This is a genomic window from Streptomyces sp. KL109B (genome assembly GCF_030766935.1).
Lineage (GTDB): Bacteria > Actinomycetota > Actinomycetes > Streptomycetales > Streptomycetaceae > Streptomyces.
The window spans coordinates 223557-676344 of the sequence record NZ_JASERL010000001.1 but is presented as its reverse complement, the minus strand read 5'-3'; the positions used below and the strand labels follow the sequence as shown (position 1 = coordinate 676344).

The window sequence follows — 452788 nt, the reverse complement described above, 5'->3', positions numbered from 1 at the left end:
TCGGCGTCGGCAGCGGCACTGCTGTCGGCGTCGGTGGGTTCGCCGGCGCCGAGCAGTTCGGCGAGGCGCTTCAGCCCGCGGTGCGCGGCGGTGCGTACCGCGCCGGGCCGTTTGCCGAGGGTCTGCGCGGCGCTCTTCGCGTCAAGGCCGACGACGACACGCAGCACGACGGCCTCGGCCTGGTCCTGCGGGAGCTGGGAGATGAGCGCCATGGTGTCGCCGGTCGCGAGGGACTCGATGGCCTCGTCGGCGGTGTCGGACGAGGCGGGTTTGCCGGTGAGTTCGCTCTCGTCGCCGCCGATCGCCGGGCGCCGGCCCCGCATCCGTATGTGATCGAGAGCCCGATTGCGGGCGATCCGGGCGGCCCACCCCCGGAACCGGTCGGCGTCCCCCTCGAACCGGTCGAGGTCACGGGCTATCTGCAGCCACGCCTCCGACGCGACGTCCTCCGCGTCCGGGTCGCCGACGAGCGTACGTACGTATCCGAGCAGCCGTGGGTGCACGGTGCGGTACACAGTCCGGAACGCGGTCTCGTCCCCGTCCTGTGCCGCGAGCACCGCGGCGGTCAGCTCCGCGTCGTCCCCCAGCACTCCCTGCCCCTGCCTGCCCTGCTCTGGCCATGAAGCCGTGTGCGCCGTAGATACCGGTAGATACGAGTAGTTACGTACGGGTGCGCACGCCCGGCGCGGACCGAAACGCTACGGCCTGTACGTCCCTACGTCCATGTTCGTACAACAGACAACCAACGGTGCCCCAGAACGGTGTGACACAAAACGCAGCCGCGGCGCTGAAGAGAGTACGGGCCGCTCGCGACCCGTGACGCGCGGCGGCCGGGGTCTCTCCTGTGGGGGGTGGCGACCTCGGCCGTCCCGCATATGGGGCGCGTTTTTGAGGCGCGCTCACTTGTTGCCGTGCGGATGCGGTGACTTGGCGGAGTGGTTGTCGCTGCCGCCGCCGCCCGCGACCTTCCCCGTACGGGAGGTACGGGACGTACGAGACGCCTGGGGCGAGGGTGTGTCACACCCCTCGGCGGCGCGCTCGGCCCGGCTCAGCCCGCGCCCGTCCTCGTACGACACGCACCGCGCGCCCTCGCCGCCCCTTCCTTCCTTTCCGTCCTCGGCCCGCGGCTCCGGATCCGGATCCGGCAGGGTCGTCGCCCCCGGCGTCCCGGCGCCCGGGAGGTCGGGCGCGGTGACAGCGGGGGACGGGCTCGCAGAGCCGCGCCCCGGCCCCGCCCCAGGCCGGTCACCGTCGTCCACGGTCAGCACGCCCGACCCGATCCCGGCGACCGCGACGCCCCCGACGGCGACGCTCGCGAAGAGCGCCCCCGCCCCCGCCCGCACCGACCACCGCGGCCGCTGCCGACGTGGCCGCCAGTCGTCGCGGCGACGGGGAGTCGCGGCGGCGAGCGCGCCGGAGTCGCGGGCGGCACGGTAGGCGTCGAGCGCCCGCCGCTCGCGGTCGACGTTCAGAGGGGCGGCGCCGCCGCGCAGGGTGTCGGCGAACAGCACGGAGGCCCGGTCGGCGCCGCGGGACTCGACTCCATTGGGCTCCGCCGGGGGCGAGGGCGAGAAATTCTCAGTCATCTCGCATCCCCCAGCGTCCGCGCCCAACGTTCCGTCACACCCGCGCCCCTCACCCCTGCCCGCCTCCCGCACCCTCTCCCCCGAACCCCCCGGGCGCTCCGGGATCCCCGGGATCCCCGGGCTCCCCGATCTCCCGGGCCAGCCGCTTGAGCCCCCGATACGCCGCCGTACGCACGGCACCCGGCCGCTTGCCGAGCACCCGCGCGGCGGCGGGCGCATCGAGCCCGACGACAACCCGTAGCAACACGGCCTCCCGCTGATCACGCGGCAACGACTCGAGCAACGCGAGCGCCCTCTCGGTGGAAAGCGCCTCCAGAGCCTGCTCGGCGGCATCCCGCCCACCGGGCAGCTCGAACACATCCGTCTCCAACACGGCCTGCTGCGGCCGCACTTTCTGCCGCCGCAGCAGATCGAGGGCGCGATGCCTCGCAATGGTCGCGGTCCACCCCCGAAACCCGGCCCCGTCCCCACGGAACCGACCGAGATCCCGCGCGATCTCCAGCCACGCGTCGGAGGCGACATCCTCCGCCTCGTCCCCGACCAGCCCCCGCAAGTACCCGAGCAGCCCCGGCTGTACGAGCCGATACGCGACGGCGAAGGCGGCCTCGTCCCCCTCCTGGGCCCGCGCGACGGCAGCGCCCAGCTCCCCGTCGCGCGCCTGCGCACGACGCGGCTCCCCTCCCTGGCCCAACCGCTTCTCTCTCCGCACGTCTCCCTATTGCGGCAAACGCATCCGCGCCCACCGCCCCCATCGGGATCAGCGCCGCCCTCCACAAAAACGTCACAGAGCGGTCCCGGTCCGGCCCGCCGCGACCACGCGACGAACCAACACTCCCAATGGTTGTTCCACTCCGCCGAGTTACCCCTGTGAGAAGCACCATGCGCACCACCTGTGACAGCCGCACAGGCAGGTCCGCTGAAGGAATACGTGAAGACGGTGTGCACCACCAACGAAACACCAAAACAACAAAACAACACGGACCAACGGAACAAGGGGGAGACGGCATTGCGTCGCACTGTGACCGTACGGGGTGTGGTGACGGGTGTCGTGGTCGTGGGGGTACTGGGGGCGGGGGCCGTGTGGCAGCCCGTGCCGGCCGGAAAGTCAATGACCACGCCGCCTTCGGAGACGGCGGACTGGGCCACCGGAATCCTCGACCGGCCCGAGCCACCGGCCATCACCCAACTGCCGTACGGCGAACGCCTGTTGACGCAATCGGCGGCACTGCTGCGCGAGGCCCGCTCGGTCCACGTGGTCGCGGACGTCAAGCAGGGCACCCAGCGAATGCGGCTCGACGTGCGGATCGACCGGGAGCAGAACTGCGCCGGGAACTTCGACGCAGAACCGGGACAACGCGGCCACCTCATCGCCATCGCAGGCAAGAAATCCGGTGAACCCGAGGCCTACGTCAAGTTCAGTGACGCGTCACTGAACGAAATGCAGGCCATGGCCGACACCCGGGGACCACAGATCGCCGAGCAGATGCGGGAGCGTCTGGCCCTGATACGGGGCAAATACGCGAAGGCCCCCTCGGGCCCGAAGGGAGCCAAGAGCCTCGCCGCCCTGTGCACGCTCGCGCAGAAGATCGGCGGAAGCGAGGACGTGGCGGGAACGAAGGCCCTGAAGCCGGTCCAACGCGACGGACGCCGCATGATCCCCCTCGTCCCGACCCCGAACTCCGGTACCACCTCCGGAACTTCCGGGACATCCGGGACCTCCGGGACTTCCGGTGAAAAGGGCCTCGCCTACGTCGACGCCGGCCCGAAGCCGTACCTGCGCTCCCTGAAGGCGACGGAGAAGAACATGTCGGCCGACCTGAAGTTCTCCGACTACGACGAACCCCTGACCGTCCGCCGCCCCGCGACGACCGAGATCGTCGAACTCGACAACGGCTCGATGTTCGCGGTCTGAGTGTGAGTGCTCGCGGTCCGGCTGACGCCCTGACACCCCGACGCCACCGACGGCCCCCTCAGACCGTCCCTGCGGGCACCACCCATTCCACCGGCTGACCCGTGATCTTCGCGATGGCCTGGAAGTCGTTGGCGTAGTGCAGCACGGTGAGCCGGTGCGCTCGCGCGGTGACCGCGACGATGAGATCGGCGATGGAGGCCGACCGGGGTCGTCGGAATTCCGGGCCGAGTACAGCATCTCGGCGCGAGTGGCACCGCAGATCCTCCGAACCTGCTCAAGCCGCTCGGGATCGATCTCCACACTGGTCTTCGCCATCAGGCACCCGCGATGCCGTCGAGCACTTCCCGCTCCCGGGGTCCTCAGCGAGGAACCCGCCCACCCCGCCGCCCCGGAAGCGTCAGATAGAACGTCGCCAGCGACTCCTCGGGCCCGACCTCGTACCGGTTCCGGACCCGGCCCAGCGGATTCCACACCCGCCCATCGGGCATCCGCACACCCACGTCCTGCCGGAAATACGCACGTTGGGTCTCGTCGAAGTCCACCCACACCGCACCGGCCCGCCGGACCAGGACCTCCCCCACGTACGCCCCGAGCCCGAACAACACGCGCTCCGGGCCCACCCCGGCACTCCCTTTACGCAACCCCTCCACCAGGAAGTCCACGACACGCAGACTGGCGACCGAATAGTCGAGCCGCACCCGCGCCGAGGCGACCCGCGCGACGAGCCCCGCCGCGTGCCGCCGCATCTCAACAGCCCGTCTTTCACCCTCACCCATGGTGCGCCCCCCCTTACCCGGCCCATTGGCCCCGGTCACCGGGAGACCCACTTCGGCCGCCTCCCGCACCTCCCCCAGCGGACCCGCCACCTCAACCGTCACAGGTCGCGCACAGCGTCTCGTCCCCCACCGGCAGGAACAGCCTCGCCTGCACATGCGCCCCCCTCGTACTCCCGCATCCGCGCGACCCGCGGCTCGGGCCGAGGCCGCGAGGCACCGCCCGAGGCAGACGCGAGCGCGAGTACCGGTACCGGTGCGGGCGCAGGCGGAATCTCCGCCAGCACGTACCTCACCAACCCACCCGGCTTCTCGATCCACCCGAGCCGCCCCGGCAGATGCCGCCGGATGCACTGCCACACGCTCTGCGCGGTGTGCCCGCGCGTGATCCACCCTCGTACGAGGGTTTCGAGCTCGGCGACCATGGCGCGCGGAATCCGCAACCGCGAGTCCAACTCCGGCAGCCGCGCGACGAGTAATTCGACGGGACGTACCGCACCCTGGACCCAACCCAGGAGACGTAGCACCCGAGTCAATACCGGTGCCCCGGCCAGTGCGGATCGGCCCAACGCTCCTCGCCGTGCAGCCCCATCAGCCGCACCCGGTGCCGCAGCTCCGCCGGGGCGTCGGCCCTGCGCAGCCGCTCGGCACCACGACCGAGAAGCCAAGCGGTCAACTCGGCGCACATCACAGCCTCGTCGTGGTCGTACCAGTCGACGTACCACGGGAGGCTGTCGCCCAGAAGCTCGTACTCCCACACCCGTACGGCATCGACGAGCCGCTGATCGCAGAGCGGCCCCTCCAGCCCCTCCCACACGGCAAGCCAGGGGCCAACCGTTCCCGACGCCTCCGCACACATCGCCATGACCTGATGGGCCGGGACGGCGGCGGCCGGGTCGGTAAGACTCTGCACCCACCAGGCATGAAGGAACTCACGCACCGCACCGGCCTGCCGATCGGGCCACTCCTGCCAGCGGCCACGAGCGAATGACGTCCCCGCCTCCTCCAGCCCGAACAGGGGCTCAACACGCCCCGCGACCAATGCGGCAGCGAACTGCGGCAGGATCCGCCGCAACACCGCCCCGTGATCGAGCCAGTCGGCAGCCGCCCAGGTGCGCCGCAACAGATCCGGCTCCAACTCCACGTCGGGCACCCTCAACAGAGCCAACTCCTCGGAACTCCCCCAGTGACACTCACAGTTGCGCTCATCGGGCACCGCAGTCATCCCACGAAAGACGACACCGACACGGGCAAGGGCGGCATCGAGCCGACGACGGCCAAGCTGGTCGACGCCAGCCACGCCCTCAGACCCCGACACCGGCCACCCGCCCCCACCCGTGCAACATCAGCCAAAAGGTCACCACCGACTCCACAGCCCCTCCCTCCAACCGATTCACGACACGGACATGACTGTGACCCGGAACCGCGAAGCGATTGCGGATATCCGTCACAGTTCCGGTCCATAGTTCGGGGCGCCGTTCCCGACGCCGCCCTGGTATCCGAACGCGAGGCACGGGACGGGGCGTGACCTACGCCACACCCGCACAACCAGTGACGTTTCTCGGCGGTCGTTCGCTGGATAGAGCATCCACCCGCGTGACGCGCGGGGGCTATGTGAACTTCATCAAGGGGTGGGGCAATTGAGCCCGCGACATTCGCGTGGGAAGGCGCAGGCGGACGACGCGCGCAGATCGCACGCGTACAAGCCGCTGAGCCTGAAGCGGAGAGCGTGGATCACGATGGGGGCGGTCGTCGTCGGCGGCGCCGGGGTCGTGACGTACGCGATGGCCGACCCGGGAGCCGAGGGCGCGCAGGCCGCCGCGTACCGGGCGCCGTCCGTGCACACGTTGAGCCTGGAGACGAAGGCCGACCGGAAGGTCGTTCCGCAGAAGTCGACGGACCGGTTCAACGCCGTGTCCGTGACGTGGAAGGACCCGGAGGACCGGCTCGACGGCACGGCGCAGTTCCGGGCGCGGAACGCCGCATCCGGCACGTGGGGTGCCTGGACCACGCTGCCGAAGGAGACGAACGACGCGGACGGCGCCGAGCGCGAGGGCACCGACATCCGCGGCGGCACCTCCTCCGTGTCCACCCCCGCCGCCTCCGACGGCGTCGAGGTGCGCGTCGTGGACGCCGACGGGAAGGCCGCCGACCTGCCCACCGGGATGGACGTCAAGCTCATCGACCCGGGCACCGGCACCCGCAAGGGCGGCAGCAGCGACCCGCAGAACGCCGCGTTCTCCACCGACGAGACACCTGGCGAGACGCCGGCCGATACGCCGCCCGCGCCCCGCCCGTCCACCGTCGTGAAGCCGACGATCATCCCGCAGTCCGTGTGGGGTCCCGGGCTCCCGCACGACGGGACGCCCGAGTACGACACGGAGATCAAGGCCGCCGTCGTGCACCACACCGGCGTCGACTCCGACAACGCGGTGCCCTGCGCGAAGACCGCCGAGCGGCTGCGCGCGATCCAGCAGGACCACGTCGCCAAGGGCTACTACGACATCGGCTACAACTTCGTCGTCGACAGGTGTGGGCAGATCTTCGAGGGTCGGACCGGCGGCATGGACCTGCCCGTGCACGGCGCCCACGACTACGGCTTCAACACCGACACCGTCGGCATCTCGTACATCGGCAACTTCGACAAGGTGAAGCCCACCAAGGCCGCGCTGGACTCCATCGCCCGCGTCGTCGCCTGGAAGTTCGGCCAGTACGGCATCAAGGCGACCGACAAGGTGACCCTGACGTCCAATGGGGACCTGGGGACGGATGGGAACAAGGTCGCCAAGGGCGCCACCATCAGCCTGCCGCGCGTCTTCGGCCACCGGGACACCAACTCCACCGCCTGCCCCGGCGCGAACCTGTACCCGAAGCTGGGCCGCGTCGCGACGCTCGCCGCCGCCCCCGGCGTCTCGCACGCCCTGGCCTCCCAGAACGTCGTCGGTGACGCCACCGACGACATCGTCTCCGGCCTCCCGAAGGGGTCCAGCGGCGGTCAGATCGCCATCGTCCCCGGCTCCACCGCCGGACCCACGACCACCGGGAAGAAGCTGATCTCGCAGTCGAGTCCGGACATCCCCGGCGCGGGCGAGAGCGGTGACGAGTTCGGCGCCTCCACCGCCACCGGCGACATCAACGGCGACGGCGCCACCGACATCGCCATCGGCCAGCCCGGCGAGGACGACGGCAGCGGCCACTCCAACCGGGGCGCGTACACGATCCTCTACGGTCCCGGCTTCACCACCGGCACCGGTGTCAACCTCGACGGCAGCTACGAGCTGACCAACGCCCGCTACGGCTCCGCCGTGGCCGTCGGCGACTTCAACGCGGACGGCAAGGCCGACGTGTTCGCCGCCTCCACCGGCACCGGCGGCACCTGGAGCGCCCGCTACGGCGACGGCTGGGACACCGACTCCACGATCACCACCACCGAGGACAACCTGTCCTACGCCGACGCCGCGTCCGGGGACTTCAACCAGGACGGCTACGCGGACGTCGCCCTCAACTACCGCGACGGCGCGAGCATCGGCAAGGTCGTCTGGTACAAGGGCGGCTCCGGCGGCCTGCGCAAGGCGGCCACGCTCTCCGTCAAGGGCGGCCGCTCCATCGGCGCCGGCGACATCAACGGCGACGGCGTCGACGACATCGCCATCGGCCAGCCGTACACCGCCGAGTCCGGCGCCGCCGCCGGCGGCCAGGTCACCTTCGTGAAGGGTTCCGCGGCGACGGCCACGACGGCGGGCGGCCTGACCACGACGGGCGCCAAGTCCGTCAATCAGGACACCTCGGGCGTCCCCGGCGCCGCCGAGTCCGGCGACGCGATGGGCGCCTCGATCGCGGTCGGCGACTACAACCTCGACGGGTACGCGGACGTGCTCGCGGGCGCGCCGAACGAGGACATCACCCGTACCAGCAACCGGTCGAACGCCGGTAACTCGATCCTGCTCAAGGGGACTTCGAGCGGGATCACCGGCACGGGCGCGCTGAGCGTCACGCAGGACACCAGCGGCATCCCCGGCTCCACCGAGTCGAACGACAACCTCGGTTCGGCGGTCGCCCTGACCGACCTCTCCGGCTACGGGCGCACCGACCTGGTGCTCGGCACGGCCGGCGAGAACGCGGGCGAGGGCAACCTGACGTACGTACCGAGCAACTCCAGCGGTCTGGGGCTGTCCTCGACCAAGACGTTCACGAAGACGACGCTGGGTACATCGGCGACGGCACGGATCGGGACCAACCTGGCGCCGTAGAGGGCACCTGCTCGGAATAGTGTCGCAGTGGTACGTATAACTGCGACACTATTCCGAGCTGTACGTCCTCTCGCCTACGTTGCCTCCCTGACGTCCTCCGGAACCGGCGCCGCGCCCGCGGGCGCCACCGGGCGCGGCGCGTTCACCACGATCGCCGCGAGGACCGCCGCGAGCAGCACCGAGGCCACCGCCCACCACGTCGCGACGTTGAAGCCGTGCACGGTGGCGCGGGCGGCGAGTTCACGGCGGTCGGCTCCGGGGCGGGCGTGCGCCGCCAGGTAGTCCGCCGTGACGCTCGCCGCGATCGTGTTGAGCAGCGCCGTACCGATCGAACCGCCCACCTGCTGAGCGGTGTTGAAGGTGGCGGAGGCGGCGCCCGCGTCCTGCGGGGCGACGCTCCCGGTGGCCAGGGACACCGAGGTCATCATCGCCGTACCCATGCCGAGGCCGAGCAGCAGCATGCCGGGCAGGACGTGCGAGGCGTACGCGGGCTCGGTGCCCACCTGCGCGATGATCGCGAGGCCGCCCGCCCCGACGACGAGGCCCGGCACCATCAGGGCGCGCGGCGGCACCCTGTGCAGGAGCCGCGCCGCGACCTGCGTCGAACCGATCAACATCCCCACCGTGATGGGCAGATAGGCCACACCCGTCTTCACCGGCGAGTATCCGAGGACGCGCTGCATGTAGTACGTCAGGAAGAGGAAGACGCCGAAGAGGCCGACGGTCACGAACAGGATCGTGAGGAACGCGCCGACCCGCTGCCGGTCCCTGATCACGGATATCGGCAGCAGCGGCACCCGCGCCCTGCGCTGCCAGAGGCCGAACAGCAGGAGCAGGGCCAGGCCCCCGAACAGCAGCGTCAGCACCAACGGGTCGTCCCAGGAACGGGATTCGGCCTCCGAGAAGCCGTAGACGAGCGACAGCATTCCGGCGCAGCCGAGCAGCGCGCCCGGCACGTCGAGATGCGGATCCGCCATCACCCGGCCACCGTGCAGCAGTACCAGCGCGCCGAGGAAGGCGCCGAGCGCGATGGGTACGTTGACGTACAGGCACCAGCGCCAGTCCAGGTACTCGGTCAGGAAGCCGCCCGCGAGCAGGCCGATGGCGGCGCCCGCGCCGACGATCGCCCCGAACACGCCGAACGCACGGCTGCGTTCGCGGGGTTCGGTGAACGTCGTGGCGAGGAGGGAGAGCGCGGCGGGCGCGAGCAGCGCCGCGAACGCGCCCTGCAGTGCCCGCGCGCCGAACAGCATGCCCTGGCCCGCCGCGGCGCCGCCGAGCGCGGACGCGGCGGCGAAGCCCAACAGGCCGATGCAGAAGGCGAGTTTGCGGCCGATGAGGTCGGTGACCCGGCCGCCGAGGAGGAGCAGGCCGCCGAAGGCGAGCGTGTAGGCGGTGATGACCCACTGGCGGTTGCCGTCCGACATGTCCAGGTCGGCCTGGGCCGAGGGCAGCGCGATGTTCACGATGGTCATGTCGAGGACGACCATGAGTTGGGCGACCCCGATGATGACGAGGGCCCACCAGCGGCGCGGATCGGGCTCCGCCCGGGGTGGGTTGGTGTCCGTGGGACGGGCTTCGGCCATGGGCGGCCTCCCGAGTCGGTGGCTGCGCGACCGGGTGCCGCGCATTGCCTCCTATAGTCCGCCCGTACGCCCGTTTTGCACCGCTGCTTGGAAAACCAAGCCTCTCCGGTGATTGAGGAGCGGGGTCCGGGGCAGAGCCCCGGGGCGTAGGAAGAAGCTCCGTGACGGCCCGGTCACCCGAACCCCCGCTCCCGTCGGGAGACCACCGCCCGCAACACCCTCCGCCCCTCCGTCGACACCACCAGCGCCTGCCGCAGGCCCCCCGCTCCGCCGCCCGCGAGGAGCTCCAGGATCTGGGTCTGGCGGCGCAGTTCGGCGGCGACCAGCGGGGACATGCCGTCGGTGCTGCCCTCGCGGCGCGCGCTGACGCCGGACGCCGAGTCCTGGCCGGGGTCGAGCATCCGGTGGACCTGGAGCGCGGCGACCGAGCAGGCGTCCGCCCACTCCCGCCACGCGTCGGCCATCGCCCGCTCGGGCGCGGCGCCGAGCATCCGCCGCACCAGGTCGGCGGCCTCGCCCTCGCCGTCGGCTGCGCTCAACTCGCCGCGCGCCGCCGCGAGTCGCGGGCCCCACTGCGCGCCGTCCTCCGCGAGGCTCGCCCACAGGGGGCGCAGCACGTCCTCGTCGGGGGCCTCGGGCTCGCCGACGCCGAGCAGCGGCACGCACCGGTCGAGGCAGGCGAGCCCGCTCGTGGCGAGACCCCGCTCGTCGGCCTGCGCGATCAGTTCCACCAGGCTCATGGCCGTAACGCTCCTCCGCACGCGGACTCAGCAATTCCCTTTGAGTCTTACGGGACTTACTGCGTCCGGGCGGCAAGTAACGTCACTGCGAGGAAGGTCACACGCCCTGCACGCCGAGCCGGTCGAGGAACCGGAAGAATGCCTCTTCGGCCGACGGCTCGGCGGTCGCGCGCAGCACCTGGTCGAGCGGCTCCGCCGCCACCTTGCGGCCGCATTCGGCGGCCCAGCCGACGGCCCGCTCCGCGGCGTCGGCCGGCGGCAGGAAGTAGTCCTCCAGGGCCCGCTCGTCCCCGCCGATGTACCCGGCCATCGCGGTCCGCCCCAGGCACGCCGTCCACGCCCCGCTGTGCGGCCCGGCCGCCTCGACGACCGCGCAGACGGAGTCCATGACGTACGCGAACAGGGCGGGCGCCCCGGTCTCCGCGGCGAGGGTGTTCATGCTGCCCACGTCCCGGGTCTGTTCGCCGCCGCCGGGGCACTCCCACACCTGCCAGCCGTCGGCCCGCTCCTCCAGGAGGGTCAGCTCGCCGCGCACCGCGCTGAGCGCCTCGCACTTGTCCAGCGGCCGCTCGCTTCTCGCGACCACGTAGTAGCCCCAGTAGCCCATGCCCGTTCCCCGTCCCCCGCCGTCCCGGTGTACGCCACATATGCCGTGCCTGTGGCCGAATAGACCACAGGCACAAGGGGGTTCGCCACCAAAACGACAGATCGCCGGGGCGCGCGGCCGCCGGGCTCAGCCGTCTGAGCCGTCCAGCTTGTCGGCGAGGTCGGTGAACCGCGTCCAGCTCAACTCCGGCTCCCCCGCGTCCCACAGCTTCTGCGAGGTCGCCCGCAGCGGCATCCGGATGCCCTTCGCCACCTGCTCCGGCGTCTGCGCCCCCGCGATGTCGCACCACACGGCGAAGGAGCCGCCCAGGATCTGGTCGTCGTACTTCGCGGGCACCGGGCTCGTGCCGCGCACGACGCGCGGCGTCCAGCTCTTGTAGATCCGCTCGCCGGTCGGATAGACGAACTCGTTGGGCTGGCCGAGGACGTAGTACAGGTACTCGTCGTTGTAGTTCGTCAACTTCCGGCCCCCCTCCAGGTATTCGAGGGGCTCGCGCGCGCCGATCTCCTTGCCGGTCCAGTACGCGACCTCGATGCCCTTGTCCGCGTCGACGACCCCGCCGTCGTAGAACCCGTCGTTCCACGCCTTCAGCTTCCGGTCGTACGGGGCCATGGTCTTCGCCCGGTCGTTGAGCCAGCCCTGGGCGAGGTCCTGCACCTTGGCGTTGGCCCCGTACCTCTTCCGGGCGGCCGTGACGAGCTGCGGGTAGGAGGCCTCCGGGTCCTCCTTCATCAGCGCCTGGTACTCATCGGCGCCCAGATGCCAGTACGCGCCCTTGAACAGCTTCGCGTACTCCTTCAGCAGGTCGTCAACGATCTTCGCGGAGCCGGGCTTGGAGATGTCCACCGCGCCGCGCGTCGGCTGCCCGTTCACATCGCGCAGCTGGAGGTCGGGGTGCGCGGCGATCACGGCGCCCAGGTGCCCCGGCGAGTCGATCTCCGGGACGACCGTGATGTGCCGCTCGGCGGCGAGCTTCAGGATGTCCCGCACCTGCGCCTTGCTGAGGTGGTCCTTCGACACGACCTCGGGGTGCGAGTCGGAGGCGATGCGGAAGGACTGGTCGTCGGAGAAGTGCAGGCCGAGCTGGTTGTACTTGAGGTCGCCGATGTCCCGGATCCGGTCCTTGATCCAGTCGGCGGTGAAGTGCTTGCGGGCGATGTCGAGGTTGAACCCGCGCTGCGGCTTCGCGGGTTCGTCGGCGGTGACGCCCTCGGGCGCCCGCGCACCGTCGTGCACCTGCTGCTTGAGGGTGCGCGTCCCGTAGAACACGCCGGCGTCGCCCGGCCCGACGATCCGCACGGTGCCCGCCTTCACGGTCATCCGGTACGACTCCGGGTTCGCCCCCTTCTTCCCGCCGATCGCCAGCTCTACGTCACCGGCCCCCGCGTCGTCACCGGTCCCCGCGTAGTCGAGGCCCAGCTCCTTGGCGAGGAGCCGCCCCTCGTCGGCCAGCTCCCCGTCCTCGACGACGACCTTCCCGTCGCCGGGCTTCCACCCGGGCCCGTGCGCGGGCGTGAAGTCATGCACGGCGGGGATCGTGGGCGAGGCCTTCGACAGCGGGTACGAGCGGGTGGGCGAGGGCGCGGCGGACGAGGCCGACTTCCCGTCGGAGGGCGACCCGTCACCCCCCGAACACCCCACGACCGCGACCAGGGCGGCCCCGGCGCCAACGACCAGCAGAGCTCTTCGCTCCTTCGACACACGCACCTCACTAGCCCCCGCTGCACCGACACGTACGCCGCCGACGGTAACGGGGCCCCTCCAAGACCACGGGGAACGCCGCGCTTCTCGGGACCACGGCGAACGGCGCCTTTTTTGGGGGCGCGGGGAACTGCGCGAACGCAACCACGACGAGTCGGAAGCCGCCCCACGAACGACACAAACCCGGCGACCCGGGCGCCCCGTCCACCCACCCACCCGAAACCTCACGTCCGGGTGAAATTCGCGCATCCGTCGGACACCCGCACCACACCCTCGCTACCGTTACGCAACACCCACAACCACACCCCCACCCGCCCCGCCGGAGGCCTCCGCTGCGCCTCGCACACTTCAACGGCCTGCCGCAGGAGCACGCCGAACAGATCCTGCGCTCGTGCTGCCGCAGCCACTCCTGGGCCCGCCGGGTCGCCGCGCACCGCCCGTACCCGGACATCGACGCGCTGCTCGCCGCATCCGACGAGGCGGCCTACGACCTCACCCCTGCCGACATCACCGAGGCCCTCGCGGGCGAGGAACTGCCGCTCCCCCAGGCCGACGCCTACGCCGCCGCGAGCACCGCCGTGACCGCGGCCCACTCCGCGTACCAGGCCCGCTTCGGCCACCCCTTCGTGATCTGCCTGGACGACATCGCGCCCGGCGAGGCCCTCGACCACCTCCTCGCGGGCCTGCGCACCCGGCTCGGCAACGACCCGGTGCACGAACGCGAGCTGGCCGCCGAGGAGCTGAGGAGACTCGCCCGTGGCCGCCTCACGCGCCTGAACCGCATCCCGCTCCAGGAACCCGGCGCCGGCGAGGCCGACAGCAGGGAAACCGGCACCAATAGCCCGTACGTGCCTGTTTGATTGCCTGTTTGATCACACATAAGCCCCCCGTGCGGGTGTCCCGACAACTCGTCGATACGATGACGAGCGGCCGGTGGACCGTACCCGGCCGGGCCCGCCCGACACTGAAGCCGGCGCGGCTCTAGTCCCCGCTCCCGGAGGGTTCTTCCGTGCCGGCTGGAACGCTGTACCGCGGCCGGGAAGGCATGTGGTCGTGGGTGGCTCATCGAGTCACCGGTGTCCTCATTTTCTTCTTCCTGTTCGTGCACGTCCTGGACACCGCTCTCGTCCGTGTCTCGCCCGAGGCGTACGACGATGTCGTTGGTACCTATAAGACGCCGATCGTCGCGCTTCTCGAATACGGCCTCGTCGCCGCGATTCTCTTCCACGCGCTCAACGGCCTGCGTGTGATCGCCGTCGACTTCTGGTCGAAGGGCCCGCGCTACCAGAAGCAGATGCTCTGGACCGTCATGGGCATCTGGATCGTCCTCATGGTCGGGGCCCTGTACCCCGTCCTCGGCCACGCCGTCCGCGCACTCTTCGGGAGCTGAGGCCAGACATGTCCGCTGACACCACCCCCGCGACGTCCGGCGTCGGCCCTGTCGAGGGCGCCCCGCGCTACGACGTCGACAACCCGGCTCCGTACATCGAGCCCCCGCGCAAGCGCACCGCGAAGACCCCGCGCTCGACCCGCGGCAACTTCGAGATGGCCGCATGGCTGTTCATGCGCCTGTCCGGTGTCGTCCTCGTCGTCCTGGTCCTCGGCCACCTGCTGATCCAGCTCGTCCTCGACGGCGGCGTCTCCAAGATCGGCTTCGCGTTCGTCGCGGGCCGCTGGGCGTCCCCGTTCTGGCAGGGCTGGGACCTGCTGATGCTGTGGCTCGCGATGCTGCACGGCGCCAACGGCCTGCGTACCGTCATCAACGACTACGCCGAGCGCCCCAACACCCGCATGTGGCTGAAGGGCCTGCTGTACGCCGCGACGGTCTTCACCGTCCTCCTGGGCACGCTGGTGATCTTCACCTTCGACCCCAACATCCGCTAAAGCCGAGGCGAGCGAAACCGTGAAGATTCACAAGTACGACACCGTCATCGTCGGCGCGGGCGGCGCCGGCATGCGCGCGGCCATCGAGTCGACGAAGCGCAGCCGCACCGCCGTGCTGACCAAGCTCTACCCCACCCGCTCCCACACGGGCGCCGCGCAGGGCGGCATGGCCGCCGCGCTGGCCAACGTGGAGGAGGACAACTGGGAGTGGCACACCTTCGACACGATCAAGGGCGGCGACTACCTGGTCGACCAGGACGCCGCCGAGATCCTCGCGAAGGAGGCCATCGACTCGGTCCTCGACCTGGAGAAGATGGGCCTGCCGTTCAACCGCACCCCGAACGGCACGATCGACCAGCGCCGCTTCGGCGGTCACTCCCGTAACCACGGCGAGGCGCCGGTCCGCCGGTCCTGCTACGCCGCGGACCGCACGGGCCACATGATCCTTCAGACGCTGTACCAGAACTGCGTGAAGGAGGGCGTGGAGTTCTTCAACGAGTTCTACGTCCTGGACCAGCTCATCGTCGAAGAAGACGGCGTGAAGAAGTCCGCCGGCGTCGTGGCCTACGAGCTCGCGACCGGTGAGATCCACGTCTTCCAGGCGAAGTCGGTCATCTACGCGTCCGGCGGCACCGGCAAGTTCTTCAAGGTGACGTCCAACGCGCACACCCTGACCGGCGACGGCCAGGCCGCCTGCTACCGGCGCGGGATCCCGCTGGAGGACATGGAGTTCTTCCAGTTCCACCCGACCGGCATCTGGCGCATGGGCATCCTCCTTACGGAAGGCGCCCGCGGTGAGGGCGGCATCCTCCGCAACAAGGACGGCGAGCGCTTCATGGAGAAGTACGCGCCGGTCATGAAGGACCTCGCGTCCCGTGACGTCGTGTCCCGCTCCATCTACACGGAGATCCGTGAGGGCCGCGGCTGCGGTCCCGAGGGCGACCACGTCTACCTCGACCTCACGCACCTGCCGCCGGAGCAGCTCGACGCCAAGCTCCCGGACATCACCGAGTTCGCGCGCACGTACCTCGGCATCGAGCCCTACACGGACCCGATCCCGATCCAGCCGACCGCGCACTACGCCATGGGCGGCATCCCGACGAACGTCGAGGGTGAGGTCCTCGCGGACAACACCACCGTCGTCCCGGGCCTGTACGCGGCCGGTGAGGTCGCCTGTGTCTCCGTGCACGGCGCCAACCGCCTCGGCACCAACTCGCTGCTCGACATCAACGTCTTCGGGCGTCGTGCGGGCATCGCGGCCGCCGAGTTCGCGCACAAGACGGAGTTCGTTGAGCTGCCGGAGAACCCGGCCAAGCTGGTCGAGGACCTCATCGAGCAGCTGCGCGACTCGCACGGCACCGAGCGCGTCGCGGTGATCCGCAACGAGCTGCAGGAGTGCATGGACGCCAACGTGATGGTGTTCCGCACCGAGCAGACGATCAAGACGGCCGTCGAGAAGATCGCCGAGCTGCGCGAGCGGTACAAGAACATCTCGGTCCAGGACAAGGGCAAGCGGTTCAACACGGACCTCCTGGAGGCCATCGAGCTGGGCAACCTGCTCGACCTCGCCGAGGTCATGGCGACCTCCGCCCTCGCCCGCAAGGAGTCGCGCGGCGGTCACTACCGCGAGGACTTCCCGAACCGCGACGACGTCAACTTCATGCGCCACACCATGGCGTACCGCGAGGTCGGCGACGACGGCTCCGAGTCCATCCGTCTCGACTACAAGCCGGTCGTCCAGACCCGCTACCAGCCGATGGAGCGTAAGTACTGATGGCTACCCCCACCATGGACAAGGCGGAAGCGGCAGGCGCGCCCGAGCCCGGCTTCGCCGACACCCCGAACATCACGATCACGCTGCGCGTGCGCCGGTTCAACTCCGAGGTCTCCGACGAGGCCCACTGGCAGGACTTCCAGCTGGAGATGGACCCCAAGGAGCGTGTCCTCGACGCCCTGCACAAGATCAAGTGGGAGCAGGACGGCACGCTGACGTTCCGTCGCTCCTGCGCGCACGGCATCTGCGGGTCCGACGCGATGCGGATCAACGGCAAGAACCGTCTTGCCTGCAAGACGCTGCTGAAGGACATCAACCCGGAGAAGCCGATCACGGTCGAGGCCATCAAGGGCCTCACGGTCCTCAAGGACCTCGTGGTCGACATGGACCCGTTCTTCCAGGCGTACCGCGACGTCATGCCGTTCCTCGTCACGACGGGCAACGAGCCGACGCGTGAGCGCCACCAGTCCGACGAGGACCGGGCCCGCTTCGACGACACCACCAAGTGCATCCTGTGCGCGGCGTGCACGTCGTCCTGCCCGGTGTTCTGGAACGACGGCCAGTACTTCGGTCCCGCCGCCATCGTGAACGCCCACCGCTTCATCTTCGACTCGCGCGACGAGGCCGGGGAGCAGCGCCTGGAGATCCTCAACGACCGTGACGGTGTGTGGCGTTGCCGCACGACCTTCAACTGCACGGACGCCTGCCCGCGTGGCATCGAGGTCACCAAGGCGATCCAGGAAGTGAAGCGCGCGCTGATCACGCGCCGCTACTGAGCCGGCTCCTCACCACGGCTCATTGGGCCCCGCTCCCCGTTGGGAGCGGGGCCCTTTCCGTTGCCGGGCGAACCGGCGGAGGTCCTTCCGGAGTGGCGAGCGGTAGGGACCCGCTGGTCTTTACCCGGTCTTTGGCCTGTACCTTCACGGGATGCCCGGCACGACCTCTTCCGCTTCTTCCGCTTCTTCCGCTTCTTCCGCGCACCTCACCCGCCGCACCGCTCTCGGCATCGGGGCGGGTGCCGCCGCGGCTCTCGCGCTGCCCGCGCCCTCCGCCTCGGCCGCCTCGGGCCTCCAGGTGCGGTACCGGGCGGGCGCGCCCAAGCTGCCGAAGCTCGCCGCGAAGGCGTGGCTGATCGCCGACAACGACAGCGGCGAGGTCCTCGCCTCGTACAACGGGCACCGCCGGCTGCCGCCCGCCTCCACGCTGAAGATGCTGTTCGCGGACACGGTGCTGCCGAAGTTCGACCACACGCTGAAGCACAAGGTGACGCCGGACGAGCTGGCGGACATCCCGTTCGGCTCCAGCCTCGTCGGGGTGCAGGCCGGGACGACGTACAGCGTGCACCAGCTGTGGCAGGGCGTGTTCCTGCGCTCCGGCAACGACGCGGTGCACGTCCTCGCGAACATGAACGGCGGCGTCGACAGGACCGTCGCGCAGATGCAGGCGCGCGCGAAGGACCTCCAGGCGAACGACACCCACGTCGTCAGCCCCGACGGCTTCGACCACAAGGGGCAGGTCTCCTCCGCGTACGACCTGACGCTGTTCGCCCGCGCCGGGCTGAAGAACGACGACTTCCGCGGCTACTGCGCCACGAAGGTCGCCGACTTCCCGGCGGGCGGCAAGAAGACCTTCCAGATCCAGAACACCGACCGCCTCCTCACCGGTCAGGGCGTCCCCGCGTACGAGGGTCTGATCGGCGTCAAGAACGGCTTCACCTCGCACGCGGGCAACACCTTCACCGGCGCCGCCACCCGCTCCGGCCGCACCCTCCTGGTCACCGTGATGCACCCGAAGTCCGGGTACGAGGCGGTGTACGAGGAGACGGCCGCGCTGCTCGACTGGGGCTTCGCGGCGGCGAACAAGGTGCGCTCCGTCGGCGAGTTGGCGACGCCGCTGAGCGAGCGCCCGAAGTCGACGCCCACCCCGCAGGCGGCGATCGGCTCCGGCCCGAGCGCGGGCGCCCCCTCGAACGCGCACGGCGACGACTGGGCGCTCGGCGGGTCCGCCGCCCTCGTGGCGCTCGCCGGCGGCGGCCTCATCGCCCTGCGCCGCCGCGCGAGGCCGACGGGGCGGCGCAGGAAAGCCTGACCCTCAGGGCCCTACGCCTGCTTCGAGGCGAGCTGCACCACGGTGATGTCCGACGGCGCGCCCACCCGCACCGGCGGCCCCCACGCGCCCGCGCCCCGGCTGACGTACAGCTGGGTGTCGCCGTAGCGGTCGAGGCCCGCGAGGGTCGGATTGGACGCGGCCGCGACGAAGTTGCCCGGCCACAGCTGGCCGCCGTGGGTGTGCCCGGACAGTTGCAGGTCGACGCCGTGCTTCACGGCCTCGTGGATCATCACGGGCTGGTGGGCCATGAGCACGGAGGCGCGGGAGGTGTCGCGGTCGCCGAGCGCCTTGGCGTAGTCGGGACCGTCTCCGTAGTTCTCGCCCGCGACGTCGTTGACCCCGGCCAGGTCGAACGCCCCGACGTCGACGCGGGCGTTCTCCAGCGGGCGCAGGCCGAGCTCGCGCACGTGCTCCACCCACGGCTCCGCGCCGGAGAAGTACTCGTGGTTGCCGGTGACGAAGTACGTGCCGTGCCGCGCGCTCAGGCGGGCGAGCGGCGCGACGGCGGGGGCCAGGTCCTCGACGCTGCCGTCGACGAGATCGCCCACGACGGCGATGAGATCGGGCTGCGTGGAGTTGATGGTGTCGACGACCCGCTCGGCGAAGCCACGGCCGAGCACGGGCCCGAGGTGGACGTCGCTGACGACGGCGATCCTGAACCCGTGGGCGGCGCGCGGCAGTTTGGCCAGCGGCACGGTGACCCGTTTGACCGTGGGCCCGTTCAGGACGCCGTACGCGCCCGCGCCCACGACGCCCGCGGCGGCCACGGTCGCGGCGGCGCCGACGGTGCGGGCGAGGACGAGGCGGCGGGTCGGCGCGGGGGCCGCGGGCGCGAGTCCCCGGACCGGTTCCAGCTCGGCGAGCTCCGGCACCGGGACGCGGACCGGGGCCTCCTCGGCGGCCACGGCGGCGGGCGCCTTGCGCGCCTTACGGTCGAAGAGGCGCCGCAGCAGGGGCCGTACGACCTCCCCCACCAGCAGCGCGAGCAGCAGATACAGCGCGAACGCCAGCCACAGGAACCCCGGCCAGGCCAGCACCTGTTGCAGCGGGAACGGCGCCCCGCCGCGCTCCGCGCCGAGCGCCGCGAAGACCAGCACGGGCCCGGCCACGAACACCGCGGTGCCGAGGCGTCTGGGCCAGCGGCCCTTGACGGTCGTGTCGCGCACGAGGCGGCGCCACGCGTAGTAGTGCAAGCCTGCGAACGCCGCGAGGACGACGGCGGCGATCAGTACGAAGACGACGACCATCTGCCCGGTCGCCTATGAGGTCCGACGCAGTGCGCGCACCGAACGCAACCCAATGCCCCCAACGATCGTCCCCAATACGAAGGAGACGACGGCGAGCGTCAGATGCACCCAGAAGTACGCGGTCGGGTCCCCGGCGTCGTCGAAGGCGAGGCCGCTGCCGTCCTTGACGAGGTTTTTGACGAAAGTGATCCAAATGATCCAGCTCCACACCCCGAAGGCGAGCAGGAACCAGGACACGGGGCGGCTGAGCTTCATGTCCTCAGTATCTCCGCGCGGCTTCGCGCACCGCCGCCGGGGTGGGTCGGGGCGGACACAGGACGCAGCGGTGGAGACTTATGGGGCGGGTACAGGTACGTTCACCAGCGTGTCCGACTCCCACGCTGCGCGACCGATGTCGCACGTCAAGAAGGCCGCGGTGCTCTGCGCGGTGTCCGCTCTCGCGCTCGGCGCCGCGTTTCCGGCGGCCGCGGCGGACAGGTCCGATACGAAGGAGAAGTGGGACAAACCACCCGCTTCGATGTCCCAAGTCGGTGGCGCGCAGCTCGGCAAGCCGGGGACGCAGGTCAACCTCCAGGGGGACGCGCCCGTCCTGCCGAAGGATCTGACGGCGAAGTCGTGGCTGGTCGCGGACGCCGAGTCGGGCGAGGTGCTCGCCGCGCACAACCCGCACTGGGAGCTGCCGCCGGCCTCCACGCTGAAGATGCTGTTCGCGGACACCGTGCTACCGAAGTTCCCGAAGACGACGACGCACAAGGTGGCGCCTTCGGATCTCGCGGGGATGGGCGCGGGCTCCAGCCTCGCCGGGATCAAGGAGGGCTACACGTACTCCGTGCACGACCTGTGGCTCGGCGTCTTCCTGAGGTCCGGCAACGACGCGGTGCATGTGCTGTCCGCCATGAACCAGGGCGTTCCGCGGACCGTCGAGGACATGCAGGCACACGCCGAAGAACTCCAGGCGGGCGACACGCATGTGGTCAGCCCCGACGGCTACGACATGCCGGGGCAGCACTCGTCGGCGTACGACCTGACGCTGTTCGCCCGCTCCGGGCTGCAGAAGGCGGACTTCCGGGAGTACGCCGCCACGACCACCGCCAAGCTCCCCGACAAGCAGAAGAAGGGGAAGACCAGCAAGCGCTTCGAGATCCAGAACACCAACCGGCTGCTCACCGGCGTCCCGGGCGCGCTCCCCGCGTACAAGGGCATCGCGGGCGTGAAGAACGGCAACACGACGAACGCGGGGGCCACGTTCACGGGGGTCGCCGAGCGCGGCAACCGGGTGCTGCTCGTGACCGTCATGAACCCCAAGTCGACGGAGAGCAACGCGGTCTACAAGGAGACCGCGCGGCTCTTCGACTGGGGGTTCCAGGCCGACGGCAAGGTGGCCCCGGTCGGCCATCTCGTCAAGCCGAAGAGCAGGACGCCCGCGGGCCGGGTGTCCCCGTCCGCGGGCTCGGCGGGCCCCGCCAAGGGCGCCGGGCACGCCTCGGTCAGCGGCGGCGGCTCCGGCGGTTCCAGCGGCGTCGGGATCGCGCTCGCGATCATGGGCGGGGTGCTGGTGGTCCTGGCGGGGGCGGTGTTCGTGGTGCGCAAGAAGTGGCCGCTGCGGATCGACAAGCGGTGACCGCTCCCGGGGCTCCGCCCCGGACCCCGCGCCTCAAACGCCGGCGAGGCTGGATTACCCGCCGCCCGCCTCCTGCTTCTGCGCCTCCTCCTCCGCGCGGCGCAGCCCCACGCGGCCCGTCGCGGTCCACGCCGCGCAGAACAGCAGCAGTTTCGCGGTGAAGTTGATCCAGATCAGCAGCGCCACGGGCGTGCCGAACGCCCCGTACATGCTCTTCGCCGCGACGTCCTTCATATAGCCGCTGAGCAGCACCTTCAGCAGCTCGAAGCCCGCCGCCCCGATCAGCGCGGCGACGATCAGGTCGCGGCGCCCCGGCTGCACTCCGGGCAGCAGGGCCAGGACGTAGAGCAGGATCAGGAAGCTCGCGAGGACCGCGATCGCGAAGGCGGCGAGCTGGAGCAGTATCCCGCCGGGGCCCGCCTTGTCGATGCCGACCTGGTCGGCCGTCCAGTCGACCGCGGTGGACGCGAGGGTGGACGCGGCGATCGACACGATGCCCGCGAGGCCGAGCCCGACGAGAATCCCGGCGTCCTTGCCCTTGCGCAGGATCGCGTTCTCGTCGGGGTCGGGCAGCTCCCACACGTCGCGCAGGCACTGCCTTATCGAGCCGACCCACCCGATGCCCGTGAACAGCAGCAGCGCTCCGGCGACGAGCCCGATCGTGCCCGCGTTGTCGACCAGCGCCCCGATGTCCAACTGGCCGGAGATCCCGGGCACTTGATCACTGAGCGTGTCCTCCAGCTTCTTCTGCTGCTCCGGCCCCATCGTGCCGGCGGCGACCGCCGCGGCCACGGTGAGCAGCGGAAACAGTGCGAGGAAGCTGATGAACGTCATCGCCGCCGCGAGCTGCGACCAGCGGACCTCGTCAAGGCGTTCGTACGCATGCCAGGCGTGGGTCCGCATCAGGCGGGCGAACAGCGGCCCGACGACGGGGAGTTTCTTCAGCCAGTCCATGATCCCAGCCTGCCTTCGTCGACCGGTTCAGGGCGGAGACGACGCGCGCGTAGGACAAGGGTTCGGGTTCCCCGGACGCGGCGCCGCACGCCAATTCCGCACGTTGGGTATCGGATCACCCATCTCAGTGAGGATTCACTAGGTTTACGACAAACTTCGCACCTTCGGGCGATACGGTCGCGGCCATGGTTGCCGACCACTTCGCGGACACCGCCACTGGATCCGTGACGCCCGGATCCGTGACGCCTGGATCCGTGACCCTCAACTTCCTCTCCTGGAGCCCTCGTTGAAAGACGCCTTCGGCATCCCCCAGTCCCTGCTCGTCCTCGGCGGCACCTCCGAGATCGCGCTCGCGACGGCCCGCAGGCTCGTCGCGCGCCGCACCCGCACGGTGTGGCTCGCGGGCCGCCCCTCCCCCGCCCTCGAAGCGGCGGCGGCGCAGTTGCGCGCGCTCGGCGCCGACACCCGCACCGTCGCCTTCGACGCCCTGGACTCCGCCTCCCACGAGGAGACGCTCGGCAAGCTGTTCACCGACGGCGACATCGACATGGTGCTGCTCGCGTTCGGCATCCTCGGCGACCAGGCCCGCGACGAGGACGACCCGATGGCCGCGGTGCGCGTCGCCCAGACCAACTACACGGGCGCCGTCTCCGCGAGCCTCGTGTGCGCGCGGGCCCTGCAGGAGCAGGGCCACGGTTCGCTCGTCGTGCTGTCGTCGGTGGCGGGCGAGCGGGCCCGCCGCATCAACTTCATCTACGGCTCCAGCAAGGCGGGCCTCGACACGTTCACGCAGGGCCTCGGGGACGCGCTGCACGGCACGGGCGTGCACGTGATGGTCGTACGCCCCGGCTTCGTACGCTCGAAGATGACGGCCGGGCTCGCCGAGGCCCCGCTGACGACGACGCCCGAGGCGGTGGCGCGGGCCATCGAGACGGGGCTGCGGCGCAGGTCGGAGACGGTGTGGGTGCCGGGGGCGCTGCGCCTGGTGATGTCCGGGCTCCGGCATGTGCCGCGCCCGGTGTTCCGCCGCCTCCCGGTCTGATCCCTACGAAGGTACGAGGGGTCAGCCGGCGGGCAGCTTGGGCCCGCGCGTCGTACGGCCGGAGGTCTGCGCGGGCAGCGCCGACGTGCCGAAGGCGAAGTCCCGCAGCTTGCGCCAGACCCCGTCGGACCCCTGCTCGTAGAGCGCGAATCCGGTGCAGGCCCAGGCCGCCTCGTACTCGGCGAGCTCCGCGTACGCGCGGTCCATCGACTCCTCGTCGATGCCGTGCGCGACGGTGACGTGCGGGTGGTACGGGAACTGCAGCTCGCGGGCGACGGGCCCGGACGCGTCCCGCACCTGCTTCTGCAGCCAGGTGCAGGCCTCGGCGCCCTCGACGACCTGCACGAACACGACGGGTGACAGCGGCCGGAAGGTGCCGGTGCCGGACAGCCGCATCGCGAACGGCCGCCCGCCGGACGCGACTTCCTCCAGGTGCGCCTCGATCGCGGCGAGGTCGCCGCCGTCCACCTCGGTCGGCGGGAGCAGGGTGATGTGCGTGGGAATGCCGTGCGCCGCGGCGTCGCCGAAGCCCGCGCGCCGCTCCTGGAGCAGGCTGCCGTGAGGCTCCGGGACCGCGATCGAGACACCGATCGTTACGGTCCCCACGTCATACTCCTGTCGTCGTGTGGCGGGCAGTTGGCATCGCGCACGTATCGCGTACCTACGGGACGCTTCAGTGCTTGGCGGGCAGGAAGCCGACCTTGTCGTAGGCCTGGGAGAGGGTCTCGGCGGCGACGGCCCGCGCCTTCTCCGCGCCCTTGGCCAGGATCGAGTCCAGCGTCTCCGGGTCGTCCAGATATTCCTGGGTGCGGGTCCGGAACGGGGTCACGAAGTCCACCATGACCTCGGCCAGGTCCGTCTTCAGCGCACCGTACATCTTGCCCTCGTACTTCTTCTCCAGTTCCGGGATACCGGCACCGGTGAGGGTGGAGTAGATGGTGAGCAGGTTGCTGACGCCCGGCTTGTTCTCGGCGTCGTAGCGGATGACCGTGTCGGTGTCGGTGACGGCGCTCTTGACCTTCTTCGCGGTGGCCTTCGGCTCGTCGAGCAGGTTGATGAGGCCCTTCGGCGTGGACGCCGACTTGCTCATCTTGATCGACGGGTCCTGAAGGTCGTAGATCTTCGCCGTCTCCTTGAGGATGTACGGCGCCGGGAGCGTGAACGTGTCGCCGAAGCGGCCGTTGAAGCGCGTCGCGAGATCGCGGGTCAGCTCGATGTGCTGCCGCTGGTCCTCACCGACCGGAACCTGGTCGGCCTGGTAGAGCAGGATGTCGGCGACCTGCAGCACCGGATACGTGAAAAGGCCGACACTCGCCCTGTCGGCGCCCTGCTTCGCCGACTTGTCCTTGAACTGCGTCATGCGGCCCGCCTCGCCGAAGCCGGTGAGGCAGTTCATCACCCAGGCCAGCTGCGCGTGCTCCGGGACGTGGCTCTGCACGAACAGCGTGCAGCGCTCCGGGTCGAGACCGGCGGCGAGCAGCTGCGCGGCGGCGAGCCGGGTGTTCGCCCGCAGCTCCTTCGGGTCCTGCGGCACGGTGATCGCGTGCAGGTCCACGACCATGTAGAAGGCGTCGTGGGACTCCTGGAGCGCCACCCACTGGCGGACCGCCCCGAGGTAGTTCCCGAGGTGGAACGAGCCGGCGGTGGGCTGGATTCCGGAGAGCACACGAGGGCGAACGTCAGAGGCCATGTGGCTCATTGTCTCAGGTGCCACGCACAGCTCCGCAGCGGCCAAAGGTCCTGTGACCTTCCGTGGCCGATCGGTGGTCGACCTGGTCGTTGTCAGTGGCCGCCGGTAGCTTTGACGGTGTGGCGGGAGTCACGTGGGGGCGCGTCGACGGGGGTGGCGATGGCGATGTGGTGCGTACGAAGGGGTGGGCTGCTGCTGGCCGTGGTGACGCTCCTGTGGCTGTGTGCGCCATGGGCACACGCCCGCCCTACGGACCCCGGCGGCATGGACCTGCCCGACCTGGCGGTGGTGATCAGCGGCGCCGGCGCCGGCCGCTCGGTCACGATCGAACCCGACGACCCCGACTTCACCCGCCTTGAACGCTTCACGACCCACTTCGACACGGTGACGGAGCGGGTGCCTCAGGCGTGGCAGGAGGGGCGGTACCCGCCGGTGGTCGGGACGGTCGTCTGGGGGCTGACCGGGGTGGGCGGCTGGCCGCAGACCCACCGCGCGCCCGGCACGGACACCGCGATCGAACGCCAGGACCAGATATTCCTCGCCGACGACGGCACGCCGTGGATCCGCACGGACCCCGCCGTGGACACGGTCGACGACGACTTCCGCTGGCACCACGCCTCCCGCGCCGACTTCGACCGCCTGGCGGGCTCGGGCCTCTTCGCCCCAGGGCCCCGGCCGCGCTCGGACCACAAGGTGCGGTGGGCGCTGATCGGCGCGGGCGCGGGCTTCGCTCTGGCGCTCGCGCCGACATGGCTCCGCCGGTTCCGCCACCCCCTCCGGGAACCCCACCAGCAACTGGTCGACGTCTGACGCCCCCGGAGGGGGCGGGCTTTCAAGCCCCGGCGGTGGACGACCACAACCCAGCCCCGCCGGCGTTTGAGGCGCGGGGTCCGGGGCGGAGCCCCGATCTTTCCAGCCCCGCCGGCGTTTGAGGCGCGGGGTCCGGGGCGGAGCCCCGGGGCGTGGGAGGAAGGGGGCCGCAACCCTCCTCCTCCCACCCCGGCAGGGGATCAGCCCAGGTCGATCTGCCCGTACAGCGGGAACCCGGCGAGGAGGTCGGCCGCACGGCGGGCGACCTCGTCCGCGATCTTCGGGTCCAGGACGTGGCTCGCCTTCGACACGGCGCCGGACTTCGTCACCCCCGGCTCCGCCGCCCCCAACACCCGGTCCATCAGCCCCGCGATCTCATCCATCTCACCCACACCCAACCCCCGCGTGGTCAACGCCGGCGTACCGATCCGAATCCCGGACGTGTACCACGCCCCGTTCGGATCCGCCGGAATCGCGTTCCGGTTCGTGACGACCCCGGAATCGAGCAGCGCGGCCTCCGCCTGCCGCCCGGTGAGCCCGTACGAGGAGGCCACGTCGATGAGGTTGAGGTGGTTGTCCGTGCCACCGGTGACGAGCGTCGCGCCCCGCCGCACCAACCCCTCCGCCAACGCCCGCGCATTGTCCACGATGCGCCCCGCGTAGTCCTGGAACGCCGGCTGCCGCGCCTCCGCGAGCGCGACCGCCTTCGCCGCCATGACGTGCGGCAACGGCCCCCCGAGCACCATCGGGCAGCCCCGGTCGACCTGATCCTTGAGCGAGTCGTCGCACAGCACCATGCCGCCGCGCGGCCCCCGCAACGACTTATGGGTCGTCGTCGTCACGATCTGCGCGTGCGGCACCGGATCGAAGTCACCGGTCAGCACCTTGCCCGCCACAAGACCCGCGAAGTGCGCCATGTCGACCATGAGCGTCGCGCCCACCTCGTCGGCGATCTCCCGCATGATCCGGAAGTTCACGAGCCGCGGGTACGCCGAGTACCCGGCGACGATGATCAGCGGCTTGAACTCACGGGCCTGCGCCCGCAGCGCCTCGTAGTCGATGAGCCCGGTTGCGGGGTCGGTCCCATAAGACCGCTGGTCGAACATCTTGCCGCTGATGTTCGGCCGGAACCCGTGCGTGAGGTGACCGCCGGCGTCCAGCGACATGCCGAGCATCCGCTGGTTGCCGAAGGCGTTCCGCAGCTCGGCCCAGTCCGCCTCGCTGAGGTCGTTGATCTGCCGGGCGCCCGCCTTCTCCAGGAACGGCGCCTCGACCCGGTCGGCGAGCACGGCCCAGAAGGCGACGAGGTTCGCGTCGATCCCGGAGTGCGGCTGCACATACGCGTGCCGCGCCCCGAACAGCTCGCGGGCGTGCTCCGCGGCAACCGACTCAACAGTGTCGACATTGCGGCACCCCGCGTAGAAACGGCGCCCGACCGTCCCCTCCGCGTACTTGTCGCTGAACCAGTTGCCCATGGTCAGCAGCGTCGCCGGGGACGCGTAGTTCTCGGACGCGATCAGCTTGAGCATCTCGCGCTGGTCGGTGAGTTCCTGGCCGATGGCGTCGGCGACGCGCGGCTCGACGGCGCGCACGACGTCGAGCGCGGCGCGGTACGCGATGGATTCAGGGGTGAGGTCGTTCATGGGGCAGCCTCCGGACACGGTCGGTTCACGGTTGGTCGGCCCAGGCGCACGGCACACACTGCTCGGGCCGCTCCCCGATGGTCGATCCCATCCCAGCGCGCCAGTCACGGCCCTGCCCTCACAGTACCGGGCGCGGCGCACGGCGAGGTTTCCACGTCCACATCCCGAGCGACGATAGGAAGAGGCCACAAGCCCGCCGCCCTACGCAGAGCGTCATGAGCCGCGACGAACGGAGACCCCGTGAGTGCCACCGAAACCGCAATCGCCCTCGCCGACGAGCACAGCGCGCACAACTACCACCCGCTCCCCGTCGTCGTCGCCACCGCAGAGGGCGCGTGGATGACGGACGTCGAGGGGCGGCGCTACCTCGACATGCTCGCCGGCTACTCGGCGCTCAACTTCGGGCACGGCAACCGCCGGCTCATCGAGGCCGCGAAGGCCCAGCTGGAGCGGGTGACGCTGACCTCGCGGGCGTTCCACCACGACCGGTTCGCCGCGTTCTGCACCCAGCTCGCCGAGCTGTGCGGGATGGAGGCGGTACTGCCGATGAACACGGGCGCCGAGGCCGTCGAGACGGCCGTGAAGACCGCCCGCAAGTGGGGCTACCGCGTCAAGGGCGTGCCGGACGGCCGCGCCAGGATCGTGGTCGCGAGCGACAACTTCCACGGCCGTACGACGACGATCGTCAGCTTCTCCACCGACGAGGAGGCCCGCGCCGACTTCGGCCCGTACACGCCGGGCTTCGACATCGTCCCGTACGGGGATCTGGCCGCGCTGCGCGCCGCGGTCACGGACGACACGGTGGCGGTGCTGCTCGAACCGATCCAGGGCGAGGCGGGGGTACTGGTCCCGCCGCCCGGATACCTCGCGGGCGCACGGGAGTTGACCCGCGAGCGGAACGTCCTGCTCATCGCCGACGAGATCCAGTCGGGCCTCGGCCGCACCGGCCGTACCTTCGCGTGCGAGCACGAGGGCGTCGTGCCGGACATGTACGTACTGGGCAAGGCGCTCGGCGGCGGCGTCGTGCCGGTGTCGGCCGTGGTGTCGAGCAAGGCGGTGCTCGGGGTGTTCCGGCCGGGCGAGCACGGCTCGACGTTCGGCGGAAACCCGCTGGCCTGCGCGGTCGCCCTGGAGGTGATCGCGATGCTGCGCACCGGCGAGTTCCAGGAGCGGGCCACGGAGCTGGGCGAGCATCTGCACGCCGAGCTGGGCCTGTTGACGGGGACCGGGAAGGTCACCGAGGTGCGCGGGCGCGGGCTGTGGGCGGGCGTCGACATCGACCCGTCGTTCGGTACGGGCCGGGAGATCTCGGAGAAGCTGATGGACCGCGGGGTCCTGGTGAAGGACACCCACGGTTCCACGATCCGGATCGCCCCGCCGCTGGTGATCAGCAAGGACGACCTGGACTGGGGCCTCGCTCAGCTCCGCTCGGTCCTCGGCGCCTAGGACCGGGCCCAGGGTCCTTCCATCAGGGCCCTCACAGGATGACGTGGGGCAGGAAACGGGCGTATTCGTCCGTCACCAGTCCCGCCGACTCCCGGATGCCGAGACCGGCCGCCTCGTCCTCGACGACCCACGCGCCGAGGACGACGCGGTTCCCGTCGAAGTCGGGAAGCGGCTCCAACTGCTGGTAGCAGCACGGCTCTTCGGCGGCAGCCGCCCCCGGGGAGGTGTCGCCGGGCCCATGGATCGTGACGCCCGCCCCCTCCCGCCCGAGCAGCGGCTTCGATACGTAGCCGGGGCCGCCCGGGTCCGCGAGTTCACGCGGCCCGTCGAGATAGGCGGGCAGCAGGTTCGGATGGTCCGGATACAGCTCCCACAACACAGCCAGCAACGCCTTGTTGCTGAGCAGCATCTTCCAGGCGGGCTCGATCCACATCGTCGTACCCGTGCCGCCGCCGTTGTCGAGGCCGGCCAGGACGTGCGGGGCGAACGCGTCGGAGGTCAGCCACTCCCACGGGTAGAGCTTGAAACAGCTGCGGATGAACCGGAGTTGGTTGTCGACGAAGCGTTCGGAGAGGCTGTCCCAGCCGATCTCCTCCATGGAGATCCAGTCGGTGTCCAGGCCCGCCTGCTCGGCGGTCTCCTTCAGATAGCCGACGGTCATCAGGTCCTCGCCGAGCTCGTCGGCCGAGGAGTGCGCGAAGTAGAGCGGGCTGCCGGGCGGCAGCAGCGCGGCCTGCTTCTTCCAGGCGTCGACGAGCCGCTCGTGCAGCGAGTTCCACTGGTCGGCGCCGGGGAACCGCTCCTCCATCCAGAACCACTGCGGCGACGCGGCCTCCACCAGCGAGGTCGGGGTGTCGGCGTTGTACTCCAGCAGCTTCGCGGGGCCGCCCCCGCCGTCGTACCGCAGGTCGAACCGGCCATAGACGGACGGGAGTTCGGCCCGCCGCTGCCACGCCTCCGCGACCGCCGCGGCGACCCGTGGATCGGTGATCCCGAGGTCGGCGAAGCGGTCGTGGCGGACGATGTGCTCGGCCGCGGCGAGGCACATGCGGTGCAGTTCCTCGACGACCTCCTCCAGCGCCTCGACCTCGGGCAGGGAGAACTCGTAGTAGGCGCTCTCGTCCCAGTACGGGCGCAGCGAGTCGTCGGGGTAGCGGGTGAGCGGGTAGATGAGCCCCTGCTCCTCGACGGTCTGCTGCCAGCCGGGGCGCGGGGTGATGGTGTGTCGCTTCATCAGTGTCTCCGGGGGCTCAGCCGCCGGAGCTTCCGCCCTTGCCGCCGCCGCTGCCGAAGCCGCCGCGCTTGACGCCGCCTCCGCCCGAGGGCTTGCTGAAGGAGCCGCCGCCGACGCGGGCGCCCTTCTTGGAACCGCCGTAGTACCAGCCGCCGTTGACCGAGGACTTGCCGGTCGAGGACGAGGTCGACTTGCAGTACTTGTCGGAGACGACCTTGTAGCCCTTGCCCGCGTTGTAGCTGTTGCGGTCGATGCAGCGCTTGTCGACGTCCGAGCCCGAGCCCGACGAGCAGGCGGTGAGCGCGGCGGCCAGCAGGCCGACGCCGCCGAGGGCGACGGTGCCGGAGCGCATCCGTCGCTGTGTGGCGGCGTTGTTGCTGCCGTCGTTCTTGCCGTCGTTCTTGCCGTCCGTCATGAAGAAATCCCCCGTTGTTCTACGTTGTTCTACGTAGCTCTACGTATACGTACATGGTCCCGGGCCCCTCAGGGCAGGACGCGGCACAGCGTATCCAACGCGCCCGGCCACGCATGGTCGGGCGGGGTGCCATAGCCGACGACCAGGGCATCCACCGGATCCCCGGCCTCCGGGGCGCGCTCGTGCCGGAAGGCGGACAGGCCCGCGACGCCGAGGCGCTGCCAGGCGGCGGCCTGCACCACGGACCGCTCGGTGCCCGGCGGGAGTTGGAGCACGGCGTGCAGCCCGGCCGCGATGCCGGTGGCGCGCACGGCCGGGGCGCGCACGGCGAGGGCGGCGACGAGCTGGTCGCGGCGGCGCCGGTAGCGCAGCCGGGCGGCGCGCACATGACGGTCGTACGCCCCGGATCCGAGGAACTCGGCGAGGGTGAGCTGATCGAGGACGCCGCAGGACCAGTCGGTGTGCCCCTTGGCGGCGACGACCTCGTCGACGAGCGCGGCGGGCAGCACCATCCAGCCGAGCCGCAGCCCGGGGGCGAGCGACTTGCTCGCGGTACCGAGATAGACGACACGATCCGGGTCAAGGCCCTGGAGCGCGCCGACGGGCTGCCGGTCGTAGCGGAACTCACCGTCGTAGTCGTCCTCCAGGATCAGCGAACCGGTGCGCCGCGCCCAGTCGACGACGGCGGCACGACGGCTGGGGTGGAGGGCGACACCCAGGGGGAACTGATGGGCGGGCGTGAGCAACACAGCCCCTTCCCCACTCCCCAACTCACCCACATCCGCGCCCAGTTCATCAATCGGCAACGGCCGGGTACGCAGCCCCGCCCTAGCCAGACAGTCCCAGTGCAGATCGAGCCCGTACGACTCCACGGCCACGTCCCGCACACCGCGCCCGTGCAGCACCTCGCCGAGCAGGATCATCCCCTGGACGAATCCGGCGCAGACGACGATCCGCTCCGGTGACGCCTGGACGCCGCGGGCGCGGGCGAGGTAGTCGGCGAGGGCGGCGCGCAGTTCGGGGCGGCCGCGGGGGTCGCCGTAGCCGAGGGCCTCGTTCGGGGCGGCGGTGAGGGCGCGGCGGGCGGCCTTCAGCCACTCGGCGCGCGGGAAGGAGGCGAGGTCGGGGCGGCCGGGGTGGAGGTCGTAGCGGTGGCCGCCGAAGGGGACGCGGTTCGTGGCGGGCGCCGGGGTCGGCGCCCGCCCCGGGCGTTCGGCGACCCGGGTGCCGGAGCCCTGCCGGGCGGTGAGCCAGCCCTCGGCGACGAGGTCGGCGTAGGCGTCGGCGACGGTGTTGCGGGCGAGGCCGAGGTCGGCGGCGAGGGTACGGGAGGCGGGCAGCCGGGTCCCGGGGGCGAGCCGCCCGCCACGTACGGCCTCACGGAGCGCGTCGGTGAGCCCACGACGTACGCCCCCGGAGGTACCGGGATCGAGATGCAGATCGATGCCGAGCGCCCGCCCGGACACCGAATTGGCCCAAGATTCTTCCACGTAAATGGACCATACCGGAGCGCCAATTCCCGCGTACGGTCAAAGCATGACGAACAAGAACAACGAGACCCCCACGTACGCCCACGAGCACACCCCCCGCCTGGACTGGCACCGGCACGCACCGGAGGTCTTCAAGGCGATGATCCGGCTGGACGCCGCCGCCCGCGCCGGCCTGGACCCCAAGATCGCCGAACTGATCAAGGTCCGCGCCTCGCAGCTGAACCGCTGCGCGCTCTGCCTCGACATGCACAGCAAGGACGCGCTCGCGGCGGGCGAGAGCGTCGAGCGGATCATCCAGCTCAGCGCGTGGGAGGAGTCGAAGCACTACTACACGGAGAAGGAGATCGCCGCTCTCGAACTGACCGAGGCGATCACCGTCCTCACCGACGGCTTCGTACCGGACGAGGTCTACGAGAAGGCGTCCAAGCTCTTCGACGAGCAGGAACTCACCCAACTGATCGCGGCGATCACGGTCATCAACGCCTGGAACCGCTTCGGCGTCTCCACCCGCCAGTCGCCGGGCCACTACACCCCGGGCGACTTCAAGTGACAGTGCGCACAAGGAAGTTGGACGCAGAGGTCCGGTCGGCGATGCAGTCGCTCAGCGCGGCGGCGAAAAAGGGCCTCGCCGACCCGGCCCTCACGGAACTGGTCTCGATCCGCGCGTCGCAGCTCAACCAGTGCGCGTTCTGCCTGGACATGCACGTGGACATCGCGGTGGAGAAGCACGGCGAGAGCGCGAAACGCATCGCACTCCTCTCGGCCTGGCGCGAGTCCGGCGACGCTTTCAACGACCGGGAAAAGGCTGCACTCGCCCTGACGGAGGCCATTACGCTCCTGACCGACGGTTACGTCCCCGACGAGGCGTACGACGCGGCGGCCAAGCACTTCACGGAACCGGAGTTGGCCCACCTGATCGCGACGATCGCGGTGATCAACAACTGGAACCGGCTGATGGTGAGCCGCCGCATCGAGCCAGGAGGCCCCGCATGGTGAATCAGGCAACCACATTCCGCGCCCTGCACCACGACCGCTCCCCCGGCGACCCCCTCGTCCTCCCCGGCCCCTGGGACGCGGCCAGCGCCCGCGTCTTCGAGGAGGCCGGCTTCCCCGCCCTCGCGACGCCGAGCGCGGGCATCGCGGCGTCCCTCGGCTACGAGGACGGCTCGACGCCCGCCGACGAAATGTTCGCGGCGATCCGCCGCATCGTGCGCGCGGTATCGGTCCCGGTGTCGGCGGACATCGAGAGCGGCTACGGCCTCCCGCCGAAGGAACTGGTGGAACGCCTCCTGGAAACGGGCGCGGTCGGCTGCAACCTGGAGGACTCGAACCACGCGACGGCTGCCCTCAAGCCGGCGCAGGCGCAGGCGGATTGGCTGTCGGAGTTCCGCTCACTGGCAGGCGACCGGATCGTCCTGAACGCCCGCATCGACACGTTCATCCGCGGCGCCGCGAACCCGATCGACGAGGCCGTGTCCCGCGCCCACCTCTACATCGCCGCGGGCGCGGACTGCGTCTACCCGATCGGCGCCCCACCGGAAGCCCTCCCCACCCTGCGCTCCCGCATCGAGGGCCCCATCAACGTGGGCGCCCCACCCGGCGGCCCTTCCCTGCGCGAGTGGGGCGAACTGGGCGCGACGCGGATCACGTTCGGGCCGGGGTTGCAGCGGCGGGCGATGGGGGCGGTGCGGGAGATCGCGGAGGGGTTGGGGTAGGAGTCGTCGGGCGGACGGGAGGCAGGCAGCCGACGTTCCGGCTTACGCCGAGCAGACTTCCCAACAGTCGGCGCCCCTTACCGAGAAGTGGGCCGCGATGTCCGACGACGAGCGCGAAGCGCTCGCGGCGGAGGGTGAGCAGAGCATCGCGGAGCAGGGACGACAGGCGAACGACGAGCGTCACGCAGAGCACGCGGAGCGTCCGGTAACCGGCAAGTCACGCCACGACGGCAGCGGTTGGTCGCTCTACTGACGGCTCCTCGCCTCAGGGATACCGCCATCCGACGCACGCTCCACTCACATCATGCACATCGAACGGGGGGCACATGAGCTTTCGTGTGGACGCAGACGCCGTCGACGGCTTCGGCAAGCTGGTGGGCCGAGCCGCCAAAGGCGGCGCGGAAGCAATGTCGTATGTGGGCAAGTATGCACAAATCGACACTATGGGGGGTGGGTCCCTGTGGGACCTCGTCGCCGGCGAGCACGACCAACATGTCGCCGACGCCCGGAAGGCGTTGAGCAAGGTCAAGAGCATCCTCGAGTCCTCAGGAGGTGAACTGACACGCTCCGCCGATTACTACCGACAGACCGACCAAGCCTGACGGGGCCAGCGGCAATCCACTCGCCGAGTACGGGTCGGGGCACGTGGACGAATTCAAGATGAGCCCGGTGCAGAAGACGTTCGGCACCGCCCTCGACCTCGGCAGCCCTTCGGCCATGGCAGTGGAGGCGTCCAAACTCCTCTTCGGCTTCGACCCTTTCGGCGAGGTGACCAACTGGGTCATCGGGGACTGGAACGGATACAACGACTGCTCCGACGTCTGGGGCAATCTCGCCGCATTCTGCGAATCCAGCGCCACCAACCTACGCAAGGGCAACCGGACCGTGGGGCTGACCTGGGACGGCAACGCCGCAGACACGGCGACGGTGTACTTCGAGGAGTTCGCCAAAAAGCTCGACCAACTCCACGAGACCTTCGACTCCCTCAAGGATGCCTACGCACGTGGCGCTCAACTGGCCTTCCAACTTGCCGAGTTCCTGAAGGGCTGGCTGGTGCTCTTCTGTGATGCCCTGGTCATCTGGATGATCAACATGGCCTCTGCGGCAGCCGTCAACGCGCTCCCCGTCGGAGGGCAGGTGGCTTCCGCTGCCATGTTCGCGCTGGCCGCCGCGCAAGCGTTGCGCATCATGAAGATGTGGGCCGAGGCCTCCATCATGTTCGACACGATCTCGCAGGCGATGAACCTTGTCGCCCTAGGGATCTCCGGAGCGGTTGCAGGGTTCTCATCAGTGGACGGCTTCCCTGAAGTGGGCCGCGGGTCCTATGACAATCGCGCGGTATAACCGTCGCTGAAGGGTTGAGGAGATACACGGCATGAGTTTCTTCGGCGACGACCCCGCTCTCGACAGGTGGCTCGTGAGCGGGCGCATCCTGAACGTCGGCGCGGTGCCCGTGTACTGGGTGCTCCTCTTCTTCTTCATCAAGGAGGAAGGGTGGCACTTCAGCTTTCTGGTCGCCGCCCTCCTCCCACCGATCGCCGCCCTTCTGGCCCTTCGGGGCCACCGCGAGGTTCGCCCCGGCCTGACGGCCGCGGGGATGGCCCTGGCCGTCGGCACCCTTCCCTTGATGGTGTGGCTGGCCATGCTCGAGGGGCGATGACCTTCGGGGGCATCAGGATCTGTGACGGCTAGAGCCCTTCTGACGGATCAGGCTGGATGCGGGAGGCCGCATATTTCGGCCGCGACTCCGGCAAGATCCGTCAGAAGGGCCCTAACCCCAATCCCTTCGGCGTTAGGCGTCACAGTCACCTTCCCTGCGACCTCCGCGAGCCGGTTCAGCCGGTTCAGCCGGTTCAGCCGGTTCCATCCACACCGTGTGGGTGGGCGAGTTCGAACCAGACCACCTTGCCCACGCCCGTTTCGCGCTCCCGCGCACCCCACTCGTCCGCGAGCAGCGCCACCAGGGCCAGGCCCCGGCCCGACTCGTCCTCCGGCGAAGGCGTACGGGGCACGGGGAGGGTGTCGCCCGCGTCCGTGACCTGGATCCGGAGGCGGTCGTCCGTCAGGACGGCGCGGGTCCAGATCTCGCGGCCCGCCGGGGTCCTCGCGTGCCGGTAGGCGTTGGTCAGGAGTTCGCTGAGGAGGAGTTCGGCCGTGTCCGTCAGCTCCTCCGGCAACGCCCACGACGCCGCCTGTTCCCGGAACAGGCGGCGTGCCCTCCCTACGCTGCGCGCGTGGCGCGGCAGGCGCCATTCGATGTCCTGGGGGAGTTTCGTCTGCATGCGCGGTCGTTCCTTGCGTGGGGGTGGGCGGCTCGGATTGCCGAGTTCACCGTCCCGGGTCGCGCATGGCTTCAGAGAGTAACGGCGGGGGTACTAAGGGAAGTTGTACCCGTCGGGCTGTCGGCGGGTGGGCGGCGGAGGTGTGCATGTCGGCAGAGATCAATCTCGCGTGGCGGTACTGCGGCAGCCAGATCAAGCTGTGGCGTTCCGAGGCCGGCGTGGACCGCGAAATACTGGCCAAGGAGGCCGGTTACGGCTGCGAGTACGTGAAGTCCATGGAGAACGGGCGCCGAAAGCCGACGCTGCGGCTGCTCCAGATCGCCGACCAACTGTGCGGTGCGGGCGGGAAGATCGTCGCCGCCCAGGAGTACCTGAAACCGGAGGCGCACCCGCAACGGTCGCAGGAGTTCATGGCGTTGGAGAAGGACGCCATCGCCATCAGTTCGTACGAGCCGCTGCTGATTCCCGGGCTGCTTCAAGCGCCCGAGTACGCACGGGCGTTGATCGGCGCGAGTTCGCCGCCGCTCGACGACGAGGCCGTCGAGGAACGGGTCACCGGGCGGCTCAAGCGGCAGGAGGCGCTGACCGTGCGGACGGGCGTCATGTTCAGCTTTGTGCTGTTCGAGGCGGCGCTGCGGGCGCAGGTGGGCGGGCGTGAGGTCATGGAGCGGCAGCTCCAACGCCTGTTGGAGCTGGGCGAGTTGAGGAACGTATCGATTCAGGTACTGCCGTTCGGGCGGGCGTACGGCGTCGCGCTCCGCGGTGCCGTCGCCGTCTTGGAGACCGTCGACCACGAGCACTATGCGTACGTGGAGGGGCCCGAGACCAGCACCCTGTACGCCGATGCGAACAAGGTGAGTGCACTCACTCGTGCCCATGACATGATCCGCATGCACGCGCTCAGCCCCGAGGATTCGGCCGACTTCATCAGAAAGGTGGCGCGGGAACTGTGAACGCCGACCTGACGTGGTTCAAGTCCAGTTACAGCGACAGCGAGGGCAGCAACTGCCTCGAAGTCGCCCTGGAATGGCGGAAGTCCAGTTACAGCGACGACCAAGGCGGCAACTGTCTCGAAGTCGCCGCCTGCGCCTCCCGCATCCACGTCCGCGACTCCAAGCTCGGCGGCGAAGGGCCCACCTTCGCCGCCACCGCTTCCGCCTGGAACGCGTTCCTGGCGGCGCACACCCGCGCCGCCAGGTAACGCACACCCCGCCCAGCGCCTAGCGACTCGGCATCCAGCGCTGCCAGACCTTGCGGTTCTCCGCGACCCAGCGCTTCGCCGCCTCGTCCGGGGTCAGGCCCTTGCCTGCGATGAGGAGGGAGACCTGGCTCTGCTGGGTGCCGGTCCAGCGGAAGTTCCGGAGGAACCTCGCCGCGTCGCTGCCGGTGCCGGCGAAGTCGGCGTTGAGGTACTTCTGGAGTTCCAGCGTCGGGTACGCGCAGCGCACCGCGTCCGCGTCGTCCTCGCAGCCCTCCGTGTACTTGGGGAGCTTGACCTCCGTCATGGGGACCTGCGAGAAGAACCAGTGGGGGCGGTTCAGGTACATCATGAAGGGCTTGCGCACCTTCGCGAACTGCTTGACCTGGGTGAGCTGGGCGGCCTCCGAGCCGGCGAAGACGACCTGGAAGTCCAGGTCGAGGTTCTTCACCAGCGCCTTGTCGTACGTGAAGTAGGACGGCGAGCCGTCGAGGAGTTGGCCCTTGCCGCCGGACTCGGCGGTGGCGAACTCCTTCGCGTACTTGTTGAGGTTGCGCCAGTCCGTGATGTCCGGGTTCTTCTCGGCGTAGTACGTCGGGACGAACCAGCCGATGTGACCGATGACGCCGAGGCCGCCGCCGGAGACGATCGTCTTCTTCTCCTTGACGTACAGCTGCTCCTGGTCGGGGTGGCCCCAGTCCTCCATGATCGCGTCGACGCGGCCCTGGCTGAGGGCGTCCCAGGCGGGGACCTCGTCGACCTGGACGATGTCGACGCGGTAGCCGAGCTTCTCCTCCAGGAGGTACTTCGCGACGTAGGAGTTGGCGGAGGCGCCGACCCAGGACTGGACGGAGATCGTGACCGTCTTGGCGCCCGCGGCATTCGCGTACGGGGACGTCTGCTTGGTCATGTCGACGCCGCCGCAGCCGGAGAGGGCGACCCCTGCCCCCGCTCCGAACAGCGCGCCCATGAACGTACGACGGGATGCGCTCATCGGGACGTCCTCCTTTCCGTGGGCTGCGTGACCCGGTCGAGCATCAGGCCCAGGCAGACGATCGCGACGCCCGCGACGAGGCCGGTCGCCAGGTCGCCCTGGCCGAGGCCCGCGACGACTTCGTAGCCGAGCGCGCCGCCGCCGACGAGGCCGCCGATGATGACGACGGCGAGGACCAGGACGACGCCCTGGTTCACGGCGAGCAGCAACGAGGGGCGGGCGAGCGGGAGTTGGACCTTGAGGAGCTGCTGGCGGGTCGTGGCGCCGAGGGAGCGCGAGGACTCCATCGCCGCCGGGTCGACCTGGCGCAGGCCCTGCGTGGTGATGCGGATGACCGCGGGCAGCGAGTACACGACCGCCGCGCAGGCGGCCGGGGCGCGGCCGACGCCGAAGAGGGCGACCACGGGGATCAGGTACACGAACTGCGGCATCGTCTGGCACACGTCGAGGACGGGGCGCAGGACGCGTTCGACGCGCTTGCTGCGGGCCGCGCCGATACCGATGGCGACGCCGAGCACGAGGGTGACCGCCACGGCCGCGATGACCTGCGAGAGCGTGTCGAGGGACTGCTCCCAGACGCCCAGGCCGCCGATGACCGCCATCGCGACGACGGCGGTCAGCGCGGTGCGCCAGGTGCCGATCAGCCACGCGAGCACGGCGACGATGAACAGCACGCCCCACCAGGGGAGGGAGGTGAGGCCGTCGCGGATCGGGTTGAGGATCCAGGTCGTGAAGTTGCCCGCCCACACGTTGGTGCCGCCGAAGAACGGGACGCCGGAGTAGAGGTGGTTCGTCATCCAGTCGACGGCGGAGTTGACCGGGTCGGCGATGTCCGCGACCCAGCTCGTCGGCCAGTCGAGGCGGCCCGCGACACGGCCCACGACCGACACGACCACGGCGCCGACGGCGACGGCGAGTACGTCCCACCACTTCGAGTACGCCGAGACCGAACCGCCGCCCCCGAGGCGTGCGCCCGCCGCGCCCGTGACGCGGTCGAGGACGACCGCGAGCAGCACGATCGGGATACCGGCGGCGAGCGCCGCGCCGACGTCGACGGAGGCGAGCGCCTGGTAGACGCGGTCACCGAGGCCGCCCGCGCCGATGACGGAGGCGATGACGGCCATCGACAACGCCATCATGATCGTCTGGTTGACCCCGAGGAGCAGCTCCTTGCGGGCCAGCGGGAGGCGCGCGCTCAGCAGCCGCTGCCGGGCGTTGGCGCCGAGCGAGGTGACGGCCTCCATGACGCCGCCGTCGGCGCCGCGCAGGCCGAGCGCCGTGAGGCGGGCCATCGGCGGAGCGGCGTAGACGACCGTCGCGAGGACGGCGGCCGGGACGCCGATGCCGAAGATCAGCGTCATGGGGAGGAGGTACGAGAAGGCGGGGAGCACCTGCATGGTGTCGAGTACCGGGCGCAGCACCCTGAAGACGCGCTCGCTGAGTCCGCCCGCGAGCCCCAGCAGGGCACCGATCACGACGGACGCGGCGACCGCCACGATCATCAGGGCGAGCGTCTGCATCGTCGGCACCCACATGCCGAGCCCGCCGCACAGCAGGAACGCGACAGCGGTTCCGACGGCGAGCCGCCAGCCCGCGATCCGCCACGCGATGAGGCCCGCGGCGGCGGTCACCCCGGCCCAGCCTGCGGCGAGGAGCAGCAGGTAGACGGCGCGCACGGAGACGACGACGGCTTCGCTGATGTAGCCGAAGAAGTACGTGAAGAGGGGGCTGGTGTCCCGGTGGTCGACGATCCACGTGCTGACCTCGCCGAGCGGCTTCGTCAGGTCGACGGTGAGCGCGTGCGGCCAAGTGCCGCTGCCCCACTTGGCGTTGGCGAGCGGCACGAGGATCGCTGCCGCGACGACGAGCATGGCGATCTTGCCCAGCGCGCGATTGCGCACCAGGGCACTGACCCGGCCCCCCGCACCTTCGCCCGGACCGGCCGTTACAGCGGCAGCCATCACTCGGCCCCCTCGTCCGAGGCCGACGCCCGGGGCCTCTCGCCCCCCGCTTCGGCGGGCAATTCAAGCCCCGCTTCGGCGGGCAATTCAAGCCCCGCTTCGGCGGGCAATTCAAGCCCCGCTTCGGCGGGCACATCAAGCCCCGGTTCAGCGGGCACATCAAGCCCCGGTTCGGCGGACATATCAAGCCCCTGCGGCGATTGAGCAGCGGGGTCCGGGGCAGAGCCCCGCGGCGTAGGCACGGTGCCGGGCTTATCAAGCCCCGCCGGCGATTGAGGCGCGGGGTCCGGGGCGGAGCCCCGCGGCGTAGGGGACGTGCCCGCAATGACACTCAAGAGCCGCTCGTGGTCGACCACACCGACACACTCACCGGCACCATCCACCACCCGCACCGCAAACCCGCTGGAAGCAACCGCCTCGATCGCCGCCGAAACAGTCGCCTCCGGCGCGATCGACGGCCCCCGGTCGACCTCGTCCTCGTCGGCGGGCCGCATCGCATGCCGCACCGACAGGACCTGCTCACGCGGCACGTCCTGTACGAACTCCCGGACGTAGTCGTCCGCCGGCGACCCGACGATCTCCTCGGGCGTGCCGAGCTGCACGACACGGCCGTCGCGCATGAGCGCGATCCGGTCACCGAGCCGCAGCGCCTCGCTCAGGTCGTGCGTAATGAAGACCATCGTGCGGCCCTCCTCACGGTGCAGCCGCACGACCTCCTCCTGCATGTCACGCCGGATGAGCGGGTCGAGCGCGCTGAACGGCTCGTCGAACAGCAGCACTTCGGGGTCCACGGCCAGCGCCCGCGCAAGCCCCACGCGCTGCTGCTGACCACCGGACAACTGCCCGGGGCGACGCGACTCAAGACCGTCCAGGCCCACCTTCGCCACGACCTCCGCCGCCTTCGCCCGCCGCTCGGCGCGGCCGACGCCCTGAATCTCCAGGCCGTACGCGACGTTGTCGAGGACCGTGCGGTGCGGAAGCAGCCCGAAGTGCTGGAAGACCATCGCCGCGCGGTGGCGGCGCAGCTCCCGCAACCGCGACTTGTCCATGCCGAGGACGTCCTCGCCGTCGATCTCCAGCGTCCCGGACGTCGGCTCGATGAGCCGGGTCAGACACCGTACGAGCGTCGACTTGCCGGAACCCGACAGGCCCATGACAACGAAGACCTCGCCCCGCTTCACGTCGAACGAGACATCGCGCACGGCGGCCGTGCAGCCGGTCTTCGCCCGCAGTTCGGCGGCGCTCAGATCGGCCAACTCGGCCTGCCCCGGGACCCGTTCGGCCTTCGGCCCGAAGACCTTCCACAGATTCCGCACGGCGAACACGGCCTCGGAACCGGACCCGTCCCCGGCCCCGGCCCGCTTGTCCGCACCTGCACCCGTACCCGTACCCGTACCTGTACCCGCCTCAGACACAGTCGCGCTCATCACGCATCACCACCCAGCAGCTCGGCGCACTTCTCCCCGACCATGAGCACCCCGATCATCGGGTTCACCGCGGGCATCGTCGGGAAGACGGACGCATCGGCAATACGGAGGGAGCCCAGCCCGCGCACCTTCAACTCGGGGTCCACCACGGCGAGTTCATCGGTCGCCGCACCCATTCGGCAAGTACCGGCCGGGTGGTAGACGGTGTGCGCGACCTTACGTGCGTACTCGCTGATCGCCTCGTCGTCGGTGACGTCCGGGCCGGGGCACACCTCGCGCTTGAGCCAGCCGGCCAGCGGCTCGGTCTTGGCGATCTCGCGGGCGATCTTGATGCCGTCGACGAGGGTGTTGCCGTCGTAGTCGTCCTCGTCCGTGAAGTAACGGAAGTCGAGGGCCGGCTTGACCTCGGGATCGGCACTCGTCAGGTACACCCGTCCGCGGCTCTTCGGCTTCGGGATGTTCGGCGTCATCGACACCCCGTGCTCCGGCTGTACGTAGCCGAGGCGCTCCGGGTTGTCCGTGAACGGGATTTGGTAGAAGTGGAACATCAGGTCCGGACCGGCCGCTTCCGGGTCCCGCTGGATGAACAGACCCGCATCGCTGTCCATCGCGCTGTTCTCGGGGATCGGCCCGTTCGTCTCCCAGACGATGACCGACTCCGGGTGGTCGAGCAGGTTCTCGCCGACGCCCGGCAGGTCGTGCAGGACCGGGATGCCGAGGGCTTCGAGGTCGACCTTCGGGCCGATGCCGGAGTGCATGAGCAGGCGCGGGGTGTCGACGGCGCCGGCGCACACGAGGACCTCGTTGCGCGCGGATATGAGCGTCTCCACGCCGTCCTTGCCGCGCACCCGCACGCCGCGCGCGGTCAGCCCGTCGTCGGTGGCGTCGAACTCCAGCTTGTACGCCCAAGTCTCAAGCAGCAGCGTCAGGTTGGGGCGGTCGCCCGCCTCCATGTGCGGGTGCAGGTACGCCACCGACGCCGACGAACGCTTGTTGTTCTCGGGGTGGTACGACAGGTCGAAGAAGCCGACGCCGTCCTTGAACGGGCCCTTGTTGAAGCCCTCGACGCGCGGCACGCCGGTCGCCGCCTGCGCGGCCTCGACGAAGTCGCTGGCGATCGCGTTCCGGTCCTTCGCGTCGACCGGCACGATGTTGTTGCGCAGCTTGGCGAAGTACGGGTCCATCGCCTTGTGGTCCCAGCCCTCGGCGCCCGCGGCCGCCCACTCGTCCCAGTCGCCCGGCAGCGGCTTGAACGAGATGAGCGTGTTGTGCGAGGAGCAGCCGCCGAGCACCTTGGCGCGGCTGTGCAGGATGTGCGAGTTGCCGCGCGGCTGCTCGGTGGTCGTGTAGCCGTAGTCGAGGTCACCGCCGAGCAGGCCGAGCCAGCGGCGCAGCGTCAGCACGTCGTCGCGGTCGATGTCGCTGGGGCCGCCCTCGATGACGGCGACGGTGACGTCCGGGTTCTCGGTGAGGCGTGACGCGATCACCGATCCGGCCGTGCCACCACCAACGATGACGTAGTCGTAGGTGTTTTCGGACATGACTCAACTCCAAGCAATCCAGCCCCGCCGGCGATTGAGGCGCGGGGTCCGGGGCAGAGCCCCGGGACGTTCACACGGGTTACGTATACGGGCGCACGGCCCAGGAGGACGCGGACGTCAGCCCGCGAACCACCGCACCGGCTTCGGCGCCAGGTTCTGGTACACGTGCTTGCTCTCGCGGTACTCGGCGAGCCCCGCAGGACCCAACTCGCGGCCCACACCGCTCTTTCCGAACCCGCCCCACTCGGCCTGCGGCAGGTAGGGGTGGAAGTCGTTGATCCAGACCGTGCCGTGCCGCAGCCGGCGCGCCATGCGGCGGGCGCGGCCCGCGTCCTCGGTCCACACGCCGCCCGCGAGTCCGTACTCGGTGTCGTTGGCGAGGGCCACGGCCTCGTCCTCGGTGCGGAACGTCTCGACGGTGAGGATCGGCCCGAAGGTCTCCTCGCGCACGACGCGCATCTCGCGGTGGCACTGGTCGAGCACGGTCGGCTCGTAGAAGTACCCGGTGGCCGGGCGGACCTCGGACGGCTCGGGGCGCTTGCCGCCGCAGCGCAGCACGGCACCCTCGGCGAGCGCGGACGCGACGTACGCCTCGGTCTTGTCGCGCTGCGGCTCGCTGACGAGCGGGCCGCACTCGACGCCGTCCTCGGTGCCGCGGCCGAGGCGGATCTTCTCGGCGCGGCGGGTGAGTTCGGCGACGAAGCGCTCGCGCACCGACTCCTCGATGATGAGGCGGGAACCGGCGGAGCAGACCTGGCCGGAGTGGATGAACGCGGCGTTCAGCGCCTGGTCGACGGCGGTGTCGAAGCCTTCCTCCGTCTCGCACGCGTCGGCGAAGACGACGTTCGGGTTCTTGCCGCCGAGTTCGAGGGCGACCTTCTTCACGGAGACGGCCGCGGCCTGCGCCACCTTGGTGCCGCTGACCAGGCCGCCGGTGAAGGAGACGAGGTCGACGTCGGGGTGGTCGGCGAAGCGCGCGCCCACCGAGGCGCCGGGGCCCGTGACGATGTTGGCGACGCCCTCCGGGAGGCCCGCCTCGATCAGCAGCTCGACGAGCGCGACGGTCGTCAGCGGCGTGATCTCGCTCGGCTTGATGACGAAGGTGTTGCCCGCGGCGAGCGCCGGGGCGATCTTCCAACTCGCCTGCAGGAGCGGGTAGTTCCACGGCGTGATCATCGAGCAGACGCCGACCGGCTCGTGCACGACGACGCTGTGGATGTCGTCGGAACCGGCGTCGACGACGCGGCCCGCGCCCTCGCCGATGACGAGGTCCGCGAAGTAACGGAAGGCGTCCGCGACGCAGTCGACGTCGACGCGGCCCTCCTCGACGGTCTTGCCCGCGTCCCGGCTCTCCAGGAGGCCGATCTTCTCCCGGTCGCGTACGAGGAGGTCGGCGACGCGGCGCAGCAACGCGGCGCGCTCGGCGACCGGGGTGCTCGGCCACGGGCCCTCGTCGAAGGCGCGGCGGGCGGCGGCGATCGCCGCGTCCGCGTCCTCGGCGGCGCCCTCTGCGATCACGGCGAACGGCTTGGCATCCGCAGGGTCGAGGATCTCGCGTGAGGCCCCTGATGCGGCCTGGCGCCACTCTCCGCCGACATGGATGGTGTTTTGCACTGACACGTCCTGCTTCGCCTTCCGTTCCGGGTATGTCCCCCGGTCACCGCAGACGCCCCTTCGGCGATCTCTACGGTGACATCGCATGCCCCTGCCCTGGTGCTCGGGAAGCATGCCCGTACGGCGCCAAAAGTGCGCTGTGTCACTACACGCCGGTCCGCTCAGTCCTGTGCGAACCGCGAAAGCGCGGTGGCCAGGCGGTCCTCCTGCTCCGGCCAGTCGGCGTCGGGGCCCGCGACCAGCACCGCGTACTGCTGTCCGTCCTGCGCGGTGAACGCGAAGTCGACCACCTTGCGGCGGGCGCCGAGCTTCTCGCTGTCGTAGCCGTAGACGAGCTCGGCCGCGTCGTCGGTGACCGCGTCCGAGGCGCCCTCGGGGGCGGATGTCTCCTCCAGTGAGACCTCCTCGTACCCGGGGTTGCCCGACAGGTTCTTCGACGCGGCGGTGAGCGATTCGAGCGGTGTGGTGTCGGGTTCCTCGATGGTGAAGATCTGGATGAGCGAGCCCTCGTCCGGGGACGTGTAGAACACGCCGTTCTTGCCCTCGGTGCGGTCCCAGCCCTTGGGCACCGCGAGCGTGAAGCCCGCCGCGTCGCGCACCTCCCGGTAGTCGGCGGGAAGCCCTCCGGTCGGCGTGGGGGTGACCGTGGGGGATGCCGAGGTGTGGGTGGGCGACGCGGTCGTCGGCCCCGGCTTCGGGGCCGGCCCCGGGTCGTCCCCCCGGCTGATCAGCACCGCCCCGGTCGCGACGGCGGCCCCGAACACGGCCGCGGCGAGCACCACGACCACGAAGCGCCGCCCGGGGCCGCGGCCGGGCGACGGCGGGGGCGGGTCCTGCGGCGGTCCCGGCCAGGACTGGGGCGGGGTCCCGTCCTGTGCGCCGGGGCCGGGGCCGGGGCTGGTGCCGGGGCCGGAGCCGGGGCTGGGGCTGGGGCCGGAGCCGGGGCCGGAGCCGGGGCCGGGGCCGGGGCCAGGGCCAGGGCCGGGGCCGGGGCCAGGGCCGGGGCCGGAGCCGGGGCCGGAGCCGGGGCCGGGGCCGGGGCCGGAGCCGGGGCCGGGGCCGGGGCCGGGGCCGGGGCCAGTGCCCGGCGGTGGGGCGAAGTCCGGGCGGGGTGGGGGCGGGGACGACACCGCGCCCGTCTGCGTGCCCGCCTCCTCCCAGCGCTGCGTCTCCTCGTTCCACTGGCGTCCGCTCACGTCATGTTCCCCAGCATCCCGGCGACCGTGCCGGCCGACGCGAGCAGCGAGACGACCGCCTGGGAGTCGGCGAGGAGCGCGCGCAGCCGCTCGATCCGGCTCGCCGGGGCGCGCCCGGTGCGGGTGATGTCCCCCTCGGTCTCGGCGAGTTCGGCGTCGAGGGTGGTCAACTGGCCGTCGTCGTCGCGCAGTCGGGTCAGGTCGGCGCGCAGTTCGCGTACCGCCGCGAGGAGTTCGCGCGTCGCCTCGTCGGTCTGCGGCGCGCCGCCGCCCGTGTGGCTCTCCGCGTGGGCGTGACTGCCGATGGCGAACGTGCTGCCGTGGACGTCGCCGATGCTGACCGAGGGCTCTTCGCTAGGCGTCGTCATGGTCGCCGGTTCCCTTCTGGTCCGGGGTGCCGTTGCCTTCGGCCGTTCCCGAGGTCGCGCGGGCGTGCGTGCCGACGGCGAAGGTGGAGTCCTCGACCCGGTCGATGTTCACGCCGCCACTGCTGATGTTGACGATCTTCTGGACGAACTCGCCGGTCTGGTAACCGGATTCGGCGAGCGCCTGGCGCACGCCGTTGGCGATGCGGTCCTGTATCGACTTGAGGTAGCGCTCGACGTCCATCTGCTGGAACCGCGAGCCGGGCCCCTCCGCGCCGAGCTCGCGCACCGAAAGGGCGGGGCCGTCCGGCAGCGCGCCGCCGTGCCCGCCGGTCAGCACCTGCCAGCCGTAGCCGACCCAGCGGCCGATGGTGATCAGGGAACGTACGGGAGAACCCGCCACCCGCGCGAAGGCCCAAGCGGCCTTGCCGACCGGGTTGTTGTGCCGGAACTGGTGCGCGGCCCGGTCGGCGTTCCGGAACGGTTCGCGTACCGGGGCGAGGACGTGCGGCACGATCTCCAGCATCAGCATCCGCCCCTGGGTGTGGACGCGGACGAAGACGGTGACGACCAGCTCCTCCTCCCAGCCGCCGACCCGGATCCGCAGGAAGTGCCGGCGCTTCTCCGCGCCCTCCTCGACGGCCCGGCCCCGGTGCTCCTCGAAGGCCTCGGGGCGGTACGGGGCGTCGTCCCGGTCCGCGAGGCCCTCGGCGGGCAGGAAGACGCACTCGTCGATCTCCAGCCAGCGCAGCCGGTCGCGGACGGTGGTGCCGGCGAACTCGGCGGGCAGCCGCAGCCGTTCGAGCAGCGGGCGGACCTGCTCCAGGATCTTCCGGTTGTTGATCGGCTGCTGCTTCTTCATCCGGTCGGGCCGCAGTTCCACGGCGAGCGTCCAGGTGTCCACCGGTTCGCCCGCGCCGCAGAACGGTCGGACCGCGTGGTACATGATCAGCGGCGCGTGCTGCTCGGTCCTGATCCGCCGCTTCACCCGCTGGAAGCGGGGGCCCTCGGCGCTCTCGGCCGGGTCGGCGGACGCGTCCCCGAACCGCGCCTCTGACAGCTCGGCCCCGAGCGCGCGGGCGAACTGGCTGCGCTGGGCGCCCACGCATCCGGCGATCAGGGCGAGCACGAGCAGCGTGAGCCAGCCGTACAGGGCGCCGCTCGACCCGGTGCCCGAACCCTCGGGGACCAGCCAGCTCAGCACCTCGGGCAGGCTGTCGCGCAGGTCGGAGCGGACTTCGTAGGACAGGCTCCCGTACTCGTCGCCCTTGATGACCGTGGCCACGGTGGAGACCAGCAGCACGGCCAGCAGGATCCGCCCCCACCAGCGCACCCACCAGGCGGGCACCCGGCGCCAGACCGGCGGCCGCCGACCGGGACCGCGGATCCAGACGCCGAGCGCGAGCAGCGCGGACGGCAGCAGGTACGCGAGGATCCCGTAGTCGGTCAGCGGCAGACCCACCGCCCACAGCCCGAGCACGGCCCAGGACCAGGCCACTTCGATACGTCGTGCGCGCAGCGCGTGCGCGAGGACACGGGCCGCGTCGAAGCCGAGCGAAGGCGCCACGATGCGCTGCTCGTACAGGTGCAGCTGCTCGATGACCCGGTCCCGGTAGCCCTGGTCGAGATAGGCGCCCGCGCACAGCAGCCGGGTGGCCTCGCTGGCGTGCGGCGGCTTCGCCGGTGGTGGTGGCGCCGCCACCCCGGCGCCGTTCTCCGAAGACGGCTGCTCCGGCACATACGCGGTGCTCACACCACTCCCCCGAGGTCGTCATCGACGATGACCGTTCGAACTGCCCGTACTGCTGCGGCAGTTGATGAAGGAGAAGCATAGGACGTCACACCGACATCCAGAACCGAATACTCCGGGTACGAAATACTCCGGGCACGAAAAAGCGGCTGCCCCTCGGACGTCCGAGGGGCAGCCGCCGTTACCGGCTACCGGTGAGTGGGCTCAGATGAGGCCCAGGCCGCGCACGGCCTCGCGCTCGTCGACCAGCTCCTGCACGGACGCGTCGATGCGCGTACGCGAGAACTCGTTGATCTCCAGGCCCTGGACGATCTCGTACTTGCCGTCCTTCGTGGTGACGGGGAAGGACGAGATGATGCCCTCCGGGACGCCGTACGAGCCGTCCGACGGGATGCCCATGGAGGTCCAGTCGCCCTCGGCCGTGCCGTTGACCCACGTGTGGACGTGGTCGATCGCGGCGTTGGCGGCGGAGGCGGCGGAGGACGCGCCACGGGCCTCGATGATCGCGGCGCCGCGCTTGGCGACGGTCGGGATGAAGTCGTCGGCCAGCCACTGCTGGTCGTTGCCGATGGCCTCGATGGCGGGCTTGCCGGCGACGGTGGCCTGGAAGATGTCCGGGTACTGCGTCGCGGAGTGGTTGCCCCAGATCGTCAGGCGCTGGATGTCGGCGACGGTGGCGCCCGACTTCTTCGCGAGCTGGGTCAGCGCGCGGTTGTGGTCGAGGCGGGTCATCGCGGTGAAGCGCTCGGCCGGTACGTCCGGGGCGGCGGCCTGGGCGATGAGGGCGTTGGTGTTGGCCGGGTTGCCGACGACGAGGATCTTGACGTCGTCCGCGGCGTGGTCGTTGATGGCCTTGCCCTGCGGCTTGAAGATGCCGCCGTTGGCCTCAAGCAGGTCGCCGCGCTCCATGCCCTTCGTACGCGGACGGGCGCCGACGAGGAGGCCGACGTTCGTGCCGTCGAAGGCCACGTTCGGGTCGTCGGTGATCTCGATGCCCTGAAGCAGCGGGAAGGCGCAGTCGTCGAGCTCCATGGCGGTGCCCTCGGCGGCCTTCAGCGCCGGAGTGATCTCCAGGAGACGCAGTTTGACCGGCACGTCCGCGCCGAGCAGCTGGCCGGAGGCGATGCGGAAGAGCAGTGCGTAGCCGATCTGGCCGGCGGCGCCGGTGACGGTGACGTTCACGGGAGTGCGGGTCATGGCGTTCTCCGTAGGACAGCAGGTCAATTTGATCGATCTCTTGGTATCAAGAGATCCGTTCGTCAGGCTATCGCGCCCCGCCCGCACGGGAACCACAGGTTCATGTGGCCCGCCCCACAGACCGCTCACGCGTGGCAAGGCCCGAACGCGGGCACGAACGCGGGCGCACACACGGAGACGGCCGCCGAGCCCGGGAGAGTAAGGCTCAGGCGGCCGCCGTGGGGGTGCTACTGCGGACCTCCCGTGGGGGTAGAGGTGCGTCTTCCCCGAAGGAGCGCACCCATGCGTGCTCCGTGTGCACCGTGTGCCCGGCGCGTGTGCTCGGCCCGTGTGCCCGGCGCGTGTGCTCGGCCCGTGTGCGTACTACGTCGTGCAGCCCTTCTGCCCGTTCGCGAGCGTCGCGCACGCCTTGACGTCGGAGGCCGAGTCCACCGCCATCATCGGCGTGTACGCGTCCGTGTCGGCGGTGCCGACCGTGACCTTCTTCGAGGTCTTGGCGCCCTTGGTCAGCTGTACGACGTCGCCGGGCGCCGCGCCCTGGATGCGGCCCCACGCCGCCTTGCACGTCTTGTTGTAGCGGACCTGGACGGTGGCGGTGCCGATGACGACCGTGGTGGAGTTCTCGGCGCGGCGGCCACCGCAGTTCATGGCCTCCGGGTCCTTGCCGCCGCAGCCCGCGCCAACGCACTTGACGCCCGCGGGCAGTTGGGTCGCGCTCGCGCTCGGCGAGGGCGACTTCTTGGCCTCCGAGCCGTCGCCGCCCTTCCCGTCGAGCACGAAGAAGCCGACCGCGACGATCAGCGCGGCGCCCAGGGCCCCGGCCCCGAACATCAGCAGCCGCCGCTTTCCACTGCCCGGCGTGGCACCCCGCGGGGCCTCCGGAGGCGGGATCACGGGCGGCGGCCCGAACTGGTCCATGCGCGGCGCCGCGGCCTGCGGCGGCACGGTCGGCGACACCCCCGCGGGCCCCGCGACACCGGCGGTACCGGCCTGCTTCGGGGGCCGGGTCTGCTTGGCCTGCTTGGTCTGCTTGGTCTGCGTGGACTGTCCGGATTGCACGGGGCCCCCGAACTCGCCGAGCGCGGCCCGCGCCTGGGAGATCCGGATGGCCTCCATGGTCATGTCGTGCCGCATCTCGGAGCGGCTCCACGCGCGCTCCGCGAGCTCCCACATCGTTGTCAGATGGACGGGATTGGTGCCGGTCACCTCGGCGAGCGCGACGACGGCGCCCTTGGGTGCGAGCAGCCGGCCGTTCAGATACCGCTCCCACGAGGTCTTGCTGTACCCGGTGCGGTCGGCGAGTGCGGCGATCCCCAGGCCGCCGCGGTCCACGAGTCGGCGCAGCTGACCGGTGAACTCCCTGATCTGTGGGTCGAGTTCGTCCGGTAGCGCCTTCCAACGAGGCATTGCCCTTCCCCCTATTCCCCCCGCGTGCCCTGTTCCCCTCACGCCGTGCGTCGTGCTCGGCCCCCACTGGCTACCCAATGGGATGCGCCGAGTCGGGTCACCAGTTCCCGGACCGGGGGCGCATGGGGTCATTCGACCGCGTACGCCAAGGTCCATGTGCCAAAAACCCCGGGAACGTGCCGGAGATCACGACAAAAGGAAGCGGGGCCTCCAACTTGGAGGCCCCGCCCGTCACTTGAAGTCGCCGAAGAGTCGGCGCACGGTGATCAGCGCACCGTGATCAGCGCACCGTGAAGTGCAAGGTGTCCTGGAGGAACGGGAGCTTCAGCCACGGATCGGGCTGCGCCATCATCGCGAGCAGCACGATGACGAGCCCGAGGCCCGCGCACGTGATCATGTCGGTGAAGCGCGAGCGCACGGCCAGCATGCCGACGTCCGGCAGCAGCCAACGCAGCACGGCCCCGCCGAGCAGCGCGACGCCGACCAGGATCGTGCCGACGCGGAACAGGCCGAAGGCGGTCAGCAGCAGCCCGAGCGCGGTCACCGAGAGCACGGCGATCAGCGGCCACTGGCGGGCGGGCGCGGGCGCGTCCCCACCGGCGGCCCGGCCGCCGCCCTCCGGCCGCGCGGTGTCGCGCGTGAGCATCGGGAAGCGCCGGCTGACGGCCTTCTTCACGGCTCCGGGCGTGCCCTTGGGGGAGTCCGCCGAGGAATCCCCGGAGCGGTCCCCCGGAGCGTCTCCCGCCGTGCTCTGCGCGCCGCCCATGGCCGCGCCCGCCGCGTCAGCCGACACCGTTCGCGTCCCGTTCGGCGGCCTCGACCACGTTCACGAGGAGCTGGGCGCGGGTCATCGGGCCCACGCCGCCCGGGTTCGGCGAGATCCAGCCCGCGACCTCGGCGACGCCGGGGTGCACATCGCCGACGATCTTGCCGTTCTCGTCGCGCGATACGCCCACGTCGAGCACGGCGGCGCCCGGCTTGACGTCCTCGGGCTTGATCAGGTGCGGGACACCGGCCGCGGCCACGACGATGTCGGCCCGCTTGAGGTGCGCGGAGAGGTCACGGGTGCCGGTGTGGCACTGCGTCACCGTGGCGTTCTCGGACTTACGGGTCAGCAGCAGCGGCATCGGCCGCCCGATGGTGACGCCGCGGCCGACGACCACGACCTCCGCGCCCTTGATCTCGACGCCGTGCTTGCGGAGCAGCGTGATGATCCCGTACGGGGTGCAGGGCAGCGGCGCCGGCTCGTTGAGGACGAGGCGGCCGAGGTTCATGGGGTGCAGGCCGTCGGCGTCCTTGTCCGGGTCCATCAGCTCCAGGACGCGGTTCTCGTCGATGCCCTTGGGCAGCGGCAGCTGCACGATGTAGCCGGTGCAGGCCGGGTCCTCGTTGAGCTCGCGGACGACGGCCTCGATCTCCTCCTGCGTGGCCGTCGCGGGCAGCTCGCGCTGGATCGAGGCGATGCCGACCTGCGCGCAGTCGCGGTGCTTTCCTGCGACGTACTTCTGGCTTCCGGGGTCCTCCCCCACGAGGATCGTGCCGAGCCCCGGCGTGACCCCCTTCTCCTTCAGCGCCGCCACGCGGGCGGTCAGATCGGACTTGATCGCGGCTGCGGTGGCCTTGCCATCGAGAATCTGGGCGGTCATGGCGTCATTCTCGCAGGGCGGTGTGTCATCGCCCAAGTTCGCCCCCGCCCGGATCTCATGCCTTCGTCTTGACGCCGCGCGCCGCCCGCGCCCCACATTGCACTTGCACAACAAGTGAGCAATGCGGCTGGACACGCCTCACGCGCGCGCGGGAGCATGATCGCCGCATCGCCGCGGGGAGCGCACGGGAGGCGGCGGCACGGGGGCGGCTCGGGGGATTGCATTCACTCGCGCGGCCAGGTTCCGGCCGCTCCGCTGTGCTGTCCGCGCCGTCCCCGCGTAGTCAACGGAGGAACACCCGCCATGAGTTTCGGCGACCCCAACAATCCGTACGGGCAGCAGCCACCGCCCGCTCCCCAGCAGCAGCCCGGCAACCCGTACGGGCAGCCGCAGGCCGCCCCGCCCCAGCAGCCCGGTTACCCACAGGCTCCCCAGCAGCAGCCCGGTTACCCGCAGGCCCCGCAGCAGCAGCCCGGCTACCCGCAGGCGCCGCAGGGTCCGGGCGCCTACGGCTACCCGCAGCAGCAGCCGGGCGTGCCGCAGCAGGCCGCGTACGGCTATCAGCAGGCCCCGCAGTTCGGCGCTCCCGGCATGCCGCAGCTGGCCGGCTGGGGGTCGCGGTTCGGCGCCACCCTGATCGACGGGCTCGTCGTCGGCCTCCCGGTCGGCGTGCTGTACGGGGTCGGCTTCCTGTGCATCGCGAAGGAGCTCTTCGCCCTCGGCCTGATCCTCATCGTGGTCGCGGCGCTCGGCGCCATCGGCATGGGCATCTGGATGCTCGTCCAGATGGGCTCGACCGGCCAGACCATCGGCAAGCGGACAGTCGGCATCCGGGTGCTGCGCGAACTGGACGGACAGCCCACCGGGTTCGGCGGAGCGTTCCTGCGGAACATCTGCCACGCGCTCGACGCCATGGCCTGCTACATCGGCTTCCTGTGGCCGCTGTGGGACGAGAAGAACCAGACCTTCGCCGACAAGATCTGCTCAACCGTCGTAGTGAAGGACTGAACGCATGAGCTTCCCGCCGCCGCCGAACAATCCCCAGAACCCGTACGGGCAACAGCCCCAGCAGCCCCAGCAGCCGCCGCAGCCCCCGCAGGGCAACCCCTACGGGCAGCCGCAGGGCGCCCCGCCCCAGCAGCCCGGCTGGGGCCAGCCGCCGCAGCAGCAACCCCAGCAACCCCAACAGCCCGGCTACGGCTACCCGCAGGCCCCGCCGGTGCCCGGCCAGCAGGCGTACGGGCAGCAGCCCTACGGTCAACAGCCGTACGGCGCCCCGCACATGGGCGTGCCGGGGCAGGAGCCGCCGAAGGCGAAGACGGCCCGCACGCTCCTGTGGTGGATCGTGGGCCTGCAGACGCTGCTCACTCTCGGCTACATCGGCTGGTCCGCGTACATCTCCTCGCAGGCCAGCGACGCCATGGCGGACGCCGAGGGCGTGGAGGGCATGGAGGGCGCCAACGCCATCATGGGCGCGAGCCTCGGAGTGACGTGGTTCTTCGCGGTGCTCATGACCGGATGGCTCGTCTGGGCGATCCTGCTCGCCGTCAAGCTGCCCACCGGCGGCAAGGGCGTGCGCACCGCGACCATGGTGTTCGCGATCCTCACCGCGGTCGGCGGCATCTACCCGTTCCTCGGCGTGGGTCTCGTGCACACCGTGCTCGCGATCATCCTCGCGGTCACGATCAACAAGCCCGAGGTCCAAGCCTGGTACAACAGGCCGCGCCAGTAGGCACGTTCACGTACACGCCGCTCACGTACAGGGCCCGCGCCGTCAGGCGCGGGCCCTGTGTGCCGTCCGGCCACGGCGCGCACCCCGCTCGCGGTAGGTTCTCGGGCTACCAGCGGGGCTGCGACGCACCCGTGAGAGCGGTGAGTCCACCGGGGGAACGAGAGCCATGAACGAGCACCACCAGCGGCCGCCCGTGCCGCCCTACTCCCAGGCCTCCGGCACCGCCGCGCTCGCACAGGCGGGAGCCACGCCGCTGCTCGGTGGCGATCCGGCGCGCATCGGCCCGTACGTGCCGCTCGGCCGCCTGGGCAGCGGCGGGATGGGCCGGGTCTATCTCGCCCGCCCGCTGGACGACTCCCCGGGGCTCGCCGCGGTCAAGGTGATCAGACCCGAGTACGCCGAGGACCCGCGGTTCCGGCGGCGGTTCGAGCGGGAGGCCGCCGTCCACGCGCGCGTGCGCTCGGCGCACACCGCCGAATTCCTCGGCACCGGCTTCCACCACACCCTGCTGTGGATGGCCACCCGCTTCCTGCCGGGGCTCAGCCTCGCCGACGCGGTGCGCGAGTACGGGGTCCTCGAACCCGCGGGCTCCTGGCGGCTGTTGGCCGAACTCGGCTCGGCGCTCGCCGGGCTCGCCGACGCGGGCATCGTGCACCGCGACCTCAAGCCGTCGAACGTGATCCTGACCCCGTCGGGCGCGCACGTCATCGACTTCGGCATCTCGTACGCCGCGGACGCCGACGCCATGACCACCACGGGCGCGCGCGTGGGCACGCCCGCGTTCATGGCCCCCGAGTATCTGCGCGACGGCCGCTGCACCGCCGCGTCCGACGTGTTCTCGCTCGCGGGCACGGTGATCCACTCGCTCACCGGGCGGGCCCCCTTCGGCGACGGCACCGGCGTCGACGTGATGCACCGTGTCGCGTTCGAGGAGCCCAGGGCGGAGGTGATGGCCGAGGTCGCGGCGGCGGACGCGGCCCTCGCCGCGCTCCTCGCCGACTGCCTCGCCAAGGATCCGGCACGGCGCCCGACGCCGGAGCGACTGCTCGCGGCCGCCGCCACGCACGGTCAAGTGCCGTCCTGGAGCGAACGGTTGGGCGGCAGCCTGCTGGCCCGGCAGACGTCGTGCGAGGTGCTGCGGTACGCGACGGCGGAGCAGACCCTGCATCTGCGCGGGTCGGTGTTGCCGGGACAGGGGGCGTTCGCCGTGCAGGCGCGGACGGCCCCACCGGCGGCGGCGCCGATGCCCGCCCCCGTGCCCGTGCCCGTGCCCGTGCCGGACGCGACGCCCACGACAACGAGCGCGCGCCTGCGCCGCCGCCCCTATCTCGCGGCCGTGGCGGGCGCCTCCGTCGTGGCGGTCGCGATGGCCGCCTACCTGCTCGTACAGCCCGCGCAGGACGGCCGTGCGGCGGGCCCGCAGGCCACCCGGGCGGGCGCGCCGCGCGCGGAGATGTCCGCACCACGGGGAGCGTCCGCGACGCCCGCGAAGTCCGCGGGGGCCGAGCGGTCACCGGCACGGAAGACGCCGTCCGGCGCGGCGAGCACGGACGCCGCGGGCCACGCCTCCGCGACTGCCACCCGTACCCCCGACACCAGGAGGAGCGGCGGGAGTTCACCGCGCGGCGGCACCACCGTCACCGCGACCGCGCCCGTCCCTTCCACGCACGAACCCGCGCCGCGGCCGCCCGCGTGGATCTCCGGCTGCACGTACTACGACGGCACCGAACAGACCGCCCGGGGCGACACCGGCAAGCGGGTCGTACAGGCGCAGTGCATGCTCACCAAGCGCGGGTACGACGTCGGCGCGGCGGGCGTGGACGGGGACTTCGGCTCCGCGACGGAGGCGGCGGTGCGGAAGTTCCAGGGCGCCAAGGGCCTGGCCGCGGACGGCATCGTGGGCCCCGACACATGGGCGGCGCTGCGCGCTTCGACGTAGCGCCGCCCACAAGGACGTACCGGCTCGGGATCAGTACGCGGGATCAGTACGCGGGATCAGCGCGCGGGATCAGTGCGCGGGATCAGTGCGCGGGATCAGTGGAAGAAGTGCCGCGTGCCCGTGAAGTACATCGTCACGCCCGCCTTCTTCGCGGCCTCGACGACCAACTCGTCACGGACCGAACCGCCCGGCTGCACCACGGCCTTGACGCCCGCGGCGGTCAGGATCTCCAGGCCGTCCGGGAACGGGAAGAACGCGTCGGAAGCGGCGTACGAACCGCGCGCCCGCTCCTCACCGGCCCGCTCGACGGCGAGCTTCGCGGAGTCGACGCGGTTGACCTGGCCCATGCCGACGCCGACCGAGGCGCCGTCCTTGGCGAGCAGGATCGCGTTGGACTTGACCGCGCGGCAGGCCTTCCAGGCGAAGGCCAGCTCGTCCAACTCGCCCTGGGAGAGCGCGTCTCCGGTCGCGAGCGTCCAAGAGGCCGGATTGTCGCCGTCGGCCTGGAGGCGGTCGGTCACCTGGAGCAGCGCGCCGCCGTCGATCTGCTTCGTCTCGACCTTCGTGGACGGCCCGTTCGGGGCGCGCAGCACGCGGATGTTCTTCTTCTTGGTGAGGGCTTCGAGGGCGCCGTCCTCGTAGTCGGGCGCGACGATGACCTCGGTGAAGATCTCGGCGACCTGCTCGGCCATCTCCTTGGTGACCGGCCGGTTCACGGCGATGACGCCGCCGAACGCCGACAGCGGGTCGCAGGCGTGCGCCTTGCGGTGCGCCTCCGCGACGTTCGAGGAGACGGCGATGCCGCACGGGTTGGCGTGCTTGATGATCGCGACGCAGGGGTCCTCGTGGTCGTACGCGGCACGGCGCGCGGCGTCCGTGTCCGTGAAGTTGTTGTACGACATCTCCTTGCCGTGCAGCTGCTCGGCCTCGGCGAGACCGCCCGTGCCGTCGACGTAGAGGGCGGCGCCCTGGTGCGGGTTCTCGCCGTAGCGCAGGACGTTCTTGCGCTCGTACGTCGCGCCGATGAAGTCCGGGAAGCCGCTGTCGTCGGCGGCGGCGTAGTCATCGGCGAACCAGGAGGCGACAGCCACGTCGTACGAAGCCGTGTGCTGGAACGCTTCGGCGGCCAGGCGCTTACGGGTGGCGAGGTCGAAGCCACCGTCCTTCACGGCCGCGAGGACACCCGCGTACCGCTCGGGGCTCGTGACGATCGCGACCGACGGGTGGTTCTTGGCGGCGGCGCGGACCATCGAGGGGCCACCGATGTCGATCTGCTCGACGCACTCGTCGGGGCTCGCGCCGGAGGCGACGGTCTCCTTGAACGGGTACAGGTTCACGACCACCAGGTCGAAGGGGGCGACACCCAGGTCCTTCAGCTGCTGCTGGTGGTCCTCCAGGCGCAGGTCGGCCAGGATGCCGGCGTGCACCTTCGGGTGCAGGGTCTTCACGCGGCCGTCGAGGCACTCGGGGAACCCGGTGAGCTCCTCGACCTTGGTCACCGGCACGCCCGCGCCCGCGATCTTCCCGGCGGTCGAGCCGGTCGACACGAGTTCGACGCCCGCCTCGTGGAGCCCGCGCGCGAGCTCCTCCAGACCGGTCTTGTCGTAGACGCTCACCAGTGCACGGCGGATGGGCCGCTTGTTCTCGGCGCTCACGGGATAACTACCTTTCGTCCCTCAATGCTGAAGCCGTTACGGGCGAGCCGCCCCACGACATCGACGAGCAGCGTGCGCTCGACTTCCTTGATGCGCTCGTGCAGAGCGCTCTCGCCGTCCGCTGTGTCCGGTTCCACGATCTCGACCACGCCCTGGGCGATGATCGGGCCGGTGTCGACACCGTCGTCGACGAAGTGGACGGTGCAGCCGGTGACCTTGGCGCCGTACGCGAGCGCGTCCCGCACACCGTGCGCACCGGGAAAACTGGGCAGCAGGGCCGGGTGCGTGTTCACGAACCGGCCGCCGAAGCGGGCCAGGAACTCCTTGCCCACGATCTTCATGAACCCCGCCGACACCACGAGGTCCGGCTCGTACGCGGCCGTGGCCTCGGCGAGAGCCTTGTCCCACTCGTCGCGGGTGGCGTGGTCCTTCACTCGGCACACGAACGTGGGCAGGCCCGCGCGCTCGGCGCGCTCCAGGCCCGCGATGCCCTCGCGGTCGGCGCCGACGGCCACGATCTCGGCGCCGTACGCGTCGGTGCCCTGCGCCGCGATCGCGTCGAGGAGTGCCTGCAGATTCGTTCCTGATCCGGAGACCAGCACGACGAGGCGCTTGGCCTTGGCCACGACGGGGCCCTTTCTCGGGGAGCTAGTTGTGCGGTCGTACAAAGGCTTCGACGTCCCCGATACGGGGAACCCTACGAAGCGGCCGACCGGCAGCAACGATACCGGCACTGCCGACGGCCCCCACGGGACGGGGGCCGGGCCGCCAGGTAGCGTCGGCGGAACGGAACGCTGAGCGGCCATCGGACGTTGACGTGGAGAACGCCACGCCATGCCGCGCCAGCGGTCCCGTGACCGACGACCTAGGGGAAGACGCACATCTGATGCCGGACCGAAGCCTTCGCCTCACGCTGCCCGCCGGCGCCGTCCTGCCGCGCGAAGGCCGACCCACGTCGCCGTCCAAGGAGTCGGACGGTGAACGGGGCAAGGACAATCCGTTCGCGCCGCCGCCCGAGGACGCGCCCGACAGCCCGTGGCAGCCGCGCCACCCCGAGGGGGCGGGGTCGGGGTCGGGATCCGGATCGGGGTCGGGAAGCGATTCCGGTTCCGGTTCTGGTTCTGGTTCTGGTTCCGGTAAGGGAAGTTCGCCCTGGGGGAGCCAGTGGAGCGACCGGCAGCCGGGCCGCGCCCAGGGCGGGCGCTTCGGCGACCGGCCGGGCAATGGCAACGGCGGGGGCGGCGGCCCCGAGGGCCAGGGCAACGGGCAGGGGCAGGGGCCGGGCCCCGGCGGCATGCGCTGGGACCCGACGGACCCGGCGCAGCGCCGCGCGCGCTTCGCGCTGCTCTCCGGCATGTGGGGCTTCTTCTTCGCGCTGTTCAGCTGGCCGTACGTGGCGTTGCTGCTCGGTGTGCTCGCGCTGTACTGGGGCATCAGCGCGCTGCGCATGAAGTCCCGCCCGGCGAATCCGGACGCGCCGGCGGCCGCCGCTGCCGCCGCGGGTGCGGGTGCGGGCGGTAGGCCGCAGACGACGGCGGCGGTCAGTGGGCTGGTCACGGGGGCGATCGCGCTCGCGGTGGTGGCGTCGATGTTCACGATGAAGCTGGTGTACAGCGACTACTACGAGTGCCGGTCCGATGCGTTGACCAATGCGGCGAAGAAGTCCTGCGAGGACCTCCTCCCGAAGGAACTCAGGCCCCTACTCGGCGAACGCTGACCGGCGGTTACACCCCCCGGGGCGCTGCCCCGGACCCCGCGCCTCAAACGCCGGCGGGGCTTGTTTTGCCCGCCCGTCCGCCGTGGATCGCCGCGGGGTGGTGGCCGAGTGCCGCCTCGCCCACCTCCCACCACCCGCCCCCTCCGGGGGCGTCGGCCCGGCGGGGGGGCGCCGCCGGAGGGGGCAGCTCTCCGCCAACCACGACTCCCCACCCATTGCGGTAGGCCGCAACCGCCTTGGGCAATCTGCCGCCTTGGGCGGCAGGGTGGGCAAGGCGGCCCACGGTGCCGCGTGGCGAGGCTTCAGGCGTCGGGGCCGGGTGGGCCCGGGGCGAGGAAGTCGTAGGGCGGCACGGGCTCGGGCGTAGGAGGCGGGTCGGCGACCGGGCGTCGACCGCGGCGCCGCCACCACCACACCGCCGACCCCACCGGCACCCCCACCCCACACACCCACCCCACCGCCACCACCCCGGTCAACCACCCCACCGGTCCGAACTCCGCCAGGGCCGAACGGCCGAGCGCCCCACCGGCGGCCCCGGCCAGGCACCCCATCGCCACGCCGCACAACACCCCGGCCAGCACCACCGCACCCGCGACCCGCCGCCACCCCCATCCCAACTCCCCCGCACCCACCACCACGAACACGGCGACGACCACCGCCGCCACCACCGGAACCACGCCCACGGCCCACGTGAGCGGCGTCCCGCCCCCCGCCTCCGGCACCGCGACGAGCAGCGGAAACGCGGGCAGCACCGCGGTCCCCGCGCTGCCCAGCGGACCCACGGTGTGCCCCACCCCGAGCACCACCCCGGGCCCGAGCGCGTACGCGGCGCCCCAGACCGCGGCGTTCGGCACCAGGCCCGCGCAGAGCAGCAGCACCGCGAACCGCCCCGACCACGCCCCCGTGGTCTGCGCGAACGACTCCCGCGCCGCCGCCCCGTGCCACACCAGACCGACCGCCACAAGCAGCGCCCCACCCGCGACCAGCGCCAGCACCCCGGCCGCCGCCGCCCGCACGGCGACCGGCGCCACCTCTCGTAGGACCCGCAGGACCCCCTCCGGGAGCAGCGCGGAGAACCGCCCCGGCAGCGGACCGTACGGCCGCCCGTACGCGGTCCACACCCCGAACCCGGCCGCCGCCACCGTCAGCACCACCAGATGCGCCACGCAGCTCACCCACGAGGGCCGCAGCTCACCGCCCGCGCAGTAGTACGCGGCCGCCGCCCCCACCGCCAGATAGCCGACCACGGCCCCGCCCCAGGCCCCGGCCGCCGACTCGGCCTCCTCCACCGCGTCCCGCGCCGCCCGGTGCACGAGCCACAGCGGCAGCGCGAGCAGCAGGAGCGGGCCGACCCCCATCGGCGCGGGCAGCCCGGACAGGGTGTCGGTCCTGATCACCTCGGCGCCGTGCGCCAGGAGCCAGAGCGCGGCGGCGGTGTGCAGCGCCCCGCCGGGTCCGCTGTCCGGGTACGGCGAGCTGATCCACAGCACCATCACGAGCACGGCGCAGGCCCCGAGCCCGAGCCCCGCCGCGAGGGCCCCGCGCAGCGCGCCCCCGACGGGCCCCGGGGCCCGTTCCCGCAGCCGGGTCACGAGGGAGGGCAACGACAGTCCACGGCCGGTCATTTGGGTCACCGGACCATGCTCCCAACGACACGCCTTTACCTCGCGCAACAGGCGAAGCCCGGATGTGTCGCACAAGATACGTTTATGTTCTTTTTCGCGCGAAAGGGTGTGTGGAGTTCACGATGACGCAGGGCGCTGCCACCCCACTGCCGCCGCCCAAGGAGCGCCGCAGGCTCCGCGAGGCCGGTTCACTGACCCGCGACCAGGTCGCCGAGAAGGTTGGCGTGACACGCGAAACGGTCCGTCGCTGGGAAGCGGGTCGTACCAATCCGAAGGGTCTGAAGCGGGAGACGTACGCGAAGTTCCTCGCGGAGTTGGCGAGTGTCGCGGAACCGGTGCTGACGTCTCGGGGCTCTGCCCCGGACCCCGCTGCTCAAACGCCGCAGGGGCTTGATGAGCCCGAACCGGCGCAGGGGCCTGATGCGACCGGTCCGGCACAAGGAACCGATGTCGCCGAGGCCGCGCGAGGGGCCGATGTGGCCGAGGCCGCGCGAGGGGCCGATGTGGCCGAGGCCGCGCGAGGGGCCGTTGTGGTCGAGCTGGTGTCGGCGGCGCCCGCGACGGCATCGTCGTCAGCGCCACCCGCCCGTACCGCCGCCGAGGCCTTCGACGCGCTCTACACGCACGCGGCGCCGTTCCTCGTACGGCAGACCTATCTGCTCACCGGCCGCCGGATCCTCGCCCGCGAGGCCGTCGAGCGTGCCTTCCAGCAGGCCTGGCAGAACTGGCCCGAGGTGGCGGTCGACCCGGACCCGGCGGGCTGGGTGCGGGCGGCGGCGTACGAGTACGCGATGTCGCCCTGGCACGGGCTGCGCCCCGGCAAGCGTCAGCCGGAGGCCCCGCCGGCCACCGCGGAGGACCGCGAACTGATGGGCGTACTGCTGGAGCTGCCGCCAGTGTACCGGCGCACGTTGCTGCTGTACGACGGGGTGGGCCTGGATCTGCCGGAGACCGCGGCGGAGACGGAGGCCAGCACGCCTGCCGCGGCCAACCGCATCCTGCACGCCCGTGAGGCGGTCGCCGAGCGGCTGCCGGACCTCGCCGTTCCCGAGCAGCTGCACCGGCGGCTGACCGAACTGGCGGGCGCGGAGCCGTTGGAGGCGCCGGGGTCCACGGTGGTGCGCAGTGGCGGCGAGCGGCGCACCCGGTTCTGGACGCGGGCCGCGGTCGCGTTCACGGTCTTCATCATCGGCGCGACCGCGCTGACCGTGCGGGTGGCGCCCACGCACTACGAGCCGGTGCCCGCGCCCGGCTCACCGATCGCGGGCGTACCGCCGCTGACCGGTCCCGAGCCGCTGACGCAGGCGGATCTGGAGCTGCGCGATGAGCTGCGGGAGCGGCTGAGCGGAGGGCCCGAGCGGCTGACGCCCGAAGCCGAATAGCGCGTACAGCTCAGTGGGCCCGCACCGTGCCGGTGCGGGCCCACTGAGCTGCGTAAGAGAGATACGAGAGCTGACTAGCTCAGGATCTCGCGCGCGAGCTTCGCCGTCTCGGTCGGCGTCTTGCCGACCTTGACGCCGGCGGCCTCAAGGGCCTCCTTCTTGGCGGCGGCCGTGCCGGAGGAGCCGGAGACGATGGCGCCGGCGTGGCCCATGGTCTTGCCCTCGGGCGCCGTGAAGCCGGCGACGTAGCCGACGACCGGCTTCGTCACGTTGGCCTTGATGTAGTCGGCCGCGCGCTCCTCGGCGTCGCCACCGATCTCACCGATCATCACGATGAGGTCGGTCTCCGGGTCGGCCTCGAAGGCCGCCAGGGCGTCGATGTGCGTGGTGCCGATGACCGGGTCGCCACCGATGCCGACGGCGGACGAGAAGCCGATGTCACGGAGCTCGTACATCATCTGGTACGTCAGCGTGCCGGACTTCGAGACCAGGCCGATGCGGCCCGGCTTCGTGATGTCGCCCGGGATGATGCCGGCGTTCGACTGGCCCGGCGTGATGAGGCCGGGGCAGTTCGGGCCGATGATGCGGGTCTTGTCGCCCTTCGACTTCGCGTACGCGTAGAACGCGGCGGAGTCGTGGACGGCGATGCCCTCGGTGATGACGACCGCGAGCGGGATCTCGGCGTCGATGGCCTCGACGACGGCGGCCTTGGAGAAGGCCGGCGGCACGAAGAGGACCGAGACGTTGGCGCCGGTCTTCTCCATCGCCTCGGCGACCGTGCCGAAGACCGGGACGGACGTGCCGTCGAAGTCGACCTCGGTGCCCGCCTTGCGCGGGTTGACGCCGCCGACGATGTTCGTGCCGTCGCCGAGCATGAGCTTGGTGTGCTTCATGCCCGTGGCACCGGTCATGCCCTGGACGATGACCTTGCTGTCCTTGTTGAGGAAGATAGCCATGGCTGTGGTTCCCTCGTCCTTACTTCGCGGCCGCGAGCTCGGCGGCCTTGTCGGCCGCGCCGTCCATGGTGTCCACGCGCTGCACCAGCGGGTGGTTGGCGTCGGAGAGGATCTTGCGACCCAGCTCGGCGTTGTTGCCGTCGAGGCGGACGACGAGCGGCTTCTCGACCTTCTCGCCCTTCTCCTCGAGCAGGGCGAGCGCCTGGACGATGCCGTTGGCGACCTCGTCGCAGGCGGTGATGCCGCCGAAGACGTTGACGAAGACCGACTTGACGTCGGAGTCGCCGAGGATGATCTCCAGGCCGTTCGCCATCACCTGGGCGGAGGCGCCGCCGCCGATGTCGAGGAAGTTGGCCGGCTTCACGTTGCCGTGCTTCTCACCGGCGTACGCGACGACGTCTAGCGTCGACATGACCAGACCGGCACCGTTTCCGATGATGCCGACCTCGCCGTCGAGCTTGACGTAGTTGAGGTCCTTCTCCTTGGCAGCGGCCTCGAGCGGGTCGGCCGCGTCCTTGTCCTGGAGCGCCTCGTGGTCGGGGTGCCGGAAGCCGGCGTTCTCGTCCAGGGACACCTTGCCGTCGAGGGCGATGACCTTGCCGGAGGCGACCTTCGCGAGCGGGTTGACCTCGACCAGGAGGGCGTCCTCCTCGACGAAGGTCTTCCACAGCGTCTGGAGGATCTCGGCGACCTGGTCGGCGACCTCGGCCGGGAACTTCGCGTCCGTGACGATCTTGCGGGCGACCTCGGGGGTCACGCCCTCGTTGGCGTCGATCGGCGTCTTGGCGACGGCCTCGGGGCGCTCTTCCGCCACCTGCTCGATCTCCACGCCGCCCTCGACGGAGGCGATGGAGAGGAAGGTGCGGTTGGTGCGGTCCAGGAGGAAGGAGACGTAGTACTCCTCCACGATCTCCGGAGCCGTCTCGGCCATCATCACCCTGTGGACCGTGTGGCCCTTGATGTCCATGCCGAGGATGTTGGTGGCGTGCTCAACGGCCTCGTCGGGGGTGCCGGCGAGCTTCACGCCGCCGGCCTTGCCGCGGCCGCCGACCTTCACCTGGGCCTTGACGACGGACTTGCCGCCAAGACGCTCGGTCGCCTCGCGGGCCGCCTCAGGCGTGTCGATGACTTCACCGGCCAGCACCGGTACACCGTGCTTGGCGAAGAGGTCCCTCGCCTGGTACTCGAACAGGTCCACGCGCGTCCGTCCCTATCAGTGATCTCGCGGTTCGTTATCTGCGTGGGCGTGCCGCGAGGGGCAACGTGACTCCGCTGTCACACGTGACGAGTGCTGTCGCGAGTGGTGTCGCTAGCTGTCACTAGGGAGGCGTACACGGTGACCGAGTACGCGGCATGTCCGTCTCGCAGGTTATCGCCGCTCGGGGACCGCTTCTAAATCGCAGATCACACATGCGCGGTGATACCCATCACAGAGTGTCCTGTTTGTGGCGTTATTCGCCCGTCGGTCGGGGGCCCTTCCTGGCCCCGGCGAAACGGGAGCGGCCTCACCGAGCGGGGGTGCGCTCGGTGAGGCCGCAGGTCAGCGGGTGGTCACGTCCCCATGCGGACCACCCGCCTTCGACTACTGGGAGCGTCCCGCCGCGACCGATGGTTTTCGGCCGCACGGGCACGGCTGCGTCGTCGGTCAGACGCCCGGCAGGTAGCTGGGCGCGACGGAACCGGCGACACCCTGCGCGCCGGTGACGGCGTTGCCCGCGAGCGGCTGGGCGTCGGCGCGCACGGTGCCGGTCAGGTCCTGCGCGAACGGGGCGACCTCGTGGGTCACGCCACCGGCCAGCGGCGCCACGTTGTCGCCGACCACGGTCTGCGCGAACGGGGCCACGTTGTCGCCCACCAGGCCCTGCGCGAGCGGCTGTACGTCGCCGGTGACGCCCTGCGCCAGGCCGTGCGCGCTGGTGCCGACGCCGCCGACGACCGGGCGCACCTGGTCGGCGACCGTCTGGACGAGCGGCTGCACCGAGTCCACGACGCCGCCCGCGAACGGGGCGACGTCCTGGCCGACCACGCTCTGCGCGAACGGCGCCACGTTGTCGCCCGCCACGCCCTGCGCGAGCGGCTGCACCTGGCCGGTGACGCCGGTGGCGAAGGGCGCGACGTTGTCGCCGACGACGGTCTGCGCGAACGGCGTCACATCGCCGACCGCGCCGCCCGCGAGGGTGTTCACGTCGCCGAGCGCCTGCCCGACGACCGGGAGCACGCCCTGCACGGCGGTGGCCGCGACGGGCGGGAGCACGGCGTCGGCGGTCTCGCCGACGGCCGGGGCGGTGTTGGTGCGGACGTTCTGGACGGTGCCGTCGACGGTGTGCCGGGCCGTGCTCTGGGCGGTGTCCTGCACGGAGGACGGGGCCTGGGCGGCGGCCTGCGTCAGCTCCTGCTGGAGCTGCGGGGCGAAGGCGTCGAGCGGACCGAAGAGGTAGTCGACGCCTTCCTGGGCGCGGGCCTCGGCGTCGGCGACGTGGCCGGTGGCCTGGCCCTTGACGTCGGCGACGTCGGGCACATCGGCGGTGGTCGGGGCCTTGACCTGGGCCTTGGCGTGCTGGGCGGCCGCCTTGGCCTTGTCGGCGACCTGGGTGTGGTCGACCTTGTCGGTCACCTTCGACGTCGTGTCCCGCACGTCCGACGTCGCGTGCTGCACGTGCGACTGCACGTCGGAGGCGGTGTCCCCGGCGACGTCCGGCACGGACACCGAGTGGACGGGCAGCTCGTCGGCGCTCGCCACGGCGGAGCCGAGCGCCCAGGCGCCGGAGACGCCTGCGGCTATCACGATGGAGCGGCGGATGTTCTTGTTCATGAGTACGTCAGTTCCTTCGAATTCACTGAATTCACCGAACTCACCGAACTCGCCGAGTTCGGTTCACGGCTGGGCAGACCTGTTCCGCCCCCGCGCGGCAGGTCGAGCGGGGAACTGGCCGCCCTAGCCGGGGAATTCGGGAACTTCGCGAAGCCGGTCGACCACCGGCGAGGTGCCCGCGGACGCCGTGCCGCCGGACGCGAGCAGCACGGGCGCACGCTCGCCGAACGCCGCGGCGTGCAGATCACCGTGGCGCGCCGAACCGCCGTCACCCGCCGTCGCACCGACCGACGGCACACCGTCGGGACGCTGCGGGGCGAAGGGCGACGCGGGGCTCGCCGTGTCGTGCCCTTCGGCCGCCTTCTGTACGTCGCCGAAACTCGCGACGTCGTACGCCTGCGGGCCGCTCGCCCCGGCGTGCGGCCGGTGGTCGGCCTCGGCGGACGGCCGGTCGCCGTGCGCCGCCGGGGCGTTCGACCGCTGCGTCGCGGTGGTGGCGGCGGGCGGCGTGGGGTGGGTGCCGGCGGGGCGCACGACGTCGATGAGCCCGCCGAGCCTGCCGAGGCCGCCGTGCGTCAACTGCTCCGGCACCGCTTCGACGAGCTGCACGACGACCCGCGTCGCCAACTCCTCGACGGGCCCCGTCACCTGCCGCACGGTGTGACCGACCGGCGCCGTCAGATACCGCAGGGCGTCGTCCGAGAGCTGTGTCCGTACAGCGGCGGTGAGTTCGGTGGCATCGGTGGGTGCGGTGGGCACGGTGGGTGCGGTGGGTGCCGTGGCGGTGTGCTCGTCGGGGGCCGACGGTGCCGCGTGCCGCACGTCGGCCAGGCGCTTCGCGCCGGCCATGTGCTGTACGCCGACGACGTCCTGGTGCGGGGCGGGTGCGGGCTCCGCGGCAGGCGCGGGCTCCCGCTCCGGCGTCGCGATCCGGTCCCGCGTGGGCGCGGGCGCCTTCGCGGGTACGTGTTCGGGCTCGGCCTGCTCGGGCTCGGCGTGCTCGACCTCGGGCTTGGCGTGCTCGGCCCGCTCGGCCGACTCGACGTGGGCAGGAGCCGACGCCTCCGGGGACGCCGCCTCACGCAACGTCCGCGCGGAATCGGCCACATGCTCCCGCACCGCCACCTGCCCCGAGCGGAGCGAACCCGTACCGGGGGCACCGTCGGACAGGTCGTCCGCCTGCGCCCGGCCGCCGCACACGATCCCGAGGACGATCAACCCGCCGACCAGCAGCGCCAGTTGCAGCGCACGCCGTCCGGCCGCCGCGCCCAACAGGCGCGCGACGGGGTCGGGAAGAGCCATCGGGGAAGTCACGGTGGCCGAATCCTCGCACGGGACGAGGGAGGCGACGCAAGCCCCCTGTGCCCCGTGCTACCGATGGGTACTCATATCCGGTTCGCGGGAGCTGCACCCTTATCCGATGTCGCGTCCGGTATCGGAAGGGGGCGTTTCTCGATGGCCGCGGCCATGACGTCGGGGAACAAATCGGGGGTGCAGGCGAAGGCCGGCGCGCCGAGGCCCGCGAGCGCCGCCGCGTGCTCCCGGTCGTAGGCGGGCGCGCCCTCGTCGGACAGCGCGAGCAGCGTCACGAACTGCACGCCGGACGCCTTCATCGCGGCGACCCGCTTCAGCATCTCGTTGCGGATGCCTCCTTCGTAGAGGTCGGAGATGAGCACGACGACGGTCTCGGAGGGGCGGGTTATCTGCGACTGGCAGTACGCGAGCGCCCGGTTGATGTCGGTGCCGCCGCCGAGCTGGGTGCCGAACAGGACGTCGACCGGGTCGTCGAGCTGGTCCGTCAGGTCCACGACGGCCGTGTCGAAGACGACGAGCCGGGTCGCTATCGAGCGCATGGAGGCGAGCACCGCGCCGAAGACGGAGGCGTAGACGACGGACGCCGCCATCGAGCCGGACTGGTCGATGCAGAGGACGACCTCCTTCTTCACGGACTGCGCGGCGCGGCCGTATCCGATGAGCCGCTCGGGCACGACCGTGCGGTACTCGGGCAGGTAGTGCTTGAGGTTGGCCGCGATCGTGCGGTGCCAGTCGATGTCGCGGTGGCGGGGCCGCTGGACGCGAGCGCTGCGGTCGAGGGCGCCGGTGAGGGTGGCGCGGGTGCGCGTCGCGAGCTTCTTCTCCAGGTCCTCGACGACCTTGCGCACGACGGCGCGCGCCGTCTCCTTCGTCGTCTCGGGCATCGCCTTGTTGAGCGAGAGCAGCGTGCCGACCAGGTGCACGTCCGCGTCGACCGCCTCCAGCATCTCCGGTTCGAGCAGCAGCGTGGACAGGCCGAGCCGGTCGATGGCGTCCCGCTGCATGACCTGGACGACGGAGGACGGGAAGTAGGTCCGGATGTCGCCGAGCCAGCGGGCCACGGCCGGCGCGGACGCCCCGAGCCCTGCGCTGCGGCTGCCGCCGCCCTGCTGCTTGCCGCCGCCGCCCGAGCCGTAGAGCGCGGCGAGGGCGCCGTCCATCGCCGCGTCCTGCCCGGCGAGCCCGCACCCGGTGCCGTCCGCGTCCTCCCCGCCGAGTACGAGCCGCCAGCGCCGCAGCCGCTCGTCCGTGCCGGTCGTCGTGTCGCTCGTCGTGTCGCTCGTCGTGTCGCTCGTCGTGCCGGTCGTCGTGTCGGTCATGCCACCGCCCCCTCAAGGTTGTTGCCGCTCTCGCCATGGCCGCCGGCGGGGTCCCCCAGCAGGAGGCGCAGCACCGGCAGCACCGCGTCCGCCCGCTCCGCGTCCAGTTCCTCGCCGAAGCCGCTCGGCCCGCCTGCGAGCGCGGACGCCCCGCTCCCGGAGGGCCCGCGCCGCACCAACTCGCCCAAGGTCCGCCGCACGCCGGGCTCGTACGCCGAGAACGTGCGCCGCAGCAGCGGCAGTACGTCCGTGAACGCGTCCCCCGGCACCCCCTTCAGCCACGCGTCGACCAGCGCCAAAAGCCGCTCGTCGTGCACCAGGAGCAGCCCGCCGCCCGAGCCCCCACCGACGAATCCCTCGATCCACGCCGCCGCCTCGACCGGTGCGGTGCCGGGCGACAGGGCGAGGCTCATCAGGCGGGCCGCGTCATCCTCGTCGAGCACGCCCTCGTCGAGCAGTACACGCGCGCACCGTCCCCGGACCACTCCGGCCACCCCGTCCCGCTCCGCGAGCACGCGCAGCACGCTCCGCCAGCGCTCGCGCACCCCGGCGTCCTCCAGGAGCGCGACGGCCGAGTGCACGGCGTCGACATGGCCGCGCATCTCGTCGGCCGCGTCCGCGTCGAGCGCCGCGCACGCCGGGGGCAGGCCGACGAAGACCCGCTCGGCGAGGCCCGCCGCCACGTCGGCGAGGGCTCCGGTGTCGGTGCCGCGCACGTCGCCGTAGCGCAGCGCGCGGACCAGGGCGGGCAGGGCGCCCGCGAGGTGGCCGACGTCCGCGTCGAGCGCGGCGCGGTCGGCGAGGACCCGCATCACCACGGGCAGCGCGTCCGGGAGCCCGGCGCGCAGGCACCGTTCGGCGAGCGCGGTCACGTCGGCGAGCGCCGAGGCGGAGATCGCGTCCGACTCGGCCTTGGCGGTCGCGGCCGCGAGCACCGTCGTCCCCCACACCCCGGCCTCGGCGACCCGCACGGACAGCTCCGGCTCCCAGCGCAGCCGCCACGACTCGCGGAACGTGCCCGTGGAACCGCGCGCCGATCTCGCCGGCTCGCCCCAGGCGACGCCGAGGAGCCGCAGCCGGTGCAGCAGTCGGCTTCGGGCGGCGTCGGTGTCGCCCCGTAGGTCGAGGTCCAACTCCTTCTCCGCGGCGGCGGGTTTGAGCCGCAGGGAACGCTGCTGCCGCGTGAGGTCCCGCTGCAACGGCACGGCGGGCGAGGCCTCGGGCACCTCCCCCAGTACGTCGCCCACCACCAGCTTGTCGTGGATGAGCGCGAGCGGTACGTCCGAGCCCTCGCACAGCACGGCCCGCACCGCGTCCGTGGTCTCGGTCAGCCCCGCGAGTGGCCGCCCGCGCATGACGGCGAGGGTCTCCGCGAGGCGGACGGCCTCGATGACATGGGCGGAGGACACGATGCGGTCCTCCGCGCGCAGCAGCCCGGCGACCTTGGTCAGCCAGCGCTCCACGGGCCGGTCGGGCGCGCTGAACAGATGCCCGTACCAGCCGGGCGACTCGATCCCCGCCCCGTATCCACTGGCGCGCGCGAGCCGACGGTGCGTCCACGGCACCCACGTCATGTCGACCTTGGCCTTCGGCAGGCCCTTGAGCAGGGCGCGGTCGGCGGCGACGGTGGTCTTCTGCCGCAGCGCGGGCACGTGCCACGCCCCGCACACGACCGCCACGTCACCACCGAACTCCCGCTGTGCCGCCCGCACTTGGAGCCGCATGTACGCCTCGCGCGGCACATCGCGCGCGTACCCGCCGTCGCCGCACGTCTCCCGCAGCGCGCCCATCGCCTCGCCGAGGACCTCGAACACGTCACCGCCCCGGTGCTCGACGACGTCCTCCCACCAGCGCTCCGCGTCGTCGTACCCGGCGGTCTCGGCGAGGACGCGCAGGGGATCGACGCGCACGGATACCTCGGCCTCGGAGTCCGCGGCTGCGGGGTCCTCCGACGCGGCGTCGCCGTCGCCGTCCACCTCGTCCTCGTCCTCGTCCTCGGCGCGCAGCGCGAGGCTGTGCGCGGCCGGCAGGTCGATGAACCGCACCGGCACCCCGCGCGCCAACGCCCATTGGATCGCGACCCATTCGGGCGAGAACTCGGCGAACGGCCAGAACGCCGACCTTCCCGGCTCGTCCACGACGTGCGCGAGCAGCGCGACCGGCGGCCGCATGTCGGCCTCTTCGGCGAGCGGCACGAGAGCGTCGGCCTCCGGCGGGCCCTCGATCAGTACGATCCGCGGCTCGGCGGCATCGAGCGCGGAGCGCACGGCGCGCGCGGAGCCGGGGCCATGATGCCGCACTCCGAGCAGCACGGGCCCCGCGCCCGATGCCTTCGACGGGGCCGCCGCGGTCGATGTCGTCATGCGCTCACCTCTCGGCAGGCCCGGTAGAAGTCCTTCCAGCCGTCGCGCTCGCGCACCACGGCCTCCAGGTACTCCTGCCAGACGACCCGGTCCGCCGCCGGATCGCGCACCACGGCCCCGAGGATTCCGGCGGCCACGTCGGAGGGGCGCAGCACGCCGTCCCCGAAGTGGGCGGACAGCGCGAGGCCGTTGGTGACGACGGAGATCGCCTCGGCGGTCGACAGTGTGCCGCTCGGCGACTTCACCTTCGTCCGCCCGTCTTCCGTGACGCCGTCCCGCAGCTCACGGAAGACGGTGACGACCCGGCGGATCTCGTCCATGCCGTCGGGCGCGCTGGGCAGCTCCAGCGCGCGTCCGACCTGGTCGACGCGGCGCGAGACGATGTCGACCTCGGCCTCCACGCTCGCGGGCAGCGGCAGCACGACCGTGTTGAACCGGCGCCGCAGCGCGCTCGACAGGTCATTGACGCCCCGGTCCCGGTCGTTGGCCGTGGCAATGAGGTTGAAGCCGCGCACGGCCTGCACCTCCTGCCCCAACTCCGGTATCGGCAGGGTCTTCTCGGACAGAATCGTGATCAACGTGTCCTGCACATCGGCTGGAATCCGCGTCAGCTCCTCCACCCGAGCGGTCATCCCCTCCGCCATCGCCCGCATCACGGGGCTGGGCACGAGGGCGTCCCTGCTCGGCCCGTTGGCCAGCAACTGCGCGTAGTTCCAGCCGTAGCGGATGGCCTCCTCCGGCGTCCCCGCCGTGCCCTGCACCAGCAGCGTCGAGTCCCCGCTCACGGCGGCCGCGAGGTGCTCGGACACCCAGGTCTTGGCGGTGCCGGGCACGCCGAGCAGCAGCAGCGCCCGGTCGGTCGCCAGCGTCGTCACGGCGACCTCGACGATGCGTCGCGGGCCCACGTACTTCGGTGAGATCACGGTGCCGTCGGGCAGCGTGCCGCCCAGCAGATACGTCGCGACGGCCCACGGCGACAGCCGCCAGCGGGCCGGCCGCGGCCGGTCGTCCTGCGCGGCGAGCGCCGACAGTTCCTCCGCGAACGCGTCCTCGGCGTGCGGCCGCAACACGGCGTCCGCGCCCTGCCCCACCCCGTGCCCCGCGCCCTGACTGGCGCCCTGACTCACGACCCGGCTCTCGTCCCGGCTCTCGTCCTGGCTCTCGTCCCGGCCCTCGTCCTGGCTCTCGACGGAAATGGTCATGGCCGTCCCCCTCCAACTCCCGCGCGATTCGCGCGACTCGCGCAACTCGAACCATCACGACGAGCTCTCGTCCGCTCTCGTCGCGTGCTGGAATCCACGGTGCACCACGCCACTGACAATCGACTCCGGCGCCAACATCTGCGCAGGTCAGGGCAGTTGTCGGAACTTTCGCCGGGGCGATTGTCAGTGGCGGGGCCTACCGTCGAGGACATGAATCAGCAGGGGGTGCGCTGGACGACGGATCAGGTGCTCGCACTGGCACCTGACGCCGCGTCACGCAAGGCGGGAATCAAGCTCGGGGCGCCGGGGCCGTGGTCACAGACCGGGAGCTCCGCGGGCGCGAAGGATTCGGACGAGTCCGGCGAGGGGGCGGTATGGGGACTGTGCAAGGGGAGCGGCAGCAAGCCGTATCAGACGGTCGTGGACATCGGCGGGGGCGGCGCCGCGGGTTCGACGGGCCCGGCGTACAAATGCAGCTGCCCGAGCCGCAAGTTCCCGTGCAAACACGCGCTCGGCCTGCTGCTGCTCTGGGCGGGCGGCGACGCGCAGGTGGCGGCGGGCCAGTCGCCGCCGGAGTGGGCCGAGCCATGGCTGACCGAGCGGCGCGAGCGGGCCGAGTCCCAGCGGACCGCGCCGTCGGCACCGGGCCCGGCCGAGACCCCGGCGGACCCGGAAGCGGCGCGGCGCAGAGCCGAGCGCCGCGCCCAGCGGATCACGGCGGGGGCCACGGAGCTCGAACAGCGCCTCGCCGACCTGCTGCGCGGCGGCATCGCACAAGCGGAGAAGTCGGGATACGGGCTGTGGGAGGAGACGGCCGCCCGCATGGTCGACGCGCAGGCACCCGGACTCGCCGCGCGCGTAAGGGAATTGGGAGCGATCCCGGCATCCGGCTCCGGCTGGCCGGCCCGGCTCCTGGAGGCCTGCGCCCTGCTCCACCTCCTCGACCAGGGCTGGCTGCGCCGCGAGACGCTGCCCGCGGACCTGGCGGCGACGGTCCGCTCCCGCGTGGGTCTGCCGACCGCGGACCGGGAGCCGCCCCTGCGCGACCACTGGCTGGTCCTGTCCCAGCACGACACGGCGGACGGCCACCTCACCACGCGCCGGATCTGGTTGTACGGCGCCCAGAGCGCACGCACCGTACTGCTCCTCTCCTACGGAGCCGCAGGCCGCGCCCCCGCACTCGCCCTGCCACCAGGGCGCACGCTCGACGCCGCGGTCTCGGCGTACCCGGGGGCGGGGGCCCTCCGGGCGGAACTCGTCGAGCAGTTCACGTCACCGCCCCTCGACGACGTACGCCCCAAGGGAGTTGACGTCACCGCCGGCCTCGCCGCCTACGGGACGGCCCTCGCGGCCGACCCCTGGCTGGAGTCCTGGCCGGTGACGCTCGCGGAGGTGATACCGACGCGCACCCCGGACGGGCACTGGCAACTGGCCGACGCCACCGCCGAATCCGCCATCCCCCTCACTCCCCACGCGTCGGCCTCCCCCGGCCTGTGGCGCCTGGTCGCCGTCTCGGCCGGCGCCCCCGTCACGGTCTTCGGCGAATGCGGCCCCACGGGCTTCCGCCCACTGGCCACATGGACCGACGACACGTCTGACGTCCTCCCCGTCCACTGACACCCCCACCCACCCGCTCCAGGCATTTCAAGCCCCGCCGGCGATTGAGGCGCGGGGTCCGGGGCGGAGCCCCGAGGCCGTAACGACACACGACCAGCGCACCACGGAGAGGACCCCATGACGACCACCACCGCCACCTGGGACGACCTGGTCAGCGCCGCCCTGCTGGGCACCGAGCGCCGCTCGGCCCGCCCCCCACTCGCCCTCCTCGACGAGGCCGCCGTGCACACCGTGCGCCGCAGGGCCGGCCTCACCCCGGCCGCAGCCACCGCACCCCCGGAGCGCGCGGGGGACGACCCACGCCCACCGCTGCCACCCGCGGCGCGGCACCGCCTCGCCATGCTGCTCACCGACCGCTCAACCGCCGCAGGCCCCCGCCGCAGCACCGCCCCCGACCTCCTCGAACTGCTCCCGCAATGGCTGGCCACGGCCAACGCGCACGGCTACGCACCCCCGCCCGAACTGCTGCCCGCGCTGCTCGACGCGGCGCGCGGCCGCACCGATCTGCGCCCGCGGGCCCTGAGGTTCGCGGGGCCGCGCGCCCTGTGGCTGGCCCGGCTCAACCCGGACTGGAAGTTCGCGCTGCGCGCCGCACCCGGCTCGGGAGGCCCCGCACAGCCCGCACCGCAGGACACGGAACAGGTCCTGAAGCGCTGGGAGGAGGGCCTGTTCGCGGAGCGGGTGGCACTGCTGGCCACCGTCAGGGCGCACGACCCGGCCGCGGCCCGGACGCTGCTCGCCGGGACCTGGGGGACGGAGCGCGCCGAGGACCGCCTGATGTTCCTCGACTCGCTGCGTACGGGGCTCGGCGACGCCGACGAGCCGTTCCTGGAAGAGGCGTTGGCCGACCGCAGCAAGAACGTACGGGCCACGGCGGCCGAGCTGCTCTCCGCGCTCCCCCGCTCGGCGCTCGCCGCGCGGATGGCGGACCGGGCGCTGACCTGCGTGGCACTCGACCGTGCGACGGGAACGATCGTGGTGGAGGCACCGCACGAGTGCGACGCGGCGATGGAGCGCGACGGCGTCGTGGCGAAGCCGCCCGCGGGCCGGGGTGAAAGGGCGTGGTGGCTGGGCCAGTTGGTGGAGGCGGCACCGCTCGATCGCTGGCCGGCCAGGTTCGGCGGGCGCGCTCCGGAGGAGGTGGTGGCGCTTCCGGTCGCCGACGACTGGCGCGGGGAGCTGCACGCCGCATGGTGCCGTGCGGCGGTGCGGCAGCGGGACATCGGCTGGTCACGGGCGCTGCTCGGGGCGCCGACGGCGGCGGACGCGGCGGGGCCGGGGGCGGTGTCGCTCGCCGAGCGGTCGAAGCTGCTTGCGGCGCTGCCGGCGGTGGAACGGGCGGACTGGGTGGCGGAGTTCATCGCGGCGCACGGGCTGTCCGAGGCGTTCCAACTGCTGGGCGTGTGCGGTACGCCGTGGGCGCGCCCGCTCGGGCGGGCCGTGGTCGACGCGCTGAACATCGCGCGGGACGCGGGGAGTTACCCGTGGAGCTTCAGCGGGGTGATGGGGCTCGCCGAGCGGTGCCTGGACCCCGACGAGGTCGCGCGCCTCGACGGCCTCACGGCCGCCGTCGACGAACCCGAGGGCTCGGCCCCCGGCGCCGGCGCCTACTGGACGGAAGCCTTCCAGCGCCTCGCCGGCACCCTCCGGCTCCGCCGGGCGATGCGCGACGAACTGAGGCCCCCGTGCTGAACACGCCGCACCGGGCGGCCACATCGAGCCCGGTCAGGCCACATCGAGCCCCTGCGGCGATTGAGCAGCGGGGTCCGGGGCAGAGCCCCGCGACCGGAACCCCGGTGCCGCCGCAGGGAACACGCCCCCTGTCACCCGCCGGAGGCCGCCGGCTGCCGCACATTGGCGCGCACCCACTCCACGATGGACGCCGTCGTCGCCCCGGGCGTGAAGATCTCCGCGACCCCCTTCTCCTTCAGCAACGGGATGTCCCCCTCGGGAATGATCCCGCCACCGAAGACCTTGATGTCCGCGGCGTCCCGCTCGGCGAGGAGCTCGATGACACGGGCGAAAAGGGTGTTGTGCGCACCGGAGAGAATGGACAGGCCGATCGCGTCGGCATCCTCCTGAATGGCGGTGTCCACGACCTGCTCCGGCGTCTGGTGCAGGCCCGTGTAGATGACCTCCATACCGGCGTCGCGCAGCGCACGCGCGATCACCTTGGCCCCGCGATCGTGGCCGTCGAGCCCCGGCTTCGCGACGACCACGCGGATCGGACCGGCTGCCACACCCATCACTGCCTCCCTGAAGCGACTGTTCCACCGACTGTTCCATCGTTCGCCCCGGCGACTGTTCACAAACCGTCACCCGAAGTGAACGAACGTTATCGACAGCATCTCGCAAGCCGCCGTTTCACGGTGCGGACCGAGGGGGAAATCACACGGTGGGACACATTCGCTGCGCGCCGCGACTGCCACAGGCGGGACTCACCGCCACATCCGGGACAGGCGCGAGGGAGCCGCTTCGAGGTCGCCGCGCCACCGCGCCGACAGCCGCACGGCACGGTGGCACGGTGCTTCCGGCCGCCGTTCGAACCGATGGGTCGGCACATCGGACACGTATCGGCGCCTCGAAACCACTTCGGTCGGCTCTCATGAACGCACACGGGGGTCGGAGTCGTACTCCCGTGTGCCGACGGGAGGTTGACCGATGAAGGTCACGAGGACCCTGCCCTTTCGCCCCCACTGCCACCTGCTGCCCACGAGACTGACCGGCTTCTCGATCGCCCTCCTGAAGGCGACCGCGCTCGAGTTGGCGATCCTCGCGGGCCATCTGCTCCTCTATCCCTCGGGCGTCCTCCCGGAACGCAGGCAGCCACTGGCCCTGCCCCGCCACCCCACCCCCTCGGCACCACCCCCGGAAACCCTGCCCGCCCGGGCCAAGCCCCCGGTGCTGCTCCTGCACGGCTTCATCGACAACCGCTCCGTCTTCGTACTGCTGCGCCGTTCCCTCGCGCAGCACGGCAGGCAGCACGTCGAATCGCTCAACTACTCGCCCCTCACCTGCGACATACGGGCGGCGGCGGCGCTGCTCGCCCGGCACGTGGAGGAGGTGTGCGAGCGGACGGGACAGGACCGGGTCGACATCGTGGGGCACAGCCTGGGCGGCCTGATAGCCCGTTATTACGTGCAGTGTCTCGACGGGGACCGGCGGGTGGGCACGCTCGTCACGCTCGGCACCCCGCACAGCGGCACGCGCGTGGCGCCGCTCGCGGACGCGCACCCGATCGTGCGGCAGATGCGGCCCGAGTCCTCCGTCGTCGAGGAGTTGAAGCGGCCCGCGCCCGGCTGCCGTACGCGCTTCGTGAGTTTCTGGAGCGATCTCGACCAGTTGATGGTGCCCCTGGAGACGGCCTGTGTGGACCACGCCGACCTGCGCGTGCAGAACGTGCGGGTCACCGGCATCGGTCATCTCGCGCTGCCGGTGCACCCGGCCGTCGCGACCGGCATCCGGCAGGCCCTCGACGCCGACCCCGCGGCAGGAGGACACGCCGTCGCCAAGACCGGAGACGGCCTGACCGTGGCCTAGAGCCCGACCGCGACCCGAGATCCGGCGTTCTCGTCGAACGATGATCGAACTCAGGGCCAAGGAACTGTCCATAGTCCACCCAAAGGCGGCCGATTGCCCGGTTCTCCGGGGCACGAAACCTGCCGAAGATTGTCGCGCCCTCGTACCGACGGGTACAGTCACCGCACTGCTCTGGCAGCCCCTGTTGTCGAGGCGAAAGAGAAGTTGGTGAACGACCGCAATCCGTCGGGGACCGCGCCCTACGCGTCGTACGACGGTTACTCCGCGACCAGCTTCGCAAGCGACCCGCTCTTCGGCGACATGAGCGAGGACCCCTACGATCCGGCTTCCCACGGGACCGGTCAGTGGCACACGGATCCCTACGCCTCGGGGTACTACGACGGCGGCTCCTACGCCCCCGGTTCCTACGACACCGGAACTTTCGGAACGAGCACGGGCTCGTACGACTTTGGAACGGGCGCCTACGACACGACCGGCGCCTGGGCGACCGGCGGTTACGAGCAGGTCGCCGACATCCCCGCGCAGCAGCCGAGCCCGGCGGCCGAGCAGCACGCGACGGGGCAGTGGGACACCACGGCGTACGAGACGCAGACGTTCGCGGCCCAGCACCCCGAAACCCAGTCCTTCGAGGCGCCGTCCTTCGACACCCAGACCTTCGCGACGCAGACCTTCGACGCCCAGAGCTTCACGACGCAGACCTTCGAGGCCCCCTCCTTCGACACCCAGACCTTCGCGACGCAGACCTTCGAGGCCCCGTCCTTCGAGACGCAGTCCTTCGAGACGCAGAGCTTTGAATTCCAGGGGTTCGAGGCGCAGCACTTCGAGGCCCAGGGCTTCGACACGCAGACCTTCGGCGCGCCCGGAGCCCACGAGACGCAGAGCTTCGAGGCCCCGGTCTTCGGTACGACCGCGTACGACACCGGCGCCTATGACGCCACGCAGTGGAACGCGGGCGGCGCCGTCGAGGCCCCCGCCGAGCACGGCATCGAGCACGGCATCGAGCACGAGCCGGTCGCGGAGCCGACCCCCGAAGCCGGTCAGGATCCGCTCCAGGACCACGGCCCCGTCCTCGACCTCGCGGGCACCCCCGAAGCCGAACACGCGCCCGCCTCCTCCCGGTTCGCCTCCCGCGCCGCCGGGAAGAACGTCTCGCGCGGTCGCGCCGGGCGCCGTCGGCCGCCGGCCAAGCGGTCGGCGCTGATCACCGTCGTCGTGCCGTCGGCCTGTGTGGTCGGCGTCGCCGGGATCGCGGCGGCGAGCGTCGGGGTCGGCGGGGACGACGGCAAGGAGACGCAGGCCGCGGCCGCGCCCGACGCGCACGCCGTGCAGCCGTCCGTCGCCAACAACAAACTGGACACGCAGCTCAAGGACCTGTCCGCGGACGCGGGCGACTTCGCCGACCGGGCGAGCCGCACGCAGGAGCGGATCGACCTGAAGGCCAAGCAGGAGGCGGAGCGCAAGAAGGCCGCCGAGGAGGCCGCGCGCAAGGAGGCGATGCGGCCCAAGTTCGCGCTGCCGGTGAAGCAGCACGGGCTGAGCGCCTATTACGGGCAGGCCGGCGTCAACTGGATGTCCATCCACTCCGGCATCGACTTCCCCGTCTCGTTCGGGACTCCGGTGATGGCCGCGACGGACGGCACCGTGAAGACGCAGTGGAACAGCGCGTACGGGAACATGGCCATCGTCACCGCCAAGGACGGCACCGAGACCTGGTACTGCCACCTGTCCTCGCACGTCGTGTCGAGCGGCCCGGTGAAGGCCGGTGACGTGATCGCGCGCTCGGGCAACTCCGGCAACTCGACCGGCCCGCACCTGCACTTCGAGGTGCGGCCCGGCGGCGGCTCGGCGGTCGACCCGCTGCCGTGGCTGCGCGGCAAGGGCATCGACCCGACGTAACCGAGCAACCGGCCGCCGCCGAACGGCGGTTACAGCTTCTCGACCGGCGCGTACCGCAGCAGCAGCCGCTTCGGCTTCGGGTCGCCGAAGTCGATCGTGGCCTCCGCCTTGTCGCCCGTGCCGGACACGCCCACGACCGTGCCGAGCCCGAACTGGTCGTGCGTGACGCGGTCGCCGACGCCGAGGGCCACCACCGGCTTGGAGTTCGCCCGGCTCGTCGCGAAGGCAGGCGTGGAGCCCGTGCGGGAGCGCGAGGACGACAGCGACGCCGCGATGCCGCCGCCGATGTTCTTGGTGGAGGCGGCCGGTGTCGAGGGACCGGTGCGCTTCCAGTCCAGGTGGGTGGCCGGGATCTCCTCCAGGAAGCGGGAGGGCGGGTTGTACGAGGGCTGGCCCCAGGCGCTGCGCATGGAGGCGCGGGTCAGGTAGAGGCGCTGGCGGGCGCGCGTGATGCCCACGTACGCGAGGCGGCGCTCCTCCTCCAGCTCCTTGGTCTGCCCGAGCGACCTCATGTGCGGGAAGACGCCGTCCTCAAGGCCGGTGAGGAAGACGACCGGGAACTCCAGGCCCTTGGCGGTGTGCAGGGTCATCAGCGTGATGACGCCGCTGCCGTCGTCCTCCTCGTCGGGGATCTGGTCGGAGTCGGCGACGAGGGCGACGCGCTCCAGGAAGTCGGAGAGCGTCCCCGCGCTCTCCTGCGCGCCCTCCTGCCCGTCCTCCTGCCCGTCCTCCGCCGCGTCACCGGAAGCGGACTCCTGCTCGAACTCCAGGGCCACGGCGGCGAGTTCCTGGAGGTTCTCGATGCGGGTCTCGTCCTGCGGGTCGGTGGAGGCCTGGAGTTCGGCGAGGTATCCGGTCCGCTCCAGGATGGCTTCCAGGATCGTCGCGGGGCCCGCGCCCGATTCGACGACGGTGCGCAGGTCCTCCATGAGCGTGTTGAACCGCTTCACGGCGTTCGCCGAGCGGGCCGCCATGCCGTACGCCTCGTCGACGCGGCGCAGCGCCTGCGGGAAGGAGATCTTCTCGCGCTGCGAGAGCGCGTCGATCATCGCTTCGGCGCGGTCGCCGATGCCGCGCTTGGGCACGTTCAGGATGCGGCGCAGCGGGACGGAGTCCTCGGGGTTGGACAGGACCCTCAAGTAGGCCAGGACGTCCCGGACTTCCTTGCGCTCGTAGAAGCGGACGCCGCCGACGACCTTGTAGGGCAGGCCGGTGCGGATGAAGATCTCTTCGAAGACACGGGACTGCGCGTTCGTCCGGTAGAACACCGCGACGTCGCCCGCCTGCGCGTCGCCCGCGTCGGTGAGCCGGTCGATCTCGTCGGCGATGAACTGCGCCTCGTCGTGCTCGGTGTCCGCGACGTAGCCGGTGATCTGGGCGCCGGGCCCCTCGTTCGTCCAGAGGTTCTTGGGGCGGCGCGACTCGTTGCGCTCGATGACCGCGTTGGCCGCGCTGAGGATCGTCTGCGTGGAGCGGTAGTTCTGCTCCAGGAGGATCGTCTTCGCGTTGGGGTAGTCGTCCTCGAAGTCGAGGATGTTACGGATCGTGGCGCCGCGGAACGCGTAGATCGACTGGTCCGCGTCACCCACGACGCACAGTTCGGCCGGGTCGGCGCCCTCGCCTTCTGTGGGGCCGACGAGCTCCCTGACCAGCGCGTACTGCGCGTGGTTGGTGTCCTGGTACTCGTCGACGAGGACGTGCCGGAAGCGGCGGCGGTAGTGCTCGGCGACGTCCGGGAACGCGCGCAGCAGGTTCACCGTCGTCATGATCAGGTCGTCGAAGTCCAGCGCGTTCGCCTCGCGCAGGCGGGCCTGGTACATCGCGTAGGCCTGGGCGAGGGTCTTCTCGAAGCCGTCGGCGGCCGTGGCCGCGAAGTCCTCGTCGTCGATCAGCTCGTTCTTGAGGTTGCTGATCTTGGCGCTGAAGGACTTCGGCGGGAACTTCTTCGGGTCGAGGTCCAGGTCGCGGCAGACGAGCGCCATGAGCCGCTTGCTGTCTGCGGCGTCGTAGATCGAGAAGGAGGACGTGAAGCCGAGCTTCTTGCTCTCCCGGCGCAGGATGCGGACGCAGGCGCTGTGGAAGGTGGACACCCACATCGCGTTCGCGCGCGGGCCGACCAGGTCCTCGACGCGCTCCTTCATCTCGCCCGCGGCCTTGTTCGTGAACGTGATCGCGAGGATCTGGCCGGGGTGCGCTCCGCGCTCGGCGAGCAGGTACGCGATGCGGTGCGTGAGGACGCGGGTCTTGCCGGATCCGGCGCCCGCGACGATGAGCAGCGGGGTGCCTCCGTGGACGACGGCCGCCTGCTGGTTCTCGTTCAGCCCCTCCAGGAGGGCCGCCGAGTCGAGGACCGGGCGCGGGGCGCCGTCCCGGTAGTACGCCTCCCGCTCTGGGGGCACACCGAACAGCCCGTCCGGCATCGGCTCCGGGGCCCCGTCGTCGTACTCGGGGTCCGGGGGCGGCGGAGGGGGCTCCTCCTCGCCGCTCTGGGGCCCGGGCGCACCGTGCTGGTGGCCCGGCGCACCGTTCTGGAGGCCGGTCAGGAAGCTGTCGTCAAAGAGGCTGCTCATCGCTCTACGAGTCTAGGCCGCCCCACTGACAACCCGTGGCTCCCTTCGAAACCTCACGGCCTCCTGAGGGGCAGATCACGAAAATGTATCGGGCATATCGAACATCAACCTTCACAGCAGCCACACGAGTTGGCTACGGTGCAGCCGGGCAGTCCGTCCCCCCGCCCGCGAACGTCGCGGCGAGCGGGCAGCCCCCGCCGAGTTCCGTACGCCGAGAGGCAGGGAACCGGGGACCCAACCGACCTTGGGGTGAATCGGCCGGCGGCTCAGCAGGACAGGGCAGCCGACCGTAGGGCAGCCTTCCACGCACCACGCACCACGCCCGAACCCGACAGCTAACCCGGTAGGCGGACGACGGAAGGAGTCGCCTGCCTTGGCGTCGCACCGCAAGCCCCGCGGCCGGTCCCGGATGACCGGCGGCCTTCGAACGACCCCGGCGGTCGGCATCACCACCGCCGCTCTCACCTCCGTGGCGCTGCTCTCGCAGACGGCTCAGGCCGCGCCCGCGCAGCCCTCGTCGAAGCCGAGCCTCGAAGAGGTCCAGAAGAAGGTCGACACCCTGTACCGGCAGGCCGAGGTCGCCACGCAGAAGTACAACGGCGCCAAGGAACGGACCGACTCCAAGAAGCAGCAGGTCGACAAGCTCCTCGACGAGGTCGCGCAGCGCACCGAGGAGATGAACACGGCCCGCCAGAAGATGGGCAGGTACGCCGCCGAGCAGTACCGCTCGGGCGGGGTCAGCGACACCGCGACGATGTTCCTCGCGAACAACCCCGAGGACTACTTCGCGCAGGACCAGCTGATGAGCCGGCTCACCGCCGAGCAGAAGAAGGCGGTCGACGACTACCAGACGCAGGCGCGCTCGACCGCGAAGAAGCGCACCGAGGCGCAGTCGAACCTCCAGGACCTCACCGAGTCGCAGGCCGAGCTGAAGTCGACGAAGGAGACCGTCCAGACCAAGCTCTCCGACGCGCGCGAGCTGCTCGCCAAGCTGACCGCCGAGGAGAAGGCGCGGCTCGCCCAGATCCAGAAGGCCAAGGAGGAGGCGGCCCGCAAGAAGGCCGCCGAGCTGGCCGCCAAGCAGAAGGCCGCGGAGGAGAAGAAGCGGAAGGCGGCGGAGGAGGCCGCGCGCCAGGAACAGGAGTCCGGCTCGTCCTCCGGTTCGTCTTCCGGTTCCTCCTCCGGCTCCTCGGACGGCTCGTACGCCACGAAGGCCGCGCAGGCGCTGGCGTTCGCCAAGTCGCAGGAGGGCAAGCCGTACGTGTGGGGGGCCACGGGCCCGGACTCGTACGACTGCTCGGGCCTGACGCAGGCGGCGTGGAAGTCGGCGGGGATCTCGCTGCCGCGGACGACCTGGGACCAGGTCGAGGTTGGCAAGACGGTGCCGCTCTCCGATATCCAACCCGGTGACCTGGTGTTCTTCTACGACGACATCAGCCACGTCGGCATGTACATGGGCGACGGCATGATGGTGCACGCACCGAAGCCGGGGGCGGTCGTGCGCGAGGAGTCGATCTACTACGACGGCACGTCGGCGATCCACAGCGTGGTGCGCCCGGCCTGACGCCGTAGGGACATACGCGGAAGGGCCCGGCAGGTTGTTCGACCTGCCGGGCCCTTCCGCGTGATTCAGGAGTACGTCACGTCCACAGCACCGCGATGAAGATGTTGGCCATGGTCAGCGCGCCGACCGTGATGAAGAGGCCCTTCTCCGCCTTTTCCTCGTCCCGCTTCACGTAGACGATGCCGAGGATCACGATCAGGATCGCCAGCTTCACGCCGATCTTGATGTTGTTCACGGTGGAGCCGTCCGCCTGGTTGAGGCCGACCAGGGCGACGCCGGTCACCAGCATCGTCAGGGCGCCGTGCAGCATCGCCTTGTTGAAGCGGGCCGCGCCCTCCTTCATCGCCGACATCTGCGTGAGGAAGCCGCCGAGCAGCGAGGCGATGCCGATGATGTGCAGGCCGACGAAGAGGTTGATGAGTACGTCCATGGGGCCGGAGCCTACTTGGGCCCGTTTCGGGCCACTTCGGAGACCCCACTGTCACTCTCTGTCGCTGTCCATAACAAATGGGCCAGTTACGAACAATCAGTCACCAACCCGTTACGTCGAGGTTTAGCGTCCTTGCTCAGGTGACCGGCTCCCCACCGCCGCCCGGGCCAGGGGCGGCAGTCGGACACCTCCGCCGAGAAAGGTCCGGCGGCGACCCGCTCCCCCTGTGCGGGTCGCCGCCGGACGCGCGAACGGCGGACGTACGACCCGGAAGGATGTGGCACCACGTGCCGGCAGCGCACCGCAAGCCCCGCCAGCGATCCCTCGGCGGCGGCACGGCCCGCACCGCAGCCACCCTCGCCCTCGCCTCCGCGGCTTCCGCCACCGCCGTCGTCAACGGCGGGGCCGCGCACGCGGAGCCGGACCTCGGCCCCGAGCAGGTGCGGGCGAAGGTCGACAAGCTCTACCAGGAGGCGGAGGTCGCCACCGAGAAGTACAACGGGGCGAAGGAGAAGGCGGACCGGGCGGAGAAGAAGGTGGACGCCCTCCAGGACGAGGCGTCCCGGCGCACCGAATCGCTCAACTCCCAGCGCCAGAAGCTGGGTTCGGTAGCCGCGTCCCAGTACCGCTCGGGAGGCGTGGACCCCTCGGTCCAGCTGCTGCTTTCCTCCTCCCCCGACAGCTATCTCGACAAGGCCGCCCTCACCGAGCGCGCCGGCACCCGGCAGGCCGCCGCGGTCACCCGCGTACGGGGCGAGCTCCGCGAGATCGACCAGCTGCACACGCACGCCGAGGACACGCTCGCCGAACTCCGCGCCAAGAAGGCGGAGCTGGAGGACTCCAAGAAGAAGGTGAAGCGAAAACTCGCGGAGGCCCAAAGCCTCCTCGACCGCCTCACCCCCGAAGAGCGCACCGCCGACCCGGCGGACGGCTCCCAGGCATCCCAGGCATCCCAGGCATCCGATGCCTCCCACGCCTCCCGCTCCGCGCCCCGCGGCGACCTCGCCGCGGCCCCCAACTCCCGCGCCAAGGCCGCGATCTCCTTCGCGTACGGCGCGCTGGGCAGCCCCTACGTATGGGGCGCCACCGGGCCCTCCGCCTTCGACTGCTCAGGGCTCACGCAGGCCGCGTACAAGGCGGCCGGGGTCGCGCTCCCCCGCACGACGTACACGCAGATCGACGCGGGCCAGCGCGTCCCGAAGTCCCAGCTCCAACCCGGTGACCTGGTCTTCTTCTACTCCTCGATCAGCCACGTCGGCCTCTACATCGGCGGCGGCAAGATGATCCACGCGCCGAACCCGAGCGCGCCTGTGCGGGTGGCGCCGATCGACGAGATGCCGTTCGCGGGGGCTACGCGGGTGGCCTGACCGGCCCGTTGAAGGCGGCGGCTACGCGGGCTTCTCCCACACCGACACGTGCCCCTGGCTCTCGCCCGTGAAGGGCTCCTTGGTCCAGCCCTCCCACCGCTCGCTCAGCCGCAGCCCGGCGATCCGCGCCATCAGGTCGAGCTCGGAGGGCCAGACGTAGCGGAAGGGGAAGGTCTTGTACGTGGCCGTGCCGGTGGCCGGGTCCACGTCCACGTAGTTGGAGCTCATGGCCTGCGTCGCGGTGTCGTAGCGGTCGAACGCCCAGCGTGTGTCGCTGACTTCGAACGGTACGGCGTCCTGACCGGGCGGCAGCAGCCGCAGCGCCGGGACGCCGACCTCGACGACGAAGCGGCCGCCGGGGGCGAGATGGGCGGCGGCGTTGCGGAAGCAGTCGACCTGGGCGTCCTGCGTGGTCAGGTTGTTGATGGTGTTGAAGACGAGGTAGGCGAGGGCGAAGTCGGTGCGGCCCGCGGTGGCCGTGGCGAAGTCGCCCAGGGTGACGGGGACGTCGGCGCCGCCGGGCTTGGCGCGCAGCTGTTCCACCATCGCCCGCGACAGGTCGATGCCGTGCACCTCAAGACCCCGCCCCAGCAGGGGCATGGCGACGCGCCCCGTACCGATGGCGAACTCCAGGACGGGGCCGCCGCCCGCGCGTTCGGCGAGGAAGTCGACGGCCGGGTCGAGGACTTCCGGGGCGAACATGTTCGCCGCCGACTCGTCGTACGTCGCCGCGACGCGCTCCCCGAAGTAGTCGTCGGCATCGGCGTCGGCGTCGGGGCGGGAGTCGGAGTGGAGGTCGGGAGTGGTCCGGGCGTCGTCCGTCATCGCGTACCTCGGTCTCCTCGGTCGGTGTGGGCCGTCAGGGCGTCGATGAGCCGGGGCCACAGCTCGCGCGGGCGGTCGTGGCCCATGTCGGGGAGCAGGAGGAGTTCGGCGCCGGGGATCAGTTCCGCGGTGCGGCGGCCGCCGCTGGGGTCGATCAGGGTGTCGTCCAGGCCGTGGACGACCAGCGTCGGCACCCGGAGCTCGCGGAGGGCGTCCGCGCGGGGGCCGCTGAGGGTGATCGCGCCGAGCTGTCGGCCGACGCCTGCCGGGTAGTGGGCGCGGTCGTAACCGCGGGCGGCCAGGTCACGGAGCTCGGCGGCGTCCCCGTACCGCTTGGACGCCCAGGTCAGCGACCGGTCCGCGGCGGCGACGTACCCCTCCCGGTCGGACGGCTTCGGCGCGAACAGCGCCGCCTGCGCCTGCGGCGACGACTGCCCGTACTCGGGCTCCCCCGTCGTCGACATCATCGAGGTCAGGGTCAGGACCCGGTCGGGCCGGGAGATCGCCATCGTCTGGGCGATCATGCCGCCCATGGAGGCGCCGAGCACATGGGCCCGCTCGATGCCGAGCGCGGTGAGCAGCCCGAAGGCGTCGTCCGCCATGTCCTGGAGGCGGTACGGGATCATCGCGAGCGCGGCCGGGATGTCGCCCGCGCGCACCGTGGCGATGAACTCCCCCATGTCCACGGGGTGTTCGTCGAACTTCGTCGACAGCCCGCAGTCCCGGTTGTCGAACCGGACGACATACCGTCCGCGCTCCGCGAGGGCCGCGCAGAACTCCTCGTCCCACGCGATGAGTTGCGCGCCGAACCCCGACACGAGCAGCACCGCCGGGTCGGCGGGATCGCCGAAGGCGTCGTACGCGATCGAGACCTCGGGCGATACGTCGACGATCGGCATTACTGCGCCCTCCCCGTGACCGCCACGGTCACACCGAGCCCCACCATCGCGAGCCCGCCCGTGCCACCGACCGCCGCGAGGCGGCGCGGGGAGCGGGCGAACCAGCTGCGGGCCGAGGACGCGGCCAGGCCCCAGACGCTGTCGGACACGATCGCGATCACGTTGAACACCAGCCCGAGCAGCAGCATTTGCGGCACCGTGTGCCCGGCCTCCCGGTCGACGAACTGGGGCAGCACCGCCGCGAAGAAGACGATCGTCTTGGGGTTCGCGACGCCGACGGCGAAGCCTTCCCAGAGCGTACGCAGGGTGCTGTCGCCCGATGCGCCCGCACCGTCGCCGTCACCGTCCTGCGTGAACACCGCGCGCAGCGAGCGCCGTTGACGTATCGCCTTGATCCCGAGATAGACGAGATAGGCCGCGCCGAGCAGCTTCAACGCCGTGAACACGACGATCGAGCGCTCCACGAGCGAGCCGACCCCGAGGGCCACGGCGATCACGAGGACGTACGCCCCGAGCGTGTTCCCCGCGACCGTCGTCAGCGCGGCCCGCCGCCCCTGCGCCAGCGCCCGGCCGACGACGAACAGGACGCTCGGGCCCGGGATGACGATGAGCAGGAAGGACATCGCCGCGAAGGCGAGGAGGCGGTCTGCGGACATCATGGGGTCCATTGAGGCACGCCACGTCCCTTCGGCCCAAAGGGTTTTCAGACCAGCCTGCGCGCCGTCGCCCACCGCGTCAGCTCGTGCCGGTTGGAGAGCTGGAGCTTGCGGAGCACCGCCGAGACGTGCGACTCGACCGTCTTGACGGAGATGAAGAGCTGCTTGGCGATCTCCTTGTACGCGTACCCACGGGCGATCAGCCGGAGGACCTCCCGCTCGCGCTGGGTGAGGCGGTCCAGGTCCTCGTCCACCGGCGGCGCGTCCGTGGACGCGAAGGCGTCGAGGACGAAGCCGGCGAGGCGCGGCGAGAACACCGCGTCGCCCTCCTGGACGCGGAAGATGGAGTTCACCAGGTCCGTGCCGGTGATCGTCTTCGTGACGTAGCCGCGCGCGCCGCCGCGGATCACGCCGATGACGTCCTCCGCCGCGTCGGACACCGACAGGGCGAGGAAGCGGACCGGGCTCTCCGCGTCCGCCATCAACTGGGCGCTGCGGCGCAGCACTTCGACGCCTCCGCCGCCGGGGAGGTGGACGTCCAGGAGGACCACTTCGGGGCGGGTCGCCGAGATCACCGTGACGGCCTGGTCGACGTCGGCGGCCTCGCCGACCACCTCGACGCCGGTCTCCTCGGTGCGGCCGATCTCCGCCTGGACGCCGGTGCGGAACATGCGGTGGTCGTCGACCAGGACCACGCGCACGCGCCGCCCCGGACCGGTCTCCTCGGTGGGTCCCGTGGCTCCCGTGGCTCCCGTGGCTTCCGTCATGACGTCGTCCTCTCCGCCCGCTTCATGGTCAGTTCGACCTCCGTGCCGCCGTCCGGCACCGCCCGCACCCGGGCCGTCCCGCCGTTGCGCTCCATCCGGCCGATGATCGATTCTCTTACGCCCATCCGGTCGGGCGGTATGGAGTCGAGGTCGAACCCGGGGCCCCGGTCCCGGACGGAGACGAAGACCGTGTCCCCGTCGACATCGCCCTCCACCTCCGCGTACACCTGGACGGCGCCGCCTGTGCCACCGTACTTGGCGGCGTTCACCATCGCTTCCCTCGCGGCCTGCATCTGTGCCGACAGCTGCTCGTCGAGCAGTGAGTCGCCGACCACCACGACCTCCAGCGGCACCCCGTGCTTGTCCTCGACCTCCGCCGCGTTCCGCTTCACGGCCTCCGCGACCGTCTCCGGCTCCTGCGGGTTCTCCGCCGCGGCCGGTTTGTAGAGCCAGGCCCGCAGGTCGCGTTCCTGGGCGCGGGCGAGGCGGCGCACCTCGGCCGGACTCTCCGCGTTGCGCTGGATCAGGGTGAGGGTGTGCAGGACGGAGTCGTGCACATGGGCCGCGACCTCCGCGCGCTCCTGTGCGCGGATACGCATCAGCCGTTCCTCGGAGAGGTCCTGCGTCATGCGGATCAGGTACGGGCCCGCGAGCAGCGCTATGCCGACGAGGACCGCGAGCGCCGCCTGCAGGATCGGGCCGATGTGCTCGGCGGAGCCCTGCGTGACGAAGATTCCGGTGACGCCGACGCCGACGAGCAGCACCCCGGAGGCCGCGCGCGCCAGGCTCAGCGTGCGCTTGCGGCGGCCGACCTCCATCCAGCGGGCCCTGCGCGCGTTGTCGGCCTGGCGCCAGACGAGGGCGACACCGGCGGCGACGAGGACGGCGGGGATGAGATAGGCCTTGGTGTTGCCCGTCAGGTTGACGTTCTCCACGAAGATCATCGCTACGACGACCATCAGGAGCAGCGCGAGGATCTGGCCCTTGTCCGGCCTGCGCGTCACCAGCCGGCGGCGGCCGTCGGGGGACGTCTCCGTCGTGAGGACCGGCGGCCGGTCCGCGCCCACGCCGCCGACGCCCAGCGGCACGAAGAACCAGAACGCCGCGTACAGCAGCGCCCCGAGCCCGTCCGCCATGAACAGGCCGACGAAGACCAGGCGCACCCAGATCACGGGCAGCCCGAGATGCCCCGCGAGGCCCCGCGCCACTCCGCCCAGCCAGCGGCCGTCGCTGCTGCGGTAGAGCTTGCGCGGCGGCCGCGGCTCGTCTCTGTTCTCCGCGAGGGGAGCGGGCGCTGGTTCCGGCATGCCACCGATCGTCACACGCGGCAGATGGCCGGGCATCAGGGTTGGGCCCGGATACTTCCCTGATCTTCCGGCCGGGGGTGTGGCGGCGGGTGCCTCAGGGGCGATCTCAGGGTTCGGCCAGGGTTGTCCCGACTGCCGTCGGCGGGCTCGGGCCGTCACGATGTACGTATGACGGAGCAGCCCCCTCTCGACACGGCGACCACGGACACCGTGCCGCCGCCCGAACCGCCCGCGGCGCGGCCGCCGCGCGGATTCCGCAGGGACCGGCGGTACAAGACGCTGGGCGGGGTGTGCGCGGGGCTCGGCCGGCACTGCGACATGGACCCGGTGATCTTCCGCATCGGCCTGTCGGTGCTCTCGGTGACCGGCGGAGTGGGGCTGATCTTCTACGGCTTCGCGTGGCTGTTCGTGCCGTACGACGACGAGGACGAGAGCGAGTTCCGCAAGCTCCTCACGGGGCGGGTGGACGGTCCCGGCCTCGCCGCCATAGTCACCGCGCTCGTCGGCTGCGGCGTCTTCCTCTCCATGCTGAACAACGGCGGGGCGCTCACCTTCGCCGTCGTCCTCGCCCTGCTGCTCGCGGGTGCCGGGTACTGGTCGCGGGCGCGGCGCACCGCCGATCCCGACCCGGTGGCCGCGCAGGCCGTCGCGGACGCGCCGCCGGAGGCGCAGGCGCCGCCGGTCGCGCGCGGGCCCTCGTGGTGGCGCGACCCGATCGTCAAGGACGGTACGCACGTGGGCGGCACCGGTTACCTGTGGGGCCCGCCCGGCGCCGAGGAGCGCCCACCGCAGCAGGGCCGGTGGGGCGGCCCCGTCGCCGCGCGGCCCGCCGCGCCGCCGCAGCCCCGTGGCCCGCGTGGCATCGGTGGCCTCACCTTCCTCGGCGCGCTCATAGCGGGTGGCATAGGCACCGGCGTGACGTGGGACGAGCGCACGCTGAGCGCCAGCCTGCAGACCGGCCTTGCCTGCGCGCTCGCCGTGTTCGGCCTCGGCATCGCGGTGAGCGCCTTCCGCGGCCGCACCGGGGTCGGCTCGATACTCCTCGCGGTGATCACGGCGGGCCTGCTCACGGCGTCCGCCGCGCTGCCCGGGAACATCAGCACGGACTGGGCGCGCACCAACTGGTCGCCTGCGCGCGCCGCGGACGTGAAGGAGCGTTACGGGATGGGCTCGGGTGTCGGCACGCTCGACCTCTCCGAGGTGTCGGTGGCCGACGGCAAGAGCGTCGCCACGCGGGTGGACGTGGGCGCGGGCAAGGCGCGGATCGTGCTGCCCGCGGACGAGACGGTGCGGTTGCGGGCGACGGTCGGCGTCGGGGACATCCGGCTGCCCGGCGACTCCTCGCGCGATGTGGACGTCCGCCCGGACCAGAAGCAGACCGTCACGCTTGTCCCTCCGGGGAAGCCGAAGGGTGCGGACGACGCCGCGATCGAGTTGCGGGTGGAAGTGGGGCTCGGGCAGGTGGAGGTGGACCGTGCGGCATGAATTCCACCCGGGCCGGCTGCTCGCCGGACTGGTGCTGATGACGGCGGCCGTCGTGTACTTCGGCGATGCGGGGGGTGCGTGGGACGCGCCGTGGTTCGTAGGGGTTCCGTTGGTGTGCGGAGGGTTGTGCCTGGCGGCGGTCGTCGGAATGGTTCGGCGCGTACTGGGATTGCGCTCCCGGGGCGGAGCCCCGAGGCCGTAACGACATCCGCCTCAATATTCGGACGACCTGAGCCTCCGCCCCCGCCACCACGCATCGACCGACCACACCGCCGCCCCCGCCAACACCAACGGCAACCACGCCATCAGATACGCCAAGTCGTTCCCGAGGTAATACGGCTCCGTCGCCCAGCTCACCGTCAACCACAGGCTCAGCGAAATCAGCACGCCGCCGACCGCCGCGAGCCGCGCCAACACTCCGAGCAGCGTGCCGACGCCCACCGCCAGTTCGCCGAAGGCAATCGCGTAGCCGAATCCGGCCGGCGACTTCAGCGCGAGGTCGACGAGTTCCGGGATCGCGGAGGTGTCCCGCACGCCCCGCATCTGGTCGCCGATCGAGCCACTGCCGCCGGACTTGAAGAACGCGCTGTCGGTGAGTTTGTCGAGGGAGGCGTAGATGAAGGTGACGCCGAGGAAGACGCGCAGCGGCAGCAGCGCGTACCGCTGGGCGGTGTCGCGCCAGTTGCCGGGTGGCGGGCCGTAGTTCGTGGTCAGGTCGGATCGCATGCCGTGCGCCATAGCCGCTCCGCCGCCTCTCGCGCCTGGTGTCTTTACCTGACCATACGTACGAGAGCCCGCCGGGGCTCACCGCCGGAGCCGATCGACGACCGATCGACGACCGTTCGACGGCCGATCGGCGGCCGTTCGGCGGCCTCAGTCGGCGACGTCGATGCCGCACCGGTTCGTCTCGACGCCCGCCGCCGTGATCACCTGCACCTCGACCCGCCCCGGCTCCACCTCCACCGGAACCGGCACCGTGAGCAGCGCGTCGGCAGGGTTGGTGAAGCCGCCGGGGACCGGGACGAGTGGCACGTGGACGTGGACCGGCCCGATCCGCACCGCGACCCGCGCGAGCTGGTCCGCCCCGCCCGCGCCCGGCGGCACGAAGTAGGCGCCGCGGATCTCGATGTCGTCGCCTGTGCGGATCGGCGCGTCCAGGTCACCGGCCTCCCGGGCCCGCACCACGGAGAGGATCACCGGTCGGCCGCCCTCCGCGTACTTTCCGGCGAGGTACGTCGCCGCGGACACGACCACCAGGACGGCGAGGCCCCACGGCAGGTCGGGCAGCTGCTCGGGGCGGCGGGCGAGGCGGACGGCGGCCCAGCAGACGGCGACCGCGGTCACGGCGACGTACTGGATGTCGGTGAAGCTGCCGCGCCCCGAATCGTCGGTGAGCAGGTCGGCGGCGCGCGGCCGGGGCGCCCGCAGCTTCTGCAGCCGCTGCGCCCCGACGCGCACCCCGACCACCCGCCGTACGAGCACGGCCACCGCGCACACCACGGCGAGAACCGTCAACAGCCCGGCGCCGCGCGCGAGTTCGAGGCCAGAGATCAGCGCGTCGCGCCGCGCCGCCCCCGCCGCGAGCGCCAGCTCACCGGCGAGGACGAGGACCGCGTAAAGGACCAGCAGAACCACCCCGCCCGCCACCGCGCGCGAGGTCGACAAGCGGTTGTCCTCGCCGATCACCGGCGCGAGGGCGCCGCCGCGCGCCCGGTGCAGATACCCGGCCGCCGTCAGCGCGCCGCCCACCAGCACGGCGGCCACAAGTCCCGCCGTGCGCGCGGGAGTCCAGCCGCCGCCGATCGCGGTGAGCGCCTGCACCAGCAGCAGCACGGCGGCGCCGCCCCACACCACGTACAGCGTGCGCGGCCACAGGCCCTCGAACCAGGCCGTGCCCTCCTCGCGGCCGCGGTCGGCCATCGCCCGTGCGGACTGGGTGAGTTCGTCGGAGATCCACTGCCGGGACGCCCCCGCCGAGTGCGCGACGGCGGCGGGCAGCCCCTGACCGGCCGCGAACCCGTCCCGCTTCGCCGCGAATCGCGCGACGGCCCTGCGGTGTCCTTCGCGCGCCCCGCGCGGACAGTCTCCGCAGGTGCACCCGCCCTCGTGCGCCGTACGGTCGTTCCGCGCTTCCTGCACCGCCACTGCCGCCGCCCCCACCTTCACCAACGTCGCCAACTTCCCTGTATTGACAGCGAATTGTGCCGCACGCCGGGGGCGCGATGTCGCACAGGCCCACCCCTGACGGGTGAATGAGTTTCGCCCGCATTGACCGGAGTGTTGACGACACTGCGAGAATTTCCGTATGGCCGAGATCATCCAGCGTGACGGAACCTGGGCCTTCGACGGGACCACGGTCCGCATCACCCCAGGTCTGCACCGTTCGGTCGCCCTGCTGCGGCAGACCTACGGAGAGATCGACGTGCCGCTGACGGCCGTCGCCGGCGTCGCCTACGAACCCGAGCGCAAACGCGGCCGCCTCCGCCTCACCCTGCGCGACGCCGCGGACCCACTGCTCCAGGCCACCGGCGGCCGCCTCCCCGACACCGCCGACCCGTTCCGGCTCACCGTCGACGCGGACCGCTCGGGCGTCGCCGAATACGTCGCCGAGGAGATCCGCCAGGCCCTGCTGCTCGAACAACTCCCGCCGGGCCCCGCCGAGTCGTACCTCGTCTCAGGACCCGCCGTCCCGATCTCGGTGCGCTCCAGCGACGGCCTCGTCTCCTTCGACGGCAGCCGCGTCCGCATCGACTGGAGCGAGACCTCGGACCGGGTCAAGCGCGCCACGGGCCCGCGCGTCATCTCCCTCGACGACCTCGACGAGGTGGAGTGGGTGCCCAACTCCGGCTACGAGGACGGGGTGCTGCGCTTCGTCCCCAAGGGCTCCCCGTACTCCAAGCTGCCGCCGGAGAAGGACCCGTACGCCCTCGACCTGTGGGGCAACGCCCGCAAGGACCTGCTGACCGCCCTCGTCGCGGCCGCGGTCACGGCCCGCCTCCCGCACCCCTCAGCGCCCCGCGGCACGCCCGCGCTCCTGCCGCGCCAGCCGGACCACGACGTACTGCTGCGCCGGTTACGGGAGTTGGGCGAGCTGCACCGCCAGGACGTGCTCACGGACGAGGAGTTCGCGATGACGAAACGGGTGGTGCTGCGCGACTTCCGATGAACTCCCCTACGCAGAGGAGGAGTTACGCCAGCAGATCCGGCTCGCTGCGCGTGATGTCCTGCCACAGGCTCTGGTAGTTGATCCACGCCACGAGATCGGCGCCGGTCTGCTCGCGGGTCGCCACCGCCTGCCGCCGGTCGATCAGGATCGGCCGCCCCGCCGAACGCGTCGCGATCTGCACCTCACAGGCCCGCTCAAGGGCGATGAACCACCAGGCCGCCGCGTCCACCGAGTCGCCCACCGTGAGCAGCCCGTGGTTGCGCAGCACGAGCGCCTTGTACGAGCCGAGGGCCACGGCGATCCGCTTGCCCTCCTCCGGGTCCACGCCGACGCCCGTGTACTCGTCGAGCAGCGCGTGGTCCTCGTAGAACGCGCAGGCCTCCTGCGTGATCGGCTCGACCAGCTCGCCGAGCGCGGCCACCGCGCGCCCGTACTTGGAGTGGCAGTGCGCGACCGACACCACTTCGGGGCGGGCCCGGTGCACCGCGACGTGCGTCGTGAAGGCGGCCTGGTTCACGTGGTAGCGGCCGTCGACGACCTGCCCGTCCCCCTGGGCGAGGACGAGGTCGCCGACCGTGATGTGCTTGAACGGCACGCCGAACGGATTGACCCAGTAGCAGTCGTCGTACTCCGGGTCGCGGGCGGTGATGTGCCCCGAGACACCCTCCTCGTACCCGAGTCGCCCGAAGATGCGGAGCGCGCCGGCGAGCCGCTCCTTGCGGTGCCTGCGCTCGTCGGCGTACGTCTCGTGCACGGGCGGCAGCGCGAACTGGAGCTGGTCGGTGGGTATCGGGGCGGGGTTCTGCGTCGACATGGTGCGGAAGGTACCTCCGGGAACCGCAAGGTGACAGGGCCGAGCTGTGAAAAGAATGCGGCGAAATGCGCGCGGGATACCGGACAGGAGGCGTCGGGATTGCGCGCGAGACTCGCGGCATGACGTCGAACGCTGCCACCTGGGCCACCTTCACCGAAGCCGAACCGGACCTCGCCAAGACCGTCGAGGACCGCTTCGGGCAGTTCGTCCACCACACGCTCGCGACCCTGCGCAAGGACGGTTCACCGCGCACCAGCGGCCTCGAAGTCCATTTCACGGACGGGGAGTTGAGGCTCGGCATGATGCCGGACTCACTCAAGGCCCGCGACCTGCTGCGCGACCCGCGCTTCGCGATCCAGGCGAACCCGGGCGAGGGGATGACGATGGGCGGCGGCGACGTCCGGATCAGCGGCCGGGCGTACCTGGTCGAGGAGCCGGCGACGTTCCGCACCGAGCTGACCGAGGTCACCAGGACGTACATCGAGGACGACAAATACCTCGTGGTGCGGGTGTGGACGCCGGGCGAGGGGGTGCGGACGCTGAAGCGGACGTGAGCACGGCCAAGTGAAAGTGCCGCCCACGGGAACGCGGGCGGCACTTTCACTGGCGTACGAGAGCGGGGACTACTCCCACTCGATCGTCCCCGGCGGCTTGCTCGTCACGTCGAGCACGACGCGGTTGACGTCCTTGACCTCGTTCGTGATCCGCGTCGAGATCTTCGCGAGCACGTCGTACGGCATCCGCGTCCAGTCCGCCGTCATGGCGTCCTCGGAGGAGACGGGGCGCAGCACGATCGGGTGGCCGTACGTGCGGCCGTCGCCCTGGACGCCGACGCTGCGGACGTCCGCGAGCAGGACGACCGGGCACTGCCAGATCTCACGGTCGAGGCCGGCCGTGGTCAGCTCCTCGCGGGCGATGGCGTCGGCCTCGCGGAGCAGGTCGAGGCGGTCCTTGGTGACCTCGCCGACGATCCGGATGCCGAGCCCTGGACCGGGGAACGGCTGGCGCTGCACGATCTCGTCGGGCAGGCCGAGCTGCGCGCCGACCATCCGGACCTCGTCCTTGAACAGCTTGCGCAGCGGCTCGACGAGCTGGAACTCGATGTCGTCGGGGAGCCCGCCCACGTTGTGGTGGGACTTGATGTTCGCGGTGCCGGTGCCGCCGCCGGACTCGACGACGTCCGGGTAGAGCGTGCCCTGGACCAGGAACGCGACCTCGGGGCCGTCCTCCTGGAGGATCTCCAGCTGCGCCTGCTCGAAGACGCGGATGAACTCGCGGCCGATGATCTTCCGCTTCTCCTCGGGGTCACAGACCCCGGCGAGCGCGTTCAGGAAACGCTCGGAGGCGTCGACGACCTTGAGGTTCGCGCCGGTCGCGGCGACGAAGTCCTTCTCGACCTGCTCCGTCTCGCCCTTGCGCATCAGGCCGTGGTCGACGTACACGCAGGTCAGCTGCGAACCGATGGCCTTCTGTACGAGGGCGGCGGCCACGGCGCTGTCCACGCCGCCGGACAGGCCGCAGATCGCGCGCTTGTCGCCGACCTGGGCGCGGATCGCGGCGACCTGCTCGTCGATGACGCTGCCGGTCGTCCAGTTCGGCTCGATGCCGGCGCCGCGGTACAGGAAGTGCTCCAGGACCTGCTGGCCGTGCGTCGAGTGCATGACCTCGGGGTGGTACTGGACCCCGTACAGCTTCTTCTCGTCGTTCTCGAAGGCGGCGACCGGTACGACGTCCGTGGACGCGGTGACGGCGAAGCCCTCGGGGGCGGCCGAGCAGGCGTCGCCGTGCGACATCCACACGGGCTGCTCGGCGGGGGTGCCCTCGAAGAGCGTCGAGTCGGCCTTCGACACGGTCAGCGGGGTGCGGCCGTACTCGCGGGCGCCGTTGTCGTCGACGGTGCCGCCGAGGACCTCGGCCATCAGCTGGAAGCCGTAGCACATGCCGAAGACCGGGACACCGGCCTCGAAGAGCGCGCGGTCCAGGCGCGGGGCGCCCTCCGCGTACACCGACGAGGGGCCGCCGGAGAGGATGATCGCCGCCGGGTTCTTGGCGAGCATCTCCTCGACCGGCATGGTCGACGGGACGATCTCGCTGTAGACCCGGGCCTCACGGACGCGGCGGGCGATGAGCTGGGCGTACTGCGCACCGAAGTCGACGACCAGGACGGTGTCGGGGGCGGCGGGGTTCGCTGATGACACGGGTTGCCTTCCGGCGGCGTAGCGGGGGGTCGTGTGCTCGATTCTACCGGGTGTGCCACCCGTGGTCGGCGTCGCGGGGCTCCGCCCCGGGCCCCGCGGGCTATCGTCCGACGGCGGGGCTTGAGCGTGGTTATAGTGGGCGCATGCTTACGCACACGACCTTCGTCTTTATCTATGGCAGCCGGCCCGCCGGATGCCATGGTCGTGTTGCTTGAGTCACTGACAAGCGACTTCCCCAGGCGCCCCGGGCCGACAAGGTCCGGGGCGTCTGGCGTTTCCGGGGGTTGTCGGTTCGGGCCCTCCCACCCGCAAGGAGCCCCACCATGACTGCCACCACCGAGAACGCCACCGCCGACGTCATCTCCGGCGCCCGCGAGCGCATCGACGCGCTCGACGACCGGATCATCGGGCTCATCCAGGAACGGACGGCCGTCTCCGCCGTCGTCCAGGAGGCGCGGATCGCCTCGGGCGGGCGGCGCGTGAACCTGGCGCGCGAGAACGAAGTGCTCGGCCGCTACAGGGACGCGCTCGGCAAGCCCGGCACCGAGCTCGCGATGACGCTGCTCGAACTGTGCCGGGGCCGGATCTGACCACCGGCCGACCAGCAGGGCACCTCAGTTCGGTTGCGTCCTCACCCATACGGCGCGTGACCCGTTGGCACACGCTTCGTTGGTCCCGGTGTCCGTGCCAGCCAGGGGCGGGCCAACCGAACCACGCGTGGCTCCGCTGGAGCGTTGAGACGTCACGGTCACGCCGTACGTCGTGGGACCTCGCTCCAGACACGTGACCGGACGGCAGGGGACAGCAGCCCGGTCACACCAGAGAACGGTCGGCCTCGGGGACGCCCGAGGCCGACCGGACTCCATCTCTTCCGCCGTCCCGGCTACTTCTTCGGCGGCACCGCCGGCATCTCCAGGAACGGCAGCTTCAGCGCGCCGAACGCCTCGTCCGGGACCGCCGGGTTCTTCGGCTCCACGGGCGCCAGCCGCCGGTACGCCGAGCCGACCTCCGGGCGCTCGTCCGGCTCCCCCTTGTTCGGCCAGTACGACATCGCCCGCTCGGCCTGCGCCGTGATCGTCAGGGACGGGTTCACGCCCAGGTTCGCGGTGACGGAGGCGCCGTCGACGACCGAGATGCCGGGGTGGCCGTAGACCCGGTGGTACGGGTCGATCACGCCGGTCTCCGCGCTGTCGCCGATGGGGCAGCCGCCGAGGAAGTGGGCGGTGAGCGGGGTGCCCATGAGCTCGCCGACGTTCGAGCCCGCGAAGCCGTTGATCTCGGCCGCGATCGCCGAGGCGCCCTCGGTCGCCGCCTTGATCTGCTTCGGGTTGGGGGCGCCGTGGCCCTGGCGCGCGGTGAGCAGGCCCTTGCCGACGCCGTCCGTCTTCAGATACGTGGTCAGCGAGTTGTCGAGGGACTGCATGACGAGGCCGATGATGGTCTTCTCCGACCAGCGGCGGTTGGAGAGCGAACGGACCATCAGGCCGGGGTGCTTGACCACGTTCGCCAGCCAGCCCGCGACCCGCGAGGAGCTCTCCGCGTACGGGACCTGGAGGATCGACAGGCCGCCCATCGCGTTCGAGCCCTTGCCGTAGCGGACCGGCTCGATGTGCGTGTTGTCGTCCGGGTGGATCGAGGACGTGATCGCGACGCCCTTGGTGAAGTCGACCTTGGCGGCGCCGTGCCGCTTCTTGTAGCGCCGGTTCGTGGTCTGCGAGCCGACCAGGGCCTCGGAGTTGGTGCGGGTCAGCTCGCCCAGGCGCTTGGACAGGTGCGGGAGTTGGCCGTTCGCCTTCATGCGGTGCAGGAGGGTCTGCGTGCCGTACGTGCCCGCCGCGACGATCACCTTGGGGGCGGTGAAGGTGCGGCCCTTCGCCTTCTTGTCGTCCGTCGGCAGCGTCGCGACCGCGTAGCCGCCGCGCGAGTCGTCGGTCACCGAGACGACCGAGGTCATCGGGTGGACGACCGCGCCCGCCTGCTCGGCGAGGTACAGGTAGTTCTCGTTGAGGGTGTTCTTCGCGCCGTGCCGGCAGCCCGTCATGCACTCGCCGCACTCGGTGCACGCCTTGCGGGCGGGGCCCGCGCCACCGAAGTACGGGTCCTCGACCTGCCCGCCCGGCTTGGCCCTCGACTCGCCCTCGGCGTCCTTGCCGTCGCCGAAGAAGACGCCGACCGGCGCCATGTGGAAGGTGTCGCCGATGCCCATCGACTGGGCCGCCGCCTTCAGGTGCACGTCGGCGGGGGTCGTCGTCGGGTTGAGGCGGACGCCGAGCATCCGCTGGGCCTGGTCGTAATACGGCCCCAGCTCGTCCTTCCAGTCCGTGATGTGCGCCCACTGCGGGTCGTCGAAGAACTGCTTCGGCGGTACGTAGAGGGTGTTGGCGTAGTTCAGCGAACCGCCGCCGACGCCCGCGCCTGCCAGGACCATGACATTCCCGAGCAGATGGATGCGCTGGATGCCGTACATGCCGAGCTTCGGCGCCCAGAGGTAGTTCTTCAGGTCCCAGGAGTTCTTGGGCAGGGTCTCCCGGGTGAAGCGGCGGCCCGCCTCCAACACCCCTACCTTGTAGCCCTTTTCGGCGAGCCGGAGGGCGGAGACGCTGCCGCCGAAGCCGGAGCCGATGATGACGACGTCGTAGTCGTAGCCGTCCTGTGTCACGTGTGCGTTCTCCTTTGAACGGCTGTTGCTACTTCAGGCGGAACTTCTTCATCACCGACAGACTCACGCTCATGAACTTCGCGTACGCCTCGTCGTCCATGCCGAACGACGGGGCCATCGGCATCACCCGCTGGTGGGCGACGGTCTGCGCCTCGGTGTACTTGAGGATGCCCTCGGAGCCGTGGCGGCGGCCGAGTCCTGACTGCTTCATGCCGCCCATCGGCGACTGGACGCTGCCGTACGCGGGGGCGTAGCCCTCGTTGATGTTCACGGTGCCGGTGCGCAGGCGGGCCGCGACCTCGTGGCCGCGCTTGGCGCTCTTCGTCCAGACCGAGGAATTCAGGCCGTACGCCGTGGAGTTGGCGAGCGAGACCGCCTCGTCCTCGTCGCCGAAGCGGTAGATCGAGACGACCGGACCGAAGGTCTCCTCCTCGCAGACCGCCATCGGGGCCTCGACGCCGTCCAGGATCGTCGGCTCGAAGAAGTACGGGCCGATGTCCGGGCGCGCGTGGCCGCCCGCGACGAGCGTGGCGCCCTTCGCGACGGCCTCGTCGACGTGCCGCGTCACCGTGTCCAACTGCCGCTGCCCGACGAGCGATCCCATCTCGGCGCCGTACGCGAGGGAGCGGCCGAGCCGCATCGCCTTCGTACGGGCGGCGAAGCGGGCCACGAACTCGTCGGCGATCGACTCGTGGACGTACAACCGCTCGATGGAGATGCACAGTTGACCGGCGGAGGAGAAGCAGGCGCGGACGGCGCCCGCGGCGGCCTTCTCCACGTCGGCGTCCTCCAGGACCAGCATGGCGTTCTTGCCGCCGAGTTCGAGGGACACGCCGACCAGGCGGGACGCCGCGCCCTGCGCGACCTCGCGGCCCGTGCGGGTGGAGCCGGTGAACGAGACGTAGTCGGCGTGCTTGACCAACTCGGGCCCCACGACCGGGCCTTCGCCGAGGACGACCTGGAAGACCTCGGACGGCAGGCCCGCCTCGATCAGCAGGTCGCGCGCCCACAGGGCCGTCAGGCAGGTCTCCGTGTCGGGCTTCATGACGACCGCGTTGCCCGCGACGAAGGCCGGGAGGGCGTCGCCGACCGACAGTTCCAGCGGGTAGTTCCAGGGGGCGATCTGGCCCACGACGCCGCGCGGCTGGCGCAGTTCGGTGACCTTGGTGAGCGTCGGGACCGCGCCCGTGTGCCCCTTGGGCTTCAGGTACGCGGGGGCCTTGCGGCCGTAGTGCCGGGAGGCGACGGCGACGGCCTGCACCTCTTCGTGCGCGTGCAGCCGGGCCTTGCCGGTCTCCAGCTGGATGAGGTCGAGCACCTCGGCCTGGCGGGCGAGCACCAGGTCGTGGAAGCGCAGGAGGACGGCGGCGCGCTTACGGACCGGCGTCTTCGCCCAGACCTCCTGGGCGGCGCGGGCCCGCTCGAAGGCGACTGTCACGTCCTCGGGCGTCGACTCCGGCAGGTCGGCGAGCTTCTCGCCGGTGAACGGCGTGTGGTTCGCCGTCCGCCCCGAACCGACCACGTCCCGCGTGAGGCGGGCGATCAGGTCGGGCGTCACCACGTCGACGGCCGTACGCGCGCCCTCGGGCGCGGCCGCGACGGGGTTGGTGCGGGGCTGCTCGGCTACGTGCTCGGGAGTGGCCTGCGACTGCGTCATACCGGCGAGCGTAAGCCTGGGGATTCGCTTTTGGTACCGCCCAGTAACAGATTTCACCGAGTGCACACACCGCGCCAGTGATCGCTGGCAGCAAAGCCGCTGATCAGGGCTTTGCCGCCAGCGATCTTCGACTCAAAGGTTTTTGAGGTCGAGGTTGGCGAAGGCGGTCTCGGCGACCTCGCGGCCGCGTTCGGTGAGGTCTCCCTTGCCCGGATAGTCGACCCACAGCCGGTACATGTCCCCGGCCTTGTTCTTGTAGTAGAGCGCCTTCGCCTCGCGCGGCATGTCCCCGTCGAAGTCGGTGCCGGTGCCGCTCGTGCCGTACGTGAGGGTGTTGATCGCGGCGTCGCGGTCCTTGAACGTGGCGTTGTAGTCCGTCGTCGCGGTGGCCTTCGTGTCGGACGACTGCGAGGGCATCCCGGTGCCGCTGAAGGAGCCGTCCTTGACGTCGTCCGCGTCCTTGGACGCCTCGGCGTCGGCCGTCCCCGAGATCTCGGTCTTGTCCTCCACGCGGTCCCAGCGGCTGAACACCACGCCGATCGCCCCACTGGGATCCGCGTACGTGACCACGTTCTTCTCGTCGTCCTCGGGGATCCGCACGTAGGAGGCGGGCACCGCGACACTGCCGCTCAGCGGCGCCGCCTCCTCGTGCGTCTTCCAGCCGTCCGGCAGCGGCCCCGCGAACGGGTTGGCGATCACCAGATAGGCCACGACGGCCGCCGCCACGACGCCCGCGCCGATACCGAGGAGCGTCTTGCGGCTCAGCCGCAACCCGCCCTGGGCGGAGCCGATCTGGACGACCTGGGTGGGCGCCTGCGCGGGCGGCTCGGCGGCCTTCTCCAGCAGGACGCGGACCTGGCCCGCGTTCGGCCGGTGCGCCGGGTCCTTCTGCAGCAGGCCGTTGATGACGTCGGCCAGCGGGCCCTGGGCGGCGGCGGGCGCGGCCGGCGCCGCGTTCAGCACGGCCTGGAGCGTGGACGGCGTGTTGGTGCGGCGGAACGGGGAGACGCCCTCGGTCGCCGCGTACAGGACGACGCCGAGCGACCACAGGTCGGACGCGGGCCCCGGCCGCTGCCCCAACACCCGCTCGGGCGCGATGAATTCGGGAGAGCCCACGAAGCCCCCCGTATCGGTCAGATTCGTCTCGCCCTCGATCTGGGCGATGCCGAAGTCCGTGAGGATCACGCGGTCGTGGCGGCCCAGCATCACGTTGTCCGGCTTCACGTCGCGGTGCAGGATCCCGGCGGCGTGCGCGGCCTCAAGCGCGCCCAGCACCTCCAGGCCTATGCGGGCGGCCTCGCGGACGCCGAGCGTGCCCTCCTGGAGGACGGCGCCGAGCGAGCGGCCCTGCACGAACTCCATGACGATCCACGGCTGTCCGTCCTCGACCGCGACGTCGTGCACGTTCACGACCGCCGGGTGGTCGAGCCGGGCCGCGGCGCGCGCCTCGCGGCGCATCCGCTCGAAGGCGTTGGCCCGCTCCCGCTCCGGCAGATGGTCCGGGAGGCGCGGCTCCTTGACCGCGACCTCGCGGTCCACCGTCTCGTCCTTCGCCCGCCACACCGTGCCCATGCCGCCGTGGCCCAGCTTGCTCAGCAGCCGGTAGCGCCCGGCCACGAGCCGCCCCGCGCCCGGGTCCTGCTGCTCCGGCACCACCTGCGTGGGCTGCGGCGGCACGGGCCCGGCCTGGGCGTACGGGTTGCCCGGGTGCGGCACGTGCGGCTGCGGCCGCGGCGGCTGGAGGCTGAAGCTGGTGGGTTCGTTCGAGCCGTGCGCGGCTCCCCCGTTGTCACTCATGGGTCCATAACTACCGCGCGGGGTACGGCTGGTTCCACTGGGATCACGGAGTTGTGACCACGCTGATGCGCGCCCGCCACGCCGCCCGGAGAGCCACCGCAGGCTGCCGCCGGGCTGCCGCAGGAAAGCTACCGCCCGGACACCGCGAAGGTGTCGACGGCCGCGTCGAAGTGGGCGCGCGCACGGGCCGCCTTGCCGACGGGGGCCGAGACCCACACGTCGTACAGCCGGCCGCCCTCCTCCCAGCACAGGTCGACGGTGTGCCGGGCGCCCTCGGCGGCGCTGAACCCGTCCCAGGTGAACTCCCACAGCGCGGCGTCGTGCCCGTTGTGCGAGGTGTCGGTGACCTTGGCGTCGCGGTAGCCGGGGTTGTTGGCGGGGCCCCTGGCGTCGGAGCGCCGCTGCACGGCGCCGGGGCCGCCGCTCTGGGCGCGCCCCACCTTGATGCCGATGCGGTACGTGTCGCCCGGCGACATGTAGAAGATCCGCGAACCGTCCACGGAGCGCGTGAACCCCTCGGGCACGGCGAGTTGGAACCCCTCGGCGTCCGCGACCGTGCGATACCCCTGCGGCACCTTGGCACCCGGCGTACGGGTCTCCTGCCGGGTCACGGTGACGGTCGGCGTCGGCTTCGGCGAGCCGGAGGCGGAGGAGGAAGGGGCGTCCGACGGCGTACGGGGCGACGTCGAGGCGGAGACGGTGGTCGTCGGCGGCGGGGTCGGCGTCCTGCCGTCGTCACCGGCCAGCAGCACCGCGGTGGCGATCCCGGCCCCCGCGACCGCGGCGAACAGCGCGGCCGCCACCAGGAGCATCCGCGGCGATGGCCCGCGCCGCCGACGGGCCGCCGACTTCGGGGCGTTGCGCTGCGTCGGCGTATAGAGCAGCGGTACGAGCGGAATGGGGATCGCGGGCTGCGGCGTCGCCCCGGTGGCGATGTACGCGCGCATCAGCCGCTCGGCCTCGTCCAGGCTCAGCCGCCGCGCGGGGTCCCGCTCGAGGAGACCGCGGACCACCGGGAGCAGCGGCTCGGCCTCCTCCGGGGGTCTTATCTCGTCGTAGACGACGGCGTGCAGGATGCCGCCCAACGAGTCGCGGCGGAACGGCGATTCACCGCTCATCGCCGCACACAGCAGCGCCCCGAGCGACCACAGGTCCGCCCCGACGCCCGCCCGCTCGCCCTGCATCCGCTCCGGCGCCGTGTACTCCGGCGAGCCGACGAACCCGCCGGTCTCGGTGAGCGTGGTGGCCCCCTCGACCTGAGCGATCCCGAAATCGGTCAGCACAACCCGGCCCGTCGAGGACTCCAGGAGTACGTTCGCGGGCTTCAGGTCCCGGTGCAGCACACCGGCGGCGTGGGCGACGCGCAGCGCGCCGAGCAGCGCGAGCCCGATCCGCGCGGCCTCCAGGGGTTCGACGGGCCCTTCCCTGGCGATCCGATCAGCGAGCGAGTCACCGTTCACCAGGTCCATGACGATGTACGGGTGTCCCTCGTACAGCACCACGTCGTGCACGACGATCACGTTCGGGTGCTGTAACTGGGCCACGGCCCGCGCCTCGCGCAGCATCCGCTCGCGCTGCTGTTCCGCCTCGTCCTCCGAGAGGGTTTCGTCGACGGCGAGTTCCTTGACGGCGACCTGGCGGCCCAGCAAGGTGTCGGCGGCCCGCCAGACGACGCCCATGCCGCCGCGCCCGATTCTGGCCTCCAGCCGGTAACGCCCGGCGATCACACGGGCGTTGTCCCCCTCGGTCCCCATGCGCCCCATCATGCCGCACGCCTGTTCGCGGGGAGCGCGGCCTGCACGGTTCCGGCCAGGGACGTCACCCGCCTCAACTCTGCGGCGGCTGCCAGCCCTTCAGGATGGTGTCGAACTGCTGGCGGGCCTGCGGCCAGGCGGCGGCCGGTGCGGACAGGTAGATCGCGTACTCCGTGCCGTCGTGGGCGACGTACGTCTCCTCTATGGCGCGGCGCGGGCCGGGCGTGGAGTCGTTCGCGCCCGCGGTCCAGGTGAAGTCCCAGAGGGCGCCGGGCCGGTCCCGGTAGGTGTTCGCGTGCAGGGTCACGCGGTGGTAGTCGGGCAGCTTGGGGCGGAGCGTCTTCTCCAGGTCGAGCTGGTGCTGGTACGAGTCCTCCCAGTCCGAGGACTTGTCGATGCCGATGCGCAGGAACCGCTTGCCGCCGTCCGGCGAGTAGTCGATCTGCGAGCCGTCCTGCCGCTCCCAGCCGGGCGGCAGCCGGAGGCTGAACCCATTGACGTCATCCGTCACCCGCACCCAATTGCCGGGCACGGCCCCGGACCTGCCCTTCCCCCCGGCCCCCTCGCCACCCTGGCCCTGATCCTGATCCTGATCCTGGTCCTGGCCGTACGTGGCCCGCGTCCCGGTACCGGAGTCCCGCTGATCGAGGTAATACATGGCCCCAAGCGCACCACCACCGCCGAGGAGCGCGGCAACAACCACAGCAGCAACCATCTTCGGCCACCGCCTCGCGCCCCGGGGCCCACTCTGAGCCCGAGTAACAGCGGACTCCGCTCCCATCGGCGGCGATTGAGCCCAATCAAGCCCCGCCGTCGGACGAGAGCCAGCGGGGTCCGGGGCAGAGCCCCGCGACGTAAGAGGAGGCGCAGGCGTCCCGGTCACACTCCCGGTCGACTGCGAAGGCACATGCACCTGCGTCGGCACATACGCCTGCGCCGCATTCGACCGCCACCCCTCCGCCGCCTCCGCCAGCATCGCCTCCACCGCGTCGGCGTCCGGCCGCACCCCCGGCTCCTTGCTGAGCAACGCCCCGATGACCGGCCCCATCGCCCCCGCGTTCTCCAACGCCTCCGGCTCGTCCTCGACGACGGCCTGCATCGTGGCGATCGGCGACGTGCGCCGGAACGGCGAGAGCCCCTCCACAGCGGTGTACAACGTGGCCCCGAGCGCCCACAGATCGGACGCGGGCCCCGGCTCATTGCCCCGCACCCGCTCCGGCGCGAGGTAGTCCACGGACCCGACGATCTCCCCGGTCCGCGTAATGGTGGAGTCGCCCTCGACCTGCGCGATGCCGAAGTCCGTCAGCTTGACCTGCCCGTTGCTGGCGATCAGCACGTTGCCCGGCTTCACGTCCCGATGCAGCACCCCGGCCGCATGCGCGGCCCGCAACGCCCGCACGGTCCACAGCCCGATCCTCGCGGCCTCCGCCGGGGCGACCCTCCCGTCCTCCTTCACGGCATCGGCCAGGGACCGCCCCTCGACCAACTCCATGACGATCCACGGCCGGTCGTCGTGCTCCAGCACGTCGTGCACGGTGACGACGGCGGGGTGGTTGATGCGCGCGGCGGCCCGCGCCTCCGTCTGCGTACGGGCGAGCAGGACGGCCCGGTCGGCCTCGGCCACCCACTGGGCGGCGGTCAGCTCCTTCACCGCGACGGCCCGGTGCAGCACTTCGTCGTGCGCGCGCCACACGCGGCCCATGCCGCCGCGCCCTATGGATTCACCGAGCCGATACCGTCCGGCGAGGAGCTCGCCCTGCATCTGATTCACGTTCCCCCGCAAAGGTTTTGACGGGTTCACACTAGGGATCGAACGTCGCACAAGAAACACCAGGGCCCCGACGGAGACCGCACTGTGACGCGCCCCGCCGCCCGCGCCCGCCGCTATCCGCCGACCCGATACGTGGAATACGCCTGCTGATAGAGCCGCGACACCTCGTCCCGCTCGGCCTCGGGCCCCCGCACCTGCACCACGTGATACTTCCCGCCGACGACCATCGCGAGATTACGCACGTACACCTCGCTGCCATCGGCCCCCTGCCAGGTGAACTGCCCCTCGGCCATGACCCGCCCCCCGACGTCCACGCTCTTCATGCCGCTGGACGTGGCCCACGTGGAGTCCCGGAACGGCTGCAACTCACGCTCGTGCTCCCGCTGGTACTTCATCGGGTCCTTGCCGTACGTGGCCGTGGAGTCGCGCCCGGGCACCACGATCAGCTCAAAGGCACCATGCGCGTACACGACCTGCCCGCGCCCGTTCTTCCCTTCCCGCTGCCACCCCTTGGCGACGGCCACCTCGAACCCGGCGTCGTCCTCCCGCAGTACGAAACCGGGGGCGACGTCGGACTGCGGCTTGGTGGACGAAGGCTTCGAACTCCGCCCGCCCTCCGCCGAGGTCACACCCCCGGACGGCTCCTTCGACTCCCTCGACTCCCTCGGCTCCTTCGCGGACTCGCCTCGCCGCCCCTCCGACGAGGCGGACGGCGCGGCCCCCGCGGCCCCGGCCCCCGCCGCGCCCTGGTCGGCCTTCGGCATGAACACCATCGCGTACGCCACCGCGCCCACGAGCCCGAGCAGCACGAGCACGAGCAGCCACCGCCCGAGCGATCTGGGCCGCCGCTCCCGGGGCGCGCGCGGAGCCCTCGGCGCCCGCTGCACCGCCCGCTCCCGCTTGTGCCGCCCGTGCGCCGCGCCGCCCGGCGCCCGCCCCCTCCGCTTGCGGACGAGCTCCCCCTTCCGCCGTACGACGGGCAACCGCCCCGCATCGAAGGCAGGCGCGGCGACGACATTGACCCCCGCCTCCGGCTCGGGCGCCGACCGCACCAACGACCGCAGCCACCCCCGCAGTTCCTCGATGTCCAACCGCTCGGTCGGATCCTGCCGCAACAACGACTCCACGACGGGCCGCACGGGCCCGCACTCCTCGGCGAAGGCCGGCGGCTCGGCACACACCATCTGCACCAGCTCCGGCGTCGACTCCTCCGGATACGGCGCATGCCCCTGCACGGCCCGGAACAACAACGCCCCGAGCGCCCACAGATCAGTGGCGGGCCCGACCGGCGCCGCCAACTGCCAATTCTCCTGCACCGGATACGCCTGCTCAGGCGCCCACCGCTCAGTAACAGGCCCCACAACCGTCATCCGCACCTGCCGCGCCCGCTCCGCACTCCGCGCCCCACCCACCCCAATTCCAGCCTCGCCCACCCCAATTCCAGCCCCACCCGAGCCAATTCCAGCCCCACCCGAGCCAATTCCAGCCCCGGTCGGCCCAATTCCAGCCCCGCCCGAGCCAATTCCCACCCCGGTCGGCCCAGTTCCAGCCCCACCCGCCCCAATTCCAACCCTGCCCGAGCCAATTCCAGCCTCGCCCGGCCCAATTCCAGCCCTGGCCGGCCCAATTCCAGCCTCGCCCGACCCAATTCCAACCCCGGCCGGCCCAATTCCAGCCCCGCCGGCGTTTGAGGCGCGGGGCCCGGGGCGGAGCCCCGCGACGTCACCCCCTCCAACGCCACCATCACCCCCACCGCCACCACCAATGACAGCCCCTCCGGCGCTTGAGGAGCGGGGCCCGGGGCGGAGCCCCGCGACGTCACTCCCACCCACCACCTCACTCCACCGCGCAGCCGGCACCCCACCAGTCGCGTTCTCCCGATACGCCGCAATCGCCCCGGCCCGCGCCGCCCGATAATCCCCCGCCTCCACCACGGGCTCCTCAACTTCCGCAACAACCTCCCGGTCCTCCTCCGGAGGAACCGGCACCACGTCATACCCGCACAACGCCTCTTCCACGGCCCCCACGGCAAGCCCCGTGAGCATCACCCGCCCGTCGTCACACACCAGCACCGTGCGCGCGGTGACATTCCGATGCACCCACCCGTGCGCATGCAGCACCCGCAGCGCGGTCAGCACATCCGCCGCGACCTCGGCCGCCCGATAGGGACTCAACGGCCCCCGCTCCAGCAACGCCGCCAACGGCCGCGCCGCGACCCACTCGCTCACCACCCACAGCGAACCGCCCTCGGCGAACACGTCGAAGACCTGGTCGAGCCGGGGATGGTCGGGTATTCGCGCGGCGGCCTGCGCCGCCTCGACGGCCCGCGCCACAATGGGGCCTCCCCCGCTCGCACGGAGTTGAGAGCTTGGGGAGGGCTCGACGCCCCCGCGCCCACCGTCACCCCCGGGCCGGAACCCCTCCGGCAGCCCGTCCGCGTCCAGCACCTCCGCCTCGACGACCTCGGGCAACGGCACCTGCCGTACGAGGACTTCCTGCCCGCTGTAGGTGTCAAAGGCGCGCGTCTCGGCCGCGAACTCGTACGCGTCGGCGGCGAGGACCGGCAGCCGATACCGGTTGGCGAGCACCCGCCCCGCGTACTCGTCCACGACGCCTCCCCCTGATCCACCGGCTCTGCCGAGCGACTGCGCACGGTCCGCAAGCATTCACGATACGTGCCACACGGCCCACTGGTTCAGGACTTGGCTTTGAACGTCTGTGTGAATGTCTTCCAGGTCGACTTACGCTGCTCGCCGCCCCAGGCGGAGTCCTTCGCGGTGTACATCAGCCCGTATCCCGACGAGCCGTTCACCACGGTCCCCCGGTCTATCGAGTGCCACTTCGTGCCCCCGTCGGCGTAGGTGAACTCCCAGTCGGCCGTCTTCCAACCGCGGTAGTCCACCGACGCTATGCGGATCCGGTCGTACTGGGCGCGGCGCATGTACCGCTCCTGGTTCCGCCAGTCCGCGACGGGGTCGGACTTGGGACTGCTGGTCCAACCCACCAGCAGCCGCTGCCCGTTGGGCCCGGTGAACCGGGCCCCCGCGGCCTCCGTCTTGACGTACTTCCACCCCTTCGGCAACCCGATCGAGAACCCTTGGGAGTGCTTGTACGTCTCCTCGGCCGCGGCCCCCGGCTTCTTCTCGTCACCGCTGGGCGACGCGCTCTCACTGGGCGACGCGGAAGGACTCGCCGACGCGCTCTCGGAAGGCTTCGTGCCGCCGCCTCCCTTGTCGGCGTCCTTACCCTGTTCGCCCTTGTCGTCGTCCGCCCCGGCGGTCGCCCCGGCGGAGGCCCCCTTGTCGCCGCCCTTGTCGCCGCCCTTCGCGTCGGCGCCGTCGCCGCCGTTCAGAACGAGCGCGAGGATCCCCGCGAGCACGACGAGCGCGACGACGAGCGAACCAATGACGAGGGCGCGCCCCCGCAGAGCGTCCGCGAGCACCGCCGCGCCACCGGGACGCGCGACCCCGGCCGCGGGCCCCGCGGGCGCGGTCGCGCCGGGCTCCTCCGACTTCTCCTTCGGCGCCGTCGCGGCGGCGGCGGCCTTGCGTACGTTCTTCAGGGCGCCGCGCATCTTGTCCGCGGCCTCCTCGCGCCTGGCCGCGACACCGGCGGCTGCCGCTGCGGCAGCCGCCTTCGCCTTCGCGCTCGAAGCGCCCTTCTCCTTGCGCTTCTTCGGCTCGGGCGGCAGCGGAACGACCTTCGTGGCCTCGATCGGCTCGGGCTCCGGCGCGGGCGCGGCCTTCGGCTCGGGCGCGTGGATCACGTCGTTGAGCATCGACCGCGCGGCGGCGTCGTCGAGCCGCTGGTCGGGGTCCTTGGCGAGCAGCCCGTAGATCACCGGTTCGAGCGGCCCGGCGTTCTTCGGCGGGTCGACCGACTCGGTCATCACGGCGGTCAGGGTGGCGATCGCCGACCCCTTGTCGTACGGCGGAACGCCCTCCACGGCCGCGTACAGCAGCCCACCGAGCGACCAGAGGTCGGCGGCCGGGCCCGGCTTGTGCCCACGGGCCCGCTCGGGCGAGATGTACGAAGGAGCGCCAACCAGCATCCCGGTCGACGTGATCGAGGGGTCCCCCTCGACCTGCGCGATCCCGAAGTCCGTCAGAACAACGCGCCCGTCCTCCGAGATCAGCACATTGGACGGCTTCACGTCACGGTGCAGAATCCCCTCGCGGTGCGCGGAACGCAGCACATCGAGCACGGCGAGCCCCACCTCGGCAGCCCGCTTCGGCTCCAGCAGACCATCCTCACGAATGGCCTCCGCCAGGGACTTCCCCTCGACCAACTCCATGACGATCCACGGCCGGTCGTCCTCGTCGACGACATCGAAGACCGTCACCGCGCCGTTGTTGCGGATCCGGGCGATCGCCTTCGCCTCGCGCAACGTACGCGTGATCAGGCGACGCTTCTCGTCGTCGTCGATCGCGTTCGGGAACCGCAGCTCCTTCACCGCCACCGTGCGCCCGAGCGTCTCGTCCTTGGCCCGCCACACGGTGCCCATGCCGCCCCGGCCGAGCACATCGCCGAGCCGGTACCGGCCGGCGAGCAGCCGGCCCTCCGGGTCCTTCACGGAAGCCTCCTGAGCATCCCGTCCGGAAGATTCCTGACGAGTGCCCTTGTCTTCACGGGCCTCGCCCGCCCGCTCCGCCTCCGACATGCGTCCCCTCTAGCAACCCGCCCTGACAGAGCCTTCATTGTCCCATCACTGGACCACCACTCCGCGCGCCGGGTCACCCCCACCCGACACGCACAGGAACGTCCCACAATGGTGGCCCGCACCGCCGAAAGGGACCGTCGTTGCCCGCGTTCCGGACACTCCTGGCCATACCGCTTGTGGCGGTCGTCCTGTGCCTCGTCCCGAGCAGCGCGCCGAGCCCAACGGCACTCGCGGACGACACTCTTCCGCTGCTCGTGACGCGAGGCAAGGCCCCGTCGGCGGCGCTCCTGACCACCGAAGGCACCTCGAGCCACTTCGCCACCACCAGCCCCGCGCTCACCCCCTCCGACCACGTACGCGCGGGCAGCATCACGAAGACCTTCATCGCCACGGTGATCCTCCAACTCGCCTCGGAACACCGCCTGAAGCTCTCCTCCCCCATCACCACCCACCTCCCCGGGCTCCCCGCCCCCCGCAACCTCACCATCCGCTCCCTCCTCGTCCAAACCAGCGGCCTCTACGACTTCACGACGGCCACCCACGGCCACATCGCCCTGTCCCCGACGGCAGTGGCGACCCTCGCCCTCTCGGAACCCCGCACAACCCGCCCCGGCACCTGGTCGTACTCCAACACCAACTACGTACTCCTGGGCATGATCATCCATCAGGTCACGGGCCACTCCTACGCCACGGAGGTCCGCCGCCGCATCATCGCCCCACTCCGCCTCACCGGCACCACCTTCCCCGGCACCCGCACCACGGTCCCCCGCCCCCACGGCCCCGACGCGGTCACCCTCGACCCCCGCACCGCAGGCGCGGCCGGCGAATTGATCTCCACCCTCCCCGACCTGAACCGCTTCTACACCGCCCTCCTCAAGGGCCACCTCCTCCCACCCACCTCCCTCCGTACGATGCTCAACACCCGCCCCACGAACGGCCATTACGGCATGGGCCTCTACCCCCAAAAACTCCCCTGCGGCACCACGGTCTGGGGCCACAACGGCCGCATCGCCCACACCTACATCCGCACAGCCGCAACCCGCACCGCCTCACGGGTCATCACCTACCGCACAACGCGCGCGACTTTGTCACACGCCGAGCCCGTGGAACGCCGCGTCCTAACGGCCCAGTTCTGCCCCACCCAAACCACAACGACGAACCACTCAAACCCGCCAACGAACCACTCAAGCCCGACGACGGACCACTCAAACCCGCCGACGGACCACTCAAGCCCCTCCGGCGATTGAGGAGCGGGGTCCGGGGCAGCGCCCCGGCCTTTAAACCCCAGCGGCGCGTGACCAAATCAAGCCCCGCCGGCGATTGAGGCGCGGGGCCCGGGGCAGCGCCCCGCAACCGCAACCCCACCACCCGCAACCCCACGACCCGCACCCCACCCACCCGCCCCCACCGGAGGTCACAGCGGCGCAATATCCGGCGCCCCCAACCTCGCCGCATCCGCCGTAAGGTCATCCGGCTGCAACTGCGACTCCCGCTCCGCCTCCACCCGCTTCTCGTAGTGCTCGACCTCCCGCTCCACCTGATCCTTGTCCCACCCAAGAACCGGCGCCATCAACTCCGCCGCCTCCCTCGCACACCGCGTCCCCCGGTCGAACGTCTCGATGGAGATCCGCGTCCGCCGCGTCAACACGTCATCGAGGTGCCGCGCCCCTTCATGCGAAGCGGCATAGACAGCCTCGGCCCGCAAATAGTCCTCGGCCCCACCCAACGGCGCCCCCAACGCCGGATCCCCGGTGATCAGTTCGAGGACCTCCTCGGCCAGCGCCCCGTACCGGTTCAGCAGATGCTCGACCCGCACCACATGCAGCCCGGTCCGCGCCGCGATCCGCGCCCGCGCGTTCCACAGCGCCCGGTACCCCTCGGCCCCCACCAGCGGCACCTCCTCGGTCACACACTCGGCGACCCGCTGGTCGAGCCCGTGGACGGCCTCGTCCACGGCGTCCTTGGCCATGACCCGGTACGTCGTGTACTTGCCACCGGCGACGACCACGAGCCCCGGCACGGGATGCGCCACGGTGTGCTCCCGCGACAGCTTGCTCGTCGCGTCGCTCTCCCCCGCGAGCAACGGCCGCAGCCCCGCATACACGCCCTGCACGTCATCCCGCGAAAGCGGCACACCCAGCACGGAGTTGACGTGCTCCAACAAGTAGTCGATATCAGCACTCGACGCGGCGGGATGCGCCTTGTCCAAATCCCAATCAGTGTCGGTCGTCCCCACGATCCAGTGCCGCCCCCACGGAATCACGAACAGCACACTCTTCTCGGTGCGCAGGATCAGCCCGGTCGTCGAATTGATCCGGTCCTTCGGAACGACAAGGTGAATCCCCTTGGACGCCCGCACATGGAACTGCCCGCGCTCGCCGACCATGGCCTGCGTGTCGTCGGTCCACACACCCGTCGCGTTGACGACCTGCTTGGCCCGGATCTCGTACTCGCCGCCGCCCTCGACGTCCTGCACCCGCGCCCCGACGACCCGCTCGCCCTCCCGCAGAAACCCCGTCACGCGCGCGCGGTTGGCCGCCTTGGCGCCGTACATGGCGGCGGTCCGAACCAGGGTCGCGACGTACCGGGCATCGTCCATCTGCGCGTCGTAGTACTGAAGCGCACCGACCAACGCGTCCCTCTTCAAACAAGGCGCGACCCGCAACGCGTGCTTGCGCGACAGATGCCGGTGCATCGGCAGGCCCCGCCCGTGCCCGCGCGCCATCGACATCGCGTCGTACAGCGCGACGCCCGACCCGGCGTACACCCGCTCCCACGCCTTGTGCTGCAACGGATACAAAAAGGGAACCGGCTTCACGAGATGGGGAGCGAGCCGCTCAAGCAGCAGCCCACGCTCCTTCAACGCCTCCCGCACCAACGCGAAGTCCAGCATCTCCAGGTACCTGAGCCCGCCGTGGATCAGCTTGCTGGAGCGGCTCGACGTGCCGCAGGCCCAGTCCCGCGCCTCGACGATCCCGGTGGAGAGCCCTCGGGTCACCGCGTCGAGCGCCGTGCCCGCGCCGACCACGCCGGCTCCCACGACGAGAATGTCCAGCTCGCGCTCGGCCATGGCCGCCAGGGCCTGCGCACGCTGCTCGGGTCCCAGTGTCGTTGCCTTCACCGCTGCCTCCCGCTGTCGTCGGCGTGGGCTCACCCGTGTGGTGTGCCCGGCCTCACGCGCCGCAAAAGCACCACACCCGCCCTTCCTACATGCCCCGATTCTTCACCCACTGCCCGGTTCGGGCCACCAGCGCGCGTACACCTGTGGACGACCTGCGCGGACTCGCGCCACAACACTCGGCAACTCATTACGTAGCAATGAGTCATATCGGTCATATTTACCCCTAGTCTTACATTGCGCCCACTCATCCTGGCCACAGGGCTTGCGCCCTCGCCCCGATCCGGCTAATGACCGGTCCGCTCCTCGGAAAGGACGGCAACCGCCATGCCCGCAGACCTCGCCGTCATCGGCCTCGGCCACCTCGGCCTGCCCCTCGCGCAGGCCGCGGTGGCCGCAGGGATCGCGACCGTCGGCCACGATCCGGCCCGCGCCCAGGACCTCGCGGCGGGCCGGCTGCCCAGCGGCGGCGACGCGGGGGCGCTGACCGCCGCCGACGTCCGCCGCATGCTCGCCGCCGGCTTCCGCCCCACCGCGAACCCCGCCGAGCTCGCCCGCGTCCGCACCGCCGTGATCTGTGCCCCGACCCCGCAGGGCCCCGACGGCGCGCCGATGCTCACCCCGGTCGTCGAGGCGACGCGCGCCCTCGCCGCCCGGCTCCGCCCGCACACCACGGTGATCATCGAGTCGCCGGTGCCGCCCGGCACCACGCAGACACTCCTCCTCCCCGTCCTCGAAGAGGGCTCCGGCCTGCGCGCGGGCCGCGACTTCCACCTCGCGCACGCCCCCGGCCGCGTCGACCCCGGAAACCGCCTGCACCCCTACATGTCGACCCCCAAGGTGATCGGCGGCCACACCCCGGCCTGCACCGAGTCGGCCGCCACCTTCTACGGCCGCCTCACCGACAAGGTGGTACGCGCGCGTGGCCCACGGGAAGCGGAGACGGTCCACCTCCTGGAGACCAACTACCGGCACGTCAACATCGCCCTGGTCAACGAAATGGCCGTGCTCTGCCACGAGTTGGGCGTCGACCTCTGGGACGTCATCCGCTGCGCCGAGACCAAGCCCTTCGGCTTCCAGGCCTTCCGCCCGGGCCCCGGCGTCGGCGGCCACGCCCTCGCCCAGGACCTCACGGGCCCGCACCTGCCCACCCGCCCCCTGCGCCTCGTCGAACTGGCCCGCCAGGTCAACCACCACATGCCGTCGTACGTCGTCCAGCGCGCCGCCGCCCTCCTCAACGAACACGGCAAGTCCGCCCGCGGCGCCCGGATCCTCCTCCTCGGCATCACGTACAAGCCGGACCTCGCCGACCAACAGGCCGCCCCCGCCGAGGAGATCGCCACCCGCCTCATGCAACTCGGCGCCGCCGTCAGCTACCACGACCCCTACGTCCCGTCCTGGAACGTCCTGGACCGCCCGGTGCCACGCGCCGACTCCCTCTACGAGGCGGCGGCCGACGCCGACCTGACGATCCTGCTGCAACAGCACCGCACGTACGACCTCCAGGGCCTGGCCGTGAAGGCCCAACTCCTCCTGGACACAAGGGGAGCGACTCCGGCGGGGGCCGCGCACCGCCTCTGACTGCTACTGTGCGGCCACTCTGTGCACACCCGTGCCAGGGTTCACACCTCAGGGGGACCGCATGACCCAGCCGCCGCAGCCTCACATACCCGAGGGCAACCCGTACGGCCAACAGCCGCCGCAGCAGCAGCCCCAGTACGGCTACCCGCCGCAGCAGCCGGCCCCGCAGCAGCCGTACGCCCCGTTCCCCCAGCAGCAGGGCGGCCCCGGCGGCTACCCGCTCGTCCCCCCGCCGCCCGCCCCGCCCCGCGGCAACCTCGGGCTCGGCATCCTCGCCGGCTTCGTGGCGATGCTCGTCATCGCGGGCGTCTACGGCGGCATCATCGGCGCGACCGAGCACGAGATCGGCTACGCGGCCGTGGCCGTCGGCGTCGTCGTCGGCTTCGCCACCGGCAAGGTCGCGGGCAACAACCCGGTGGCCCTCTTCGTCAGCCCGGTCCTGTCGCTGATCGGCGTCTACTTCGGGCAACTGCTCGGCGAGGCGATCATCGGCTCCAAGGTCAGCCCGTGGTCCGTGACCGAGCTGTTCTTCGAACACTTCGGCCTGCTCAACGAGGCATGGAAGGCCGACTCCGACGCCATGTCCTTCCTCTTCTTCGCCCTGGCGGCGGTGGCCTCCTTCGGCGCGGCAAAGCGAGCATCCGCCTAGGGGCGCGGGGCCGCATCGACATGCGGCCCCGCCGCGTGGGCGCAAAAAACGGGTTGGGCCCCACCAGAACGGTGGGGCCCAACCCGTATCGGCTACGACACAGCGTCAGCGCTACCGCTTGTGCTGCGCGTCCGCCACCGTGACCTCGACCCGCTGGAACTCCTTGAGCTCGCTGTACCCGGTCGTCGCCATGGCCCGCTTCAGCGCGCCGAAGAAGTTCATCGACCCGTCGGGCGTGTGCGAGGGCCCGGTGAGAACCTCCTCGGTCGTCCCCACAGTTCCCAGGTCGACCTTCTTGCCGCGCGGCACGTCCTCGTGGACGGCCTCCATGCCCCAGTGGTGACCGCGCCCCGGCGCGTCCGTGGCGCGCGCCAGCGGCGAGCCCATCATCACGGAGTCGGCGCCACAGGCGATGGCCTTGGGCAGGTCGCCGGACCAGCCCACCCCACCGTCGGCGATGACGTGCACGTAGCGCCCACCGGACTCGTCCATGTAGTCGCGACGGGCAGCGGCCACATCAGCCACAGCAGTGGCCATGGGCACCTGAATACCCAACACGTTCCGGGTCGTGTGGGCAGCCCCACCACCGAAGCCGACCAGCACACCCGCCGCACCGGTCCGCATCAGGTGCAGCGCGGCGGTGTACGTGGCGCACCCGCCCACGATGACCGGGACGTCGAGCTCGTAGATGAACTGCTTGAGGTTCAGCGGCTCGGCGGCGCCGGAGACGTGCTCGGCGGAGACGGTCGTCCCGCGGATCACGAAGATGTCCACGCCCGCGTCCACCACGGTCTTGGAGAACTCGGCGGTGCGCTGCGGGGAGAGCGCGGCGGCGGTGACGACGCCGGAGTCGCGCACCTCCTTGATGCGCTGCCCGATCAGGTCGGCCTGGATGGGCGCGGAGTAGATCTCCTGGAGGCGGCGGGTCGCGGCCTCGGGCGCCAGCTCGGCGATCTCGTCGAGGAGCGGCTGCGGGTCCTCGTAGCGGGTCCACAGACCCTCAAGGTTGAGGACGCCGAGGCCGCCGAGCTCGCCGATGCGGATGGCGGTCTGCGGCGAGACGACGGAGTCCATGGGGGCGGCCAGGAACGGCAGCTCGAAGCGGTAGGCATCGATCTGCCAGGCGATCGAGACCTCCTTCGGGTCGCGGGTGCGCCGGCTCGGAACGACGGCGATGTCGTCGAAGGCGTACGCGCGGCGGCCGCGCTTGCCGCGCCCGATCTCGATCTCAGTCACGTTGGGGGGCGCCTTTCACATCTGGGTCCCACTTGGGCCTTGCCTGTCCAGTATCCCTGACACGCGCGGGAGGGGCGGCCCCGGTAATCCCCGGGCCCGCCCCTCCGCGCCTGACCTGCTACGACGTGCTACGTGTCGGCTACTGCCGACTACTTTCCGCCTCGGCTGTAGTTCGGCGCCTCGACCGTCATCTGGATGTCGTGCGGGTGGCTCTCCTTGAGGCCCGCCGAGGTGATCCGGACGAACTTGCCGTTGCTCTGCAGCTCCGGAACCGTGCGCCCGCCGACGTAGAACATCGACTGGCGGAGGCCACCCGTGAGCTGGTGCACGACGGCCGACAGCGGGCCGCGGTAGGGCACCTGGCCCTCGATGCCCTCGGGCACGAGCTTCTCGTCGGAGGCGACGCCCTCCTGGAAGTACCGGTCCTTGGAGAAGGAGCGCTGGTCGCCGCGCGTCTGCATGGCGCCGAGCGAGCCCATGCCGCGGTACGACTTGAACTGCTTGCCGTTGATGAACAGCAGCTCGCCCGGGGACTCCTCGCAGCCCGCGAGCAGCGAGCCGAGCATCACGGTGTCGGCGCCGGCGACGAGCGCCTTGGCGATGTCACCGGAGTACTGCAGGCCACCGTCGCCGATGACCGGGACCCCGGCCTCCTTCGCGGCGAGCGCGGCCTCGTAGATGGCGGTGACCTGCGGGACACCGATGCCGGCGACGACACGCGTCGTACAGATCGAGCCAGGACCGACACCGACCTTGATGCCGTCCACGCCCGAGTCGATGAGCGCCTTGGCGCCCTCGCGGGTGGCGATGTTGCCGCCGATGACGTCGACGCCGCCGGCGTTGGACTTGATCTTGGCGACCATGTCGCCGACGAGCCGCGAGTGCCCGTGCGCGGTGTCGACGACGATGAAGTCGGCGCCCGCCTCGATGAGGGCCTGGGCACGCTCGAAGGCGTCCCCGGCCACGCCCACGGCTGCACCGACGAGCAGCCGGCCCTCGGAGTCCTTCGCGGCGCTCGGGTACTTCTCCGCCTTCACGAAGTCCTTGACGGTGATGAGCCCCTTGAGCACACCGGCGTCGTCGACCAGCGGAAGCTTCTCGATCTTGTGGCGGCGCAGCAGCTCCATGGCGTCCACACCGCTGATCCCGACCTTGCCGGTCACGAGCGGCATCGGCGTCATGACCTCGCGCACCTGACGGCTGCGGTCCGTCTCGAAGGCCATGTCGCGGTTGGTGACGATGCCGAGCAGCTTGCCGCCGCCGTCGGTCACCGGCACGCCGGAGATGCGGAACTTGGCGCAGATCGCGTCGGCCTCGGCGAGCGTCGCGTCCGGGTGCACCGTGATCGGGTCGGTGACCATGCCGGACTCGGAGCGCTTCACGAGGTCGACCTGGTTCGCCTGGTCGGCGATGGAGAGGTTGCGGTGGAGAACACCCACACCGCCCTGTCGCGCCATGGCGATGGCCATCCGGGACTCGGTGACCTTGTCCATCGCGGCCGAAAGCAGCGGGATGTTCACCCGCACGTTCTTCGAGACGTGCGAGGCGGTGTCGATCTGGTCGGGCGCCATGTCCGACGCGCCCGGCAGCAGCAGCACGTCGTCGTAGGTCAGCCCGAGTGTCGCGAATTTCTCGGGCACTCCGTCGACGTTTGCAGTCATGACACCTTCCCCAAATGGCCTTGATCGGTGCGGATGTCCATGCTAACGGCCCGCAGGGGCGTCTCATTCCATGAGCAAGATCATCGACTTTCTTTGTACGTTCACACGTACGTAGCCGGGGTGCGGTACCGCCGCCCCCTACTGCTCGGCGAGCGCCCGCAGCCGACTCAGCGCCCGGTGCTGGGCGACGCGCACGGCCCCGGGTGACATGCCCAACATCTGCCCGGTCTCCTCCGCGGTGAGCCCGACGGCGATGCGGAGCAGCAGCAGTTCCCGCTGGTTCTGCGGAAGGTTGGCGAGCAGCTTCTTGGCCCACGCGGCGTCGCTGTTCAACAGCGCCCGCTCCTCCGGGCCGAGCGAGTCGTCGGGCCGCTCGGGCATCTCGTCGGAGGGCACCGCCGTCGAACCCGGTCCGCGCATGGCGGCCCGCTGCAGATCGGCGACCTTGTGCGCGGCGATGGCGAAGACGAACGCCTCGAAGGGCCGCCCGGTGTCCTTGTAGCGCGGCAGCGCGAGCAGCACCGCGACACAGACCTCCTGGGCGAGGTCCTCGACGAAGTGCCGCGCGTCCCCCGGAAGTCGCGAAAGACGCGTGCGGCAGTAGCGGATGGCGAGGGGGTGGACGTGCGCGAGCAGATCGTGCGTGGCCTGCTCGTCACCGTCCACGGCGCGCCCGACGAGCGTACTGATGACCCCCTGGGGAGCCGCTGCCTCGTCGTCGCGCATCGGTCCATGGTGCCCCGACCCCGATCGGTCCGTGACACCGTGCCCGTAGTTGTGCACCGAAGCGTTATGAGCAGGTGCGCCGGAACTCATCTCCTGCGCCCTCCCCTCTCGCTGACCCTGCTCGCCCGACTCGTCCCCGAGGAACTCCACACCCCCAAGGATGCGGCATCGCGCGCGAAGCGTCGAAAAGCCGCCCCGCGAGGGGGCGGAACGGGGTCCCTCACGGCCGGTCCACCGCGCCCCGAAGGGCGCGGGTGGCTGCGCCGATCAGCGACTCGTCAGCGAACCAGGCCCCACCGGAAGCCGAGCGCCACGGCGTGCGCGCGGTCCGAGGCGCCGAGCTTCTTGAACAGGCGACGCGCGTGCGTCTTGACCGTGTCCTCGGAGAGGAACAGCTCGCGCCCGATCTCGGCGTTGGACCGCCCGTGACTCATGCCTTCGAGCACCTGGATCTCGCGCGCGGTGAGCGTGGGGGCGGCCCCCATCTCGGCCGAGCGCAGTCTGCGCGGGGCGAGCCGCCAGGTCGGGTCGGCGAGCGCCTGCGTCACCGTGGCCCGCAGCTCGGCGCGCGAGGCGTCCTTGTGCAGATAGCCGCGGGCGCCCGCGGCGACCGCGAGGGCCACGCCGTCCAGGTCCTCGGCCACGGTGAGCATGATGATGCGCGCACCGGGATCGGCGGAGAGCAGCCGCCGTACTGTCTCGACGCCGCCCAGTCCGGGCATGCGTACATCCATCAGAATCAGGTCCGAGCGGTCGGCGCCCCAGCGGCGGAGGACTTCCTCGCCGTTGGCCGCGGTCGTCACGCGCTCGACGCCGGGCACGGTCGCGACCGCGCGGCGCAGCGCCTCTCGGGCAAGCGGGGAGTCGTCGCAGACGAGGACGGAAGTCATGACCGTCCTCCGCAGCTGATGCGCGTCACCTTGAGCCTCCAGGCTGTGTACGAATCGTCACCTGTGCGGTCGACACTCAACAAGGCATTCGGACACCTGCCCGAGCGCTTGTTCATTCAACCGCCTCCGCACTCTCAACGACGGTCACTCGAAAGAGTTACGGGTCCGACGGCCTCCTTCGGCACTCTACGTGAGGGCCCGGACACGGTGCGGACAGCGCGGCGGACCCTCAAGGTTTCATCACAAGCTATGCCCCATTTGGAAGCTTTTCTTCCCTTTTGCTGGTGTCTATAGCTAGATTCGCAATGAGTCATATTTTCATCTCCTTAGACAGTAGATGTACGGTCATGGGCACCGTATCCGCGTCTGAATGGCTACAAGGGGACACAGCAATGGCAGATTTCTCCCGCCTTCCCGGACCGAACGCCGATCTGTGGGACTGGCAGCTCCTCGCGGCCTGCCGCGGGGTGGACAGCTCGCTCTTCTTCCACCCGGAGGGCGAGCGCGGGGCGGCACGCAGCGCCCGTGAGAACTCGGCCAAGGAGGTCTGCATGAGGTGCCCGGTGCGCGCGGAGTGCGCTGCTCACGCCCTACAGGTGCGCGAGCCGTACGGCGTGTGGGGCGGCCTCACCGAGGACGAGCGCGAAGAACTCATGGGGCGGGCCCGCAACCGGCTCGTCACGGCGTCGGCCGGGAGCGGAGGGCAGGCCGCGACGAGCGGCGCGCGTGGCTGAACACCGCTGAACACCGCTGAACACATCTGAAGGAACGTTTCTGCACGGTCCGCGGAGGTCGGCGCGTCGAGGCGCGCCCGTCTCCGCGTTCAGCGTGTCGCGGCCTTCGCCAGGTGGTCGAGGGTGGCGCCGACGGCCGGCACCTGGGCCAGATCCGGCAGGGTGAGCGCGACGATCTCGCGGCGCACGGCGGGCTCGACGGTTACCGTGCGTGCACCCTTGGGCCGAACGGACTCGATGGCCAGTTCGGGGAGGACCGCCACGCCCAGGCCCGCGCCGACGAGCCCGACCACCGCCGGATAGTCGTCCGTCGCGAAGTCGATGCGCGGGGCGAAACCTGCGCCCCTGCACACCTCGACCAGCTGTCGGCGGCAGCGCGGGCAGCCCGCGATCCACGGGTCGTCCGCGAACGCGTCGATGGTGACGGACCCCGCCCCCGCCAGCCGGTGCCCCTCGGGGACGAGGCCGACGAGCCGGTCCGCGAACAGCGTCCGTACGACGAGGTCGTCCCAGTCCTCCGTGGCGTGCGCGCCCTCGTACCGGAAGGCCAGGGCCACGTCGCAGTCGCCCTCGCGGAGCATCTCGACGGAGCGCGGCGGCTCGGCCTCGACCAACGACACGCGCGTGCCGGGGTGTTCGGCGCGCAGGGCGGCGAGGGCGGTGGGCACGAGGGTCGAGCTGCCGCTGGGGAAGGAGACCAGGCGGACGCGGCCTGCGCGCAGACCCGCGATCGCGGCGATCTCCTCCTCGGCGGCGGTGAGCCCGGCGAGGATGCCGGAGGCGTGCCGCACGAGGGCCTCGCCGGCCTGCGTCAGGCGCATCTCGCGGCCGGTGCGGATCAGCAGCGGGGTGCCCGCCGATGTCTCCAGGGCCTTCATCTGCTGGCTGACGGCGGGCTGGGTGCAGCCCAGCTCGCGGGCCGCCGCGGAGAAGGAGCCGGTGGCGGCCACGGCGCGCAGGACACGGAGATGACGGGCCTCGATCACCCCTCAAGCATAAGCGACGCTTGGGGATCGCGCCGAATAATGCGTGGCGGCTTTGGGTGTCGGTCCCGTAGCGTTCCGCACATGAAGCTTCTGTCGCTGAATCTGGGGCGCGCCGAGCCGGTCGAGTACACGGACCAGGCCGAGGGGGTGACGGGCATCGACAAACGGCCGGTCAGCGGCCCCGTGCGGGTGTCGGCGCCCGGCGAGAAGGGGACCGGCGCGAGTGGGCTCGCCGGGGACGCGGTGTGCGACCTGCGGCACCACGGCGGGGACCACCAGGCGGTGTACGCGTACGCGCGCGAGGACCTGGACGCGTGGGGCGAGGAGTTGGACCGGCCGCTGCCCAGCGGTGCGTTCGGCGAGAACCTCACGACGGAGGGGGTGGACGTGACCGGGGCGCGGATCGGCGAGCGCTGGCGGATCGGGGCGGACCTGCTCCTGGAGGTGACCTCGGGCCGGATCCCGTGCCGGACCTTCCAGGGGCATCTGGGCGAGCGGGGGTGGGTCAAGCGGTTCACTCAGGAGGGGGCGCCGGGGGCGTATCTGCGGGTGATCGAGCCGGGCGAGATCCGTGCGGGTGACCCGGTCGAGGTCGTGTTCCGGCCTGATCACGAGGTGACTGTGGCGTTGCAGTTTCGGGCCGTGACCACGGAGCGGGGGTTGCTGCCGGGGTTGCTCGTCGCCGGGGACGCCCTGCATCCGGAGGCGAGGCGCTCCGCGCGGGAGTACGTCGAGAAGTACGGCTCGTAGCCCCCGTTGCGGCCCCTTCCCCCTACGCCACGGGGCTCCGCCCCGGACCCCGCGCCTCAAACGCCGGCGGGGCTGGAAAAGACCGTGACTCCGCCCCGGACCCCGCGCCTCAAACGCCGGCGGGGCTGGAACAGCCCGTGACTCCGCCCCGGACTCCGCGCCTCAAAGGCCGGCGGGGCGGGAAAAGACCGTGGCTCCGCCCCGGACCCCGCGGGCTAGCGTCCGACGGCGGGGCTTGAATGGCCCACCCGTGGTGATCGAGCTCCGTCCCGGCCATCTCCCACCACCCCTGGCGGACGACACCACCCACCTTGGGCAATCCGCCGCCGCCCCGGCCCCCACCCGTTGCGCCAGGCCTCACCCCGCCTCGAGCAATCCGCCGCCCACCCCAGCTCCCCACCCACCCCTAACAGTCGGCCGCAACCGCCTTGGGCAGTCTGTCGCCTGGGGCGGCAGGGTGGGCAAGGTGGCGCGCGGTGCGGCGCACCGTCGCAACGGCGTCGGCCCCGGTGCAGGTCCGGGCGGGTCCGCGGGCTCATTAACCTTGGGCCATGACTACCGCTCTGATCACCGGATCCACCGCGGGCATCGGCGCCGCGTTCGCCCGGCGCCTCGCCTCCGACGGCCACAACCTGGTGCTCGTCGCGCGCGACACCAAGCGGCTGCACGAGCAGGCGACGGAACTGCACGACCGGCACGGCATCGAGGCCGAGGTGCTCACCGCGGACCTGGCGACGGAGGACGGGATCGCGGCGGTGGAGGCCCGGCTGACGGATCGTAAGGCCGCGGTCGATCTGCTCGTGAACAACGCCGGGTTCGGCAACAAGGGGCATTACCTGGAAGTGCCCATGGCCGATGAGCTGACGATGCTGAAGGTGCACTGCGAGGCGGTGCTGCGGCTGACGTCGGCGGCGGCCGGGGCGATGCGGGAGCGCGGCCGCGGCGGCGTCGTGAACGTGGCGTCGGTGGCGGCGTTCGTGCCGCGCGGCACGTACGGGGCGTCGAAGGCGTGGGTCGTGCAGTTCACGCAGGGCGCGGCGAAGGATCTCGCGGGCAGCGGGGTGCGGCTGATGGCTCTGTGCCCGGGTTTTGTGCGTACGGAGTTCCACGAGCGGGCCGGGATGGGCACCGGCAACATTCCGAAGTGGATGTGGCTCGACGCGGACAAGCTGGTCAGCGCGGCCCTCTCCGACCTCTCCCGGGGCAAGTCCCTGTCGATCCCGGACCCTCGGTACAAGGCGCTGATGGGTGTGGTGAAGGTGACGCCGCGGGTGCTGCTCGGGGGGATCACGTCGCGGACGGGGCGCAAGTACGGTCCCCAGTAAGGGAGTTGACTCGAAGAAGCCGGAAAACGCCGAGGCCCGGCTCCCCGCGACGGGGAGCCGGGCCTCGGTGACGCTCGGAGGTCAGTGCGAGTGACCGTGCCCGTGGCCGGCGGCCTCGGGCTCCTCCTCGGCCGGCTTCTCGACGACCAGGGTCTCGGTCGTGAGGAGCAGGGAGGCGATGGAGGCGGCGTTCTCCAGGGCGGAGCGGGTGACCTTGACCGGGTCGAGGACACCGGCCTTGACCAGGTCGACGTACTCGCCGGTCGCGGCGTTGTAGCCGTTGCCCTTGTCGAGCTCCTTGACCTTGGAGACGATCACGTAGCCCTCCTGGCCGGCGTTCTCGCCGATCCAGCGGAGCGGCTCGACGACCGCACGGCGGACGACGGCGACACCGGTGGCCTCGTCGCCCTCCTTGCCGAGGGAGCCGTCCAGGACCTTGGAGGCGTGGACGAGCGCGGAGCCACCACCGGAGACGATGCCCTCCTCGACCGCGGCGCGGGTCGCGGAGATGGCGTCCTCCAGACGGTGCTTCTTCTCCTTGAGCTCGACCTCGGTGGCCGCGCCGACGCGGATCACGCACACGCCGCCGGCCAGCTTCGCGAGGCGCTCCTGGAGCTTCTCGCGGTCCCAGTCGGAGTCCGTGTTCTCGATCTCGGCCTTGATCTGCGCGACGCGACCGGCGACGTCCTCGGACTTGCCGCCACCGTCGACGATGGTGGTGTCGTCCTTGGTGATGGTCACGCGGCGGGCGGAGCCCAGCACGTCCAGACCGGCCTGGTCGAGCTTGAGGCCGACCTCCTCGGCGATGACGGTGGCACCGGTGAGGGTGGCCATGTCCTGCAGCATCGCCTTGCGGCGGTCACCGAAGCCGGGGGCCTTCACGGCGACGGCGTTGAACGTGCCGCGGATCTTGTTCACGACCAGGGTCGACAGGGCCTCGCCCTCGACGTCCTCGGCGATGATCAGGAGCGGCTTGGAGCCACCGGCCTGGATGACCTTCTCCAGGAGCGGGAGCATGTCCTGGATCGAGCCGATCTTGCCCTGGTGGATCAGGATGTACGGGTCGTCGAGGACGGCCTCCATACGCTCCTGGTCGGTGACGAAGTACGGGGACAGGTAGCCCTTGTCGAAGGCCATGCCCTCGGTGAAGTCGAGCTCCAGACCGAAGGTGTTGGACTCCTCGACGGTGATGACACCGTCCTTGCCGACCTTGTCCATCGCCTCGGCGATGAGCTCGCCGACCTGGTTGTCCTGGGCGGACAGACCGGCGACGGCGGCGATGTCGGACTTCTCGTCGATCGGGCGGGCGGTCGCGAGGAGGTCCTCGGACACGGCCTTGACCGCGGCGTCGATGCCCTTCTTCAGGGCGGCCGGGGAGGCACCGGCGGCGACGTTGCGCAGGCCCTCCTTGACCAGGGCCTGGGCGAGCACGGTGGCGGTGGTCGTACCGTCACCCGCGATGTCGTTGGTCTTGGTCGCCACCTCCTTCACCAGCTGCGCGCCGAGGTTCTCGTACGGGTCCTCGACCTCGACCTCACGGGCGATGGTGACGCCGTCGTTGGTGATGGTGGGGGCGCCGAACTTCTTGTCGATGACGACGTTGCGACCCTTGGGGCCGATCGTCACCTTGACCGTGTCGGCAAGCTTGTTGACGCCGCGCTCGAGGGCGCGACGGGCGTCCTCGTCGAACTTCAGGATCTTCGCCATGGAGCTGAGTCAGTCCTCTCGAAAGCGAGCCGCGCCCCTCGCACCCGGCATTCTCAGCGGGGGCCAGGGGCGCGGTTCAAAGCATTCTGCTTCGGTGCTGCTTGGAAGCTTGGAAAGCTTGGGTGAATTACTTCTCGACGATCGCGAGCACGTCGCGAGCCGAGAGGACGAGGTACTCGTCGCCGTTGTACTTCACCTCGGTGCCGCCGTACTTGCTGTAGAGCACGACATCGCCGACCTTGACGTCGAGCGGCAGACGCTCGCCGTTCTCGAAGCGGCCGGGACCCACGGCGAGGACGGCGCCCTCCTGGGGCTTCTCCTTCGCGGTGTCCGGAATGACCAGGCCAGAGGCCGTGGTCTGCTCGGCGTCGAGCGGCTGGACCACAATGCGGTCCTCGAGCGGCTTGATGGCAACCTTGGAGCTGGAGGTCGTCACGATCCGGTCTCCCCCTTCGGAGATCTCACGGGGTTAACAGTCTGGGGTGGCGACCAGGTGGATCCGTCGTCGCGGGTGCCGGACCTGCCCGTCGCTGTTGGCACTCTCCACTGGTGAGTGCCAGAGCCGAGACTATGACCGCGATTAGCACTCGGTCAAGCGGACTGCTAACCGAGCTCACACATGGTCCTCCAGCGCCGCCACCTGGTACCCCTCCGCCGCGATGCGGCGCAGCAGGTCCGGCACCGTCCCCGCACGCACGCTGAGGACGTCGCCGGGCCGCAGGACCCCCTCCGGTTCGCGCCCGACGACGATCGCGTCGACGCCGCACGCGGCCGCCGCCTGCAACGTGTTCGCGTCGTACGCGCCGCGGGGCGGGTGGAGCAGCCGCGGGGCCGCGCCGAAGCGGGCCGCGACACGGTCGCGCTGACCGCAGATCTCGGCGTGCTGCTCTACGTAGCCGAGGCCGGGCAGGGACGGTCCGGTGAGCGTGCCGTTCTCGAAACGCGCGCCCAGGGCGGCCAGTTCACCAAGGCGGCCCTCACCGGCTCCTGCCAGGAACACCGAGACGGGCAGCCTCCGCTCGCGGACCAGGTCGACGAAGCGGCCGTCCCGCCCGACCCCGGCCTCGTACGCGAGGAAGACCACCTTGTCGTGGGTGGGGATGCGGGAGACAACCCGCGGAAGGGGGTGCGCCCGCAGTGCCGTATGCGCGACGGGGGCCGTCTGCTGGGCGCAGCCGGTGAGCGGTGCGGCGAGCAGCGCGGTGGCCAGGGCGCAGCCCGCGAGCCGGGTGGACGCCCCGCGCGCGCTCGTCACAGGCGGCCCTCCAGGCACGCCACTGCGCATCCGGGCGCCAACTTTCGGGCACCTTGCTCCTTTTGTCGTACTGGTTGCATGGCGCCGGATCCTGGCAGCTCACGGCCCCGTCCCTGGGCCGACACCGCCGCCCCGCGCGCACCGTCGCCCGCCTGGCCCACAATGGGGCGGGTGAGCACCTCCCCTTCGCCCGACGCCTTCTCCGCCCTCCTGACCCCGGAGGGTCAGGCCCTGCTCGACGAACTCCGGGACCACGACCCGTCCCAGGAACTCGCGCTCGCCACGAGGCTGCGTCGCGAGCACCCGGCCGAGCTGGTCTCGGCGGCGCTGGCCCAGGCGCGGCTGCGGCAGCGGGCCGTGGCGAAGTTCGGGGCCGAGGACGCGGCGCGGATGTACTTCACGCCCAACGGCGTGGAGCAGTCGACGCGGGCGAGCGTGGCGACGTACCGCGCCGCGTCCTTCAAGGACCTCGGCGTACGGTCCGTCGCCGACCTGTGCTGCGGCATCGGCGGCGACGCGATCGCGCTGGCCCGCGCGGGGATCCGGGTGCTCGCCGTCGACCGGGACCCGTTGACGTGCGCGGCGGCGCGGGCGAACGCCGAGGCGCTCGGGCTCGCCGGACTCGTCGAGGTGCGCGAGGCGGATGTGACCGAGGTGGACACGGACGCGTACGACGCGGTGTTCGTGGATCCGGCGCGGCGCGGTGGGCGGGGCCGCGTCTTCGATCCCGAGGCCTACTCCCCTCCCCTGTCCTGGGCCGTGTCCGCCGCGTTCAAGGCGCCGCGCGCCGCGCTGAAGATCGCGCCCGGCATCCCGCACGAGGCGATTCCGGCCGAGGCCGACGCCGAGTGGATCTCGGACGGGGGCGATGTGAAGGAGGCGGTGCTGTGGTTCGGGACGGAGCCGGGGAGGATGCGGGCGACGTTGCTGCCGGGGGCGCGGGGGCTTGTGGGGCGGGGGCTGCCGGATCCCGAAGTGCGGCCCGTCGGGCGGTATTTGTACGAGCCCGACGGCGCGGTCATCCGGGCGCATCTGGTCGCCGAGGTGGCGGAGGAGGTCGGGGGCGGGCTCGTCGACGAGACGATCGCGTATGTGACGGGGGACGAGTTGCGGCCGACGCCGTACGCGGACGCGTACGAGATCACCGATCAACTCCCGTTCAACGTGAAGAAGTTGAAGGCCCTGCTGCGGCAGCGGGAGGTCGGGGTGCTGACCGTCAAGAAGCGGGGGTCGGCCGTCGAGCCGGAGGAGTTGCGGCGGAAGGTGATGCCGAAGCCGTACGGGAAGGTGGCGACGACGGTGTTCCTCACGCGGGTCGCGGGGGCGCCGACGATGCTGGTCGGCGCGCCCGTGGGGGCGGCCGGCGGGGCACGTTGAGGTCCTGGAGGTCCCAGAGGCGTACGGTGCCGTCCTCCGAAGCCGTGGCCACGTAGCGGCCGTCCGAGCTGAAGTCGATGCAGTTGACGGGCTCCTCGTGGCCGCGGAGTTTCTTGACGCAGCGCACTTCGCCGGGGTCGGTGGACCACAGTTCCAGGGTGGGGTATCCGTCGGAGGCCCAGGGGTCCTGGTTCTCGCTCCACGCGGCAAGAGCCATGAGACGCCCCGCCCGGCCGAAGGCGAGCACGTAGGCAGTGGGGATCTCGGCCTCGTCCTCTCTGAGCCAGGTCCCGCCTCCGTCCCGGCGCCAGAGAGCGCCCTCCTCCCGCCCGGAGACCACGTACAGGAGGTCACCGCCGCGGCTGAACACCGCCCCCGCGCCGCCCTTGATCCCGCCCCCGACGCGCTCGCTCCGGCCGCCGCGCCCCGTGAATTCGGGCGACCGGTACCGCACGATCCGGCCGCGGTCGCCTCTCAGCGCGAGCAGATCGCCGTCGGGGAGAAAGGCCAGCGCGGCCCCGGGGACCGAGGCCTCCGAGTCGCCCTCCCGTCCGGGCTCCCCACGCCGGACGAGTCCGGCCCTCTCGCCGGTCACTTGCCACACGGAGAAGTCGCCGCTCTGCATGGAGGCGTCGTCGCTGTCCCTGGGGAAACCCGCCACGTAGCGTCCCGACGGGCTGAAGTCCAGTTGGAAGCGGGGCGCGCTCGCGCTCTTGATGAAGGATCGGGTGGCACCCGGCCACAGCAGCAGGCCCTCCTCGCACCCCACGGCAAGCCTCGTTCCGTTCCGGCTGAACGCCATCGACAAGACCCCGGCCCCCGTGTCGTATCCCTCCCACCCCGGGAGTGCGGGCAGCCGCTCTCCTCGTCCGTTCCTCGCCCACAGCCGCCCGTTCGAGTCTCCCCAGACCAGCCCCGTCGACCTCGGCCGCATGGCGACCGCACTGGCGGTCGTCCCGTCCGGAGTGGAGAAGACCGCCACGCTCTCGTCCCAGCGCCGCGTCCACAGGAATCCGCCGCCGGCGATCGCCGCGGCGGCCCCCGCCGTGAGCACCGCCCGACGCCGCACGGCGCGCGCCGCCGTCCGGTCGCCGCCGCCCGTCGCCGGATACGTGGGCGCGCCCGCGAGCGCTTCCTGAAGGCGGATGTGCCGGAACTGGTACGCGCTGCCGGACTGCCGGAGGATGCCCCTGCCGCGCGCGTCGGCGAGGAACGCGAACAGCCGCCAGGGCACATCGCCACGGAGCGCGAGCCACAGTCGGCTGCCGAGGAAACGGGGCCACGCGCGCGACAGCAGAACGATGTAGGCGAACAGCAGCCCCGGCAGCAGGAACGTCGCCCCCATCCCCAGCTTGCCGGGGCCGTATTGGCGGTCCGTCATCGACCATGCGTACCGGAGGTAGTCGCCCTCCTCGCCGTGCGCGGGCCAGCCGGGCCAGCCGGACACCCACCGGAAGACGAGCCCTCCCGCCGTCAGCCCGGCCACGAGGCCGAACGCCCCGAGCCCGCCCACCACCACGCCGGAGAGCAGCGCCCCGAAGAGGGACGACATCCGGTCCTGCGCAAGGGAGTTGCGCGGGCTGACCCGGGTCGCCCTGGACGGGGGCGCGTTGAACCAGGCGTGCACGGCGAGGGCGAGCCCGACGACGAGACACAGGGCGAGGCACAGCGTCAGCAGCGTCACCCATGCCTCCGCGCTCGACCGCCAGGAGGAGACCGTGTGCCGCGACAGCAGGTCGAACAGCGTCGTCCCGAAGGCCACCGGCCCCACCACCCAGGCGCACAGCACGACTCCGCGCAGGAACTCGCGCCGAAGTCGTTGCCCCGCCCCGCGCAGCGACCAGACGAGCCGTCCCGGCCGCGCCTCCTGCATCACGTACCAGATGACGGCGGGGACGAGCCCGAAGGCGAGGCTGTACATCATCCAGCCCAGGACAGCACTCCCCTCGAGGCCCTCGGTCAGCACCAGCCATACGGCGATGATCCCGCCCAGTACGAGCCCGAACCCCACCCCCTGCAACAGCCCCGCCCACACCGGCAGCACCCGCCCGCTCAGCCGCCACCACTCCAGGTCGCGTTCCCGGTGCTCGTGCAGATACCGCGCCAGGAACGTCAGCCACCGCCGCGCCCGCCCGGCGTCCCACCGCGCGGGTCCCCGCTCCGACGAATCCGCGTACGCCGCGTCGAGGAGCCGGTGCGTGAGGTGGTCCTCGACTGCGTACCGGCAGTCGAAGCGCGTGGTGTCGAGGAGTTCCCCGGGGTCTCCGTCGGCGTGGTACACGAGCTGCGCGGTCGTCACCATCAGCGGCGTGGACAGTGCCTGGCCGAGCGGGCCGTGCGGGAAGCGTTCCAGGTGGTCGAAGACCGCCTCCCAAGGCGTCGGGCCCGGACCCCGGTCCTCTCGCAGGTGCGCGATGACGTCCCGGGGGCGCAGGGGCAGCACCTCGACGACCGGTGCCCGTCGCAACCGGGGCGCGCCGCCCTCGATCAGCTCCTCGTACTCGACGGCCCGGCAGGTCACGACGACGGGCCGGTCCGTGCCGATCCCCTGGTTGATGCCCTGGACGGCGCCGCGCCGCGCCGTCTCGGGGATCTCGTCGAGCCCGTCGAGCACGGGCAGCAGCAGACCGTGCGTGAGCAGCGCGCGGGGGATCTCGGGACGGCCGCCGTAGTACGGGACGGCGAGGGTGCGGACGATCCAGTCGTCGAGGCGTTCGCACACCGGGTCCCAGGAGGAGACGGGCAGCAGCACCGGCACCGGGGCGCCCGGTGTGCGCGCGTCGAGCAGACCCAGGGTGAGCAGCATCGCGAGCACGGTCTTGCCCGCCCCCGGCTCACCGATGACGACCAGCCGCCCGTCCGTCAACCTGCCGTATCCGGAGGCCAGTTGGGCCATGGCGTCGGAGAAGCGTCGCCGTATGCGCCCGTCGAGGCGGCGCCGCGACGTCTGCCCGCCGGGGCCCGCGGCGGGCCGGTCGGCGACGGGGCGGTCCGTCTCCGCCCAGGCGAGCGGCAGCACTCCGGGGTCGCGCAGCCGCCGGGCCTCGGCCTCGTCCAGCCACTGGATCCGTACATTGCGGGCCAGGTCGTCGGCGTACGCGGCCGGGTCGGGCGGCAGCGGTTCCGCACGGAAGAAGTCCGCCACGGCGAGGGCCAGAGCGGCGAGGCCCACGAACAGCGAGGTGATCGAGGAGAGTTGGCCCGCGTCACCGCCCGCCAACATCCATCCGCCGAGACCGAGCGTGACGACGGCGACGGTCGCCAGCAGCGCGTCGCGGGCGAGGCGTCGATGCGCGCGTGCGCGTGCGGACGGCCCCCGTAGCACGGCACCATTGTGGCCACCCGCGCAGGACCCGGCACCCGCGCGGACACATGTGGAAAGGCCGCCTACGCATCCGCCCCGAGGGCGGCCCGGACCGCCCCTACGCCGCCTCGAACCGCCACCGGTGCACCGCCCGCGTCACCAACTCGCCGTCCGGCTCCGGGAGTTCCGGGAGGTCGGCGTCGTACGGGGCGTCCCACCACGTAATGACGAGGACCCGGTCCTGCGGGGCGCGGAACGTCTCGCGGCGCTCGGGGGCCGGGTCGAGGGCCTGTCCCTTCGCCCAGGTCAGCAGCTCCTCGCCGCGGCCGTCGACGGCGCGGGCCTCCCACATCAGGGCGACCGTCATGAGTACAGGTTCTCCTTGCTGACCTCGTGCACGTGGTCGTGGTCGTGGCTGTGGCCGGGGACGTGCGGCTCGGTGACCGGGAGGGAGGAGTCCGCCGGGAGGTCCCAGGAGGACGGGGTCCGGTTGCGGGCCACCATCTCGGCGCCGAGCGCGGCGACCATCGCGCCGTTGTCCGTGCACAGCTTGGGGCGCGGCACGCGCAGCCGGATCCCGGCCCGCTCGCAGCGCTCCTCGGCGAGGGCGCGGAGCCGGGAGTTGGCCGCGACACCGCCACCGATCATCAAGTGGTCGACGCCCTGGTCCTTGCAGGCCCGCACGGCCTTGCGGGTCAGGACGTCGACGACGGCCTCCTGGAACGACGCCGACACGTCGCGCACCGGCACGTCCTCCCCGGCCGCCCGCTTGGCCTCGATCCAGCGCGCCACGGCGGTCTTCAGGCCGGAGAAGGAGAAGTCGTACGCGGGGTCACGGGGGCCGGTGAGGCCGCGCGGGAAGGAGATCGCGTTCGGGTCGCCCTCCTTCGCGTACCGGTCGATGACGGGACCGCCCGGGAAGCCGAGGTTGAGCACGCGCGCGATCTTGTCGAAGGCCTCGCCCGCCGCGTCGTCGATCGTCGCGCCCAGGGGACGTACGTCGGAGGTGATGTCGGTGGACAGGAGGAGCGAGGAGTGGCCGCCGGAGACCAGCAGCGCCATCGTCGGCTCGGGCAGCGTGCCGTGCTCCAGCTGGTCGACGCAGATGTGCGAGGCGAGGTGGTTGACGCCGTACAGCGGCTTGTCGAGCGCGTACGCGTACGCCTTGGCGGCGCTCACGCCGACGAGCAGCGCGCCCGCGAGGCCGGGCCCGGCCGTCACGGAGATGCCGTCGAGGTCCTTCGCCGTGATGCCCGCGTCCTTCAGGGCGCGCTGGATGGTGGGGACCATCGCCTCCAGGTGTGCACGGGACGCGACCTCGGGGACGACGCCGCCGAAGCGGGCGTGTTCGTCGACGCTGGAGGCGACGGCGTCGGCGAGCAGGGTGGTGCCGCGGACGATGCCGACGCCGGTCTCGTCGCAGGAGGTCTCGATGCCGAGGACGAGCGGTTCGTCAGCCATGGTTGTTCTTCTCTTCTGTCTCTTGCGCCGGTGTCTCTTGCACCGTGGGTGTCTCTTGCGTGGTGGTGAAGCGCATGACGAGCGCGTCCACGTTGCCGGGCTGGTAGTAGCCGCGCCGGAAGCCGATCGGCTCGAAGCCGAAGCGCTCGTACAGCTTCTGCGCCCGCGTGTTGTCGACGCGCACTTCGAGCATCACCTGGTCGACCTCGAAGGCGGTGGCGTGCCGCAGGAGTTCGGTGAGCAGCGCGGCGCCGAGCCCGGTGCCCCAGTGGTCGCGGGCGACGGCGATGGTCTGGATGTCGGCGAGGTCCCCGGAGGCGGCGACCCCGCCGTATCCGACGAGCCGCTCGTCGGCGTCGTACGCGACGACGTACCGCCGCGTCGAACCGACGCCGCGCGCGTGCGCGAGCTCGGACCAGAACATGCCGCGCGACCAGGCGTCGTCCGGGAAGAGCTCCTTCTCCAGTACGAGGACGGGGTCGATGTCCCACCAGCGCATTTCGCGCAACGATGCGTCCACGGCGGTCACTTGGGGGTGACCACCTTGTAGTTCTTGGGGACCTGCGCGTCGGGGCGGCGCAGGTAGAGCGGCCGCGGTTCGAGCAGCTCCTCCCCCGCGGCCAGCTTCTCGGCGGCCAGGGCGGCGAGCGCGGCGGCCGATACGTTCTCGGGGCCGCGCGCGTCCGGGAAGGTGTCCGGGTACAGCCGCGCGCCCTGGCCCACGGCGGGCAGCCCGGCGACGGCCTCGGCGATGTCGGCGGGCCGGTCGACGGCGGCCTCGGTGACGCGCGTGCGCGCGTTCTCGTACCGCGCCCAGTACACCTCCTTGCGCCGGGCGTCGGTGGCGACGACGAAGGGGCCTGCCCCGTCCAGGGCGTCGCGGGCCTCGTACGCGAGGCCGTCCAGCGTGCACAGTCCGTGCACGGGCACCCCGAGCGCGAGTCCGAACGTGTCGGCGGTCATCAGGCCGACCCGCAGTCCCGTGTAGGGGCCGGGGCCGACGCCCACGACGATCCCGGTGACGGCGTCGAGCCGGGCGCCGGCCTCGGCGAGCACTCGGTCGACGGCGGGCAGCAGCAGCTCCCCGTGTCTGCGAGCGTCCACCTGGCTCGACTCGGCTACGACGGATGTCCCGTCGTGCAGGGCGACGGTGACGGCGGGGGTGGCGGTATCCAGAGCGAGCAACAGCACGCGAACAGCCTACGACCACCGGAAGGCGGACACGTCCGTACTTCCCGGCAAGGCCGGTCGGCCGGGCCTCGACTGCTACCGTCACTCTGAAGTTCGTACTTGAGAGGCAGGCACCTGGTGGCACGGAGCAGCACCGGATTCGTGACCGCGCTCACGGCGGGGGCGCTCGTCGTGGTCGGCTTCCTCGCCTACCAGGCGTCGGCGAGCGCGCCCGACGACCTCGCCGAGAAGAAGTCGGGGTCCTCGCCCTCCGCCTCGGCGTCCAAGACGCCCCAGAAGACGACCGACCCGAAGGCGCTGCCCGCCGGCTCCGGCAAGGGCGAGCGCGTCGTGTACTCGCTGGGCGAGAACCGTGTCTGGCTGGTCGGCTCGGGCAACAGGACGAAGACGACGTTCGAGGTCACGCCCGGCACGGTGGACCCGGCCCCGGGCGCCTACTCGGTGACCTCCCGCTCCGGCTCGGTCACCGGCACCGACGGCGTCCCGATCGAGCACGTGGTCCGCTTCGCCACCACCAACGGCGTGGCGATCGGCTTCAGCGCCGCCGTCGACGGCTCGACGGCCGCGCCCGACCCCGGAAAGCAGACCGGCGGCATCCGCGAGTCCCGCAAGGCCGCGAACGAGATGTGGCAGTTCGCGACGATCGGCGCGAAGGTCGTCGTCGTCAAGTAACACCGCCCCCCACCACCGGTCCCGGTAAATCCAGCCCCTCCGGCGGTCCCGGTAAATCAAGCCCCTCCGGCGGTCCCGGTAAATCCAGCCCCTCCGGCGTTTGAGGAGCGGGGTCCGGGGCAGCGCCCCGGGTCCGCGACACCGTCGCGGCGCAACGACGATTCGCCACCCCGCCGCGGCGCGGCCGGCGGAACGGAAACGGCTCGCGCCGCCGCACACGACGCCAAAAGATCCCGCATCGACACTGCGCGCACACCTTCACGTTCCGAAGTCGACATGGATGCCTCCCGGCGGCGTTCGAGGGGACCTGGTTAGGTAGACCTAACCAGTACCGGCCTCCATGTGAACACGCCGAAGCCACGCCGCGCAAGAATTTGCCGACGCCCTGTCGGGATACGTACGAGTGGGTGCGGGACGGGTACGGGACGGGTGCGGGACAGGTACGGGACACGGGCTCAGCCCGCGAGCGACCCCAGGTCCGCCCCGGCCCACCGCTCCCCGATGCCGTTCAGCGTCACGACCCTGACCTCGTCCGTCGTGTCGCCCGTGGCCCGGTCGATGATCACGTGCAGCCGGTCGTCGGCGAGCTCCTCGACCTTGCCGTCGCCCCACTCCACGACGACCACGGAATCGGGCAGCGAGACGTCGAGGTCGAGGTCCTCCATCTCGTCGAGCCCGCCCCCGAGCCGGTACGCGTCGACGTGCACCAGCGCGGGCCCCTCGCCGAGCGGCGGATGCACCCGGGCGATCACGAACGTCGGCGAGGTCACCGCGCCGCGTACGCCCATGCCCTCGCCGAGCCCGCGGGTCAGCGTCGTCTTGCCCGCGCCCAGCTCGCCGGTGAGCATCACGAGGTCGCCGGGGCGCAGCCGTTTGGCCAGGGCGAGCCCCAACTCCCGCATCTCGTCAGGTGAGTTGACGGTGACGGTAACGGTCGTGACGGGGGTGGCGGACTCAGCCGCCGGGCTGTGCGGTGCTGCCGGTGTCTCCATAAATCCCCACGGTAGCGGCTGTGGGCACGGCCCCCGCACGCACCAGCAGATCCGCGAGACGGTCCGTCACGACCTCCGGGTGCTCCAGCATCACGAGGTGCCCGGCGTCCGGCACCAGCACGAACTCGGCCTCCGGGAGCAGCCCCGCGATCGCCTCGCTGTGATCGCTCGGCGTGACCAGGTCGTGCTCGCCCGCGAGGACGAGCACGGGCAGGTCGGCGAAGTACGCCAGGGCGTCCGCCTTGTCGTGGTCGTCGAACGCCGGGTAGAACTCGGCGACCACGTCGATCGGCGTCCCCTCGATCATCCGCTCGGCGAACCGCGCGACCGCCGGGTCGACGTCCCGCGAGGCGAACGAGTACCGCTTGATGATCCCGGCGAACAGGTCGGCCGTGGCCCGCCGCCCCTTCTCCACAAGCTCCGCCCGCTGCCCGAGCGCCCTCAGTACGCCGGGCAGCACGCGCCGCACCGCGTTCACCCCGGCCACCGGCAGCCCGTAGTTGACCTCGCCGAGCCGCCCCGACGACGTACCGACGAGGGCGACACCCATGACCCGCTCGCGGACGAGGTCCGGGCACTGGTCGGCGAGCGCCATCACGGTCATGCCGCCCATGGAGTGGCCGACGAGGACGAGCGGGCCCTCGGGCGCGGCCGCGTCGATGACGGCCTTCAGATCGCGGCCGAGCCGGTCGATCGAGACCGGGGTCCCGTCCTCGACCTGCTCGGCGCCCCGCCCGGACCGCCCGTGACTGCGCTGGTCCCAGTACACGCACCGCACCGCGCCCCGCAGGGCCGCGCGCTGGAAGTGCCAGGAGTCCTGGCTGAGGCAGTAGCCGTGGCTGAAGACGACGGTGACGGGCGCCGGGGCCTTGCGGCCGAAGAGGCGCCGCCGCCGCGCCCCCGCGCCGCCGCCGGCGGCCTCCGGGTCCGCGTCCTCGACCTCGTAGTACAGCTCGGTGCCGTCCTCGGCGTACGCCTTTCCCGGCACGCCGCGCAGCGCTCCGTAGGGGCCCGAGGCGTCGAGGGCGAGCCGTGCCTTCTTGCGCATGCCGCGGCCCACGGTGAGCCGCTCGATGGCGACGCCCGCGGCGGCCCCGGCCGCGACCACGCCTATGGCGGCGCCCGCGAGGCCGGCCCGCCGCCAGTTACCGGAGGCCGCGGCCTCGGTGACGGCCGCCGTGGCCTGTGCGCTGCTCTCGCTCACGTGCCGCTCCCTTGTCGCGCCGTGCCGTACCGGTACCGAGTTCCCGTTTCCACCGGCCCGTTCACGGTTCACATGGTGGCGGCTCGGGCGGTCCTGACGGTGGACGCTCAACCCGTGACGCTGGTCACGCCCGCGAGTCGCCGCCGGTCTCCCCGCCGCCGTTCTCTCCTACGTAGACGCGCGGTACGCGGGAACCGATCCGCGTCACGATCTCGTACGCGATGGTGCCCGCCGCGACCGCCCAGTCCTCGGCGGTCGGCTCGCCGCCGTCGCCGGGTCCGAACAGCACCGCCTCGTCGCCCGCGGCCGGCTCGTCGCCGCCGAGGTCGACGACGAACTGGTCCATGGCCACCCGGCCCGCGATCGTGCGCCGCTTGCCGCCGATCAGGACGGGGCCGGTTCCGGAGGCGTGCCGCGGAATGCCGTCCGCGTAGCCGAGCGGGACGAGGCCGAGGGTCGTCTCGCCCGGTGTGACGTAGTGATGCCCGTAACTGACCCCGAGTCCACCCGGAGCGTGCTTCACGAGCGCGAGATTCGCCTTGAGCGTCATCACGGGGCGAAGCCCGAAGTCGCCGGGCGCGCCGACCTCGGGGCTCGGGGAGATCCCGTACATGGCGATGCCGGGGCGGACGAGGTCGAAGTGGGTCTCGGGGAGTGTGAGCGTGCCCGGCGAGTTGGCGATGTGCCGCACTTCGGGGGTGACGCCCTCGCCTTCCGCGTACGCGACCATGTCCCGGAAGGTGGCGAGTTGCGCGGCGATGGACGGGTGCCCGGGCTCGTCGGCGCAGGCGAAGTGCGACCACAGCCCGGTGACGTTCACGAGCCCCCCGGCCTGCGCCGCGAGCGCCTCCCGTACGAGTTCGGGCCAGTCGCCGGGGAGGCATCCGTTCCGCCCGAGCCCGGTGTCGGCCTTGAGTTGGATGCGGGCGACCCGCCCGGCCGCACGCGCCGCGTCGACCACCTCGCGCAGCGCCCACATCCCACTGACGGACACGTCGAGTTCGGCCTCGATCGCCTCCCGCCAGGGGCCGCCCGGCACCCACAGCCAGCACATGACGCGCCCGGTGAGCCCGGCCGCCCGCAGTTCGAGCGCCTCCTCCGGGGTGGCCGCCCCCAGCCACTCGGCGCCCGCCTCCTTCGCGGCCCGCGCGACGGGGATCATTCCGTGCCCGTACGCGTCCGCTTTCACCACGGCCATGAACGCGGCGCCGGGCGCGTGTGCGCGCAGGGCCCTCACGTTGTCCTTGAGCGCGGCCAGGTCGATCTCGGCGCGGGCGCGAAGCGGGGCAGTCACGTTCTCGTTCATGGTGAGCCAAGTGTCTCAGAGGGGGCGATACCCATAGACCCCCTGCGGCGATCCCCATAGAGCCCCTGCGGCGATTGAGCAGCGGGGTCCGGGGCAGAGCCCCGATCTTTCAAGCCGCGCCGACGATCGAGACGCAACCTTCCAGCCCCGCCGGCGCTTGAGGCGCGGGGTCCGGGGCAGAGCCCCGCGACGTAGGCCCGGTCGACCTGCCCCGCCCCCACCCCCTGCGGGACACTCATGGCATGCGATGCGCTCACGACGTAGAGACGGTCAGGTCCGCCGAGCGCGCCCTCATGGCGCGGCTGCCCGAAGGCGCGCTGATGCAACGCGCCGCCGCCGGCCTCGCCGCCGCCTGCGCCGACCTCCTCGGCAAGGTCTACGGCTCCCGCGTCACCCTCCTCATCGGCTCCGGCGACAACGGCGGCGACGCCCTGTACGCGGGCGCCCGCCTCGCCCGCCGCGGCGCCGGCGTCACGGCGCTGCTGCTCTCCCCGGAACGCGCCCACCCGGAGGGCCTCGCCGCCCTCCGCTCCGCCGGCGGCACACTCCTCGACGCGAACACCGAGCACGCCACGGAACTCGTGGGCCGCGCCGACCTCGTCGTCGACGGCATCGTGGGCATCGGCGGCAAGGGCGGCCTGCGCCCCCGCGCCGCCGAACTCGCCGACGCCGCCCGCGGCCCCGTCGTAGCCGTCGACCTCCCGAGCGGCGTCGACGCCGACACCGGCGAGGTCCACGGCGAAGCCGTACGCGCGGACGCGACCGTCACCTTCGGCACGTACAAGCCGGGCCTCCTCGTCGACCCGGCCCGCGCGTACGCGGGCGCCCTCCGCCTCGTCGACATCGGCCTCGAACTCACCGAGGCGGAGGCGGAGTTGGAGGCCCTCCAGTACGCGGACGTGGCGACCCTGCTGCCCGAACCCACCGGCGAGAGCGACAAGTACCGCCGCGGCGTCGTCGGCATCGTCGCCGGCTCGGCCCGCTACCCCGGCGCCGCGACCCTCGCGGTGGCGGGCGCGCTGCACGGCGGCGCCGGGGCGGTGCGCTACGTGGGCCCGGCCGCGGACGCGGTCCTCGCCCGCTTCCCGGAGACGCTCGTCTCGGCCGGGCCACCGGCGCGGGCGGGCCGCGTGCAGTCGTGGGTGATCGGCCCGGGGCTCGGCGACGACGCCTCCGGCCTGCACGACGTCCTGGCATCCGACGTCCCGGTCCTCGTCGACGCGGACGGCCTGCGCCTCGCGGACCCCGCGACGGTCCGGGCCCGCACGGCGCCCACGGTCCTGACCCCGCACGCCGGGGAGGCGGCGGCACTCCTCGGCGCGACCCGCGAACAGGTCGAGGCCGAACGACTCGCATCCGTACGGGAGTTGGCGGCCCGCTACGCCGCGACGGTGCTCCTGAAGGGCTCGACGACCCTGATCTCGCCGCCGGACGAGACCCGCCCTGCCCGCGTGAACCCCACCGGCACCCCCTGGCTCGCCACGGCCGGCAGCGGCGACGTCCTCTCCGGCCTGACCGGCTCCCTGCTCGCGGCGGGCCTCGCCCCACTGGACGCGGCCTCCGTCGGCGCCCATCTGCACGGACTCGCGGGCCGGCACGCGGCGAACGGCGCGCCGATCTCCGCGCAGGACGTGGCGGGCGCGCTGAGGGCCGCCTGGCAGGACGTCACGGAAACCCCCTAGCCGACACGCACCCCGCCGGACCGCACCGCACGGAAAACCGCTACGCCCGGCCCCCTCCCCCTTGCTACCGTCATCGACGACCGTGCAGTCACAGCTGGGAGGTGAGACCCGTGTACACAGTCACCCATGGGTGCTCCCTCGGCTCGTCACGGTCCGGCGGCTGACAGCAGGTGTCGCCGGGAGCGCCCCGTAGATCTCAGATCTCAGATCTCACGATCGATCGAGGGCCTCCCGAGAGGAGACACCGATGACCATCACCATCACGACCATCCGCGTCGCGGAGAACCAGTGGCACGCCCTGGAGGACGACGAGGTGGTCGGCCGCGGCCACGCCGCCCACCGCCCCGACGGCCGCCTCTTCGTCAGCGTCGACGCCTGGCACGACACCGCGTTCACGGCCCTGGCCAAGACCCTGCTCGGCGACCTGCCGGGCCCGCTGCACACCGTGGTCGACGAAACCGACATCGAACTCGCCGCGAAATGGCGGCAGTTCGGCTTCACGGTCGGCCGCAGCGAATGGGAGTACGAGATTCCCACCGACCCCGCCGTCACCGGCCTCGGCGCCGCGCGCCCGCCCGCGGGCGTCACCGTCGTCCCGGCCGGCCAAGCCGCCGAAGACCCGCTGCGCGCCCTCGACCGCACCGTCCGCGCCGAGGTCGGGGCCGCGGCCGGCTGGCACACCATGCCCGCCGAAGTACGGCCGCTGCCACCGGGCGGCACGGTCCTCGACCCGGCGAAGTACACCGTGGCCGCGGCCCCCGACGGCGGCTACCTCGGCCTCCTGCGCCTGGCGACGGCCACCCGCCGCCGCCGCGTCGGCCTGCTCGCGGTCCGTACCGACGCGCGGCGCCGCGGTATCGCGCGGGCCCTCCTGGCCGACGTACTGAACACCCTGCACCGCTCCGGCACGCGCACGGCGTCGGCCGAGGTCGACGAGTCCAACACGGCCGCGACCGCCCTGTTCGACGGCATCGGCGCGCGCCGCGTGAACCGCGCCCTGGAGCTGGTCCGATGACAAGGACGACGCAGCAGAACAGCGGAGGCGTGCACACCGAGGGCACCGTCGTCGAGTGCCTGCGCAGCGCCATGTTCACGGTCGAGCTCGACAACGGACACCGGGTGCTCGCGCACGTCAGCGGCAAGATCCGCAAGAACTACATCAAGATCCTGCTGTCGGACCGGGTCCTGGTGGAGCTCACGCCGTACGACCTGACGCGGGGCCGGATCGTGTTCCGCTACCGGTCGTAGGGCCGGCCACCTCATCCGTGCGCGGCGCCTGCCCGCCGTTCGTCGAGGAGCGTCGCGCGCGGACCATCCCCCACCCCACGAGCGCCGCCGCCACGCCGGTGAGGACCAGCCCTCCGACCGTGGCCGCCCGCTGGAACTGCGCGGCCTGCGCCGCGCTCCAGTCGGACGCCGCGACGCTCCCGGTGAACAGCGCCGCGAGGACCGTGCCGGAGACGGCGAGCCCGACGCCGTTCGAGACCTCGGTGACGGTGTCGGTGAGCGCCGAGCCGATCGAGGCCCGGTCCTTGGGCAGCCCGCGCAGCACGTTGAGCCCGGCGACGACGCCGACCACCCGCAGCCCGGCGGCCACCAGGGCGAGGGCCACGGCCACGTACACATAGCCGAACCGCCCCAGGAATCCGTACACGGCGAGTCCGGAGACGACGGCGACGGAGCTGAGCAGCGCGGCGCGCGCGTGCCCGACGCGCTCCACGAACGGGTTCACGAAAGGACCGGCCCCGAGCAGCACCACGACCTGCGGCAGCATGCCGAGCGCCGCGAACCCCGGCGACCAGCCCCAGGCGAGCTGGAGCTGCAGCGTGACCAGGTAGCCGAGCCCGGCGGTCGCGAGCCCGGCCGCCGCCTTGTAGGCGAGCCCGCTGGAGACCAGCGGCCGGGCCACGAGCCCCAGGTCGAGCAGCGGATACGCGGCCGTCCGCTCGCGCCGCACGAACAGCGCGCCCGCGCCGACGGCGCCCGCGACCGCCGCCCACGGCCGCCACGCGCCGACCCCCTGGTTCACGAACAGCGTCGGCGCGAGGAGCGCGAGCACGATCGCGGCCGTCCCGAGCACCGCGCCCGGCACGTCCACCGGATCCCGGTGCAGCTCGTCCTCGCGGTCGGCCGCGATGCCCGCCCGTACGCCGACGTACGCGAGCGCGGCGACCGGCACGTTCACCAGGAGCAGCACCTGCCAGGGCGCGAAGGAGAGCACGAACCCGCTCACGGTCGGCCCGATCGCCATCCCGACGAGCCCGACGGTCGAGATCAGCGTGACCGCCCGCAGCCGCAGGCCGTCCGTGTCGAAGAGCCGGAAGGCGAGCGCCATGGTGCCGGGTGTCGTCATGGCGGCGGCGACGCCCATCACGGCGCGTACGGCGATGAGCTGCCACGCACTCGTGACGAACGCGGTCGCCAGGCTCGCGAGCCCGAGCAGCACCAGGCCGACGAGCATCACCCGGCGCCGCCCGACCCGGTCGGCGAGCGCGCCGAACACCAGCATCAGCCCGCCGAACACGACGGTGTAGGCGCCGGTCACCCACTGCAGGGCGACGGTGGAGGCGCCGAGCTCGCGGCCGATGGTGGGCAGCGCGACGTTGAGGATCGAGTTGTCGAGCATCTCGAAGAGGAAGACGGCGGACAGGCCGGCGAGCGCCATCCACGCGGCGCGCAGCGACTGGGGTGCTCCTTCGGAGCGATTGACGAACACCGTTCCACAGTAGACCGTCGTTCGTCATTACGCGAACGCTGTTCGCCACGTCTCCCGAACAGTGTTCGCGCGATCGACTAGGCTGCGAGACATGTCACCGACCCCGCAGGAACGGCGCGCAGCGCGGCACGGCACCGCTCCGAGCTCCCCCGCGGCCCGGCGCGGCCCCTCCGGCGGCCGCAAGAAGCCGATCACCGTGGACGCGATCATCGACGCGGCGTTCGCCCTCGTGGCGAGCGAGGGCTACGAGGCCCTGACGATGCGCCGCGTGGCGACGGCCCTGGAGACAGGACCGTCCTCGCTCTACGCCCACGTGGTCAACAAGGAGGACCTGGACGAGCTGCTCATCGGCCGGCTCTGCGCCGCCGTCACGCTCCCCGAGCCCGACCCGGACACCTGGCGCGCCCAGCTCGTCGACGTCCTCACCCAGCTGCGCGACCAGTACCTGCGCTACCCGGGCATCTCCCGGGCCGCCTTCGCCGCCGCCCCCTCCAACCAGGACACCCTCCGGGTCGGCGAGGGCCTGCTCGCGATCCTGCTCGCCGGCGGCATCCCCGCGCAGGCCGCCGCCTGGGCGATCGACTCGCTCTCCCTGTACGTCAACGCGTACAGCCTTGAGGTCTCGCTGGCGCGGCGCCGCCGCACGCGCGGCGACGACGACTCCTGGGTCGTCAGCCGCGAGGAACTCCTGCGCCGCTTCGCCGCGCTCCCCGACACCTTCCCGCACTCCAAACGACACGCGGAGGAGCTCACGGCGGGCACGCTCCACGACCGCTTCGACTTCACGCTCAGCCTGATGCTCGACGGCCTGACGGCGACGGCGGAACGGGCCCGCTGACCCGGCCGAGCCGCGCCCCTCGGCGGCCTCCTACCCCTCGGCCACCACCACGGCGGACGCCACCCCCGCGTCATGGCTGAGCGACACGTGGAACCCCGTCACGCCCAGCTCCGCCGCCCGCGCGGCCACCGTCCCCGTCACCCGCAGCCGCGGCTGCCCGCTCTCCTCGACCCACACCTCGGCGTCCGTCCAGCGCAGCCCGGCGGGCGCGCCGAGCGCCTTGGCGACGGCCTCCTTCGCGGCGAACCGGGCGGCGAGCGAGGCGGCGCCGCGCCGCTCCCCGCTGGGCAGCAGCAGTTCGCCGTCCAGGAAGAGCCGCCCGGCCAGGCTCGGCGTACGCTCCAGCGACGCCGCGAACCGCTCGATCTCGGCCACGTCGATACCGACCCCGATGATGCTCATGCAGCAGACCTTACGGTCGGCCGCCCGCCACCCGGTCCCGCGCCTCCCGTACGAGCTCCAGGTACTCGATCTCCTCGCAGCGCGGCTTGCTGCCGAAGCGGTAGAGGTCGAGGCAGTCGTCCAGATCCTCGACGATGTCCTCGTCGGGCAGATCGAGCGCGAGCTCACTGCCGACGTGGCTCGCCCAGTCGTCCACGGCATACGCCTCGACCGGCCTGCGGCGACCGAATCTCGGCACACGAAGCACGGACTTCACAGACATCAGGGACCCCCTCCCGTCCCGCGGGCAGTGTCGCGCCCCACGGGTGTCCGCAAGCTATCGCCGCCACCACGTAAGGTCCATGCCTGTGTCAGACCTGTGACGGAACGGGGAGGCCGCCCCCACCCGGCGTGACACACCCCACCTGCCGCTCCGGGCCACACAGCCGTAACAATGAACTGTGATCTCTCCGGTCTCCGAGTCCAAGACACAAGCGACCTCCAGGAGCACCCACCGGCAGAAGCCGGAGGTGACTCCCTACGTCGACCTCACCCGCACCGAATGGAGCGCACTGCGCGACAAGACGCCACTGCCGCTGACCGCCGAGGAACTGGAACGGCTGCGCGGCCTCGGTGACGTGATCGACCTGGACGAGGTCCGCGACATCTACCTGCCGCTGTCCCGCCTCCTGAACCTGTACGTGGGCGCGACCGACGGCCTGCGCGGCGCGCTCAACACGTTCCTCGGCGAGACCAACAAGAAGGCCGCCCAGTCCGGGACGCCCTTCGTCATAGGAGTCGCCGGCTCCGTCGCCGTCGGCAAGTCGACCGTCGCCCGCCTCCTCCAGGCCCTGCTCTCCCGCTGGCCGGAACACCCGCGCGTCGAGCGCGTCACCACCGACGGCTTCCTGCTCCCCACCAAGGAGTTGGAGGCCCGCGGCCTGATGTCGCGCAAGGGCTTCCCCGAGTCGTACGACCGCCGCGCCCTGACCCGCTTCGTCGCCGACATCAAGGCCGGCAAGGACGAGGTCACCGCGCCCGTCTACTCGCACCTGATCTACGACATCGTGCCCGGCGAACAGCTCGTCGTGCGCCGCCCCGACATCCTCATCGTCGAGGGCCTGAACGTGCTGCAGCCCGCGCTGCCCGGCAAGGACGGCCGCACCCGCGTCGGCCTCGCCGACTTCTTCGACTTCAGCGTGTACGTCGACGCGCGCGCCGAGGACATCGAGTCCTGGTACCTCAACCGCTTCCGCAAGCTGCGCGCGACGGCCTTCCAGGACCCGTCCTCGTACTTCAGGAAGTACACCCAGGTCTCCGAGGAGGAGGCGCTCGACTACGCGCGCACGACCTGGCGCACCATCAACAAGGTCAACCTCCTGGAGAACGTGGCCCCGACGCGCGGCCGCGCCGGTCTCGTCATCCGCAAGGGCCCGGACCACAAGGTGCAGCGGCTGCGGCTGCGCAAGCTGTGACCGTTGCTGTGGAAACGACGGTGTGCTGTTAAAAAGACGGCATGCTGCATCTGCGCCTCATCACCCCGTCCGACACCACGGACGACGTGGTGCGTCTGATCGAGGGGACAACCGGGACGACCCACCTCGTGGTCCTGCCGGACGCCGCCCGCAATCCGTCGGGCGACGTCGTCATGTGCGATGTCGCCCGCGAGGCCGGTGACGAACTCATCGGCGGGCTGCGGAAGTTGGGCCTCGACAGGTCGGGCTCGATCTCCGTCGAGAACATCGACCTGTCGCTGTCGCTGCGCGCCGACAAGGCCGAGGAGGAGGCGCCGGGCGAGGGCGCGGACGCGGTGCTGTGGGAGCAGCTCTCGGACGCCACGCACGAGGAGTCCACGCTCACCATCACGTACGTGGCGTTCTTGGGTCTCGCCACGATGATCGCGGCGTGCGGTGTCGTGCTCGACAACGCGATCCTGATCGTGGGCGCCATGGCGGTCGGCCCGGAGTTCGGCCCGCTCGCCGGCTTCTGCACGGCCCTGGTGCGCAAGGCGCCGCGCCTGGCGTGGCGTTCCCTGGTCGCCCTGCTCGTCGGCTTCGCGGTGGCGATGGTGGTGACGGTGGGCTTCAGCTACTTCATGGACGCCGTGCACCTGTTCAGCGAGGGCAAGTTGGAGGGCGACCGCCCCAACACCGGGTTCATCTGGGCACCCGACTGGCTCTCGTTCGTCGTGGCCGTCCTCGCGGGCGCGGCCGGAACGCTGTCGCTGACCTCGTCGAAGTCCGGGGCGCTGGTGGGCGTCGCCATCTCGGTGACCACGGTCCCGGCGGCGGCGAACGCGGCGGTGGCGCTGAGCTACGGCGACATGAAGCAGACGTCGGGCTCGACCCAGCAGCTCCTGCTGAACCTCCTGGGCATCGTCCTCGCCGGTACGTTCACGCTCCTCGCCCAGAAGTACCTCTGGGCGAGGAAGCGGGAACGTACGGCGAAGAAGCCGGCCCAGGCCTAGCCCAGCGCCGACTTCACGACGTCGGCCAGGCGCTCCGCGACGGACCGGGCCTGCGCGATGTCCGCGGCCTCGACCATCACGCGCACCAGCGGCTCCGTACCGGAGGAGCGCAGCAGCACCCGCCCGGTCGCGCCGAGTTCGCGCTCCGCGTCCGCGACGGCCGACCGCAGCTCCTCGGACGTGGTGACGCGGGACTTGTCCACGTCCGGCACGTTGATGAGCACCTGCGGCAGCCGCTCCATGACGCCCGCGAGGTCCTTGAGCGTCCGCCCGGTCTGCGCGACGCGCGCCGCGAGCAGCAGGCCGGTCAGGGTCCCGTCTCCGGTCGTGGCGTGGTCGAGCACGATCACGTGCCCGGACTGCTCGCCGCCGAGTGCGTACCCGTTCTCCTTCATGTTCTCCAGGACGTACCGGTCGCCGACGGCGGTCTGTACGAGGGTGATGCCCTCGCGCTCCATCGCCAGCTTCAGGCCCAGGTTCGACATGACGGTCGCGACCAGCGTGTTGTCCCGCAGGACGCCGCGCTCCTTCATGTCGAGCGCGAGCACCGCCATGATCTGGTCGCCGTCGACCTCGGACCCGGTGTGGTCCACGGCCAGGCAGCGGTCGGCGTCGCCGTCGTGCGCGATGCCGAAGTCGGCCTTGTGCTCGACGACGGCGGCCTTGAGGAGGTCGAGGTGGGTCGACCCGCAGCCGTCGTTGATGTTCAGCCCGTCCGGGTCGGCGCCGATCGTGACGACCTCGGCGCCCACGCGCGTGAAGGCCTCAGGGGAGACCCGCGAGGCCGCGCCGTGCGCCTCGTCGAGGACGATCTTCAGGCCCTCGAGCCGGTTCGGCAGTACGCCCACGAGGTGCGCGATGTACTGGTCGAGCCCCTCGTCGTACGACTTCACGCGGCCGACACCGGCACCGGTCGGGCGGCTCCACGGGGCGCCGGTGCGGTGCTCCTCGTAGATCGCCTCGACCCGGGCCTCCAGGGCGTCGTCCAGCTTGTGGCCGCCGCGGGCGAGGAACTTGATGCCGTTGTCCGGCATGGCGTTGTGGCTCGCGGAGAGCATCACGCCGAGGTCGGCGCCGAGCGCACCCGTCAGGTACGCCACCGCGGGCGTCGGCAGCACGCCGACACGCAGCACGTCGACTCCGGCGCTGGCCAGGCCCGCGACGACCGCGGCCTCCAGGAACTCGCCGGAGGCACGCGGATCTCGGCCGACCACGGCCACCGGGCGATGGCCCTCAAAACTGCCGTCCCGCCCGTCACCCGACCGCCGCCCCGGCACGACGGGGCTTCGCCCCGACCCCTCTTCTCCCAGAACGTGCGCCGCCGCGACCGACAGGCCGAGCGCCAGCTCCGCCGTCAGGTCCGCGTTGGCGACACCGCGCACACCGTCCGTGCCGAAGAGTCCCACTTGATGTCCTCCGTACCTTCACGTCGTCATAAGCCGAACGCCCCGGCGGCACGATACGTGCCGCCGGGGCGAACGGGGAAAGAAGCAGGCCGCGGAATTTAGCGCTTGCTGTACTGCGGGGCCTTGCGGGCCTTCTTGAGACCGGCCTTCTTGCGCTCGACCGCACGGTCGTCGCGGCGGAGGTAGCCGGCCTTCTTGAGGGCGCCGCGGTTGTTGTCCACGTCGGCCTCGTTCAGCGCGCGGGCGACGCCCAGGCGCAGGGCACCGGCCTGGCCGGAGACACCGCCACCCGCGATGCGGGCGACGACGTCGTAGCGGCCGTCGAGCTCGAGCACCTTGAAGGGCTCGTTGACTTCCTGCTGGTGGACCTTGTTCGGGAAGTAGTCCTCGAGCGTGCGCCCGTTGACCTTCCACTTGCCCGTGCCCGGGATGATGCGAACGCGCGCGATGGCGTTCTTGCGGCGGCCCAGGCCGGCGGCCGGCTGCGGGTCACCGAAGCGGGCCGCGTTGGACTCCGAGGTGTACTCGCCCTCGACGGGGGCGTCGGACTCGGTGGTGTAGCTCTCGACGTCGACGATCTCTTCGACCGGCGTCTCGGCAGTGGTCTCGGCCACGATTCTCCTCAGCTTTTCTTCAGTCTTAGGGGGTGGCCGGAATTACTGCGCGACCTGGGTGATCTCGAACGGCACCGGCTGCTGGGCAGCGTGCGGGTGCTGGTCGCCCGAGTAGACCTTCAGCTTCGAGAGCATCTGACGGCCGAGCGTGTTGTGGGGAAGCATGCCCTTGATGGCCTTCTCGACGGCCTTCTCCGGGTTCTTGTCCAGCAGCTCGTCGTAACGGACCGAACGGAGGCCGCCCGGGTAGCCGGAGTGGCGGTAGGCCATCTTCTGGCTCCGCTTGTTGCCGGACAGGTGCACCTTGTCGGCGTTGATGATGACGACGAAGTCGCCCATGTCCATGTGCGGCGCATAGGTCGGCTTGTGCTTGCCGCGCAGGAGGCTGGCGGCGGTGGTCGCCAGACGGCCCAGGACGACGTCCTGGGCGTCAATGACGTGCCACTGGCGAGAGATGTCGCCGGGCTTGGGGCTGTACGTACGCACGGTCGTATGCCTTCACTTCTTCAGAGGTGGAGTCTCCCCCAGCTCTCGAGGAGCTCGGGGACGGGTCCTGACACACGGCACCGCTGAAGCGATCATGCAGCTGGGGCTCACAAAGGCCGGGGACGCTAACCCGTATGCGAGCCACTGGTAACTGCTCCAGGGAACCTACGTAAGGGCCCTTCGCGTGAGAACGACCAAGCCAATACGTATAACAACGATCGAGAATACCCGCGCTGGCCCGTACGGGTCAAAACGCGGGGCCTCCGGAAGCCCCGGCGGCCTGGTATCACGCTGCGTCGTGTCCCTCCACGGTAACGCGCCCAAACCCGTCACAGCTCCGCCACGGACGAGGCCCCTGCCACACCGGAGCGAACCTCTAAGATGCGCCCCATGAGTTTTGGGCAAGGGGGATCCCCGTGGGGGCCCAGCAACGACGATTCGACCCCTGACTGGGCTTCGCTCGCGGAGGCGTCGGAGGCACGCGCGCGCAAGAAGCGCTGGATGATCATCGGGGGCGCCGTGGTCGCGACGCTCGCGGTCGGTTCGGCGGTCGCCTGGGGCATCGTCTCGGCGAACAGCAAGAACGACGCCGCGAACAAGCCGGCCGACCAGCTGCCGAGCACGGCCAGCATCCCCAGCGAGGGCAAATCGGGCGGCCCGTCCTTCGACGCGACGACGCCGCCGCCCCCGCTCGACCCGAACGACTTCATCAACAGCGCCGCCAAGGACAAGGCCCCGCTCACCGCGGACACCCTCTTCCCCGGCAAGAAGCTGACCTTCGGTGACCGCGTCTACACGAAGGGCGCCACGGCCCGCACCACGGACTGCTCCTCGGCCGCGCAGAAGGGCCTGACCTCCGTCCTCACCGGCAACGACTGCAAGCAGCTGATCCGCGCCACGTACTACAAGGGCGACTCCGCGGTCACCATCGGCGTCGCCGTCTTCAACTCCAAGGCCCAGGCCGCGAAGGCCAAGGACCAGTACGACTTCGACGGCACGGTCGTCTCCCTCCCCGGCTCCGGCGTCCCCTCCTTCTGCCGCACCACGGTGTGCCGCCAGACCGCCAACTCGGTGGGCCGCTACGCCTACTTCACCAACGGCGGCCTCACCAACGGCAAGGACGCCACGAAGCAGGACACCACGGTCTTCTCCCTCGGCGACGACCTCCAGGAATTCACCTTCCAGCAGATCAAACGCCGCGGCGAAGCACAGGCGTCGGCGGCGGCGCAGGCGGGCTGAGCGCGCCCGGGGGGGCGTTTGTCGCGGCGCAGCCGCGCGGTGACACAACACAACACAACAGAGATTGATGAGGGGGGGCCTCATGCACAGCACACGCAGGCTGTTTCTGGGCGCGTTCACGGCGGGGGCCGTGTCGGTCGTCGCGGGCGCGGGGGACGCGGCGGCGGCGTGGCCCTGAACGTGGACTCCACGAACCCGGACAACTCCGCGATGTACCTGTCCGGCACGGAGAAGGACCGCGGCACGCTCAAGGTCACGCACAGCGGCTACCCGGACGGTTCGGACGCGGGCGCGGCCGCGGTCTCCATCGACCTGCAGACCCCGGGCGCCCAGAACGGATCGGGCGGCACGGCCGCCCAGGGCATCCTCGTCCGGGCCTCCCACGGCCCGACCACGGGCAACCTCATCACTCTGCGCAACAACGGGGTCGACGACTTCGTGGTCAAGGGCAGCGGGCGCGTCGGCATCGGCGTCGAGATCGGCGCGACTCCGGGCGCCCGGCTCCAGATCGCCCAACGGGACGCCTCCATCGGCCTGTTGATGGTGGCGAACCCCGACCCCAAGAGCCGGCTCGTCGAGTTCCGCGACGCGCAGGGGGTCGCGAGGATCCGCGTGCTCGGCAGCGGCGGTCTCGCCGCGCACAACGCCCAGTTCGGCGTCAACGAGGCGGAGTCGTACGGCGGCGGCGACGGCGTCATCGGCATCCACAACGCCACCCACGCCCCGGACTCGAACCCGACGAACGGCGGGGTGCTGTACGCCGAGGGCGGGGCCCTCAAGTGGCGGGCCCCCACCGGCCGCGTGACCGTGCTCGCGGAGACCTGACCCGCAGAGGGGCCCGACTCATGGAACTGACCGCCGACCAGCTCGTATCCGAGTTCCAGGACGCCGTCATGGAGCTCTACTTCGCCCGCAAGCGCATCGCCGCCCTGGAGGCGGAGAACCAGGCCCTTCGCTCCCGCCTCCCCCAGGACGGCGCCACTGTCACCGAGGACTGACCGCTACGCGTCACTTCCCCGGCAGCGTGTTCACGTACCGCGTACCGGCGGCGGCGAAGTCGGCCGCCGCCTTCGCCGCGCCGCCCGGGGAGACGGCCTTGCCGGACGTGACGTACAGCCAGTCGACGTCGACCCCCCAGGAGCGCTTCCCCTTGAAGGGGAGGTCGACGAACCAGTTGCTGAAGTTGATGTTCATCGCTTCCCGCGGGAAGTACAAACTCCCGCTGGTGAACAGGGCCTTGCCGTCCACCGAGTAGGTGACCTTGCCGTCGACGGCGGTCATGGCCAGAGTGTGCCAGCCGGCCAGCGTCAACTCGTGGGGCTTGGTGACCCGGCTCTGCGCGTCGAGCTCTCCGTCCCGCCAGCTGGTCGTGTCCAGGATCGGGCCGTAGCGCCCCCAACCGCCGTTCGGCATGTACTCGAAGTCGAGTTCGCTGTATTTCTTCGACGCGTGATCCGGGGAGATCGCGAAGAAGGACTGGGAGACGTGGTCGCCGTCCCGGCCGCTCACCGGCTTGTCACTGAGGTGTACACGAGCGACGACGGTGCCCTCGCGGAACATGGGCCGCGCTGTGTGCAGTTCGGACTGCAGCGTGCCCTTCTTCGTACCGTCCGTGCCTGCCTCCAAGCGCAGCGCCTGCCCACCGTCCTTGCCCTCCCCCGCGGGGAACGTGATGCCCTTCGCCGACCAGGAGTCCTCGATGCCCGGCCCGCCCTCACCACGGCGCACCGCCCAGCCGTTGGCGGCGAGTGCCGGGTCCCGGGGCCCGGTATAGGAGAAGTCGTCGAACAGGACTCCCGCGGGAACTCGCGCGGGGGCGGCAGCCGACCCCGCGCCCGCGCTTCGGCCGGCGTCCGGGCCGTCTCCACCGGGTGCTTCGCCCCACACGCGGGTTCCGTCCAGGTAGGCTGTGATCCGCTCGGACTCCTGATACGTCGTCATCGAGGCGTCGAACGAGTAATCGTCCGACTGGTCCAGCTTCTTGTGGTCGACGCGGTACAGCTGGAGGCCGATCGCCTCGGTCGTCCCGCCGGGCTCAAGGGTTCCGGCCGCACCGGTGAAGCCGACCTCCAGATAGTGGTCGGCCTTGGGATCCGGATCGCGTTCGGCGGCCGTGCGCTGGATGACGCTAGAGCAACCGAGCGATGTGCGTACGCAGTTGGCCGCGAACTCGACCCCGTCGTCGGCCTTGTAGTGGTAACGCACGGTGACCCCGGTGAGGTCCACGGACCTGTCGGACGTGTTGACGACTTCCACCCACGGCTTCGCGACGTCCGTCCTGGCCGGGCTTTCGGTGCGGTAGCGAACGGTGAGCGCCTCCTCGGCCCCCTGAGCGTGCGACCACCACCGGAAGGCCACGACGCCACCGGCAGCGAGAAGGACCACCACGAGTGCGCCTATGAGGAGATTCCATCCCCGGCGGGGCGGTTTACGACGACGGGTCACGAAACACCCCGAATTCCATGGCTGGCTATCGAGGCCGAATCCTAAGCGCATCTTCACCAAACCCTCCAGACCCCTCCCTCCCGTAAGACATCACGCGTGAACTTCCTCACGGCCACATCGCACAACCTGTGCCGGAATTACCCGAACTGACATTATTTGCGGCGCAAAAACGGACGATAGGTAACTACTTGATGCCCCATTAGGGCCGCCCCTGCACCTTTCTTCCGCCCCTCCTCAAACCCTCAACTACCAGATGCGCGTGGGGTATCTTCACGTTCGCCTTCGCACTTTCCACACAACGTGGGGGCGTTGTCTCAGGAGTGAGAAGAGGGGTAGGGGGATCGTCTTGTCCGCCACGATGACGGGCTCGGAGGATGCTGAGTATCAGCCCTCAACGCGCAGTCGACACCGAAGAGGACGCGGCGGATACGGGCACACCGTCAAGTCCCCGACGACGATGGTCTATGGGACCGTCGTCCTGGTTCCCGCGCGAAACGAAGAGGTCGGGGTCCTCACCTCTCTGAAGTCCCTGTCCGGTCAGTCCCGTCGCCCAGATCTGATCGTCGTGGTGGTCAACAACTCGACCGACCGCACCGAGGACTACGCGCTCCAGTTCGCCGAGGACGAGCGCACCCCGCCGACCGTCGTGCTGAACTTCCCGGACAATCCACACAAGAAGGCGGGCGCCCTCAACTACGGCCTGAACTGGCTCAGGGAAGCCGTCGGTGGCCGACTCAACGGCCGAGTGGGCCACATCCTCGTCATGGACGCCGACACCGAACTCCACCCCCGCTTCATCGAGCGCGCCCGCAACGTCATCGCGTCCGCCCCCGACATAGGCGGGGTCAGCGCCGCCTGCCTCGGCCGCACCGACCTCTGGCGCAACCCCTGGCAGCGGTTTCTGCTCGGCATGCAGATCATCGAGTACGGCCGGGCCGCCAACGCGCGCTACCGCAGGGACGTCCACACCATGTCGGGCGCCGGCTCCTTCTACCGCGCCGAGGCCCTGCAGGGCCTGATCGACTGGCGGGGCGAGGTGTTCTGGGAGGACCACCGCAACCTCGTCGAGGACTACGAGACCACGCTGGCGCTCAAGGAGTCCGGCTGGAAGGTCACGGCCAACCAGCTCTGCATCGCGTACACCGACCTCATGCCCACCCTGCGGGAGCTGATCCAGCAGCGCGAGCGGTGGAGCCGAGGAACCGTCGACGCCCTGCGCCGCCGCGGCTGGACCAAGTTCACCTGGCATTCGATCATCACGATGGTGCTGGGTCTGTTCGGCTTCGCATACATCTTCGTCTGGGGCGGCCGGCAATTGCTCGCCGCGGCCGAGTACAGCCTCACCACCCACCCGCTGCTGTGGGCGCTGTTGGGATTCTGGATCATCTACCCGGCGCTACGGGTACGGAATCTGGGCTGGAAGGCGATGCTCGTCGAAGCCGTGCTGATTCCCGAGCTGGTCTACACCGTCGTACGGGCGTACTGGCTCGTCTCGTCCATTCTCAAGTCCTATGTGACCCGCGTGTCCGCCTGGAAATAGCCGGAAGCAGACCCAGAACAAAATGAATACCCTCCGGGGCCTTGGAGCCTGCGCGGTTCTCGCCGGCATTGCCTACACCGTCACCAAGGTGACCCAGGTCGACACGATCGTCCTCGGCTTCACCGTGGTGGCGGTCGCCCTCACCGTGATCGGCTGGATGCTGTCCGTCAGACGTCGCCGCCATGACCGCCGGGTGGCCCGCGGCCGCCGACGGGCCCGCCGCACCTGACGTACCCGTTGCCGGCTCAGGCGTAGTACCCCATCGCCTCCTGCACCGTCAGCACCTCGATACCTCGCTTGTCGATCTCCCGCATCAGACGGTCGAGGCCCTTTGTGCTCAGCTCCGTACTGACCGCGGGCGCGCCCTCAACGATGCGGTGCAGACACAGGATGAGCCAGTCGCCACCGAGCGCGCACCGGTCCAACGGGCCCCCTGCATCGACCAGTTCGGAGAGTGTCTCGCCGCCGAGCTTCGAGCCGTCGTTGACCCCCGTCAGTGCCTTGAGGCGGTACGGCATCGCCGGAGCGAAGCTCTCGGACGTCTCGGAGATGATGGACCGCGCCGTGGTGAAGTGCCGGGCGGCGAGCAGGTCGACGGGCACCCCGTCGCGGGTCTTCCGGAACGCCCCGTGCGGATAGGCGAAGTGCTCGCTGGTGAAGCCATTGGACACCAGCCACTCGCGCAGCTTGCGGAAGTCGTCGTCGACCTCCTTCGCCGTGAGCTCGGGATAGCTCTTGTCGTGGGCCTTGAGCGAGTACGCGTGTCCGGCCATCTCCCACCCGGACGAGTCCTGCAAAGAGCGCATCTGCCCCACCGTCATGAAGGGCTCGGCCCCTATCGCATCAGCGATGTTGTACAGCGTGCCCGGCATCGCGTACCGGTCCATGACCGGGCGGGCGAGGTCGTGCACCGACCTGTGCGAATCGTCGAAGGTGATCGACACGACGCCCTTCGGGAACACGTCCGTGGTGTCCGGCACCAGCTCAACGGCTTGCAGGTGGTACGTCATCGCCCCCTTGCCGTCGTCGTACACACCGAACGACATGTCGGTGAAGCCGGACCGGACCGACGGCACACCACGCGACGAGAGCGCGCACCGGCCGGCCGCCCCGGAGACGTCCGCCCACTGCAGATGGACCGTCACCCATTCCCCGGACTGCACGTAGTTGGCGCCCTTGGCGGCATGGTGATGGAAGGCCCAGCTGAAGTTGTCCTTCAGCTCTCGACTGCCAAGGTAGAACTCCATCCGGTCCAGGTGGGCCGTGTCGTCGACCCGCAGGACGAGCCGGATCATCCTGCCCTTGAGATCCACCGGCTCCATGCCGGTGCGGCGCACGAAGGACTGCACGCCGTCGCCGTGGGTGGTGACCCGGCACGACCGGTCGCCGCGGGTGAAGACCTCGGTGTCGGAGAGTTCGGCGGAGGCCGTGCCCGCACCGCCGGGCCGCCACTCGTGCCCCTCCTGGAACTGCTCGCTCCAGGTCGCTCTCCGGTGACGGGGACGGCGCCCGCTCGGGGCGTACGTCGGGACGGTCAGGTCCCCCGCCGCGGTGCCGGAGCCGTCGAGGGCCAAGGCTCCCGTGCCTTCCGGCTCCGCAGCCGGCAGCACCAGGTCCTTGCCCAGCACACCGGCGGCGGCCCCACCGGCGGTGAGCAGGCCTCCCGCTCCCATCAGGCCCAACGCGGAACGCCGACCGATCCCGGCCCCTGGCTCCCGTCCGGCGGTGGTCGACGCCGAACGCTTCCTGGCTCTGCTCAATGCGGCTCCTCGCTCGCAGCGGACGCGACCGCGGGCGACACCCTCGGGACCGCCGTCTCCCCATGGGCGCGACCGGGTACGTAAAGGTGAGTGTCGCCGCGACACGACGGCCTCGCTGTCCCCCCAAGGAGCCCGCATCGAGTCACCTCACCGGTGCACTGCCCCGGCGGATGCCGCGTGCGAGGCATCGTCGGAGCGAAGTCTAACCACGCGCCTCCGCCCCACGTATGTCTCAAACAACACCTTCCGCCCCAGCCCCACAAGCCCCCCGGCTCAGCAGCAGCCCGCCCCCGGCAACGTCCTCTTGTTCCGCGCCTCAAGATTCCGCGCCGCCAGCAACTCGTCGGCGGGGTAACCAACTTCCTCCAACGTCAGCCCATGCGGCCGCACCACATGCACCGCGGAGTCCCGCACACCGGCCGCAAGTACCTTGCCGGGCCAGTCACTTGGCCGATGCCCGTCCCCCACGAACAACAACGCCCCGATCAACGACCGCACCATGTTGTGGCAGAACGCGTCGGCCCGCACGGTCGCCGTGACGACCCCGTCCTCGCCCCGCACCAGGCTCAGTTCCTGCAGCGTACGAATGGTGGTGGCGCCCTCGCGCTTCTTGCAGTACGCCGCGAAGTCGTGCTCGCCGAGCAGCGCCCCGGCCGCCGCGTTCATGGCGTCGACGTCCAACGGCCAGTCGTGCCACAGGACATGACCACGCAGCAGCGGATCGACGCCGCCCGGATGATCCGTCACCCGGTACGCGTACCGCCGCCAGATCGCCGAGAACCGCGCGTTGAACCCGCCCGGCGCCTCGGCCACCGACCACACCCGGACATCCTTCGGCAGCCGCCCCGCGAGCCGCTTCAGCAGCTTCTCCCGGTGCTCGCCCCAGACCTCCGACGGCAGGTCCACGTGGGCGACCTGGCCCCGCGCGTGCACCCCGGAGTCGGTCCGCCCGGCCACCGTCAGGTCGTACGTCACATCGCCGGACCGCGTCACCGTACGCAGCGCGTCCTCGATCTCCCCCTGCACGGTCCGCCGCCCGGAGGCCTGCTTGGCCCACCCGGAGAAGTCCCGGCCGTCGTACGACACGTCCAGCCGCAGCCGCACGAAGCCGTCGGCCACCTCATCACTCACAAGCACAGTCCTCACTGCGAAATACGGAGAAACGGAAAGCGGGCCCGCCCCGAAAGGGCGGACCCGCTCACACACAAGGCGTCAGCCTCAGGCGTCCTTGGACTCCTCGGCCGGAGCCTCGGCGGCCTCGGCCGGAGCCTCGGTCTTCGCCTCGGCGGCCTCGGCGTCCTTGGCGGCACGCTTGGTGGCGGCCTCGGCCTCACCGGCGGCCTGCTGCTGCACCGTCAGCGCCTCGACCAGCTCGATGACGGCCATGGGCGCGTTGTCGCCACGGCGGTTACCGATCTTGGTGATGCGGGTGTAGCCACCCGGACGGTTCTCGTAGCGCGGACCGATCTCGGTGAAGAGCGTGTGGACGACGCTCTTGTCCGTGATGACCTGGAGCACCTGACGGCGGTTGTGAAGGTCGCCCTTCTTCGCCTTGGTGACCAGACGCTCCGCGTACGGACGCAGACGACGGGCCTTCGCCTCGGTCGTCGTGATCTTGCCGTGCTCGAAGAGGTTCTTCGCGAGGTTCGCGAGGAGCAGCTTCTCGTGCGCGGCGCTGCCGCCCAGACGGGCACCCTTGGCGGGCTTCGGCATGATGTTTCTCCTTGGTGTCTGCCCTGGCCGTATCAGGTACCAGAGTCAGTATCCGAGCGAGCGGGATTGCCCGTCGGAGACCCGCGCCCCGTTCAGGGGCGCGGGGAACTGCGCAACCGCAACCACGGCTCCGCAGCGCTCAAGTCACCCGCCGAAGCGGAGCGACTCAGTACTGCTCGGTCTCCACGAAACCCGCGTCCGCGTCGTCGTCGGCGCCGAAGGCGTCCGCGGCGGCGGTCGGGTCGAATCCGGGAGGCGAGTCCTTCAGCGCGAGACCCATGCCGGCGAGCTTGGCCTTGACCTCGTCGATCGACTTCGCACCGAAGTTGCGGATGTCGAGCAGGTCGGCCTCGGAGCGGGCGACGAGCTCACCCACGGAGTGGATGCCCTCGCGCTTGAGGCAGTTGTACGACCGAACGGTGAGCTCCAGCTCCTCGATCGGCAGCGCCAGATCGGCGGCGAGCGCGGCGTCCGTCGGGGACGGACCCATGTCGATGCCCTCGGCGTCGATGTTCAGCTCGCGGGCGAGACCGAACAGCTCGACGAGGGTCTTACCAGCCGAAGCCATGGCGTCACGCGGGCGCATGGCCTGCTTGGTCTCGACGTCGACGATCAGCTTGTCGAAGTCGGTGCGCTGCTCGACACGCGTGGCCTCGACCTTGTACGTGACCTTGAGAACCGGCGAGTAGATCGAGTCGACCGGGATGCGCCCGATCTCCTGACCGACCTGCTTGTTCTGGACGGCGGAGACGTAGCCGCGACCGCGCTCGACGGTCAGCTCCATCTCCAGCTTGCCCTTGCCGTTGAGCGTGGCGAGGACGAGGTCGGGGTTGTGCACCTCGACACCGGCCGGCGGCGCGATGTCGGCGGCGGTGACCAGACCCGGGCCCTGCTTGCGCAGGTACATGACGACCGGCTCATCGTGCTCGCTGGAAACGACCAGCTGCTTGATGTTGAGGATCAGGTCGGTGACGTCTTCCTTGACGCCCGGCACGGTGGTGAACTCGTGCAGGACACCGTCGATACGGATCGACGTGACCGCCGCACCCGGGATCGACGACAGAAGCGTACGGCGGAGGGAGTTGCCGAGGGTGTAGCCGAAGCCCGGCTCCAGCGGCTCGATCACGAACCGGGAGCGGAACTCGTCGACGACCTCTTCGGTCAACGAGGGACGCTGAGCGATCAGCATGCTGCGAATCCTTCAGTCAGGGGCACCCACTATTTGATGCCCTGAGGCCACCAGGCGAAGCCTGATGTTGTTCTGTCAAGGGTACGGGCGGTACGCCCCAAAAGAGCCGTACCGCCCGGAAACCCTGGTCGAAACGCGACGCGTCAGACGCGGCGGCGCTTCGGGGGACGGCAGCCGTTGTGCGGCGTCGGCGTGACGTCCTGGATCGAGCCGACCTCGAGGCCGGTCGCCTGCAGGGAGCGGATGGCGGTCTCACGACCGGAACCCGGGCCCTTGACGAAGACGTCGACCTTGCGCATGCCGTGCTCCTGGGCGCGGCGGGCAGCCGACTCGGCGGCCATCTGCGCGGCGAACGGCGTGGACTTGCGGGAGCCCTTGAAGCCGACGTGGCCGGCGGAGGCCCACGAGATCACGTTGCCGGTCGGGTCCGTGATGGACACGATCGTGTTGTTGAACGTGCTCTTGATGTGCGCGTGGCCGTGAGCGACGTTCTTCTTTTCCTTGCGACGCACCTTCTTGGTGGCGCCCTGACGACCCTTGGGGGGCATGTCGTTCTCCTACGGGAGGTGGTCGGTCCTACAGCGAAGACCGCTGGACGGCGAGTCCGCTGTGGACTACTTCTTGCCCGGCTTCTTCTTACCGGCGATGGCGCGACGCGGGCCCTTGCGGGTACGGGCGTTCGTGCTGGTGCGCTGGCCGTGGACCGGCAGGCCGCGACGGTGACGCAGACCCTGGTAGCAGCCGATCTCGACCTTGCGGCGGATGTCGGCCTGGATCTCGCGACGGAGGTCACCCTCGGTCTGGAAGTTCTGGTCCACGTACTCACGGATCTTCACGAGGTCTTCCTCGGAGATGTCGCGAACGCGGATGTTGCGGTCGACACCGATGGCGTCCAGCGTCTGCTGGGCGCGCGTACGGCCGATGCCGAACACGTAGGTGAGGGCAACCTCAATGCGCTTCTCGCGCGGGAGGTCAACACCTTCAACGCGTGCCATTTATGGCTCCTGTTGATTCTTCGGAGGTCTGTAGCAGAACCACTCCCAGCCGCCGTCCCCATTGTTTTCCCAATGGGTTGGTACGAGCTGAGTCCTCGGCCTCCGACCGAAGGTGTCGCCACGGTGGTGATCACCACCGCCGGCGGGTCCTGCATATGTACTCAATGTGCTGCGTCGCGCGAACTCTGCGAACGAACTGCAGTAAAGGGGTTCTGGATCAGCCCTGGCGCTGCTTGTGGCGCGGGTTGTCGCAGATCACCATGACCCGACCGTGACGGCGGATCACCCTGCACTTGTCGCAGATCTTCTTGACGCTCGGCTTGACCTTCATGTGGTGAGGTTCTCCGGGTCAGTTGCCGGCAGCCCGCCGAAGCGGGATTCGGGCAAGATCTACTTGTACCGGTAGACGATCCGGCCACGGGTCAGGTCGTACGGAGACAGCTCCACCACGACCCGGTCGTCAGGGAGGATGCGGATGTAGTGCATGCGCATCTTGCCGCTGATGTGTGCCAGGACCTGGTGGCCGTTCTGGAGCTCGACCTTGAACATGGCGTTCGGCAGAGACTCGACGACAGTGCCCTCGATCTCGATGGCACCTTGCTTCTTGGCCACGCTTCGCCCTTCGAATCGACTACCTTGATCAACTCTCGCTGGACGCATGGAGACATGCGCATACACGAGAGCCGACGAGTCAGTCTACGTCAGTACCCCCGGAAAGACGAATCTCGTGATTCTGCCCCACCCGGAAGATCATTAAGCGACGACGCCCCGGCCCATAGAGCCGCTGCGGCGATTGAGCAGCGGGGCCCGGGGCGGAGCCCCGCGACCGCGCCCCGTGCCGGCGCACCCGTTATGGCACCTACGCCAGCGGGTCCGGCGCCGCCGTCACGCCCAGCTCCGCGAGCTTCGCCTTGCCGCCGTCCGGCGACGTAAGAACCAGCGGACCGTCCTCCGTGAGCGCCACCGAGTGCTCCCAGTGCGACGACCACGTCCCGTCCGTCGTAATGACGGTCCAGTCGTCCGACAGCGTCTCCGTCTTCGGCGTCCCGAGCGACACCATCGGCTCGATGGCGAGGCAGAACCCGGGCACCAGCTTCGGCCCCTTGCCGCGCCGCCGCTCGACGTAGTTCAGCAGATGCGGGTCCATGTGCATCTCGGTGCCGATGCCGTGCCCGCCGTAGTCCTCGACGATCCCGTACTTGCCACCGCCCGGCTTGGGCTGGCGCCGGATGTACGTCTCGATGGCGCGCGAGATGTCCACCAGCCGGTTGCCCTGCTTCATCGCCGCGAGCCCGGCCCACATCGACTCCTCGGTGACCCGGGACAGCTCGACCAGCTCCGGGGAGTGACCGGACCCGACGAAGGCGGTGTACGCGGCGTCGCCGTGCCAGCCGTCGATGATCGCGCCCGCGTCGATGGAGATGATGTCGCCGTCTTCCAACACCACGTCGTCGCTCGGGATGCCGTGCACCACGACCTCGTTCTTCGAGGTGCAGATCGTGGCGGGGAAGCCTCCGTAGCCGAGGAAGTTCGACTTCGCGCCGTGCTCGGCGAGCACCTTGCGGGCGACCTCGTCCAGGTCCTTGGTGGTCGCGCCCGGCACGGCCGCCTCACGGGTCGCGGCATGGACAGCCGCGACGACAAGCCCCGCCTCCCGCATCTTGCGAATCTGGTCGGGGGTCTTGATCTGCACCATGGGGGCCTGCGCTCTCCGTCATCCGGTACGAGGGTCACGTACGTCCGGTAGTCCACTTCCCACCAACACTAAGGCCGCGATCCCCCCGACGGGGAACCGCGGCCTCAGGCACGTACTACTGAGAGGAAGGGCTCAGCGCCCCAGGGCCTCCATGGCCCGCGCCGTGACCTCCTCGACCTTGCCGAGGGCGGAGATCGTCACGACGAGCCCCTGCTCACGGTAGTAGTCGATGATCGGCTCGGTCTGCGTGTGGTAGACCTCGAGCCGCTTGCGCACGGTCTCTTCCTTGTCGTCGTCGCGCTGGTACAGCTCGCCGCCGCAGGTGTCGCAGACACCCTCGGTCTCGGGCTGCTTGTACGCGACGTGGAAGACGTGCGCCGAGTCGTTGCGGCAGATGCGGCGGCCCGCGATGCGCTTGACCACCTCGTCCTCGGGGACCTCCAGGTCCAGGACCGCGTCCAGCTTCACGTCGTCGGCCTTGAGGGCGACGTCGAGCGCCTCGGCCTGCGAGACGTTGCGCGGGAAGCCGTCGAGCAGGAAGCCGTTCACGGCATCCGGCTGCTCCATGCGGTCCTTGGCCATCCCGATGGTGACCTCGTCCGGGACGAGCTGGCCGGCGTCCATGTAGGACTTGGCCTGCTTGCCGAGATCCGTGCCCTGGCTGATGTTGGCACGGAAGAGGTCGCCCGTGGAGATGTGCGGAATCGACAGATTCTTGGCCAGGAACGCGGCCTGCGTTCCCTTGCCGGCACCGGGCGGCCCGACGAGGACGATTCGCATCAGCGGAGGAACCCTTCGTAATTGCGCTGCTGGAGCTGGCTCTCGATCTGCTTCACCGTCTCCAGGCCCACACCCACGATGATCAGGATGCTCGTACCACCGAACGGGAAGTTCTGGTTTGCCCCGAAACCAACCAACGCCATCGTCGGCACGAGAGCGATCAGGCCCAAATACAGCGAACCCGGCCAGGTGATCCGGTTGAGCACGTACGAAAGGTACTCAGCGGTCGGTCGGCCAGCCCGGATGCCCGGGATGAAGCCACCATACTTCTTCATGTTGTCGGCGACTTCCTCGGGGTTGAACGAGATCGCCACGTAGAAGAAGGCGAAGAACACGATCAAGAGGAAGTACGTGACGATGTAAATCGGGTGATTTCCCTTGGTCAGGTGGTCGTCGATCCAGACCTTCCAGTCGGAATCGCCTCCCGCGAACTGCGCGACCAGGGCCGGGATGTAGAGCAGCGACGACGCGAAGATGACCGGGATCACACCGGCCTGGTTCACCTTGAGCGGGATGTACGTGGACGTACCGCCGTAGGAACGACGACCGATCATGCGCTTCGCGTACTGCACCGGGATACGGCGCTGGGCCTGCTCGACGAAGACCACCAGGGCGACCATGACGAGGCCGACCAGGATGACCGTGCCGAACTCGATCCAGCCGTCGGCCAGCGAGCCCTGCTTCTTGATGGCCCACAGGGCGGACGGGAAGGTGGCGGCGATCGAGATGAACATCAGGATCGACATGCCGTTGCCGATGCCGCGGTCCGTGATCAGCTCGCCGAGCCACATCATCACGCAGGTGCCGGCGGTCATCACGATCACCATCGTGATGGTGACGAAGATCGACTGGTCGGGCACGATCTCGCTGGCGACGGGGCACCCCTGGAACAGGGCGCCGGTGCGGGCGGTGGCGACGAGACCCGTGCCCTGAAGGATGGCGAGCGCCACGGTCAGGTAGCGGGTGTACTGCGTGATCTTCGCTGTACCGGCCTGACCCTCCTTCTTGAGAGCTTCGAGGCGCGGGATCACCACGGTGAGCAGCTGCAGAATGATGCTCGCGGTGATGTACGGCATGATGCCGAGCGCGAAGATCGTGATCTGCAGCAGCGCGCCACCGCTGAACATGTTGACCAGACCGAACAGGCCGGAACTCGAGCTGGCCTGGTCCATGCACGTCTGGACGTTCGTGTAATCGATGCCGGGAATCGGCACATGTGCGCCGAGCCGGTAGATCACGATGATGCCCAGCGTGAAGAGCAGCTTCTTGCGCAGGTCGGGCGTCTTGAACGCCCGGGCGAACGCGGTGAGCACGGTGCCTCCTGCGACCCCCGCGCGCGTGCGCCAGAGGTGACGGTCTTGAGGATTCGACAAATACGTAAACGGTCTAACGGCCAAGTACCGGGATTGGTGCCGGGGGCACACTGAGCCCGGAACTTAACAGCGGACGCCACCTTACCGGCGTAACTGCCCCCCTTGGAACGACCAACCGGGGATGCCCCTTATGTGGGGCATCCCCGGTATGGGATCGCTCAGGTCATTGAGCCACTGTCTGGGTTCAGACGAGCTCGGTGACCGTACCGCCGGCGGCGGTGATCTTCTCCTTGGCGGAGCCGGAGACGGCGTCGACCGTCACCTGCAGCGCCACGGAGATCTCGCCCTGGCCCAGGACCTTGACGAGGCTGTTCTTGCGCACGGCGCCCTTGGCGACGAGACCCTCGACCGTGACCTCGCCACCCTCGGGGTAGAGCGAAGCCAGCTTGTCCAGGTTCACGACCTGGAACTCGGTCTTGAACGGGTTCTTGAAGCCCTTCAGCTTCGGGAGACGCATGTGGAGGGGCATCTGGCCACCCTCGAAGCGCTCCGGAACCTGGTAACGGGCCTTCGTACCCTTGGTACCGCGACCTGCCGTCTTACCCTTCGACGCCTCACCACGACCGACACGGGTCTTGGCGGTCTTGGCGCCGGGGGCCGGACGGAGGTTGTGGATCTTGAGCGGGTTCTGCTCACCCATGATCAGTCGACCTCCTCGACCGTCACGAGGTGGCGGACGGTCTGCACCATGCCGCGGAACTCGGGGCGGTCCTCCTTGACGACCTGCGTGTGGATGCCCTTGAGACCAAGGGAGCGCAGGGTGTCACGGTGGTTCTGCTTGCTGCCGATGTACGACTTCGTCTGCGTGATCTTGAGCTGCGCCATTACGCACCAGCCCCGGCACGCGCACGCAGCAGGGCCGCGGGAGCGACGTCCTCGAGGGGCAGACCACGGCGAGCCGCGATCTCCTCGGGACGCTGCAGACCACGCAGGGCCTCCACCGTGGCGTGCACGATGTTGATCGCGTTGTCGGAGCCGAGCGACTTCGACAGGATGTCGTGAACGCCGGCGCACTCGAGCACGGCGCGCACCGGGCCACCGGCGATAACACCGGTACCGGGGGACGCGGGCTTGAGCAGCACGACGCCGGCAGCCTTCTCACCCTGGATCGGGTGCGGGATGGTGCCCTGGATACGGGGGACCTTGAAGAAGTGCTTCTTGGCCTCCTCAACACCCTTGGCGATGGCGGCCGGCACCTCCTTGGCCTTGCCGTAACCGACACCCACGGTGCCGTCACCGTCGCCCACTACGACGAGCGCAGTGAAGCTGAAGCGACGACCACCCTTCACAACCTTGGCGACGCGGTTGATCGCGACAACGCGCTCAACGTACGCGGTCTTCTCGGCGGCGTTGCCACCGTCGCGACCCTTCCGGTCCCGCCGCTCGCCGCCACCGGCACCGCCACCGCGGCGCTGGGGTCCAGCCATTGGAATTACCTCTCTCTGTTTCCGCTAGCTACGGAACCGGCTCAGAACTTCAGTCCGGCTTCGCGGGCGGCGTCCGCCAGGGCAGCGATGCGCCCGGCGTACTGGTTACCACCACGGTCGAACACGACAGCCTCGACACCGGCGGCCTTGGCGCGCTCGGCGACCAGGGCGCCGACCGACTTGGCCTGCGCGGACTTGTCGCCCTCGCCACCGCGGATCGAGGTGTCCAGGGTCGAGGCCGACGCGAGGGTGTGACCCTTCACGTCGTCGATGACCTGGGCCACGATGTTGCGGTTGGAACGCGTCACGACCAGGCGCGGGCGCTCGGCCGTACCCGAGATGTGCTTACGGATACGGATGTGGCGGCGCTTGATGGCCGCACGCTTGTAAGCGTCGCCCTTAGCGATCTTCTGACCGTATGCCATGGCTTACTTACCCGCCTTTCCGACCTTGCGGCGGATGACTTCGCCTTCGTACTTGACGCCCTTGGCCTTGTACGGGTCGGGCTTGCGCAGCTTGCGGATGTTGGCCGCAACCTCGCCGACCTTCTGCTTGTCGATGCCCTCGACCGAGAACTTGGTCGGACCCTCGACCTTGAACGAGATGCCCTCGGGCGCCTCGACCAGGATCGGGTGGCTGTAGCCGAGCGAGAACTCCAGGTTGGAGCCCTTCGGGACAACGCGGTAACCGACACCGCTGATCTCGAGCTTCTTCACGTAACCCGTGGTCACGCCGGTGATCATGTTCGCCACCAGCGTGCGGGACAGGCCGTGGAGGGCCTTGTTCTCACGCTCTTCGTTGGGGCGGGTGACGTTCAGGACGCCGTCCTCACCCTTGGCGATCTCGATCGGCGCCGCAACGGTGTGGCTCAGGGAACCCTTGGGGCCCTTGACCGAAACCGTCTGGCCGTCGATGGTGACGTCCACGCCGGCGGGAACCGTGATGGGGAGCTTGCCAATACGCGACATAGCTGTTTCCTCCTGTTCCCTTCCGCTACCAGACGTAGGCGAGGACTTCCCCACCCACGCCCTTCTTGCCTGCCTGCTGGCCGGTCAGGAGACCGTGCGACGTGGAGATGATCGCCACGCCCAGGCCGCCGAGGACCTTCGGCAGGTTGGTGGACTTCGCGTAAACGCGCAGACCCGGCTTGGAGATGCGCTTGATGCCGGCGATCGAACGCTCACGGTTCGGGCCGAACTTCAGCTCCAGGACGAGGTTCTTGCCGACCTCGGCGTCCTCGACCTTCCAGCCGGTGATGAAACCCTCCTGCTGGAGGATCTCGGCGATGTGCGACTTGATCTTGCTGTGCGGCATCGACACGGTGTCGTGGTATGCCGAGTTCGCGTTCCGCAGACGCGTAAGCATGTCTGCGATCGGATCAGTCATGGTCATGAATTGGCCTTCGGCCTCTCTCGCCGGGGTTTCCTGTATGCGCCATCCCTCTCCCCACACAGGGGCGGGACGGGTGCGGCGCGGGGACCTACGGCGTAGTAAGTCGGTCAGGGCGGCAGAAGCGCCCAACTCTCCTAGCCTAAGCCATGGGAGCTGGGGCCCCTGCCGTCCCTCTACTTACCGAGAGATCCGGGCAATCCCAACTAAGGGACTACCAGGAGCTCTTGGTCACGCCCGGCAGCTCGCCACGGTGAGCCATCTCACGAAGGCACACGCGGCACAGGCCGAACTTGCGGTACACGGAGTGCGGGCGGCCGCAGCGCTGGCAGCGCGTGTAGCCCCGGACACCGAACTTCGGCTTACGAGCAGCCTTGGCAATAAGAGCCTTCTTCGCCATCTCGCTTACGCCTCCTTGAACGGGAAGCCGAGGTGACGAAGGAGGGCGCGGCCCTCGTCGTCGTTGGTCGCCGTGGTGACCACGGTGATGTCCATACCCCGGACGCGGTCGATCTTGTCCTGGTCGATCTCGTGGAACATGACCTGCTCGGTGAGACCGAAGGTGTAGTTGCCACGGCCGTCGAACTGCTTGGGGGACAGACCACGGAAGTCGCGGATGCGCGGCAGCGCGAGCGACAGGGTGCGGTCCAGGAACTCCCACATGCGGTCGCCACGGAGCGTGACGTGGGCACCGATCGGCTGACCCTCACGCAGCTTGAACTGCGCGATGGACTTGCGAGCCTTGGTGATGGCCGGCTTCTGGCCGGTGATCGTCGTGAGGTCACGGACGGCACCGTCCATGAGCTTCGAGTCACGGGCGGCGTCGCCGACACCCATGTTCACGACGACCTTCACGAGACCGGGGATCTGCATGACGTTCTCGTACGAGAACTCGTCCTGCAGCTTCGCCGTGATCTCCTCGCGGTACTTCGTCTTCAGACGCGGAGTGGTGGTGGTCGTCATCAGATGTCCTCACCCGTCCGCTTGGCAACGCGGATCTTGTTGCCCTCGTCGTCGAAGCGGTAACCGACACGCGTGACAACCTTGTTGCCGTCCTTCTCCACGACCAGCTGGACGTTGGAGACGTGGACGGGGGCCTCGGTCGTCACGATGCCGCCGGCCTGCGAGCCGGTGGCCGTGGGGCCGGCCTTCGTGTGCTTCTTGACCCGGTTGACACCCTCGACGAGGACGCGCTCCTGGCGCGGGTAAGCGGCAATCACCTTGCCCTGCTTGCCCTTGTCCTTACCGGTGATGACCTGGACCAGGTCGCCCTTCTTGATCTTCATGCTTACAGCACCTCCGGCGCGAGCGAGATGATCTTCATGAACTTCTTCTCGCGCAGCTCACGGCCGACGGGGCCGAAGATACGGGTGCCGCGAGGGTCGCCGTCGTTCTTCAGAATGACGGCGGCGTTCTCGTCGAAGCGGATGTACGAGCCGTCGGGACGACGGCGCTCCTTGACGGTGCGAACGATGACCGCCTTGACGACGTCACCCTTCTTCACGTTGCCACCGGGGATCGCATCCTTGACGGTGGCGACGATGACGTCACCGATGCCCGCGTAGCGGCGACCCGAGCCACCGAGAACACGGATGGTGAGGATTTCCTTCGCACCCGTGTTGTCGGCGACGCGAAGTCGCGACTCCTGCTGGATCACGTCTATCTCCTGAATGTCTGCCGGTTCCCGGCAGGGGCGTCTCTCTTACGAGAGGTGGCCCCTGCCGAGCCTGGCGGAACGAACTCTGAGGGATGCCTCAGAGAATTACTTGGCCTTCTCAAGGATCTCGACGATGCGCCAGCGCTTGCTCGCCGACAGCGGACGCGTCTCCATCAGGAGGACGCGGTCGCCGACGCCGGCAGCGTTCTGCTCGTCGTGCGCCTTGAGCTTGTTCGTACGGCGGATGACCTTGCCGTACAGGGCGTGCTTGACGCGGTCCTCGACAGCGACGACGACGGTCTTGTCCATCTTGTCGCTGACGACAAGGCCCTCACGGGTCTTGCGGAAGCCGCGGGCGGCAGTCTCTTCAGTCACAGTCTTCTCGCTCATCAGGCGCTCTCCACCGTCTCGATGCCCAGCTCGCGCTCGCGCATGAGGGTGTAGATCCGCGCGATGTCCTTGCGGACGGCCTTGAGCCGGCCGTGGTTCTCGAGCTGACCGGTCGCCGCCTGGAAGCGGAGGTTGAACAGCTCTTCCTTGGCCTCGCGGAGCTTGGCGACAAGCTCCTCGTTACCCAGCTCGCGCAGCTCGGACGCCTTGGTTCCGGCCGACATCACGCTTCACCTGCCTCGCGCTTAACGATCTTGCACTTCATCGGCAGCTTGTGCGCCGCACGAGTCAGCGCCTCTCGCGCGATCTTCTCGTTGGGGTACGACAGCTCGAACATCACGCGTCCGGGCTTGACGTTGGCGACCCACCACTCCGGCGAACCCTTACCGGAACCCATGCGGGTCTCGGCGGGCTTCTTGGTGAGGGGGCGGTCCGGGTAGATGTTGATCCAGACCTTGCCGCCACGCTTGATGTGACGCGTCATGGCGATACGAGCGGCCTCGATCTGACGGTTCGTCACGTACGCCGGGCTGAGCGCCTGGATGCCGTACTCGCCGAACGCAACCTGCGTGCCACCCTTGGACATACCGCTGCGCTTCGGGTGGTGCTGCTTGCGGTGCTTGACCCTACGGGGGATCAGCATTTCGGTCAGGCCTCCGTTCCGGTGCTCTCAGCCGGAGCGGCAGCGGCGGGCGCGTCGGCCTTGGGGGCCTCGGCGGCCGGAGCCTGCTGCTGCTGCGGCTTGCGACCGCGACCGCCACGCTCGCCACCGCGGCCACCACGGGCCGGGCGGTCGTTGCCACCACGGGCCGGGCGGTTGCCGGCGCGGGCAGCGGCGTTCTCGGCGCGAACCTCGGCGATGTTCTTGACGTCGCCCTTGTAGATCCAGACCTTCACGCCGATGCGGCCGAAGGTCGTCTTGGCCTCGAAGAAGCCGTAGTCCACGTTGGCGCGGAGCGTGTGCAGGGGCACACGGCCCTCGCGGTAGAACTCCGAACGGGACATCTCGGCACCGCCGAGACGACCGCCACACTGGATCTTGATGCCCTTGGCGCCGGCCTTCATCGTGCCCTGCATGCTCTTGCGCATGGCGCGACGGAAGGAGACGCGGGAGGACAGCTGCTCGGCGACGGCCTGGGCCACCAGCTGAGCGTCGGTCTCCGGGCTCTTCACCTCGAGGATGTTCAGCTGGACCTGCTTGCCCGTGAGCTTCTCGAGGTCACCGCGGATGCGGTCGGCCTCGGCGCCACGGCGGCCGATGACGATGCCGGGACGAGCGGTGTGGATGTCCACACGCACGCGGTCACGGGTGCGCTCGATCTCCACCTTCGAGATGCCGGCGCGCTCCATGCCGGACGTCATCATCCGACGGATGGCGACGTCTTCCTTGACGTAGTCCTTGTACAGCTTGTCGGCGTACCAACGCGACTTGAAGTCGGTCGTGACACCGAGCCGGAACCCGTGCGGGTTTACCTTCTGGCCCATTACCGGGTTCCTTCCTTGCTGCTGACGACCACGGTGATGTGGCTGGTCCGCTTACGGATCCGGTAGGCACGGCCCTGGGCGCGCGGACGGAACCGCTTCAGGGTCGGGCCCTCGTCCACGTACGCCTCGCTGATGAACAGCGAAGAGGCGTCGGTGTGGTCGTAGTTGTGCGCGGCGTTGGCGATGGCGCTGTCGAGCACCTTGCCCACCGGCTGGCTTGCGGCCTGCGGGGCGAATCGCAGGACCGCCTGAGCCTCCGTGGCGTCCATGCCACGGATGAGGTCCACCACGCGGCGGGCCTTCATGGGCGTGACGCGGATGTACCGCGCCTGGGCCCTGGCTTCCATGGTTGTCCCTTCGGTGTTAGTCATAGTCGATTCCACCCCGCCTTAGCGGCGCTTCGACTTCCGGTCGTCCTTGACGTGACCCCGGAAGGTGCGCGTCGGCGAGAACTCGCCGAGCTTGTGGCCGACCATCGACTCGGTGACGAACACCGGGATGTGGGTCTTGCCGTTGTGCACCGCGATCGTGTGCCCCAGCATGCTGGGGATGATCATCGAGCGGCGGGACCAGGTCTTGATGACGTTCTTGGAACCGGCTTCGTTCTGAGCGTCCACCTTCTTCACGAGGTGGCCGTCGACGAAGGGTCCCTTCTTGAGACTGCGCGGCATCTAAACCCGCTCCTAGCGCTTCTTGTTCGACTTGCGGCGGCGGACGATGTACTTGTTGCTCGCCTTGTTGCGATCACGAGTACGACCCTCCTTCTGGCCCCACGGCGAGACCGGGTGGCGACCACCGGAGGTCTTGCCTTCACCACCACCGTGCGGGTGGTCAACCGGGTTCATGACGACACCACGCACGGTCGGGCGGACGCCCTTCCAGCGCATGCGGCCGGCCTTGCCCCAGTTGATGTTGCTCTGCTCGGCGTTGCCGACCTCGCCGACGGTGGCGCGGCAGCGCACGTCGACCAGGCGGATCTCGCCGGAGGGCATACGAAGGTGGGCCATCGAGCCCTCCTTCGCGAGCAGCTGCACGGAGGCACCCGCGGAGCGGGCGAACTTGGCGCCACCACCGGGACGGAGCTCGATCGCGTGGATCGTGGTACCGACCGGGATGTTGCGGAGCGCCAGGTTGTTACCGGGCTTGATGTCGGCGTTGGGGCCGTTCTCCACCTTGGAGCCCTGCGCGAGACCGCGGGGCGCCAGGATGTAGCGCTTCTCGCCGTCCGCGTAGTGCAGGAGCGCGATGCGCGCAGTGCGGTTCGGGTCGTACTCGATGTGAGCGACCTTCGCCGGCACGCCGTCCTTGTCGTGACGACGGAAGTCGATCACGCGGAAGGCGCGCTTGTGTCCGCCACCCTGGTGGCGAACGGTGATCCGACCGGCGTTGTTACGGCCGCCCTTGCTGTGCAGCGGGCGGACCAGCGACTTCTCCGGCGTGGACCGCGTTACCTCGACGAAGTCGGCGACGGAGGAGCCACGGCGGCCCGGCGTCGTCGGCTTGTACTTGCGGATTCCCATTTCTCAGTCCTCGTCCGATATTCGGACCAGGGTCTCCGTTAGGAGGCCTGGCCGAAGATGTCGATACGGTCGCCCTCAGCGAGGGTCACGATGGCGCGCTTGGTGTCGGCACGCTTGCCGAAACCGGTGCGCGTACGCTTCCGCTTGCCCTGGCGGTTGATCGTGTTGACGCCGGTGACCTTGACCGAGAAGACCGTCTCGACGGCCTGCTTGATCTGGGTCTTGTTGGCGCCGGGGGCCACGATGAACGTGTACTTGCCCTCGTCGAGAAGCGCGTACGACTTCTCGGAGACGACCGGCTTGACGAGGACGTCGCGCGGGTCCGAGAAGGACTTGCTCAGCGGGGTCGGCTCAACGGCGGCCTTGCCCTCGGTCGCGATGCGCTTCGCCTTGGCGACGCGCGCGACCTTGGCGGCCTTCGCAGCCTTGGAGGCAATGCTCGGGTGACGCGTAGCCATCAGGCCTCGCTCCCTTCGGTGTCAGCGGCCTTGGGGCCAGACACGAAGGACTCGAAAGCGGCCTTGGTGAAGACCACGTCGTCCGAGACGAGAACGTCGTACGTGTTCAGCTGGCCCGGCTCCAGGATGTGGACCTGGGGCAGGTTGCGGGCGGAGAGCCACGCGGCCTCGTCGGCGCGCTCGGCGACCAGGAGCACGTTCTTACGCTCCGAGATCTTGCCGAACAGCGTCTTGGCGGCCTTGGTGGAGACCTCGCCCTCGACCACGCCGGAGACGACGTGGATGCGAGCGTTGCGGGCCCGGTCGGTGAGGGCGTGACGCAGCGCGGCAGCCTTCATCTTCTTCGGGGTCCGCTGCGAGTAGTCACGCGGCACGGGGCCGTGGACGACGCCACCGCCGGCGAACTGCGGCGCACGGGTCGAGCCCTGACGGGCGCGGCCGGTGCCCTTCTGGCGGTACGGCTTCTTGCCACCGCCACGGACTTCGCCGCGGGTCTTGGTCTTGTGCGTGCCCTGACGGGCAGCGGCCAGCTGCGCGACGACGACCTGGTGGATCAGCGGAACGCTGACCTTCTCTACGTCGAAGATCTCCGCGGGGAGCTCGACGGACCCGGCCTTGTCGCCAGCAGGCGAAAGGATGTCAACAGTGCTCATCGGTTACCTCAGGCCCCCTTGGTCGCGGTACGGACCAGGACGAGGCCGCCGTTCGGACCAGGAACCGCGCCCTTGATGAGCAGCAGACCCTTCTCCGCGTCAACGGCGTGGACGGTCAGGTTCTGGGTGGTGACCCGCTCGTTGCCCATGCGGCCCGCCATGCGGGTGCCCTTGAACACACGGCCGGGGGTGGCGCAACCGCCGATGGAGCCCGGCTTGCGGTGGATGCGGTGGGCACCGTGGGAGGCCTTGCCGCCCTTGAAGTTGTGCCGCTTCATGCCACCGGCGAAGCCCTTGCCCTTGCTCTGGCCGGTCACGTCGACCTTGACGCCGCCATCGAACACCTCAGCGGTGACTTCCTGGCCGAGGGTGTACTCGCTGGCGTCAGCGGTACGGATCTCGACGAGGTGGCGACGGGGGGTGACGTCGGCCTTCGCGAAGTGGCCCTTGAGGGGCTTGTTCACCTTGCGCGGGTCGATCTCGCCGAAGGCGAGCTGGACGGAGTCGTAACCGTCGACGTCGTTGGTACGAACCTGGGTGATGACGTTCGGACCGGCCTTGACGACGGTGACCGGAACAACACGGTTGTTCTCGTCCCACACCTGCGTCATGCCGAGCTTCTCGCCCAGGATGCCCTTGATCTGCTTAGTCATCTTCAGATCACCGGCCCTCAGAGCTTGATCTCGATGTCGACGCCGGCCGGAAGGTCGAGTCGCATCAGGGAGTCAACGGTCTTCGGCGTCGGGTCGAGGATGTCGATGAGGCGCTTGTGCGTGCGCATCTCGAAGTGCTCGCGAGAGTCCTTGTACTTGTGCGGCGACTTGATGACGCAGTACACGTTCTTCTCGGTAGGCAGCGGCACCGGGCCCGCGACCGACGCACCAGTGCGGGTCACCGTCTCGACGATCTTCTTCGCCGAGGAGTCGATGACCTCGTGGTCGTAGGCCTTGAGCCGGATGCGGATCTTCTGTCCCGCCATGGCTACTTAGTAGTCCTGTCTCTCGTAACGCTCTGGAACTCGGGGGCCCTGTTTCACACTTCCTCCGCCCCACGCGGTCGGGCGTGTCGCAGTCCCGCTGACAGAAATCTCCGCATGGATTTCCCTGCTAAGGGGTCTGCGGCCCGGGGCCGCATGTAGTCGGGGGAAGAAACCCACCGAGCGCCTGGCCGAGGGACCGCGCTGAGCTTCCCGGAAGATTCCCGTACGTCCGCCCCAGTGCTGCCGCAGGCGACAGATAGGGCGACGAGTACTGTGGGACTCGCTTCCGGTCCTCCCGGCGGGAGGCGCGCAGCATCGGCACTCAACCGAGCAACCCCGACAGTCTGCCACACAGGGCACGTCGGGGGCCAATCGAGCCGTAGAGAGTACCCCCTCAGTGACGAAGGTCAAACCAGGGGTGTCCGTGTCGCGCACGCACCGCGGGTTCACTGGAGGACCTCTGTGGGTCGGCAATGGCCTGTACCAGCCTCTTGCTCCCGCTGCCCACACACCTCAAGCTCCCATCATGGAGCTGGAGTTGCGGCATCTCAGGACGGTCCGGGCGATCGCCGACGCCGGCAGCCTCACCAGGGCGGCGAGCGTCCTCGGTCTGGCGCAGCCGGCGCTGAGTGCCCAGCTCAGGCGGATCGAGCGGGCGCTCGGCGGGGAGCTCTTCGAGCGCGGACGGCACGGGGTGCGGGCCACCGCCCTCGGCGAGCTGGTCCTGGAGCGGGCCCGGATCGTGCTCCCGGCCGTCTCCGAGCTGCAGCAGGAGGCGACCCGGTTCGCCCGCGCGGCCCGCGCCGGTGAGCGGCTGCGGCTCGGCGGCACGCACGGCCCGCTGCTCGGCGCCCTCGTGGACCGGCTGGCAGAGGTGCTGCCCGACACCTCCGTGACGACCCGCGCCTCCTGGTCGGAGCGCGAGCTGGCGGACCACGTGGACCAGGGCCTGCTCGACTTCGCCCTGCTCGGCACCTGCGGCTCCGCTCCCCCGCCGGGCCCCGCCCACCTGGAGTGGCGGGAGATCGCCCTCGACCCGGTCTGCGTGATGCTGCCGGACGGGCATCCGGCGGCGGAGTTCGTCGAGGTCGACCTGGCCGGGCTCGCGGACGGGGCCTGGGCCACCGTCCCCGGCGACGGCTGCTTCGCGGACTGCTTCACGGCGGCCTGCGCCAGGGCCGGCTTCACCCCGCGCCGCATGTACGAGACGGACACCGCGTCCTGCGTGCACCTGGTGCAGGTGGGCCGGGCGGTCGGCCTGTGCCGGGCCACGTTCCCGCCGACCCCCGGGATCACCGTGCGCCCGCTCGCCGGGTCCCCGCTGCTGTGGCGGCATCTGCTGGGGCTGCACCCCGGGGCCCAGCACCCGGACACCGCGGCGCTCGTCCTCGCGCAGGCGCGGGCGGCGCACGCGGACACGGCCCGTACAGCCGCCGCGCCTTCCATAACGCCCACCCCCGGGGTCGGATGACGTCTTATGCGGCCCGACCGGGCCTCCTACGGTTTCGGCACTTCCCCGACACCTAGGAGACGCCATGCTCCACGGACGTAACAGACACAACAGACGTACGAGGGCCGTGTGCGCGGCCTTGACGACGTCGGCCGCGCTGATCGTCGCGGGGCTCGGCGGTTCCGCGGTCGCGGCCCCGGCCCCCGACCGTGCGCCCACCGCAGCCGACACCCTGCGCACCGCCGAGGCCCCGCCCGCCGTGCTGGACGCGATGCGCCGGGACCTCGGCCTCGACCGCGCGCAGGCCCGCCACCGGCTGGCCAACGAGGCCGAGGCGGGCGCCACCGCGGGCAAGCTGCGGCTCGCGCTCGGCCGTGACTTCGCGGGTGCCTGGGTGCGCGGCGCCGAGTCCGAGCGGCTGACCGTGGCGACGACCGACGCCACCGACGTCTCCCGCATCGAGGCGGCGGGCGCCGAGGCCACCGTCGTACGCCACTCGCTGTCCGCGCTCGACGCCGCGAAGGGCCGAGTCGACCGGGCGGCGAAGGGCCGCGACACGACGGCGACGCCGGTCTGGTACGTCGATGTGGCCACCAACTCCCTGACCGTGGAGGCGAGTCGGCGCGACGCCGTGCCCGCGCTGCTGAAGGCGGCGGGCGTCGAGGCCGGTCTCGTACGGGTCGTGGCCTCGGCCGAGCAGCCGCGCCCGCTCTACGACCTGCGCGGCGGCGACGCGTACTACATCAACAACTCCACCCGCTGCTCCATCGGCTTCCCGATCACCCGCGGCACCACGCAGGGCTTCGCGACGGCCGGGCACTGCGGCCGGGCGGGCTCGCCCACCAGCGGGTCCAACCGGGTCGCGCAGGGCACCTTCCAGGCGTCGGTCTTCCCGGGCAACGACATGGCGTGGGTGGCCGCCAACTCGTCCTGGACCGCGACGCCTTACGTGAACGGGTCGAGCGTGCAGGTCGCCGGTTCCACGCAGGCGCCGGTCGGCTCCTCCGTGTGCCGTTCGGGCTCCACGACCGGCTGGCACTGCGGCACGGTCCAGCAGCTCAACACCAGCGTCACGTACCCCGAGGGCACCATCTCGGGCGTGACCCGCACGTCGGTCTGCGCCGAACCGGGCGACTCCGGCGGCTCGTTCATCTCCGGCAGCCAGGCCCAGGGCGTCACCTCGGGCGGCTCCGGCAACTGCACCAGCGGCGGCACCACCTACTTCCAGCCGCTCAACCCGATCCTCCAGAACTACGGCCTGACGCTGAAGACCACCGGCGGCGGCGACCCGGGCGACCCCGGTGACCCGGGCGACCCGGGCGGCACCTGGGCCGCGGGCACCGTCTACCAGGCCGGGGCCACGGTGACGTACGGCGGCGCCACGTACCGCTGTCTCCAGGGCCACCAGGCGCAGACGGGCTGGGAGCCGCCGAACGTTCCGGCGCTGTGGCAGCGCGTGTGACCACTGCCTGACGGGGGCGGGCCCGGACCGCCGGTGACGGGAGTCGACCGGCGGTCCGGGCCCACGATTCGTTCCGCGCACTACCTCACGCACCCGGCCCGGCGACAGAGACCAAGGTCACCGGAACCCGGCCGCCGCATTGCCTCTCTGTTCAGGTGACCACACCTGAACAGAGGCGAGCGCACCACCCGTACCGCTGCCTCCGCAGCGAACGGAGTGCGCGCAGCCGTGCCGGAAAGACCCGCAACACCCTCGCCGGACAAGCCAGTTGGGCGAGGGACCGCCCGCCGGGGCATACTCCTGGGCGCCGCCGCGCTGGCCGCCGCGGGCTCCTTGTCCGCCTGCGCCCGCACCGCCCCCGCGACCGCGCCCCGCACCACCCTCCCCTCCCCCGCCAGCGGCCGCCCCGCCACCCAGGCCGACCGCGCCCTGCTGCTCCAGGTCCTCGCCCACCCCGACGACGACCTGTACTTCATGAACCCGGACACCCGCCACGCCCTCGACGCCGGCACCCCGCTCGTCTGCGTCTACGTCACCGCGGGCGAGGCCGACGGCCGCAACAAGACGCCGGCCGACCGCGACCCGGCCCCCGACAAGGCGGCGTACTCCTCCGCCCGCCACCAAGGACTCCGCCAGGCGTACGCGACCCAGCTCGGCCTCCCCGCCTTCACCCGCTGGACCACCACCGCCGTCCGCCTCCCGAACGGCTTCCAGGTCGAGGTCGACACCCTCCAACACCGGGGCCACAGCGTCGAGTTGGTCCACCTCAACCTCGGCATGCACACCCCGGAGGGCCACATGGGCGTCCCCGCGCTCTGGCGCGACCGGACCCTCCTCCTGCGCACCCTCGTCCCCGTGGGCTCTCCGCTCCGCGCCGTCCAGACGTACGACCACGAGTCCCTCGTCGGCGTACTCGTCGCGCTCCTCGACCGCTACCGGCCCACCCTGATCCACACCCTCGACCCCGACCCGGACATCCAGCACAGCGACCGGCTCACGCAGATACGTGACAGCGAGCAGCCCGGCTACTCCGACCACGCCGACCACACGGCCGTCGCCTGCTTCACCTGGTCCGCGCTGATCCGCTGGTCGCAGGGGGCACGGGGCGGGCCGCCCGCTTTCGCGGCCACCGCCTTCCGCGGCTACTACAACAACCACTGGCCCAAGAACCTCCCGCCAAAGGTCCTCAAGTCAAAAGCCGACCAACTCGTCCCGTACGGCGCCGCCCCCGACTGGAACTGCGGCAACCCCTCCGGCTGCGGCGACTACAACGTCGGCGGCGACCGCCCCCTCACCAACCGCAAGGGCTGGGTCCGCGCCACGCACTACCGCTACCCGGGCCCACGCCTGGCGCTCCTCCCGTCCCCGGACGGCCGCCTCACGGCGTACGGCGTCCTCGGCCTGCGCGCCGTCCGGTACGAGGAGCGGGACGGCGAGTGGTCCGCCCCGGTCGACCTGGGCGGCGGCCCCTTGGCCCCGTCCCTCACGGCGGTCACGCTCCCGGACGGGCGCCACCTGGTCATGGGCCTACGCCTGGCCTCCGCCGACGTACGCGAAATCGTCACCCTGGACCGGCACGGCGCCTGGACCAGCCTCGGCAACCCGGAACGCGACCCCGACCACGCCCGCCGTATCGGCGTCCCGGTGGCGGTGACGGCCCCGGACGGCCGCGTCCACCTCTTCGTACGCAACGCGTCGCAAGGCATCAGCACCCGCGTACGCGACGCCGACTCCGGCACCTGGTCGGCGTGGCGCGACCTGGGCGGCGGCCCGATCCAGGACGGCCTCACGGCGACGGTCGACGACGACGGCGAGGTCCACGTCTACGCCCCCGGCCGCGACACCGTCCACCACTGGACCCCGTCCGGCCCGGCCGCCCTCGCCGCCATGCCCGCCCCCTCCGACGCCATCGCCGCCTCCGGCCCCCGCCTCTACTACCGCCCGGCGGCCTCCGCCGAACTCCTCTGCGTCGGCGGCCCACGCGTGCACTTCCCCGGCTACGGCCCGGTGACGGCAGCGGGCACGTACCTCTTGGGCCGCGACACGAACGGCAACGTCCAGCTCCACCACGCAGGCCACACCACGCGCCCGACCACGGCCCCGGTCACGCTGGACGGCCCGGCCCTGGCCGCGACCGCGCGCGGCCCTGCGGTCGCGGGGCTGTCACCGGACGCCAGGCCGTGGCTGTGGCGACCTACGCAGGCGCGAGCCTGAACGCTCCCGCCACGAAGCCCTCCCACGCCGCACCGCCGACGGCGAACCGGGGGCCCTGCGGGTTCTTGGAGTCGCGAACGTGGACGGTGTCGGGAGCGTGGGCGACCTCGACGCAGTCGGGATCGCTGCCGTTGCTGCTGTAGCTGCTCTTGAACCAGGCCAGTTCGGACTCGCGGATCATGTTTCTCCCAGCAATTGCTCGATGAAGGCCAGCGACTCTCGCGGGGTAAGCGCCTGGGCCCGGACCATGCCATACGTCAGTTCAAGTACCCGGAGCTGCCCGGGGCTGTCCACGGGCCGCCCACCCGCGACACCAGGTGAGCGCCCCACCGCCGATCCGTCCCGGAACCTCAGCATCTCGATACTGCCGTCCACCCCCGCGTGCTCCTCCCGGTCGGTCGGCATGACCTGGAGCGAGACGGCACGCAACTTCCCGACGTCAAGCAGACGTTCGAGTTGTCCACGCAGAACCATTCTGCCTCCGAGGGGCCGCCGCAACGTCACCTCTTCCAGAACGAAACTGAGCGAGGGCGACGGAGACCTGTCGAAGATCGCCTGCCGCGCCATCCGCCCCGCGACGCCTCGCTCGATCCCCGCCTCGTCATTCGCGGGCTGCCGCATCTCGAACAGCGCCCGCATGTATTCCTCGGTCTGCAACAGCCCGTGGATGTCGTGGGCGCCGTACCACTGAAGGTCGATGGCCTTGGCCTCCATCCGAGCCAGCCCGCGAACCTTCCTCGGATACCGAACCTCCGCCACCCTCTCCCCGGTAGCCAAGATCAACCCGCCCGCCTCCAGCACCCGATCCGACCCGTCCAGGAACTCCGGCTTGGGAATCCGCTTGCCCGACTCGACCTTGTAGACCTGATCCTCGCCGTACCCGATGGCCGCCCCCAACTCACCGGCGCTCATGCCCATTTGTTCGCGACGCATCCGGATCATCCGCCCGACCATGGCGACGACAGCGGCGCCCTGCTCATCGTCGGGGTCGACGTCCCAGCCCGGCTCGTCCGTACTCTCCGCGACCTTGTCCACCCGGTCCACCCGCGCCACCTCCACGCCGTCCGCTACGTTCCCCGCCGGTCACACACCGCCCGCCCTACCCGAGCGGCCCGCCGGACAGCCCGGACAGCACCGGACAAACTCCGGACAGTCACCGCACACGCACGGCATGTCGTGGCTCACGCTAAGCAGCAACGACCACGCTGGGTGACATGAACCAGGAACTGGTCCAACTTCCCACCCCCACCCGCCACTTCGGCGTACAACTTTCCCCCACGCCACGCGGAGCCCGCCTCGCACGCCTCCTCGGCACGGAACAACTCCGCACCTGGGACCTCCCACCCGCCACGATCGACCTCGCCGCCCACGTCATCGCGGAACTCGCCACAAACGCGGCCACCCACGCCCGCCTCCCCGGCCGCGACTTCCGCCTGGACCTCCACGCCGCCCCCACCACCCTGCGTATCGAAGTCACCGACACCCGAGCGGACCGGCCACCCACCCCTCAACCCACCACTCCCGACGCCGAATCGGGCCGCGGCCTGACCCTCGTAGAAGCGCTCACGGACCGCTGGGGAACGGCGGCAGGGCCCGCCCCGCGCAAGACCGTCTGGGCGGAGATCGACCTCCCGTCACCGGCGCCCGGAAACCCGTACGCCGGTGCCACGGCCGATCACCCCACAAAGAACGACGGGGAGAAAAGGACCCAGACCAAGCCCCTCCCCACCTCCCGCCGCGACGGCCACTCGGTCGGGTGAACATCGCCAACTCGACTTGCGCAGCGCCCAGTTCCCCGTCCTACGCTCACGCCACACACAACCGCAGATATGCGACGGCCCCCGCCGGGACTGCAATCCCAATGCGGGGGCCTGACCACCAAGGAAGACTGGAGCTCTTCCCGATGGATACCCAGCACCCTAGCGCGCCCGCGCGCGCCGAGTCCCGCACTGCCGGGAACGGCCACCCCACCTCCGGCGTGATCCACGAGAACATCCGCCTGACCAGCCGCTTCACGGTCATCGGCAACGACCTCGCCCAGCACCGCGGGCTGTCCTTCACCGCGATCGGCATCTCCGTGCACATCCAGTCGCTGCCCGCGGGCTCCCTCGTCGACATCCGTACGCTCGCCGCCCAGTCCGACGACGAGGGCCGGGACCGAATCGCCGCCGCGCTCGACCAACTTGAGACCCACGGCTTCCTGCGCCGCGAACGCCACCGCCTGCCGGGCGGCCGCATCGCCACCCGCACCGTCTCCTGCAACCGACCCGGCCACCGCCGCGCCGCCGCCGCACCGGCCGCCACCGAACCCGACCACCCGGCCCGCGAGCAGCACCCCCCGAAGCCCTCTGAGCCCTCTAAGTCCCCTGAGCCCTCGAAGCCCCCGCAGCCCTCGAAGCCCCCGAAACCGCTGGCCGTACCGCACCCGGCGTCCGCCTCCCCCGCCCTCCTCCAACAGGCCACCGACCTGCTCACCACCCTGCACCGCCGCGAACCGGTCCTGCTGCTCTCCGCCGAGGACACCGCCCGCCTCGCCCCCGGCGTCGCCACCTGGCTGGAACGCGAGGCCACCCCCACCGCCGTACGCCTCGCCCTCACCAGCAACCTCCCGCAGCCACTGCGCCGCCCCGCCGCACTGCTCGCCCACCGACTGACAGCCCTACTGCCCCCTCCACCGCCCATCCCCGCCCCGTCCACCGCCCCACCCGTACGCCACCCCCTCCGCAACTGCGACACCTGCGACCACGCCTACCGGGGACCCGAACCGGGCGAGTGCCCGGCGTGCAAGGCGGCTGGGCAAGTCCCGGATTCCCCGGGCGCCGCCGCCCCGCGACCGGCGGCCAGTACAGAACGGTAGCCATACGCCGGCGCGCCAGGGCGGCTCGGCGAGCGGCCACCTCCCGGGCCGGGCGGATCTACTAATCCAGCAGCAATGAGTAGACCAGTAGTAGACACCCGAGGGCGGGCCACTGTGGCCACTGGAGAGACAGCAATCGCTCGATCTACTAATCTGGTAGAAATTAGTAGGTGACTGGTAGATCGGGTGGATCAGGTAGATCGCATCCAGCACTCACAGGCAGGCGGACCCCATGAAGCGCCCCGCTCCCCCGCCCGACGTCAACAGCGTCTGGCAGCGACTCTCGACGGACGACCCCGCCAAGATGCGGCTGATCCTTCCGACGAGCCCCGGTGACGGCCCCACCGCCCCCTACCTGCCCTGGGACCGGGTCCGCTTCAAGACGCCCCCGGAGGGCCTGACCCTCGAAGAGTGGTGGGCCAAGATCAAGCTCGCCCGCCAGGGAATGCTCCGCCGGCTCCCGCTCACCGACATCGAAGGGCGACCCTTCACCTTCGCGCTCCCGGACGTCGTCCTCAAGGCGCTGGAGGACATCACCAGGGACGCCAGCGGCAAGATCGCGGCCAGTACCCCGTCCGTGAACCCCGCGAGCCGGGACGAGTACCTGATCAGCTCCCTCATCGAGGAAGCGATCAACTCCAGCCAGCTGGAAGGCGCTTCGACGACCCGGCGCGTCGCCAAGGAGATGCTCCGCGCCGGCCGCAGCCCCCGCACCCGCGACGAACGCATGATCGCCAACAACTACGCGGCGATGCGCATGATCGGGGACCTGCGGGGCGAAAAGCTGACCCCCGACCTCGTCCGCGAGATCCACCGCGTGGTGACAGAGAGCACGCTGGACAACCCGGACTCCGCGGGCCGCTTCCAGCTGCCCCACGAGGAGCGCATCGGCGTGTTCGCCGACACCGGCCTCGCCCTGCACACCCCACCGCCCGCCGAGCAACTTCCCGAGCGCATGGAGCGGTTGTGCGCCTTCGCCAACGGAGAACTCGACGACACCTTCGTCCCACCGGTTCTGCGCGCCATCACCCTGCACTTCATGCTCGGCTACGACCACCCCTTCGCGGACGGCAACGGCCGCACCGCCCGAGCCCTCTTCTACTGGTCGATGCTGAACCAGGGGTACTGGCTGACGGAGTTCGTCGCGATCTCCCCGATCATCAAGCAGGCACCCGCCCGGTACGCGCGCGCCTACCTCTACACCGAGGACGACGCGGGAGACCTGACGTACTTCCACATCCACCAGCTCGACGTCCTACGACGCTCCATCACGCGGCTCCACGAGTATCTGGCCCGCAAGTCCCAGGAGACCCGAGACCTCCAACACCGCCTGACCGACCCGGCGATGGCGTTCAACCACCGGCAGAGCGCGCTGCTCGGCCACGTACTCAAGCACCCGGACGCGGACGTGACCGCGCAGTCCCACAAGACGTCCCACAACGTGGTCTACGAGACCGCGCGCCGCGACCTGACCGACCTGGAAGAGCGAGGGCTGCTCGTCAAGCACCGCATCGGCAAGGCCTTCGTCTGGCACGCCGCACCCGACCTGGAACGGCGACTGCGCGGCTCCGCCTGAGCTGCCCACACATGCAGAAAGGGCCCGCACGACCGAAGTCGTACGGGCCCTCTCAGGTGCTCTAGGAGCAGGTGCTCTAGGAGCTACCAGGCCTCAAGCCCCCAAAGGGACTCGCCAGACCCAACAGGCAAGCGAAGCTTACTTGTTGATCTTGGTGACCTGGCCGGCGCCCACGGTCCGGCCACCCTCACGGATGGCGAACTTCAGGCCCTCTTCCATGGCGACCGGCTGGATGAGCTGGACGGACATCTCGGTGTTGTCGCCCGGCATGACCATCTCGGTGCCCTCGGGGAGGGTCACAACGCCCGTCACGTCCGTCGTACGGAAGTAGAACTGCGGACGGTAGTTGTTGAAGAACGGCGTGTGGCGGCCACCCTCGTCCTTGGACAGGATGTAGGCCTGGGCCTCGAACTCGGTGTGCGGCGTGACCGAACCGGGCTTGATGATGACCTGGCCGCGCTCGACGTCCTCGCGCTTGATGCCACGGAGGAGGAGACCGACGTTCTCACCGGCCTGGCCCTCGTCGAGCAGCTTGCGGAACATCTCGATGCCGGTGACCGTGGTGGTGGTCTTGTCCTGCTTGATGCCGATGATGTCGACGGTCTCGTTGACCTTGAGGACACCACGCTCGATGCGGCCGGTGACGACCGTACCGCGACCGGTGATCGTGAAGACGTCCTCGATCGGCATCAGGAACGGCTTGTCGACGTCGCGCTCCGGGGCCGGGATGGCCTCGTCGACGGCGTGCATGAGCTTGAGGACGGAGTCGCCCCACTCCTTGTCGCCCTCGAGCGCCTTGAGCGCCGAGACCTTGACGACCGGAACGTCGTCGCCCGGGAACTCGTACTCGGAGAGGAGCTCACGGACCTCGAGCTCGACGAGCTCCAGGATCTCCTCGTCGTCCACCATGTCGGCCTTGTTCAGGGCGACGACGATGTACGGAACGCCGACCTGGCGGGCCAGGAGCACGTGCTCCTTGGTCTGCGGCATCGGGCCGTCGGTGGCGGCGACCACGAGGATGGCGCCGTCCATCTGCGCGGCACCCGTGATCATGTTCTTGATGTAGTCCGCGTGACCCGGGCAGTCGACGTGGGCGTAGTGACGCGCCTCGGTCTGGTACTCGACGTGCGCGATGGAGATCGTGATACCGCGCTGGCGCTCCTCAGGAGCCTTGTCGATCTGGTCGAAGGCCGAGGCCTCGTTCAGGTCGGGGTACGCGTCGTGCAGCACCTTGGTAATGGCGGCCGTGAGGGTCGTCTTACCGTGGTCAATGTGACCGATGGTGCCGATGTTGACGTGCGGCTTAGTCCGCTCGAACTTCGCCTTCGCCACTGGGTCCTCCTGTGGAGTGGTTCTGTACGCCTTGCTTCATCGGCGCCAGGTGATCTTTGCTGGAAAGCCGGGTCCCCGGGGCATTTCGCGGCTGTTGCCGGGAAATGCCCCAAGAGCTCCGGAGTCAAGCCTAAAGCGTGAACTCTAGTGAGTTACTCGCCCTTGGCCTTCGCGATGATCTCCTCGGCGACGTTCCGCGGAACCTCGGCGTAGGAGTCGAACTGCATCGAGTAGCTCGCGCGACCCGACGTCTTGCTGCGGAGGTCTCCGACGTAGCCGAACATCTCCGACAGCGGGACCAGGCCCTTGACGAGGCGGGCGCCCATCCGCTCCTCCATGGCCTGAACCTGGCCACGACGGGAGTTGATGTCACCGATGACCTCGCCCATGTAGTCCTCGGGCGTGGTGACCTCGACGGCCATCATCGGCTCGAGGAGCACGGGACCGGCCTTACGAGCGGCCTCCTTGAACGCCTGCGAACCGGCGATCTTGAAGGCGAGCTCGGAGGAGTCGACCTCGTGGAAGGCACCGTCGAGCAGCGTGATGCGAACACCGGTCATCTCGTAACCGGCGAGGATGCCGAACTGCATGGCCTCCTGGCAGCCGGCGTCGACCGAAGGGATGTACTCCTTCGGGATGCGACCACCGGTCACCTTGTTCACGAACTCGTAGCTCGCGTCGCCACCCTCGATCGGCTCGATCGAGATCTGCACCTTGGCGAACTGGCCGGTACCACCAGTCTGCTTCTTGTGCGTGAAGTCGACCTTCTCGACCGTCTTGCGGATGGTCTCGCGGTACGCGACCTGCGGCTTGCCGACGTTGGCCTCGACCTTGAACTCCCGCTTCATGCGGTCGACAAGGACGTCGAGGTGGAGCTCGCCCATACCACCGATGATGGTCTGGCCGGTCTCCTCGTCCGAGTGCACCTGGAAGGAGGGGTCCTCCTCCGCGAGACGCTGGATGGCGACACCCAGCTTCTCCTGGTCACCCTTGGACTTGGGCTCGATGGCGACCTGAATGACCGGCGCCGGGAAGTCCATGGACTCCAGGATGACCGGGTTCTTGTCGTCGGACAGCGTCTCACCGGTGGTGGTCTGCTTCAGGCCCATGACGGCGACGATGTCACCGGCGCCCACCGACGCGATCTCCTCACGCTTGTTGGCGTGCATGCGGTAGATCTTGCCGATGCGCTCCTTCTTGCCCTTGACGGAGTTCAGCACCGCGGTGCCGGCCTCCAGGCGACCCGAGTAAACCCGGATGAAGGTGAGCTTGCCGAGGTGCGGGTCGCTCGCGATCTTGAACGCGAGGGCCGCCAGCGGCTCGTCCTCGGACGGCTTGCGCGCGATGACCTTCTCCGGGTCCTTCACGTCGTGACCCTCGATGGAGTCGACGTCAAGGGGGGTCGGCAGGTAGCGCACGACCGCGTCGAGCAGGGGCTGAACGCCCTTGTTCTTGAACGCGGTACCGCAGAAGACCGGGGTGACGGTCGTGTCGGCGGACTTGCCGGACGCGATGGTGATGCGACGGATCGCGGCGTACAGCTGCTCCACGGTGGGCTCGGTGCCCTCCAGGTACAGCTCCATCATGTCCTCGTCGTTCTCCGCGACGGCCTCAAGGAGCTTGCCGCGGTACTCGTCCGCCGCCTCCTTGTGCGTGTCGGGGATCTCGACGGTGTCGTAGGCCTCGCCCTTGGCGGCCTCGGCCGACCAGACGTACGCCTTCATCGTGACGAGGTCGACGACACCCTGGAAGTCGGCCTCGGCCCCGATGGGGAGCTGCATGACGAGCGGCTGGGCGCCCAGGCGGTCCGAGATCATGTCCACGCAGCGGTGGAACTCGGCGCCGGTACGGTCCAGCTTGTTGACGAAGCAGATGCGCGGCACGCCGTAACGGTCGGCCTGACGCCACACCGTCTCGGACTGCGGCTCGACACCGGCCACACCGTCGAACACCGTCACGGCACCATCGAGCACACGCAGGGAGCGCTCCACCTCAACGGTGAAGTCGACGTGCCCCGGGGTGTCGATGATGTTGATCGTGTAGTCGTTGTTCTCGAGCGGCCAGTGGCAGGTGGTGGCAGCGGACGTGATCGTGATGCCACGCTCCTGCTCCTGCTCCATCCAGTCCATCGTGGCGGCGCCGTCGTGGACCTCACCGATCTTGTACGAAACGCCGGTGTAGAACAGGATCCGCTCGGTGGTGGTCGTCTTGCCCGCGTCGATGTGGGCCATGATGCCGATGTTGCGCACCTTGGCCAGGTCAAGCGAAGTGGTAGCCATAAGGCTTCAGTCTTCTCTCGGTCTCGATGTGGGTTGCGACTACCAGCGGTAGTGCGCGAAGGCCTTGTTGGACTCGGCCATCTTGTGCGTGTCCTCGCGCTTCTTCACGGCTGCGCCGAGGCCGTTGGAGGCGTCGAGCAGCTCGTTCATCAGACGCTCGGTCATCGTCTTCTCGCGGCGAGCGCGCGAGTAGCCGACGAGCCAGCGGAGCGCGAGGGTGTTGGCGCGGCCGGGCTTGACCTCAACCGGAACCTGGTAGGTCGCGCCACCGACACGGCGGGACTTGACCTCGAGGGTCGGCTTGATGTTCTCGAGCGCGCGCTTGAGCGTGATGACCGGGTCGTTGCCCGACTTCTCACGCAGGCCCTCCATGGCGCCGTACACGATGCGCTCGGCGGTGGAGCGCTTGCCGTTCAGCAGCACCTTGTTGATGAGGGAGGTCACCAGAGGAGAACCGTAGACCGGGTCGATGATGACCGGGCGCTTCGGGGCGGGGCCCTTACGAGGCATTCTTACTTCTCCTTCTTGGCGCCGTAGCGGCTGCGGGCCTGCTTGCGGTTCTTGACACCCTGGGTGTCAAGCGAACCGCGGATGATCTTGTAGCGAACACCGGGCAGGTCCTTCACACGGCCACCGCGCACGAGCACGATGGAGTGCTCCTGCAGGTTGTGTCCCTCACCCGGAATGTAGGCCGTGACCTCGATGCCGCTGGTCAGACGCACACGCGCGACCTTACGGAGGGCCGAGTTCGGCTTCTTCGGGGTGGTCGTGAACACACGCGTGCAGACGCCACGGCGCTGGGGCGAACCCTCGAGTGCGGGCGTCTTGTTCTTCTCGACCTTGTCCTGCCGGCCCTTCCGGACCAGCTGCTGGATCGTAGGCACTACTTCTCCGGTTTCTGTGTGCCGAGTAGTAAAGCTAACCTGGAACTTTCCCGACCCACGCGGTCGGGTGTGTCGAATGCTGCAGACCCCCACCGAAGGCGGGAAGGCGGCAGATTGCGGTGGCCATGATCGGACTCGCCGTGCGGCTGTTGACACGCACACGAGCCCAGGCACACCCCAGGCACAAGGTCTGAGCGTACCTATCTCATACGCTGTGGTCAAAACAAATACCCCGGAGCCAGGACACGCCGGGCGCGGTCACCCCTCGCCGCTGGCCCCGGCAATGATCATCGCGGTGATGAACAGCGCCCACCCCGCGATGGCCAGCCACCCGAGCACGAGCCCGCCGACCGCCATCCCGTCCCCGGAATCGCCCCGCTCCCGGATCTCCTTGCGGGCCATGTGCCCCAGGATCACCGCGGGCAGCGCGGTGCCGCCCATCGAGAAGAACGTGCCGACACCGCAGACCAGCGCCCCGACGGCCTTGCCATTGGTGGGCGGAGGCGGCGGCAGGAACGTCCGGGGCACGCCCATCATCGGCATCGGCAGCTGCTGCTGAGGCGTGGGCCCCTGCGGCAGGTCGGCGACGAGACTCGTCAACTCCCCCACGGTGCGCGCCCCATAGGCCCGCTCGATCCGCCGCTCGTACTCGCCCTGCTGCAACCGCCCCTCGGCGAACCCCGCACGCAGCACGTCGACCGCGCGCTCCCGGTCGGCGTGCGCGGCCAGCATGGACGGCTGCTGTCCGGGCCACGGAGCCGGCTGCCACTGCGGATTCGACACGAGACCACTCCCCCGGCACAGACACGTTGTGGCGTCCATCATGCGGCACTACGCCACAGGGCGGCCACCCCGGATTACCCGGAGTGACCGCCCTGCGGTTTCAAGCAGCTGCTCGCTTACTGGTTGTACGGACCGTAGTCGTAGTCCTCCAGCGGAACGGCCTGGCCGGAGCCGGTGCCGAACGGCGAGTAGTCGATGTCGTCGTAGCCGACGGCCGAGTACATCGCGGCCTTGGCCTCCTCGGTGGGCTCCACCCGGATGTTGCGGTAGCGGGACAGGCCCGTACCGGCCGGGATGAGCTTACCGATGATGACGTTCTCCTTGAGGCCGATGAGGCTGTCGGACTTGGCGTTGATCGCCGCATCCGTCAGGACTCGGGTCGTCTCCTGGAAGGAGGCGGCCGACAGCCAGGACTCCGTCGCCAGCGAGGCCTTGGTGATACCCATCAGCTGCGGACGGCCGGAGGCGGGGTGACCGCCCTCGGTGACCACACGACGGTTCTCGCCCTCGAACTTCGCACGCTCGACGAGCTCGCCGGGCAGCAGCTCGGCGTCGCCGGACTCGATGATCGTCACGCGGCGCAGCATCTGCCGGATGATGATCTCGATGTGCTTGTCGTGGATCGACACACCCTGCGAGTTGTAGACCTTCTGGACCTCGCCGACCAGGTGCACCTGGACCGCACGCTGGCCGAGAATGCGCAGCACGTCGTGCGGGTTGGTGGCACCGACGGTCAGCTTCTGGCCGACCTCGACGTGGTCGCCCTCGCCCACGAGTAGACGGGCACGCTTCGAGATCGGGAACGCCGTCTCGTCGCTGCCGTCGTCCGGGGTGACGACGAGCTTCTTGGTCTTCTCGGTCTCCTCGATGCGGACGCGGCCCGCGGCCTCGGAGATCGGGGCGACACCCTTCGGCGTACGAGCCTCGAAGAGCTCGACGACACGGGGCAGACCCTGGGTGATGTCGTCACCGGCCACACCACCGGTGTGGAAGGTACGCATCGTCAGCTGGGTACCGGGCTCACCGATGGACTGGGCGGCGATGATGCCGACCGCCTCACCGATGTCGACCAGCTTGCCGGTGGCCAGCGAACGGCCGTAGCAGAAGGCACAGGTGCCGACGGCCGACTCGCAGGTCAGGACGGAGCGGGTCTTGACGACCTCGATGCCGTGCTTGACCAGCTGGTCGATGAGCACGTCGCCCAGGTCGACATTGGCCGGCGCGATGACCTTGCCGTCGACGACGACGTCCTCGGCCAGCATGCGGGCGTAGACGCTGGTCTCGACGTCCTCGGTCTTGCGCAGCACACCGTCGGCGCCGCGCTCCGCGATCTGGAGCTTGAGGCCGCGGTCGGTGCCGCAGTCCTCCTCGCGAATGATGACGTCCTGCGAGACGTCGACCAGACGACGGGTGAGGTAACCGGAGTCGGCGGTACGCAGAGCGGTGTCCGCGAGACCCTTACGAGCACCGTGAGTCGAGATGAAGTACTCAAGCACCGACAGGCCCTCACGGAAGGAGGCCTTAATCGGACGCGGGATCGTCTCGTTCTTGGCGTTCGACACCAGACCACGCATACCGGCGATCTGACGCATCTGCATCATGTTTCCTCGGGCACCCGAGTCAACCATCATGAAGATGGGGTTGGTCTTCGGGAAGTTCGCGTTCATCGCCTCGGAGACCTCGTTGGTCGCCTTGGTCCAGATCGCGATGAGCTCCTGAGTGCGCTCTTCCTTCGTGATGAGACCGCGCTCGTACTGCTTCTGGACCTTCTCGTCCTGCGCCTCGTAGCCCGCGACGATCTCCTTCTTCGCCTCGGGAACGACGACGTCGGAGATGGCCACGGTGACACCGGAACGGGTCGCCCAGAAGAAGCCCGCCGCCTTCAGGTTGTCGAGCGTCGCCGCCACGATGACCTTGGGGTAGCGCTCGGCCAGGTCGTTGACGATCTCGGAGAGCTGCTTCTTGCCCACCGAGTAGTCGACGAACGGGTAGTCCTCGGGCAGCAGCTCGTTGAAGAGCGCGCGGCCCAGCGTCGTACGCAGCCGGAAGCTGTCACCCGGCTGGTACTCGGGCTCGCCCTCCTCGGCGGCCGGCGGCGTCCAGCCACGCGGCGGCATGGTGCCCACCGGGAAGCGGATGTCGATCGGCGACTGCAGCGCGAGCTCGCCGGCGTCGAACGCCATGATCGCCTCGGCCACGGAACCGAACGCGCGGTTCTCGCCCTTGGTGTCACGGAGGTCGCCGTCGGTGGTGAGGAAGAACAGACCCAGGACCATGTCCTGCGTCGGCATCGTCACCGGACGGCCGTCGGCGGGCTTGAGGATGTTGTTCGAGGACAGCATCAGGATGCGGGCCTCGGCCTGCGCCTCCGCGGACAGCGGCAGGTGCACGGCCATCTGGTCACCGTCGAAGTCCGCGTTGAACGCGGTGCAGACGAGCGGGTGGATCTGAATGGCCTTGCCCTCGACCAGCTGCGGCTCGAAGGCCTGGATGCCGAGGCGGTGCAGGGTGGGAGCACGGTTCAGCAGAACCGGGTGCTCGGCGATGACCTCTTCGAGGACGTCGTACACGACCGTGCGGCCGCGCTCCACCATGCGCTTGGCGCTCTTGATGTTCTGCGCGTGGTTCAGGTCGACCAGGCGCTTCATCACGAACGGCTTGAAGAGCTCCAGCGCCATGGCCTTCGGCAGACCACACTGGTGCAGCTTCAGCTGCGGACCGACGACGATGACGGAACGCGCGGAGTAGTCCACACGCTTACCGAGCAGGTTCTGACGGAAACGACCCTGCTTACCCTTCAGCATGTCGCTGAGGGACTTCAGCGGGCGGTTGCCCGGACCCGTCACCGGGCGACCACGACGACCGTTGTCGAAGAGGGCGTCAACAGCCTCCTGAAGCATGCGCTTCTCGTTGTTGACGATGATCTCCGGAGCGCCCAGGTCCAGCAGACGCTTCAGACGGTTGTTGCGGTTGATCACGCGGCGGTACAGGTCGTTCAGGTCGGAGGTCGCGAAGCGGCCACCGTCCAGCTGCACCATCGGACGCAGGTCCGGCGGGATGACCGGGACGCAGTCCAGAACCATGCCCTTGGGGCTGTTGCTGGTCTGCAGGAACGCGGAGACGACCTTGAGGCGCTTGAGCGCGCGGGTCTTCTTCTGGCCCTTGCCGGTACGGATGATCTCGCGGAGCTTCTCGGCCTCTTCCTCGAGGTCGAAGGTCTCCAGGCGCTTCTGCAGCGCCGCGGCACCCATCGAACCGTCGAAGTACGTGCCGAAACGGTCACGCAGCTCGCGGTAGAGCAGCTCGTCGCCCTCGAGGTCCTGGACCTTGAGGTTCTTGAAGCGCGACCACACCTCGTCGAGGCGGTCGATCTCGCGCTGCGCACGGTCGCGCAGCTGCTTCATCTCGCGCTCGGCACCTTCGCGCACCTTGCGGCGCACGTCGGCCTTGGCGCCCTCGGCCTCAAGCTCGGCGAGGTCCGTCTCGAGCTTCTTGGCGCGGGCCTCCAGGTCGGAGTCGCGGCGGTTCTCGATCTGCTGACGCTCGACCTGGACGTGCGCCTCGAGGGAGGGCAGGTCGCGGGTGCGGCGCTCCTCGTCGACGTACGTGATCATGTACGCCGCGAAGTAGATGACCTTCTCGAGGTCCTTGGGGGCGAGGTCGAGCAGGTAGCCCAGACGCGACGGAACGCCCTTGAAGTACCAGATGTGCGTGACGGGGGCGGCCAGCTCGATGTGGCCCATCCGCTCACGACGCACCTTGGCGCGGGTGACCTCCACGCCGCAGCGCTCGCAGATGATGCCCTTGAAGCGGACGCGCTTGTACTTGCCGCAGTAGCACTCCCAGTCCCGGGTCGGACCGAAGATCTTCTCGCAGAAGAGTCCGTCCTTTTCGGGCTTGAGGGTGCGGTAGTTGATGGTCTCGGGCTTCTTGACCTCGCCGTGGCTCCACTGACGGATGTCGTCAGCGGTGGCCAGACCGATCCGGAGCTCATCGAAGAAGTTGACGTCGAGCACTATGCGTCAATCCCTCTCAGGGTTGTAAGTCTGTGGTCTGAAACGGGGGTCGAGGGGTCGGCGGGGGCCCGTTTCCGGGCCCCTACCGGACTCCCGTCAGACCTCTTCGACGCTGCTCGGCTCGCGCCGCGACAGGTCGATGCCGAGCTCCTCCGCAGCGCGGAAGACGTCCTCGTCGGTGTCGCGCATCTCGATGGACATGCCGTCCGAGGACAGCACCTCCACGTTGAGGCACAGGGACTGCATTTCCTTGATGAGCACCTTGAAGGACTCGGGAATGCCGGGCTCGGGGATGTTCTCGCCCTTGACGATGGCCTCGTAGACCTTCACGCGGCCGGTGACGTCGTCGGACTTGATGGTCAGCAGCTCCTGGAGGGCGTAAGCGGCGCCGTACGCCTCCAGCGCCCACACCTCCATCTCACCGAAGCGCTGGCCACCGAACTGAGCCTTACCACCCAGCGGCTGCTGGGTGATCATCGAGTACGGACCGGTCGACCGGGCGTGCAGCTTGTCGTCGACCAGGTGGTGCAGCTTGAGGATGTACATGTACCCGACCGAGATCGGGTCCGGGAACGGCTCGCCGGAGCGGCCGTCGAACAGCCTCGCCTTACCGGACGGGAGGACCATGCGGTCGCCGTCGCGGTTCGGGGTGGTGTGCTCGAGCAGACCCGCGAGCTCGTCCTCACGCGCACCGTCGAAGACCGGGGTCGCGACGTTCGTACGCGCCTCGACCTGGTCGGCGCCGATCGCCTGGAGGCGCTGGGCCCACTCGTCGGCGAGGCCGGAGACGTCCCAGCCCTGGCTGGCGAGCCAGCCGAGGTGGATCTCCAGGACCTGTCCCGGGTTCATTCGGGACGGCACACCCAGGGGGTTGAGGATGATGTCGACCGGGGTGCCGTCCTCCAGGAACGGCATGTCCTCGATCGGGTTGATCTTCGAGATGACGCCCTTGTTGCCGTGACGTCCTGCGAGCTTGTCACCGTCGGTGATCTTGCGCTTCTGGGCCACGTAGACACGAACCAGCTGGTTCACGCCCGGCGGCAGCTCGTCGCCCTCTTCACGGTCGAAGACGCGGACGCCGATGACCTTGCCGGTCTCGCCGTGCGGCACCTTCAGGGAGGTGTCACGGACCTCGCGGGCCTTCTCACCGAAGATGGCGCGCAGCAGACGCTCCTCCGGCGTCAGCTCGGTCTCACCCTTCGGGGTCACCTTGCCGACGAGGATGTCGCCGGCGATGACCTCGGCACCGATGCGGATGATGCCGCGCTCGTCGAGGTCGGCGAGGACCTCCTCGGAGACGTTCGGGATGTCCCGGGTGATCTCCTCCGGGCCGAGCTTGGTGTCACGGGCGTCGACCTCGTGCTCTTCGATGTGGATCGAAGAGAGCACGTCATCCTGGACGAGCCGCTGGCTCAGGATGATGGCGTCCTCGTAGTTGTGACCCTCCCACGGCATGAAGGCGACAAGAAGGTTCTTGCCGAGCGCCATCTCGCCCTCTTCGGTCGCGGGACCGTCGGCCAGGACCTGGCCGGTGATGATCCGCGCGCCCTCGTCCACGACGACCTTCTGGTTCACAGAGGTGCCCTGGTTGGAGCGGGAGAACTTCGACAGGCGGTACGTGGTGTACGTGCCGTCGTCGTTGGCGGTCGTGATGTAGTCCGCGGAGACCTCCTGGACCACACCGTCCTTGTCGGCCTTGAGTACGTCGCCGGCGTCGGTGGCGCAGCGGTACTCCATGCCGGTGCCGACGAGCGGCGCCTCGGACTTAATCAGCGGCACGGCCTGACGCATCATGTTCGCGCCCATGAGGGCACGGTTGGCGTCGTCGTGCTCGAGGAACGGAATCATCGCGGTCGCGACCGACACCATCTGGCGCGGCGAGACGTCCATGTAGTCGACGTCGTCCCCGGGGACGTAGTCGACCTCTCCGCCACGGCGGCGGACCAGGACGCGGGCCTCGGCGAAGTGGAGCTCCTCCGTCAGCGGCGCGTTGGCCTGCGCGATGACGAAGCGGTCCTCCTCGTCGGCCGTCAGGTAGTCGACGTCGTCGGTGACGACACCGTCGACGACCTTGCGGTACGGCGTCTCGATGAAGCCGAACGGGTTGATGCGGCCGTACGAGGCGAGCGAACCGATGAGACCAATGTTGGGACCTTCAGGGGTCTCAATCGGGCACATGCGGCCGTAGTGCGACGGGTGCACGTCTCGGACCTCGAAGCCCGCCCGCTCACGGGACAGACCACCCGGGCCGAGGGCGTTCAGACGACGCTTGTGCGTCAGCCCCGACAGCGGGTTGTTCTGGTCCATGAACTGGGACAGCTGCGAGGTACCGAAGAACTCCTTGATCGACGCCACGACCGGGCGGATGTTGATCAGGGTCTGCGGCGTGATCGCCTCGACGTCCTGCGTCGTCATGCGCTCGCGCACGACGCGCTCCATACGAGCCAGACCCGTACGGACCTGGTTCTGGATGAGCTCGCCGACGTTACGGATACGACGGTTGCCGAAGTGGTCGATGTCGTCGGTCTCGACGACGATCTCGCGGCCCGACTCGCCCACCGTCTCGGTCTCGCCCGCGTGGAGCTTCACCAGGTACTTGATGGTGGCGATGACGTCGTCGGTCGTGAGCACGCCGGCGTCCAGCGGCTCTTCGGCACCGAGCTTCTTGTTCACCTTGTAGCGGCCGACCTTCGCGAGGTCGTAGCGCTTCGGGTTGAAGTAGAGGTTCTCGAGCAGCGTCTGCGCGGCCTCGCGCGTGGGCGGCTCGCCCGGACGCAGCTTGCGGTAGATGTCGAGCAGCGCGTCGTCCTGGCCCTGGGTGTGGTCCTTCTCCAGGGTGGCGCGCATGGACTCGTACTCGCCGAACTCCTCCAGGATCTGCTCGGTCGTCCAACCGAGAGCCTTCAGGAGAACGGTGACGGACTGCTTGCGCTTGCGGTCGATGCGCACACCGACCATGTCGCGCTTGTCGATCTCCATCTCCAGCCAGGCACCCCGGGACGGGATGATCTTGGCGGAGAAGATGTCCTTGTCGGACGTCTTGTCGATGGAGGAGTCGAAGTAGACACCGGGCGAACGGACGAGCTGCGACACCACGACACGCTCGGTGCCGTTGATGACGAAGGTGCCCTTGTTCGTCATGAGCGGGAAGTCGCCCATGAAGACCGTCTGGGACTTGATCTCGCCGGTCTCGTTGTTGGTGAATTCAGCGGTGACGAAGAGCGGAGCCGCGTACGTGAAGTCGCGCTCCTTGCACTCGTCGATCGAGTTCTTCGGCGGCTCGAAGCGGTGGTCGCGGAAGGTCAGGGACATCGACCCGGAGAAGTCCTCGATCGGGGAGATCTCCTCGAAGATCTCCTCCAGACCGGACTTCGTGGGGACGTCGTGACCCGACTCCAGAGCCTCCTCGACCCGACTCTGCCAAGCGGTGTTGCCGAGCAGCCAGTCAAAGCTCTCGGTCTGCAGCGCGAGCAGGTTCGGAACCTCGAGAGGCTCCTTGATCTTTGCAAAGGAGATGCGCAGCGGGGCGGTGCTGGCGCCGTTGTTCGTATTCGCGGTCGAGGCGTTGCGCGAGGCGGCCAAGAGGGGGTCCTTCCGAGGGCTCGGACTCACTACGCGCGTACCGGTCCCAAGCCATACAACGGGACAGAGCCCCTGATCTGGCATATGGCCAGGTCAGAGCCGGTTCAATCCACGGTGCTGAGGCGAGGGCATGCCCCTGGTGACGGGCAGGGAGCAGCTAACAGGCAGCGCAAAGGGACAGTGTAGCCAGAAGGCCCACTGATGTCCAGTGCGGGTTTTTTGAGACCCTCGTTGTTCTCAACCGTTCACCGTCTGCGGCGTGCCCTGTGCGCTGAGCGCACATCCTTACTGCCCTCTTCGCCGTCGATCCATGCCTCGGATCCGGATCGTTGTGACGACGCGTCCTGAGAATTGCGCGCTGCGTGCTGTTCGTCAAGGCCCCCTCTTGGCCGAACAGGGGTGGCGCCAGGCACAACGAAGATCACCATACTCTGCGCGACCGACAGCGCAAGGCACCCTCGGCCTGCGAGCCAGACAACGCCGAAGGGCGACCACCCAACTGGGTGATCGCCCTTCGGTACCTCGGTGTTACAGCTCCCGGGGAAGCAGTTTCACCTGAAGAAGAGTCGGCTGACTCGAAGAGGTAATTACTTGACCTCGACGGTGGCGCCGGCGCCCTCGAGCTGCTCCTTGGCCTTCTCGGCAGCGTCCTTGGCGACCTTCTCGAGGACCGGCTTCGGGGTGCCGTCGACGAGGTCCTTGGCCTCCTTGAGGCCCAGGGAGGTGAGCTCGCGCACGACCTTGATGACCTGGATCTTCTTGTCGCCGGCGCCGGTGAGGACGACGTCGAACTCGTCCTGCTCCTCGGCGGCCTCGGCGGCGGCGCCACCAGCGGCACCACCGGCGACGACGACCGGGGCGGCAGCCGCGGCCTCGACGTCGAACTTCTCCTCGAAGGCCTTCACGAACTCGGAGAGCTCGATGAGGGTCATCTCCTCGAACTGCGCAAGCAGCTCGTCCTGGGTGAGCTTCGCCATGATGGCGGTCCTTCCACTAAATCGGCAGGTGCCGGATGTACTGGGTGAGGCGGGCGTATGCCTATCGGCATTACTTCGTAGACGTTCGGCCCGCTGCGATCCCTGCCGCCCGGTCAGGCGGCGAGGATCAGAAAGCGAGCCGAATTACTCGGCACCGCCCTGCTCGTCCTGCTTGGCACGGAGCGCGTCCACGGTGCGGACGAGCTTCGTCGGCAGCGCGTTGAAGACGGAGGCAGCCTGCGACTGCTTCGCCTTGAAGGCACCGGCCAGCTTGGAGAGCAGAACCTCGCGGGACTCGAGGTCCGCAAGCTTCTTGATCTCGTCGGCGGACAGCGCCTTGCCGTCAAGGACACCGCCCTTGATGACGAGGTTCGGGTTGTCCTTGGCGAAGTCACGAAGACCCTTCGCCGACTCCACCGGGTCACCGGTGACGAAGGCAACCGCCGTCGGACCCGCGAAGAGGTCGTCCAGCGCGTTGATCCCGGCCTCGTTGGCCGCGATCTTGGTCAGCGTGTTCTTCACCACGGCGTACTCGGAGTTCTCACCGAGCGAACGGCGCAGCTGCTTGAGCTGGGCCACGGTGAGACCCCGGTACTCGGTCAGCACGGCGGCGTTCGAGCTGCGGAACTTGTCCGTGAGCTCGGCTACCGCGGCAGCCTTGTCGGGCGTCGGCATAGAGCGTCAGCCTCCTTCCGGGTGATGAGGACCGCTCGCAAGGAGGCTGGGGAAAACGAAACGCCCCGGCGCAGGCGCACGGGGCGTGAGCTCGACCATCACGGACGAATCCGGGAGGGAGCACTTCCACAGTCACCTGCGCGGGTCGTCCGCAGTTTCAGCGGATCCTTCGGCCACCGAACTCTCTTGCGAGCGCACGGCAACGACCAGCGGTCTTTGGCTTCTGTGGAAGGTTAAGCGAAGAGGTGCTTGTCAAGCAAATCCGGTCAGACCCCGCTGTCGAGTCCCGTGGATCCGGTGGAACCGGCCCCGCTTCCGGCGCCCTTGCCCAGCTCCTTGAGCATCTTCATCATGTCGAAGGTCTGGTCGGCGGGCGGCGTGGCGGCCTTCACCGCGGCGCCGTAGTCGGAGAACTTCTCCGAGACCTGGACGGCGCCCTGCGAGCTGTCCATCGTGACGTCGAGCCGGACCGGCAGGTTGTCCTTGTTGATCCACAGCTCGGTGTCGTAGTTCTTGATCCCGGCCTGCTTGACGGTCTTGAGCAGCTGGCTGCGGTCGGACTTGCTGAGGACCTTCAGCGAGTCGTTCTTCGACATCATCTCGTCGACCGTCAGCTTGCCCTTGTAGTGCTCCGTCTGCTCGCCGTCGACGGTGGCGGAGCCGAGGTGCTTCAGGTTGGGCGAGTCGAGCAGGACGGCGATCTGCTGTGCAGGGCTCTGGCTCGTGCTGTCCAGGCCGCCGGTCAGCTGCCGCGCCATCTTCTCGTCGCCGGACTCCTTGGCGATGGCCGCGATGTCCATCTTCATCCAGCGCTTGCCCTCCATCTGCTTGGCAGCGGCGGCGCCCATGTCCATGTACATCACGTTGTCCTGCATGACCATGCGGATGCTCTTGGGCGCGGTCGCGCCACCGGAGGCGAGCGCGGAGCCCGACATCGTCATATCCATGACGGTCGGGTCCCAGCCCATGACACCGGACATCTTCATGTCACCGCCGCCCTGGGCCGCGGTCGGCGTCTTCATGGTCATCTCGACCTTGGCGGACTTGGCCGCGGAGGTCTTCTTGTACGCGGCCGTGACGGCCTGCGCGACCGACTGGGACCCCGTCCCGGAGGCCTTCTTCTCGCCACCCTCGTCGCCCCCGCCACAGGCGGCGACGGCCGAACACAGCAGAGCGGTCGCGGCGGCGGCGCCCGCCACACGTCGTACGGAAACAGTCATCTCGAATCCCACCCCTTGGCGTTTCTGATCTGCTCGCACGATATCGGACGCCTCGGACAGCCCACCCACAGCTTTATCCGGCCCCCGTGACGTCCGCGAAGTCGACGGTGTCGCGATCCGCCGGCCGCTGGGCCCGGGCCGGGGCGCCGTAGTCGCGGTAGTGGACGGTCCCGGTGAAGTCGCCCGCGCGCTGGGTGCGCCGCACCAGAAGCTGCCTCGCGTCGAGCCATACGTCGATGTGCTGGCGCCCTGAGGTGCCCCGGTAGTGCGTGGTCCGCGTGCCGCGCACGGTCTCCCGCCCCACCCGGTGGACGTCCTTCGCCCCGGCGAGCGACTTGAGGGCGTCGGCCGGGGTGAGGTCGCTCCGGGTGTCGTACGCGTGCCGGATCCAGCGCCGTCCGCCCTGGAGCTCGGCGAACCTTGCGCTCATGCGCGTGTAGTAGGCGTCCGGAAGGTAGCGCGTCTGGGACGGGTCGCCGCCCAACTCGCGCATGGAGGAGGCGAGTTCGCCACCCGTGACGCGCAGGGTCAGAGTGCCTTCGACGCCGTCCGACCAGTCGAGCGCCCCGGTGCTTCGCGAGGTCAGGCGCTTGCCGGTGGTCATCGTCGCGTCGACGCGGGCCGAGCCCGCCGAGGCGACCTGCTGCCGGGCCGTACGCAGCGCTGTGCGCGCCTCGTGGCTCTCGTGGGCCTCGTGCTCCGGCGCCCCGCCGCAAGCGGTCATGAGGACCCCCGTGACGGCAAGGCCCACCACGCGCGCGTACCTCGGCATTCGCTGCTCCCCCGGTCGGTCACCGCGAAGCTAGCCCAAGCCCGCCTTCGTAGGGGCCGGAAAAGCGGAACGGGCCCCGCACCTCGGAAGGTGCGGGGCCCGTCGCCGACTTCAGCGAGCCTTAAGGGGCTCAGACCGCGGCCGGGTCCTCCTCGACGAGGAGGTTGCGGGTGCGGTTCGGGTCAAGCTGGATGCCGGGGCCCATCGTGGTGGAGATGGCGGCCTTCTTGACGTAGCGACCCTTGGCGGCGGACGGCTTCAGACGGAGGATCTCCTCCAGGGCCGCGCCGTAGTTCTCCACCAGCTTGGCGTCGTCGAAGGACACCTTGCCGATGATGAAGTGCAGGTTCGCGTGCTTGTCGACGCGGAACTCGATCTTGCCGCCCTTGATCTCGGTCACGGCCTTGGCCACGTCCGGGGTCACGGTGCCGGTCTTCGGGTTCGGCATGAGGCCACGCGGACCGAGCACGCGGCCGAGGCGGCCGACCTTGCCCATGAGGTCCGGGGTGGCGACAACGGCGTCGAACTCGTTCAGCCGGTCGCCCTTGGCGATCTCGGCGATGAGCTCGTCGGAGCCGACGATGTCGGCGCCCGCGGCTTCCGCGGCCGCAGCACGGTCACCGGTCGCGAAGACCAGGACCCGGGCGGTCTTGCCGGTGCCGTGCGGCAGGTTCACGGTGCCACGGACCATCTGGTCGGCCTTGCGCGGGTCAACGCCCAGACGGAAGGCGACCTCGACGGTGCCGTCAAACTTCGAGGTGGAGGTCTCCTTGGCGAGACGGACGGCCTCGAGCGGGGCGTAGAGCTTGGCCCCGTCGACCTTGGCGTCCGCAGCGCGGAGAGACTTGCTGCGCTTGCTCACTTGCTTCTCCTGAGTTCTAGAGGAGTCGTGGTGCGGGCCGAGCAGGCCCTGCCACGGATGGATCTGCGAGGTGGAGGTCAGCCCTCGACCGTGACGCCCATGGAACGGGCGGTGCCGGCGATGATCTTGGACGCGGCGTCCAGGTCATTGGCGTTGAGGTCGGGCATCTTGGTGGTGGCGATCTCGCGGACCTGCGCCTCGGTGATCTTGGCGACCTTGGTCTTGTGCGGCTCGCCGGAGCCCTTCTCGACACCAGCGGCCTTGAGGATCATCTTCGCGGCCGGCGGGGTCTTGGTGATGAAGGTGAAGGAACGGTCCTCGTAGACCGTGATCTCCACCGGGATGACCCAACCGCGCTGCGACTCGGTCGCGGCGTTGTAGGCCTTGCAGAACTCCATGATGTTCACGCCGTGCTGGCCCAGCGCGGGGCCGACAGGCGGGGCCGGGTTGGCGGCGCCGGCCTGGATCTGGAGCTTGATCAGCCCCGTGACCTTCTTCTTCTTGGGAGGCATGTGCTCTCTCTCCGGGTCTTAGTGAGAGTGTTCAGCCGCCATCCTCGGAGACGATCGTTGGGATCATCCGGATGGAGGCATACCGCACAACGATAACGGGTATCCATGCGCGGCTAAAAACCGAGCAGGTCAGACGGGCTGTGCAGCCCGCCTGACCTGTTCGGAAGCTTGTGCCCAGAAGGAACCTTTCAGGCCCGGACGGGGCTAGTTCTTCTGGATCTGGTCGAAGCTCAGCTCGACCGGGGTCTCGCGGCCGAAGATCTCGACGAGGCCCTTGACCTTCTTCGAGTCGGCGTTGATCTCGTTGATCGTCGCCTGCAGCGTCGCGAACGGGCCGTCGGTGACGGTGACCGCGTCGCCCACCTCGAAGTCCAGGACCTGGACCTCGACCTTGCGCTGCGGCGCCGGCTTGCCCTCGGACTCGGCGGCCTCACGGGCGGCCTTCTCCTCGGCCTCCGGGGCGAGCATCTTGACGATCTCGTCCAGGGTCAGCGGGTACGGGTCGTAGGCGTTGCCCACGAAGCCGGTGACGCCCGGCGTGTTGCGGACGACGCCCCAGGACTCGTTCGTCAGGTCCATGCGGACGAGCACGTAGCCGGGCAGCTTGTTCTGCCGGACGTTCTTGCGCTCGCCGTTCTTGATCTGGACGATCTCTTCCTCGGGGACTTCAGCCTGGTAGATGAATTCCTCGACGTTGAGCGAGACGGCACGCTGCTCCAGGTTCGCCTTCACGCGCTTCTCGTAGCCCGCGTAGGTGTGGATGACGTACCAGTCGCCGGGCAGGAACCGGAGTTCCTCGCGGAGGGCGGCGATCGGGTCGACCTGCTCCTCGACGGCTTCCTCGGCGGCGATCTCGGCCTCTACGGCCTTGTCCTCGGCGTCGTCGACGTCGGTGTCGCCGTCGGCCTCGACCTCGAGGGCGGCTTCCTCGGCGGGCTCACCGGCGGCGATGTCGGCAGCCTCGGCCTGGTCCGGCTCCTCGGCGTCCGCAGCCTCGACGATGTCGAGCTCGTCCTCAACGGACTCGACCGGCTCGATCGCCTCGTTCAGGTTCGGGTCAGACACTGTGGCTGCTTCTTCCTGGATACATAGGGGTGGAACATGCGAAAGGGGCGCCGGACACGGCGCCCTCCGCTTTCGGCTCAGCCGAAGACGTACTTGACAAGGTGGTTGAAGCCATAGTCAATCACGGTCACAAGACCGATCATGATGACGACGAACACAATCACCACTGTGGTGTACGTCGAGAGCTGACTGCGAGTCGGCCAGACGACCTTGCGGAGTTCCGCGACGACCTGGCGGTAGAAGAGTGCGAGGCGGCCGAAGGGACCCTTCTTGCCGCGCTTGCCGCCCTTGCGGGCCTTCTTGGACTCCGGCGCCTCAGCATCAGGCTTGTCGATGGAGCCCACGGCGTCCGTCACTCGTCCTCACCTGATTCCGGGTCGTGGCCGTGCCGCGCCCGGTGGAGCCGCACGGCGGTGCATTGCAGTACGTACATGCGCACACATCCTGGCGAAGGTGTGTGTAGCAGGGCCGGAGGGACTTGAACCCCCAACCGCTGGTTTTGGAGACCAGTGCTCTACCAATTGAGCTACGACCCTTTGTCTCCCCCAACGTACCGCATCCGCCCCGACGCACGGAGTGCAGTCGGAAGGCGCGGCCGCTGAAGGCCAACGAGCAGTGAGTGTACGTGTTCCGGAGCCCTAGGTCGAACGAGCAACATCCGCCTGTGGATCAAGGACGGTTTCCACGCTCTTCGAAACCCGTGTGCCGGGCGGGTTTCCGGTCTGGAACGATGGGGTTATGAGCGCTGCAACTCCTTCTCCGTCCGCAGGTTCCTCTCCCACCGAGCGCCGGGTGTCGGCCCGCGTCGGCTCCATCTCCGAGTCCGCGACCCTCGCCGTCGACGCCAAGGCCAAGGCCCTCAAGGCCGCCGGGCGCCCGGTGATCGGCTTCGGCGCCGGTGAGCCCGACTTCCCGACGCCGGACTACGTGGTCGAGGCGGCCATCGAGGCCTGCAAGAACCCGAAGTTCCACCGCTACACCCCGGCCGGCGGTCTGCCCGAGCTGAAGGCCGCGATCGCCGCGAAGACGCTGCGCGACTCCGGCTACGAGGTCGACGCCTCGCAGATCCTGGTGACGAACGGCGGCAAGCAGGCCATCTACGAGGCGTTCGCCGCGATCCTCGACCCGGGCGACGAGGTCATCGTCCCGGCCCCGTACTGGACCACCTACCCGGAGTCGATCCGCCTCGCGGGCGGTGTGCCGGTGGAGGTCGTCGCCGACGAGACGACCGGCTACCGCGTCTCCGTGGAGCAGCTGGAGGCCGCGCGCACCGAGCGCACGAAGGTCGTCCTGTTCGTGTCGCCGTCGAACCCGACGGGTGCCGTCTACAGCGAGGCCGACGCGGAGGCCATCGGCCGCTGGGCCGTGGAGCACGGCCTGTGGGTGATGACGGACGAGATCTACGAGCACCTCGTCTACGGAGACGCGAAGTTCACGTCGCTGCCCGCGCTTCTTCCGGAGCTGCGCGACAAGTGCATCGTGGTCAACGGTGTGGCGAAGACGTATGCGATGACCGGCTGGCGCGTCGGGTGGATCGTCGGCCCGAAGGACGTCGTGAAGGCCGCGACGAACCTGCAGTCGCACGCCACGTCGAACGTCTCCAACGTGGCGCAGGCGGCCGCGCTCGCCGCCGTGTCCGGGGACCTGACGGCCGTGGAGAAGATGCGCGAGGCCTTCGACCGGCGTCGTAAGACGATCGTGCGGATGCTCAACGAGATCGACGGCATCCTCTGCCCGGAGCCCGAGGGCGCGTTCTACGCGTACCCGTCGGTGAAGGGGCTGCTCGGCAAGGAGATCCGCGGCAAGCGTCCGCAGGACTCCGTCGAGCTCGCCGCGCTCATCCTGGAGGAGGCCGAGGTCGCGGTGGTTCCGGGCGAGGCCTTCGGTACGCCGGGTTACCTGCGCCTGTCGTACGCGCTCGGTGACGAGGACCTCGTCGAAGGCGTCTCCCGCGTCCAGAAGCTGCTCGCCGAGGCGCGCGACTGATTCGCGCTGCTACGTAGTTCTCGGTTCTGCGTAAGCGGGCCGTCTCCCTACGGAGGCGGCCCGCTTGTTCGTTCGGGCGAGGCCCCGAAGGTGGAAAGGCGCTACCGGTACTACAGGTGCGTACGGCAGGATCTTGGGATGGAGCGTGTACGTGATGTCCGTCAATTGCCGAAGGCCCACCTGCATCTGCACTTCACCGGGTCGATGCGGCCCACAACCCTGCTGGAACTCGCCGACAAGTACGGCGTGCGGCTCCCGGAGGCGCTGACCGGGGCCGAGCCGCCGAAGCTGCGGGCCACGGACGAGCGCGGCTGGTTCCGCTTTCAGCGGCTCTACGACGCGGCGCGTGCCTGTCTGCGGGCTCCTGAGGACATTCAGCGGCTTGTGCGGGAGGCCGCGGAGGAGGACATCGCGGACGGTGGCGGCTGGCTGGAGATCCAGGTCGACCCGACGTCGTACGCGCCGATGCTGGGCGGTCTTATCCCGGCCCTGGAGGTCATCCTCGACGCCGTCGACAGCGCCCAGCGGGAGACCGGGCTCGGGATGCGCGTCCTGGTCGCCGCGAACCGTATGAAGCACCCTCTGGACGCCCGTACGCTGGCGCGGCTCGCGGTGCGGTACGCGGACCGGGGCATCGTAGGGTTCGGGCTCTCCAACGACGAACGGCGGGGTATGGCGCGGGACTTCGACCGGGCCTTCCACATCGCGCGCGAGGGCGGGCTGCTCTCGGCGCCGCACGGGGGCGAGCTGACCGGGCCCTCGTCCGTGCGCGACTGCCTCGACGACCTGGACGCCACGCGGGTCGGCCACGGAGTGCGGGCCGCCGAGGACCCGCGGCTCCTGAAGCGGCTCGCGGACGGCGGTGTGACCTGTGAGGTGTGCCCGGCCTCGAACGTCGCGCTCGGCGTCTACGAGAAGCCCGAGGACGTACCGCTGCGCACCCTTTACGAAGCCGGGGTGCCGATGGCGCTCGGCGCGGACGACCCGCTCCTGTTCGGCTCACGGCTCGCCGCCCAGTACGACATCGCGCGCCGCCACCACGGCTTCTCCGACGCCGAACTGGCCGAACTGGCCCGTCAGTCGGTGCGCGGCTCCGCGGCGCCGGAGAACGTCAAGGAGAAGCTTCTGAGCGGTGTGGAGGAGTGGCTGGCCGCCTGAGCTACACCACCTCCGGCTGGTGCGCGAAGAGCACAGCATGGAGTTCGGCGCCTCCCCGCCTCCATCCCGTTCGAACTCCTTACAGACCGGGCAACGCGTGTCCTCGTAGACATGGACGACCGTCTCCGCCTTCGGTGAGGCGACCACGACGGCCGTGCCATCGCCGTCCATCCGCTCGGGCAGCTTCGCCACCGAGGTGTAATGAATGATCCCCTCCCCTGAGGTGAGGGGACTTTATGCGATTCCCGTAAGGAGGGTGCGCGCGATCCCGGACGCGAACTCGTCCACCGGCTGGGGTGGCTTGCGGTCCGGGGACATCTCGTAGGCGAAGGCGCGCTGGGAGCACGCCCCCAGGAGGAGCGAGGCCGCCGCGTGCGTATCGGCTTTCGGGGCGATGCGGCCGGCCTGTTGCTCGGCTCGCAAGTAGGCGGCGAGGCCCTGGATGGGCTTGTGCGGGCCTGTGCCCAGTTCGCGCATCACTTCTTCGTGGCGGCGCTTGAGCTTGGGTTCCGCGTACAAGGACGCGGCCATCGGGAAGGTCTGCTCGTAGAAGAGCGCCGCTTCGCGGGCGATGTCGGTGAGGTTCTGCTCGACCGTGCGGTCCGGGTCCCCCGCGCCTTCTGTAAGGAGGCGGCCCAAGAGGGAGCCCAGCTTCGGAAGGCGCTCGTTGAGCACCGTCACGAAGAGTTCCTCCTTGTTGGCGAAGTACTTGTAGAGCGCCGCTTCGGAGCAGCCCGCCGCCTTGGCGATCTCCTTGGTGGTCGTACGGGCGAGACCGATGCTCAGCATGAGTTCGTGGGCCGCTTCGACGATGCGGACACGGGCCGGCTTCTGGTCCATGTGGGCTCCAACCAAGCTTGACGCGGGGGTGAGTGCTCACTCACCCTAAAGGTGAATCGAGGTGAGCGAATACTCACCCACTGTGCATCGCGCGCCTGGAGGTACGCCATGAAGCTCACGGTTTTCGGTGCGACGGGCGGGATCGGACAGGAGATCGTCAAGCAGGCCCTGGCGGCCGGGCACGAGGTCACGGCGGTGGTCCGTGATCCCGCCCGGCTCACGGTGACCGGCGAGCGCCTGGAGGTGGTCCGCGCCGACCTGACGGACTCTGAGGCGCTGCGGCGCGCTGTCGCTGGGCGCGACGCGGTGCTCTCCGGGCTCGGCGCCCGCAAGAAGGCGGACGCGGGCGTCGCGACCCGGCTGACGAGGACCGTCCTGAAGGCCGTGGAGGCCGAGGGCACCCGTCGGCTGCTCGTGGTCAGCGCGGCCCCTGTCGGCCCGCAGCCCTCGGAGGCATCGGTCCTGGACCGCGCCATCTACAAAGTGATGCTCACTGCCCTGAAGGACGTGTACGCCGACCTGACCGCCATGGAGGAAGCGCTGGCGGCCAGTGCGACGGACTGGACCTCGGTGCGCCCGCCCCGCCTTCTGAACAGGCCGCTGACCGGCTCCTACCGCAAGGTGGTGGGCGGCTTCCCGCGCGCGGGCCGCATGATCGCCCGCGCGGACGTGGCGCACGCGATGCTGGCGATGGTGGACGACCCGGCGACGGTGAAACAGGGCGTCGGGGTCGCCTACTGAGGCCCTACGGGGGCTTCAGAGCTGGACGCCGACCGTCACCGGCTCGTTCACCAGCGTCACCCCGAAGGCGTCCCGCACCCCGGCGACGACCTCACGGGCGAGCGCGAGCAGGTCCTCCGTGGTGGCCTCGCCGCAGTTGGTCAGGGCGAGGGTGTGCTTGGTGGAGATGCGGGCGGGGCCCGTGCCGTAGCCCTTGGTGAAGCCCGCCTTGTCGATGAGCCAGGCCGCGGAGGTCTTCGTCCGCCCCTCCCCCGCCGGGAACGCGGGCGCCTTCGCGTCCGGGCCGAGACGCTCGACCACGCGCGCGTGGAAGGCCGCGAACTGCTCGTCGTCAAGGATGGGGTTGGTGAAGAACGAACCCGCCGACCAGGTGTCGTGGTCCTCCGGGTCGAGCACCATGCCCTTGCCGCCGCGCAGCTTCAGGACGGTCTCGCGCGCGACGGCGGCCGACACCCGCTCGCCCGCCTCGACGCCGAGCGTCCGCGCGGTCTCGGGGTACTTCAGGGGCGCGCTGAGGCCCCCCGCGTCCTCCAGCTCGAACCGTACGCGCAGCACTACGTAGCGGTCGGGTTCGGCCTTGAAGCGGCTGTGCCGGTACGAGAAGGCGCACTCGGCGTTCGGGATCGCGACGGTCTCGCCGGTCGCGCGGTCGTAGGCGATCACCTCGGTGATCGTGGAGGAGACCTCCTGGCCGTACGCGCCCACGTTCTGGATCGGCGTCGCGCCCGCGGAGCCGGGGATCCCGGCGAGGCACTCGACTCCCGCGAGGCCCGCAGCGACGGTGCGCTCGACGGCGTCGGTCCAGACCTCGCCGGCCGCCAATTCCAGCTTCGTACCGTCGAGTTCGAAGCCCTTGGTGGCGATGCGCAGGGCGGTGCCCGCGAAGCCCTTGTCGCCGATGACGAGATTGCTGCCGCCTCCGATGATCAGCAGCGGCGTACCGGTCGCATCGGCCTCGCGCACCGCGTCGATCACCTCGGCGTCGGTGGTCGCGGTGAGCAGCCGGGTGGCGGGCCCGCCGAGCCGGAAGGTGGTCAGGGGGGCGAGAGGGGCGTCGTGGAGTTCCTGCACGCGCTCAAGGGTACGAGAACGGCCCCGCCACGAGGACGGGGCCGCTGTCGCCGTGGCCGGGCTCACTGGAAGCGGCGCAGGACGTCCTTCCAGTGCAGCGGCAGCTCGTCGGTCGAGGCGTCCCAGGTGAGGAACGTCGAGTCCTTCATCTGGCCGCGCAGGCCCGCTGAGATCGCCGAGTGCGGCGCGGTGGCCGCGAAGCCCCGCAGCGCCTTGGGCGACTCCCAGACGGACAGCGTCCAGAAGGTGCGTCGTAACGGCGCCGCCTTCAGTGTCGCTCCGTAGGCGCCCTGCGCCCGCCCCACCTGCCGCCAGATGAAGGGCGTCCGGGCGAGGAACTTCAGGGCGCCCCACAGGGTGCGGGTCTCGAAGCGGGAGGCGAAGACGTGCGCCTCCGCGCCCGCGGGCGGGGTGTTCGGGGTGGTCCAGGGCAGGGTCGGCATGGCGTTCCTCCCGGGTGGCTATCCAGTGATCAGGCGTTTTCCAGAACTGGAGCAGGCTCAGCATCCCTCGCTACGGGCGTAGTGCGCCCCACCCGTGGAATGAACAGAGCGGCGATCCCGGCCAGGGCCACGAGCGCGGCGCCCACCCACAGCGCGGGTTCGATGCCGTCCACGAAGTGCTGCGCGGAGTCGTAACCGCCCTGGGCCGAGAAGACCGACGACATGATCGCTACGCCCAGCGCGCCGCCGACCTCGCGCAGCGCGTTGTTGGCACCGGAGGCGATGCCCTGTTCCTGCGGCCGGACGCTGGACATGACCAGGTTGGCTGCCGGGGCGAAGTAGAGGGCCATGCCGACGCCGCTGACGATCAGAGCGGGCAGTTGGGCCGCGTACGAGACGTCGACGGCGATCACGGCGGCGAACCAGCCGAGCCCGACGGCCTGGAGGAACACCCCCGCCGCGATGACGGGCCGGCCGCCGACGCGGTCCGAGAGGATCCCGGCGATCGGCGCGACGAGCATCGGCATGGCGGTCCAGGGCAGCATGCGCAGCCCCGCCTCGGTCGGCGAGTAGCCGAGCACGCCCTGGAGGAACTGGCTGAGCAGGAAGATCGAGCCGAACATCCCGAGGAACATCAGCAGGCTCGCGGCGTTGATCCCAGCGAAGGCGCGGGAGCGGAAGAGCCGCATGGGCAGCATGGAGTTCTCGTTGCGGATCCCGTGGCGCACAAACCCGGCGAGCAGCGCCGTGCCCGCGAACAGGCCGGTCAGGACGAGGGTGTCGGTCCACCCGACGACGGGCGCGCGCACCAGGCCGTACACGATCCCGAACAGGCCGCCGCTGGCGAGCAGGGTGCCGACGATGTCGAGCCGGGCCCCGGAGCCGTAGGACTCCTTCAGGCGCAGCCGTGCGAGCGGCAGCAGGGCGAGGCCCAGCGGAACGTTCAGCCAGAAGATCCAGTGCCAGGAGACGTGCTCGGTGAGGCTGCCGCCGATGAGCGGCCCGGAGGCCACCGCGAGCCCGTTGACCGCGCCCCAGATCCCGAACGCGAGGCCGCGCTTGGCCGCCGGGACGGCCGCGGTGAGCAGGGTCAGGGTGAGCGGCATCATGATCGCGGCGCCGACGCCCTGGACCGCGCGGGCGGCGATCAGCGCGTCGATGCCGGTGGCCATGGCCGCGGCCGCGGAGGACCCGGTGAAGATCGTGAGTCCCACCAGGAAGAGCCGGCGCCGCCCGAACCGGTCGCCGAGCGCCGCGCCGAACATCAGCAGGACGGCGAAGGTGAGCGTGTAGGCGCTGACCGTCCACTCCAGGTCGTCGAGGGCGCCGCCGAGATCCTGGCGGATGGAGGGCAGGGCCGTGGTGACGACGAGGTTGTCGAGGGCCGCCATGAACCCGGCGACGCTGGTGATGAGGAGGGCCCAGAGGGCTCCTCGGCGCTGTGCTGGCGCAGGTGCTGGTGCAGGTGTTGGTGCAGGTGTTGGTGCGGATGCCGACGCTGCTGCTGTCCGTGACATTACGTCCCCCAGTGATCCTTAGGTTAGTTATTGATGACTAACTTTCCTGGCCACAAAAATGCGGCCCACATACCGCGCTGTGCATTCAGTCCGTCGGGGCGCAATCGACCCAGACCCGGTGATCGGGCGGAAAGCCCATCGAGACCAGGACGTTGATCAGCATCCCGTTGGAGAGGAATCCGGCCGTCTGCTCGGAGTCGGCCCCCAGGGCGAGCCGGACCGTGTCGTACATCTCAAGCCACGCCGCGCGCAGCTCCTCGCCGAAGTCCGGGTCACCGGCCGCCTCGGCGGCCGCGACGGCCACGTAGATCTGCATCTGCATGAGCAGCATGTCCGGGTCATCGGTGATGAGGGAGACGTACGCGCCCCCCAGCGCCCCCTTCGCCTCCTCGGGCGCGACCCCGTCGGCGGTCTTGCGGAACACCTCGGTGATGTTCGCGCAGCAGCGCCGGGCGGCCGCGAGGAAGATGGCCTGCTTGCTCGGGAAGAGCCGGAAGAGATACGGCTGCGAGACACCGACCCGCTTGGCGATCGCCTCGGTGGACGTGCCGCTGTAGCCGCCGCGGGCGAACTCCGCGATCGCCGCGCGGACGACGCTCTCGCGCCGCTCCTCCGCACTCATCCTGACCATGCGACGAAAGTTAGTGCCCAATCACTATCTACGTCAACCCCTGGATACGCGTAAGGGGCGCCCCGCAATGGTGGGCGCCCCTTACTGACAGCTACGTAGACGTCGATCAGACCAGCTGAACGACCGCCCGCGACATCCCGAGCACCTTCTGCCCCGCGCTCATGGCGGTCAGGTCGACCCGTACGCGGTTGTCGTCCAGCTTGGCCGCGACCTTGGCACCGACCTCGACCTCGGCGCCCTTGTCGTCGTTCGGCACGACGACCGGCTTCGTGAAGCGCACGCCGTACTCGACGACGGCGGCCGGGTCGCCGGTCCAGTCGGTGACGACACGGATCGCCTCGGCCATGGTGAACATGCCGTGCGCGATCACGTCCGGCAGGCCGACCTCGACCGCGAACTTCTCGTTCCAGTGGATGGGGTTGAAGTCGCCGGAGGCGCCCGCGTACTGGACGAGCGTGGCGCGTGTCACGGGGAAGGTCTGCGCGGGCAGCTCGGTGCCGACCTCTACGTCGGCGTACTTGATGGTCGTCGCCATGGCGATCAGGCCTCCTCAGCGGCGCGCGAGACGAGCTTGGTCCAGGCGGTCACGACGTGCTCGCCGGCCTCGTCGTGCACCTCGCCGCGCACGTCGACGATGTCGTTGCCCGCGAGCGACTTGATGCCCTCGATGGTCGAGGTCACGGTCAGCCTGTCGCCGGCCCGCACCGGGCGCGTGTACGCGAACTTCTGGTCGCCGTGCACGACGCGGCTGTAGTCGAGCCCCAGCTCCGGGTCGTGGATGACCTCGCCCGCGGCCTTGAAAGTGATGGCGAACACAAAGGTCGGCGGCGCGATCACATCGGGGTGACCGAGCTCTTCGGCGGCTCCGCGGTCGACGTACGCGGGGTTCGTGTCCCCCACCGCCTCCGCGAATTCACGGATCTTCTCCCGGCCGACCTCGTACGGAGCGGTGGGCGGATAGGTCCGCCCCACGAAGGACTGGTCGAGCGCCATGGGCTCGGCACCTCCTGGAAGTGTTCTCGATCTGCCTGAGCTAGGAACGCCGATCTTCGGGCGTCAACGAAACGAGGCCGCCCCCGGAATGGGGACGGCCTCGTGTTCGAGCCTGATTTATCGCGTTTCGCGGTGCGCGGTGTGCGCGTTGCAACGCGGGCAGTGCTTCTTCATCTCAAGACGGTCCGGGTTGTTACGCCGGTTCTTCTTGGTGATGTAGTTCCGCTCCTTGCACTCCACGCAGGCCAGCGTGATCTTCGGGCGGACGTCGGTGGCAGCCACGTGAGTGCTCCTTGACGGACGGATCGGACGGTTTAACGCATAAAAGAGTAGCCGATCGAAGGACCGACCCCGCAATCGGCTACTGTCAGTAGCGGTGACCGGACTTGAACCGGTGACACAGCGATTATGAGCCGCTTGCTCTACCGACTGAGCTACACCGCTGTGATGCATGCGCTGCGTTGGACGCGTGCACCAGAGCCCCAATGCGGAATCGAACCGCAGACCTTCTCCTTACCATGGAGACGCTCTACCGACTGAGCTATTGGGGCGAGCGATGAAGACATTACACGGTCGCGCACCGATCGCCCAAATCCGTTTCGCGCCCCTGTCCGCCGGGAACGATGCCGCGTTCCGATGACAGCCCACAGGCGCCCCTCGGACCACATCAGTACGACTTTTGCGGCGTTCCTCGAAGCGCCCCTGCCACGGTCCTAGGCTCGACCCACCCTGCGTGATCTTGTTACTCGCGATACGAGTCCTCGCCGAGCCCTCAGGAGCACGATGCCCGACAGCCCGTCGCAGCAGCCGCCGTCCCCCGACCCGCCCGACAGCTCTGGCCTGCTGCTGAGCGGCGCCCGCCTCACCGACGGCAGGACCGTGGACGTACGGCTCGACGGTGGGCGCATCGAGGCGGTCGGCACGGCGGGCAGCCTCACCGCGCACGGCTCGCGCATCGACCTCACCGGCTGCCTGCTGCTCCCGGCCCCCGTCGAGCCGCACGCGCACGGCGACACGGCGCTGTCGGCCGAGCGCGAGGGCCCCGTCCCGTACGACGCCGACGACGTCCAGCGCCGGGCCACGGAGGGCACCCTGCTGCAACTCGGCCACGGGGCCACCGCGGTGCGCTCCCATGTGCGGATCGGCGACATGGAGGGGCTCGGTTCGATGGAGGCGGTCCTCCAGGCGCGGCGTTCGCTGGTGGGGCTCGCGGATCTGCGCACGGTGGCCATGCCCCGGCTGCTGACCGGGCTCGCCGGGGCCGACGGGCTCGCCATGCTGCGGGACGCCGTGAAGATGGGCGCCTCCGTAGTAGGCGGTTGCCCGGACCTGGACCCCGACCCAACGGGCTACGTAGAGGCGGTGCTTGAGGTCGCCGCCGAGCACGGCTGCCCGGTCGACCTGCACACGGACGGGGCCGACCCGGCGCGCCTCGGGCGGCTCGCGGCGGCGGTGGGCGGGCTGCGTACGGGCGTCACCGTGGGCCCCCTGGGCGGTCTCTCCCGGCTGCCGGGGGACGCGGCGCGGCGGGCCGTGGACGGGCTCGCGGCCGCCGGGGCGACGGTGGTGTGCGTGCCGCAGGGCGGGTGCGCGGGCGTGGACGAGCGCGCCGTCGCGCCGGTGCGGCTGTTGCGGGCGGCCGGGGTGCCGGTCGCGGCGGGCAGCGGGGCGTTGCGCGACGTGTCGAACCCCGTGGGGCGCGGCGACCCGTTGGAGGCCGCCTACTTGTTGGCCTCGCGCTACGGGATGCGCCCGGAGGACGCCTACGAAGCGGTGAGTTCGACCGCCAGGGCGGCGCTCGGCCTACCGGAGGTGCGCGTGGAGGCGGGGTTCCCCGCGGAGCTGCTCGCGGTGCGGGGCGACCGGCTCGCGGCGGCGCTCTCCCTCGCGTACAGCCGGATCGTCGTGCACCGGGGGCGTGTCGTGGCGCGGACCAGCGCGGTGCGGGAGTACTGCGATTCGGCCGCGGCGGTCGCGCTCGATCTGCCGCGGCAGGGGCGGGCGGCCAAGTACGGCGGTGGCGGCCCCGCTTGAGCGGCCGTACGGGGCCCTGGCGCGCATGGTTGCACGGTGAACCGTCCGCCCCGGGCGTACCGTCGAAGACATGCGCATTGTCATCGCTGGGGGTCATGGTCAGATCGCGCTGCGGCTCGAGCGGCTGCTCTCCGCGCGCGGGGACGAAGTAGCGGGCATCATCCGCAGGTCGGAGCAGGGTGACGCCCTGCGGGCCGCCGGTGCGGAACCCGTCCTGTGCGACCTGGAGTCGGCGTCCGTGGAGGAGGTCGCGGCGCATCTGCAGGGTGCGGACGCGGCCGTCTTCGCGGCGGGCGCGGGTCCGGGCAGCGGCGCCGGCCGCAAGGACACCGTGGACCGGGACGCCGCCGTGCTGTTCGCGGACGCCGCGGAGCGGGCGCACGTGCGCCGCTACGTAGTGGTGTCGTCGATGGCGGCGGACGCCGCGCACGAGGGCGACGACGTCTTCGACGTGTATCTGCGGGCCAAGGGCGCGGCGGACGACGACGTACGGCGCCGCACCGGCCTCGACTGGACGATCCTGCGGCCCGGCCAGCTGACGAACGACGCCGGGACCGGGCTCGTCCGCCTGGAGGCCTCGACGGGGCGCGGGCCCGTGCCGCGCGACGACGTGGCCGCCGTCCTCGCCGAGTTGGTGGACACGGCCGCCACGGCGGGGCTGACGCTGGAGCTGATCTCCGGTTCCACGCCGGTCACGGTGGCGGTGAAGTCGGTCGCGGGCAACTGAGTCGACCGCGCTGAGTCGCCCTCGCGCGCGGGGTCTCCTTGGATCCGCTTCTTGGATCCGCTTCGGAGTGAACCCGCTTCACAACAAGTGAACCCGCCTCAGAACAGCGGCATCTGACCCGGCACGTGGGGGACCACGTAGCCGTCGAGCGCGTCCTGTACGGCGCCGAGCTGGGCCGGGCGGCGGGAGCCGGGGCAGGAGACCAGTTCCCCCGCGGCGCGGGCGCCAGGAGGATCGTGGCGGGCGTAGCGGCCCGCCACGACCGCGATCTCGCGGCGGCATTCGGGACAGTTTCGGCGGCGGGATGTGGTCGGCATGGGTTCAGTCTCCGTCGTGATCGCCACGGGCACACGGTGAAACCCTCTCAGGGTGGTTCCTCGGCTCCTGAGAGGGTTTCTTGCGCTTCGGTGCGATCGCGCCGGATTCCCCGTCAGATTCCCATGCACGGCACGGGCCAGCGGCGCACGCGCGGCGGCAGCGCCACCGCCCATCCGTCCACGATCAGCGCGAGCCGTTCCTCGGCCAGGTGGCGGGCCGCCTGTTGGTGGGCGGGTTCGAGTGTGTCGAGCCGCGTGGCCTCGCTCAGCGCGTCGAACGCGGCGAGCAGGTCGGGGTGGTCGAGCGTGAACCGGGCCGGGGCGGGGCGCTCCCTGCGGTCCATGACGGTGACGAATCCCGGCCCGCGGCGGTGGTAGAGCATCCCGTAGGCGTGTGCGGCCCGCCATTCGGTGAACTCGGCTGATTCGTCCGGGTGTTGGGCGGGCGGCGGGAGGTGGCGCAGGGGGCGGAGGTCATACGTACAACCTGGCGTGCCGATTGGGGGCGCGCTCACCTCCCAGTGGGTGGGGAGCCCCAGCGCCTGGCACTCACGCAGGAACTGGATCGCGCGCGTGGTCGTCCGGCCGTCGCCGTGCGAGTGCGCGGACGAGGGCGGGGGCAGGGGCAGCGGCAGCGGTTCGGTCACGCGGACGCGGGTGCCGATGACGCGGTGCGGGACGAGGGCCGGGAGCGGTGCGGTCATGCGGAGGCCGCCGGTGGGGCGAGGCGGATCGGCGCCGTGCGGGTGGGCAGGGACACGTAGGTGCCGCCGTCCCGGAAGAGGAGGCCGAACATGACGGCCTGGGCGATCCACACCCCCAGCTCTTCGGCCGGTACGTCGTGTCCGGCGGCGGCGAGTTTGCGGTGCAGGGCGGGTTCGCCCGCGCCCTCCTCCAGGATGCGCAGAGCCGCGGCCTCCCAGCCGTTGAACCAGTAGGTGCGGCGCGGCCAGCCCTCGCGGCGGTCCCGTACGAGGAGGGTGTTCGCGTCGTCGCCCGCCTGCTCCATGACGAGGGTCGACGTGGCGTGCTGGGCCCGCCATTGGGCGACGGCCCGCAGCAGCCGGTCCTCGGTGTCGCCGCCGATGCCGGCGTCCTCGGTGTCGAAGAGGTAGACCAGGTCGGCGAGTTCGGACTCGGGCAACTCGTAGACGTGCTGGTACATGTCTGCGGGGCGGCGCTTTCCGAACCCCAGGGCGGGGTCGGTGAAGTGCGGGCTGAAGCGCTCCAGTTGGATGCGGAAGGCGCCGCTCGGCGGCTGGAGGTGTACGAGGGCGGGCATTTGGTCGAGCACGCGCGCGTAGTCGTGCGTGGTCTCGCCGGGGAACCCGTAGAGGTAGTTCCAGCTGCAGGTGATCTCGTGGTTGTCGAACTCGCGGAGCGTGCGGATGTTGCGGGAGCCGGTGACACCCTTGTCCATCAGGTCGAGGACGCGGTTGCTGAGGCTTTCGATGCCGGGCTGGATCAGTACGACGCCCGCGGCGGCGAGCCCGGCGATCTGCTCGCGGTTGAGGTTGGACTTCACCTCGTAGTGGATGCGCAGGTCCCAGTCGCTGTCCGCGGCGAGCGGCAGGAAGTCCTTGAAGTACGCCATGTCGATGATGTTGTCGACGGTGACGATGTCGAGGATGTGGTGGCGGCGCACGAGGCGCTCGATCTCGCTCCACAGGCGTTCGCCGGGCTTGGCGCGGAAGGCCATCGCGCTGCCGTTGAGGCCGCAGAAGGTGCAGTGGTGCTTCTCGCCCCACCAGCAGCCGCGGGCCCCTTCGACGACCAGCTTGGGGTACACGTACTCGAGGACCGGCGAGGCCTCGATCTCCGTCTGCCACTGGTCGTAATCGGGCGTCGGTATGTGGGCCGGAGCCACGGTTCGGTGGGACTCGGTGTTGGCCCGGGAGACGCCCCCGTCCCACCAGCAGAGCCCGGGAACGTCCTCGGGGGGCGTACGCGCGTCCAGGTGGGCGAGGAGGGCCGGGAAGGCGTACTCGCCCTCGCCGCGCACGACGTGGTCCACGTAGGGGTGGTTGCGGTGCAGGGCGTGACCCATGGGGCCTTCGCAGTTGCTGCCGCCGAAGACGACGGTCAACCGCGGGTCGCGGCGCTTGAGTTCCTTGGCGAGGGCGAGGGACGGCACGTTCTGCATGAACGTACTCGTGAACCCGACGACTTCGGGGGCGTGTGTCAGCACTTCGGTGGCGCAGCGCTCTACGTAGTCGGTGGCGTGGCGGCGCATCTCGAAGGCCGTGTCCACGGTCTCGGCGCTCACCCCGCGCTCGCGCGCGTAGGTGCGCAGTCGGGCGGCTCCCCAGTCCTCGTCTTCGTAGAGGACTCCTGAGAACACCCAGTCGCCGATCCCGTGGAAGATCGAGTCGCTGCCGATCGCCTCGTAGTCGCTGGGGTTCAGGCGGCCGCCGGAGCGTTCGAGCAGGAACTCCGCCCAGCGCAGCGAGCCGTGGAACTCGCGCACCTCGTCGTCCGGGCGGGTCTCGCGCAGCAGTTGGTGCAGCAGGCCCACCTGGAGGGAGGGCAGGTCGATCGGGTGCCAGGGCATGGTCACCAGCTCAACGCGCACGCCGCCCCGCCTCTTCTTGCGCTTCTCGTATACGGCCGCTCTTCGCCTCGAATACGGCCGCTAGCCGCCTACGGCCACTGTCCACCGCCCGCCCCTCGGACCCGAACGCCACGGGCCCACAAGGCGGTTCACCCTATGGGCGTCCCACCCGTCACACAAGGGCGTACCGGCGTCACGCAGCGGCACGCTCACCGCCCCTCCGTGGCTCTGCCGCGCGAGGCACCTATCGCCGAGGGCGGCCGCTCCCCAGGTGCTCCTCGATCCGTACCGCGGCGAGGGCCTGGAGCGAGCGCAGGAACGGCTCGCGGTCCGCCTCCGGGAGGTGGGCCAGCAGGCGGTCCTCCTGGCGCTGGATGTCCGCCTGCGCGGTGTCGCGCAGGCGCCGCCCCACGGGGGTGAGGGACAACAGGCGCGTGCGCCGGTCGTCGGGGTCGGGGCGGCGGGCGATGAGGCCTCGGGCCTGGAGGTCGTCGAGGACGCCGATGATGCGGGTCTTGTCGGCTCCGATGGCCTGCGCCAGCGCGTTCTGGCTGCGCACCGGACTCTCTTCGCCAAGGGCCAGCAGTACGACGTAGGCCCACATGGTGAGGTCGTGAGCGTGCAGCACCGGGCGCTCGGCCGCCGTCAGGGCGCGGCCCAGCGGCACGATCATCGCGGCCAAGTCGGGGCGTTCCATGCGGGCAACGGTACGCCGACACAGAACATAAGCATGGACTTACGATATGCATGCGCTTACGGTTTCGGTATGGACATACGCGAGCTGAACAGGCAGGCCGTGCTGGCGAGTGTCGAGGCGGTCGGCCGAGTGGACGACGATCTGGGTCGCGCCACCCCCTGCGAGGGGTGGGTGCTGGCCGACCTGCTGGCGCACATGACCGCCCAGCACCGCGGCTTCGCGGCCGCCGCGCGCGGACACGGCGGCGACCTCCACGCGTGGGAGGTCCGCCCGCTGGGCGCCGATCCCGCAGGCGAGTACGCGGTCGCCGCGCAGGACGTCCTCGACGCGTTCACGCGGTCCGGGGTCCTGGAACGGAAGTTCGTCCTCCCCGAACTCGGCGCGACGATCCCGGGCGCGACCGCGATCGGCTTCCACTTCATCGACTACGTAGTGCACACCTGGGACGTCGCCCGATCACTGGGCGACCGTTTCGACCTCGCCCCGGAACTGGCGGGGCCCGCCCTGGAGATCGCCCGCGCCGTCCCCGACGACTCCAGCCGGTCGAAGCCCGGAGCCGCGTTCGGCCCGAGCGTTTCACCGGCGCGCCAGGACGCCGCCCTGGACGAGATCCTCGCGCTGCTCGGCCGCTCCCCTGCCTGGCCGGACCGGGACCGGTGACGGGCAGCTCAGGGCGGCGAGAGTCGAGAGTGATACAGGTCACCCGTTTTCGAATCGGGATCGGCCGCCGACCCCGAACACGAAGAAGCCCCTTCCGTTCTGCGTTTCCGCAGTTCGGAAGGGGCTTCCCCCAAGTGTGGCGGCGCCAGGATTCGAACCTGGGAAGGCTGAGCCGGCAGATTTACAGTCTGCTCCCTTTGGCCGCTCGGGCACACCGCCTTGGGTTTCGCTGCCTTGTGCCCCGCCTTGCGGCGGTGCTCGCTGGCAACGACGTAAACAATACCTGATGCACAGGGGTGCTTCGCCACCCGATTGATCGGCGGCGGCGCGCGACGCGGTGGCTAGGCTTTGCACTGGCGCGACTCCCCGGTGCGCAGCCCGAGCAGAACCCGGTCGGAATCCGACCAGTACCCGATCCACCCCCGATACAAGGAGCCACAGGACATGGCCGACTCCAGTTTCGACATCGTCTCGAAGGTCGAGCGGCAGGAGGTCGACAACGCCCTCAACCAGGCCGCCAAGGAAATCTCGCAGCGCTACGACTTCAAGAACGTGGGCGCCTCCATCTCCTGGTCCGGCGAGAAGATCCTGATGGAGGCCAACGGCGAGGAGCGGGTCAAGGCCATCCTCGACATCTTCCAGACCAAGCTGGTCAAGCGCGGGATCTCGCTGAAGTCGCTGGACGCGGGCGAGCCGCAGCTCTCCGGCAAGGAGTACAAGATCTTCGCCGCCATCGAGGAGGGCATCTCCCAGGAGAACGCCAAGAAGGTCGCGAAGACCATCCGTGACGAGGGCCCGAAGGGCGTCAAGGCGCAGGTGCAGGGCGACGAGCTGCGCGTCAGCTCCAAGAGCCGTGACGACCTGCAGACCGTCCAGCAGCTGCTCAAGGGCAAGGACTTCGACTTCGCGCTGCAGTTCGTGAACTACCGGTAGGACCTGCGCATACGTACGTGCGCATACGTACGAAGGGGCGGCACCCGGCGGGTGCCGCCCCTTCTTGCTGCCGGCTGCAGCTCAGCGGCGACTGCGCGAGTCGCCGAAGAAGATGCGGTAGGCGATCAGGAGGACGAGGGCGCCGCCGATCGCGGCGACCCAGGTGGCTCCGTCGTAGAAGTCGGTGGAGATGGGCCGGTCCAGCCAACGGGACGATATCCAGCCGCCGATGAAGGAACCCGCGACACCGATGAGGGTGGTGCCGATCAAGCCGCCCGGATCGCGGCCTGGCAGCAGGAACTTGGCGATGGCACCGGCCAGCAGTCCAAGGATGATCCAGCCGATGATGCTCATGCCGCGTTCTGCCCTTCTGTAGTGCTGTTGGCGCCCTGTAGTGGCGACAGTGCCGTGGCGGCCTATGTGCCGTGCTGTGGCGCCTTGTTGCGTCGTTGTCCTGCGTTCGCCTGCTGCCCAGAAGGACGACAGCTAGGCATGGCGTGGTTGCAAGAGCCCTCTAGGGTGCGGCACATGACACAGTCGGGGACGCCTCTTCGTAGGGTGCTGGGTGTACATGACGCCGTGATCGTCGGTCTCGGATCGATGATCGGGGCAGGTGTCTTCGCGGCCCTCGGGCCGGCGGCGCGGGCGGCCGGTACGGGGGTGCTGTACGCGCTCGTGGTGGCGGCCGTGGTGGCCTACTGCAACGCGATGTCGTCGGCGCGGCTGGCGGCCCTGTACCCAGTTTCCGGCGGCACTTACGTGTACGGGCGGGAGCGGCTCGGGGCGTTCTGGGGGTATCTGGCGGGCTGGGCGTTCGTCGTCGGCAAGACGGCCTCGTGCGCGGCGATGGCGCTGACTGTGGGGACGTACGTATGGCCGGAGCAGGCGCACGCGGTGGCGGTCGCGGCGGTCGTGGCGCTGACCGCCGTGAATTGCTTCGGAGTTGAGAAGTCGGCCTGGGTGACACGGGGCGTCGTCGCGGTCGTGCTCGCCGTCCTGGCGGCCGTCGTGGTGGTCTGTACGGGCTCGGGGAGCGCCGAGGTCGGCCGGCTCGCTCCCGGGCTCTCCGAGGGCGTGAGCGGCGTGCTGAGCGGCGCCGGGCTGCTGTTCTTCGCGTTCGCCGGGTACGCGCGCGTGGCGACGCTCGGCGAGGAGGTGGTGGACCCCGCGCGGACCATTCCGCGGGCCATCCCCATGGCGCTCGGGATCACCCTCGTCGTGTACGCCGCCGTGGGCGCCGCCGCCGTCACCGTGCTCGGCGTCGATGGGCTCGCGCGGGCCTCGGCGCCGTTGGCGGACGCCGTGCGGGCGACGGGTGGCGACGGTTTCGTGCCGGTGGTGCGGGTGGGGGCGGCCGTGGCGGCGCTCGGATCGCTGCTCGCGCTGATCCTGGGGGTGTCCCGGACGACGCTGGCGATGGCGCGGGACCGGCACCTGCCGGGGGCGCTGGCGGTCGTACAGCCGCGCTTCCAGGTGCCGCGGCGGGCCGAGCTGACGGTGGGGGCGGTGGTGGCCGTCGTGGCGGCCTTCGGGGACGTACGCGGGGCGATCGGGTTCTCGTCGTTCGGCGTGCTCGTGTACTACGCGATCGCCAACGCCTCCGCGTGGACGTTGAGTTCCGCGGTACGCGCGCGTGCGGTGCCCGCGCTCGGGGTCGTGGGGTGCCTGGCGCTGGCGTTCTCGCTGCCCGGTTCGTCGGTGCTGACGGGGGCGGGTGTTCTCGCCCTGGGGGCGCTCGCCTACGCGGTTCGGCTACGCGCGCGTGGTGCCCATGACCGAACCGACGACGGCCGCGCCTAGCGCGACGCGAACGGCCGGTCCGTGGGAACGATCTCGCGGCCGAGCGGCAGCAACGAGATGGGGATCATCTTGAAGTTGGCGATGCCGAACGGGATACCGATGATCGTCACGCACAGGGCGACGCCGGTGATGATGTGCGCGAGGGCCAGCCACCAGCCCGCGAGGATCAGCCACAGGACGTTGCCGACGCAGGAGGGCGCGCCCGCGTCCCTGCGCTCGACCGCCATGTGCCCGAAGGGCCACAGGGCGTAGATGCCGATCCTGAAGGAAGCGATGCCGAACGGGATCCCGATGATCGTGATGCACAGCAGGACGCCCGCCAGAACGTAGCCGAGGAACAGCCAGAAGCCGCTCAGGATCAGCCAGATGACGTTGAGGATTGTCTTCACTGTTGGCGACCTGCCATCTGCTCGAGCCGGGAGATGCGCTCCGCCATCGGCGGGTGCGTGGAGAACATCTTCGACATTCCCTGGCCGGGGCGGAAGGGATTGGCGATCATCATGTGGCTCGCCGTCTCGATGCGCGGCTCGGGCGGCAGGGGCAGCTGCTTCGTGCCCGCCTCCAGCTTGCGCAGGGCGCTCGCCAGGGCCAGCGGGTCACCGGTCAGCTGGGCGCCCGAGGCGTCGGCCTCGTACTCGCGGGAGCGGCTGATGGCGAGCTGGATGAGGGACGCGGCCAGCGGCCCCAGGATCATGATCAGGAGCATCCCGAAGATGCCGGGGCCGTCGTCGTCGTTCGAGCGGCCGATCGGGATCAGCCACGCGAAGTTGACCAGGAACATGATCACGGAGGCGAGGGCGCCGGCGACCGAGGAGATCAGGATGTCGCGGTTGTAGACATGGCTCAGCTCGTGCCCGATGACTCCGCGCAGCTCTCGCTCGTCCAGGATGCGCAGGATGCCCTCGGTGCAGCACACGGCGGCGTTGCGCGGATTGCGGCCCGTCGCGAACGCGTTCGGCGCCTCCGTGGGTGAGATGTACAGGCGCGGCATGGGCTGGCGCGCCTGCGTGGAGAGCTCGCGCACCATCCGGTAGAGCGCGGGTGCCTCGAACTCGCTCACCGGACGGGCGCGCATCGCGCGCAGGGCGAGCTTGTCGCTGTTCCAGTACGCGTACGCGTTCGTCCCCAGGGCGATGACCAGCCCGACGATGAGTCCGGTACGGCCGAAGAAGCTGCCGATGACGAGGATGAGGGCGGACAGGCCGCCGAGGAGTACGGCGGTCTTCAGCCCGTTGTGCCGGCGGTGCACGGTACGCCCTCCTGATGGTGCGGCAGGGGAACCCACTGCTTGCTGTCTTGCTGCTTCCACTGGGGTCTGGAGCCGGTACGTGTTTCCACGTCCAGTGGACCCTCCCTGACTGGTCAACGCCAGACGAGGAGGACTAGTTCCCTTGTGCGCTCAGGGCAGGCTTGTCCGAGTGTGTAGGCCGACCGGGTCAGCGCTGCTGCGGCAGCCCGGCGAGTTCCAGGGCCTCCGGGTCCGGCTCGATCTCGCTCGTGCAGTGCGCGCAGCGGGTCGCGATCCCGGGGATCTGGGTGTAGCAGCGCGGGCAGTCGCGCAGCGCCGCCTTGATGTCGACGGGCTTGCCGCGGTCCATGCGCGCCTGGAGCTTCATCATCGGGACGACGATCACGAAGTAGAGCACCGCTGCCGTGATCAGGAAGGCGATGATCGCGCTGACGAACTTGCCGTACGGGAAGTCGGTGCCCTCGACCGTGAAGTGCGCCTCACTGAAGTCGCCGGTCGACTGCGTGGCGATACCGATGAGCGGCGCGATGAACGCCGTACTGAGGGCGGTGACCACAGCCGTGAACGCGGTTCCGACCGCGAGGCCGATGGCCATCGTGATGATGTTTCCGCGAAGGATGAAGTCCTTGAACCCGCTCAGCACGGTGTCTCTCCTTGAGGTGGGGCTATAGAAGGTGGGCGTTTCTTGAACGCCGTACGAGGGTGCTAGAAGAGGCCCGTGGAAGCAAAGCGCAGGACCAGTTGCGGCGCTCCCGACAGGGCCACGGCGATGACGGCCGTGAGGGCGATGGCGGTGGTGAGGGGGGCCGAGACCCGGTAGCGGGCCGGTCCGCCTACAGGGGCGCTCTCGGGTGCGCCCTCAGGGGCGCGGAAGAGCGTCGCGGTCCACTGGAGGTAGTAGACGAGCGCGATCACCACGTTCACGGCCATGATCACGGCGAGCCAGCCCAGGCCCGCGTCGACGGCCGCCGAGAAGACCGTGACCTTCGCGAACAGGCCGATGATGCCGGGCGGCAGCCCCGCCAGGCACAGCAGGAAGAAGCCCAGGACGAGCGCGGCGAGCGGGCGCGAGGCGTACAGGCCGCGGTAGTCGCTGACGCGGTTCAGCGGCTTCGTACGTGCGACGAGGGCGGCCACGGCGAAGGCGCCGAGGTTCACGGCGGCGTACATGAGGGCGTACGCGAGGGTGGAGCCGATCGACTTCTGGGGGTCGTCGGAGTACGCGGCCGCGGCGATCGGCACCAGGAGGTAGCCGGCCTGGCCGACGGAGGACCAGGCGAGCAGGCGTACGGCGCTGTACGCGCGCGTGGCCTGCTGGCGGAGGGCGGCCACGTTCCCGACGGTCATGGTCAGCGCGGCGAGGGCGGCGAGGGCCGGGCCCCACACGTCGGCGTACGAGGGGAACGCGACGACCGTGACGAGGATGAGGCCGGAGAAGCCGACGGCCTTGCCGATGACCGACAAGTAGGCGGCGATCGGCAACGGCGCGCCTACGTAGGTGTCGGGTACCCAGAAGTGGAACGGTACGGCGGCCGTCTTGAAGGCGAAGCCCACGAGGGTGAGGGCGACGCCGGTCTGGGCGAGGGTGTGGAACTGGCCGTCCACGTGGGTGAGTTCGGTGGCGACCCGGGTGAGGTGCAGGGTGCCCGTGGTCGCGTAGACGAAGCTCACGCCGAGCAGGGTGACGGCGGTCGCGGTGACCGAGGAGAGGAAGAACTTCAGGGCCGCGTCCGAGGAGCGCCTGTCGCCCTGCTTGAGGCCCACGAGGGCGAAGGCGGGCAGCGAGGCGACCTCCAGGGCGACGACGAGCGTGGCGAGGTCGCGGGAGGCGGGCAGCAGGGCCGCGCCCGCGGCGGAGGACAGGAGGAGGAACCAGAACTCCCCTTCGGGGAGCGGCTTGTTCGCGTTCTTCGCGTCCTTCAGGGAGCCGATCGAGAGCAGCGCGGTGAGCAGGGCGCCGGCCAGGACCAGGAACTGGATGACGAGCGTGAAGCGGTCCGCCGTGTAGCTGCAGGCGTCGTACGACGCGCCCTTGAGGCAGAACGTGGAGCGCTCGTCCCCGATGAGCGGCAGCAGCGCGAGTGCCGCGGCGGCCAGGCCCGCGATGGAGATCCAGCCCAGGAGAGGCTTGCGCCGCTCCCCCAGGAACAGGTCGGCGACCAGGACGACGAGGGCCACGACCGCCGCGATCGTGGGCGGCGCGATGGCGACCCAGTCGACGTTCTGGACGAGGGACGCCACGGAGGGCGCGGCGACGGCGATCACTGGAGGCCTCCTGCGAGGAGCTTCTGGACGGCCGGGTTCGTCAGGCCGAGCAGGGCTGCGGGCCACAGACCCGCGAGGACGGTGAGGGCGACGAGCGGGGTCCAGGCGGCGAACTCGTAGCCGCGCACGTCGGCGACGGCCACGGCTTCCTCCCGTCGCGCATGAGAAGCCATGGCGCGCAGCGCCTCGTTGGAAGGGCGGTGGTGGGAGACGGGTGGGCCCATGCAGACGCGGCGGACCACGATGAGCATGTACGCGGCGGTGAGCAGGGTGCCGAGTCCGCCGATCGCCATGAAGACGAGGAAGGCGGGGCGGCTGAGCTCGTCGGCGGGCTTGAACGCGCCGAACAGCGCGAGCATTTCGCCCCAGAACCCGGCCAGGCCCGGCAGGCCGAGCGAGGCGACGGCGCCGAAGGCGAGCAGGCCGCCGAAGCGCGGGGCCTTGCCGTACAGGGCCATGCCGCCCTGATCGGCGAGGGCGTCGAGGTCGCTGGTGCCGGTGCGGTCCTTGAGCGCGCCGACGAGGAAGAAGAGCAGGCCGGTGATGAGGCCGTGGGCGATGTTGGCGAACAGCGCGCCGTTCACGCCGGTCGGGCTCATCGTCGCGATGCCGAGCAGCACGAAGCCCATGTGGCCGACGGAGGAGTACGCGATGAGGCGCTTGAGGTCGCCGTTCGCGCCCTGCTTCGCGAGGTTCAGGCAGGCCAGGGACCCGTAGATGATCCCGATGACGGCGAGCGCGGCGAGGTACGGCGCGAAGGTCCGCATCCCGTCGGGCGCGATGGGCAGCAGGATCCGGACGAACCCGTACGTACCCATCTTCAGCAGGACACCGGCGAGCAGCACCGAGCCGACGGTCGGGGCGGCGGTGTGGGCGTCCGGCAGCCAGCTGTGCAGCGGCCACATCGGGGTCTTCACCGCGAGCCCGATCCCGATCGCCAGAACGGCGATGACCTGCACGGATGTGGTCATGCCCCGGCCGTTGTCAGTGGCGAGTGCCATCATGTCGAACGTGCCTGACTTAACACCGATAAGGAGAAGTCCGAGCAGCATCACGACCGAGCCGAGGAGCGTGAAGAGGATGAACTTCCAGGCCGCCCGCGCTCGTTGCTCGCCGCCCCAGCGGGCGATGAGGAAGTACATCGGGATGAGGACCATCTCGAACGCGAGGAAGAAGAGGAGGAGGTCCAGGACGGCGAAGGTGGCGAGGGTGCCCGATTCCAGGAGCAGGATCAGGGCGACAAAGGCCTTGGGGGACGGGCCCGAAGGCATTTTGAAGTAGGAGTACAGCGCGCACAGGAACGTGAGCAGCGCCGTGAGCACCAGGAGGGGGAGGGAGATGCCGTCGATGCCGAGGTGGATACGCACGTCGAGCGCGGGGATCCAGCTGATGTCGGTCGTCGCCTGCATCTTCGACGGCTCGTCGTGGTCGAAGCCGAGCGCGAGGACGATCGCGGCGATGAGGATCACGCCGGTCACGGTCACGCCGTGGCGGAGCACGGCCTGGTCAGGGGAGTTCCCCTTCAGTCCGGGCGGGGCCGGGAGAAGAGCGGCGACGGCGCCGATGAGCGGGCCGACGACGATCAATGCGAGAAGGAACTGCATCACGGATTCGCTGATATCGATCACGGCTGCTCACGCTCCGGCGGTGGCGACGAGGACGACGGCTACCACCAGGACGACGGTGCCTGCGAGCAGTGCGCTGAGGTAGGTCTGCACGTTTCCGGTCTGGGCCCTGCGCACGGCCCAGCCCAGCGCCTTCGGTGCTTCGGCGGCCGCTCGTACGTAGGTGTCGACGACGGTGCGGTCGAGGAAAGCGACCAGCGTGGCGCCCGCCCGCACCGGGCGGACGAACAGCGCCGCGTACACGGCGTCGAGGTGGAAGCCGACGGCCGCGTGGCGGTGCAGCGGGCCGAGCAGCAGGCGGCCGGGGTCGGCCGGGTCCGGGGCGCTCGCGATGTCGCCGTACGCGGGGGTGTGCGTCGCGATGGCCTCGGCCTCGACCAGGCCCGCGTCCCCGGACTCGGTGTCGACCGCGACGGCGCCGATCGGGGTGCGGCGGGCCGCCATCGCGGTGCTGTGGCGCCAGGCCGCGTAGGTGACCAGGCCGCCGACGAGCGCGAAGCCGGTGCCGAGGACGGAGGTGGTCAGCGTCGGGGTGAGCGAGTGGCCGTCGAACCAGTCGGGCAGCACGCCCGCGAGCAGTCCGAAACCGAGGGAGGGGATCGCCAGGACCCACAGGACGACGTTCATCGTGACCGGCTGCTTGCCGTGGTCGGGGGCTTCGGCGCCGCGGCCGTTGAAGGCGAGGAGCCAGAGACGGGTCGCGTACGCGGCGGTGAGCAGCGCCGTGACCAGGCCCGCGACGAGGACGACCCAGCCGGCCGCCGACGGGACGGAGGACACGGCCTCGACGCCCGCGCCGCCGGGCTCATGGCCGGTGGCGGCGTGCTCGGCGGCGCCGAGGACGGCCTCCTTGGAGAAGAAGCCGCTGAAGGGCGGGATCGCGGCGAGCGCGAGCAGCGCCACGGTCATCGTCCAGAAGGCGTCGGGCACGCGGTCGCGCAGGTCCTTCATGCGGGACATCGCGGCCAGCGAGTTGGTGCCGGCGGCGTGGATGATCACGCCCGCCGCGAGGAACAGCAGCGCCTTGAAGGCGCCGTGCGAGAGGAGGTGGAAGACGGCGGCGTCGCGGTTGCCGACGGACAGGGCGCCGGTCATGTAGCCGAGTTGGCCGATGGTCGAGTAGGCGAGGACCCGCTTGATGTCGTCCTGCGCGAGCGCGGCGAGGGCCGAGCCGAGCATGGTCACCGCGGCCATGACCGCGAGCACGATCAGCGCTGCCTGTGAGGCGGCGAAGACCGGGAGGAGGCGGGCGACGAAGTAGACGCCGGCGGCGACCATCGTCGCGGCGTGGATCAGCGCGGAGACGGGTGTGGGGCCCGCCATCGCGTCGGGCAGCCAGGTGTGCAGCGGGAATTGGGCCGACTTGCCCGCCACACCGGCGAGGAGCAGGAGGGCGATCAGGGTCGGGTGGTCGAGGCCGCCCTCGCTCGTGACCTTGCCCAGGATCGTCGTGATGCGGAACGAGCCCGCGTCCACGGCGAGCGCGAACAGGCCGATGAGGAAGGGGACGTCACCGAGCTTCGTGACCAGGAACGCCTTGAGGGAGGCGGCCCGCGCCTCGGGGGTCTCCCAGTAGTGGCCGACGAGGAAGTACGAGCAGATGCCCATGACTTCCCAGCCGACCAGCAGAACCATCAGGTCGCCCGAGTAGACGACCAGGAGCATCGCGGAGGTGAAGAGCGAGACGAGCGCGGCGTACGAGGGGTAGCGCGGGTCGTCGCGCAGATAGCCCGTCGAGTAGATCTGCACGCAGGTCGCGACCAGGCCGACGAGGACGGCGACGAGGACGGCGAAGCCGTCGATGTGCAGGGCGAGTTCGATCGGCACCGAGCCGGTCGGGGCGAGCTGGGTGTGCGCGTCGAGGGCGACGGTGCCGTTGCCCGTGCCGCCGCCCTGGTCGAGCGCGACCGCGACGGCGAGGGCCAGCGCGGCCAGCGTCGGCAGGACGGCGAGCGGGCGGACGAAGGCGGGGGCCGTGCGGCCGAGGAGCAGTCCTGCGACGGCGCCGAGGAACGGCAGGAGGGGGACGAGTACGGCGAGGGTCGTGGTGGTCACGCGGTGGCCTCGGCCTTCTTGTCCGCCGTCGGCGCCGGGGCGTCGGCTGCCGCGTCGGCGTCGGACGGGTCGTGCGGGTCGTCGTCCGGGTCGCGGGGCTCGGCGGAGTCGCGGAGCTTGTCGATGTCCGACGTGCCGCGGCCCCGGTAGACGGCCAGGACGATCGCCAGGCCGATGCCGATCTCGGCGGCGGCGATGGCGATGGTGAACAGGGTCAGGGCCTGGCCCGCGTGGAGGGTGTCGCGCAGCCAGACGTCGAAGGCGACGAGGTTCAGATTGACGGCGTTGAGCATCAGCTCGACCGACATCAGGACCAGGATCGCGTTGCGGCGGGCCAGTACGCCGTACAGGCCCGTGCAGAAGAGGAGGGAGGAGAGGACGGCGGGGTAGGCGAGGTGCATCAGCGGGTTCCCTCACCTTCGGCTGCCGGGGTGGCGTCGGCGTTCTTCTTGCGGGACAGGACGATCGCGCCGACCAGGGCGGCGAGGAGGAGCACCGAGAGCGCCTCGAACGGCAGGACCCAGTGCTTGAAGAGGATCGAGCCGGTCACGCCCGTGCTGCCCTGGGCCGCGCCGTCGAGATCGATCCAGGTCGTGCGGAACGCGTCGACGACGACCCAGACCAGGGCCGCCGCGGAGGCGAGGGCCACGGTCAGGGCGGCCCAGCGGTTCGGGCCGTCCGCGTCCGGGGAGCGGCCGATGGGCGCACGGGTCAGCATCAGGCCGAACAGGAGGAGGACCACGACGGAACCGACGTAGATGAGGACCTGCACCCAGGCGATGAACTCGGCGGTGAGCAGGAGGTACTCGACGGCGAGGCCGCCGAGGGCGACGACCAGCCACAGGGCGGCGTGCACCAGTTGCTTCGTGGTGACGGTGACGATCGCCGCGGCGAAGGTCACCAGGCCCACGAGGGCGAAGGCGATCTCGACGCCGGTCGGCGAGAGGAACCCATGGCTGTCGGCGGCCGTGGCGACGGTTGCCGTGGCGGTGACCGCCGGTGCGGAGAGGCTCATGCGGTGGGCTCCTCTCCGGGATCGGTGGGCTCGGTCGGGGCGGCCTTCGGGGGCTCTTGGGCCGACGTCTCCGGGGCGGCGGCCTCTTGGGGCGCGGCCTCGTGAGCCGCGGCCTCCTGGGGCGCTGTCTCCTGCGCTGCGGCTTCCTGGGCCGCTGCCTCCTGCGCTGCGGCCTCCTGAGCCGCGGCCTCCTGCGCTGCCGCCAGCTTGTCCGCGGTCTTGCGGGCCGCCGCGAGTTCCTTGGGGTCCTCGGCCGCGGGGTCGAGGGCCGGCGGGGACGGGACGGTCCACATCCACTCGCGGAGCTTGTCGCGCTCGTGGGTGAGTTCGCGGATGTCGGTCTCGGCGTACTCGAACTCCGGGGACCAGAACAGCGCGTCGAAGGGGCACACCTCAATGCAGATACCGCAGTACATGCAGAGGGAGAAGTCGATGGCGAAACGGTCGAGGACGTTACGGCTGCGCTCGCGGCCGCCGGGCGCGGCGGGCGGCACCGTCTCCTTGTGGGAGTCGATGTAGATGCACCAGTCGGGGCACTCGCGGGCGCACAGCATGCAGACCGTGCAGTTCTCCTCGAACAGACCGATCACGCCGCGGGTACGGGGCGGGAGTTCGGGCTGGGCGTCGGGGTACTGCTCCGTGACGGTCTTGCGCGTCATCGTGCGCAGGGTCACGGCAAGGCCCTTGGCCAGGCCGGATCCGGGGATCTTCGCGGGCATCAGGCAATCGCCACCTTCACGATTCCGGTGAGCGCGATCTGCGCGAGGGCGAGGGGGACGAGGGTGGTCCAGGCGAGCTTCTGGAGCTGGTCCTCGCGAAGGCGCGGGTATGTGACGCGGAGCCAGATCACGACGAAGGCGAGCACGGCCGTCTTGAGCAGGGTCCACACCCAGCCCAGGCCGTCCGCGCCCCACGGGCCGTGCCAGCCGCCCAGGAACAGCACCGTGGTCAGTCCGCAGAGCACGACGATGCCCGCGTACTCGGCGAGGAGGAAGAGAGCGAACCGCAGACCGGTGTACTCCGTGTACGCGCCGAAGATGATCTCGGAGTCGGCGACCGGCATGTCGAAGGGAGGACGCTGAAGTTCGGCGAGGCCCGCCACGAAGAAGACGAGCGCGCCGACGATCTGCCAGGGCAGCCACCACCACTCGAAGGCGTCGAGGATGCCGGGCAGGGAGACCGTTCCCGCGGCCATGGCCACGGAGGCGGCCGCGAGCAGCATCGGGAGTTCGTACGCCAGGAGTTGGGCGGCCGTGCGCAGGCCGCCCAGGAGGGAGAACTTGTTGGCGCTGGCCCAGCCCGCCATCAGCGAGCCGAGCACGCCGACGCCCATCACCGCGAGGACGAAGAAGATGCCCGCGTCGATGACGGCGCCGACCGGGCCGTCGCCGGGTCCGACCGGGATGGCGAGCAGCACGAGGAGGTACGGGAGGAGGGCGATCGCGGGGGCGAGTTGGAAGACGCGGCGGTCGGCATCGGCCGGGACCACGTCCTCCTTCTGCGCGAACTTGACGCCGTCGGCGACCAGTTGGGCCCAGCCGTGGAAACCGCCCGCGTACATGGGGCCGAGGCGGCCCTGCATGTGGGCCATGACCTTGTGTTCGGTCTGGCCGACGATCAGGGGCAGCACCAGGAAGGCGACGAAGACGACGACGAGGCGCAGGGCGACGTCGAGGGCGTCGTTCACTCGTTGCCTCCGTTGGTGTCCGTGGAGTCCGTGGTGTCCGTGGTGTCCGTCGAGTTCTCGTCCGGGGTGGGCGTGGGCTCGGGCTTCTTCGACTCGTCGTCGAAGGCTGGCTTGGCGTGGTGCCAAGGGGCGTCACTGGAGCGGGGTTTCGGCGCGGGCTCGGGCTCCGGGGTCGGGGCCTGCGGCTCGGCGGGGGGCGTCGCGCGTTGCGAGGCGGAGCCCTGGGACGCGCTGCGGGAGCGCCGCGCCGGACGTGCGGGGGCCTCCGGTGCGGGCTCGGGAGCGCGCGGGGCCGGGTCCTGCGGGGCCGGAGCCTGCGAGGCCGGAGCCTGCGGGGCCGACGTCGGCTCGCCCTCGGCAGCCGGGGCCGCAGACGCCTCAGGCACCGCAGACACCTCAGGCACCGCAGGCGCCTGGCTCGCCGAGCCCTCGCTCGCGGACCGCGTACGCCGCGCAGGGCGCTCCCCCGCCGCGCGCCCCCCGGCACCCGCTGAGCCCGCCGCGCCCGCCGCGCGCCCGGCCGCACCGGCGCCCGCCGCTCGCGCACCCCGCGCGGGCCGCGCCGGGGCGGGTGGCAACTGCCCCTTCAGCGGCCCCCATTCGTTCGGGTCGGGGACGCCGGGCGGCAGCATCTGGCGCCGCTTGGGTCCGCCGTGCTCGGACTCCCCCGGCTCCTTCGCGCCCGGCCACGCCTTCGCGACGCGCGCCGCGAGCACGAAGTCCTTGCGCAGCGGGTGCCCTTCGAAGCCGTCGGGCAGGAGGAGCGGGTCGAGGCCCGGGTGGTCGGTGAAGTCGACGCCGAACATCTCGTGCGTCTCGCGCTCGTGCCAGGCCGCGCCCGCGTACACCTCGACCGCCGAGGCGAGCACGGGTGCCGTGTGCGGGACGGTCGTACGCAGCAGCAGGCGACGTACGGACCCGGGGGCCACGGCGGCGACGTGCGCGCACACGCGGAAGCCGGACTCCGGTTCGTCGACCGCGCTCAGCCAGTCGAAGTACGTGCACTCCAGCGTCGTACGAGCCGTCTTCAGAGCCGCGATCCACTCGGCGGCCGGGACGTCGACCGTCAGCAGGTCGTACGCCTCCTCGACCGTGGCCTCGGCGCCGAACAGCTCCTCCACGGGAGCCGGCAGCCAGCTCATCGGTCACCCCCTGACGGGTTTCCGGAGGGCGCGGGCGGCTGTACGAGTCCGCTGCTCAGCGCCGCCGCGGAGGGGCGCCCGGCCGCCTCGTCGGCGGACGCGTACCGCTCGCCGAGCGACTCGCGGGCGATCTTCTCCTGGAGCTTGAGGATGCCCTGGAGCAGCGCCTCCGGACGGGGCGGGCAGCCGGGCACGTACACGTCGACGGGGATGATCTGGTCGACGCCCTTGGTCACGGAGTACGAATCCCAGTACGGGCCGCCGCAGTTGGAGCAGGCGCCGAACGAGATGACGTACTTCGGCTCCGGCATCTGCTCGTACAGACGCTTCACGGCGGGCGCCATCTTGTCGGTCACCGTGCCGGACACGACCATCAGGTCGGCCTGGCGGGGGCCCGGCGCGAACGGGATCACGCCGAGCCTGATGAAGTCGTGGCGCGCCATGGAGGCCGCGATGAACTCGATGGCGCAGCAGGCGAGGCCGAAGTTGAAGACCCACAAGCTGTAGCGGCGGCCCCAGTTGAGGACCACCTTCATCGGCTCGGGGGCGAGCCGCGAGAGCACGCCCAGCTTCTTCGGCTCCGGCAGGAGCACCGGCTCGGAGGGTGTCACGTCGCTCACGTCGCTCACGTCACTCACGTCCACGTAAGGACGCCCTTCTTGTATGCGTACAGCAGGCCTACGGCGAGGAAGCCGAGGAAGATGAACATCTCGACGAGGGTCGTCGCGCCGTATCCCGGCGCGGCGAAGACCGTGGCCCAGGGGAAGAGGAAGATCGAGTCGACCGCGAAGATCACGTAGAGGAAGGCGTACACGTAATAGCGGACCTGGGTGTGCGCCCAGCCCTCGCCGACGGGGTCGACGCCGCATTCATAGGTGAGGAACTTTTCCCTGGTGGGAACCACTGGGCGGAGCAACTTCCCCGCTCCGAAGGCCACGGCGACGAAGAGCACGCCGACGACGGCGAGCAGTCCGACCACCGAGTACGACTGGAAGTAGTCCGCCGCGATGACGGTCCGGTCCGATCCCGTCACGTACCTGCGCCCCTCGCGTCTTCGTTGTGTTCGACGATCTGTACGCACGGGAGTCTAGGCCCTGTTAAAGGGACGGTAAGCAGCCCGGTCGCACCCTCTCGTACGAGATCGCTCGGTGGTGGGGTTACGTGGTGGGGTTAACCCCCGCTCAACTTGGCGGTCGTCCTCATGGCGCCCCGCCTCGCACCAGGGCACTCTTGCCGCTATGACCGAGCCACTCGACACATCCGAAGACCACCCGGCGCTGCCGCCGCCCCGACTCGGGTACGACAGCGCCACGTGGAAGGAGATCGCCTATCTCCTGAGCAGCTTCCCGCTGTCCATCTTCGGGTTCGTGTACGCCGTCACGATGCTGGCCCTCGGAGCGGGCCTCACGGTCACGGTGATCGGCCTCCCGCTGATCACGGCCGGACTCAGGGGCGCGCGGCTGCTCGGCAAGGCGGAGCGCGGGCGGGCGCGGGCGCTGCTCGGGGTGCGCATCGAGGAGCCGAGCCCGCTGCCGGTGCGGCGCTCGGGCGGCTTCTTCGGCTGGCTGTGGACCGGGCTCAAGGATCCGGTGGGCTGGCGCACGGTGCTGTACGAAGTGATCCGGTTGCCGTGGGCCGTGCTGACGTTCACCCTCACGCTGGTCGGACTCTTCGTGCTGTGGCCGGTGTTGCCGTTCATCGCACGCGGGCTCGGCAACGCGGACCGGGCGATGGTGCGCGCGCTGCTCTCCCCCTCCGACGAGTTGGAGCGGCGGATCGCGGAGCTGGAGTCGGACCGGGGCCAGGTCGTCGACACTGCCGCCGCCGACCTGCGGCGCATCGAGCGCGATCTGCACGACGGGGCGCAGGCCCGGCTCGTGAACCTGGCGATGGGCCTCGGCCTCGCGAAGGAGAAGCTCCTGGAGGGCCGGGCCGACGACGCGGTGGCGGCGATGGTCGACGAGGCGCACGGCGAGGTGAAGCTCGCGCTCCAGGAACTGCGGGACCTGGCGCGCGGCATCCACCCCGCGGTGCTCACCGACCGCGGCCTCGACGCGGCGCTGTCCTCCGTGGCCTCGCGCTGCACGGTGCCGGTGAAGGTGACGGCCGAGCTGCCGGGACGGCCCGCCGAAGCGATCGAGGGCATCGCCTACTTCACGGTCTCCGAACTGCTCCAGAACGTGAGCAAGCACAGCGGCGCGCGCTCGGCGTCGGTCGATGTGTGGCGCTCGCGGGACCGGCTGCTCATACAGGTGTGGGACGACGGGCAGGGCGGCGCGAGCCTGGACAAGGGGACCGGTATGTCGGGCCTCGCGGAGCGGCTCGACGCGGTCGACGGCCTGTTCGTCGTGGACTCGCCGGAAGGCGGCCCGACCACGATCACGGCGGAGCTGCCGTGGCGCGACCGGACCGAGCCGATACGTCGGGGGTAGTGCCTCGGAGGTTCGGAGCTGGGGAAAACCCCCGGTCGAAGACGCCGACCCACCGCATGGCCGGGGACCGGCCCCGCGAGGAGGCTTGAAGCAGAACAACGACTCCCTGAGCAGTCCCGAGCTGAGCAGTCCCGAGCAGCTCTCACCAGAACGGACGGACACCGATGGCCACGCACCAGTACGGATATCGCGAGCAGGGCGACGCGTACTCGTCCCCGTACGCGTACTCGTCCCCGCCCTCGCTCTCTCCCTCGCCCTCGCCCTCGCCCTCGCCCTCGCCCGAGGACCGCCCGCGGCGCGGCCTGAACCGGCTGCCGGCCGGGCTGCGGGCGCCGATCGAGGGGCGGACGTGGCGGGAGTTCGGGTATCTGCTGCTCAGCCTGCCGCTCAGCATCATCGGGTTCGTGTGGGCCGTCACGATGACCTCGCTCGGCGTGGGCCTGCTGATCACGTTCATCGGGGTTCCGGTGCTGGCCGCGGCGCTGGCGGGGGCGCGTGGGCTCGGCGCCCTGGAGCGGGTGCGGGCGCGCGGGCTGCTCGGCGTGGAGGTCGGCACGCCGGAGCCGTTGCGGCCGCGCTCCGGCGGGCCGATGGCGTGGATAGGGGCGATGCTCAAGAGCGGCGTCTCGTGGCGGCATCTGCTGTACGGGGTGCTGCACCTGCCGTGGGCGGTGTTCGGGTTCGCCGTGGGGCTGAGCTTCTGGGCGACGGGCTGGACGATGCTCACGTATCCGCTGTGGCGCTGGGTGTTCCCGGCGTACGTCGGGCAGGACGGCATCCAGCTGTACGGGGACGCCTCCCACGCCGTGTACCTCGACAACCCCTTCGAGATCACGGTGACCGCGGCGATCGGGCTGCTCTTCACGCTGGCGACGCCGTGGGTGATCCGGGCGCTGACGACGGTGGACCGGCTGATGGTGGTCGGGCTGCTCGGCCCGTCGCGGCTCGCGTCCCGCGTGGTCGAGCTGGAGTCGGACCGGGGCGCCGTGGCCGACACGGCGGCGGCCGACCTGCGGCGCATAGAACGGGATCTGCACGACGGCGCCCAGGCCCGCCTTGTCGGCCTGGCGATGGACCTCGGTGTCGCCAAGGAGAAGCTGAACGAGGACCCGGAGACGGCGGCGCGCCTCGTGGGCGAGGCACACGGTGAGGTGAAGACGGCGCTGCAGGAACTGCGGGACCTGGCGCGCGGCATCCACCCCGCGGTGCTCACCGACCGCGGCCTCGACGCGGCCCTGTCCTCCGTGGCCTCGCGCTGCACGGTGCCGGTGAAGGTCGAGGTCGACCTGACGGACCGTCCCGCGCCGGCCATCGAGGGGATCGCCTACTTCACCGTGTCCGAACTCCTGCGGAACGTGAGCGAGCACAGCGGGGCCACCCGGGCGGAGGTCGATGTGTGGCGGGCGCGGGACCGGTTGCTGGCGCAGGTGTACGACAACGGGGGCGGCGGCGCGGTGGCCTCCGGCGGATCGGGGTTGGCGGGGCTCGCCGCGAGGCTCGACGCGGTCGACGGAATACTGCTGGTCGAGTCCCCGGCGGGCGGCCCGACCCGAATAACGGCGGAGCTGCCGTGGCGGCGGGCGTGACACGCGGCTGAGGCCCCGGTTCCCGTCGCGCGGCACCGGGGCCGCCTTGCCCACCCTGCCGCCCAAGGCGGCAGATTGCCCAAGGCGGCAGATTGCCCAAGGCGGGGGCGGGCAAATCGAGCCCTCCGCGGGGACCGGCCAATCAAGCCCCGCCTCTTGTACGGGAGCCAGCGGGGTCCGGGGCAGCGCCCCGCGACGTAGGGCACGACGGCCGAACCCCTCCGGGGAGAGGCAGGAAGCCCGGCCCCGCCCGCCCGTACTTTGGCCGCTCCCCCGCGTTCACCCCCCGATCCTGGAATGCTGGGGGTGCAGGATCGATCGATCTCGGCGCGCACCGTGTCGGGACGTTCCTGCACTGGGGGGCCGAAGAACGTGGAGGAAAAGGTGCGGGTCGTCATCGCCGAGGATTCAGTGCTGCTCAGGGAGGGCCTGACCCGGTTGCTCACGGACCGCGGGCACGAGGTCGTCGCCGGTGTGGGCGACGGGGAGGCCCTGGTCAAGACGATCACGGAGCTCGGGGCGCAGGAGCAGCTGCCGGACGTGGTCGTCGCGGATGTGCGGATGCCCCCCACGCACACGGACGAGGGCGTGCGCGCGGCGGTGCGGCTGCGGGCGAGGTTCCCCGACCTCGGGGTGCTGGTGCTGTCGCAGTACGTGGAGGAGCAGTACGCCACGGAGCTGCTCGCCGGGTCGAGCCGCGGGGTCGGCTATCTGCTCAAGGACCGGGTCGCCGAGGTGCGGGAGTTCGTGGACGCGGTGGTGCGGGTCGCCGAGGGCGGCACGGCGCTCGATCCGGAGGTGGTCGCGCAGCTGCTCGGGCGCAGCCGCAAGCAGGACGTGCTGGCGAACCTCACGCCGCGCGAGCGCGAGGTGCTCGGGCTGATGGCCGAGGGGCGTACGAACTCGGCGATCGCGCGGCAGCTCGTGGTGAGCGACGGCGCGGTCGAGAAGCACGTCAGCAACATCTTCCTGAAGCTGGGGCTGTCGCAGAGTGACGGGGATCACCGGCGCGTACTGGCGGTCCTGACCTACCTGAACTCGTAATTACCTGACACCCTGTCAGATATCGCGAGGGCGGACGGACGGACCGGCAGGGCGGACCAGCCGGACAGGACGACCGAGAACAAGGCATCCATCCCAGAACCATCGGACGAACCAGCGCGTCTTCCAGAAAGCTTCGAGGGCCGCTCCGGGGGGGCTGACAGATCATGGCAAAGCGGGGCGACATGCCGTCTCATTTCCCGGTCCACCATGCGAATCGCCCGAGGAAGGCGACCCTTACAGACGTAGGGTGGGCCATGGGAGGGCCGGTGGGTCGGCCGTGCCCGTACAGCCGCCTCGAGGGAGGTTCAGTTCAGTGACCAGCCAGGTCAGTAGCACCACCGAGCAGGCCGACGGGACCGACAGCGCTGTCGTCGGCGGGCAGCGCACTTCGGCCCGGGAATCGAGCAAGGACGTACGACGCGTGGACCGGGTGATCATCCGGTTCGCGGGTGACTCCGGTGACGGCATGCAACTCACCGGGGACCGCTTCACTTCGGAGACCGCGTCGTTCGGCAACGACCTCTCCACACTGCCGAACTTCCCGGCCGAGATCCGCGCCCCCGCAGGGACCCTGCCGGGCGTCTCGTCCTTCCAACTGCACTTCGCCGACCACGACATCCTGACCCCGGGCGACGCGCCGAACGTACTGGTGGCGATGAACCCGGCCGCGCTCAAGGCGAACATCGCCGATGTGCCGCGCGGCGCCGAAGTCATCGTCAACACGGACGAGTTCACCAAGCGGGCGATGCAGAAGGTCGGTTACGACGCCAGTCCGCTCGAGGACGGTTCGCTCGACGGGTACAACGTGCACCCGGTGCCGCTGACCACGCTCACCGTCGAGGCGCTGAAGGAGTTCGAGCTCTCGCGCAAGGACGCGGGGCGGTCGAAGAACATGTTCGCGCTCGGGCTGCTCAGCTGGATGTATCACCGGCCGACCGACGGCACGGAGAAGTTCCTCAAGGCCAAGTTCGCCAAGAAGCCCGAGATCATGAAGGCGAACCTGGCGGCGTTCCACGCGGGTTGGAACTTCGGCGAGACGACCGAGGACTTCGCGGTCTCGTACGAGGTCGCCCCGGCGGGCGCGGACGCCTTCCCGACCGGCACCTACCGCAACATCTCCGGGAACCTCGCCCTGTCGTACGGCCTGATCGCCGCATCGAAGCAGGCGGATCTGCCGCTGTACCTGGGCTCGTACCCGATCACCCCCGCGAGCGACATCCTGCACGAGCTCAGCAAGCACAAGAACTTCGGCGTGCGCACCTTCCAGGCCGAGGACGAGATCGCCGGTATCGGGGCGGCGCTCGGCGCGGCCTTCGGCGGCTCGCTCGGCGTGACGACGACGAGTGGCCCCGGTGTCGCGCTCAAGTCCGAGACCATCGGCCTCGCCGTCAGCCTCGAACTGCCGCTGCTCGTCATCGACATCCAGCGCGGCGGCCCCTCCACGGGCCTGCCGACCAAGACCGAGCAGGCCGACCTGCTGCAGGCGATGTACGGCAGGAACGGCGAGGCGCCGGTGCCCGTCGTCGCGCCCCGCACCCCCGCCGACTGCTTCGACGCCGCGCTGGAGGCAGCCCGGATCGCGGTCACCTACCGCACCCCGGTGATGCTGCTCTCGGACGGCTACCTGGCCAACGGCTCGGAGCCGTGGCGCATCCCCGAGGTCGACGAACTGCCGGACCTGCGCGTCCAGTTCGCCTCCGGGACCAACCACACCGCCGAGGACGGCACCGAGGTCTTCTGGCCGTACAAGCGCGACCCGCAGACCCTCGCGCGCCCCTGGGCGATCCCCGGTACGCCGGGCCTCGAGCACCGTATCGGCGGCATCGAGAAGCAGGACGGCACGGGCAACATCTCGTACGACCCGGCCAATCACGACTTCATGGTGCGCACCCGGCAGGCGAAGATCGACGGCATCGACGTGCCGGACATCGAGGTCGACGACCCCAGCGGCGAGGCCACCGCCCTCGTCCTGGGCTGGGGATCGACGTACGGCCCGATCACCGCCGCCGTCCGCCGCATCCGCGCCGCGGGCGACCGGATCGCGCAGGCGCATCTGCGCCATCTCAACCCGTTCCCGAGGAATCTGGACACGGTTCTCAAGCGTTACGACAAGGTGGTGATCCCCGAGATGAACCTCGGTCAGCTCGCCACGCTCGTACGGGCGAAGTACCTGGTGGACGCGCACAGCTACAACCAGGTCAACGGCATGCCGTTCAAGGCCGAACAGCTCGCCACCGCTCTCAAGGAGGCCATCGATGGCTGACACGCAGACCAGGGAGTCCCGGCAGGCCGCGGAGGCCCCGGAAGGGGCCGAGGACGGCGCGGAGACGCTTCTGTCACTCGTCCCCAAGGCCGAGGCCAAGCAGTCCATGAAGGACTTCAAGTCCGATCAGGAAGTGCGCTGGTGCCCGGGCTGCGGCGACTACGCGATCCTCGCCGCCGTGCAGGGCTTCATGCCCGAGCTCGGCCTGGCGAAGGAGAACATCGTCTGGGTCTCCGGAATCGGCTGCTCGTCCCGCTTCCCGTACTACATGAACACGTACGGGATGCACTCCATCCACGGCCGTGCCCCGGCCATCGCGACCGGACTCGCCTCCTCCCGGCGGGACTTGAGCGTGTGGGTCGTGACCGGTGACGGCGACGCGCTGTCCATCGGCGGCAACCACCTCATCCACGCCCTGCGCCGCAATGTGAACCTGAAGATCCTGCTCTTCAACAACCGGATCTACGGACTCACCAAGGGCCAGTACTCCCCCACCTCCGAAGTCGGGAAGATCACCAAGTCGACGCCGATGGGCTCGCTCGACGCGCCCTTCAACCCGGTGTCCCTGGCAATCGGCGCGGAGGCGTCCTTCGTGGCGCGGACGGTCGACTCGGACCGAAAGCACCTCACCAGCGTGCTGCGGGCGGCCGCCGACCATCAGGGCACGGCGCTCGTCGAGATCTATCAAAACTGCAACATCTTCAACGACGGGGCGTTCGAGGTCCTGAAGGACAAGCAGCAGGCCGAGGAGGCGGTGATCCGGCTCGAACACGGGCAGCCGATCACCTTCGGGCCCGAGGGCTCGAAGGGCGTCGTGCGCGACCCGGCCACCGGCGACCTCCAGGTCGTGCCGGTCACCGAGGACAACAAGTCCGACATCCTGGTCCACGACGCCCACACGACGTCCCCGACCACGGCCTTCGCGCTCTCCCGGCTCGCCGACCCGGACACCCTGCACCACACCCCCATCGGCGTCCTGCGCGATGTCCAACGGCCCGTCTACGACACGCAGATGAGCGATCAGCTCGACGCCGCGATCGAGCGGGACGGCAAGGGCGACCTCGGGGCGCTCCTCGCCGGCGGCGACACGTGGACGGTCGTGGGCTGACGAGGCCGACTACGTCGTACGTCGGAGAGGGCCGGGCCGCGCGAAGCGTAGACCCGGCCCTTTGTCGGTGAGGGCGTGTACGCGGGTTCGCCCATCCGGGTTTGATGGCAGCGAGCACGCGATACCTGGGCGCTACGCACTCCGTTGTCCGGGCAACAAGGTGCTCGGCTGCTCCGCGCGGCAATGAACACCCCCTGACCCCGTTCACCGCCGAGGAGCGCCCCAAGTGAAGATCGTCCGTCGTATTGGGGACGCCCCGCGTCTACGCGGTGACTGCTCGACCGGGGAGACCTGCCCCGACATCTTCGAGCTGAGCGACGGCAGGTTCGCGGTCATCGGCACCCTGGCGGACGACCTTCCCGGCGGCGCGGCCCGCGGGGACCGGGAGCAGGCCGTCGTGATCACCCGGCAGACCCTGATCCGCGCCAAGCGCGACATTCCCGACGCCTGAGCAGCAGAGCCCCGCACCTCACACCCCCCGCACCCCGCGCCCCCGCGCCCCGCGCCCTAGTCCGGGCCCACGACCCACCACTCGTCCGGGTCCGCCGCCAGCTCCTCGATGATCAGGTCGACGGCGTCCCGCGCCCGGGCGTCGAGGGAGTGGGGTGCGACGCTTCGCCGGTGTTCCACCGTGCGCCCCCAGTACAGCTGGAAGACCTCGTTGCGGCACAGCACCCGCAGATGCCCGATGAGCTCGTCCCACGTGTACGCGCCCACGCGGCACGCCAGCAGGTTGACCGCGTACTCCCGGTTGGCGATGAGCATTCTGCGGCGCTCCTGGACGGAGAGGCCCGGCAGTGTGCTCAGCGTCGCCGCGTAGTCGGGATCGTTGATCGCGCGGTCCAACTGCTCGATGAAGAGGGTGTGCTGGCGCAGCACGTTGGAGCGGCGCACCTCCTCGACGAGCTGGGCCAGCAGCTCCTCCTTGCGGCGGCCTCGGCCCAGCGCTCCGGACCTCAGTCGGACGCCGATCCCTCCCAGTGCCTGTTTCAGTGTGGCCATGTCAAAGTGACCCCCGGTGGGCGCGGTGGCAGGTTGGTGGCACGTCTGGCGTAGACCTGCGCCCCTCATCGGGTGTCTGCCCGGAGGGTGCGGGGCACATGCGTACGCACGCCGCACCAATTGTCCAACTGTCCTGACAAAGCGGGCGAGTTGGTGACTGTACGGGCGGGCGCACCAGCGGGCGCTTCGTACGGGAGAGGGCTGGTCAGGACCGTATGGCGATACGGGCATGACGTGCGGGGTCCGGCGGCGCTACCTTCGTGGAGGCCGCCGCGGGGCTGCCGGGTGTCACGAGGAGGGTTCATGCAGGACGGGGCGGGCGCGGAGCCGGGGCAGCGGGGCCACGGCGCGCGCGAAGGGCGCATTGGGCTGCTCAACGGGTTCGCGGCGTACGGGATGTGGGGCCTCGTCCCGCTGTTCTGGCCGCTGCTGAAGCCCGCGGGCTCCGGGGAGATCCTGGCCCACCGCATGGTGTGGTCGCTGGTCGTCGTGGGCGTCGCGCTGCTCTTCGTACGGAAGTGGGGCTGGGCGAAGGAGCTGATCCGGCAGCCGAAGCGGCTGGGGCTCGTCACCGTCGCCGCGGCCGTCATCACGGTCAACTGGGGCGTCTACATCTGGTCCGTGAACTCCGGCCACGTCGTCGAGGCCTCGCTCGGCTACTTCATCAACCCGCTCGTCTCGATCGCCCTCGGCGTGCTGCTCCTGAAGGAGCGACTGCGGCCCGCGCAGTGGGCGGCCGTCGGGACCGGGTTCGCCGCCGTGCTCGTGCTCGCGATCGGGTACGGGCAGCCGCCGTGGATCTCGCTGGTGCTCGCGTTCTCGTTCGGCACGTACGGGCTCGTGAAGAAGAAGGTGAACATGAGCGGCCTGGAGTCGCTCGCCGCCGAGAGCGCCGTGCAGTTCCTGCCCGCGCTCGGCTATCTGCTGTGGCTCGGCTCGCAGGGGCGGTCGACTTTCGGGGCGGAGGGCGCCGGGCATGCCGTGCTGCTCGCGTCGGCGGGGCTGATCACGGCGATTCCGCTGGTGTGCTTCGGGGCGGCGGCGATCCGGGTGCCGCTGTCGACGCTGGGGCTGCTGCAGTACCTGGCGCCGGTCTTCCAGTTCCTGCTGGGGATCTGGTACTTCCACGAGGCGATGCCGGCGGAGCGGTGGGCCGGGTTCGCGCTGGTGTGGCTGGCGCTGGCCATGCTGACGTGGGACGCGCTGCGCACCGCGCGGGCCAACCGGGCCCGGCTGGCCGAGGCGGCCGCCGACGTACGGACCAAGGCGGCCGAGGCGGCCGAGGCGGCGCGTCAGGTGTCAACTTCCGCCCCCGCAGAAGAAGTTCGGCCTATAACTGGTGCATGACTCTGCACTGGAAGCTCGTCGTCGACGCCGCCGATCCGCACACTCAGGCCGAGTTCTGGGCGGCCACGCTCGGCTACGAGATCGAGGACAACGCCGCGCTCATCGAACGGCTCCTCGGCTTCGGCGCGCTGAGCGAGGCGGACACCGTGGAGCGCTGGGGGCGGCGGGCCTTCCGTGACCTGGTCGCCGTGCGCCACCCCGACGACCAGGTGGACGCCGACACCGGCACCGGGCTCGGCCGCCGGATCCTGTTCCAGCGGGTGCCGGAGGCCAAGAGCGGCAAGAACCGGCTGCACATCGACGTACACGCCGGGTCCGGTCAGCGGGCGGCCGAGGCCGAGCGGCTCACCGGGCTCGGCGCGCGGGTGCTCGACGAGGTCAAGGGGCAGGGCGGCGAGTGGCTGCTGATGGGCGACCCCGAGGGGAACGAGTTCTGCCTCCACTGAGCCGGTGCGGCCCGACGGGCTCCGGCAGGACCTGGTGGGCCGTGGGCACCAACTCTTTGCTAAATCCACTCCGTTCGTCGTATGGCACTCCCCCTAACCGTCGGTAACGTGTGTGCGACCGCCGGGCGGTCGATGCCGAAGTCGCGTCCCGCCCGCACCTTGCCACCCGCGCTGCTCCTGGAGGAGCCATGCCTTACGGACGCCTCCTGGGTTCCCGCACCAGACCGTGCACGGCTCGTGGGAGTGGTGCGTGATGGACGGGCTCCTGATCTCCCTGCTCCTGTTCCTGCTCTTCATCGGTGCCTGCCTGTTCCTGTCGATGTGGGCGAGCCCCGATCTCCGCGTCAACGACGAGTTCTTCCGCGTCGACGAGAAGAACCGGCTCGGCAGCGGCAGGACCGGCTTCGCCTACGCCGGTGACATCGCGAACGCCGCCGCCGTGATGTACCTCGTCGGGGTCGTCGCCGTGGCCGGCGGCGACGGTCTGGTCGTCGCGGGGGCCGCGGCACTGTCCCCGCTGCTGATGCGGCAGTGGCTGGCGAAGCGCCTCGCGGGCGTGGGCGGGCGGTCGTTCGGCGAGACCGTCGCCCGCCATCTGCCGCCGGGGCCCGGCCGCCGCGCCGCCGGCGTCGCCCTGCTGGCCTCGACGGTGCCGCTGCTGACCGCCCAGTTCCAACCCCTCGGCGACACCGCGCAGATGGTCGGCATCGACGACCTGGGCACCCGGCAGCTGCTCATCGTGCTGATCGGCGGCCTGGTCGTCTCCTGCGCGGCAATCGGTGCCACGCGCGGCGCGTCCCTGCTGCAGATGGCCAAGATGGGCGGCCTGGTCGTCATCGCCCCGCTCCTCGGCCTGCTGGTCCTGATCAAGTTCGACGGGGACTTCGGCTCGCTCTTCGACTCCGCCGACCGGCTGCGGTCCGGTTCGGCCGACTACCTGTCGCTCGGCCAGCTCTTCGGCGACGGCCCCGTCGGGTTCATCGACCTGGCGGCGTTCTGCTCCTGCGTGCTGACCGGCGCGGCCTTCATGCCGTACCTCATCGCGCGCTTCACGGACGCCCCGAAGCAGGCCGACGCGCGCCGCGTCGCGGGCGTGGGCTTCGCCGTCATCGCCCCCATGTGCGCGCTGGCCGCGCTCATCGGCTTCGGCGCTGCGGCCCTCGTGCCCGAGGAGAAGCTCGTCTCACAGGGCCAGTTCGGCGGCAACATCATCGCCCGCCTCGCCATCGCCCTCGACGGAGGGGAGGACGGGCTCGGCAAGTGGCTGCTGTTCGTGCTCTGCGCCACGTTCCTGATGGTCCTCGCCGCCGCCTCCGTCCTGCTGCTCTCCGCCGCCGCCTCCGTCGTCCGCGACCTCCGCGCGGGCCCCGCGGCCGAGCCCCAGGACCACAAGGCCGACGGCACGCGGAGCGTCCGCGCGGGCCGGGCCCGGCTCACCATGGTCACCATCGGCGGCGTGAGCATCGTGCTCGCCGCCCTCACCCCCGACGTCAGCCCGCAGTTCTGGCTGATCCTGTCGTACACGATGACGACGTCGACGGTCCTCCCGCTCGTCGTCCACGGGCTGCGCAAGGAACGCCCGATGACCGCGGCGGCCATGCGGCGCTGCGTCTACGGGAGCGTGGCCGCGGTCCTGCTCGTCACCTTCTTCTCCCCCTCGGTCTCGGGCAGCCCGTACGCGCTCTTCCCGGACCTGGACTGGAACTTCTGGCCGTTCCATTCCTCGGTCCTGATCGGCGCCCCCGTCGGCTTCCTCCTCGCCCGGCCCCGCCGCGGCGACCACGTGGCGCGGGACGCGGCACCGGCCGAGGAGGTGCTCACGCGGTGATGTCCTTCGCCGTGAACCGCGCCCACGCGGCCGAGCCGAACACGGCCGCGTACAGCACCTGCAGTTGAAGGTTCCGGGCCACGTCGTCCCAGTACACCGGCTCCCGCATCAAGTCGGCGAAGGACAGCCACTGGTGCGAGAACAGATACGGCTGGATCGCGTGCAGCTGCGGGATCTGGTCGAGGATCTGGACGGTGATGAGCAGCCCCACCGTCGTCGCCATCGCCGCGATGCCGCTGCCGGTCAGCGTCGAGACGAACAGGCCGATGGCGGCGACGCCGATCAGCGACGCGGCGACCACCAGCGCGATCAACAGCGCCCGCCACAGGCCCTCGCCGAAACCGATCCGCGTACCGGAGATGGTGACGACGTCGCCGAGCGGGAACAGCAGCGCCCCGGTCGCGAGCGCGGAGACCGCGACCACCAGCGTCGCCACCAGGCAGAAGGCGAGCACGGTCGCGTACTTGGTGAGCAGCAGGCGGGTGCGGCCCGCGGGGGCCACGAGGAGGTAGCGCAGCGTTCCGGAGTTCGCCTCGCCCGCGATGGCGTCGCCCGCGACGACGCCGACCGACATGGGCAGGAAGAAGGGGAGCGTCGCGGCGAGCGCCGTGAACACCAGGAACAGGCCGTTGTTGGTGATCTGCGCGATGAACGCGGGGCCGCCGCCCCCGCCTCCCCCGGCCGTCGGGTCCCCGCTGGTCTCGATCTTCACGGCCACACCGATCAGGATCGGCACCCCGGCCAGCACCGCGAGCAGCGCGAGCGTGCGCCAGCGGCGCAGCGTCACGGTCAGCTCGCTGCGCAGCAGGCCGAGGGTCCACAGCGGATGTCGCACTTGTGCCTCAACCTGCGACATCAAATCCCTCCCCCGTCAGCGCGACGAACGCGTCCTCAAGGGAGGCCCGCTCGACGCCGAAGCCCCGGACGCGTACGCCCGCGGTGACCAGTGCCGTGTTCAGATCCGCCAAGTCCGTTTCGGGAGGCGGTGGTTCGGCCGTGACCAGCTCGTCCGTGGTGTCGAGGACGGTCAGGCCGTGTTCCTTGAGGACGCGGGCGGCGTCGGCCGGGTCCGGGGTGGTGACCGCGAGCTTGCCGCGTACCCCCGCCGCTAGTTCGGCGACCGGGCCCTGGGTGAGCAGGCGGCCCTTCGCCATCACCGCGGCGTGCGTGCAGACCTGCTCGATCTCGTCGAGGAGGTGCGAGGAGAGGAAGATCGTGGTGCCGTCGGAGGCCAACTCCCGTACGAGGCCGCGGATTTCGCGCATGCCCTGCGGGTCGAGGCCGTTCGTCGGCTCGTCGAGGACGAGCAGCCGGCGCGGGGTGAGCAGGGCGGCGGCGAGGCCGAGCCGCTGCTTCATGCCGAGCGAGTACGCCTTCGCCTTCTTGCCCGCGGCGGCCGTCAGGCCCACCCGGTCGAGCGCCTGCCCGACCCGCTCCTTGCGGGTGCGCGGGTCGGCGGTCGGGTCGGCGGCGTCGTAGCGCAGCAGGTTGTCCCGGCCGCTGAGGAAGCCGTACAGGGCGGGTCCCTCGATCAGCGCGCCCACCTGCGGAAGCACGGTCCGCACGGCGCGCGGCACGGGGTGGCCGAGTACGCGGGCGGACCCCGACGTCGGGTCGATCAGGCCCATCAGCATGCGGATGGTGGTGGTCTTGCCTGAGCCGTTCGGGCCGAGGAAGCCGAAGACGGCGCCGCGCGGGACGCTCAGACTGAGCCCGTCGACGGCCAGTTGCCCGCCCCGGTACCGCTTGCTGAGCTCCCGCGTCTCGATGACGGGTTGTTCCTCCATGCCCCTCCTAGGCGTACGGGTGAGGGGGCGGTGCGCACCGCCCCCTCACCGTCGACCACCGCTGACTCAGCCCGCGTTCGCCGCCTTCACGAGCGCGTCCTTGGTGACAGCGCCCGCGTACGCCTTCCCGTCCTCGGTGATCAGTACGTTCACGAGGCGGGTCGAGTAGACGGTGCCGGAGCCGAACTCGCCCTTGACCCGGTCGCCCAGGGAGCTGAGGAACTTCTGGGCCTCGGGCGGCATGTCGGCCGAGCCCGCGGCGCCGGAGGCCAGGCCGCCGGCCTCCTTCGGCATCTTCAGCTCGGCGATGGACGTCCAGCCCTTGCCGATGACGTTCAGGTCGTCGAGCCCGCCGCCCTTGAACGCATCGCCCTTGAACGCGTCCGGCTCGGCGGCACGCTCATGGCGCATGCTGTCGTCCGCCTCGGTGACCTTCGTACCCTTCGACGGCTTGAAGTCGAAGGTGGAGGCGGCCGGCTTCGCGAAGTCGACCTTGGTGAAGCCCGCGTCGACGACGGCCGCGCCGCCGCCCGCCGGGGTCAGCGAGAACTTCAGCGGCGTACCGGTCTTCGCGTCCACGGACACGGTGACCGCGCCGACCGTCGAACCGGACTGCTTCGGCTTGATCTGCAGCCGGTACGCGTCCCGGCCCGCGACCTGCGAGGTGCCGTCGACCGTGAACGACGTGCTGTCGCCGCCGGCCTTGAGGATCTCGTCCGTGAGCTCCTTCGGCGTGGCGGGAACGCCCTTGGGCGCCTTCTCCTTGCGGTCCCCCGAGCCCTCGGCGTGCTTCGCGTGGTACGCCTCGTCCGACTTGCTGTCGTAGGCCCACAGGTCGTCGCCGTTGTGGATCACGCTGTACTCGGACGCGTCGTCGAGGACCGACAGCTTCTGGCGGTCCGCGCCGTCCGCCGCGACGCGCAGCGTGTGCGAGCCGGAGGCGAGTTCGGCGAGCTTCGACTGCGGGTCGGCCGACGAGCCGCCCTCGCCGCCGTCCCCGCCGCGCTCGCCGTCGCCGCCCCCCATGAGACCGCCGCCCGCGGCGCCGCCGAGCGAGGGCAGGCCCAGGTCCGTCTGGATCTTCATGGTGCCGGAGAGCTGCTGGGTGTCCGACTTGGCGATCTTCTCGATGAGCTGACGCGCCGTGATGTCGGGAAGGTCCGGGTCGCCGGAGGAGGCGAGCGCCGGAACGAGCCCGATCGTCGCCGCGGCCACCCCCACCACGGCCACGGGGACCGCGTAGCGCACGGCCTTGCGGCGCCTGCCGCCCTCGGTCCCGCTCTCGCTGTCTTCGGATGCGTACGGTGCCATGTCCTTGCCCTACCTCCGTGATCGGCGGCGGCTTACCGTCCTGTGCACTCGTCCAGTTTGCGTCCACCCCGAGCCGCCATTCTCACCCGGATTGGTCTGGAGTGGTGTACCCAATCTGACCAAACCGGCCACGAGGAAGCGTCAGACCCCGGGATCAACTCGGCGTACGCCTACGGGATGACACACGACGGCGGCGTCGCCCCCGACCCGTAGGGGGTGACGCCGCCCGAGCCGCCCGACCGAACCGGCTCAGCCGTTCACGAACACGTAGTCCGCCTTGTAGGGCACGCCGACGACCTTCCCGAGGTCACAGCTGCCCGAAGGGGCCACGCCGCCCACGGTGTTGAGGCGCAGGATCTCGGTGGTGTGCGCGAGCAGTCCGCGCGGCTTGCCGGACTGGGTGGCCTTGAGGTCCAGTTCGGCGATGTTGTCGGCGCCGTTCGGGGTGCGGGAGACGACCGCCCCGGTCACGGCGCTGCGGTCGGGCGCGACCCATTGCGGCACACCGGAGCCCGGCGCGGTGAAGGAGTGCCGGATGTGCCCGGCGAGTACGGCGCGCACGTCGCGCTGCGCGAAGGCCGCCTTGCCGGTGGCGGGGTCGGTCTTGCACTCGTAGATCTGCCGGCCGCGCACCACGGACGCCTGGAAGTTGTGGAGGGCGCGGCCGAAGTCGGTCCGCTGGGTGACCTGGTGGAGCTGGCCGCGGACGGCGCCGCCGGGGAACTCGCCGGTGTGCAGATTGGCGTAGAACGCACCGGGGTCGTCGGTAAGCCGCCCCAGGAGCGCGGCGTCCTTGACGGTCACGGAGCCGGTGGCGCGGTGGTGCTTGGCATCGCCGAGCACCTTGGTGAAGTCGACCCGTACGTCGCCGTTCGCACCCTTGGCGCCCTCGTGGATGTGCAGCGCGGTCGGCCTGCCGATGCCCCGCCACTTCACGGCGACGGACACCTGATCACCCTTGACCTGGACGAACTCCAGGGCGGAACCGTCCTTGTCGCCGACGGCGGGGCCGCCGGGCACCGGCACCTCGTTGGCACCGTTGAGGCTGGTGGCGAGGACGGTCCCGGTGTCGGCGGACCCCGCGTCCGAGGCGAGGGCCTGCGGCGCGGCGAGCCCGGTGACGGCGGCGGCACCGATGGCGACGGCGGCGGCGAGCATGCGTGTGCCCATGTTCAGTTCTCCCCCTGTACGGCCGACGCCCCCTGCGCCGACCTCCGGGGGTGAGTACGGACGGGGTCCAAGCCCGGACTCAATCCGGAAGAGTGACGCAAGTCACAACTCAACCCCCGTCGACGAACGACCACAATCAAGCCCCGCCGGCGATTGAGGCGCGGGGTCCGGGGCAGAGCCCCGCGACCGCCACGACGGGTCACCCCGCCCGATGCACCACCGCGTCACACAGCTCCACCATCGCCCGCTTCGCCTCACACTCCGACAACGGCGCCAACGCCGACCTGGCCTCCTCCGCGAAGCGAACCGTGTCCCGCCGCGCCTGCTCCAACGCAGGATGCGCCCGCAGTCGCGCGACCGCGTCCGCGAGCCGGGCATCGTCGCTGAGGTCCGAGTCCAGGAGCTCGACCAGCTCCTTGTCCTCGGTGAGGCCGAGCAGCTCGGCCCGCTCGCGCAGCCGCAGCACCGGCAACGTAGCGATGCCCTCCCGCAGATCCGTGCCCGGCGTCTTCCCGGACTCGTGCGAGTCGGACGCGATGTCGAGGACGTCGTCGGCGAGCTGGAAGGCGACGCCGAGCCGCTCCCCGTACTGGGTGAGGACGTCGACGACGGTCTCGTCGGCGCCCGACATCATCGCGCCGAAGCGGCAGGCCACGGCGATCAGCGAACCGGTCTTGCCGCTCAGCACATCCAGATAGTGGTCGACGGGGTCACGCCCGTCCGCCGGACCGGCCGTCTCCAGGATCTGCCCGGTGACCAGCCGCTCGAACGCCTCCGCCTGGATGCGGACGGCGTCCGGGCCGAGGTCGGCGAGGATGTGCGAGGCGCGCGCGAAGAGGAAGTCCCCGGTCAGAACAGCGACGGAGTTGCCCCAGCGCTGATTGGCGCTCGGCACCCCGCGCCGCACGTCCGCCTCGTCCATCACGTCGTCGTGGTACAGCGTCGCGAGGTGGGTGAGCTCGACGACGACGGCGGAGGGCACGATGCCCGGCGCGTACGGGTCGCCGAACTGGGCCGCGAGGGTCACGAGCAGCGGCCGGAACCGTTTGCCCCCGGCGCGCACCAGGTGCTGGGCGGCCTCCGTGATGAAGGGAACCTCGCTCTTGGTGGCCTCGAGCAGTCCCTCCTCGACGGCCGCCAATCCGGCCTGGACATCGGCTTCGAGAGCCTGGTCCCGCACGCTCAGACCGAAAGTCCCGACGACGGTCACGAGAGGTTCTCCTGTCTGCTGACGAACACGACGCTCACATGGCGAACTCGGTCGATCATTCGGTCGATGACACGGTTTGTCGATGTGTCGCTGCCATCACTCAAGTCAGCGTATCCGGTCGCGTTTCGATCACAGGTGGCGCCCGCCCGAACACCCCGGACCAGGCGGGTTCGCGACACCACCGGTATGTTCTTGATCAGCACAGACGACCTGGAGTACGCACTTTGTCCCGCACTGAGAACGACACGGGCAGCGCACCGCCCCCCGAAGACGACACGGCCTTCTTCGGCCAACCGAGGGGCCTGCTCACCCTCTCCGGCCTCGAGGTCTGGGAACGCTTCTCGTTCCTCGGCATGCAGGCCATCCTCGTCCTGTACTTCGCGGACACCGTCGCGCACGGCGGCATGGGCATGGACCCGGGCAACGCGGCCTCGGTCTCGGCGGCGTACGGCACGCTCGTGTACCTCGTCTCGGTCGCGGGCGGCTGGCTCGCCGACCGGATCCTCGGCTCGTACCGCGCCGTCCTGTGGGGCGGCATCCTCATCGCCTGCGGACACTACTCGATGGCGGTGCCCACGCCGACGATGACGTGGGTCGGGCTCGGCCTGATCAGCGCCGGTACCGGACTGCTGAAGCCGAACGTCGCCTCGATGGTCGGCAAGCTGTACCGGACCGACGACGAGCGCCGCGACGCCGGCTTCGCGCTCTACTACATGGGCATCAACATCGGCGCGTTCGCGGGCCCGCTGATCACCGGCTGGCTCGGCGACCACAAGGGCTGGCACTGGGGCTTCTCCGCCGCCGCCATCGGGATGACGCTCGGTCTGATCCAGTACGTCGTCGGGCGGCGTCACCTGGCCGGGCGCACGGACGCCGCCGAGTACGCGCTGCCGCCCGAGGGGATGCGGCGCGCGGTGCGGCTGATGATCGTGGGCGCGGTCGTGGTGGCGGCGCTCGCCGTGCTCCTCGGCTCGGTCGGCTGGCTGACGATGGGCCGCTTCGTCGACGTCCTCACGTACATCTCGGTGATCGCGCCGATCGTGTACTTCGTCGTCATGTTCAAGAGCCCCCGGGTGACGGCCGAGGAGCGCGGCCGCCTCAAGCCGTACCTGGTCCTCTTCATCGCCTCGGTCGCCTTCAACTTCATCCTGTTCCAGGCGTACTCGACGATGATGCTGCTCGCGTCGACGAACGCCGAGTCGACCATCCTCGGCTTCGACTTCCCCACCAGCTGGTACGCCTCCGCGCTCGGCGCCTTCGAGGTGGCGCTCGCGCCCGTCGTGGCGACCGTGTGGGCGCGGATGGGCCGGCGCCAGCCGCACGCCTCCAACAAGATCGCGATCGGCGTGATCCTCGGCGGCCTGTCGTTCGTCCTGATGGCGCTGCCGACCTCGGGCCACAGCGACAGCACGTACAAGATGGCGGCCTGGTGGATCGTCGGCTCGTACCTGCTGCTCGGCCTCGGCGACATCCTCGTGGAGACGTCCGGGATGTCCGCGACCACCAAGCTCGCCCCGCAGGCCTTCGCCAGCCAGACCATGTCCCTGTGGTTTCTCTCGCTCGCACTCGCGAACGGAATCCAGGCCCAGACCGTCAAGCTCTACGGCGAGGTCTCCAACCCCGCGTACTTCGGCGTCAACGGCGCGATCGCGGTCGCGGTCGGTATCGCCGTCATCGCCCTGGCGCCGTGGCTGCGCCGCACCATGCACCCCGTTCACTGAGGCCACAGAGGTTCCCCCATGAGCACGACTCCCAAGATCCGATCCGAGTTCCCGTTCGGGACGACCCGCGAGGACATCCGCGTACCCCTGTCCGACGGGACGACGCTCTTCGCCCGCGTCTGGCGTCCCGTGACCGACGATCCCGTGCCCGTGCTGCTGGAGTACCTCCCGTACCGGCTCTCCGACTGGACGGCGCCGCGCGACTGGCAGCGGCACCCCTGGTACGCGGGTCATGGCTACGCCTCCGTACGTGTCGACGTCCGCGGCCACGGCAACTCCGAGGGCATGCCGACCGACGAGTACTCCGAGACGGAGCTCGCCGACGGCGTCGAGGTCGTGAACTGGCTCGCGGCCCAGCCCTGGTCCTCCGGCAAGGTCGGCATGTTCGGCATCTCCTGGGGCGGCTTCAACTCCCTCCAGATCGCGGCCCTCGCCCCCGAGCCGCTGAAGGCGATCATCACCGTCTGCTCGGCGGACGACCGCTACGACAACGACGTGCACTACATGGGCGGCTCGGTGCTCGCCGTGGACATGCACGCGTGGGCGGCGACGATGCTCGCCTTCGTGTCCCGGCCGCCGGACCCGCGGTTCGTGGGCGAGGGCTGGAAGGACATGTGGACGAAGCGCCTGGAGGAGGTCGACCCCTTCATCCACACGTGGCTGAACCACCAGACCCGCGACGACTACTGGCGGCACGGCAGCGTCTGCGAGGACTACTCCGCGATCAAGGCGGGCGTGCTCGCGGTGGGCGGCTGGCACGACCCGTACCGCGACACGGTGCTCCGGTTGGTGGAGAACCTGCCGGACACGCAGGTCCGCGGCCTGATCGGCCCCTGGTCGCACCAGTACCCGGACCGCGGGCTGCCGCCGGGCCCGGCCATCGGCTTCCTCCAGGAGACGCTGCGCTGGTGGGACCACTGGCTCAAGGGCGAGGACACCGGCGTGATGGAGGAACCGAAGCTCCGCTCCTGGATCAGCGACTCCCACCCGCCGGCCACGGTGTACGACCAGTTGCCGGGCCGCTGGGTGGGCGACGAGTCCTGGCCGTCCCCGCACGTCTCGAAGGTCTCGTACGCGCTCGGGGGCGATCCGGTCCTCGTCCGCTCGCCGCAGCACACCGGCCTGGACGCGGGCCGCTTCTTCCCGTTCGGGAACGATGCGGACCTGCCGCCGGACCAGCGCGAGGAGGACGCGAAGTCGGCGTGCTTCGAGTTCGAGGTGCCGCAGGAGGTACGGGTTCTGGGGCGGCCGCGGGTGACGTTGCGGGTGACGTGTCCTGTGGAGCGCGGACAGATCGTGGCGCGGGTGTGCGATGTGGCGCCGGACGGCGCGTCGACGCTGGTGACGCGCGGCGTCCTCAACCTGTCGTCGCGACACGGCCGCGACCAGAACGTGCCGTGGGAGCCGGGCACCACGGAGGACGTGGTGTTCGAGCTGAACGGCATCGGCCACGCCTTCCCGGCCGGGCACCGCATCCGGCTCGCGGTCTCCTCGGCGTACTGGCCGTGGATCTGGCCGCAGGCGGGCTCGGAGGCCGGGTTCACGCTCGATCCGGTGGGCAGCGCGCTGGAGTTGCCGGTCCGCGACGGGGAGCCGGGCGGCACGTTCACCTTCGCCGAGCCGGAGCAGTCGCAGCCGCTGGGCGTCGTCTACCCGGAGACGCTGGACGAGCCTCGCCCCGAACGCCTCGTCGTACGGGACGTCGCGGCGGGCGAGTGGAAGCTGGAGGTCGACCCGAAGTACGGCGGCACGCGCGTGTACCCGGACGGCCTGGAGTTCACCGAGGACGCGCTGGAGACGTACGTCATCGACGAGTCCGACCCGCTGTCGGCGCGCACCCGCTCCGACTGGACGATCCGCCTGCACCGCCCGGAGCTCGGCTGGGACGCCCGCGTCGAAACCCGCTCCGAAATCACCTGCACGACAACCGAGTTCCTCACGTCGAGCGAGGTGGTGTGCCGGGACGGCGACGAGGTCCTCTTCCACCGGACGTGGGAACGCCGCATCCCACGGACGGCGGGCTAACGCCCAAGGCGGTGCGGGTCGGCCGCCACGGGTGGGGCATTCAAGCCCCGCCTTCGTACGAGAGCCAGCGGGGTCCGGGGCAGAGCCCCGATCTTCTGGGGTCTCGGCGGCGGACGACCACAATCAAGCCCCGCCGGCGTTTGAGGCGCGGGGTCCGGGGCGGAGCCCCGTGGCGTGGGTGGACGGGGGGGGCAACAGGACCGGTTCAGGCCAAGAGGCGTTCCAGGACGACCGCCACCCCGTCCTCCTCGTTCGACGAAGTCACCTCGTCGGCAACGGCCCTGAGCTCAGGATGCGCGTTCGCCACCGCCACCCCCCGCCCCGCCCACGCGAACATCGGCACATCGTTCGGCATATCGCCGAAGGCAATCGTGTCGCCGGCCCCCGCGCCCAACCGCTCCGCCGCGAGGCTGAGCCCGGTCGCCTTGGTGACACCACGAGGCTGCAGCTCCACCGTCCCGGGCCCCGACATCGTGACGGTGGCCAGCGGCCCCACCGCCGCCCGCGCCACCGCCGCCAACTCGTCGTCCGACAGGGCGGGATGGCGCAGCAGCACCTTGCTGATGGGCTGCGCCCACAGCGCGGCCCGCCCCCGCACCCGTACCGCCGGGAGCGTCGGATGCGGCATCAGATACCCGGGCTCGATGAGCGTGAGCCCCTCCACGCCGTCCTGGTCGACGGCCGCGTACACCTGCCCGACCTCGGCCTCGATCTTGCCGATGGCCTGCTCGGCGAGGTCCCGGTCGAGGGTGAGCGACCACAGCAGCCGGTCGCGTACGCCGTCGTACAGCTGCGCTCCCTGCGCACACACCGCGAGCCCGCCCCCGCCGAGGTCGTCGAGGAGCGGTTTCACGCGGGGCGCGGGCCGTCCCGTCACCACGATGTGCCGGGCGCCCGCGGCGACGGCCGCCGCCAGGGCGCCGCGGGTCCGGTCGGAGACCGTGTCGTCGCGGCGCAGCAGCGTGCCGTCCAGGTCGGTGGCGATGAGTGCATATGCGGGTGCGGGCATGATCCGAAGAATACGGACAGGCCGTGCCCGCGACCCGTCGAGTACCGGCCGCCCTGGCGAGGTACGGCCGGTCACGACCGAGCCGTTTCATCTGTTCGGGGGACGCACCCGCGTGGTCAACCCGGTTGACCCCGCAGGTAGTTGCCGGGGACACCTGGTCAACCGTGCGCCGCCGCCAGGTGCCGGGCGAGCCGCGGCGAGGCGAACTCCGTACCGCACACGAACCGCATGACGGGCCCGTACGAGGACCCGCCCAGCATCCCCGTGAAGTACAGGCCGGGAACGGACGAGACATAGCCGGCGCCGAGCCGCGGCGTGCCGCGGCTGGTGGCGAGCCGCGTCCGCAGCCCCTCCCCCAGGAACGGCATCGCCGCGAGATCCACCCGGTACCCGGTCGCCGCGATGACGTGGTCGGCGGCCATGTCCTCGCCGCGCCCCCCGTGCGTACGCACGCGCAGCACGGGCGCACCCTCCGCCACCGTCACCCGCTCGACCGCCGCGACCTCGCGCACCGCGACCTTGCCCTCGAACCGCTCCCGCAGCCACCACGCGCCCAGCGGCCCCAGCACCCGCCGCACCAGGAAGTGCCGTGCCTGCGGCGGCAGATGACGGTACGGGTGGGGGTAGTACGTGAGCGCGTACAGCGACCACGCGTTGCCGAACGGGGTCTCGGGACGGAACTTCGGCTGGTCCCACGGGGGCGCGCCGAAGCGCACCCGTCCCCTCCCGCGCGCCACCACGCGCACGCGCGCTCCCGCCTCCGCCGCGAGCGCCGCCGTCTCCAGAGCGGACTGGCCCGCGCCGACGACGATCAGCTCCTTGCCCGCGAACCGCGACAGGTCGTGGTGCTGCGCGCTGTGCGAGACCGGGCCCGTGGGGGTGGGTCCGTCCGGCACGGCGGCGGCGAACTCGGGTGGCAGGTGTTCAAGTCCTGACAGGCCGGTGGCGACGACCACGGCCCGCGCCGTGAACTGCTCCCCCGAGTCCAGCTTCAGCTCGAAGCCCTCGCGCCCGCGCCGGTCGACGGAGACCACCCGCACCCGCTCCAGCTCGGGCACCAGCTCCTTCTGGAACCAGTCCCCGTACGCCACGAAGGTCTCGGCGGATATCAGGTCCTCGTCCGTGACGAGCCGCTCGATCCCGGCGGCGTCGCAGTAGTCGACCAGTTTGTGTCCGCGCTGGGGCGCGTCGATGTTCGACGCGGACGGCACGGACTTGAGGATCATGCCTTCGGGCATGTGCGAGCGCCAGCTCACCATGGGCTCCCCGAAGACCCTGACGGGTATTCCGCGCGCCCGCACATGGGCGGCGGTGGACAGGCCGTAGGGCCCCGCCCCAATGACTGCTACCGGGTGTTCTGCCGGATGTTTCACGAAGCCCCTCCCCAGGACGACGCGGTGTCACCTACTTCGTTGTCGCGCGCCGCGGCTGGTCCGCCACAGCTGGTACAGATGCTTCGCCCCGGGCCGTACGAACCGGGCGAGCATCGTGAAGAACGGCCGCGGATCGTCGGCCGCCCACCACGCGAGCTCCGTCCCGCTGGCTCGGGTCGGGGCGTGCGGGGTCGTATAGCCGCTGCGCCGGTACGCGAGCAGGGCCGGGAGGTCGATGTTCTCGACGACGTAGCGCTGTCCCGCCCGCTGTTCCCCCTCCGGAACGGCGCGGCCGGTGAGTGCGAGGTGCATGGCGCGGACGACGTCGATCCCCGCCTCGTTCTCGAAGAGGCGGAACTGGGCGCCCATCCGCGGATTGAAGTCGAGCAGTTTGTACTGTCCGTCGCGCCGGTCGAAGCGCAGGTCCAGGTCGATGATTCCGGTGAAGCCGATCTGCTTGATGAAACGTGCGGCGAGGTCCGCGAGTTCCGGATTGTCGACGACGTACGCGTTGGCCGTCATGCCCGCGTGCGGCGGCCAGGAGCGGACCTTGACGCCGGTGAACATGGCGAGCGGCGTGGAGTCCTGGTCGAAGTACGCGTGCACGATCCAGTCCTCGGCGTCCTCGCGCGGCAGATACTCCTGGAGGATCACGCCGGGCTCCTCGCCCCAGCCGAGGGCGAGTTGGCGCAGGCCCTCTGAGCTCGCGATCCTCGTCGTCCCGTTCACGGCGGGCCGCGAGCGCCGCGTGAACGCCTCCCGGTTCTTCGCCACCACCGGGAACCGGGCCCGCCCCGCGAACTCCTCGATGTCCGCGTACGAGCTCGGGAACACGGCCGTCGGCGACGGGATGCCGTGCTCCACGCACAGCTCGTGCAGGCCCTGTTTGCTGGCGAGGCGGCGCGGCAACTCCCGTTCCACACGCGGGAAGAGCAGCCCCGCGGCGGCGAGCGGACCCTGGTGCTCGGCGATGAGGACGGCCGCCTCCTCGTCCGTCGGGATCAGCACCGTCGGCCGGCCGATCCGGCGGGCGACGCGCAGCAGCCCCTCGACGAGCCGCTGCGGCTCCTCCGTCCCCGTCGTACGCCACGGAAAGGCGCGCAGCAGATAGCGGGAGGCCGCCGCGGGCGTGTAACGGTCCTCCGTGATCGCGTACATGGGCACCCCCAGGCGTCCCAGGCTGCGGATCGCGCCCACTCCTCCGTGGTGCAGCGGATAGTCGCCGAACTTCACGATCAGGCCGGGCACCTCCCGGTCCACGGCGAACGGCATGCTTCCAGCGCTGCTGGCACTCCCGGCGCTCCTGGCCACGGGTCCCCCCACGCGTCCCCCACGGACCCGGACCAGGCCCTGTCCCGTTCCGTCCCGTCCCGTTCTGTCCTGTCCACGCCCACCGGACAATGACGCTAAGCCGGAACCGACCACTCCATCAACGGGTCATTCGGACATTGCGAACTCTTTAGGCACTGCCGCAAACCGGTGCCTCCGACGTAACGTGTGGCGCACCCGAATGGAAAGTGAGGCCCGCTGGCATGGCACCCGCAGCCACGTCCGAGTCCGCGTCCGAGCACACCCCGCTCGACCGTCTCGACCCACTCGACCTTCCCGAAGGCCACCCCTTCGGCCCGCACAACCTTCCGTACGGAGTCTTCTCCCCCGCCTCCTCCGACGAGGCCGAGCGCCGCGTGGGGGTGCGGATCGGGGACCACGTCCTGGACGCGGGCGGCGCCGCCGCGGCCCTCGGCTCCCCGCACGCCCCGGTCCTGGCCCGGCCCACGCTCAACTCCCTTCTGGCGTCCGGCCGTACGACCTGGTCGGACGTGCGCCGCGCGCTGACGTCCTGGGTCACGGACCCGGCCCACCGCGAGCTCGTACGCCCCTTCCTGCACCCCCTCTCCTCGGTCACCCTGCACCTGCCGTTCGAGGTCGCGGACTACGTCGACTTCTACGCATCCGAGAACCACGCCTCGAATCTCGGCCGCCTCTTCCGCCCCGACGAGGAGCCCCTGAAGCCCAACTGGAAGCACCTTCCGGTGGGTTACCACGGCCGCTCCGGCACGGTCGTCGTCTCCGGCACGGACGTGGTCCGCCCCTCGGGCCAGCGCAAGGCGCCCGCCGACCCGGCCCCCGTCTTCGGCCCCTCCGTCCGCCTCGACATCGAGACGGAGGTCGGCTTCGTGGTGGGCGTCCCGTCGCGCCAGGGCACCCCGGTCCCCCTCGCCTCCTACCGCGACCACGTCTTCGGCCTCTGCCTCCTCAACGACTGGTCGGCGCGCGACATCCAGGGCTGGGAGGCGGTGCCGCTCGGCCCGCACCTGGGCAAGTCGTTCGCCACGTCGATCTCCGCGTGGATCACGCCACTTGAGGCCCTGGACGCGGCCCGGGTCTCACCCCCGGAACGTACGGTCCCCCTCCTCCCGTACCTGGACGACTCTTCCGAGCCCGCCGGCTACGACCTGCGTATCACGGTCACCCTCAACGGCCAGGTCATCTCCGAGCCCCCCTTCTCCGGCATGTACTGGACGGGCGCGCAGATGCTCGCCCATATGACGGTCAACGGCGCCTCCCTGCGCACCGGCGACCTCTACGGCTCCGGCACGATCAGCGGCACCGAGGACAACGAACGCGGCTCCCTGATCGAAATCACCTGGAACGGCCAACAGCCCCTGGACCTCCCCACCGGCAAACGCGGCTTCCTCGAAGACGGCGACGTCATCACCCTCTCGGCCTGGGCCCCCGGCCCCGACGGCACGAGGATCCAACTCGGCGAGGTCACGGGCCGCGTCGTCCCTGGAACCTGACCCGGGGCCACCCCCACCGCCATGAGCACGCCGCACCGCCCCCGGCCAGAGGCGAGGAACCATGGCGTGGTCCCGACCTTTCAAGCCCCTCCGACACTTGAGCAGCGGGCCCCGACCTTTCAAGCCCCTCCGGCGCTTGAGGAGCAGGGTCCGGGGCAGAGCCCCGATCTTTCAAGCCCCTCCGGCGATTGAGGAGCGGGGTCCGGGGCAGAGCCCCGTGGCGTGAGGCACCCGTCCCGCGCCCGGGGCGGAGCCAGGCGTCACCAGTCCACGTCCTCCGGCGGAGCCAACTCGTCCTCGGGCTCGGGCGGCGCCTCCTCCCCGGAGGCGTCCCCCCGAAGACCCGCCAAAACCCCGAGCACACCCTCCCCCCACGTCGCCAACTTCTTCTCGCCCACCCCACCAATCGCCCCCAACTGCCCGATGGACGTGGGCTGTTGCAGCGCGATCTCCCGCAACGTCGCGTTCTGGAAGATGACGTACGCCGGCACCCCGTTCTCCTTCGCCTGCGCCCCCCGCCACGCCCGCAACGCCTCGAAGACCGGCGCCACCTCCGCCGGCAGGTCCACCTCCGCCGCCTTCGCCTTCCGGTCCCGCGCGCCCGCGGCCCTCGGCGCCGGCTTCGGCTCCTTGCGCAGCCGCACCTCCCGCTGCCGCCCGAGCACGGCCCCGCTCTCCTCGGTCAGCACCAGCGTCCCGTACTCGCCCTCGACCGCGACGAGCCCCTGCGCCAGCAACTGCCGCACCACACCCCGCCATTCGGCCTCTCCCAGCTCCCCGCCGATGCCGAACACCGACAGCTGGTCGTGGTCGAACTGGATGACCTTGGCGCTGCGCCTGCCGAGCAGAATGTCGATGATCTGGCCCGCGCCGAACTTCTGCCTCCGCTCCCGCTCGAGCCGCACCACGGTCGACAGGATCTTCTGCGCGGCGACCGTGCCGTCCCACGTCTCCGGCGGCGACAGACACGTATCGCAGTTGCCGCAGGACTCCGGCGCCTCCTGCCCGAAGTACGAAAGAAGCTGCGCCCTGCGGCACTGCGCCGTCTCGCACAGCGCCAGCATCGAGTCGAGGTGCGCGGAGGCGCGGCGCCGGAACGCCTCGTCCCCCTCCCCCATATTGATCAACTTGCGCTGCTGCACCACGTCCTGCAGCCCGTACGCCATCCACGCCGTCGACGGCAGGCCGTCCCGCCCGGCGCGCCCGGTCTCCTGGTAGTACCCCTCGACGGACTTCGGGAGATCCATGTGCGCGACGAACCGTACGTCCGGCTTGTCGATGCCCATGCCGAACGCGATGGTCGCGCAGACGACGAGGCCCTCCTCGCGCAGGAACCGCGACTGGTGCGCCGCGCGCGTGCCCGCGTCCAGGCCCGCGTGGTACGGCACCGCCTCGATCCCGTTCTTGCTCAGGAACTCCGCCGTCGCCTCGACCGACTTCCGCGACAGGCAGTAGACGATGCCCGCGTCGCCCTCGTGCTCCTGCTTGAGGAAGCCCAGCAGCTGCTTCTTCGGCTCGGCCTTCCCCACGATCCGGTACTGGATGTTGGGCCGGTCGAAGCTCGCCACGAAGTGCTTGGCGTCCGGCATGCCGAGGCGCTGGGTGATCTCCCGGTGCGTGTCGTGCGTCGCCGTCGCGGTCAGGGCGATGCGCGGCACGTCCGGCCAGTTCTGGCCGAGGACGGACAGGGTCAGGTAGTCGGGGCGGAAGTCGTGGCCCCACTGCGCCACGCAGTGCGCCTCGTCGATGGCGAACAGCGACACCTTGCCCCGGGAGAGCAGCCCGAGCGTGGAGTCGAGGCGCAGCCGCTCCGGCGCGAGGTAGAGCAGGTCGAGCTCGCCCGCGAGGAACTCGGCCTCGACGAGGCGGCGCTCCTCGAAGTCCTGCGTCGAGTTCATGAACCCGGCGCGCACGCCGAGCGCCCGCAGCGCGTCCACCTGGTCCTGCATCAACGCGATCAGGGGCGAGACCACGACCCCCGTACCGGCTCTGACCAGCGCCGGGATCTGGTAGCAGAGCGACTTTCCGCCGCCGGTCGGCATCAGCACGACGGCGTCTCCACCGCCCACCACGTGCTCGATGATCGCTTCCTGCTCGCCGCGGAAAGCGTCGTACCCGAATACGCGGTGGAGCGTGGCGAGGGCCTCGCTCTGGATGGCCCCGCGCTCCGTCGCCTCGCTCATGACTTCCGTCCCCATCATCGCTGCTCCCCCCGTACGCCGTGGTTCGACGTCCTGAGCAACGATAGGGGTCACGACTGACATCACGGAAAGTTATCCACAGGCTGCCCTCGGGCCGCCCTCAGGAGGCGCCTCAGCCCGCCCGCCACAGCGACGGCGTCGCCGGCGGCTCCCACCCCTGCAGCGCGGTGTGCGCCTGGAGGCAGGTGTACGTCACCCCGCCGTAGGTCACCTTGTCGCCCACCTTGTACGACGTCCCGACCGCCCACGTACCGCCGCCGCCGGGCGGGTCGGTGGGCCCGCCGCCCTGGTCCACGTTCAGGACGAAGTCGAACGCGGCCTCCTTGCCCGAGCCCGCGTCACGCACCGTCATCAGCAGGCGCGGGTCGAAGATCGTGTCGGTGTTGTTGCGTGGCTCACCCGGGAAGTAGAGCTGCGTCGTCAGGACGGGCTTTCCCGGCGCCTGCACCTTCACGTGGATGTGCCGGGTCCGCCCCGGATACAGGCCGGGCACGATGGTGGAGAGCTTGAAGGCGCCCTGCGCGTCGGTGAACTGGTGGCCGCGGAAGGTGTAGCCGACGTTGTCGTACGCGCCGTTCACGTCCGCCTGCCAGAAGTCCAGGAGGACTCCCGATATCGGCTTGCAGGCGAGACCGAAGACGTAGCCGCTGACGGCGAGGCGGGTGCCGGGCGTGCCCGCGGTGACGAGCGAGGTGCGCTGCGGGGAGTTCGGCTTGAAGTAGGGGCCCTCGGTCTGTTGGGGCGTCGGGTCGTCGCCGTCGTCGCACATCGGCGTCGGCTCCAGCGTCCGCGCGGTGTCTCTGGAGGTGCGGGCGAGCGCGGGCGCGCTCGCGCCCAGCACCGCCGCGGGGAGGGCGACGCCGGCCGCGACCGCGGCCTTGAGCACCGTCTTGCGCGAGAGATCACGTCCTGATCCGTCCATGGCAACTCCTGGGGGGGGTGAGGTGAAGCGGTCGGCGGCCCGGGTCGCGCCGGGGCGGCCGCCTGGTCGGCCCCGACGCGACCGGTCATGAACCTATGGGCCGCCCCCGGCCACCGACGATGGACGGAATCCGGGGATCGTGGTGAAAATCCCCGCCGCCCGGCCCGCCGCCGCACTCGCCATCGCGCCCACCGTCACGCCCGCCATCGCGCCCACCGTCACGCCCGCCGCCCCACCCGCCGTCACGCCCTCCACCGCGCCGGAACGCCCCCGGGCTGACCCCCGTCTCCCGCCGGAAGAAGCGGCAGAAGTACGCGGGGTCGTCGAACCCCACCCGCAGCGCCACCTGCCGCACGGTGAGCCCGGTGCGCGCCAGCAGCCGCTTCGCCTCGTGCGCCCGCGCCTGCCGCACCAGCTCCCCCGGCGTGCGCCCCGTCGCCTCCTTGACCACCTCGGTGAGATGCCCCGCCGACACCCCGATCCGCTCCGCGCAGCCCCGCACCGAGAGGTCCGCCGGGTCCGCCCCGGCGAGCAGCCCCGCGAACTCCTCGGCCACCGACGGCGCGCGCCCGGCCACGGGCGCCCCGGCGAGCCGCCGCCCCGCCCGCACGATCAGTACGTGCAGCAGCGCCCGCAGCACGGAGCCGAACCCGCCGTCCCCCGCCCGGTACTCCCGGTCCATGTCGCCGAGGAGCGCGGCCGCCCAGCCGTCGGCCGCCTCGTCGAGGGAGCGCCACGGGGCCGCGCCCAGGCGCCGCAGCACCTCCCGGTCGCCGGGGTGGTCGAGCAGGAAGTCCTCGGTGAACAGCACGAGATACCCGTCGACGCCCCGGCAGCCCTCCCAGTGGTGCACCTGCCCGGGCACGATGAACTCCAGGTGCGGCGGCCGCAGTTCGCTGCGGTGCAGATCCCGTACGTGGCTGCCGGCGCCCCCGGTGACGTAGACGATCTCGTAGAAGGTGTGCCGGTGCGGGAAGTCGGCGCGGGACATGGGGCCGAGGGTGTCGAAGGTGCCGATGGCGAAGGGCAGTTCATTGGGCATCGGCACGTCGAGCCGGTGCATGGGGAACGCTCCGGCGGCCCCGTGGGCGACCTCTGGACCCATGCCGTCACGATGGCACGCCCCGTTCCCGCCCGGCACATACCGACCGACCCCCTGCCGCCATCGCATGGCCGGGGGTCGGTCGGGTGTTTCGTACCGCCGCTGTCGCTACCGCACGAACACCCCTGCCTGGCTCGCCAGGTCGAGGAAGTACTGCGGCGCGAGGCCCAGCACGATCGTGACGGCCACGCCCACCCCGATCGTCGTCATGGTCAGCGGCGACGGCACGGCCACGGTCGGCCCGTCCGTCTTCGGCTCGCTGAAGAACATGAGGACGATCACGCGGATGTAGAAGAACGCGGCGATCGCCGAGGACACGACACCGACCACGACGAGCGCGCCCGCGCCGCCCTCGGCCGCCGCCTTGAACACGGCGAACTTGCCCGCGAACCCGGAGGTCAGCGGGATGCCCGCGAAGGCCAGCAGGAACACCGCGAAGACCGCCGCGACCAGGGGCGACCTGCGCCCGAGCCCCGCCCACTTCGACAGGTGCGTCGCCTCGCCGCCCGCGTCCCGTACGAGCGTGACCACGGCGAACGCGCCGATGGTCACGAAGGAGTACGCGCCCAGGTAGAAGAGCACGGACGAGACGCCGTCGGGTGTCGTCGCGATGACACCGGCCAGGATGAAGCCGGCGTGCGCGATCGACGAGTACGCGAGCAGCCGCTTGATGTCGGTCTGCGTGATCGCGACGATCGCGCCGCCCAGCATCGTGACGATGGCGATCGCCCACATGACCGGCCGCCAGTCCCACCGCATGCCCGGCAGCACGACGTACAGCAGCCGCAGCAGCGCGCCGAAGGCCGCGACCTTCGTGGCCGCCGCCATGAAGCCGGTGACCGGCGTCGGAGCGCCCTGGTAGACGTCCGGCGTCCACATGTGGAACGGCACGGCGCCGACCTTGAACAGCAGCCCCATGCCGACCAGCGCCATGCCGATGAGCAGCAGCGCGTCATTGCCCATGGTGTCGGCGAGCGCCGGGTCGACGTTCTGGATCGAGCCGTCGACGACGCTCGCGATGGTGCTGTACGAGACCGAGCCCGCGTACCCGTACAGGAGCGCGATGCCGAACAGCGTGAAGGCGGAGGCGAAGGCGCCGAGCAGGAAGTACTTGACCGCGGCCTCCTGCGACATGAGCCGCTTGCGGCGGGCCACGGCGCACAGCAGGTACAGCGGCAGCGAGAAGACTTCCAGGGCGATGAACAGCGTCAGCAGGTCGTTCGCCGAGGGGAAGACCAGCATGCCGCCGATCGCGAAGAGCGCCAGCGGGAACACCTCTGTGGTGGTGAACCCGGCCTTTATGGCGGCCTTTTCGCTGTCGCTGCCGGGGACGGAGGCGGCCTGCGCGGCGAACGAGTCGACGCGGTTGCCGTGCGCCTCCGGGTCGAGCCGCCGCTCCGCGAACGTGAAGATCGCGACCAACCCGGCCAGCAGGATGGTCCCTTGGAGGAAGAGCGCAGGGCCGTCGACGGCGATCGCGCCCATGGCCGCGATGTGCGCCTTCGTCGTCCCGTACCCGCCGGCCGCGAGCCCGACGACCGCCGCGAAGGCGGCCGCGAGCGCGACGACCGACAGGAACACCTGCACGTAGTAGCGGGACCGGCGCGGCACGAAGGCCTCGATCAGGATCCCCACGATGGCGGCACCGATGACGATCAAGGTCGGGGACAATTGCCCGTATTCGATCTTCGGCGCCTGGATCTTGGAGAGCGGTTCCGCCGCGGTTGTCCACAGACTGTGGACGGCTGACGCAGTCACGTGTGAGGTCACTTGTGAGCCGCCTCCACTTCCGGCTTCGGGTCCTTCTTGTGGACGTCGGACAGGGTGTGCTTGACCGCCGGGTTCACCAGCTCGGTGACCGGCTTCGGATACACACCGAGGAAGATCAGTACGCCGATCAGCGGGACCACGACCGCGAGTTCACGCAACCGCAGATCCGCGATGCCCTCGGTCGACGGCTTCACCGGGCCCGTCATGGTGCGCTGGTAGAGGACCAGCGTGTAGAGCGCGGCGAGCACGATGCCGAAGGTGGCGATGATGCCGATCACCGGGTAGCGCGTGAACGTGCCGACCAGGACCAGGAATTCACTGACGAAGGGCGCGAGCCCCGGCAGCGAGAGGGTGGCGAGGCTCCCGATGAGGAAGGTCCCCGCCAGCACCGGGGCGACCTTCTGTACGCCCCCGTAGTCCGCGATGAGCCGCGAGCCGCGCCGCGAGATCAGGAATCCGGCGACCAGCATCAGCGCGGCCGTCGAGATCCCGTGGTTGACCATGTAGAGCGTCGCGCCGGACTGGCCCTGGCTGGTCATCGCGAAGATGCCCATGATGATGAAGCCGAAGTGCGAGATCGACGCGTAGGCGACCAGGCGCTTGATGTCGCGCTGGCCGACCGCGAGCAACGCCCCGTAGACGATGCTGATCAGGGCGAGCACCAGGATCACCGGCGTCGCCCACTTGCTGGCCTCCGGGAAGAGCTGGAGGCAGAAGCGGAGCATCGCGAAGGTGCCGACCTTGTCGACGACCGCCGTGATCAGTACGGCGACCGGGGCGGTGGCCTCGCCCATCGCGTTCGGCAGCCAGGTGTGCAGCGGCCACAGCGGGGCCTTCACCGCGAAGGCGAAGAAGAAGCCCAGGAAGAGCAGGCGCTCGGTGTTGGTCGCCATGTCGAGCGAGCCGCTCGCCCGCGCCTCGGCGATCTCCGAGAGCGAGAAGGTGCCCGCCACTACGTAGAGGCCGATGACGGCCGCCAGCATGATGAGGCCGCCGACGAGGTTGTAGAGGAGGAACTTGACGGCCGCGTACGAGCGTTGGGTCGCGGCCTCCTTCTCGCCGTGCGGTCCCGCGCGGTCCCCGAAGCCGCCGATGAGGAAGTACATCGGGATGAGCATGGCTTCGAAGAAGATGTAGAAGACGAAGACGTCGGTGGCCTCGAAGGAGATGATCACCATCGCCTCGACGAGGAGGATCAGGGCGAAGAATCCCTGGGTCGGCCGCCACCGGCTGCTGCCCGTCTCCTGCGGGTCGGCGTCGTGCCAGCCCGCGAGGATCACGAACGGGATCAGCAGCGCGGTCAGCGCGATGAGCGCCACCCCGATGCCGTCCACACCCAGCTCGTAACGGACCCCGAAGTCCGCGATCCACGCGTGCGATTCGGTGAGTTGGAAGCGTCCGCCGCCCGGGTCGAACCGGACCGCGACCACCGCCGCGAGGACCAGGGTGGCGAGCGAGAACAGCAGCGCGAGCCACTTGGCCGCGGTGCGCCGCTTCGCCGGTACGGCGGCCGTGGCGATCGCGCCCACGGCCGGCAGTACCGCCGTCGCTGTCAGCAGAGGAAAGGACATCGGTATCAGACCGCCCTCATCAGCAGGGTCACCGCGGCGATGACCGCCGCGCCGCCGAACATCGAGACGGCGTACGAGCGCACGTAGCCGTTCTGGAGCTTGCGCAGCCGACCGGACAGGCCGCCGACCGAGGCCGCCGTCCCGTTGACCACCCCGTCGACCAGGGTGTGGTCGACGTACACGAGAGAGCGCGTCAGATGCTCGCCGCCGCGCACCAGGACCACGTGGTTGAAGTCGTCCTGGAGCAGGTCGCGCCGGGCGGCGCGGGTGAGCAGCGAGCCGCGCGGGGCGACGACGGGAACCTCGCGGCGCCCGTACTGGAGCCAGGCGAGCCCCACACCGATCACCAGGCACACCATGGTGGCGCCGGTGACCACGCCCGCGCTGATGGGCGCGTGCCCGTGGTCGTGCCCGGTGACCGGCTCCAGCCAGTGCAGGAAGCGGTCCCCGATGGAGAAGAAGCCACCGGCGAAGACCGAACCGACCGCGAGCACGATCATCGGGATCGTCATGGAGGACGGGGACTCGTGCGGGTGCGGCTCGTTCCCGTCCTCGTCCGGCTGCCAGCGCTTCTCACCGAAGAAGGTCATGATCATTACGCGGGTCATGTAGAAGGCGGTAATGGCCGCGCCCAGGAGGGCGACGCCCCCGAGGATCCAGCCTTCCGTCCCGCCCTTGGCGAACGCCGCCTCGATGATCTTGTCCTTGGAGAAGAAGCCGGACAGCCCCGGGAAGCCGATGATGGCCAGATACCCGAGACCGAAGGTCACGAAGGTGACCGGCATGTACTTGCGCAGCGCGCCGTACTTCCGCATGTCCACCTCGTCGTTCATGCCGTGCATGACCGAACCGGCGCCGAGGAAGAGGCCCGCCTTGAAGAAGCCGTGCGTCACCAGGTGCATGATCGCGAAGACGTAGCCGATGGGGCCGAGGCCCGCGGCGAGGATCATGTAGCCGATCTGCGACATCGTCGAGCCGGCGAGGGCCTTCTTGATGTCGTCCTTCGCGCAACCGACGATCGCACCGAACAGCAGCGTGACCGCGCCGACGATGGTGACCACCAACTGCGCGTCCGGCGCGGCGTTGAAGATCGCGCCGGACCGGACGATCAGGTAGACACCGGCGGTCACCATGGTCGCGGCGTGGATGAGGGCCGAGACCGGGGTCGGGCCCTCCATCGCGTCCCCGAGCCAGGACTGCAGCGGCACCTGCGCCGACTTGCCGCACGCGGCGAGCAGCAGCATCAGACCGATGGCGGTGAGCTTGCCCTCGCTGGTGTCCCCGGTCGCCCCCAGGACAGGACCGAAGGCGAAGGTCCCGAAGGTCGTGAACATCAGCATGATCGCGATGGACAGGCCCATGTCGCCGACGCGGTTGACCAGGAACGCCTTCTTGGCGGCCGTGGCCGCGCTCGGCTTGTGCTGCCAGAAGCCGATCAGCAGGTACGAGGCGAGGCCCACGCCCTCCCAACCGACGTACAGCAGCAGGTAGTTGTCGGCGAGTACGAGCAGCAGCATCGCCGCGAGGAACAGGTTCAGGTAGCCGAAGAAGCGGCGGCGCCGCTCGTCGTGCTCCATGTACCCGATCGAGTAGATGTGGATCAGTGTGCCCACACCGGAGATCAGCAGCACGAACGTCATCGACAGCTGGTCGAGATGGAACGCAACGTCCGCCTGGAAGCCCTCGACGGGGATCCAGCTGAACAGGTGCTGGCTGAGCGTGCGGTCCTCCGGGCCCTTGCCGAGCAGGTCGGAGAAGAGCACGACGGCGATGACGAAGGACACGGCCGCGAGCAGCGTGCCGAGCAGATGGCCCACCCGGTCCAAGGCCCGCCCGCCGCACAGCAGTACGGCCGCTCCGAGCAGTGGCGCCGCGACAAGCAGCGCAATCAGGTTCTCCACGATTCAGCGACCCCTTACAGCTTCATCAGGCTGGCGTCGTCGACCGAGGCCGAGTGGCGGGAACGGAACAGCGACACGATGATCGCGAGCCCGACCACGACCTCGGCGGCGGCGACGACCATCGTGAAGAACGCGATGATCTGGCCGTCGAGATTGCCGTGCATGCGGGAGAACGCGACGAACGCGAGGTTGCACGCGTTCAGCATCAGCTCGATGCACATGAACACGACGATCGCGTTCCGCCTGATGAGCACGCCGGTGGCGCCGATCGTGAACAACAGGGCGGCGAGATACAGGTAGTTGACCGGATTCACTTCGACGCCTCCTCGGCCCGCTCGAGATCGGCCCGCTCGGCCTCCGGGCGCTCAAGGCGCTCGGACGACCGCTGCTCCAGCGCCTTCAGGTCGCTCATCGCCTCACCGGACACGTCCCGGATCTGGCCGCGCTCGCGCAGCGTCTGCATGACCGTGAGCTCCGACGGGGTGCCGTCGGGGAGCAGGCCCGCGATGTCCACCGCGTTGTGCCGGGCGTAGACGCCGGGGGCGGGCAGCGGCGGCAGGTGCTTGCCCTCGCGGACCCGCTGCTCGGCCAACTCGCGCTGGGTCTTGGCCCGTTCGGTGCGCTCGCGGTGCGTGAGCACCATCGCTCCGACCGCGGCCGTGATCAGCAGGGCGCCGGTGATCTCGAAGGCGAAGACGTACTTGGTGAAGATGAGGGACGCGAGCCCCTCCACGTTCCCCCCGGCGTTCGCCTTGCCGAGGCCGTTGAACTGCTTCAGCGAGGCGTTGCCGATCCCCGCGATGAGCAGCACCCCGAAGCCGAGCCCGCACAGGGCGGCGAGCCAGCGCTGCCCCTTGATGGTCTCCTTCAGGGAGTCGGCGGCGGTGACGCCGACGAGCATCACCACGAAGAGGAACAGCATCATGATCGCGCCGGTGTAGACGACGATCTGCACGATGCCCAGGAAGTACGCCCCGTTGGCCAGATAGAAGACCGCGAGGATGATCATGGTTCCGGCCAGGCACAGGGCGCTGTGCACGGCCTTCTTCATGAGGATCGTGCACAGGGCGCCGATGACGGCGACCGTGCCGAGGATCCAGAACTGGAAGGCCTCACCGGTGGAGGTGGTGGAGGCGGCGAGGGTGGTGACGGCTGCACTCATGCGTCGGCCCCCTCGGGATCAGGCTTCTCGCCCTTGGAGACGGCCACTTGGGGCTTCGTGCCGGGCGCCGCCTCGGTGACGAGACCCCGGTAGTAGTCCTGCTCGTCCATGCCGGGGAAGATCGAGTGCGGCGACTCGACCATGCCCTCTTCGAGCCCGGCGAGCAGCTGCTCCTTGGTGTAGATCAGGTTGGCGCGGCTGCTGTCGGCGAGCTCGAACTCGTTCGTCATCGTCAACGCGCGCGTGGGGCACGCCTCGATGCACAGGCCGCACAGAATGCAGCGGGCGTAGTTGATCTGGTAGACGCGGCCGTAGCGCTCACCCGGGGAGTACCGCTCCTCCTCCGTGTTGTCCGCGCCCTCCACGTAGATCGCGTCCGCCGGGCAGGCCCACGCGCACAGCTCGCAGCCGACGCACTTCTCCAGGCCGTCCGGATGGCGGTTGAGCTGGTGCCTGCCGTGGAAGCGGGGAGCGGTGGTCTTCGGTTGCTCCGGGTACTGCTCGGTCAGCCGCTTCTTGAACATGGCCTTGAAGGTCACGCCGAAGCCGGCGACGGGGTTCTGGAACCCCGGCTCGGTGTCCTTCCCCTGGCCGGAGTTGGTCTCGTCAGCCATCGGACGCCTCCTTTCCTTCGCGAGATCCGCCAAGCGACTCGTCACTCTGAGTATCGGGGCCACCACTGACAATCAGCTCCCGCTCGCGGCGGGACCGCCTGCGCGGCACGGGCGGCAACTGCTGTCCGGGCAGCGGCGGCACGGGGAATCCGCCCGCCATCGGGTCGAAGGCGACCGGCTCCTCGGCCGCAGCGTCCTCGGTGGCTCGCTTGGCCCCGCGGTCGCGGAAGATGTCCACGACGAACGACAGCAGCAGGACCACAAGGATCGCGGCGCCGACGTACAGAGCGGTGGAGGCGAAGTCGACGTTCTCGTTGCGCAGCGTGCGCACGGTCGCCACCAGCATCAGCCACACCACGGAGACCGGGATGAGGACCTTCCAGCCGAGCTTCATCAACTGGTCGTAGCGGACGCGCGGGAGCGTGCCGCGCAGCCAGATGAAGAAGAACAGCAGCAGCTGGACCTTGATGACGAACCAGAGCATCGGCCACCAGCCGTGGTTCGCGCCCTCCCAGAACGTGGAGACCGGCCACGGCGCCCGCCAGCCGCCCAGGAAGAGCGTCACGGACACCGCCGAGACCGTCACCATGTTCACGTACTCGGCGAGCATGAACATCGCGAACTTGATGGACGAGTACTCGGTGTTGAAGCCGCCGACGAGGTCGCCCTCGGACTCCGGCATGTCGAACGGCGCGCGGTTCGTCTCCCCGACCATCGTCACGATGTAGATCAGGAACGAGACCGGCAGCAGGATCACGTACCAGCGGTCGTGCTGCTGGGCGACGATCTCCGAGGTCGACATCGAGCCCGAGAAGAGGAACACCGAGGCGAAGGCCGCGCCCATCGCGATCTCGTACGAGATCATCTGCGCGCAGGACCGCAGGCCGCCGAGGAGCGGGTACGTCGATCCGGAGGACCAGCCCGCGAGGACGATGCCGTAGATGCCGACGGAGGCGACCGCGAGGATGTAGAGCATCGCGATCGGCAGGTCGGTGAGCTGCATCGTCGTACGGTGACCGAAGATCGAGATCTCGTTGCCGGCCGGGCCGAACGGGATCACGGCGATCGCCATGAAGGCGGGGATCGCGGCGACGATCGGCGCGAGGATGTAGACCACCTTGTCCGCGCGCTTGACGATCACGTCTTCCTTGAGCATCAGCTTGATGCCGTCGGCGAGCGACTGGAGCATGCCCCAGGGGCCGTGCCGGTTCGGGCCGATGCGCAGCTGCATCCAGGCGACGACCTTGCGCTCCCACACGATGGAGAACAGCACGGTCACCATCAGGAAGGCGAAGCAGAAGACCGCCTTGACGACGACCAGCCACCAGGGGTCGCGGCCGAACATGGAGAGGTCTTCGAGCGCCACGGTGTTGAGCGCTGCTGGACTCATGACTGCACCTCCGGGACTCCGGCGGCGACGGCCGGGCCGATCTTCACGAGGTCGCCGGGGACGGCCCCCGTGTCCGAAGCGACGCCGCCGCCCGCGGAGTTGAGCGGCAGCCACACCACCCGGTCGGGCATCTCGGTGACCTGGAGCGGGAACTCGACGCTGCCAAGCGCCCCGGTCACCGCCACCGTGTCGCCGTCCTTGACGCCCGCCTCCGCGGCGGTCGTCGCGGACACGCGCGCGTGGGCGGCGTGCCGGGTTCCGGCGAGCGCGTCGTCGCCCTCCTGGAGGCGGCCCTGGTCGAGCAGCAGCCGGTGCCCGGCGAGGACGGCCTCTCCGGCGTCCGGCCGCGGCAGCTGGCCCGCCGTCTCCAGGGGCTCGGTGGAGCGCGGCCCGTCCCAGTTGCCGAGCCGGTCCAACTCGCCGCGCAGCGACCGCAGATCGGGCAGGCCCAGGTGTACGTCCATGGCGTCCGCCACCATTTGCAGCACGCGCGCGTCCGTGGGTGCCACGCGGCGCGTCATCTGGTCGGGCTTCAGCGCGGCCTCGAACATCCGGGCGCGGCCCTCCCAGTTGAGGAACGTGCCCGCCTTCTCGGCGACCGCGGCCACCGGGAGGACGACGTCGGCGTGGTCGGTGACCTCGCTCGGCCGCTGCTCAAGGGAGACCAGGAAGCCCACCTCGTGAAGGGCTTCACGCGCGCGTGCCGGGGACGGCAGGTCGGCGACCTCGACCCCGGCCACCACAAGGGCCCGCAGTTCACCAGTGGCCGCGGCCTCCACGATCTGCCCGGTGTCCCGCCCGTAGCGGTGCGGGAGTTCGGCCACGCCCCAGACGGAGGCGACCTCGTCCCGCGCGCGCGGGTCCATCGCCGGACGGCCGCCCGGCAGCAGCGAGGCCAGCGCGCCCGCCTCGACGGCGCCGCGCTCCCCGGCCCTGCGCGGGATCCACACCAGCTGGGCGCCGGTCGCGGACGCGGCCCGTACGGCGGCGGTGAGCCCGCCCGCGACGGCCGCGACCCGCTCGCCGACGACGATCACGGCGCCCTCGCCGCGCAGCGCCTGCGCGGCATCCGCTCCCCCGCCTTCGAGGCCGACCCCGGAGGCGAGCGCGTCAAGCCACTCGGGCTCGGTGCCGGGCGCGGCGGGCAGCAGTGTGCCGCCCGCCTTCTCCAGGCCGCGCGTCGCATACGTAGACAGCGCATAGACCTTCTGGCCGCGATTGCGCCACGCCTTGCGGAGCTTGAGGAAGACGCCGGGCGCCTCCTCCTCCGACTCGAAGCCCACCAGGAGGACCGCGGGGGCCTTCTCCAGGGCCGCGTACGTGACTCCTTCGCCGTCCAGGTCGCGACCGCGACCGGCGACGCGGGCCGCCAGGAAGTCGGCTTCCTCGCCGCTGTGCACGCGCGCGCGGAAGTCGATGTCGTTCGTGTCGAGGCCGATGCGCGCGAACTTGCTGTACGCGTAGGCGTCCTCGACGGTGAGCCGGCCACCGGTGAGCACCCCGGCCCGGCCGCGGGCGGCGGCGAGCCCGTTCGCGGCGGCCTCCAGCGCCTCCGGCCAGGAAGCGGGCCGCAGTTCACCGCTCTCCGCGTCCCGTACGAGGGGGTGGGTGAGCCGGTCCGGCTTCTGCGCGTAACGGAAGCCGAAGCGGCCCTTGTCGCAGATCCACTCCTCGTTGACCTCGGGGTCGTTGGCCGCGAGGCGGCGCATGACCTTGCCGCGCCGGTGGTCGGTGCGGGTCGCGCAGCCACCGGAGCAGTGCTCACACACCGAAGGCGACGACACGAGGTCGAAGGGCCGGGAGCGGAACCGGTACGCAGCCGAGGTCAGCGCGCCGACCGGGCAGATCTGGATCGTGTTCCCGGAGAAGTACGACTCGAAGGGGTCGCCCTCACCCGTGCCGACCTGCTGGAGCGCGCCGCGCTCGATCAGCTCGATCATCGGGTCGCCCGCGATCTGGTTGGAGAACCGGGTGCAGCGGGCGCACAGCACGCAGCGCTCGCGGTCGAGCAGCACCTGCTTCGAGATCGGCACCGGCTTCTCGTAGGTGCGCTTCTTGCCCTCGAAGCGGGAGTCGGCCTGGCCGTGCGACATCGCCTGGTTCTGCAGCGGGCACTCGCCGCCCTTGTCGCAGACCGGGCAGTCGAGGGGGTGGTTGATGAGCAGCAGCTCCATGACCCCCTTCTGCGCCTTCTCGGCGACCGGGGAGGAGAGCTGGCTCTTGACCACCATGCCGTCGGTGCAGGTGATGGTGCAGGACGCCATCGGCTTGCGCTGGCCCTCCACCTCCACGATGCACTGCCGGCAGGCGCCCGCCGGGTCGAGGAGCGGGTGGTCGCAGAAGCGCGGGATCTCGATGCCGAGCATCTCGGCGGCCCGGATGACCAGGGTCCCCTTGGGGACGCTGATCTCGATGCCGTCGATGGTGAGGGTGACCAGGTCCTCCGGCGGAACCGCCGCCTCGCCGCCCCCGGAGGGAGCGCTAGTGGTCACAGTCATGCGTTCACCTCCGTGCGGTGCTGGTCGGCCCGGTCCGCCCAGAGCGTGGACTTGGCCGGGTCGAAGGGGCAGGCCTTGCCCGTGATGTGCTGCTCGTACTCCTCGCGGAAGTACTTGAGCGAGGAGAAAATCGGCGAGGCGGCGCCGTCACCGAGGGCGCAGAACGACTTGCCGTTGATGTTGTCGGCGATGTCGTTCAGCTTGTCGAGGTCGGACATCGTGCCCTTGCCGGCCTCGATGTCGCGGAGCAACTGGACGAGCCAGTACGTTCCTTCGCGGCACGGCGTGCACTTGCCGCAGGACTCGTGGGCGTAGAACTCGGTCCACCGCGTGACCGCGCGCACGACGCAGGTCGTCTCGTCGAAGCACTGCAACGCCTTGGTGCCGAGCATCGATCCGGCGGCGCCGACTCCCTCGTAGTCGAGGGGTACGTCGAGGTGCTCGTCGGTGAACATCGGCGTGGAACTGCCGCCCGGGGTCCAGAACTTGAGGCGGTGTCCTGGGCGCATGCCGCCGCTCATGTCGAGGAGCTGGCGCAGCGTGATGCCGAGCGGGGCCTCGTACTGTCCTGGGCTCGCGACGTGGCCGCTGAGCGAGTACAGCGTGAAGCCCGGGGACTTCTCGCTGCCCATCGATTTGAACCAGTCCTTCCCCCGATTGATGATCGCGGGAACTGATGCGATGGACTCGACGTTGTTCACCACAGTGGGGCAGGCGTAGAGGCCCGCGACCGCGGGGAAAGGGGGGCGGAGTCGCGGCTGACCACGACGGCCTTCGAGCGAGTCCAGGAGTGCGGTCTCCTCACCACAGATGTACGCGCCCGCGCCCGCGTGCACGGTGAGTTCGAGGTTGAGACCGGACCCCAGGACGTTCTGCCCGAGATACCCCGCGGCGTAGGCCTCGCGCACTGCTTCGTGCAAGCGCCGCAGTACGGGGACCACTTCACCGCGCAAGTAGATGAACGCGTGCTCGGAACGGATCGCGTAACAGGCGATCACGATGCCCTCGATGAGGCTGTGCGGATTGGCGAAGAGGAGCGGGATGTCCTTGCAGGTCCCGGGCTCCGATTCGTCGGCGTTGACAACTAGATAGTGCGGCTTGCCGTCTCCCTGAGGGATGAACTGCCACTTCATCCCGGTCGGGAATCCGGCGCCACCACGCCCGCGGAGCCCCGCGTCCTTCACGTACGCGATCAGGTCGTCCGGCTGCATCGCGAGGGCCTTGCGCAGCCCCTCGTAGCCCTCATGCCGGCGATACACATCCAAGGACCAGGACTTGTCCTGGTCCCAGAAGGCCGACAGGACCGGAGAGAGCAGCTTCTCCGGGCTGGTGTCGTTGTTGTCGATCTCGGCGGCCAAGGTCATCACTCCCCCTCCTGACTGGTCTGGCCGGCTGGAGACTCGCCTTCGGCCTCCGCGTCGCGCGGGTGGACCACGCGCGCGGGGGCCACTTCGCCCTTGGCCAGGCGGAGTCCGATCAGCGAGGCGGGGCCCGCGCTGCCGCTCGCGTCGACGGATCCCTCCCGCTCGTCCGGGAAGCCGGCCAGAATGCGCGCGGTCTCCTTGAAGGTGCACAAGGGGGCGCCGCGCGTGGGTGACACCTGCGCGTCCGCGCGCAGGTCGTCGACGAGCCGCTTGGCGGTCTCGGGCGTCTGGTTGTCGAAGAACTCCCAGTTGACCATCACCACGGGAGCGAAATCACAAGCGGCGTTGCACTCGATGTGCTCCAGCGTGATCTTGCCGTCGTCCGTGGTCCCGTTGTTGCCGACGCCGAGGTGCTCCTGGAGCGACTCGAAGATGGCGTCGCCGCCCATGACGGCGCACAACGTGTTGGTGCAGACGCCGACTTGGTAGTCGCCGCTCGGCTTGCGGCGGTACATCGTGTAGAAGGTCGCGACGGCCGTGACCTCGGCGGTGGTCAGGTCGAGCATGTCCGCGCAGAACTGCATGCCGGTGCGCGTGACATGGCCCTCCTCCGACTGCACGAGGTGCAGCAGCGGCAGCAGCGCCGAACGGGAGCCGGGGTAGCGGGAGATGATCTCCTTCGCGTCCGCCTCCAGGCGGGTGCGGACGTCGTCCGGGTAGGCGGGCGCGGGCAGTTGTGGCATGCCCAGACTTACGCCCTGCTCCGAAGAACTGGTGGTCACCGGTCGACGCCTCCCATCACGGGGTCGATGGACGCGACGGCGACGATGACGTCGGCGACCTGGCCGCCCTCGCACATCGCCGCCATGGCCTGAAGGTTGGTGAAGGACGGGTCGCGGAAGTGGACCCGGAAGGGGCGGGTGCCGCCGTCGGACACGGCGTGCACCCCCAGCTCGCCCTTGGGCGACTCCACGGCGGTGTACGCCTGTCCCGGCGGGACGCGGAAGCCCTCGGTCACCAGCTTGAAGTGGTGGATGAGGGCCTCCATGGAGGTGCCCATGATGTTCTTGATGTGGTCGAGCGAGTTGCCCAATCCGTCTGGCCCGAGGGCCAGTTGGGCGGGCCAGGCGATCTTCTTGTCGCCGACCATGACCGGACCCGGCTCCAGGCGGTCCAGGCACTGCTCGACGATGCGCAGCGACTGGCGCATCTCCTCCAGGCGGATCAGGAAGCGCCCGTAGGAGTCGCAGGTGTCGGCGGTCGGGATCTCGAAGTCGTAGTTCTCGTAGCCGCAGTACGGCTGCGCCTTGCGCAGGTCGTGCGGCAGTCCCGCGGAGCGCAGGATCGGTCCTGTGGCGCCGAGGGCCATGCAGCCCGCGAGGTCGAGGTAGCCGACGTCCTGCATACGGGCCTTGAAGATGGGGTTCCCGGTGGCGAGCTTGTCGTACTCGGGAAGGTTCTTCTTCATCTTCTTCACGAACTCGCGCAGCGCGTCCACCGCGCCGGGCGGCAGGTCCTGGGCGAGGCCGCCGGGCCGGACGTACGCGTGGTTCATGCGCAGGCCGGTGATCAACTCGTAGACATCGAGAACGAGTTCACGATCACGGAATCCGTAGATCATGATCGTGGTCGCGCCGAGCTCCATGCCGCCGGTGGCGATGGCCACCAGGTGCGAGGACATCCGGTTCAGCTCCATGAGGAGCACGCGGATGATGTTCGCGCGGTCCGGGACCTCGTCCTCGATGCCGAGGAGCTTCTCGACCGCGAGGCAGTACGCCGTCTCGTTGTAGAACGGCGTCAGGTAGTCCATGCGCGTCACGAACGTGGTGCCCTGCGTCCACGTGCGGTACTCGAGGTTCTTCTCGATGCCGGTGTGGAGGTAGCCGATGCCGCAGCGGGCCTCGGTGACCGTCTCGCCGTCGATCTCCAGGATCAGGCGCAACACCCCGTGCGTGGACGGGTGTTGGGGCCCCATGTTGACGATGATGCGCTCGTCGTCGGACTTGGCCGCCTGCTGGGCGACCTCGTCCCAGTCACCTCCGGTGACCGTGTAGACGGTGCCTTCGGTGGTTTCACGCGGGGAGGCAGAAGGAGTGGTCATCAGCTGTACGACCTCCGCTGGTCCGGAGCCGGGATCTGGGCGCCCTTGTACTCGACGGGGATGCCGCCGAGGGGGTAGTCCTTGCGCTGCGGGAAGCCCTGCCAGTCGTCCGGCATCATGATCCGCGTCAGCGCGGGGTGGCCGTCGAAGACGATGCCGAAGAAGTCGTACGCCTCGCGCTCGTGCCAGTCGTTCGTCGGATACACCGGGACCAGGGTCGGGATGTGCGGGTCCGCGTCGGGCGCGGAGACCTCGAGACGGATCAGCCGGTTGTGGGTGATCGACCGCAGGTGGTAGACGGCGTGCAGCTCACGCCCCTTGTCCTCGGGGTAGTGCACCGCCGAGACCCCCGTGCACAGTTCGAAGCGCAGGGCCGGGTCGTCGCGCAGGGTGCGGGCGACGCGGACCAGGTGCTCGCGCTCGATGTGGAAGGTGAGCTCGCCGCGGTCGACGACCGTCTTGTCGATGGCGTTCTCGGGGACGAGGCCCTGTTCCTCCAGGGCGCCCTCCAGCTCGTCGGCCACCTCGTCGAACCACCCGCCGTAGGGGCGGGAGGACTCGCCGGGCAGCCGGATCGAGCGGACGAGGCCGCCGTAACCGGAGGTGTCGCCGCCATTGTTGGCGCCGAACATGCCGCGCTGGACGCGGATCTCCTCGCCCTGGTCGCCGCGCTGCCCCGGGAGGTTGGAAGCGCTGAGGTCCTTTTCGGGGTTGACCCCGCCCGAGCCCTGCTCGGGCCCCTTGCCGTTCTGCGCGTCGCTCACCGCAGCAGCCCCTTCATCTCGATCGTCGGGAGCGCCTTGCGCGCCGCTTCCTCCGCCTCGCGGGCCGCCTCCTCGGCGTTCACACCGAGCTTGGAGTTCTGGACCTTCTCGTGGAGCTTGAGAATCGCGTCCATCAGCATCTCGGGCCGGGGCGGACAGCCGGGCAGATAGATGTCGACCGGGATGACGTGGTCGACGCCCTGCACGATCGCGTAGTTGTTGAACATCCCGCCGGACGAGGCGCAGACGCCCATGGAGATGACCCACTTGGGGTTGGGCATCTGGTCGTAGACCTGGCGAAGGACGGGCGCCATCTTCTGGCTCACCCGCCCTGCCACGATCATCAGGTCCGCCTGGCGGGGCGATCCGCGGAAGACCTCCATGCCGAACCGCGCCAGGTCGTATCGGCCCGCGCCCGTCGTCATCATCTCGATGGCACAACAGGCGAGCCCGAACGTGGCGGGGAACATGGAGGACTTGCGCACCCAGCCCGCGGCCTGTTCGACGGTGGTCAGCAGGAATCCGCTCGGCAGCTTTTCTTCGAGTCCCATTGGTCTGTGGCTCCTGGTCTCCCCTATACGGGGCTCAGTCCCATTCCAGGCCGCCGCGCCGCCATACGTACGCGTACGCGACGAAGACGGTGAGCACGAAGAGCAGCATCTCTACGAGCCCGAACACCCCGAGGGCGTCGAAGGTGACGGCCCAGGGGTAGAGAAAGACGATCTCGATGTCGAAGACGATGAAGAGCATCGCCGTCAGGTAGTACTTGATGGGGAAGCGCCCGCCACCGGCCGGCGTGGGGGTCGGCTCGATCCCGCACTCGTAGGCTTCCAGCTTGGCCCGGTTGTACCGCTTTGGACCGACAAGCGTGGCCATGACCACGGAGAAGATCGCAAAGCCTGCCCCGAGGGCTCCCAGTACGAGGATGGGCGCATAAGCGTTCACCGCTCCTCGCTCCTCTCAGTCGGCATTGACTGCTGGCGGTTGCATGAGCTCGAGGCCCACCCCCCACGTCCCGCGAACGGTCGAAGATCGCTTACATGTGAAGCGGGTCACAAGCCCAACTTGCCCCGCATCTTATGCCTGCAACTCTGTGATCTGCGACACGGGGTGCGCCAACTACTTTGTGATCTCCACCACCTGACGAAGGATCATGAAGTCGGATGAGCGGTGATCTTCACACGCGAAGCACCTGAGTGATCACCAGTGGTGACAACTTGGCGGGTAACCCCTGGTCGTAGCGGTGCGCCCTCTATCAAGAGGGGGAGATCGCAAGCAAATTGGTGCTGGACGACGCTGGCTGATAGTGGACGCCGTTCACACCTTGGAGGGAGAGGTGTGAACGGGAGTGGACCCGAGATGTGTTCACGGTGTGTGCACCGCACCCCCTAGGGGACACCTTGTGACCTGCGTCACGCATCGGGCGACCCGTCAGAAACCGGGCTTGGCCAACGGCCTCAACGGGTGGTAAGCGTCGGGCAATTCGGACTTATTGCAGAAAACCCATGCTCAGGGGCCTGCGAGGGGGCGCCCCATTTGCCCGTTACGGCGTCAATAAAGCCCGTCGGTACCGGGTTTCGGCGCCGAGCTTCACAACTGTGGCGCACCACACGTTTCTTGAAGGGATCGGGGAGGCCCTGATACCGGTTGGTCTCATGTCCCACACCGCTCACATACCCAGCCACCGGAAGCCCCGTCGCAGCGCCTCGAAGATGGCCCTGCGCGCCGGAGTTACCGGTGGCGTCCTCAGCACCCTGGCAGTCGCTGGTGCGGCTGGTTCGGCGAGCGCCGCCGAGCCGGTGACCCAGACGATGGAGATGCCGACGCTCACCACCGACCTGTCCTCCCAGGTCGCCAAGTCCGCGGACGCCACCCAGCAGGCCGCGGCCAACTACCAGGTCCAGGCCGAGCGCGACGCCGCGTTCGACAAGGCCGCGGACCAGGCGAAGAAGGACCAGGTCGCCGCCGAGAAGAAGGCCGAGGCCCAGAAGAAGGCCGAGGAGAAGGCCAAGGCCGAGGCCGCCGCCAAGCGCGAGGCCGCCGAGAAGGCCGCCGCCTCCCGCTCCAGCGAGCGCACCACGCTCCAGGCGTCCACGGCGTCCTCGTCCTCCTCCGACGAGGCCCCCGCCCCGGCCAGCGGCTCCGCCGCCGCCGTGGTGGCGTTCGCCAAGGCGCAGATCGGTGACGCCTACGTGTCCGGTGGCACGGGCCCCAGCTCCTGGGACTGCTCCGGCCTCACGCAGGCCGCGTTCAAGCAGGCCGGTGTCGACCTGCCGCGCGTCTCGCAGGACCAGTCGGCGACGGGCACGCAGGTCTCCCTGGACAACCTCCAGGCCGGCGACATCCTCTACTGGGGCAGCTCCGGCAGCGCCTACCACGTCGCGATCTACGTGGGCGGCGGCAAGTTCGTCGGCGCGCAGAACTCCTCCACCGGCGTCGTCGAGCAGCCGCTCTCCTACGACCAGCCGACCGGCGCGGTGCGCGTTCTCTGAGGTTTCTGTGAACGTCCGGGTCCCTCCCTGGGCCCGCGGCCCCCTGAGGCCGCACACCGCCGCCTGAGGCCCCTTGAGGGCTTCGACCTCGGATACGCCGAAGGCCGCCGCACCCCTCTTGGGGTGCGGCGGCCTTCGGCGTGTGTGCTCAGGACTGCGGGGAGAGCTCCCCCATCAGGCCCCAACCCTCGTTCGGGATGTCGGCGTTGATGATCTCCGGGGTGGTGGCGATGAGCGGCGCCATTGTCTCCATGCCGGCCTTGAAGTGGTCGGAATTCACGTGCGCGGCACCGGCGGCGGCGTCCCGGAAGCCCTCGATGACGACGAACTGGTTCGGGTCGTCGACGCTGCGGGACCAGTCGTAGAAGAGGTTGCCCTCCTCCGCGCGCGTGGCCTCGGTGAACGCGGCGGTCTTCTCCAGCCAGGAGTCGGCGTGCTCGGGGCGGACGGTGAACTTGACGGCGATGAAAATCATGGGTCCACCCTGCCCCGAGCCGCTCCTCCCGGCAAAGCCGGGTGCCTGGTCGGAAGCGGTCAGGCCTTCGGAGCGACCTTGCTCAGCCCGTTGATGACGCGGTCCATCGCGTCGCCGCCCGTCGGGTCCGTCAGGTTGGCGAGCATCTTCAGCGTGAACTTCATCAGCATCGGGTGGGTCAGGCCGCGCTGCGTCGCGATCTTCATGACCTTCGGGTTGCCGATCATCTTCACGAAGGCGCGGCCCATCGTGTAGTAACCGCCGTACGTGTCCTTGAGGACCTTCGGGTAACGCTGCAGGGCGAGTTCGCGCTGGGCGTCGGTGGCGCGCGCGTGGGCCTGCACGATGACGTCGGCGGCGATCTGGCCGGACTCCATGGCGTACGCGATGCCCTCGCCGTTGAACGGGTTGACCAGGCCGCCCGCGTCGCCGACCAGGAGCAGGCCCTTGGTGTAGTGCGGCTGGCGGTTGAAGGCCATGGGGAGGGCGGCGCCGCGGATCGGCATCGTCATGTTGTCCGGGGTGTAGCCCCAGTCCTCCGGCATCGAGGCGCACCACGCCTTGAGGACCTCGCGCCAGTCCAACTCGCGGAAGGCCTTCGAGGAGTTCAGGATGCCGAGGCCGACGTTGGACGTGCCGTCGCCCATGCCGAAGATCCAGCCGTAGCCGGGAAGGAGGCGGTCCTCGCCGGGCCCGCGCCGGTCCCACAGCTCCAGCCACGACTCCAGGTAGTCGTCGTCGTGCCGGGGCGAGGTGAAGTACGTACGGACGGCGACGCCCATCGGGCGGTCCTCGCGGCGGTGCAGGCCCATGGCGAGGGAGAGGCGCGTGGAGTTGCCGTCGGCGGCGACGACGAGCGGCGCGTGGAAGGTGACCGGGGTCTTCTCCTCGCCCAGCTTGGCGTGCACGCCGGTGATGCGGCCGGTGCGCTCGTCGGTGATCGGGGCGCCGACGTTGCACCGCTCGTAGAGGCGCGCGCCCGCCTTCTGCGCCTGCCGCGCGAGCTGCTCGTCGAAGTCGTCGCGCTTGCGAACGAGTCCGTAGTCCGGGTACGAGGCGAGGTCCGGCCAGTCGAGCTGGAGGCGGACTCCGCCGCCGATGATGCGCAGCCCCTTGTTGCGCAGCCAGCCGGCCTCTTCGGAGATGTCGATGCCCATGGAGACGAGCTGTTTGGTGGCGCGCGGGGTGAGGCCGTCGCCGCAGACCTTTTCACGCGGGAACGCGGTCTTCTCCAGCAACAGGACGTCGAGGCCCGCCTTGGCGAGGTAGTACGCGGTCGTCGAACCGGCGGGCCCCGCACCGACGACGATCACATCCGCGCTGTGCTCGGAGAGAGGCTTGGCGAGGGGCTTGGAGAGGGGCTTGGAGAGGGGCTCGGGCTGCTCGGTCACGGCGGGTTCTCCCCAGGCTCGAAAACGGTGTGCCGTCCGGCACGGACATGGGCAGTCTATTCAGCGACTCTGATCAGTCTGCGAAGGGCCAGCCCATGACCGAAGTCTTCGTGCCACCCACCGTGGACCTGCGCGTCCCCACCCATGAGGACGCGCTCGCCTGGCACCGGGTGTTCGACCACCCCGATGTCATGGAGTTCCACGGAGGCAAGTCGGCGGAGCTCTCCGTGTACGAGGAGCTGACCGCGCGGCAGCGCAGGCACGAGGCGGAGCACGGCTTCTGCCTGTGGACGATGACCGACGCCGGCGGCGACGTCATCGGGTTCACGGGCGCGCAGCCCTGGCCGGGCACCTGGGGCCCGGTCGGCGACATCGAGATCGGCTGGCGGCTCGGGCGCGACCACTGGGGCAAGGGGTACGCGACGGAGGCGGCGCGGCAGACGCTGGAGCGGGTCCGCGCGGCGGGCATACGCAGCGTCGTCGCGATGGTCCTCGCCCGCAACGAGCGCTCGATCGCGGTGACCCGGCGCCTGGGCATGGAACTGGAGGAGACGTTCGTGGCGCCGGACGGAAACCAGGGGCACTGCTTCCGCCTGGAGCTGTGAACCGGACCTTCCGAGAGGCTCGCCCCAGGAGCTACCCTTCCGGTACCTCCTGGGGGTGACATCTGTGGTGAAGACACCCAAGACGCCCAAGACATCGAATTCCGATGTACCGGAAGTGCCGGTGCCGAAGCTGGTCGGCCTGATGGCGGTCGACGCGCGGCAGGCGGCCCACGAGCACGGCGTGCTGATCTCGGCGGCCGACCGGGACGACTTCGACCGGGTCACGGTGGAGTACGTGGTGCGCCAGTACCCGCTGCCGGGCGTCGAGGTGCCGCGGAACGCCGTCGTCACCGTGTGGTTCGACCTCGGTGAGGGCGAGGGTGGCGGCGGCGCGGGGGTGCGGGTGCCGCGCGCGCCGGGGCCGCGGGGCGGCGGGATGCGCAGGGAGCTCCCCGAGCCGGACGAACCACCCGCGCGCAGCGAGTCGTTCAGCCCGTGCCCATGACGACGGCCGGCCCGCGCTACGCCTTCTTGAAGCCGCGGTGCAGCGTGACGATGCCGCCGGTGAGGTCCCGCCACGCCACCCGCTGCCAGCCGACGCCCTGCATCAGCGCGGCCAGTTCGGGCTGCGTGGGCCAGGCGCGGATGGACTCGGCGAGATAGACGTACGCGTCCGGGTTCGAGGACACCGCGCGCGCGACCGGCGGCAGGGCGCGCATCAGGTACTCGGTGTAGACGGTGCGGAAGGGGGCCCACGTCGGGTGGCTGAACTCGCAGATCACGACGCGGCCGCCGGGCTTCGTGACGCGGTGCAGTTCGCGCAGCGCGGTCTCGGTGTCCTGGATGTTGCGCAGCCCGAAGGAGATCGTCACGGCGTCGAACGTGTCGTCCTTGAACGGCAGTTTCGTGCCGTCGCCCGCCGTGAACGGCATCCACGGGTGGCGCTGCTTTCCTACGCGGAGCATGCCGAGGGAGAAGTCGCAGGGGACGACGTAGGCGCCGGCCTGGGCGAAGGGCTGGGAGGAGGTGGCGGTGCCGGCCGCGAGGTCGAGGATCTTCTGCGCGGGGCGGGCGGCGACGGCCTTGGCGACCTCCTTGCGCCACAGGCGGGTCTGTCCCAGGGACAGCACGTCGTTGGTGAGGTCGTACTTCTCCGCCACGTCGTCGAACATGGAGGCGACTTCGTGGGGCTGCTTGTCCAGGGATGCACGGGTCACGGGGTCATTCTGGCACCCGAGCCCGGGGTTGCGGCCTCGGGGCTCCGCCCCGGACCCCGCGCCTCAAACGCCGGCGGGGCTTGATTGTGGTCAGCGCCCCCGGTACACCAAGCGTCCCGCCACCGCCGTCGCCACACACGTCGACGCGCCCCGCCGCACCAGCTCCGCGCGGTCCGTCACGTCGAAGACCGCGAAGCGCGCAGGCCCGCCCACCACCAGCCCCGGCAACAGCACCAGGGGCTTCGGGGAGAGGGAGACCGGCCCCGGCAGCCGCTCCGGCCGCGCGCCGAACGCGAGCCCGGACCGCCGCGCCACCTCAAGGACCGCCTTGGAGCGGAGCTCCCCCGCCAGCGCCACCGTCCCGTGCGCGAACAGCCGCTGCACACCCCGCCGCGCGCTCGCGCCAAGGCGGGACGGGTCCGCGCGGAAGATCTCGCGGGCCCGTTCGCCGCCGATCGGCGCGGTGCCGTAGGTGTCCGCCTCACGCGGGTCCGGGTGGTACGTGTGCTCCAGGATCTCGGGACCGTACGGGTTGAGGAGCCCCGGCGTCAGGATGCCGGGCCAGCGCCGCACCCGCGCGGAAGGGTGGGCCGCGGCCAGTTCCTCGTACGGTCCGAGCGCCTTGACGGTGTCGCCCTCGACGAGCACGGCGAAGTCGTCACCGTCGACGTGAAGTGTCGGCAAGGCGCGCTCAGTTGGTGGAGACGAGCTTCAGTTCGGGATGCGCCGTCCCGCCCTCGATCGCCGTCGACGAGATGTGCGAGGTGACGCGGTCGTCGACCGGGTCGTTGGCCGGGTCGTCGTGCACGACCAGGTGCTCGTACGTCGTGGCGCGCTGCGCGGGGACGCGGCCGGCCTTCCGGATCAGCTCGATGATCTCCATGCGGTTCGAGCGGTGCTTGGCGCCGGCCGACGAGACGACGTTCTCCTCCAGCATGATCGAGCCGAGGTCGTCGGCGCCGTAATGGAGGGACAGCTGGCCGACTTCCTTGCCCGTCGTCAGCCAGGAGCCCTGGATGTGCTGGACGTTGTCCAGGAAGATCCGGGCGATCGCGATCATCCGCAGGTACTCGAAGAGCGTCGCCTGCGTGCGGCCCTTCAGGTGGTTGTTCTCCGGCTGGTACGTGTACGGGATGAACGCGCGGAAGCCGCCCGTGCGGTCCTGTACGTCGCGGATCATGCGCAGGTGCTCGATGCGCTCGGCGTTGGTCTCGCCGGTGCCCATCAGCATCGTGGACGTGGACTCGACGCCCAGGCCGTGCGCCGCCTCCATGATCTCCAGCCAGCGCTCGCCGGACTCCTTGAGCGGGGCGATCGCCTTGCGGGGCCGCTCCGGCAGGAGCTCCGCGCCGGCGCCCGCGAAGGAGTCGAGCCCTGCGGTGTGGATCCGCTGGATCGCCTCCTCCACGCTCACCTTGGAGATGCGCGCCATGTGCTCGATCTCCGAGGCCCCCAGGCTGTGGATGACGAGCTGCGGGAACTCCTTCTTGATGGCGCTGAAGTGCTTCTCGTAGTACTCGACGCCGTAGTCCGGGTGGTGCCCGCCCTGGAACATGATCTGCGTGCCGCCCAGCTCGACGGTCTCCTGGCAGCGCCGCAGGATGTCGTCGAGGTCGCGGGTCCAGCCCTTCTTGGTGTCCTTGGGGGCCGCGTAGAAGGCGCAGAACTTGCACGCCGTGACGCACACGTTCGTGTAGTTGATGTTCCGCTCGATGATGTACGTCGCGATGTGCTCGATGCCCGCGTACTTGCGGCGGCGGATCGCGTCGGCGGCGGCGCCGAGCGCGTGCAGCGGGGCGTCGCGGTACAGGGTGACGGCTTCCTCGGGGGTGATGCGCCCACCGGCGGCGGCGCGGTCGAGGATGGCCATCATGGACGGCAGCGCGGCCTTCTCGGTCACCGGGCGAGCCCCTTTCGGAGGATTCTGACGAGTCCGAGCTGGAATCTCGACGAGTCTGAGCTGGAATCTCAGCGTACGTCAGGCCCCCAGGGCGCCCAGCAGAACCCCCGCGAGCGCGCCCAGGATCATGAAGGGCCCGAACGGGATCTCGGTCCGCCGCCCCGCCCGCCGCGTGACCACGAGCGCCAGCGCGTACAGGCCGTTGAACAGCACCCCCGCGAACGCCCCCAGGAACAGCGCACCCCACCCGTACCAGCCGAGCGCCGCCCCGAGCCCCACCGCCAGCTTCACGTCCCCGAAGCCCATCCCCTTCGGGTAGGCGAGGAGCAGGAGCAGGTACCCGCCTCCCAGGCCGAGCGCTCCCCACAGCGCCCCGGTCCACACCCCGCCCGCCTCCGGCAGCAGCGCCGCCCCGCCGAGCGCGAGCAGGGCGAGCGCGGCGAGCGGCAGCGTGAGCACGTCCGGCAGCCGGTGCACCGCGAAGTCGACGGTGGCCAGGAGCGCGCAGAGCGGCGCGAGCAGCAGCCACGCGGCGAGTTCGGGGCGGGTGCCGGTGGCGGCGGCGAGCAGCGCGCAGCCGAGGGCGGTGCCGGTGGCGAGGGTGGCGGCGCGCGGCCCCGGCCGCGGACCCAGCCAGCCGCGGGCCGACCGCCACGGCTCCCCCGGTTCGACGGAGAGCCGGTACGCGGCCCGGGGCAGGACCACACCCACGGCGGCGCCCCACAGCGCGGCGAGCACGACCACGACCTCGACGCCCACGCCCTACCGCCCCACCCGCTTGAGCGTCGCCTCGGGGTTGCCCGCGTCCGGGTACTCGGACGTGTACTTCAGCCCCGTGCCGTCCCTGGTGAGGTGCACGGTGTGCGCGCCCTTCGCGCAGAGGCCGGGGTTGTCCGGCGCGGCCTTGCCCGCCGCCACCAGCTCCTTGCCGTTGGCGGACTTCAGGGTCAGTACGTCGACGCACCGCAGGACGCCGATCTGGTCCGTCGAGTGCACCTTGCCGACCTGCTTGCCGACCTCGGCCTGCTTCAGGTCGATGCGGAAGGTGCCGCCGTCGAAGCCCGCCTGGGTCACGGGCCCCTCCCAGGTCCCTACGTAGAACTCCGGCACGGCCGGCGCCTTGGACGCGGCGGACGCGGAGGGCCTCGCCCCGCTCGCGGTGCCCCCGCCGCCGCCCTCCATCAGGTTGAACACGAAGACCCCGCCGACGGTCACCGCCGCGAGGCAACCCACGACGGCGAGCGCCACCGAGCAACTGACCCTGCGGCCCCGCCCGTTCCCGGTGTCCCGGGTCGAGGTCGCCGCCACGGACACCGAGAGCCGCCCCGGCACGGCGTCCTCCTTGGGCGCCGCCTCGGGGGGCCTGGGGTGGGAGGTCTCCGTACGGGGGTGGGGCGGCACGTCACGAGGGTGGGGCACGGCCTCGTACGCGGGATCCGGCGGCCCGAAGACCCCGGCCGGGGCCGAACTCCCCGCCACGGCCGGGCTGCTGAAGTCCATCGGCCCCGAGTCCGGTACGCCGCCGGTCCCACCCCCGGGCTCCAGGGCGCTCTCCAGGTCCAGGAGCCGCACCGCGCCCCGCGAGACCTCCTCGACCAGCGGCCCCGGCAGCCATCCCGCCTGTACGAGCCGTGCCGCGCCCTGGGGCGCGAGCCGCCGCGCGACCTCGTCCGGCGTGGGCCGCGCGGCCGGGTCCTTCGCCAGGCAGGCCGCCGCGACCTCGCGCAACTCCCCGGCCAGCGAGCCGAGTTCGGGTTCCTCGTGGACGACCTTGTAGAGCAGCGCCGCCGACGAGTCGCCGGGGAACGGGGACGCCCCCACCGCCGCGTACACCAGGACCGCGCCGAGCGAGAAGACGTCGGCGGCGCCCGTGACGCCCTTGCCGAGGATCTGCTCGGGCGACATGTAGCCGGGCGAGCCGATGGAGACGCCGGTGGAGGTGAGGGAGGCGGTGCCGTCGGTGGCGCGGGCGATCCCGAAGTCGATGAGCCGCGGCCCGTCCAGGGTGAGCAGTACGTTCGACGGCTTTACGTCGCGGTGCACCAGGCCCAGGCCGTGCACGGCCGCGAGCGCCTCGGCGAGGCCGGCCCCCAGGACCCGTACGGAGTGCTCGGGCAGTCCCGCCCCCTCGCCGACGGCCTGGGTGAGCGAGGGCCCGGCGACGTACCCGGTCGCGACCCACGGCACCTCGGCGTCCGGGTCCGCGTCGAGCACCGGCGCCGTCCAGGCCCCGCCGACCCGGCGGGCCGCCTCCACCTCACGCTTGAAGCGGGCGCGGAACTCGTCGTCGAGCGCGAAGTGCGGATGCACGATCTTCACGGCCACGGTGCGCCCCCCGGCGCTGCGGCCCAGATACACCCGGCCCATACCGCCCGAACCGATCCTGCCGAGCAACCGATAGGGCCCCACCGTCGCGGGTTCGCCGGTTTGAAGCGGCTGCATGTGCGGACCTCCCCCAATGTGCACGCGCGCACCAGCAGCGTAGCCCCGCGCATCCGTCCCGCGAAGGCACGGGAACGCATCGGGAGATCTCGGCGGTCGGCCGCTGAATCACCGCGATTTCATGCCGAATTCACCCCACCGCCGCGGAATTCCCGAATCGGACCTTCAGAAATCCCGCACCGGATGACCCGCATAACCCGAATAACCCGGATAGCAGGGCGAATTCACGACGTCAGCAGCTCGACCCGCACATCCGCGGGAAAACCCGTCGTGGGTCCGACCCGCCGCGCGAACTCGGTGACGCCTTCCAGCTGCGCGGGACCGAAGCGGAAGTCGAGCGTCGTGAAGTACTCCTCCAGGACCTTCTCGTCGAAGACCTCCCAGCGCGCCGCCTGCTCGGAGACCTTGGCGACCTCCTCCAAGGACAGGTCGCGCGAGGCCAGGAACGCCTCGTGCACCTTCCGCGTGATCAGCGGCTCGCGCTCCACGTACTCCTTGCGCGCCGCCCACACCGCGAAGACGAACGGCAGCCCCGTCCACTCCTTCCACAGCGCGCCCAGGTCGTGCACCTGGAGGCCGAGCCGCGGCGCGTCGTGCAGGTTCGCCCGCAGCGCGGCGTCCCCGATGAGCACGGCCGCCTCCGCGTCCTGCATCATCAGGCCGAGGTCGGGCGGGCACGTGTAGTAGTCGGGCCGTACGCCGAAGCGCTCCGCGAGCAGCAGCTGCGCGAGCCTGACCGACGTACGGGAGGTGGACCCGAGGGCGACGCGGCGGCCGTCCAGCTGGTCGAGGGGGACCTGCGAGACGATCACGCAGGACATCACGGGACCGTCGCAGCCCACGGCGAGGTTCGGGAACGCGACGAGGTCGTCGGCCGCCTTGAGGAACTCGACGAGGGTGATCGGACCGATGTCGAGGTCGCCGCCCACCAGCTGTTCGCTGAGCTTCTCCGGCGTGTCCTTGGTCAGCTCGAAGTCGAGGAGCGAGCCGGTCCTGGCGAGTCCCCAGTACAGAGGCATGCAGTTGAGGAACTGGATGTGGCCCACTCGCGGACGAGTGCGGCGCGCGGCCTTCAGGATCTCGGGCTTCAGGATCTCGGGAGAATTGTCCACATCGCGAGACTAAACCCCATGCGGTACGGTGCAGGATCCGGGTCCGGCACGGCGCCGGTCAACCCCCAACAAGATCACGTCAAACCTGTGGGTGACGTGATCTTGACCTCTATCGCTTTCGGCTGCCTGCGTGCTAGGCTCGCCGCAAGTTGCAGTTTGGTTTCCCTTGCAGTACAGAGCCTGCGGAGCATGTGACCGCGGGCTCTCGTCATTTTCAGACTTATGCAGTTGTTCGCAAGCGCATTTGCAGGTTCTGGAGCAGGGCAACCCTTTGGCCCATGGGAGGGCTTATGGCTACCGGAACCGTGAAGTGGTTCAACGCTGAAAAGGGCTTTGGCTTCATCGCCCAGGAAGGCGGCGGCCCGGACGTCTTCGTCCACTACTCCGCGATCAACGCGAACGGCTTCCGCTCCCTCGAGGAGAACCAGGCAGTGTCCTTCGACGTCACGCAGGGCCCCAAGGGTCCGCAGGCGGAGAACGTCACCGCTCTCTAAGTCCTTCGTGATCGCACGGTAGTTGCCGTGTCCCGATCCGGAACCTAGTGCAGTACCCAAGGAGCCCCGCGCCTTTACGGCAGCGGGGCTCCTGCCTTTTGGGCGGGTACGGGCCGGTAGAGGTGGCGGGTCGCCGGGGCCATGGCCGCGCCTGCCGCGAGGAAGAGCGTGCCGAGGAGCAGCCAGCCGGGGACGCCCCAGGTGATCAGGAGGGTGGTCATCAGGAGGGGGCCCGCCGTGCGGGCCAGGGGGCCGCCCGTGCCGAAGAAGCCCTGGTACTGGCCGACCCGGTGGGGCGGGGCGAGGGTGAAGGAGAGCTGCCACGAGCCCGCCGACTGCTGCATTTCCCCGACGAGTTGGAGGACCGAGGCCGCGACGAGGACCGCCGCCGCGCCCCACGGCCCGAGCCCGCCCGCGGCCGACGCGGCGAACACCACGCACGCCGCCAGCATCACGATGCCGGAGCGGCGCACAATCCGGACGGCGGTGGACAGGCCGGTGACGCCGCGTGCCACGCGTACCTGGAAGGCCATCACGCCAAGGGTGTTGAGGACGAACAGCGCGGAGACCACCCAGCCGGGCGCTGCCGTGTGCGTCACGATCCACAGCGGCAGCGCGACCGAGAGCAGCGGCAGGCGCAGCAGCAGCACGGCGTTGATCAGGGTCACGACGGCGTACGGCCGGTCGCGGAGCACCGCGAGGCGCGGCTCCTTCGCCGTCCGCGTCGGGGCGGCCGGCACCGCGGGCAGCCGCAGCAGGATCAGCGCGCAGGCCACGAAGCCGGCCCCGTCGAGCGCGAACACGGCGAGATACCCGGCGTGCGTGTCGTGCTGGAGGGCGAGGCCGCCGACCCCCGCGCCGGCGGCGAGCCCCGCGTTGAGCGTCGACTGCAGCCGCGCCAGGACGCCGGTCCGCTCCCCCGGTGCCACGAGCCCCGCGAGCAGCGCCTGCCGGGCCGCGGCGAGCCCGCACTGCGCGACCGCGTAGCCGACGACCGCGAGCAGGAACACCCCGTACGAGCGGATGACCAGGAACGACAGCACGGCCGCCGCGGTGGCCAGGGCCAGCAGCACGGCCGCGCCGCGCGGTCCGCGCCGGTCGGCGAGCGCCCCCAGCGGCACCCCCGCCACGGCGCCGACCGCCCACGCCACCGTGAGGGCGAGGCCCACCTGGGTGGGCGAGAGGCCGACGACACGGGTGAAGTAGAGGGCTGAGGTGGTGTAAAAGGCGCCGTCGCCAAGGGAGTTGGCGAGCTGTGCGGCGGCGAGGGTACGGGTGTTTGTACGGGTACGGGTGTCTGTACGGGTGTGGGTGCGCGAGCGGGGCGGCATGCGCCACAAGGTATGGACGAATGGTCCGGTGCGGATAGGCAACTTGTGGGGGTGGCCGGTGGGCCAATCCCGCCGTCGGACAGGCCGGTCGGGCCGGTCGGGCCGGTCACGGGTGCATGTGTGCTCCCTTGAGGACCTTGTCCACCGCGTTCCGCGGGCCGTGCACCGCGAGGCCCACCAGGTCCAGTTCGGCGGTGGCGACGGCGCGTACGGCCGCCCTGTTGTCGGTGTCGTTGCCGGTGGCGAACAGGTCGGACGTGAAGACGGCGCGGGGCAGCGCGCGGCGCAGGGCGCGTTCGTGGGCGGTCTTCAGGAGGGCCTTGTCGCCCTCGAAGACCAGCACGGGCTGGCGGAACATCGGCAGGTACGGGGTGCCGTCGGCGTCCTCGTACGGTTCGCCGATCACCTCGGGCGACTGCGTTCCGAGGCCGCTGACCAGGAACGACGTGACGTTGAGGCGCTGCCATGTCTCCAGGTCCTCGCGGAGCAGGACGGCGATCTTGGTGTCGAAGCGGGTGGGCGCGGGGGCGGGGGCAGGGGTCTCGGTGCTCATGGAGTGAGACTGCCGGTCGGGGCGGCGGCCGGTCTTGTACGTTTTTTGCATGGTGGGCGGCAGCTCTGCGAGCGAGGAGATCAGTGCGTGGCGGCCCCGCGTACCGGGCGTCGCCGAGGTCTTCCACGCCCACTTCACGCGGCACGCCTACCCGATGCACGTGCACGACACCTGGACGCTGCTGATCGTCGACGAGGGCGCGGTCCGCTACGACCTGGAGCGGCACGAGCACGGCACCCCGCTGGGCACCGTCTCGCTGCTGCCGCCGCAGGTTCCGCACAACGGGCAGTCCGCGACGCCGGACGGCTTCCGCAAGCGGGTGCTGTACCTGGACGCGGCGGGGGACGACGGTCCGCTGGACGCGTCCTTCATCGGGGCCGCCGTGGACGGTCCCGACCTGGTGGATCCGCTGCTGCGACGGCGCATCGGGCAGTTGCACGCCGCGCTGGCGCGGCCCGGCGACGAGCTGGAGGCCGCCGCGCGTCTCACCTTCGTCGGGGAACGGCTCCGTGAACGGTTGCGGCCGGGGCTCGCCGAGGTCCGTAGGCCCTTGCCGGACGGGCGGGTCGCGGCGGCGTTGCGGGAGTTGCTCGACGCGCGGGTGGTCGACGGGGTCGACCTGAAGGAGGCGGCGGGGCTGCTGCACGCGCATCCGGCGCATCTGGTGCGGTCGTTCGGGGCGGCGTACGGGATCGCTCCGCATCAGTACCTGATGGCGCGGCGGGTGGATCGGGCGCGGGGGTTGTTGCTCGGTGGGCAGGCCCCCGCGGGGGTGGCGGGGGCCTGTGGGTTCTATGACCAGGCGCATTTGACGCGGTGCTTCAAGCGGGTGGTCGGGGTGACGCCCGGGAGGTTCGCGCGGGGTGGGTGTGGTTGAGGTCGCGGGGCTCTGCCCCGGACCCCGCCGGCTCTCGTACGAAAGGCGGGGCTTGATTGGGTCACCCGGAAGGTCGGTGCAGCAGGGTCGCGCTCAGGAGGGCCGTTGCCGTCAGCAGGGTGCCGGCCGCCAGCAGGCTCCAGCGCATTCCGGGCAGGGAGAACGTGCCCTCGCCGCCGGCTGCGAGGAGGGTGCCGAAGACGGCGACCGCGAGCGCGCCGCCGGTCTGGCGCAGGGCGTTGAGGAGGCCGGAGGCGGTGCCGACGCGCGGGCCGGGGACGGCGTCCATCAGCATCGCCGTGACCGCGGGGATCGCGAACGCGCCGCCGAGGCCGGTCGGGACGAGGAGGAGCAGGAGCAGCCAGGTCGGCGTGTGCGCGGTCAGCGGCAGCAGCGCGAACATCGCGAGGGCCAGGACGAGTTGGCCGGTGACGACGACCGCGCGGCGGCCGAAGCGTTCGGCCGTGCGGGGCGAGATCAGGTTCATGCCGGTGATCAGTACGGCCAGCGGTACGAAGACCAGGCCCGCCGAGGTCGCCGACATGCCGCGCAGCTGCTGGAGGTAGAGGCCGAGCAGGAACACCACACCGTAGAAGCCGACGTTGATGGCGAAGCCGACCGCGAGGGACACCGAGACCGTGCGGTCGCGCAGCATGCTCAGCGGGACCATGGGGGCGCGGTGGCGCTTCTCCGTGACGTAGAAGGTGATCGCGGAGACCACCGACACGGCCAGTGCCGCCAGGCCCGCGGCGCCGCCCTCGATGACGGCGAAGGTGAGGCCCGCGAGCGTGAGGACCGCGGTGATCTGGCCGGGAACGTCGAGGGGCGCGGGGCGGCGCGGGGACGGGGCGACCTTGGTGAGCAGGGCGAGGATGGCCGCGCCGACGGGCAGGTTGAGGAAGAACACCGCGCGCCAGCCGACGTGTTCGGTCAGTACGCCGCCGAGCACCGGGCCCGCCGCCATCGCCACCGAGCCGCCGACCGTCCACAGGGCGATCGCCCGCGCCCGCCGCCGCGCGTCGTCGTACGCCTCCCGGATCAGCGCCAGCGAGGCGGGCATGAGCACCGCCGCCGCCCCGCCCTGGACGACGCGGGCCGCGATCAGCGCGCCGAGGCCGGGGGCGAGGGCGCAGGCAAGGGAGGCGAGGGTGAACAGGGCGGTGCCGAGTACGTAGGCGCGGCGGGCGCCGGTGCGGTCGGAGAGCGCTCCGGCCGACAGCATCAGACCGGCGAACATCAGCGTGTACGCGTCCGCCACCCACTGCAGTCCGGTCATGCCGCTGTGCAGGTCGGCGCGGATGCCGGGCAGCGCGATGTTCACGGCCGACACGTCGATGGTGATCACGGCGAAGCCGAGCAGCGCGGCGAGGAGGGCGGCGGTGCCGGCGGGGCGGCCGGGTGTCTGTACCGGTGCTTCGAGTACGGGTCGTGTTACGGGTTGCGTACGGGCTCTGCTGGCGGTGGTGGTGGGCACGCTGTCCTCCTGGGGCGCGGTGTTCGAGGTGCGGGCGGGCGGCAGGGGCGGGGCCGCGGCCCTGTGACACGCACTCCCTGGGCCCGGGTCCCTGCTCCGTACGAGAAGGGCCCTTGCTCACCTGCCGGCCACCCGCAGCGAGAACCACTCTGTGGCCGCGCCGCGAAAGGTGGCAGGCCGCTCGCCACCGGGGCGCCGCGTTCCTGGTCCTGACACGGCCCCCCACCGCACTCGACGAACGTGGACAATGCACGTATGGCTGAGACCACGGAACTGGGCCGCTATCTGCGCGCCCGCAGGGGGCAAGTGACACCGGCCGACGCGGGCCTGCCCGCGGGCACGGGCCTGCGGCGCACGCCGGGTCTGCGCCGCGAGGAGCTGGCGACCCTCGCCGGGGTCAGCGTCGACTACTACACCCGCCTGGAGCGGGGCCGCGAGACCAACCCCTCCCCCGCCGTGATCGATGCCATCGCGCACGCGCTGCGGCTGCGCGGCGACGCCCACGAGCGGCTGCACGACCTCGCCGAGATGGCCTCCGGCCGGCACACCGAGCCACGGCCCACCACCGACGACACGGTGCGGGACTCGGTGCTGCGGATGCTGGAGGCGCTGCGACCGCTGCCCGCGTACGTGGTCAGCCGGTTCAACTACGTGCTCGCGGCGAACCCGGCGGGGCGGCGGCTGCTGCCCGGCCTGTGGGACCTGCCGGCCGAGCAGCGCAACATCACCCGCTACCTCTTCCTGCATCCGATCGGCCGGGAGCTGTACGTGCCGTGGGAGGAGACCGTGTCCGCGTCGGTCGCCCACCTGCGGGCGATCGGCGGGACGGACGCGGACGATCCGCGGATGGCGGCGCTGGTCGGCGAACTCCTGCTGAAGTCGCCCGACTTCGCGCGGATCTGGGACCGGTACGAGGTTCATGAGCGCAGCGGTGGCACGAAGTCGTTCGACCATCCGAAGGTGGGCGGGATGACGCTCACGTTCGAGGTGATGCAGTTGGCGCGGACGGGTGGGCAGCGCATGGTCGTGTACCAGGCCCCCGCCGGTTCGCCCGACGAACAAGCGGTCCTGAACCTGGACCCCGCCGCGTCCTGAACCGTGGTCGACGCCTCGGGGCTCCGCCCCGGACCCCGCGCCTCAATCGCCGGCGAGGCTTGCTTTTGCGCACCCGCCGCCGGAGGAGCTGGATTTGCGTACCCGCCGCCGGAGGGGCTGGATTTGCGCACCCGCCCCCGGAGGAGCTGGATTTGCGCACCCGCCCCCGGCGAGACTTGATTTACGCACCCGCCCCCCCGGAGGGGCTCGATTTGCGCACCCGCCCCCGGCGAGGCCTGATTTACGCACCCGCCGCCGGCAGAGCCTGTCTTGCGCGCCGGGTCGCTGTTCAAGCTCTCGGTGGCGGGTGACCGCATTCAAGCCCCTGCGGCGATTGAGCAGCGGGGTCCGGGGCGGAGCCCCGAGGCCGTAACCACGGTTCAGGCGCGCTCCAGGATGGCGGTGACGCCCTGGCCGCCTGCCGCGCAGATGGAGATCAGGCCGCGGCCCGAACCACCCCGTTCGGCGAGCAACTTGGCCAGCGTCGCGACGATGCGCGCCCCCGTCGCCGCGAACGGATGCCCGGTCGCGAGGGACGACCCCGCCACGTTCAACCGCCCCCGGTCGACCGGCGCGAGCCCCGCCTTCTCCCACGCGGCGAGCGTCGCGAGCACCTGCGAGGCGAACGCCTCATGCACCTCGACCAGGTCGAAGTCCTCGACCCCGAGCCCGGCCCGCTCCAACATCCGCGGTACGGCATACGCGGGCGCCATCAGCAACCCGTCCCCACCGTCCCCACCCTTGACGTCACCGTCGACGAAGTCCACCGCCGCCGTCTCGTACGCGGTCAGATACGCCAACGGCTCCAACCCGCGCGCCTTCGCCCACTCCTCGCTCGCGAGCAGCACCACCGCCGCCCCGTCCGTCAGCGGCGTCGAATTGCCCGCCGTCATCGTCGGGTTGGGGCCGTCCACCCCGAACACCGGCTTCAGCGTGCCGAGTTTCTCGACCGTCGAGCCGGGGCGCAGGTTCTGGTCGCGCTCAAGTCCCCGGTAGGGGACGACGAGTTCGTCCAGGAGTCCGCGTTCGTACGCCGCCGCGAGGCGCTGGTGGCTGGTCGCGGCCAGCTCGTCCTGGGCCTCGCGGGTGATGCCCCACGCGCGGGCCGTGACCGCGGCGTGCTCGCCCATGGACAGATGGGTGCGCGGCTCCGCGTTGCGCGGGATGTCGGGGACCAGGTGCCCCGGCCTGATCCGGGCCAGCGCCTTCAGGCGGGCACCCGCGGACTTGGCGCGGCGCGCCGCCAACAGGATTTTGCGCAGCTCGTCGTTGACGCCGAGCGGCGCGTCGCTCGCCGTGTCGGAGCCGCCCGCGATCGCGCTCTCCGTCTGCCCGAGCGCGATCTTGTTGGCGGCGGCGATCACGGCCTGCAGGCCGGTGCCGCAGGCCTGCTGGATGTCGTACGCGGGCGTGCGCGCGTCCAGCATCGAACCGAGCACGGTCTCGCGCGCGAGGTTGAAGTCACGGCTGTGCTTGAGCACCGCGCCCGCCACGAACTCGCCGACGGCGCCCGGCTCGTGGAGCTTGTACCGGCCGACGAGGCCGTCGAGCGCGGCGGTCAGCATGTCCTGGTTGGACGCGGTCGCGTACGGGCCGTCGGAGCGCGCGAACGGGATGCGGCCGCCCGCGACGACGGCGACGCGCCTCGGGGCGTTTCCTATGACGGGGGCGGCAGGGCCCTTCGGGGTTCGCGCCATCTTCGGCAGCTCCTGAGCTCTCGACAAGTCCTGACCATTGAGTAACCTTACTCCGTAGTAAATTTACGACCGAGCTGGGAGCTGGACAATGGCCGACCGCTATCTGAACTTCACGGGCACGGCCCCCGGCCGCTTCCTGACGCGCCGCCTCGGCCTGCCGCAGCCCGCGCCCCTGCTCCGCCACAGCCCCGAACACCCGCACCTGCACGGGCAGTTGCTGCACCTGACGGCGGGCGAGCCCGCGCACCGCGAGGAGCTCGCGAAGCTGCTGGCCGGCACCGGCCTCGACGTCACGTCCAGCGCCGAGCGGCCCGTCGCCGCCGTCGTCGACGCCACCGCCGTCACCGGCCTCGACTCCCTCGCCGAGGTGCACGCGGCGCTGCACCCGGTCGTCCGGTCGCTTGCGACGGGCGGGCGCGTGGTGGTGCTGGGCGCCCCGCCCTCGCCCGATGACCACCACCAGGCCGCGGTCCAGCAGGGCCTCGAAGGGTTCGTGCGCTCCCTCGGCAAGGAGATCGGGCGCGGCCGCACCGTGAACCTGGTGCGCGTCGCGGGCCCGGTGGCCGCCGCCGAGTCGACGCTGCGCTTCCTGCTCTCGCCCAAGTCGGCGTACGTGAGCGGGCAGGTGATCCAAGTAGGCGGTACGGAGGGCGAGTTGGGCGCACCCGCCGACTGGGACCGGCCGCTCGCCGGGCGCACCGCCCTCGTCACCGGCGCGGCCCGCGGCATCGGCGAGGCCGTCGCCGAGACCCTCGTACGGGACGGGGCCGAGGTCGTCCTGCTCGACGTACCGTCCGCCGAGGCCGACCTGGCGAGGGTCGCCGGGCGGCTCGGCGGGCGGGCGCTGCCGCTCGACATCACGGCGGACGACGCGGGTGCGCGGATCGCCGACTTCACCGCCGACTCCGGGCTCGACGTCCTCGTCCACAACGCGGGCATCACGCGGGACCGGCGCCTCGCCAACATGCCCGCCGAACGCTGGAGTTCGGTGCTCGACGTCAACCTCGCGAGCGTGCTGCGGACCACGGACGCGCTGCTCGCGGCGGGAGCCGTGCGGCGCGGCGGGGCGATCGTCGCGACGGCCTCCATCGCGGGGATCGCGGGGAACACCGGGCAGACCAACTACGCGGCGAGCAAGGCGGGGATCGTCGGGCTCGTGCGCTCGCTCGCGCCGCGGGCCGCGGCGGAGCACGGGGTGACGGTGAACGCGGTGGCGCCGGGCTTCATCGAGACCAAGATGACGGCGGCCGTACCGCTGTTCATCCGGGAGGCCGGGCGGCGCATGAACTCCCTTGGGCAGGGCGGGCTTCCGGTGGACGTGGCGGAGACGACGTCCTGGTTCGCGTCCCCGGGGTCGGGGGCGGTGAACGGTCAGGTGGTCCGGGTGTGCGGCCAGTCGCTCCTCGGGGCGTAACCCCTCCGGGGTGACCGGGCCCCACCGTTTCGCCGGACCGCCGTTACGGCCTCGGGGCTCCGCCCCGGACCCCGCGCCTCAATCGCCGGCGAGGCTTGATTTTGCGCACCCGCCGCCGAGACTCCAAAAGATCGGGGCTCCGCCCCGGACCCCGCGCCTCAATCGCCGGCGAGGCTTGATTGTGGCCATCCGCAAGGAAAACGCACACCGCACGCCCCCTCCCCCGAGGACCCCTCATGACCCGCACCCGCACCATCACCCTCGACGCCGCGCCCTCCCTGCTCCCCCTCATGCTGCGCGGCGCCGCGCTCTCACCGCTCAAGCGGCCGCGCCCGGACGCCGTGCCGGGCGATGTGCGGCTCGCCGTGCCGGGGCTGCGGATTACGCAGGACCATCTCACGGCGTACGAGCGCGCCTGTGGGTTCGCGACCGGGCGGCCGGAGCTGCCGGTCACGTACCCGCACGTGCTGGGCTTTCCGCTCGCGATGCGGCTGATGTCGGAGCGCGCGTTCCCGCTGCCGCTGCTCGGGCTCGTGCACACGTCGATCGCGATCACGCAGCAGCGGGACCTGTCGCCCACGGAGATGTACGAACTGGACGTCCACGTCAAGGAGTTGCAGCCGCACCGCCGCGGCACCGAGGCCGTCGTCGTCACCGAGTTGTACGCGGGTGGCGACGCGCCGGTGTGGCAGTCGACCAGTACCTACCTGGCCCGGCACCGGACGAACGCGTCGGCGTCCGGGGCACCGGCCGCCGGCCAGGACCCCGCCGAACCGCTCCCCGAGCTCGCCCGCTGGCGGCTCGGCGACGACCTCGGACGCCGTTACGCCGCCGCGTCCGGCGACCGCAACCCCATCCACCTGCACCCGCTCACGGCCCGCCTCTTCGGCTTCCCGCGCGCCATCGCCCACGGCATGTGGACGGTGGCCCGCTGCCTCGCGGAGCACAAGGCGCACGGGCCCGTCCACGTACAGGCCCGCTTCAAGGCGCCGGTGCCGCTGCCGAGCGAGGTCGTGTACGCGGCCCGGGGCCCGGCCTTCGAGCTGCGTTCGGCGGACGGCTCCCGCACCCACCTCACGGCGGAGGTGCATCCGCTAGCGGGCTGACCAGCGTTCGCCGTCCATCAGGTTGCCGAGGCCCGACCACGCGAAGTTCATCATCGTCGTGGCGGCCTCCTTCGCGGACACGGACGCGTCACCGTTCGCCCAGCCGGCCAGCGCCTCCGCCGCGCCGACCAGCGCCTGGGCGAGGCCCGCGACCTCCCGCTCGGCCAGCTCCGGATTGTCGTGCGCCTCCCGGGCCGCCTCCGCGATGAGCCCCGTGACGAACGCCACGATCTCCTCGCGCATCGCGACGACCTCCGCCACGAACGGGTCACCGCCCGAGCGCGCCTGGCTGTGCAGCACCGCCCAGCCGTCGGGCCGCTCGGCGGTGTGCGCGAAGAAGGCGGTGAGGCCCTCCCAGAGCTGCCGGTCGGCGGTCACATCGGTGCGCACGCCCGCCCGGACGGCGTCGACAAGCGCCGCCGCCTCCCGCCGGATGCAGGCGCTGAACAGGTCTTCCTTCGAGTTCAGGTAGAGATACACCAGCGGCTTGGACACGCCCGCCAGCTCGGCGATCTCGTCCATCGACGCGGCGCGATAGCCCCGTTTCCCGAACACCCGCACCGCGGCGTCCAGCATCTGCCGCTCCCGCTCGGCCCGCGGCATCCTCTTCTGCCGCACCGCCCCGGACCGCTCGTCGCCGCCCACCCCAGCCGCCTTTCCTCCGCACGTTCTGCACGGTTCACCCTACGCAGCCCAGCGCGGCGACCTGTTCGCGAGCGGTCGCGTAGGAGTGGGCGGCGCGCGGGCGCCAGTCGGCGAGGTGCGGCACGAGCCCGGCCAGGGTCATGCCGGCCTGTACGAAGTGCAGGTCGTCCGGCGCCACCCCGAGGCGGCCGAACCAGGCGCGCAGCGCCGGGGTCTGGAAGTCCCTGCCGTCCGCCGGGTCGCCGCCGCGCGCCCCGGCCACGACGACCCGGGTGCCGCGCAGCAGCCGTGCTCCGGTGCCCGGGGCCTCGAAGGCGCCGGGGAATGCCACCCGGTCCATCCACGCCTTCAGGTGTGCGGAGACGGAGTAGTTGTAGAGCGGGGCGCCGATGACCACGGTGTCGGCGGCCAGCAGTTCGTCGACGTACGGCCTGGTCACCTCCCACACCCGCGCCTCCTCCTCGTCGGCGACGAGCGCGGCGACGCCACCCTCCGGCAGCCCGCCGCCGCGCTCCACGCGCCGCCCGAACGCGCAGTACGCCCCATCGATCAACGGCACGGGTTCGGCGACAAGGTCCCGATACACGTATCCGTGTCCGTATCCGTATCCCTGCTCCCCTTCGAGGGACGCCTTGCGCCACTCCCGCGCGAAGAGCGCGCTCAGTTCCCGCGTCACCGACTCCCCGGAGTCGTTCGCGCCCGCGTCCAGATGCAGCAGCGTGCCCATGCCCGCCACCCGCCTTCCTCTGCCAGAGGTGTTCCACCCATTCCGCACTCCGACGAACCCCCCGCCCCAAAGGTGACCAACCCCCGGGGCTCCGCCCCGGACCCCGCGCCTCAAACGCCGGCGGGGCTGGAAAGACCGGGTCCCACCCCCGGCAGTCGCCCCCACCCGCCTTGGGCAATCTGCCGCCAAGGGCGGCAGGGTGGGCAAGGCGGCCCCCGGTGCGGCGTGCGCAGGGCCTCGGGCGCCGGACCCGGCACGGCACGGAAACCCCGGCGCGGCGCGCACGGGAGCATCGGCACCGACCCCGGCACCCGCAACGCACAACGCACGAGGTCCCGCCCCAGGGAGCAGGGGCGGGACCTCGTGCGGTGCGGGACGAGCCGGGGGACGTCAGGCGGCGGCCGTCACGGCCACTTCCTGCGGCTCGTCCACCGGGGAGGACGTCGCGTTGTTGTAGGCGTCACGGTCGAGGATCTTCTCGCGGGCCGAGACGATCACCGGGACCAAGGCCTGACCGGCGACATTCGTAGCCGTACGCATCATGTCCAGGATCGGGTCGATCGCGAGGAGCAGGCCGACACCCTCCATCGGCAGGCCGAGCGTCGACAGGGTCAGCGTCAGCATGACGGTCGCACCCGTCAGACCGGCCGTCGCGGCGGAACCGATCACCGAGACGAACGCGATGAGCAGGTAGTCACCGACGTGCAGGTCGATGCCGAAGATCTGCGCGACGAAGATCGCGGCGATCGCCGGGTAGATCGAGGCGCAACCGTCCATCTTGGTCGTCGAACCGAACGGCACCGAGAACGACGCGTACTCCTTCGGAACGCCGAGCCGCTCCGTGACCCGCTGCGTCAGCGGCATCGTGCCGACCGAGGAACGCGAGACGAAGGCCAGCTGGATCGCGGGCCAGGCGCCCTTGAAGAACTGCAGCGGGCTCAGCTTGCCGACCGTCGCGAGCAGCAGCGGGTAGACGCCGAAGAGGACCAGGGCGCACCCGACGTAGATGTCGGCGGTGAACGTCGCGTACTTGCTGATCAGGTTCCAGCCGTACGAGGCGATCGCGTTGCCGATGAGGCCGATGGTGCCGATCGGGGCGAGCTTGATGACCCACCACAGGGCCTTCTGGAGCAGTTCGAGGACCGACTCGGAGAGCGTGAGGATCGGCTGCGCCTTCTCGCCGACCTTCAGGATGGCGATACCGGCGACGACGGCCATGAAGACGATCTGCAGCACCTGCAGATCGGTGAACGGCGTGATGATGTCCGTCGGGATGATGCCGGTGAGGAAGTCGATCCAGGAACCGGCCTCTTCCGGCTTCGCGCCGTCCTTCGGGGTCAGGCCCGTGCCGGCGCCCGGGTTGGTGAGCAGCCCGATGGCGAGGCCGATGACGACCGCGATCAGCGACGTGATCATGAACCAGATCAGCGTACGGGTCGCGAGCCTGGCGGCGTTGTTGACCTTACGAAGGTTGGTGATGGACACCAGGATCGCGAAGAAGACGAGCGGGGCGACGGCCAGCTTCAGCAGCTGGATGAAGGTGTCGCCGACCTTCTGCAGCGTGGTGACGAGCCAGGATATGTCCTGGCTGCGGGCCAGCCAGCCGAGCAGCACACCCAGGACGAGACCGCCCAGGATCTGCGCCCAGAACGGAATCTTGGGTATGCGGAAGCCGGACTTCTGTTCGGCTGCGGGGGTGTTCGCGGACACGGAGGCACTCCAGTGATGACGCGCGGGGACAAGACGGGGCGTACGGGAGCGGCGACCGCGAGATCTCCGGGAACGGGAACGGGATCCGGGTGGCGGCGCCGCTGCATCGGGTGGTCGCGTCAGGCGCGACAGGCCGCGGACATGCAGCGGCAGAGATCGACATGCAGGCGCCCCACGAGCGGAACGCTCATGACCTTCTGGTGCGCTGCGGATGTCTTCATGTCAGGAACGTTAACACTGCAACTTTGAGTACATCAAAGGGCTTCTTTGGGGAAGGAGCGAAGTACGTATCCCCCTTAACCCCCATTTACCTTGAAAACACAGGCGACCCCGGCACCTGTTCGGTGCCGGGGTCGCCTGGTGGTGTGAGGTAACTTACGCGCCTTACGCGCCTTGCGTGTGCGCGCGGGAGCGGGCGGCGTCGTCCGCCTCGTCCTCCATGGAGCGGTTGGCCGCCATGTTCGCCTTGGCGCGGTCCACGCGCGCGACGACCTTCTTGGAGGCGCGGTCGCGCTCGCCGCGCAGCACGACGTAGCTGATGGGTGCGGAGATCACGAGGCCGAGCAGCGCGATCCACAGCCAGTAGGAGCCGCCGATGCCCGCGGGCACGATGCCGACGGCGACGAGGCCCCAGACGACGAGGAAGCAGCCGACGAAGATCCCGAGCCGCATCAGCGTGTAGCGGAGCATGTCAACCCACTCTTCCGTTCCGAAATAGTGCCTAGCCGCCCTTACAGGACGAGCGCCCCTCCAGTGAAGCACGGGAAGGGGCGCTCGATTCCAGCGGGGGCTCGCGGCGTCGGACCGACGCCGGCCCGGCCTCAGATCAGCCAGCGGTTGTTGCGGACGACGGGCAGCTGGGCCCAGAACGCGCCGAGGCCGTAGTAGCGGCCCGCGCCGGTCGCCGCGGCGATCAGCAGCACGAGGGCGATCATCCAGTGGTCGTCCATGAACGGGTTGGTGCCGGGCCACAGTGTGACGAGCCACATGAAGGCCATCATGAGCGTGCCCGCGCCGGCCGCGATCCGCATGCCGACGCCGAGGATCATGGCGAGGCCGACGCCGAGCAGGCCCAGCATGAAGACCAAGTCGAGCCACCAGGCCCCGGCCACGGAGTCAAACATGTGGGCGAAGGGCCCGGTCGTGCCGTGCAGCAGGAAGCCCTCGGTGGGGCTGCCGCCGTTGAGCCAACTACCGTTGGAGGGCGTCGACTTGCCGAAACCGAAGGTCTTGTCCAGGAAGGCCCACAGGAAGTAGAAGCCGACGAGCACCCGGGCCGCGGCGAGGACGCCGCGGGCGGCGGGGGCGCGGACGACGACGTCGTCCTGGCTGCCGGCGCTGCGGCGCGGGGCGCCCGTCGCGCCGTGCCGGGCGGGCCTGTCCGATGCGTGGAGAGCCATGGCCGTTGCCTTCTTCCTGCCGCCGCACCGAGCGGTGCGGGCTTGCTCGTGAATACATTCACAAACTACGCCCGCGCTTACCTCGCCCCTACGGCCAAAGGTCCCGATTCCGGCATACGAACGTCACCAACAGCCCCCGGAAGTGGATGGTTAGGCTCCGCCCATGCCCCTGCACTTCACCCTCGACCCGGCGGTCGACCCCGCCCTGCGCGACGGACTGCTCGCCCTGTGGTCGGACGTCACGAACGCCGGCGGCGCGGTCGGCTTCGTCCCGCCGGTCACGCCCGACGACATACGCCCCGAACTGGTCAAGCGCCTCGCCGACCTCGCCGAGGGCCGCACCCGCCTCCTGGTGGGCCACGACGAACACGGCCGGGTCGCCGCGTCCGCCTTCCTCACGTACAACCAACACCGCCTGATGAAGCACCACTTGTGGCTCTACACAGTGATGGTCCACCCCGGCCACCAGGGCAAGGGCTACGGCCGCGCCCTGATGTCGGCCGCCGCGGACGCGGCCCGCACCTTCGACGGCATCGAGGCCATCCGCCTCACCTGCCGCGGCGGCACGGGCGCGGACACCTTCTACGCGGCATGCGGCTACAAGGAAGTCGGCCGCGTCCCCGCCGCCATCCGCGTCGCCCCCGGCGACGACAGGGACGACGTCCACATGCTGCTACCGCTCGACTAGAGCCCGGTTCTAGAGCCCCGCCGTCGGACGAGAGGCAGCGGGGCCCAGGGCAGAGCCCCGCGACCGTCACACCCTCATGGGCTGCGGCTCGTCCCGGCGACCCGCGTCAGCGCCCTCGTACTCCCGAATAATCTCGTACCGCGTATTCCGCTCCACCGGCTGGAACCCCGCGTCACGAATCAGGTCGAGCAGATCCTCACGGGTCAGCTTGTTCGGCGTCCCGTAGTTGTCCGCGTCATGCGTGATCTTGTACTCGACGACCGAACCGTCCATGTCGTCCGCCCCGTGCTGCAACGCGAGCTGCGTCGTCTGCAGCCCGTGCATCACCCAGAAGCACTTCACGTGCGGCACGTTGTCGAACAGCAGCCGGGACACGGCGAAGGTCTTCAGCGCCTCGGCGCCCGTGGCCATCGTCGTCCGCGCCTGCAGCTTGTTGCGGACCTTGCCGTCCTGCATGTCGACGAAGTCGTGCTGGTAGCGCAGCGGGATGAAGACCTGGAACCCGCCGGTCTCGTCCTGCAGTTCGCGCAGCCGCAGCACGTGGTCGACCCGGTGCCGGGGCTCCTCGATGTGCCCGTACAGCATCGTGCTGGGCGTCTTGAGGCCCTTCTCGTGCGCGAGCCGGTGGATCCGCGACCAGTCCTCCCAGTGGGTGTCGTGGTCGACGATGTGCTGCCGGATCTCCCAGTCGAAGATCTCGGCGCCGCCACCGGTGAGCGACTCCAGACCCGCCTCGATCAGCTCGTCGAGGATCTCGCTCGCGCCCATCCCGGAGATCTTCTCGAAGTGGTGGATCTCGGTGGCCGTGAAGGCCTTGAGCCCGACGTCCGGCAGCGCCTCCTTGAGGGCCTTGAGCGAACGCGGGTAGTAGCGCCACGGAAGGTTCGGGTGCAGGCCGTTGACGATGTGGAGTTCCGTCAGGTTCTCCGACTCCATCGCCTTGGCGAGCTTGACGGCCTCCTCGATGCGCATCGTGTAGGCGTCCTTCTCGCCGGGCTTGCGCTGGAAGGAGCAGTACGCGCACGACGCGGTGCACACGTTCGTCATGTTGAGGTGACGGTTCACGTTGAAGTGGACGACGTCGCCGTTCTTCCGCGTACGCACCTCATGGGCGAGGCCGCCGAGCCAGGCCAGGTCGTCCGACTCGTAGAGCGCGATGCCGTCCTCGCGGGACAGCCGCTCACCGTCCCTGACCTTCTGCTCCAGCTCGCGCTTGAGCCCTGCGTCCATTAGCCCGTACCTCTCCTCGCTCAAAGACCGGGTCCAACCGTACGCCGTCACACTTCCTCGGGAAGTTCCCCCACCCGGTTCTCCCACTTCGTGGAGAGGATGATGGTGGTACGCGTGCGGGACACGCCCTTCGTGCCGCTGAGGCGCCGGATCGTCCGCTCCAGGCTGTCCACGTCGCCCGCGCGGACCTTGAGCATGTACGAGTCGTCGCCCGCGATGAACCAGCAGTCCTCGATCTCGTGCAGATCGCGCAGGCGCTGCGCCACGTCCTCGTGGTCCGCCGCGTCGGAGAGGGAGATGCCGATGAGGGCGGTGACACCGAGGCCGAGCGAGGCGGAGTCGACGGTCGCGCGGTAGCCGGTGATCACGCCCGCCGCTTCGAGGCGGTTGATGCGGTCCGTGACACTGGGGCCGGAGAGGCCGACGAGCCGGCCCAACTCCGCGTACGAGGCGCGGCCGTTCTCGCGCAGGGCCTGGATGAGCTGCCTGTCCACGGCGTCCATAAGGTCCAATGCCTTTCATTGTTCAGCGTTGACGCGAGCTTACGCGTAGAATCCAAGGCGCACTAGGGTTTTACCCCACGAAAACTAAAGCTCAAATCTCAAGCTCAACAGCGAACCCCAGGAGAGTGTCAGCGTGTTCACGATCGAGATGGCCTACGCCCGCATGCGCGAGATGCAGGCCGCGGCCAATCGTTCGCACGGCAAGCAGCCCGCCGCCACCGAGCGCCCCGCGCGCGGGCGGCACGCGGCCCCCCGCAAGAAGCGCTAGGACCCTTACTCACGCTACTCACGCTCGCGGGAGCCGCCCCCCAGCTCCCCCTCCCACCGGCGGTACAGCGTGTGCGGCACCCCCGCCGCGTCGAGCGCCCGCCCCGCGACGAAGTCCACCAGGTCCTGGATGTGCGTCGCCCCCGCGTAGAAGGCCGGCGAGGCGGGCAGCACCACGGCGCCCGCCTCGTCGAGCGTCACCAGGTGCTTGAGCGTCTGCCCGTTCAGAGGCGTCTCCCGTACGGTGACGATCAGCGGCCGCCGCTCCTTGAGCGTCACACTCGCCACGCGCTGCAGCAGATCCTTCGAGAGCCCGAGCGCGACACCGGCCACGCACGCCGTGGAGGCGGGCACGACGATCATTCCCTTAACCGGGTACGAGCCGGAGGAGGGGCCCGCGGCGAGATCACCGGCGGGCCAGTACCGCACGTCGCTCAGGTCGATCCCTCCGCCGAACGTGTCGGGCTTGCCGTCGGCGCCGCGCGCGAGCCACGCCTCCAGATCCTCGCGCCAATGGGCGTCCCGGAAGCCGATCCCCGTCTCGTCGAGGAGCGTGAGCCGCGAGGCCCGCGAGACGACCAGGTCGACGGCCTCGCCGGCCGCGAGGAGCGCGCGCAGCACGGAAGCGGCGTACGGGGTCCCCGACGCGCCGGACACCCCGACGACCCAGGGCCTGCGCTTGCGTGCTGCTTCGACGTGCTCCACACCACGAGCCTATCCGGCCCCCTGGCAGGGGAACTTGAGCAGGGGGCGGGTGCGTTGTATTCGTGACGGGCGGGGGGCCGAGATGACTTACGGCGGATCGATCGAAGCGGCACGGCGCGGGGCGACGCGCGGGCGGGCACTGACGGCGGCGAAGGTGACGCTCGCGCTGGTGGCCCTGCTCTGGCTCCTCGAAGTGGTCGACACGGCGACGGGCCACACCCTGGACACCTTCGGCATCCAACCCCGGGACCCCTCCGAACTGGTCGACGTCATCCCGGCGTCCTTCATCCACTTCGGCTTCGGCCACGTGGCGGCGAACACGATCCCGCTCCTGGTCCTCGGCTTCTTCGCGGCCCTCGGCGGCCTGCGCCGCTTCCTGCTCGCGTGCGCGCTGATCGTGGTGGCGGACGGCCTGGGGGTGTGGCTCGTGGCCCCCTCCCACACGAACACGGCGGGCGCATCGGGCCTGATATTCGGCCTGTTCGCTTTCGTCGTACTCAGCGGCTTCGTGGAACGCCGCCCGCTCGGCATCGTCATGGGCGTGCTGATAGCCGCGTACTGGGGCACGTCATTCCTGGCAGGCCTGTCCCCGACGAATGACGGGGTGAGCTGGCAGGGCCACCTGATCGGATTGCTGGCCGGAGTGGCGGCGGCGTTCGTGTTCCGTCGGCCTCAGGCCCGGTCCCACCCCTGAGCGGGGGCCGCCGGGTCGACGGGGAACTGCCCCGTGGCGATGACCAGCTTCCCGAGCGGCGACTCGAGGGTGACGTCCGTTCCGTAAGGGATGGTGTCCCGGCCCCGGTCGTCCAGATCGTCGAGGAGTTCGGGATCGCCTGGGCCACCGCCCACAAGGTGAACGCCAACCTGAAGAAGGCCCGCGCCGAAGCCGAAGACTGAGTACGCACCTGAGTACGCCCGCCCATACGAAATGCCGCGCCGGGCGCGACCGTAACGCCATGAAGCCCCGATACCTGTTGGTGTGCGGCGCCGCCGTGGTCGCCGCGTTCGTTCTGGTCTTCGCGCTTGAGGTCCCCGCAGAGACGGTGCTGGTCACCGGCGGCGGAGCGGTGTGCCTGCTGTGGCTCGTCCTGCTGCTCACCGTGCCCTGGAACCTCTACTTCCGGGCCCGAGCCGTGGTGCACGAAGCCGGGGTCAGCCGGGAGAAGGGCCTCGCCGTGCCCGCCGACCGCGACGCGGAGGCCGCGCGGATCGCGACGGTCATGCTGCGCCTGGCCCTCGGGGCCCACCTGGTCACGGGCGCCGTAACGGTCCTCGCCGCCTGGGCCACGGGCCGCAAGGCAGGCTACTGGCTGGCCGGCTTCTACCTGCTCAGCACGGTCTTCCGCCCGGCGGGCGGCTACTTCGGCGCGCTGCGCCGCCGCCTCGTGACCCTGCACAGCGAGGTCCGCTTCCCACGCGACGACGTGGGCGAACTCAAGACGGCCGTGACGGCTCTACGCAAAGGGCTCACGGTCACGGAGGAAAAGTCCGAGGAAACGTACCGCGCCCTGGCCGAACTCCGCCGGTCCGTGGACGCGGTCGGCCTCTCCACCCACCAACGCGCGGACCACGTGGAGCAACGCTTCGAAGCCCTCACCCGCGAATTCGACTCCACCCTGAACCGCCTGACGGACAACCAGGAGATCATCACCGGCCTGAAGGCCTTCCTGCGCATGCTGCGCGCGGAGGGCGGGGGCGAGCGGTTGGCGTGAGGGGCGGACTGTGACGCCGAACTACGAAATCCCCGAAGTTTCCCGTCACAGTCCCCCAGGATTGGGTCTGATGTGACAGCAGTGCACGCAGGGGCGCGAATGGGAACCCACCCCACCGTTGCGAAGCGACGGACCCGCCCCAAGCCCCACCACCCCACGGGGCACTGGCAGAACCGCTCAGACCGTCAGCCCCCGCACCAGCAGGTCAAGCAGCGCGCACACGAACAGCGCGATCCCGATGAAGCCGTTGACCTGGAAGAACGCTCGGTTCAGGCGGGAGAGGTCGTGGGGCTTCACGATGGAGTGCTCGTAGAGGAAGGCGCCCGCGACGATGACGAGGCCGACCCAGAAGAACGTGCCGGCGTCGGTGGCCAGGGCGTACCAGACGAACAGGGCCGTCGTGACGAAGTGGCAGGCGCGGGCGCCCCAGATCGCGCCGGGGATGCCGAAGCGGGCCGGGACCGACTTCACGCCGACCTCGCGGTCCGTCTCCACGTCCTGACAGGCGTAGATCAGGTCGAAGCCGCCGATCCAGATGCCGACCGCGAGGCCGAGGATGACGGCCGTCCAGGACCACTCGCCGGTGATCGCGATCCACGCGCCGATCGGGCCGATGGCCTGCGCGAGGCCGAGGATCGCCTGCGGGAAGTTCGTGAACCGCTTGCCGTACGGATAGACCACCATCGGGATCACCGCGAGGGGCGCGAGGGCCAGGCAGAGCGGGTTCAGGAGCGCGGCCGAGGCGAGGAAGACGACCAGGGCGATCAGCGCGCCGGTCCACGCCGACTTCACCGACACCGCGCCCGTGACCAGTTCGCGGTGCGCGGTGCGCGGGTTACGGGCGTCGATCTCCCGGTCGATGATCCGGTTCGCCGCCATCGCGAACGTACGCAGCCCGACCATGCAGATCGTGACCAGGAGCAGACGGCCCCAGTGGATGTTCTTGTCCCACTCGAACATCGCCGTCAGCGCGGCGATGTACGCGAAGGGCAGCGCGAAGACCGAGTGCTCGATCATGACCAGGCGAAGGAACGCCTTGGTCCGTCCCGGCTGCTGCGGGATTGCTGCTGAGGCGCTGGTCACTAGAGTCCGTACTCCTTCCAACGGCGGTCCACCAGGGCCGCCGTACGGGGGTCGGAGACGACCATCTCGGGCCAGCCTCCGTCCCGCGTGTAGCCCTCCTCGGGCCACTTCTTCGTCGCGTCGATGCCCGCCTTGCCGCCCCAGAACTGCTGGTACGAGGCGTGGTCGAGGTGGTCGACCGGGCCCTCGGTGACCATCAGGTCGCGGGCGTAGTCCGTGTTGCCGAGGGCCCGCCAAGAGACTTCATGAAGGTCGTGCACGTCGCAATCGGAGTCGACGACCACGATCAGCTTCGTCAGCGACATCATGTGCGCGCCCCAGATCGCGGACATGACCTTCTGGGCGTGCTTCGGGTACTTCTTGTCGATCGAGACGATCGCGCAGTTGTGGAAGCCGCCGGACTCGGGGAGGTGGTAGTCCACGATGTCCGGGACGATCACCTTGAGGAGGGGCAGGAAGAAGCGTTCCGTGGCCCTTCCCAGTGGGCCGTCCTCCGTCGGGGGGCGGCCGACGACGATCGACTGGAGCAGTGGGCGCTTCCGCATCGTCACGCAGTCGATCTTCAGCGCGGGGAAGGGTTCCTGCGGCGTGTAGAAGCCGGTGTGGTCGCCGAAGGGGCCCTCGGGCAGCATCTCGCCCGGCTCCAGCCAGCCCTCGATGACGACCTCGGCGTTGGCCGGGACCTGGAGCGGCACCGTCTTGCAGTCGACCATCTCGACGCGCTTGCCCTGGATGAACCCGGCGAGCATGTACTCGTCCATGTCGCCGGGCAGCGGCGCCGACGAGGCGTATGTGACGGCGGGCGGGCAGCCGAAGGCGATCGCGACCGGCAGCTTCTCGCCCTTGCGGGCGGCCACCTGGTAGTGGTTCCGGCTGTCCTTGTGGATCTGCCAGTGCATGCCGATGGTGCGCTTGTCGTGGCGCTGGAGGCGGTAGAGACCGAGGTTGCGGACGCCCGTCTCCGGGTCCTTGGTGTGCGTCAGGCCGAGGTTGAAGAAGGAGCCGCCGTCCTCGGGCCAGGTGAACAGCGCCGGGAGCTGGTCGAGGTCGACGTCCTCGCCCTCCAGGACCACCTCCTGCACGGGGGCGGCCTCCGACTTCACCTTCTTCGGCGGTACGTGGGTCATCGCGCCGAGCTTGCCGAACGCCTCGCGGATGCCGACGAACCCGTGCGGCAGCTCCGGCTTCAGCAGGCCGCCGATCTTGTCGCTGATGTCGTTGTACGACTTGAGTCCGAGGGCCTTCAACAGCCGCCGGTCGGTGCCGAACACGTTCATCGCGAGGGGCATCGACGCGCCCTTCACGTTCTCGAAGAGGAGGGCGGGACCGCCGGCCTTGTTCACCCGGTCGACGATCTCACCGACCTCCAGGTACGGGTCGACCTCGGCCTTGATGCGCTTGAGGTCTCCCTCGCGCTCCAGAGCCCTGAGCAGGGAGCGAAGATCGTCGTAAGCCATGCGTTCCAGTATCCGGCACCCGTTACGCTGGCCCGGTCACCGGGGGGCCCGGTGGGCCCCGTTCCGCTCCTTGGGGGATCGCGACACCATGCTGCGCTACTTGCCGTTCCTGCTGGTCCTGGCGCTCTGGATCTACGCGTTCATCGACTGCCTGAACACCCCGGAGAAAGAGGTGCGCAAGCTGCCCAAGGTGGTCTGGGTCATCCTCATCCTGCTGTTCGGCGAGGTCCTGCTGGGCCCGATCGCCTGGCTGGTGGTGGGCAGGCCGCGGCGCGCCCCCGCGGCGGGCGGCGGCGCCCGCACCCGGTTCGTCGCACCCGACGACAACCCCGAGTTCCTGCGGTCCCTGGGCGACGACGACAAGGACAACGACAAGAAGCGCGACGACTGAGTTCCGGCGCGTACCTCACACTGGTTACGGAACATCCCCCTCCGCCTCGCGCGCCCGGACCAGTGAAGGCCCATGTCCAGCCCCAGACCCCAGCACCCCCATGAGCCCGCCCCCGACGTCGTCACCGGTCCCGAGAAGCTCATCGCCGTCGAGGAGCACGGCGCCGAACCCGTCCCGCGCGACAAGCGGCACGGCGGCCCGCGCCAATTGCTGTGGACGTGGGCCTCGCCGCAGGTCGGCTTCGCGACGCTGTTCATCGGCGTCCTCTCGGTCACCGCGTTCGGCCTGAGCTTCTGGCAGGCGGTCGCCGCCCTCGTCCTCGGCGCGGGGCTCGGCTCCCTCGCGCACGGCGTCCTGTCGACCGACGGGCCCCGGTTCGGCGTCCCGCAGATGGTGATCGGCCGGCTCTCCTTCGGGCACAAGGGCAACGCGGTGCCCTCGGCGGTCAACGCGCTCGTCGCCGGCATCGGCTGGTTCGCCGTCAACAGCGTCGGCGGCGCCTTCGCCCTCAACTCGCTCACCGGCCTGCCGCCGCTGCCGAGCCTGCTGATCCTCGTCGTCCTCGAGATCGTCATCGGGTACGTGGGTCATGACCTGGTGCACCGCTTCGAGCGGTACGCGTTCCCCGTGCTCTGCGTGATCTTCCTGATCGCCGGGGTGTGGATGTTCAAGGACGCCGACCTCGCGGGCTCCGGCGCGGGCGGCGGATTCGGCGGCTTCATGCTCGCGTTCTCCGCCTGCTTCGGCTTCACGGCGGGCTGGAACCCGTGCGCCTCCGACTACGCGCGCTACCTCCCGGCCGACACCCCGAACCGGGCCACCGCCTGGTACTCCGGCCTCGGCCTCTTCGTATCGATCGCGGTCGTCTCGGTGATCGGCGCGGCCTCCGGCACGCTCGCCGCGCCCGAAGGGGCCAGCCCCACCGACGCGTTCACCAGCCACCTGCCCGGCTGGCTCGGGAACCTCACGCTCGTCGCGATCATCCTCGGCGCGATGGCCGCCTCCACCCTGAACGTCTACTCGGCGGCCGTCTCCATCTCCTCCCTCTCCCTCCCCCTGCCTTCCTGGCTGGGCCGCGCCGCGCTCGTCGCGATCGTCGGCGCCATCGGCACGGCGGCCGGCTGGGCCTCGCTCGCCGACGCGGGCAAGGCGTTCGAGAACTTCCTGCTGGTCATCGCGTACTGGATCGCGCCCTGGCTCGGCGTCGTCCTGATGGAGCACTGGCTGCGCGCCCTGCCCGACGACGTACTCGCCGGGCGCCTCCAGGACCGTACGTTCACCAACCCGGCCGGCCTGATCGCCCTGCTCGTCGGCGTCGCGGTGTCCGTGCCGCTGTTCTCCAACCAGACGGTCTACGTCGGCTGGGTCCCCACCAACTGGCCCGGCGTCGGCGACCTGACCTGCCCGGTCGGCTTCGCGATCGGCGCGCTGCTGTATGTGGTGCTGCGCCGCCGCGACTCCCTCAACACCCTTGCGTAGAAAGGCTCGTACGACCATGGATCTCGATCTCGCCCGCACCTGGCTCGCCACCGCCGTGGAGGAGGCGAAGGCCGGGCTCGCCGAAGGCGGCATCCCGATCGGCGCCGCCCTGTACTCCGCCGACGGCGAGGTGCTCGGCCGCGGCCACAACCGGCGCGTACAGGACGCCGACCCGTCCGTGCACGGAGAGACCGACGCGTTCCGGCGGGCCGGGCGGCAGCGCACGTACCAGGGCACCACCATGGTGACCACGCTCAGCCCCTGCTGGTACTGCTCGGGCCTGGTGCGGCAGTTCGGGATCTCGCGCGTCGTCATCGGCGAGGCCCGCACCTTCCACGGCGGCCACGACTGGCTCGCCGAGCACGGCGTCGAGGTCGTGCTCCTCGACGACCCCGAGTGCGTGGGCCTGATGGAGGACTTCATCGCGGCGAAGCCGGAGCTGTGGAACGAGGACATCGGCGAGTGAGGCGCCGCCGCTCTTGCCGAGTGTTCGTCTAGCGTCGTACATTCTGGGGGTGGCGAGTGTTCGTCGTGCGGCGAACACTCATCACCCCCTCTGCTTTGCGACTCTTGCGACTCTTGCGACGAAAGGCGTCTGTCATGCGTGCGATGCGGTTCGAGGAGTACGGCGGTCCCGAGGTGCTGCGGGTCGCGGACGTGGCGGCGCCGGAGCCGGGCCCCGGCCAGGTGAGCGTCGACGTCGCGTACACCGGCGTGAACTTCGCGGACCTCAAGGCCCGTTCGGAGGGCTACCGGGTCGACGCGCTGCCGTACGTTCCCGGCCTTGAGGTCTCCGGCCGGATCCGCGCCCTGGGGGCGGGGGTCGAAGGACTCGCGGTCGGCCAGGAGGTCGCCGCGCTCACCGCGTCCGGCGGGTACGCGGAGGTGGCCCTCGCGGACGCCGTCACCACCTTCCCGCTCCCCGAAGGGCTGTCCCCGCGTACGGCCGCGACGCTGCCCACCGTCATGCCGACGGCGTACGCGCTGCTGCACTCGGTGGGGCGGCTGCGCGCCGGGGAGACCGTCCTCGTGCAGGGAGCGGCGGGCGGAGTCGGCACGGTGGCCGGGCAGTTGGCGCGGGCGGCCGGGGCGGGGCGGGTGATCGGGGTCGTGTCGAGCGAGGTGAAGGCGGCGTACGCGAAGCGGTACGGGTACGACGATGTGGTCCTGGCTGATGAATTCGACGCGGGGGTACGGGAGTTGACGCGCGGGCGCGGGGTCGACCTGGCGCTCGACCCGGTCGGCGGGGAGACGCTCCGGCGGACCCGCGAGTCGCTCGCCGTGTTCGGCCGACTCGTCTCCTTCGGCAACGCGTCGTCCGCGCCCGCGTGGCAGGTCGGCCAGCCCGAGCTGTACCCGACGGGCCTCTCCGTCGCCGGGTTCTCCATCCTCGGCCTCGCGCAGACCGCGCCGCACGCGCTGCGGGAGCTCGCCGAACGGGCCTTCGCCGTGCCGGGCGTCGAGCTCCCGGTGACGGCCGAGTTCCCCCTCACCGAGGCGGCGGAGGCGCACCGCCTGATGGGCTCGCGCACCAGCACGGGAAAGCTGCTGCTGCGCGTGGCGGACTGACGGCGGGGGCCGGGCCGGGGGTCACGCCAGGTTCCAGCGCTGTCCGTTGCCGCCGGAGCAGGACGCCGTCGTCACCCCGTCCCCGTAGGCGGAGGGCGCGAGACAGCCGCTGGTCTTGGTGCTGACCAGGGACGCGTTCCCGCCCCAGTTCCATACGATGCCGAGGCCCGAGCACCCGGCCACCGTCGTGTCCTGCCCGTCGTAGGCGTTGGTGAGGCACATGTCGGTCGCCGCGTTGTAGAGCCGGAACGAGCCGCCGCTGGTGAGGAGTTTCCAGGCCGAACCGGCGGTCGAGCAGCTGCCCATGGCGACGCTCGGCCCGCCCGTGCGGATCATGCACTGTCCGGTGGACGCGTTCTTCAGCCGGTAGCTGCCGGACGTGGGCCGGCTGCCGGAGTCGCCGTCACCTCCGCCGCCGTCGTCGCTGCCGCCGCCTCCCCCGGAGCTCGTACCGCCACCGCCGGAACTGCCGCTCCCGGCACCGGAGTTGTCCTCTGCCTCCGCGCCCCCGGACGTGCCGCCCTTCGCGCCCCCGGCGACCGGCGCCTTCGCCCCGTCCGCCTTGCCCGCCTCGTCCGGCTTGTCGGCCCCCTTGGGCTTCTCCGACTTCTTGGCCGAGGGCGACCCCTTCGGCGACTTCGACGCGGACGCCTCCGGAGTCCCGGGCGACGCCGGGACCGAGACGGACGGCGAGGGCCCCGCCGCGTGGTCGCCCTCGCCGCCGTACGGCAGGTTCCGGATCGCGAGCGTCGCCCCGGAGACCACCACGACGACGGGGATCACCGCGAACAGGACGCGCCTGCGCCGCCGTTCGGGCCGGGGCGCGCGGGTCGTCCGCTGCGGCTCCACCACCTCCGGTACGCCGCCGGAGGCGTCCGGTACGTCGCCGGAGGCGTCCGGCGGCGCGAGTGTCCCCTCCGGCACCCGCGCCGCGAACCCCGCCCGCTCGGCGAGCAGGTCACGTACGGGCTCCGGCCACGCCGGGGCGCCCAACGCGCCCTCCCCACCCGCGAGTTCGACGAGCTCCGCCGCGCTCGGCCGCCCCTCCGGATCCTTGTCGAGGCACGAGGCGACGACCTCCGCGAGCCGCGGATCGCGGTCCCGCACCGGCGCCAGGTCCGGCTCGTCGTGCACGATCCGGTACAGCGGGCTGCCCTCGCCGCCGTCTCCGAACGGCCACCGCCCACCGGCCGCGTACGCGACGAGCAGCCCGAGCGCGAACACGTCGGACGCGCTCGTCAACCGCCGTGATCCCGAGGCCTGTTCGGGCGACATGTACGCCGGGGTGCCGACGACGAGCCCGGTCCGCGTCAACTGGCTCTGCTCGGCGGCCCGCGCGATCCCGAAGTCGACGAGCGTGACGCCGTCACGGGTGAGCATCACGTTCGACGGCTTGAGGTCGCGGTGCACCATGTCGCGCGCGTGCACGGCCCGCAGGCCCGCGGCCGCGTCCCGCAGGAGCGACCACAGGCCGGGGCCGTCGAGCGGTCCCCCGTGCCGCTCGACGGCCTCGGCCAGGGTGATCCCGGGGACGTACTCCGTGGCGAACCACGGCGGATCGGCCTCCCGGTCGCTGGCCAGCAGCGGCGCGGTGGCCTCCGCGGGCAGCCGCGCCAGGTTGTCCATCTCCTGCCCGAAGCGGCGTACGAAGTCGTGGTCCTCGGCGACCACGGACGCCAGCATCTGCTTGACCGCCGCGAACTTCCCTTCCACGACGCCGAGATACACCCGACCCATGCCACCGGCGCCGAGCCGCCCCACGAGTGGGATCGAACCGATGCTGCGCGGATCCCGCTCGCGCAGCGGTTCGGCACCGCTGCCGGCGAGATCTAACCCGTTGTCCGACACGGGGATCAGTGTGACCCAGCCGCGCGCCGAACTGGAGTGAATTTCTAGAAATTCACTATAGAACCACAGCCCGCCGCCCCGGCTTTACCGGGTGGCTTTACGCTGGTTGTCGCCATGAGCCCCAAGCAACTCCGCGGCGCGGAGACCGCCGACCGCCTCCTCGACGCCGCGCTCGACGTCTACGCGGACGCGGGCGAGCAGGGCGTCACCGTCAGCGCCCTGACCCGTACCAGCGGGGTCAGCATGGGCAGCCTGTACCACCACTTCGGCAGCGTGGACGGGCTGATGCGGGAGCTGCTGCTGCGCTGGCTCGGCCGGCTCCTCGACGAGCTCACCACGGCCCTCGACCGCTCCCGCACCCCGCGCACCGGGATCCGCGCGATCGTCGAGACGTACCTCGGCTTCGTCGAGCAGCACCCGGACGCCGCCCGCCTGTTGCACTCCTCGTACGCCGACCGGCTCACGATGGAGCAGGCCAAGCAGTTGCGCGACACTCAGGAGGCCCGGCTCTCCCCGCTCAGCGCGTGGCTGAGCCGGCACATCGACTCCGGCACGATCGCCCCGCTGCCCGCGCCGCTCGTCGAGGCGCTGGTCCTCGGCCCGGTGATCGCCGTCGCGCGCGGCCGGCTCGCCGGGGTGTACGAACTCGACCTCGACCACGCGGCCCGCACCCTGACGGAGCGGATCTGGCGCTCAGTGGCGCCGTGACACGCGAAAGGCCGGCCCCGTGTTCACGGGACCGGCCTTGAGGAGTGCGGTCAGCGGGTCACACCCCGGCGTACGAGTGCTTGCCGGTGACGAAGATGTTCACGCCGTAGTAGTTGAAGATCCAGCAGCCGAAGGCGATCAGCGCCAGGTAGGCGGCCTTGCGGCCCTTCCAGCCGGCCGTCGCGCGGGCGTGGAGGTACGCGGCGTAGGCGACCCAGGTGATGAACGACCAGGTCTCCTTGGGGTCCCAGCCCCAGTAGCGGCCCCAGGCGTCGCCCGCCCAGATGGCGCCCGCGATGATCGTGAACGTCCACAGCGGGAAGACGGCCGCGTTCACGCGGTAGGAGAACTTGTCGAGGGACTGCGATGCGGGCAGCCGCTCCATGACAGAGGTCGCGAACCGGCCGGGCTGACCGCCGGCCGCGAGCTTGCTCTCGTAGCTGTCCTTGAAGAGGTACAGCAGCGTGCCGACCGCGCCGACGTAGAACACCGCGCCGCAGAAGATCGCCGTGGAGACGTGGATGTACAGCCAGTACGAGTGCAGCGCCGGGACCAGCTGGTCGCTGGACGTGTAGAGGACGGTGGTGGCGAGGCCGAGGTCGAGCAGGACCGTGATGACCAGCGGCAGGCCGAGCCAGCGCACGTTCTTCTTCAGCGCGAGCAGCACCAGGTAGATGCCGACGGCGACCGTGGAGAAGGTGATGGAGAACTCGTACATGTTGCCCCACGGGGCCCGCTCCACCGAGAGCGCGCGCGTGAGGACGCCGCCGAACTCGATGATGAAGGCGAGCGCCGTGAGGGAGATCGCGATCCGCCCGTACAGGTCGCCCTGCTCGTCACCGGCGGCGGCGCCCGGCCCGTCCGGCACGTCACGTGCCCCGGCCGCGGCCCGCGTCACGACCTTCGGCCGCTCCATGACGGCCGTGCCGCCCTGCTTCTTGACCGTGACGGCCGGCGCGCCCGCCGCCGTCGTCTCCTCGGCCTTGCCGGTCAGCGCGGCGGCGGTACGGCCGACCTTGCTGCGGCTGCCGAAGATCCACTCGGCCATGTTCGCGAAGAACGCGAGCAGGTACACGGCCATCGACGAATAGATGAGGACGTTACTGGTGTGAGCCAGGTTCTCGTTTACTGCGGCGGCGAGAGTCACTTCGTCTCAGCCCCTTCGGCGGCAGGAACAGCAGTGGTTGATTCGGAGGGTTCGTCGGGGTCGGGCGCGCTCGGCGCCTGGGTGTGCAGGCGCTCGACCAGATCGCCGAGCTCCTCCGGAAGCTTCGCGGACTCGCTGCGGCCGAGGCCCGCCATCTCGACGACGGTCACCCCGTCCTCGCCCTTCACGGCGCGCACCCAGACGCGGCGGCGCTGGATGAACAGGGAGCCGGCCAGTCCGCCGATCGCGGCGATGGCGCCGCCCAGGGCCCAGGTGTCACCGGGCTGGTGGGAGATCTGGAAGGTGACCCATTCCTTGATGTCCTTGTCGAACGTGATGGAGCCCGCCCCGTTCGGCAGCTTCATCGTCTCGCCGGGCAGCAGCCGCTGCTTGAGCGCCTTGCCCTTGGAGTCCTTGAAGGACTTCAGGTGCGAGGTGTCCAGCTGGTACACGTTCTGCGGCAGTCCCGCGTCGACGCCCAGGTCGCCGTGCGAGGCGTTGAGCGCGAGGACGGGGTAGTCGAGCGCGGGGAACTGGGAGAGCATCGTGCCCTTGCCCGCGCCCGCGAACGTCGGCACGAACCAGGCGGCGAAGCCCAGCTGTTCCTTCTTGCCCTGCGCGTTCTTGTAGCCGTCCATCACCTTGATGGCGCCCTGCGAGGAGATGTTGGAGTCGATCGGCAGCATCGGCACGGTCTGCTCCGATACGACCTTGCCCTTGCCGTCGCGGACCGTGACGGGGACCGCGTAGCCGTGCCCGTTGAGGAAGATCTTGGTGCCGTCGATGTCCAGCGGCTTGTTGGACTCGATGGCGGCCTTCTTCGTCTTGTCGCCCGAGCCCTCGGTGTAGCTGACGTCACCGCGGAACGTGCGCGGGGTGCCCTTCTCGGGGCCCGACCGCTCGTACGTCGCCGTGAACTTGTCGAGGGTGAAGCTGAACGGCGACAGGTCGTGGTCGCTGTCGAAGAGGTTCCCTGACTTGAAGTCGTCGTACTGCGTGAGCGTGTTGGCGAAGCCGTCGCCCTCGATGACGAGCTTGCCGCCCTCGAACTTGAACAGCTGCCCCCAGGCGAAGGCGACCAGCATCACGATCAGCGCGATGTGGAAGACGAGGTTGCCGACCTCGCGCAGATAGCCCTTCTCGGCGGCGACCGCGGTCCCGCTGACGTGCGCCCGGTAGCGGCGCTTCTTCAGCATCGCGAGCGCTGCGGTGCGCACCTGCTCCGGGTCGGACTCGGTGCGCCACGTCGCGTAGGCCGGGAGCCGGGTCAGACGCTTGGGCGCGCCCGGCGGGCGGCCGCGGAGCTGGCCGACGAACTGCCAGGTGCGCGGCACGATGCAGCCGATGAGGGAGACGAAGAGCAGCAGGTAGATCGCGGAGAACCACACCGAGCCGTAGACGTGGAAGAAGCCGATCTTGTCGTAGACCGGCGCCAGCGTCTCGTGCGCCTTGCGGAAGTCCTCGACCTTGGTCGGGTCGGTGCCCTCCTGCGGGATCAGCGAACCGGGGATGGCGCCGAGGGAGAGCAGGAACAGCAGGATCAGGGCGACCCGCATCGAGGTGAGCTGCCGCCAGAACCAGCGGACCCAGCCGATGACGCCGAGCTTCGGCAGGTTCGGGGCCCGGTCCTCCTGGGGAGCGGTGCTCAGTTGGGCTGCGGCCTCGGCCTCAGCGGCTTCGTCGCCACCGGCCGTTCGCGCGTCGTCGGTCGTCTTGCTCATGGATCAGATTCCCACCTGGAAGCCGGTGGACCAGGTCCGCATCTGCCCGACGAGGGCGTCCCACGCGCCCGTCAGCAGAAGAACTCCGGTCAGGATCATCATGATGCCGCCGATGCGCATCACCCACGTGTAGTGCTGCTTCACCCAGCCGAACGCGCCGAGCGCCTTGCGGAAGGCGACCGCGGCGAGCACGAAGGGAACGCCGAGGCCGAGGCAGTACGCGATGGTCAGTATCGCCCCGCGCCCCGCGGTGCTCTGCACCGACGACAGGCCGATGACGGAGGCGAGGGTCGGGCCGATGCAGGGGGTCCAGCCGATGCCGAACAGCGCGCCGAGGACCGGGGCTCCGGCGAGCCCGGCGGCGGGCTTGCGGTGGAAGCGGAACTCGCGCTGCGTCATCCACGGCATGAACCCCATGAAGAAGACGCCCATGAGGACCATGAGGACGCCGAGCACCTTGGTCAGCACGCCCTGGTACTCCTGGAGCGTCTGCCCGAAGAAGCCGAACAGGGCACCGCCGGACACGAAGACGGCGGTGAACCCGAGCACGAACAGGCTGGCGCCCGCCGCCATCCGGCCCCGCCGCTGCTCCATCAGGTCGGTGCCGGTGATCCCGGTCACGTAACTCAAGTAGCCGGGTACGAGGGGCAGCACGCACGGCGAGAAGAAGGAGACGAGGCCGCCGAGCAGCGCGATGGGCACGGCGAGGAGGAGCGCTCCGTCGGTGACGGTGTCACCGGCGGCGAGTGTGACGAGGGAGGAGCTCACCTTCGCTCACTTCTCCGCGACGACCGGCGCGACCATCTTGCGCAGGGCCTTCTCGCTGAGCGGCTTGAGGGAGCGCGCGGCGATCTTGCCCTCGCGGTCGACGACGATCGTCGAGGGGATGGCCTGCGGGTTGAGCGTGCCCTTCTCGAACTTGAGGAGCAGCCGGCCCGTCGGGTCGTAGAAGCTCGGGTACGGGACGTCGTAGGCCTCTTCGAACTTCTTGGCCGGGTTGGTGCTGGTGTCGCGGGTGTTGATGCCGAGGAACTGGACGTCCTGCTTCTCGGTGTCGTGCGCGACCTTCACGAAGTTCGGGGCCTCGGCGCGGCAGGGCGGGCACCAGGAGCCCCAGACGTTGAGGACGACGACCTTGCCCTTGTAGTCGGACATGGCGATCTTCTTGCCCTCGAGGTCCTTGCCGCTCAGGTCGGGGGCGTTGTGCCGCTCGCCCTTCTTGACGGTGGCGATGCCGCCGGACCCGGTGATGAAGTTGGTGCTGTCGCCGCCGCCGTTGGTGCCACCGGAGCCGCACGCCGTCAGCGCGAGGGCTGCCGCGGCGGCTCCAATGGTCAGCTTGGCGGCGCGGGGGGCGCGGGAGGCGGCACTCATGTGAAAAGTTTCGCATGTCTGTTTAGGGGATCTTCCGCACCCCCCTGACGCTCGAAAAAGCCCACTTCAGGAGGGGTTTGAGCGGGATTTCGCGCCGGGGGCCGCGAGGAACTTCCGCCAGCCCTCTGCCGGCCGTTGTCCCACCTCGAGCGTACGCAGTTCGGCGAGCACCTTCGGATCCTGCGTGTCGAGCCAGTCGACGAACTGCCGGAAGGAGACGAGCCGCACGTCGTCGTGTTTCTCGGCGGTCGCCGCGATGTGCTTCAGGGCCTCCTCGACGGCGTCCATGTAGATGCCGCCGTTCCAGTCCTCGAAGTGGTTGCCGATGAAGAACGGCGCCCGGTTCGTCTCGTATGCCCGCTTGAATCCCTGGATGTACGCCTGCGCCGACTGCTCGCGCCAGGCCGGGTAGTTGTGCGCGGGCGCGCGCGTGGAGTTGAGGGACTGGTTGGCGAGCATGTTGTAGTCCATCGACAGGACCTCGAAGGAGCGGCCGGGGAACGGGACGGCCTGCAGCGGCAGGTCCCAGACACCGAGACGTTTCTCCGGCCAGCGCTGCCGGCCACCGGGCGAGGACGCGTCGTAGCGCCAGCCGAGGTCGCGGGCGGCGGGCAGCAGGCTGTCCTGCCCGAGCAGGCAGGGGGTGCGCCCGCCCGCCAACTCCTTGTCGTAGTCGAAGGGCAGCGCGGGCAGGTCCTGCCAGCCCGTGTGCGTACGCCACTTCTTCACGAAGGACTTCGCCTGGCCGATCTCGTCGCGCCACTGCGCGGGCGTCCAGTCGGCGACGGAGCCGGAGCCGACGCAGAAGTGCCCGTTGAAGTGCGTCCCGATCTCGTGCCCTTCGAGCCAGGCCCGACGCACGTACGTCAGGGTCTCCTTGATGTGGGCGTCCGTGAGATAGCCGATGTCGGAGGCGCCGACCGGGTTGTTCGGCGGGCGGTAGAGGCGCTTCTTCGACTCGGGCAGCAGGTAAAGACCCGACAGGAAGAAGGTCATGTGCGCGCCGTGGTCCTCGGCGAGCTTCAGGAAGCGCGGGAACAGACCGTTGCCGACCTCGCCCGCGCCGTCCCAGGAGAAGACCACGAACTGCGGTGGCCGCTGGCCGGGTTCGAGCCGCTCGGGCGCGGCGGGCTGGTGCGGCTGCCTGCCGGTGTACGCGGTCGAGCCGTCGCCGATGGCCCGCAGCGGGGGCCGCTCGCCGGGCGGACCCGGCCGGCCCTGCTTCTCCTCGGTGACGGTCGGGGCGCCGCCGCCCGAACCGCACCCGGCGAGCAAGGCTCCGGCCGCCGCACCCGCGCCGATCCCGAGCAGTCCCCTGCGACTGACATCCCGATCCCGCATACCGTCTTACCGTCCCCATTCGTCACGCTGTGCCCCATTGGTGGGGGCACCACGGAAGAGGGCGCGGCAAACACGCGGGTTCCGGCGAACGGGCCGCCTTTGCGGTGATTTGGAGAGGTAAGCGAAAGGCCGCCGGTTGACGGCGGCCTTTCGCTGGATGCGCTGCGTGAGATCAGGCGCCGAACGCCTTGTCCTTCCCCTTCACCGGTTTCGCTCCGGCCAGCAGATGCGCGGGGACGAGATCACGCGCGGGCTCGGTGTAGCCCACCGACACGATCTTGTCGCCCTGGTACGTGAACGTGGTCAGCGACGCCAGCGTGCACTGCCGCTTGCGCGGGTCGTGCCACAGGCGCCGCTTCTCGACGTACGACCGGACGATCCAGATGGGCAGTTGATGGCTGACGCACACGGCCTCGTGCCCGCGCGCGGCGTCCTTCGCCGCGTCGAGCGCGCCCATCATCCGTACGACCTGGTCGATGTACGGCTCGCCCCAGGACGGCTTGAACGGGTTGACCAGGTGCTTCCAGTTCTCCGGCTTCTTCAGCGCGCCGTCGCCGACGCCGAAGGTCTTGCCCTGGAAGACATTGCCCGCCTCGATGAGCCGCTCGTCGCTGTCCAGGTCGAGGCCGTGCGCCTTGGCGATCGGCGTCGCCGTCTCCTGCGCCCGGTCCAGCGGGGACGACACGACATGCGTGATGTCGCGGGACGAGAGGTGCTCGGCGACCCGGTCGGCCATCCGCCGGCCGAGCTCGGACAGGTGGTAGTCGGGCAGCCGCCCGTACAGGATCCCGTCCGGGTTGTGCACCTCGCCGTGGCGCATCAGATGGACGACGGTGATGTCGTCGCCCGACTTCGGGACGCTCATGCCGTGGCCTCCGCGGCGGCGCGGGCGGCGGCCGGAAGCGCGGCCGCGATCCGCTCGACGGCCCGCTCGTCGTGGGTGGTCGACAGGAACCAGGACTCGAAGGGCGACGGCGGCAGATACACGCCCTGCTCCAGCATCGAGTGGAAGAACGGCTTGAAGCGGAAGGACTCCTGCGCCTTCGCCTCGTCGTAGTTCGTCACTGGTTTGTCATCGGTCCCCGTGAAGAAAACGGTGAACATGTTGGTGGCGTTCTGCACGCGGTGCGCGACGCCCTCCTTGGTGAGCGCCTCCGAGACGAGCGAGCGCAGTTGCTCGCTGGTCGCGTTCACCTTCGCGTACGCCGCGTCGTCGAGCAGCCGCAGCTGGGCGACGCCGGCGGCGGTGGCGACGGGGTTACCGGAGAGCGTGCCCGCCTGGTAGACCGGCCCGGCCGGAGCGAGGTGCGCCATGACGTCGGCGCGCCCGCCGAACGCGGCGGCCGGGAAGCCACCGCCCATGACCTTCCCGAACGTCAGCAGGTCAGGAACGACGCCGTCGACGCCGAACCAGCCGGCCTTCGACGTACGGAACCCGGTCATCACCTCGTCGGAGATGTACAGCGCGCCGTTCTCCGCGCACACGTCCTTGAGGCCCTGGTTGAAGCCGGGCTTCGGCGGCACGACGCCCATGTTGCCGGGCGAGGCCTCCGTGATCACGCAGGCGATCTCGCCGGGGTTCGCGGCGAACGCGGCGCGCACGGCCTCGATGTCGTTGTACGGCAGCACGATCGTGTCGCCTGCCTGGGCGCCCGTGACACCGGGGGTGTCCGGCAGGCCCAGCGTGGCGACGCCCGAACCGGCGGCGGCGAGCAGCGCGTCGACGTGCCCGTGGTAGCAGCCGGCGAACTTGATGACCTTCGCCCGGCCGGTGAAGCCGCGCGCGAGCCGGATCGCCGACATGGTCGCCTCGGTGCCGGAGGACACGAGCCGCACCTGCTCGACGGGGTCGATGCGCTGGACGATCTCCTCGGCCAGCTCGACCTCGCCCGCGCCCGGCGTACCGAACGACGTGCCGAGCGCGACGGCCTCCTGCACGGCCGCCGTGACCTCGGGGTGGGAATGGCCGAGGATCATCGGCCCCCACGAGCACACGAGGTCGACATACTCGCGTCCGTCGGCATCGGTGAGATACGGACCGTTACCGGACACCATGAACCGGGGCGTTCCGCCCACCGCACGGAACGCGCGCACGGGCGAGTTCACGCCACCGGGCGTGACCGCTTCCGCACGGTCGAAAAGCCCCTGCGACGCGGGTGCCTCATAGGGATAGGGAGTGTTGTTCGCCTCTGCCATGCCTCTCAGCGTACGGCCCACTGTCGCGCGCCCCAGCGCGTGGACCCGCGGGACTCTAGACTTCCCCTCGCGCCGCGGCACGCCGACACGTTTCGGCGAGGGACCGTGGGGGAGGTCACTGACACGATGATCGGGTTGCGCGCCGACGGGCGGGCGGCCTACAAAAGGGCTTCACGCCCTGGGGAACAGCAGCAGTCGGGTGGAGATATGCATCGCGGTGGCGGACTGGGCGAGGGGACCGGCGACCTGGGCCCCCGGCGTGCCCGGCGGGGGAAGCACCGACGCGAGGACAGGGTGGAGCGGGTCCAGCGACCCGCGGAAGACACAGCGGGTACGGACAGCGCGCACATCGGAGACGGCGGGGACATCGGGAATGGTGGCCGGGTGGGGGTGACCTACAAATACTTCGGCGCGCCCGACGGCGCCACGGCGGCCCGCGTCCCGATCTCCATGCGTCCCGAGGAGCTCGGCGGTGACGAGCTCGGCATGGGCGGCATGTTCACGAAGATCAAGCCGGAGACGATGGCCGCGATGGTCCTCACCGGCATAGAGGGCATACCCCTGCACAAGGTCCCGCCGCTGGAACTGGTCGTCCTGCACCCCGACTACGCGGTGGTCAAACTCCCCATGACGGTCGTCGACCCACTGCGCGGGGTCGGCGAGGAGTCCGTCGGCGCGGCGGCGTTCATCTGGTCCACGGTCCCCGACCGGGGCGGCCCCCGCGACGCGTTCAACGTGTACCAACTTCTCCACGAGTGGCAGGACTTCAGCCACCGTCTGCACGACGCGGGACATCAGGCGTACTGCCTGGTCTGGCCGTAGCCTCCCGCTCAGCGGTGGAAGGTGATGTACCCGTTGCCGTCCCTGTCGTTACGGCTCTTGGTGTAGGCGTGGACGTCCGCGCGGGCCTTGGACGGCTTGTAGAGATAGATCGTGTCGCCGCCGTTGTTCCAGATGAAGTTGGCGTTGTTGCGGTAGGCGACGTTCTTGCCGTCCGACTCGGTGCCGTACCCGCCGCGCAGCTTCACGTAGTCGCCGGGCTGCAGATAGTGGTTCTTGGAGAACGTGTACCTGTGTCCGGCCGCGTCCTTGACCTGGTAGCCCTTGAGGTTGACGGTCGAGGACCTGGAGTAGTTCTTGATCTTCACGTACTCCTTGTACGTGTTCCCGCCGTAGCGGCTGTTGTTGTCGCGGCCGGGAGCGTCGTACGCGACTCCGCTGACCTTCAGCGCCGAGCTGTACTCGGCGGCGCTCGCCGGTGTCGCCGCCAGCAGACCGGTCACGGCGAGGGCCGAACTCGACACCAGGGCTATCGCGACGCGCTCGCGCCTCCCGTTCGCCTTCTTCGCGGGCTTCATACGCATCAGGGGACCTCCGTGACCCGCCCGCTCCGGCGCCTTGGACCGGATGGGACCGACGAGCCGCAGTCACCCTCACATACCGTTCGCACCCATTCGTGACGTCATAAGTCCCTGGCGGCCAGGGCGAAGGTCCCGACTGTGGACGCCTACGCGCCGACCCCCCGCACCGTGAACCCGATCACCGCTCCCCCGCCCTCGCGGTGGGCCGCGAACGGGGAGCCGCCGTGGGTTGTCGCCACCTCGCGGACGATGGACAGGCCGAGTCCGGAGCCGGGGAGGCTGCGGGCGGCGGGGGCGCGGTAGAAGCGGTCGAAGACGCGGTCCGTGTCGTCGGGGGCGATGCCGGGGCCGCGGTCCAGGACCTCCACACGGACGACGCCGCCCGGGGCGCCCGCGACGACGATCTCGATGGGGCCGGTGCCGTCGGCGTCGAACTTGGCGGCGTTCTCCACCAGGTTGGACAGCGCGCGCTGGAGCTGGGCCGTACGGCCCGCGATCGTCGTGTCGCCCTCGGAGCGCACCGTGACCGCGCGGCCCGTGCGGCGGCGGGCCGACGCCGCGACGTCCTCCGCGAGGCGTGCGAGCGCCACCTCGACGACCGGCTCGTCGTCCTCCTTGCCCGCCGCGAGGTTCACCAACTCGTTGACCAGGTCCGTCAGTTCGCGGGACTCGTCGGCCAGGTCGGCGACCAGTTCGGCGCGGGAGGCGGGCGGCAGCTCGTCGATGCGGCGCAACAGGGAGATGTTCGTACGCAGGGAGGTCAGGGGGGTGCGCAGTTCGTGGCCCGCGTCCTGGACCAGGCGGCGCTGGTCGTCCTTGGAGCGGGCAAGGCGCCCCAGCATCCGGTCGAAGGAGCGGCCCAGGCTGCCCACTTCGTCGCCCCCGGTGACCGGCACGGACACGTCGAGGCGTCCGGTCGACGCCACGTCCTCCGCGGTCTCGGCGAGGCGGACGAGCCGCGAGGTGATGCGGCGCGCCAGCCACCAGCCGAACAGGCCCGCCGTGAGGACGACCACGGCGGCGAACAGCAGCGTCCGCTTCTGCAACTCCTTCAGCAGGTCCTCGGTGTCGCTGAACTCCTGCGCCACCTGCACCGCGCCCCGGCCGTCGCCGAGCGCCACGGTCGCCATCCGGTACTCGTCGCCGCCGATCTCCACGTCGTCGTCCGCGTCGTGGGTGCCGGGGGTGTCCGAGGCGGCGATCCGGCGGCTGCCGGCGTCGACCGGGAGCGGCGGGCTGCCCTTGTCGACCACCGTGCCGCCACGGCCGAGGACCTGGACGTCGGTGCCGACGGGCCTGGTGAGGTCGTCGCGCGGCCCGTCGTGGTCCGGGTCGCCGGAGGTGAAGTCGGCGGGCGTGAGCGGGTGCTGGGTCACCTGCCCGCGCAGATCCGACACCACCTCGTCGAACACGGCCTGCTGGTCGACGCGGACGAGCCGGGCGGCGGAGTCGTAGGAGAGGAACCCGACGAGCGCGGTGACGCCGGCCGCGACCGTGGCGAACGCGATGGCGAGGGTGGTGCGCAGGCTGCGCGCGGGGCGGCGGGCGGGCCGTGCCGCGGGCTGCGTTGCGGGCTGTGCGGGGTGGTGAGCGGGGGGCCTGTGCGGTGCGGGAGTCCTGCGTGATGCGGGAGTCCTACGTGGTGCGGGGGGCACGTCACTCGCTCCTCAAGTCCCGCAGGACGTACCCCACACCCCGCACCGTATGGATCAGCGGCGCCCCCTCCGGCTCGTCCACCTTGCGCCGCAGATAACCCACGTACACCGCGAGGTTCTTCGAGCCGGGACCGAAGTCGTAGCCCCAGATGCGGTCGTAGATCGTGGCGTGGTCGAGGACGATGCCGCTGTTGCGGGCGAGGAGTTCGAGGAGGTCGAACTCGGTGCGGGTGAGCTCCAGTTCGCGGGCGCCGCGCCAGGCCCGGCGGGCGGCCGGGTCGATGCGCAGGTCGGCGGCCGTGACCTGGTGGTCGGGCGGCTCGTCCGGCGGCGGCGACGCGCGGCGCAGCAGGGCGCGCAGCCGGGCGAAGACCTCCTCCACGTCGAACGGCTTCGCCACGTAGTCGTCCGCGCCCGCGTCCAGGCCCGCGATCCGGTCGGGGGTCTCCACCAGCGCGGTCAGCATCAGGATCGGCGTGCGGTCGCCCTCGGCGCGCAGCACCCGGCACACCTGGAGGCCGTCGATGCCCGGCATCATCACGTCGAGGACGAGGATGTCGGGGCGGGCCCGGTGCGCCGCCGCGAGCGCCTCGACGCCGTCCGCGACGGCCGTCACGGCATAGCCCTCCAAGGTCAGGGCCCGCTCCAGCGCGTGCCGGATGGCCCGGTCGTCCTCGGCGAGCAGCACGGTGGGGGTGGCGGCGTCGGCGTGTGGCACGCAGCCCAGTGTGCCCCCTCGACCTCGGCGGATCGCCTGATCGGCGGTCGGCCGAAGGGCTTCTTACCCGGCTCTCACCCGCCCCGGAACACCGGCTTACCCACGGGAAGCAGGCTGTCCACGGACATCCCGGGGGATCACGGGACGCCGCTGGACAGCACGGACCCGCACCGTGCGCCGCCCGCCGGGGAAGGCCTTTGCACATGAAGATCGCGTTCCTGCTGCACAACGCGTACGCCATCGGCGGCACCGTGCGCACCACGCTCAACCTCGCCGCCGCGCTCGTCGAGCACGGCGGCCACGAAGTGGAGATCGCCTCGCTCTCCCGGCACCGGGAGACCCCGCGCTTCCCGGTCGACCCGCGCATCTCCCTCGTACCCCTGGTGGACGTACGGGCGGACGCCCCCGACACCCGGCAGCCCGCGTACGACGAGCCCGCGCGGCACTACCCGACCACCGACAAGCGCTACAAGCAGTACACCCACCTCCACGACATTCGCGTACGCGAATACCTGGAGGGCGGATGTGACGCCGACGTCGTCATCGGAACGCGCCCCGGCCTCAACGTCTACCTCGCCCAGTGGGCCCCGCGACGCGCCCTGCGCATCGCCCAGGAACACCTCCGCCACGACGCCCACAGCAGCAAACTGCTCAAGACCGTCGCCCGGCGGTACCGGGCGCTGGACGCGCTGGTCACGGTCACGAAGGAGGACGCGGAGGTGTACCGGGCGACCACCCGGCTGCCCGGGGTGCGGATCCTCTCCGTGCCGAACATCGTGCCGCCGTCCGCCGTGCCGCCCTCCGACGGCACCTCGACGATCATCGCCGCGGCCGGCCGGCTCGCCCCCGGCAAGCGCTACGACCTCCTCCTGGAGGCCTTCACCCCGGTCGCCGCCAAACACCCCGACTGGGAACTGCGCGTCTACGGCGGCGGCTCCCAGGAACCCCACCTGCGCGCCCTCATCGACGAGTTCGGCCTGCGCGGCAGGGCGCGCCTGATGGGGGCGGTGTCGCCGATCGAGCCCGAGTTCGCGCGGGCGTCGATCGTGGTGAGCGCGTCCGACGAGGAGTCGTTCGGGATGACGTTGGTGGAGGCGATGCGGTGCGGGGTGCCGGTCGTGAGTACGGACGCGCCGCTCGGCCCCGCCGAGATCATCACGGACGGCGTCGACGGGCGCCTGGTCCCCGTCGGCAACGCGCCCGCGCTCGCCGAAACCCTCATAGACCTCATCGAGGACGCGCCGGGACGCCTGGCCATGGGCACGGCCGCCCTCGCCTCCGCCCACCGCTACGACCCGGAGCCGATCGTCGACCGTTACGAGGCGCTGTTCGCGGAGCTGGCGGCGACGCGGGGGCGGCGCGCCTGGCTCAAGCGGAGGGCTCGCGCCGCCGCCTGGACCCGCCGCCAAGCGCGCCGCTTCCGCCCCCGCTAACCCCCACGCCCCCTTCCCCCCACGCCTCGGGGCTCCGCCCCGGCCCCTGCTGCTCAAGCGCCGCAGGGGCTCCAACATTCCGGAGCGCCACCCTCGGCCCCCTGCTGCTCAAACGCCGCAGGGGCTCCAACATTCCGGAGCGCCCCCCCGGGCCCCTGCTGCTCAAGCGCCGCAGGGGCTCGAAAAGACCGGGGCTCTGCCCCGTACCCCGCTCCTCAATCGCCGGAGGGGCTTGGAGTACCGGTAATCGCCGAAGGGGCCTGAAATGCCAGTAGCCGCCGAAGGGGCTCGAAATACCGGCAGTCACCGGAGGGGCTTGAAATGCGCGGGAGGGGGTGAGGACGTCAAGCGTTGGAGGGGATCGGCGGGGCGGAGCAATGCGGGTGGGGCAGGGAAATCAAGCCCCTGCGGCGATTGAGCAGCGGGGGTCCGGGGGCGGAGCCCCCGGGGGTGTGACCACGGGGGGTGTCAGGTTGCTCGGAGTGCGGCCAAGCGCTCCTCGAAGGGGACCACCTCGAACCCATCACCCGGTTCCACGGAGGTCACCGCCCCGTGGAGCGACCGCGGCGCAGCCCCACCCGCAACCGGCAGAGCCACAAGGCGCGCCAACTCCCCACCCGCACGGGCAATCCGCCCCGCAAGTCCCTCCCCACCCCAGTCCTCCGACGCCGCATACACAGCCGTAGGAAGGACAACGGCCCGCAGATACGTGAACAGCGGCCGCATCGCGTGCTCGGTGACCAGCGAGTGCCGCGCCGTCCCACCGGTCGCCCCCACCAACACCGGCTTCCCGGTCAGCGCATCCTTGTCGATCAGGTCGAAGAACGACTTGAACAACCCGCTGTACGACGCCGAGAACACCGGCGTCACCGCGATCACCCCGTCCGCCCCCGCCACCGCGTCAAGCGCCGCGGCCAGCCGCCCACCCGGAAAACCCGTGACGAAGTGCTGAGCGATCTCCGTCGCGTAGTCCCGGAGTTCGAGCACCTCGACCTCCGCGTCCACCCGCTCCGTGGTCGCGGCGGCCAGCCGATCGGCCAACAGCCTCGTCGACGACGGCGAACTCAGCCCCGCCGACACAACAACGAGCTTCATGCGCTCCTGACCTCCTCGTTCTCCTCACCCTTGGCAGCGACCCGCGCGGCGTGCGTCGGCGCGTCCGGCACGTTCGCCGGCCGCCCCTTCGCGAACTCCTCGCGCAGCACCGGCACGACCTCCTCGCCCAGCAGGTCGAGCTGCTCAAGGACCGTCTTCAGCGGCAGCCCCGCGTGGTCCATGAGGAACAACTGACGCTGGTAGTCGCCCACGTACTCCCGGAAGGACAGCGTCCGCTCGATGACCTCCTGCGGCGAACCGACCGTCAGCGGCGTCTGGGACGTGAACTCCTCCATCGTCGGGCCGTGCCCGTACACCGGCGCGTTGTCGAAGTACGGGCGGAACTCCCGCACCGCGTCCTGCGAGTTGCGGCGCATGAAGACCTGACCGCCGAGCCCGACGATCGCCTGCTCCGGCGTCCCGTGCCCGTAGTGGGCGTAGCGCTGCCGGTACAGGTTCACCATCTGCTTGGTGTGGGAGGCCGGCCAGAAGATGTTGTTGTGGAAGAAGCCGTCGCCGTAGTACGCGGCCTGCTCGGCGATCTCCGGCGAGCGGATGGAGCCGTGCCACACGAACGGCGCGACCCCGTCCATCGGCCGCGGCGTCGACGTGAACGACTGCAGCGGCGTACGGAACTTGCCCTTCCACGTCACCACGTCCTCGTCCCAGAGGCGGCGCAGCAGCGCGTAGTTCTCGATGGCGAGGTCGATGCCGTCGCGGATGTCCTTGCCGAACCACGGATACACCGGACCGGTGTTGCCGCGCCCCATCATCACGTCGACCCGCCCGTCCGCGACGTGCTGCAGCATCGCGAAGTCCTCGGCGATCTTCACCGGGTCGTTCGTCGTGATCAGCGTCGTCGACGTGGACAGGATCAGGTTCTCGGTGCGGGCCGCGATGTGGCCGAGCATCGTCGTCGGGGAGGACGGGACGAACGGCGGGTTGTGGTGCTCACCGGTGGCGAAGACGTCGAGGCCGACCTCCTCCGCCTTCTCCGCGATGGCGAGCATCGCCTTGATGCGCTCGTGCTCGCTCGGCGCGCGTCCGGTCGTCGGGTCGACGGTCACGTCACCGACGGTGAAGATCCCGAACTGCATGCCGCTCGCCGTGCTGGCCTTGCTCACCTTGCTCACCTTCCGCAGGTTGTTGACGCTTCAACTATACCTCCGGAACGGTGGCCGCCCACGAGCTATTCCCGGTGCCCGGACCCAGTGCCAAGACCCGGCGCTGATCCCCCTACGCCTCGTACGGATCCCGCCCCGTCGCCGCCAGCAGCCGCTCGAACTCCGACGCGTCGGCGCCGACCCGCGCCGGCTCCCCGAACACCCCCATCGCACGGGCCGTCGGCGACAACTCGGCCACCGCGTCCGCGAGCACCCCGACGACCTCGCCCGGAACCTCGTACGACTGGCCCGTGGCCCGCGCCAGGTCCCACGCGTGCACGGTCAGATCCAGCAGCGCCATCGACCCGACCAGCCGCGCGGGCATCCGCATCGCCCCGCTCTCCCCCTCCTCCGCGCCCGGCGTCGACCAGGCCGCCACCAGCGCCTCGACCTCCTTGTCGAACCGCTCCCGCCACCCGGCCTCCGCCACGTAGTCCGGCGTGGCGCTGAAGTCGGAGTCCTCCTTCACGGCGAGCTTCTGGAACTCGACGACCACGTGGAAGAGGTGGTTGGCCAAGGCCCGCGCGTCGTAGTCCGCGCACGGCGTGGGCGCGTCGAGAGCCTCGTCCTCGATACCCGCGACGACGGGAACGGCACGGGCCCCGGCCGCCGCGAGCAACGCCCCCAGGGCCTTCGCCTGCTTCTGGCCCTGGCTCTGGCCCTGGTCCTGGTCCTGCGTCTGCGTCTGCTTCTGGTTCGTGTCCATGTCTCGACGCTACGAGCGCGCGGCCCCCGCCCTCTTGAAGAAACGCGACGCCTGAGGAAACGCGAGGCCACCGCCGCTGTCAGCACCCCGCCGTACGATCCCCCCATGGACGACACCCGCGGGATCGTCGACCCCGCCGACCTGCTCACGCGCGTACGGCTGCGCCGCCACCAGCCCGCCGAGGCACTGCGTCCGTACATCGAGCACTACTGGTTCATCGACTGGGACCTCCCCGAGCCGTACACCTCCCACGTCCTGCCCCACCCCGCCGTCCACCTCACCTTCCAGCAGGACGACGCCGACGAGCCGCCGTACGGGGAGCTGACCGGCGTCGCCGCGCCCGGCCTCTACACGCGCAAGATCCATGGGCGGGGAAAGGTGTGCGGAGCGAAGTTCCGGCCGGGCGCCTTCCGGCCGTTCGCGCCGGACGAGCCGGTCGCGGCGTGGACGGGCCGGGTCCTGTCCTACGAGGACGTCTTCCCGGCCACGGACCTCGCCGCCGTCCTCTCCCCCGCCGCCGACGCCGACCGGATCACCACCCTCGACGCCTACCTGCTCCCCCTCGCCCCGCCCGCCCCCGACCCACAGGCCGAGCTCGCGGCCGGCCTCGTCGACCGGATACGCGCCGACCGCGGAGTCCGCCGCGTCGCCGACTTCGCCCGCGCCGAGGGGATATCGGTTCGGGCCCTGCAACGCCTCTTCCACGCGTACGTCGGCGTCAGCCCCAAGTGGTGCGTCCTGCGCTACCGCATCCACGAGGCCGTGGAAGCGGCGGGCACGCGCACCGACGTCGACTGGGCGGGCCTCGCCGCCGACCTCGGGTACGCGGACCAGGCCCACCTCGTCCGGGACTTCACGGCGACGGTGGGCGTGCCCCCGACGTCGTACGGACGCGGACGCTGAGGCCTGCGGCGCTACTTGGCGTGGTGGATCGCGTAGATCATCACGAACGCGACGATGTGGATGCCGAAGAGGAAGTACCCGAGGTACCACCACACGTAGCGCTCGCCGCGCTTCTCTTCCTTGCGGCGCCGGTCGTCGTACTCCCGCTGGAGCACGTCCAACGGATCGGGCGGGCCAGGGTGTTCAGGACTGCTCACGATGCACCTTGGTGTTCGACGCCTGGGCGCGCGGACGCACCACCAGCAGGTCGATGTTCACGTGCGGCGGGCGGGTCACGGCCCAGCCGATCGTGTCGGCGACGTCGTCCGCGCTCAGCGGCTCGGCGACGCCCTGGTACACCTTGGCCGCCTTGTCCTCGTCCCCGCCGAACCGGGTCAGCGCGAACTCGTCGGTCTTCACCATCCCCGGCGCGACCTCGATCACCCGCACCGGCGTCCCGACGATCTCCAGGCGCAGCGTCTCGGCGAGCACATGCTCCCCGTGCTTGGCGGCGACGTACCCGCCCCCGCCCTCGTACGTCGCGAGTCCGGCGGTCGACGACAGGACGACGACCGTGCCGTCGCCGCTGGCGGTGAGCGCCGGCAGCAGCGCCTGCGTGACATTGAGCGTGCCGATGACATTCGTCTCGTACATCTGCCGCCACTGCTCCGGGTCCCCGGTGGCGACGGGATCGGCGCCGAGCGCGCCCCCGGCGTTGTTCACCAGCACGCCGATGGTCTTGAACGCCGAAGCGAACTCATCAACAGCAGCCCGGTCCGTCACATCCAACGGATACGCGACCGCATCGTGCCCAGCAGCCGTGATCTCCTTCGCCACCGCCTCGATCCGCTCCTGCCGACGCGCCGTGAGCACCACCCGGTACCCCTCTGCGGCAAGCCGCCGCGCGGTAGCGGCACCGATACCGCTGCTCGCGCCCGTGACGACGGCGATACGTGAAGCGGGAGCGGGGGCCATGGTCATGCCCTACCTTTCGGCGACGATCCACTGAACGCCGCCCAGGGTACGCGCGGCACTCACACGGGTGACGCCGCTCGATCTCCCGGACGGGTGAGGAACACGCGGGCTAGCGTCACGAACGACAATCAAAAACTGAACGGCCCCCGGCGGGATTGCAGTCCCGGCCGGAGGCCTGACCAAGAGGAAGGCAACACTTCCCATGGCTGAACGCGAGCCTAGTGCTCACCACCAACTGGCGTTCGACGACCCCACGGGCTCGGCATCAGGGTTCATGGACCTTGAGGTGCCGGAGTACTCGTACATGTTCGGGTTCCTGCAGATGGACGGGCACCTCTCCCAACAATCGCGAGACCGGGGCCGACTGACTGTCGAGATCAATATCCGGGATGTCGACATCCTGCGCAGGTTCCAGGAACTGACGCCGTACAACAGCAGCATCAGGGAACGCGTCCGAGAGACGAACTTCGCCAGGTCCCACCACTCCGCGACCTGGTCCCTGTGCTCCCTGGAAGCGCGGATGAAGATCAACGAACTCGGGTTGCCTTACGGTCGCAAGTCCAAGCAGATCAAGCCCCCGCGCGGAGTGCCGTTCTCGCGCCCTGACTACCTGCGAGGCGTCGTAGACGCGGACGGGGCGGTGGGGTACACCGCGCAGGGCCTGCCCTTCGTCTCACTCACGACCGCGAGCACGGCGATCGCCGCGTACTTCTGCTTCTACACCAAGAAGATCACGGGCACTTCCCGTCACCCAGGCCGCAACCAGCGTGACTCCATCTATAACGTCACGTACTGGAAGGAAACCTCCCAAGCCCTGGCTTCCCATCTGTACTACCCGGGCTGCCTATCCCTGGGCCGCAAACAGGCGGCAGCCGACTCACTGCAGGGCTGGGTACGCCCGGCCGGCATGAAGGTCTCCCCCAACCGCCGCCGCTGGAAGGAGTGGGAGGACCGAGTCCTCCTCAAACACGGAAGCGATCTCACCTCTGCCTCTGAGGAGTTGGGGCGCTCCTATCAGAGCTGCAACCTACGGAGTTGGCGTCTGCGCAGCGGACAAGTGCCGATGCCCGGCTAGCTGGAAGGGCCCGAGTCGACGTCGGCTCGGGCCCTTCCAGCAGTTCAACCCTTTACGCACACAACCTGCTTGATCTTCGCCACGACCTCCACGAGATCGCTCTGCTGAGCCATCACCTGGTCGATGTTCTTGTAGGCTCCCGGAATCTCGTCCAGGACCCCCGAGTCCTTGCGGCATTCGACGCCCCGGGTCTGCTCCTCCAGGTCCCGCAGCGTGAAGTGCCGCTTGGCCGCATTGCGGCTCATCCGCCGCCCGGCGCCGTGAGAAGCGGAGTTGAACGCCTTGGCGTTTCCCAGCCCCTTCACGATGTACGAGCTGGTCCCCATGGATCCAGGGATGATCCCGTAGTCACCGGCCCCGGCCCGGATCGCCCCCTTGCGCGTCACGAGCAGATCCATGCCGTCGTACCGTTCCTCTGCGACGTAGTTGTGGTGACACGAGATCTCGGGCTCGAACGTCGGCTTGGCCTTCTTGAACTCCTTGCGGATCACGTCCTTGAGGAGCGCCATCATGATCGCGCGGTTGTACTTGGCGTACTCCTGAGCCCAGTACAGGTCGTTCCGGTACGCCGCCATCTGTGGGGTGTCCGAAATGAAGACCGCCAGGTCCCGGTCAACCAGACCCTGGTTGTGCGTGAGCTTCTGGGCGACCCCGATGTGGTGATCGGCCAGCTCCTTACCGATGTTCCGGGAACCGGAGTGCAGCATGAGCCAGACCGAACCCGACTCATCAAGGCAAATCTCCTCCAGATGATTTCCACTTCCGAGCGTTCCCATCTGTTTCCTGGCACGCTCGTGACGGAATTTGACCGAATCGGCCACCCCGCCGAACCGCCCCCAGAAGTCGTCCCACCCGCCGGTCGCGAACCCGTGCAGCCGCCCCGGATCCACCGGCTCGTCATGCATCCCCCGGCCCACCGGAATCGCCTGCTCGATCTTCGAGCGGAGGCGGGACAGGTCGCCCGGCAGGTCGTTCGCCGTCAGGGACGTCTTCACCGCGCTCATTCCGCAGCCGATGTCGACGCCGACCGCCGCCGGGCAGACCGCGCCCTGCATCGCGATCACCGAGCCGACCGTGGCGCCCTTTCCGTAGTGGACGTCGGGCATGACGGCGAGGCCCCTGATCCAGGGGAGGGTCGACACGTTGCGGAGCTGCTGCATCGCGCCGTCCTCGACCGTGGCCGGATCGGCCCACATGCGGATCGGGACCTTGGCGCCCGGAACCTCTACGTATGACATGAAATCCCCCGAGGATCGGATGAGTTGGTCAACAAGCGCCAACAGGCGCTGAAGAAATAGAAGTGGATGTAACGCAAATACCGTGCCCAGTACGGCAAATCGGATGCCGGACCGGCGTCCACGGCGGCGCGTGCGATACATATGGTGCCCACCGGCCGCCCCGCCGCGGCAACCGATTAACCAGGCGCAGCGCGCCGAGAGGAGCCTCAGGGTGCAGCGGAAGTCGTACGCGTTCGTACCGGGTGTCGCCGCGCTCCTTGTGGCCGTGCTCGCCGGCTGCAGCGGTGGCTCCGACGACGACGGCGGGGCCGAGGACTCGAAGCCGGGCGAGGCGAGCGCCACCGCCTCGGCCGCGGAGCCGGGCAAGTACCGGACGCTGCCGGAGCCCTGCAGCCAGCCCGATCAGGACACGCTCGACGAGATGCTGCCCGGCATCCGGAAGCTGCCGGACGCGGAGCAGCGGGAGAAGGCGTACGAGGGTGTGGCCACGGTCACGTACGACACGGACCGCCGTGTGGGGTGCCAGTGGAAGGACGACTCGGCGCGCGGCGGCACGCACCGGTTGAGCCTCGACTTCGAGCGGGTGGTGTCGTACGACACCGCGGTGAGTGACGAGGACCGTGCGGCGGCCGTGTTCGCGTCGAAGGTGGACGCGGCGCATCTGCCGGAGCCGGCGGCGACGGGGACGGCGACTCCGGACGAGTCGAAGGCATCGGCGTCCGCCTCCCCGTCGGACAAGGCGTCCGACAAGGCGTCCGACAAGGCGTCGGGCGACGCATCCGGGGCCGGGTCCCCCAGCGCCTCCGCCTCCACCTCCGCCTCCCCCTCCGGCACCCCCGCCGACCTCCGCCCCCGCCTCCTCGACGACCTCGGCGACGAGGCGTTCGTCGACGACGCGCTCGCGGGTCCGACGACCGCCCGGCACCGCACCGTGACTGTGGCGTTCCGCACGTCGAATGTGTTGGTGACCGTCCGGTACGAGGCGCAGCCGGCGACCGCTTCGAAGGTGCCGGACAGCAAGGAAATGCAGGACACAGCGCGGAATCTGGCCGAGAACCTGGTCGGCAAGTTCGGCGATTAGGGGCATTCGGGCACAGCCCGCGGGCATGGTGAACACGAGACGCGTGCGTCGGCTTCGGCGTACGGTGGCCCATCGGACCCGAGTCGTGAAGGTCGAATGGCCATCGCGTGTCGGGAACGTGGCCCCGTAAGCGTCCTAGTGAAGGAACCATGCACCGTCCGACCAAGCGACTCACCCGCACCCTTGTCTGCGCGGCCGCCGTGCCGGCGGTTCTCGTCGTAGCCGGCTGCTCGTCCGGTTCCGGTTCCGACAGCGCGAAGGACGACTCGCAGGCGAAGGCCTCGGCCTCGACCTCGGGCGCCAAGGCGAAGAAGGTCGCGCCGGCGACGTACAAGGAGCTGCCGCAGGCCTGCTCCGTGTTCTCGAAGAACACGCTGGGCGATCTGGTCCCGAAGGGCGAGAGCAAGGCGGGCGCGTCCGACGACGAGTCGACGCGCGCCAGCTGCTCCTGGTCCAGCCTGGACAACAACGGCGTGAAGGGCTCGCAGTTCCGCTGGCTGAATGTGTCGTTGGTCCGCTTCGACTCGGATGTGAACCGGGGCAGCGGCGACAAGCTGGCCGAGGGCTACTACGCGAAGCAGATCAAGGACGCCAAGGCGACCGAGGGCGCGAAGAACATCGACTCGACGTCCGTGTCCAAGACGGGCGACGAGGCGACGCAGATCAGCTACGACCGCAAGTACAAGGACAAGAAGGACGACGTCACGTCCAAGCAGCAGACGGTCGTCTCGCGCGTGGACAACGTCGTGGTGACGGTCGACTACAACGGCTCGGGTCTGGCGGGTGACGACGCCCCGTCCACGGCCACGCTGTCGAAGGACGCGCAGAAGGCGGCGAAGGAAGCGGTGGCGAAGGTCATCGAGTCCGGGTCCGGCAAGGGCGGCGACTCCTCCGGTTCGGCGAAGCCGTCGGCGTCCGCCTCGGAGTCGAAGAAGTCCGAGGACTCCAAGAAGGGCGCGTAACCGCGTCCCGCTCAAGCACCTGTTCGCAAGCCCGGTCCCCCGCGTGGGACCGGGCTTGCGTGCGTACCGGCCCGCGCCCTCCCGCGTGCATGTGCCACTCTGTTGGCCGCACCATGCCGAACTGGGAGGGGAACTGGAGTGGCCGCGCCACTGAAGTTGACACGGACGCACCGGATACTCGTGGGGGTGGTCGTCGCCGGAGCGGTGGTCATCGCCGCCATCGGCTTCGCCGGTTCGTACGCCGCCGTGCGGGAGTTGGCCCTGCAGAAGGGCTTCGGGAACTTCTCCTACGTCTTCCCGATCGGTATCGACGCCGGTATCTGCGTCCTCCTCGCGCTGGATCTGCTGCTGACGTGGATCCGGATTCCGTTCCCGCTGCTGCGGCAGACGGCGTGGCTGCTGACGGCGGCGACGATCGCGTTCAACGGCGCGGCCGCGTGGCCGGACCCGCTGGGCGTGGGCATGCACGCGGTGATCCCGGTGCTGTTCGTGGTGGCCGTGGAGGCGGCACGGCACGCGATCGGGCGGATCGCGGACATCACCGCGGACAAGCACATGGAGGGCGTGCGCATCACGCGCTGGCTGCTGTCCCCGGGACCTACGTTCCTGCTGTGGCGGCGGATGAAGCTGTGGGAGCTGCGTTCGTACGACGAGGTCATCAAGCTGGAGCAGGAGCGGCTCGTGTACCAGGCGCGGCTGCGGTCGCGGTTCGGGCGGGCCTGGCGGCGCAAGGCTCCGGTGGAGTCGCTGATGCCGCTGCGGCTCGCGCGGTACGGGGTGCCGCTCGCGCAGACCGCGCCGGAGGGGCTCGCGGCGGCGGGCATCGAGGCGCCGCTGCTGCCTGCGGCCCGGCCGGTCCCCGCGGTGGAGGCGGCCCCCGCGTCCGCGGAAGCGCCCAGCCAGTGGTTCGCCGAACCGCGCCCGAAGGAGTACCGCGGGGACTACGACCCGAACTTCGTGCCGCAGCCGGAGCCGGAACCCCCGGTGCAGCAGATCCCGGTGCCGCGTCCACGGGACCCGGAACCGGACTTCCCCGTGCCCAACGGGGCAGGCGGAACACGTCAGTTGGGCGAGGGCGCCCCGGAGAGCGCCGCGGCCCCCACCGACAACGAGCTGTACCAGGTGTGGCGGGGCTCGTTCGAGGGCGAGGGCGTGCCTACCCGGATGGCGTTCAGGCAGAACGTGGAGGCGCAGTACGGGGTGCGGCTGACGGACGACGAAGTGGAGCGGTGCATGGGCCAGTTCAGCGTCCGCTTCGATCAGGACCTCATGGGCGACTACGCGTAGGCGCTCATGCGTGAGGGGCGGCACCGCACGGTGCCGCCCCTCTTCACATCCGGTACGCCCGGTTACGCCCCGAGCAGCTTCCGCACCCGGTCCGCCCCCACGGCCAGCAGCAGCGTGGGCAGCCGCGGCCCGGTGTCACGGCCGACGAGCAGGTGGTAGAGCAGCGCGAAGAACGAGCGCTGCGCCACCTTGATCTCCGCCGGCAGCTCCTTCGCGGTGGCGTCGGCGGGGAAGCCGGCCTGCACCTTCGGAACGCCGTACACGTGGTGGGTCAGGCCGTCGAGCGACCAGTGCGAGTCCAGGCCCTCCAGGAGCAGCCGGATGGATTCGCGGCCCTGCTCGTCGAGCGCGGCGAGCGCCTCCGTGTCGGGCTCGGTGCGCACGATGGTGCGGGACTCGGCGGGCACGTACTTGGTGATCCAGGCCTCGGCCTTGTCGAGCCGGGGCCGGACCGTGTCCAGGTCCGTGACGGGGTTCTCCGGGTCGAGCTCGGAGAGGATCCGCTGGGTCTGCTCCTCGTCCCCCGCCGTCACGTCGGCGACGGAGGCCAGCGTGCGGTACGGCAACGGGCGCGGCGTGCGCGGCAGTTCGCGGCCCGCGACGCCGATGGCGCGGCTGTGCGCGGCGGCGTCCGCCGGAAGCACGGTGCCGTCGGCGACCTTGGCGCCGAGCTTGTCCCACTCGTCGTAGAGCCGCTGGATCTCCTGGTCGAAGGCGATCTTGAACGACTGGTTGGGCTTGCGGCGCGCGTACAGCCAGCGCAGCAGCTGCGGCTCCATGATCTGGAGCGCGTCGCTCGGAGTCGGGACCCCGCCCTTGCTCGACGACATCTTGGCCATGCCGCTGATGCCGACGAAGGCGTACATCGGGCCGATGGGCTGCTTGCCGCCGAAGATCCGGCCGACGATCTGGCCGCCGACCTGGAACGACGAACCCGGCGAGGAGTGGTCCACGCCGGACGGCTCGAAGATCACACCCTCGTACGCCCAGCGCATCGGCCAGTCGACCTTCCAGACCAGCTTGCCGCGGTTGAACTCGGTGAGCCGGACCGTCTCCGTGAACTCGTCGAGCGTGCAGGTGTACGTCAGCTCGGTGGTCTCGTCGTCGTACGCGGTGACGGTGGTGAGGTCCTTGCCGCACTGGCCGCAGAACGGCTTGTACGGGTAGTAGCCGCCCGCGCCGCCGCTGCCGTCGTCCTCGGACGCGGCGCCTGAGCCCTCGGCGGCCTCCAACTCGGCCTCGTCCAGCTGCTTCTGCTGCTTCTTGGCCGGGGCCTTCTTCGTGCGGTACTGCTCCAGGATCGCGTCGATGTCGGCGCGGTGCTTCATGGCGTGCAGGATCTGCTCGCGGTACGTACCGGCCTGGTACTGCTCGGTCTGGCTGATGCCGTCGAACTCGACGCCGAGGTCGGCGAGGGCCTCGATCATGGCGGCCTTGAAGTGCTCCGCCCAGTTCGGGTACGCGGAGCCCTCCGGGGCCGGGACCGAGGTCAGCGGCTTGCCGATGTGGTCGGCCCAGCTCTTGTCGGTGCCGGGGATGCCGAGCGGGACCTTGCGGTACCGGTCGTAATCGTCCCAGGAGATGAGGTGCCTGACCTCGTACCCGCGGCGGCGGATCTCGTCGGCGACCAGGTGCGGGGTCATGACCTCGCGGAGGTTGCCGAGGTGGATCGGTCCCGACGGGGAGAGGCCGGAGGCGACGACGACCGGTTTGCCGGGGGCACGGCGCTCGGACTCGGCGATGACATCGTCCGCGTATCGGGAGACCCAGTCCTGGGTCTCCGCGCCTGTGCTCTGGGCCACGATCGGTTGTCCCTCTCTACGAAATCGGGGTGGCGGTTGCAGTGCCGCCACCCCCATTCTCCCAGCTTCCCGGCGCTGAACGAAAACCCGTTTGTGCCCCCGTGGGATACTGGCCGTGATTCCCAGCTCACCCCGACCAGAACGGCAGCCCCTACATGGCCCCGGTCAAGTCCATCACCGCCAACGTCAACGCAACGCTCGCCGACGCCCTGACTTCCGCCCTGCCGGAGGCCGGCGGCGCGGACCCGCTGCTGCGACGTAGCGACCGGGCCGACTACCAGGCCAACGGGATCCTGGCCCTCGCCAAGAAGGCGAAGGCGAACCCGAGGGAGCTCGCCACCCAGGTCGTCGACAAGATCGTCACCGGCGAGCTGCTCGCCGGCGTCGAGGTCTCGGGCCCCGGCTTCCTGAACGTCACGGTCACCGACAAGGCGATCACCGAGACGCTCGCCGCCCGCGCCGCCGACACGGACCGGCTCGGCGTGCCGCTGAAGGAGCGGCCGGGCACCACGGTCATCGACTACGCGCAGCCGAACGTGGCGAAGGAGATGCACGTCGGCCACCTGCGGTCCGCCGTGATCGGTGACGCGCTGCGCGGCATGCTCGACTTCACCGGCGAGAAGACGATCGGCCGGCACCACATCGGCGACTGGGGCACGCAGTTCGGCATGCTCATCCAGTACGTGATCGAGCACCCGGACGAGCTCCCGGCGGCCGGTACGGACGCCGACGGCGAGCAGGCCATGTCGACGCTGAACCGGATCTACAAGGCCTCGCGCGCCGTCTTCGACGCGGACGAGGACTTCAAGGAGCGGGCCCGCAAGCGGGTCGTCGCCCTCCAGTCCGGCGACAAGGAGACCCTCGACCTGTGGCAGCGGTTCGTCGACGAGTCGAAGGTCTACTTCTACTCGGTCTTCGAGAAGCTCGACATGGAGATCCGGGACGACGAGATCGTCGGCGAGTCCGCGTACAACGACGGCATGCCGGAGACGGCCCGCATCCTTGAGGAGTCCGGTGTCGCCGTGCGCTCCGAGGGCGCGCTCGTCGTCTTCTTCGACGACATCAAGGGCAAGGACGACCAGCCGGTGCCGCTGATCGTGCAGAAGGCGGACGGTGGCTTCGGCTACGCGGCGTCCGACCTGACGGCGATCCGCAACCGCGTCCAGGACCTCGACGCGACGTCGCTGCTCTACGTGGTGGACGTGCGCCAGTCCCTGCACTTCAAGATGGTCTTCGAGACGGCGCGGCGCGCGGGCTGGCTGTCCGACGACGTGAGTGCGCACAACATGGCGTACGGCACGGTGCTCGGCGCGGACGGCAAGCCGTTCAAGACGCGTGCGGGCGAGACGGTGCGCCTGGAGGACCTGCTCGACGAGGCGGTGCAGCGTGCCGCCGAGGTCGTACGGGAGAAGGCGCGGGACCTCACCGAGGCCGAGATCCAGGAGCGGGCCGCGCAGGTCGGCATCGGCGCCGTGAAGTACGCGGACCTGTCGACGTCGGCGAACCGGGACTACAAGTTCGACCTGGACCAGATGGTGTCGCTGCACGGCGACACGTCGGTGTACCTCCAGTACGCGTACGCCCGTATCCAGTCGATCCTGCGCAAGGCGGGGGACACCGCGCCGGCCGCGCACCCGGAGCTCGAACTCGCCCCGGCGGAGCGGGCGTTGGGTCTACACCTGGACGCGTTCGGCGACCTGGTCTTCGAGGCGGCCGCGGAGTACGCGCCGCACAAGCTGGCGGCGTACCTGTACCAGCTGGCCTCGCTGTACACGTCGTTCTACGACAAGTGCCCGGTCCTGAAGGCGGATTCGACGGAGCAGGTGGCCAACCGCCTCTTCCTGTGCGACCTGACGGCGCGGACGCTGCACCGGGGCATGGCGCTGCTCGGCATCCGGACGCCCGAGAAGCTCTGACGAACACGGCACGAGGGGCCCCGCACCGGCAGGTGCGGGGCCCCTCGTCCGTCCCGGTTCAGCAGGTCGCGTTGAACTCCTTGAACGCGGCCCTGGTCTTCGGTCCGGCGATGCCGTCGGTGGCGCCGGCGTTGTAGCCGAGGTCGTTCAGGTACCACTGCAGCGCCTTGACCGTCTTCTTGCCGACGACGCCGTCGACGGTGCCCGCCTTGTAGCCCTGCGCGTTGTCACGGTTGAACATCTTCTGCGCGGCCTTCCAGCTCTGGGTGCCCAGCTTTCCGTCCCGCGTACCGGGGTTGAAGCCCTGGCCGTCCAGCCAGCACTGCCAGTTCTTGGCGCGCGCCTTGCTCAGGCCGAGGTTGTTCACCGCCTGCGTGCTCACGTCGGCGGTGGCCGTGGTCCGCTGGGCGGGCGGGGCCGCGACGGCGGTACCGGTGGCCGCGACTCCGCCTGCGGCGAGACCGGCGACGGCGGTGGCGGCGACGAGCGTGCGGGTCATGAGGTTCGGTCGCATGATGCGTCCCCCTGTGTGGTTCGGGCCCGGTCGCTCCGGGCCGACACCACGAGATTGCGGGGCGAGCGGGGCGCCCGGCCACGGTTCCCCGCCAGGTGACGCCCCGACGGGACGTCCCGCGCCCTGACCTGCGGGGACGTGCCCGTCCCTGAGGCCGTGGCGGGACGCGTGGGTCAGGCCAGCTCGGGCCAGCCGCGCCGGAACCGGTCGAAGGCGGCGACCAGGGATTCGCGTGGAGCGTCGTCGGTGGCGACGAGGTCGGGGAGTTCGAGGAAGTAGCGGGCGAAGAGGCGCAGCGCGACGTCGTCCGCCGCCAGGTCCGCCACCTCCTCCGCGACGACCTCCGCGAGCGCGTCCTCGCACTCCACCCACAGCGTGCGCGCATGCCGCCGCAGCGCGGGCGTCGTGACGACGAGGTCGAGCCTGCGCCGGAACTCGTTGTCGAGGTCGTCGGAGAACATGCCGCGCCCGGCCATGAACGCGTGCAGCGCGTCCAGCACGGACACCCCCTCGCCGCGCTCGCGCACCGCGACCGCCAGGGACGCCTTGCGCTCCTCGCTGTCACCGAGGATCAGCGCCTCCTTCCCGCCGGGGAAGTGCGCGAACAGCGTGGTCAGCGCGGTGTCGGCGGCGGCAGCGACCTCCGCGACCTTGACGTTGTCGTAGCCCCGCTCCAGGAAGAGCCGCAGCGCCGCCTCGGAGAGCGCCTTGCGGGTGGCGGCCTTCTTGCGCTCGCGGCGGCCAGGGGTCTGCTGCGTCTGCGTCATGCCTCCACGATAACGGCCAAGCCCTATCCACTTCAAAGTCGTAGCGATTGCGTTTTCGTAGTCACTATGGTTTTCTCGAATGGAAGGTCGTCACCGAACCGGAAGGAGCCCGCCATGACGTCCACGCACACAGCCCCCGCCCCTACGACGGGAGCGGGCACCCTCTCCAAGGCCGCCTTCTGGGTGGTCCTCGCGCTCGTCCTGCTGGCCGACGCGCTCGACATGATCGACTCGACGGTCACCAACATCGCGGCGCCGACGATCGTCGCCGACATCGGTGGCGGCGAGGCCCTGGTCAAATGGCTCGGCTCGGCGTACGCGCTGGCGATGGGCGTCCTGCTCGTCATCGGAGGCCGGCTCGGCGACAAGTACGGTCAGCGCCGGCTCTTCCTGATCGGCATGACGGGCTTCACGCTCGCCTCCGCGCTCGCGGGCCTCTCCCCCGACCCGGCGCTGCTGATCGTGGCCCGCGTGCTCCAGGGCGCGTTCGGCGCGCTGCTCATCCCGCAGGGCATGGCGATCATGACGCGGAACTTCTCGCGGGAGCAGATGAGCAAGGCGTTCGCCCTGTTCGGCCCGCTGCTCGGGCTTTCGTCGGTCGGCGGCCCGATCCTGGCCGGTTTCCTGATCGACGCCGACATCGCGGGCCTGACCTGGCGGCCCATCTTCCTGATCAACCTGATCCTCGGCACGGTCGGTGTGCTCGCGGCGGCGCGGCTGCTGCCGCGCGACGAAGGGGACCGTACGGTCACGGTCGACACCCGCGGTTCCGTGCTCCTCGCCGCGACGATGTTCGGCCTGATGCTGGGCCTCATCGAGGGCTCGACGAGCGGCTGGGGCCCGCTCGCCGTCGGCGCGCTCGTGGCGGGGCTGCTGTTCCTGGCGCTGTTCCTGCGCCGCCAGCGCACGGCCGCCGAGCCTCTCATCAAGCCGTCCCTGCTGCACAACAAGGGCTTCACCTCGGCCCTGATCCTCGGCCTGCTGTTCTTCGCGGTGACGTCCGGGCTGATCTACGTGATCTCGCTGTTCATGCAGCAGGCGCTGGGCGCGGCTCCCGCGGACGCGGCGCTCGGGCTGCTGCCGCTGACCCTCGGCATCATCGTCGCGGCGTTCGCCACGATGGGCGGCCTGACGAAGAAGCTCGGCCGGAACGTGGTGACGCTGGGCCTGCTCCTCACGCTCGCGGGCGGCGCGTGGCTGCTGGTCCTCGTCGTCGCGCAGGGCACGACCGTCTCGCTGGCGGCGCTGGCGCCCGCGGTCTTCCTCACCGGTCTCGGCATGGGCTGCTGCTTCGGCACGGTCTTCGACTTCGCCCTCGGCGACGTGTCGGCGGACGAGGCGGGCAGCGCGTCCGGCTCCCTCACCGCGATCCAGCAGCTCGCCAACGGCATCGGCTCGGCGGTCGTCACCACGGTCTACTTCCACGCGGGCGCACCGGCCCACGCGATGACGGTCTCCCTGATCGTGGTCCTGGTGGTGACGGCGGTGTGCCTGCCGGTGGCGCGGCTGCTGCCCTCTCGGGCGCCGGAGGAGCCGCACGGCCACTGAGCCGCCCCGGGCGAGGCGTACCGGCCCGGCCTGACAGGCTCTTCCCATGCCGCACGCAGCCGAAGCCGCCGAACTCGCCACCCGCGCAAGGGCCCTGGCCACCCGCCAGGGCCCCCGGCGCGTCCTCGGTATCGCGGGCCCGCCCGGCGCGGGCAAGACCACCCTCGCCGAAACCCTGGTCCGCGCCCTGGACGGCCTGGCGGTCCTCGTCCCGATGGACGGATTCCACCTGGCCGACGCGGAACTCGCCCGCCTCGGCCGCGCCGACCGCAAGGGCGCGCCGGACACCTTCGACACGTACGGATACGCGGCCCTGCTCGCCCGCCTCCGTACCCCGAACCCGCACGAGACGGTCTACGCCCCGTCCTTCGAACGGGACTTGGAGCAGCCCCTGGCCGGCGCCCTGCCCATCTCCCCCACCACGCCCCTGGTCGTCACTGAAGGCAACTACCTGCTCCTCGACGAGGAACCGTGGTCGACGGCCGTCCGCCCGCTCCTCGACGAGGTGTGGTGGGTGGACCTGGACGACGAGACCCGCGTGCGCCGGCTGATCGCCCGGCACGTCGAGTTCGGCAAGTCCCCCGCCCACGCCCGCGCGTGGGTGCTGCGCTCCGACGAGGCGAACGCCCGCCGCGTGGCCTCCGGCCGGACCCGGGCCGACGTCGTCGTCGACGTGCCGGCGCACTGACCCGGCGGAGGGGCCTCAGTCGCCGAACGCCAGCCGCACCCCGAACGCGGCCACGACCGTCCCGGTCACCCGGTCGAGCACCCGCCGCGCCCGCGGCCTGCTGAGCCAGCCGCGCAGCAGCCGGGCGCAGCCGATCAGCACGCTCGCCCACACCAGGCCGAGCGCGATGTGGACGCCCGTCAGCGCGAGCCCCATCCCGAAGTGGCCGGTGCCGGGCGGAATGAACTGCGGCAGCATCGCCACGTAGAAGGCGCCCATCTTCGGGTTGAGCAGATTGGTGAGCGTGCCCTGCCGCCAGCCGCCGAGCATCGAGTCCGGGGCCCGCGCGAAGGCGTCGTCCTCCTGGACGTCCTCCGCGCCCCGGCGCCGGAACGTGTCGCGCAGCATCCGCGCGCCCATCCACACCAGGTACGCGGCGCCGGCCCAGCGCAGGATCTCGTACGCGATGTGGGACGCGGTCAGCAGCGCCGTCACGCCGAGCGAGGTGAGGGCGCCCCACAGCAGGGTGCCCGTCTGAATGCCGAGGACGACGCCCCAGGCCCGCCGGCGGCGGCCGACGGCGGAGGTGCGCAGGATGAGGGCGGTGTCGAGACCGGGAGTGAGAGTCAGCAGCCCTACGACCAGGGCGAAGGACCAGAGTGCGGTGCTTATTGCCATGGAATGCCAGTGTAACCGACGCCCCTGACAGCCCTCCCGGCCCCTCCGGCCGTACCCGTCCTGCCCGCGCCCTACCGGCGCAGCTCCCCCTTCACCACCTTCCCGCTCGCGTTGCGCGGCAGGTCGCCCACGAACGTGACCTCCCTCGGCACCTTGTAGTTCGCCATCTCGCGGCGCGACCACGCCATCAGGTCGTCGGCGGTCACCGTGGCCCCCGGCCTGCGCACCACATACGCCTTCCCGACCTCGCCGAGCCGCCCGTCGGGCACCCCGACCACGGCGACGTCGGCGACCTCGGGGTGCAGGCCCAGCAGTTGCTCTATCTCGGCGGGGTAGGCGTTGAAGCCGCCGACGATGAACATGTCCTTGATGCGGTCGGTGATCCGCAGATAGCCCTGCTCGTCCAGGACGCCGACGTCGCCGGTGTGCAGCCAGCCGTCCGCCGTGACGGCCTCCGCGGTGGCGGCCGGGTCCTCGAAGTACTCGCGCATGACGTTGAAGCCGCGGACCATGACCTCGCCGGGCTCGCCGGGACCGGCCGAATCGACGCGGACCTCCGTGCCGGGGATCGCCCGCCCCGACGTCGCCGCGATCAGCTCGGCCGGGTCGCCGCGGCGGCACATCGACACGATGCCGCTCGCCTCCGAAAGCCCGTACGCGGTCAGGACGGTGTCCACGCCCAGCTCCCCGCGCAACCGCTCCACCAGCCGCAACGGCACGACCGCCGCGCCGGTGACGACGAGCCGCAGCGCCGACAGGTCGTGGCTGTCGCGGGAGGGGTGGTCGAGGAGGGACTGGTGCAGGGTGGGCGGGCCCGGCAGGACCGAGATGCGCTCGGACGCGATGTTCGCGAGGGCCGTGTCCACGTTGAAGACGGGCTGCGGGATCATCGTCGCGCCCCGCATCAGGCAGGCGAGGACGCCCGCCTTGTAGCCGAACGTGTGGAAGAACGGGTTCACGATCAGATAGCGGTCGCCCTCGCGCAGGCCCGCGAGCTCGGACCAGATCTCGTAGCCGCGCAGGGTCTGGGCGTGGGTGATGACCGCGCCCTTGGGCCGCCCCGTCGTACCGGACGTGAAGATGATGTCCGAGGGGTCGGACGAGGTGACGCCCGCCGACCGCGCACGCACCTCCCCCGCGCCGACCTTGTCGCCGCCCGCGAGGAACTCCTTCCAGGTCCGGTACCCGGGCGCGTCCGGCGCGCTGTCCGCGAACACCACCACCTCTTCCAGGTGCGGGAGTTCGGCCCCCGCCTCCTGCGCGCGGCGCAGCGAAGCGACGTACGAGGTCCCGAGGAACGTCCCCGTGACGAAGAGGAGCCGGGCCCGCGAGCGGGCGAGGATATCGGCGGCCTCGGCGCCCTTGAAGCGGGTGTTGAGCGGTACGAGGACGGCTCCCGCGCTCACCGCGCCGAGCGCCGAGACGATCCAGTCCAGCGTGTTCGGAGCCCAGATCGCGACCCGGTCGCCGGTCTCCACCCCCGCCGCCATGCACGCCGCGGCGGCCCGTTCGACACGTTCGCCGAGTTCGGCGTACGAGATCCGGGTGCGGCCCTCGACGACGGCCTCGTGCTCGCCGTACCGTTCGGCCGCGTCCCGCACCAGCTCCGGGACCGTTCCCCACTCGGCATCCGTACGCATCGAACGACCTCCCACAACGCCGTAGCTGACTATCCGTCAGATTAGCTGTAGCCTGACGCGCTGTCAGCAGACGGGATTCACGTATTGGGGGCGTGCCCATGTCGGGACTCAAGGACGCGACGGCCATCGTCGGCATCGGACAGACGGCCTTCGCCAAGCAACTCCCGGAATCCGAGAAGACCTTGGCGTGCCGGGCGATCATCGACGCGCTCGACGACGCGGGGATATCCCCGTCCGAGGTGGACGCCTTCGCCTCCTACACGATGGAGGAGACGGACGAGGTCGAGGTGGCCAAGGCCATCGGCGCCGGCGACGTCACCTTCTTCTCCAAGGTCGGTTACGGGGGCGGTGGTTCGTGCGCGACGGTCGCGCACCTCGTCGCCGCGATAGCGACGGGCCAGGCGAGCGTCGGCATCGCCTGGCGCTCCAGGAAGCGCGGCTCGGGGCCCCGCCCCTGGAAGAACACGGCCGTTCAACTCCCCACCCCCGCCCAGTGGACCCGCCCCTACGGACTGCTCCGCCCGGCCGACGAGATCGGCATGCTGGCCCGCCGCTACATGCACGAGTACGGCGCGACCCGCGACCACCTCTTCAACGTCGCGCTCGCCTGCCGCAACCGGGCCAACCAGAATCCGGCCGCGATGATGTACGAGCGCCCCATGACCCGCGACAGCTACATGACCTCGCGCTGGATCAGCGAACCGCTCTGCCTCTTCGACAACTGCCTCGAAACGGACGGCGCGTTGGCCTGCGTCATCGTCTCCGCCGAGCGCGCCCGCGACTGCCGCCAGAAGCCGGTCTACGTGCACTCGGCGGCGCAGGGCCTGCCCGCCCAGCACCACGGCATGGTCAACTACTGGAACGACGACCCGCTGACGGGCCCGGCCTGGACGGCGGCCCGCCACCTCTGGAAGAACGCGGACGTCACACCCGAGGACGTCGACGTCGCCCAGATCTACGACGCGTTCACCCCGCTCATCCCGCTCTCCCTTGAGGGCTACGGCTTCTGCGGGCGCGGCGAAGGCGCGGCGTTCACGGAGGGCGGCGCCCTCGAAATCGGCGGCCGGCTCCCCATCAACACGGGCGGCGGCGGCCTCTCCGAGGCGTACGTGCACGGCTTCAACCTCATCAACGAGGGCGTGAAACAACTCCGGGGCATCAGCACGGCACAGGTCCCGAACGCGGAGACGTGCCTGGTGACGGCGGGCGAGGGGGTACCCACTTCGGCGCTGTTGCTACGTGCAGGTTGAGAAATTCAAGCCCCTGCGGCGATTGAGCAGCGGGGTCCGGGGCAGCGCCCCGGACCGCAACCACTCTTGACCGAAGGAAAGAGTCATGGCGGACGCGACGACCACCTCCCAACTCCTCACCCCCACCCCCGACGACGACGGCGCCCCCTTCTGGGACTACGCCACCCGCGGTGAGCTCCGCATACAGGCCTGCGCCAACCCGGACTGCGGCGAACTCCGCTTCCCGCCCCGCCCCTGCTGCCCCCACTGCCAGTCCTTCGACAGCGAATGGCGCAGGATGAGCGGCCGCGGCCGCATCTGGTCCTACGTCATCCCGCACCCGCCCCTGCTCCCGGCGTACGCCGCCCAGGCCCCGTACAACGCGATCATCGTCGAACTCGCGGAAGCCCCCCGCATCCGCCTCGTCGGCAACCTGGTCACCAGCGCCGACGCCCCGCTCAACTCCGTCGACCCGAGCCGCCTCAAGATCGGCGCGAAGGTTCAGGTGGTGTTCGCGGAGGTGGACGGCGTGACGGTGCCGCGCTGGGTGCTGGAGCGCTCATGACCCTGCGTACGGAGATCGACAAGGCCACGGGCGTCGCCACGGTCACCCTCGACCGCCCGCACCGCCACAACGCCCTGGACCAGGCGACCGTCGCCGAACTCGCCGCGACCTGGCGGGAGTTCCGCTTCGACGACACCGTACGGGCGATCGTCCTCACCGGCGCCGGCGACCGCGCCTTCTGCACCGGCATCGACCGCGACTGGGACGTCCCGCAGCCGAACTCCCCGTACGCGGCGGACGATCCGCTGCCCATGGTCGGCCCGAAGGCCAACGACCTGTGGAAACCGGTCGTCGCGGCGGTGGGCGGCATGGCCTGCGGCGGCGCCTTCTACCTCATCGGCGAATCGGAGTTCGTGATCGCGGACGAGACCGCGACCTTCTTCGACCCGCACACCACGTACGGCATGGTCAACGCCTTCGAATCGATCTACCTCGCCCAGCGGATGCCCCCGGGAGAGGTGGCGCGGCTCGCGCTCATGGGCTCGGCGGAGCGGATGTCGGCGCGGCGGGCGTACGAGACCGGCCTCGTCTCCGAAGTCACCGCTCCCGGCGGGGCGTTGGAGGCGGCGCTGCGGTGCGCCACCACCATCGCCTCGCACCCGACGGAGGCCGTCCAGGGCACGGTGAAGGCGATCTGGACGGCCACCGAGGCCACCCGGGCCCGCGCCTTCGCCCACGCCCCCGACCTGATCAAACTGGGCAACCTGCCGCCGGAGCGCCAGGCGGAACTCTTCAACTCCCGCACTCAAAAAGGAGGGTTCAGGGTGCGATGACCGCTTCGGGGTCGACATCGCAGTGGTCGACCTTGGCGGCGAGATCCTCGCTGCCGACGTTCACCGCGGTGGTCAGCGTGGCCTTCCCGCGCACCTCGACCTCGTGGCGCCTGGAGGTCAGCTTGGCGCCGTGCGCGTCGAGAAAGGCAGCCTGGACGACGAACGTCGCGCGCTCGGTGTTGGGGTTGGTGACCTCGACGGTCGCGTACGTGTCCTTCGCGTCGGCGCACCGGACCAGCTTCACCTTGGCGTCCCGCAACGTACTCGGGATCGGGGCCGAGTCCGCGTCCGAGTCCGACCCGCCCCCGGTGCTCCCGCCGTCGTCGTAGTCGTAGTCGTCGTCGCTGTCGTAGTCGTCGTCGCTGTCGTAGTCGTCGCTGTCGTAGTCGTGCCGCTGCGACGAGCTGCTGCACCCGCCCCCACCGCCGCCACGGCTCTTGGAATGCCCGTGGCTCCGCCCGGTGGTGAACCCTGTGAGGGCCACCACCACCAACGTCGCCACCGCTGTCAACTTCAGCCCCCGTGTCATCACGCGGGGACCCTATCGGCCTTATCGTCGGCGTGGGACCCGAATTCAAGCCCTTGCGGCGATTGAGCAGCGGGACCCGAATTCAAGCCCCTGCGGCGATTGAGCAGCGGGGCCCGGGGCAGCGCCCCGCGACGTCCACCGACCCGACGTCCACCGGCCCGACGCCTACCGACTCGTCCCGGTCCCCTTCTCCGCGTCCAACGCGTACACGCACCGGTCCTTGCTGCACGCGTACACCACCCCGTCCCGCACGACCGGCGTCCCCGTGATCTCGCCGCCCGTGGCGAGCTTCCACCGCAGCCGTCCGTCGTCGGCCTTCAGCGTGTAGAGGAGGTGGTCCGTGGAGCCGAAGTGGATGCGGCCGTCCGCGACCACGGGCGCGCCGACGATCTCGCCGCCCGCCTGGAAGCGCCACTTCGGGGTGCCGGTCACGGCGTCGAGCGTGTAGAGGCCCTGGCCACTGCCGACGTGCACGTGTCCCTGCGCGACAAGGACCGGGTCGACCGACGAGGGCCGCGCCTCCGTGGCGATGCGCCAGCGGTCCCGGCCGTCCGTGGCGTCGAGCGCGTACACGGTGCCGAGGTGGTCGACGAGGTAGACGCCGCCACCCGTGACCGCGGGGCCCGGCGCGAAGGCGGGCGCGCTCAGGAACACGGCGGGCGCCTCGAAGTGCCACCGCACGTGCCCGGACGCGACGTCCACCGCCAGCACCCGCGTCCCCGCGGCCACGTACACGTAGCCGTCGGACGCGGGCGTCAGGCGCATCGGAACGCCTCCGCAGGAGGCCGCGTCGCCGATCGGGTACGACCAGCGCTCGTCCCCCGTACGGGCGTCGAGGGCGCGCAGCCGCGCGTCCTGCCATACGTAGACCGTGCCCTCGTGCAGGACGGGCCCGGCCTCGGCGGCCTCGAAGTCGGTCTGGCAGCCGGTGATCTCCCACAGGATGTCGCCGCTCGCGGCCTCCCGGGCCTGGACGCCGCCACCCCGCGTGGCGGTGACGACGGTGCCCCGGTCGGCCTGGAGGGCGTACACCCAGGCGTCGGTCTGGATGCGCCACTGGTCGGCGCCGTCGCGGGCGTCGAGGGCCCACAGGGTGGGGCCGTCGGAGGCGTGGATGCGGCCGTCGGCGACGGCCATGGACCAGGCGACGTCGCGGGTCTTGAAGCGGCGCCGCCCGGTGGCCACGTCCAGGACGTGCACCTCGAACGACGTGACGTAGACGAGGTCGCCCGCCACGGCGGGCGTGCCCCACACGTCGTTCGACATGCGGAAGCGCCAGGGCCGCCAGGCGGCCGCGCCCTCGGCGACGGAGGGGGCGGGCACGACGGGTTCGTGGGAGCCGTTCACGGCGGGCTTGGCGCGGGACCAGGAGCCGGCGAGGCCGGACTCGGCGGGCGGCGCCTTCACGGCGGCGGCACGGGCGTCGGCGACGCGCGGCCCCGGGCCGATCGGCACCTGCGCCCCGGCGAGGTGCACGGGCCCGTCGGCGACGAGGCTCTGCCCCACGGGCTGCGGCGAGTGCCGCCACCCGTCGGAGGAGACCGGGGACTGCGGCGGGGCGGGCGGCTGCGAGGGCATCGCCGGAATGGGAGCGCCACCCGGACCACCGTTCGGACCAGCCGGGCCACCGTTCGGACCAGCCGGGCCACCGTTCGCCGCACCCGTACCCGGCGCCCGGTTCGTCGGCGGCTTCGGTGCGGGACGGCCCCCGCGCCGCGACTCGATCAGCGCCACGGACCGCTCGGGCAGCCACGCGGACGCGGTCCCGCTGTCGTCGCTGCCCGCACCGAACAGATGCGGCGCGAGCTGCGCCTGGAGGTCGGCGGGCGAAGGCCGCTGGGCCCCTTCCATTTGCATGCACGCTTCGAGCAGCGGCCGCAGCTCCTCCGGGAGGCCCTCCAGGTCCGGCCCCTCCCTCAGCAGCATGAACACGGTCTCGACGGGGTTGGCCCCGTGGAACGGCGCGTGCCCGGTCGCCGCGAAGACGAGGGTCGACCCCAGCGAGAAGACATCGCTCGCGCCCGTGACGCTCCGCGAGTCCTTCGCCTGCTCGGGCGACATGTACGCGGGGGTGCCCACGGCGACGTTCGTCATGGTCAGCCGCGTATTGGAGACCCCGGACGCGATGCCGAAGTCGATGACGCGCGGGCCGTCCTCGACCACCAGCACGTTCGACGGCTTCAGGTCGCGGTGCACAAGGCCCGCGCCGTGAATCGACTGCAACGCCTCCGCCACACCCGCCGCGAGCCAGCGCACCGCCTGGGCCGGCAGCGGCCCGGTCTCGTTCACTATTTCTTCGAGGGAGGGCGCCGGTACGTACGCGGTGGCGAGCCAGGGCACGGCGGCGCGCGGGTCGGCGTCGACGACGGCGGCCGTGTAGAAACCGGACACCGCCCGGGCCGCCTCGACCTCACGCGTGAATCGGACCCGGAACAGCTGGTCCTCGGCGAGTTCCGTCCGCACCGTCTTGATCGCCACGCGTCGGCCCGATGCCGAGCGCGCCAGATAGACCAGACCCATGCCGCCCGCGCCGAGCCGTCCAAGGACCTCGAACGGACCGATCCGCCTCGGATCGTGCTGCGTCAGCTGATCCACCACTTGCCTGCCACCTCCCCGTACGGGCCACCGCACTTACGGCCCCCGTCAGCGTCTCACCACCGAAGCGCCCCGGCGGCACGCACCCCGATTCTTCCTGTCCCGGCCCTCAGTTGCGAACCTCGGGTCAAAACGGGATGTCTAGGGATATTCGCCCCTTGCTCACCCGGCTCTCGGGCCTGGGCCCGCGTGCTTTGGCCCTCGCGCTTCAGTGCTCCGGCTGCTCGCACACCGCGAACACCGCCCCTTGATCATCCTCGATCACGGCGCCCCGCCCGTACGAGGTGGGGTGCGGACCCGTCCGCACCCGCCCGCCGAGCCGGGCCGCGGCCGCCGCGGTGACGTCGACGTCGGCGCACCCGAAGTACAGCAGGAACCACCCGGGCCCCGCGTCGACGACCCTGCGGCGGACCGCCCCCGCGAAGGCGCCCTCCTCGAATACGGAGGCGTGGAAGGTTTCGCTCACCGCGGCGTCCGGTGTCAGCAATTCGGCGCCGCGGAACGCTCCGGGCCCGCCCACCCGCTCGAACCCCCGGTGGCTCCCCGCCTGCCGCAGCACGAACGCCGCCCCCTCCGGCCCCCGCGCGAGCGCCACCGTCGCCTCCGTCCCGCCCGGCAGCGGCCCCGCCACGATGTGCCCGCCCGCCGCGAAGACCCGCTCCGCGGCGGCGTACGCGTCGCGCACCGCGAGGTGCACCCGCCACTGGGCGCCGCGGCCCGCGGGGGCGAGGGCGGCGACGGCGCGGTCCCGGCTGTAGGCCGTCGTGTAGTAGGCGCGCTCGGCGCCCGCGCCCTCGTCGAAGGTCCAGCCGAGGAGGTCGCCGTAGAACCGCTTGCCCGCCTCGACGTCCGCGAGCCGGGCATCGGCCCAGCACGGAGCCCCTTCGGGAAACAGCGGAGCCCGTGCGGGAATCATGCGCGCCACGCTAGCCAGGGCACCAGGCACCCCGTACTTGAAATTCGAACGTTTGGCCAATTCCCGCCGGTCACGGCGCGTCATTTGACCGGAGGCCAGGACCCCCAACCCCATTTGCAGTCGGCCAGATCGCGCTCCGATCACCCCTCGGTAAGCTGACGGCATGACAGGACAAGTACGGACCGTCGACGGCCGCGTGGCCGGACGGCGTGGTCAGGCAACACGTCAGAAGCTGCTCGACTGCCTCGGCGAGATGCTCAGCTCCTCGCCCTATCGGGACGTCAAAGTCATTGATGTCGCGCGAAAGGCGGGCACTTCGCCCGCGACCTTCTACCAGTATTTCCCGGACGTCGAGGGCGCCGTCCTGGAGATCGCCGACCAAGTGGCCACCGAGGGCGCCGGGTTGACCGAACTGGTCGCCGACCGCTCCTGGGTCGGCAAGGCCGGCTGGACCACCTCACAGGAACTCGTGGACGGCTTCCTGGAGTTCTGGCGCAAGAACGACGCGATCCTGCGCGTCGTCGACCTCGGCGCGGCCGAGGGCGACAAGCGCTTCTACAAGCTCCGCATGAAGATCCTGAACTCGGTGAACAACTCCCTCGCGGACGCCGTCAAGGACCTTCAGGACAAGGGCAAGGTCGACAAGGACGTGAGCCCGGCCGCGGTCGCCGGTTCGCTCGTCGCGATGCTCGCGGCGGTCGCCTCGCACCAGAGGGGATTCCAGACCTGGGGCGTCAAGCAGGCCGAACTCAAGCCGAATCTGGCCCTGTTGGTGCACTTGGGCGTGACCGGAAAGAAGCCCACGAAGTAGTTCGTTCTTCTCTGGTCCTGTCGTGCAGCGGCGGTTCGCGTGGTGCAACGTGAGCCGCCGCTGGTGCAGTTCACCGTCCAAACCGGTCAGGACGCGCGGCGCTCCAGCCGGAACAGCCGGATCTCCCGCTCCACCCGCCGCTGATACGTGGCGTACGGCGGCCAGAACTTCAGCGCCGCCTCCCACGCCTGCTCCCGCTCACCGTCCGCGAGCAGCCGGGCCGTCACGGGCACGTCCGCCCCGCGCCAGTTGATCTCGGCATCCGGGTGCGCGAGCAGGTTCGCCGTCCAGGCCGGGTGCCCGGTCCGCCCGAAGTTCGACCCGATGAGCAGCCAGGACTCCTTCCCCGCCGCCCCCTCCTCGGGCATGCAGGCGAGCGGGGTACGCCGCTCGATCCCGCTCTTCGCGCCCCGCACGGTGAGGATCACCCCCGGCAGCATCTGCGCGCTGAGCAGCACCTTTCCGCCGCTGAGCCGGTGCACGGCACGGTCGAGGGCGGGGATGACGTGCGGCGCGACGCGGGCGAAGGCACGCGTGGACGACACCTTCTGCACGAGCTTGATCCCTGGTGGCGCCATCACACCGCCACCTTAAGTCCGGGCCCCGGCTCCGCGTCCGGCGCGAACAGCTCGGCGGCCTGCGCGGCCCGGTCCCGCAGCAGGTGCACGGGCCCGAACAGCAGCTCGTCGCCGGTGGCCCGCTTCAGATACAGATGCGCCTCGTGCTCCCAGGTGAAGCCGATGCCGCCGTGCAGCTGCACGGCCTCCCCGGCCCCGGTCCGCAGCGCCTCCAGCGCCTGCGCGAGCGCGAGCCCGCCGACCCGCTCCTCCCCTTCGGTGCTCGCGGCCCACGCCGCGTAGTACGCGGCCGAACGCGCCGCCTGCACCTGTACGTACACATCGGCGAGCCGGTGCTTGACCGCCTGGAACGACCCGACGGGCCGCCCGAACTGCTCCCGCTCCTTGACGTACTCGACGGTCCGCTCAAGCGCCCGGTCCGCCGCGCCGACGGCCTCGGCGGCGAGCAGCGTGGCGACGGTGTCGCCAACGGCAGCGAGCGCCCCGTTCACGTCACCGTCTTCCTCCCCCAGCAACTCGGCGTCGACATCGCGCAGTTCGATGCGCGCCTGCGGCCGCGTCTCGTCCATGGCCGTCTGCCGTACGCGGACGAGCCCCGCGGCGTCCTCGCGTACGAGGAAGAGGAGGGTGCGGGAGCGGGCGAAGCCGCCGGTGTGGGCGGCGACGAGGAGCAGCCCCGCGCTGTGCCCGTCGAGTACCTGCTCGGCCTGCCCGTAGAGGCGCCACCCGTCCTGGGTGCGGCTGGCCTGCACGCCGCCGGCGCGCCCGCCGCCCGCCCAGTCCCCCACGTTGTCGGCGACGAGGCCGAGCGCGGTGGCGAGCCCGGTGCCCGGCACGGCGAGGGTCGCGGTCAGGGCGCCATCGGCGATGCCCGGCAGCAGCGCGGCGCGCTGGGCCTCGGTGCCGAGCGCGGAGATCAGTGGCGCCGCGAGGCCGCTGGTGGCGAGCAGCGGGCTGGGCGCGAGCGCCCGCCCCAACTCCTCCTCCGCGAGCGCGAGTTCCAGCACCGAAGCGCCCACTCCCCCGCGCTCCTCGGGCAGCGCGAGCCCCGGGAGCCCGAGCTCCGCGCTGAGGGTGCTCCACAGGGCGGGGTCATGGCCGACGGGGGTACGGGTGGCGGCCTTGACGTCGTCCGGGGTGCAGCGCTTGGTGGCGAGTTCGCGCAGGGTACGGCGGATCTCTTGCTGTTCCTCAGTGAACCTGGCGTCCATGTGGGCCCCTTTCTGACGGGGCGTCATGTTAGGACGACGACCGCCGGATGCCCAGAGCTACGCACACTCCTCCACGACTCCGCATCTGATGTACCGTCAGATTCATTGCTGAGGACGGAACACGCACGACTGAAGCCGGAGGCAAGCATGACTGGAGGCGGAGGCACGCATGACTGAAGCCGGAAGCAAGGTCGCCATAGCGGGCATCGCCCTCTCCGACTGCGGCCGCGTCGACGAAGCCACCCCCTACGCCCTGCACGCCCAGGCCGCCCGCCGGGCACTCGCCGACGCGGGGCTCACCCCCGACGTCGTCGACGGCTTCGCATCGGCCGGGCTCGGCACCCTCGCGCCGGTCGAGGTCGCCGAGTACCTGGGCCTCAAACCCCGCTGGGTGGACTCCACTTCGGTCGGCGGCTCCACCTGGGAGGTGATGGCGGCGCACGCGGCCGACGCGATCCGGGCGGGTCACGCCCGCGCCGTCCTCCTCGTCTACGGCTCCACGGCCCGCGCCGACATCAAGGCCAAGCGCCGCACATCGAACCTCTCCTTCGGGGCGCGCGGACCGCTCCAGTTCGAGGTCCCGTACGGCCACTCCCTCATCGCCAAGTACGCGATGGCGGCCCGCCGACACATGCACGAGTACGGCACGACGCTCGACCAGATGGCACAGGTCGCGGTGCAGGCGCGCGCGAACGCGGGACGCAATCCGGACGCCATGTTCCGCGACCCGATCACGGTCGACGACGTGCTCGAAGGCCCGATGATCGCCGACCCGTTCACCAAGCTGCACTGCTGCATCCGCTCGGACGGCGGCGCGGCGGTGCTCCTCGTGGCCGAGGACCTGCTGCCCGACTGCGCGAAGCCTCCGGTGTGGGTACTGGGTGCCGGGGAGCACGTCTCCCACACGACGATGTCCGAGTGGGACGACTTCACGGTGTCACCGGCGGCGGTGAGCGGCCGCCTCGCCTTCGAGCGGGCCGGGGTCACCGCCGCGGACATCGACATCGCGGAGATCTACGACGCCTTCACGTACATGACGCTCGTGACCCTGGAGGACCTGGGCTTCTGCGCGAAGGGCGAGGGCGGCGCGTTCGTCGAGAAGGGCCGGTTGCTCCATGACGGCGAGCTGCCGACCAACACCGACGGCGGCGGCCTCTCCGCCCAACACCCCGGAATGCGCGGCCTGTTCCTCCTGGTGGAGGCGGCGCGGCAGTTGCGGGGCGAGGCGGGCGGGCATCAGGTGCGGCGCCCGGACGGCTCCCTGCCGCAACTCGCCGTGGCGTCGGGGACGGGCGGGTGGTTCTGTTCGGCGGGGACGGTGGTGTTGGGGCGGGGATGAGGTGGGACTGGAGCCCTATTCGTGGAGGCGCTCGGCGAGGTCGTCGGCCCATGCCTGGGCCCAGGTGCGGAGGGCGTGGATGGTGGGGGTGTCGAGGCCGTACGCCTCGAAGTGCACATCGTCGAACCACTCGGCTCCGACAAGGTGTTCGTGCAGGCCTTCCAGGTCCAGGTACTCGCGGGCATGCTTGCGCCCGAAGGCTTCCAGGTCCTCGTTCGTCCACCGCTGGCCGGCGGCGTAGGCATCGATGAGGTCTCTGGGGACAGTCCGCTCGGCCAGAGCGCGGATCTTCGTTCCGATCACGTCCTCTTCGGCGAGGACCGGGCCGTAGGCCGTGGACACCGGCGGGCGGTAGAAGCACTCTTTCAGAACGTCGACCTCGCACACGGCGGCAATAACCGGGTCGGTCACGGTCAGGCGCGCCGAGAGCGGCGCGACCTCGATCTCCGCCACCTGCCAGCCCCGCTTTTCGAGCCCCGCTCGCAGACCAGCCACGATGTCGACCATCGGAGCGGGGTTCTCGGTCGCGACGTCGAGATCTTGGCTGGGGCGGGCCACCAAGTCGTGCGCCTGTACGGCGTAGCCCCCCGTCAGCACCAGGGGGTACGGCGACCCGATGTCCATGACGTCGGCCAAGAGCCGGGCGTGCAGGTCAGGCAGTTTCACAGGGCGTCCTTAAGCTCTGGGAAGGCTTCCTCCCAGACACCGCGCACCGTACGTCCGGCCAGCTTGCGCAGAATCGGCCACTGGGCGATCAGGAAGTCTCGGTTCAGGTAGGCAACGAGATCTGCGCGCATCCCCTCGTGCAGCACCGTGTTGTACAGCGCCATGCGCTGGCGCGGCTGGTCGAGGTCGTACGAGGTCACCCCCGACCAAGCCACGTGCGACGGCAGGTCCACGACACCGTGCTCGGGCCCCGCCAGCTCGGCCAGGCTCTCCGGCAGGCGGCGGACGAACTTGATCCGGTACAGCTCGGCGTCGCTCCTGGGCTCGGTCATGCCGTCCAGTATCGCGGGCCCGAGGCCGTCACGCCTGCGCCGCGAACCCGGCGAACGCGACCCATGCCTCCGGCCGGACCGTGAGCGTGGGGCCGGTGGCCGGGTCGTTCTTGGAGTCGCGTATGTGGATGGTGTGGGCGTGGGTGGCGACTTCGAGGCATTCGCCACCCTCGTTGCCGCTGTAGCTGCTCTTGAACCAGGCCAGTTCCGGGGTGTTCACAGCCGTTCCGCCGTCCTCTCGATCAGATCTGCGGACTCCCAGGGGTTGAGCGCCTGGGCTCGTAGCATTCCGAATCGGTCCACGCACTGGGCGACCTCCTCGGGCTTCGCGATCAACCTACCGGCCAGCTGTCCTTCCTCGTAGGCGTACGGGCGCCCTTCCATGGTGCTCAGCAGCTGCATGGAGCCCTGCAAGCCCGCGTGCGACTGCCGCCCTGTCGGCATCACTTGAACCATCAGGTTGTCCATGGACCGGATCAGGCCCAGCACGTGGAGGAGCTGGTCACGCAGGATGCTCTTGCTGCCGATCGCCCTCCCCAGCACCGACTCTTCAATGACGTACCCGAAGTTGGGGGCGGGAACGCGCCGCAGGATGGCCTGCCGCTCCAGTCGCGCCTGGACGTCTTTCTCGATTTGCTCCTCCGGCGTCAGCGGCACGCGGCATGCGTACAAGGCCCTCATGTACGCCTCGGTCTGCAGAAGGCCGGGGACGAGCATGGTCTCGTAGCCGTTGATGACGGCCGCCTTCTTCTGCAGCCGAACCCATCCCACGAACGTAGGCGGATACTTCTCCTCCTCCATCATCGGGATGCAGGACTTCAATGCCCCGCACGCGTCCCAGAGTTGGTCCGAGTCCTCCAGGAAGGAGGACGTCGGAATCCGCTCCGCGCACTCGTACGCGCTCTCCGTCGACACCGACACGAGCAGCTGCCCGGCGGCGGTCCTCTGCGTCATGCCGGCGCGCGTACGGAAGTACTTGATCAGCTCGCCGACGTGGCGACGGGCCGGACTGATTGACGCCATCACGTCCGCTTGAGGGTGTTCCACAACGGTCACGACACACTCCACATCCTCGTGGCGTACTCGCCGAACTACTGGTTACCGTACGCAACCACGCCGATGCTCGGAGGTATGACGAGCGAAGACGCCCCGGACTGGGTACCCCGTACCGGGCTCCAACTGCGCCTCGCCGGCGTGCACTTCGACGCGATCCGGGTGCGCGGCGTACGCGGGGAGGCGGTGCTGCACCATCTGCTCAGCCTCACCGACGGTGATCCGGGGCCCGTGGTGCGGGAGTTGTCCGGTGGACGGTGGACGTACTTCCTGCTGGCACCCGGCGAGAGCAAGCACTACACGTGGCCACCGGGGGCGACGTGCTTCGGGCCGGCACCGCGCGACCAGTACGTGGGGATTCCGGCGGCGACCGGGAACACGTACCCGTTGAGCTGGCGGTGCGGCGCCCCGGTCGCCGGGGACTTCGTGGACGCGGAGTTGCTGCACGGGGTGCTGCTCGCTCAACTGACGTGTCACTAGGGCCCTTCTGAGCCAGGAATTCCGTTCCGCGGTGAAGGCCTGTCGCCCGCCAGCCTCCCGAGCCACTCCCTCAGCAGGTTCTGCTCGGCGTCGGTCAGGACGTCCGGCTCGTCGGGGAGCGCGGCACGCAACGTCCGGGCCGCCACCGCGGGACCGGACTCCGCGGCGGGGAGGGCCGGTTCGACGCGGGTGACGGCGGCGACCATCGCTTCGCGCAGGGCGGTACGGAGTTCCGGGTCGCGGCGGTCCGCGGGTGTGGCGTGCCAGGTGAGGACCGCACCCTGGCCGGTGGCCTGAATGATCTGGGCGGCCAGCTCCTCGCCGACCCGCAACCATCCTCCGGCCGCGAGGCGGCGCACCCGGCCGTGGAGGATTTCCAGGCCCGCGCGGTGCGCCGCGTCCGCCCCCCGGCCGGTGGACCTGTTCATCACCGCGAAGAGTTCGGGGCGTGAGACACCGAACTCCACGACCGCGTCCCAGGCGCGGCGCAGCTCCTCCACCGGGTCCTGCGGCGCGGGGTCGAGCCGTGCCCGTTTGCTCTCCAGGAACTGCGCGTAGCCGTGCTCGGCGACCGCTTCCAGGAGACCCTCCTTGTCGCCGAAGAGGCGATAGATGGCGGGCGGCTGCATTCCGGCCGCGGCTGCGACGGCGCGGGTGCTGACCGCGCCGGGTCCGCCGCTCTCCAGCAGCTCCATCGCCGCCTCGACGATGCGGTGGCGCGGGCTGTCGGTGGTGTCACGCGTAGGCATGTTCCGACGATATCGGCTTCTTGCTTCCGACGTTATTTCCAGTGTTACCGTTTTAGTGATTCCACCGGAAACACCCGAGGAGTGTCACCGTGATCATCGTGACCGGAGCCACCGGAAAGCTCGGCCGCCGCACCGTCGAGCGCCTGCTGGAGCGCGTCCCCGCCGACCGTGTCGGCGTCAGCGTCCGCGACCCCCGCAAAGCACAGGACCTCGCCGACCGCGGCGTCCGCGTGCGACGTGGCAGCTTCGACGAGCCCGCCTCGCTCGCGCACGCCTTCGAGGGAGCCGAGCAGCTTCTCCTGGTGTCCCTCGACCGCGTGGGCGAGGCGTGCGTGGCGGGCCACCGCACCGCCATCGACGCCGCCGTACGGGCCGGCGTCGGCCGCATCCTCTACACGAGCCAGGCGGGCGCCGCCCACGAATCCCGCTTCCAGGCCTGCCGCGACCACGCCCGTACCGAGGACCTGCTGCGTGCCACCGGCCTGCCCTGGACATCCCTGCGCAACGGCTTCTACGCGGCGAGCGCCCTGCGGTTCCTGGAATCCGCCCGCCACAGCGGCGTCATCGCGCTGCCCGCCGACGCCCCCGTCGCCTGGACCGGCCACGACGACCTCGCCGATGCCACGGCGGCGATCCTCGCCGACCCGGGCCGCTTCGAGGGGCCCACCCCGCCGCTCACCGGACCGGCCGCACTGGACTTCGACGCCGTCGCCGAGATCGCGGCGCGGGTCACCGGCCGCCCCTTCGACCGCACCGTCGTCCCCGACGACGTCTTCCGCGAGCAGAGCCTGGCGCACGGCCTGCCCGCGCCGGTCGTCGACCTGATGCTGAGCATCTTCGCGGCCGCCCGCGAGGGCGAGTTCACCGCCGTCGACCCGACGCTGAGCGAGCTGACCGGCCGGGAACCCGCCGCCTTCGCCACGCTCCTGGAGCACGCCTGGACGCCCGAGCCGTCGCGCTAGCGGTACGCAACCGTTATCCGTGCGGCATCTGAGGCCCTGCCGAGCCAGAGATTCCGGAATTACCGTCGGATGCTGTGCGGGGACGTCTGCTGAGCGATCGGTACCGGCTCCTGGAAGCCATCGGTTCGGGTGGCATGGGGCAGGTGTGGCGCGCCCGCGACGAGGACCTGCGGCGCCTCGTCGCCGTGAAGGTGTTCGCGCCTCCGGACGACATCGAGCCCGGCGAGCGGCGGGAGCTGCTGAGCCGCTTCCGGCGGGAGGCGCGGGCGGTGGCCGCGCTGTCGAGTCCGTACGTGGTGACGGTGTACGACCATGGGACCGACGACACGGGACACGGTGAAGTCCCTTACCTGGTCATGGAGTTGGTCGAGGGCGAGTCGCTGCACGAGGTGCTGCGGCGCGAGGTGCGGGTGCCCGTCGGGCGGGCCCTGGAGTGGGCGCGGCAGGCGGCGCTCGGGCTCGCGGCGGCGCACGCCGCCGGGATCGTGCACCGGGACATCAAGCCGGCCAACATCATGGTCACGTCCGGCGACCCCGGTTCGGTGAAGATCCTCGACTTCGGGATCGCCGCGTTCCTTGAGGGCGCGGAGGCCGCGACCCGCCTCACCAGGACCGGCACGCTGCCGATCGGAAGCGTGCTGTACATGGCGCCGGAACGGTTCCGGCAGGAGCCGGGCGACGGGCGCATCGACCTGTACGCGCTGGGGTGCGTGCTGTACGAACTCCTCGTCGGGCGGCCCCCGTTCACCGGTCCGGCCGCCGGGGTCATGTACAACCACCTGCACGACCTGCCGGTCCGGCCGAGCCGGGCGCGGCCCGAAGTGGACGGCGCCGTAGACGAGTTGGTGCTCTCCCTCATGGCGAAGGAGCCGGAGGAGCGGCCGCGGGACGCGGGGGCCGTGGTCGAGGCCGTGGAGCGGGTTGCGGGTGGACCCGCGGCGGGCGGGAGCGGGGGTACGGGTCCGGCCGCCGTGCCGACGTCGCCGACCGCCGTCACGGGGCCGCTGCCCGCGCCGCCGGTCACCCGGAAGTTGGCGCGGCCCCCGGCTCCGGCCGCGGGCGGGTCGGCCCCGGCCCCGGCTCCCGCCTCCGGCCCGGCTCCCGCACCCGCACCCGCACCCGCACCCGCGAAGTCCGCCGCATCCGCGACGCCCGCCACATCCACATCCACACCCACGCCGACCCCCGCCCCCTCCCCCGCCCCACGCCGAAAGTTCTCCTCCGGTCGTCGTCGACCGGTGCTGCTCGGCGCCGCCGTCCTGTTCTGCGTAGGCGCGGCAGGCGTCGCCGTGCCCGCCGCGCTGAGCGGGGAGGAGCCGCGGCCGCAGGCGGCCGTCCGGCCCCTCGACGGGCCCCAGCCCACCTTCCGGATCGCGGTCGCACAGCGCGGCGCGGCCGTCGACACGAAGGCGGTCCAGCAGGCGCTCGACGACTACGCGGGGCTGCTGCCGCTGGAGGCCGTGGCCGTGCCGAGGGCCACGGCCATGTCCTCGGAGGCGTTCGCCCGCCGTTACCCGGACGTCGTCGCGCTCATCGGCACGGCGGCCGCCACACCGGCATTCATGAACGCCACCCCGGCCCTGCGCACCTGCCAAGTCACGGTGCCGAAAGGCGAGTTGGCCAACCGGTTCCCCGTCGAGTCGGACGCCGATCTCGGCACGCACTTCGCCGCGTACCTCGACTCCGCGCTGCACACCAAGCGCCTCCTGGTCACCAAGGGCGCCGCGCCCCGGATCCCGCGCGAACCCTTCGACGAGACCCGCGACGCCTCCCGCCGCTACACGACCGCCCCGGTCCCGCCCCGCGCCATGCCGGCCGACGAGCTGCGCGCCCTCCTCGCCGATGCCCGCCCCGACACCGTCTACCTCGCCGACCAGACCGACCAGCAGCAGAACGTGCGGGCCCTGCGCGCCGCCGGCTACGGGGGCCGCGTCGTCCTCGCCCCGAACCGGGAGAACGACTGCGCCCTCCACTCCGGCATGAGCACCCGCGAACCGTCGGTACCGGACGGCGTCTACCGCTTCCGTACCGTCTCCAGCGGACCGCTCCGCTCCGGCGAGTGCACGCAGGAGGCCGCCTGGTGCGCACGGGTGCGGCCGCTCCTGACACGGCCCGGCGCACTGGAGGAGTACGAGGCGGCGCAGGCGGTCGTCGCCGCGTTCCGGGCGCGGGCGGTGAACGACACGGAGGCCGTCGACGTCCGCCGCCACCTGGCCCAGGCCCTGCCCGGCGTACGGATCAACGGCCTCCAGGGCGACCACACCCTCGGCCCCACCGACACCGGCGCCCGCCCCGTCTGGGTCGAACGCCGCACGGCGGGCGCGTGGACGACACTCGGCACGGTCGCCTCCCTCACCCGCGACTGATCCACGGACGCCGCGCACGCCACAATCACCCCATGGAACCCGAACCCGAAGCCGAAGCCGAAGCCACGACCGACGTCGACGTCGACCTGGACGCCCTGCTGCGGTCCCTGCGCGTCTGGGACACGCAGCTCCCCGCCTTCGCCCCACAGGACGCCCCCGCCGCACCCCTCCCCCTGTTCAAGGAGTGGTTCGCGGCGGCCGTGGCGGCAGGCCAGCCCGAACCGCACACCCCCTCCCTCGCCACGACGGACGCCGAGGGCCACCCCGACGTCCGAACGGTGATGCTGCACGGCGCCGACGAGGCGCACGGCTGGCACTTCGCCTCGCACGCGGGCAGCGCCAAGGGCCGCCAGCTCGCCGCCCGCCCGTACGCGGCCCTCGGCTTCTACTGGCCTGCGCAGGGCCGCCAGATCCGCGTCCGCGGCCCCGTCCGCGCGGCGCCGCCCGAGGTCGCGCACGCCGATCTGCACGCCCGCTCGACCGGCGCCCTCGCCTCGGCCCTCGTCGGCCACCAGAGCGAACCGCTCGGCTCGTACGAGGAGTTGGAGCGCGCCTCCGACGCCGCGTGGCAGCGCGCCCAGCGCGAGCCCGACGCGCCCGCCCCCTCCTGGACCGTCTACCACCTGGCCCCGGACGAGGTGGAGTTCTTCCAGGGCGACGCCCGCCGCCGCCACGTACGCCTCAAGTACCTTCGTACGACGGGTGGTTGGGCCAAGGAGCTGCTGTGGCCGTGACCCGCCCACTCAGACCATGAACTCCCACACCGCGAAGTCCCGGACCGGCCGGTACCCGAGGCGCTGGTAGAGCGCGTTGCTCGTCGCGTTGGCGCGGTCCGTGAAGAGCAGCACCTCTTCGACACCGGCCGCCAGCTCGACCCGGCTGACCTCGGCGGTGACGGCGCCCGCGTACCCCCGGCCGCGCAACGGGGGCGGCGTGTAGACGGGGGCGACCCGGACGGTCCCCGCCGACCTGCGGCTGACGCCCGCCATGGAGACGGGGGTGCCCGCGGCGTCCTCCCACAGCGTGACGCCTCCGTAGCCGATCCGGTCGTCGGCCCACGCCTCGGCGCGCGCCCGCGTCTCGGGGTCGCTCGTGTGCGCGTCGGCCTCGAAGTCCAGGTGCCAGTCCGCGAGGAGGGCGCGGTCGGACGCGCCCGCGATCCGCGGCCGTCCCTCGGGCAGCGGATCCGGTGGCGTGAGGTCGCCGAGCCGGAACAGCCGCTGCCGCATCCGGCGTTCGGCCCGACCGCCGGGGTGGCGGGAGCGCCAGGCGTCGGCGAGGGCGGCGGTCGCCTCCTCCGTGCCGTTCACCCCGTCGACCGGCAGCCCGGCGAGGGCGTCGAGCAGGGCGCCCGCCGCCTGCGCGCCACCCTCCTCGGGGCCGGGCAGCCCCACGTACAGGAAGTGCGGCGGCGTCCAGAAGAAGTACCCGTCCGCCCGGCCACCGGGCCCCGCCCACACCCCGAAGCGCGCGCCGTCGGCCGCCCACCCGGACACCCGCATGCGCGCGGTGACGGTCAACGCCACCGTGTTCAGGGTCGGTTCGGAGCGCAGCAGCTCCCCCGCCCGCTCCTCGAACGCGTCGAGCTCCGCCGTCAGCGCCCACTCACCCGTGCCCGTACGTGCCCGTGAACCCGCGCGTGCCCGTGAGGTCGTCATCCGGACATCATGGCCGCGCGGGCGTGCGCACGGCCATGGGATTACGCGGCGGGCGCGGGCCTGAACACCGGCACGGCGAAGCCCTCCCCGCCCTCCCGGAAGTCGACGGTGAGCTCCATGCCCACCCGCAGCTCCGCCTCCGCGCAGTCCACGACCTCCGTCATCATGCGCGGCCCCTCGGCGAGGTCGACGACGGCGGCGACGTACGGGGTGCGCCCGCCGAACGGCGGCAGGTCGTTGCGGTGCACGACGGACCACGTGTAGAGCGTGGCCCGCCCACTCGCGTCCCGCCACTGTCCGTCCTCGCTCCAGCAGAACGGGCAGAACTCCCGCGGATAGTGATGCGCCCGCCCGCACGCCCCACAGTGCCTGAGCAGCAGCCGCCCCTCGGCGGCCGCGTCCCAGTAGGGGCGGGTGAAGGCATCGGGCTCGGGAACGTCGAAACGCACATCTGCGGAAGCGGTACTCACGAGAACAGTCCGATCGCGTGGTCGAGGGACCAGGTCTGCCAGGACATGGCGAACAGCGCGACGAGCGAGATCAGGCCCATCATCGCGTTCTGCCCCTGCTCGGCCCAGTCGTGGATCATGAGCGTGAAATACAGCAGATTGAGCAGCAGCCCGCCGACCAGCGCGATCGGCGTGAGAAACCCGAGTATCAGCCCGAGCCCGAGGGCGAGTTCGGCGTACACGACGATGTACGCCATCGTCTTCGGCCGCGGCTTGACGACGACCTCGAACCCGCTGCGGACGGCGTTCCACTTGTGCTTGCCCGCCACGTCCGCCGCCCACGCGATGCCGGTCCCGCGCTCGAACCAGCCCTTCTTGTCCTTGTGCCGCCAGCTCTCCAGCCACCACAGGCCGAGCCCGATGCGCAGCACGGCGAGCCATTCGGCGCCGCTGAGCCCTATCGCGTCCATATCGGCTCCATGAAGTCCGGCCCCTCTCTCGGTTTCTGACGGTACGTCAGTTCAGCGCATCCGGCCGCGACTCCGCAAGGCCCCGCACAGCACGGGCCCCGCCGAGCGGCCGTGATCAATTCGCAACCGGTTTCCGTCTTGACGAGGCCCCTTCAACTCCACGCCGGATTACGCTCCGCACATGGCCGACTCCCCACACGCACCGGCACTCAGCACCCCGGAACGCAGCCATGAACGCCCGCCCGTGTACGTCATCGGGGGCGGGCCCGGCGGACTCGCCGCGGCGGTAGGGCTCAGGGCGCACGGCGTACGGGCCGTCGTCCTGGAGAAGTCCGACCGCGTCGGCGCCTCCTGGCGGGGCCATTACGACCGCCTCCACCTGCACACCACCCGCCGCCTCTCCGGCCTGCCGGGCCTGCCGATGCCGCGCCGCTTCGGCCGCTGGGTCGCCCGCGACGACGTCGTGCGCTACCTGGAGAAGTACGTCGAGCACCACGACCTGGAGGTCGTCACGGGCGTCGAGGTCACCCGCGTCGACCGCACCGCCGACGGCGCGGGCTGGCTGCTGCGTGCCACCGGTGGCCGCGAGCTGACCTCGGCCGCCGTGGTCGTCGCCACCGGCTACAACCACACCCCGCACCTGCCCGACTGGCCCGGCACCTCCTCGTACACCGGCAAGCTGCTGCACGCCTGCGAGTACCGCAACCCGGCACCCTTCACCGGCCAGGACGTCCTCGTCGTCGGCGCGGGCAACACCGGCACCGAGATAGCCGTCGACCTGATCGAGGGCGGCGCCGCGCGTGTCCGCGTCGCCGTGCGCACCACCCCGCACATCGTGCGCCGCTCCACGCTCGGCTGGCCCGCCCAGCGCACCGGCGTCCTCTGCCGCCGCCTGCCCGTCGCCCTGGTCGACCGACTCGCCGCACAGCTCGGCAAGTTGAGCGTGCCCGACCTCTCGGCGCAGGGCCTGCCGCGCCCCGACACCGGCCTCTACTCACGGGTGCGCGAGGGCGCCATCCCGGTGCAGGACGTCGGCTTCGTCGACGCCGTGCGCGCCGGGAAGGTCGAACCCGTCGCCGCCGTCACCTCCTTCGAATCGGACACGGTGGTCCTCGCGGACGACACCCGGATCACCCCGGACACGGTGATCGCGGCCACCGGCTACCGGCAGGGCCTGGAGGACCTGGTGGGCCACCTGGACGTGCTCGACCCCGCCACCGGCCGCCCCCGCCCCACTTCCCGCTCCACCCCCTCCCGCGCTCCCGGCCTGCACTTCACCGGCTATACGAACCCCATCAGCGGCATGCTCCGCGAACTGGCCCTGGACGCCGGCCGCATCGGGAAGTCAGTGGCCGCCCAACTCCCCGCGTAAGCCCGGTATTCGTACCTCTTCGCACTCACGCAGACCCCGCCTTCGGAACATTCGCCCCAGCTCTTTGCCTGCAGCCCTGTTCCTGACACAGTGTCAGTTCAGTAATCTGACTATGCGTCAGTTATTCCCTGGGGGACTTCTAGGCAACGCACAGGCAACAGATGTCGCTGACACACAGGAGCGGGCGGACCGATGCTTGGATCGACGTACGGCACCCTGACCACCGACTCCCGCCGGGCCCGCGTGATCGCCTGCGGTGAGCAGCCCGGACCCGCCGTCCATGGGCGGGCCGGAACCGGGAGCACCGAAGACACGGACGTCAGCGGGCTTCCGCTGCACGCCGACGTACCGGATCTGGACCGGTTCTTCCGGCCCGAGTCCGTCGCCGTCGTCGGCGCGTCCGACGCCGAGGGGCGGCCCAACACCGGAATCACCCGGCAGCTGATGGGCTGGGCGGAGCGGGTCGGCGCGCGCCTGTATCCCGTGCACCCGACCCGCGAGTCCGTCTTCGGGCTGCCCTGCTCGCCGTCCGTGGGCGAGCTGCCGGAACAGGTCGACCTCGCGGTACTGCTCGTCGCCGACCCACTTCCCGTCATCGAGCAACTCGCCGACACGAAGGTGCGGTTCGCCGTCGCCTTCGCCTCCGGCTTCGCCGAGACCGGCGACGAGGGCGCGGCCGCGCAAGCCCGCCTCTCCGCCGCCGTGGAGCGCTCCGGGATGCGGCTGCTCGGCCCGAACACCAACCTCAACGCCTTCGAACGCTTCCGTGACGACCTCGAAGGCCCGGCCATCGCGCTGATCACCCAGTCCGGCCACCAAGGTCGCCCCGTGTTCAGCCTCCAAGAGCTGGGCATCCGGCTCTCGCACTGGGCGCCGACCGGCAACGAGGCCGACCTGGAGACCGCCGACTTCATCTCCTACTTCGCGCAGCGCCCCGAGGTCGGCGCCATCGCCTGCTATGTGGAGGGCCTCAAGGACGGCCGCTCCTTCCTGCTCGCCGCCGACCGGGCCGCGCGCGAGGGCGTGCCGGTCGTCGCCGTGAAGGTCGGACGGACCGAGACCGGGGCGCGCACCGCCGCCTCCCACACCGGGAAGCTCACCGGCGCCGACACCGTCGTGGACGCCGCCATGCGGCAGTTCGGCGTCATCCGCGTCGACGGCCTCGACGAACTCCAGGACACCGCGGCCCTCCTGGCCCGCGCCCGCCCGCCGCAGGCCGACGGCGTCGTCGTCTACTCGATCTCCGGCGGCACCGGCGCCCACTTCTCCGACCTGGCGACGGAAGCGGGCCTCGACCTGCCCACCCTCCCCCAGGAGAAGCAGGACGAACTCCACCAGTGGATACCGGAGTACCTGAGCGTCGCGAACCCGGTCGACAACGGCGGCCACCCGGTCGGCGACTGGCGCGGCCGAAAGATCATCGACGCGATCCTCGCCGACCCCTCCGTGGGCGTCCTCATCTGCCCCATCACCGGCCCCTTCCCACCCATGAGCGACAAGCTGGCGCAGGACCTCGTGGACGCGGCGGAGCAGACGGACAAGCTGGTGTGCGTGGTGTGGGGCTCGCCGGTCGGCACGGAGGACGCCTACCGCGAGACGCTCCTCAACTCCTCCCGCGTGGCCACCTTCCGCACGTTCTCCAACTGCATCACCGCGGTCCGCTCCTACCTGGCCCACCACCACTTCACGACTTCCTACGTATCCCCCTTCGACGAGGCACCGCGCACCCCGTCCCCGTCCTTCCGCAAGGCGCAGGCCCTGATGCGCCCGGGCCACCAGCTGAGCGAACACGCGGCGAAGCAGCTGCTGCGGGCGTACGGCATCCGCGTACCGCGCGAACAGCTGGTGACGAGCGCCGCCGCCGCGGTGCGCGCCGCGTCCCTCGTCGGCTACCCGGTCGTCATGAAGGCCTCGGCGCCCCAACTCGCCCACAAGTCCGAACTCGGCCTGGTGAAAGTGGGATTGACGTCGGCCAGCCAAGTCCGGGACGCCTACCGCGAGTTGACCGACATCGCCCGCTACGAGGGCATCGAGCTCGACGGCGTACTGGTCTGCCAGATGGTGGAACGCGGCGTCGAGATGGTCGTCGGCGTCACCCGCGACGACCTGTTCGGCCCCACCGTGACCGTCGGCCTCGGCGGCGTACTCGTGGAGGTCCTGCGGGACACCGCCGTCGCCGTACCCCCCTTCGGCGAGACCCAGGCGCGCGCGGTCCTGGACCAACTGCGCGGCCGTGCGCTGCTCGACGGGGTCAGGGGGGCGCCCCCCGTCGACATCGACGCGCTGGTCGAAGTGATCCTGCGGGTGCAGCGGATGGCGCTCGAACTCGGCGACGACCTCGCCGAGCTGGACATCAACCCGCTGATGGTGCTGCCACGCGGCCAGGGCGCGGTCGCCCTCGACGCCCTCGCCGTGTGCCGCTGACCGCACCGCACCCGCTGCCGCCGCCCCACTCCCGAAACGGAGCTCCCCCATGACCAAGCCCTCCCCCGCCGCTCCTTCGGAACCTTCGGAACCCTCCGAACCCTCCGAACCCGAAAAGCCCCTGGACTCATTGGTACTGCACGCCACTGACAACGGCGTCTCGTGGATCACCCTCAACCGTCCAGAGGCGATGAACGCCGTCACCTGGGACCAGCGCGAACGCGTCATCGCGCTGCTCGCCGAGGCCTCCGCCGACCCGGACGTACGAGCCGTCGTGATCACCGCGACGGGCAAGGGCTTCTGCGCCGGGGCGGACCTGCGGGGCGGCGGCTCCGACACCGGGGAACGGGTCGTGGGCGACGTCGCCCGCATGATCCGGCTCGGCGCGCAACGCCTGATCACCGCCGTCCAGGACTGCGAGAAACCGGTCATCGCCGCGGTGAACGGCACGGCGGCCGGCATCGGCGCCCACCTCGCGCTCGCCTGCGACCTGGTCATCGCGGCCGAGTCGGCACGCTTCATCGAGGTGTTCGTACGCCGCGGCCTCGTCCCGGACGGCGGCGGCGCGTACCTCCTCCCCCGCCTCATCGGCCCGCAGCGCGCGAAGGAGCTGATGTTCTTCGGCGACGCCGTGCCCGCCCCCGACGCGGAGCGCCTCGGCCTGATCAACCGGGTCGTCCCGGACGATCAGTTGACGAAGCTGGCCCGCGACTGGGCGGAACGCCTCGCGGCGGGCCCGACCCGCGCACTCGCGATGACCAAACACCTGGTCAACGCCTCCCTCGACACCGACCGCGCAACGGCCCTCGCGGCGGAGGCCACAGCCCAGGAGCTCAACATGAGCACCCACGACGCGAACGAGGGCGTCGCCAGCTTCGTGGAGCGCCGCCGACCGGACTTCAGGGGCCGCTAACCCGCGATCCACCGGGACTGTGACCGGAAACCCCAGCCCTGTTGGGGATTCCGGTCACAGCCACCGTCACGGCGTGCCCACGACCGCACCCCCGCCCGCCCGGAACGTCCGGAACGTCCGGAACGTCCGCCGATACGCCGTCGGCGTCACCCCCACCGCCGCGTGGAAGTGCTGCCGCAACGACTGGGCCGTGCCGAATCCGGCCTGCCGGGCCACCTCGTCGATGGAGCCGTCCGACGTCTCCAGCAGCTGCCGGGCCCGCTCCACGCGCTGCCCGGTGAGCCACTGGCCGGGGCTGACGCCCACCTCCTCGCGGAAGCGGCGGGTGAAGGTGCGTACGGAAAGGGACGCGCGGTCGGCCAGGGCGCGCAGCGTGAGCGGCTCGCCCAAGTGGTCGAGGGCCCACGCGCGGGCGCGCGCGGTGGACGCCAACGTCGGCTCCGGGAGCGGGCGTTCGATGTACTGGGCCTGGCCGCCGTCCCGGTGCGGCGGTACCACGGTGCGCCGCGCCACGTCGTTGGCGACCGCCGCGCCGTGGTCGCGCCGCACCAGGTGCAGGCACAGGTCGATGCCCGCGGCGACGCCCGCCGACGACAGCACGTCGCCGCCGTCGATGAACAGGACGTTGGGGTCGACCTCGATCTGCGGGAAGAGGCTCTGGAAGTGGGCGGCGTCCGCCCAGTGCGTGGTCGCGGCCCTGCCGTCGAAGAGGCCCGCGGCGGCGAGGACGTAGCTGCCGGTGCAGATCGAGACCATGCGCGTACCGGGGCGGATGTATGCGAGCGCCCTCGCCAACTCCGGCGTCAGCACGCCCTCTTCGTAGACCGGGCCCATCTCGTACGAGGCCGGGACGATCACGGTGTCAGCGGTGGCCAGGGCGTCCGGGCCGTGCTCGACGTGGATCTCGTAGTCCGCGTCGGTACGCACCCGGCCCGGCTCGCGGACGGCGCAGGTCACGACCTCGTACAGGAGCTCTCCTGCGGCGTCGCGGGCGCGGCCGAAGATGCGCTGCGGGATGCCGAACTCGAAGGGGATGAGGCCGTCGAGCGCGAGCACCGCCACCCGGTGCGGGTGCGGGGTGTGCCGTTGGGTGCGGGTGCGCGTGCGGGGCATGGCCCGATCCTAGCGAATGATGGCATTCGGGCCACTCGTTCCGGGGGGCTCGATGGCCGAAGCTCTTTGGGTGACAGAGACGCAGACGCAGACGCAGACTCAGATACCGGCGGAGGCGTCGACCGGTGCCCGGCCCAGAATTCGCCGACCGCACCGTGCCTGGGCCGTCGCCGCCGTGACCTTCGTGACGATCGTCGGCGCCGCCGCCTTCGCCTCCCTGCCGGGGCTGCTCATCGAGCCGTTGCACGACCCGAGTACGGGGTTCGGCTGGTCGCGCGGCACCATCGGCTTCGCCGTGTCCGTGAACCTGGCGCTGTACGGGGTCACGGCCCCGTTCGCCGCCGCGCTCATGGACCGGTTCGGGATCCGGCGGGTCGTCGCCCTCGCGCTGACCGTCATCGCCGCCGGGTCGCTGCTCACCGTGTGGATGACCGCCGCCTGGCAACTGGTGCTGTTCTGGGGCGTGTTGGTGGGGCTCGGGAGCGGGTCGATGGCGCTGGCCTTCGCCGCCACCGTCACCAATCGGTGGTTCGTCGCGCGGCGCGGGCTCGTCACCGGAGTGCTGACCGCGGCCAGTGCCTCGGGGCAGCTGGTGTTTCTGCCGTTGCTCTCCTGGATCGTGGACCGGCACGGCTGGCGGCCCGCCGCCGTGACCGTGGCGCTGTCCGCGCTCGCGGTCGTCCCGCTGGTGTGGCTGCTGTTGCGCGACCATCCCGCCGACGCGGGCGTAGCTCCGTACGGGGCGAAGGAGTTCGTGCCGAAGCCCGAGCCCGTGCGGGGCGCGGGGAAGCGCGCCGTGACCGTGCTCGCGAAGGCCGCCCGCACCGGGCCCTTCTGGCTGCTCGCCGGCACCTTCGCGATCTGTGGCGCCTCGACGAACGGCCTGGTCAAGACGCACTTCGTACCAGCAGCCCACGATCACCACATGCCGGTCACCACGGCCGCGTCACTGCTCGCCGTCATCGGGGTCTTCGACGTCGTCGGGACGATCGCGTCAGGCTGGTTCACCGACCGGATCGAGGCGCGCCGGCTGCTCGCCGTGTACTACGCGCTGCGCGGCGTCTCGCTGCTGTTCCTGCCGATGCTGCTGGCTCCGGACGTCCGGCCGCCGATGGTCTTCTTCATCGTGTTCTACGGGCTCGACTGGGTCGCCACCGTGCCGCCGACGATCGCGCTGTGCCGCGAGCACTACGGCGAGGACAGCGCGATCGTGTTCGGCTGGGTGCTCGCCTCGCACCAGGTGGGGGCCGCGGTGGTGGCCTTCCTGGGTGGTGTGGCGCGGGACGTCTTCGGCTCGTACGACGTGGTCTGGTACGCCTCGGGCGCGCTGTGCGCGGCGGCGGCGCTGATGGCGCTGGTCATCAGGCGCGCCTCGGCCTCGTAGCGGCCCGTCAGTCCCGCGGCAACCCCGCGAACCGCCCCTGGTGGAACAGCAGCGGCCCCGCCCCATTGCCGTCCGCCCCCAGCGCCGTCACCCGGCCGACCACGATCAGGTGGTCGCCGCCCGTGTGCACCGCGTGGATGGCGCAGTCGATCCACGCCGCGACCCCGTCGAGGCGTGGCGCCCCCGACACCGGTGCCTCGTCGTACGCGACGCCCGCGAACTTGTCCGCCCCGCTGACCGCGAAGCCCCGGCACAACTCGCCCTGGTCCGCGGCCAGTACGTTGACGCAGAAGGAGCCCGCGCGCGCGATCCGCGGCCAGGTCGTCGACGTACGCGCGACCATGAACGCCACGAGCGGCGGGTCGAGGGAGAGGGACGCGAAGGACTGGCAGGCGAAGCCGGCCGCGCCCGTATCGGGATCGGCCGCCGTCACCACGGTCACTCCGCTGGCGAACTCGCCCAGTACGCGCCGGAATTCGGCCGGGTCGACCGGCGCCCGCTCGTCGTCGCCGACCGCGCGCAGATCGGGGCGCGGCAGCACGTCCAAGGGCGGCACCTCCGCCGTGGGAGCACCGACCGACCTGAGGTACCGGACGACGGTGGCCGCCATCCCTGCGTGTCCCATCATGGAATCCATTGAAGCTGACGGGGTGTCAGATTGGAAGGGGCGCGTCACCGGTGCCACCTTGGCGCCGCGCCCCGGCGGCCCCCTCAGCGCGCCACCGGGCAGCCCCCGGTCATCTTCCCCAGGAAGGCGTTGGGGTCGTAGAAGTGCTCGACCTCCAGCAGCTTCAGGTCGTCGCTGACCTTGGCGATGCTCACGCCGAACATCTCGATCTTCTCGCCGCTGCCCGAGAACCCGTTGTACTCGCCGTCGAAGGCGCCCCAGTGCCGCCACTTGAACGTGATGACCGGCGGGCCCGAGAGGACCTCGGTGACCTCCCAGAAGAATCCGCCGGGGAAGGCGCCGTGGAACACGTCGTGCGAGGACTCGAAGGTCTCGGCGCCGTAGAAGACGCTCTCCCCGATGAGGATGTTGTAACTGCCGCGCTCGACAATGTCGTTGGCGTCGGCCCACGGGCCGCCGTTGATCCGCGTACGGAAGCGGTCGGCGACCATGGACACCCAGGTCGCGGGGTCGCGCTTGTGCGAGACCTCCATCTCGAAGACCTGCACCACCCCCTCGACGACGGCCTCCAGGGAGCCCGGGGCGTGTTCGGTGGTGCGCTGGCCCGGCATCACCGTGTGGGAGAGGTGGTAGTCCGGCGTGCCCTCACGCCAGTGGGCCGGTTCCGCGGCGTCGATCACCGCGGACCGGCCCTGGAGCCAGAGGGGTGGTGGGGCTTCGGCTTCTGACATGGCGGGGCCCTTCGGAGGGAGAAGCAATGAACGGGCCCCATAATTCATTCGGTCACACTTTCAACACAAGCTGTCCACATCTCGCGCACGTGACCAACTTGCCTACGTATACCGTCCAGTTGCGGTCAGAACGTCAGCACCCCCCGCGCCACCTTCCCCGCCTCCGCGTCCGCGACCGCCTGCCCGAACGCCTCCACCGGATACGTCCGCGTGACCAGCTCGTCGAGCAGCAGCCGGCCCTCCGCGTACAGGTCCGCGTACAGCTTGATGTCGCGCTGCGGGCGGGAGGAGCCGTAGCGGCAGCCGAGCACCGACTTGTCGAGGAAGAGTTCGGCGGGCACGAAGGACGCCTCCGCCTTCGCCGCGGGCATCCCGAGGATCACCGCCTGTCCGTGCCGGTCGAGGAGGTCGATCGCGGCCCGGATCAGCTCGACCCGGCCCACGCACTCGAAGACGTGGTCCGCGCCGTCCGGCAGCACGTCCCGCACCGCCGCCACGTCGGTCAGGAACTCGGTCGCGCCGAACTGCCGCGCCACCTCCTCCTTCGCGGGGTTGGAGTCCACTGCCACGATCCGCAGCGCACCCGCGACCCGGGCGCCCTGGAGCACGTTCAGGCCGACGCCGCCCGTGCCGATCACGACGACCGAGTCGCCGCGGTCGACCTTCGCCCGGTTCAGGACGGCGCCGACGCCGGTGAGCACGCCGCAGCCGATCAGGGCCGCGGACGTCAGCGGGATCTCCTTCGGGATCTTCACCGCCTGCACGGCCTTCACCACGGTCCGCTCGGCGAACGCCGAGTTCGACGCGAACTGGAAGAGGTCCTTCTCCCCGCGCGCGAACGGCTTCTGCGGCATCCCGATCGCCTTGCGGCACATCGTCGGCCGGCCCCGGTCGCACTCCGCGCACGCCCCGCAGTTGGCGAGCGTCGACAGCGCGACGTGATCGCCCGGCACGACGTGCGTCACGCCCGAGCCGACCGCCTCCACGACGCCCGCGCCCTCGTGCCCGAGGACCACCGGGCGCGGGAACGGGATCGTCCCGTCGATCACCGACAGGTCGCTGTGGCACAGGCCCGCCGCGGCGACCCCGACCAGCACCTCGCCGGGACCCGGGTCCCGTATCTCCAAGTCGTCGACGACGACGGCCTCTTGGCCGTCGAACACAACACCCCTCACGACTCACCCTCCCTGGGCAGGCCGAGCACCCGCTCGGCGATGATGGTGCGCTGGATCTCGTCCGAGCCGCCGTAGATCGTGTCGGCCCGGCTGAACAGGAACAGCCTCTGCTGTTCGTCGAGTTCGTACGGTCGCTCCGGGGTCCAGTCGGCCGGTCCCACGGAGGCCTCCGCGCCCCGTACGCGCAGGGCCAGCTCGCCGAGCCGCTGGTGCCAGCCGCCCCACAGCAGCTTGGCGACGCTCGGCGCGCCCGCGTCCGGGGCCCCGCCGAGGGTGCGCAGCGCGTTCCACCGCATGGTCCGCAGCTCGGACCAGAGGCGCACGAGGTCGGCGCGTACCAAGGGGTCACCGATTGCGCCGTTGGCGGACGCCGTCCGGACGACCTGCCGCAACTCCTCGATGAAACCCACCTGTTGGGCGAGTGTCGACACGCCGCGCTCGAAGGCGAGCAGCCCCATGGCCACCTTCCACCCCTCGCCCTCGCCGCCGACGAGCTCCTCGGCGACCGCGCCGTCGAAGAACACCTCGTTGAACTCGCTCGTCCCGGTGAGCTGCCGGATCGGGCGTACGTCGATGTGGCCGGGCTGGTCCATGGGGACCAGGAGGAAGGAGATGCCCTTGTGGCGGCGCGACTCCGGGTCGGTGCGGGCGAGTACGAAGCACCAGTCCGCCTCGTGCGCGAGCGACGTCCACACCTTCTGGCCGGTCACCCGCCAGCGGCCGTCCTTGTCGCGTGCCGCCGAGGTCCGCAGCGACGCCAGGTCCGAGCCCGCGCCCGGTTCGCTGTAGCCCTGGCACCACAGTTCCTCGCCGCGCGCGATCGGCGGCAGGAAGCGGCGCTGCTGCTCCTCGGTGCCGTACGCGAGGAGGGTGGGCGCGAGGAGGTTCTCGCCGATGTGGCCGTAGCGGCCCGGCGCGCGCACGCGCGCGTACTCCTCCGCCCAGACGACCTGCTGGGTGAGGGTGGCGACGCGGTTGCCGAAGCCCTCCCGGTCCCAGCCGATGCCGATCCAGCCGCCCGTGCCCAACTCCCGCTCCCAGGCGCGCCGTTCGGCGCCGCCCTCGTGCTCATTGCCGGGACCGCCGCGCCCCACGGCGTCGGCGAACCGTTCGTCCAGATGCTTTTCGAGCCACTCCCGGACCTCGCCACGGAAGTCCGCGTCCGCGCTGTCCGCCTGGTCGAAGCCGAACTCCACGCCCCGCCACCCCCGTCCGTTACTGGTTGGGCCGTTCCTTGGCGGCCGCCGCCCGAGCCATCTCCTGGAGCTGCTCAAGCATCGGCATGGGGTCGGTGCCCACCGCCCCCGGCAGGAAGTCGGCGATCTTCTCCGGCGTCCAGGACCCGCCCTCCGCGTACCCGGCGCGCAGCTCGCGCGGCTGCGCCCACACGGCGATCTTCGGCCCGGCGACCGTGTAGACCTGCCCGGTGATCTGCTCCTCGCGGGCCCGCTCACTGAGCAGGTAGACGACGAACGCGGCGACGTCCTCGGGCTCCCCGATCTCCTTCAGCTCCATCGGCACGTTCGCCGACATGCGGGTACGGGCCACGGGGGCGACGGCGTTCGCGGTGACGCCGTACTTGTTGAGGCCGAGGGCCGCGCTGCGCACCAGCGAGATGATGCCGCCCTTGGCCGAGCTGTAGTTGGCCTGGGCGACGGAGCCCTGGTGGTTGCCGCTGGTGAAGCCGATGAGCGTGCCGGACTTCTGCTTGCGCATGACGGCGGCCGCGGCCCGGAAGACGGTGAAGGTGCCCTTGAGGTGGGTCTGGACGACCGGATCCCACTCGTCCTCGGACATGTTGAACAGCATCCGCTCGCGCAGGATCCCGGCGACGCAGACGACGCCGTCGATCCGCCCGTACTCGCTGACGGCCGTGTCCACGATGCGCTGGCCGCCGGCCATGGAGGACACGTCGTCGGCGACCGCGACGGCCGTGCCGCCCGCCGACTCGATCTCCTTGACGACGCCCTGCGCCACTTCCGACGTGGGCTCTCCGCCTTCTATGGACACCCCGTAGTCGTTGACGACGACCTTGGCGCCCTCCGCCGCGCACGCGAGGGCCACCGCCCGCCCGATGCCTCGCCCCGCTCCCGTGACGGCGACGACCTTGCCTGCCAAGAAGTTCCCCATGCCCGGCCCCTTCCCGCGGTTTCTGACGGTCCGTTAGATTTTCACTCCGGTCGGAGTGTACGACCTGCCGACCGCCGGAAGACAAGACGCCGGAGCACAAGATCTGGAACACCACACCCGGGAGGACCCCATGCCCCTGCCCGCCGAGTTCCACGACATCGCCAAACGCGTGAACAACTGGGGGCGTTGGGGGGAGGCCGACGAGATCGGCACCCTGAATCTCGTCACCGACGACGTCGTGCGCGAGGCCGCCACCGAGGTCCGCACGGGCCGCCGCGTCCCGCTCGCGCTGCCCCTCAAGGAGGACGGCGTCCAGTCGGGCCTGATCCCGGGACGCATCAACCCGTTCCACACGATGGTGCAGATCAACCAGGAGATCTTCGGCCCGGAGACCGTCGCCACCAGCGACGACGCGGTGACGATGGGCCTCCAGGCGGCCACCCACTGGGACGCCCTCACGCACGTATCGCACTCGGGCAAGCTCTACAACGGCCGCCCCGCCGACACCATCACCGCGCACCACGGCGCCCAGTTCAGCGGGATCGACAAGGCGCCGTACATCGTCTCGCGCGGCGTGCTGCTCGACGTAGCGGCGGCGAAGGGGGTCGACCGGCTGCCGGGCGATCACGCGGTCACGCCCGAAGACCTCGACGAGGCGGCCGAGTTCGGGCGGGTGACGGTGCGGGCCGGCGACATCGTGCTCGTACGGACGGGGCAGATCCAGGTGTACCTGGCCGGGGACAAGCACGGCTACGGCTATCCGTCACCGGGCCTTTCGGTGCGTACGCCGGAGTGGTTCCACGCGCGGGACGTGGCGGCCGTCGCGAACGACACCCTGACCTTCGAGATCTTCCCGCCGGAGATCGAGAACCTGTGGCTGCCGGTGCACGCGCTCGACCTGGTCGAGATGGGGATGCTCCAGGGCCAGAACTGGAATCTGGAAACTTTGTCCACAGCCTGTGGAGAGATCGGGAGTTACTCGTTCCTGCTGTCGGCCATGCCGGAGCCCTTCAAGGGCGGGACGGGGACGCCGGTGGCTCCGGTGGCGGTGTTCTGACCGGAAACCCAGCCGGAAACGAAAGGTGGCGCGGCCCCTTCGGGAGGCCGCGCCACTTCGTGTGCGGTCACACCGCCTCGAACGTCACACCGGAGAACGCGCCGCTCGTCGCCGCCGCGCACTGGTCGATCTCGCACCAGATCGCCTTGCCCGCGCCCTCGGCCTGCCAGCCCCAGCGGTCCGCGAGACCGTCGACGAGTTCGAGCCCGCGCCCGTTCGTCTCCTCGCCGTCCGCGTGCCGGGGCGTCGGCGGCCGCGCGCTGGTGTCGACCACCTCCACGCGCACGGTGCCGAGGCAGGCCGCGGGGACGTCGCTGGGCAGCGCCATGCGCAGCACGGCCGGATGGCCCGTGTGCACCACGGCGTTGGTGACCAGTTCGGAGACGATCAGGATCAGCGTCTCCGCCAATGACTCGTCGGCCTCTATCCCCGAACCGGCGAGGCGCGAGCGCGCCCACCTACGGGCCCGCCCCACCTCCGCGGGGTCGGCTCCGACCTCCAGTTGAACCTGAAGCACCTGCACCGCTCACACCATCCGAATCCGGCGGGACCGCTGGCGTTCTGCCTCGCGCCACTTACCGTGCTGTCCAGTGAGAGGGATCACGGAACGTGAACCCCTTGAGACACAGCATGGTTGACGTACAGTCACCCCAACAAGCGCTTCGGGCATATTCCAGCGCGAAGGAGTACGCGTGCGGCATACTGTGCGACGCGCCTCGCCGGCGCTCGAACAGGCGGGTGTGAAACCCCGCCGCGCGCTGCGAGCGGCGCACATCGCGAGCCCCGGAGCCGCCTCGGAGGCAACACCGGCGCCTTGGCCCGGATTCAGCACCACTCGCATCTGCCACAAGGTACCGGAGCCGGAGGCCGACTCCGCGCCGTGACGAGCCCCCCGCAGGACACAACCCGATAACCACGCACCGTCACTGTGCGTGCACCCTTGCTCAGGCCGTCCGCTCCGGGCGCCGCGCGTTCGCTTTCCGGACGCGCGGCGCCTTCGCGAGATCTCGTACGCGGGTCAGAGCGCGGCCGCCAGCACCTCCTCCGCACCCCGCGCGCTGCCGCCCAACTCGGCCCGCAGCCAAGCCCGCTTCAGGTGCAGATGTACGTCTGCCTCCCAGGTGAAGCCCATGCCGCCGTGCACCTGGAGGCTGTCGCGGGCGCCCTGCGTCGCGGCCTCGTCGGCGAGCAGTCGGGCCGCGGCGACCTCCACGGGGTCGCGGGTGACGGCCGCGGCGTACACGGCGGCGCGGGCCAGCTCGACCCGCACGAGCATCTCGGCGCACAGGTGCTTCACCGCCTGGAACGCCCCGATCGGCTGGCCGAACTGCTCACGGTCCCGGGCGTGTTGGACCGCCATGTCGAGCGTTCGCCCGGCCGAGCCGAGCTGTTCGGCGGCGTACAGGAGGGTCGCTTCGAGGGGGACGGGGGCGGGTTCGGGGAGTGCGTGGAGGGGGGTGAGCGGGTCGGCGGAGGCGATCGGGCGGGCGCCCGCCGTGTCGCCGCGCACCACGTCCGCCGCGTCCCGCCACGGCAGCAGCGAGCCGTACGGCGCCGTCACCACCGTCTCGCCGGACGCGGCGCCCTCGACCTCGCCCGCCGCGAGGAACGTCGCCACCAACGGCCCCGGGAGCAGCGCCCGCCCGCACTCCTCGAACACGACGACCGCCTCCGGCAGTCCGAGCCCGACGCCACCCTCGGCCTCCGGGAGGCAGAGCGCGAAAAGCCCTGCCTCGCCCAGCTCGCGCCACAACTCCCGGTCGACGCCGGGCCGGTCGACCGCCGCCCGCAGCGCGTCCCGGTCGAACCGCCCCTCAAGGAGGTCACGCGTCCCGTCCCGCAACGCCCGCTGTTCCTCGGTCAGTTGGAAATGCACGCCTACCTTCCCCCTTTCGAGGACTTCGGCAGTCCGAGGATCCGCTCGGCGACGATGTTGCGCTGGATCTGCGAGGTGCCGGCGGCGATCGTGTACGACAAGGACGACAGCCGGTCGAGCGTCCACTGCTGCCCGATGTCGAGCGCGCCCGCCGCGCCGAGGACCTGCGCCGCGACGTCGTACAGCCGCTGCCGCGCGTGCGAGTACCGCAGCTTGAACACGGACCCGCCCACGCCCGGCACCCCACCCGTGGCCTGCGCCTCGCTCACGTTCCACTGCGTGAGCCGCCACAGCGCGCTGAACTCGGCCGAAAGCAGCGCGAGTTCGCGGCGCAGCACGGCGTCGTCCCAGCGGCCGGTCTTGCGCGCGTGGGCCGCCAGTTCGCCGAGCACGCGCCGACAGGCGACGACCTCGCCGACGAACGCGGTGCCGCGCTCGAACGACAGGGTCACCATGGTCACCCGCCAGCCGTCGTTCTCCGCGCCGACCCGGTTGCCGACGGGCACGCGGACCTCGTCGAGGAACATCTCGGCGAACTCCGTGGACCCGGCGAGCGTGCGCAGCGGCCGCACCGTGATCCCCGGTGCGTCCATCGGCATGGCTAGCCAGGAGATCCCCTTGTGCTTCGCGGCATCGGCATCCGTGCGCACAAGGAGTTCGCACCAGTCGGCGACTTCGGCGTGCGAGGTCCAGATCTTCGAACCGCTCACTACGTAGTCGTCCCCGTCGCGCCACGCGCGCGTGCGCAGGGACGCGAGGTCGGATCCCGCGTCGGGTTCGCTGAACCCCTGGCACCACACCTCGTCCCCGCGCAGGATCGGCGCGAGCCACCGATCCCGCTGCTCGGGGCTGCCCTCCGCGGCGATCGTCGGCCCGGCGTGCAGCAGCCCGACGAAATTCGCGCCTACGTAGGGCGCTCCCGCCTTCTCCGTCTCCTCAAGGAAGATGAGCCGCTTGGTCGGCGAGGCGTCCCAGTGCACGTCCCCGTACCCGGCGTCGTACAGGCGGCGCTGCCACCCCATGTCGTACGTGCGTCTGCCGGGCCAGTCGTCGGGCGAAGGCTTCGGTGGCAGCGTGGGCAGCACGCCGCCCAGCCACTCCCGAAGCCGCGCCCGGAACACTTCTTCCTCGTCCGTGTACGTGAGGTCCATGGACTCCGGGCCCCTACTTGTCGAGGTCGAGATCGAGCATGCGGATGGCGTTGCCGCGCATCAGCTTGTAGATCGTCTCGTCGTCGAGTCCCTTCACGTGGTCGAGGGCGACCTCCTTGGTGTTCGGGAAGGTCGAGTCGACGTGCGGGTAGTCCGTCTCGAACGTCGCGTTGTCCCGGCCGACGGTGTCGAGGGACGCCACTCCGTGCTTGTCGCGGAAGAAGCAGCAGAAGATCTGCCGGTAGTAGTACGAGGACGGGGGCTCGGGGATCAGGTCCCGCACGCCGCCCCACGCCCGGTGCTCCTCCCACACGTCGTCCGCACGCTCAAGGGCGTACGGAATCCACCCCATCTGCCCTTCGCTGTAGGCGAGCTTGAGCCGCGGGTACTTGACCAGCACCCCGCTGAACAGGAAGTCCATCATCGAGGCCATCGCGTTGTTGAAGCTGAGCGAGGCCTGCACGGCGGGCGGCGCGTCCGGGGACGCGGCCGGCATCTGGGAGCTGGAGCCGATGTGCATGTTGACGACGGTCCCGGTCTCCTGGCACACGGCGAAGAACGGGTCCCAGTAGCCGGAGTGGATGGACGGCAGCCCCAGGTGGGTCGGGATCTCGGAGAAGGTCACGGCCTTCACGCCCCGCGCGGCGTTGCGCTTGATCTCCGCGACGGCCAGCTCGACGTCCCACAGCGGGATGATGCACAGCGGGATGAGCCGCCCGCCGCTGTCGCCGCACCACTCCTCGACCATCCAGTCGTTGTAGGCGCGCACGCAGGCGAGCGCGACCTCCTTGTCGTGCGCCTCGGCGAACGTCTGCCCGCAGAAGCGCGGGAACGTCGGGAAGCAGAGGCTGGCCTCGACGTGGTTGAGGTCCATGTCCGCGAGGCGCGCCTTCGGGTCCCAGCACCCGCGCCGCATCTCCGCGCGCGTGATGCCTTCGAGGGTCATGTCGTCGCGGTCGAAGCCGACGGCGGCGATGTTGCGCTTGTACGGGAACTTGAGGTCCTCGTAGATCCACCAGTCGGTGGGCGGACCGTCCGGGTCCATCGTGATCTGGTACTTGCCCGCCACGTAGGCGAGTTCACCGATCCCCTCGGTCAGCGGCTTCGGCCCCTTGTCCCGGTACTTGGCCGGCAGCCAGGTCTCGAAGAGGTGCGGCGGTTCGATCACATGGTCGTCGACGCTGACGATGCGCGGCAGTTCAGTCATGAGCACCCCTGACATCTCGTCATCTGATGGCCCGTCAGATTCCAGGCTATCCCCGCACCCCTGGACCGACAAGGAGCGCGGTCTTACGCTCTCAGCCATATCTGACAACCCGTCAGCTGACGGCGATGGCCGTGACCTCGAAGGGGTACGGAAGATGACCGACACCGCACACGCCCTGGGCGCCTCGCGCACGCTCTGGGACCTGGTGGAACGCCGGGCCGAACTCACCCCCGACCGCCCGGTGTTCCTCCAGGGCGACCGCACCCTCACCTTCGGCGGACTGCGCGACGACGCCGAACGGATCGCGGCGGGCCTGTACGACCTGGGCATCCGCCCCGGCACGGTGGTGGCCTGGCAACTGCCCACCCGCATCGAAACGGCCCTGCTCTCCTTCGCCCTCGCCCGCATCGGCGCGACGCAGTCGCCGATCATCCCCTTCTACCGGGACCGCGAAGTCGGCTTCGCGCTACGGGAGTCGAAGGCCGAGTTCTTCGCGACACCGGGTACGTGGCGCGGCTTCGACCACACGGAAATGGCGCGGCGACTCGGCGCGAAGGGCATCTTCGAGGCGTACGAGGACCTGCCGACCGGCGACCCGTCGACGCTCCCGCCGCCGCCCTCCTCCGGAACCGACGTCCGCTGGATCTACTGGACGTCCGGCACCACCTCCGACCCCAAGGGCGTGCTGCACACGGACCGTTCGCTGATCGCGGGCGGCTCCTGCCTGGCCCACGCCCTGCACCTGTCCGCCTCGGACGTCGGCTCGATGGCCTTCCCGTACGCGCACATAGCGGGCCCCGACTACACGGTGATGCTGCTCCTGTACGGGTTCCCCGCGGCGATGTTCGAGCACTTCGCGATGCCGGACTCCCTCGGCGAGTACCGGCGCCACTCAGTGACCGTCGCGGGCGGCTCGACCGCCTTCTACTCGATGTTCCTGACCGAACAACGCAAGCAGCCGGACGAGAAGTTGATCCCGTCCCTCCGCCTGCTCGCGGGCGGCGGAGCGCCCAAACCGCCGGAGGTCTACCACTCGGTCGTCCGCGAGATGGGCGTCCAACTCACCCACGGATACGGCATGTCCGAAGTCCCCATGATCACGATGGGCGCACCGGACGACACCGCCGACATGCTGGCCACGACGGAGGGCCGCCCTCCCGAGGGCATGGAGATCCGCGTCGTCGACGCCGACGGCAAGCAGGTGCCGCCGGGCGTCGACGGCGCCGTACGACTGCGCGGCGAGGCCGTCTGCCAGGGCTACCTCGACCCGCGCCAGACCGCGGAGGCCTTCGACGAGGACGGCTTCCTCATCACGGGCGACCTCGGCCACGTCCTGCCCTCCGGCCACCTGGTCCTCACCGGCCGCGCCAAGGACGTCATCATCCGCAAGGGCGAGAACATCTCCGCGAAGGAGATCGAGGACCTCCTCCACGAACACCCCTCGGTCCAGGAGGCGGCCGTCATCGGCCTGCCGGACGCGGAACGCGGCGAACGGGTCTGCGCGGTCCTCGAACTGCGCGAGGGCGCCACCGAGTTGACCCTGCCGGCCCTCACGACGTACCTGCGCGAACAGGGCCTGTCCACGTTCAAGCTGCCGGAACAATTGGAGGTGATGGACGCGTTGCCGCGCAACGAAACGCTCCGCAAGGTCCTCAAGTACCAACTGCGGGACCGCTTCAGCCAATCAAGCCCCTCCGGCGCTTGAGGAGCGGGGTCCGGGGCAGCGCCCCGGGGCCGCAACGCCGGGTGGGCGCAATGACGGTGTCGCTATTCCGGAACGGTGAAGTAGCGCGCGAAGGCACGGACCGCGACGTCCTCCGAGATACGCCCCGCGTCATCCGCGTCCAGCGCCGCAACCGCCGCCCGCGCCACCTCCGCCTCGACACCGACCACCCTCAGAACACGCTGCGCGGTGTCGGGGCTCACCCCGACCCCCTCCGCGTCGGCCACCGCCATCGCCCCCCGCAGAAACGGCCGGGCGATCTCGGCAAACCGATCCGGATTGTCCCGCAACCGCTTCACGGCCCCGGTGACGAACTCCTCACGGGTCACCCGCTGGTCCCCGTCGACGTCCGCGATCCCGGCCATGCCCTGCCAGAACGCCTCGGCCCCGGCGAACAACGCCTGCCCCCGCCCGGACCGCGCCGTGACGCCGAACTCGGTGAGCAGCGCCTTCGCGGCGACGTAGAAGTCCTCGCGGTCGATGTATCCGTTGCCGTCCTGGTCGAAGCCGGCGAACCGGGCCGCGATCCTCCGCTCGTCCATGCTCATGGGCCGCCTCTCGGGTCGTTGGGTGGTACGCATCGGAGCGTACGACGGTGCCGTGCGCGCACGCCCCGAACTGCGGCGATTGTGTCAAGGTCGGTGAAGAACCGGTACACCGGTGTGGATCTCCGCCCGGCCGGATCCACCGGGTCCGGCAACTCCGCCCACGGCGGCCGGACCCGGGTCTACGCTGTCCGGGCGGCGACGACTCGGGGGTGTCGATGACGGAACAGGCACAGCCACCACAGCGGAGGCCCGGTCCGCGGTCCGCCGCGGTGCGGATCGAGACCGTCGACACCGATGCCCGGGGCACCCGCCAGATCAGCAGCCGTACGAGACGTTCGGCACCGCTCGCCGACCGCGCCGACGAGGTCCAGGACGCCATCCGGCAGGCGACGGTGCTCGCCCAGGACTCGCTGGCCCAGGTGCCCGAGCGGCACGGCTGGGCGGTGAGCAGTGTGCAGGTCACCTTCGGTCTGACCCTCGCGGCGGAGGCGGGCGTCATCCTGTCGAAGGCATCGGCGGAGGCGTCGCTGGAAGTGACCCTCACCGTGGACAGGACCGAACCCTCCGACCCCTCCGCCCCCTCCGCCCCGTCCGCCCCGTCCGATCGGGCCGAAGGACAGGCATGAGCACGGCGGCGTACTGGGTGCACATCGACGAGGACGGTCTGCACCTGGGAGCCGGAGTCCTCGTCACCCGCACCTTCGTGCTGACCGCGCTGCACTGCCTGGCCCCCTCCTCCGGCCCAGACGCGACCCTCGGCCTGCGCCTCCCCGACGGGCGGCGGCTGCGGGGACGGGTGTGCGACCGGATCACGGACGTGGACCTCGCGCTGATCGCGGTCCAGGACGCGCACGCCCACGACCTTCCGCCCGCGCCGCCCACCGACCGTCCGCGGGCGGATGTCGCGTGGCGCGGCAGCTACCGGCCGCCGCGGGAGAAGACGCTGCTCAGCGGCTGGGTCACCCACGCGCCGACGGTGCACCGCAGCGACGCGGACGGCGAGTTCACCGGGCTCCAGCTGACCGTGGACCAGCTGGTCCACGACTTCGCCGGGTACTCCGGGAGCCCGGTCGACGTCGCCGCCGAGGAGAGCGGCCACGGCGAGGAGAGCGGCGCCGACGGAGAGGGCGGGCGCGCGCTGGTCGGCCTCCTCATGGAGCAGGAGCTCAGCCGCGCGGACGGCAGCCCGGACACCAACGTGGCGTACGCGGCCTCACTCCTGGACGCCATGGAGCGGTTCCCGTACTTCGACCTGCCGCACCTGCGCGACGCGGCGAACGGCAAACCGGTGGTCCTGCCCGGCCCCCGGCCCCCGGCGGACGTGGCCCGCCCGACCTCGCGGGGCCAGGGGGTCGACGGCTTCCTGCGTCGGCTGCGGCAGTTGCTGGAGGACGACCTGATCACGCCGGAGGACGCGGCCGCACGCCGCGACCGGGCCCTCGACACCCTGGAGGAACAGTTCCTGCGGGGTTCCGATGACTGAGGACACCGATGGCTGAGGACACCCATGGCTGAGGGGACGGCCCTCGGGTGGCCCGAGCGGATCGCCGCCGCCGAGCGCGCGGTGCGCGGCGGGCCCGGCGCGCGGACCCCGCTGCGCACTGTTGTCGCCGCCCTCCCGGAGGACCCCGAACTCCTCGAATCCCCCGCCGATGCCCGCCAGTTCGCGTACTTCGTCGCGATACTGCGCGACCTCGAACTGACCGCCGAGCTCGACGCGGCGCTGGAGGTGGCCGCGTCCTGGACCGAATCGTCACGGGTCCCGGCGCCACAGCGGTGCGCGGTGCACAACCGGCTCGCCGCCGTGTTCATCGACGCGGGCGGTACCCATCTGGAGTCGGCGCTGACCGCGCTGACGGAGGCACTGAGGGTGGCGCGCGACGGAATCGAGGTGGCCCGCACCAACGCCAACCTCGCCGTGTGCGCGGCCGAGTTGGGGAAGTGGCCGCTCGCCGGGCAACATGCCCAGCGCGGCGTCCGACTGAGTCGTAGGGTGCAGGACCCCGGGCCGCGCCTCGAACTACTGCTGCGCGCCACGTCCGTCCTCTTCCTCGCCCACGCCCGCGAGGACGACCACGAGTCCACTCGCCGCCTCGCCCTCGGCCTGGAAGAGCTGTGCGAGCAGCAGATCGACCGCTGGGGCGAGAACCATCCGCGCGCCCTGGAGCCGCTGGCCGTGCTGGCCTCGACCCGGCACCATGTGGCATCGCTCGACGGGGACTTGGCGGGCATGGAGCGGCTCACCGACGTGCTCGCGGTGGCGGCGCAGCGGGCGTCGACCACGCTGGGCCGAAGCCACCCACAGGCGAAGGCGGTGCGGTCGAGCCTGACGCGCGCCCACGCGGCCACCCGCCGGGCACGCGCGGCCGCGACCCGAGCGGCACCACCGCCCGTCCCGGAACATCCCGTCCCGAAACAGCCCGCCCCGAAACAGCCCGCCCCGAGACAACACATCCCACGACCGCACCACGCCCCCGACCCCCTCATCCTCGAACTGCTGGTGCACGGCATCGACGGCGCCACCCCCGAGCGCATGCTGGGCGACCCGAGCGTCGTGCAGACAGGCGGCGACGACACCGCCGGGCTGTACCGCAGAGACGCCGACGTGGACGCGGAGTCCCGCCCGGAGGACTACGCCGGCCGCCCCGTCCCCGAGGCGTACGGCTGGGCCCGCCTCGCTCCCGGGAACCCGGGCCGCGTGCTGTGGTTCCTGCTGCTGCCGTTCATGGCCGTCAACCTGGCGCACTGGATGCGCCCGCCCGTCCGGTTCGGGTCCCGGACGGTGCGGGCGCACGGCCTGCTCGTCCGGCTGGCCGCGCTCAGCCTCACCGTCATGGTGGTGGCGGCGGTGTGCGCCCTGTCCATGGACCTGATCGCCTGGCAGTGCGCGGGTACCCCCGCCTGCGCCGAGGGGCAGCGCCTGTGGCTGGAGTACGTCTCGGTGTCGCCCGACGGCCCCACGTGGTGGGGTCAGCCGGGTCGCAGGCTCGCCCTGGGAGCGCTGGCGCCCTGCGGGTTCATCTACCTGCTGTGGCTGCTGTCGCGGCAGACCTGGGAGGCGTACGAGTCCCAGCGGCCGCCCGTGCCGGAGACCGCGTACGAGGTCGATGCCCCCGACCGGCCCGCGCTGGCCCGCCCCGGGTTCTGGTACGGGCGGCGCCTGGTGTCCCGGCTGACCGCGATGCACACGGCGGCCGGACTGCTGGTCGTGGCCCTGATGCTGTGCGTCGCCCCGCTGGGCTTCGACCGGGGGCCCGGCGGTCCGGACGCGCTGCTGCTGTTCGGCGTGCTCCTCACGACCGCGTCCGGCGGGGGCATGAGCGTCGTGGTCTACGTCGTCTGCCGCCGCGCCCGTTCGGAGAACCGCATCGATCAACGGCTCGACGCGGCGCTCGTACGGGCCGTCCCCCTCGCGGCCATCGCGCTGGTTCTTCTCGCCGCCGGCTACGCGGGGTGGTCACGCCCGGGTTGGGTCTCCGCCGGACGGCTGCCCGGCAGCGAGGTCTTCTCTTCCCTGGGGCAATTGGTCCAGGGCCTGATCGTGGTCGCGCTCGCCCTGACCGGCCGGTTGCTGCGTCGCCGCACGCCGGGTCCGCGCACACCGCTGGCGGGCCTCGCCCCGGCCGCCGTCGTCATGCTGGCCTGCTTCCTCTACAACATGCTCGCCGGGGGCGCCGCCCAGGGGCTCTCGGACTGGCTGACCGGCTACCGCAAGGACAGCACCATCCCGGGGCCCACTGCGGTGGCGACCTGGCAGATGACCGCCATCCCCCTGCTGCTCGGCGTCGTACTCCTACTCACCCTCTTCGCGGCGACCCAACTGCGCCTGACGACACGGAGGTTGATTCCCCTGGTGCGGGAGGAGCACTGGGACGCGGCCCCGGACGCGCTGCGCGAGCGACGCATCGCGGGCGCCATGGCCCGCGCCCGGCTCCCCGACTCCGTCCCCGCCCTGGTGGCCGTACTGGCCGTGGCCGTCGCGCTGTTGACCTCGGTCTCCCTGGTCGGCGCCTACGCCACGGGGGTCTCACCGAGCCGGGCCGCGGCCGACATGTCCGCTCTGCTCGAAGGGATCGCATCGGGCGCGCAGACCAGCGGCTCCCTGCTGATCGCGGGCGGCGTCCTGCTCTTCCTCAACTCGGGCCGCAGGGCCTCGCACAACGAGAACTCGCGCGGGCTGCTGCGCGTCCTGTGGGACCTGGGCACGTTCTGGCCGCGGGCGGCCCATCCGTTCGCCCGGCTCTCCTACTCGGAGCGGGCGGTGCCCGACCTCGCCTGGCGGATGGCGGCGTGGAGCGAGGAACAGGGCGGCCGGATCCTGGTCTCGGCGCACTCACAGGGCAGCGTGCTCGCGGTCGCGGCCCTGTGGCAGCTGAGCCCGGCACAGCGCAGACACGTCCAACTGCTCACCTACGGATCGCCGTTGGACCGCCTGCACGGCCGCCTGTTCCCCGCCTACTTCGGGCCGCAGGCACTCGCCGCCCTGCACCGCGAAGTGGGCGGCTGGCGGAACCTGTGGCGCGACACCGACCCCATCGGCGGCCCCATCCGCCTCACCGGCGACGACGGCCCCCTGGTCGACCGCCGGCTGAAGGACCCGCTCACCTACGACCGCACGACCACCCACCCCCTGCCCACCCCGATCCGGGCCCACTTCGACTACCCGGCCGACCCGACCTTCGCCGAGGAGCGTGCCCGCCTGCTGGCATGGGCGCGGCCCCAACTCCCGGCCGCACCCCGCCCGTCCCTCACCGAAGGGTGAGCATCGCCTGGGACGACCTGGCGTTCTGAGCCGGTGGGCGGGACCTTCGTCGCGCTACGAGCGCTACGAGCGCTACGCGGACTACGCGGACATCGGCGCCGCGTCGTCGTCCACCGCGGAGGCCACGTCCGGGTAGACGTCGAAGAGCCGACGCACGCCGAGGGCGCCGAGCACGCGGTTCACGTGGGAGCCGTCGACCGCGCCCTGGGCCGGCAGGATCAGCCGCAGCCGGCCCTGGCAGGAGCGCATCAGACGGCGGGACGCGATCAGCACGCCGACCCCGCTGGAATCGCAGAACAGCACGTCGGAGAGGTCGAGCACGACGCTGCGGCGGCCGTCCGCCACCGCCTCGTGCACCTGCTGGCGCAGCGCCGGGGACGTCACCAGGTCCATCTCGCCCGACACGCACACGACGGCCCAGTCGCCCTGCCCTGACTCGGTCACCTTGAGCGCCACGCGCCACGCCTCTCGTTCGGGAATATCGACTATCCGGAATCTGTCCCTACGTTTCTTCTGCGCGGCTGCCCTGCCGCACCGGGATGAAACACTCCCGCAGACCTATCACATATGGCCTGGTTAAGCCCTGGCCGGTCACATGTGAACCAAATCGCTCGCCAGCTTTCGCCCTTTTCGTAATGCCTCGCCGGATGGTCTTTATCACCCACTGCCTTCAGGGGGCGCACAATGCGGCAAAGGGGAGTGCGTTGTCGGTGGCGAAGGCTACATTCGAGGAGAAGGCAAGTAGTTCGGGCAGTCGGTGAGGGGGCCCCATGCCCAAGGACACCCCGTCCCGCTGGGACCGCAGGATGCAGCAGCGCCTGGCCCACGGGGAGGCGGCGGCGCTCGGCGAGCTCTACGACCGGTTCGCCTCGCTCGTGCACGGCCTGGCACACCGCGTGCTCGACGACGAGACCGCGGCCGATCAGATCACCCGCGACGTCTTCACCCAGATCTGGGAGAACCCCGAGGCGTACGACCCCAAGCAGGGCCCACTGCGCTCCTTCATCGCCACCCTCACGCACCGGCACGCGGTGCAGCGCCTGCGCCAGACCGAGTCCGCCGCCCTCGTGCGCACCGGCCTCGGCACCACCGAGGACCTGGAGCGCAAGGTGCGCCGCGCCTCCGCGGCGGCCCGCGCCGACTACATCGTGACGTCGATGCCCGCCCCGCTGCGCGAAGCCCTCGACCTCGCGTACTTCCAGCGCCGCGACTACCGCCAGACCGCCGCCGACCTCGGCGTTACCGAGGACGAGGCCCGCCGCAGGCTCCGCCTCGGCCTGCAACTCCTGTCGACGGCCCACGACGCGGGGCCGCCTCCCGGCCGCAGCTACGGGAGGCCGGCGTGAGCGCGGCGAACGGCCCGGACCGGTTCGGCCCGTACGAGGAGGAGCCCGAGGACACCGGAAGGAACGACGGAGCCGGACAGCACGACGGAACCGCAAGGAACGACGGAACCGCAAGGAACGACGGAACCGGAAGGAACGACGGCGCCGGAAGCGCCGGCGAGGCCGACCGGGCCTGGATACCGACCCCCCGCTCCTCCGTGGAGGACACCGGACGGCCGCTCCCCGACGTCCCGCTGCCCGAACCCCTCGCCCTCGAACACCCCGTCCTCAAGTCGCTGCTCGGCGCGTGGGCGCTGGCCGCCTGCTCGCCCGAGGAGGCCGCCGCCGTCGAGGACCACCTCGGCGTCTGCGGCACCTGCGCCGAGGAGGCGCTGCGGCTGCGCGACGCCGTCGGACTGCTGCACGCCGAGGAGAGCCTCGACCTCGACCCGATGCTGCGCTCCCGCGTCCTGGAGGGCTGCCTCACCCGGCGCCCCGCCCGCATCCCCGTGCCCGGCTGGGCCACTCCGTACGACGCGGAGACCGCCCGGCTCGACGCGCTGCTCCAGGACATCGGCGACGGCGAATGGCACGCGCCGGTGCGGCTGCGCTGGTACGAGGGGGTGGAGCAGGTCGGCAGGAAGACCACGGTCGCCGGGGTGATCTCCCACCTCACCAGCGTCGACGGGATCGTCGGCCGGGCCCTCGGCCTGGAGGACCCTTCTCCGAGCACTCAACTGCGTTCGAGCAGGGGAGACCCCATTGGCTCCCCTGCCCCCGTCGGGCTCGGGCCCGCCGCGCGCACCGAGGCGCATTGGAAGGCGTCCTACTTCCCGCCCACGCGCGCGGTGCGGGCGCCCTGGCGCGAGCAGTCGCACGCCGTCATCCGCACCGTGTCCTTCGCGGGCTCCGACGAGGGCGGGGCGGGCGGCTCCGGCCAACTCCCCGTCTCGTACGGCACGTTCGAGCTTCCGCTGCGCGACGCCATGATCGACCGGGCCTTCGAGTGCTGGATCCACGCCGGTGACATCGCCGACGCGGTCGACTACCCGTACGAGCCGCCGGCCCCGCGCCACCTCAACCGGATGATCGACCTCGCCGCGCGACTCCTGCCGGGCTCCCTCGCCGCGCGCCGCCGGAGCGGGCTCGCGGGGCCCGCGCACGAGCTGGTCACGGCCGGGCGGCCCGGCCGCAGCCTGCGCCTCGAAGTCGAAGGGGCGGGTGGCGGCGAGTGGCTGATCGCCCTCGACTCCCCCGCGGCGGTGGGCTCCGCCGACCGGGAGGTGGCTCACGTGGCCCTCGACGGCGTGGAATTCTGCCGCCTCGCGGCCGGCCACATACCTCCGGAGGAAGCGGCCGCCGGCCAGGTCGGCGACCGGGAGGCCATCCGCGACGTCCTGTCCGCGACGGCTGCGCTGAGCCGTATGTAGCGGCCTGCCTTGTAAGCCCCTGGGCTTGACTACGCGAAGACGACCGTGCGGTGGCCGTTGCGGAGGATGCGGCGTTCCGCGTGCCACTTGACGGCCCGCGCCAGCGCCTGGCACTCCACGTCACGGCCGATCGCCACCAACTGGTCGGGCGTGACGTCGTGCCCGACCCGCTCGACCTCCTGCTCGATGATCGGCCCCTCGTCGAGGTCGGCCGTCACGTAATGCGCGGTCGCACCGATCAACTTCACGCCACGCGCATGCGCCTGGTGATACGGCTTCGCACCCTTGAAGCTCGGCAGGAACGAGTGGTGGATGTTGATGATCCGCCCGCTCAGCTGCTTGCACAGGTCGTCGGAGAGCACCTGCATGTACCGGGCGAGCACGACGAGCTCGACGCCCTCCGCCCGCACCAGATCGAGCACCTGCTGCTCGGCCTGCGCCTTCGTGTCCTTCGTCACCGGAATGTGGTGGAAGGGAATGTCGTACGAGGCGACCAGCTCGGCGAAGTCCGTGTGGTTGGAGACGACCGCCGCGATGTCGACGGGCAGCGCGCCGATCCGCGCCCTGAACAGCAGGTCGTTCAGGCAGTGGCCGAACTTGCTGACCATCAGGACGACCTTCATCCGGTCCGAGGCCCGGTGGATCTGCCAGTCCATCTCAAAGGAGTCACCGATCGCGGCGAAGCTGGCCCGCAGCTTCTCCACGGAGACCGGGGCGTCCGCGCTGAAGTGGACGCGCATGAAGAACAGTCCGGTGTCGTGGTCCCCGAACTGCTGACTGTCCTCGATGTTGCAGCCGGTCATGAAGAGATAGCTCGACACGGCGTGCACGATGCCCTGCTTGTCGGGGCAGGAGAGGGTGAGGACGTACTGCTCGGGGCCGGATGCGGACTGCGCGTTCATGGGGCCAAGGGTAATGGCCACGCGGACGGCGCTACGCCGCCCTCGTCATGATCCGCAGCACCTCGAGGGTCTGCGGCACGGTCTCCGGGTCGTCGCCGTCGCTCGTGGCGAGCCTCACATGGGCGTCACGGGCCGCGCGGACGGCTTCCGGCCAGCCCTCGTGGTCGAGGTACGCGGCGACCGGGGCGTCCGGGCCCACCTGGTGCATGATCCGCAGCACCCGCAGCACGGCGGAGTCGACGAGGGCCGCCTCCTGGGAGTCCCGGAAGATCGTGCCGACGTATTTCTCGGCGGACCAGTTGTCCAGCCAGGTGTCCTCGACGAGGCGGTACACGGCGTCGGTCACGTCCCCGTACCCGTCCACGCCTGCCTGCCAGACGTCCCGCTGGAACGACGGGTCGGAGAGCATGTGCAGCGCGGAACGCACGTTGCTGCGCCAGCGCCACCACGGCATGTCGTTGAGTGGCATGCCGCCCATCTTCGTGGAGCGACGGCCGCGGCGGGAAGACTTGTCCGAGGTTTGCACGGTCATCGATCGTACGTCCCGGCCACTCGGGCCCCTCAGGACCCCCGCAATTCACCTCATCGTCACCACGCGTTGACCACGGGTCACAGAGCCGTTGGCGGCGTGGCGGAATCGTGCGGGCACATGACCGGCAGGCGCCCCAGCACCACCCGTAACCGCACCATCCCCCGCAGCCACACACGCACCGCGGCCGTCCTCCTCGGCGCCGCCCTGGTCGCCGGGTGCGGGCTCGTCCCGGGCGACGCCAAGGGCAGTGACGGGGAGCCGGTGACGGTGATGACCTGGGCCCCCGAGCAGACCCGCGCGACGAACATGCCCGGAATGCCGGCGATGGCGCGGGCGTACGCGCGCTGGATCAACTCCCACGGCGGCATCGGCGGCCGCCCCCTGCGGGTCCTCACCTGCAACGACCACAACGACAGCGTGGACGCCGCGAAGTGCGCCCGGTCCGCCGTCGACCAGCACGCCGTCGCGGTCGTCGGCTCGTACAGCCAGCACTCGAACGCGTTCCTGCCCCCGCTGGAATCCGCCGGCATCCCCTACATAGGCGGCTACGGCGCCACCGAGGCGGAGTTCGCCAGCCCGCTGTCGTACCCGGTCAACGGCGGCCAGCCCGCCCTCCTCGCGGGCAACGGCCAACAGCTGTCCGAGAGTTGCGCCCGCACCGTCCTCGTCCGCCCCGACTCCGTCGCAGGCGACCAGCTCGCGCCGCTCCTCGACGCAGGACTCGCGCTTCGCGACCGCCCCGCCGCCGTCGACCTGCTCACCGCCGAAGACGCCACCGACTACGCCGACCAGGCCCGCCGCGCCCTCGACACCGCGAGCCGCGCCCCGCACGGCGAGGGCTGCGTCGTGGCCGTGCTCGGGGAGCGTACGAACACGTTCTTCGACTCGTTCCGGCGGCTGCGCGAGGACTACCCCGGGGTGCGCACCGCCACCGTCCTCGGCAGCCTCGACCAGACCGTCGTCAACCGCACCGGCGGCGAGCGGAGCCCGTACGAAGGCGCGTACGTCACCGGCTGGTACCCGGCGTCGGACGACCCGCGCTGGGAGCCGATGAACCGGGCGATCAACGAGCAGGCCTTCGGCGACAACCGGATCGACCCGACGGACGCGGGCGTGCAGACCACCTGGATCGCGTACGAGGTGCTGCGCCAGGTCGTCGAGTCGCTCGGCGACCGCGAGGTCACCTCGGGCACCGTGCGCACCGCCCTCGACCACGACCTCCAGGTCACGACGGGCGGGCTCACGCCGCCGCTGCGCTGGGGCTACGAACGCATGTCGGCGGCCGGCGACTTCCCGCGCCTGGTCAACGCGCGGGTCACGTTCCAGAAGGTCGTCTCCGGCCGCCTCAAGGCGACCAGGAAGACCTCGGTGGACGTGACGGACACGCTCACCAAGGTCCCGTAGCCGTCCGGGGCGCCGGTCAGCTCACAGCTGGACGGCCGAGCGCTCGGTCAGCCCGTACTTGCCCGCGATCCGGTTCCACAGCTTCGACGCCTGCTGCTTCTGCTTGGACGCCGTGCCGCTCGCCGCGTCGCCCGCCCGGCGCTCGTTCGTCGCCTTGGCGTGCCCCTTCTTGCACAGGGCGCCCTTCTTCGCGGCGACCTGGTCGCCCCACTTCGCGTAGTGGTCGTCCGCCGAAGCGGAGGCCTTCCAGGCGCTGGTGAGGGCGGCGGTGAGGGCGGCGTGGTCGGGCAGCTGGTCCACCTGGAGCGTGCCGAGGCGCGTCACGAGGTTGTTGCGCTGCTGCGCCGCGCTGCGCAGGTCCTTCGACGCCTGCGGCAGCGCCTTGCAGCCGCCGATGTTCGCGACCGAACGCACCACGGCGGAGCGGCTGTTGTTGGAGTCGCCGAGCAGCTTGTCGAGCTCGACGGCCTGCGCCTTGGCCGGGTCGGCGGAGGGCGAGGGGGACTCGGAGGCGGGCGCCGAGTTCGACACGTTCTTCGTCGCGTCGGTCTTCTTGTCGTCGTCGCCGCCACTGCTGCTGATCAGGGCGCCCGCGCCGACACCCACGACGAGGATGGCCACACCGATCCCCGCGATCAGCGGCACCTTGGAGCCGGTGCGGGCCTTGCCGCGCGGGGGCTCGGGCTCGTACCCGTACTGCTGCGGGGGCGGCACCATGCTGGGGCCCGCGGGCGCGTGCGGGTTGATGCGCGGCATCTGCTGGGTCGCCCCGGCGCCGCCCTCCGGCTCCGTACGGAACAGGGCGTCGAACTCGGCCGGCGGCTGCCGGTCACCGGGCTCCCCGGGACGCACGCCGTAGCCCTGCTGCTGCTCGGGCACGGGGGGCTGTCCCGGCATCGGCTGACCGGGCATCGGCTGCCCACCCGGCATGGCCTGCTGGCCGGGAACCGGCGGGATGTACTGCGTGGCCTGGCTGTCGGGAGAGGCCCCGTAGCCGGCCGACGGCGCCGCCGCGTCGGGCAGCGGCTGCGCGCGCCCCAGGAACTGCGTGGCGTCCGGGGCCGGGGCCTCCGGAGGCAGCGCGGAACCGGCCGCGTACGGGGGCTGGGGCTGGGCCGCCTGCTGCTGCGCGGCCGGCGATATGTACTGCGTGGCGTCCCCGTCGAAGGGGCCCGCCGCGGGCGGCGCGGCGGGCGGCAGCGGCCCCGCCTCAGCGTGCTGGCGCGGCAGCGCCTGCGTGGGCGGCTGCGGCGGCAGGGCGCCGGGCGCCTGCGGCGGCGCGGGCGGCATCGACGCGGCCCCCTGCGGCGGCTGCGGCGCTCCGGCCTGCGGCTGACCCCACTCGTACGTAGGCGTGGACCCGGCGTACCCGTCGTACGCGGCCGTGGACCCGTCGTACGTCGGCATGGGCCCGGCGTTGTGCGCCTGCTGGGACTCGGGCCCCCAGGGCTGGCCCCACGGGCTCGCGCCCGCCGGCCCCGCCTGGTCGCCGAACGTGCCCGGCAACAGGGGCTCACCGCCGTCGGCGGGCAGCACGACACCCTCGTGCGCCTGCCGCGCCTGCGGAAGGTGCGGGCCTTCGCCCTGCCCGCTCTGTCCGCTCTGCTCCGTCACCGTAAGACTCCTACGTAGGGGGGTCGGAATCGTCGGCTCACGCTACCGGGTCTTCGCACGCCCTTGCTACGCACCTCAAATCCCGGATTCCTCCCCAGTGACGGGAGTAACAAAACAGGCGACGGAACAAGCCATCGCTCAGCCCGTTATGACCCACCTCACTCCGTTCAGGCCGCCTGCAACTCCATCCGCGCCCCGAACTCCCGCACCACCGGCTCCTCCCGGTACGGGTCGAGGCGGTCCCTGAAGTCGTCCAGATACTCCGCGCCCCGGTTCGAGCGCACCGTGCCGAGCAGTTCGACGGCCCGAAGTCCCGTGTGGCAGGCCTGTTCCACCTCGCGCTGCTGCACCTGCGCCGTCGCGAGGAGCACGAGGCCGATCGCGCGGCGCCGCGCCCGCGACTCCGGGTGCCCGTCCAGCGACTCCTGCGCACACCGTGCCGCGTCCCTGGACTGCCCCAAGTCCCGGTGGCAGTGCGCCAGTTCGTCTGCCAGGTAGGCGTGGTCGAAGTGCGCGATCCACGCCGGGTCGTCACCGGTGCGGGTGCGCCCGTCGGCCTGCTCCATGGCGGCGACCGCGCGGGAGGAGGAGGACTGCGCCGACCGCGCGTCCCCCAGAAGTGCGTGGCCGCGCGCTTCGGCGGCATGGAACATCGCCTCCGCGCGCGGCGTCACGCGCCCGCGCGCCCCCTCCTGAGCCGCGCGGGCGAGCTGTGCGATCTCCCGCGGGTTGCCGAGCTGCGCCGCCAAGTGGCTCATGGACGCGGCCAGTACGTACCCGCCGTAACCGCGGTCCCCTGCCGCCTGGGCCAGTCGGAGCGCCTGGATGTAGTAGCGCTGGGCGAGCCCCGGCTGCCCGGTGTCGATCGCCATGTACCCGGCGAGTTCCGTCAACCGCGCGACGGCGGAGAACAGTTCACGCCCCACCGCCTCCCGGTACGACCCGGCGAGCAGCCCGCTGACCACACTGTTCAGGTAGTGCACGACCACGGGGCGGACGTGCCCGCTCCCGTACTGATGGTCGAGATCGGTCAGCGCCTGCGTCATCGCCCGCACCGCCGCCACGTCCGAAGGCCCGACCCGCGGCCCGGCCGACCGCGCCACCTGCGAGTCCGGCACAGAGATCAACCAGTCCCGACTCGGCTCGACGAGCGCCGAGGACGCCACGGACGAACCGGACAGAAAGTCCCGCCGCCCCACATCACTCCGCCACAGCTCGCACACCTGCTCAATGGCGCCGAGCACGGTCGGCGAGAACTGCAGCCCGACACCGGAGGCGAGGTTCTTCCCGTTCGCCATCCCGATCTCGTCGATGGTCACCGTCCGCCCCAGCTTGCGGCCCAGCGCCTCCGCGATGATGCCCGGCGCCCGCCCGCGCGGCTGCTGCCCGCGCAGCCAACGCGCCACGGACGTCTTGTCGTAGCGCAGATCGAGCCCGTGCTCCGCACCGCACATGTTCACCCGGCGGGCGAGCCCGGCGTTCGAGCAGCCCGCTTCCTGAATGAGCGCCTGCAGCCTTTCGTTGGGCTGTCGCGCTACGAGAGGCCGAGCGGCCATGACGTACCCCCTGCTGTGCCCGTAAGGAGTCCGACTGCAGGTCAACAGCCGGTCGTTGGATCATCACTGCCCTGAGTGGAAACGGAAGATGCACCACAAACGGGTGTCAAACGCATGCCCGCGCGGCGCCGATCCGCCGTGTCGCCGTTCTCGTTACCTCCCCGCACTACCCACGACCCGCTGCCGCCTCGCCCACGCGCCCCCACCCGTGCATCCATGCGCCCCACGTGGGGGAACGATGCTCCCGCCCTGCCCTCGCGTGCGCCCGTAACCCTGCGTGGCGGCGAGAGTTGAGAACGACGTGGAAGAGACCATCACAGGCACCTCGGACGTCACCGCAGCCGTCACCGCCGCCGGGCAGATCCCGCAGCAACGCGGCGAATCCCTCCAGGACACCGCCGTCCGCTACGCGGAGGAGCGGCACTGGGACGTGTTCCCCGGCACCTGGCTGGAGATCGGCGACGGCGTCCAACGCTGCTCGTGCGGCTCCCTCCAGTGCCCCGCCCCCGGCGCGCACCCCGCCCGCCCCGACTGGGCGACCCAGGCGACCGGCAGCGCGACCGTGGCCCGCCGCCTGTGGTCGAAGCAGCCGAAGGCGTCGATCCTCCTCCCCACGGGCCGCACGTTCGACGCGATCGACGTGCCGGAGACCGCCGGCTTCCTCGCCCTCGCCCGCATGGAGCGCATGGAACTCACCCTCGGCCCGGTCACCTGCACCCCCGACCGGCGCATGCAGTTCTTCGTCCTGCCCGGCGCCACGCTCAAAGTCCCGGACCTGGTACGGAAGTTGGGCTGGCCGCCCGCCACCCTCGACCTCGACGCGCTCGGCGAGGGGCAGTACGTCGCCGCTCCCCCGACCCGCTTCGGCAGCCAGGGCGCCGTCCAGTGGGCCTGCCGCCCCACCGCCGCCAACCGCTGGCTCCCGGACGCGGAGGAGCTCATCTCCCCGCTGGCGTACGCCTGCGGCCGCGAAGGCCGCCGCCGCCCCTGAGGCGTCGCCTCCCTGTGACCCGCCCCCTGCCGACGTATCGTGCGGTACACGCACGAAGACGAAGAAGGGCGGGCACAGTTGACCTCGGCCGAGGAAACCGCGGCGGTACGCGTACACGACCTGTGGAAGTCGTTCGGGCAGCAGACGGCCGTAGCCGGGATCGAACTCGCCCTCCCCGCAGGCCGGTTCATCGGCCTCGTCGGACCCAACGGCGCGGGCAAGACCACGACACTCTCCATGGTCACCGGCCTGCTCCGCCCCGACCAGGGCACCGTGCACGTCGCGGGCCACGACGTCTGGGCCGACCCCGCCGAGGTCAAGGCCCGCATCGGCGTCCTCCCGGAGGGCCTGCGCCTCTTCGAACGCCTCTCCGGCCACGAACTCCTCGCGTACACCGGGCGATTGCGCGGGCTGCCGGGCGCGGAGGTCGACAAGCGCGCCGACCAGCTCCTCGACGTACTCGACCTCGCCGGAGCCCGCAACAAACTCGTCGTCGACTACTCGACCGGCATGCGCAAGAAGATCGGCCTCGCCGCCGCCCTCCTCCACAACCCCGAAGTCCTCTTCCTCGACGAACCCTTCGAGGGCGTCGACCCGGTCTCGGCCCAGACCATCCGCGGCGTCCTGGAGCGCTACACCCGCTCCGGCGCGACGGTCGTCTTCTCCTCCCACGTCATGGAGTTGGTGGAGTCCCTCTGCGACTGGGTCGCCGTCATGGCCTCCGGCCGCATCCGCGCCCAGGGCCCCCTGCCGGACGTCCGAGGCGACTCGGCCTCCTTGCAGGAGGCGTTCCTCAAACTGGTGGGCGCGAACGACAGGACCGAGGGCGGAACCCTGGACTGGCTGGGCAGCAAACCAACGCCCCAAGCCCCGCCGGCCCATCAAGCCCCTCCGGCCGATCAAGCGACTCCGGCACATCAAGCCCCGCCGGCGATTGAGGCGCGGGGTCCGGGGCAGAGCCCCGAGTCCGCAACCCCGTCGCAGCCCACCAAGCGGACCCACCCATGACCGCAACCCTGGTCCGCCTCAAGCTCGCGCTCCTCCGCAACGGCCTCCACCAATCCGCCGGCAGACGCGCCGCGTACATCGCCTCACTCCTCGCGGCAGCACTCCTCGCCGCCCTCCAACTCCTCGGCCTGATCCTCCTCCACGGCAACGCCCACGCCGCCACCATCGGCATCCCCCTCACCACCCTCCTCGCCCTCGGCTGGGCCGTCCTCCCCCTCTTCTTCCCGAGCGGCGACGAAACCCTCGACCCCACCCGCCTCGCGATGCTCCCGCTGCGCCCCGACCCCCTGGTCCGCGGCCTCCTCGTGGCGTCACTCGTCGGCATCGGCCCCCTCTTCACCCTCTGCCTCGCGTTCGGCGCGGCCTATGCGGTCGCGCACGGCGCGGCGGCCGCGCTCGTCGCCGTACTGGCGGTCCCGCTCACGGTCCTCACCTGCGTCGCCCTCGCCCGCACCGTGGCCGCCGCCAACATCCGCCTGCTCACCAGCCGCAAGGGCCGCGACCTCGCCGTACTGAGCGGCCTCGTCATCGCGATCGGCGCCCAACTGGTCAACTTCGGGGTGCAACGCCTCGGCGCGGCGGGCGGCGTGGGCGCGCTCGACCCGGTGGCGAAGGTGCTGGGCTGGATCCCGCCCGCGTCGGCCATCGCCGCCGTCGACGCGACATCCAAGGCCGCCTACGGGACGGCGGCAGCCCAACTCGCCCTGTGCGCCGCCGCACTGGCCGCCCTGCTGGTCCTCTGGCGCCGCGCCCTGACCCGCCTGATGACCTCCCCCGACGGCTCCACCATCGAAGCCGCGGCCCCCGACCGCCGCCGCACCGGAACCCGCGCCCGCCGACGCCTCCTCCCGGAAGGCCGCACCGGCACGGTCATGGACCGCAGCCTGCGCTACGTATGGCGCGACCCGAAGACCAAGGCCGCCTGGGTCACATCCCTCGCCATCGGCCTCATCGTCCCCGTCTTCAACGCCCTCCAGGGCACCGGCACCGTCTACTTCGCGTGCTTCGCCTCCGGGATGCTCGGCATCCAGATGTACAACCAGTTCGGCCAGGACACCTCGGCGTTCTGGATGGTGGCGATGACGATCGCGTCCCCGCGCGACGCCTTCGCCGAACTACGCGCGCGTGCCTACGCGCTCCTCCTGATCACCCTCCCGTACGCCACTCTCGTCACCCTCGTCACCACGGCGATGCTGGACGCCTGGCCCGAGGTCCCCGAAGTCCTCGGCCTCTCCTACGCGTTGCTCGGCGCGATGCTCGCCACCGGCGCGTGGACGTCCGCCCGCTTCCCGTACTCGATCCCGCAGGAGGGCTACAAGAACGTCGCCCCGGGCCAGGCGGGCCTCGCCTGGATCTCCATCTTCGGCGGCATGGTCGCGGCGGCCCTCCTGTGCGCCCCGGTCCTGGCGCTCACGATCACCCTCCACGCCACGGACTCGACGTCCTGGTCCTGGGTGCTGCTCCCGGTGGGCGCGGTCTACGGCGCGGCGTCGATACTGCTCGGCCTCCGCCTGGCGGCACCCCGCACCTCGGACCGCCTGCCGGAGATCCTGGCGGCGGTGAGCAAGGGCTGAGCCCCTCCCGGGGCCGGACCCAAGGGGCCGTAAAACGCAGACGACCCGCGAGCCATGGTTCCTCCTGCCCTCAGGGGCGGTCGGAAGCCGGCCGGACACACCGGCAGCTCGCGGGTCGGGTGACTGCTTGGGATTGGGCCGGCTGCACGCACATATCGCGCGCTGGTCCGGCGCCGAATTCGAGATGCGACGTCGGGCCGCTAGCCCGCAGTCACCTCACGCGTCCGGTATTCATACATCTGCCGAACCACCTCCCTTCTGTGTGCCTGCCACCTTAGGAAGGTCCTCGGCCCCGTTCAACCGGTTTTACGCGACCTTGAGGGGGCCTACGCCCCCGCCGTCCCGTCGATCGCCTCCCGCAGCAGGTCGGCGTGGCCATTGTGGCGGGCGTACTCCTCGATCAGGTGGGTCAGGATCCAGCGGAGGGAGACCTTCGGGTCGCCGGTGAAGGCGGCTTCCTGGGGGGAGAGGGTGCCGGTGGTGTCGAGGGAGGCGGTCGCGGTGAGTTCGCGGGCGCGGGTGATCTCCGCGCGCCACTGGGACAGGGCGTCGGGCAGAGTGCGGTCATCGGTGAGGGTGAAGGCGTCCGGGCCCGCCGTCTCGTGCACCGGCGGGGTGTCGTGGGCGCCCGCGAAGACCCGCTGGAACCAGTTGCGTTCGACCTCCGCCAGGTGCTGGACCAGGCCGAGGAGGGTGAGTGACGACGAGGGGACCGCACGCGCGCGTGCCTGGGCGTCCGTCAGGTTCGCGCACTTGAGGGCGAGCGTTTCGCGGTGGAAGTCCAACCAGCCTTCGAGGGTGGCGCGTTCATCGGCAGTCGGGGGCGGGACGGGGCGGCCGTCGGGCAGTGTCGTCATGGGTTCATTGTCGTCGTACGTATATCCGCTCGGGCGTTGCATGCTGGACGTATGCGGTTGTCGGTTTCCTTTAACTTGCCTGAAGTACATGTGGGATGCGTCACGTTCGAGTTGAATGATCTGAAGCAGTACGAGGAATTCGTCCCGCCGACACGGCCTGCAGGGGGTGGGGTGCCAGGTGAGTGCTTCCAGGCGTAGTGGGACCACTGACGCGCTAGGACCCGAGGAGCCGGACCCGGAGCCGGACGGGGCCGATCTGCTGGCCGCGCTGCTCGACGGCATGGACGCCGCGTTGTGCGCCTTCGACGCCGACGGGGTCGTGACCCACTGGAACCGGGAGGCCGAGCGGGTGCTCGGCTGGTCGGCCGAGGAGGCTGTGGGGCGGCACGGGTTCGCGGGGTGGGCCGTGCGGCCGGCCGACGCGGACGAGGTGCAGGGGCGGCTGCTCGCCGCGATGCACGCTCCGGGGCGGCAGGTGAACGAGTTCGCGCTGCTCACCAAGGAGGGTGGGCGGGTGCTCGTGCGGACGCAGTCCGCCGCCGTGCGCGGGGCCGACGGGAAGCCCGCCGGGGTGTACTGCGCCTTCAGTGAGGTGCACGCGCAGATCGACCTGGAGCGGTCCATCGCGTTGAGCGAGGCCCTGTTCGAGGACGCCGCGTGGGGTGTCGTACTCGTCGACGCCGATCTGCGGCCCGCCGTCGTGAACGCGCATGCCGCGCGGTCCCTCGGAGTCGGGCGCGGCGCCGCGCTCGGGCGGCCGCTCGGGGATCTGGTCGGGCAGGGCGTGGAGGAGCTGGAGAGCGCGCTCGCGCATGTGCTCGCCGAGGGCCCGCCACCGTCCCCGACGGAGGTGTGGGTGACGTTGCGGCGGCCCGGTGAGGCGGGCGGTCGGCAGGAGCGGCGGTGCTGGCGCAGCGGGTTCGTGCGGCTCGCGTCGCCGCTCGCGGAGGAGCCGGTGCCGTTGGGCGTGGGGTGGCTGTTCCAGGACGTGACCGAGGCGAAGCTGAGCGAGCAGGAGGCGGCGGGGCTCCGGTTCCGCTCGCAGCAGTTGCACCGTGCCGCGCGGGCCGCCGCCGAGTGCGAGGACCCGGCCGAGGCGGCGACGGTGCACCTGGACTTCGCGCTCGCCGGGTTCGCCGACCACGCGGTGATCGACCTGGTGTCGAGCGAGGAGCCGCTCCGTCTGGTGCGGGCCGCCGCCACACCGTCGGGGGCGCCGGGGCCGAGCCTGCTGGTGACGCGGGGTGCGCTGCCGGTGCGGTACGCGGCGGGGCATCCGGCTCCGCAGTGCGTGGAGCGGACGGGTTCGGTACGGACCGCCGCGGACGCGGCCGCGGGCCCGGAGTGGGCCGCGGACCGGCAGTGGCCGGAGGGCACGGTGTACGCGCTGTGCGCGGTGCTGCGCAGCCGGGGGCGGACGCTGGGCGTGGTGACGTTCCTACGGGGCGCCAGCAGAGCCGGCTTCGAGCGCGCGGACGCCGCGTACGCGGAGAGCGTGGCGGCACGGATCGCCGCGGCGGTGGACCTGGCGTGGGAGGTGGCGGCGGACGACCGGTAGCGCCCGGCGCCCGCCGGGTCCCGTCACAGCCGCCGGTGGCGCCCGCCGGGTCCCGTCACAGCCGCCGGTGGCGCCCGCCGGATCCCGTCACCTCCGGTAGAAGATTCGGTCTCCGTACTCCGCGAACACGCGCGCGTTCCACTCGAGGCCGCCGTCGATGTTTCCGGAGCGCAGCAGCGGGGGCTGGATGCCGCGTTCGGCGAGGGACGCGGCGCAGGTCGCGAGGGTGGCCTGCATCAGGGCGCTGGCGGTGACCGTGGAGGCGGAGGCGAAGGGGGTGTCGACGCCGTCGTGGGTGAGTTCCGCGTCGCCGGGCGCGATCTTCGAGTCGAGGACGACGTCGCAGTGGTCGCGCAGATAGCTGCCGGAGGCGTGCCGGGACGTGGGGGCGTCGGGCCCGGTGGCGTACGCCAGTGAGGTCACGCCGATGACCTTGAGGCCTGCGGCGCGGGCGCTGAGGGCCATTTCCACGGGGAGCGCGTTGCGCCCGGACAGGGAGATGATCACCAGGGCGTCGCCGGACCGCGCGGGGCTGGCCTCCAGGACCGCCGCCGCGAGCCCGTCGACCCGTTCCAGGGCGGAGCCGAGCGTGGCCGGCATGACGTCGACGCCGACCGTGCCCGGCACCGACAGCAGGTTCATCAGGGCGAGCCCGCCCGCGCGGTAGACGACGTCCTGGGCGGCGAGCCCGGAGTGCCCCGCGCCGAAGGCGAAGAGGCGGCCGCCCGCGGCGACGGTGTCGGCGAGCAGGGTGCCGGCCGCGGCGATACTGCCGGCCTCCTCGTCGCGGATGCGCGTCAGGAGTCCGATGGAGGCGTCGAGGTACTGCGCGGCCAGCTTGCTCTCGCTCATCGGCGTGCCCCTTGGGTCCTGGTGGGTCGGGTCCAGTCTCGGCGTCGCTCGTGGTGCTCGGCGCGTTCGCCGATCACGGTGCGGTCTGGACCAGTGCTCTGTCAATACGCTTCCCGGCCCCGCCGGGCCCGGTGTTTTCCTGGCGCGTCACGGTTGTCAGCGGTATGCGTCAGAATTGAGTTCTGGGTTAACGAGTACTGGGTTCCAGGGCCAGCGCACGGCTGTCGCGGAGCTAAAGAGCTACACGAGGGGCATGTATGTCCGGACTGATCGACACCACGGAGATGTACCTCCGCACCATCCTCGAGCTGGAGGAGGAAGGTGTGGTCCCCATGCGCGCCCGGATCGCCGAGCGGCTCGACCAGAGCGGGCCGACGGTCAGCCAGACCGTGGCCCGCATGGAGCGGGACGGCCTGGTCGCCGTCGCGGCCGACCGGCACCTGGAGCTGACCGAGGACGGCCGCCAGCTCGCCACCCGCGTGATGCGCAAGCACCGCCTCGCGGAGTGCCTGCTCGTGGACGTGATCGGCCTGGAGTGGGAGCAGGTGCACGCGGAGGCCTGTCGCTGGGAGCACGTGATGAGCGAGGCGGTGGAGCGCCGCGTCCTCGAACTGCTGAGGCACCCGACGGAGTCGCCGTACGGGAACCCGATCCCGGGCCTGGAGGAGCTGGGCGAGAAGGACGGGGCGACCCCGTTCCTGGACGAGGGGATGGTCTCGCTGTCCGACCTCGACCCGGGCGCCGACGGCAAGACGGTCGTGGTGCGCCGCATCGGCGAGCCGATCCAGACGGACGCGCAGCTGATGTACACGCTGCGCCGGGCGGGCGTGCAGCCCGGTTCGGTGGTGAGCGTGACGCAGTCGCCGGGTGGGGTACTCGTCGGCAGCAGCGGTGAGGCGGCGGAGCTGGAGGCGGAGATCGCGTCGCACGTGTTCGTTGCGAAGCGCTGACACCCCTCCAGGGGCGGGCGTCAACTTCCGTGTCGTGCGGGTAAGTTGACTTGTATCCGCACATGCGGCACTTCCGCGCAGAAAACAAGATTCACTGTGCGGAACCGCAGCGGCCGGACGCTCGGCGTGCAAGGCTGTCGCGTGAGGCATATGACCAGAGGGGGCCGCATGGACCGGCCGATCGGGGCGCGACGGGCCTGGGGGACGCGGGGCACGCGGCGGCCGCCGAAAACACGGGGTACGCGGGGCACACACGGCGCGGCAGCACATGCCGCACGGCACACAGAGGGCCCCGGCGCCTTGCGGCGCCGGGGCCTGTCCTCCCCTGTCGCGACCCGGAGCCCCGAGCTCCCAGGGTCGCTCCCCTCGGACCGATTTCCCCGAGCGGCCCGCCTCCCGCTGAAGAGATCCCCTCGACAGCGCCGGTCATTCCTTGAGTCATGTCACTCAAATGAGGGGTGTTGTCCGAGAGCACCGCGCTTTCGAAAACAGGTTCGATAGCGTGCACGGGTACGCGACTGCAGGCGCGACCACGAGGGGGTGCCAGGGCCAATGGCACGGCGCATCGACGTGACCGGAGCGGGCGGGATCCACCTGGCCGCCTGGGAGTTCGCCGACCCGCCCAAGACGGGCGAGGCCGGCCACAGTCCCGGAGTCCTGCTGCTGCACGGGCTCATGGGCCGGGCCTCCCACTGGGCGGGGACGGCTCGCTGGCTCGCCGAGCGACATCGGGCGGTCGCGCTCGACCAGCGCGGGCACGGCCAGAGCGACAAGCCGCCGCAGGGACCGTTCGACCGGGAGGCGTACGTACTGGACGCGGAGGCGGCGCTCGTCCAGCTGGGGCTGGAACCGGCCGTGCTCATCGGGCACTCCATGGGAGCGCTCACGGCGTGGCAGCTCGCCGCGCGGCGGCCCGATCTCGTCCGCGGCCTGATCATCTGCGACATGCGGGCGTCCGCGCTGGGCGCCGCTTCGCAGCGGGAGTGGGAGGACTGGTTCAAGGCGTGGCCGCTGCCGTTCGCGACGCTCGCGGACGTACGGAAGTGGTTCGGGGAGGACGACCCCTGGGTGGAGCGGCCCAACCCGGCGCGCGGGGAGTTCTACTCCGAGGTGATGACGGAGACCGCGGACGGCTGGCGACCGGTGTTCTCGCGCCGCCAGATGCTCGCGGCGCGTTCCACGTGGGTGTACGACGCGCACTGGGAGGAGCTGGCCGGGGTGCGGTGTCCGGCGCTCGTACTGCGTGGGCTCGACGGGGAGTTGGGGCGGGCCGAGGCGCAGGAAATGGTGCGGGTCCTTCCCAGGGGGGTGTACGCGGAGGTGGCCGACGCCGGGCATCTCGTGCACTACGACCAGCCGGAGGCGTGGCGGGAGGCGATCGAGCCGTTCCTGGACGGGGTCCTCGCGGAACTTTAGGCCTCCGGCCGGTGCGGGCCAATTAAGCCCCTCCGGCGATTGAGGAGCGGGGTTCGGGGCAGCGCCCCGAGACCTCGGCCCCGGAGGGTGTTGCGCCACCGGGGCTCCGCCCCGGACCCCGCTGCTCAATCGCCGCAGGGGCTTGAGTGGTTCACGGAATGGCTCACGGAATGGTTCACGGGCTGAGGCGGTCGATGCGCCAAGGGGTGTCGGGGGACGGGGTGTGGACGTAACGGAGGCGGTCGTGGAGGCGGTTTTCGCGGCCCTGCCAGAACTCGACGGTCAGCGGGGTGACGCGGAAGCCACCCCAGTGGGGCGGGACCGGCACCGGAGTGCCCTGCGGGTACCGGCGGGACAGTTCCGCGTAACGGGCGTCGAGCTCGTCGCGCGAGGCCAGCACGGAGGACTGCGCGCTGGCCCACGCGCCGAGTTGGGAACCGTGCGGCCGCGAGTGGAAGTACGCCTCGGTCTCGGTCCTCGACGTACGCTCCGCCGTTCCCGTCACCAGGACCTGGCGGCCCATCGGGTGCCAGGGGAAGAGCAGCGCGACGTGCGGGTTGGCGGAGAGGTCGTGCGCCTTGCGGGATTCGTAGTTGGTGTAGAAGACGAAGCCCCCGTCGTCGTACGACTTGAGCAGCACCGTGCGGGAGCTGGGGCGGCCCTCGGCGTCCGCGGTGGAGACGACCACGGCGTTGGGCTCGGACAGCGGGAAGCCGGGGGCCGCCGCCTGTTTGAACCAGCGGGTGAACTGTTCCATCGGGTGCGGGGCGAGGTCGCCCTCCAGGAGGCCGCCGTCCTGGGCGCGGTACTGCTCGCGCATGTCGGCGAGGTCGAGTTGAGGGTCGTCGTGGGCGCTCACGGCGACATCCTCCCGGACGGACGGCCACAGACGCACGCAGGGCGAAACATGGCACTGAGTGCCGCACGCTCTCGCCAACTGTGGCACGGAGGGTTATGTTCCAGGGGCCGGGAACGGTTGAGCCGCCCGCCGTACGGGGCATCACGGGTGTACCGACCCGGAGCGCGAGTCGCACACGACCGCGCATCCGCAGGTGAGAACCACGCACGCACAACCCACGCATCCAGCCCGCCCACGCATCCAGAGGAGCCGCCCGATGTCCGACCCCGCCCCTGGCTTTGTCCCTGGCCTCGAAGGTGTCGTCGCGTTCGAGACAGAGATCGCCGAACCGGACAAGGAAGGCGGCGCCCTGCGCTATCGGGGCGTCGACATCGAGGATCTGGTCGGCCATGTGTCGTTCGGGAACGTCTGGGGGCTGCTGGTCGACGGCGCCTTCAACCCGGGCCTGCCGCCGGCCGAGCCGTTCCCGATCCCCGTCCACTCCGGTGACATCCGGGTCGACGTGCAGTCGGCGCTGGCCATGCTGGCCCCCGTGTGGGGCCTGAAGCCGCTGCTCGACATCGACGAGGCGCAGGCCCGCGACGATCTCGCGCGCGCCGCCGTCATGGCGCTCTCGTACGTCGCGCAGTCCGCGCGCGGTCAGGGGCTACCGATGGTGCCGCAGCGGGAGATCGACACGGCGGAGACCGTCGTCGAGCGGTTCATGAAGAGGTGGCGCGGGGAGCCGGACCCGAAGCATGTGGCGGCCGTCGACGCGTACTGGACGTCGGCGGCGGAGCACGGCATGAACGCCTCTACGTTCACGGCCCGGGTCATCGCGTCGACCGGGGCGGATGTGGCGGCGGCGCTGTCGGGGGCCGTGGGGGCGATGTCCGGGCCGTTGCACGGCGGAGCGCCCTCCCGTGTCCTCGGCATGATCGAGGAGATCGAGCGGACGGGGGACGCGGAGGCGTATGTCCGCAAGGCGCTCGACAAGGGTGAGCGGTTGATGGGGTTCGGGCACCGGGTGTACCGGGCCGAGGATCCTCGGGCCCGGGTACTTCGGCGTACGGCGCGGGAGTTGGGGGCGCCGCGCTTCGAGGTCGCGGAGGCGTTGGAGAAGGCGGCGCTGGCGGAGCTGCACGCGCGGCGGCCCGACCGGGTGCTCGCCACGAACGTCGAGTTCTGGGCGGCGATCGTGCTCGACTTCGCGGAGGTGCCGGCGCACATGTTCACGTCGATGTTCACGTGTGCGCGTACGGCGGGGTGGAGCGCGCACATCCTCGAGCAGAAGCGCACGGGCCGCCTCGTCCGCCCGTCGGCCCACTACGTGGGCCCCGCGGCGCGCCCCCCGCGCGACCTCGAGGGGTACGCGGACATCGCGCACTAGCCGTCCCGGTTCACCCGGCCCCGGGGTTTCGGTACGTACGCCGGGGCCGGCCCCCTCGCTTCCATTCCGCCGCACCGGGGGCCGCCTTGCCCACCCTGCCGCCCAAGGCGGCAGATTGCCCAAGGCGGTAGCGGCCGGCCGCAACGGGTGGGGAGCCGGGGCGCGGCGACCGACTGCCCGAGGCGGGGTGGCGTCGGCCGCGACGGGTGGGGAGCCGGGGGCGGCGGCAGACTCCCCGAGGCGGGGGCGCGTCGGCCGCAATGGGTGAGGAGCCGGGGACGACGGCAGACTCCCCGAGGCGGGGTGGCGTCGGCCGCGACGGGTGGGGAGCCGGGGGCGGCGTCTTACCCAGGACGGGTGCGGCCGGCCGCGACGGGTGGGGAGCCGGAGGGCGGCGGCAGACTGCCCGAAGCGCGTGGCGGTACCCCGTGGGGCCGACGCCCCCGGAGGGGGCGGGTGGGTGGGAGATGGGGCGGGGTGGGAGATGCCCCCACCGGGGGGTGCCCCAAGGCACGGGTGGGGAAATCAAGCCTCGCCGGCGTTTGAGGCGCGGGGTCCGGGGCGGAGCCCCGGGGCGTGGGAGTGGGGGGGGCGTCAACCAAGGACCCGGTCGACCAAGGTGCCCCATTCCGACACCACCCGGTCCCGGCGGCCCCCGTCATCCGTGAGGAGATTCGCGAGGCCGAGGCCCCGCGCCATGTCGAGGAGACCTTGCACCACCTCCCGTACCCCGGGAACCGCCTCGTCCGCCCCCAGCAACTCCACCGCTATCCGGTGCGTCTCACGCCCCACCCGCGCCTCCAACTCGGTGACCCGCCCACCCAGTTGCGGCTCGTTCGACGCGGCCACCCACAGGTGCAGCGCCGCCCGGAACAACGGCCCCGTGTAGAGGTCGACGAGCGCCGCGACGGCCTCCGCCCGCCCCTGCGGCCGCAGCGCCCGCAGCGCCACGGACCGCTCCTCCGCGACGTACTCGACGGCCGCCGTGAACAGGTCCTCCCGGGTCGGGAAGTGGTGTTGGGCCGCGCCCCGCGAGACGCCCGCGTGCTCGGCGACGACGGAGACGGTCGAGCCGGACCAGCCATGCGCGGCGAGGCAGGCGACGGCGGATTCCAGGAGCCGTTGCCGCGTCACCCGCGAACGGTCCTGCTTCGGCAGCGTCACAACACCCATGCGGCGTCCCGTCGTTCGAGAAAGGCGGTCATGCCCTCGTGGGCCCCCGCGGAGCCGAACAGCCGCGCGGACACCGCCGTCAGGGACTCCGCGTCCCGGTCGAAGGCCTCAAGGACCTTAACCGTCAGGAGTCCCTTCGTCTCGGAGAGGGCCTCGGGGGACGCCTTGCGCAGGCCGCCGAGGAGCGGGGCGAGCGCCTCGTCGACGTCCTCCCCGGCCACCGTCACCAGCCCCATCCGCGCCGCCTCCACCGCGTCGAACCGCTCCCCCGTCAGGTAGTAGCGGGCCACCGCGCGCGGGTCGAGGCGCGGCAGCAGTGGCATGGAGATGACGGCGGGCGCGACCCCGATGCGTACCTCGGTGAACGCGAAGGACGACGCCGCCGTCGACGCCGCCGCGAGGTCGCACGCGCCCAACAGGCCGAGGCCGCCCGCCCGTACGTGCCCGTCGACCCGCGCCACCACCGGCTTGCCCAGTTCCACGATCCGCCGCAACAGCGCCACCAGCGCGTCCGGGTCCGGCGGATCGCGCAGGTCGGCGCCCGCGCAGAAGGTGCCTCCCGTGTGGGTGAGGACGACGGCGCGTACGTCGTCGTCCGCACCCGCCTCCCGCAGCCGCTCCCCCAGCTCGCCGACGAGCGCCGAGGACAGGGCGTTGCGGTTGGCGGGCGAGTCGAGGGTGAGGACGCGGACCCCGCGCTCGTGCGCGTGCGCGACCAGGCTCCCAACAGTCCTCTGAACGGTCATTGAAACTCCCTGAGTTCGCGGCGCAGGATCTTCCCGGAGGCCGCGCGCGGCACCATGTCGACGAACGCGACGCGGCGGATCTTCTTGTACGGGGCGACGCGTTCGGCGACGTACGCCATGACGTCGGCCTCGCCGAGCGCGGAGTCGGCGCGGACGACGAACGCCTTCGGTATCTCGTTGCCGTCCTCGTCGAGGACGCCGATGACCGCCGCGTCGGCGATGCCCTCGTGGCTGAGCAGCAGTGCCTCCAGTTCGGCGGGGGCGACCTGGTAGCCCTTGTACTTGATGAGTTCCTTCACGCGGTCGACGACGAACAGCCAGCCGTCGGCGTCGACGCGCCCCACGTCCCCGGTGTGCACCCACCCGTCGGCGTCGATCATGTCGGCGGTCGCGTCGGGGCGGCCGAGGTAGCCCTTCATGACCTGCGGCCCGCGGATCAGGACCTCGCCGGGCTCGCCTGGGGCCACGTCCTTCGCCGGGTCGTCGAGGGACACGATCCGTGTCTCGGTGGACGGGAGCGGTTTGCCGACGGCGCCCGGTGGCGGCCGCTCGGCGTCGTACGCGACCGCGTGGCTGGCCGGTGAGAGTTCCGTCATGCCGTACCCCTGGCCCACGTGCGGCAGGCCGAGGCGGCGCGCGCAGGCGCGGGCGAGTTCGCCGTCGAGGGGTGCGGCGGCGCTGGTCACGTTCCGCAGCGAGGACAGGTCGTAGCGCTCGACGGCCGGGTGCTTGGCGAGGGCGAGCACGATGGGCGGGGCGACGTACAGGTGGCTGACGCGGTGCTTCTCGATCGCCGCGAGGAAGGTGTCGATGTCGAAGCGCGGCAGGACGATCAGGGTGGCGCCCTGCCGGAGCGGGCCGCTCATGATGACCGTGATGCCGTAGATGTGGAAGAAGGGCAGCACCGCGAGGACGCGGTCGCCGAACCCGGGTGACATGGCGGGTTCGATCTGGGCGAGGTTCGTGGCGATGTTGCGGTGGGTGAGCATGACGCCCTTGGGCGTGCCGGTGGTGCCGGAGGAGTACGGGAGCGCCGCCACGTCGTCGGCCGGGTCGACGGCGATGTCCGGCTCGGGCGCGGTGGTGTGCAGCAGGTCGGTCAGCGAGCGGTGGCCGGAGTCCCCCGCCGGGTCGCAGACGAATATCTCCCGTACGCCGCCCGCGAGTTCGGCCGCCGTGCGGGCCACCTCGACGAGCGGGGTGACGGTGATGATCCAGCCGGCGCCCGCGTCGCGCAGCTGCCGGGCGAACTCCTGCGGCGTCGACAGCGGGTGCACGGTGGTCACGGCGGCGCCCGCGCGCGTGATGCCGAAGAACGCCACCGGGTAGACGATCGTGTTGGGGCTGTGCAGCGCCACCACGTCGCCCTCGCGCACGCCCGCCTCGGCGAGCCCGGCGGCCACCTTCCGGTGGTACTGGTCGAGTCCGGCGTACGTGAGGGTGGTGCCGGCCGTCCCGTCGACGAGGGCGGGGGTGTCGCCGCGGGCGGCCGCGCCCCCGAGCACGGCGTCGTGGAGGGGTTCGTCGACGGTCGCGACGTCCGCGTACTCACTCACGTACACCATGCCGAACTCCTCGCTCAGTAAAGTCAGTTGAGGTAGATCAGTAGGACTTGGGCAGTCCGAGGCTCTGGTGGGACACGTAGTTGAGGATCATTTCCCGGCTGACCGGCGCGATGCGTGCCACCCGGGATCCGGTGATGAGGGATGCGAGGCCGAACTCGCGGGTGAGGCCGTTGCCGCCGAGCGTGTGCACGGCCTGGTCGACGGCGCGCACACAGGCCTCGGCGGCGGCGTACTTGGCCATGTTGGCCGCCTCACCTGCGGCGATGTCTTCACCGGCGTCGTAGAGCCGGGCGGCCTTCTGCATCATCAGGCGGGCCAGTTCCAGCTCGATGTGGATCTGCGCGAGCGGGTGGGCGACGGCCTGGTGGGAGCCGATGGGCGCCTGCCACACGGTGCGCTCCTTCGCGTAATCGACGGCGCGCCGCAGCGCGTACCGGCCCATGCCGATGGCGAAGGCGGCGGTCATCACGCGCTCCGGGTTGAGCCCGGCGAACAGCTGGAGCAGTCCCGCGTCCTCGTCACCCACGAGAGCGTCCGCGGGCAGCCGCACCTCGTCAAGTGTCAGCTCGAACTGCTTCTCCGGAGCCTGGAGTTCCATGTCGATCTGGCGCCTGCCGAAGCCTTCGGTGTCCCTCGGGACGATGAACAGGCAGGGCTTGAGCTTTCCGGTACGGGCGTCGGAGGTGCGTCCGACGATGAGGGTGGCGTCGGCGATGTCGACGCCGGAGATGAAGACCTTGCGGCCGTTAAGGACCCACGAGCCGTCGTCCTCGCGGCGGGCGGTCGTCGTGATGCGGTGCGAGTTCGAACCGGCGTCGGGTTCGGTGATGCCGAAGGCCATGGTGCGGCTGCCGTCGGCGAGTCCGGGCAGCCAGGCCCGCTTCTGTTCCTCGGTACCGAAGCGGGAGATGACGGTGCCGCAGATCGCGGGCGAGACGACCATCATGAGCAGCGGCGACCCGGCGGCCCCCAACTCCTCCAGGACGATGGAGAGTTCGGCTATCCCGCCGCCGCCTCCGCCGTACTCCTCGGGCAGGTTCACGCCGAGGTAGCCGAGCTTGGCGGCCTCCGCCCACAGCTCCTCCGGGTGGCCTTCGGCGGCGGTGACGCGGGTCATGTAGTCGCGGCCGAACCGCTTGCCGAGCGCGGCGACGGCGGCGCGCAGCGCCTGGTGCTCTTCGGTTTCGAGGACGGGGGCGGTGCTCATGCGGGGGTCTCCTCCACTACGGCCAACAGGGAGCCCACCTCGACCTGGCGGCCGACGGTGGTGTGCAGGGCGGTGAGCGTTCCGGAGGCGGGGGCGCTGATGCGGTGCTCCATCTTCATCGCCTCCAGCCAGATCAGCGGCTGCCCGGCGGTGACGGCGGCGCCCTCGGTGAGACCTTCGGCGACGCGGACGACGGTGCCGGGCATGGGCGCGAGCAGGGAGCCGGGGGCGCGCTGCTCGCTGGGGTCGGTGAAGCGGGGCAGGGCGGTGAGGGCGGCGCCGTCCACGTACACGCGGTCTCCGTGCACGGCGACCCCGAACTTCCGCTGTACGCCGCCGACTTCGAGGACGACGCGCTCGGGCGTCGCCCGTACGACGCGTACGTCGCCGTCGACCGCCGCGAGTCCGCCCGCGCGGGTGTGCCGGTAGCGGACCTGGTGCTCGGTGCCGTGCGGTTCGGCGCGGTAGCTCCTGGTCTGCGGCTGCGAGGGCACGTTGCGGAAGCCGCCGAAGCGGTGGGCGGCGCGGGCGGCCTGGGCGAGGGCGGCGGCGAGCGGCGCGTGCGGGTCGTCGGCGGGGGCGGTCAGCTCGGCGAGGTGGCGCTCGTAGAACCCGGTGTCCATCCGGCCGTCCGTGAACTCCGGGTGCCGCAGGGAACGTACGAGCAGTTCCCGGTTGGTGACCGGGCCGTGCACCTCGGCGCGCTCCAGGGCCCCGGCGAGGGCGCGGACGGCGGCGGCGCGGGTCGGGGCGTGGGCGACGACCTTGGCGAGCATGGCGTCGTAGTGCACGCCGATGGTGTCGCCGTCGGTGTAACCGGTGTCGAGTCGGACGCCCCGGGCCGGTACGGCGAGCCGGTGCAGGGTGCCGGTCTGCGGGGCGAAGGAGGCGGCGGGGTCCTCGGCGTAGAGGCGGGCCTCGACGGCGTGGCCGCGCGGGGCCGGGGGTTCGGCTTCGAGGGCCTCCCCCTCCGCGAGTCGTATCTGATACGCGACGAGGTCGACGCCGAACACGGCCTCGGTGACGGGGTGTTCCACCTGGAGCCGGGTGTTCATCTCCAGGAACTGGGCGCGGCCGTCGCCGGTGACGAGGAACTCGACGGTGCCGGCGCCGACGTATCCGGTGGCCCGGCAGGCCCGCTCCGCCATCTCATATATGACATCTGATACGCCACGTACGAGATCCGGCGCGGGCGCCTCCTCGATCACCTTCTGGTGCCGCCGCTGCAACGAGCAGTCCCGCGTGCCGAGCACCCACACGGTCCCGTGCGCGTCGGCGAGCACCTGCGCCTCGACGTGCCGCCCGCCCTCGACGTACGGCTCGACGAACACCTCGCCGTCCCCGAACGCGGACAGCGCCTCGGCGCGCGCCGCCTCCAACTCCCCTGCCAGCGCGCTCATTTCCCGTACGACCCGCATGCCGCGCCCACCCCCTCCGGCGGCGGCCTTCACCAGCACCGGCAGGTCATCGTCGGTGAGCCCGGCCTCACCGAGCGGCGCGATCCCCATCAGCTCCTTGGCGCGCGTCTTCGACGCCATCGCCTCGATCGCCTCGGGCGGCGGCCCGATCCAGGTCAGCCCGGCGTCGGCGACGGCGCGCGCGAAGTGGGCGTTCTCGGAGAGGAAGCCGTACCCGGGGTGCACGGCGTCGGCGCCCGCGTCGAGCGCGGCCTTCACGACGAGGTCGGCGCGCAGGTACGTCTCGGCGGGCGTGGCGCCCGGGAGCCGGACGGCGAGGTCGGCCTCGCGGACGTGCAGGGCGTCCGCGTCCGGGTCCGAGTGCAGGGCGACCGTACGTATCCCCAGCTCACGGCAGGTACGGAAGACGCGGCACGCGATCTCGCCGCGGTTGGCCACAAGGACAGAAGTGATCGCGGCAGTCATGGCAGTCATGGCAGTCATGGGTGGCCCCTCACATCCGGAAGACGCCGAAGCCGCCGCGGGCGCCCTCGTACGGTGCGGTGTGGATCGCGGACAGGCAGATACCGAGGACGGTCCGGGTGTCGCGGGGGTCGATGACCCCGTCGTCGTAGAGCCGCCCGGACAGGAACATCGGCAGCGACTCGGCCTCGATCTGCTGCTCGACCATGGCCCGCAGTCCGGCGTCGGCCTCCTCGTCGTACGGCTGCCCCTTCGCGGCGGCCGACTGCCGCGCGACGATCGACAGCACGCCCGCGAGCTGCTGCGGCCCCATGACGGCGGACTTGGCACTCGGCCACGCGAACAGGAAACGGGGATCGTAGGCCCGCCCGCACATGCCGTAGTGCCCGGCACCGTACGAGGCGCCCATGAGGACGGACAGGTGCGGAACCCGCGAGTTCGAGACGGCGTTGATCATCATCGAGCCGTGCTTGATGATGCCGCCCTGCTCGTACTCCTTGCCGACCATGTAACCGGTGGTGTTGTGGAGGAAGAGGAGCGGAATGTCGCGCTGGTTGGCGAGCTGGATGAACTGCGCCGCCTTCTGCGACTCCTCACTGAAGAGCACACCCTGCGCATTGGCGAGGACGCCGACGGGATAGCCGTGGAGCTCCGCCCAGCCGGTCACGAGCGACGCCCCGTACAGCGGCTTGAACTCGTCGAAGTCCGAACCGTCGACGACGCGGGCGATGACCTCGCGCGGATCGAAGGGCACCTTCAGGTCCTCCGGCACGATGCCGAGGAGCTCCTCCGGGTCGTACTTGGGCGGCTCGGCGAGAGCCGGATCCGCGTGCGCCTTACGGTGGTTGAGGCGGGCGACGACACGCCGCGCCTGCCGGATCGCGTCCCGCTCGTCGAGCGCGAAGTAGTCGGCGAGCCCGGAGTCACGGGCGTGCATCCCGGCGCCGCCCAGCGACTCGTCGTCGCTCTCCTCGCCGGTCGCCATCTTGACCAGCGGCGGTCCGCCGAGGAAGACCTTCGCCTTCTCCTTCACCATGATCACGTGGTCGGACATGCCGGGGATGTACGCGCCTCCGGCGGTGGAGTTGCCGAAGACGACGGCGACGGTGGGAATGCCGGCGGCCGAGAGCCGCGTGATATCGCGGAAGATCCCGCCACCCGGGATGAAGATCTCCTTCTGTGACGGAAGGTCGGCACCACCGGACTCGACGAGCGAGATGCACGGCAGACGGTTGACGCGCGCGATCTCGTTCGCGCGCAACGCCTTCTTCAGGGACCACGGGTTGCTGGCGCCGCCGCGCACGGTGGGGTCGTTGGCGGTGATCAGGCACTCGACGCCCTCGACGACGCCGATGCCGGTGACGAGGGAGCCCCCGACGGCGTAGTCGCTGCCCCAGGCGGCAAGCGGGGAGAGTTCGAGGAACGGGGTGTCGGGGTCGATCAGCAGCTCGACACGCTCACGGGCGAGGAGCTTGCCGCGCCCCCGATGCCGGTCGACGTACTTCTCGCCGCCGCCCGCCACGGCCTTCGTGTGTTCGGCATCCAGCGCGGCGATTTTGCCGAGGAGGGCGGTGCGGTGCGCGGCGTAGTCGTCGGACCGGGTGTCCAGGGCGCTGGCCAGGACCGTCACAGGAGGGCCTCCGGTATGTCGAGGTGGCGGGAGCGCAGCCATTCGCCGAGGCCCTTGGCCTGCGGGTCGAACCGGTGCCGGGCGGCGACGCCCTCGCCGAGGATGCGTTCGACGGTGAAGTTGAGTGCGCGGAGGTTGGGGAGCGGGTGTCTTGTTACGGGGAGCGGGGTTGCGGTCGCGGGGCGCTGCCCCGGGCCCCGCCGCTCAATCGCCGCAGGGGCTCCAAGTGCCGAGGATTCGGGGAGCAGTTCGCGGAACCGCTCAACGGTCAGCTCGTGGACCAGCCACTGCCACGCGGCAGCCGTCTCCACCCACACCCCCACATTCGCGTCGCCGCCCTTGTCCCCACTCCGCGCACCCGCGATCAGGCCGAGGGGGACGCGGCGCGTCGGACCCGGTGGCGGCGGGGGCGGGAGTTCGGGGTCGTCGACGGGGTCGAGAGGACGTGTCGGTCCTTCGCCTACGGGGATGGGGCGGCGTTCCCCGTCCGGGAGGACAGCGACGTGCTGGACGTCGGCGCGCTCCACGTACGCCGCCTCGAACACCCCGTACGGGGAGCCCTTGCCGGGTGGCTCGGTGACGTGGAAGCCGGGGTAGGAGGCGAGCGCCAGCTCCACCGCGGCGCCGCTGAGGGCGCGGCCGACGGCGTCCTGGTCCTGGTCGCGCACGACGAGGCGGAGCAGGGCGCTCGCGGTCTCCTCGGTGTCGGCGTCGGGGTGGTCGGTGCGGGCGAGTTCCCAACGGACTTGTTCCGGACCGGACTTGGCGCGGCGGAAGTGGTCCTCCATCTGGTGTCGCACCAGGTCCGCCTTCGCCTCGATGTCGAGCCCGGTGAGGACGAACACGACTTCGTTGCGGTACCCGCCGAGCCGGTTGAGCCCGACCTTGAGAGTGGGCGGCGGGGCCTCGCCGCGCACGCCGTGGACGCGCACCCGGTCGGGCCCGTCCGGTTCCAGGCGGACGGTGTCGAGGCGAGCGGTCACGTCGGGCCCGGCGTACCGGGCACCCCCGGTCTCGTACAGCAACTGCTCAGTGACAGTGCCAACCTCGACGAATCCACCGGTACCGGGGTGCTTGGTGATGACGGCGGAACCGTCCTCGTGCATCTCGGCGATCGGGAAGCCGGGCCGCCCCAACTCCCCTGCGCGGGAGGCGAACCGGGAGTAGTTCCCACCGGTCGCCTGCGTCCCGCACTCCAGCACGTGCCCGGCGACGACGGCCCCCGCCAGCCGGTCGTACGCATCGCCCGCCCACCCGAAGTGCCAGGCCGCCGGCCCGGTCACCAGCGCGGCGTCGGTGACACGCCCCGTGACCACGATGTCGGCGCCCGCGCCGAGGCAGGCGGCGATGCCGGCGCCGCCGAGGTAGGCGTTGGCGGTGAGCGCGCCGGGGAAGCGGCCGGTCGCGAGCAGGTCGTCGCCCTCGACGTGGGCGACGCGCACGGGGACGCCGAGCCGCGCCGCCAACTCCCTCACAGCATCGGCGAGTCCGGCCGGATTGAGACCCCCGGCATTGGTGACGACCTTGACGCCCCGCTCGACGGCCAGCCCCAGACACTCCTCCAGCTGCCGCAGGAAGGTGCGGGCGTAGCCGCGGTCCGCGCTCTTCAGCCGGTCGCGGCCGAGGATGAGCATGGTCAGTTCGGCGAGGTAGTCGCCGGTGAGGACGTCGAGCTCGCCGCCGGTCAGCATCTCCTTCATGGCGTCGAACCGGTCACCGTAGAAGCCGGAGGCGTTGCCGATCCGCAGCACGGGCCCGCTCATCGGGCCTCCTTCGGCGCCCGCCCCTTCGACACACTCCCCTTCGGCACGCGCCCCTTCCCCGGTGGCCCGGCGAAGGCCTGCGCGATGTCGAGCCACCGGTCGGCGTCGGGGCCTTCGGCCCGTACGTCGAGGTCGGAGCGGTGCGCGCGCTGGGTGACGAGGAGGCAGAAGTCGAGGGCGGTTCCGGTGACCTTCTGCTCGGCGCCATCGGGCCCGTACGTCCACAACTCACCGCTCGGCGCCCGGAGTTCGACGCGGAACTCACTCTCGGGCGCGGTGCCGCCATGCACGTCGAAGGCGAACTTCCGGGCGCGTACGCCGATCCGGGCGACGTGCCGGAGCCGGTCGGTGGGTGTCCGTACGACACCGAGGGCGTCGGCGACGTCCTGGCCGTGGGCCCACGTCTCCATGAGCCGCCCGGTCGCCATGGAGGCGGCGGACATCGGCGGCCCGTACCAGGGGAACCGGGTCTTGTCGGCCGCGGCGGCGCGCAGCACCCCCTGCAACCGCTCGCGCCCCTCCCGCCATCCGGCGAGCAGCGCGGCCGGGTCCCGCCGGGCGCCTTCATCGGCCCCGTCGTCGACGAAGGACTCGGGCGCGGCGACCGCCTTCTCCACCTCGCCCGCGAAGGCGTCGGCGTCGCTCATGGCGAGGAGGGCGGCGCGGTCGGTCCAGGCGAGGTGGGCGATCTGGTGGGCGACGGTCCAGCGGGGCGCGGGGGTCGGGGCGGCCCACTGCTCCGGGCTCAACCCCCGCACGATCGCGTCGAGTTCCTCGCTCTCGTCCCGCAAGTCGTCGAACACGGCGGACGGTTCGGACACGGTGCGCTCCAATCGGGGCACGGCGGTGTGCGGCGTGCTTGGAGCATGGCAGCGGGCCCAGAAACAAGCAAGCGTGCTTGCATGGGAAGTTGAGAGAACCTGAGAGAACCTGAGAGGACCCGAGAGGACCCGAGAGGACCCGAGAGGACCCGAGAGGACTGTGACGCGAAACGCCGATCAGGTTGGCGATGGGCGTCACAGTCCCATCCCCTGGGTGCTGGGCGTTCAGGACCGCGCGGAGGGTGCGGCTTCCCAGGTGAAGCCGTCGGGGTCGGTGAAGGTGGTGTCGGTGCCCGTGCCGGTCAGGGCGACGCGGTGGGAGCCGGTGCCGTCGGCGGGGACGCCGAGGTCCTTGGCCAGGGCGCGGCGCTTGTAGAGCGCCAGCTTGGCGGGGCTGGTCGCGTCGGAGGTGAACTCGGCGTACTTGCCGCCGAAGCTCTTGGCCACGGCCAGGCCCTGGTCGACGTAGAACTGCTTGCTGGCCTTCACGTCCTCGACTCCGAGCAGCAGCACGAGTTCGTCGATCTCGCGGGTGGCGGGGCCGGTGTCCTTCTTCGCCGAGGTGGCGACCTTCCAGATGGTTCCGTCCGGAGCCTGGACGACGCCGCCGTATCCCCAGAGCGATTTGGTGGCGGGCTTGAGGACGGTCGCGCCGGCGGCCACGGCGGCGTCGAGGAAGCCGTCGACGGTGGCGGGCCCGGACACCGTGAGCGCCAGCGTGAAGCCGCGGAATCCGGTGGACTCCCCTTCGGACGCCCGCAGTTGGATGTGGGCGTCAACTCCGAAGGCGGCGTAGAAGCGGTGGGCGGCCTCGGTGTCGGGGACCTCCAGGGTGACGGTCGCGAGGGAGACGGAGGTGGAGCCGGTGGACGCGGTGTGCGCGGTGGTTGTCGTCATGGGTGTCACGCTATGGGCGGGGCGGTGTCCGGGACTTCTCGATTCCTGACCGGTCTTGTCACCTGCTTCGCCACGCACGCCGGCATCCCCTCGACCTCCGCCTCCGCCGCCGCCTCCGCACGCCGCTTGAAGGCCCCGGGCGGCATGCCGACCAGCTCGGTGAAGCGGGTGGTGAACGTGCCGAGCGACGCGCAGCCGACCGCGAAGCAGACCTCGGTGACGCTGAGTTCGCCGCGCCGCAGCAGCGCCGTCGCGCGCTCGATGCGCCGCGTCATCAGGTACGAGTACGGGGATTCGCCGTACGCCGCCCGGAACTGCCGGCTCAGGTGCCCGGCGGACATGTGGGCGTCGCGGGCGAGCGCCTCCACGTTCAGCGGCTGCGCGTACTCCCGGTCGATGCGGTCGCGGACGCGGCGCAGCCGGGCGAGGTCGGTCAGGCGCTGCGCCTCGACGCGTGCGCGCCGCCACTCGGGCTGACACATGGCGGGGCCTCAGCGCAGCTCTTGGATGCGGACGAGGTTGCCCGCCGGATCGCGGAAGGCGCAGTCCCGGATGCCGTACGGCTGCTCGGTCGGCTCCTGGACGACCTCGGCGTCGCCGGACTGCGCCCGCTCGAAGGTGGCGTCGAGGTCCGGGGTGGCCAGCAGGATCCAGCCGTACGTGCCCTTGGCCATCATCTCGGTGATGGTGCGGCGTTCGTCCTCGGTGATGCCCGGGTCGGCGGCGGGCGGCGCCAGGAGGAGGGAGGTGTCGGGCTGTCCTGGCGGGCCGACGGTGATCCAGCGCATCCGGCCCTGGCCGACGTCGCTGCGGACCTCGAAGCCGAGTACGTCGCGGTAGAAGGCGAGCGACGCGTCCGGGTCGTCGTGCGGCAGGGCGCTCGTGTGAATGGTGATGTTCATGGCGAGCAGGTTAAAAGCGGCTCCGCGCCCCGGACTTCTCGTTTCCGGACCGATTACCGATGGAATCCGGCCACAAACAGCCGGGCCACAAACAGCCGGGCCACAAATAGCCGGGCGGCGGAGCGAGTTCAAGATCTCCAACGTCACGACTCGGTCCCAGCGGTGATGGAAAGTCAGCCATGTGTAACAGGCATGTATGGGGTGGCGGCCAGGCGGAACGATCCGCGGGCGGGGCGGGTCTTGAAGATCAGTAACTCGGACCGACCTACGAGTTGCCGATCCACGAGTCACCGACCTACGAGTCACCGATCCACGAGTCACCGACCTACGAGTCACCGACCTACGAGTTAAGGACGAACCCCATGCGCGCTCGCAAGCTCACCCTCGCCGCCGTCGCCCTCGCCGCGGGCCTCTCGCTCACCGCCTGCCAGGGCAACGACGACTCCGCCGCGGGCGCGAGCGACGCGTCGTCGGACTCGTCCGCGTCCGCCTCCTCTTCCACGGGTGGGAACGGCGGCACCGGTGGCGACGAGGCCACCGGCAAGAAGGACGCCGTGGACACCCCCGACGACCCGGACGCCGCGAAGGCCGCCGATGGCACCGGCCACGGTCAGATCAACACCGGCCCGTGCAAGACGGCGAACCTGGCGTTCGACTCCGGGCACGGCATGGCCGAGGGCTCCATAGTCGTCAGCATGCGCAACACCGGCGACGCCTGCTCGCTCAAGGGCTTCCCCGGCGTCGACCTCAACTCCAAGGACGCCGGCACCCCGCTCAGCGCCCAGCGCAGCAGCCTCGCGGCGCCGACCGTCGTCCTGAAGAACGGCGAGACGACCCGCTTCACGCTGCACTACCCGGAGAACAACACCGGCGGCACCGGCGTCCGGATCGACTCCCTCGACGTCACGCCGCCGAACGAGACCCACTCCACCTCGCTCCCGGGCGACTTCAGCCTCCCGGTCACCGAGGGCGCCGACCAGAAGGTCACCGTGGACCCGGTCGGCACCGGCAAGCAGTGACCGCCACCTGCCGGACCACCACCCGCCGGAACCACCACCCCCGAGGCCGCCCTCAGTCCCGCAGGACCACCGCGTCCGGATCCTTCCGCCGCCCCACCTGCGTACGCACCGCGCCCATGCTCGCCGCGATGACGAGGGCGATGGCCAGCACCTCCGACCAGGCCAGGTCCTGGCTCAGGACGAGGAAGCCGGAGAGGGCGGCGACCGCCGGTTCGAGGCTCATCATCACCGCGAACGTGGACGCGGGGAGCTTGCGCAGCGCGATGAGTTCGAGGGTGTAGGGCAGGACGGACGACATGATGGCGACGGCGGCGCCGAGGCCGAGGGTCACCGGGTCGAGCAGCTTCGTACCGGCCGTCGCGATGCCGAGCGGCAGGCAGAGGACCGCGGCGACCACCATCGCGAGCGCGAGCCCGTCGGCCTGCGGGAAGCGGCGCCCCGTGCGGGCACTGAAGATGATGTACGTCGCCCAGCAGGCGCCCGCCGCGACCGCGAACGCCACACCGACCAGGTCGAGCCCGCCGAGCCCGTCGCCCGCCCCGCCGAGCAGGAACACGCCGCACAGGGCGAGCCCCGCCCACACGACGTTGACCAGGCGGCGGGAGGCGAAGACGGAGAGGGCGAGCGGGCCGAGGACCTCGAAGGTGACCGCGATGCCGAGCGGGATACGGGCCGCCGCCTGGTAGAAGAGCAGGTTCATGCCGCCCATGGCGATGCCGAAGGCGACGACCGTGCCCCAGTCGGCGCGCGAGTGCCCGCGCAGCCGGGGGCGGCAGACGACGAGCATGACCACGGCCGCCACGACGAGGCGGAGCGTGACGACGCCGATCGCCCCGGCGCGCGGCATCAGGCTCACCGCGAGCGCCGCGCCGAACTGCACCGAGATACAGCCCGCGAGGACCAGGCCGACCGGCCCCAGCGAGCCGCGTCGGCGCTTCGGCTCCGCGCCTGCGCTCGCGGTCACGGCCGGGGCGACGTCCTGCGCCACGGCCACGGGTTCGGTCTGCGGGCCGCTCACGGTCCACCCCTTTCCAGGTTTCCCAGCTCAACGATGAGTTCAACGATGAGTGCAATGTATTAGACGCTACAGGACAGCATGATGAACAGTCCGTCTCACGGTCCGTCCTGGGCACCGATCCACGCTAGAGCCGCCCGGCATGCCCCGTGAAATGCGTATTGGGCCGCCGTTATGCTCCACGCACATGACCAGGGAACCGGAGCTGCGCCACCTGCGCTGTTTCCTCGCCGTCGCCGAGGAGCGCAGCGTCACCCGCGCCGCCGCCCGGCTGCGGCTCACCCAGCCCGTCGTCTCGCGCACCCTCGCGGCCCTTGAGGACGCGCTCGGCGTGCGGCTCGTCGACCGCTCCACCCATCACCTCGACCTCACCCCCGAGGGGCACTCGTTCCACGAGAAGGCGGCCGTCGCCGTCGCCGCGTTCGAGGACGCGCTGGCCGCCGCCCGCGCCCCGCACCGCCCGCTGCGCCTGGGCCACGCCTGGTCGGCGGCGGGCGAGTTCACGACTCCGCTGCTGCGCCGCTGGCGCCGGGACCACCCGGACGTACCGCTGGAGCTGCTGCGCATCGACGACCGTACGGCGGGTCTGGTGCGCGGCGCCGTCGATCTCGCCGTGCTGCGCGGCCCGGTCGAGACGCCCGGCCTGATCACCGAGCTGCTGCACGAGGAGGCGCGGGTCGCGGCGGTGCCTTCGGACAGCCCGCTGGCCCGCCGCCCGCGCCTGGCGCTCGCCGATCTCAGCGACCAGGTCATCGCCCTGAACACCGTCTCCGGCACGACCTCCCTCGCCCTGTGGCCGCCCGCCGTCCGGCCCACCGCGAGCCTGACCGTCGCCAATACCGACGACTGGCTCGCCGCGATCGCCGCGGACCGGGCGGTGGGCGTGACGTCGACGGCGACCGAGGGCCTGCACCCGTACCCCGGTGTCACCTACGTCCCGCTCACCGACGCCCCCGACCTCCCGGTCCTCCTGGCCCGCCGCCAAGGTCCCGGCCACCCCTCGGTCCCCGCCCTGATCGCGCTCGCGCACGAGATCGCGGGGCCGTGGCGCCCGGCGCCGTGAGCGGGCGCGAGACCTGGCATCTCACCCACCGAACACCTTGCGGTCGGCGAAACCCCACCGGCTACCCTCCATTTCGTGGCTGAGATCCAGATTCCCGCTGACATCAAGCCCGCCGACGGACGTTTCGGCGCTGGCCCCTCCAAGGTGCGTACGGAGGCGTTGGACGCCCTGGCCGCCACCGGTACGTCCCTCATGGGCACCTCCCACCGCCAGGCCCCGGTCAAGAACCTGGTCGGTCGCGTGCGCGAAGGCGTCAAGGACCTCTTCTCCCTCCCCGAGGGCTACGAGGTCGTGCTCGGCAACGGCGGCTCGACCGCGTTCTGGGACGTCGCGACGCACGGCCTGATCGAGAACAAGTCGCAGCACCTGAACTTCGGCGAGTTCTCCTCCAAGTTCGCCAAGGCCTCGAAGCTCGCGCCGTGGCTCGCCGAGCCGACCGTGATCTCCTCCGACCCGGGTACGCACCCGGAGCCGGTCGCCGAGGCCGGGGTCGACGTCTACGGCCTGACCCACAACGAGACCTCGACGGGTGTCGCGGCCCCCATCAAGCGCGTCGCCGGCGCCGACTCCGGTTCGCTCGTCCTCGTCGACGCCACGTCCGGCGCGGGTGGCCTGCCGGTCGACATCGCCGAGACGGACGTCTACTACTTCGCCCCGCAGAAGTCCTTCGCGAGCGACGGCGGCCTGTGGATCGGCGTCTTCTCCCCCGCCGCGATCGAGCGCGCCGAGCGCATCCACGCCTCGGGGCGCCACGTCCCCGAGTTCTTCTCGCTCCCGACCGCGATCGACAACTCCCGCAAGAACCAGACGTACAACACCCCGGCCCTCGCCACGCTCTTCCTGCTCGCGGAGCAGCTGGACTGGATCAACGGTCAGGGTGGTCTGGCCTGGTCCACGGCCCGTACGAAGGACTCGTCCTCGCGGCTGTACTCGTGGGCCGAGGAGTCGAAGGTGGCGGCGCCGTTCGTCACGGATCCCGCGAAGCGGTCGCAGGTCATCGGCACGATCGACTTCGACGAGAGTGTGGACGCTGCCGCTGTGGCCAAGGTGCTGCGGGCCAACGGGATCGTCGACACGGAGCCGTACCGCAAGCTCGGCCGCAACCAGTTGCGCGTCGCGATGTTCCCGGCCATCGCCCCGTCCGACGTCCAGGCCCTGACGGCCTGCATCGACCACGTCATCACCCACCTCTGACCCGGCCACCCCCGGGGCTCCACCCCGGACCCCGCGCCTCAATCGCCGGCGGGGCTTGATAGCCGAACCGGCGTTACGCCCCCGGGGCTCTGCCCCGGACCCCGCGCCTCAATCGCCGGCGGGGCTTGATTTGCCCCGCCGGCGGAGATCGCAAGGCCCGCGGCAAAGGTGACCCATTCAAGCCCCTGCGGCGACCGAGCAACGAGGCCCGACCATTCAAGCCCCTGCGGCGACCGAGCAACGAGGCCCGACCATTCAAGCCCCTGCGGCGATTGAGCAGCGGGGTCCGGGGCGGAGCCCCGGGTGCGCAACCACCGTGCCGGTCAACGGGACAGGCGCTGGAACCGCCGCACGGCGAGCGGGAGGAAGGCCAGCGTAAGGATCACCGGCCACACCACAGCCATGAGCACCGCATGCTGCTCCACCCAAGAACCCCCCGCCCCCACCGGCGTACCGAAAAGCTCCCGCGCCGCGGCAACCGTGGACGAAATCGGGTTCCACGCCGCCACCACGCCCAACCAATCCGGCATCAACTGCGGCGCCACGAAAATGCTGGAGATCATCGTCAGCGGGAAGGCGACCGCGAAGAGACTGCCCGCCGCCTCCGGGTTGGGGACGATCAGCCCCAGCCACACCCCCAGCCAGATCAGCGCGAACCGTAGCCACAGCAGCAGCGCGAACGCCGCGAGCCCGCCCAGGACCCCGCCGTCCGGCCGCCAGCCGATCGCCAACTCCACGCAGGCGACCAGCAGATCGGTGACACCCCGCCCCGACACCACCGCCGAAGGCGCCATCGGCATCGAGCGGAACCGGTCGATCACCCCCTTCGTGGCATCGTGCACCACGAGCGTCGCCGTGTTGATGAAGCCGAACGCCATCGTCATCGCGAACATCCCCGGCATCAGGAAGTCCCGGTAGTCCCCGATGTTGACCGGTTGGCGCTGATAGTGGGTAAGCCCACGCCGCACCACGTTCCAGCAGTCGGCCACCGCCCAGTACACAGCCGTACTCGTACTCGTCCTCGTACTCGTACTCGTCCTCGTACTCATCACGCGGCCCTCCCCGTCAGCTGCAGGAACACATCGTCGAGGCTCGGCCTGCGCAGCCCTATGTCCTCGACCGCGACGCCCTCGTCCGTGAGCGCGGCGACCCGGTCGGCGACCGGCGCGTGCACCCGCAACGCCTCGATGCGCCGCCTCGCCACCGACCTCGGCACCGGCACCATGTCGCTGTACCGGTACGTACCGGGCAAGGCCGAGCTGCTCGACCTGATGCTGGACCGGGTGCAATCCCGTACGAGGACCAGGACGCGCTCGGCGACGGCGGCTGGCGGGACGCGGTCGCCACGATGGCCCGCGAGACCCTGGCCCTCTACCAGCGCCACCCCTGGCTGCTCCAGGTCAACCAGGCCCGCCCCGTGATCGGCCCCGGCGCGCTGACCTCCATGGAGAAGATGATGGCCCTCATCAAGCCGATGGGCCTGTCCGACGTGTCCGGGGTCGCGCGCACCCGCGTCTACGAGGAGGAGGCGGAGACGACGTCGGGCATGACGGACGCCGCGTTCTGGGAGGCCCAGCGGCCCGCCCTGGAGGCCGCCATGGCCAGCGGCGCGTACCCGGTCATGGCGTCCCTGTCCGAGGACACGTTCGCGTCCGGCTTCGACCACTTCGAGTTCGGGCTCCGGCGGATCCTGGACGGGCTCGACGTCCTCGTCGCGGCGCGCGGCGGGGACGGCGGGGACGGCAGGGGCGGCGAGAAGAGGTGACAGAACGCCGAAGCGGTGCATTCATGGACGTATGGCGACTGACAAGCCCGATCCGAGCCCCGCGCTCGCCCCGTTCGTGAAGCAGTACGCCGTCCTGCTCACCAGCCACAAGAAGGACGGCACCGGCGTCGGCACTCCCGTGAACATCGCGGTCGAGGGCGACCACGCGTACTTCCGGACCTTCGGCAAGGCCTGGAAGGCCAAGCGGATGCGCAACAACCCCGAGGTGGAGATCGCGCCGTCCACGCTGCGCGGCGCGCCCACGGGTCCCGCGTTCAAGGGCCGGGTCCGGCTGCTCGACCAGGGCAGCGAGGAGGCCCGGCACGCGGCCTCGCTCATCCGCCACAAGTACCCGGTCCTGCACGGCTTCACGGTGCCGCTCGCCCACAAGGTGCGCCGGGACCGGACGCTGCACTACGAAGTGCGCCCGCTCGGCGAGTAGTTCACCGTTTGCCGGTCGGCTTGCGCAGCAGGCGGCCGATGCCGAACAGGAGGATGAGGACGGCGGCCGCGCCGACCGCTCCGGCCTTGCCGGTGAAGGCGCTGCCGCCGTCCCCGCCGTCCGAACCGCCTTGGTCCGAGGGCGTGTTGGAGCCGTCGCCGGAGCCGGATCCCGCGCCCTCGACCTCCACGGGCTCCACCGGACTCCCCTGCCCCTCGCTCCCGTAGAGCAGCGTCTTCCCGTCCGGCGTGTACGTCAGCGACTCGCCCTGCGGCTGCATCGGCACGCTCAACCGGCCCTGCCGCTCGGGCTTCCCGTCCTTCCACTTGTACGAGATGCCGCCGAAGTAGCCGCGTACGGAGAGCTGTTCGCCGTCGGGCGAGAACGCGGCGTCCGTCGCCCACAGGTCGATCTCGGCGACGCGGCGGAAGGTGTTGGTGGTGGAGGAGTCGAGCGTGGCGGGGCCCTCGTAGAGGCCGCCTCCGTCGTCGCCCTTCTCGACGATGTAGACGCGGCCCGTCTTCGGGTGGACCATCAACGACTCGGCGTTGCGGGGTCCGTCGGCGTACTTAACGTCGTACTGCGTCGCCCGCACCGTCTGGTCGACGAGCTTCTTCGGCTCGGGCAGCTTGTAGATCCACACGTGGTCCCACTTGCCGCCGAGGTTGTCGCCGATGTCGCCCACGTAGATGTTCCCGTCGGGGCCGATCGAGATCGCCTCGACGTCGCGCGGGGAGCCGATGCCGCTCATGGTGACGGTGGCGACGGTCTTCCCGGTGCGGCCGTCGACCGCGTACAAGTAGGCGCCGTCGTCGCTGTCGTTGTGGGTCCAGTAGACGCCGGGGTGGGCGCGCGAGGCGGCGAGGCCGCTGGACTCGGTGATCCGCGGATCCTTGATCGTGAACCCGTCGGAGCCGACGGAGCCGACGGAGCGGGAGTCGGCGACCGCGGGACCGGAGACGGCCGCGCCGAGAACGAGAACCGCGGCGACCCCTGCCGCCCCCAGATACGCACGCATGCCCCAAGCTTGCCAGGCCCACCGGGGGCGGCGTGTTGGGGCTCACACGCACGCACCCGGCGCGATCGACGATGATGAGCGAATGCTCAGGTTCATGCCGGTCGGCGACTCGATGACCATTGGGAGCGCCGGTGAACACACCTGGCGGCTCCGCTTCTGGCAGCACCTGCGCGCCACCGGCACCGAAGGCACCCTCGTCGGCCCCCGCACCGCCCTGCACGGCGACGGCGGCCACGACTACGCCGAACCGGACTTCCCGCAGCACCACCTGGCCGGCTGGGGCGAGGGCTGGCAGCACATGGCGCCGGTCATCGCGGACGCGGTCACGGCGCACCGCCCCGACGTCCTCCTCGTCTCCCTCGGCCTCATCGACCTCGGCTTCTACACCGACGCCGAGCAGACGGCGGCGAACACCCGCCGCTTCCTCGCCGAGGCCCGCCGCGCGCACCCGTCGCTCCGCATGGTCCTGCTCCCCGTCATCCCCAACGTCCGCGCCGAGTCGGACGCCCCCTTCGCCTCCGAGGTCGCCCACTTCAACACCCTCTTGGCGAAGACGGTCGCCGACCTCGACGAACCCCGCTCCCCGCTCCTGCTGGCCTCGGTCCCGGACTCGTACGACATCCACCAGGACACGTACGACGGCACCCACCCCAACGCCTCCGGCGAACACAGACTCGCGGCCTCCTTCGCGGACGCGCTGCACCAGGCGTGGGGCATCGGCGGACCCTACGTACCTGTGCCCCCGCTCAAGCGGCCCACCGGCTGACCGCGAACCCGCTCCCGGCCCGCCGCACCTCCGCCGCGCCAGGCCCCGGGAAGTGCGCCGGAATCACCAACTCCCGCTCGTCGGCGGCCCGCCCGAGCACCCGCACCCGGGTGGCCGCGGACTCCTTCGGGTCCACGCACAGGGTGCTGCTGCACGTCGGAGCGACGATCTGGGCGGGGCTGTGCAGCACGTCCCCCGCGAACACGGCCCGGTCCTCCCCCGAGGCCAGGCGCAGCACCGACGAGCCCGGCGTGTGCCCCGGCGCCGCCTCCAGGACGAGGCCGGAGTCGATGCGATGGGACCCCTCCCAGAGCACGGCCTGTCCCGCGGCGACGACCGGCGCGATGCTGTCGGCGAAGAGGAAGCGGTGGTTGTCCCGCGCGGTGACGGCGGCGCCCCCGGGCCCGAAGAAGTCGTGGTCGGCGCGCGGGATCAGGTAGTCGGCCCTGGGGAAGGTCGGCACCCAACGGCCGTCCTCCTCACGGGTGTTCCAGCCCACGTGATCGCCGTGGATGTGTGTGTTGACGACGAGGTCGACGTCCTCGGGCCGCACGCCCGCCGCCGCGAGCTTGTCGAGGAAGTCCGTGTCCCATCCGGAGAAGTGCGGGGTGCCGGGGCGCTCGCGGCCGTTGCCGACGCCCGGGTCGACGACGATCGTGCGGCCCTCGCTGCGCAGCACCCACGCCTGCACGGCGACCAGCACGAGCCCGCTGTCCGGGTCCTGGAAGTCCGGGACGAGCCACCCCTCGTGGTCGCGCCAGACGTCGTCGGTGCCGGGGAACAGGTCGGTGGGCGGCGCGAAGGGTGCGCGCATCTCGACGACCTTGAGGATGTCGATGTCGCCGAGCGTGAGGGGTTCGGTGCCGCCGAGCGTGAGGTGTTCGATGCCGTTGTCCATGACGATCACGCTAGGAACGGCCCGCGAGCGCCTCAATGCGCACCCGGCTCGCCCGGATACGCGAACAGCTCATCCCTCCCTCCACACGGTCCGCCTACCCTGACCCCATGGACGTGGTGAGCGACGCGATAGCCGCGGTACGGACGGGCACCCCGTCCACCAACCGCCTGACGGTGGCCGGGAAGTGGTGCGTGCGCCTGGCCCCGTACGACGGCGCGGGCTTCCACATCGCGCTGTCCGGCGACTGCTGGCTGCTGCCCGACGACGGCCCCGCCCTCACCCTGCGCGCCGGCGACGCCGTGCTGCTGCCGCACGGCGCGGGACACGTCCTGGCCGAAGGACCGACGGACCCGGCGGACGTCACCCGCGCCATCCCCTTCGACATGCTGCCCAGCTCCTTCGGCATGCTGCCCGACCTCCCCGCGGCCCCCGATCCTGGCACCGCGGAGGTCGTGGAGCTGCTGTGCGGCAAGTACCGCCTCGACCGCAGCCACACCCATCCGCTGCTCGCCGAACTCCCGGACGTGGTGCACCTCCCGTACGACGACGGCGGCCACCCCGAACTCCGCGCCGCGGTCGACCTGTTGAGCCGGGAGGCCGCCGCCACCCGGCCCGGCTCCGACGCCGCCGTGCCGAGCCTGCTCGACCTGCTCCTCGTCTACATGATCCGGGCCTGGACCACGGACCACGCGGGGCGCGGCACCGGCCGCTGGCCCGCCGCGCTCGCCGACCCGGTGGTGGCCGAGGCGCTGCGCCTGCTGCACACCGACCCGGCGCACCCCTGGACCGCCGACCGCCTCGCGGCCCGCGCGGGCGTCTCCCGCGCCACCCTGGGCAGACGCTTCACGGGCCTCGTGGGCCGGGCCCCGATGGCGTATCTGACGTGGTGGCGGATGACCCGCGCGGCGACGCTCCTGCGCACGGACGCGGCGCCCCTGGAGTCGGTGGCCCGACAGGTCGGCTACGGCTCGCCGTACGCCCTCTCGCACGCTTTCCGCCGGGAGTTCGGGGTGACGCCGGGCCGGTACCGGACGACGGTGCGCCCCGCCCGAAGCCCCGGCCCGCTTGCCTAGAGCGCACTCCACGTCCTTGGCTATACAGCCATGGCAGACATGAAGTACACACAGCTCGGACGCACGGGACTCAAGGTCAGCCGGCTCGTCCTCGGCACCATGAACTTCGGTCCGCAGACCGACGAGGCCACCAGCCACGCCATCATGGACGCGGCGCAGGCCAGCGGCATCAACTACTTCGACACCGCGAACGTGTACGGCTGGGGCGAGAACAAGGGCCGCACCGAGGAAATCATCGGCACCTGGTTCGCGCAGGGCGGCGGCCGCCGCGACAAGACGGTCCTCGCGACCAAGGTCTTCGGGAACATGGCCGGCGACGGCGGCCCCGTCTGGCCGAACCACGACCACCTCAGCGCGGTGAACATCCGCCGCGCCGTCGACGCCTCGCTCAAGCGGCTCCAGACCGACTACATCGACATCTACCAGTTCCACCACATCGACCGCCGCACTCCCTTCGAGGAGATCTGGCAGGCCATCGACGTACTGATCCAGCAGGGCAAGATCCTCTACGCCGGTTCCTCCAACTTCCCCGGCTACAAGATCGCCCAGGCCAATGAACTGGCCGCACGGCACGGCCGGATGGGCCTCGTCAGCGAGCAGTGCCTCTACAACCTCGCCGAGCGCCGCGCCGAGATGGAGGTCATCCCGGCCGCGCAGGACTACGGCCTCGGCGTCATCCCGTGGTCCCCGCTGCACGGCGGGCTGCTCGGCGGCGTGCTCAAGAAGGAGAGCGAGGGCGGGCGCAGGTCCCAGGGCCGCTCCGCGTCCTCGCTGGCGAACACGAAGGTGCGCGAGCAGGTCCAGGCTTACGAGGATCTGCTGGACAAGCACGGCATCGAGCCCGGTGAGGCGGCGCTGGCCTGGCTGCTCACCCGTCCCGGGGTCACCGGGCCGATCGTCGGGCCGCGCACGCAGGAGCAGCTCGACTCGGCGCTGCGCGCGGTCGAGCTGGAGCTGAGCGAGGAGGTCCTGTCCGGCCTCGACGAGATCTTCCCGGGCCCGGGCCCGTCTCCCGAGGCGTTCGCCTGGTAACAGCGGGTACGCGGCGGCTGCCGGCCGGCTACTGGCCGACGGCCGCCGCGATCGCCACGACGAAGAACATCAACACGAGCACACCGGCCATGATCCGGTTACGAGTCTTCGGGTCCACACACCGACCCTAACCCGCCCCGCTCCCCACGCCTCAATCACCGGCGGAGCTTGAGGCACGGGGCCGGAGTGGGCCCAAGCGGAGCTTGAGGCGCGGGGCTGAAGTGGGCCCAATTGGAGCCCCTGCGGCGATTGAGCAGCGGGGTCCGGGGCAGAGCCCCGAGGCCGCAACGCCGGAGGGGCGCAACACGTCCCGCTCACGCCACCGCGGCCAGCTCCCTCGGCTCACGTGGAACGAACTGCACATGCCGCTCGCCCCGCCGCAGATCCACCTTCAACCGCAGGTTCGCCGCCCGCGCCAGCATCAGCCCGACGCCGACCGCGGCAACCGCACAGATCACCCCGGCCAGGGCAAAACTCACCCGCACCCCGAACTCGTCCGCGAGCCAGCCGAAGAGCGGGCCGCCCAGCGGCGTACCACCGGTGAACACCATCATGAACAGGGACATCACACGCCCCCGCATCTCCGGATCCGTGGCCATCTGCACCGTGGAGTTGGCGGTCACGTTCACCGTCAGGCCGAGGATGCCGAGCAGCACGATCAGCGGGGCGAACGCCCAGACGCCGGGCGCCCACGCCGCCGCGACCTCCAGGACACCGAAACCGATCGCCGCCCCGACCAGCACCCGCAGCCGCGTCGAACGCCGCCGCGCCGCGAGCAGCGCACCCGCCAGCGAACCGATCGCCATGAGCGTGTTGAACAGGCCGTACTGTCCGACCCCGCCGTGGAACACGTCGTCCGCGTACGCGCTCAGCCAGATCGGGAAGTTGAAGCCGAAGGTGCCGACGAAACCAACAAGAACAATCGGCCAGATCAGTTCCGGGTGCCGCGAGACGTACCGCAGCCCCTCCCTCAACTGCCCCTTGCCGCGCGGCGCCCGCTTGATCTCGTGCAACTCGTGCGTACGCATGAGCATGAGGCCGGTGAGCGGGGCGAGGAAGGAGAGCCCGTTGGCGAGGAACGCCCAGCCGGGGCCGACCGCGGCGGTCAGCGCGGAGGCGACGGCCGGCCCGATGAGGCGCGCGGACTGGAAGTTGGCCGAATTCAAGGAAACGGCATTGCGAACCTGATCAGGCCCCACCATCTCGGACACGAACGACTGCCGCGTCGGGTTGTCGACGACCGTGACGAGGCCCGTGAAGAAGGCGGCTACGTAGACGTGCCACACCTGCACGTTCCCGGTGAGCGTCAGAGTGGCCAGGAACAGACCCGACAGGCTCATCGCGCCCTGCGTGCAGAACAGCAGGTTGCGCTTGGCGAAGCGGTCGGCGATCACACCGCCGTACAGGCCGAAGAGCAGCATCGGAAGGAACTGCATCGCCGTGGTGATGCCGACGGCGGCGGAGGACCCGGTGAGGGAGAGCACCAGCCAGTCCTGGGTGATGCGGGCCATCCAGGTGCCGGTGTTGGATATGACGGCCCCGGTCGCGAAGAGGCGGTAGTTGCGTACCTTCAGGCTCGCGAACATCGAGGTCTTACGGGGGCGGGCGGTCGTGTCGTGGGCGGCTGGGACGGGGGCGGAGTCTGCTCCGGATCCCGTGCTCAAAGGGGTTCGCCTCCTCGGCGGTCGTCCTACGCGGCGGTCGTCCTGATCGGTGCTGCTTCGGTGCTGCTACAGATGCGCGAGCTTCTCCAGAACGGGCGCGGCCGCGCGCAGCTTGGCCCACTCGTCCTCGTCGAGGCCCTCGGCGAGGTTGGCCAGCCACGCGTTCCGCTTGCGGCGGCTCTCCGCGAGCATGGTCTCGGCCTGCTCGGTGGAGGTGACGACCTTCTGCCGACGGTCCTCGGGGTGAGGCTCAAGCCGGACCAGTCCCTTGGCCTCGAGGAGCGCGACGATTCTGGTCATCGACGGCGGCTGCACATGCTCCTTGCGGGCCAGCTCGCCCGGTGTCGCGGAGCCGCATCCGGCGAGCGTGCCGAGCACCGACATCTCGGTGGGGCTCAGCGATTCGTCGACCCGTTGGTGCTTGAGCCGACGCGACAGGCGCATCACTGCGGAACGCAGGGAGTTCACGGCGGCAACATCGTCGCCATGGGAGAGGTCTGGCATGTTCGTTAGCGTAACTCATTACTGTGTCTAACGACTACCAGGGGGGCGGCACAAGACCGTGATCCCAGCCACGTTGAAAGTTTCATCACCCATACGAGTGAGCCGGATGCGGAAAGTGACGCAACGGGTCGGGGCGGCCCGCGACCCTGTCCGTATGGGATCGACAGTGCTCAGTCTGCGGATCGACGGTGAGCTGCTCGACCGGCTCAAAGTGCATGCCGCGAAAAGGGGAATGAGCGTCCAGGACTATGTGGTCCGGACGCTCATTCGGGACGACTTCGACGAACGCTTCAAGACGGCCGTCGAGGAGACGGAACGGTTCTACGGGGACATCGCCTCGTAGCACCCTCCGCTCACGGGGGCCGCTACGTGAGGCCGAGCGCCGGCATCAGGTAGTAGAAGACGAACACGGCGGCGACCGCGTACATCGCGACCGGCACCTCCTTGGCCCGGCCCGCGACGACGCGCAGCACGGTGAAGCTGATGAAGCCCATGCCGATGCCGTTCGTGATCGAGTACGTGAACGGCATCATCAGCATCGTGATGAACGCCGGGATGGCGATCGTCCAGTCGTCCCAGTCGATCTCACGGATGCCACCGGCCAGGATCATGAAGCCCACCGCGACGAGCGCGGGCGTGGCCGCCTGGGACGGCACCATCGTGACGACCGGCGTGAGGAACAGCGCGACCGCGAACAGCACACCGGTGACGACGTTGGCGAGACCTGTGCGGGCGCCCTCGCCGACACCGGCCGTGGACTCCACGAAGCAGGTGGTGGCCGAGGAGGACGAGGCACCACCGGCGGCGACGGCGACACCGTCGATGAACAGCACCTTGTTCATGCCGGGCATCTGACCGTTCTCGTCGGTCAGATGCGCCTCCTCGCTGACGCCCATGATCGTGCCCATCGCGTCGAAGAAGCACGAGAGCAGCACGGTGAAGACGAAGAGGATGCCGGTGAGAATGCCGACCTTCTCGAAGCCGCCGAACAGGCTGACCTGCCCGATGAGCGAGAAGTCCGGGCTGGAGACCGGGTTGCCGGGCCAGGACGGCACGGTCAGGCCCCAGGACATCGGGTCGATGTCGGCGACGGCGTTGATGATCAGGGCGACGACCGTCATGGCGACGATCGAGAGCAGGATCGCGCCCGGCACCTTGCGCAGGATCAGCGCCAGCGTCAGCAGCACGCCGAGCACGAAGACCAGGACCGGCCAGCCGAGCAGGTGACCGCCGGTGCCGAGCTGCAGCGGGACGGTGGTCTGCGCGGCGTCCGGCATACGCGTCACGAAGCCGGAGTCGACGAGGCCGACCAGCAGGATGAACAGGCCGATGCCGATCGCGATGCCCTTGCGCAGCCCGTACGGCACCGCGTTCATGACGCGCTCCCGCAGGCCGGTCGCGACCAGCAGCATCACGACGAAGCCCGCCAGGACGACCATGCCCATCGCGTCCGGCCACGACATGCGCGGCGCGAGCTGCAGCGCGACGACCGTGTTCACGCCGAGACCGGCCGCGCACGCGATCGGGACGTTGCCGATGACGCCCATGAGCAGCGTGGTGAACGCGGCGGTCAGCGCGGTCGCGGTGACCAGCTGGGCGTTGTCCAGCTGGTGCCCGTACATGTCCTTCGCGCCACCGAGAATGATCGGGTTGAGCACGATGATGTAGGCCATCGCGAAGAACGTGGCGAGGCCGCCGCGGATCTCACGCGGGATCGTCGAGCCGCGCTCGGTGATCTTGAAGTAGCGGTCGAAGCCGTTCTTCGGGGCCGGCGGCGGCGAGTCGTTGACATCGACCGGGGTGGTGGCCGAAGTGGACATGGATGACCTCAGCGGTATTCAGCGGTGGCATACGGGCGGGGTGCGTGATCGAGCCGTGTGATCGTGTTGCGTGATCGAGTCTGGTGCTCATGTGGTCACCTGCGGGTTACCCCGATGTTTCCGCTGGTGTTTCGTACGAACAGAAGTGGCCAGACTCAGGCCGTTTCAGTATGAACATATGAGGCCGAATTTGCTATCTCCGCGCGTAGACCTCTGCGGTGCGGGGCTTGTACCGGGTTGTCGGTGGTTCCTCGTAAGCTGTGCACATGGCGAAGTGGACCCCCAGGCACGAGGCACCCGAACCCCTTGAGGGGCCCGTGGTCGCCACCATCGTCGGTGGCACGATCCTCTGGTTCGTCCTCTTCCTCGTACAGCTGCCGTTCTATGGCTGGTTCGACGACCGCGGGATCACCTGGTGGGTGTGGTGCTGCCTGGCCGGCGGCGGGCTCGGACTGCTCGGGATCTGGTACGTCAGGGGGCGCGACGCCGCGCTCAAGCGGGCGGCGGCGGCAGAGGCGGCCGGGGAGGCCGGAGCGGTCACCGACAGTGAAAGTGCCGCATCCGAGGGGTAAACCCCCGAAATCGCCCGTACCGTCGTTTTCATGACGCACATCGAGGCGGGCGCCGAACTCGATCCGGGCGATCCGGGCGATCCGGTCGGCGCGACACCGATGCCGTCACGGGCGGCCGGGCTCAGCGGGGCGGAGGTCGCCGAGCGCGTCGCACGCGGTGAGGTGAACGACGTACCCGTGCGCAGCTCGCGGTCCGTGGCGGACATCGTGCGCGCGAACGTCTTCACCCGGTTCAACGCGATCATCGGCGTGCTCTGGGTGATCATGCTCTGCGTCGCGCCCATCCAGGACAGCCTCTTCGGCTTCGTCATCCTGGCCAACACCGGCATCGGCATCATCCAGGAGTGGCGGGCCAAGCAGACCCTCGACTCCCTCGCCGTGATCGGCGAGGCCCGGCCCACGGTGCGTCGCGACGGGGTCGCCGTCGGCGTCTCCACCTCCGAGATCGTCCTCGGCGACCTCATCGAGATCGGCCCAGGAGACAAGATCGTCGTCGACGGGAGCTGCGCCGAGGCCGACGGCCTGGAGATCGACGAGTCGCTCCTGACCGGCGAGGCCGACCCCGTCCTCAAACAGCCCGGCGACGAGGTCATGTCCGGCTCCTTCGTGGTCGCCGGCGGCGGCGCATTCACGGCGACGAAGGTCGGCCGAGAGGCGTACGCGGCGCAGCTCGCGGAGGAGGCGAGCCGGTTCACGCTCGTCCACTCCGAGCTGCGCACCGGCATCTCCACGATCCTCAAGTACGTGCAGTGGATGATGATCCCGACCGCGCTCGGCCTGATCATCAGCCAGCTCGTCGTCAAGGACAACGACCTCAAGGACTCCATCGCCCGCACCGTCGGCGGCATCGTGCCGATGGTCCCCGAGGGCCTGGTGCTGCTGACGTCGGTGGCCTTCGCGATCGGCGTGATCCGACTCGGCCGGAAACAGTGCCTCGTCCAGGAACTCCCCGCGATCGAGGGCCTGGCCCGCGTCGACACGGTCTGCCTCGACAAGACGGGGACGCTCACCGAGGGCGGCATGGACGTGAGCGAGCTGCGGCTCCTCGGGGACGGCGGCGCCGCGCCCGACGAGGCGTACGTACGCAAGGTGCTCGGCGCACTCGGCGAGTCCGATCCGCGCCCCAACGCCTCCCTCCAGGCGATCATCGACGCCTACCCGGACAGCGTGGACTGGCGCGTCACCGAGGCCCTGCCGTTCTCCTCCGCGCGCAAGTACAGCGGCGCCGCGTTCAGCGAGGGCAACGGCGTGGACAGCGCGTGGCTCCTCGGGGCGCCCGACGTGCTGCTGCCCGAGGGCCACCCCGCGCTCGCCGACACCGAGGAGCTCAACCTCCAGGGCCTGCGCGTCCTGCTGCTCGCCCGCGCCCCCAAGGGACTTGAAGGGTCGGGCATCGTGGAGAGCGCCGAACCGACCGCCCTCGTCGTCCTCGAACAGCGCCTGCGCCCCGACGCGGGCGACACCCTCCACTACTTCGCCGAGCAGAACGTCCGCGCCAAGGTCATCTCCGGCGACAACGCGGTCTCGGTCGGCGCCGTCGCCGGAAAGCTCGGCCTCGAAGGCGCGGACCAGGCCGTCGACGCCCGTACGCTGCCCAAGGACCCGGCGGAGATGGCCGACGCGCTCGACGAAGGCACCGTCTTCGGCCGGGTGACTCCACAGCAGAAGCGGGACATGGTGAGCGCGCTCCAGGCGCACGGCCACACCGTCGCGATGACCGGCGACGGCGTCAACGACGTGCTGGCCCTCAAGGACGCCGACATCGGCGTCTCGATGGGCTCCGGCTCCGAGGCCACGCGGGCCGTCGCCCAGATCGTGCTGCTCAACAACTCGTTCGCGACGCTGCCCTCGGTGGTCGCCGAGGGCCGCCGCGTCATCGGCAACATCACGCGGGTCGCCACCCTGTTCCTGGTCAAGACGGTCTACTCGGTGCTGCTCGCGCTGCTCGTGGTCTGCTTCCAGGTCGAATACCCCTTTCTGCCACGCCACTTGACGCTCCTGTCGACCCTGACGATCGGCGTCCCGGCCTTCTTCCTCGCCCTCGCGCCGAACAAGGAGCGGGCGCGCCCGAACTTCGTACGACGGGTGATGCGGTACGCGATTCCGGGCGGGGCCGTCGCGGGGATCGCCACGTTCGCGATGTATCTGGTGGCCCGTCACTACTACGAGGGGACGGGGGCGTTGGCCGCGGAGACGAGTTCAGCGACGCTGACGCTGTTCCTGATCTCGATGTGGGTGCTGGCGATCATCGCGCGGCCGTATACGTGGTGGCGGGTGGGGCTGGTCGCGGCGATGGGGCTCGGGTTTCTGCTGGTGCTTGTGGTGCCGTGGCTGCAGGAGTTCTTCGCGTTGAGGTTGGTGGGGGCGGTTATGCCGTGGACGGCCGTCGGGGTGGCGGTTGTTGCGGCGGGGGTGCTTGAGGTGTTGTGGAAGTGGGTCGGGCGCAGGTTTCCGGCATGACGGCGTTGCGGCCCGGGGCGCTGCCCCGGACCCCGCTGCTCAATCGCCGCAGGGGCTGAGGGGTTACGGCCTCAGTCGAACCACCGGTCCCGCGCCAGCTCACCCGTACGGGACGGGTCTTCCAGGAGCGCCGCGACCTCGAACCGCCTCGGCCACTGCCCCGCCGCCCACGCGAGGCCCGCCGCGACCCCCTCAAGCGTGGCCGCGTGCACGACCCCGTCCGGGGTGCGGCGCCAGTCGACCTCGACGTCGGAGACGTACAGCTCCTCGTGCTCGACGTACGAGGCCGGGGTCGCGGCCCCGAGCAGGACGCGCACCGAATCGGGGACGGGGTGCTCGGCGCCTTCCGGCCCGGTGAGCTCCGCGTCGACGGCCTCGCTGAGCCGACGCACCTGGAACAGCTCCGCGAGCTGCGCCGCCCTCGTCGGGGTGACGGGCAGGAGAGCACGCCCCTCCGTGAGCGGGATCAGGTCGGGGGCGTCGGCGACGAGCGCGTCGCGGGCGTCGACGACCACGACCTCGCCGTCCCGCACGGCACGCAACTCGTCCGGCAGCGTGACCTGTTCGGGGTCGAGGTCGGCCAACCTGCCGTAGAGGGCGTGCAGTTGGGCGGGCTCGACGGGGCGCTCGGGGTCGGCGAGGCGGTCGAGGAGTTCGGCGGCGCCGCCGGGCTCGTCGAGGAGCGCGGCGACCGAGGTGCGGACGCCGAGGGCGCGCAGCACCTGTTCGTCGTCGAAGCCGGCGGCGTCGGCCGGCTCGTAGAGGCCGACGAGCAGCGGGTCGCCGCCCTCCGCGCGCAGTCCGGCGGGGCGGCGGCCGTCGAGCACCGGGTTCCCGCGCAGCCACCAGGCGGTGTACGGGCGGACGAGTTCGTGCGTGCCGTCCGGGAGGAGGACGCGGACGGGCTGGGTGAGGGCGTCGCGCAGCGGCGGCCGGGAGAGCAGCGCGAGCGCCTGCGGCCAGCGCTCCTCGTCGACGAGATCCAGGTCCCGTACGGCGATCAGCTCGGTGGCGACGGGCGGCACGGGAGTGTCCGGCAGCTGGTCGAGTACGTCCTCGCACCACACGTCGACGGCGTCGAGGAGACCGGCGTCGTCCGGCTCGGGGAAGTCGCTGTCGCGCGGCTCCAGTTCGTCGGGGTCGAGGACGACGTCGGTGGCGCGGACGAGGGCGAAGGTGTCGAGGACGCCGCAGGCGGCGAGCGGCCCTTGGCCCCACTTGTCGGACATGTCCCCGTCCACGTACGGGAGTTCACCCTCGCGCAGCACGGCGGCGATGGGGCTGCCGGGGAGCACGAGCTCGGCGGCGGGGGCGAGTTCGCCGTCCTCGTCGGGGAGGGCGAGGGCGCCGAGCCAGGGCTCGTCGCCGACGTCGAGGTGGGCGTCGCGTACGAGCGTGAGCACGACGTCGGCCAACTCGTCGGCGTCCAGGGCGTTTTCGTCGTCCCAGGCGGCGGCCTCGTCGTCGAGCGAGGCGGCGACGGCGGCGCGCACCTGCGGGGTGCGCAGCACGGCTCTCGGGGTGGCGGGCAGGGCGCCCAGCTTCTCCAGGAGCGGGTGGGCGGCGTCGGCGTGCGCGACCTTGAGCCCGAGCCGGGCGAGCGCCTCACCGGGAACGGTGGACGCCTCGGCGGTGGGCAGCAGCACCTGCCGCGGCCCGATGGTGGTGCGCCCACCGGCGAGCGGCACGGGCAGCCCGCTCAGCCGGTCGGGGTCGACCCCGGCGAGCGACTCGTACAGCCGCCGCCACCAGCCGGGCTCCTTCTCAAGGCCCGCCAGCCGGTCGACGGCCTCGGTCAGCGGGACCCGGGCGACGCCCAACGTCCGCAGTTCCACGCGCCGTTCGAGCCCGGCGGGCAGCAGGCTCGGCAGCACGTCGGCGAGGACCCGCACGGTGTCGGCGCCCGCACCCTCGACGACCTCGGCGTCCCGGGGCTTCAGGGAGACGGGCCGGTCGTCCTCGCCGTCCTCGCCGTCCGGTTCGAGGGCCGGGGGCAGGAAGGCGGTGCGCGGCAGCCGTTCGAGCACGGCGGCGCGCAGGGCGCCGTCCAGCTCGCTCTTGCCGAGCGGTCCCGGCACCAGGTCCAGGATCCCGGGGCCCACCGGCCGCCACCCGCCGAGCAGTTCCGCGTACGCGTCGGCGGCGCGTTCGGTGAGGAAGTCGGTGAGCGGGCCCGGAGCGACGTGGCGGCGGGCCGTGTCGAGGGGGAAGGAGGCGATGAGCAGGGCGGGTACGCCGAGGGGTTCGTCGCTGGGGGTGGGCGCGTGCAGCACGGGGGCGCTGCGCGGCCGTTGCGGGGCGCCTTCGGCGTCGACCGGGACGGCCCAGGTCACGGCCCACCTCGGCCGGAGCCGTTCCTCGACGGGCCGGTCGGCGAGCAGCCCGGCGTCGAGCTCGCCGGTGCGGGTGACCGTGCGATACGCCGTGGCCGACGCCCCCGCATCGTTACGCGGCACCGTGGGCCGCCTTGCCCACCCTGCCGCCCCAGGCGGCAGACTGCCCAAGCCGGTGACGGCACCGCCATCCCCCGGTCCGGGCAAATCAAGCCCTGGTCCGGCCAACTCAAGCCCCGGTCCGGGCAAATCAAGCCCCGCCGGCGATTGAGGCGCGGGGTCCGGGGCGGAGCCCCGAGGCCGCAACGCCGGTTCCGACACATCCAGCCCCGCCGGCGATTGAGGCGCGGGGTCCGGGGCGGAGCCCCGAGGCCGCACCCCCGTGTCCGTGATCACGACGTAGGGCGCCTCGTCCGCACGGCGAAGAACCCGCACCCCCGCCTCCGTGGCGACGGACACCTCCGTCAACCCCGGCAACGCGAGCAAAAGCGTGTCGTCGACCCCGTCCACCAGCCGCGAGGCCAACGCCTCCGCCGCCGCATCCCGCAACGGAAGAATGACCACAGTGTCGTACGGCCCCGGGGCGGAGCCCTCCGCCGCGAACGGCAGCCGCAGCAACGGCACATGACCGTCCCGCCGCCGCAACTCGTCCCCCAGGTCCGCACTCCGCACCGCCGCGTCCGCCGCCGCGATCCGCGCGTCCGTCAGCGACCACCGCACGCCCCCACTGCGCCCCACCACCGCGGGCTCGTCGGAGACGGCGAGCACGGCCGCGAAGCCGACGCCGAACCGCCCCACGGCGGTCTCCGCGTCGATGGCCTCCCGCTTCGCGGACGCCCGCAACGTGGACAGCGACTCGACGCCCGCCGCGTCCAACGGGGCACCGGTGTTGGCGGCGGCCAGGACGCCGTCCTTCAGGGTGAGCGCGAGCCGCCCTTCGACGCCGGCGCGGGCGGCGGCGTCCGCCGCGTTCTGCGCGAGTTCGACGACGAGCCGGTCGCGGTAGCCGCCGAGCGCGAGGTCCTCCTCGGCGTTGGCGTCCTCCCGGAAGCGGGCGGCGCTGCCCGCCCACGCGTCGAGCACGGTGTGGCGCAGCCGCGCGGTGCCGAACGGGTCGACGCCTTCGGGCGCCGGGCGCGCGATTCTGCTGACGCTCACGGGTGACTCCTCTGGGCTGCGTGGTCGTGATCGGCCGAACCGTATCGCGCAGAGTTCCCCGCCCTGCCGTGGGCATGCGGCGGCACCGTGGTTGACGCCTCGGGGCTCCGCCCCGGACCCCGCTGCTCAATCGCCGCAGAGGCTTGATTGGGCCCACCCGTGATGTGGCCTAAGAGTGGCCCAGGTCGTCGTCGCCACCGCCGGAGGCCACCGCTCCGACCGAGCCCGCGTCCGCCTCCGGGCGCAGCGGCAGCACGTCCACCACGGTCTCGTCGATCACCGGCGGAGCCGGTCGCGGGGCCTTGGGCATGACGGCCGCCTCGGAGTGGCCACCGCAGCCGTACGAGAGGGACACGACCCGGCCGTCCGCAGGCGCGAACTCGTTGGCGCAGATGCCGAAGGCCTGGCCGAGGGAGCCGCCGATGGGGGCGAGGAAGCCGCAGGAGACGCACGTGGCGGGGGCCGCCTGCGCCATGGGGGTCTTCGCGCCGAAGGAGTCCTCCC

General features: G+C 70.7%; 429 protein-coding genes, 4 tRNA genes, 4 pseudogenes and 2 riboswitches (2 of these 439 only partly in view). Of the genes and pseudogenes, 148 read left to right on the top strand and 289 right to left on the bottom strand.

Translation table 11 applies throughout. The features are described from left to right. The 3 genes from RBJ65_RS03265 to RBJ65_RS03255 form a co-directional block, all read right to left on the bottom strand. Window positions 1–590: the 5' portion of an RNA polymerase sigma factor gene (locus RBJ65_RS03265; protein WP_306317688.1), read on the bottom strand. 106 nt of this gene lie to the left of the window's left edge; only the first 590 of its 696 coding nucleotides appear in the window; it begins with the start codon at window positions 588–590; its stop codon lies off the left edge, out of view. 309 nt (window positions 591–899) lie between these two features. Then, window positions 900–1586, bottom strand: coding sequence for a hypothetical protein (locus tag RBJ65_RS03260; protein WP_306317687.1), 687 nt, complete (start codon window positions 1584–1586; stop codon window positions 900–902). Window positions 1587–1635: 49 nt separating this feature from the next. Next, window positions 1636–2277 (bottom strand): RNA polymerase sigma factor, encoded by a 642-nt coding sequence (locus RBJ65_RS03255; RefSeq protein WP_306318006.1) that lies wholly within the window; start codon window positions 2275–2277, stop codon window positions 1636–1638. Window positions 2278–2694: 417 nt separating this feature from the next. Here RBJ65_RS03255 and RBJ65_RS03250 point away from each other — a divergent pair, with 417 nt between their 5' ends. Beyond that, on the top strand, window positions 2695–3498 hold the full coding sequence (locus RBJ65_RS03250) for a hypothetical protein (protein WP_306317686.1): 804 nt from the start codon (window positions 2695–2697) through the stop codon (window positions 3496–3498). Between the two features lie 359 nt (window positions 3499–3857). On the opposite strand, the gene RBJ65_RS03245 is transcribed toward RBJ65_RS03250, so the two are convergent. Together RBJ65_RS03245 and RBJ65_RS03240 are read right to left on the bottom strand one after the other, a co-directional pair. Beyond that, window positions 3858–4274, bottom strand: a complete 417-nt coding sequence (locus RBJ65_RS03245) for a hypothetical protein (RefSeq protein ID WP_306317685.1) — start codon at window positions 4272–4274, stop codon at window positions 3858–3860. Window positions 4275–4803: 529 nt separating this feature from the next. After that, window positions 4804–5571, bottom strand: a complete 768-nt coding sequence (locus RBJ65_RS03240; RefSeq protein ID WP_306317684.1) for a hypothetical protein — start codon at window positions 5569–5571, stop codon at window positions 4804–4806. 340 nt (window positions 5572–5911) lie between these two features. On the opposite strand from RBJ65_RS03240, the gene RBJ65_RS03235 reads away from it, so the two are divergent. Beyond that, window positions 5912–8521 carry an N-acetylmuramoyl-L-alanine amidase gene (locus RBJ65_RS03235; RefSeq protein WP_306317683.1) on the top strand — a complete coding sequence of 870 codons (2610 nt, stop codon included), beginning with the start codon at window positions 5912–5914 and terminating at the stop codon, window positions 8519–8521. A 74-nt stretch (window positions 8522–8595) separates the two neighbouring features. Here the strand turns inward: RBJ65_RS03235 and RBJ65_RS03230 are convergent, their stop codons facing one another. The 4 genes from RBJ65_RS03230 to RBJ65_RS03215 all read right to left on the bottom strand — a co-directional run bounded on the left by RBJ65_RS03230 (window position 8596) and on the right by RBJ65_RS03215 (window position 13161). Further along, window positions 8596–10107, bottom strand: coding sequence for an MFS transporter (locus RBJ65_RS03230; RefSeq protein ID WP_306317682.1), 1512 nt, complete (start codon window positions 10105–10107; stop codon window positions 8596–8598). Window positions 10108–10280: 173 nt separating this feature from the next. Beyond that, window positions 10281–10847 carry a hypothetical protein gene (locus RBJ65_RS03225; RefSeq protein ID WP_306317681.1) on the bottom strand — a complete coding sequence of 189 codons (567 nt, stop codon included), beginning with the start codon at window positions 10845–10847 and terminating at the stop codon, window positions 10281–10283. A 97-nt stretch (window positions 10848–10944) separates the two neighbouring features. After that, entirely contained in the window at window positions 10945–11454 is a 510-nt protein-coding gene (locus RBJ65_RS03220) for a hypothetical protein (RefSeq protein ID WP_306317680.1), read from the bottom strand. A gap of 126 nt (window positions 11455–11580) precedes the next feature. Further along, complete coding sequence (locus RBJ65_RS03215) at window positions 11581–13161, bottom strand: glycoside hydrolase family 20 protein (protein WP_372341215.1); 1581 nt, start codon at window positions 13159–13161, stop codon at window positions 11581–11583. Between the two features lie 233 nt (window positions 13162–13394). On the opposite strand from RBJ65_RS03215, the gene RBJ65_RS03210 reads away from it, so the two are divergent. The 6 genes from RBJ65_RS03210 to RBJ65_RS03185 all read left to right on the top strand — a co-directional run bounded on the left by RBJ65_RS03210 (window position 13395) and on the right by RBJ65_RS03185 (window position 18901). Beyond that, on the top strand, window positions 13395–14015 hold the full coding sequence (locus RBJ65_RS03210; RefSeq protein ID WP_372341222.1) for a 2-oxo-4-hydroxy-4-carboxy-5-ureidoimidazoline decarboxylase: 621 nt from the start codon (window positions 13395–13397) through the stop codon (window positions 14013–14015). Window positions 14016–14164: 149 nt separating this feature from the next. Continuing rightward, window positions 14165–14545: a succinate dehydrogenase, cytochrome b556 subunit gene (sdhC, locus tag RBJ65_RS03205; RefSeq protein WP_266713332.1), complete on the top strand. Its 381-nt coding sequence runs from the start codon at window positions 14165–14167 to the stop codon at window positions 14543–14545. A gap of 8 nt (window positions 14546–14553) precedes the next feature. After that, window positions 14554–15039, top strand: coding sequence for a succinate dehydrogenase hydrophobic membrane anchor subunit (locus tag RBJ65_RS03200; RefSeq protein ID WP_306317679.1), 486 nt, complete (start codon window positions 14554–14556; stop codon window positions 15037–15039). Window positions 15040–15058: 19 nt separating this feature from the next. Beyond that, window positions 15059–16813 carry a succinate dehydrogenase flavoprotein subunit gene (gene sdhA, locus RBJ65_RS03195; RefSeq protein WP_306317678.1) on the top strand — a complete coding sequence of 585 codons (1755 nt, stop codon included), beginning with the start codon at window positions 15059–15061 and terminating at the stop codon, window positions 16811–16813. Continuing rightward, complete coding sequence (locus RBJ65_RS03190) at window positions 16813–17589, top strand: succinate dehydrogenase iron-sulfur subunit (RefSeq protein WP_306317677.1); 777 nt, start codon at window positions 16813–16815, stop codon at window positions 17587–17589. Before sdhA ends, RBJ65_RS03190 begins: the two co-directional genes overlap by 1 nt. Window positions 17590–17740: 151 nt before the next feature. Then, on the top strand, window positions 17741–18901 hold the full coding sequence (locus tag RBJ65_RS03185) for a D-alanyl-D-alanine carboxypeptidase family protein (RefSeq protein WP_306317676.1): 1161 nt from the start codon (window positions 17741–17743) through the stop codon (window positions 18899–18901). Between the two features lie 11 nt (window positions 18902–18912). On the opposite strand, the gene RBJ65_RS03180 is transcribed toward RBJ65_RS03185, so the two are convergent. Together RBJ65_RS03180 and RBJ65_RS03175 are read right to left on the bottom strand one after the other, a co-directional pair. Next, window positions 18913–20169: a metallophosphoesterase gene (locus RBJ65_RS03180; RefSeq protein WP_306317675.1), complete on the bottom strand. Its 1257-nt coding sequence runs from the start codon at window positions 20167–20169 to the stop codon at window positions 18913–18915. A 12-nt stretch (window positions 20170–20181) separates the two neighbouring features. Next, window positions 20182–20424 (bottom strand): SCO4848 family membrane protein, encoded by a 243-nt coding sequence (locus tag RBJ65_RS03175; protein WP_306317674.1) that lies wholly within the window; start codon window positions 20422–20424, stop codon window positions 20182–20184. Window positions 20425–20560: 136 nt separating this feature from the next. On the opposite strand from RBJ65_RS03175, the gene RBJ65_RS03170 reads away from it, so the two are divergent. Further along, a complete protein-coding gene (locus RBJ65_RS03170) occupies window positions 20561–21790 on the top strand; it encodes a D-alanyl-D-alanine carboxypeptidase family protein (protein ID WP_372341221.1) in 1230 nt (409 codons plus the stop codon). A gap of 54 nt (window positions 21791–21844) precedes the next feature. On the opposite strand, the gene RBJ65_RS03165 is transcribed toward RBJ65_RS03170, so the two are convergent. Then, window positions 21845–22744 (bottom strand): YihY/virulence factor BrkB family protein, encoded by a 900-nt coding sequence (locus RBJ65_RS03165; protein ID WP_306317672.1) that lies wholly within the window; start codon window positions 22742–22744, stop codon window positions 21845–21847. A gap of 286 nt (window positions 22745–23030) precedes the next feature. On the opposite strand from RBJ65_RS03165, the gene RBJ65_RS03160 reads away from it, so the two are divergent. Continuing rightward, the gene (locus RBJ65_RS03160; protein WP_306317671.1) at window positions 23031–23786 is read left to right on the top strand and encodes a decaprenylphospho-beta-D-erythro-pentofuranosid-2-ulose 2-reductase; all 756 of its coding nucleotides are present in this window, start codon (window positions 23031–23033) and stop codon (window positions 23784–23786) included. Between the two features lie 21 nt (window positions 23787–23807). Here RBJ65_RS03160 and RBJ65_RS03155 read toward each other — a convergent pair whose 3' ends face one another. After that, a complete protein-coding gene (locus RBJ65_RS03155) occupies window positions 23808–24392 on the bottom strand; it encodes a 2'-5' RNA ligase family protein (RefSeq protein WP_306317670.1) in 585 nt (194 codons plus the stop codon). A 67-nt stretch (window positions 24393–24459) separates the two neighbouring features. Further along, complete coding sequence (gene trpS, locus RBJ65_RS03150; protein WP_306317669.1) at window positions 24460–25476, bottom strand: tryptophan--tRNA ligase; 1017 nt, start codon at window positions 25474–25476, stop codon at window positions 24460–24462. A gap of 159 nt (window positions 25477–25635) precedes the next feature. Here trpS and RBJ65_RS03145 point away from each other — a divergent pair, with 159 nt between their 5' ends. Then, window positions 25636–26286, top strand: a complete 651-nt coding sequence (locus RBJ65_RS03145) for a hypothetical protein (RefSeq protein WP_306317668.1) — start codon at window positions 25636–25638, stop codon at window positions 26284–26286. A gap of 200 nt (window positions 26287–26486) precedes the next feature. On the opposite strand, the gene RBJ65_RS03140 is transcribed toward RBJ65_RS03145, so the two are convergent. Further along, window positions 26487–27929, bottom strand: coding sequence for a glycine hydroxymethyltransferase (locus RBJ65_RS03140; protein ID WP_306317667.1), 1443 nt, complete (start codon window positions 27927–27929; stop codon window positions 26487–26489). A gap of 31 nt (window positions 27930–27960) precedes the next feature. Then, window positions 27961–28047, bottom strand: a riboswitch (ZMP/ZTP riboswitch). A gap of 122 nt (window positions 28048–28169) precedes the next feature. On the opposite strand from RBJ65_RS03140, the gene rocD reads away from it, so the two are divergent. Further along, window positions 28170–29375: an ornithine--oxo-acid transaminase gene (gene rocD / locus RBJ65_RS03135; RefSeq protein WP_306317666.1), complete on the top strand. Its 1206-nt coding sequence runs from the start codon at window positions 28170–28172 to the stop codon at window positions 29373–29375. Between the two features lie 31 nt (window positions 29376–29406). On the opposite strand, the gene RBJ65_RS03130 is transcribed toward rocD, so the two are convergent. The 3 genes from RBJ65_RS03130 to RBJ65_RS03120 form a co-directional block, all read right to left on the bottom strand. Further along, complete coding sequence (locus tag RBJ65_RS03130; protein ID WP_306317665.1) at window positions 29407–30609, bottom strand: glutathionylspermidine synthase family protein; 1203 nt, start codon at window positions 30607–30609, stop codon at window positions 29407–29409. A 16-nt stretch (window positions 30610–30625) separates the two neighbouring features. Continuing rightward, window positions 30626–31024: a hypothetical protein gene (locus tag RBJ65_RS03125; protein WP_306317664.1), complete on the bottom strand. Its 399-nt coding sequence runs from the start codon at window positions 31022–31024 to the stop codon at window positions 30626–30628. 68 nt (window positions 31025–31092) lie between these two features. Continuing rightward, window positions 31093–32514 (bottom strand): PLP-dependent aminotransferase family protein, encoded by a 1422-nt coding sequence (locus RBJ65_RS03120; protein WP_306317663.1) that lies wholly within the window; start codon window positions 32512–32514, stop codon window positions 31093–31095. 46 nt (window positions 32515–32560) lie between these two features. Here RBJ65_RS03120 and RBJ65_RS03115 point away from each other — a divergent pair, with 46 nt between their 5' ends. The 7 genes from RBJ65_RS03115 (at window position 32561) to RBJ65_RS03085 (ending at window position 35889) form a co-directional block, all read left to right on the top strand. Further along, window positions 32561–33064: a carboxymuconolactone decarboxylase family protein gene (locus RBJ65_RS03115; RefSeq protein WP_306317662.1), complete on the top strand. Its 504-nt coding sequence runs from the start codon at window positions 32561–32563 to the stop codon at window positions 33062–33064. Then, the gene (locus RBJ65_RS03110) at window positions 33061–33510 is read left to right on the top strand and encodes a carboxymuconolactone decarboxylase family protein (RefSeq protein ID WP_372341214.1); all 450 of its coding nucleotides are present in this window, start codon (window positions 33061–33063) and stop codon (window positions 33508–33510) included. Before RBJ65_RS03115 ends, RBJ65_RS03110 begins: the two co-directional genes overlap by 4 nt. Beyond that, the gene (locus RBJ65_RS03105; RefSeq protein WP_306317660.1) at window positions 33504–34229 is read left to right on the top strand and encodes an isocitrate lyase/phosphoenolpyruvate mutase family protein; all 726 of its coding nucleotides are present in this window, start codon (window positions 33504–33506) and stop codon (window positions 34227–34229) included. The genes RBJ65_RS03110 and RBJ65_RS03105 overlap by 7 nt, the downstream gene beginning before the upstream one ends. A 97-nt stretch (window positions 34230–34326) precedes the next feature. After that, window positions 34327–34482, top strand: a complete 156-nt coding sequence (locus tag RBJ65_RS03100) for a hypothetical protein (protein WP_306317659.1) — start codon at window positions 34327–34329, stop codon at window positions 34480–34482. Between the two features lie 73 nt (window positions 34483–34555). Further along, on the top strand, window positions 34556–34831 hold the full coding sequence (locus RBJ65_RS03095) for a hypothetical protein (RefSeq protein WP_306317658.1): 276 nt from the start codon (window positions 34556–34558) through the stop codon (window positions 34829–34831). A 43-nt stretch (window positions 34832–34874) separates the two neighbouring features. After that, window positions 34875–35573 carry a hypothetical protein gene (locus tag RBJ65_RS03090; RefSeq protein ID WP_306317657.1) on the top strand — a complete coding sequence of 233 codons (699 nt, stop codon included), beginning with the start codon at window positions 34875–34877 and terminating at the stop codon, window positions 35571–35573. A gap of 31 nt (window positions 35574–35604) precedes the next feature. After that, window positions 35605–35889 (top strand): hypothetical protein, encoded by a 285-nt coding sequence (locus RBJ65_RS03085; RefSeq protein WP_306317656.1) that lies wholly within the window; start codon window positions 35605–35607, stop codon window positions 35887–35889. 193 nt (window positions 35890–36082) lie between these two features. Here the strand turns inward: RBJ65_RS03085 and RBJ65_RS03080 are convergent, their stop codons facing one another. After that, complete coding sequence (locus tag RBJ65_RS03080; protein WP_306317655.1) at window positions 36083–36511, bottom strand: ATP-binding protein; 429 nt, start codon at window positions 36509–36511, stop codon at window positions 36083–36085. Between the two features lie 146 nt (window positions 36512–36657). On the opposite strand from RBJ65_RS03080, the gene RBJ65_RS03075 reads away from it, so the two are divergent. Continuing rightward, window positions 36658–37464, top strand: a complete 807-nt coding sequence (locus RBJ65_RS03075) for a helix-turn-helix transcriptional regulator (protein WP_306317654.1) — start codon at window positions 36658–36660, stop codon at window positions 37462–37464. Next, on the top strand, window positions 37461–37712 hold the full coding sequence (locus RBJ65_RS03070) for a DUF397 domain-containing protein (protein WP_306317653.1): 252 nt from the start codon (window positions 37461–37463) through the stop codon (window positions 37710–37712). Before RBJ65_RS03075 ends, RBJ65_RS03070 begins: the two co-directional genes overlap by 4 nt. A gap of 19 nt (window positions 37713–37731) precedes the next feature. Here the strand turns inward: RBJ65_RS03070 and RBJ65_RS03065 are convergent, their stop codons facing one another. The 12 genes from RBJ65_RS03065 to RBJ65_RS03010 all read right to left on the bottom strand — a co-directional run bounded on the left by RBJ65_RS03065 (window position 37732) and on the right by RBJ65_RS03010 (window position 52807). Then, the gene (locus RBJ65_RS03065; RefSeq protein WP_306317652.1) at window positions 37732–38703 is read right to left on the bottom strand and encodes an ABC transporter substrate-binding protein; all 972 of its coding nucleotides are present in this window, start codon (window positions 38701–38703) and stop codon (window positions 37732–37734) included. After that, window positions 38700–40664 (bottom strand): proline/glycine betaine ABC transporter permease, encoded by a 1965-nt coding sequence (locus RBJ65_RS03060; RefSeq protein WP_306317650.1) that lies wholly within the window; start codon window positions 40662–40664, stop codon window positions 38700–38702. Before RBJ65_RS03060 ends, RBJ65_RS03065 begins: the two co-directional genes overlap by 4 nt. Then, the gene (locus tag RBJ65_RS03055) at window positions 40664–42091 is read right to left on the bottom strand and encodes a betaine/proline/choline family ABC transporter ATP-binding protein (protein ID WP_372341213.1); all 1428 of its coding nucleotides are present in this window, start codon (window positions 42089–42091) and stop codon (window positions 40664–40666) included. Before RBJ65_RS03055 ends, RBJ65_RS03060 begins: the two co-directional genes overlap by 1 nt. Further along, entirely contained in the window at window positions 42091–43632 is a 1542-nt protein-coding gene (locus RBJ65_RS03050) for a GMC family oxidoreductase (protein ID WP_306317649.1), read from the bottom strand. The genes RBJ65_RS03055 and RBJ65_RS03050 overlap by 1 nt, the downstream gene beginning before the upstream one ends. A gap of 117 nt (window positions 43633–43749) precedes the next feature. Continuing rightward, window positions 43750–45252 carry an aldehyde dehydrogenase family protein gene (locus RBJ65_RS03045; protein WP_306317647.1) on the bottom strand — a complete coding sequence of 501 codons (1503 nt, stop codon included), beginning with the start codon at window positions 45250–45252 and terminating at the stop codon, window positions 43750–43752. A 155-nt stretch (window positions 45253–45407) separates the two neighbouring features. Beyond that, on the bottom strand, window positions 45408–46442 hold the full coding sequence (locus RBJ65_RS03040; protein WP_306332107.1) for a hypothetical protein: 1035 nt from the start codon (window positions 46440–46442) through the stop codon (window positions 45408–45410). Next, the gene (locus tag RBJ65_RS03035) at window positions 46439–46810 is read right to left on the bottom strand and encodes a hypothetical protein (RefSeq protein WP_306321073.1); all 372 of its coding nucleotides are present in this window, start codon (window positions 46808–46810) and stop codon (window positions 46439–46441) included. Before RBJ65_RS03035 ends, RBJ65_RS03040 begins: the two co-directional genes overlap by 4 nt. Continuing rightward, window positions 46797–48560, bottom strand: a complete 1764-nt coding sequence (locus RBJ65_RS03030) for a hypothetical protein (RefSeq protein ID WP_306321072.1) — start codon at window positions 48558–48560, stop codon at window positions 46797–46799. The genes RBJ65_RS03035 and RBJ65_RS03030 overlap by 14 nt, the downstream gene beginning before the upstream one ends. 201 nt (window positions 48561–48761) lie before the next feature. Then, the gene (locus RBJ65_RS03025) at window positions 48762–49754 is read right to left on the bottom strand and encodes a malate dehydrogenase (protein ID WP_306321071.1); all 993 of its coding nucleotides are present in this window, start codon (window positions 49752–49754) and stop codon (window positions 48762–48764) included. Window positions 49755–50117: 363 nt separating this feature from the next. Next, complete coding sequence (locus RBJ65_RS03020) at window positions 50118–51161, bottom strand: DUF2690 domain-containing protein (RefSeq protein WP_306321070.1); 1044 nt, start codon at window positions 51159–51161, stop codon at window positions 50118–50120. A 280-nt stretch (window positions 51162–51441) separates the two neighbouring features. Further along, window positions 51442–51954 carry a DUF3017 domain-containing protein gene (locus tag RBJ65_RS03015; RefSeq protein ID WP_306321069.1) on the bottom strand — a complete coding sequence of 171 codons (513 nt, stop codon included), beginning with the start codon at window positions 51952–51954 and terminating at the stop codon, window positions 51442–51444. Further along, window positions 51944–52807, bottom strand: a complete 864-nt coding sequence (locus RBJ65_RS03010; protein WP_306321068.1) for a bifunctional methylenetetrahydrofolate dehydrogenase/methenyltetrahydrofolate cyclohydrolase — start codon at window positions 52805–52807, stop codon at window positions 51944–51946. The genes RBJ65_RS03015 and RBJ65_RS03010 overlap by 11 nt, the downstream gene beginning before the upstream one ends. A 303-nt stretch (window positions 52808–53110) precedes the next feature. Here RBJ65_RS03010 and RBJ65_RS03005 point away from each other — a divergent pair, with 303 nt between their 5' ends. The 3 genes from RBJ65_RS03005 (at window position 53111) to RBJ65_RS02995 (ending at window position 56478) form a co-directional block, all read left to right on the top strand. Continuing rightward, complete coding sequence (locus tag RBJ65_RS03005; protein WP_306321067.1) at window positions 53111–53815, top strand: RDD family protein; 705 nt, start codon at window positions 53111–53113, stop codon at window positions 53813–53815. A 4-nt stretch (window positions 53816–53819) separates the two neighbouring features. Beyond that, window positions 53820–54539 carry a hypothetical protein gene (locus RBJ65_RS03000; protein WP_306321066.1) on the top strand — a complete coding sequence of 240 codons (720 nt, stop codon included), beginning with the start codon at window positions 53820–53822 and terminating at the stop codon, window positions 54537–54539. Between the two features lie 166 nt (window positions 54540–54705). Continuing rightward, window positions 54706–56478 (top strand): protein kinase, encoded by a 1773-nt coding sequence (locus tag RBJ65_RS02995; protein ID WP_306321065.1) that lies wholly within the window; start codon window positions 54706–54708, stop codon window positions 56476–56478. A gap of 95 nt (window positions 56479–56573) precedes the next feature. Here the strand turns inward: RBJ65_RS02995 and purH are convergent, their stop codons facing one another. Beyond that, entirely contained in the window at window positions 56574–58133 is a 1560-nt protein-coding gene (gene purH / locus RBJ65_RS02990; RefSeq protein ID WP_306321064.1) for a bifunctional phosphoribosylaminoimidazolecarboxamide formyltransferase/IMP cyclohydrolase, read from the bottom strand. Continuing rightward, the gene (gene purN, locus RBJ65_RS02985) at window positions 58130–58759 is read right to left on the bottom strand and encodes a phosphoribosylglycinamide formyltransferase (protein WP_306321063.1); all 630 of its coding nucleotides are present in this window, start codon (window positions 58757–58759) and stop codon (window positions 58130–58132) included. The genes purH and purN overlap by 4 nt, the downstream gene beginning before the upstream one ends. 260 nt (window positions 58760–59019) lie before the next feature. Here purN and RBJ65_RS02980 point away from each other — a divergent pair, with 260 nt between their 5' ends. After that, window positions 59020–59850: a hypothetical protein gene (locus tag RBJ65_RS02980; protein ID WP_306321062.1), complete on the top strand. Its 831-nt coding sequence runs from the start codon at window positions 59020–59022 to the stop codon at window positions 59848–59850. 302 nt (window positions 59851–60152) lie between these two features. On the opposite strand, the gene RBJ65_RS02975 is transcribed toward RBJ65_RS02980, so the two are convergent. Beyond that, window positions 60153–61475 (bottom strand): DUF6350 family protein, encoded by a 1323-nt coding sequence (locus RBJ65_RS02975; RefSeq protein ID WP_306321061.1) that lies wholly within the window; start codon window positions 61473–61475, stop codon window positions 60153–60155. Between the two features lie 122 nt (window positions 61476–61597). Here RBJ65_RS02975 and RBJ65_RS02970 point away from each other — a divergent pair, with 122 nt between their 5' ends. Beyond that, entirely contained in the window at window positions 61598–62857 is a 1260-nt protein-coding gene (locus RBJ65_RS02970) for a helix-turn-helix domain-containing protein (RefSeq protein WP_306321060.1), read from the top strand. A 74-nt stretch (window positions 62858–62931) separates the two neighbouring features. On the opposite strand, the gene sucD is transcribed toward RBJ65_RS02970, so the two are convergent. From sucD to RBJ65_RS02935, 7 genes are all read right to left on the bottom strand, one after another. Beyond that, window positions 62932–63813, bottom strand: coding sequence for a succinate--CoA ligase subunit alpha (gene sucD / locus RBJ65_RS02965; RefSeq protein ID WP_306321059.1), 882 nt, complete (start codon window positions 63811–63813; stop codon window positions 62932–62934). Window positions 63814–63832: 19 nt separating this feature from the next. Then, window positions 63833–65011 (bottom strand): ADP-forming succinate--CoA ligase subunit beta, encoded by a 1179-nt coding sequence (gene sucC, locus RBJ65_RS02960; protein ID WP_306321058.1) that lies wholly within the window; start codon window positions 65009–65011, stop codon window positions 63833–63835. A 447-nt stretch (window positions 65012–65458) separates the two neighbouring features. Next, on the bottom strand, window positions 65459–66625 hold the full coding sequence (locus RBJ65_RS02955) for a hypothetical protein (RefSeq protein ID WP_306321057.1): 1167 nt from the start codon (window positions 66623–66625) through the stop codon (window positions 65459–65461). A 123-nt stretch (window positions 66626–66748) separates the two neighbouring features. Then, complete coding sequence (locus RBJ65_RS02950) at window positions 66749–67927, bottom strand: hypothetical protein (protein ID WP_306321056.1); 1179 nt, start codon at window positions 67925–67927, stop codon at window positions 66749–66751. An 83-nt stretch (window positions 67928–68010) separates the two neighbouring features. Next, window positions 68011–69258: a VWA domain-containing protein gene (locus RBJ65_RS02945; RefSeq protein ID WP_306321055.1), complete on the bottom strand. Its 1248-nt coding sequence runs from the start codon at window positions 69256–69258 to the stop codon at window positions 68011–68013. Then, the gene (locus tag RBJ65_RS02940; protein WP_306321054.1) at window positions 69255–71621 is read right to left on the bottom strand and encodes a DUF5682 family protein; all 2367 of its coding nucleotides are present in this window, start codon (window positions 71619–71621) and stop codon (window positions 69255–69257) included. The genes RBJ65_RS02945 and RBJ65_RS02940 overlap by 4 nt, the downstream gene beginning before the upstream one ends. After that, window positions 71618–72823, bottom strand: a complete 1206-nt coding sequence (locus tag RBJ65_RS02935; protein ID WP_306321053.1) for an AAA family ATPase — start codon at window positions 72821–72823, stop codon at window positions 71618–71620. The genes RBJ65_RS02940 and RBJ65_RS02935 overlap by 4 nt, the downstream gene beginning before the upstream one ends. Window positions 72824–73033: 210 nt before the next feature. On the opposite strand from RBJ65_RS02935, the gene RBJ65_RS02930 reads away from it, so the two are divergent. Both RBJ65_RS02930 and RBJ65_RS02925 read left to right on the top strand, forming a co-directional pair. After that, complete coding sequence (locus RBJ65_RS02930) at window positions 73034–74440, top strand: SWIM zinc finger family protein (RefSeq protein ID WP_306321052.1); 1407 nt, start codon at window positions 73034–73036, stop codon at window positions 74438–74440. A 117-nt stretch (window positions 74441–74557) separates the two neighbouring features. Beyond that, window positions 74558–76132, top strand: a complete 1575-nt coding sequence (locus tag RBJ65_RS02925) for a DUF5691 domain-containing protein (protein ID WP_306321051.1) — start codon at window positions 74558–74560, stop codon at window positions 76130–76132. Between the two features lie 131 nt (window positions 76133–76263). Here RBJ65_RS02925 and RBJ65_RS02920 read toward each other — a convergent pair whose 3' ends face one another. After that, complete coding sequence (locus tag RBJ65_RS02920) at window positions 76264–76686, bottom strand: cobalamin B12-binding domain-containing protein (protein ID WP_306321050.1); 423 nt, start codon at window positions 76684–76686, stop codon at window positions 76264–76266. Window positions 76687–77101: 415 nt separating this feature from the next. Between RBJ65_RS02920 and RBJ65_RS02915 the strand changes: the two genes are divergently transcribed. From RBJ65_RS02915 to RBJ65_RS42055, 3 genes are all read left to right on the top strand, one after another. Further along, complete coding sequence (locus RBJ65_RS02915) at window positions 77102–77980, top strand: alpha/beta fold hydrolase (RefSeq protein WP_306321049.1); 879 nt, start codon at window positions 77102–77104, stop codon at window positions 77978–77980. Window positions 77981–78324: 344 nt separating this feature from the next. Beyond that, window positions 78325–78774 (top strand): pentapeptide repeat-containing protein, encoded by a 450-nt coding sequence (locus RBJ65_RS42060; protein ID WP_372341359.1) that lies wholly within the window; start codon window positions 78325–78327, stop codon window positions 78772–78774. Between the two features lie 700 nt (window positions 78775–79474). Continuing rightward, a complete protein-coding gene (locus tag RBJ65_RS42055; RefSeq protein ID WP_372341358.1) occupies window positions 79475–79876 on the top strand; it encodes a M23 family metallopeptidase in 402 nt (133 codons plus the stop codon). Between the two features lie 29 nt (window positions 79877–79905). Here the strand turns inward: RBJ65_RS42055 and pcrA are convergent, their stop codons facing one another. Beyond that, the gene (gene pcrA / locus RBJ65_RS02905) at window positions 79906–82446 is read right to left on the bottom strand and encodes a DNA helicase PcrA (protein WP_306321047.1); all 2541 of its coding nucleotides are present in this window, start codon (window positions 82444–82446) and stop codon (window positions 79906–79908) included. Window positions 82447–82645: 199 nt separating this feature from the next. Beyond that, window positions 82646–82812, top strand: a riboswitch (cyclic di-AMP (ydaO/yuaA leader). A gap of 7 nt (window positions 82813–82819) precedes the next feature. On the opposite strand from pcrA, the gene RBJ65_RS02900 reads away from it, so the two are divergent. Then, entirely contained in the window at window positions 82820–84010 is a 1191-nt protein-coding gene (locus tag RBJ65_RS02900) for an NlpC/P60 family protein (RefSeq protein WP_372341356.1), read from the top strand. A gap of 76 nt (window positions 84011–84086) precedes the next feature. Here RBJ65_RS02900 and RBJ65_RS02895 read toward each other — a convergent pair whose 3' ends face one another. Beyond that, window positions 84087–84440 carry a hypothetical protein gene (locus RBJ65_RS02895; RefSeq protein WP_306321046.1) on the bottom strand — a complete coding sequence of 118 codons (354 nt, stop codon included), beginning with the start codon at window positions 84438–84440 and terminating at the stop codon, window positions 84087–84089. A 275-nt stretch (window positions 84441–84715) separates the two neighbouring features. On the opposite strand from RBJ65_RS02895, the gene RBJ65_RS02890 reads away from it, so the two are divergent. After that, window positions 84716–85807: a C40 family peptidase gene (locus tag RBJ65_RS02890; protein WP_306321045.1), complete on the top strand. Its 1092-nt coding sequence runs from the start codon at window positions 84716–84718 to the stop codon at window positions 85805–85807. Between the two features lie 21 nt (window positions 85808–85828). On the opposite strand, the gene RBJ65_RS02885 is transcribed toward RBJ65_RS02890, so the two are convergent. The 5 genes from RBJ65_RS02885 to RBJ65_RS02865 all read right to left on the bottom strand — a co-directional run bounded on the left by RBJ65_RS02885 (window position 85829) and on the right by RBJ65_RS02865 (window position 90261). Further along, window positions 85829–86509 carry a class I SAM-dependent methyltransferase gene (locus RBJ65_RS02885; protein ID WP_372341357.1) on the bottom strand — a complete coding sequence of 227 codons (681 nt, stop codon included), beginning with the start codon at window positions 86507–86509 and terminating at the stop codon, window positions 85829–85831. A gap of 119 nt (window positions 86510–86628) precedes the next feature. After that, window positions 86629–87531 carry an alpha/beta fold hydrolase gene (locus RBJ65_RS02880; protein ID WP_306321043.1) on the bottom strand — a complete coding sequence of 301 codons (903 nt, stop codon included), beginning with the start codon at window positions 87529–87531 and terminating at the stop codon, window positions 86629–86631. After that, the gene (locus tag RBJ65_RS02875; RefSeq protein WP_306321042.1) at window positions 87531–88190 is read right to left on the bottom strand and encodes a LysE family translocator; all 660 of its coding nucleotides are present in this window, start codon (window positions 88188–88190) and stop codon (window positions 87531–87533) included. Before RBJ65_RS02875 ends, RBJ65_RS02880 begins: the two co-directional genes overlap by 1 nt. A gap of 44 nt (window positions 88191–88234) precedes the next feature. Then, the gene (locus tag RBJ65_RS02870; protein WP_306321041.1) at window positions 88235–88954 is read right to left on the bottom strand and encodes a response regulator transcription factor; all 720 of its coding nucleotides are present in this window, start codon (window positions 88952–88954) and stop codon (window positions 88235–88237) included. Then, a complete protein-coding gene (locus tag RBJ65_RS02865) occupies window positions 88951–90261 on the bottom strand; it encodes an ATP-binding protein (protein ID WP_306321040.1) in 1311 nt (436 codons plus the stop codon). The genes RBJ65_RS02870 and RBJ65_RS02865 overlap by 4 nt, the downstream gene beginning before the upstream one ends. 168 nt (window positions 90262–90429) lie before the next feature. Between RBJ65_RS02865 and RBJ65_RS02860 the strand changes: the two genes are divergently transcribed. After that, window positions 90430–91746 (top strand): PspC domain-containing protein, encoded by a 1317-nt coding sequence (locus RBJ65_RS02860; RefSeq protein WP_306321039.1) that lies wholly within the window; start codon window positions 90430–90432, stop codon window positions 91744–91746. A 213-nt stretch (window positions 91747–91959) separates the two neighbouring features. Here the strand turns inward: RBJ65_RS02860 and RBJ65_RS02855 are convergent, their stop codons facing one another. Beyond that, window positions 91960–92484 (bottom strand): DoxX family protein, encoded by a 525-nt coding sequence (locus RBJ65_RS02855; protein WP_306321038.1) that lies wholly within the window; start codon window positions 92482–92484, stop codon window positions 91960–91962. 135 nt (window positions 92485–92619) lie between these two features. Then, window positions 92620–93891, bottom strand: coding sequence for a hypothetical protein (locus RBJ65_RS02850; protein ID WP_306321037.1), 1272 nt, complete (start codon window positions 93889–93891; stop codon window positions 92620–92622). 160 nt (window positions 93892–94051) lie between these two features. Between RBJ65_RS02850 and RBJ65_RS02845 the strand changes: the two genes are divergently transcribed. After that, window positions 94052–94912, top strand: a complete 861-nt coding sequence (locus RBJ65_RS02845; RefSeq protein WP_306321036.1) for a DUF4429 domain-containing protein — start codon at window positions 94052–94054, stop codon at window positions 94910–94912. A 22-nt stretch (window positions 94913–94934) separates the two neighbouring features. On the opposite strand, the gene RBJ65_RS02840 is transcribed toward RBJ65_RS02845, so the two are convergent. Beyond that, on the bottom strand, window positions 94935–95726 hold the full coding sequence (locus tag RBJ65_RS02840) for a class II aldolase/adducin family protein (protein WP_306321035.1): 792 nt from the start codon (window positions 95724–95726) through the stop codon (window positions 94935–94937). 119 nt (window positions 95727–95845) lie between these two features. Here RBJ65_RS02840 and RBJ65_RS02835 point away from each other — a divergent pair, with 119 nt between their 5' ends. Next, window positions 95846–96280 carry a pyridoxamine 5'-phosphate oxidase family protein gene (locus tag RBJ65_RS02835; protein WP_306321034.1) on the top strand — a complete coding sequence of 145 codons (435 nt, stop codon included), beginning with the start codon at window positions 95846–95848 and terminating at the stop codon, window positions 96278–96280. A 69-nt stretch (window positions 96281–96349) separates the two neighbouring features. On the opposite strand, the gene guaA is transcribed toward RBJ65_RS02835, so the two are convergent. Further along, on the bottom strand, window positions 96350–97924 hold the full coding sequence (gene guaA / locus RBJ65_RS02830) for a glutamine-hydrolyzing GMP synthase (protein WP_306321033.1): 1575 nt from the start codon (window positions 97922–97924) through the stop codon (window positions 96350–96352). A 323-nt stretch (window positions 97925–98247) separates the two neighbouring features. Here guaA and RBJ65_RS02825 point away from each other — a divergent pair, with 323 nt between their 5' ends. Next, window positions 98248–98514: a chorismate mutase gene (locus RBJ65_RS02825; protein WP_306321032.1), complete on the top strand. Its 267-nt coding sequence runs from the start codon at window positions 98248–98250 to the stop codon at window positions 98512–98514. 293 nt (window positions 98515–98807) lie between these two features. Here the strand turns inward: RBJ65_RS02825 and RBJ65_RS02820 are convergent, their stop codons facing one another. The 7 genes from RBJ65_RS02820 to RBJ65_RS02790 form a co-directional block, all read right to left on the bottom strand. Beyond that, window positions 98808–100583, bottom strand: a complete 1776-nt coding sequence (locus RBJ65_RS02820; RefSeq protein ID WP_306321031.1) for a GMC family oxidoreductase N-terminal domain-containing protein — start codon at window positions 100581–100583, stop codon at window positions 98808–98810. A gap of 28 nt (window positions 100584–100611) precedes the next feature. Beyond that, the gene (locus tag RBJ65_RS02815; protein WP_306321030.1) at window positions 100612–102240 is read right to left on the bottom strand and encodes a succinic semialdehyde dehydrogenase; all 1629 of its coding nucleotides are present in this window, start codon (window positions 102238–102240) and stop codon (window positions 100612–100614) included. A 132-nt stretch (window positions 102241–102372) separates the two neighbouring features. After that, on the bottom strand, window positions 102373–104037 hold the full coding sequence (locus RBJ65_RS02810) for a serine/threonine-protein kinase (protein WP_306321029.1): 1665 nt from the start codon (window positions 104035–104037) through the stop codon (window positions 102373–102375). 128 nt (window positions 104038–104165) lie between these two features. Continuing rightward, entirely contained in the window at window positions 104166–105791 is a 1626-nt protein-coding gene (locus tag RBJ65_RS02805; RefSeq protein ID WP_306321028.1) for a serine/threonine-protein kinase, read from the bottom strand. A gap of 73 nt (window positions 105792–105864) precedes the next feature. After that, the gene (locus tag RBJ65_RS02800) at window positions 105865–107553 is read right to left on the bottom strand and encodes a serine/threonine-protein kinase (RefSeq protein WP_306321027.1); all 1689 of its coding nucleotides are present in this window, start codon (window positions 107551–107553) and stop codon (window positions 105865–105867) included. A gap of 122 nt (window positions 107554–107675) precedes the next feature. Then, complete coding sequence (locus tag RBJ65_RS02795; protein ID WP_306321026.1) at window positions 107676–110171, bottom strand: protein kinase; 2496 nt, start codon at window positions 110169–110171, stop codon at window positions 107676–107678. An 86-nt stretch (window positions 110172–110257) separates the two neighbouring features. Continuing rightward, window positions 110258–112222 carry a serine/threonine-protein kinase gene (locus RBJ65_RS02790; protein ID WP_306321025.1) on the bottom strand — a complete coding sequence of 655 codons (1965 nt, stop codon included), beginning with the start codon at window positions 112220–112222 and terminating at the stop codon, window positions 110258–110260. 254 nt (window positions 112223–112476) lie between these two features. On the opposite strand from RBJ65_RS02790, the gene RBJ65_RS02785 reads away from it, so the two are divergent. Further along, the gene (locus RBJ65_RS02785) at window positions 112477–113469 is read left to right on the top strand and encodes a serine hydrolase (protein WP_306321024.1); all 993 of its coding nucleotides are present in this window, start codon (window positions 112477–112479) and stop codon (window positions 113467–113469) included. Between the two features lie 167 nt (window positions 113470–113636). Here RBJ65_RS02785 and RBJ65_RS02780 read toward each other — a convergent pair whose 3' ends face one another. After that, the gene (locus RBJ65_RS02780) at window positions 113637–115343 is read right to left on the bottom strand and encodes a glycerol-3-phosphate dehydrogenase/oxidase (protein ID WP_306321023.1); all 1707 of its coding nucleotides are present in this window, start codon (window positions 115341–115343) and stop codon (window positions 113637–113639) included. 324 nt (window positions 115344–115667) lie between these two features. Here RBJ65_RS02780 and RBJ65_RS02775 point away from each other — a divergent pair, with 324 nt between their 5' ends. Both RBJ65_RS02775 and RBJ65_RS02770 read left to right on the top strand, forming a co-directional pair. Further along, complete coding sequence (locus RBJ65_RS02775; RefSeq protein ID WP_306321022.1) at window positions 115668–116921, top strand: nucleotide sugar dehydrogenase; 1254 nt, start codon at window positions 115668–115670, stop codon at window positions 116919–116921. Window positions 116922–116982: 61 nt separating this feature from the next. After that, window positions 116983–117570 (top strand): hypothetical protein, encoded by a 588-nt coding sequence (locus RBJ65_RS02770; protein WP_306321021.1) that lies wholly within the window; start codon window positions 116983–116985, stop codon window positions 117568–117570. Window positions 117571–117681: 111 nt separating this feature from the next. Here the strand turns inward: RBJ65_RS02770 and RBJ65_RS02765 are convergent, their stop codons facing one another. The 4 genes from RBJ65_RS02765 to RBJ65_RS02750 all read right to left on the bottom strand — a co-directional run bounded on the left by RBJ65_RS02765 (window position 117682) and on the right by RBJ65_RS02750 (window position 122083). After that, window positions 117682–118806 carry a GuaB3 family IMP dehydrogenase-related protein gene (locus tag RBJ65_RS02765; RefSeq protein WP_306321020.1) on the bottom strand — a complete coding sequence of 375 codons (1125 nt, stop codon included), beginning with the start codon at window positions 118804–118806 and terminating at the stop codon, window positions 117682–117684. A 149-nt stretch (window positions 118807–118955) separates the two neighbouring features. Beyond that, the gene (guaB, locus tag RBJ65_RS02760; protein ID WP_306321019.1) at window positions 118956–120467 is read right to left on the bottom strand and encodes an IMP dehydrogenase; all 1512 of its coding nucleotides are present in this window, start codon (window positions 120465–120467) and stop codon (window positions 118956–118958) included. Window positions 120468–120605: 138 nt separating this feature from the next. Next, entirely contained in the window at window positions 120606–121193 is a 588-nt protein-coding gene (locus tag RBJ65_RS02755) for a sigma-70 family RNA polymerase sigma factor (protein WP_306321018.1), read from the bottom strand. Between the two features lie 278 nt (window positions 121194–121471). Beyond that, window positions 121472–122083, bottom strand: a complete 612-nt coding sequence (locus tag RBJ65_RS02750; protein ID WP_003948568.1) for a response regulator transcription factor — start codon at window positions 122081–122083, stop codon at window positions 121472–121474. A gap of 392 nt (window positions 122084–122475) precedes the next feature. Here RBJ65_RS02750 and RBJ65_RS02745 point away from each other — a divergent pair, with 392 nt between their 5' ends. After that, window positions 122476–122817 carry a WhiB family transcriptional regulator gene (locus tag RBJ65_RS02745; RefSeq protein WP_306321017.1) on the top strand — a complete coding sequence of 114 codons (342 nt, stop codon included), beginning with the start codon at window positions 122476–122478 and terminating at the stop codon, window positions 122815–122817. 89 nt (window positions 122818–122906) lie between these two features. On the opposite strand, the gene RBJ65_RS02740 is transcribed toward RBJ65_RS02745, so the two are convergent. Beyond that, window positions 122907–123803, bottom strand: coding sequence for a LysR family transcriptional regulator (locus RBJ65_RS02740; protein WP_306321016.1), 897 nt, complete (start codon window positions 123801–123803; stop codon window positions 122907–122909). 81 nt (window positions 123804–123884) lie between these two features. Here RBJ65_RS02740 and RBJ65_RS02735 point away from each other — a divergent pair, with 81 nt between their 5' ends. Further along, the gene (locus RBJ65_RS02735) at window positions 123885–124553 is read left to right on the top strand and encodes an MOSC domain-containing protein (RefSeq protein WP_306321015.1); all 669 of its coding nucleotides are present in this window, start codon (window positions 123885–123887) and stop codon (window positions 124551–124553) included. 551 nt (window positions 124554–125104) lie between these two features. Next, window positions 125105–125878: an SDR family oxidoreductase gene (locus tag RBJ65_RS02730; protein WP_306321014.1), complete on the top strand. Its 774-nt coding sequence runs from the start codon at window positions 125105–125107 to the stop codon at window positions 125876–125878. 81 nt (window positions 125879–125959) lie between these two features. On the opposite strand, the gene groL is transcribed toward RBJ65_RS02730, so the two are convergent. The 3 genes from groL to RBJ65_RS02715 form a co-directional block, all read right to left on the bottom strand. Next, window positions 125960–127585: a chaperonin GroEL gene (gene groL, locus RBJ65_RS02725; RefSeq protein ID WP_306321013.1), complete on the bottom strand. Its 1626-nt coding sequence runs from the start codon at window positions 127583–127585 to the stop codon at window positions 125960–125962. Between the two features lie 127 nt (window positions 127586–127712). After that, window positions 127713–128021, bottom strand: coding sequence for a co-chaperone GroES (gene groES, locus RBJ65_RS02720; RefSeq protein ID WP_306321012.1), 309 nt, complete (start codon window positions 128019–128021; stop codon window positions 127713–127715). A gap of 177 nt (window positions 128022–128198) precedes the next feature. Then, window positions 128199–128840 carry a polysaccharide deacetylase family protein gene (locus RBJ65_RS02715; protein ID WP_306321011.1) on the bottom strand — a complete coding sequence of 214 codons (642 nt, stop codon included), beginning with the start codon at window positions 128838–128840 and terminating at the stop codon, window positions 128199–128201. 162 nt (window positions 128841–129002) lie between these two features. On the opposite strand from RBJ65_RS02715, the gene RBJ65_RS02710 reads away from it, so the two are divergent. Then, complete coding sequence (locus RBJ65_RS02710; RefSeq protein ID WP_306321077.1) at window positions 129003–130217, top strand: methyltransferase domain-containing protein; 1215 nt, start codon at window positions 129003–129005, stop codon at window positions 130215–130217. On the opposite strand, the gene RBJ65_RS02705 is transcribed toward RBJ65_RS02710, so the two are convergent. The 5 genes from RBJ65_RS02705 to tsaB form a co-directional block, all read right to left on the bottom strand. Next, the gene (locus RBJ65_RS02705) at window positions 130147–133542 is read right to left on the bottom strand and encodes a hypothetical protein (RefSeq protein ID WP_306321010.1); all 3396 of its coding nucleotides are present in this window, start codon (window positions 133540–133542) and stop codon (window positions 130147–130149) included. The genes RBJ65_RS02710 and RBJ65_RS02705 overlap by 71 nt on opposite strands. Before the next feature lie 97 nt (window positions 133543–133639). After that, window positions 133640–133888, bottom strand: coding sequence for a hypothetical protein (locus RBJ65_RS02700; RefSeq protein ID WP_306321009.1), 249 nt, complete (start codon window positions 133886–133888; stop codon window positions 133640–133642). Next, on the bottom strand, window positions 133885–134982 hold the full coding sequence (gene tsaD, locus RBJ65_RS02695; RefSeq protein ID WP_306321008.1) for a tRNA (adenosine(37)-N6)-threonylcarbamoyltransferase complex transferase subunit TsaD: 1098 nt from the start codon (window positions 134980–134982) through the stop codon (window positions 133885–133887). The genes RBJ65_RS02700 and tsaD overlap by 4 nt, the downstream gene beginning before the upstream one ends. Then, on the bottom strand, window positions 134975–135481 hold the full coding sequence (gene rimI / locus RBJ65_RS02690; protein WP_306321076.1) for a ribosomal protein S18-alanine N-acetyltransferase: 507 nt from the start codon (window positions 135479–135481) through the stop codon (window positions 134975–134977). Before rimI ends, tsaD begins: the two co-directional genes overlap by 8 nt. Window positions 135482–135507: 26 nt before the next feature. Then, complete coding sequence (gene tsaB / locus RBJ65_RS02685; protein ID WP_306321007.1) at window positions 135508–136173, bottom strand: tRNA (adenosine(37)-N6)-threonylcarbamoyltransferase complex dimerization subunit type 1 TsaB; 666 nt, start codon at window positions 136171–136173, stop codon at window positions 135508–135510. Between the two features lie 117 nt (window positions 136174–136290). Between tsaB and RBJ65_RS02680 the strand changes: the two genes are divergently transcribed. Then, complete coding sequence (locus RBJ65_RS02680) at window positions 136291–136845, top strand: hypothetical protein (protein WP_306321006.1); 555 nt, start codon at window positions 136291–136293, stop codon at window positions 136843–136845. A gap of 56 nt (window positions 136846–136901) precedes the next feature. Here the strand turns inward: RBJ65_RS02680 and RBJ65_RS42050 are convergent, their stop codons facing one another. The 4 genes from RBJ65_RS42050 to alr form a co-directional block, all read right to left on the bottom strand. Beyond that, window positions 136902–137123 (bottom strand): hypothetical protein, encoded by a 222-nt coding sequence (locus tag RBJ65_RS42050; RefSeq protein ID WP_372341355.1) that lies wholly within the window; start codon window positions 137121–137123, stop codon window positions 136902–136904. Between the two features lie 177 nt (window positions 137124–137300). Next, the gene (tsaE, locus tag RBJ65_RS02675) at window positions 137301–137837 is read right to left on the bottom strand and encodes a tRNA (adenosine(37)-N6)-threonylcarbamoyltransferase complex ATPase subunit type 1 TsaE (protein WP_306321005.1); all 537 of its coding nucleotides are present in this window, start codon (window positions 137835–137837) and stop codon (window positions 137301–137303) included. Continuing rightward, the gene (locus RBJ65_RS02670; RefSeq protein WP_306321004.1) at window positions 137800–139041 is read right to left on the bottom strand and encodes an alpha/beta fold hydrolase; all 1242 of its coding nucleotides are present in this window, start codon (window positions 139039–139041) and stop codon (window positions 137800–137802) included. Before RBJ65_RS02670 ends, tsaE begins: the two co-directional genes overlap by 38 nt. A gap of 124 nt (window positions 139042–139165) precedes the next feature. Beyond that, window positions 139166–140347 (bottom strand): alanine racemase, encoded by a 1182-nt coding sequence (gene alr, locus RBJ65_RS02665; RefSeq protein ID WP_306321003.1) that lies wholly within the window; start codon window positions 140345–140347, stop codon window positions 139166–139168. 242 nt (window positions 140348–140589) lie between these two features. Between alr and RBJ65_RS02660 the strand changes: the two genes are divergently transcribed. From RBJ65_RS02660 to infA (RBJ65_RS02650), 3 genes are all read left to right on the top strand, one after another. Continuing rightward, entirely contained in the window at window positions 140590–142029 is a 1440-nt protein-coding gene (locus RBJ65_RS02660; RefSeq protein ID WP_306321002.1) for an NAD(P)H-hydrate dehydratase, read from the top strand. 247 nt (window positions 142030–142276) lie between these two features. Next, window positions 142277–143044, top strand: coding sequence for an N-acetyltransferase (locus RBJ65_RS02655; protein WP_306321001.1), 768 nt, complete (start codon window positions 142277–142279; stop codon window positions 143042–143044). Beyond that, window positions 143041–143277 carry a translation initiation factor IF-1 gene (infA, locus tag RBJ65_RS02650; RefSeq protein ID WP_306321000.1) on the top strand — a complete coding sequence of 79 codons (237 nt, stop codon included), beginning with the start codon at window positions 143041–143043 and terminating at the stop codon, window positions 143275–143277. The genes RBJ65_RS02655 and infA (RBJ65_RS02650) overlap by 4 nt, the downstream gene beginning before the upstream one ends. On the opposite strand, the gene RBJ65_RS02645 is transcribed toward infA (RBJ65_RS02650), so the two are convergent. Continuing rightward, window positions 143225–144745 carry an MFS transporter gene (locus RBJ65_RS02645; RefSeq protein ID WP_306320999.1) on the bottom strand — a complete coding sequence of 507 codons (1521 nt, stop codon included), beginning with the start codon at window positions 144743–144745 and terminating at the stop codon, window positions 143225–143227. The two genes, infA (RBJ65_RS02650) and RBJ65_RS02645, sit on opposite strands and share 53 nt — an antisense overlap. Window positions 144746–144836: 91 nt before the next feature. Between RBJ65_RS02645 and RBJ65_RS02640 the strand changes: the two genes are divergently transcribed. After that, window positions 144837–145583 (top strand): TetR/AcrR family transcriptional regulator, encoded by a 747-nt coding sequence (locus tag RBJ65_RS02640; protein WP_306320998.1) that lies wholly within the window; start codon window positions 144837–144839, stop codon window positions 145581–145583. 30 nt (window positions 145584–145613) lie between these two features. Here the strand turns inward: RBJ65_RS02640 and RBJ65_RS02635 are convergent, their stop codons facing one another. Together RBJ65_RS02635 and RBJ65_RS02630 are read right to left on the bottom strand one after the other, a co-directional pair. Beyond that, window positions 145614–145985, bottom strand: coding sequence for a holo-ACP synthase (locus RBJ65_RS02635; protein WP_306320997.1), 372 nt, complete (start codon window positions 145983–145985; stop codon window positions 145614–145616). Between the two features lie 10 nt (window positions 145986–145995). Further along, entirely contained in the window at window positions 145996–146247 is a 252-nt protein-coding gene (locus RBJ65_RS02630; RefSeq protein WP_306320996.1) for a hypothetical protein, read from the bottom strand. A gap of 178 nt (window positions 146248–146425) precedes the next feature. Here RBJ65_RS02630 and coaA point away from each other — a divergent pair, with 178 nt between their 5' ends. Together coaA and RBJ65_RS02620 are read left to right on the top strand one after the other, a co-directional pair. Beyond that, the gene (gene coaA / locus RBJ65_RS02625) at window positions 146426–147439 is read left to right on the top strand and encodes a type I pantothenate kinase (protein WP_372341354.1); all 1014 of its coding nucleotides are present in this window, start codon (window positions 146426–146428) and stop codon (window positions 147437–147439) included. Window positions 147440–147480: 41 nt separating this feature from the next. Beyond that, a complete protein-coding gene (locus RBJ65_RS02620; RefSeq protein ID WP_306320994.1) occupies window positions 147481–148431 on the top strand; it encodes a DUF389 domain-containing protein in 951 nt (316 codons plus the stop codon). On the opposite strand, the gene glmM is transcribed toward RBJ65_RS02620, so the two are convergent. The 3 genes from glmM to rplM form a co-directional block, all read right to left on the bottom strand. Continuing rightward, window positions 148428–149837, bottom strand: a complete 1410-nt coding sequence (gene glmM / locus RBJ65_RS02615) for a phosphoglucosamine mutase (protein WP_306320993.1) — start codon at window positions 149835–149837, stop codon at window positions 148428–148430. The two genes, RBJ65_RS02620 and glmM, sit on opposite strands and share 4 nt — an antisense overlap. Before the next feature lie 98 nt (window positions 149838–149935). Beyond that, complete coding sequence (gene rpsI, locus RBJ65_RS02610; protein WP_306320992.1) at window positions 149936–150451, bottom strand: 30S ribosomal protein S9; 516 nt, start codon at window positions 150449–150451, stop codon at window positions 149936–149938. A 42-nt stretch (window positions 150452–150493) separates the two neighbouring features. Beyond that, entirely contained in the window at window positions 150494–150937 is a 444-nt protein-coding gene (gene rplM / locus RBJ65_RS02605; RefSeq protein ID WP_306320991.1) for a 50S ribosomal protein L13, read from the bottom strand. A gap of 390 nt (window positions 150938–151327) precedes the next feature. Here rplM and RBJ65_RS02600 point away from each other — a divergent pair, with 390 nt between their 5' ends. The 3 genes from RBJ65_RS02600 to RBJ65_RS02590 all read left to right on the top strand — a co-directional run bounded on the left by RBJ65_RS02600 (window position 151328) and on the right by RBJ65_RS02590 (window position 153174). Next, window positions 151328–152176 (top strand): hypothetical protein, encoded by an 849-nt coding sequence (locus RBJ65_RS02600; protein WP_306320990.1) that lies wholly within the window; start codon window positions 151328–151330, stop codon window positions 152174–152176. Window positions 152177–152344: 168 nt separating this feature from the next. After that, window positions 152345–153001, top strand: a complete 657-nt coding sequence (locus RBJ65_RS02595; protein ID WP_306320989.1) for a hypothetical protein — start codon at window positions 152345–152347, stop codon at window positions 152999–153001. 20 nt (window positions 153002–153021) lie between these two features. Then, window positions 153022–153174 (top strand): hypothetical protein, encoded by a 153-nt coding sequence (locus tag RBJ65_RS02590; RefSeq protein ID WP_306320988.1) that lies wholly within the window; start codon window positions 153022–153024, stop codon window positions 153172–153174. Between the two features lie 10 nt (window positions 153175–153184). Here RBJ65_RS02590 and RBJ65_RS02585 read toward each other — a convergent pair whose 3' ends face one another. Next, window positions 153185–154564, bottom strand: coding sequence for a cellulose binding domain-containing protein (locus tag RBJ65_RS02585; RefSeq protein ID WP_306320987.1), 1380 nt, complete (start codon window positions 154562–154564; stop codon window positions 153185–153187). Between the two features lie 514 nt (window positions 154565–155078). Between RBJ65_RS02585 and RBJ65_RS02580 the strand changes: the two genes are divergently transcribed. Together RBJ65_RS02580 and RBJ65_RS02575 are read left to right on the top strand one after the other, a co-directional pair. After that, window positions 155079–156161 (top strand): glycosyltransferase family 2 protein, encoded by a 1083-nt coding sequence (locus tag RBJ65_RS02580; protein WP_306320986.1) that lies wholly within the window; start codon window positions 155079–155081, stop codon window positions 156159–156161. Window positions 156162–156249: 88 nt separating this feature from the next. Then, on the top strand, window positions 156250–156390 hold the full coding sequence (locus RBJ65_RS02575; protein WP_306320985.1) for a hypothetical protein: 141 nt from the start codon (window positions 156250–156252) through the stop codon (window positions 156388–156390). Between the two features lie 16 nt (window positions 156391–156406). Here RBJ65_RS02575 and RBJ65_RS02570 read toward each other — a convergent pair whose 3' ends face one another. From RBJ65_RS02570 to rpsJ, 32 genes are all read right to left on the bottom strand, one after another. Further along, entirely contained in the window at window positions 156407–157921 is a 1515-nt protein-coding gene (locus RBJ65_RS02570) for a polysaccharide deacetylase family protein (protein WP_306320984.1), read from the bottom strand. Window positions 157922–158194: 273 nt separating this feature from the next. Next, a complete protein-coding gene (gene truA / locus RBJ65_RS02565) occupies window positions 158195–159052 on the bottom strand; it encodes a tRNA pseudouridine(38-40) synthase TruA (protein WP_306320983.1) in 858 nt (285 codons plus the stop codon). Window positions 159053–159139: 87 nt separating this feature from the next. Continuing rightward, complete coding sequence (gene rplQ, locus RBJ65_RS02560; protein WP_306320982.1) at window positions 159140–159634, bottom strand: 50S ribosomal protein L17; 495 nt, start codon at window positions 159632–159634, stop codon at window positions 159140–159142. 166 nt (window positions 159635–159800) lie between these two features. Then, entirely contained in the window at window positions 159801–160823 is a 1023-nt protein-coding gene (locus RBJ65_RS02555) for a DNA-directed RNA polymerase subunit alpha (RefSeq protein WP_003966937.1), read from the bottom strand. 143 nt (window positions 160824–160966) lie between these two features. Next, window positions 160967–161371 carry a 30S ribosomal protein S11 gene (gene rpsK / locus RBJ65_RS02550; RefSeq protein ID WP_007443997.1) on the bottom strand — a complete coding sequence of 135 codons (405 nt, stop codon included), beginning with the start codon at window positions 161369–161371 and terminating at the stop codon, window positions 160967–160969. A gap of 66 nt (window positions 161372–161437) precedes the next feature. Next, the gene (gene rpsM, locus RBJ65_RS02545; protein WP_306320981.1) at window positions 161438–161818 is read right to left on the bottom strand and encodes a 30S ribosomal protein S13; all 381 of its coding nucleotides are present in this window, start codon (window positions 161816–161818) and stop codon (window positions 161438–161440) included. Window positions 161819–162035: 217 nt separating this feature from the next. Then, window positions 162036–162149, bottom strand: a complete 114-nt coding sequence (rpmJ, locus tag RBJ65_RS02540; RefSeq protein WP_003974245.1) for a 50S ribosomal protein L36 — start codon at window positions 162147–162149, stop codon at window positions 162036–162038. Window positions 162150–162208: 59 nt separating this feature from the next. Further along, a complete protein-coding gene (gene infA / locus RBJ65_RS02535; RefSeq protein WP_003948620.1) occupies window positions 162209–162430 on the bottom strand; it encodes a translation initiation factor IF-1 in 222 nt (73 codons plus the stop codon). 247 nt (window positions 162431–162677) lie between these two features. Beyond that, complete coding sequence (map, locus tag RBJ65_RS02530; RefSeq protein ID WP_306320980.1) at window positions 162678–163514, bottom strand: type I methionyl aminopeptidase; 837 nt, start codon at window positions 163512–163514, stop codon at window positions 162678–162680. 132 nt (window positions 163515–163646) lie between these two features. Then, window positions 163647–164294, bottom strand: coding sequence for an adenylate kinase (locus tag RBJ65_RS02525; protein WP_306320979.1), 648 nt, complete (start codon window positions 164292–164294; stop codon window positions 163647–163649). Next, window positions 164294–165607 carry a preprotein translocase subunit SecY gene (gene secY / locus RBJ65_RS02520; protein ID WP_306320978.1) on the bottom strand — a complete coding sequence of 438 codons (1314 nt, stop codon included), beginning with the start codon at window positions 165605–165607 and terminating at the stop codon, window positions 164294–164296. The genes RBJ65_RS02525 and secY overlap by 1 nt, the downstream gene beginning before the upstream one ends. A 244-nt stretch (window positions 165608–165851) precedes the next feature. Further along, entirely contained in the window at window positions 165852–166307 is a 456-nt protein-coding gene (gene rplO / locus RBJ65_RS02515) for a 50S ribosomal protein L15 (RefSeq protein WP_306320977.1), read from the bottom strand. A 2-nt stretch (window positions 166308–166309) separates the two neighbouring features. After that, window positions 166310–166492, bottom strand: a complete 183-nt coding sequence (rpmD, locus tag RBJ65_RS02510; protein WP_306320976.1) for a 50S ribosomal protein L30 — start codon at window positions 166490–166492, stop codon at window positions 166310–166312. Then, on the bottom strand, window positions 166492–167094 hold the full coding sequence (rpsE, locus tag RBJ65_RS02505) for a 30S ribosomal protein S5 (protein ID WP_306320975.1): 603 nt from the start codon (window positions 167092–167094) through the stop codon (window positions 166492–166494). Before rpsE ends, rpmD begins: the two co-directional genes overlap by 1 nt. Window positions 167095–167135: 41 nt before the next feature. Then, window positions 167136–167519, bottom strand: coding sequence for a 50S ribosomal protein L18 (gene rplR / locus RBJ65_RS02500; RefSeq protein ID WP_018528362.1), 384 nt, complete (start codon window positions 167517–167519; stop codon window positions 167136–167138). A gap of 3 nt (window positions 167520–167522) precedes the next feature. Further along, the gene (gene rplF / locus RBJ65_RS02495) at window positions 167523–168062 is read right to left on the bottom strand and encodes a 50S ribosomal protein L6 (protein WP_306320974.1); all 540 of its coding nucleotides are present in this window, start codon (window positions 168060–168062) and stop codon (window positions 167523–167525) included. A gap of 25 nt (window positions 168063–168087) precedes the next feature. Beyond that, a complete protein-coding gene (gene rpsH / locus RBJ65_RS02490; RefSeq protein WP_306320973.1) occupies window positions 168088–168486 on the bottom strand; it encodes a 30S ribosomal protein S8 in 399 nt (132 codons plus the stop codon). Between the two features lie 211 nt (window positions 168487–168697). Beyond that, window positions 168698–168883 (bottom strand): type Z 30S ribosomal protein S14, encoded by a 186-nt coding sequence (locus RBJ65_RS02485; protein ID WP_003948630.1) that lies wholly within the window; start codon window positions 168881–168883, stop codon window positions 168698–168700. 5 nt (window positions 168884–168888) lie between these two features. Further along, window positions 168889–169446, bottom strand: a complete 558-nt coding sequence (gene rplE, locus RBJ65_RS02480; protein WP_306320972.1) for a 50S ribosomal protein L5 — start codon at window positions 169444–169446, stop codon at window positions 168889–168891. Further along, the gene (gene rplX, locus RBJ65_RS02475; RefSeq protein ID WP_306320971.1) at window positions 169446–169769 is read right to left on the bottom strand and encodes a 50S ribosomal protein L24; all 324 of its coding nucleotides are present in this window, start codon (window positions 169767–169769) and stop codon (window positions 169446–169448) included. The genes rplE and rplX overlap by 1 nt, the downstream gene beginning before the upstream one ends. Window positions 169770–169771: 2 nt before the next feature. Next, window positions 169772–170140 carry a 50S ribosomal protein L14 gene (gene rplN, locus RBJ65_RS02470; protein ID WP_003974257.1) on the bottom strand — a complete coding sequence of 123 codons (369 nt, stop codon included), beginning with the start codon at window positions 170138–170140 and terminating at the stop codon, window positions 169772–169774. 105 nt (window positions 170141–170245) lie between these two features. After that, on the bottom strand, window positions 170246–170530 hold the full coding sequence (gene rpsQ, locus RBJ65_RS02465) for a 30S ribosomal protein S17 (RefSeq protein WP_266713085.1): 285 nt from the start codon (window positions 170528–170530) through the stop codon (window positions 170246–170248). After that, window positions 170530–170754 carry a 50S ribosomal protein L29 gene (rpmC, locus tag RBJ65_RS02460; RefSeq protein WP_017949657.1) on the bottom strand — a complete coding sequence of 75 codons (225 nt, stop codon included), beginning with the start codon at window positions 170752–170754 and terminating at the stop codon, window positions 170530–170532. Before rpmC ends, rpsQ begins: the two co-directional genes overlap by 1 nt. After that, on the bottom strand, window positions 170754–171173 hold the full coding sequence (gene rplP / locus RBJ65_RS02455; protein ID WP_306320970.1) for a 50S ribosomal protein L16: 420 nt from the start codon (window positions 171171–171173) through the stop codon (window positions 170754–170756). Before rplP ends, rpmC begins: the two co-directional genes overlap by 1 nt. 5 nt (window positions 171174–171178) lie before the next feature. Then, entirely contained in the window at window positions 171179–172015 is an 837-nt protein-coding gene (gene rpsC, locus RBJ65_RS02450) for a 30S ribosomal protein S3 (RefSeq protein ID WP_306320969.1), read from the bottom strand. After that, entirely contained in the window at window positions 172015–172362 is a 348-nt protein-coding gene (gene rplV / locus RBJ65_RS02445) for a 50S ribosomal protein L22 (protein WP_306320968.1), read from the bottom strand. Before rplV ends, rpsC begins: the two co-directional genes overlap by 1 nt. Window positions 172363–172404: 42 nt before the next feature. Beyond that, complete coding sequence (gene rpsS, locus RBJ65_RS02440) at window positions 172405–172686, bottom strand: 30S ribosomal protein S19 (RefSeq protein ID WP_018528354.1); 282 nt, start codon at window positions 172684–172686, stop codon at window positions 172405–172407. A 12-nt stretch (window positions 172687–172698) separates the two neighbouring features. Further along, complete coding sequence (gene rplB / locus RBJ65_RS02435) at window positions 172699–173535, bottom strand: 50S ribosomal protein L2 (protein WP_306320967.1); 837 nt, start codon at window positions 173533–173535, stop codon at window positions 172699–172701. Window positions 173536–173573: 38 nt separating this feature from the next. Then, window positions 173574–173993 carry a 50S ribosomal protein L23 gene (gene rplW / locus RBJ65_RS02430; protein ID WP_306320966.1) on the bottom strand — a complete coding sequence of 140 codons (420 nt, stop codon included), beginning with the start codon at window positions 173991–173993 and terminating at the stop codon, window positions 173574–173576. Next, window positions 173993–174646, bottom strand: a complete 654-nt coding sequence (rplD, locus tag RBJ65_RS02425; protein WP_306320965.1) for a 50S ribosomal protein L4 — start codon at window positions 174644–174646, stop codon at window positions 173993–173995. The genes rplW and rplD overlap by 1 nt, the downstream gene beginning before the upstream one ends. An 8-nt stretch (window positions 174647–174654) precedes the next feature. After that, window positions 174655–175299, bottom strand: a complete 645-nt coding sequence (gene rplC, locus RBJ65_RS02420) for a 50S ribosomal protein L3 (RefSeq protein WP_306320964.1) — start codon at window positions 175297–175299, stop codon at window positions 174655–174657. 17 nt (window positions 175300–175316) lie between these two features. Next, window positions 175317–175625: a 30S ribosomal protein S10 gene (gene rpsJ, locus RBJ65_RS02415; protein ID WP_003948644.1), complete on the bottom strand. Its 309-nt coding sequence runs from the start codon at window positions 175623–175625 to the stop codon at window positions 175317–175319. A 526-nt stretch (window positions 175626–176151) separates the two neighbouring features. Between rpsJ and RBJ65_RS02410 the strand changes: the two genes are divergently transcribed. From RBJ65_RS02410 to RBJ65_RS02400, 3 genes are all read left to right on the top strand, one after another. After that, window positions 176152–177096, top strand: a complete 945-nt coding sequence (locus RBJ65_RS02410; protein WP_306320963.1) for a LysR family transcriptional regulator — start codon at window positions 176152–176154, stop codon at window positions 177094–177096. A gap of 64 nt (window positions 177097–177160) precedes the next feature. Beyond that, window positions 177161–178537 carry a trypsin-like serine protease gene (locus RBJ65_RS02405; protein WP_306320962.1) on the top strand — a complete coding sequence of 459 codons (1377 nt, stop codon included), beginning with the start codon at window positions 177161–177163 and terminating at the stop codon, window positions 178535–178537. A gap of 228 nt (window positions 178538–178765) precedes the next feature. Then, window positions 178766–180751 carry a PIG-L family deacetylase gene (locus RBJ65_RS02400; RefSeq protein WP_306320961.1) on the top strand — a complete coding sequence of 662 codons (1986 nt, stop codon included), beginning with the start codon at window positions 178766–178768 and terminating at the stop codon, window positions 180749–180751. Here RBJ65_RS02400 and RBJ65_RS02395 read toward each other — a convergent pair. After that, a complete protein-coding gene (locus RBJ65_RS02395) occupies window positions 180732–180932 on the bottom strand; it encodes a DUF397 domain-containing protein (RefSeq protein WP_306320960.1) in 201 nt (66 codons plus the stop codon). The genes RBJ65_RS02400 and RBJ65_RS02395 overlap by 20 nt on opposite strands. Beyond that, complete coding sequence (locus RBJ65_RS02390) at window positions 180929–181795, bottom strand: helix-turn-helix domain-containing protein (protein WP_372341353.1); 867 nt, start codon at window positions 181793–181795, stop codon at window positions 180929–180931. Before RBJ65_RS02390 ends, RBJ65_RS02395 begins: the two co-directional genes overlap by 4 nt. 170 nt (window positions 181796–181965) lie before the next feature. Here RBJ65_RS02390 and RBJ65_RS02385 point away from each other — a divergent pair, with 170 nt between their 5' ends. From RBJ65_RS02385 to RBJ65_RS02375, 3 genes are all read left to right on the top strand, one after another. Continuing rightward, window positions 181966–182511, top strand: coding sequence for an ATP-binding protein (locus RBJ65_RS02385; protein ID WP_306320959.1), 546 nt, complete (start codon window positions 181966–181968; stop codon window positions 182509–182511). A gap of 143 nt (window positions 182512–182654) precedes the next feature. Beyond that, window positions 182655–183608, top strand: coding sequence for a helix-turn-helix domain-containing protein (locus tag RBJ65_RS02380; RefSeq protein ID WP_306320958.1), 954 nt, complete (start codon window positions 182655–182657; stop codon window positions 183606–183608). 232 nt (window positions 183609–183840) lie between these two features. Further along, on the top strand, window positions 183841–185184 hold the full coding sequence (locus RBJ65_RS02375) for a Fic family protein (protein WP_306320957.1): 1344 nt from the start codon (window positions 183841–183843) through the stop codon (window positions 185182–185184). Between the two features lie 138 nt (window positions 185185–185322). Here RBJ65_RS02375 and tuf read toward each other — a convergent pair whose 3' ends face one another. The 16 genes from tuf to RBJ65_RS02295 form a co-directional block, all read right to left on the bottom strand. Next, window positions 185323–186516 carry an elongation factor Tu gene (gene tuf / locus RBJ65_RS02370; protein ID WP_306320956.1) on the bottom strand — a complete coding sequence of 398 codons (1194 nt, stop codon included), beginning with the start codon at window positions 186514–186516 and terminating at the stop codon, window positions 185323–185325. A gap of 152 nt (window positions 186517–186668) precedes the next feature. Beyond that, entirely contained in the window at window positions 186669–188795 is a 2127-nt protein-coding gene (gene fusA / locus RBJ65_RS02365) for an elongation factor G (protein ID WP_306320955.1), read from the bottom strand. Window positions 188796–188834: 39 nt separating this feature from the next. Continuing rightward, window positions 188835–189305 carry a 30S ribosomal protein S7 gene (rpsG, locus tag RBJ65_RS02360; protein WP_111663838.1) on the bottom strand — a complete coding sequence of 157 codons (471 nt, stop codon included), beginning with the start codon at window positions 189303–189305 and terminating at the stop codon, window positions 188835–188837. 2 nt (window positions 189306–189307) lie between these two features. Beyond that, a complete protein-coding gene (gene rpsL / locus RBJ65_RS02355; protein WP_003948652.1) occupies window positions 189308–189679 on the bottom strand; it encodes a 30S ribosomal protein S12 in 372 nt (123 codons plus the stop codon). 258 nt (window positions 189680–189937) lie between these two features. Continuing rightward, window positions 189938–190462, bottom strand: a complete 525-nt coding sequence (locus RBJ65_RS02350; protein WP_306320954.1) for a DUF1707 and DUF4190 domain-containing protein — start codon at window positions 190460–190462, stop codon at window positions 189938–189940. Between the two features lie 116 nt (window positions 190463–190578). Next, window positions 190579–194478 carry a DNA-directed RNA polymerase subunit beta' gene (locus RBJ65_RS02345; RefSeq protein ID WP_306320953.1) on the bottom strand — a complete coding sequence of 1300 codons (3900 nt, stop codon included), beginning with the start codon at window positions 194476–194478 and terminating at the stop codon, window positions 190579–190581. A 96-nt stretch (window positions 194479–194574) separates the two neighbouring features. After that, entirely contained in the window at window positions 194575–198060 is a 3486-nt protein-coding gene (rpoB, locus tag RBJ65_RS02340; RefSeq protein ID WP_306320952.1) for a DNA-directed RNA polymerase subunit beta, read from the bottom strand. A 587-nt stretch (window positions 198061–198647) separates the two neighbouring features. Next, window positions 198648–199037: a 50S ribosomal protein L7/L12 gene (gene rplL, locus RBJ65_RS02335; protein ID WP_306320951.1), complete on the bottom strand. Its 390-nt coding sequence runs from the start codon at window positions 199035–199037 to the stop codon at window positions 198648–198650. Window positions 199038–199181: 144 nt separating this feature from the next. Then, window positions 199182–199712 (bottom strand): 50S ribosomal protein L10, encoded by a 531-nt coding sequence (rplJ, locus tag RBJ65_RS02330; protein ID WP_306320950.1) that lies wholly within the window; start codon window positions 199710–199712, stop codon window positions 199182–199184. Between the two features lie 266 nt (window positions 199713–199978). After that, the gene (locus RBJ65_RS02325; RefSeq protein ID WP_306320949.1) at window positions 199979–200932 is read right to left on the bottom strand and encodes a hypothetical protein; all 954 of its coding nucleotides are present in this window, start codon (window positions 200930–200932) and stop codon (window positions 199979–199981) included. Window positions 200933–201005: 73 nt separating this feature from the next. Further along, entirely contained in the window at window positions 201006–201704 is a 699-nt protein-coding gene (locus RBJ65_RS02320; protein ID WP_306320948.1) for a hypothetical protein, read from the bottom strand. Between the two features lie 130 nt (window positions 201705–201834). Continuing rightward, window positions 201835–202566 carry a 50S ribosomal protein L1 gene (rplA, locus tag RBJ65_RS02315; RefSeq protein WP_306320947.1) on the bottom strand — a complete coding sequence of 244 codons (732 nt, stop codon included), beginning with the start codon at window positions 202564–202566 and terminating at the stop codon, window positions 201835–201837. Window positions 202567–202643: 77 nt separating this feature from the next. Continuing rightward, window positions 202644–203078: a 50S ribosomal protein L11 gene (gene rplK / locus RBJ65_RS02310; protein ID WP_040252631.1), complete on the bottom strand. Its 435-nt coding sequence runs from the start codon at window positions 203076–203078 to the stop codon at window positions 202644–202646. A gap of 204 nt (window positions 203079–203282) precedes the next feature. Then, on the bottom strand, window positions 203283–204143 hold the full coding sequence (nusG, locus tag RBJ65_RS02305; protein WP_306320946.1) for a transcription termination/antitermination protein NusG: 861 nt from the start codon (window positions 204141–204143) through the stop codon (window positions 203283–203285). Between the two features lie 77 nt (window positions 204144–204220). Then, window positions 204221–204499, bottom strand: a complete 279-nt coding sequence (secE, locus tag RBJ65_RS02300; protein ID WP_306320945.1) for a preprotein translocase subunit SecE — start codon at window positions 204497–204499, stop codon at window positions 204221–204223. A 107-nt stretch (window positions 204500–204606) separates the two neighbouring features. Beyond that, window positions 204607–204679, bottom strand: a tRNA-Trp gene (locus RBJ65_RS02295). 202 nt (window positions 204680–204881) lie between these two features. On the opposite strand from RBJ65_RS02295, the gene RBJ65_RS02290 reads away from it, so the two are divergent. Beyond that, window positions 204882–206129 carry a pyridoxal phosphate-dependent aminotransferase gene (locus tag RBJ65_RS02290; protein ID WP_306320944.1) on the top strand — a complete coding sequence of 416 codons (1248 nt, stop codon included), beginning with the start codon at window positions 204882–204884 and terminating at the stop codon, window positions 206127–206129. Between the two features lie 138 nt (window positions 206130–206267). After that, entirely contained in the window at window positions 206268–207287 is a 1020-nt protein-coding gene (locus RBJ65_RS02285) for an adenosine deaminase (RefSeq protein WP_306320943.1), read from the top strand. Window positions 207288–207392: 105 nt separating this feature from the next. On the opposite strand, the pseudogene RBJ65_RS02280 reads toward RBJ65_RS02285, so the two are convergent. Further along, window positions 207393–207458 (bottom strand): annotated as a pseudogene (locus RBJ65_RS02280) (hypothetical protein); the annotation flags it as partial. Window positions 207459–207521: 63 nt separating this feature from the next. Continuing rightward, complete coding sequence (locus tag RBJ65_RS02275) at window positions 207522–208127, bottom strand: TetR/AcrR family transcriptional regulator (RefSeq protein WP_306320942.1); 606 nt, start codon at window positions 208125–208127, stop codon at window positions 207522–207524. Between the two features lie 108 nt (window positions 208128–208235). On the opposite strand from RBJ65_RS02275, the gene RBJ65_RS02270 reads away from it, so the two are divergent. After that, the gene (locus RBJ65_RS02270; protein ID WP_306320941.1) at window positions 208236–208868 is read left to right on the top strand and encodes an NAD(P)-dependent oxidoreductase; all 633 of its coding nucleotides are present in this window, start codon (window positions 208236–208238) and stop codon (window positions 208866–208868) included. Window positions 208869–208883: 15 nt separating this feature from the next. Here RBJ65_RS02270 and RBJ65_RS02265 read toward each other — a convergent pair whose 3' ends face one another. From RBJ65_RS02265 to RBJ65_RS02225, 9 genes are all read right to left on the bottom strand, one after another. Then, window positions 208884–209939, bottom strand: a complete 1056-nt coding sequence (locus RBJ65_RS02265; protein WP_372341352.1) for a UDP-N-acetylmuramate dehydrogenase — start codon at window positions 209937–209939, stop codon at window positions 208884–208886. 62 nt (window positions 209940–210001) lie between these two features. Next, window positions 210002–210382 (bottom strand): DUF3291 domain-containing protein, encoded by a 381-nt coding sequence (locus tag RBJ65_RS02260; RefSeq protein WP_306320939.1) that lies wholly within the window; start codon window positions 210380–210382, stop codon window positions 210002–210004. Between the two features lie 29 nt (window positions 210383–210411). After that, complete coding sequence (locus RBJ65_RS02255; protein ID WP_306321074.1) at window positions 210412–211794, bottom strand: DHA2 family efflux MFS transporter permease subunit; 1383 nt, start codon at window positions 211792–211794, stop codon at window positions 210412–210414. A 190-nt stretch (window positions 211795–211984) separates the two neighbouring features. Then, window positions 211985–212530 (bottom strand): TetR/AcrR family transcriptional regulator, encoded by a 546-nt coding sequence (locus RBJ65_RS02250; RefSeq protein ID WP_306320938.1) that lies wholly within the window; start codon window positions 212528–212530, stop codon window positions 211985–211987. 106 nt (window positions 212531–212636) lie between these two features. Continuing rightward, on the bottom strand, window positions 212637–213065 hold the full coding sequence (locus tag RBJ65_RS02245; RefSeq protein WP_306320937.1) for a MaoC family dehydratase: 429 nt from the start codon (window positions 213063–213065) through the stop codon (window positions 212637–212639). 5 nt (window positions 213066–213070) lie between these two features. Then, complete coding sequence (locus RBJ65_RS02240) at window positions 213071–213523, bottom strand: MaoC family dehydratase N-terminal domain-containing protein (protein ID WP_306320936.1); 453 nt, start codon at window positions 213521–213523, stop codon at window positions 213071–213073. A 117-nt stretch (window positions 213524–213640) separates the two neighbouring features. Further along, a complete protein-coding gene (gene rpmG / locus RBJ65_RS02235) occupies window positions 213641–213805 on the bottom strand; it encodes a 50S ribosomal protein L33 (protein ID WP_003948671.1) in 165 nt (54 codons plus the stop codon). An 89-nt stretch (window positions 213806–213894) separates the two neighbouring features. Further along, window positions 213895–213967: transfer RNA gene (locus RBJ65_RS02230), tRNA-Met, on the bottom strand. Between the two features lie 34 nt (window positions 213968–214001). Continuing rightward, window positions 214002–214074 (bottom strand) — tRNA-Thr (locus tag RBJ65_RS02225). Between the two features lie 232 nt (window positions 214075–214306). Between RBJ65_RS02225 and RBJ65_RS02220 the strand changes: the two genes are divergently transcribed. Together RBJ65_RS02220 and RBJ65_RS02215 are read left to right on the top strand one after the other, a co-directional pair. After that, the gene (locus tag RBJ65_RS02220; protein WP_306320935.1) at window positions 214307–215557 is read left to right on the top strand and encodes an amidohydrolase family protein; all 1251 of its coding nucleotides are present in this window, start codon (window positions 214307–214309) and stop codon (window positions 215555–215557) included. A gap of 70 nt (window positions 215558–215627) precedes the next feature. Then, a complete protein-coding gene (locus RBJ65_RS02215; protein WP_306320934.1) occupies window positions 215628–216284 on the top strand; it encodes an NAD(P)H-binding protein in 657 nt (218 codons plus the stop codon). A gap of 98 nt (window positions 216285–216382) precedes the next feature. Here the strand turns inward: RBJ65_RS02215 and RBJ65_RS02210 are convergent, their stop codons facing one another. From RBJ65_RS02210 to RBJ65_RS02195, 4 genes are all read right to left on the bottom strand, one after another. Further along, on the bottom strand, window positions 216383–216601 hold the full coding sequence (locus RBJ65_RS02210) for a hypothetical protein (RefSeq protein WP_306320933.1): 219 nt from the start codon (window positions 216599–216601) through the stop codon (window positions 216383–216385). A 113-nt stretch (window positions 216602–216714) separates the two neighbouring features. Further along, entirely contained in the window at window positions 216715–217305 is a 591-nt protein-coding gene (locus RBJ65_RS02205; protein WP_306320932.1) for a DUF5825 family protein, read from the bottom strand. Next, window positions 217302–219173 carry a RiPP maturation radical SAM C-methyltransferase gene (locus tag RBJ65_RS02200; protein WP_306320931.1) on the bottom strand — a complete coding sequence of 624 codons (1872 nt, stop codon included), beginning with the start codon at window positions 219171–219173 and terminating at the stop codon, window positions 217302–217304. The genes RBJ65_RS02205 and RBJ65_RS02200 overlap by 4 nt, the downstream gene beginning before the upstream one ends. A 223-nt stretch (window positions 219174–219396) precedes the next feature. Then, window positions 219397–219849 carry a MarR family winged helix-turn-helix transcriptional regulator gene (locus RBJ65_RS02195; protein WP_306320930.1) on the bottom strand — a complete coding sequence of 151 codons (453 nt, stop codon included), beginning with the start codon at window positions 219847–219849 and terminating at the stop codon, window positions 219397–219399. A gap of 69 nt (window positions 219850–219918) precedes the next feature. Here RBJ65_RS02195 and RBJ65_RS02190 point away from each other — a divergent pair, with 69 nt between their 5' ends. Beyond that, window positions 219919–220509, top strand: a complete 591-nt coding sequence (locus tag RBJ65_RS02190; protein WP_306320929.1) for a TIGR03086 family metal-binding protein — start codon at window positions 219919–219921, stop codon at window positions 220507–220509. Window positions 220510–220646: 137 nt separating this feature from the next. Here RBJ65_RS02190 and RBJ65_RS02185 read toward each other — a convergent pair. Then, a tRNA-Tyr gene (locus RBJ65_RS02185) sits at window positions 220647–220728 on the bottom strand. A 225-nt stretch (window positions 220729–220953) separates the two neighbouring features. On the opposite strand from RBJ65_RS02185, the gene RBJ65_RS02180 reads away from it, so the two are divergent. After that, complete coding sequence (locus RBJ65_RS02180; RefSeq protein WP_306320928.1) at window positions 220954–221442, top strand: YajQ family cyclic di-GMP-binding protein; 489 nt, start codon at window positions 220954–220956, stop codon at window positions 221440–221442. Window positions 221443–221523: 81 nt separating this feature from the next. Here RBJ65_RS02180 and RBJ65_RS02175 read toward each other — a convergent pair whose 3' ends face one another. After that, entirely contained in the window at window positions 221524–221796 is a 273-nt protein-coding gene (locus RBJ65_RS02175; protein ID WP_306320927.1) for a GlsB/YeaQ/YmgE family stress response membrane protein, read from the bottom strand. A 174-nt stretch (window positions 221797–221970) separates the two neighbouring features. Here RBJ65_RS02175 and RBJ65_RS02170 point away from each other — a divergent pair, with 174 nt between their 5' ends. Beyond that, window positions 221971–223242 carry an APC family permease gene (locus RBJ65_RS02170; protein ID WP_306320926.1) on the top strand — a complete coding sequence of 424 codons (1272 nt, stop codon included), beginning with the start codon at window positions 221971–221973 and terminating at the stop codon, window positions 223240–223242. On the opposite strand, the gene RBJ65_RS02165 is transcribed toward RBJ65_RS02170, so the two are convergent. The 13 genes from RBJ65_RS02165 to RBJ65_RS02105 all read right to left on the bottom strand — a co-directional run bounded on the left by RBJ65_RS02165 (window position 223239) and on the right by RBJ65_RS02105 (window position 235313). Beyond that, window positions 223239–223631, bottom strand: a complete 393-nt coding sequence (locus RBJ65_RS02165; RefSeq protein WP_306320925.1) for a YccF domain-containing protein — start codon at window positions 223629–223631, stop codon at window positions 223239–223241. The two genes, RBJ65_RS02170 and RBJ65_RS02165, sit on opposite strands and share 4 nt — an antisense overlap. Next, window positions 223628–224491, bottom strand: a complete 864-nt coding sequence (gene htpX / locus RBJ65_RS02160; protein ID WP_306320924.1) for a zinc metalloprotease HtpX — start codon at window positions 224489–224491, stop codon at window positions 223628–223630. Before htpX ends, RBJ65_RS02165 begins: the two co-directional genes overlap by 4 nt. Before the next feature lie 187 nt (window positions 224492–224678). After that, window positions 224679–225134: a large conductance mechanosensitive channel protein MscL gene (gene mscL / locus RBJ65_RS02155; RefSeq protein WP_306320923.1), complete on the bottom strand. Its 456-nt coding sequence runs from the start codon at window positions 225132–225134 to the stop codon at window positions 224679–224681. A 62-nt stretch (window positions 225135–225196) separates the two neighbouring features. Next, entirely contained in the window at window positions 225197–226756 is a 1560-nt protein-coding gene (locus tag RBJ65_RS02150; protein WP_306320922.1) for an NADH-quinone oxidoreductase subunit N, read from the bottom strand. Beyond that, on the bottom strand, window positions 226753–228384 hold the full coding sequence (locus tag RBJ65_RS02145; RefSeq protein WP_306320921.1) for a NuoM family protein: 1632 nt from the start codon (window positions 228382–228384) through the stop codon (window positions 226753–226755). Before RBJ65_RS02145 ends, RBJ65_RS02150 begins: the two co-directional genes overlap by 4 nt. A gap of 6 nt (window positions 228385–228390) precedes the next feature. Then, window positions 228391–230436 (bottom strand): NADH-quinone oxidoreductase subunit L, encoded by a 2046-nt coding sequence (locus RBJ65_RS02140; protein ID WP_306320920.1) that lies wholly within the window; start codon window positions 230434–230436, stop codon window positions 228391–228393. Next, window positions 230433–230837, bottom strand: a complete 405-nt coding sequence (gene nuoK / locus RBJ65_RS02135; RefSeq protein WP_306320919.1) for an NADH-quinone oxidoreductase subunit NuoK — start codon at window positions 230835–230837, stop codon at window positions 230433–230435. The genes RBJ65_RS02140 and nuoK (RBJ65_RS02135) overlap by 4 nt, the downstream gene beginning before the upstream one ends. Then, the gene (locus RBJ65_RS02130; protein WP_306320918.1) at window positions 230837–231451 is read right to left on the bottom strand and encodes an NADH-quinone oxidoreductase subunit J; all 615 of its coding nucleotides are present in this window, start codon (window positions 231449–231451) and stop codon (window positions 230837–230839) included. Before RBJ65_RS02130 ends, nuoK (RBJ65_RS02135) begins: the two co-directional genes overlap by 1 nt. Next, window positions 231448–232170, bottom strand: coding sequence for an NADH-quinone oxidoreductase subunit I (locus tag RBJ65_RS02125; RefSeq protein WP_306320917.1), 723 nt, complete (start codon window positions 232168–232170; stop codon window positions 231448–231450). Before RBJ65_RS02125 ends, RBJ65_RS02130 begins: the two co-directional genes overlap by 4 nt. Continuing rightward, the gene (locus tag RBJ65_RS02120) at window positions 232170–233138 is read right to left on the bottom strand and encodes a complex I subunit 1 family protein (RefSeq protein ID WP_306320916.1); all 969 of its coding nucleotides are present in this window, start codon (window positions 233136–233138) and stop codon (window positions 232170–232172) included. Before RBJ65_RS02120 ends, RBJ65_RS02125 begins: the two co-directional genes overlap by 1 nt. Further along, window positions 233135–234280 carry an NADH-quinone oxidoreductase subunit C gene (locus tag RBJ65_RS02115; protein WP_306332106.1) on the bottom strand — a complete coding sequence of 382 codons (1146 nt, stop codon included), beginning with the start codon at window positions 234278–234280 and terminating at the stop codon, window positions 233135–233137. The genes RBJ65_RS02120 and RBJ65_RS02115 overlap by 4 nt, the downstream gene beginning before the upstream one ends. Beyond that, entirely contained in the window at window positions 234277–234909 is a 633-nt protein-coding gene (locus tag RBJ65_RS02110) for an NADH-quinone oxidoreductase subunit B (protein ID WP_306321080.1), read from the bottom strand. The genes RBJ65_RS02115 and RBJ65_RS02110 overlap by 4 nt, the downstream gene beginning before the upstream one ends. 5 nt (window positions 234910–234914) lie before the next feature. Further along, window positions 234915–235313 (bottom strand): NADH-quinone oxidoreductase subunit A, encoded by a 399-nt coding sequence (locus RBJ65_RS02105; RefSeq protein ID WP_306321081.1) that lies wholly within the window; start codon window positions 235311–235313, stop codon window positions 234915–234917. A gap of 205 nt (window positions 235314–235518) precedes the next feature. On the opposite strand from RBJ65_RS02105, the gene RBJ65_RS02100 reads away from it, so the two are divergent. From RBJ65_RS02100 to RBJ65_RS02075, 6 genes are all read left to right on the top strand, one after another. Next, a complete protein-coding gene (locus RBJ65_RS02100) occupies window positions 235519–236712 on the top strand; it encodes a sensor histidine kinase (RefSeq protein ID WP_306321082.1) in 1194 nt (397 codons plus the stop codon). Window positions 236713–236876: 164 nt separating this feature from the next. Further along, the gene (locus RBJ65_RS02095) at window positions 236877–238298 is read left to right on the top strand and encodes a sensor histidine kinase (protein WP_306321083.1); all 1422 of its coding nucleotides are present in this window, start codon (window positions 236877–236879) and stop codon (window positions 238296–238298) included. Between the two features lie 384 nt (window positions 238299–238682). Next, a complete protein-coding gene (locus tag RBJ65_RS02090; protein WP_306321226.1) occupies window positions 238683–239342 on the top strand; it encodes a response regulator transcription factor in 660 nt (219 codons plus the stop codon). Window positions 239343–239655: 313 nt separating this feature from the next. Further along, window positions 239656–241605: a 2-oxoacid:acceptor oxidoreductase subunit alpha gene (locus RBJ65_RS02085; RefSeq protein WP_306321084.1), complete on the top strand. Its 1950-nt coding sequence runs from the start codon at window positions 239656–239658 to the stop codon at window positions 241603–241605. A 106-nt stretch (window positions 241606–241711) separates the two neighbouring features. After that, window positions 241712–242713 (top strand): 2-oxoacid:ferredoxin oxidoreductase subunit beta, encoded by a 1002-nt coding sequence (locus RBJ65_RS02080; RefSeq protein ID WP_306321227.1) that lies wholly within the window; start codon window positions 241712–241714, stop codon window positions 242711–242713. Between the two features lie 226 nt (window positions 242714–242939). Then, window positions 242940–243164 carry a hypothetical protein gene (locus RBJ65_RS02075; protein ID WP_306321085.1) on the top strand — a complete coding sequence of 75 codons (225 nt, stop codon included), beginning with the start codon at window positions 242940–242942 and terminating at the stop codon, window positions 243162–243164. A 56-nt stretch (window positions 243165–243220) separates the two neighbouring features. Here RBJ65_RS02075 and RBJ65_RS02070 read toward each other — a convergent pair whose 3' ends face one another. Next, window positions 243221–243715, bottom strand: coding sequence for a DUF6082 family protein (locus RBJ65_RS02070; protein WP_306321086.1), 495 nt, complete (start codon window positions 243713–243715; stop codon window positions 243221–243223). Between the two features lie 303 nt (window positions 243716–244018). Between RBJ65_RS02070 and rarD the strand changes: the two genes are divergently transcribed. The 3 genes from rarD (at window position 244019) to RBJ65_RS02055 (ending at window position 247336) form a co-directional block, all read left to right on the top strand. Continuing rightward, window positions 244019–245062: an EamA family transporter RarD gene (rarD, locus tag RBJ65_RS02065; RefSeq protein WP_306321087.1), complete on the top strand. Its 1044-nt coding sequence runs from the start codon at window positions 244019–244021 to the stop codon at window positions 245060–245062. Further along, the gene (locus RBJ65_RS02060; RefSeq protein WP_306321088.1) at window positions 245059–245508 is read left to right on the top strand and encodes a VOC family protein; all 450 of its coding nucleotides are present in this window, start codon (window positions 245059–245061) and stop codon (window positions 245506–245508) included. The genes rarD and RBJ65_RS02060 overlap by 4 nt, the downstream gene beginning before the upstream one ends. A 250-nt stretch (window positions 245509–245758) precedes the next feature. Then, window positions 245759–247336, top strand: coding sequence for a hypothetical protein (locus RBJ65_RS02055; protein WP_306321089.1), 1578 nt, complete (start codon window positions 245759–245761; stop codon window positions 247334–247336). On the opposite strand, the gene RBJ65_RS02050 is transcribed toward RBJ65_RS02055, so the two are convergent. The 5 genes from RBJ65_RS02050 to RBJ65_RS02030 all read right to left on the bottom strand — a co-directional run bounded on the left by RBJ65_RS02050 (window position 247326) and on the right by RBJ65_RS02030 (window position 252814). After that, window positions 247326–248192, bottom strand: coding sequence for an ABC transporter permease (locus tag RBJ65_RS02050; protein WP_306321090.1), 867 nt, complete (start codon window positions 248190–248192; stop codon window positions 247326–247328). The two genes, RBJ65_RS02055 and RBJ65_RS02050, sit on opposite strands and share 11 nt — an antisense overlap. After that, window positions 248179–249123 (bottom strand): ABC transporter ATP-binding protein, encoded by a 945-nt coding sequence (locus RBJ65_RS02045; RefSeq protein WP_306321091.1) that lies wholly within the window; start codon window positions 249121–249123, stop codon window positions 248179–248181. Before RBJ65_RS02045 ends, RBJ65_RS02050 begins: the two co-directional genes overlap by 14 nt. Window positions 249124–249189: 66 nt before the next feature. After that, the gene (locus RBJ65_RS02040; protein ID WP_306321092.1) at window positions 249190–250434 is read right to left on the bottom strand and encodes a DUF2092 domain-containing protein; all 1245 of its coding nucleotides are present in this window, start codon (window positions 250432–250434) and stop codon (window positions 249190–249192) included. Window positions 250435–250683: 249 nt separating this feature from the next. Next, the gene (locus tag RBJ65_RS02035) at window positions 250684–251604 is read right to left on the bottom strand and encodes a CHRD domain-containing protein (protein WP_306321093.1); all 921 of its coding nucleotides are present in this window, start codon (window positions 251602–251604) and stop codon (window positions 250684–250686) included. Window positions 251605–251803: 199 nt separating this feature from the next. After that, a complete protein-coding gene (locus RBJ65_RS02030) occupies window positions 251804–252814 on the bottom strand; it encodes a polyprenyl synthetase family protein (RefSeq protein ID WP_306321094.1) in 1011 nt (336 codons plus the stop codon). A gap of 224 nt (window positions 252815–253038) precedes the next feature. Between RBJ65_RS02030 and RBJ65_RS02025 the strand changes: the two genes are divergently transcribed. Together RBJ65_RS02025 and RBJ65_RS02020 are read left to right on the top strand one after the other, a co-directional pair. Continuing rightward, window positions 253039–254535 carry a peptide MFS transporter gene (locus tag RBJ65_RS02025; RefSeq protein ID WP_306321095.1) on the top strand — a complete coding sequence of 499 codons (1497 nt, stop codon included), beginning with the start codon at window positions 253039–253041 and terminating at the stop codon, window positions 254533–254535. An 18-nt stretch (window positions 254536–254553) separates the two neighbouring features. Next, window positions 254554–256560, top strand: coding sequence for a CocE/NonD family hydrolase (locus RBJ65_RS02020; protein ID WP_306321096.1), 2007 nt, complete (start codon window positions 254554–254556; stop codon window positions 256558–256560). Window positions 256561–256765: 205 nt separating this feature from the next. On the opposite strand, the gene RBJ65_RS02015 is transcribed toward RBJ65_RS02020, so the two are convergent. The 3 genes from RBJ65_RS02015 to RBJ65_RS02005 form a co-directional block, all read right to left on the bottom strand. Further along, complete coding sequence (locus RBJ65_RS02015) at window positions 256766–257569, bottom strand: HAD family hydrolase (protein WP_306321097.1); 804 nt, start codon at window positions 257567–257569, stop codon at window positions 256766–256768. A 158-nt stretch (window positions 257570–257727) separates the two neighbouring features. Continuing rightward, window positions 257728–258942, bottom strand: a complete 1215-nt coding sequence (locus RBJ65_RS02010) for an FAD-dependent oxidoreductase (protein WP_306321098.1) — start codon at window positions 258940–258942, stop codon at window positions 257728–257730. A gap of 27 nt (window positions 258943–258969) precedes the next feature. Further along, window positions 258970–260214, bottom strand: a complete 1245-nt coding sequence (locus tag RBJ65_RS02005) for an ATP-grasp domain-containing protein (protein WP_306321099.1) — start codon at window positions 260212–260214, stop codon at window positions 258970–258972. Window positions 260215–260474: 260 nt separating this feature from the next. Here RBJ65_RS02005 and fahA point away from each other — a divergent pair, with 260 nt between their 5' ends. Next, window positions 260475–261743, top strand: coding sequence for a fumarylacetoacetase (gene fahA, locus RBJ65_RS02000; RefSeq protein ID WP_306321100.1), 1269 nt, complete (start codon window positions 260475–260477; stop codon window positions 261741–261743). A gap of 260 nt (window positions 261744–262003) precedes the next feature. On the opposite strand, the gene recQ is transcribed toward fahA, so the two are convergent. The 17 genes from recQ to RBJ65_RS01915 form a co-directional block, all read right to left on the bottom strand. Beyond that, on the bottom strand, window positions 262004–263944 hold the full coding sequence (gene recQ / locus RBJ65_RS01995; RefSeq protein ID WP_372341360.1) for a DNA helicase RecQ: 1941 nt from the start codon (window positions 263942–263944) through the stop codon (window positions 262004–262006). 112 nt (window positions 263945–264056) lie between these two features. Beyond that, a complete protein-coding gene (locus RBJ65_RS01990) occupies window positions 264057–264866 on the bottom strand; it encodes a carbohydrate-binding protein (RefSeq protein WP_306321102.1) in 810 nt (269 codons plus the stop codon). Between the two features lie 85 nt (window positions 264867–264951). Continuing rightward, entirely contained in the window at window positions 264952–265971 is a 1020-nt protein-coding gene (locus tag RBJ65_RS01985) for an AraC family transcriptional regulator (RefSeq protein WP_306321103.1), read from the bottom strand. 105 nt (window positions 265972–266076) lie between these two features. Beyond that, complete coding sequence (gene nuoN, locus RBJ65_RS01980) at window positions 266077–267726, bottom strand: NADH-quinone oxidoreductase subunit NuoN (RefSeq protein WP_306321104.1); 1650 nt, start codon at window positions 267724–267726, stop codon at window positions 266077–266079. Between the two features lie 8 nt (window positions 267727–267734). Continuing rightward, window positions 267735–269309 carry an NADH-quinone oxidoreductase subunit M gene (locus RBJ65_RS01975; RefSeq protein WP_306321105.1) on the bottom strand — a complete coding sequence of 525 codons (1575 nt, stop codon included), beginning with the start codon at window positions 269307–269309 and terminating at the stop codon, window positions 267735–267737. A gap of 5 nt (window positions 269310–269314) precedes the next feature. Beyond that, window positions 269315–271210, bottom strand: a complete 1896-nt coding sequence (gene nuoL / locus RBJ65_RS01970) for an NADH-quinone oxidoreductase subunit L (protein WP_306321106.1) — start codon at window positions 271208–271210, stop codon at window positions 269315–269317. A gap of 14 nt (window positions 271211–271224) precedes the next feature. Beyond that, window positions 271225–271524 (bottom strand): NADH-quinone oxidoreductase subunit NuoK, encoded by a 300-nt coding sequence (nuoK, locus tag RBJ65_RS01965; protein WP_003974374.1) that lies wholly within the window; start codon window positions 271522–271524, stop codon window positions 271225–271227. After that, complete coding sequence (locus RBJ65_RS01960) at window positions 271521–272372, bottom strand: NADH-quinone oxidoreductase subunit J (RefSeq protein WP_306321107.1); 852 nt, start codon at window positions 272370–272372, stop codon at window positions 271521–271523. The genes nuoK (RBJ65_RS01965) and RBJ65_RS01960 overlap by 4 nt, the downstream gene beginning before the upstream one ends. Further along, entirely contained in the window at window positions 272369–272986 is a 618-nt protein-coding gene (gene nuoI / locus RBJ65_RS01955; RefSeq protein WP_306321108.1) for an NADH-quinone oxidoreductase subunit NuoI, read from the bottom strand. The genes RBJ65_RS01960 and nuoI overlap by 4 nt, the downstream gene beginning before the upstream one ends. Further along, window positions 272979–274376 (bottom strand): NADH-quinone oxidoreductase subunit NuoH, encoded by a 1398-nt coding sequence (gene nuoH / locus RBJ65_RS01950; RefSeq protein WP_306321109.1) that lies wholly within the window; start codon window positions 274374–274376, stop codon window positions 272979–272981. Before nuoH ends, nuoI begins: the two co-directional genes overlap by 8 nt. Beyond that, window positions 274373–276874, bottom strand: a complete 2502-nt coding sequence (locus RBJ65_RS01945; RefSeq protein ID WP_306321110.1) for an NADH-quinone oxidoreductase subunit G — start codon at window positions 276872–276874, stop codon at window positions 274373–274375. The genes nuoH and RBJ65_RS01945 overlap by 4 nt, the downstream gene beginning before the upstream one ends. Continuing rightward, complete coding sequence (nuoF, locus tag RBJ65_RS01940) at window positions 276871–278238, bottom strand: NADH-quinone oxidoreductase subunit NuoF (RefSeq protein ID WP_306321111.1); 1368 nt, start codon at window positions 278236–278238, stop codon at window positions 276871–276873. The genes RBJ65_RS01945 and nuoF overlap by 4 nt, the downstream gene beginning before the upstream one ends. Then, a complete protein-coding gene (nuoE, locus tag RBJ65_RS01935; protein WP_306321112.1) occupies window positions 278238–279020 on the bottom strand; it encodes an NADH-quinone oxidoreductase subunit NuoE in 783 nt (260 codons plus the stop codon). The genes nuoF and nuoE overlap by 1 nt, the downstream gene beginning before the upstream one ends. Further along, window positions 279017–280339, bottom strand: a complete 1323-nt coding sequence (locus RBJ65_RS01930; protein ID WP_306321113.1) for an NADH-quinone oxidoreductase subunit D — start codon at window positions 280337–280339, stop codon at window positions 279017–279019. The genes nuoE and RBJ65_RS01930 overlap by 4 nt, the downstream gene beginning before the upstream one ends. Next, the gene (locus RBJ65_RS01925) at window positions 280339–281103 is read right to left on the bottom strand and encodes an NADH-quinone oxidoreductase subunit C (RefSeq protein ID WP_306321114.1); all 765 of its coding nucleotides are present in this window, start codon (window positions 281101–281103) and stop codon (window positions 280339–280341) included. Before RBJ65_RS01925 ends, RBJ65_RS01930 begins: the two co-directional genes overlap by 1 nt. Then, a complete protein-coding gene (locus RBJ65_RS01920) occupies window positions 281100–281654 on the bottom strand; it encodes an NADH-quinone oxidoreductase subunit B family protein (protein ID WP_306321115.1) in 555 nt (184 codons plus the stop codon). The genes RBJ65_RS01925 and RBJ65_RS01920 overlap by 4 nt, the downstream gene beginning before the upstream one ends. 34 nt (window positions 281655–281688) lie before the next feature. Further along, window positions 281689–282048 carry an NADH-quinone oxidoreductase subunit A gene (locus RBJ65_RS01915; protein ID WP_306321116.1) on the bottom strand — a complete coding sequence of 120 codons (360 nt, stop codon included), beginning with the start codon at window positions 282046–282048 and terminating at the stop codon, window positions 281689–281691. Between the two features lie 710 nt (window positions 282049–282758). Between RBJ65_RS01915 and RBJ65_RS01910 the strand changes: the two genes are divergently transcribed. Beyond that, window positions 282759–283595, top strand: a complete 837-nt coding sequence (locus RBJ65_RS01910; protein ID WP_306321117.1) for a C40 family peptidase — start codon at window positions 282759–282761, stop codon at window positions 283593–283595. A 148-nt stretch (window positions 283596–283743) separates the two neighbouring features. On the opposite strand, the gene RBJ65_RS01905 is transcribed toward RBJ65_RS01910, so the two are convergent. Both RBJ65_RS01905 and RBJ65_RS01900 read right to left on the bottom strand, forming a co-directional pair. Beyond that, the gene (locus tag RBJ65_RS01905; RefSeq protein ID WP_306321118.1) at window positions 283744–284070 is read right to left on the bottom strand and encodes a putative quinol monooxygenase; all 327 of its coding nucleotides are present in this window, start codon (window positions 284068–284070) and stop codon (window positions 283744–283746) included. A gap of 59 nt (window positions 284071–284129) precedes the next feature. Beyond that, complete coding sequence (locus tag RBJ65_RS01900) at window positions 284130–285461, bottom strand: geranylgeranyl reductase family protein (RefSeq protein ID WP_306321119.1); 1332 nt, start codon at window positions 285459–285461, stop codon at window positions 284130–284132. A gap of 95 nt (window positions 285462–285556) precedes the next feature. Between RBJ65_RS01900 and RBJ65_RS01895 the strand changes: the two genes are divergently transcribed. Both RBJ65_RS01895 and RBJ65_RS01890 read left to right on the top strand, forming a co-directional pair. Beyond that, window positions 285557–286066 carry a GNAT family N-acetyltransferase gene (locus tag RBJ65_RS01895; protein WP_306321120.1) on the top strand — a complete coding sequence of 170 codons (510 nt, stop codon included), beginning with the start codon at window positions 285557–285559 and terminating at the stop codon, window positions 286064–286066. A gap of 142 nt (window positions 286067–286208) precedes the next feature. Further along, window positions 286209–286511 (top strand): PASTA domain-containing protein, encoded by a 303-nt coding sequence (locus tag RBJ65_RS01890; protein WP_306332111.1) that lies wholly within the window; start codon window positions 286209–286211, stop codon window positions 286509–286511. Window positions 286512–286527: 16 nt separating this feature from the next. On the opposite strand, the gene RBJ65_RS01885 is transcribed toward RBJ65_RS01890, so the two are convergent. From RBJ65_RS01885 to RBJ65_RS01860, 6 genes are all read right to left on the bottom strand, one after another. Then, window positions 286528–287223 carry a demethylmenaquinone methyltransferase gene (locus RBJ65_RS01885; RefSeq protein ID WP_306321121.1) on the bottom strand — a complete coding sequence of 232 codons (696 nt, stop codon included), beginning with the start codon at window positions 287221–287223 and terminating at the stop codon, window positions 286528–286530. A 90-nt stretch (window positions 287224–287313) separates the two neighbouring features. Then, entirely contained in the window at window positions 287314–287907 is a 594-nt protein-coding gene (locus RBJ65_RS01880) for a hypothetical protein (RefSeq protein ID WP_306321122.1), read from the bottom strand. Window positions 287908–287914: 7 nt separating this feature from the next. Further along, on the bottom strand, window positions 287915–289123 hold the full coding sequence (gene mqnC, locus RBJ65_RS01875) for a cyclic dehypoxanthinyl futalosine synthase (protein ID WP_306321123.1): 1209 nt from the start codon (window positions 289121–289123) through the stop codon (window positions 287915–287917). A gap of 78 nt (window positions 289124–289201) precedes the next feature. After that, on the bottom strand, window positions 289202–289882 hold the full coding sequence (locus RBJ65_RS01870) for an A24 family peptidase (protein WP_306321124.1): 681 nt from the start codon (window positions 289880–289882) through the stop codon (window positions 289202–289204). Window positions 289883–289885: 3 nt separating this feature from the next. Then, entirely contained in the window at window positions 289886–291565 is a 1680-nt protein-coding gene (locus tag RBJ65_RS01865; protein ID WP_306321125.1) for a serine/threonine-protein kinase, read from the bottom strand. A 224-nt stretch (window positions 291566–291789) separates the two neighbouring features. Beyond that, complete coding sequence (locus tag RBJ65_RS01860; RefSeq protein WP_306321229.1) at window positions 291790–292641, bottom strand: menaquinone biosynthetic enzyme MqnA/MqnD family protein; 852 nt, start codon at window positions 292639–292641, stop codon at window positions 291790–291792. 326 nt (window positions 292642–292967) lie between these two features. Here RBJ65_RS01860 and RBJ65_RS01855 point away from each other — a divergent pair, with 326 nt between their 5' ends. Then, the gene (locus RBJ65_RS01855; protein WP_093718378.1) at window positions 292968–293171 is read left to right on the top strand and encodes a cold-shock protein; all 204 of its coding nucleotides are present in this window, start codon (window positions 292968–292970) and stop codon (window positions 293169–293171) included. 74 nt (window positions 293172–293245) lie between these two features. Here the strand turns inward: RBJ65_RS01855 and RBJ65_RS01850 are convergent, their stop codons facing one another. Next, a complete protein-coding gene (locus RBJ65_RS01850) occupies window positions 293246–294502 on the bottom strand; it encodes an MFS transporter (protein ID WP_306321126.1) in 1257 nt (418 codons plus the stop codon). A 106-nt stretch (window positions 294503–294608) separates the two neighbouring features. Further along, window positions 294609–295106, bottom strand: coding sequence for a DUF2000 family protein (locus RBJ65_RS01845; protein ID WP_372341361.1), 498 nt, complete (start codon window positions 295104–295106; stop codon window positions 294609–294611). Here RBJ65_RS01845 and RBJ65_RS01840 point away from each other — a divergent pair. Then, window positions 295105–295932 carry an AraC family transcriptional regulator gene (locus RBJ65_RS01840; protein WP_306321128.1) on the top strand — a complete coding sequence of 276 codons (828 nt, stop codon included), beginning with the start codon at window positions 295105–295107 and terminating at the stop codon, window positions 295930–295932. The two genes, RBJ65_RS01845 and RBJ65_RS01840, sit on opposite strands and share 2 nt — an antisense overlap. A gap of 61 nt (window positions 295933–295993) precedes the next feature. Here the strand turns inward: RBJ65_RS01840 and RBJ65_RS01835 are convergent, their stop codons facing one another. Then, on the bottom strand, window positions 295994–297406 hold the full coding sequence (locus RBJ65_RS01835) for an MFS transporter (protein ID WP_306321129.1): 1413 nt from the start codon (window positions 297404–297406) through the stop codon (window positions 295994–295996). Window positions 297407–297661: 255 nt separating this feature from the next. Here RBJ65_RS01835 and RBJ65_RS01830 point away from each other — a divergent pair, with 255 nt between their 5' ends. Beyond that, entirely contained in the window at window positions 297662–298501 is an 840-nt protein-coding gene (locus RBJ65_RS01830; RefSeq protein ID WP_306321130.1) for a helix-turn-helix domain-containing protein, read from the top strand. 380 nt (window positions 298502–298881) lie between these two features. Here the strand turns inward: RBJ65_RS01830 and RBJ65_RS01825 are convergent, their stop codons facing one another. Further along, a complete protein-coding gene (locus RBJ65_RS01825; RefSeq protein ID WP_306321131.1) occupies window positions 298882–300198 on the bottom strand; it encodes an acetyl-CoA C-acetyltransferase in 1317 nt (438 codons plus the stop codon). A gap of 88 nt (window positions 300199–300286) precedes the next feature. On the opposite strand from RBJ65_RS01825, the gene RBJ65_RS01820 reads away from it, so the two are divergent. Beyond that, on the top strand, window positions 300287–301612 hold the full coding sequence (locus RBJ65_RS01820; RefSeq protein ID WP_306321132.1) for a 3-oxoacyl-ACP reductase: 1326 nt from the start codon (window positions 300287–300289) through the stop codon (window positions 301610–301612). 236 nt (window positions 301613–301848) lie between these two features. Beyond that, window positions 301849–302718 (top strand): MaoC/PaaZ C-terminal domain-containing protein, encoded by an 870-nt coding sequence (locus tag RBJ65_RS01815; protein WP_306321133.1) that lies wholly within the window; start codon window positions 301849–301851, stop codon window positions 302716–302718. Here RBJ65_RS01815 and RBJ65_RS01810 read toward each other — a convergent pair. The 5 genes from RBJ65_RS01810 to RBJ65_RS01790 form a co-directional block, all read right to left on the bottom strand. Then, complete coding sequence (locus RBJ65_RS01810; protein WP_306321230.1) at window positions 302707–303321, bottom strand: TetR/AcrR family transcriptional regulator; 615 nt, start codon at window positions 303319–303321, stop codon at window positions 302707–302709. The two genes, RBJ65_RS01815 and RBJ65_RS01810, sit on opposite strands and share 12 nt — an antisense overlap. A gap of 76 nt (window positions 303322–303397) precedes the next feature. Next, on the bottom strand, window positions 303398–304090 hold the full coding sequence (locus RBJ65_RS01805; protein WP_306321134.1) for an FMN-dependent NADH-azoreductase: 693 nt from the start codon (window positions 304088–304090) through the stop codon (window positions 303398–303400). 390 nt (window positions 304091–304480) lie between these two features. Beyond that, window positions 304481–305800, bottom strand: a complete 1320-nt coding sequence (locus RBJ65_RS01800; RefSeq protein WP_306321135.1) for a dicarboxylate/amino acid:cation symporter — start codon at window positions 305798–305800, stop codon at window positions 304481–304483. Window positions 305801–306184: 384 nt separating this feature from the next. Next, the gene (locus RBJ65_RS01795) at window positions 306185–306490 is read right to left on the bottom strand and encodes a DUF4229 domain-containing protein (protein ID WP_306321136.1); all 306 of its coding nucleotides are present in this window, start codon (window positions 306488–306490) and stop codon (window positions 306185–306187) included. Between the two features lie 131 nt (window positions 306491–306621). Beyond that, entirely contained in the window at window positions 306622–307200 is a 579-nt protein-coding gene (locus tag RBJ65_RS01790) for a DoxX family protein (protein ID WP_306321137.1), read from the bottom strand. A 163-nt stretch (window positions 307201–307363) separates the two neighbouring features. Between RBJ65_RS01790 and RBJ65_RS01785 the strand changes: the two genes are divergently transcribed. Then, window positions 307364–307888: a GNAT family N-acetyltransferase gene (locus RBJ65_RS01785; protein WP_306321138.1), complete on the top strand. Its 525-nt coding sequence runs from the start codon at window positions 307364–307366 to the stop codon at window positions 307886–307888. Between the two features lie 66 nt (window positions 307889–307954). Here the strand turns inward: RBJ65_RS01785 and mqnE are convergent, their stop codons facing one another. Both mqnE and RBJ65_RS01775 read right to left on the bottom strand, forming a co-directional pair. Then, entirely contained in the window at window positions 307955–309118 is a 1164-nt protein-coding gene (gene mqnE / locus RBJ65_RS01780) for an aminofutalosine synthase MqnE (RefSeq protein WP_306321139.1), read from the bottom strand. Between the two features lie 47 nt (window positions 309119–309165). Continuing rightward, window positions 309166–309621, bottom strand: coding sequence for an Lrp/AsnC family transcriptional regulator (locus tag RBJ65_RS01775; protein WP_306321140.1), 456 nt, complete (start codon window positions 309619–309621; stop codon window positions 309166–309168). Between the two features lie 133 nt (window positions 309622–309754). On the opposite strand from RBJ65_RS01775, the gene RBJ65_RS01770 reads away from it, so the two are divergent. Continuing rightward, the gene (locus RBJ65_RS01770) at window positions 309755–309889 is read left to right on the top strand and encodes a hypothetical protein (protein WP_306321141.1); all 135 of its coding nucleotides are present in this window, start codon (window positions 309755–309757) and stop codon (window positions 309887–309889) included. A gap of 14 nt (window positions 309890–309903) precedes the next feature. On the opposite strand, the gene RBJ65_RS01765 is transcribed toward RBJ65_RS01770, so the two are convergent. Further along, on the bottom strand, window positions 309904–310593 hold the full coding sequence (locus RBJ65_RS01765; protein ID WP_306321142.1) for a UbiX family flavin prenyltransferase: 690 nt from the start codon (window positions 310591–310593) through the stop codon (window positions 309904–309906). An 82-nt stretch (window positions 310594–310675) separates the two neighbouring features. Between RBJ65_RS01765 and RBJ65_RS01760 the strand changes: the two genes are divergently transcribed. Beyond that, window positions 310676–311287: a rhomboid family intramembrane serine protease gene (locus RBJ65_RS01760; RefSeq protein WP_306321143.1), complete on the top strand. Its 612-nt coding sequence runs from the start codon at window positions 310676–310678 to the stop codon at window positions 311285–311287. Here RBJ65_RS01760 and RBJ65_RS01755 read toward each other — a convergent pair. After that, window positions 311266–311442, bottom strand: coding sequence for a hypothetical protein (locus RBJ65_RS01755; RefSeq protein WP_306321144.1), 177 nt, complete (start codon window positions 311440–311442; stop codon window positions 311266–311268). The genes RBJ65_RS01760 and RBJ65_RS01755 overlap by 22 nt on opposite strands. A gap of 107 nt (window positions 311443–311549) precedes the next feature. Between RBJ65_RS01755 and RBJ65_RS01750 the strand changes: the two genes are divergently transcribed. Then, the gene (locus RBJ65_RS01750; RefSeq protein ID WP_306321145.1) at window positions 311550–312305 is read left to right on the top strand and encodes a hypothetical protein; all 756 of its coding nucleotides are present in this window, start codon (window positions 311550–311552) and stop codon (window positions 312303–312305) included. A gap of 177 nt (window positions 312306–312482) precedes the next feature. Here the strand turns inward: RBJ65_RS01750 and mqnP are convergent, their stop codons facing one another. Continuing rightward, window positions 312483–313388, bottom strand: coding sequence for a menaquinone biosynthesis prenyltransferase MqnP (gene mqnP, locus RBJ65_RS01745; RefSeq protein ID WP_306321146.1), 906 nt, complete (start codon window positions 313386–313388; stop codon window positions 312483–312485). Then, a complete protein-coding gene (locus tag RBJ65_RS01740; protein ID WP_306321147.1) occupies window positions 313388–314845 on the bottom strand; it encodes a menaquinone biosynthesis decarboxylase in 1458 nt (485 codons plus the stop codon). Before RBJ65_RS01740 ends, mqnP begins: the two co-directional genes overlap by 1 nt. Before the next feature lie 88 nt (window positions 314846–314933). On the opposite strand from RBJ65_RS01740, the gene RBJ65_RS01735 reads away from it, so the two are divergent. The 4 genes from RBJ65_RS01735 (at window position 314934) to RBJ65_RS01720 (ending at window position 318284) form a co-directional block, all read left to right on the top strand. After that, on the top strand, window positions 314934–315236 hold the full coding sequence (locus RBJ65_RS01735) for a PLD nuclease N-terminal domain-containing protein (RefSeq protein WP_306321148.1): 303 nt from the start codon (window positions 314934–314936) through the stop codon (window positions 315234–315236). 72 nt (window positions 315237–315308) lie between these two features. Beyond that, a complete protein-coding gene (locus RBJ65_RS01730; protein WP_306321149.1) occupies window positions 315309–316715 on the top strand; it encodes a cytosine permease in 1407 nt (468 codons plus the stop codon). Between the two features lie 16 nt (window positions 316716–316731). Next, on the top strand, window positions 316732–317181 hold the full coding sequence (locus RBJ65_RS01725) for a nucleoside deaminase (RefSeq protein ID WP_306321150.1): 450 nt from the start codon (window positions 316732–316734) through the stop codon (window positions 317179–317181). A gap of 134 nt (window positions 317182–317315) precedes the next feature. Next, on the top strand, window positions 317316–318284 hold the full coding sequence (locus tag RBJ65_RS01720; RefSeq protein ID WP_306321151.1) for a zinc-binding dehydrogenase: 969 nt from the start codon (window positions 317316–317318) through the stop codon (window positions 318282–318284). A 21-nt stretch (window positions 318285–318305) separates the two neighbouring features. Here RBJ65_RS01720 and RBJ65_RS01715 read toward each other — a convergent pair whose 3' ends face one another. After that, a complete protein-coding gene (locus RBJ65_RS01715) occupies window positions 318306–320132 on the bottom strand; it encodes a serine/threonine protein kinase (RefSeq protein WP_306321152.1) in 1827 nt (608 codons plus the stop codon). Between the two features lie 114 nt (window positions 320133–320246). Here RBJ65_RS01715 and RBJ65_RS01710 point away from each other — a divergent pair, with 114 nt between their 5' ends. Next, a complete protein-coding gene (locus tag RBJ65_RS01710; RefSeq protein ID WP_306321153.1) occupies window positions 320247–320840 on the top strand; it encodes a TetR/AcrR family transcriptional regulator in 594 nt (197 codons plus the stop codon). Between the two features lie 58 nt (window positions 320841–320898). On the opposite strand, the gene ccsB is transcribed toward RBJ65_RS01710, so the two are convergent. From ccsB to hemL, 7 genes are all read right to left on the bottom strand, one after another. Continuing rightward, on the bottom strand, window positions 320899–321987 hold the full coding sequence (ccsB, locus tag RBJ65_RS01705; RefSeq protein ID WP_306321154.1) for a c-type cytochrome biogenesis protein CcsB: 1089 nt from the start codon (window positions 321985–321987) through the stop codon (window positions 320899–320901). Further along, window positions 321984–323708 carry a cytochrome c biogenesis protein ResB gene (locus RBJ65_RS01700; RefSeq protein ID WP_306321155.1) on the bottom strand — a complete coding sequence of 575 codons (1725 nt, stop codon included), beginning with the start codon at window positions 323706–323708 and terminating at the stop codon, window positions 321984–321986. The genes ccsB and RBJ65_RS01700 overlap by 4 nt, the downstream gene beginning before the upstream one ends. A 3-nt stretch (window positions 323709–323711) precedes the next feature. Continuing rightward, window positions 323712–324476, bottom strand: a complete 765-nt coding sequence (locus RBJ65_RS01695) for a cytochrome c biogenesis CcdA family protein (protein ID WP_306321156.1) — start codon at window positions 324474–324476, stop codon at window positions 323712–323714. Between the two features lie 6 nt (window positions 324477–324482). Continuing rightward, a complete protein-coding gene (locus RBJ65_RS01690) occupies window positions 324483–325082 on the bottom strand; it encodes a TlpA disulfide reductase family protein (protein WP_306321157.1) in 600 nt (199 codons plus the stop codon). A 66-nt stretch (window positions 325083–325148) separates the two neighbouring features. Continuing rightward, on the bottom strand, window positions 325149–326423 hold the full coding sequence (locus RBJ65_RS01685) for a hypothetical protein (protein WP_306321158.1): 1275 nt from the start codon (window positions 326421–326423) through the stop codon (window positions 325149–325151). Between the two features lie 172 nt (window positions 326424–326595). Next, on the bottom strand, window positions 326596–327288 hold the full coding sequence (locus tag RBJ65_RS01680) for a histidine phosphatase family protein (RefSeq protein ID WP_306321159.1): 693 nt from the start codon (window positions 327286–327288) through the stop codon (window positions 326596–326598). Further along, on the bottom strand, window positions 327285–328619 hold the full coding sequence (hemL, locus tag RBJ65_RS01675; protein WP_306321160.1) for a glutamate-1-semialdehyde 2,1-aminomutase: 1335 nt from the start codon (window positions 328617–328619) through the stop codon (window positions 327285–327287). The genes RBJ65_RS01680 and hemL overlap by 4 nt, the downstream gene beginning before the upstream one ends. A 207-nt stretch (window positions 328620–328826) precedes the next feature. Here hemL and RBJ65_RS01670 point away from each other — a divergent pair, with 207 nt between their 5' ends. Continuing rightward, entirely contained in the window at window positions 328827–329441 is a 615-nt protein-coding gene (locus tag RBJ65_RS01670; protein ID WP_306321161.1) for a hypothetical protein, read from the top strand. A gap of 8 nt (window positions 329442–329449) precedes the next feature. Here RBJ65_RS01670 and RBJ65_RS01665 read toward each other — a convergent pair whose 3' ends face one another. From RBJ65_RS01665 to RBJ65_RS01655, 3 genes are all read right to left on the bottom strand, one after another. Then, window positions 329450–329983, bottom strand: coding sequence for a lamin tail domain-containing protein (locus tag RBJ65_RS01665; RefSeq protein ID WP_372341362.1), 534 nt, complete (start codon window positions 329981–329983; stop codon window positions 329450–329452). A gap of 143 nt (window positions 329984–330126) precedes the next feature. Then, window positions 330127–331506 carry a HAMP domain-containing sensor histidine kinase gene (locus RBJ65_RS01660; protein ID WP_306321232.1) on the bottom strand — a complete coding sequence of 460 codons (1380 nt, stop codon included), beginning with the start codon at window positions 331504–331506 and terminating at the stop codon, window positions 330127–330129. Window positions 331507–331636: 130 nt separating this feature from the next. Beyond that, on the bottom strand, window positions 331637–332353 hold the full coding sequence (locus RBJ65_RS01655; protein ID WP_306321162.1) for a response regulator transcription factor: 717 nt from the start codon (window positions 332351–332353) through the stop codon (window positions 331637–331639). A 203-nt stretch (window positions 332354–332556) separates the two neighbouring features. Here RBJ65_RS01655 and RBJ65_RS01650 point away from each other — a divergent pair, with 203 nt between their 5' ends. Continuing rightward, on the top strand, window positions 332557–333786 hold the full coding sequence (locus tag RBJ65_RS01650; protein WP_306321163.1) for a glycosyltransferase family 4 protein: 1230 nt from the start codon (window positions 332557–332559) through the stop codon (window positions 333784–333786). Between the two features lie 468 nt (window positions 333787–334254). Here RBJ65_RS01650 and RBJ65_RS01645 read toward each other — a convergent pair whose 3' ends face one another. From RBJ65_RS01645 to RBJ65_RS01635, 3 genes are all read right to left on the bottom strand, one after another. Continuing rightward, window positions 334255–334881 (bottom strand): FMN reductase, encoded by a 627-nt coding sequence (locus RBJ65_RS01645; RefSeq protein WP_306321164.1) that lies wholly within the window; start codon window positions 334879–334881, stop codon window positions 334255–334257. Continuing rightward, complete coding sequence (locus RBJ65_RS01640; protein WP_306321233.1) at window positions 334878–335978, bottom strand: LLM class flavin-dependent oxidoreductase; 1101 nt, start codon at window positions 335976–335978, stop codon at window positions 334878–334880. Before RBJ65_RS01640 ends, RBJ65_RS01645 begins: the two co-directional genes overlap by 4 nt. Window positions 335979–336117: 139 nt before the next feature. Continuing rightward, the gene (locus tag RBJ65_RS01635) at window positions 336118–336750 is read right to left on the bottom strand and encodes a TIGR03086 family metal-binding protein (RefSeq protein ID WP_306321165.1); all 633 of its coding nucleotides are present in this window, start codon (window positions 336748–336750) and stop codon (window positions 336118–336120) included. A 105-nt stretch (window positions 336751–336855) separates the two neighbouring features. On the opposite strand from RBJ65_RS01635, the gene RBJ65_RS01630 reads away from it, so the two are divergent. Then, window positions 336856–337653: a helix-turn-helix domain-containing protein gene (locus RBJ65_RS01630; RefSeq protein ID WP_306321166.1), complete on the top strand. Its 798-nt coding sequence runs from the start codon at window positions 336856–336858 to the stop codon at window positions 337651–337653. Window positions 337654–337664: 11 nt separating this feature from the next. Here the strand turns inward: RBJ65_RS01630 and RBJ65_RS01625 are convergent, their stop codons facing one another. After that, on the bottom strand, window positions 337665–337850 hold the full coding sequence (locus RBJ65_RS01625; RefSeq protein ID WP_306321238.1) for a hypothetical protein: 186 nt from the start codon (window positions 337848–337850) through the stop codon (window positions 337665–337667). After that, window positions 337837–338613 carry an SDR family NAD(P)-dependent oxidoreductase gene (locus RBJ65_RS01620; protein WP_372341363.1) on the bottom strand — a complete coding sequence of 259 codons (777 nt, stop codon included), beginning with the start codon at window positions 338611–338613 and terminating at the stop codon, window positions 337837–337839. Before RBJ65_RS01620 ends, RBJ65_RS01625 begins: the two co-directional genes overlap by 14 nt. A 196-nt stretch (window positions 338614–338809) precedes the next feature. Here RBJ65_RS01620 and RBJ65_RS01615 point away from each other — a divergent pair, with 196 nt between their 5' ends. Beyond that, complete coding sequence (locus RBJ65_RS01615) at window positions 338810–339682, top strand: hypothetical protein (protein ID WP_306321167.1); 873 nt, start codon at window positions 338810–338812, stop codon at window positions 339680–339682. 44 nt (window positions 339683–339726) lie between these two features. Here RBJ65_RS01615 and RBJ65_RS01610 read toward each other — a convergent pair whose 3' ends face one another. Further along, entirely contained in the window at window positions 339727–340920 is a 1194-nt protein-coding gene (locus RBJ65_RS01610) for an RtcB family protein (protein WP_306321168.1), read from the bottom strand. A gap of 211 nt (window positions 340921–341131) precedes the next feature. Between RBJ65_RS01610 and RBJ65_RS01605 the strand changes: the two genes are divergently transcribed. From RBJ65_RS01605 to RBJ65_RS01595, 3 genes are all read left to right on the top strand, one after another. After that, on the top strand, window positions 341132–342001 hold the full coding sequence (locus tag RBJ65_RS01605; protein ID WP_306321169.1) for a DUF3558 domain-containing protein: 870 nt from the start codon (window positions 341132–341134) through the stop codon (window positions 341999–342001). A 149-nt stretch (window positions 342002–342150) separates the two neighbouring features. After that, window positions 342151–342963: a DUF3558 family protein gene (locus RBJ65_RS01600; RefSeq protein ID WP_306321170.1), complete on the top strand. Its 813-nt coding sequence runs from the start codon at window positions 342151–342153 to the stop codon at window positions 342961–342963. Window positions 342964–343101: 138 nt separating this feature from the next. Then, window positions 343102–344250: a DUF2637 domain-containing protein gene (locus RBJ65_RS01595; RefSeq protein WP_306321171.1), complete on the top strand. Its 1149-nt coding sequence runs from the start codon at window positions 343102–343104 to the stop codon at window positions 344248–344250. Between the two features lie 62 nt (window positions 344251–344312). Here the strand turns inward: RBJ65_RS01595 and lysS are convergent, their stop codons facing one another. Continuing rightward, a complete protein-coding gene (lysS, locus tag RBJ65_RS01590; protein ID WP_306321172.1) occupies window positions 344313–346109 on the bottom strand; it encodes a lysine--tRNA ligase in 1797 nt (598 codons plus the stop codon). 98 nt (window positions 346110–346207) lie between these two features. Here lysS and argS point away from each other — a divergent pair, with 98 nt between their 5' ends. Then, window positions 346208–347968: an arginine--tRNA ligase gene (argS, locus tag RBJ65_RS01585; RefSeq protein ID WP_306321173.1), complete on the top strand. Its 1761-nt coding sequence runs from the start codon at window positions 346208–346210 to the stop codon at window positions 347966–347968. A gap of 58 nt (window positions 347969–348026) precedes the next feature. Here argS and RBJ65_RS01580 read toward each other — a convergent pair whose 3' ends face one another. Together RBJ65_RS01580 and RBJ65_RS01575 are read right to left on the bottom strand one after the other, a co-directional pair. Then, a complete protein-coding gene (locus RBJ65_RS01580; protein ID WP_306321174.1) occupies window positions 348027–348482 on the bottom strand; it encodes a peptidoglycan-binding domain-containing protein in 456 nt (151 codons plus the stop codon). Between the two features lie 173 nt (window positions 348483–348655). Continuing rightward, on the bottom strand, window positions 348656–349249 hold the full coding sequence (locus RBJ65_RS01575; RefSeq protein ID WP_306321175.1) for a TetR/AcrR family transcriptional regulator: 594 nt from the start codon (window positions 349247–349249) through the stop codon (window positions 348656–348658). Window positions 349250–349363: 114 nt separating this feature from the next. Between RBJ65_RS01575 and RBJ65_RS01570 the strand changes: the two genes are divergently transcribed. Both RBJ65_RS01570 and RBJ65_RS01565 read left to right on the top strand, forming a co-directional pair. Beyond that, window positions 349364–350797, top strand: a complete 1434-nt coding sequence (locus RBJ65_RS01570; protein ID WP_306321176.1) for an MFS transporter — start codon at window positions 349364–349366, stop codon at window positions 350795–350797. Window positions 350798–350843: 46 nt separating this feature from the next. Further along, entirely contained in the window at window positions 350844–351485 is a 642-nt protein-coding gene (locus RBJ65_RS01565; RefSeq protein WP_306321177.1) for a nucleoside/nucleotide kinase family protein, read from the top strand. Between the two features lie 15 nt (window positions 351486–351500). Here RBJ65_RS01565 and RBJ65_RS01560 read toward each other — a convergent pair whose 3' ends face one another. Together RBJ65_RS01560 and RBJ65_RS01555 are read right to left on the bottom strand one after the other, a co-directional pair. After that, on the bottom strand, window positions 351501–352142 hold the full coding sequence (locus RBJ65_RS01560) for a LysE family translocator (RefSeq protein ID WP_306321178.1): 642 nt from the start codon (window positions 352140–352142) through the stop codon (window positions 351501–351503). A gap of 71 nt (window positions 352143–352213) precedes the next feature. Continuing rightward, window positions 352214–353782 carry a FadD3 family acyl-CoA ligase gene (locus RBJ65_RS01555; protein ID WP_306321179.1) on the bottom strand — a complete coding sequence of 523 codons (1569 nt, stop codon included), beginning with the start codon at window positions 353780–353782 and terminating at the stop codon, window positions 352214–352216. Window positions 353783–353880: 98 nt separating this feature from the next. Between RBJ65_RS01555 and RBJ65_RS01550 the strand changes: the two genes are divergently transcribed. The 3 genes from RBJ65_RS01550 to RBJ65_RS01540 all read left to right on the top strand — a co-directional run bounded on the left by RBJ65_RS01550 (window position 353881) and on the right by RBJ65_RS01540 (window position 356349). Beyond that, a complete protein-coding gene (locus RBJ65_RS01550) occupies window positions 353881–355032 on the top strand; it encodes a lipid-transfer protein (RefSeq protein ID WP_306321180.1) in 1152 nt (383 codons plus the stop codon). Window positions 355033–355117: 85 nt separating this feature from the next. Continuing rightward, window positions 355118–355576, top strand: coding sequence for a Zn-ribbon domain-containing OB-fold protein (locus tag RBJ65_RS01545; RefSeq protein WP_306321181.1), 459 nt, complete (start codon window positions 355118–355120; stop codon window positions 355574–355576). Beyond that, complete coding sequence (locus RBJ65_RS01540) at window positions 355573–356349, top strand: enoyl-CoA hydratase/isomerase family protein (RefSeq protein ID WP_306321182.1); 777 nt, start codon at window positions 355573–355575, stop codon at window positions 356347–356349. Before RBJ65_RS01545 ends, RBJ65_RS01540 begins: the two co-directional genes overlap by 4 nt. Here the strand turns inward: RBJ65_RS01540 and RBJ65_RS01535 are convergent. From RBJ65_RS01535 to RBJ65_RS01525, 3 genes are all read right to left on the bottom strand, one after another. Beyond that, a complete protein-coding gene (locus RBJ65_RS01535; protein ID WP_306321235.1) occupies window positions 356336–356878 on the bottom strand; it encodes a hypothetical protein in 543 nt (180 codons plus the stop codon). The genes RBJ65_RS01540 and RBJ65_RS01535 overlap by 14 nt on opposite strands. A 165-nt stretch (window positions 356879–357043) precedes the next feature. Next, on the bottom strand, window positions 357044–359476 hold the full coding sequence (locus RBJ65_RS01530; RefSeq protein ID WP_306321183.1) for a PQQ-binding-like beta-propeller repeat protein: 2433 nt from the start codon (window positions 359474–359476) through the stop codon (window positions 357044–357046). 205 nt (window positions 359477–359681) lie between these two features. Then, a complete protein-coding gene (locus tag RBJ65_RS01525) occupies window positions 359682–360389 on the bottom strand; it encodes a VOC family protein (RefSeq protein ID WP_306321184.1) in 708 nt (235 codons plus the stop codon). Window positions 360390–360552: 163 nt separating this feature from the next. Here RBJ65_RS01525 and RBJ65_RS01520 point away from each other — a divergent pair, with 163 nt between their 5' ends. Beyond that, on the top strand, window positions 360553–361200 hold the full coding sequence (locus RBJ65_RS01520; RefSeq protein WP_306321185.1) for a TetR family transcriptional regulator: 648 nt from the start codon (window positions 360553–360555) through the stop codon (window positions 361198–361200). An 86-nt stretch (window positions 361201–361286) separates the two neighbouring features. Here RBJ65_RS01520 and RBJ65_RS01515 read toward each other — a convergent pair whose 3' ends face one another. Together RBJ65_RS01515 and RBJ65_RS01510 are read right to left on the bottom strand one after the other, a co-directional pair. Next, window positions 361287–361778: a nitroreductase family deazaflavin-dependent oxidoreductase gene (locus RBJ65_RS01515; RefSeq protein ID WP_306321186.1), complete on the bottom strand. Its 492-nt coding sequence runs from the start codon at window positions 361776–361778 to the stop codon at window positions 361287–361289. Then, on the bottom strand, window positions 361778–362989 hold the full coding sequence (locus RBJ65_RS01510) for an acyl-CoA dehydrogenase family protein (RefSeq protein ID WP_306321187.1): 1212 nt from the start codon (window positions 362987–362989) through the stop codon (window positions 361778–361780). The genes RBJ65_RS01515 and RBJ65_RS01510 overlap by 1 nt, the downstream gene beginning before the upstream one ends. Window positions 362990–363158: 169 nt before the next feature. On the opposite strand from RBJ65_RS01510, the gene RBJ65_RS01505 reads away from it, so the two are divergent. Continuing rightward, entirely contained in the window at window positions 363159–364328 is a 1170-nt protein-coding gene (locus tag RBJ65_RS01505) for an acetyl-CoA acetyltransferase (protein WP_306321188.1), read from the top strand. Window positions 364329–364343: 15 nt separating this feature from the next. Here the strand turns inward: RBJ65_RS01505 and RBJ65_RS01500 are convergent, their stop codons facing one another. Genes RBJ65_RS01500 through RBJ65_RS01485 form a run of 4 tightly spaced genes read right to left on the bottom strand, consistent with a single transcriptional unit; the run spans window position 364344 to window position 366382 of the window. Next, window positions 364344–364994 carry a nucleotidyl transferase AbiEii/AbiGii toxin family protein gene (locus tag RBJ65_RS01500; RefSeq protein ID WP_306321189.1) on the bottom strand — a complete coding sequence of 217 codons (651 nt, stop codon included), beginning with the start codon at window positions 364992–364994 and terminating at the stop codon, window positions 364344–364346. Continuing rightward, on the bottom strand, window positions 364991–365326 hold the full coding sequence (locus tag RBJ65_RS01495; protein ID WP_306321190.1) for a hypothetical protein: 336 nt from the start codon (window positions 365324–365326) through the stop codon (window positions 364991–364993). Before RBJ65_RS01495 ends, RBJ65_RS01500 begins: the two co-directional genes overlap by 4 nt. Window positions 365327–365354: 28 nt before the next feature. Continuing rightward, window positions 365355–365546 (bottom strand): DUF397 domain-containing protein, encoded by a 192-nt coding sequence (locus tag RBJ65_RS01490; protein WP_306321191.1) that lies wholly within the window; start codon window positions 365544–365546, stop codon window positions 365355–365357. Continuing rightward, window positions 365543–366382 (bottom strand): helix-turn-helix transcriptional regulator, encoded by an 840-nt coding sequence (locus tag RBJ65_RS01485; RefSeq protein ID WP_306321192.1) that lies wholly within the window; start codon window positions 366380–366382, stop codon window positions 365543–365545. The genes RBJ65_RS01490 and RBJ65_RS01485 overlap by 4 nt, the downstream gene beginning before the upstream one ends. 75 nt (window positions 366383–366457) lie before the next feature. Here RBJ65_RS01485 and RBJ65_RS01480 point away from each other — a divergent pair, with 75 nt between their 5' ends. Then, complete coding sequence (locus RBJ65_RS01480) at window positions 366458–366859, top strand: hypothetical protein (RefSeq protein WP_306321193.1); 402 nt, start codon at window positions 366458–366460, stop codon at window positions 366857–366859. Here the strand turns inward: RBJ65_RS01480 and RBJ65_RS01475 are convergent. After that, entirely contained in the window at window positions 366856–367608 is a 753-nt protein-coding gene (locus RBJ65_RS01475) for a TetR/AcrR family transcriptional regulator (RefSeq protein ID WP_306321194.1), read from the bottom strand. The two genes, RBJ65_RS01480 and RBJ65_RS01475, sit on opposite strands and share 4 nt — an antisense overlap. An 89-nt stretch (window positions 367609–367697) precedes the next feature. On the opposite strand from RBJ65_RS01475, the gene RBJ65_RS01470 reads away from it, so the two are divergent. The 3 genes from RBJ65_RS01470 (at window position 367698) to RBJ65_RS01460 (ending at window position 371670) form a co-directional block, all read left to right on the top strand. Continuing rightward, window positions 367698–368570, top strand: coding sequence for an SDR family oxidoreductase (locus tag RBJ65_RS01470; RefSeq protein ID WP_306321195.1), 873 nt, complete (start codon window positions 367698–367700; stop codon window positions 368568–368570). A gap of 74 nt (window positions 368571–368644) precedes the next feature. Beyond that, window positions 368645–370936, top strand: a complete 2292-nt coding sequence (locus RBJ65_RS01465; protein WP_306321196.1) for a serine/threonine-protein kinase — start codon at window positions 368645–368647, stop codon at window positions 370934–370936. Window positions 370937–370968: 32 nt separating this feature from the next. Next, on the top strand, window positions 370969–371670 hold the full coding sequence (locus RBJ65_RS01460) for a pyridoxal 5'-phosphate synthase (RefSeq protein ID WP_306321197.1): 702 nt from the start codon (window positions 370969–370971) through the stop codon (window positions 371668–371670). Window positions 371671–371679: 9 nt separating this feature from the next. Here RBJ65_RS01460 and RBJ65_RS01455 read toward each other — a convergent pair whose 3' ends face one another. The 3 genes from RBJ65_RS01455 to RBJ65_RS01445 are packed head-to-tail and all read right to left on the bottom strand — an operon-like array spanning window position 371680 to window position 373513. Further along, entirely contained in the window at window positions 371680–372594 is a 915-nt protein-coding gene (locus RBJ65_RS01455; RefSeq protein ID WP_306321198.1) for a GNAT family N-acetyltransferase, read from the bottom strand. A 41-nt stretch (window positions 372595–372635) separates the two neighbouring features. Then, complete coding sequence (locus tag RBJ65_RS01450) at window positions 372636–373064, bottom strand: Zn-ribbon domain-containing OB-fold protein (RefSeq protein WP_306321199.1); 429 nt, start codon at window positions 373062–373064, stop codon at window positions 372636–372638. After that, window positions 373061–373513: a DoxX family membrane protein gene (locus RBJ65_RS01445; protein ID WP_306321200.1), complete on the bottom strand. Its 453-nt coding sequence runs from the start codon at window positions 373511–373513 to the stop codon at window positions 373061–373063. The genes RBJ65_RS01450 and RBJ65_RS01445 overlap by 4 nt, the downstream gene beginning before the upstream one ends. Window positions 373514–373694: 181 nt before the next feature. On the opposite strand from RBJ65_RS01445, the gene RBJ65_RS01440 reads away from it, so the two are divergent. The 3 genes from RBJ65_RS01440 (at window position 373695) to RBJ65_RS01430 (ending at window position 378222) form a co-directional block, all read left to right on the top strand. Then, complete coding sequence (locus RBJ65_RS01440; RefSeq protein ID WP_306321201.1) at window positions 373695–374885, top strand: NAD(P)/FAD-dependent oxidoreductase; 1191 nt, start codon at window positions 373695–373697, stop codon at window positions 374883–374885. Between the two features lie 192 nt (window positions 374886–375077). Beyond that, the gene (locus RBJ65_RS01435) at window positions 375078–377309 is read left to right on the top strand and encodes an acetate--CoA ligase family protein (protein ID WP_306321202.1); all 2232 of its coding nucleotides are present in this window, start codon (window positions 375078–375080) and stop codon (window positions 377307–377309) included. 49 nt (window positions 377310–377358) lie between these two features. Further along, window positions 377359–378222 (top strand): enoyl-CoA hydratase/isomerase family protein, encoded by an 864-nt coding sequence (locus RBJ65_RS01430; protein WP_306321203.1) that lies wholly within the window; start codon window positions 377359–377361, stop codon window positions 378220–378222. Window positions 378223–378288: 66 nt separating this feature from the next. Here RBJ65_RS01430 and RBJ65_RS01425 read toward each other — a convergent pair whose 3' ends face one another. After that, entirely contained in the window at window positions 378289–379335 is a 1047-nt protein-coding gene (locus tag RBJ65_RS01425) for a GlxA family transcriptional regulator (protein ID WP_306321204.1), read from the bottom strand. Between the two features lie 103 nt (window positions 379336–379438). Here RBJ65_RS01425 and RBJ65_RS01420 point away from each other — a divergent pair, with 103 nt between their 5' ends. Then, the gene (locus RBJ65_RS01420; protein ID WP_372341365.1) at window positions 379439–380719 is read left to right on the top strand and encodes an MFS transporter; all 1281 of its coding nucleotides are present in this window, start codon (window positions 379439–379441) and stop codon (window positions 380717–380719) included. A 7-nt stretch (window positions 380720–380726) separates the two neighbouring features. Here the strand turns inward: RBJ65_RS01420 and RBJ65_RS01415 are convergent, their stop codons facing one another. The 5 genes from RBJ65_RS01415 to RBJ65_RS01395 form a co-directional block, all read right to left on the bottom strand. Continuing rightward, the gene (locus RBJ65_RS01415) at window positions 380727–381347 is read right to left on the bottom strand and encodes a flavin reductase family protein (protein ID WP_372341364.1); all 621 of its coding nucleotides are present in this window, start codon (window positions 381345–381347) and stop codon (window positions 380727–380729) included. Between the two features lie 83 nt (window positions 381348–381430). Then, complete coding sequence (locus RBJ65_RS01410) at window positions 381431–382078, bottom strand: SnoaL-like polyketide cyclase (RefSeq protein WP_306321206.1); 648 nt, start codon at window positions 382076–382078, stop codon at window positions 381431–381433. 125 nt (window positions 382079–382203) lie between these two features. Then, complete coding sequence (locus tag RBJ65_RS01405) at window positions 382204–383253, bottom strand: Zn-dependent alcohol dehydrogenase (protein WP_306321207.1); 1050 nt, start codon at window positions 383251–383253, stop codon at window positions 382204–382206. After that, entirely contained in the window at window positions 383250–384449 is a 1200-nt protein-coding gene (locus tag RBJ65_RS01400; RefSeq protein WP_306321208.1) for an acyl-CoA dehydrogenase family protein, read from the bottom strand. Before RBJ65_RS01400 ends, RBJ65_RS01405 begins: the two co-directional genes overlap by 4 nt. Window positions 384450–384468: 19 nt before the next feature. After that, window positions 384469–385383 carry an SDR family NAD(P)-dependent oxidoreductase gene (locus RBJ65_RS01395; protein WP_306321209.1) on the bottom strand — a complete coding sequence of 305 codons (915 nt, stop codon included), beginning with the start codon at window positions 385381–385383 and terminating at the stop codon, window positions 384469–384471. 130 nt (window positions 385384–385513) lie between these two features. On the opposite strand from RBJ65_RS01395, the gene RBJ65_RS01390 reads away from it, so the two are divergent. Continuing rightward, entirely contained in the window at window positions 385514–386440 is a 927-nt protein-coding gene (locus RBJ65_RS01390; protein ID WP_306321210.1) for a cyclase family protein, read from the top strand. A gap of 67 nt (window positions 386441–386507) precedes the next feature. Here RBJ65_RS01390 and RBJ65_RS01385 read toward each other — a convergent pair whose 3' ends face one another. The 4 genes from RBJ65_RS01385 to RBJ65_RS01370 all read right to left on the bottom strand — a co-directional run bounded on the left by RBJ65_RS01385 (window position 386508) and on the right by RBJ65_RS01370 (window position 390674). Continuing rightward, entirely contained in the window at window positions 386508–386963 is a 456-nt protein-coding gene (locus tag RBJ65_RS01385; RefSeq protein WP_306321211.1) for an ATP-binding protein, read from the bottom strand. 495 nt (window positions 386964–387458) lie between these two features. After that, on the bottom strand, window positions 387459–388316 hold the full coding sequence (locus RBJ65_RS01380) for an acyl-CoA dehydrogenase family protein (RefSeq protein WP_306321212.1): 858 nt from the start codon (window positions 388314–388316) through the stop codon (window positions 387459–387461). Between the two features lie 2 nt (window positions 388317–388318). Then, a complete protein-coding gene (locus RBJ65_RS01375; protein ID WP_306321213.1) occupies window positions 388319–389467 on the bottom strand; it encodes an acyl-CoA dehydrogenase family protein in 1149 nt (382 codons plus the stop codon). Window positions 389468–389480: 13 nt separating this feature from the next. Beyond that, window positions 389481–390674: an amidohydrolase family protein gene (locus tag RBJ65_RS01370; RefSeq protein ID WP_306321214.1), complete on the bottom strand. Its 1194-nt coding sequence runs from the start codon at window positions 390672–390674 to the stop codon at window positions 389481–389483. 154 nt (window positions 390675–390828) lie between these two features. On the opposite strand from RBJ65_RS01370, the gene RBJ65_RS01365 reads away from it, so the two are divergent. Then, window positions 390829–392379: a class I adenylate-forming enzyme family protein gene (locus RBJ65_RS01365; RefSeq protein WP_306321215.1), complete on the top strand. Its 1551-nt coding sequence runs from the start codon at window positions 390829–390831 to the stop codon at window positions 392377–392379. Between the two features lie 62 nt (window positions 392380–392441). On the opposite strand, the gene RBJ65_RS01360 is transcribed toward RBJ65_RS01365, so the two are convergent. Further along, window positions 392442–392939, bottom strand: a complete 498-nt coding sequence (locus RBJ65_RS01360; RefSeq protein ID WP_306321237.1) for an EF-hand domain-containing protein — start codon at window positions 392937–392939, stop codon at window positions 392442–392444. Between the two features lie 221 nt (window positions 392940–393160). Between RBJ65_RS01360 and RBJ65_RS01355 the strand changes: the two genes are divergently transcribed. Genes RBJ65_RS01355 through RBJ65_RS01345 form a run of 3 tightly spaced genes read left to right on the top strand, consistent with a single transcriptional unit; the run spans window position 393161 to window position 397707 of the window. Then, a complete protein-coding gene (locus RBJ65_RS01355; protein ID WP_306321216.1) occupies window positions 393161–393571 on the top strand; it encodes a CU044_2847 family protein in 411 nt (136 codons plus the stop codon). Beyond that, window positions 393568–394428 carry a serine protease gene (locus tag RBJ65_RS01350; protein ID WP_306321217.1) on the top strand — a complete coding sequence of 287 codons (861 nt, stop codon included), beginning with the start codon at window positions 393568–393570 and terminating at the stop codon, window positions 394426–394428. Before RBJ65_RS01355 ends, RBJ65_RS01350 begins: the two co-directional genes overlap by 4 nt. 24 nt (window positions 394429–394452) lie before the next feature. Next, complete coding sequence (locus RBJ65_RS01345; protein ID WP_306321218.1) at window positions 394453–397707, top strand: hypothetical protein; 3255 nt, start codon at window positions 394453–394455, stop codon at window positions 397705–397707. An 81-nt stretch (window positions 397708–397788) separates the two neighbouring features. On the opposite strand, the gene RBJ65_RS01340 is transcribed toward RBJ65_RS01345, so the two are convergent. Beyond that, entirely contained in the window at window positions 397789–398163 is a 375-nt protein-coding gene (locus RBJ65_RS01340) for an STAS domain-containing protein (protein WP_306321219.1), read from the bottom strand. A gap of 314 nt (window positions 398164–398477) precedes the next feature. Here RBJ65_RS01340 and RBJ65_RS01335 point away from each other — a divergent pair, with 314 nt between their 5' ends. Both RBJ65_RS01335 and RBJ65_RS01330 read left to right on the top strand, forming a co-directional pair. Further along, window positions 398478–399053 carry a sigma-70 family RNA polymerase sigma factor gene (locus RBJ65_RS01335; RefSeq protein WP_306321220.1) on the top strand — a complete coding sequence of 192 codons (576 nt, stop codon included), beginning with the start codon at window positions 398478–398480 and terminating at the stop codon, window positions 399051–399053. Further along, on the top strand, window positions 399050–400462 hold the full coding sequence (locus RBJ65_RS01330; RefSeq protein WP_306321221.1) for a zf-HC2 domain-containing protein: 1413 nt from the start codon (window positions 399050–399052) through the stop codon (window positions 400460–400462). Before RBJ65_RS01335 ends, RBJ65_RS01330 begins: the two co-directional genes overlap by 4 nt. Window positions 400463–400491: 29 nt before the next feature. Here the strand turns inward: RBJ65_RS01330 and purU are convergent, their stop codons facing one another. After that, window positions 400492–401364, bottom strand: coding sequence for a formyltetrahydrofolate deformylase (gene purU / locus RBJ65_RS01325; RefSeq protein WP_306321222.1), 873 nt, complete (start codon window positions 401362–401364; stop codon window positions 400492–400494). Between the two features lie 31 nt (window positions 401365–401395). Next, on the bottom strand, window positions 401396–401896 hold the full coding sequence (locus RBJ65_RS01320) for a hypothetical protein (protein ID WP_306321223.1): 501 nt from the start codon (window positions 401894–401896) through the stop codon (window positions 401396–401398). 117 nt (window positions 401897–402013) lie between these two features. Between RBJ65_RS01320 and RBJ65_RS01315 the strand changes: the two genes are divergently transcribed. Continuing rightward, window positions 402014–403300, top strand: a complete 1287-nt coding sequence (locus RBJ65_RS01315) for an ABC transporter substrate-binding protein (RefSeq protein WP_306321224.1) — start codon at window positions 402014–402016, stop codon at window positions 403298–403300. Between the two features lie 21 nt (window positions 403301–403321). Here RBJ65_RS01315 and RBJ65_RS01310 read toward each other — a convergent pair whose 3' ends face one another. Next, complete coding sequence (locus tag RBJ65_RS01310; RefSeq protein WP_306332105.1) at window positions 403322–404914, bottom strand: hypothetical protein; 1593 nt, start codon at window positions 404912–404914, stop codon at window positions 403322–403324. A gap of 167 nt (window positions 404915–405081) precedes the next feature. Further along, a complete protein-coding gene (locus tag RBJ65_RS01305; protein WP_306322861.1) occupies window positions 405082–406470 on the bottom strand; it encodes a transcriptional regulator in 1389 nt (462 codons plus the stop codon). Between the two features lie 301 nt (window positions 406471–406771). Here RBJ65_RS01305 and RBJ65_RS01300 point away from each other — a divergent pair, with 301 nt between their 5' ends. From RBJ65_RS01300 to RBJ65_RS01290, 3 genes and pseudogenes are all read left to right on the top strand, one after another. Beyond that, the gene (locus RBJ65_RS01300) at window positions 406772–407461 is read left to right on the top strand and encodes a bifunctional DNA primase/polymerase (RefSeq protein ID WP_306322862.1); all 690 of its coding nucleotides are present in this window, start codon (window positions 406772–406774) and stop codon (window positions 407459–407461) included. 78 nt (window positions 407462–407539) lie between these two features. Beyond that, window positions 407540–408310 (top strand): annotated as a pseudogene (locus RBJ65_RS01295) (ABC transporter ATP-binding protein); the annotation flags it as partial. A gap of 155 nt (window positions 408311–408465) precedes the next feature. Next, a complete protein-coding gene (locus tag RBJ65_RS01290) occupies window positions 408466–410043 on the top strand; it encodes a transporter (protein ID WP_306322863.1) in 1578 nt (525 codons plus the stop codon). Window positions 410044–410369: 326 nt separating this feature from the next. On the opposite strand, the gene RBJ65_RS01285 is transcribed toward RBJ65_RS01290, so the two are convergent. Next, window positions 410370–410900 carry a DinB family protein gene (locus tag RBJ65_RS01285; RefSeq protein WP_306322864.1) on the bottom strand — a complete coding sequence of 177 codons (531 nt, stop codon included), beginning with the start codon at window positions 410898–410900 and terminating at the stop codon, window positions 410370–410372. A gap of 178 nt (window positions 410901–411078) precedes the next feature. On the opposite strand from RBJ65_RS01285, the gene RBJ65_RS01280 reads away from it, so the two are divergent. After that, window positions 411079–412458 (top strand): PAS domain-containing protein, encoded by a 1380-nt coding sequence (locus RBJ65_RS01280; protein ID WP_306322865.1) that lies wholly within the window; start codon window positions 411079–411081, stop codon window positions 412456–412458. Window positions 412459–412545: 87 nt separating this feature from the next. On the opposite strand, the gene RBJ65_RS01275 is transcribed toward RBJ65_RS01280, so the two are convergent. After that, window positions 412546–413310: an SIS domain-containing protein gene (locus tag RBJ65_RS01275; RefSeq protein ID WP_306322866.1), complete on the bottom strand. Its 765-nt coding sequence runs from the start codon at window positions 413308–413310 to the stop codon at window positions 412546–412548. 257 nt (window positions 413311–413567) lie between these two features. Between RBJ65_RS01275 and RBJ65_RS01270 the strand changes: the two genes are divergently transcribed. Together RBJ65_RS01270 and RBJ65_RS01265 are read left to right on the top strand one after the other, a co-directional pair. Continuing rightward, window positions 413568–414260, top strand: coding sequence for a metal-dependent transcriptional regulator (locus RBJ65_RS01270; protein ID WP_306322867.1), 693 nt, complete (start codon window positions 413568–413570; stop codon window positions 414258–414260). A 552-nt stretch (window positions 414261–414812) separates the two neighbouring features. Next, a complete protein-coding gene (locus tag RBJ65_RS01265) occupies window positions 414813–415676 on the top strand; it encodes an alpha/beta fold hydrolase (protein ID WP_306322868.1) in 864 nt (287 codons plus the stop codon). 175 nt (window positions 415677–415851) lie between these two features. Here the strand turns inward: RBJ65_RS01265 and pdxH are convergent, their stop codons facing one another. Beyond that, window positions 415852–416496, bottom strand: coding sequence for a pyridoxamine 5'-phosphate oxidase (gene pdxH / locus RBJ65_RS01260; RefSeq protein ID WP_306322950.1), 645 nt, complete (start codon window positions 416494–416496; stop codon window positions 415852–415854). A 295-nt stretch (window positions 416497–416791) separates the two neighbouring features. Between pdxH and RBJ65_RS01255 the strand changes: the two genes are divergently transcribed. After that, window positions 416792–417904, top strand: a complete 1113-nt coding sequence (locus RBJ65_RS01255; protein ID WP_306322869.1) for a citrate synthase 2 — start codon at window positions 416792–416794, stop codon at window positions 417902–417904. Window positions 417905–418498: 594 nt separating this feature from the next. Here the strand turns inward: RBJ65_RS01255 and RBJ65_RS01250 are convergent. The 11 genes from RBJ65_RS01250 to RBJ65_RS01200 form a co-directional block, all read right to left on the bottom strand. Then, entirely contained in the window at window positions 418499–419077 is a 579-nt protein-coding gene (locus tag RBJ65_RS01250; RefSeq protein ID WP_306322870.1) for a TetR/AcrR family transcriptional regulator, read from the bottom strand. Continuing rightward, window positions 419065–419823, bottom strand: a complete 759-nt coding sequence (locus tag RBJ65_RS01245; protein WP_306322871.1) for an enoyl-CoA hydratase family protein — start codon at window positions 419821–419823, stop codon at window positions 419065–419067. The genes RBJ65_RS01250 and RBJ65_RS01245 overlap by 13 nt, the downstream gene beginning before the upstream one ends. After that, window positions 419820–421385, bottom strand: a complete 1566-nt coding sequence (locus tag RBJ65_RS01240) for a 4-coumarate--CoA ligase family protein (RefSeq protein ID WP_306322951.1) — start codon at window positions 421383–421385, stop codon at window positions 419820–419822. Before RBJ65_RS01240 ends, RBJ65_RS01245 begins: the two co-directional genes overlap by 4 nt. 40 nt (window positions 421386–421425) lie before the next feature. Further along, window positions 421426–422595, bottom strand: coding sequence for an acyl-CoA dehydrogenase family protein (locus tag RBJ65_RS01235; protein WP_306322872.1), 1170 nt, complete (start codon window positions 422593–422595; stop codon window positions 421426–421428). Then, window positions 422592–424496, bottom strand: a complete 1905-nt coding sequence (locus tag RBJ65_RS01230) for a biotin carboxylase N-terminal domain-containing protein (RefSeq protein ID WP_306322873.1) — start codon at window positions 424494–424496, stop codon at window positions 422592–422594. Before RBJ65_RS01230 ends, RBJ65_RS01235 begins: the two co-directional genes overlap by 4 nt. Before the next feature lie 10 nt (window positions 424497–424506). Beyond that, window positions 424507–426105 carry an acyl-CoA carboxylase subunit beta gene (locus RBJ65_RS01225; RefSeq protein WP_306322874.1) on the bottom strand — a complete coding sequence of 533 codons (1599 nt, stop codon included), beginning with the start codon at window positions 426103–426105 and terminating at the stop codon, window positions 424507–424509. Then, window positions 426102–427868, bottom strand: coding sequence for an acyclic terpene utilization AtuA family protein (locus RBJ65_RS01220; RefSeq protein WP_306322875.1), 1767 nt, complete (start codon window positions 427866–427868; stop codon window positions 426102–426104). The genes RBJ65_RS01225 and RBJ65_RS01220 overlap by 4 nt, the downstream gene beginning before the upstream one ends. Further along, complete coding sequence (locus tag RBJ65_RS01215) at window positions 427865–428689, bottom strand: TIGR03084 family metal-binding protein (RefSeq protein WP_306322876.1); 825 nt, start codon at window positions 428687–428689, stop codon at window positions 427865–427867. Before RBJ65_RS01215 ends, RBJ65_RS01220 begins: the two co-directional genes overlap by 4 nt. A gap of 225 nt (window positions 428690–428914) precedes the next feature. Then, window positions 428915–429586 carry a glyoxalase gene (locus tag RBJ65_RS01210; protein ID WP_306322877.1) on the bottom strand — a complete coding sequence of 224 codons (672 nt, stop codon included), beginning with the start codon at window positions 429584–429586 and terminating at the stop codon, window positions 428915–428917. A 5-nt stretch (window positions 429587–429591) separates the two neighbouring features. Further along, window positions 429592–430068, bottom strand: coding sequence for a helix-turn-helix transcriptional regulator (locus tag RBJ65_RS01205; RefSeq protein WP_306322878.1), 477 nt, complete (start codon window positions 430066–430068; stop codon window positions 429592–429594). 9 nt (window positions 430069–430077) lie between these two features. Beyond that, entirely contained in the window at window positions 430078–430488 is a 411-nt protein-coding gene (locus RBJ65_RS01200; RefSeq protein ID WP_306322879.1) for a VOC family protein, read from the bottom strand. Between the two features lie 362 nt (window positions 430489–430850). On the opposite strand from RBJ65_RS01200, the gene RBJ65_RS01195 reads away from it, so the two are divergent. Next, a complete protein-coding gene (locus RBJ65_RS01195; protein WP_306322880.1) occupies window positions 430851–431507 on the top strand; it encodes a DUF4232 domain-containing protein in 657 nt (218 codons plus the stop codon). Between the two features lie 52 nt (window positions 431508–431559). Here RBJ65_RS01195 and RBJ65_RS01190 read toward each other — a convergent pair whose 3' ends face one another. After that, window positions 431560–432525 (bottom strand): DMT family transporter, encoded by a 966-nt coding sequence (locus RBJ65_RS01190; protein WP_372341423.1) that lies wholly within the window; start codon window positions 432523–432525, stop codon window positions 431560–431562. 184 nt (window positions 432526–432709) lie between these two features. Between RBJ65_RS01190 and RBJ65_RS01185 the strand changes: the two genes are divergently transcribed. Continuing rightward, window positions 432710–433585, top strand: a complete 876-nt coding sequence (locus RBJ65_RS01185; protein WP_306322881.1) for a LysR family transcriptional regulator — start codon at window positions 432710–432712, stop codon at window positions 433583–433585. Between the two features lie 75 nt (window positions 433586–433660). Then, window positions 433661–434779, top strand: coding sequence for a phosphoserine transaminase (gene serC / locus RBJ65_RS01180; RefSeq protein ID WP_306322882.1), 1119 nt, complete (start codon window positions 433661–433663; stop codon window positions 434777–434779). Window positions 434780–435102: 323 nt separating this feature from the next. On the opposite strand, the gene RBJ65_RS01175 is transcribed toward serC, so the two are convergent. Both RBJ65_RS01175 and RBJ65_RS01170 read right to left on the bottom strand, forming a co-directional pair. Next, the gene (locus tag RBJ65_RS01175; RefSeq protein WP_306322883.1) at window positions 435103–435828 is read right to left on the bottom strand and encodes an ABC transporter permease; all 726 of its coding nucleotides are present in this window, start codon (window positions 435826–435828) and stop codon (window positions 435103–435105) included. Further along, window positions 435828–435965 (bottom strand): annotated as a pseudogene (locus RBJ65_RS01170) (daunorubicin/doxorubicin resistance ABC transporter ATP-binding protein DrrA); the annotation flags it as partial. The gene RBJ65_RS01175 and the pseudogene RBJ65_RS01170, both read right to left, overlap by 1 nt. Between RBJ65_RS01170 and RBJ65_RS01165 the strand changes: the two are divergent. Together RBJ65_RS01165 and RBJ65_RS01160 are read left to right on the top strand one after the other, a co-directional pair. Beyond that, window positions 435910–436544: pseudogene (locus RBJ65_RS01165) on the top strand (TetR/AcrR family transcriptional regulator); the annotation flags it as partial. The pseudogenes RBJ65_RS01170 and RBJ65_RS01165 sit on opposite strands and share 56 nt — an antisense overlap. A gap of 31 nt (window positions 436545–436575) precedes the next feature. Further along, the gene (locus tag RBJ65_RS01160; protein ID WP_306322884.1) at window positions 436576–436986 is read left to right on the top strand and encodes a PPOX class F420-dependent oxidoreductase; all 411 of its coding nucleotides are present in this window, start codon (window positions 436576–436578) and stop codon (window positions 436984–436986) included. 1 nt (window position 436987) lies between these two features. On the opposite strand, the gene RBJ65_RS01155 is transcribed toward RBJ65_RS01160, so the two are convergent. Next, complete coding sequence (locus tag RBJ65_RS01155) at window positions 436988–438004, bottom strand: WD40 repeat domain-containing protein (RefSeq protein ID WP_306322885.1); 1017 nt, start codon at window positions 438002–438004, stop codon at window positions 436988–436990. 82 nt (window positions 438005–438086) lie between these two features. Between RBJ65_RS01155 and RBJ65_RS01150 the strand changes: the two genes are divergently transcribed. After that, window positions 438087–438770: an SGNH/GDSL hydrolase family protein gene (locus tag RBJ65_RS01150; protein ID WP_306322886.1), complete on the top strand. Its 684-nt coding sequence runs from the start codon at window positions 438087–438089 to the stop codon at window positions 438768–438770. On the opposite strand, the gene RBJ65_RS01145 is transcribed toward RBJ65_RS01150, so the two are convergent. Next, window positions 438751–439668 carry an MBL fold metallo-hydrolase gene (locus RBJ65_RS01145; RefSeq protein WP_306322887.1) on the bottom strand — a complete coding sequence of 306 codons (918 nt, stop codon included), beginning with the start codon at window positions 439666–439668 and terminating at the stop codon, window positions 438751–438753. The genes RBJ65_RS01150 and RBJ65_RS01145 overlap by 20 nt on opposite strands. 107 nt (window positions 439669–439775) lie before the next feature. Here RBJ65_RS01145 and RBJ65_RS01140 point away from each other — a divergent pair, with 107 nt between their 5' ends. Both RBJ65_RS01140 and RBJ65_RS01135 read left to right on the top strand, forming a co-directional pair. After that, the gene (locus RBJ65_RS01140; protein WP_306322888.1) at window positions 439776–440741 is read left to right on the top strand and encodes an AraC family transcriptional regulator; all 966 of its coding nucleotides are present in this window, start codon (window positions 439776–439778) and stop codon (window positions 440739–440741) included. 39 nt (window positions 440742–440780) lie between these two features. After that, window positions 440781–441773 (top strand): aldo/keto reductase, encoded by a 993-nt coding sequence (locus tag RBJ65_RS01135; RefSeq protein WP_306322953.1) that lies wholly within the window; start codon window positions 440781–440783, stop codon window positions 441771–441773. A 314-nt stretch (window positions 441774–442087) separates the two neighbouring features. Here RBJ65_RS01135 and RBJ65_RS01130 read toward each other — a convergent pair whose 3' ends face one another. Further along, the gene (locus RBJ65_RS01130; RefSeq protein ID WP_306322889.1) at window positions 442088–443437 is read right to left on the bottom strand and encodes an MFS transporter; all 1350 of its coding nucleotides are present in this window, start codon (window positions 443435–443437) and stop codon (window positions 442088–442090) included. Window positions 443438–443503: 66 nt separating this feature from the next. Continuing rightward, entirely contained in the window at window positions 443504–443941 is a 438-nt protein-coding gene (locus RBJ65_RS01125) for a MarR family winged helix-turn-helix transcriptional regulator (protein WP_306322890.1), read from the bottom strand. Between the two features lie 154 nt (window positions 443942–444095). Here RBJ65_RS01125 and RBJ65_RS01120 point away from each other — a divergent pair, with 154 nt between their 5' ends. Further along, window positions 444096–444284 carry a ribbon-helix-helix protein, CopG family gene (locus RBJ65_RS01120; RefSeq protein ID WP_306322891.1) on the top strand — a complete coding sequence of 63 codons (189 nt, stop codon included), beginning with the start codon at window positions 444096–444098 and terminating at the stop codon, window positions 444282–444284. A gap of 22 nt (window positions 444285–444306) precedes the next feature. Here RBJ65_RS01120 and RBJ65_RS01115 read toward each other — a convergent pair whose 3' ends face one another. Then, a complete protein-coding gene (locus RBJ65_RS01115; protein ID WP_306322892.1) occupies window positions 444307–445761 on the bottom strand; it encodes an NCS2 family permease in 1455 nt (484 codons plus the stop codon). 266 nt (window positions 445762–446027) lie between these two features. Here RBJ65_RS01115 and RBJ65_RS01110 point away from each other — a divergent pair, with 266 nt between their 5' ends. Further along, window positions 446028–446333 carry a DUF2530 domain-containing protein gene (locus RBJ65_RS01110; RefSeq protein ID WP_306322893.1) on the top strand — a complete coding sequence of 102 codons (306 nt, stop codon included), beginning with the start codon at window positions 446028–446030 and terminating at the stop codon, window positions 446331–446333. 30 nt (window positions 446334–446363) lie between these two features. After that, a complete protein-coding gene (locus RBJ65_RS01105) occupies window positions 446364–448793 on the top strand; it encodes an HAD-IC family P-type ATPase (RefSeq protein WP_306322894.1) in 2430 nt (809 codons plus the stop codon). 71 nt (window positions 448794–448864) lie between these two features. Here the strand turns inward: RBJ65_RS01105 and RBJ65_RS01100 are convergent, their stop codons facing one another. Together RBJ65_RS01100 and RBJ65_RS01095 are read right to left on the bottom strand one after the other, a co-directional pair. Then, complete coding sequence (locus tag RBJ65_RS01100; RefSeq protein WP_372341424.1) at window positions 448865–452284, bottom strand: sacsin N-terminal ATP-binding-like domain-containing protein; 3420 nt, start codon at window positions 452282–452284, stop codon at window positions 448865–448867. Between the two features lie 169 nt (window positions 452285–452453). Further along, window positions 452454–452788: the 3' end of a DUF3027 domain-containing protein gene (locus tag RBJ65_RS01095; protein WP_306322895.1), read on the bottom strand. Its footprint extends 595 nt past the window's final position; only the last 335 of its 930 coding nucleotides appear in the window; the start codon falls outside the window, past its right edge; it ends in the stop codon at window positions 452454–452456.

Bases quoted from the DNA above. Each gene is read 5' to 3' on its own strand.
- RBJ65_RS03260 (WP_306317687.1), bottom strand. From the start codon at position 1,586: ATGACTGAGAATTTCTCGCCCTCGCCCCCGGCGGAGCCCAATGGAGTC.
- RBJ65_RS03250 (WP_306317686.1), top strand. From the start codon at position 2,695: ATGACCACGCCGCCTTCGGAGACGGCGGACTGGGCCACCGGAATCCTC.
- RBJ65_RS03245 (WP_306317685.1), bottom strand. From the start codon at position 4,274: ATGGGTGAGGGTGAAAGACGGGCTGTTGAGATGCGGCGGCACGCGGCG.
- RBJ65_RS03230 (WP_306317682.1), bottom strand. From the start codon at position 10,107: ATGGCCGAAGCCCGTCCCACGGACACCAACCCACCCCGGGCGGAGCCC.
- RBJ65_RS03225 (WP_306317681.1), bottom strand. From the start codon at position 10,847: ATGAGCCTGGTGGAACTGATCGCGCAGGCCGACGAGCGGGGTCTCGCC.
- RBJ65_RS03220 (WP_306317680.1), bottom strand. From the start codon at position 11,454: ATGGGCTACTGGGGCTACTACGTGGTCGCGAGAAGCGAGCGGCCGCTG.
- RBJ65_RS03200 (WP_306317679.1), top strand. From the start codon at position 14,554: ATGTCCGCTGACACCACCCCCGCGACGTCCGGCGTCGGCCCTGTCGAG.
- RBJ65_RS03190 (WP_306317677.1), top strand. From the start codon at position 16,813: ATGGCTACCCCCACCATGGACAAGGCGGAAGCGGCAGGCGCGCCCGAG.
- RBJ65_RS03185 (WP_306317676.1), top strand. From the start codon at position 17,741: ATGCCCGGCACGACCTCTTCCGCTTCTTCCGCTTCTTCCGCTTCTTCC.
- RBJ65_RS03180 (WP_306317675.1), bottom strand. From the start codon at position 20,169: ATGGTCGTCGTCTTCGTACTGATCGCCGCCGTCGTCCTCGCGGCGTTC.
- RBJ65_RS03175 (WP_306317674.1), bottom strand. From the start codon at position 20,424: ATGAAGCTCAGCCGCCCCGTGTCCTGGTTCCTGCTCGCCTTCGGGGTG.
- RBJ65_RS03170 (WP_372341221.1), top strand. From the start codon at position 20,561: ATGTCGCACGTCAAGAAGGCCGCGGTGCTCTGCGCGGTGTCCGCTCTC.
- RBJ65_RS03165 (WP_306317672.1), bottom strand. From the start codon at position 22,744: ATGGACTGGCTGAAGAAACTCCCCGTCGTCGGGCCGCTGTTCGCCCGC.
- trpS (WP_306317669.1), bottom strand. From the start codon at position 25,476: ATGGCCTCTGACGTTCGCCCTCGTGTGCTCTCCGGAATCCAGCCCACC.
- RBJ65_RS03145 (WP_306317668.1), top strand. From the start codon at position 25,636: ATGGCGATGTGGTGCGTACGAAGGGGTGGGCTGCTGCTGGCCGTGGTG.
- RBJ65_RS03140 (WP_306317667.1), bottom strand. From the start codon at position 27,929: ATGAACGACCTCACCCCTGAATCCATCGCGTACCGCGCCGCGCTCGAC.
- RBJ65_RS03130 (WP_306317665.1), bottom strand. From the start codon at position 30,609: ATGAAGCGACACACCATCACCCCGCGCCCCGGCTGGCAGCAGACCGTC.
- RBJ65_RS03125 (WP_306317664.1), bottom strand. From the start codon at position 31,024: ATGACGGACGGCAAGAACGACGGCAAGAACGACGGCAGCAACAACGCC.
- RBJ65_RS03115 (WP_306317662.1), top strand. From the start codon at position 32,561: ATGACGAACAAGAACAACGAGACCCCCACGTACGCCCACGAGCACACC.
- RBJ65_RS03105 (WP_306317660.1), top strand. From the start codon at position 33,504: ATGGTGAATCAGGCAACCACATTCCGCGCCCTGCACCACGACCGCTCC.
- RBJ65_RS03100 (WP_306317659.1), top strand. From the start codon at position 34,327: ATGTCCGACGACGAGCGCGAAGCGCTCGCGGCGGAGGGTGAGCAGAGC.
- RBJ65_RS03095 (WP_306317658.1), top strand. From the start codon at position 34,556: ATGAGCTTTCGTGTGGACGCAGACGCCGTCGACGGCTTCGGCAAGCTG.
- RBJ65_RS03085 (WP_306317656.1), top strand. From the start codon at position 35,605: ATGAGTTTCTTCGGCGACGACCCCGCTCTCGACAGGTGGCTCGTGAGC.
- RBJ65_RS03080 (WP_306317655.1), bottom strand. From the start codon at position 36,511: ATGCAGACGAAACTCCCCCAGGACATCGAATGGCGCCTGCCGCGCCAC.
- RBJ65_RS03075 (WP_306317654.1), top strand. From the start codon at position 36,658: ATGTCGGCAGAGATCAATCTCGCGTGGCGGTACTGCGGCAGCCAGATC.
- RBJ65_RS03065 (WP_306317652.1), bottom strand. From the start codon at position 38,703: ATGAGCGCATCCCGTCGTACGTTCATGGGCGCGCTGTTCGGAGCGGGG.
- RBJ65_RS03060 (WP_306317650.1), bottom strand. From the start codon at position 40,664: ATGGCTGCCGCTGTAACGGCCGGTCCGGGCGAAGGTGCGGGGGGCCGG.
- RBJ65_RS03055 (WP_372341213.1), bottom strand. From the start codon at position 42,091: ATGAGCGCGACTGTGTCTGAGGCGGGTACAGGTACGGGTACGGGTACG.
- RBJ65_RS03050 (WP_306317649.1), bottom strand. From the start codon at position 43,632: ATGTCCGAAAACACCTACGACTACGTCATCGTTGGTGGTGGCACGGCC.
- RBJ65_RS03035 (WP_306321073.1), bottom strand. From the start codon at position 46,810: ATGACGACGCCTAGCGAAGAGCCCTCGGTCAGCATCGGCGACGTCCAC.
- RBJ65_RS03025 (WP_306321071.1), bottom strand. From the start codon at position 49,754: ATGACCCGCACTCCCGTGAACGTCACCGTCACCGGCGCCGCCGGCCAG.
- RBJ65_RS03020 (WP_306321070.1), bottom strand. From the start codon at position 51,161: ATGCCTCGTTGGAAGGCGCTACCGGACGAACTCGACCCACAGATCAGG.
- RBJ65_RS03010 (WP_306321068.1), bottom strand. From the start codon at position 52,807: ATGACCGCCCAGATTCTCGATGGCAAGGCCACCGCAGCCGCGATCAAG.
- RBJ65_RS03005 (WP_306321067.1), top strand. From the start codon at position 53,111: ATGAGTTTCGGCGACCCCAACAATCCGTACGGGCAGCAGCCACCGCCC.
- RBJ65_RS03000 (WP_306321066.1), top strand. From the start codon at position 53,820: ATGAGCTTCCCGCCGCCGCCGAACAATCCCCAGAACCCGTACGGGCAA.
- RBJ65_RS02995 (WP_306321065.1), top strand. From the start codon at position 54,706: ATGAACGAGCACCACCAGCGGCCGCCCGTGCCGCCCTACTCCCAGGCC.
- RBJ65_RS02980 (WP_306321062.1), top strand. From the start codon at position 59,020: ATGCCGGACCGAAGCCTTCGCCTCACGCTGCCCGCCGGCGCCGTCCTG.
- RBJ65_RS02975 (WP_306321061.1), bottom strand. From the start codon at position 61,475: ATGACCGGCCGTGGACTGTCGTTGCCCTCCCTCGTGACCCGGCTGCGG.
- RBJ65_RS02970 (WP_306321060.1), top strand. From the start codon at position 61,598: ATGACGCAGGGCGCTGCCACCCCACTGCCGCCGCCCAAGGAGCGCCGC.
- sucD (WP_306321059.1), bottom strand. From the start codon at position 63,813: ATGGCTATCTTCCTCAACAAGGACAGCAAGGTCATCGTCCAGGGCATG.
- RBJ65_RS02955 (WP_306321057.1), bottom strand. From the start codon at position 66,625: ATGAACAAGAACATCCGCCGCTCCATCGTGATAGCCGCAGGCGTCTCC.
- RBJ65_RS02950 (WP_306321056.1), bottom strand. From the start codon at position 67,927: ATGGCTCTTCCCGACCCCGTCGCGCGCCTGTTGGGCGCGGCGGCCGGA.
- RBJ65_RS02945 (WP_306321055.1), bottom strand. From the start codon at position 69,258: ATGACCGACACGACGACCGGCACGACGAGCGACACGACGAGCGACACG.
- RBJ65_RS02940 (WP_306321054.1), bottom strand. From the start codon at position 71,621: ATGACGACATCGACCGCGGCGGCCCCGTCGAAGGCATCGGGCGCGGGG.
- RBJ65_RS02935 (WP_306321053.1), bottom strand. From the start codon at position 72,823: ATGACCATTTCCGTCGAGAGCCAGGACGAGGGCCGGGACGAGAGCCAG.
- RBJ65_RS02930 (WP_306321052.1), top strand. From the start codon at position 73,034: ATGAATCAGCAGGGGGTGCGCTGGACGACGGATCAGGTGCTCGCACTG.
- RBJ65_RS02925 (WP_306321051.1), top strand. From the start codon at position 74,558: ATGACGACCACCACCGCCACCTGGGACGACCTGGTCAGCGCCGCCCTG.
- RBJ65_RS02920 (WP_306321050.1), bottom strand. From the start codon at position 76,686: ATGGGTGTGGCAGCCGGTCCGATCCGCGTGGTCGTCGCGAAGCCGGGG.
- RBJ65_RS02915 (WP_306321049.1), top strand. From the start codon at position 77,102: ATGAAGGTCACGAGGACCCTGCCCTTTCGCCCCCACTGCCACCTGCTG.
- RBJ65_RS42055 (WP_372341358.1), top strand. From the start codon at position 79,475: ATGCGGCCCAAGTTCGCGCTGCCGGTGAAGCAGCACGGGCTGAGCGCC.
- pcrA (WP_306321047.1), bottom strand. From the start codon at position 82,446: ATGAGCAGCCTCTTTGACGACAGCTTCCTGACCGGCCTCCAGAACGGT.
- RBJ65_RS02895 (WP_306321046.1), bottom strand. From the start codon at position 84,440: ATGGACGTACTCATCAACCTCTTCGTCGGCCTGCACATCATCGGCATC.
- RBJ65_RS02890 (WP_306321045.1), top strand. From the start codon at position 84,716: ATGTGGCACCACGTGCCGGCAGCGCACCGCAAGCCCCGCCAGCGATCC.
- RBJ65_RS02885 (WP_372341357.1), bottom strand. From the start codon at position 86,509: ATGTTCGCCCCGGAAGTCCTCGACCCGGCCGTCGACTTCCTCGCCGAA.
- RBJ65_RS02880 (WP_306321043.1), bottom strand. From the start codon at position 87,531: ATGCCGATCGTCGACGTATCGCCCGAGGTCTCGATCGCGTACGACGCC.
- RBJ65_RS02875 (WP_306321042.1), bottom strand. From the start codon at position 88,190: ATGATGTCCGCAGACCGCCTCCTCGCCTTCGCGGCGATGTCCTTCCTG.
- RBJ65_RS02870 (WP_306321041.1), bottom strand. From the start codon at position 88,954: ATGACGGAAGCCACGGGAGCCACGGGAGCCACGGGACCCACCGAGGAG.
- RBJ65_RS02865 (WP_306321040.1), bottom strand. From the start codon at position 90,261: ATGCCGGAACCAGCGCCCGCTCCCCTCGCGGAGAACAGAGACGAGCCG.
- RBJ65_RS02860 (WP_306321039.1), top strand. From the start codon at position 90,430: ATGACGGAGCAGCCCCCTCTCGACACGGCGACCACGGACACCGTGCCG.
- RBJ65_RS02855 (WP_306321038.1), bottom strand. From the start codon at position 92,484: ATGGCGCACGGCATGCGATCCGACCTGACCACGAACTACGGCCCGCCA.
- RBJ65_RS02845 (WP_306321036.1), top strand. From the start codon at position 94,052: ATGGCCGAGATCATCCAGCGTGACGGAACCTGGGCCTTCGACGGGACC.
- RBJ65_RS02840 (WP_306321035.1), bottom strand. From the start codon at position 95,726: ATGTCGACGCAGAACCCCGCCCCGATACCCACCGACCAGCTCCAGTTC.
- RBJ65_RS02835 (WP_306321034.1), top strand. From the start codon at position 95,846: ATGACGTCGAACGCTGCCACCTGGGCCACCTTCACCGAAGCCGAACCG.
- RBJ65_RS02825 (WP_306321032.1), top strand. From the start codon at position 98,248: ATGACTGCCACCACCGAGAACGCCACCGCCGACGTCATCTCCGGCGCC.
- RBJ65_RS02815 (WP_306321030.1), bottom strand. From the start codon at position 102,240: ATGACGCAGTCGCAGGCCACTCCCGAGCACGTAGCCGAGCAGCCCCGC.
- RBJ65_RS02810 (WP_306321029.1), bottom strand. From the start codon at position 104,037: ATGAGTGACAACGGGGGAGCCGCGCACGGCTCGAACGAACCCACCAGC.
- RBJ65_RS02805 (WP_306321028.1), bottom strand. From the start codon at position 105,791: ATGGGGACCGAGGGGGACAACGCCCGTGTGATCGCCGGGCGTTACCGG.
- RBJ65_RS02800 (WP_306321027.1), bottom strand. From the start codon at position 107,553: ATGCAGGGCGAGCTCCTCGCCGGACGGTATCGGCTCGGTGAATCCATA.
- RBJ65_RS02790 (WP_306321025.1), bottom strand. From the start codon at position 112,222: ATGTCGGAGGCGGAGCGGGCGGGCGAGGCCCGTGAAGACAAGGGCACT.
- RBJ65_RS02775 (WP_306321022.1), top strand. From the start codon at position 115,668: ATGCCCGCAGACCTCGCCGTCATCGGCCTCGGCCACCTCGGCCTGCCC.
- RBJ65_RS02770 (WP_306321021.1), top strand. From the start codon at position 116,983: ATGACCCAGCCGCCGCAGCCTCACATACCCGAGGGCAACCCGTACGGC.
- guaB (WP_306321019.1), bottom strand. From the start codon at position 120,467: ATGACTGCAAACGTCGACGGAGTGCCCGAGAAATTCGCGACACTCGGG.
- RBJ65_RS02755 (WP_306321018.1), bottom strand. From the start codon at position 121,193: ATGCGCGACGACGAGGCAGCGGCTCCCCAGGGGGTCATCAGTACGCTC.
- RBJ65_RS02750 (WP_003948568.1), bottom strand. From the start codon at position 122,083: ATGACTTCCGTCCTCGTCTGCGACGACTCCCCGCTTGCCCGAGAGGCG.
- RBJ65_RS02745 (WP_306321017.1), top strand. From the start codon at position 122,476: ATGGCAGATTTCTCCCGCCTTCCCGGACCGAACGCCGATCTGTGGGAC.
- RBJ65_RS02735 (WP_306321015.1), top strand. From the start codon at position 123,885: ATGAAGCTTCTGTCGCTGAATCTGGGGCGCGCCGAGCCGGTCGAGTAC.
- RBJ65_RS02730 (WP_306321014.1), top strand. From the start codon at position 125,105: ATGACTACCGCTCTGATCACCGGATCCACCGCGGGCATCGGCGCCGCG.
- groL (WP_306321013.1), bottom strand. From the start codon at position 127,585: ATGGCGAAGATCCTGAAGTTCGACGAGGACGCCCGTCGCGCCCTCGAG.
- RBJ65_RS02710 (WP_306321077.1), top strand. From the start codon at position 129,003: ATGGGGCGGGTGAGCACCTCCCCTTCGCCCGACGCCTTCTCCGCCCTC.
- RBJ65_RS02700 (WP_306321009.1), bottom strand. From the start codon at position 133,888: ATGACGGTCGCCCTGATGTGGGAGGCCCGCGCCGTCGACGGCCGCGGC.
- tsaD (WP_306321008.1), bottom strand. From the start codon at position 134,982: ATGGCTGACGAACCGCTCGTCCTCGGCATCGAGACCTCCTGCGACGAG.
- rimI (WP_306321076.1), bottom strand. From the start codon at position 135,481: ATGCGCTGGTGGGACATCGACCCCGTCCTCGTACTGGAGAAGGAGCTC.
- RBJ65_RS42050 (WP_372341355.1), bottom strand. From the start codon at position 137,123: ATGTCGACTTCGGAACGTGAAGGTGTGCGCGCAGTGTCGATGCGGGAT.
- tsaE (WP_306321005.1), bottom strand. From the start codon at position 137,837: ATGGAGACACCGGCAGCACCGCACAGCCCGGCGGCTGAGTCCGCCACC.
- alr (WP_306321003.1), bottom strand. From the start codon at position 140,347: ATGAACGAGAACGTGACTGCCCCGCTTCGCGCCCGCGCCGAGATCGAC.
- RBJ65_RS02660 (WP_306321002.1), top strand. From the start codon at position 140,590: ATGCGATGCGCTCACGACGTAGAGACGGTCAGGTCCGCCGAGCGCGCC.
- RBJ65_RS02655 (WP_306321001.1), top strand. From the start codon at position 142,277: ATGACCATCACCATCACGACCATCCGCGTCGCGGAGAACCAGTGGCAC.
- infA (WP_306321000.1), top strand. From the start codon at position 143,041: ATGACAAGGACGACGCAGCAGAACAGCGGAGGCGTGCACACCGAGGGC.
- RBJ65_RS02640 (WP_306320998.1), top strand. From the start codon at position 144,837: ATGTCACCGACCCCGCAGGAACGGCGCGCAGCGCGGCACGGCACCGCT.
- RBJ65_RS02635 (WP_306320997.1), bottom strand. From the start codon at position 145,985: ATGAGCATCATCGGGGTCGGTATCGACGTGGCCGAGATCGAGCGGTTC.
- RBJ65_RS02630 (WP_306320996.1), bottom strand. From the start codon at position 146,247: ATGTCTGTGAAGTCCGTGCTTCGTGTGCCGAGATTCGGTCGCCGCAGG.
- RBJ65_RS02620 (WP_306320994.1), top strand. From the start codon at position 147,481: ATGCTGCATCTGCGCCTCATCACCCCGTCCGACACCACGGACGACGTG.
- RBJ65_RS02600 (WP_306320990.1), top strand. From the start codon at position 151,328: ATGAGTTTTGGGCAAGGGGGATCCCCGTGGGGGCCCAGCAACGACGAT.
- RBJ65_RS02590 (WP_306320988.1), top strand. From the start codon at position 153,022: ATGGAACTGACCGCCGACCAGCTCGTATCCGAGTTCCAGGACGCCGTC.
- RBJ65_RS02580 (WP_306320986.1), top strand. From the start codon at position 155,079: ATGGTCTATGGGACCGTCGTCCTGGTTCCCGCGCGAAACGAAGAGGTC.
- rplQ (WP_306320982.1), bottom strand. From the start codon at position 159,634: ATGCCGAAGCCCGCCAAGGGTGCCCGTCTGGGCGGCAGCGCCGCGCAC.
- RBJ65_RS02555 (WP_003966937.1), bottom strand. From the start codon at position 160,823: ATGCTGATCGCTCAGCGTCCCTCGTTGACCGAAGAGGTCGTCGACGAG.
- rpsK (WP_007443997.1), bottom strand. From the start codon at position 161,371: ATGCCCCCCAAGGGTCGTCAGGGCGCCACCAAGAAGGTGCGTCGCAAG.
- rpsM (WP_306320981.1), bottom strand. From the start codon at position 161,818: ATGGCACGCGTTGAAGGTGTTGACCTCCCGCGCGAGAAGCGCATTGAG.
- rpmJ (WP_003974245.1), bottom strand. From the start codon at position 162,149: ATGAAGGTCAAGCCGAGCGTCAAGAAGATCTGCGACAAGTGCAGGGTG.
- map (WP_306320980.1), bottom strand. From the start codon at position 163,514: ATGGTGCAGATCAAGACCCCCGACCAGATTCGCAAGATGCGGGAGGCG.
- RBJ65_RS02525 (WP_306320979.1), bottom strand. From the start codon at position 164,294: ATGCGAATCGTCCTCGTCGGGCCGCCCGGTGCCGGCAAGGGAACGCAG.
- rplO (WP_306320977.1), bottom strand. From the start codon at position 166,307: ATGGGTGAGCAGAACCCGCTCAAGATCCACAACCTCCGTCCGGCCCCC.
- rpmD (WP_306320976.1), bottom strand. From the start codon at position 166,492: ATGGCGCAGCTCAAGATCACGCAGACGAAGTCGTACATCGGCAGCAAG.
- rpsE (WP_306320975.1), bottom strand. From the start codon at position 167,094: ATGGCTGGACCCCAGCGCCGCGGTGGCGGTGCCGGTGGCGGCGAGCGG.
- rplR (WP_018528362.1), bottom strand. From the start codon at position 167,519: ATGGCATACGGTCAGAAGATCGCTAAGGGCGACGCTTACAAGCGTGCG.
- rplF (WP_306320974.1), bottom strand. From the start codon at position 168,062: ATGTCGCGTATTGGCAAGCTCCCCATCACGGTTCCCGCCGGCGTGGAC.
- rpsH (WP_306320973.1), bottom strand. From the start codon at position 168,486: ATGACCATGACTGATCCGATCGCAGACATGCTTACGCGTCTGCGGAAC.
- RBJ65_RS02485 (WP_003948630.1), bottom strand. From the start codon at position 168,883: ATGGCGAAGAAGGCTCTTATTGCCAAGGCTGCTCGTAAGCCGAAGTTC.
- rplE (WP_306320972.1), bottom strand. From the start codon at position 169,446: ATGACGACCACCACCACTCCGCGTCTGAAGACGAAGTACCGCGAGGAG.
- rplX (WP_306320971.1), bottom strand. From the start codon at position 169,769: ATGAAGATCAAGAAGGGCGACCTGGTCCAGGTCATCACCGGTAAGGAC.
- rpsQ (WP_266713085.1), bottom strand. From the start codon at position 170,530: ATGAGCGAGAAGACTGTGACTGAAGAGACTGCCGCCCGCGGCTTCCGC.
- rpmC (WP_017949657.1), bottom strand. From the start codon at position 170,754: ATGTCGGCCGGAACCAAGGCGTCCGAGCTGCGCGAGCTGGGTAACGAG.
- rplP (WP_306320970.1), bottom strand. From the start codon at position 171,173: ATGCTGATCCCCCGTAGGGTCAAGCACCGCAAGCAGCACCACCCGAAG.
- rpsC (WP_306320969.1), bottom strand. From the start codon at position 172,015: ATGGGCCAGAAGGTAAACCCGCACGGGTTCCGGCTCGGTGTCACGACC.
- rplV (WP_306320968.1), bottom strand. From the start codon at position 172,362: ATGGAAGCCAGGGCCCAGGCGCGGTACATCCGCGTCACGCCCATGAAG.
- rpsS (WP_018528354.1), bottom strand. From the start codon at position 172,686: ATGCCGCGCAGTCTCAAGAAGGGACCCTTCGTCGACGGCCACCTCGTG.
- rplB (WP_306320967.1), bottom strand. From the start codon at position 173,535: ATGGGAATCCGCAAGTACAAGCCGACGACGCCGGGCCGCCGTGGCTCC.
- rplW (WP_306320966.1), bottom strand. From the start codon at position 173,993: ATGGCTACGCGTCACCCGAGCATTGCCTCCAAGGCTGCGAAGGCCGCC.
- rplD (WP_306320965.1), bottom strand. From the start codon at position 174,646: ATGAGCACTGTTGACATCCTTTCGCCTGCTGGCGACAAGGCCGGGTCC.
- rplC (WP_306320964.1), bottom strand. From the start codon at position 175,299: ATGACTAAGCAGATCAAGGGCATCCTGGGCGAGAAGCTCGGCATGACG.
- rpsJ (WP_003948644.1), bottom strand. From the start codon at position 175,625: ATGGCGGGACAGAAGATCCGCATCCGGCTCAAGGCCTACGACCACGAG.
- RBJ65_RS02410 (WP_306320963.1), top strand. From the start codon at position 176,152: ATGGAGCTGGAGTTGCGGCATCTCAGGACGGTCCGGGCGATCGCCGAC.
- RBJ65_RS02405 (WP_306320962.1), top strand. From the start codon at position 177,161: ATGCTCCACGGACGTAACAGACACAACAGACGTACGAGGGCCGTGTGC.
- RBJ65_RS02395 (WP_306320960.1), bottom strand. From the start codon at position 180,932: ATGATCCGCGAGTCCGAACTGGCCTGGTTCAAGAGCAGCTACAGCAGC.
- RBJ65_RS02385 (WP_306320959.1), top strand. From the start codon at position 181,966: ATGAACCAGGAACTGGTCCAACTTCCCACCCCCACCCGCCACTTCGGC.
- RBJ65_RS02380 (WP_306320958.1), top strand. From the start codon at position 182,655: ATGGATACCCAGCACCCTAGCGCGCCCGCGCGCGCCGAGTCCCGCACT.
- RBJ65_RS02375 (WP_306320957.1), top strand. From the start codon at position 183,841: ATGAAGCGCCCCGCTCCCCCGCCCGACGTCAACAGCGTCTGGCAGCGA.
- fusA (WP_306320955.1), bottom strand. From the start codon at position 188,795: ATGGCTACCACTTCGCTTGACCTGGCCAAGGTGCGCAACATCGGCATC.
- rpsG (WP_111663838.1), bottom strand. From the start codon at position 189,305: ATGCCTCGTAAGGGCCCCGCCCCGAAGCGCCCGGTCATCATCGACCCG.
- rplL (WP_306320951.1), bottom strand. From the start codon at position 199,037: ATGGCGAAGCTCACCCAGGACGAGCTGCTTGCGCAGTTCGAGGAGATG.
- rplJ (WP_306320950.1), bottom strand. From the start codon at position 199,712: ATGCCGACGCCCGACAAGGCTGCCGCGGTAGCCGAGCTCACGGACAAG.
- RBJ65_RS02325 (WP_306320949.1), bottom strand. From the start codon at position 200,932: ATGACTGTTTCCGTACGACGTGTGGCGGGCGCCGCCGCCGCGACCGCT.
- RBJ65_RS02320 (WP_306320948.1), bottom strand. From the start codon at position 201,704: ATGCCGAGGTACGCGCGCGTGGTGGGCCTTGCCGTCACGGGGGTCCTC.
- rplK (WP_040252631.1), bottom strand. From the start codon at position 203,078: ATGCCTCCCAAGAAGAAGAAGGTCACGGGGCTGATCAAGCTCCAGATC.
- RBJ65_RS02290 (WP_306320944.1), top strand. From the start codon at position 204,882: ATGAGCGCTGCAACTCCTTCTCCGTCCGCAGGTTCCTCTCCCACCGAG.
- RBJ65_RS02285 (WP_306320943.1), top strand. From the start codon at position 206,268: ATGGAGCGTGTACGTGATGTCCGTCAATTGCCGAAGGCCCACCTGCAT.
- RBJ65_RS02275 (WP_306320942.1), bottom strand. From the start codon at position 208,127: ATGGACCAGAAGCCGGCCCGTGTCCGCATCGTCGAAGCGGCCCACGAA.
- RBJ65_RS02270 (WP_306320941.1), top strand. From the start codon at position 208,236: ATGAAGCTCACGGTTTTCGGTGCGACGGGCGGGATCGGACAGGAGATC.
- RBJ65_RS02260 (WP_306320939.1), bottom strand. From the start codon at position 210,382: ATGCCGACCCTGCCCTGGACCACCCCGAACACCCCGCCCGCGGGCGCG.
- RBJ65_RS02250 (WP_306320938.1), bottom strand. From the start codon at position 212,530: ATGGTCAGGATGAGTGCGGAGGAGCGGCGCGAGAGCGTCGTCCGCGCG.
- RBJ65_RS02245 (WP_306320937.1), bottom strand. From the start codon at position 213,065: ATGGCGACGACCATCAAGTACGCCGACGTAGAGGTCGGCACCGAGCTG.
- RBJ65_RS02240 (WP_306320936.1), bottom strand. From the start codon at position 213,523: ATGGCGCTCGACCAGTCCTTCGTGGGGCGGACCTATCCGCCCACCGCT.
- RBJ65_RS02220 (WP_306320935.1), top strand. From the start codon at position 214,307: ATGCCCGACAGCCCGTCGCAGCAGCCGCCGTCCCCCGACCCGCCCGAC.
- RBJ65_RS02215 (WP_306320934.1), top strand. From the start codon at position 215,628: ATGCGCATTGTCATCGCTGGGGGTCATGGTCAGATCGCGCTGCGGCTC.
- RBJ65_RS02210 (WP_306320933.1), bottom strand. From the start codon at position 216,601: ATGCCGACCACATCCCGCCGCCGAAACTGTCCCGAATGCCGCCGCGAG.
- RBJ65_RS02205 (WP_306320932.1), bottom strand. From the start codon at position 217,305: ATGACCGCACCGCTCCCGGCCCTCGTCCCGCACCGCGTCATCGGCACC.
- RBJ65_RS02195 (WP_306320930.1), bottom strand. From the start codon at position 219,849: ATGGAACGCCCCGACTTGGCCGCGATGATCGTGCCGCTGGGCCGCGCC.
- RBJ65_RS02190 (WP_306320929.1), top strand. From the start codon at position 219,919: ATGGACATACGCGAGCTGAACAGGCAGGCCGTGCTGGCGAGTGTCGAG.
- RBJ65_RS02180 (WP_306320928.1), top strand. From the start codon at position 220,954: ATGGCCGACTCCAGTTTCGACATCGTCTCGAAGGTCGAGCGGCAGGAG.
- RBJ65_RS02175 (WP_306320927.1), bottom strand. From the start codon at position 221,796: ATGAGCATCATCGGCTGGATCATCCTTGGACTGCTGGCCGGTGCCATC.
- RBJ65_RS02170 (WP_306320926.1), top strand. From the start codon at position 221,971: ATGACACAGTCGGGGACGCCTCTTCGTAGGGTGCTGGGTGTACATGAC.
- nuoK (WP_306320919.1), bottom strand. From the start codon at position 230,837: ATGCACCTCGCCTACCCCGCCGTCCTCTCCTCCCTCCTCTTCTGCACG.
- RBJ65_RS02130 (WP_306320918.1), bottom strand. From the start codon at position 231,451: ATGAGCCTCTCCGCACCGGCGGTCACCGCCACGGCAACCGTCGCCACG.
- RBJ65_RS02125 (WP_306320917.1), bottom strand. From the start codon at position 232,170: ATGCCCGCGAAGATCCCCGGATCCGGCCTGGCCAAGGGCCTTGCCGTG.
- RBJ65_RS02115 (WP_306332106.1), bottom strand. From the start codon at position 234,280: ATGAGCTGGCTGCCGGCTCCCGTGGAGGAGCTGTTCGGCGCCGAGGCC.
- RBJ65_RS02100 (WP_306321082.1), top strand. From the start codon at position 235,519: ATGACCGAGCCACTCGACACATCCGAAGACCACCCGGCGCTGCCGCCG.
- RBJ65_RS02095 (WP_306321083.1), top strand. From the start codon at position 236,877: ATGGCCACGCACCAGTACGGATATCGCGAGCAGGGCGACGCGTACTCG.
- RBJ65_RS02080 (WP_306321227.1), top strand. From the start codon at position 241,712: ATGAAGGACTTCAAGTCCGATCAGGAAGTGCGCTGGTGCCCGGGCTGC.
- RBJ65_RS02070 (WP_306321086.1), bottom strand. From the start codon at position 243,715: ATGGCCACACTGAAACAGGCACTGGGAGGGATCGGCGTCCGACTGAGG.
- rarD (WP_306321087.1), top strand. From the start codon at position 244,019: ATGCAGGACGGGGCGGGCGCGGAGCCGGGGCAGCGGGGCCACGGCGCG.
- RBJ65_RS02060 (WP_306321088.1), top strand. From the start codon at position 245,059: ATGACTCTGCACTGGAAGCTCGTCGTCGACGCCGCCGATCCGCACACT.
- RBJ65_RS02050 (WP_306321090.1), bottom strand. From the start codon at position 248,192: ATGTCGCAGGTTGAGGCACAAGTGCGACATCCGCTGTGGACCCTCGGC.
- RBJ65_RS02045 (WP_306321091.1), bottom strand. From the start codon at position 249,123: ATGGAGGAACAACCCGTCATCGAGACGCGGGAGCTCAGCAAGCGGTAC.
- RBJ65_RS02040 (WP_306321092.1), bottom strand. From the start codon at position 250,434: ATGGCACCGTACGCATCCGAAGACAGCGAGAGCGGGACCGAGGGCGGC.
- RBJ65_RS02035 (WP_306321093.1), bottom strand. From the start codon at position 251,604: ATGGGCACACGCATGCTCGCCGCCGCCGTCGCCATCGGTGCCGCCGCC.
- RBJ65_RS02020 (WP_306321096.1), top strand. From the start codon at position 254,554: ATGAGCACGACTCCCAAGATCCGATCCGAGTTCCCGTTCGGGACGACC.
- RBJ65_RS02015 (WP_306321097.1), bottom strand. From the start codon at position 257,569: ATGCCCGCACCCGCATATGCACTCATCGCCACCGACCTGGACGGCACG.
- RBJ65_RS02005 (WP_306321099.1), bottom strand. From the start codon at position 260,214: ATGCCGTTCGCCGTGGACCGGGAGGTGCCCGGCCTGATCGTGAAGTTC.
- fahA (WP_306321100.1), top strand. From the start codon at position 260,475: ATGGCACCCGCAGCCACGTCCGAGTCCGCGTCCGAGCACACCCCGCTC.
- recQ (WP_372341360.1), bottom strand. From the start codon at position 263,944: ATGATGGGGACGGAAGTCATGAGCGAGGCGACGGAGCGCGGGGCCATC.
- RBJ65_RS01990 (WP_306321102.1), bottom strand. From the start codon at position 264,866: ATGGACGGATCAGGACGTGATCTCTCGCGCAAGACGGTGCTCAAGGCC.
- RBJ65_RS01985 (WP_306321103.1), bottom strand. From the start codon at position 265,971: ATGGGTCCAGAGGTCGCCCACGGGGCCGCCGGAGCGTTCCCCATGCAC.
- RBJ65_RS01975 (WP_306321105.1), bottom strand. From the start codon at position 269,309: ATGTCCTTTCCTCTGCTGACAGCGACGGCGGTACTGCCGGCCGTGGGC.
- RBJ65_RS01960 (WP_306321107.1), bottom strand. From the start codon at position 272,372: ATGAGTGCAGCCGTCACCACCCTCGCCGCCTCCACCACCTCCACCGGT.
- nuoI (WP_306321108.1), bottom strand. From the start codon at position 272,986: ATGGCTGACGAGACCAACTCCGGCCAGGGGAAGGACACCGAGCCGGGG.
- nuoH (WP_306321109.1), bottom strand. From the start codon at position 274,376: ATGAGTCCAGCAGCGCTCAACACCGTGGCGCTCGAAGACCTCTCCATG.
- RBJ65_RS01945 (WP_306321110.1), bottom strand. From the start codon at position 276,874: ATGACTGTGACCACTAGCGCTCCCTCCGGGGGCGGCGAGGCGGCGGTT.
- nuoF (WP_306321111.1), bottom strand. From the start codon at position 278,238: ATGACCTTGGCCGCCGAGATCGACAACAACGACACCAGCCCGGAGAAG.
- RBJ65_RS01930 (WP_306321113.1), bottom strand. From the start codon at position 280,339: ATGACCACTCCTTCTGCCTCCCCGCGTGAAACCACCGAAGGCACCGTC.
- RBJ65_RS01920 (WP_306321115.1), bottom strand. From the start codon at position 281,654: ATGGGACTCGAAGAAAAGCTGCCGAGCGGATTCCTGCTGACCACCGTC.
- RBJ65_RS01910 (WP_306321117.1), top strand. From the start codon at position 282,759: ATGTCCCACACCGCTCACATACCCAGCCACCGGAAGCCCCGTCGCAGC.
- RBJ65_RS01905 (WP_306321118.1), bottom strand. From the start codon at position 284,070: ATGATTTTCATCGCCGTCAAGTTCACCGTCCGCCCCGAGCACGCCGAC.
- RBJ65_RS01895 (WP_306321120.1), top strand. From the start codon at position 285,557: ATGACCGAAGTCTTCGTGCCACCCACCGTGGACCTGCGCGTCCCCACC.
- RBJ65_RS01890 (WP_306332111.1), top strand. From the start codon at position 286,209: ATGGCGGTCGACGCGCGGCAGGCGGCCCACGAGCACGGCGTGCTGATC.
- RBJ65_RS01865 (WP_306321125.1), bottom strand. From the start codon at position 291,565: ATGCAGCCGCTTCAAACCGGCGAACCCGCGACGGTGGGGCCCTATCGG.
- RBJ65_RS01855 (WP_093718378.1), top strand. From the start codon at position 292,968: ATGGCTACCGGAACCGTGAAGTGGTTCAACGCTGAAAAGGGCTTTGGC.
- RBJ65_RS01850 (WP_306321126.1), bottom strand. From the start codon at position 294,502: ATGCCGCCCCGCTCGCGCACCCACACCCGTACAGACACCCGTACCCGT.
- RBJ65_RS01840 (WP_306321128.1), top strand. From the start codon at position 295,105: ATGGTGGGCGGCAGCTCTGCGAGCGAGGAGATCAGTGCGTGGCGGCCC.
- RBJ65_RS01845 (WP_372341361.1), bottom strand. From the start codon at position 295,106: ATGCAAAAAACGTACAAGACCGGCCGCCGCCCCGACCGGCAGTCTCAC.
- RBJ65_RS01830 (WP_306321130.1), top strand. From the start codon at position 297,662: ATGGCTGAGACCACGGAACTGGGCCGCTATCTGCGCGCCCGCAGGGGG.
- RBJ65_RS01825 (WP_306321131.1), bottom strand. From the start codon at position 300,198: ATGGCGCGAACCCCGAAGGGCCCTGCCGCCCCCGTCATAGGAAACGCC.
- RBJ65_RS01820 (WP_306321132.1), top strand. From the start codon at position 300,287: ATGGCCGACCGCTATCTGAACTTCACGGGCACGGCCCCCGGCCGCTTC.
- RBJ65_RS01815 (WP_306321133.1), top strand. From the start codon at position 301,849: ATGACCCGCACCCGCACCATCACCCTCGACGCCGCGCCCTCCCTGCTC.
- RBJ65_RS01810 (WP_306321230.1), bottom strand. From the start codon at position 303,321: ATGCCGCGGGCCGAGCGGGAGCGGCAGATGCTGGACGCCGCGGTGCGG.
- RBJ65_RS01805 (WP_306321134.1), bottom strand. From the start codon at position 304,090: ATGGGCACGCTGCTGCATCTGGACGCGGGCGCGAACGACTCCGGGGAG.
- RBJ65_RS01795 (WP_306321136.1), bottom strand. From the start codon at position 306,490: ATGCTCCGCTACACGCTGATGCGGCTCGGGATCTTCGTCGGCTGCTTC.
- RBJ65_RS01790 (WP_306321137.1), bottom strand. From the start codon at position 307,200: ATGGCTCTCCACGCATCGGACAGGCCCGCCCGGCACGGCGCGACGGGC.
- RBJ65_RS01785 (WP_306321138.1), top strand. From the start codon at position 307,364: ATGCCCCTGCACTTCACCCTCGACCCGGCGGTCGACCCCGCCCTGCGC.
- mqnE (WP_306321139.1), bottom strand. From the start codon at position 309,118: ATGGACGCAGGGCTCAAGCGCGAGCTGGAGCAGAAGGTCAGGGACGGT.
- RBJ65_RS01775 (WP_306321140.1), bottom strand. From the start codon at position 309,621: ATGGACGCCGTGGACAGGCAGCTCATCCAGGCCCTGCGCGAGAACGGC.
- RBJ65_RS01760 (WP_306321143.1), top strand. From the start codon at position 310,676: ATGACTTACGGCGGATCGATCGAAGCGGCACGGCGCGGGGCGACGCGC.
- RBJ65_RS01750 (WP_306321145.1), top strand. From the start codon at position 311,550: ATGAAGCCCCGATACCTGTTGGTGTGCGGCGCCGCCGTGGTCGCCGCG.
- RBJ65_RS01740 (WP_306321147.1), bottom strand. From the start codon at position 314,845: ATGGCTTACGACGATCTTCGCTCCCTGCTCAGGGCTCTGGAGCGCGAG.
- RBJ65_RS01735 (WP_306321148.1), top strand. From the start codon at position 314,934: ATGCTGCGCTACTTGCCGTTCCTGCTGGTCCTGGCGCTCTGGATCTAC.
- RBJ65_RS01730 (WP_306321149.1), top strand. From the start codon at position 315,309: ATGTCCAGCCCCAGACCCCAGCACCCCCATGAGCCCGCCCCCGACGTC.
- RBJ65_RS01725 (WP_306321150.1), top strand. From the start codon at position 316,732: ATGGATCTCGATCTCGCCCGCACCTGGCTCGCCACCGCCGTGGAGGAG.
- RBJ65_RS01720 (WP_306321151.1), top strand. From the start codon at position 317,316: ATGCGTGCGATGCGGTTCGAGGAGTACGGCGGTCCCGAGGTGCTGCGG.
- RBJ65_RS01710 (WP_306321153.1), top strand. From the start codon at position 320,247: ATGAGCCCCAAGCAACTCCGCGGCGCGGAGACCGCCGACCGCCTCCTC.
- RBJ65_RS01700 (WP_306321155.1), bottom strand. From the start codon at position 323,708: ATGAGCAAGACGACCGACGACGCGCGAACGGCCGGTGGCGACGAAGCC.
- RBJ65_RS01690 (WP_306321157.1), bottom strand. From the start codon at position 325,082: ATGAGTGCCGCCTCCCGCGCCCCCCGCGCCGCCAAGCTGACCATTGGA.
- RBJ65_RS01685 (WP_306321158.1), bottom strand. From the start codon at position 326,423: ATGCGGGATCGGGATGTCAGTCGCAGGGGACTGCTCGGGATCGGCGCG.
- RBJ65_RS01680 (WP_306321159.1), bottom strand. From the start codon at position 327,288: ATGAGCGTCCCGAAGTCGGGCGACGACATCACCGTCGTCCATCTGATG.
- hemL (WP_306321160.1), bottom strand. From the start codon at position 328,619: ATGGCAGAGGCGAACAACACTCCCTATCCCTATGAGGCACCCGCGTCG.
- RBJ65_RS01670 (WP_306321161.1), top strand. From the start codon at position 328,827: ATGCATCGCGGTGGCGGACTGGGCGAGGGGACCGGCGACCTGGGCCCC.
- RBJ65_RS01665 (WP_372341362.1), bottom strand. From the start codon at position 329,983: ATGCGTATGAAGCCCGCGAAGAAGGCGAACGGGAGGCGCGAGCGCGTC.
- RBJ65_RS01650 (WP_306321163.1), top strand. From the start codon at position 332,557: ATGAAGATCGCGTTCCTGCTGCACAACGCGTACGCCATCGGCGGCACC.
- RBJ65_RS01645 (WP_306321164.1), bottom strand. From the start codon at position 334,881: ATGAAGCTCGTTGTTGTGTCGGCGGGGCTGAGTTCGCCGTCGTCGACG.
- RBJ65_RS01640 (WP_306321233.1), bottom strand. From the start codon at position 335,978: ATGCAGTTCGGGATCTTCACCGTCGGTGACGTGACCGTCGACCCGACG.
- RBJ65_RS01635 (WP_306321165.1), bottom strand. From the start codon at position 336,750: ATGGACACGAACCAGAAGCAGACGCAGACGCAGGACCAGGACCAGGGC.
- RBJ65_RS01630 (WP_306321166.1), top strand. From the start codon at position 336,856: ATGGACGACACCCGCGGGATCGTCGACCCCGCCGACCTGCTCACGCGC.
- RBJ65_RS01620 (WP_372341363.1), bottom strand. From the start codon at position 338,613: ATGACCATGGCCCCCGCTCCCGCTTCACGTATCGCCGTCGTCACGGGC.
- RBJ65_RS01615 (WP_306321167.1), top strand. From the start codon at position 338,810: ATGGCTGAACGCGAGCCTAGTGCTCACCACCAACTGGCGTTCGACGAC.
- RBJ65_RS01610 (WP_306321168.1), bottom strand. From the start codon at position 340,920: ATGTCATACGTAGAGGTTCCGGGCGCCAAGGTCCCGATCCGCATGTGG.
- RBJ65_RS01600 (WP_306321170.1), top strand. From the start codon at position 342,151: ATGCACCGTCCGACCAAGCGACTCACCCGCACCCTTGTCTGCGCGGCC.
- lysS (WP_306321172.1), bottom strand. From the start codon at position 346,109: ATGGGGGTGGCGGCACTGCAACCGCCACCCCGATTTCGTAGAGAGGGA.
- argS (WP_306321173.1), top strand. From the start codon at position 346,208: ATGGCCCCGGTCAAGTCCATCACCGCCAACGTCAACGCAACGCTCGCC.
- RBJ65_RS01580 (WP_306321174.1), bottom strand. From the start codon at position 348,482: ATGCGACCGAACCTCATGACCCGCACGCTCGTCGCCGCCACCGCCGTC.
- RBJ65_RS01575 (WP_306321175.1), bottom strand. From the start codon at position 349,249: ATGACGCAGACGCAGCAGACCCCTGGCCGCCGCGAGCGCAAGAAGGCC.
- RBJ65_RS01570 (WP_306321176.1), top strand. From the start codon at position 349,364: ATGACGTCCACGCACACAGCCCCCGCCCCTACGACGGGAGCGGGCACC.
- RBJ65_RS01565 (WP_306321177.1), top strand. From the start codon at position 350,844: ATGCCGCACGCAGCCGAAGCCGCCGAACTCGCCACCCGCGCAAGGGCC.
- RBJ65_RS01560 (WP_306321178.1), bottom strand. From the start codon at position 352,142: ATGGCAATAAGCACCGCACTCTGGTCCTTCGCCCTGGTCGTAGGGCTG.
- RBJ65_RS01555 (WP_306321179.1), bottom strand. From the start codon at position 353,782: ATGCGTACGGATGCCGAGTGGGGAACGGTCCCGGAGCTGGTGCGGGAC.
- RBJ65_RS01550 (WP_306321180.1), top strand. From the start codon at position 353,881: ATGTCGGGACTCAAGGACGCGACGGCCATCGTCGGCATCGGACAGACG.
- RBJ65_RS01545 (WP_306321181.1), top strand. From the start codon at position 355,118: ATGGCGGACGCGACGACCACCTCCCAACTCCTCACCCCCACCCCCGAC.
- RBJ65_RS01540 (WP_306321182.1), top strand. From the start codon at position 355,573: ATGACCCTGCGTACGGAGATCGACAAGGCCACGGGCGTCGCCACGGTC.
- RBJ65_RS01535 (WP_306321235.1), bottom strand. From the start codon at position 356,878: ATGACACGGGGGCTGAAGTTGACAGCGGTGGCGACGTTGGTGGTGGTG.
- RBJ65_RS01525 (WP_306321184.1), bottom strand. From the start codon at position 360,389: ATGATTCCCGCACGGGCTCCGCTGTTTCCCGAAGGGGCTCCGTGCTGG.
- RBJ65_RS01520 (WP_306321185.1), top strand. From the start codon at position 360,553: ATGACAGGACAAGTACGGACCGTCGACGGCCGCGTGGCCGGACGGCGT.
- RBJ65_RS01515 (WP_306321186.1), bottom strand. From the start codon at position 361,778: ATGGCGCCACCAGGGATCAAGCTCGTGCAGAAGGTGTCGTCCACGCGT.
- RBJ65_RS01510 (WP_306321187.1), bottom strand. From the start codon at position 362,989: ATGGACGCCAGGTTCACTGAGGAACAGCAAGAGATCCGCCGTACCCTG.
- RBJ65_RS01505 (WP_306321188.1), top strand. From the start codon at position 363,159: ATGACTGAAGCCGGAAGCAAGGTCGCCATAGCGGGCATCGCCCTCTCC.
- RBJ65_RS01495 (WP_306321190.1), bottom strand. From the start codon at position 365,326: ATGACCGAGCCCAGGAGCGACGCCGAGCTGTACCGGATCAAGTTCGTC.
- RBJ65_RS01480 (WP_306321193.1), top strand. From the start codon at position 366,458: ATGACGAGCGAAGACGCCCCGGACTGGGTACCCCGTACCGGGCTCCAA.
- RBJ65_RS01475 (WP_306321194.1), bottom strand. From the start codon at position 367,608: ATGCCTACGCGTGACACCACCGACAGCCCGCGCCACCGCATCGTCGAG.
- RBJ65_RS01460 (WP_306321197.1), top strand. From the start codon at position 370,969: ATGGAACCCGAACCCGAAGCCGAAGCCGAAGCCACGACCGACGTCGAC.
- RBJ65_RS01455 (WP_306321198.1), bottom strand. From the start codon at position 372,594: ATGACGACCTCACGGGCACGCGCGGGTTCACGGGCACGTACGGGCACG.
- RBJ65_RS01445 (WP_306321200.1), bottom strand. From the start codon at position 373,513: ATGGACGCGATAGGGCTCAGCGGCGCCGAATGGCTCGCCGTGCTGCGC.
- RBJ65_RS01440 (WP_306321201.1), top strand. From the start codon at position 373,695: ATGGCCGACTCCCCACACGCACCGGCACTCAGCACCCCGGAACGCAGC.
- RBJ65_RS01435 (WP_306321202.1), top strand. From the start codon at position 375,078: ATGCTTGGATCGACGTACGGCACCCTGACCACCGACTCCCGCCGGGCC.
- RBJ65_RS01430 (WP_306321203.1), top strand. From the start codon at position 377,359: ATGACCAAGCCCTCCCCCGCCGCTCCTTCGGAACCTTCGGAACCCTCC.
- RBJ65_RS01425 (WP_306321204.1), bottom strand. From the start codon at position 379,335: ATGCCCCGCACGCGCACCCGCACCCAACGGCACACCCCGCACCCGCAC.
- RBJ65_RS01415 (WP_372341364.1), bottom strand. From the start codon at position 381,347: ATGATGGGACACGCAGGGATGGCGGCCACCGTCGTCCGGTACCTCAGG.
- RBJ65_RS01410 (WP_306321206.1), bottom strand. From the start codon at position 382,078: ATGTCAGAAGCCGAAGCCCCACCACCCCTCTGGCTCCAGGGCCGGTCC.
- RBJ65_RS01395 (WP_306321209.1), bottom strand. From the start codon at position 385,383: ATGGGGAACTTCTTGGCAGGCAAGGTCGTCGCCGTCACGGGAGCGGGG.
- RBJ65_RS01390 (WP_306321210.1), top strand. From the start codon at position 385,514: ATGCCCCTGCCCGCCGAGTTCCACGACATCGCCAAACGCGTGAACAAC.
- RBJ65_RS01375 (WP_306321213.1), bottom strand. From the start codon at position 389,467: ATGGACCTCACGTACACGGACGAGGAAGAAGTGTTCCGGGCGCGGCTT.
- RBJ65_RS01370 (WP_306321214.1), bottom strand. From the start codon at position 390,674: ATGACTGAACTGCCGCGCATCGTCAGCGTCGACGACCATGTGATCGAA.
- RBJ65_RS01365 (WP_306321215.1), top strand. From the start codon at position 390,829: ATGACCGACACCGCACACGCCCTGGGCGCCTCGCGCACGCTCTGGGAC.
- RBJ65_RS01360 (WP_306321237.1), bottom strand. From the start codon at position 392,939: ATGGACGAGCGGAGGATCGCGGCCCGGTTCGCCGGCTTCGACCAGGAC.
- RBJ65_RS01355 (WP_306321216.1), top strand. From the start codon at position 393,161: ATGACGGAACAGGCACAGCCACCACAGCGGAGGCCCGGTCCGCGGTCC.
- RBJ65_RS01350 (WP_306321217.1), top strand. From the start codon at position 393,568: ATGAGCACGGCGGCGTACTGGGTGCACATCGACGAGGACGGTCTGCAC.
- RBJ65_RS01345 (WP_306321218.1), top strand. From the start codon at position 394,453: ATGGCTGAGGGGACGGCCCTCGGGTGGCCCGAGCGGATCGCCGCCGCC.
- RBJ65_RS01335 (WP_306321220.1), top strand. From the start codon at position 398,478: ATGCCCAAGGACACCCCGTCCCGCTGGGACCGCAGGATGCAGCAGCGC.
- purU (WP_306321222.1), bottom strand. From the start codon at position 401,364: ATGAACGCGCAGTCCGCATCCGGCCCCGAGCAGTACGTCCTCACCCTC.
- RBJ65_RS01320 (WP_306321223.1), bottom strand. From the start codon at position 401,896: ATGACCGTGCAAACCTCGGACAAGTCTTCCCGCCGCGGCCGTCGCTCC.
- RBJ65_RS01315 (WP_306321224.1), top strand. From the start codon at position 402,014: ATGACCGGCAGGCGCCCCAGCACCACCCGTAACCGCACCATCCCCCGC.
- RBJ65_RS01305 (WP_306322861.1), bottom strand. From the start codon at position 406,470: ATGGCCGCTCGGCCTCTCGTAGCGCGACAGCCCAACGAAAGGCTGCAG.
- RBJ65_RS01290 (WP_306322863.1), top strand. From the start codon at position 408,466: ATGACCGCAACCCTGGTCCGCCTCAAGCTCGCGCTCCTCCGCAACGGC.
- RBJ65_RS01285 (WP_306322864.1), bottom strand. From the start codon at position 410,900: ATGACGACACTGCCCGACGGCCGCCCCGTCCCGCCCCCGACTGCCGAT.
- RBJ65_RS01275 (WP_306322866.1), bottom strand. From the start codon at position 413,310: ATGAGCGAGAGCAAGCTGGCCGCGCAGTACCTCGACGCCTCCATCGGA.
- RBJ65_RS01270 (WP_306322867.1), top strand. From the start codon at position 413,568: ATGTCCGGACTGATCGACACCACGGAGATGTACCTCCGCACCATCCTC.
- RBJ65_RS01265 (WP_306322868.1), top strand. From the start codon at position 414,813: ATGGCACGGCGCATCGACGTGACCGGAGCGGGCGGGATCCACCTGGCC.
- pdxH (WP_306322950.1), bottom strand. From the start codon at position 416,496: ATGCGCGAGCAGTACCGCGCCCAGGACGGCGGCCTCCTGGAGGGCGAC.
- RBJ65_RS01255 (WP_306322869.1), top strand. From the start codon at position 416,792: ATGTCCGACCCCGCCCCTGGCTTTGTCCCTGGCCTCGAAGGTGTCGTC.
- RBJ65_RS01250 (WP_306322870.1), bottom strand. From the start codon at position 419,077: ATGGGTGTTGTGACGCTGCCGAAGCAGGACCGTTCGCGGGTGACGCGG.
- RBJ65_RS01245 (WP_306322871.1), bottom strand. From the start codon at position 419,823: ATGACCGTTCAGAGGACTGTTGGGAGCCTGGTCGCGCACGCGCACGAG.
- RBJ65_RS01235 (WP_306322872.1), bottom strand. From the start codon at position 422,595: ATGAGCACCGCCCCCGTCCTCGAAACCGAAGAGCACCAGGCGCTGCGC.
- RBJ65_RS01230 (WP_306322873.1), bottom strand. From the start codon at position 424,496: ATGACTGCCATGACTGCCATGACTGCCGCGATCACTTCTGTCCTTGTG.
- RBJ65_RS01220 (WP_306322875.1), bottom strand. From the start codon at position 427,868: ATGAGCGGGCCCGTGCTGCGGATCGGCAACGCCTCCGGCTTCTACGGT.
- RBJ65_RS01210 (WP_306322877.1), bottom strand. From the start codon at position 429,586: ATGACGACAACCACCGCGCACACCGCGTCCACCGGCTCCACCTCCGTC.
- RBJ65_RS01205 (WP_306322878.1), bottom strand. From the start codon at position 430,068: ATGTGTCAGCCCGAGTGGCGGCGCGCACGCGTCGAGGCGCAGCGCCTG.
- RBJ65_RS01200 (WP_306322879.1), bottom strand. From the start codon at position 430,488: ATGAACATCACCATTCACACGAGCGCCCTGCCGCACGACGACCCGGAC.
- RBJ65_RS01195 (WP_306322880.1), top strand. From the start codon at position 430,851: ATGCGCGCTCGCAAGCTCACCCTCGCCGCCGTCGCCCTCGCCGCGGGC.
- RBJ65_RS01185 (WP_306322881.1), top strand. From the start codon at position 432,710: ATGACCAGGGAACCGGAGCTGCGCCACCTGCGCTGTTTCCTCGCCGTC.
- RBJ65_RS01175 (WP_306322883.1), bottom strand. From the start codon at position 435,828: ATGAGTACGAGGACGAGTACGAGTACGAGGACGAGTACGAGTACGGCT.
- RBJ65_RS01160 (WP_306322884.1), top strand. From the start codon at position 436,576: ATGGCGACTGACAAGCCCGATCCGAGCCCCGCGCTCGCCCCGTTCGTG.
- RBJ65_RS01155 (WP_306322885.1), bottom strand. From the start codon at position 438,004: ATGCGTGCGTATCTGGGGGCGGCAGGGGTCGCCGCGGTTCTCGTTCTC.
- RBJ65_RS01150 (WP_306322886.1), top strand. From the start codon at position 438,087: ATGCTCAGGTTCATGCCGGTCGGCGACTCGATGACCATTGGGAGCGCC.
- RBJ65_RS01145 (WP_306322887.1), bottom strand. From the start codon at position 439,668: ATGGACAACGGCATCGAACACCTCACGCTCGGCGGCACCGAACCCCTC.
- RBJ65_RS01140 (WP_306322888.1), top strand. From the start codon at position 439,776: ATGGACGTGGTGAGCGACGCGATAGCCGCGGTACGGACGGGCACCCCG.
- RBJ65_RS01135 (WP_306322953.1), top strand. From the start codon at position 440,781: ATGAAGTACACACAGCTCGGACGCACGGGACTCAAGGTCAGCCGGCTC.
- RBJ65_RS01125 (WP_306322890.1), bottom strand. From the start codon at position 443,941: ATGCCAGACCTCTCCCATGGCGACGATGTTGCCGCCGTGAACTCCCTG.
- RBJ65_RS01120 (WP_306322891.1), top strand. From the start codon at position 444,096: ATGGGATCGACAGTGCTCAGTCTGCGGATCGACGGTGAGCTGCTCGAC.
- RBJ65_RS01115 (WP_306322892.1), bottom strand. From the start codon at position 445,761: ATGTCCACTTCGGCCACCACCCCGGTCGATGTCAACGACTCGCCGCCG.
- RBJ65_RS01110 (WP_306322893.1), top strand. From the start codon at position 446,028: ATGGCGAAGTGGACCCCCAGGCACGAGGCACCCGAACCCCTTGAGGGG.
- RBJ65_RS01105 (WP_306322894.1), top strand. From the start codon at position 446,364: ATGACGCACATCGAGGCGGGCGCCGAACTCGATCCGGGCGATCCGGGC.